Raw genomic sequence first — 461,373 nt, 5'->3', positions numbered from 1 at the left:
AATATTTTACAGATAAAAGCCGTCCTTTCATTAAGGATGGCTTTTCTGTCGAGAAGAAATATATATAATGATACCCGCAACAGGCTCGGTTTTAGGCAAGAGCTATTCATTGTATGAAGAACAATCATTTAAATGACCTCGAAAAAAATTAAAAACGCCTCTTGATTTACAAAATCCTTATAGTATATTTTCTTGTATGATTAGAGAAACTTTTGAATGAAGGAAGGATTGGGTATGAATTGGAGTCGTTTTTATCGAAAATTTTTTTTGCGAATAAGAAATATAAAATTTCAAAATAAATTAATGCTTGGATATGTGTTGGTATGTGTAATTCCTCTCTTGTTTGTAAGCGCGTTCATATTTCGGCAAGCAGCAAAGGGTTTAGAAGATTCTTCCCAAGAATTTGCTTCGCTGTATACGTCACAAATAAGAACTACGTTGAATGAATTTATTAAAGAGTATGATGAGGTCACAAAGTCAGTATTGGTAGATAATGAGTTGATTTACAAGCTCGGTGAATCAAGCAGTTTGCCCTTGAGTGAGGTCGTTAATCAAAGGCTTGCTGTACAGCGGTTGCTGATGCGGGTTGCCTTGCTCAAATCAGAGATGGGAACCATTATGCTGATTGCTAGAGATGATGGCGTCTATCAGTATAGTACTTCAACGAATAAAGTGAACGAGAACTTATTGTTATCTCAGGAGTGGTACAAAAAGCTTCGTGATTCCAATGAAACCTTCTTTATTACTGGATTACATGATCGTTCCTACTACGAGGATAAAGGGGATGGGGCAGTTGTGACAGTAGGAAGGGTGCTGTTTAGCTCAGAAGGAGCATATGCAGGGATGCTGCTGATTGACATGGATCCGTTTACATTGCTGCAGCTCGATCATGAATTCATCCTTGCACGTGACAAGTATGGTATAAGCGTAGTTATAAGTAATCTCCAACAACAAATTGTATACCATTCCGATGCTGCCAGCGGGCGTTTGTCCTGGAAACAAGTGCTCGAATCAGGAAGCGATTATATCAAGGATAACGAAAGCAAAGATTACATTACGTTATTAGGAAGCACTTTACAAGGTGAGTTATCGATCAAAACTGAAATTCCTCGCTCAAGGTTGCTACAGAAAATTAATCAAATTAAAGTCATGACGGTTATCGTAATTCTAATGAGCTGTCTGATCATAACCCTCTTTTCACTTGGTTTAAGCTATACGATTACAAGGCCTATTAAGGCGCTCCGGAGAAGTATGAAGCAGGCGGAATTAGGGCAATATCTCCCTATTGAGAAAGAGCAGGCTCACGATGAAATTGGAAGTTTAGTGCACAGCTACAACAAAATGATTACGACCATCCGTACTTTAATTGAAGATGTTTACATCGGGGAGATCAAACAACGGCAAGCTAAATTTATTGCCCTCCAGAACCAAATTAATCCCCATATGCTCTACAATACCTTGGAATCAATTCGGATGAAGGCACTGGTAAAGGATGATGACGAGACTGCGGACATGATTAAAATTCTGGCGCGCATGTTCCGTCTGGCATTAGCCAAGGAAGGAAAACGCCATACAGTTAAACATGAGCTGGAATATACCGCGAATTATTTACAGCTTCAGAACATTCGGTTCGATAATTCATTCAAGATTGAATTTAAAATACCCGATGAGATGCTTGAATGTAGTATCATCCCCCTGGTATTTCAGCCAATAGTTGAAAATAGTATCAATCATGGATTTGAAAACTATAGTCAAAGAATGAATATTGTGATTGAGGGGCATTGGACGGAACGGGGAGAGATGTTATTCCGGATTACGGATAATGGGGCTGGAATGAGCCTTGATAAGCAATCCGAGCTTCAAGCTCTATTGGACGGGGCGGAATCGCACAAATACAAACTGGAAGATATGAATGAACCCGCGGAAAAAGGGCTGGGACTGCAAAATATCGCGGAACGCATAAAACTACATTATGGTGACCGGTATTATCTGACGATTGTTGCCGGAGTGAAGGACGGAACCACAATTGAAATATTGATTCCGAGAAACGGGAGGGATAGGATATGAGAATTGTTATAGTAGATGATGAGAGAGGCATTGTAGAGGGTCTTATAAAGATCATAGGCCGATATCTTCCGGACTGTAAGATTATCGGTACAGCATTTAACGGGCTAGAGGGTTTCGAAACAATACAAAGGCTGCGACCTGATATTGTAATAACGGATATTCGGATGCCCAAGGCTGATGGTCTCGAAATGATCAAGATGCTTGAAGAAGAGAATGTTCCGACCAAATTCATCCTACTAAGCGGGTATGCGGACTTTGAGTATGCCAGAAGAGGGATGAAGTTGGGAGTGCAGTTCTACATTAACAAGCCAGTTGAGGAGGAAGAATTACGTGACAGTGTAAATCAGGTCATGGAGACGATCCGTGCAGACAGGATCAGACTGCAGAGTGTGAACGAACTCAAACAAGAAATTAATAGCCGCATTCAAGAAGAGACTTTGCGAGACATTATCGATCTTGGAACTGACAATACAGAACTGATGGAAGATCTGTTGAGGAGCGCCCAAATTCCTACAACAGGTCTCTGGTTCAATTCGCTCATGCTTGAAATCGGCGGTAGCATCGATGCGCTCAAAGAACTTGGTTTTCAACCGCTCTTTCATCAGATAGATCTGGCTTTAACACACTTTCAAAAAGTGTACCGGTTTCGCTACTTCGGGTCGCAAATCGCTATCGTCATCGCCCATAACAGTAATATTCCTTACGGTAGACTGGTTCATGCGGTTCAAAGCCTGAAACAGGTAGTGTTACGTGAACTACAGTTGTCTATCAGCGTTGGTATTAGCACAACGAATAAGGGGGCAACAGGAATCTGCCGGTCTTTTGAAGAAGCGCGAAATGCCCTAAGCTACAAAGTCATTAAGGGAGGAGACGCTGTAATCTCCTATACTGAAATTATTAAAATAACGGGTCATAGCCATGCGGTTTCTGAAGAGACAATATCCAGACTGGAAGAAGCTCTGGATAACATGAATGAAGCGGAGTGTGTAGCAATTATCCATGAGATTTTCCGGGGAATGGTCGACGAGCCGTGGATGAATCCCGCAGATCTCCAGTTGTGGTGCTTGAACATACTTCTGTCAAGTATCCGAAAATTATCCTTTCAACAGCTCCAGCAGAATGAACGGGTCGGCCGACATATATTATCGTTGGAAGGCATTTCACGGTTTAAGACACTTGAATATTTGGAGGAATGGATGATCCAAGTCATCCAGGGAATTATCCATTTTAAGTTGGAGCATAATCTATCCCAGAAAAAAGATATCATTTCGGAAATAAAAGTTTATGTATCCAAACATTACAATGAACAGATCAGCCTGGCAGATTTGGCTGCTCGTTTTTTCATCAGCCCCTATTATTTAAGTCAGTTGTTCAAACGAAAGACAGGAGACAACTATTTGAATTTTTTGACACAGCTGCGGATAGATAAAGCAAAAGAGTTGTTGGAGAATACAGATTTGAAAGTGTATGAAATCTGCCAGATGGTTGGATACTCGGATACACAGCATTTTTCAAGGATGTTCGAAAAGCTAACAGGCAGCAAACCCAGAGATTTCAGGAAAAACACACTGAATAGATAAGTCATCACTTCCTTTAGCTCTAAGTTCAAACCAAACATTGAAATGCGCAAGTAACTAGTGCGGTACGCGATTGAACAAGAACTGAGAAATCCAGTTCTGTGTTTCGGCGGTACCGCGCGTTTTTTTATGTCTACTCCAGATTGAATAAAGAATTCAGGTTGCACTCATCTATATCTCAGCCAGAAAGCAGGATATTAAAAATGACTTGTTTAAACTTAAAAATGCCCAATTGAGCGTAGCTTTGGCTGGTTATATAGTTTAACTGTAAGCGGATTCAATAAAGTTATTAAGGGGGAAAAACATGAAAGTTAAAAAGATTGGTTTATTGTTGGCGGCAAGCGCTCTCGCGATTACTGCTGTAACCGGTTGCGGTGGTAACAAAAATAATTCCGAGGGAACCGCAACTGCTAATCCTAATCAAGGCCAAAATCAGACCGCTTCAGGAGATGAAATTGTCGACGTTGAAGTCTGGGGTACCAATATCGGTTATAAACCGATCACTAAAGGAAGCAAGTTGTACGAATTCTACAAAGAAAAGCTAGGCGTAGGTGTCATTCATCCATATGTAGAATGGAATGGTGGAACAAACTATCTTAATCAGCTGAATATGAAGATTGCTGCTAATGAAATGCCAGACCTATTCCTTCCACAGCAAGGTTTGGAAGATAGCTTGGCCAAAAACGGAGCGATTGCCGATTTGACAGAGTTGCTGCCGAAATATGCACCGAATGTGTGGAATGCCATACCGCAAGATATGTGGGATATAGTTAAGGCGAACGATCCTAACGGTCAAGGGAAAATATATTATATCCCTGGGGTGGTAGACTACGGAAGATATGCCAGCATGATTCGTCAGGATTGGCTCGACAAGCTGGATCTGCAAATGCCTACTACTCAAGAGGATTATGTAAAGGTGCTGGAGGCATTCCGGGACAAAGATCCAAACGGTAATGGACAGAAGGACGAAATCCCGACAGGAGGCCGGGAGCAGGTAAGATGGATGGACCAATTGTTCGCGATGTATGGTGTAGCAATGTTCGAAGGTTATCCGGACTGGGACATTTATGACGGTGAGCTAACTTACTCTGCGGTGAGTCCAAATATGAAGGCGGCTTTGGAATTCATTTCGAAGCTTTACCAGGAAGGATTAATAGACAAAGAGTCGCTACTGAACAGTAAGGACAAGTGGGACGGTAAGATCCATTCCAATAAGGTGGGAAATTACTTCCACTGGGTGGAATCTGGCTATTTACCTTTGGAAAATTTGTATAAGAATACAGGTGTAAAGGCTGAATTCACTGTATTGCCTGTACCTAAAGTAGAGGGGTATGAAGGTTTCTACACTTGGAAAAGATTCACTCCTCCAGCCTGGGTCGTTAAAAACAACAAGGATGAGAAAAAGCTGATGGCTACCCTGAAGCTTCTAAACAATATGTATGATGAAAAGGTATGGAAAGATTTGTATTTGGGTGTAGAAGGAATGCACTATACGATGAAAGATGGTCAAGCAACCAAACTCCCGGATGATAAGAGCACACAGGAGAATTTGATTCTTGACCCATACGCAAAAATATCCACACTTGATTTCATGATGGATCTCAACAAGAGTACAGCTTCAGAAGATAGAATGTGGGCAATTGATCAGGTTAACAAAAATATGTTAGAGGCCCAAAAATATGCCAAAGTCATTGCTGGAGACGGCATGCCAGCCAGTGTATATGACGACTATCCAGATATAAACAACCGTACGCTGTATGTAGAGTATGCTTCCAAAATTATTCTTGGCCAATATCCAATTAGCAAATTTGATGAGTTTGTAGAGAAATGGAACAAATCCGGCGGAGAAGAGGTTACTAAGCGTGCCAGAGAATGGTATGCAAAAGTAAAAAAATAAACGGATTAACGTATGAATCCGCTCGGCTTGGTTTTAGTCGGGCGGATTTATAATGAACCTTGTGAATTTAGGTACCAATACCAGAGTATAGGGAAGTGAAGATAAATGACTTATATTTGTAATCCGTTGAATATTGAATACAAATATCAGTTTGTTGATACAGCAGGAACTTTGGTTGCCTTCAGGGAAGCAGCAGACCCGACACTGGTGATATTTCATGGACAATACTATCTGTTTCCGTCGATGACAGCGGGATTTCTTACAAGCAGCAATCTGACTGACTGGACTCTCCATCCGCTTAAGGGGGTGCCGGTTTATGACTACGCTCCCGATGTGCGGGTAATCGGGGAGTACCTCTACTATTCCGCATCGAATAAATCAAGAAGCTGCTCCTTCTACAGGACCAAAGATCCAATCAACAGCAGTTTTGAAGAAATCCAAGGAATGTTCCCCTTCTGGGACCCCAATTTATTCTTGGATGTTGACGGTAGAGTATATTTTTACTGGGGCTGTTCTAACCAGACGCCTATTTATGGTGTAGAACTAAACCCTGAGACTATGATACCTATAGAACAACCAATAGCACTTATATATGGCAACAGCGATAGGATTGGATATGAAAGAAAAGGTGAAGATCATAATCTCCGATCACCAGAACAGATTGATGCTATCGTTCAAAAGTTCACCAGCATCAATCCAGGGGCTTCGGAAGAAATTATAAAAAAATTCAAAGGCTCTGTCGGAAACGATCCGTACATTGAGGGAGCTTGGATGGAGAGACATAACGGTAAATACTATCTTCAATATGCCAGCCCGGGAACGGAGCATAATATTTATTCAGACGGAGTCTACATATCCGATAACCCACTAGGCCCGTTCACACTGGCGAACAATAATCCATTCTCTTACAAGCCGGGCGGGTTTATACCGGGAGCCGGACACGGATCAACAATGAACGATAATCACGGGAATCTTTGGCACGCTTCATCTATGAGAATCAGTATGAGCCATATATTCGAAAGACGGTTAGGGCTGTGGCCGGCCGGTTTTGATCAGGACGGCGAATTATTCTGCAATCAGCGGTACGGAGACTGGCCGTACTCCATCGTGCAGTCTCTGATGAATCCATGGAGCAATCCGCAATGGATGTTACTCTCTTATGGGAAACCTGCTAGAGCTTCTTCATCGGAGAAAGGAAAAGAAGCTTCTAAGGCGACGAACGAAAATGTGCAGACGTGGTGGAAGGCACACTCTAATACTCCGGGAGAATGGCTTGAAGTCGACCTAGGATATGAATGTAGCGTGTATGCCGTACAAATTAATTTTGCAGATGATCAAATGCATGCAGACCTTCCTTCTGGAACATTGTTGCAGGGAGACCGACTAATAGATGAGCGTCAACATGTCACCAGATGGCTCCTGGAAGGCTCTGTGGATGGTTGTGAATATTTTGTAATTAAGGATAAAACGACAGTAAATACGGATTTGCCACATGATCTCATCGTGCAGGAGGAAGGGACAACAGCCAGATTCATCAAATGTACAGTCATGGAACTGCCGTTCAACCAGCCAGCCTGTATTTCCGGACTCAGAGTATTCGGAATTGGTAAAGGAGTATTGCCGAAGCAGGCAAGCGGAATCAAAACGCATTTGCTGGGCAAGCTGGACCTTTCAGTAAAGTGGAATAGGGATGAGACTGTGGGAAACAATGTGCTCTGGGGATTTGCACCGGACAAGTTATATCACAGCCATATGTTGTTCGACTGTAATCAAGTAACGATTAAAGCGCTAATTGAAGGTCAACCGGTATATGTTAGAGTCGATACATTTAATGAGAAAGGGATTACCGAAGGAGAAGTATACAAAGCGGTCTAGCATAGAAAAACCAGTAGGCATAGGATTGTATTTTTGTCCTATGATCCTAAAAATGACCGGGTAGGAACTTAAAAACGCCCGATTGAGCGATGGAACTACAAAATATATAGTTATATTGTAAACGAATTCAACAACGAAATATTGGGGGGGAAACTTTGAAATCTATTGCATCTCATCAAATGAAGGTATATTGGCCGCTCTATGTGATGGCAGTTCCAGGGATTATATTTCTCATCGTGTTCAAATTCATTCCGCTGGCCGGTGCTGTAATCGCATTCAAAGATTATTCTGTTTTCCAGGGATTTATCGATAGTCCTTGGGTAGGTCTCAAACATTTTAAAACTCTGCTTCACCATCCTGATTTCGCCAATGTTTTTAGCAACACACTGATGCTGGGATTTTTCAAGCTTGTAATCGTTTTCCCAGTGCCTGTTTTATTGGCAATGATGATCAACGAGATTCGAAAGTCCGCATTGAAGAAGGGAGTCCAGACTGCACTGTATATTCCGCACTTCTTGTCTTGGGTAATCGTGGGCGGTATTCTGTTCGATTTCTTTTCGTTAAGCGGAATGTTCAACATTATTCTTGGATGGTTCGGTGCTGAGCCTGTTCTAGCCATGCAGGAAAGTGCATACTTCAGACCTATTTACGTGCTGGCCTCCATATGGAAGGATGCGGGTTGGGGAACGGTGGTCTACATGGCCGCTATCAGTGCAATTGACCCTCAACTCTATGAATCAGCAATGATCGATGGTGCGTCCAGATTCAGACAGATCCGACATATTACATTCCCGATTTTGCTTCCTACTGTGCTTGTGCTGTTCTTGCTCGATATCGGAAACTTCTTGGATCTCGGCTTCGATCAGGTATTTAATTTACTGACTCCGATGACATACAATGTGGGCGATATTTTGGATACTTATGTGTTCCGGACGGGTGTTCAGCAGGGACAGTATAGTTTCGCAACTGCAGTTGGATTGTTTCAATCGGTAATTGGATTTATTATGGTTTACACCTTCAATAAGTTGTCTAACAAGATTTCAGATGGGGGGCTCTGGTAGATATGCTTGCATCAAAGGGAGAAAAAACATTCGTAGGAATCATTACAGGTCTGCTCATTCTGTTCTCTATCATAGCGCTCGTACCGCTTGTGTCCGTAATCGCTACTTCTTTAAGCTCTAAAAGTGCTGTAGACATGAATCTGGTCACATTGTGGCCGAAGGAATTTACTTTTGACTCATGGAAGTACATTATTGACCGTCCTGATTTATGGAGATCGTTCTTTTTGACGCTAAGTACTACTTTAATTGGGACCGTGCTGGCACTTCTAATGACGGCTCTGTTCGCTTACCCATTGTCGAAGCCGGAATTTCGCTGGGGCTCTGTCATCATGATGGCTGTTGTAATCGCAATGATTTTCAAGGCCCCCATAATACCCTATTTTTTGACGGTGCGTGGTATCGGTCTTTATGATAATCCACTGGTTCTGATTATACCGCATATTCTGAATCCATTTAATCTGATTATCATGAGAACCTTTTTTAAGCAATTTTCCAAGGAATTGGAGGAAGCGGCCTTTCTGGAAGGCTGTGGATATTTCCGGATGTTGTTCCAATTCGTACTTCCGCTATCAAAGGCTGTACTGGCTACCCTTGCTTTGTTTTATGGGGTGGTACTATGGAATCAGTTCCAGCATCCGTTATTATTCCTGCAGGATACAAACTGGTTTCCTCTGCAAATCAAAATCCGCCAATTTATTACCGACGATAGTGTCATCATGTCGGGTGCCGCATCGACAATGGACCTTAACTATAATACGCGAACCTTAAGAGCAGCGACTGTTATCTTTGCAATTGCTCCGATTATTGCAGTATATCCTTTCCTGCAGAAGTATTTTGTTAAGGGAGCCATGATCGGTTCTGTTAAAGGATGATTCTTTTACACAAACTAATCAGGATGCAATCCGAAACAAAGAGCTTTTGAGGGGGAGAAATATGAGTCTCAAAAGGGTTGGTTTATTACTAATAGCAAGTGTTTTTGCCTTTACTTCTATAACCGCTTGTAGTGGAAATGCTAACAATTCTGCTGGTTCCAACGTTCCTAACCAGAACCAGGATTCCAACGGAGATGACATTGTTGATATTGAAGTATGGGGTACCAACATCGGCTATCAACCGGTTACCAAAGGCAGTAAACTGTACGAACTTTATAAGGAAAAGCTGGGTGTAGGCGTTCTTAATCCGTATGTAGAATGGAATGGAGGGACCAATTACCTCAATCAGCTGAACCTTAAGATCGCTGCTAATGAAATGCCTGATTTGTTCGTACCTCAACAAGGACTCGAGGACAGTCTCGCTAAGAACGGAGCGATTGCCAATCTGACTGAATTGCTGCCTAGATATGCTCCGAACGTGTGGGAGGCTATTCCGGAGGATATTTGGAAAGTAGTAAAGGCAAATGACCCTACTGGCCAAGGGGGGATCTATTATATTCCCAATGTGGTTGAGTACGGCAGATACGCTGCTCTGATCCGACAGGATTGGCTCGATAATTTGGGGCTGGAGATGCCAAAGACTCAGGATGAATATGTAAAGGTGCTGGAGGCTTTCCGGGATAATGACCCTAACGGCAACGGCCAAAGGGATGAAATTCCAACCGGTGGCCGGGAGCAGGTGCGCTGGATGGATCAATTGTTTGCTATGTATGGCGTGGCAATGTTCGAGGGTTATCCGGACTGGGATATTTACAATGGTGAGCTGACATATTCTGCGGTTACACCAAACATGAGAGCCGCATTAGAATTCATAGCCAAGCTATATAAGGAAGGCTTGATTGATAAGGAGTCGCTTCTAAATAGTAAAGACAAGTGGGAAGGTAAAATCCAATCGGATAAGGTAGGGGTTTATTTCCACTGGGTTGAGCAGGGGAATTTGGTGTTCGAGAACCTGTATAAGAACACTGGTGTGCAGGCAGAGTTCTCTGTACTTCCTGTACCTGAGGTGGAAGGCTATAAAGGCTTTTATACGATGAAGAAGTTTGCCTCTCCTCTGTGGGTCGTTAAGAATAACAAGGATGAGGAAAAGCTTATGGCCACGCTAAAACTGCTTAACAATATGTACGACAAGAAAAACTGGAAAGACCTGTTCCTTGGTGTAGAAGGAATGCACTATACAATGAAAGACGGCAAAGCCATTAAGCTTCCAGATGACAAGAGCACACAGCAGAATCAGATTCTGAATCCGGCTACAAGCATATCGACACTGGATCTTACAATAGACCTCTTCAATAGCACGGTATCAGAAGATTCTAAGTGGGCCATTGATCAGGTCACCCGGAATATGCAGGAAGCTCAGAGATATGCCAAAGTCATTGCCGGTGATGGTATGCCAGTCAGTGTATACGATGGCTTCCCGGACATTAATAATCGCACGCTTTACACTGAATATGCAGCCAAAATTATAATTGGACAGTATCCGATAAGCAAATTTGACGAGTTTATAGAGAACTGGAACAAATCTGGCGGCGAAGAGGTTACAAAGCGCGCCAGAGAATGGTACGCCAAAGTACAGCAGTAAACTCAAATGCGATAAATTTCCGCTCGGCCATTTACAGGCCGGGCGGAAATTCTAATCCGGACTTTGCTGCAAGGAGCACATAAGACAAAACTAGATTATGCAGGAGGTAAACATGAGCAAGCGTTTAACGGAAGTGCTGCAAGGCCATGAGGATAATTACATTCTTCCTTTTCTCTGGCAGCATGGTGAAGAGGAACTGGTAATCCGGGAAGAGATTGCCCGTGTCCATGAATCGGGGATCGGGGCAATCTGTGTTGAGGCGCGGCCTCATCCTGATTTTCTCGGACCAAAGTGGTGGCAGGACATGGATATTATCATGGATGAGTCCCGAATGCGAGGCATGAAGGTATGGTTGCTGGATGACGATCATTTTCCGACTGGACATGCGGCAGGCAAGGTGAAGGAAGCTCCGGAAGAGCTTCAGCGTAAATTTTTGGGTGAACACTATATTGATACCCTTGGTCCTGCAAAGGGTGCTTCGCTGCTGCTCGATACCTTGCTGATGACCGGACTCCGGCCGACATTCTCCCTGCGCAGCAACGCCAGTGGCACAAATAAGCTGATCTCAGTAGTTGCGGTCCGCCGTGACCCATCTAATGGAGCATTAGTTGGGGACTGCGTAGACATTACTGAATTCGAGCATGATGGAACCCTTTACTGGGACATCCCTGAGGGTTATTGGCGGATCTTTATTATTTCAGAAAATAAGGATGGCGGCAGCAAGCAGCAGGAAGATTATTTGAACCCGCTTGTCCGGGATTCAGTCCGCATTCTGCTGGATACGGTCTATGAGCCTGTCTATGAACGCTATAAAGCAGATTTTGGCAAAACCTTTGCCGGATTCTTTTCAGACGAACCCGGATTTTATAACGATAAGACTACCTTCGACTTTAATTCGAAACCAGGAAAACAAGGGGTGTCGCTTCCCTGGAGCAGTGAAATGCCAGCCTTGCTTGAGCAGGCGCTCGGTGAGGATTACCGCAGGCAACTGCATCTTCTCTGGCATGATACGGGGGGACAATCACATATTGTCCGCTACACGTATATGAACATTGTCAGCAAGCTTTATGCAGAGAATTTCTGCAATCAAATCGGAGATTGGTGTAGAGGCCGCGGGGTAGAATACATTGGGCATGTTCTTGAAGACAACAATGTGCATGCAAGACTTGGACCGGGCACCGGACATTTCTTCCGTTCACTCTGGGGACAAGATATGTCTGGCCTTGATGTGGTGCTGTGGCAAATTGTTCCCGGCTTTGATCAATTGTCTTTCCGCCAGCCAATGGGGGGAGAGACGGATAGTGAATTCTTCCACTATGGCCTCGCTAAGCTTGGTGTGTCGCTCGGGCATATTGATCCTAAGAAACAAGGCCGGACAATGTGTGAAGTATATGGGGCATATGGCTGGACAGAAGGCTTAAAGCTGATGAAATGGCTGACAGATCACATGCTCGTCCGCGGCGTAAACCATTTTGTTCCGCATGCGTTTACCCAAAAAGCTTTTCCGGAACCGGATTGCCCGCCGCATATGTATGCAGGCGGACAGAATCCACAGTACCGCTATTATGGCTATCTTAACCGTTACATTAACCGGATTAGCCACCTGATTTCAGGGGGGACACATGTAGCGTCTGCGGCCGTCGTCTATCATGCTGAAGCTGAATGGTCAGGGAACGCGATGTACTTTCATAAGCCGGTTAAGGCTTTGATGCAGCATCAAATCGATTGTGAAGTGATTCCTGTTGATGTTCTTCTGGAGGCAGCTAGTGTGAAGGACCATAAATTAGTGGTGAACCGCGAGGATTATAGCTGCCTTATTATACCTTATGCGGAAGCACTCCCGGCAGCGATGTTAGAGCGTCTGCTCCAGTTTGCCGAACAAGGCTTACCCGTCTGTTTTGTTGACGGATTCCCGGAACGCTCGAGTGAGGGTATAGATGTATCCGGTGAACTGTCATCACTATCGGCTCATCCGAATGTTAAGACTTGCGAATTAGGCAAGCTTGCGCAAGGGCTTATTGCAGACGGTTATTATGAGGTCAGAGCTCAGCAATACGAGCCCTATCTCCGGAATTATCATTATACTCATGATGATTTAGATGTTTTTATGTTTTTTAACGAAAGCCCGAATCAGGTGATATCCACGAAGATTGTTCTACCGGTTCGAGGAGATGTTTATGCTTATAATGCTTTTCTTAATCAGATAAGAAGGTTAGAGGTAGTTGGGCTGTCAGGTGCAAGAACTGTAGAGCTTGTTTTGCATCCGTATGAATCGATTGTCCTGCTGCATGGCCCTTCCCTAAAAGATTACCCTGCCGCTCCGCTGCAGAGGGCAACAGGCTCAACCTTTGAATTAAAAGAAGAGTGGACAGTCTCCATTGCCGATGCAGATCATTACCCGCAGTTCAAGGAGTGGGAGACATTAACAGTATTGAAGAATATGAGCGGTCGTGGAGACCTGCCCAGCTTTTCTGGCACGTTCCGTTACGAGACGGAATTTGAGTGGAACAATTCTTGTAACAGCGCATTGCTTGCACTAGGAGAAGTCTATGAAACGGCAGAAGTATGGATTAATGGTGAGCATGTAGGTATGAACCTTTGCCCACCGTATCGGTTGGAGATAGCTGGTCAGATTCGCCAAGGGACCAACAGCCTAGTGATTGAGGTTACAAATACGCTTGTTAAAGACCAGCGGGACTTCTTGTCTTCCTTCTCCCAGCAAGAGCCTAGCGGCCTTATTGGTCCTGTGACAATTACACCGGTGACTGGCAGCTGAGCTACTAACTAGACCTGATGAGGAGGTATTTAGATGAACACCATTACTAATCCCATACTGCGGGGATTCAATCCTGATCCGTCTATTGTACGCGTAGGAGACAATTATTATATTGCCACCTCTACTTTTGAGTGGTTCCCGGGAGTTCAGATTCATCATTCCAAGGATCTGACTCATTGGAGATTACTGAATCGGCCATTGGACCGGATATCACAACTGAACATGCAGGGGAACGGGGATTCCGATGGTGTCTGGGCACCTTGCCTGACGTATGATAACGGTCTTTTCTATTTAATTTATACAGATGTTAAATCTCATAAAGGTGCCTTTAAGGACACCCATAACTATCTGGTGACAGCAGCAGATATAGAAGGTCCATGGTCGGAACCGGTATATTTGAACAGTAGTGGATTCGACCCGTCTTTATTTCATGATGACGACGGCCGGAAATGGTTGCTCAATATGTTGTGGGATTTCCGCAAGGGGAAGAACAAGTTCGGCGGCATTGTCATTCAGGAATATTCGCAGGCCGAAGAAAGACTGGTTGGTTCGGCTACTACAATCTTTGTTGGAACAGATATAGGATTTACGGAAGGTCCGCATGTATATAAGCGGGACAGCTATTACTATCTGGTTATGGCGGAAGGCGGAACCCGTTATCAGCATGCCGTTACTGTTGCGCGATCCACTTCGCTTCTCGGACCGTACGAGGTTGATCCGCTCAATCCGATGCTGACTAGCAGCGGTAATGCAGGGCTGGAACTGCAAAAAGCAGGGCATGCTTCCCTGGTTGAAACTCAAAATGGTGAATGGTATATGGCCCACTTATGTGCAAGGCCGGCGGACGGCCATCATTGTACGTTGGGCAGGGAAACAGCTCTACAGAAATGTTACTGGGACGACAAAGGCTGGCTTCGTCTGGAAGGGGGAGGAAATTCTCCTTCTGCTACGGTACAGGCACCAGTCTTGCCGCTTCATCCGTTTGAACCGGAGCTGGAGCGGGATGATTTTGACGCACCCATGCTGGGTAACCAGTGGAACACCCTGCGGATACCTCCGGACCAGGGTTGGATCTCGCTTAGTGAGCGGCAAGGCTTTCTGCGGCTAAAGGGAATGGAATCATTAAGCTCCTGCCACAGGCAGAGTTTGGTTGCCCGCCGGCAGCAGTCATTTTGTATGGTAGCGGAGACGGTAATCGAATTTGATCCTGAGAGCTTTCAGCAAATGGGCGGCCTGATCCTTTATTATAACACAGAAGATTATGTGTACTTAAGGATTACTCATCTTGAGCAGCAAGGCAGAGTGATTGGGATTATCCAATCGAAACATGGAGTATACGATGAGCTGCTAGTGGCTGATCTGCAGTTGCCGAATTCCAGTCCGGTCCGATTAAAGGCTGTTGTCAATCGGGATAGTCTGCAGTTCTACTATGCAATTGAAGCTGGGAGTTGGTGTTCTATTGGCGGGGAGATCAATATTCTGCATCTTTCGGACGAAGCTTCGGAGCCATTGCGTTTTACCGGTACATTCGTAGGAATGTGTGTGCAGGATTTGGGAGGCAACAGGCAGCATGCTGATTTTGATTACTTTATTTATAAGGAAAGTGAGTGATCGGATTGTCTATAATACAGTTTCCAGAAGATTTTTATTGGGGAGCAGCCACGGCAGCTTATCAGATAGAAGGAGCGTGGAATGAGGGGGGACGTGGCCAGTCAATTTGGGATACTTACGCGCATGCTCCCGGGAATATCCGTAATGGTGACAACGGGGATATCGCTTGTGACAGCTATCACCGTTATGAAGAGGATATTGCTTATATGAAGGAGCTCGGGCTTCGTACCTATCGGTTCTCAATATCCTGGTCCAGAGTTTTCCCCAATGGTACGGGAGAGCTTAACAAGGAAGGACTTGCCTACTATCACCGTCTGGTGGACAAGCTACTTGAGAATGGAATTGAACCTTTCTGTACCTTATATCACTGGGATCTTCCGCAGACACTACAGGATATAGGAGGCTGGAAGAATCGTGAGACTATCGAGGCCTTTACCCAGTACTCCGAGATAATGTTCCAGTCATTCCAAGGGAAAATTAAATACTGGACTACCTTCAATGAGCCATGGTGTGTCTCTTTCAAAGCCCACTACATAGGAGATTTGGCTCCCGGAGAGAAGAATCTGCAAAGTGCGCTTGATGTTGCCCATCATCTGATGATCGCCCACGGCAGGACCGTCAAGCTGTTCCGGAAGCTGGGAGTTCCCGGGCAAATCGGCTATGCACCGAATGTAAGCTGGCGCACACCATTTAGTCCTAAGCAGGAGGATGTCGATGCATGCCGCCGTAGAATAGGCTGGATGGTAGAATGGTTTATGGACCCGCTTTTCAAGGGAGAGTATCCTGAGTTCATGGCCGCAGCTTTTGAGGCCGCGGGAGCGAAGGTTGAAATTCAGCATGGGGATATGGAAGATATTAATCAACCCATCGATTTTCTTGGAATCAACTATTATACGGGCTCATTAGGACGATATCAGAAGGATAATGGATTATTTGATCTTGAGGATATTGATGAAGGCTATGAAAGAACCGACTTTAACTGGCCGATTTACCCTGAAGGACTGTACAAGGTACTCGTCCACATTACAGATCGCTATGGGCCGATTCCAATCTATATCACCGAGAACGGAGCATGTTATGATGGCAATCCTGTCCAGGGAAAGGTTCAGGACACCAAGCGTATTGCATATCTAAGCAAACATTTAACTCAGTTAAACCGGGCGATTGAGGCGGGGGTTTCTGTGAAGGGTTATTTCGCTTGGTCTTTACTTGATAATTTTGAGTGGGCTGATGGCTACAGCAGGCGTTTCGGCCTGATTCATGTGGATTTCAACACATTGAAAAGAACGCCCAAAGACAGCTTTTTCTGGTATAAAAAGGTTATAGCAAATAGATGGATGACCATTTGATAGCTTAAGTTAGCATTGATTATGGATAAGGTTGATGAAAATTAAGAATTTCGGGTTGAGGACTATATAAAAACAGGGCGTGCAGATAATTTTATCAGCACACCCTGTTTTTTAATGTTTTGGAAGGTCGGAACGAGCGTTATCCGGATGAAGAAGACATCGATCAGAATACCAAAGGCTTGCGTGAAGCTGATCTGTTTGAGCATCGCATTAGTCGTGAAGATGGAGCTTGCGAAAACAGAAAACATAGTTACGCCGCGTCCAGCATGACAGACAAGGCTCTCAAGAAAGATTGGTTCAGGAATTCGGAAAATAAATATGAAGATAAAAAATATCATCCTCTGTCTGAAATGATAGTGTTCCGTTATATTGTTCAGCAATATGGCGCATGCTTTTGATCCCAAACCCGTGGCGGTCCTTATCTTTCTTGCTGGTTTGCGGCAAATGGTCACTAATTGTAAGATCATCATTGAAATAGTTGGTGACGTGAATTCCGGTCAAACCGTTTACTTTACCTATTGATATAGAAATTGTCCGTTTCTTGTCATTATTGACGGCTTGCACGGCTTCCAAAGCATTTTCTATGGCATTGCTTAGCAGAGAATATAAATGAGTAGAGGAGATAAAAGTTAAGCAGCGGCCATCTGCCATACAACTCATCTTAATCCCATTTTTTTCACAATAAAGCTGCTTCTTGTAGAGAATCACATCCAGAATATCGCTCCCAGTTTTGTGGGTTGTATCGTAAACCTCAATAGCGGCCTTCAAAGATTCAATTTCTTTATTAGTCAGCTTGTAGCTGATATTTGCCAGCTGCTGACGCAGGTCATGAGTTTTCATGTTAATAATGTCAATTTCACTGCGCATGTTGTCAAACTGCTTTTTCTCCGCATACAGCAATTCATCCATGATTAATAAATCCTGCTTAAGCTTGCTAGTCTCCAGTATTCTTGTACGCAGTAATAGAGTAAGCAAAGCATACAGAATTGCAAAAGTCCGGATGATAAAATCCAGGACATTGTTCTCGCCCTCAAAGGTACGGCTGACCGAGGTAAGTATCATTGTAACAAGAATAAAGATTAACGAAAAAGAAATGATTAACCGCTTGTTAGCCCTGTCATGGTCATACACCCTCTTTCGGCGGAAAAGAAGAGCAAGTAAGGAACAAAAAATAAAATGAATCAAATAGTATAATGCCCAATCACGCAATGGAACCATTTCTTGAAAAAACGAAAGAGTTTCATAGGGGTTTTTGTCTAATATGATAATCAAAATTTCGTATAAACGCCCAACAATCACCTGGATCGCTACTGCGCCGCAAAGACACAGCAACAGCTCAGTAAAGGTTTCCCGGTAAAGAAGGTATAGAGCGGTCAAAACAAATAAATACATGAAAATATTCGTCATACTGGAAAACAGTTGGGGATAGTGCGAATTAATTACCGACATCAAAAAAATAAGCGGCAAGGTGAATGGAGTGATGATACTTAATCTAATACCAAAGTCGTTTTTCTTTTGAAAAGGCAGTGTTAGTAGAAACACACAAAATACAAACTCAATCAGAGTAGCTGAACGAATAATAAACTGTTTAGAGTAGACACCTAAAAAATTATTGATGAGTTCACTCATGAGTTTTTCTTGCTTACATACAACATTAGTTTTTCCACAAACGCTTTTTTCCTCGGCTGACTGATACGCAAATCTACACCATCCAGCACAACAGTATAACCCTGAATTCTTTGTACATAGGCCAGATTAACTAAATAACAATTGTTACATCTGTAAAAATCATATTCCTGCAGTTTCTCCTCAATCGATGAGATTGTGGCATACTGCCGTAAGTCACCTTCTGCGGTGTGGTAAATGACGTGGTGTCCTTCTGTCTCAATATACCGGATGCTTTTGGGCGATATTTTTCGTATGCCCTTGTCTGTTGCTATTAACATATCATGTCCAGGCTTCTCATCAATTCTGCGGATGGCACGGGACATTTTCAATGCGAAATCATAATATTCAACGGGCTTTACGATATAATCAAGCGCTTCCACTTCATAGCCATGAATCGCATATTGGGTGAGATTAGTAATGAAAATTAGGATAACCTCCTTATCAAGGGCTCTGAGGCTTCGGGCAGCATCCATTCCGTTCATATAAGGTAACTGAATATCCATAAATATAATATCAAAATTGGCAGTGTAATTTTCCAGCAGTGCAACAGCATGCTGGAAATGCATGATGTTGAAAGAAACTCCTTTTTCAATGCCAAAGATTGTCAGATGACTTTCTAACAAACGGGCTTGATTAATATCATCTTCCACAATGGCGATTGTGATTATCATCTTTCATCTCTCCAGTTGTTGATCTAGGGTCTTTTTTACTATAGGAAGCGTTTTCTCTTTTGTCAATAAGATAACTCTGGTATCTCGCAGACTAAAAAAATACCGCATAAACTAAAATCCACCTTACTGAATTTGCTTGAATTATATGAGCCTATGCTAAAAGCCACACAAGACAAACGTGATCTTATACAATAATCATGCGCTTTAGAAAGCGTATACAAAATTTATTTAAAGGGGTAATTTTCGTGAAAAACAAAACGGTGAAAAAGGCTTTTACTGCAATTTGTGCGATGGCATTGTTGATAGGAATCACAGCATGCGGAAATGGTGAGAAGTCTTCCGGATCCAGTGAACTGACAGGGTATTATGCTTCTGGAACTAATGTTGAATTTATGAGTGCTTACCCGGAGCATACCTTCAAGCAGGCAACTTTCGGTGTGCAAAATATTGAGACCTTTGCAGATAATACGTATTGCTTAACGAGCACTGAAACGTTCTACTCCGGAGCCTTGGAATTCGCTGATGATGGTAAATACGATGTAGTACCCAGAGGGGCGAACATCACTAAATACTATGGAACCTTAACTTCAACCGATGAAGGAGGACTAATCACGCTGGAATTATCCAAACCTACAGCAGTCATCGCGAACAGTTCCTACTCAGCAGGCGCAAATCCGATTGGTTATGTAAATACTAAAGCTTGGACTGATGAAATGGGTACAGCTGTTGGCGGTGAAGGACCTGCGTTGACTGCTGAAGAGTATCTGGAAACCGTGGCTTTCCCTGAAGCTTCAATTATTGTTGATGGTGCCAAAGCGAGCTTCGACTATACCGTATTAACCAGTGGTGAAACAGCGAATTAAGATAACTAGCGCTTGTGCGGGGGAGGTAACACATTGAAAAGCAAATCGAATGTATGGCGCGGGTTTACTGCAGTTACTGCAGTCCTCTTAACCTTTAGTATTCTCATGACCCAACTGCTAATCAGCTGGAGCGGTCAAGTTAATGTCTTTCTTAATGTCACAGCACCTGTACTTGAAGCGGATGCCAGCTCGATGCATTATAAGAGCGATTACGAGCTATCGGATGCAGGTTTGCAGGCAATGTTAGTGGATTCTGATAAACATGACATACAGACTATGGAAGAGGGTACAGTTTTATTAAAAAATGAGCAGGCGGCTCTGCCATTAAGCACAGAAGAACGTAGTGTTACCTTATTTGGCCGTTCGACAGCCGATCCTGTGTACAGCGGGAATGCTGGCGGACCGGGTATGGATGAGACACGTAAAGTCAGTTTGCATGGCGCACTTGAGGCAGCGGGTTTTAAGATTAATGACCCGTTATTCGATGCTTATGCAAAGAGTGAGGTGTCCAGAGTAAAAGCAGCTCCTGACTGGTTCATTGGTGAGGTTGATTCAAGCTTCTACACCAGTGAGCTGCAGGCCACATACCAGAATGATTTCAACGATGCGGCTATAGTCATGTTGTCGCGTGATGGCGGAGAGGGCAAAGACTTGGCGACATCGGACAGGGATGGAATCTCTCACTTGGCGCTTCATGACACCGAAAAAGATTTATTGAAGATGATTAAGGACAGCGGCAAATTCGCCAAAACGATTGTGCTGATCAATAGTGCGTTTGCCATGGAACTTGGCTGGATTGAAGAAGAGGAATATGGAGTAGACGCCGCACTCTGGATTGGCAATCCCGGATTAATAGGCTTCACCGGTGTCGCCAATGTACTGTCAGGTGCTGCAGATCCCTCAGGCCGGCTGGTAGATACCTTCGCCGCAGATTCACTGTCTGCCCCGGCGGTCAGAAACGCCGGCGACTTCCAATACGGTAATGATGACGGTCATTATATTGTTGAAGCGGAAGGTATCTACCAAGGATATAAATACTACGAAACAAGGTATCAGGATGCTGTTCTAGGACTCCATAATGCAGACAGCAAAGCGGGGGCATTTGTTAATAAAGACAGCTGGAGCTATGCAGATGAAATGGTGTATACCTTTGGATATGGCAGCTCTTATGCCGAGTTCTCCCAAGAGTTAACATCTCTGAAATGGGATAGACAAGCAAAAACGGTGACGGCGACCGTGAAAGTTACCAATCAAGGATATCCGCAAGAATCAGCTTATACCGGAAAGTCGAAGTCCGTAGTGCAGGTATATGCTCAGCTCCCCTACGAAGAAGGTCAGGCTGAGAAATCAGCGATCCAGCTGATCGGCTTCGGAAAAACAAGTGAGTTAGCCGCAGGCGAATCGGAAGAAGTAACAGTCACTGTAGATGAATATTTATTTGCTACTTATGACGCTAATGCTGACAATGGTGCTGATCCAAGCAAGAAAGGTACTTATGTTTTTGATCCGGGCGACTATTATTTCGCCATTGGAAATGACAGTCATGATGCTCTGAATAACATACTGGCTAATAAGGAAAGCGCCAATGTACAAGGAAAGCTAATTGCCGCAGACGGTACTGCTGTAGCTGGAGAGCCGGACAAGGCAGTCGCTGTTCCTCTGGAATCATTGGACAATGTAACCTATGCCAAGTCAGCGTATACGGACGAAATCGTGTCCAACCAATTCACAGAGGTTGATATTAACCATTTTGCCGGGGATACGGTAACGTATTTAACGCGCAACGATTGGAACACTTATCCTGAGCCCTATAATAATATTACGGCAACAGATCAACTGAAAGATGTAATGTACAACGAAAAATATGTAAAACCAGCTGATGCACCTGCATACGACAGCATTACTCAAGGTGCAGAGGTTACGCTCAAGCTGCTGGATATGAAGGATGTTCCATTTGAAGATGATACAACATGGAATAAATTCCTTGATCAGTTAACGCTAAGCGAGTTAAGTGCCACAATTGGCGAGAATTTTGGCCAACCAGCAGTTAAGTCGATTAATAAACCGGTCAACAAAAATACGGATGGCCCATCGGGCTCACAATCTAATTATTTGTATGGCGGCAATCAGCCGGCAACCTTCCATGTTGTTCAAGTCGTGGCAGCTGCAACCTGGAATAAAGAATTATTAGCAGAACGAGGCAAATTTATTGCAGAGGATTGCCTATTCAGCGGCACTTCACAGCTATGGTCACCAGGCGGGAATTTACACCGGACACCGTTTAGCGGACGTAACTTTGAATACTACTCTGAGGATAGTATTCTTGCTTATCTTTTGGGAGCTAATCAAACTGAAGCGATGCAAGCCAAGGGGTTAACAGCTGCCATTAAACATTTCGTAGCCAACGATCAGGAAACGAACAGACAAGAGCTGTCTACATTTATGACGGAACAGGCGTATCGCCAAGGTCCGCTGAAAGCTTTTGAAGGCGCCTTTACCCAAGGAGGTTCGCTTGGCACGATGATGTCATTCTCCCGGATTGGTGCCCGGCTGGCCTATGCAGATTCGGCAACGTTGAAACAAGTCCTCAGAAATGAATGGGGCTTCAAAGGCGTAACCATTACGGACTCTGTCAAAGGCAATCCGAATATTCCAACGATTGAATCGCTCGTGGCGGGAACAGACACGTTCAATGCAGACACTAACCGTGCGAGCGAAGTTCATAAGTACCTAGCAAGTAAGAAGGACGGTTATGTTCTGCAGGAGTTGAGACGGGCCAATAAACATTTCTATTATTCACTGGCCAAATCGAATCTGCTTAATGGATTAACGGATGACACTGAAGTTGAAGGGTTTACACCATGGTGGCAAACCTTGCTGAAAGTGATTAATTATACACTTGGTGCATTACTGCTGATCAGTGTATTGCTGTTCATCAGATCCAGTCTCAGAAGAAATGTAAAGGTAAAGGTGGGAAAATAGAATGGTCTTATTTAAAGATCGGACGTCAGGTTTCTGGATTGGCTTTCTGGCTGCCTGCCTGATGCTTGCAGCAAATATTGCATTTATCATTTTTGATTATGGCGATCGGACCTTTTCCTTTGTAACCTTTGGTCTAATCATAGCAGGTGTCTTGGGAGAACTGCTGGTTTTGGTTAAAACCTATAGTTTCGCGCCGCTTCTACCATCGATCTGTTTTGGCGTAGCGCTCTCTATGCATCTGTATTTAGGATTTCCAACGCTGTCTGATGTTATCAACGGGGTTAATTTCATCGGAGGAAACCCGCAGGCTGTTATTATTTTCGGGATTGCCTTTGCGATCGGAACGGTTGCCTCCCTGGTTTCCTGCTTCATGAAACAATCAAGGTCAGAAGGCTTAATCTACATCGTAAATACTTCAAAATGAACAAGATGGAGAATCGGAAATGAAAAAGATTAGTATCTGTGACGGATGGGGTTTTATAGAGAATATAACTGATGAATTCTTTAACTTTACAGGAGAGGGGACAGCCGTAAGGCTGCCCCACACTTGTAAAGAAGTACCTGTGCACTATATGGAGGAAAGCTCCTGTCAGATGATATGCGGTTATAGACGTAATCTTGAGGTTCCTGAGTCCTTAAAGGGTCGGCGTCTGTTCCTGCAGTTCGATGGTGCTGCTCATGTGGCAGAGGTGTTTGTCAATGGCGAGCAGTTAATGACTCATAACGGTGGCTATACTGCATTTCGGGTAGAAGTAACAGATAAGCTGGTATACGGGCAAGAGAACAGAATTGTCGTTCGTCTAAATACACGGGAAGATGCCAATGTACCGCCATTCGGCCATGTTATTGATTACATGACCTATGGCGGACTCTATCGTGAAGCGTGGCTACTGCTTGCGGATCAAAGTTACATTGAAGATGTGTTTGTACGGACACCGGATATGAATCAGGCAGTTATTGATGTGACCATCAGTCAGCCGGATATAGCCCGCACACTGGAATTGAGCATACTTGATCAACAGCAAAAGACAGTCGGCCAACAGAGCCTCAAGGTATCAGGGGCAGTAGTCAGTACATGCAGCATCGCTGTTACAAGCCCCCACGAGTGGAGCCCGGAAACACCATATTTATACACACTAATAGCCTCGTTAAGAAATAGGAATGGGGAAATTATCGATGATTACCATGTATCTTTTGGTTTCCGGCAGGCAGATTTTCGAAGTGACGGGTTCTATTTAAACGGAAAAAAATATAAGATTCGCGGATTAAACCGCCATCAGAGCTATCCTCATGTAGGCTATGCTATGCCGGCATCCATGCAGGTGGAAGATGTAAGAATATTGAAAGAAGAGCTTCATGTGAATGCGGTCCGCACCTCCCATTATCCCCAGTCCAAGCATTTTCTGAATGCGTGTGACCGCCTGGGATTGCTTGTGTTCACAGAAACACCGGGCTGGCAGCATATCAAGAACGATGAAGAGTGGAAGCGGATCGTCTGTGATAATGTTGAAGAAATGATCCTGCAGTATCGTAACCATCCCTCGATTATTCTCTGGGGAGTCCGTGTGAACGAATCGCAAGATGATGATGTCTTGTACTCCAAGACCAATGAAATTGCCCGCCGTCTGGATCATAGCAGACAGACAAGCGGAGTCCGCTTTCTATGGAGAAGCAGTTTATTAGAAGATGTTTATGCCTTCAACGATTTTTCTCATACAGGGAAGAATGGCGGATTACTGCCAAGGTGGCTGATATCGCCTAATAAGAATAAAGCCTATCTCATTGCCGAGTTCAATGGTCACATGTTTCCGACCAAGGCGACGGATACGCCGACCCACCGGCTGTCCCACGCTATGCGCCATGCCAATGTGCTAAATGAGGTATATAAAAGAGAAGATATTGCAGGAGCCTTCGGGTGGTGTATGTTCGATTATCAAACTCATGGTGATTTCGGATCAGGTGACCGGATATGCTATCACGGCATCATGGACATGTACCGCAATCATAAACTGGCTACGAAAGTCTATGCCAGCTTCTCAGAGGAAACCCCGGTTCTGGAAGTCGGTTCAGATATGCATATCGGCGATTACCCGGGAGGTGCTGTCGGTGAAAATTATATTTTCACTAATTCCGATTCGGTTCGTCTATACAAGAATGAACGGATGATCCGGGAATTTAAGCCGGTCAACAAAAAATACCGCTATTTACCGCATCCGCCAATCGAATTCTACGACACCGTGGGCAATGTGATTGAAGAAGGAGAAAAGTATTCACACCAAAAAGCCGAAGCGATTAAAGAATGTCTCTTGGCTATTCAGCGGTTTGGTACTGCCTTACCTCCAAGGTACATTTTTAAAGCGCTGTGGGTGATGCTCCGTCATCTGGTGTCACCGGTAACTTTCTACAAGCTATTCTTCAAATATATTGAGAACTGGGGTGTGTCTGCACCGGTCTACCGCTTTGAAGCGATTAAGAATGGCCAGGTGGTTGCAGAGGTAGTGAAAGCCTCTAATGCGAGTATTCATTTAGAAACGACCGTTAGTGGAACGGAGTTAATTGAAACCGATACCTTTGATGTGTCATCTATCCGTATTCGGGTTGTAGATGCGAATAACAACAATGCCACGTACTCACATCTGCCGGTCTTCTTAAAAGCAGTAGGTGCAATAGAAATCGTAGGTCCGGATTGTGTCACTGCCGAAGGGGGCATGTGCGGCACCTATGTTAAAACAACAGGGATAGCTGGAGAAGGGACATTGACGATTACTTCCAATCAGACAGAACCAGTCCAGTTGCGCTTTAGTGTGAAAATAGAAGGAAGTGGTATTAGTGAGCGGTATTAAAGCGTTCTGGAGTAACTACAGTCTTAAACATCCCCAAATCGCGCAATTTATTATGTTTTTGTTATTAAGCAATGGCATTACGGTGTTTCAGATGATCCTTATGCCGGTTTTGAAGGCAGTTTTTAGCGGATCTGCTTTGGAAGCTCATGATTTTCAGATTTTACCGGTTGGACATAATACTGATGGATCTCCCTACTATATTTTCAACTATCCTTCAGGGTCAATCGCCTCTGGTGGAGGCGGTGGACTATCCTACTTCCTTGCTGTTCAACTGACGCTGGGGATTGCCCAGGTGATTAACTTCTTTGCTCAACGGAATATTACCTTTCGATCCAAAAGCAATATTTACAAAGCGGCTGTCTGGTATCTTATCGCCTATATCCTGATAACCATTTGCGCGGGTGCCCTTCAGGGGTGGTACAAGGACCCGATCTACCAGTTCTTTATTGATAGGTTTGGAGGAACCGGTGAAACGGCTGCAGATTTGATTACGATGATTATTAATGCTGCCATCTCGTTCTGGGTGTATTTCCCGATCCTGAAGATCATTTTCAAAGAAGATAAACAGCAAAAGGTGGCCTAAAAAAGAATAAAAAGAGGTTAGTAATAATGAAATTATTGTCATTCATTGTACCCTGCTATAACTCACAGGATTATATGGACCGCTGTATTAGCAGCCTGCTAGTTAATGACGAAGAAATTGAAATCATTATTGTTAATGATGGCTCCAACGACGGCACTAGAATGATTGCAGACAGCTACGAGAGCATGTATCCATCGATGGTCAAAGTGGTGCATCAAGAAAACAAAGGCCATGGCGGTGCGGTGAATACGGGGATTAAGGTTGCTGCCGGCTTGTTTGTTAAAGTGGTGGACAGTGATGACTGGGTGGACCGGGAGGCATATCAACAAATCCGGATGAAGCTAAAAGCGCTGGTCGCTGAGGGCAAGGCCGTCGATATGGTTGTCAGCAATTTCGTATATGAGAAAACAGGTAAACGGCACCGGAAGGTAATGAAGTATGACCGGAACCTTCCTGAGGGACGGGTGTTCACCTGGGATGAAATTAAATCCTTCCGTAAAGGCCAGTATATTTTAATGCATTCCATTATCTATCGCACGAATTTGTTAAAAGAATGCCGCTTCACACTTCCCGAGCATACCTTCTACGTGGACAATCTGTTTGTGTTTAAACCGCTTGAAAAAGTGAAGCGGATTTATTATGTGAACGTCGATTTCTACCGGTATTTCATTGGACGAGAAGATCAGTCGGTTAATGAGAAAGTGATGATTGAAAGAATAGACCAGCAGCTTAAAGTGAATAAGCTCATGATCGATGGAATGAACATTGAACAGATTAAAAGTCCTAAGCTTCGCCAATATATGCTCAATTACCTTGAGATTATCACAATTATTTCTACAATCCTGTTAATCCGTTCACGTAAGAAAGAAAATCTGCAGAAGAAAAAAGAGCTGTGGAAGTATATGAATGAAAAAGATATTGAGTTATACAATACGATCAGATACGGAGTCATGGGAAGAATGATGAATATTCCGGGGTATTTGGGCCGCAGTATAACGGTATCTGCCTATAAAGTCTCACAGAAGATTGTGGGATTCAATTGAAAGCTGCAAACCTGTGGATGTGACCCTTCATCTGCAGGTTTATTTTTTTACGTCGCAAATTTTGATAAAAGGCAGGGTGAACCTATATGAAATACGACTATCTGGTTGTGGGCTCCGGACTATTCGGCAGTATCTTTGCCTATGAAGCAGCCAAGCGGGGAAGACGGATAAAGGTAATCGATAAGCGGGATCATCTGGGCGGTAATGTATACACCAAAAATATTGAAGGTATCCAGGTACATCAATACGGGGCGCATATTTTCCATACGAATAACAAAGGGATTTGGGACTACATTAATGAGTTTGCCGAATTTAACCGCTATACCAACAGTCCCATTGCCAACTATAAAGGTGAAATATATAGCTTGCCTTTTAATATGAATACATTTAATCAATTATGGGGGACGATTACGCCTGACGAAGCACAGTCAAGGATCGCTGAACAAAGATCAGCCGCTGGAATTGGGGATCCGAATAACCTGGAAGAACAAGCTATTTCATTAGTTGGACTCGATATCTATGAGAAACTGGTAAAGGGTTATACCGAAAAACAATGGGGGCGTAAAGCAGCAGAGCTGCCTGCCTTCATTATCAAACGGATCCCTGTCCGTTTCACCTATGATAATAATTATTTCAATGACCGGTATCAGGGAATTCCTATCGGCGGCTATACGCAAATCATTGAAAAAATGCTGTCTAGTGAATTGATTGACCTAGAGTTGAATCAAGACTTATTTGCAAATAAAGCGGCTTACTTAGAAGAATACCCCAAGATTGTTTATACAGGAATGATCGATCAATTGTTTGATTACAGGTACGGTGAATTAGAATACCGGAGTTTAAGATTTGAATCCGTTACTTTGGACCGGCAAAACTATCAAGGAAATGCAGTGGTCAATTATACGGATGCAGAAACCCCATATACGCGGATTATTGAGCATAAACATTTTGAATTTGGCGAACAGCCAAAGACCATCGTTACTCGAGAGTACCCGCAAACCTGGAAAAAGGGTGACGAGCCGTATTACCCTTTAAATGATGACGGTAATAATGAGAAATATAGAAAGTACCGTGAGCTAGCGGAGGATCTGCCCAATATTGTGCTCGGGGGACGACTGGGTATGTATAAATATTTCGATATGCATCAAGTCATTGCAGCAGCCTTAAGCTTAGTCCAAGAAGAATTCAGATGAAGTATGAAACTTTAATTAACCAAATGAGTGTAGAAGAGAAAGCATTGTTAATGTCAGGTAAGGATTTCTGGACGACTCAAAACATCGACCGTCTGGGAATCCACAGCCTGTATCTGGCGGATGGGCCACATGGTGTTAGAAGGCAGGCAGCAGCAGCAGACCATCTTGGACTAAATGCCAGCATTCAAGCAACTTGTTACCCAACCGCTGCGACTGTAGCTAACAGCTGGAATGTGGAGCTTGGTGAGAGGATTGGAGAGTATCTTGGAGAGGAAGCTGCTTCGCAGCAAGTCAATGTTCTTCTCGGGCCTGGTATTAATATGAAGAGAAACCCTCTCTGCGGAAGGAACTTCGAGTATTTCAGTGAAGATCCGCATCTTGCCGGTAAAATGGCTGCTGGTTACATCCGGGGCATTCAATCACAGGGAATATCAGCATGTGTAAAGCACTTCGCAGTAAATAATCAAGAAGAGAGACGGATGTCAATAGATGCATGTGTAGATGAAAGAGCGCTTAGGGAAATCTATCTGACTGCATTTGAAATCGCTGTTCAGGAAGGCAAGCCGAAGACGCTTATGTCTTCCTATAACCTTCTTAATGGAAGTTACACGAATGAGAACATCCATTTAATGAGGGATATTTTGCGTGATGAATGGGGTTATCAAGGGGTTGTTGTCACTGATTGGGGCGGCAGTAATGACCGCTTAGCAGGATTGTTAGCTGGCAATGAACTCGAGATGCCGACAACCGCAGGCGAGACGAATGCTGAAATCATCCGGGCCATCCAGAGCGGAGAAATCGTGGAAGAAGGATTAGATGAATGTGTGAACAGACTACTTGAGCTTATTTTTACAACAAGAATAGCTTCCAGCAGACCTGGGAAATTTGATGTGGAAAAGCATCATAAGCTGGCAAAGAGAGCTGCTGAAGAGTCTGTGGTGCTTCTTAAAAATGAAGGGAATATATTACCCCTTAGAAAAGGTATGAAGTTAGCCGTAATCGGTAATTTTGCGGAAAATCCAAGATACCAGGGGGCTGGATCTTCTATTGTAAATCCAACAATTACCGGTAATCTGTTAGATGATCTAGAACAATCAAATTTGATCAGTATTGGATATGAGCCCGGTTTTGAACGTCAAGGCAAGAATAATATGAAAAAACTGAATAAGGCTTGTGCTCTTGCCCAAAAAGCTGATGTTGTTCTTCTATATATGGGTCTGGACGAAGCTTCTGAAACTGAAGGATTAGATAGACGAAGCATGGAGATCCCCCGGAATCAGATTAACCTATTACACGCATTATATAAAGTTAACCCCAACATTGTAGCAGTGCTCGCTTGCGGCTCTGTGGTAGAGATGCCGTGGATTCATAAGATTAAAGGATTAATCCACGGTTATCTATCGGGGCAAGCAGGAGCGGGGGCTATTGGGAGGGTTTTAACGGGAGAAGTGAATCCTTCAGGGAAACTGGCAGAAACCTATCCCCTGTGTTATGAAGATACGCCTTCCTATCACCACTTCCCGGGTAAGGAAGCCACCGTAGAATACAGAGAGAGCATTTATATGGGCTACCGCTATTATGATACAGCAAATAAGAACGTGCTTTTCCCGTTCGGTTACGGACTAAGCTATACCCAATATGAGTACTCTAACCTTGAGGTTTCCAGTAAAGGGGTAACATTTGAATTAACGAATACCGGAGATGTTCCCGGAATGGAGATTGTTCAGCTATATGTAGGCTGTAAATCGCAGGAAATATTTAGAGCGGTTAAAGAATTAAAAGGATTTGCCAAAGTGTGTCTGGCTGCGGGAGAGACCCGGAAAGTAACGCTGCCTTTTGATGATAAAACATTCCGCTATTTCAACGTGAAGACAAATAAATGGGAAATCGAAGCAGCGGACTATGAGATCAGTATCGGTGCTTCAAGTGCAGACATCCGATTGGCAGACACCCTGTTTGTAGAAGGGACAGGTGCACACACTCCTTATGATAAGGACATGCTTCCCGCCTATTATTCGGGAAAAGCCAACAATGTCAGCTCAGCTGAATTTGAATATCTGCTTGGATATAAAATACCTGTCTCTAAATGGGACCGGTCACAGCCTCTGGGGTACAACGATACGATTGCCCAGTGCCAGTATGCAAAGAAAAGAAGTGCGAGGTTTGTTTACCATTTAATAGTTTTTGTTCATTGGTTTTTAATAAAGATCGAAAAGAGAAGCACAGCTAATATCATCATGATGTCTATTTATCATATGCCCTTCAGAGGTATTGCGAGAATGACAGGCGGAATTGTGAATATGAAGATGCTGGATGGGATTTTGATGATGGTAAATGGTCGTTTTTTTAGAGGATTAAGTCATGTATTAAAATATACAAAGTGGATTTGATCCATGCATTAGGATGAACAAAATCATTCAACAAAAATTAAGTTTTCAGATTTTTATATTAGGGGGCATTATCAGCGGGCGTTCATTTTTAGGACATGCGCATGGTAATGCCCTTTCTTTGACTACAGTCTGGTGCACCAGTGAAAAGGAAGGTTACGTCCACATAAAAAGGATTTGAATTATTTTTTGAGTACTTCCGCAACCATCCGCTGTTGCAAAAATGCAATTTACGCAATATCGGAAAAATATTTTATTTTTTCTGGATAGGTACCCATATCTTAATGTAGCTTCTGCATCCATTTGTATTATCCGCCGGTTAGGAAAGGCCGCCTCCGCGTTGTTGTCACTAACGGCGAGACTATGCGGGATGAAATAGTGTGGTTATTTTGCGACTCATAACTCTAGACCGGGTGGGGGAAATTCAGCCTTGTATTTCAGCTGTTTGTTCAGGCCTGCTAATCAGGTATTGCTGACAAAACGTGCTTGAAAAGGGTGCGTTCAACAGAGCCAGTCGCAAAAAAACAACAGAAAAAAACCTTGAATTAAAGCCATTTTGGGCTGGTTGACCGGTCCTTTTTTCTGTAATACGATGACATTGAGAAATATTTCACAATACTTTTAAGGCGTACCAATCAAGCGTTTTATTTTTTTAATTAGCGAAGTGAAATTATTCACATATAAGGGAGCAGATGAAATGACCAAAGTAATTTCAGCCGCCAAAGCAGCGGAACTCATCAAAGACGGAGATACAGTGGCAGCCAGCGGATTTGGATTATCCTGCTGGGCAGAAGAGATGGGGATAGCCATTGAGGACCGCTTCATGCAAACGGGGCTGCCGAGAAATCTGACGGTCATGCACGCCAGTGCAGTCGGCAACCGCCGCGACAAAGGGATGAGCCACTTAGGCCATGAAGGATTGATTAAACGCTGGATTGGCGGAATTGCCATTGCTTCCCCCGGGATGGCGAAGCTGATCGAAGAAGACAAATGTGAAGCGTACAATTTGCCCCAGGGTGTAATTACTCAGCTCTACCGGGAAATTGCCGCCAAGCGTCCGGGTGTGATTACCAAAGTAGGCATGGAGACGTTCGTTGATCCCCGGGTCGAAGGCGGCAAAATGTCCCCGTCCACGAAGGAAGACATTGTGAAGGTTATCGAACTTGAGGGCGAAGAGTGGTTATTCTATAAATCCTTTCCCATTCATGTCGGCTTGATCCGCGGAACCGTGGCTGATGAGAATGGCAACCTGACGCTGGAAAAGGAAGGCCTGCATATGGAGGTTCTGCCTATTGCCCAGGCGGTCCGCAACTCGGGAGGCATCGTGATCGCCCAGGTAGAGACGGTTGCCAAGCGCGGCACCCTTAACCCTAAGGATGTTAAAGTTCCAGGGATTCTAGTAGATTATATTGTCGTGTCCAAGCCGGAGAATCATTACCAGACAGAGAACACCCAATATAATCCGGCATTCTCCGGTCATGTTAAGGTGCCTACCGAATCTATTGAATCGCTGCCGCTGGATGAGCGCAAAATCATCTCCCGCCGCACAGCAATTGAGCTTCAGCCGAATGCGATCCTGAATCTTGGGGTTGGAATTCCGGTTAATGTTGCCAACATAGCAGAAGAGGAGGGAGTAAGTGACCAGCTGATTCTAACCACGGAGGCCGGTTCTATCGGGGGTGTTCCCGCAGGTCTGAAGGACTTCGGCCATGCTTATAACTCTGAGGCCATTGTAGATCATGACGCACAGTTCGATTTCTATGATGGTGGCGGTATCGATTTATCTGTCCTTGGCCTCGCTCAAATGGATGCGTCCGGGAACGTAAATGTCAGCAAATTTGGTACCCGGGTAGCCGGATGCGGCGGATTCATTAATATCTCTCAGGCAGCCAAAAAGCTGATATTCGCAGGTACATTTACCGCTGGCGGTCTGGAGATCAAGGTTGAAGACGGGAAATTGCAAATCCTTCAAGAGGGAAAAGTGAAAAAGTTCATTAAGAAGGTGCAGCAGATCACATTCAGCGGTTCTTATGCGGCCAAAGTAGAGCAACCGGTTGTATATGTTACGGAGCGTGCGGTATTTGAGCTGCTGGATGGAAAAGTAACCTTAACTGAAATCGCACCGGGTGTTGACCTGCAGACGCATATTCTGGATCAGATGGACTTTGTACCGGTGATCTCACCTGCTCTCAAGCAAATGGATCAAGCCATGTTCCACGAACACTGGGGGAAGCTGAAATCTATCATTGCCGAGAAAAACCGGGTCTTATTGGAAGTATATTAATCTATCAGTGCTTCAATACACTATAAAAAGGGATGATCTCATGAATATTCAGTTAAACCGCTGGAGGATACTGATCGCATCGGCCATCATTAATATCTGTGTAGGTGCAATATACGCATTCAGTATTTTCGCCCTTCCATTAACCAAAGTGTTTGACGTCTCGATGCCTGATATTATGATGGCTTTTACGATCAATGCAGCAATCTCTCCAATTCCAATGATCCTGGGAGGGAAACTGGTCGATAAAGGGGGAGCGAGGAAGGCTATCTTTATCGGCGGAGCCATGTTCGGGATTGGCTTCATTCTGTCGGGACTCGCAACCGCACCCTGGATGCTGTATATCACATACGGTGTTATTACCGGGATCGGCCAGGGGATTGTATATTCCTCTACCATTGGCAACAGTGTAAAGCTCTTTCCGGATAAAAGAGGCTTGGCTGCAGGAATTGTTACAGCGGGCTACGGCGGCGGAACTATCGTTATCGCACCTATAGCCAACGCGTTAATCAGCGGTCAGGGTGTCCAGCCGGCCTTGATCATGCTCGGTGCCGTCTTCCTGGTAATTATTCTGAGTCTGGGTCTGCTCGTTAAACCTGCTCCGGCCGGTTATGCTCCTGAGGGCTGGGCGCCTCCGGCTGCCGGAGCTGCCAAGGGTGGCGTTAATGTACAATGGCACGAAATGATCAAGAAGCCGCTATTCTATGTCATCGCCTGCCTGTTCCTAATCGGTGCCTTGTCAGGAATGATGGTAACCGCCAACGCATCTGTCATTGGACAGAAGATGTTTGGCCTCTCCGCCGCAGCCGCAGCACTATATGTAAGCCTGTACTCACTCAGTAACTGCATCGGCCGTGTATTCTGGGGCGCTGTATCCGACAAAATCGGCCGGGTAAAATGTCTGCTCATGATCTACCTGGTCATTGCGGCCATGATGCTGACTATAGCATTAACGACATCCATCGCCGGATTTGCGGTAGCCATTGCAGGCATTGGCTTGTGCTTCGGCGGAACCATGGGCATCTTCCCTTCGATTGTCGGCGAGAAATTCGGGATGAAATATTACGGTGTCAACTATGGTGTAACCTTTATCGGTTATTCAGGAGCGGCCTTCTTCGGACCGAGAATTGCCGGTAAGGTGGCAGCGGCCAATGACGGAATGTTCACGAATGCTTTTTACATCGCGCTGGTGATCTCTTTGGTTGGCTTTGCTCTAACCTTTGTGTACAAAGCAATGGATAAACAACAGCCGCCACAGCCTGAAGTTACCCAAGCCGCTTAAGAAACTGAGTTACATTAATGAATAACTGAGTTACATTAACGAACAATATAAATGGAGGTTAACACAATGTCGATTACACAATTATTAGGGATTAAATATCCGATTTTTCAGGGAGGGATGGCTCAAATCGCAGTTTCTCCTCTGGTAGGTGCTGTGTCTAATGCGGGAGGGCTGGGCATTATCGGTTCAGGCGGATTTACTGCGGACCGTCTTCGTGACGAGATTAGTAAGGTGAAGGCAAGCACCGATAAACCCTTCGCAGTAAATCTGATGCTGATGATGAACAATATCCCTGAGCTTATTGAGGTCATTATCGAAGAAGGCGTGAAGATTGTGACCACAGGTGCAGGCACACCTGCTCCATACATGAAGACACTCAAAGAGCATGGCATTATCGTCATTCCGGTAGTTCCTTCGGTCAAAATCGCCAAGAAAATGGAAGCCTTAGGTGTGGATGCAATTGTTGCAGAGGGAACCGAAGCAGGCGGACATGTGGGTGAAACCACGACGATGGCCCTTCTGCCTCAAGTCGCCAGTGCAGTGTCGATTCCGGTAATCGGAGCCGGTGGGATTGCGGATGGCCGTGGCATCGCAGCGGCATTTGCACTCGGAGCACAAGGCGTTCAGGTGGGAACCCGGTTCCTGGCTACCGTGGAATGCCCTACTCACGAGAACTTCAAACAAGCCGTCATTGCTGCAGATGACACGAGCACAACAGTGACTGGCCGCAGCCTGGGCGGTCCGGTAAGAAGCATCAAGAATAGTATGATTGCTGAATTCCTGAGACTTGAGAATGAGAAGGCTTCACGCGAAGAGCTGGAGAAATTAAGCCTGGGATCTTTGCGCCGGGCCGTATTTGAAGGAGATACAGACACGGGCTCCGTAATGGCTGGACAGATTTGCGGGATGGTGAACAAGATTACTACGGTTGAAGAGATGATTACCACCATGTTCGAAGAGGCGCAGGAAACCCTCGGGAAGCTGGGGCATTTACAGCTGGGAGCATTATCAGTTGTAGGCGCATAATAAAGTGTCATATCATAAGCCAAGTGGTATCATTTACGTAATGATATCGTTTGGCTTTTTTTCTAAATAAGGATGTAAGCGTTAATATAATAGTATAGGACTGATAAATTTGACTAAAAGAAATAAAAAATCAGGTAAACGTACGATAGACGAAATTATGGAAGAGCTGCCGTCCACTTTATTTGTGACCGATCCACACGGAAATATATTAATCTCCAATGAATTTACCGCTTTAACCATCGGAGTTCAATTGGAGGAGCTGCTGAAGGCGAATGTCCAGGACTTGGTGAAGGCCGGCTATTATCCTCATTCGATTACGATGGAGGCCATTCAAAGTAAACAAAAGGTTTCGAAGAATGTCATCACCTCAAGAGGATTCCATATCTTCTCAACAGCGATTCCTATTCTGGATAAGGATGGGGAGGTGCAGCTGGTAGTCACCACTTCTAATGAATTCAAGCAGGAGCACGCCTATTATGAAGCAAATGTACCTGTAACCCAGCAGATCAGCAAGCAGCTCGGTGAATCAGCGGCGGGGGAAGGCAAAGGGATTGTAGCCGAAAGCCTGGCCATGAAACAGATCATTAAAGTCTGCAACCAGATCGCGTCCTACGACAGCAAGGTGTTAATCTATGGTGAATCCGGGACCGGTAAAGAGGTTATAGCCAAATATATTCATCTGAGAAGTGAAAAGTGGAAGGGGCCCTTCATTGCGATTAATTGCGCAGCTATAGCTCCGGCTCTATTCGAATATGAATTGTTTGGATACGAAAAAGGAGTCATGGAAGGACAGACGGAAGTGAAGGCGGGCATGATTGAAATTGCGAGTGGCGGGGTTCTTTTTCTGGATGAGATAGCGGATTTGCCGCTTGAGATGCAAGCCAAGCTATTGCGGGTTCTGGAGAATAATGAAGTAAGACGCGTTGGCGGCATCGTGAATATACCGGTCCATTGCCGTGTGATCTCAGCTACGAACCGGGATCTGTGGAGTATGGTGAAGAAAGGGCTATTCCGCGAAGATCTGTATTACCGGATTAATGTGATTCCGATTCATATTCCTCCGCTCCGTAACCGCAAGCTGGACCTTGTAGGGCTAATCTCCAGTTATATCGCCAGCTTCAATCACATGTACGGGAAGAAATATGTCTTAAGTGCGGAAGAGTTTGAGAAGATGCTGAGTCAGCCCTGGCACGGGAATGCGAGAGAGCTGAGGAATTATATCGAACGGCTTGTGGTTACGGAATACATGGGAATTAGCCAGGAGGAAGAGGATCAAGTGGCGGACTGGTTTGCAATTGACCACTTCATAGCCAAGAACAAACATCACCTGTCTGCGCTGAAAGATTTCACTGCAGTAGCAGAGGGCCGTTATATTGTAAAAGTGCTGAAGGATTGTTATGGAAACGGTACAGAAGCGGCCAAAAAATTAAGTGTGGACCGGTCGGTTATTTACAGAAAGCTGAAGAAAATGGAAGAAGTGCTGCGGAATTAAGTAGTCAAGAATGGCAAGACGGTAATTGAGGAGGGCTTCGGCTACGCAGTATTGCTGCTTTATTTATAACCTCGAATGATCTTGAGCCTGGTGGAAGCATATAAGGCGAACAGGAACAGCAGCAGACCAATGGAACCCATGACCGGACCCGGACTGAAAAAATCCGAGAGGTAGGAGACAAGTGTTAGACCGATCGACGGAGCGACACTCATAATCGACCCAAGTACTCCGAAGACCCGGCCCTGAATCTCTTCCGATATTTCCAGCCTGAGGATGATATTGATCAGCAGCGTGCAGAACGAGAACATGAATCCAATCAGCAGAACGACAGGAATGGCTGTGGCCGCAGAAGTGATGAAGGATAATAGGATGTACATCGGGCCCAGACAGAACAGACCGCTCATAATAAATAATCCTCTTCGTCTGATTCTGGAGCCCAGGATCATAATCAGGCCTGAGCCGATCATATAGCCGAGCGGGATACAAGCTTCCATGAGTCCGAACTGGAACGGGCTTGCCTTCCAGACGTTGACGGCCATAACCTGGGTCAGCATCAGCGAGGGCATGAAGAATAGAGTGAGCGTCGGAAGCATAATGATGACGGCCTTGGCAAAAGGGAATTTCCAGATATACCGTATGCCTTCCCCAAGGTCCTGAATAAAATTCCTCTTCTGCCCGGGCTCAGCATTCACGCGTGTCGGCACGGGAAGGGAACGGACCGCAAGAACCAGCAGGAAGGAGACTACAAACGTGACTCCATCGAATAAAATGGCATCCGCCGCACCAAAGCCCGCTACAAAGATTCCGCCCATGGAAAAGCCGACTGTCCGGCAAATATTCTCTGACAGGTTAAGCATGCCTACGGCTTGCTGGACATGCTCTTTGCCGACCACGGTGATAATGGAGGCCTGGTAGGCGGGGGACTGGAAAAGAGCAGATGCAGTGGTCAACGCAGTAAGCAGGGCCACGATAATGAAGGAAGCGGAAGGGAGAGAGATGACCAGGGCGAGTGATACTACCAGTATGCAGCTGATCAGATCCGTGACCAGCATGATGGTTCTGCGGTTGGTCCGATCCGCAAACGTTCCTCCTATTGATCCGAGCAGCGAGCTGAGCAACAGATTAATGATCGTCAGTACAGCCACCAGTTTGGCACTGCCGGTGGTCTGAAGCACCCAGAGACTGAGAGCGATATTGTGAAAGGTGTTGCCGAACAGGGAAATGGAAAAGGAGCAGAGCAGCAGCATGAATTTTTTGTTGGCCCACAGTTTTGGATAGGAGTGAACCGCAGGGGCAGCCTGGCTGGCTATAACGGGTTCTGGCATAGCTACTCTCCTTTCAACTTAAACGCTTAAGTTAACCCTCAAAAAAAATTAGTCGACATAATAACAGTTATTCACCTGCTCGGAGTAGTCCGAATGGTGCAACAGCTCTTGCATGAGTTCATAAGCAACCTCCGCTTTATCTCCTTGAAAAAGAATCTTCTTCACATGCTCACCCAGCATTTCCGGGGAATTACATGTGCAGATTACCGTAAGATGCTCGAACTTTCCAGACTTCTCCACGTAGCTGCCAATGAATTCATTGATCACAATTGCCTGCTTGAAGCGGTGATGCTCCATTGCCGGAAGCAAATCCTGAAGTTCACGGATCTCAAAGACAGCATCCTCAGCCAGAGGAACACTGCTGCGGATATAGCGGGTGAGGAGCGAATTATTGAAGCCCTCCATAATCAAGCAGACCTGCGACAGATCTTCGGGAAGTGCTTTTTCAAGCGCTGATCGGTAATTAAACACCACCTGCTTGAACAGCTTATCCTCTATCATGCTGTCGATCAGAATCAGGGGGATGCCCTCGACAAAGTGTCTGGAGATCGAGTAGAAGGAATGGTCTTGTGCATCAATGAGAAACACGGCTTCCAGCTTGCGTTCAACGATAATATCCAGCGAAGGGGTGTCGGTATCCAGAGAATAGAGGAGCGTATGATAACCGGCCGCTGTAAGCCGCTGCTCCAAAGCATGAATGAAGGCGAGCTGGGCATGCAGCTTCCAGTAGGGCAATGACTTGGATTTGTGGACCAATACACCTATCAGACCGGTTTTTTGGTTTGCCAGTGAGCGGGCTGCTAAGTTTGGAATATAGCGGAGCTCTTTAGCCAGTTCCATAATCTGGCGGCGCGTCTTCTCAGGAATGGTCTGATTATCCACACGATTCAGCACATAGCTTACGGTGGCAACGGATACGTTAGCACGGATGGCGATGTCCTTCATAGTCGTTTTTTTCAACGCACCAATCTCCTGTCTGTTGATTTCCTAAAGATTAACATTAGCTGGATCAGTCGTCAATCCTGGATGTGATGTGTCATAATAAACCTTTTATTTCTTGCTGCTGATATAATATGTAAAATATTGTAGTATCAGCTTAATCGGTTAAGTCTACCGGTTGTTGATTTTGTCCTGCATAAGGGCAAAGTTGCAGCAGAGCTGGTGGAAGGGCATGCGGCGGCCATTCCGGTCACGGACAATTTGGAAGAGGTATTTGGTAGAGGATCTCTCACAGTTTGCACATATTGATATTTTGCGTCCAGATTGATATTTATCTGAACCCATTTCCATGAAATGCCGTAGAAACAACTATATCTACTATTACATGGAATGGAGTGAAGTGAATGAAGTTGTCATTATTGCGTAACCGTTCTGCCTTTTGGACGAGGACAGTGCTTGCTGCTGCCCTGGTTCTGACGCTTGCTGCCCCGGCGGTACAAGCATCTGCCGCTCCTGCGGCATCTGCACCTCCGGCGTCTGTAACCGGACAGGCCAAACCGTTAACAACGGAGAATGCGGCAGCATTCCTCAAGCAATTCTTCAGTGCAGATGAGGTGAAAGCGCAGCTTGCCGGTGCGGTTGTTATTGTGGTCAAGGATGGCAAGACGGTAATAGAAGAAGGCTTCGGTTATGCGGACAAGGCTGCCAAAACAGCGGTAGACCCGGATGAAACGGTCTTCCGCATGGCCTCGGTATCCAAAACCTTCACTGCCGCTGCCGCCATGCAGCTGGTAGAGCAAGGCAAAATCGATTTGAAAGCGGATTTTCAAGTCTATACCGGACCGATTGTCTTCGACAATCCCTTCGGCGTTCCGGTAACGGTGGAGGATCTGCTGACCCACACCACCGGCTTCCGGATTCAGGACCCGCAGCCGGAAGATATCAACGATGACTTCGAAACCAAGGTATCGATTGAGGATTATGTGCTGCGGAATATGCCGCCGGTTGTCCGTGAGCCGGGGACTTCCTATATGTATGACAACTTCGCTTCACTGCTGCTGGGTCTGGTGGTAGAGAAGGCCAGCGGCATGCCTTATGAGGATTATATGGAGAAGTATGTGTTCTCCCCGCTGAATATGGATTCAAGCGGCTACCTGCTGGAAGGCAAGCTGAAAGAAGAGCTGGCTACCGCCTATGATGCCACTGGCAAGGCGCTTGATCTGTATACAGTAACTCCTACTGTTATGCCGCATGGAGGTATGCTGTCTACTGCAGATGATATCGGCAAGTTCATGACTGCTTTTCTGAATGGGGGCATTTCCGGGAATAGCCGCATTCTGGCTGCAAGTACCGTAGATGCCATGGAGGAATACCGTTCCTCCATCCACCCGTTGCTGCCGAATACCACCTACGGCTTCGAAGCGCCGATTCAGCTTCCCGGTGCCGGCAGCAGCTCCAAGATTATCACCAAAGCAGGCGATTTAATCGGCTTCAGCACTTATATGTTCCTGATCCCTGAGCAGAACACGGGGGTGTTCATTGCCTATAATCAGCAGAGCGCACTGCGGGAAATGTTCTATCCGGCGTTCATCCAGGCGTTCTTCCCGCAATACGCCGCACCGGCGAAGCTGGACGCCTTCCAGCCGCTGAGCGCTGAAGCTCTGGATGCGTTCACCGGATACTATGCGGATCTTCGACTCAAGAGCCTGGTCTCTACAGTTGCTGTGCATGAGGGTGCGCTTACCATTAGCGATGCCTTGCTGGGTACCCGCCAGCTGCGCCAGGTAGACGATAATCTGTTCATCGATGAGCTTACCAAGAAATTTACCGGTTTTGAATTGACGCCGGGCGGACAAGGAGCTTATCTGAAAGAGCCATACCTTAATCCTTACGGCTATGAGCAGAAAGGGCCGGACGGCGTAGGTTATGCCGATGTCACCGCAAGTCATCCTTATGCGGTCCCGGTTATGATGCTGCAGTCGCTGGGTTATCTGCCGAATGATGGGGCGCTCCGCTTCGAGCCTGCGGCGGGAATTACGCGGGCTGAGTATGTACGGCTGATGCTGGAGAGCAGCGGTGTCAAAGAGAGCAAGACCACAAAGCTGGCGTTCCCTGATCTGCAGGGACATCCGGATGCCGGCTATATACAAATGGCTGTAGAACTCGGAATGGTAGAGGGAACAGCAGGCGGAGAATTCCAGCCTGACCGGATCATCTCCCGCCAGGAGGCGGCGGTCATGGTATGGAGACTGCTCAGTGCACAATACCCGGATAAGCTGTTCCAGGATGTGAAGCTGGCCGGTAATACGGATAAATGGGCTATTCCGGCTGTGAAGATGGCCGTGGCTCTTGGTTTATACGGACCGGACATCCAGGCGGATGCCAAGGGGGCTGTTGACTTCAAGTCCAGAGAAGCCCTGAGCAAACAGGAGAATGCTGCCATTCTGTATGCCTTGTTCACCAATCCGATAGATCAGATCGTGGCCGAACTGGCGGAGAAATCCGGCGAAGCGGGTAAATAATCTTGACACAAAGAAGAGCACATTCTAAGGGATGTGCTCTTTCTTTGTGTTCAAATGTACTTCTTCAACAGCAGCTTGTTGAACCCATAGAAACATAAGATGTAGCACGTGCAATTGTGAAGGCTTTAAGTGAGAAGAACACCTATAGAAGGACATTTGATATAATTTCTGGTAACGATCCAATTGATGATGCATTGAATAAAATCTAAAGATGAATCACTCTGGACATTCCAGTAATGGCCGTTGGAAGGCTTGATGAGATTCTAAAATAGAAAATTCGCTCATTTTAACATACGTCCATCGACACTTCTGTTGAACAGCAATAAAGAGCTGTCCCTCAAGGTATTCCGCCTTGTGAGACAGCTCTTTGCAATGAAGTATGCTGCTGTTCCTATAAAGTTAGAATATCTACTCCCATAGCCGGCAGCATCACCTTCTGCTCCGATCTTTTGCTCGTCAACAAGCTGCGATAGGGAACGTCAAGCGTAACCTCTCGTTGCTCATTCGTCAAATTGATCAGGAACAGGAAGCTTTCCTTACCCTTCGATCGAATCGACAGCTCGACACCTTCCGGCAGCTGGAGCTTGGGCGCCAGGTCCTTTTCCTTCAGTATGCCTTCGAACAGCTGATAGAAATACGATGGCTCCGGCCAAGTGCCGACATAATACACTTCACCTTCACCAAGCTTATTGACAGTAACCGCCGGCACCCCCTCGTAAAAGTCGTTGTCATACCAGGCAATCGGGTCTGCTCCTCGCAGTTCCAGCAGATCGCACCATTGCTTCGCAGCGAATGTCTGGCCCTCCGCGTCCCGAATCCGATGCTCGCTGCTGCCAATCGCATCATACTCACTAACGACAACCCCCGCTGCTTCCGCCAGCAGCCCCGGGAGAGGCAGCATCTCACATACATTCCTCATGTTCTTCACACCTGTCCGATTGGTGAGGACCACCGTGCCGCCCCCGGCTGCGAATCGCTCCAGCCGCTGCACTATTGTTTCATTTAACAGAAAGAGGGAAGGGACAATGACCAGCTTGTAGCCATCGAGCGCCTCGGTCCAGTTGATAACGTCCGTACCGACGCCCATTTTCAAAAATGCATTGTGCATAGAGGACAAGTTGTCCATATAATGCATTCCCCCCTCCGCTTGCGGCTGGAGGGAAAGCGCCGTATGCTGATCATGCGAATGCAGAATCGCAACCTGGGTAACGATTGTTGAGCCGGCCAGCAGTTCTCCCAGCCGGTTCACCTCGCGAGTAAGCTCTGCGAACTCCCTGAACCTCCGTCCAGGAACATTGCTATGGTCGATAAGCCCATGCCAGAACTGTTCGGCTCCGAAGGCAGCACTCCGCCAGCGGAAATGAACGACCATGTCGGCACCGCGGGCGATTGTCTGCCAGGATCGGGCTCGGATCAGTCCGGGATAAGGGGTGCGCTGAATTGGCATCCAGGCGCCCTGCGCTCCGCTCAGCTGCTCCATGACCCAGAAATTGCGGCGCTTGATGCCGCGAACCAAGTCCAGTGACAGCGCTCCGTTCCTCGGAAACCGGTCGCCATAATCGTGGTACAGCTCATTCGGATAATAATCAACAGAAGCGAAGTCCAGCTCTTTGTAAAGGTCATAATAGTCCAGACTATTCGGGTATTGCCACATGTTATGCGTCACGAATTGTCCTGGACAGTTGCTGCGCAGAATTTCAAGCTGCCATCCCAGCAGATAGCCTACGCTGTCCGAGCAGAACCGCTTGTACTCGAGAAGATAGGAAGGATTCATCGGCTTGCTGCCGCCGAGCGGCGTCGTTACCTCGGCCCAGCTGCTGTACTCCCCGCTCCAGACGACTGTGCCCCACTCCCGGTTCAACTCTTCCAGACTCGAATAACGCCCCTGCAGCCAAGCGACAAATGCACGATTGCACGTATCGCAATGGCATTCCTGGTAGTGCATCTCGTTATCGATTTGCCAGCCAATGACCGCGGGATGCTTCGCGTAGCGCTGTGACATCGCTTCCACAAATTTGGAGCCCAGCATTCTCAAGGAATAGCTGTTGTTGCAACGATGTCCACGTACACCCGGCCGGATGATTTGACGTTGCTCATCCATTGGCAGCACATCCGGATAACGGGTTGTCATCCAGTTCGGCGGGGTATTGGTAGGGGTGCATAATACGATCTCCATGCCGCGCGCGGCGAATACATCTATAGCTGCATCCAACCATTCAAACCGGTAATCACCCTCCGTCGGTTCCATGCGGCTCCAGGCGAATTCCGCCATTCGCACAACAGCAACACCCGTCTCTTGCATAAGCGCTGCATCCTTCTCCCATAGCTCGGGAGTCCATTGCTCTGGATAATAATCAATTCCAATCTTAATCGTCATCCTGTAATCTCCTTTGTTCATCAATATATTGCGATTATATGCTATATTAATTGGAGTGAATATCTTAAATAATTAATACGATATAACAATATTAAGATAGCAGGAGAGTGGGTCGCATGCCTCATCCCAATCGCGTTTTTCCCGTTCTATCCGCCCGAGACAAGCTGCTCCCTTTTTATTTGCTTGGTATTGGTCTGCATCATGAACAGGAGCATATACGCCGAGACACGGGCATTCAGGATTATCAGTGGATTCAATGCCGCAGTGGCGAGGGCAAACTCAAGCTGAGTGGAACGGAGCATGTCGTCAAGCAAGGCATGGGCATGCTGCTGTTCCCCGGCCAGCAGCACGAATACTATGCTTTATCGGGGAGCTGGAAAGTTGACTGGATCATCTTCGACGGCAGTGGATCAGCGGGGTTGTTTGAAACCGTCGGCATTGTAGACACAAGCGTATTTACGCTCGCATCGCCCGAATACCTTCTATCCCGAATAAGGGAGCTGCTGCAAGCGGCACTTACGCCGCAAGCACAAACGTTAAACAATTACGCCTGCTCTGCCATCCTCTATACCTTATTGACGGAGATTATTCAGCGTGTCTCTGTCGAGGGCAGCGATACCGTCGGGCGGCAGTATGAACGGTTAAAGCCGGTCCTGGATTATATTGACCAGTATTATGCCGAAGAGATTACTTTGCAGACGCTTGCCGGACTGATGGGCGTCACACCGGAACATTTCTGCCATATGTTCAAGAAGACGACAGGCATTCGTCCAATCAGCTATGTCAATCAGGTAAGGATCAATAAGAGCAAGGAACTGCTGCTCGACAATGTGCAGTGCGGGATGCAGCATATTGCTCATCAAGTCGGCTTTGAATCTGCCAGCTATTATGGCGCAATCTTCAAGAAGCTGGAACGGCTCACACCCGGCGCCTTCCGCCGCAGTTATCAGAAGTCGTAACATATATACGATCTTCATCTAACATACTATAGAAATTCAGGAAGCAACTTGTCTGCAGATGAGTTGCTTTTTTTGTTGAAGCTGATGGATAAGAATAAGGGGAATAGCTTGATCCTGAGTCATCTTCAAATTGTACTATCATTTCCTTCTGATCTTCATACTAGGAGTCCTATTAGAAAGTTAAAATACAATTGAGTGAATGAAAATCTAGAGTTAGACGAGGATAGGAGGGAAACAATCAATGAATATAGAGCAATTAAAAGGATTATTCACTAATCCATCAGTGGAATACAGGTCTGTTCCATTCTGGTCCTGGAATGACGATCTGCAGCAGGAAGAACTGGACCGTCAGATTGAGGGTTTTAAGCAGCAGGGAATGGGCGGTTTTATGATGCATGTAAGAGAAGGGCTGGAAACACCTTATCTCGGTGAAGAATTCTTCGAACGCATACGTGAGACCGTGCAGACTGCGAAGGAAGAAGGGATGTACGCTTGGCTGTACGATGAAAACAGATATTCTTCGGGTATGGGAGGAGGAGCTGTTGCACTCCTTGGCGGAGATGATGTTCGTACCAAAGCCCTCACGCTAGAGACGACACTTAACTATGTTCCCGACAATAAGATCGCTGCTGTATATGAAATAAGGGTAAGGCATAATCACTTTGAAGAATTTGCTTTAGTGGATCATGCCTCTCTTACTGCGAGTACAGCTCCCCGTGAAGGTTATCATTTTCTTGTATTCAAAAGAGAGATTGCCGCCGCCAGTGAATGGTGCCACGGGGATACGTATACAGACAATCTCAATCCGGAAGCGGCACGGCTTTTTCTGCAAAGTACTTATGAATTATACAAGAAGGAAATCGGCGAAGAGTTTGGCAAAACTGTTCCAGGAATATTTACGGATGAGCCGACGATTGGCGGATTTGGAGAGAGTGCGGGAGACCGGGTGAAGTGGATTACGTGGTCTGATGTGTTTCCGGCTTATTTTCTGGAGAAGAACGGGTACTCCATCTGGGATATACTACCGCTGCTGATCTATCCTGGTGAAGGGTTTAATAAAGCACGGTTCGATTACTGGAGAACGGTCACTGAATTGTTCTGCGAATCCTACACACAGCAAATCAGTACTTGGTGCCGGAAGAACGGCCTGAAATTTACGGGACACTTTCATTCTGAAGCAAGTCTTATTGGGGCAACCAAAACAACTGGAGCTGTTATGCCCCACTACCGCTACCTCGATATTCCCGGAATTGATACTTTGGGTGAACAAACGGATGAGAATCTGACCATCAAGCAAGTGGCGAGCGTTGCCCGGCAGTTTGGGAAGAAGCGGGTCATTTCAGAGACTTACGGAGTCACGGGTTGGGATTTCACTTTTGAAGGCCGCAGATGGCTTGGTGACTGGCAATTTGTGCAGGGAGTCAATCTTTTGACACATCATCTTGCTCTCTATTCGCTAAAAGGATGCCGGAAGAGGGATTATCCGCCGTCCTTTAATTACAACATTAATTGGTGGGAGCACAATCATGTGCTCGAAGATTATTACGCCAGACTGTCTGCTGTGTTGAGCCAAGGGGAGGTGGTGCGCGATGTTCTGGTCATTAATCCGGTCTCCTCTGTATGGTCGATGCTGGGGGCAGAGTCAGGATCTAATGAAGAGGAGAACAATCGCGTGCTCCGCAAATATGAAAAGGATTATACGAAATTTGTGAATCTGTTGCTTGCCTCACATTATGATTATGATCTTGGTGACGAGCTGCTTATTCGCGATAGCGGTGCCATCTGTGACGGGAAATTCGCAATTGAGCTTGCTTCCTATTCAGTGGTCGTGTTACCTCCGGTCAATAATATTTTTGGCACAACTGTTGAATTACTGCAGGATTTTCTGAGCGCTGGAGGGAAGGTCATTGCTGCCGGACAATTGCCGGCCCTGGTGAACGGAATACCGTCAGATTTGATGGAGCAGCTGAGGGAGTATGCAGGGTTCATTCAAGCGGATAATCCGGGAATAGTGCCTTCCCTGCTGGAGCATGTCCTTCCCCGGGAAGTCAGTATCCTTAATAACGTACACCGCGAAGCGGAGTCTTTCCTGTACATGCTGAGAGATGAGGAAGACAGCCGGATTCTGTTTGTAGTCAATAACAACCGGCATCAGGGCGCGCAGGTGGAATTGTCTCTACGGGGCAGCGGGCGTCTGGAAGTCTGGGACCTGTTATCCGGTACAGTACAGGAAGTGGCAACGGTTGTGAAGAACGGGAATACCTGCTTCCAGGATTCCTTCGGACCGGCCGACTCCCGGTTGTATGTACTCCATACGGCTGCACAAGAACGTACCGCACCTGAAGTCATGCAGCAGCATAACGGGCAGCAGCAGATCATTACTGCCCTTGGCCCGGTGAGTAAATTCAGCCGTACCGCGCCCAATGTTCTGACTCTTGATCAGTGCAGCTACTCCGTTAATGGCAGCACGTTATCAGAAACGATGGAGGTATGGCTGGCGCAGAAGCAAATTCGCGACACTTTGGGGATGCGTCAGGTATTCAGCAACGGCGGCCTGCAGCGTCATATGTGGATACACAACCCTCATGGGAATGATGGTGCAGCGGTGTCCTTCGAGTTTAACTTTGAGGTTGTCGATGTGCCAGGCAATGATGTCTTCTTAGCCATAGAACAGGGGCAACGCTTTGCAGTCACTCTAAACGGAATTCCGGTTGGACAATCCGTAGACGGATGGTTTCTCGACCGCAGTATCAATAAGGTTCTTTTGCCAAGGATGAAATCCGGTCTTAACACATTAACAATTAGTTGTTCTTACATGAACAATATGGAGATGGAAGACTGCTACCTCATCGGAGATTTCGGAGTTTCACCGGATCGACGGATTGTACAGGAGAAGGAGACGCTCCGCTATGGTGACTGGTGCCTCCAAGGATATTTACATTACTGCGGAAGCATAACCTATCATTTGGAATATGATCATCTCATTCAGACGGAAAAGAATGAATCTATTATCCTGGAGCTTGGAGAGTATAAGGCGGTCACTGTGAACGTGCGGGTTAACGGGCAGCATGCAGGATATATTCCTTGGCCGGCAGCCAAACGTCTCGATATCAGTAAGCTGATTGTAAGCAGAATAAATACTATAGACATCGAGGTCGTGGGTAGTCCGCGTAATATGCTGGGGCCTTTGCATCAGGCAGGGACTGATTATAACTGGAAAGAATGGTGGGATTATCGCCGGACAGGCCAGGAATACACACCAGACTATGTGCTTACTCCATATGGCTTATTTGGACAAGTGCATATCTATCGACAATCCAATTAGAGAAGGTGATTACAACCTATGTTACAACCCTATGCGCTGGCTATTAAAAATTACTATTCGGCAATTGGGATTGACACTCCCAAACCCATCTTTGTCTGGAAGTTAGACAGTACGCTTTGGAATCAGAAGCAAACATATTACCGGATTACAGTAGCGGGAAATGCCGAATCGCTGGAAGAAGAAAACAACTTGCTGTGGGACAGCGGGAAGGTGGCTTCGGATGAGCAGCTGGGTGTTATGTACAAGGGGTGGCCGCTGGAGAGCACTTCCTGGTATTGCTGGCGGGTAGCCGTTTGGGATTCATCCGGTCATAGCTTATGGAGTGAAGTCCAGTCTTTTATTACCGGATATCTAAATAGTGAGCATTGGAGTGCCAAGTGGATAGGTGATGGAAGTGCTGCGCCCTTCTATGCCCGTTATGAATTTGATCTGAACAAAAAGGTCAAGCAGGCATTTGCCTTGGTATCGGGTCTTGGACAATTTAAGTTCTATATGAATGGCAGAAAAGTAGGCGGCCATGAAATTGATCCGGGATGGACTAATTATCATAAGTCCGTACAGTATGTAAGTTTCGATATAACGGATCATCTGCAATCCGGGAGAAATGCGGTCGGGCTCCATGTCGGAAACGGATTCTTCGTTGGAGCCAGCGGCGGCGGGCGACACTTTTATACGATGGATAAAGGATATGAGCCTTACGGAGATCAGCTCGTGGCTATTGGGGAATGGCATATCGAATTTGAGGATGGAAGCCGGATGATTCTCCGCACGGGAGAGGACGGCTGGAAAGTACATGAGAGTGCAACTACGCTAGCCAATGTGTACGGGTCTGAAAATTTCGATGCCCGGCTGTATCCGGGTGGATATTGCGCTCCAGGATTCGACGACAGCGGGTGGAAGCCGGCTCAGCTTCTGAAGCCGCCTGCGGGTAACCTGGTTCAGCAGAACCAGCCGCCAGTCAAGGTCAAGCATGTCTATGATACACTCTCTGTTGCCGAACCGCTTCCGGGAGTCTATGTGTTTGACCTGGGGCAGAATATGGCGGGGATGTTCGAGATTTATGCCAGCGGACCTGCGGGCAGTAAGGTGACCATTAAACCCGGTGAACTGATGAGAGAAGACGGAACCATTGCTACCCCGTGGGACATCGTAACCTACTCTGAATTTATCCTGGCAGGGACAGGGGAAGTAGAGGTATGGAAACCGGATTTCTCGTATTACGGTGCGAGATGGGTGCAAATTGAAGGCTGTACACGTGATGAAGCTGATCCGGGCAAGCCACTAATTCATGATGTAAAAGGTCATTTTATTACTTCGGCATCCCAAGATAGCGGCATTTTAAGTACGGATGATGCAAGAATTGATAAACTAGCGAATATCATCACCAAAGCTATCGAGAGTAATCTGCAAAGCGTGCATACGGATTGTCCGACCATTGAAAAGCTTGGCTGGCTGGAAGCATCGGCTTTGATGGGGCCTTCGATCATGTACGTCAAACAGGCAGAAGAGCTGTTCCTGAAAATTGTCCGGGATATGATGGAAGCACAAACGGAAGATGGGCTGATTCCTGATATTGCTCCCGAGTATTCTCTCTTTCAGGATGGCTTCCGTGATTCCATTGCATGGGGCATATCCCTTCTGATGGTACCGGATCTATTGCTCGAAACGTATAACAACGTTACTGCTATCGAGGTTGCCTACCCTGCAATGAAGCGGTATATGGACTATCTGAAATCCAAAGAGATCCATGATGGGCTGATCGGCCACGGGTTAGGGGACTGGGGAATCCAACCGCAAACAGGCGGCGATTATATTGAAAATGTGGAGACGGCCTTTTATTATGAAGGCTATCGCCTAATGGCCAAATTCGCCGGCATACTTGGTTTTACGGATGAGCTTGAGCATTACTCCGCAGAAGCAGAAAGAATTAAATTGAATTATAACAAGCAGCTGCTACATTCGTTGCCGGAGAACAGCCAGAGCTATGCTTATTGTAAGCTTGGAGGCCAATTCGATCCGGCCAATCAGGTCGTTCAGGCGATTCCGCTAGCCTTCAATCTTGTCCCGCAGGAACAGCTTCACGATGTAGAACACGCATTTCTGCAGGCTGTAGCTTCCCGGCAGCTTCATTCCGGTGAAATCGGGCTGCGTTATGTATTTCTTGCACTTTCCAGATTGAACCGAAATGATATCGTTATGGACATGATGATGCAGCCGGAGCATCCAAGCTACATCAGGTTCGTAGAGCGCGGAGAAACCTCGCTGCCCGAATTCTGGACGGACGAAGCCCGTTCCCGCAATCACGATATGATGGGCCATATCCTGGAGTGGTTGTATAAGGAGTTGCTGGGCATATCCTCTGCTTGCGAGGCGTATAAAGAGATTCTTATTGCTCCGTTCCGAAGCGGACGCGTGAAGCGGGTGAAGGGAGTGCATCATTCCATTCGCGGAGAGATCGGAGTGGAGTTTAGCCATTCCGTAGAGGAGATTCTTCTCAATGTTCAGATTCCGGCAAACACCACTGCAACTTTACAGATTCCACTGCTGAACGGCGAGTCTCAGCTATATGAAAGCGGGACGCCGGTTCCATATGAATCTTTCAATCAAGGTACGCAGATCTATGCCCGCTTAAAAATAGGCTCTGGAAGCTACTCCTATGTAAACAGAGTTAAAGGGTGAGACGGTAGACTACAACAGGGTATCCGCTTATGGATACCCTGATTGTTTACTTTATTTTACTGTGCTTAAAGCGATTCTTTTTTTAACATCACCCGGTGTATAACCATATGTTTTACGGAACAACCGGATCAGATAGCTGGGTTCCATACCCAATTGTTGGGCTACGTGTTGAATCGGCAGGGACGGACTTTCCCTGATCATCTGCATGGCACGTTCAAGTCGCAGATTCTGCAGATACTTGAGAGGTGTCACGCCATATTCCTGCTGGAACAAAAGCTGGAAATGCTGCACTGAATAGCCTACAGCCCGGGCCAGGTTAGAGATCAGCAGCGGCTCAGCATAGTGTTCATTCATGAGCCGCAGTGCTTTTTGCAGCACTTCATTATGAGGCAATTCATCGCCAGGCAATTGCTGAACCTCTCTGGAATGCTCTACAATGCGGAGACTTAGGAAAAAGTGGTAGAGTGATCCGGAAATGCTCTGCATATAGCTTTCATCATGAGGAGGAGAACAGGAAATATCTACGGATTTCCATATATGTCTGATTTTATCCCAGCATTCCTCAAATCTTTTGGGATAGAAAGGAGCTGCGGTGTTCAGACCTATTCCTTCCAGAAAGCTCTCAAGTATACTGCCGAAAAAACCAATAAATCCTACATGCCAAGGTTCATTGGAAAGGGGGAAATATTCATGTGCCCGGTCTGCCGGAAATAAAAACGCATGCCCTGGCTCAAGCACCCATTCTTCTCCGGAATCCAAATCGCGGAATAATCCCTTTCCACTGCGAATCAGGAAAACCTGACATACCGGAAAGCCCTGCGGTTTGACATGGCGGTATTGATTATGACTCCCCACAGAATACAGGTAGAGGGGGAGCGAAAGGGATTCCCGGGATGATTTATTTAACCGGAAAGGAAGCATCATCGTGTTATCATTCATACTTGCTTTGGATCAGCCTGATAATCACTTCAACTCCGCCTATAGCGCTTCGTCTCACTTCTAATCCCGACCTTTCTCCATAATATATTTTCAGACGTTTGTGAATGTTAAGAAGACCCGTTACCTCACCTTGTTCCCTATTCTCAAGTCCGGAGTTTATTTGGTCAGGGTTCAAGCCGGAGCTTTCCTCTCCGTTATCCGCAACATGAATTTCAAAGTATGGTCCCATCTCAACAAAGGTAATTCTTAGCAGTCCATTCTCTTCCTTGTTCTCCAAGCCATGCTCAAATGCATTTTCAATAATCGGCTGTAAAATTAAGCGGGGAACAAGCAGATCGTTGTATCGTTCAGGGAGTTCTTCAAACTCAATATGAATACGGTCATAGAATCGTGATCCCTGTATGCTGGTATAGCTTCTGGCATGTTCCACTTCCAGCGCCAAAGGTACGTCATCCGAATTGTTTTTGGTCAAAAAACGGAAGAAGACACCGAGATGCTGCGCGAACTCTTCTGCAATTGCGTTATCGCCTCTTTTTATTTTCTGGCTTAGAGAAAAGAAGCTGTTATACAAGAAATGTGGGTTAATCTGAGCCTGAAGCTGTTTGAGTTCAGCTCTTTGAGTCAGGTTCTTCTGAATATAAACCTCCTCAATTAAATTCCGGATCTCCAGAGTCATATGATTGAAGCCGTCGTACAGATAGCTGAACTCATTTCCTTTGCCGGTAGTCAATTTAAGCTCGCTGTTAAAGTCGCCGTGTTCGACTCTAGAGAAGGCTCTTAGCAGTTTGACCAAGGGCTTATGAATGTTGCGTTCGGTAAATGCAGAAATACTGACAGATAAGAAGATCATCACAACAATGTAGATAAAAACCAGCCATTTGTAGATTTGCAGATCGTGTAATACCTCGTTCTCCGGGTTATACTGCACAAAAAGCCCAAAATAATCGGATTTACGTATGACTGTCAGAAATTTTTGCTTGTTCACATTTAAGGTGAGTGAATTTTCTTCAGCATGTCTGGGATCTGAACGGATATACTCCATCATGTTTTTGCCGTACTTACCGCCTTCCGTACTCTCAATAAGGATGTTCTGATGTTGCTGGAAAAGAAAGGAGCCGCTGTTCTTGATGGTATTGAAGGTGGACAGCGTATCGATAATTTTGTCCCGGTTCAGTTCTACATAGAAGAAAGCCTCCGTCATTGAAATGTTCTTGTCATAGGGGGTACCCGTTGATACCATGAACAGCTTGTTATCTTCTACATTCATGATCTGGTTTACGGAAGGATAGTGCTTTTCTATGAAAGACATATCGTCGTCACTTAATGTTTCCACAACGTCATTAGATATCTTTAAGTTTGCTTTCGGTAAGTACAACGTAGCTGTTGTAACCAATAAGCTGCTGTTCTTTAGCGAATTCAGACGTTCCTGTTCGGTTAAAATGGCCTCTCTTCGCTCATAATCGGTAAGTGTGCTGTTCGGATTCACCAGAAACACCAGTTTGCGTGCCGAGAATAGATCATACATCATGTTTTTGATATTCATGATCTGCTGATCCATTGAGTCAACAAAAAAATCCGCCTGGGAATTCATTTTGTCATTAATTGATTGCTTAGCGACTTTAATTGCATTGTAGTAAAGGAAAGAAGACAATAGTGTACTCACAAACAAGAAAAGAAAGAATATAGAAAGCTGTTTGGTACGAATCGAATTTTTCCAGTTGATTTTGAAGGGATTGTCGCGTAATAAAGTTCTTTTCATTAATGTTCACCATACTTATCCCTATATTCCTGTGGCGTTATTCCGGCCATTTGTTTGAAGATTCTAGTAAAAGAGTGTGCGGATGGATAGCCGACTTTCCGGGATATTTCGTGAATACGCTCGTTATTGGTTCGTAGCAGACGTTTGGCCAATTCCACACGACCTTTCCCTATATACTCAGAAAGATTACACCCATAGGTCTGTTTGAAAATTCTGGACAGGTAGGAAGCGTTGAAGCAGCCGACTTCGGCAAGCCTGTTCAATGTCAAATCTTCATGAAGATTGTGCTCGATATAATCTTGAACCTTCTGTAGCGCTTCGTTTGTCCGATTTCTCGCTTCACCGCCGAGGGTTTCAAAAATACGGTTGGAGAGATCATACAAGAAGGTGATTAAATGGTCCATTGATGTTTGCTTGCCGGCATTCATTAGTTTATCCAGATTTATTTTTTCAGCAACAGCCGCAGTAAGGTTGTTGTCGTTCATAAAGTTGAGCAGTGTGACGGCGACGTTATAATAAAGCGCCAGTGCCGCATCATAATGCTTGCTCTGTATTTGCTCCGGCGATCCCAGAAGAGTATCCAATATTTCGAAATAGGATACTGGTTTTCTCATCTCCAGATACTTCTCCAGCAGTTGGATTTGCGGGCGCAAATTCATTGTTGTGAGTGAAGCTCCAGAAGTCCCCAGAGCATAGTTTTCTTCCTTAAGAATCATCTGCTCACTTCGGCCGATCCTTGAAATGGCTAATCTCTTCAATCGTTCATAATGAAAATGCAGATCCTGAATGGAGCAAAGTTCTGTGCTGGTTACAAAGGAAATACTCTTATTAACTGTTTTCCGGAAATTTTCTTGTATATATTCCAAGACCCCAAAGGAAAGAGTATATATACGTTCCCACTGGATCTCCTTAACTAAATCTGCCGCAGCGGGTTTAGGCTGTAACAGCAATATTCCATATCCGTTTGTTACAAAATGAACATACACCTGGATGTGGTCAGGCATGAAATGATGGACAATATGAATGACATTCTGATATAGATTAAATTCTTCAGCAATGAAATCCTCCGCCCCTGCATTGTCCAGACGAAAAAGAAAAGCAAGCATAGGGAAACGGCTATGAATGGGAATTCTGAGCTCATCAAGCTGTTGTTGATGAATTTCACGTTTGCCCTTATTGTATATGAGCTGGTTAATATACTCCTTGCGCAGCCACATCTGCGCCTTGTCCATTTCAAGCTCCAGCGATTGGGTGGTGTATTCGAGCTCAATCATTTTTTGGATGTCATCAAAAGCCTCCATGACCGTTCTGATGATGACGGCATTGTCTTCGCTTTTCAGCAGATACCGTACATCTTTGTAATCATAAATTTCGTACAAATAATCAAATTCTCTATAGCCGGTCAGGAAAATAACCCGGCATTGAGGCCAGTTATTCTTGATCACCTTAAATAATTCGAGGCCGCTCATTCCGGGCATTCGGATGTCTGTCAAAACGACATCAAATTTCATCTTATCCAGCAGTTGAATAGCTTTTCGGCCTGAGTTGGCAGTGTAAACATCAATATCTGCAGATACTTCGTATAGGAACATATCCTGGAGGGACTCCAATATATCTAACTCATCGTCTATAATTAACAGGCTTCCCAAAGTTAATCCTCCTAAAGTTGCATAGAAATGAACAAGTTAATGCAGCTGCCTCTATTGTACAGAACAATAGAACACTTTTGAATGCGCTATCAGAAAGTAGTAAAAATATAAAGGCAAAGTAAAATCATGGACGTAGATGACGGAAAACGTTTTCTTTTATAATGCACATGTACCCACCAAGCAAGTTAAAAAAGGGAGGATAACAATGAAAAAAGAGAGATTGAAAAGTGCAGCCGGTATTGCACTGGCGGCAGCAATGCTGCTATCTGTAACCGCATGTAGTGGTAATGGCAATTCAAACAATAATTCAGGTGATGCAGCTGCCAGTAACAACACTACTAATCATGCTGTCAGTAATGCAGCGGATGATGACAATCTTTATGGTTACACTACGCCGGTCAAGCTCAATGTAGGATTTGCTTTTGCATCTGACTTTAAGGTGCAGGGCCAGGAAACGGAAACTCAGAACACCTGGATGGATCTGTATAAGGAAAACGGATATGACATTACTCCTATGTACAGTATTGACGCAAGTCAAGGAGAAACCAAACTTGCGACGGCAATCGCTTCAGGAAGTTATCCGGATGTGTTTACGGTATCGGCTTCTGACCTTGTGAAATATGCGCAAACGAATGTGATCGCCGACATTAGTGAGGTATATGAGAAATATGCTACTCCGGAACTCAAAGAGTATTTGAATGCTGATGAAGGTGCGTCCCTGGCTTCAGCCAAGGTGGACGGTAAACTGTATGCGATTCCAAAAATGGGCAGCGGGTTTGACGGCGTTATGATGATGTTCATCCGTCAGGATTGGCTGGATAACTTGGGATTGAAAATGCCGGCAACTATGGACGAACTGGCTGAAGTGGCGAGAGCCTTCACCCAAAACGACCCGGATGGCAACGGTAAAGCAGATACTTACGGACTTGCACTAAATGGTAAAGAGGGCTTTGCCATGCTCTCCGGTTTGCAGGCATTCTTTGAAGGTTACGGCGCAGCGCCGGGTCACTGGAACGGGAAATTCTCCCTTATTGAAAAGGACGGCAAAGTGGTCTGGGGTGGTGCTCTGCCGGATGAGATGAAGAAAGGGTTAACCGCACTGCAGGGTATGTACAATGAAGGATCTTTGGCCAAAAATTTCGGGACCATGGATTTGACTGCAATTAACAAGGATTTAGGCAGCGGAAAAGCCGGGATCTTCTTTGCTCCGATGTGGGGAGCAATGACATCTATTATGGATGCAGTTAAAAGTGACCCGAATGCTCACTTTACAAGCGCCCGCATTCCGGACGGCAATGGTGAAGGCTCCTCCAAAGCTTACATGCCTACACTGCCTGAAGCTTATTTTGTAATAAGCAGCAAGGCCAAGAATCCGGAAGCGTTAATTAAATTGATTAACCTTAGTGTGCAAAAACTGATTCATCCAACCAACGAAGTAGAATTCAACAAATATTACGGACAACCTGATGTGTACAGCGGCTGGAAGTTCAGTTTGACTCAAACCCTGAATCCGCTGAAAAATCTCGATAATTATTATAAAGAATCCCAAGCATTGCAGACAGGCGATACTTCTGAGCTGAATGTTGAACAAAAAGGCGATTATGACAAAATGAAATATTATCTTGATGCCGTGGAATCGGGAACAGTTAAAGACATGATTACAGCAAATGATGCCACATTCCTGAATGGTGCGAGCTTGTACACCGTGTTCGGTGACCCGCAAGGCGGGGAGGCGACAGTGGATCAAATTAAGACGAAAGGCGCTTATAACCTTTCGGCGTATAACTACATTCCAACCGAAACGATGTCAGCCAAATTTTCGACGCTCGACAAAATGGCGCTTGAAACCATTGTGAAGATTATCTACGGTGACAGCGTGGATTCGTACGATAAATTCCTCCAATCATGGAAGTCGCTTGGCGGAGACACCGTAATCAAGGAAGCGCAGGAATGGTACGACAGTAATAAATAATCAGATATAAATAAGGTTAGGGGATGTAATTACAATATTGCATCCCCTAATGATGGAAAGGGGTAGGAGCGGATGACCAATATTGATAAAAAGAGACAACGAATGTTTCATCTTATGCTTGTTCTGCCAGTGGTAATTTTATTCATCTTTAGTTATCTTCCCATTTTCGGGATTGTTATCGCTTTTCAGGACTATCAGCCGGGCCTCGGGATGCTGAAATCGCATTGGGTAGGATTTGAGAACTTCAAGACGATTGCGTTATTGCCGGACTTTATGCCGGCTTTACGAAATACGCTAATCATTGCCGTTTTTAAGATTATTGGTAATGTGATTTTTCCGATTGTATTTGCCCTGATGCTGAATGAACTCCGAATCAAATGGTTCAAAAAAACAGTTCAAACCATTACCTATTTGCCTTATTTTCTTTCCTGGGTCGTTCTAGGAGGGATCTTACTGGATTTTCTGTCTCAAGGCAATACAGCTGGAGATGCTGGCTTCCTGAATACCATGTTGATGAATCTCGGTTTGGTGGATGCGCCTGTTAACTTTCTAGGAAATAAGCACATCTTCCCGGCTTCGGTAGTGGTCAGTGATGTCTGGAAAAACTTCGGCTATAATACGATTGTTTATTTAGCTGCATTGACTAGTATCAATCCCAGTTTATATGAAGCATCGTCAATCGATGGTGCAGGAAGATGGAAACAGACTTGGCATGTCACGCTCCCAGGAGTTGCACCTATTATCATCTTAATGACGGTACTTTCTATAGGAAATATTCTGAATGCCGGGTTTGAGCAAATCTTTGTATTGTATAGCCCTTCAGTATACGAGACCGGCGATATCATTGATACGCTTGTTTATCGGCTAGGCCTGGTAAATCAGCAATTTTCGTTATCTGCAGCGGTAGGTTTGTTTAAATCAGTTATTTCGGGCATCCTTATCGTCGTTTCATTTAAAATGGCAGAACGATATGCTGGATACCGCGTATTTTAGAAGGGGGTAAAAAGCATGTTTGCTAAAAATGTTTCCATGAGCAGAAAGGTATTTGTTCTTTGTAATGCTGTTTTGATTTTAGCGATTACGCTGGCTTGTTTAATTCCGCTTGTTAATTTATTGGCCCGCTCTCTTAGCGGCTCCCAAGCAATCTTAGGGAACAGAGTGAAATTATGGCCGGTAGATTTCACGACAGAGGCTTACAGCTTTGTAATGAATAACAGCGAGTTTTGGACAGCTGCACTTGTAACGGTCAAGCGGGTGGTTATCGGCGTTCCGATAAATATGCTGTTAACGATTCTGGCAGCCTATCCGCTATCCAAAAGCGATCTTATTTTTAAGAAAAGAAAGTATTATTCCGCGTATTTCATTTTTTTGATGGTGTTTAACGGCGGTTTAATTCCTACGTATATTCTAATATCCAAGCTAGGAATGATTGATTCCATATGGTCACTTGTCCTTCCCGGCGCAGTTCCTATTTTTAATGTCATATTGGTTATGAACTTCTTCAGGGGCATACCTGAGGAATTAGAAGAGTCTGCAATGCTCGACGGAGCAAGCCAATGGACGATTTTATGGAGAATATATATTCCTCTGTCTAAACCCTCTATTGCTACGGTTACTCTCTTTAGCTTAATTAATCACTGGAATGCCTGGTTTGACGGTTTGATTTATTCGAACTTTACTTCCAACTATCCGCTGCAGTCGTATTTGCAGACGCTTGTCGTTGATATTCAAAGTGCTATTCTTGGTGGAGACCTGCAAACTATTGTTGATGTAATGAACGTAAACGACATTAACCTGAAAGCCGCTCAAATCTTCATTTCCATTATTCCTTTGTTTGTTGTTTATCCGTTTATGCAGAAGTATTTTACGGAAGGGCTGACACTGGGAAGTGTGAAGGGATAGGACTAAGAGATTGATTCTGGTAAAGCGGGGCGTGAAATCTTATGATTTCATGCCCCGCTTTCTGTGGTTTTCCTAATTTTCAGGTTTTAACACAGCTCATTGCTCGCCGATCATGTTGAACCGCCAGAATAGGCTGATGAAATCGCCTTTAATTCTTGGAAGCGTCAGTCCGGCGAACATCAGCTCGTCACCTCCATATACTTTCCCAGTTTCTTGATGGCGATATAAGTAATCCGGGTTCAATCCTTTGCATTTCAGAAAGTGAACCCTTTCCCCCGGCTGGCTCAGCACTCGAAAGAAAGCAAGTATAGCTTCGCTCTTGTCATCAGAAACAAAGGACCAGGCGGCATCATTACCCTCGAACGGACTTAAAATCCGATAAAAATCCCCGAATTGGATGAGGGGGCGAATGTCTTTATATAGCGCAACTTGAGACTTGACCGTTAGTTTTTCCTCTGGCGACATCTTGGTGAGATCCAGCTCGTAGCCAAAGTTTCCCGACATCGCGACATGTCCCCTTGTGTCAAGAGGAGTAATCCGGTTGACTTGATGATTCGGCACTCCTGAAACATGAGCGCCCATAGACACGGACGGATAGACCATGCTGTTACCGTACTGGATTTTTAGTCGGCTGATCGCGTCCGTATTGTCGCTAGCCCACGTTTGCGGCATGTAATAGAGCATGCCGGGATCATAGCGCCCTCCTCCGCTCGAACAGCTCTCGAATAGTACATCCGGGAAGGCGAAAGTGAGCTGATCCAGTACACTGTACAGGCCGAGGATATAACGGTGTCCCGTTTCGCGCTGGCGTTCTGCCGGAAGCAGGGCAGAGCCAATCTCGGTCAGATGGCGGTTCATATCCCATTTGACATACGTAATAGGCGCGGAAGACAGAATATCGGACAGTGCTCCAACAATATAGTCACATACATCCTGCCGCGACAGATCGAGAACAAGCTGATTCCGCCCCACTGTTCGGGGACGATCCGCCACGTGAAGACACCAGTCGGGATGGCATCGGTAGAGTTCGCTGTCCGGTGAGACCATCTCCGGTTCGAACCACAGACCGAACTGCATGCCCATTCCGGTTATACGCCGGGCAAGATTGTTCAGCCCCTCCGGAAGCTTGCGGTGGTCAACGGTCCAGTCGCCTAAGGAACTCAGATCATTATCCCGCTTGCCGAACCAACCATCGTCTAGGACAAAGAGCTCCATACCAAGTTCCTTCCCTTCACGGGCAATCGCTTCAATCTTGTCGGCATTAAAGTCAAAATAGGTTGCTTCCCAGTTATTGATTAATATTGGGCGTTCGGCGTCACGAAATTTGCCGCGACTGAGCCGGGTGCGATACAGCGAATTAAAGATACGGGACATCCCGCCCAAGCCTTGTGCCGAATACACCATAATGGTCTCGGGTGTTTGAAAGCTTTCCCCGGGAGTCAGCTTCCAGGAGAAGCCAAACGGATTGATCCCTATCGAAACCCGGGTCGTCCCGTATTGTTGAACCTCCGCCTGGGCGATGAAATTCCCGCTGTAAACGAGGCTGAGCGCGTACACCTCACCATTGTCTTCATCAGCGCCAGGACGAAGCAAAGCTAGAAACGGATTTTGCTGGGGACTGCTGGCTCCCCGCCGGCTTTCCGCACTCTGAATACCTGGCATCAGGGGTCTGCGTGCGATATTTCGTTCATTGGTATGCGCCCCGTAGAAGGTCAACATATCATACTCGTCATCTCTGAAATCGATGCTGGCGCTAAATGCGCGTAGAAGGGTCAGATTGTCGGATCCGGTATGGTCGAAGCGAACCGATCGCGCCATAGCGTCATATTTGTTGAAGACAGTGTAAATCAAGGTAGCTCGAAGACCGGTCAGAGCATCTTCGAGCACAAGCTCCAGCGTATCTGCTTCCTGCTCCACCTCGATGTAAGTGGCAGGAAGACCTGGGAGCTTTGGCTTGCCGGCAAATATCCGATGAGTCTGGTAACGGAAATCGCAGATTTCGGATCCGGTAGACTGGGCAACCTGATAGGCGGGTATGCCGAAATCACCGTTCCCGTAGCCCGGATACTCCTGCGGAAGGTTGTCTAAGGAAAACCTTCGGTCGGCAGGGTCGGGATTCGGAGAAAAACCACGGTCAATGAAATCAAAAGGTACAGAATCCCGATAGGAGGCGATTCGCCGTCCCCAGTATAAATGCCCCAGATAGCCGTCACGGACAATCTGAATGCAGTAACTGGAACCAGGGGTCTGCAGATGAAATACACGGCTTTTCTCGTCAAAATGAATGCTCATAAGTGAAATCGTGCTCCTTTTAATGTTACAATGTAGTAAGCCTATGAAATAACTGATTGTAGAAAACAACCCTTATTCATTAGCTTATATGTGAAGGAGGAACGAAACAAGAGTAACTTTATGAGGGTGGGAGGGTAAAATATTGCTGTTAGTCACGAAGGGGGAGTAAAGGGGTGCAGTCCTCGGTATCTTTTCACTATATAACACCGATGCCATATATTTTATTAAAAGGTGCCGGATATGAGCTGATTACTTCACATGATTATATCTGGGATGGGCGGAACCGTACCGGAGACCATTGTGTACTTCAGTATACATTGGATGGTCGCGGTGAGATCGAAACGGGGGGGAGAAAACATTCTCTTGGGCCGGGGGATGCCTTTCTGGCTGATGTTCCTGGCAACCATATCTACCGTCTCCCGTCTGATTCTCCCAGATGGGAAGTGCTATACTTCGAACTGTCACACTTAGCGCTGCATCTTCTGCAGGAATGGATTGATATTAACGGCTACATTTTCCGGATTGAACAGGGGTCAGAATTGGAGCGCCTCCTGTGGATGACTTATCGGGAGGCGATTGAGGATAGTTATTTCGATATGTATCAGTGTTCTAGGGCTGCGTACTCATTAGCAATGTCTCTTGCCAGTCATCTTGTCACGCTTGCTAGCAGTATTCCATTGCCTCCGTTTGTAGAACGGTGCAAAACCTTTATTGACAGCAATCTGCATCGGAATATTGGCCTAAAAGACATGGCCGAGGTCTCTGGCTGTTCGAAGTACCATCTCACCCGAGAGTTTGAGCACAAGCTTGGCCTCTCTCCCGGTCGCTATTTAACTCGAATGAGGTTGGAAAGAGCGGCTGCTCTGCTGCTGGAGCCCGCAAATCTGACGCTTGAGCAGGTGGCTGAGCAATCTGGTTTCGCTAATGCGAATTATTTCGGCAAAGTGTTCCGGAAGTATACAGGAATGGCTCCAGGTGAATTTCGTAAGGAGGGAGATTTGTACCAAATTCGGCGGGTGATCCGGAGCGGTCAATAAAAATGGGGTCTTACAAAGAGTAACAGGCTGCCGAGATTTCGGCAGCCTGTTTTGTAGCAGGTTCAAAGAAAGAAAGGTCATGCAAACACGACGTTAATAATTACGGGTTCACTGGACTGGATAGTATCAGTGACAAAAAGATCCCCATCCCGCCGGAATGGAGTTGGTGCTCCATTGACCGTAATTAACGCAGGCTCCTGGCTGGCGCCAAAGCCTAATGTTCCGCCTTCTCTTAGTTGCAGCAAGGCGGAGTTTTCATCAGTAAATAAAATTGTAACCGCTGCGGAGGACAGATACTTATTAAGAAGGCCGATCGGTGTAAACCGGTGGTTCAGAATTGGAATTATCAAGTATAATGCCACTTCGTCTTCCTTAAGTGTAAATGGGATGCTCTGGCGGTATGAACACTTCAACAGCTTTCGGCTGAAATGCTCATACAGATAGAATTCTTGATCTTCATTACACAGCACCGGAATCTGTGAAGGGCTGATAGATCCACTTAAAATCCGGTCTTCCTGATCAATGTTGAATACCCCAACTGCTATAGAGTCTCCGACAGGAGTCCAGACCTTAAGTGGTACCCCATCCTGTTGAGGGTTAACCATCAAAATATCGGAGGTCGGGAGTCCGGGTTGATCGGCTCTCAGCACTTTACCATCATGAAATACAAGTGGAAGAAGATCTTTCGGTTCCGTAGTTCCAGGCTTGTCGCTAAAATAAACCGGACCACCGCTTACGGCCCGAAGTACCCCGTTTTGTGTTGCTTCTTCATGATTGGTCCAGAACATATCCCAATCTCCCCAGTACAGTACATGATGATACAATGAGTTATAGGCATTTTGGAGCGCATGTTCTTTAAAACTAATTTCTTTGCCAGGGACAAAATCGTCACTGTTCCGGGATAACGCTGAGGATGGCCGAAACCATATATTTTCCGACTCCATTCCCATGCAATTGATCAATTGCTGATCAAAATGCAACCCGGTAGATGCTTCTAAAGCGGTATGCATCTCATACGCTGAATGGCCATCGGGAATATGGTGGAGCAAAAAACTGTTTATCGACCCCTGGCTGTCGACCTTCACAAAATCCACACCTGAATGGCGCAGACTGCGATGGAAAGCATTCCAGAAACCGAAGCCTTTATCCGCACGGGGATAAGGTATGAAACGGCCTTTTGCGGTTTTATACACAAACTCACCATGCTCCTGAATAATCGGGCTGTCTGGATGAATCCCTGCCCAATAACCAAAGAAGGTATGCCATACACCGACCCAGCGGACCCCAAAGTTCGATTTTAACTCTTCAATTAATGGAGTGAGGCCATCGGGGAATTTCGTTTGATCTGCATCAAATGACATCAGGCCCTTTTCTTTCACATCTAACCAGCCATCATCAATCATGACCCAACGCACAGGAATTTGTTTCTCGTTTAATTCTTTGATTTTTTCAATTATCCCCGTCGCGTTAACCTCGTCACGGAATGCGTCCCAGGAGCACCAGCCCAAGTATTCCAAAGTATTGGGATAACGTTTGTGTTCTCTAAGTGAAGTAGGGTTACCAATTAAATCAAGTGTAAACTTCATCGTTTCCTGGATTAAGTGATAAGGGTTCTCTCCGTATGAAAGAACGAATAGTGGCGCGGAAATGTCGTCCCGACCACCTACGTTTGTCGAAAGACAAAGATCAAAGCCGTCATTACTGCCTCGTATCTCCGTTTTTTCAGTCAAAGTTACAACAGGTAAACAGTAAGCATAGCGGGAGCCAGACTGCCAGAGAATCGATTGGGTACGCTCTGGCAGATCACTCATACGGGAAGTGAATGAGGGACGTGTCCACCAATCATTAAAGTGGTAAAAACCCAGAATTTTGTCCGTTTTTTGTGGTTGTGGAACCGAAATAACGATGGAATGTCTGGAATTGAAAGATAACTGACGCCAGAATACCTCCTTGGCAGCCAGACTTGCTTCCACAAAGCAGACAACCGTTGAGCCATAATCTATGAGATGAAGGTAGACTAGGATAGAATTGTCTTTGTCTGTATACATACTTGTCTTTTTAATGAAAGCGCCGTGTCCGTCCACCTCTGAAGTTTGGTTCATTTCTTTTAAATCCAACCTTTGTAAAGAGGAGCCTTCATCAGTCGAAACGGACACTTTTAAATTCGTTAAAAATGTAGCGTCTTCTAAATTAATGATTGTTTCCATACCTATTTAACAGCTCCTTCGACGACACCTTTAATAATTTGCTTTTGCATAATGAGGTAGAAGATAATGACAGGAATGATTGCCATAACCAGTGCTGCCATGGCAACTCCGTAATTCGATGTATATTTGCCAAAGAAGTAATAGGTCGATAACGGCAACGTTTGTTGTTCTTTCGAAAGTAAAACCAAAGAGGGCAGCAAGAAATCATTCCATATCCACAAAACGTCTACAATGGCTATCGTCGTTGAGATCGGTTTTAAAATGGGGAAGATAATTTTCCAGAACACTTGAACCCGCCCGGCTCCATCCATTAATGAGGCTTCCTCCAGGTCTTTTGGAACAGTTTTTATAAAACCGTGGTACATGAAGGTGGCCAGACTGATACCGAATCCAAGGTAAAAGAAGATAAGCGCCCATCTGCTGTTAAGCATGTGAAGATTTCCATACAGCGTGACAAATGGGATCATTATGGACTGAAATGGAATAAGCATCGACGAAACTAACGTAAGCAGTATAATGGAAGATATTTTATTCGACCAACGAACCAGATAATAAGCTAACATAGAAGAAAACACCAAAATAGCCAGAACGGAGACGCAAGTAATAAACAAAGAGTTAAATAATCCGTACGAAAAATTCATTCGGTTGTATGCTTCCGTATAGTTTGAAAAATCAAGCGTTTTCGGAAGAGTTAGAGGATTTCGGATAATCTCTACTCTAGACTTGAAAGAGTTAAGAAGAATCAATAAAAAAGGAAAAATAAAGATAATGAAAAGGATAGACATACCTGTATACCAGCCTGCAGCAATATTTAAGCGTTTATTTCGCATCAGGCGTCTACCTCCATTCTCTTCATGACCCTAACCTGCAGAGTGACGATTAACGATACGATTAAAAATAACATTATGGCTTTCGCCTGACCCGATCCAAAGTTCCGGTATATAAATGCATCGTCATACACATGCATGGCGATGATCTCGGTGGATCGATAAGGCCCGCCTTTCGTTAACGAAAGATTTGTATCATATACCATGAAACTTCTTTGCAGGGTCAAAAATAAACAAATGGTAAAGGAGGAAATCATCATCGGGATTTTGATCCGGAAGAGCTGTTGGAATGAACCTGCTCCATCTAAATTGGCGGCCTCGGAAAGAGACGAAGGAATACTCATCAAGCCGGCAATATAAATTAGCATCATATATCCTGCATTTTGCCAAACTCCGACAATTACAAGAGCCCAAAACGCCTTTGTTGTATCTCCTAACCAAGAGTAAGTGAAAATATCTAGGCCCCATGTCTTTCCAAAATAAACGAGTACACGAGCAAATATGAATTGCCATACAAAACCAAGAATGATTCCGCCTACTAGGTTAGGAGTGAAAAAGCCCGCGCGAAAAAAATGCTGCCCCTTTCTACCTGCTGTTACCAGTAAAGCAAGGAAGAAAGCAACAATATTGGTTAGAATAAGCGTGAAAAATACGTAACGGATGGTGAGCCATAGGGACACCCAAAACTGATTGTCTGAAAATGCAGCTTTATAATTATTAAAACCAATAAATTGAAAGACAGAAGAGGTTCCATTCCAATTAGTTAAGGTCATTACAAAACCGATGATAAATGGAACGATCACCACTGCTGTAAAAACAAATAGCGGAATCAAAGCAAAGATGGAGAATACCGTTATCTTTTTTTTCAAAGTCGTTTCTTTATACAAGGTTACTCCCCCGTTCCCTCCGTGCTGGAGAATGTGAGTGGGATAAGCAAGTCCGCATATCCCACCATCTTAAAGTCTTAGTTAGATCCTTTCTTGATCCAATATGCTTCGAATTCTTTAACTAATTCAGATTTGTTAATTTTATCGGCCAAATATTTTTGCATGGAAGTTCCCATCGCAGGGAAAGCGTCTGCTGGATAATAAGTATTCATCCATTCAAGCGTATTTCCTGATTTCATATAACTAAGAACGGATTGGGAAAGGGAATCTGCGGGTTCGGCAGTGAAATTATCGAAGACAGAAAGGAAATTGAGTTTGTTCACATAATAATCCTGGCCATCTTCAGAAGAGATCATCCAATTTAAAAATTCCTTAGCTGCTTTTTGCTGGTCGGTGGAGGATTGCTCTGCATCGACAACCCAATAAGACGGAACGCCAACAGAGATCTGTGAATTGCCATAGTCTTCGGCGTTATTGCTTATCGGTACAGGGAGAAATCCATATTGGCCTTCTGGATCGAGTTCTTGAATTTGAGGATATGCCCAGTTCCCCATAAACCATAGCCCTACTTGTCCGGTAGCCAAAGCTGTGGGACCATCGTCATAGACAGGCGAAAGAGGAGAGCTTTTGTTAATGTTGTACGCTTTCATAAGATCAAGAGTATTCATCCAACCGGAGAAGACTTTATTCTCGGAGAGATTGACGGTACCTTTTTTTAGGTCGTCGAGAAATTTATGACGTTGATCTCTGTCTGAAGATTGGTCTGTAAAGAAAATATTGGTGTAATGGGCACCCAGTGACCAGTCCATGGGAGAAATATGGATCGCTCCTTCAGCTGCACCGGATGAAGTGATATTATCCATCAGCGATTTGAGCTGATTCTGTGTTTTTACTGACGCGGGATCGAAATCTCCGCCACTTGCCTGGTCCAGTACCTTTTTGTTATACATCAAACCGAAGGCCTCAACCGAAACTGGCATGCCTTTGATTTGGCTGCCATCCGTTACATAATCCAAACTGCCTTTCATTACATGAGGAACCCAGGGCTGATCGGACAGGTCCAACAGTTTGTCATGCATAGATTCATATTCCGAACCCATCATAGTAATGGTTGGCGCATTGTTTGAAGCATAAAGGGTTGTCATTTTGTCGAAAGCATTTTGATTACCGAGTGAAATGATAGAAACATTGACTTGATCCTGTGATGTATTGTAGTGTTCTACCATTTCTTCAAACTGGCTAATGATCTCGGATTTTCCGATAAGTACAGATATCTCTGTAGGACTACCTGCTTTGGCAGGTTCAGCGTTTGGATTGGCTGAAGAAGAGGAGTTTTCTGATCCGCTGCAAGCAGCTAAGCCGGAAGCAAGAAGAGCTGATATTCCAATTACGCTAAGTAATTTTTTCATGGTTGATTCCCCCTGGTTTTTAGTTTCCCCTTTTTAACCAACTGTGTATCCTTCACGTGTTTGCTCTATTTCTCGCAATTATACCGCGTGTAAAGCACTGTCACCTCCCACATAGTGTATTTAGTTCCAAAGGATACACATAGTTAAAAATAGGTTAAAAAGCTTTGTTAAAAATTATAGTTAAAAATCAGTTAAAAGCACATGATCATAATATTGTAATCGTTTTATTTTGTCAATCAATAACTTATTACTTTTTTTATTCATTACCTAAGAACAAGAATTGTTTTTGACGAATAGCGCGATTTTTGTTAAGATTTATTTAACTTTGTTTTACTTATATTTAACTTCGGGGGTGTTTAATTGGCTACGTTATCTGATGTTGCCACAAAAGCCCAGGTTTCTATTGCTACCGTTTCCCGATTGTTCAATCAAGATCCAACCTTATCCATAAGTCTGGATACGAAAGAACGAATCTATACCGTTGCTTCGGAGTTGGGTTTTAAAGGGGCACGAAAGCGAGCAAAACCATCCAAAAAGCTCATCCAGATCGGATTGGTCTTGTGGTGTTCTCCGGAAGACGAGACAGACGATCCATATTTCCTTTCCATCCGCCAAGGCGTAGAGAAAAGATGCCGGGAAGAAGGAATTGTTCTTGCAAAGGTTATTCGTATGAACAGTATGGAGGATGGTGCATCCGTGAACGGCATGGATGGTTTAATCGTAATTGGGAAGATTGATAGCGGAGATTTGGAATCTTTATACGGTAATAATGACCGGATTGTATTTGTCAATAATTTAGCTCAAGACCGTCAGAAATATGACTGCGTTATTTCCGATTTGGAGCAGGGTACAAAGGATGTACTGGAACATTTGCTTCAATTAGGCCATAAGAGGATCGGTTTTATTGGGGGGAAAGATTATTCGCCTGTTAAAGGAGAACGGAAGGGAAAGGAGATTCCCGAAGTCCGTTACTCTGTTTACGAAAAGATGATGAGGGATAAGGGGATGTTTTCTGGCGTGGATGTATATTCAGGGGAATGGACAATAAACAGCGGATATGAATTGATGCGAGAAGCCATCCGAAAGGGAAATCTACCCAGTTCTTTTTTTATTGCCAACGATCCGATGGCTATAGGTGCGATGCGGGCGTTGTATGACGAAAATATAAAAGTACCTGATGAAGTAGCTGTTGTTGGCTTTGATGATATCGATTTAGCCGGTTTTGTTCAGCCTTCATTGACCTCTGTTCGAATCTATACAGAACAAATGGGGAGAACCGCAGTAAATCTGCTTTGCGAACGAATTAAAGGCCGTGATATCCCTTTGACCATTACAGTTTCTACTAAGCTCATGGTGCGTGAAAGCTGCGGCGCCAATAGGAATGATTCGGAATCAAGGGGATAGCATGTGCTAGCACCCTCACCTGATCATCAAAAAAAGATTGCTCTAATGGGACATCCCCGCATTGACTTTATGGTGGACGGGGATTTTTCCGAAACCGGATTTTAATAAGCTTGATAAAGTGTTTGAAGTTCGGTACAGATGTTCGCAGTGAAGGAGCAGGCCTACCGTGAGGAATCGGATCTCCATATTGGGGAATGGAATTTTGCAAGCGGTTACGAGGTCTTGGTACAAGTAATTTGCAACAAGAAGAGTTTATTCGGGGGGAGATCAATGGCTACCAAATACTCACTGCGAACCAAACTCATTTTTGGGTTTCTGTCCGTCATCGTACCTCTGGCGGCTTTTTTGTATTACAGCAATTATTACGCAATGGAAGTGGTCCGCAAGCAAGTCGCCCAATCAAACATGAACCTCTTGTCCCTGCATACCCAGACTATGGATAAATCATTGAGCGATATCAATTCCTACTTGTACAAGCTTGCAACCATCGATACCAATGTTAAGACTTTAGCTATATTCCCAGAACAATCCGAGGACTATATCTTCTCTCGAATCATGCTGATTCATAACTTCGATGAGGACCACATGTTATACAATCTGGTCGATTTGTTCTTTGCATATAGTGCTGACAATGATGATCTGATTTCTTATTATGAATCATACGATACGAAACGGGTGCGCGAACGAAATACATTGATCCGCAGCTTAGTGAACACGTCTGAATCGAGTGACAGATGGCGATGGGTTAGTACCGATACGGAATCGGGCTTGATTCGTATCGTCCGCTCGAACGGAATGTATGTAGGAGCCTGGATTCCGGAATCCCGGTTCATGGAGCCGGTGAAAAATCTGGATTTCGGCGAGTCAGGTAAACTTTTGCTGATATCTGATGAGGGGCGAGCACTCCCTTCGAAAAGCGCAAATGATTTTCCCGAGCCGTTGCTGAATCCGGGAAACGAAGAAAAAGGACATTATGGAACGATTTATGATAAAAGTGCGGCAAGCTATATATACATGGTGCATCCGTATACCCAGTCTTCCATATGGATGCTGCTGTTAATCCCAGAACAAGATTTGCTGTTGAACTTGCCTTTTTTTCAACGGGCGATTTACTCCATTCCGTTCATTATCCTTCTTCTCATTTTCATTTTTATTATGATTTTGCAGCGTGTGTTAATTAAACCGATTAGCTCCCTGCTGAAAGGGATGCGAATGATCGGGCAGGGGAATTTGAGAATTCGTCTCCCGGTTCCCGCACAATGGGAAATAGCCTATTTGAACAATACATTCAATCATATGGCTGCCGAAATCGAAGGATTAACAATCGGCATGTACGAAGAGAAATTGAGGGTGCAAAAAGCGGAGTTCAAGCATTTGCAAAGTCAAATCAACCCCCACTTTTATATGAATTCCTTGAATATCATCTATAGTTTGGCGGTGCTGAAGGATCATACCACCGTACAAAAAATGGCGCTTCATCTGGCCGATTACTTCCGTTTTACAATCCGAACTGACCGTCAGATCGTTACACTGAAGGAGGAGTGCACCCATATCGCCAATTATCTGGAAATTCAGCGGCTGCGGTTTCCAGATCAACTATTCTATCAGGTACTGCTTCCGAAACAGCTTGATGATGTCGAGATCCCGCCGCTAACCATTCAGCCATTCGTAGAGAATGCGTTGATTCACGGTTTCCAGGGCGAAGAAGCGGCTCTTCACATTTCCATTGAAGTGAAAATGGACGTAGATGCGGCGGAGGGGAAAATATACATTGCAGTGTTCGACAACGGAGAGGGTTTTGAGGAACAGAAGCTAAGACGGCTGCAAACCGGAGAATACTTCGACAGGCAAGGAGAAAGTGTGGGTATTTGGAACGTCTATCATCGCTTGCGAATGCATTTCGGGGAAGAAGTAGCTATCCATTTTGCCAACAGGCAACCTCATGGAGCGGCTGTGACCCTGGAGATCCCGACCGTTTGCAACAATCATCAGGAAAAGGGGATGTCTTAAATGTATAGGATGCTGGTGGTTGACGACGAGAAATTAGCAGTGCAAGCCATTGCGGAAGGAGTCGACTGGTCCGGTATCGGTGTTTCTGTTATTTACAAAGCTTACAGCACCAAGCAGGCAATCGAAATCCTGAACCGCGAACCGGTTGATTGCATGATTACGGATATCGAAATGCCAGGCCGAAGCGGCATTGAGTTGATGGAGTGGGCCGTGAACAACCAGCCCGGCTTGGAGACGGTATTTCTGACCGGCTATGCTGATTTTTCGTATGCGCAGAAAGCCGTTCATCTCGGGATTCACGACTATATCTTAAAGCCGGTTGAGCTTGAACAATTGCTGTCCGTCGTGAAGGAAATGATATGCAAGCTGGAGCAGCGCAAAGAAAATGAAGCGTTTCGGGAAACCTACAATAAATACGTACGCTTATGGGAAGACCAGCTGCCCTCAATGTCGGAGCATATATGGCAGGATTTGCTATCAGAGCCGTGCAGATTAGAACCGGAGCGGCTAAATGCGATGTTTAAGCTCTACGAAATTCCCATCCAGGCAGGTGGAATGATTCTTCCCATTCTCATCAGCGTGGAACGTTGGAAGGAAGAATTCAGCCTGAGGGATGAGGAGATTATGGAGTACGCATTGCGCAAGGCTGCGCAGGAGATCATTCTGTGCGATGGGGGCGGCACAGCCGTACAAAGCCTGGAAGGCCACAATGTCATATTGATTCATCTTGATGCCTATTCACAGGATGATCCGTTTCACCTCGACGAGCAGATCATGGGAAAGTGTCGTGAATACATCCAATCATGCATACGGTATTTCAAATGCAGCTTGTCCTGTTATATCGGCGAATGGACACCGGTTCCCGATTTGGCAGAAGTCTATAGGCGGCTCGTCAAGCTGGAACGGGACAGTGTGTCGGCATCGAATCAAGTCCTTTCCTTACGTGAAGGATTGCCTCAGCTTCTGAAGGGGGCGTTCCGTCAGTTTCCCGCATCTCAGTGGTCTGCTTTGCTGGAGGCGGGAGAAGAGGAACTTCTGCTGGAAGACATCACCAAAACGATCAGCCATTGGGGCCGTGAGCAAGAGTTACATCCGGAAATGCTGGAATCGTTGTACTATACTATTCTCCATATGGTTTATACGGCTGCGCATAAAAAATCAATTTCCATCTCCGCTATCTATCCGGACGAAGATTTACTTTCCGCCCCGGCCGCTAGGCGTTCTGTTTATCACTTAGAGGGGTGGTGCGATAAGGTAATACGGACGTGCGTGTCCTATTTTAAAGCGTATTGCAAGGATGATTCCGTTGCGGTCATGAGGATCAAGCAATGGATCCAAGAGCATTTCCAAGAAGAGTTTACGCGTGATACGATCGCGGGGATCGTTCATGTAAACGCAGGTTACGTCTCCCGTATTTTCCGCAGAGAAACGGGGTATTCCTTGTCCGAGTATATTTTGAACATCCGGATGGAGGAAGCGAAAGGTCTGCTTTCCCAAACAAACTTGAAGATCAGCGCGGTTGCTGAAGCAGTCGGGTTCTCTCATTTTTCTTATTTTGCCCAGCAATTCAAAAAGTGCTACGGCTACTCGCCTCTCGATTACCGTAAGTTGACTTTGATGCGGGATGCATAATAGCATCTTCCAAATAACGGAAAGGTGTGGTTGAGATGCGTTGGCAGAGGAGAGTGAGCATGGCAATCGCCACAACATTAACCGCGGTTGTGGTCGTCTCTTGTTCCGGTGAGAGCACCGAGTCGAAACTGAAGGGGAATGCGGCGCAGATACCGTCCGACAACTCTTCGAATAACATGTCGAATGTAACCGTCAAAGCCATGTGGATGTATGACTGGTTTAAAGGAAAGAAGTGGGGGGCAGATCCGGTCACGAAACGTATTACCGAAAAAACTGGCGTTCAATTCGATTTTAGCGGTCCCGACAGTGACGGCGATCAGAAGGCTAATCTCATGCTTATGTCTGGCGACTACCCGGAAGTGATGTGGATGGATCGCGGGCCGACTTGGGACAATTATGTCAATTCGAAAGCTCTATTGCCCATTGATGTGCTTGCGGCAAAATACGGGTATGATAAACTGATCGGTACTTATATTCCACAGCATGTCGTCGATAAGTTGAAGCATCCGGACGGTCATCTTTACGGGCTCCCCAACTGGTTCAGCGACAAAGGGGAATTATCCGTCGGCAGAACCCTCATGCTGCGTGAGGACATTTATGAGAAAATGGGGAGACCCGACATCAAGACGATCAATGATTTCGAAGACTATCTAGCAAAAGTGCGGAATGCGAATCTGAGCATGGCGAACGGTGAACAAGTGTATCCTCTCGGACTGGATTATGACGACGGTTCTTTCATCGAAATGTCCAACATGTGGGGAAGTCAGAACAAGGACTACCGCTATTATGACGAGAAGGATCAGAGGATCAAGTTTTTTATGTTCAACGTGTCCACCAAGAACATGCTCCTATGGTTGAACAAGATGTACCGTGAAAAAATGATCGACCCCGAGAATTTCACCTACAAGGGTAGCATGAAACAGGAAGCACGCAGTAACGGGAAGTGGGCGGCAAGCTTCTCGACGATTTGGGATTATTGGACGCCGAATGTTGTGCTGAAGAAGACCGACCCCGGTATCTATTACAAAGCCTACCCGGTGCCGGCCGGGAATGACGGTGTTAAGCCATATATGGGGGGCTATAGCACAGTCGGCTGGAACGTGGCAGTCATTACCAACAACGCCAAAGATCCCGAAGCGATCATGCGCTTCTTCAATTATTACATGAGTCCGGAAGGTCAAATGTTAAGCTTCTATGGCATTGAAGGCGAGACATGGGAAATGAAAGACGGTATCCCGGTCCTGAAACAGCACGCTTACGAGCAAATGCAGATGGATTGGGATGGCTACAGTCAGAAGACGGGAGTACGTTATCTCGAACTGAATCAGTACCATAAGTATAATTGGGAAAAGCAAAGCGAATCGCCGGACCGGCAAGCGGATCGCCGTATTGCCGAGCTTTTCAAATTTGACGGAACAGACCTTAGCGTTTTATCAATCGACCCGAACAGCAAAGCGGGGATAGTCTGGGCGAACATGAAATCCGGACTGCTCATGGACATTACGACAGTACTGATCGCTGATAGCGAAAAGGGTGCCCGGGCACGCTTTGAGGAACTGCTGGCCAAGTATGAGAGGATGGGCGTTAAGGATGTTGAGAAGGAATGGACGAAGCAATATCAGGAACGACAAAAGGTGAAGTAATGACATGTCTTCACTTCGAGGAGAAAAGGGCATTTTACCGCAAAACAAGCTGGTGTCTCATCATGGGGCAGCAGCTTGTTTTGTTTCATTTCTTCATGTGTTTATTCAACCGGGTTTTACTTTTTTTATAGGAATACACATTTATGATGATTCGTGCACAATACTGATAGATGGCGTAGCCTGATGATGTCATGCTAGTAAAAGCTCATACAGAAAAGTGTGCAGCGAAAGAAAGATATGAGCGATGTCTTACCGGAGTTGAAGCTCAGTCCATTCCGGAAGCTAATTCAACCAGAAAAGGGTGATTGCGTAGCTGACTCACAAGAACTAAAAGCAAAAGGTTCAATAAGGCTTCAGAAGCGCCAGTAAATTGTCGAGACGGATTTTATGAATGGCCTGTTGGTTATTACTCTAAATTCCATTATTGATACAAATGGGGGTACCTATGAAACGAAAAGGATTATCTATCATCTTGGCCTTTGTACTATTGTTACTTGCTGCGTGCAGCAACGTTGAGGACAAAAAAGACCAAACGACGGAATCAGGAGCTGAATCTTCACAAGCGACGAAAGAGAACGGGGAAGTCGATTACGCTTTCGGGAAATACACGGAGCCGGTCACAATTCACACCGTTCGTGAAACCAATACGGCCATCCAGTTTCCAAAAGGTGAAGACATAACGAACAACATCTGGACGCGGGCATACAAAGAACGTTTCAATATCAACGTCGTGACGGATTGGGTATCCAACGATTACGAAACGAAGATGAACCTCGCGATCTCATCCGGCGAGCTTCCCGACATTTATCGTGTAAACGCATCGCAGCTGCAGAAATTGATGGAAGCTGACATGGTTATGGATCTGACTGATGTGTTTGACAAATACGCATCCGACCGGGTGAAAGGTTACATGGAAACCGATCGTTCCAGCTATGAATCCGGCATGAAGGATGGAAAATTATACGGTATCCCGCAATTGCACTATGGCATCATTGACCAGCCTGATTTTGTCTGGATCCGCAACGATTGGAAGGAAGAACTTGGGCTCCAGGATCCGCAGACGATAGATGACATTAAGAACATCGCACTCAAGTTCATGGAAAAACACGGCGGATACGGAATTGCGGTTGATCAGACGCTCGATACACTAAACACGCTTGCAGTTGCTTGGGGAGTTCATCCGGATATATGGGTTCCAGACGAAGACGGCAAAATCATTTACGGGTCGACGCAGCCCGGAATGAAGAAAGCGCTTACGACGTTTGCGGAATGGTATAAGCTGGGCATTATCGATCCCGAATTTTCGGTTAAAAAAATAGAAGCGATGAATGCTAATGTCATAGCGGGCAAAGTCGGCATACAACCTCACTATCAGTGGTGGGGCTATAATCCAGGCATGGACGTTGTCACGAACTTAGGTAAGAATGCGATATTCTATCCATATAACATACCGTCCGCCAATGGCGAACAAGTGATTCATTCTGTTTCCTTCTTAAACGGGAACTACATTGTGGTAAATAAGAAAGCTGAAAATCCGGGAGCGGTGATCAAGCTGATTAACTTCTACGCCTATATGATGGACGAAGGATTCAGCAAGGAATCGCCAGAGACTATGGCCGCTTTCGTGAAGGATAGCTTGGAGCACGCTCCTCAACCGTTTAAAGTCACGAACACGAATACGGACTACGAGCAGTTTACGAAGGTCAGCGAAGCTATGAAGACGAAAGACACAAGCCATTTCACAGCGACCGGTCAATGGCAGAAGTACAACAACAGTGTTGAGTTCGAGGCAAAAGGCACACCGGCTGTGGTTGGGGACTACCTGCAGCAAGGAGCGCCGAGGAGTGCATATGGCCTCGCCAAGCCCTTTATCGACAACAATCAGTATATCAAGACCTCGCTTTGGGGAGCACAGCCCAAAGAACTTGCCAAATACGGCTCCACACTGGACGATGTTCTGACCGAAGGATTTACAAAGATCATCATGGGTGAAGAGGACATCGATTATTTCGATAAGCTCATCCAGGACTGGCGGGAAGCCGGCGGAGACGAGGTAACCGAAGCCGTAAACAAAATGTACGGAAACAAATAACTAACGATCGAGAGCATGACAAGAGGCGAGTTTATGCTCGCCTTCTAAAATATTATTCTAGGAACGGAGGATCGGGACATGTTGAGAAAGTTAAGACAACAGAAGGTTTTTCACCTCATGCTGTTTCCGAGCATCATTCTCGTATTTATCTTCAGCTATCTCCCTTTCTACGGATTGATTATAGCGTTTCAAGACTATAATCCGGGACTTGGTTTCCATTCGCCATGGGTCGGAATGGATAACTTCACACATGTTTTCAATCAAGAGAAATTCTTGCGAACGATCTGGAATACACTGTACATGTCGATTTTCAAGTTGATCGGCGGCATCATCGTGCCGGTTACCTTCGCCTTATTACTGAATGAAGTAAAGCAGAGGACCTTTAAGCGGACGTTCCAAACGCTGGTCTATATCCCGAACTTTCTTTCCTGGGTCATTATGGCCGGCATCATGATCGATATTCTAGCTTCGGATGGTATCGTTAACAATTTTCTTGTAAGCATTGGCGTGAAGCCTGTTTCTTTCCTTGGAGCCCCCTCGATCTTCCCATGGACGATGATCGTCTCCGATATATGGAAAGGATTCGGCTTTGGTACGATCGTTTATTTGGCTGCTTTGACAGGCATCGACCCGGGTCTGTATGAAGCGGCGCTGATTGATGGGGCGAAACGTTGGAAGCAGACCATCTATATTACGCTGCCTCTACTTGCGCCTACAATTATCCTAATGGCTGTCTTGTCCCTCGGTAACGTCATGAACGCGGGTTTCGATCAAATCTACAACCTCTATTCCCCCGCTGTCTACGAATCCGGCGACATTATCGATACGTATGTGTACCGGCTTGGCATTGTGCAAGCTCAATATTCTATAGGCACGGCGATCGGTCTCTTCAAATCGGTCATCACTTGTATACTGGTCGTCTTGTCCCTCGTGATAGCGAAAAAAGCTGCAGGATACAAGATTTATTAAGGAGGGGAATTATGGTTCAAGACAAAAGCCTGGGGCGCCGGCTATTTTTTGTAGCCAATTATTTTATCCTGATCGTGGTTTCGCTAATTTGTATCCTGCCGTTCGCTAATCTGCTTGCGGTTTCCTTTAGCGGGAGTTCAGCGGTGGCGGCAGGAGATGTCGTATTCTGGCCGGTCGATTTTACGACGAAGGCCTATGAGTTTGCGTTAGAAGGAGGGCAATTTTTACAATCACTATGGGTATCAACCCAGCGTGTTGTGTTGGGGACAATAATCAACCTTGTCTTGATGGTCCTCACTGCATATCCGCTTTCCAAGACGAAGGAGAAAGTGATGGGACGCGGAATCTATATGGGTTTCTTTGTATTGACGATGCTATTTAATGGGGGATTAATCCCGAGCTATCTCATAGTCGTTCAAACCGGACTCATCGACTCCATCTGGTCGCTTATTCTGCCAGGCGCTTTGCCCGTCTACAGCATGATCATTCTTATGAACTTCATTCGGAGCCTGCCGGAAGAGATCGAGGAATCGGCGACGATCGACGGAGCCGGTCCGATACAGATATTAATTTATATTCTCCTGCCGCTTCTTAAGCCGGCGATTGCGACCGTCGGAATGTTCAGCATCGTTGCGCATTGGAACTCATGGTTTGATGGCATTATCTATATGAACAATCCTGATAATTATCCGCTGCAAAGCTATTTGCAGACACTACTGCTCAACTTCGACCAAATTATATTGAGATCTGGCACGGATTATACGCAGCTCCTCGCTCAAATGAATGTACGAACCGGCCGCGCGGCACAGTTATTCCTTGGAACGGTCCCGATCCTGATCATCTATCCGTTCCTACAGAAATATTTCACGACCGGTCTCGTGCTCGGCAGCGTGAAAGGTTGATTTGGGAGGAATTTCAACAGGTTGAACTTTAGATTCCGGGAGGGTAAAATATTTGCTGAATTTCTTACAAACAGGAGATAGGCTTGATTTGGTTGACGGTGTGGAGACGGTTATAAAAGGAATCTCGGCTGTTGTGAACTTGGATGATGGTTCCAGCCACACATTATATTTGTCACAGGTGAGAGGAGGAGAAGAAAGCGGGTTACCGGTAACCGATTGCGAATTTCGGAATGAGGATGAAGGACTTTTAGTGAATCTTCATTTGAGTATAGAGGAAAGTTGTGCAGCGATATCTCTTTCCGCATCGATTGATAATCCGCTGTTTGAGAAATTGCGTTTTTTTGACAGTAACAATGGGATTGTGCTAACGATGGAAGGCTTCCCTGGAATGACAGGTCTGCTAGGGCATTACCGGTTTAACGATTGGTGGACAAGACCGTATACCGGGACACTCGAGGGGTTGCCCAGCCGGATGCAGCAGTTACTGATAGAACGTGAAACAGGCTCCTTCTTTCAAATTATACCGCTTTGCGAAGAAAATTGTAAGGCGGATTTGCAGGGAACTACCGCAGGGAATTTGCAATTGGTTGTGTTTAACAGCATAGGCGGGTGCAGCCGCATGAATACCATTGTTGCGATGTTGGGGATCCATGAGAATCCGTTCGAATTGGCGGAACATACGTTAACCTCGGCGAGACGCAAACTTGGTGTTGCAAATAAGGATGAACGGCAATATCCGGAGATTTTTGAGTACCTCGGATGGTGTACTTGGGATGCCTTTTACCAACAGGTGTCCGAAGAGGGGATCGTACAAAAGTGCAATGAATTTAAGAACATGGATCTTCCGGTACGCTGGGTAATCATTGACGACGGATGGCAGGACATTAAGGAGGGGAAGCTTGTATCTTTTAAGGCTGATGTAAGCAAATTTCCGGGCGGTCTTGCAAGTGTTGTAGACAAGCTGAAGGAGCTGGGTATCAATTCAGTAGGAGTTTGGCATACATTCGCAGGATATTGGGGCGGTATTCATCCTGAAGGTGAAATCGCTGCTAAGATGAAAGAACATCTGATGCCCACAAATGGCGGTGCTCTTATTCCTGCATGTGATGACCGTGGATTTGGCTTTTGGAAAGAGATTCATCAGCAATTGCGCCTTCAAGGAATTCGACTCATCAAGGTAGATGGACAAAGTGCGATAGCCAATTTCACAAAACATCATCTTCCTGCAGGAAAGGCTGCTAAGGGGGCACATGTGGCACTGGAGGCTTCTGCCGCTATGCATTTTCATTATCAAATGATCAACTGCATGGGAATGGCCTCGGAAAACGTATGGAGCAGGCCCATGTCTGCCATTAGCCGTAACAGTGATGATTTTGTTCCCCAGAATCCGGATTGCTTCGCTGAACACGCCATGCAAAATGTATACAACTCATTCTATCATGGCCATCTCTACTGGGGAGATTGGGATATGTTCTGGACAGTCCATGCTGATGCGGAACGTCATGCCCTTCTTCGGGCGGTAAGCGGTGGTCCCGTATATTTTAGCGATCCTCTTCAAGCAACCGACCCCAATTTAATCCGACCGCTGATTGAACGGGACGGGAAGGTGTTACGCTGCGATTTGCCAGGGATGCCGACATTGGATTGCTTGACTGTAGATCCGGTCCATGAAAATGCTACATTAAAAATATGGAACCGTGCCGGGGATGCTGGAATTGTTGCTGCATTTCATATCAACAAGGATGGAAGTCCGATCCATAACCGGATTCGTTCTGCAGATATTCCCGGGCTGCATGGAAGCCGATTTGCGGTCTACGAATATTTCTCGAAAGCGTGTTCGGTGATTGGGCGTGATGAAGAACTTCCGATCGTCCTTAATGAAAAGGAAGCCAAACTATTCATTCTGGTCAACTGTGACTCGGGGATTGCCCCGATTGGATTGACTAACAAGATGATTTCCCCCAAAACGATCAAGCATATCATTCGAGACGAATCCAGGACCACACTTTTTCTTGACGAAGGGGGAGCTTTTACTTTCTTTGCGGATAAAAGACCTTATTTCGTTGAAGTAAACGGAGTAAGGAGAGAGCTGAGAGCTCATTTCGATAATTTGCAGCTTTATACCGTCGATTGCCATGACCTTCATGGACCGGTTTGTGTTCAAATTGTGATGAAGGAGAAATCATAGATATTCTATTTCAATAAAGCAGCCAAGCGCAATTACATTGCGCCTTGGCTGCTTCCTATTTTCGGCAAAAAGCACGCCAATGGCGTGCTTTTTTAACAGAACAAGTTGCTTATCAGACAATATATTCAATCAAGTCGTTATTTTCATCGATGTATTGGATAGTGGTTCGCTTAGTCATAAGTTCAATAAATAACTCGCAATATTTTCCATTATTGTCCCAGCGCAATCTAACCTCTTCATTTGATGAATTCATAACTTCAAATACGCCATTAAATGCCTCATAATCATTTCTGAATTGAATGAGCTTCAAAAGCCGTTGTACGACCTCTTTTTGAAGTGATTGCTCGATTTCTTCAAGGGTGTAGTTGTGACGATTTATTTCACGGCCGTCACCGGTTTTTTGAACCCGTTCGTAGTCATTTTCACCGGCAAGCAGCCCTACATAATACACCTGTGGAATTCCGGGGGCGAAAAATTGAATGGCTCTGGCAGCCAGATAAGAATCATCATCGGAGTTAAGAATAGAGTAATAGGTACCGCGGATCTGATGCACATCGAAGCCATCTGTTCCCTTATGCTCATCTGACAGAATTAAACTGAGATTAGATCCTCTATCCAGGCAGGTGTCTACTAGTTTTTTGGCCTCTGTAGTAACAATCAGATCATCCAAATCAGGTTTTACCGGTATACCGTCATGGCAGTCAAGCATCGTGAACTGCTTCGCGGGGCGGTTCTTCAAGTAGTCGCACAGAGCCTCGCTAGACTGATTAATCATGGTATCCAGAATCCGATAGGGCAGAATAAAGTCATAAATCCAGCAACCATGCTCTGCCAATTTATACTGAATGGAGTAATGGGAGTGCACTTCCGGCAGCAATTCAATCTCTAGTGATCTGGCAAGTTCTTTGACCCAATCAAGGAAGTCATAGATTTCTGGCTCCACAAAAAAGCAACTGGTTCCCAGCTTCTTAATTACGTAACCGACGGCATCCAAGCGTACGATCTTTACCTTGTGTTTTTTGAAATTTTGGAAGAACGACGTTAGGATCTGTTTTGTCAGCTCTGAGCGTACATCCAAATCAATTTGTTCGGATGGATCTGTCTTTCCAAACGTAGTCCATACCCTTTCCTCTGTACCGGTTTCTTGAATCTGAAAGGCAGAGTAAGGCAGAGGCCTGCGCAAAAACATTTTGTTGATATCTTCTTGTACAGGGGTTCCATCTTTCCATAGTTTATCCAGGGTGAGGAACAGATCCGCATATTTTGAGTTACGGCCAGACTTTAGGAAGTCTTGGAAATATTCCGACTTCTGTGAAATATGATTGACCATCAAGTCAACCAGGATATCAAATTCTTCCCCAATTTCACGAATATCGTCCCATGTTCCAAATGTGGGGTCAATTTCAAGATAGGTAAGCGGAGCAAAGCCTCTGTCGCCAGAAGAAGGGAATGGAGGGAGGATATGCACTCCGCCTTTGAATACCCCGGTAAAATGTGAGTACATTACTTCCTTTAGTGTTTTTAAATCTCCGCCAAGTGAATCCGGGTATGTAATCAATTGTACCTGGTTTTTTAAAGTCATATTGTAATTCCTCCTAAATTTGATATATGGAGCAAAGGACTTCGAGCTTAGGTAAATCTACGACGGCTCCCGTATATTGTAGTTTATATGCACTTGTAGCAAACCCAATCTGAATGGATTTACGGATGGTATAACCTGTTACAATCCCGGCATAGAATCCCGACCAAAAAGCATCACCTGCTCCTGTAGTATCTACTACATTTGTGGCTAAAGTCGAAAACGTTTCAATTGTGCTGCCGTTAGAGACCATCGCGCCATTTTTCCCCAAAGTTAATATAACTAGTTTAGCTCCAAGTTTAAGAAACTTTTCGATGTAACGTTCAGGTAAGTCTCTGCCGAATAGTCGTTCAGCATCATCTTCAGATGGTTTTACAATATCGCACTTTGCGATAATAGATTGAATGTAGCTTATTCCATCCATGCCTTTTTCCCATAATCGTTCATGATAATTTGGGTCAAAGCAAATGAGCAGACCGTTCTCCTTAGCAACTTCAATTGATTTCTCAATTGTATGACGGGCAGGGGATCTGGAGATTGGCCAGCAAGAAAAGTGCAATATCTTAGACTCATTCAGGTAATGTTCAAGTTTTGGGGTGTATACCAGCTGGTAATCAGCTTCTCTATAAAAAATGGGGGTTGGAGTCGACTGGCTTTTCGTCAGCATTACCATGCTTGTCGCCTCGTCTGCGGTTTGTATGCATTCTGTATTCATTCCGGAGTCTTGGAGTTGCTTCAATAGAAAGTCCCCTGATCCATCTTGTCCGACTGCTGAAGCTACTACTGAACGAATCCCAAGTTTTTTTGCATTCATTGCGATATTAGAGGGTGATCCCCCAAAATGCTTGTGATAACAATTGCTTGAGGAATTTGCATCATACTCGTTTGAGATCAGATCGATTAGAATCTCTCCGATTGATAACAGATCATTTTTTTTGGTATGAAAGTTGAGTGTTTCATCTAATTTAAGCATAGCTTGCCTCCCAAACTGATTGAAAGAATATTCCCTATTTTATATGCTAACCGTTTGGTATGTCAACCGGTTGACATATATAGAAATCCTTTATCTACAACGGATTTTGTATTATGCAATGCGATCGAAATCATTAATAGAAAGCGGATTTAGAAAATATACTTATCGCCAATACAAAGTCATAGATGGTAATATCGTTCTGTCTAACTAGATACCATATTCTCAGCATAGAGAGGAAGATTATAATGTTTCGTGCACTGAATATCCGGCACACTCCTTTTCTAACCTGGCAATCCATACGTGTAAAAATGATGGTAGGTTTATTCCTGATTGTCATTCCTCTCATTGCGTTCTTAATTTATTCCAATGTATATGCCATACATACAGTACGGACCCAGGTGGCGGATAACTATCTGAACGGCCTGATGCTTGAACCTGAGCTGTCGGACTTTAATTTTTACACCGAGCCTGACGAGCGCCTCTTCGTAAAACAGCGTATCGATGTTATTTAGGAGCTGGAGATTGAGGGAAGATGGCATGGGTTCAGAAGTGCCCGATCCGGCATTCGCAGGGGGCTTCATGGGTAAAGGAGTGGCTATTAAGCCTAGAGAAGGTAAAGTCTACTCACCATTTGACGGAATTGTAGCACATGCTTTTGAACGCAGTAATCACGCCTTTCTTCTGGAGCATACCAGTGGTATTCAACTATTGATTCATGTTGGCATTAATACGGTGTCCTTGAAAGGAAGGGGGTTTACTCCTCGCGTTAAAGACAGGTGGCAAAATCAAAAGGGGACAGTTGCTTCTAGAGTTTGATATTTCGGAAATTGAGCACGGTGTTCCGTTACTGCGTGTCCATTTGCATTAATTAACAAGCAGGGCTTGAAATCATGAGATTTCAGGCCCTGCTTTCTGTGTTCCTTAAACTTCTGGTTACATTTTACTTCGAACCCCAAATCGACTTGTTGTTGGTACCGATCAAGGAGAAGGTCATCACTTCATTGTGGCTGGACAGTTCATTGCGCTGTTTAAAGAACACTCCTTTATAAGTTATACCGTCAATGACCATCGTACAGTAGTAGGTTCCTGGCGTATTGGACCATGTACCTGTCGCAGAACCGGAAATGGTTCCATTGCTGTTCAGGGTCACACTCTGGGTGGTCAGCATGCCAACATTAGCCGTAGAAGCATCCAATCCCATGTTGATGAATTGATAGGTCCCCGCCATTTCACTGGAACTATACCCGGTGGAGGCGATACTGCTGCCCAGAAATTCATACACCGCAGTTACCGGCCACTTGTCCTGATTCATAAATTGCTGATGCACGCGAACCTCATGCGCCTCGGTGCCGTTATTGAACCGGGTGTGGTACACCAGATATCTCCCGCCGTCCGTATCGATCAGTGCAGAATTGTGGCCACCCGATTTATACCCCTGACTAGCTCCCGATAAGTTATAATTCCCAAATAGCTTGATGCCGTAACCCGACTGGTCTACGGAAGCGGAGGAATAGACAGCCGAATTGCCGGCGGCATCGGTGTAGGTTCCGTCGATGGTGGTCGAGCGGTACAGACGGATATGATACCCTCCCGCATTGGCCAAACCGCCATAAGTGACGTAAAGGTAGTAATAGCCTGATGAGGAATCATACACGATGTAAGGAGCTTCGCCCGTCTTACCGTACCCTCCGGCAATCCGCTTGCCAAAATAACGGTCGACATTGCCATTGTCGGAGCCTGGGTAGTACGGCTTGCCGGTGGCTGGGTTAATCTGCAGAATATAAATCCCTCCAGACCAGGAGCCGTAACTCATCCACAGCTTGCCGCTGTTGTCATACACCAGCGCCGGATCTATCGCATTCGGGAAATTGCTGTTGTTGAATCCGCCACTGTTGTTAAACCAGCCGCTTCTGGTTCCTGATAGGGTGCCGTTGTCGATCAGCTCGGGGATATTGGTGTTCTTGTACCATATATCCACCGTTTTGGTCCCTAACGACGAGGTCGTTGTAATCGGATTGCTGCCGCTAGTGAAGCCGGAATAGATAATGGTATCGACATATTCATAAGGTCCGGAGACCGACTTGGATACACTGTAGGCGATAGCTGAACGGATATAAGTCGAGGAGGTGCAATAGTAGAGCATATAAGCTCCCGTCGATCCGTCTGCCCACACGTATGAAGAATTATATACCGGTCCCGGCGCCCATACGGATTGTCCGCCTGAACTGTCCTGATCATTATACCCGGCCCAGGCAAAAGGCACCGCGAGCGCAGAATTTAATGCTGCTCCGGCGCTTCTGGCGGAGTTGCCGGTTCCCCCTGCCTTGACCAGCTCCCATTTCTGCATATCGCCGCCCCAGTAATTCCATTGCTGGATGTTCGCGCCATTCGCTGTGCTGCCGTCCGCCACATCCATTGCGGCAGTATAGTTGGATGCCTTGGTTAAGAACGCGACCGTTCCGTCGGCATTTTGCTGGATTCTAAATAGCTGCATAGTGCCGCCCCAGTACGTCCATTGATCAATGTTGGCACCGTCGGCGGAAGATCCTTCGAAGACGTCAATACCGCTTGCATAAGCGGTATTGCCTGTAAGGATGTAATAATCCCCGCTTCCGTAATACATAATTCTGAACTTTTGCGCATCCGAGCCATTATACGACCATTGCTGAATATTGGTGCCGTCAGTCGCCGAGCCGTTGACTACATCCAGATATAATCCGCTGTTCTTGTTCTTGATATAATGATAGCCTTCAAAAGTTGAAGGGGCATACAGGCTGGTGTTCGTGTAGCCCTGTGTCCCCATGTAGGACCAGTTCCTCAGATCTGTGCTTGAGGCCTGCGCCAGGTGTGAGCCAAATATATAATACTTATTCGTAGAAGCATCATAGGAAATCGAAGGGTCATGCACAGATACTCTTGTGGTGTTAGAGGTAGTGGATGAACTTGCTGCCCCGAAAATACTACCGCTACCTACGATCACTGCCAATAAAGCGAATACAATAGTCAGAATAATGATTTTATGGCTCCTCATTTTGTGGATCAGCTGCATATTGATCAAATCTCCTTTTGGTTGCCATTTAATTAATCGCTTACATTCTGCTGGGCAGATGAAGTTTTTTATTTACTCTGTACTTTACTAGCTCTCACGTATCCCTCCTCACCCTGATAAATACTTTACAGTATGGAAATTCTCCTTTGTTTCTTAAGCTAATATTAGTCCGAACGCGGTGTCTAAGTAAGGCTTATTTTGTCGTCGAACATAAAATAATTTAAAAAGGTTTAGATATATAGTGATATAAGAAAAATGCAATAAACCCTATAAATGTAAATATGTAAATAATATACATCCAATTAAAGTGATAGAAATCCAATCGTTGTTATCTCGTCTTTGCTTACAAGCCGTTCTATAATAACTTTACGAGGAGGATGGTTATGTACTCAAAATTTCATAAGTATCGTTGGCAGTATCTCATGATTTTGCCGGGCGTAGTGTTATTATTTGTTTTTAATTACATTCCTATGGCGGGTATCCAGGTTGCTTTTCGTGACTTCCGGATCGGCGGCTCAATATGGAATAGCCCATGGGTTGGATTTAGTAATTTTGAGTTCTTGCAGGATCCGCAGTTTTTAACCATTGTAGAAAATACACTCTTTATTTCTGTTCTGAAATTTATATTTGGTTTTCCGGCTCCGATCATACTCGCTCTTCTCATTAATGAAATTAGAAGTTCTAGGTTCAAACGATTTGTGCAATCCGTCAGTTATTTACCCCATTTCTTCTCTTGGATTGTAGTCGCTTACATTCTTCATTCGTTCTTATCGCTGGATGATGGACTCATCAACCAATTCATTACGTGGACCGGAGGAGAGCCGATCTTCTTCCTTGGGTCGGATGATTGGTTTAGACCTATGGTTATCGTAAGCGGTCTATGGAAAGAGACGGGGTGGAACACAATTCTCTTTTTAGCCGCGATTACCACGATCGATCCTCAGCTCTACGAAGCGGCGAAGGTAGAGGGGGCAGGCAGACTGGCGCAAATTCGGCACATCACGCTGCCGGGCATGATTCCGACCATAACAATTATTTTGATTTTGAGCATACCCGGATTAATCACAATTGGCATGGATCAGATTTATCCATTGATGAATTCCGCAAATATGGGAGTCGCGGATGTGTTGGATACTTATGTATTGCGAAGCGGCCTGCAACAAGGGTACTTTGGAATGGCGACTGCCGTCGGCCTGCTATCTTCGGTGATTAGTTTGTTACTGGTTGTCTCATCGAATCAATTTTCGCGAAAAATTAACGGCGAAGGGTTGTGGTGAAGATGAGATTATCCAAGTCCGAAAAAATCGGCCAAATCATCATCGTTGTTATGCTTGTCTTGTTATGTGTCTCCGTTATTTATCCGTTTCTATACATGATGGCTATATCGCTTAACGAAGGATCGGATGCGGCCAAAGGGGGCGTATATTTATTCCCGCGCTCTTTTACACTAATTAATTACGAAATCGTACTTGGCAACGAGGTCATCCGCCATTCGTATTTGATTACCATCGCTCGAACAGTCATTGGTACGATAACCGGTCTCATTGTAACGTTGTTAGTTGCCTTCGGTTTGTCCTATAAGGGACTTCCGATGAGGCGTATCATTATGACTTACATTTTAATTACGATGTTGTTTAGCGGGGGGCTGGTCCCCTTCTATATCCAATTGAACAATTTGGGGCTGGTGAACACATTTTGGGTCTATATTTTACCGGGTATGTTCTCGGTCTGGAATATGTTCGTTATGCTCAAATTTATACAGGGTATACCCGAAGCACTCATTGAATCGGCAGAGCTGGACGGAGCCGGTCCGCTACGGACCCTATTGCAAATCATCATTCCTCTCTCAAAGCCGATGCTTGCTGCCCTTGGTTTGTTTACGGCTGTAGGTCACTGGAATGATTGGTTCTCTGGCGCTTTTTACGTAACCGACCAATCGCTCATCCCGGTGCAGACCTTCTTGCAGCAGTTACTATCCGCTTCTGATTTGTCTGCCATCTTTGGCTCGAACATCAATCAGGAAGCAATAGCAAGAAACTCCATGACGCAGAGCACGACGCTTATGTCCATCAAGATGACTGTCGTTATGGTCAGTGCACTTCCGATTCTATGTGTCTATCCTTTTCTGCAGAAGTATTTCGTTAAGGGCGTACTCATTGGTTCTGTCAAAGGATAATCCATGAACCTAAGTGTGGGGAAACAAATGAATTACAATATTTGATAATTATAGGGAGGGTCATCTCATGGTTATTAACAAAAGGAACCGGCGTTCAATTGCTTTAGTGATGGCAGTACTGCTCGTCACTCTCGTCGGCTGTTCAAGCACGGGAAAGGAGAAAAACAGCTCTGGAAGTCCTGAAAGCACAGCTAATTCCGGGACGTCAACATCTGATAGTGGATCGTCCGCGTTCGATCTTTGGTTAGGTTGGGCGGCAACGATCAATAACGACAGTCTGGTGCAACAATATTGGAGAGATAAAGAACCAGGGGTCGCGGTGAAGTTGGAAGCAACTCAAGGGGATGCGATGACAGCGCTCAATTTGAAACTGAATGCCGGCGGTTTTAAAGATGCAGCCATGTTCAGTCACAATGATACGGTGTTAACCGCAATGACCCGGTCTGGAATGGTTATGCCTCTTGAACAATATTTCGATATGCCTGACAAATATCCGGGATTGGCATCCATCCCCAAAGTGTATATTGACCGTTTGAAAGATAAGGATGGTCATATTTGGTCCATTCCTACATGGTTCGACCAAAATCCCGATAACCCATGGCCAGGCTGGTCTTCAAACTCATGGGTGGTTCGGACGGATGTTGTTGAAAAGGCAGGAATGACCCTGGACGATTTAAGCACAATCGAAGGTGTGGAGGAGTTTCTTCGTGAAGCTGCCAAGATCAAGGATGATTCTGGCAAACCCTTACTCCCGCTTTCGTTCCTGATGGATCAGAATGATAATTTAGGCTATAGCGACGAGAACGCCGTACTTAATGCCTTTGGCGTGTCTACAGGCGGAGCAGGTATTGAGAAAAAAGGCGAAGAATTTATATTCGCCTATGACAACCCGAATTTTAAGAAAGCATACCAATGGATGAATAAGATGTACCGGGAAAAGTTAATCGATCCCGAAGTCGTCACAAGCAAGAAAGAACAATACCAGGAAAGAAACCAATCCGGACGCGTAGCAATGAATGTCGGATCGTTCTTTAATATTCCGTCTTCAGCTTGGGAGGCTCTAGATGGACCTACGGCTCCCGGGTGGTATTATCAGGTTATTCCGATCCCTAAGGTTCCAGATGTGGATCAGGTCGGCATCAATCAAGTCGTGAATCCTTATCCGGGTTATGATGTCTTTGTCAATAAAGATACTAAGAATCTGGCTGCCATCTTAAAATTCTTCGATTACACCTTGCAACCGAATCCCGAGCAGCAGCATGTTGTTAATGAAGGACCAGCCGGACTGTATTGGGACTGGGTTGACCAACCACTCGGCAAATGGAATTTCACCGATCCGGAATATGACAAGGCTCGTAACTCGGGGGATGTGGCTCTAAAATCCAAAGTTACACCTGAATTGTACATGACGTCTTCCTTTAGTAATGAATGGTACCCGTGGTGGAATGTCGGCAATCATCCGCATGCGGGTTATAAGAAGACAACTGAGTTTACGGAAGCTGTCGGCAAAATGGGTGCGGTGCGCTCCGTGCACTCTTATGATATGGTGAAGATGAAGACAGGCGGAGTTTGGGAGAAAAGTGCGCCGACTGTCGAGAACCTCCGTAAAGAGTACCGGGCAAAGTTATTGATGGCACAGGACGATGGAGCTTTCGAGAAGGTTTGGAATGAGTTCCGAGGGGCGCTTGAAAAGCGAGGGCAGTGGAACGAAATGAAAGCCGAATGGCATGAAACCTATCAGGCTGAAATTCAAGTGAATGGAGAGTTTTAGTATAATGAAGGAGCATTCTTGAACAAGGGGTGCTCCCCTTCTTGTTGCTAAGGCCCGGGGAGTCGGAAATGGGGGGTCCTGTTGAGTCTACCGCGTCGAGTTGAAAATTTCGTTATCAGAATAACCCAATCGATGAATATTAGGAAAAAGGTCATCATTTTATACGCATTCATCGTATTTATTCCGACTGCGTTGCTTGCAGTGGGGGCGGGTTACGTTGTTCTTTACCTGGTTCGTGAGAATTATTTGATTACGATACAGGAAGCCGTTCGCCAAAATGCCCAAAGCATCGCATTCAAAAAGCAAAGTTACGATTTAATCGTTACCCGTGCCGCCACCGATGGAGAACTGATCTCCAGACTTTCCCGTGAATACAAAGATATATACGAGCAACTGGACACCGTGCTGTATGTGGACCGGTCTTTTCAATATACAGATCAGTATTTACCGGGAATTAAGTCGTTTCGTATTTACCATTCGAACAGTACGCTCGTTCAGGATGGGGGGTTCCTTTGGAGACCGGAGAACCGGATGATATCCGGTGAAAGAGAGGAAGCATGGTTTGAGCGAACAATTGAGACTCCGGGAGCGCTTAAATGGTCCAATGGCGTTGATAACGAACGCGAGTTGGTGGTCTCTCATAAGATTTCAAACCATAACGGCGGGTATTACGGAATTATTTATATGCGACTGGATTATAACGAGGTCTTTGCGGAATTCCTCCATCGTCCATTCGATGGAGCCGGCGATTTGTATATCGTGGATGAAAGAGGAAACATCATCGCTTCCTCGAGTCAAGAACAAATCGGAATCCGGTTGGACGAATCTTCGATACAGCCGTACTGGAATGATTCATTTGAAATGAATGCCGTAATGAACGGCAAGCTGTTTGTGACCAGTAAGCTGGATTCTGGTTGGACCGTAGCCGCGCTTGTACATTTGGACCGGATGGAAGAACAATCTCGGATCATTTTCATCTCTGTTGGAGCAGGCATCGTTTTCTTCTTGATGTTATCTATTTTCTTGCTGTATGCCTTTTTAAACAACTTCGTGTGGCGGATTCACAAACTGGGGAAACGAATGAATGATATTTCCCGCGGTGATTTCGAGGTAAGCGTAAAAAACAGGGTGCAAGACGAGCTTGGTGAACTAGAATTACTGTTCAATCATATGACAGGTCGCTTAGGCAAGCTTGTCGAAGAGAATGCGCAAGTCGGAATCAAGGAGAAAGAACAATCGTTTAAAGCATTACAGGCCCAGATCAATCCGCATTTCATCTATAACTCCTTAGGGTTGCTACGCTGGCGGGCGCTGGATCTGCATGATGAAAAGCAGATTAGAATCATTGATGCGTTAACGAGCTTCTATCGAATTGCTCTGAATAATCGGGAAAATGTGACCGCAATTCGCGACGAGCTAGAGCATGTAAAGGCCTATCTTGAAATTCAACAGTTGCGTTATCCGGATCGGGTTTCGGTGGATTGGGACATAGATCCTGAGGTTTTGGACTTGTATACGATCAAACTTTTGCTTCAGCCGATAGTGGAAAATTGCTATTTACATAGCGGAATTACGCAGGTCATCCATGCGCAGATCCGTATATCCATTATTCGATTGGATGGAGAAGTCCACTTTGAAATATTTGATAATGGCAAAGGCTTACGTCCAGAGATATTGGAACTGGTTCGCATGGAGAAATATGAAGGCACCCGAAACGGGTTTGGGCTTAACAATATAAGAGAGCGGCTGCGTTTGTATTTCGGTTTGCAAGGACATTTTGCTATAGACAGCATCGAAAACGAGTGGACATGCATCTCCATTCGCATTCCCGTCTGCACGAATAAGCCCCAAATTATGAGAGGTGAGGGTTATGATTCAAGCGTTAATCGTGGATGACGAACCGCTGCATATCGAAGGATTGACAAAGTATATTGATTGGAACGATATCGGTTATGAGCGGCCGCTAACTGCAGAATCGGCTGAAGCGGCCTTGGTGACCTTGGCTGAAACCCCTGTAGACGTTCTGATTACGGATGTATCAATGCCTGGAATGACAGGGATCGAACTGCTTGCTACGATTACGGCAAATTATCCGAGATTATCATCTATGCAGACATTGATAATCAGCGGGTACAATGAGTTCGAATTCGTCCAAGAAGCGATTAATCTAGGCGCAAAGGGATATGTGCTGAAACCGATCAAGATCGAGGAACTGGTAGCAAAGTTGATTTCGTTCCGAACAGTTATCGAAAAGAAACGGATGATCGAAAATGAAACTACAGCATTGAAGGAGAGAGTCATTGGAAGCATTGACGTTCTCCATGATCGATTCGTTAATGAACTGCTAGAAGGAAGAATTCAAAACGCGGAGCAAGCCAACTCATGGAGGCATCTTCTTGATTTGCCTCCCGGAGACCGGGAGAATCGATTGTTCCTGTTTACTTACGACAATTTACACGGATTGCCCATGCAGAGTGCCGAGCAGCGAATTCTTCTAAGTGACTCGTTAGTTCGTACCGTTCGAGTGGGAATCTCGGGGTATGGTCAAATTTATATCGGAAGAACAGCTACCGACGAAGTGGCTGTCTTGCAATTGAACGCCACTCCAGGTGAACGGGCCCAGTTGGAAAAGCAGTTCGCTTTCGTGCAGGAAGTTATCCGTGAGCAACACGATGCTACGATCACGATAGGTGTGAGTAGAGAAGTCATCGGTATAGGGGAGGTTCCAAGACTTTATAAGGAATTGAAACATATGCTCACTCAATTGAAGTCTACCGGAAGTGAACAAATTCATTATTTCGATCAAATCCAAGCGACCGAATACCGCGAATTTCAGTTACGGGATGAGGAAATTCCGGAAATCGTCAGGCTTCTAGAAGCAGGCGAAGAGGAGCGGGCCGTTGCGCAATTTAATCATGCTTTTGATATGCTGTTGATGCAAGATGACATTTCTATCACATATGTAAAGGCCTTTGCCATGGGTTTGATCAGCGAATTGGTGCGAAGGTTTAATCGTTTGAACGACAATGACAACACTCACTATATGATGGTCTGGCATGACTTGCTGGAATGCGTCCGTACGTTGGAAGTTCGTGAGGTTGTCTTGGAGTACATGACGAGGTTCGCACAACTTGAGCGCAAGGAACAGGCTACGCAGCAGCATCATCTTATTCGTAACGTTGAAGCTTATTTGGAAAAAGGTCTTCAAACACAACTGACCGTCAAACAATTGGCCGAACACTTTCAATTGAACGCAAGCTATTTAAGCGTTTTGTTCAAGAAGGAAATGGGAAGAACGATATCCGATTTTATATTGGAGAAGCGTTTGGAAAGAGCGAAGGAACTGCTGAAGGACCCTAATATAAAGGTTTATGAGGTAGCGGAACAGGTAGGGTATCAGACTGCTGCGTACTTCACATATATATTTAAGAAAGCTAACGACGTCACTCCTCAGGAATATCGGGATTATTATTATGAGGATTAAGGATGATTGTTTGTAATAATAACAGATCTTTAATCAACTTATTGAAAGGCTTCAGTAAGTACACTGATTTTAACAACCAGTGTACTTACTTTTTTTTGAAGTCTTTGTGTACATGGCACTGTTGTTATATATAACTTTACAGTATCAGAATCCTCTAATACTTTACCAAATGTAGTAATGCTTTTTTGTTTTCATTAAGCCAGTAAACAAAATTATTCTATGTTATGCTACACATACTATTAATTGTTTTTAGGGATTTAAGTGAAAATAAAAAAGATAAAGGGTGGTGCATTCATGCTAAAAGTCTTGGTTGCGGAGGACGAGCCGTGGATTCGGGCTGCGATCGTCGAGATGGTAGAAAGCATGGGACATGATATTAAAGTTGTGGGAGACGTTACGAATGGTGAGGAGGCTTGGCACATTATTCAACAGATTTGGCCAACCGTTCTTATTACGGATATTATGATGCCAGAAATGGACGGGCTTGAACTTGTACGGATGATTTCAGAGCATAAAATTCCAATGGCAATTATTATTCTTAGTGGTTATGAGAATTTTCAATATGCGCAAAAAGCAATCAGCTACGGTGTAAACCGATACCTGCTGAAACCCGTTAATCGCGAAGATCTGAAAAATGCTTTATTCGAAGCTATGGAGAAATTAACCGAAATTGAAAAAATGAATTATTATCTAATGAAAATCCAAACTTACTTTGATACAGTCAATGATCTTCCGGATGCTGAAGGAATAAAGCGCTTCCTAAAACTTGAAGAAGACATTCGAAGCGTCAAATACCTTCACTATGCGGCTTATTTAACTTTGATCAGGATTATTGAGTCCAAACTCAGCTCCTTATTATCCAGTATTGAAGCGAAACATACGACTTTATCAAATTTTGACGGAATTCCAGAGCAGGAAATACGCAAACACCTTAGCACATTAGCGGAACTGTGGTTTTTGCACCCGGACCGTAATAAAAGAGAGTTTAAGTATGTTATTAAATCTGCTTGCGATTATATTCATTGCAATTATAGGGATGATCTTACGTTAACACAAATGGCGGAATATACCAATTTAAGTATATCCCATTTTAGTGTTCAGTTTAAAAGATATACGGGAGAGACACTAATTTCTTATATTAACCGTACACGAGTAGAAAAAGCAAAGGAACTACTCCGAACGACTAATGACAAATTATTATTCATTTCTGAGAAAGTGGGGTTTTCTAGCCAACCTTATTTTATTCGTGTATTTAAAAGTATAACGGGAATGTTGCCTAACGAGTATCGAAAAAGCTGGGGGTTATAGTCATGAGAAGGTGGTTTGGCCGTTTATACCTGAGGCAAAAAATCATCATCAGTTTTTTTTCCATAGCATTGATTGCGGTGTTATCCATGAATATTCTCTCGCACTATTATTACAGTCGTGCAACACAGAAAGACTTTTTTAATATTGCTCAGACTACAACAGAAAGTCTTAATCATCAGCTTGAAATTTATTTTCAGCAAATTGCAAAATCTACCTATGCAATGAATGCAGGTGTACTTCGGTATTCAAGTTTGTTATTGCAGAAAGATGACTCTAGCCTAATACAAGATTGGCTTCGGGACGGTACTTCATTTAGTAAAGAAAGACTCTCGATGATCCAGGATATATTAAAAAAATATATTTCATTTAACTATCCGGAGATTGAAAAAATTTACCTTACTTCGGTGGATCAAAGAGTTCTGGAAGCATCTGGCGCTTTTCCGGAAAAAGCCTTATCCCAACCATGGTACAAATTTCCCCTCAGCAGTAATTTGGAACTCTTCCCAACATTCTTAGAGAATCAAGAAGTAATCCCTACCATTTCTGCTGCAATCCCCATTTTCGATGTAACAAATACTAAGCTCTCGGGAAAACTTATCTTAAATATGAATTTATCAGAAATCAGAAACATGATCGGAAATATGAAGATAGGTGAAACTGGATATATCTTTATAGTTTCGTCCGATGGAAAAATTGTTTATCATCCAAACTCGAGTTGGCTGGCTGCTTCAATAAATGAGACAGATTTGTCTTGGCTTTCATTAAAAAAAAACAATACTCTACAAGTATGGGAGAACGAGCAATACCTTGTTTCATATAGCGTTTCTGAGTTAACAGGTTGGAAAACCATTGCACTGGTTCCTTTAAGCGAGATGGCTACAGGGCTTCATTTTGCCCAATATTCCGCAGTCATTGTTATGGCTCTATTAATTGTGGCTATTCTCATTGCCGTACCTTTTGTCGCGGGGCGACTAACAAGGCCTATGATTGAATTAAAAAAAGCGATGGAAAAACTGCAAACAGGTGACTTATCCGTTAGGGCTAAAATAATTCCAGGACGCGATGAAATCCACATGCTCAGTTTAAGCTTCAACCGGATGGCCGAAAGATTAAGTGAATTGGTAAATACGGTATATAGCATGGAATTAACAGAGGTTCAAATGAAATTATTGCAGAAAGAGGCCACTATACAAGCTTTGCAAAATCAAATTAATCCACATCTCCTTTATAACACGCTGGATATTATTAAGAGCATTGCATTTTTGGAGCAAGTACCCAAAATTGAGCGAATAGCTGAGAATCTAGCAGCTTTATACCGGTTTACAGCAAAATTCGATCAATCAGAAATTTCGCTTAAGGAAGAACTCGAAAACTTAAAGAAGTATCTGGAAATCATTCATATCCGGTATACGAAGAACTTTGAAAGCAAAGTTAATATTGATGAAAAATATTTACAGGCAAGTATTATCAAATTATCCATTCAACCTCTTGTCGAGAATGCAGTGAAATATGCAGTCGAACCCCGTTATGGAAAGGCGGCTATTATCGTAAGTGCATATCCTGAAGAAGGCGATTTAATTATTGAGGTTGGTGATAATGGTTCAGGAATTGAACAGGTGCTGCTTCAAACGTTGCAGAAACGCCTTGCATCTATTACAAATCAACCGAATGCTAGCATGAAGACAGATGGATCTTTAGGATTAGTCAATGTTCATAATCGTCTGGTGCTTTCTTATGGAAGAGCATATGGCATTAAAGTTCACTCTTTCTTTGGTAGAGGTACGGTAGTTTCAGTAAGAATTCCATTCATTAAAAAGGATAACAAATCGTAAAAACGTGCAATTTTATAAGTAATTGGTCCCTTTATAATGAGTATGTAAGGAAAATAACACAAAAGGGAGTGTTACTTTGAAGCAGTATATAAAAAAAGCCGTAATCGGGTTATTGGCATTTAGTTTCGTCGCAGGATGTTCGTCCGGCGGAAGTGGAAATTCTAGTTTGAAGGATGAGTCCGCATCATCCGCAAATAAGAATTCCTCGGCTGCAGTAGCGAAGAACGAGAAAAAGATTCAACTTAGGTTTGCTGCTAAGTTCTGGGGCGGGCCGAAATGGACAGAGGATCATCCCACTATTAAATTCTTAAATGAAAAGTTTAATGTGGATATTAAACTGGATCTTATTAATGGACCGGAGTACGACGAAAAACTCAAGGTTATGGCAGCATCAGGATCATTGCCTGACTTTTATCCTGTCGATGCAGCAACTTACCTGGCTTGGCAATCTGAAGGTGCATTTTTGGAATTGACAGACTGGTTACCAAAATATCCGAATCTATTTGCGTCATACCCATTAGAGCATGAAGCGATGAAGATACTGAATCCCAAAGATAAAGTGTATGGAATTCCAGAAATATCATGGATAGTACGCGATACTGTGCAGATCCGCAAAGACTGGTTGGATAAGCTTGGAATGAAGGTTCCAACAGCAGAAGAGTTTACCGTTGACAAGTATTATGAGATTGCAAAAGCATTTGCACAACAGGACCCTGATGGTAATGGTAAGAATGATACAATCGGATTTGCTGGCGGGTATGATATTGAAAATCTGGCACTTCGAAACGCTTTTGGCATCGCAAATCCATGGATGAAGAAAGACGGGAAATTGATCCCGCACCAGTCACAAGTTGAGGAATACAAGGCATTCCTTAAGTTTATGAATAAGGCTTACGATGAGGGTGTACTTGATCGGGACTTCATGTTGCGTAAAAGTACAGAACTTGACGAACTAAAGAAATCAAACAAGTTGGGGATATTTTCGTATCATAATAATTACAAGATTGAAATTGAGAGCGCTGTCAAAAAGGCATTCCCTGATACAAATCCTGAAATTGTTGCCATGGCTCCTCCAATCGGACCTAACGGGTATCGAGGCAATCCGAATGCTTCGTTCGGCACAACTAAACGGGTAATTAATGCAAAAGCGGACGAAGAGAAGATTGATCGTATTCTTCAAATCCTTGACTGGTGGGTAACGGATGAAGGAACTCAAATTATGAAAAATGGGATTGAAGGAATTCATTATAAAAAAGGCGATGATGGCAAATGGCAAGTTACCGATCGTTGGGAGCCAGATGTACCACGCTTTTTAAACAGTAACCTGTTTAAACGCCCAGGCAATGATTTTAATCTTTACCTTTGGACCGATGAAGCCGAACTTAAGCGTCATAATGAGTATACTGCACTTGCCGAAAAGTATCCTTGGCCAAACGATGCAATGGGACTGGAATATTACTCAAAGACCTCTATTGATAAATCTGCGAGTTTAAATGCAAAATTCCAAGAGGCTGTGTTCAGGATCATTGTGGGCGAACAACCGGTTGATTCTATCGAGCAGGCTTCCTCCGATTGGCTCGCGAATGGTGGCGAACAAATCATAAAAGAAATCAATGAAGCAGCAAACAAATAATGAGATTCATGAGCCTAAGAGTAGCACAGACCGCACGCTTCTTTGCGGCCTGTGCTACTCAAGGCGCTTGGGTTTTTAGAAATAGGAGGAAGTGGAGATGGATCAAACTGTTATACCATCTAAATCTGCAAATGGATTAAATAAACATGTTTTTTCAAGGAAAAAATACCTAAAACGTGCTCTGCCTTTTTATTTGATGATCCTTCCGGGATTAATCTATTTTCTCGTCTTTCGTTATGCTCCAATGTTCGGTATATTTATTGCCTTTAAAAAATATACGCCCTTCCGTGGAGTATGGAAAAGCGAATGGGCTGGTCTTGAACATTTTGTTAGGTTGTTTTCAGAGAGAGACTTTGTGGTCTTGTTAAAAAACACTTTGTACCTAAGTCTTCTGGATACGTTCATTGCCTTTTCATTTCCGATTCTAATCGCGATATTGCTTAATGAAATAAAGAATAAATACTTTAAAAGTTCTATACAGACCATACTTTATGCTCCCCATTTTTTATCTTGGGTCATCATTGTTGGAATTACCATGTTATTTTTTCGGTCGCAGGACGGTGGCATAAACGTTCTACTTGAGGCTATGGGTTTCGGGCGTATTAATTTAATGACAAACCCGGATTATTTCCGATATGTTTGGTTATTTCAAAATATTTGGCAAGGTGCTGGATGGGGTGCAATTATATATTTAGCTTCAATAGCCTCAATTGATCCTGCATTATACGAGGCAGCCAAGGTAGACGGTGCGAGTAAATTAAGACAAATATGGAGCATCACATTGCCGTCGTTGAAGTCAGTCATATTGATTATGTTTATTCTGCGGCTTGGAAGCTTTATTGATGTAGGCTTTGAGCATATTTTCTTGTTGCAAAACCCATTGAATCTTCAAGTATCAGATGTATTTGAAACGTACGTATATCGGCAAGGTTTGGTGCAAGGCGACTTCAGCTATGCGACAGCCGTTGGATTGTTTAAATCTGTAGTCGGTCTCGTTATGGTAGTGAGCGCAAACACGATCGCAAAACGGTTTGGAGAGGAGGGAGTTTACTAATGGGAATTCGATTTAGGAGTGGAGACAGACTATTTAGTGTATTTGTATACGCATTTTTGACCTTGTTTACGTTGATGATTGCTTTTCCGCTCCTCTATGTGGTGACAACATCGTTTGCTCCAGTGCAGGATTATTATACGAGAGGGTTCTTTCTCTTTCCCAGCAAATGGACGCTGGAAGCATATAAATATTTATTATATAATCCCGGTTTCATTAGTGCCTTCAAAAGCTCTGTTATTATTACCGTTTTCGGGACTTTAATAAATATTACGATTACTTCCATGATGGCCTACGGCTTATCTGAACATTGGTTAAAGGGCAGATCCCTTTTTAATTTTATGATCCTGTTCACAATGTTGTTTTCTGGTGGTCTAATTCCGACCTATTTAGTTATAGACGGTCTTGGACTTATTGATACCTATTGGGCGCTTTGGCTGCCGGCTGCAATCGCTCCGTTTAACATAATTGTCATGCGCAGTTTTTTTGGTTCGCTGCCTTACGAGCTCAAAGAGTCAGCAAGAATCGATGGCTGTGGTGAGTGGAGGCTGTTTGCCTCCATCATAATTCCTTTATCCAAGCCGGCGATCGCTACGTTCACACTGTTTTATATGGTTGGTAACTGGAATACTTATTTTGGAGCAATTATTTATTTAAATGATAATTCTAAATGGCCGCTGCAAGTATTCTTAAGGCAGATGCTCATTATTAATGACGATAAGATCGGTCAACTTGCTGAGCCAATATATGCATATACACCAGCAGCACGAATGGCAGCTATTTTGATTACTGCAGTACCTCTATTAATAATATATCCGTTCCTCCAAAAACATTTTAACAAAGGAATGTTTGTAGGGTCGGTTAAGGGATAGTTTTACAGTTCAACTAAATGAAGAATTAAGCACTAATCACACCTATTAAAGAGAGGATAACAGACTATGAGTGAGTTTGTATTATCTGCATTTGCTGATGAAATTGATGCTAGTTTAAAAACACAAATGGATGTATTGGACCAGCATGGAATTAAATTTATTGAAATGAGAAGTATAGAGGGGAAAAATCTAGTCTACTATACTTTGGAAGAAATAAAAGAATTCAAGCGTCAACTTGATGCAAGAGGATTTAAGCTGTCCGCTATTGGGTCCCCGCTTGGGAAAATCGGTATTAACGATGACTTTGTTCCTCACCTCGAGCTATTTAAATATACTTTAGAAGTTGCCAAAGTAATGGAATGCCGCTATATCAGAATATTCAGTTTTTTTATTCCTGCAGAAGAGAGCCCGGAAAACTACCGGGAGGAAGTGATTCAGCGTCTAAGCCAGTTTGTTGAGGCTGCTAAAGGCAGCGACGTAATTCTTCTTCACGAGAATGAAAAAGATATCTATGGAGATACGCCGGAAAGATGTGTGGACCTGCTGGAGAGTCTGGAATCTGATAATGTAAAAGCCGTATTTGACTTTGCAAATTTTGTGCAATGTGATGCGAAGAATTATCCGGAAGGATATGAATTACTTAAAGACCACATTGTATATGTGCATATAAAGGATGCCGTTTATAGCGACCATCATGTGGTACCGGCTGGAGAAGGTGACGGAGCTGTCGAAGAAATATTAAGGGAGTTACGTAATAGCGGCTACGAAGGTTTTCTGTCACTTGAACCGCATTTGGGTAATTTCAAGGGTTTTGCCGATCTGGAGCCCCATTCACCTGGTTATGACTTGCCTGAAGGCGGAGCCAGAAGCTTCGCTATTGCTGTCCAAGCCTTAAAAAGAATTTTAGACCGAATTGATAAGTAGGGGGAGGCTGTTATGGGAAAAATCCGGATTGGAATTATAGGTGTTGGAGGCATGGGTACATCTCATGCTCAAAGTATTATGTCAGGAAAAGTACTCAATGCTGAACTCGCGGCAGTATGTGATGTAAGAGCAGAACGCCTGGATTGGGTAAAGCAAAGCTATGGAGACAAGGTCAAATTGTATGACAATAAGGATGCTTTTTTTAAATCAAACCAGTTTGATGCAGTTCTAATCGCTACTCCCCATTACGATCACCCAGTCCTGGCGATACAGGCTTTACGTTCCGGTTATCACACATTAATTGAAAAGCCAGCAGGTGTCTACACGAAAGCAGTTAGAGAAATGAATGAAGCTGCGCAGCAAAGCAATAAGGTGTTTTCTATTATGTACAACCAGCGGACTAATCCAGTATATCAAAAGCTAAAAGATCTTATTGACTCTGGAGAACTTGGAGAGCTTAAAAGATCAATATGGATTATTACTAATTGGTATCGGTCGCAAAGCTACTATGATGCAGGGGGATGGCGGGCTACCTGGTCAGGAGAAGGTGGTGGAGTCTTGCTAAATCAGGATCCGCATCAGCTGGATTTATGGCAGTGGATATGTGGTATGCCGACAAAAGTACGTGCTTTTATGTCTTATGGAAAATATCACAACATTGAAGTCGAGGATGATGTAACTGCATATGTTGAGTATGCTAATGGGGCTACTGGCCTGTTCGTCACCACGACAGGGGAAGCACCGGGAACCAACCGGCTGGAAGTTACCGGTGACCGTGGTAAAATTGTCATAGAAGATGACAAATTAACCTTCTGGCGGCTAAGGATGCCTGAAAGAAAATTTAACAGTGAATATAAAGGCGGTTTTGGTAGTCCTGAATGCTGGAAATGTGAAATTCCTACTCCAGGTGAAAATACTCAGCATGTTGGAATTATAAATAACTGGGTTGACGCAATTTTAAATGGCACCGAACTGCTCGCTCCAGGTATCGAAGGGATTAAGGGACTAACTATTTCAAATGCAATGCATTTATCTGCGTGGACTGACCTTTCGGTAGAACTTCCACTTAATGAAGAATTATTCTTTGAAAAGCTGAAAACGCGAATTGATAACTCTACCTTTAAGAAAAGTGTAACTGAAGGTACACTTGATGTCTCAGGAACACATTAAAGCAGCTCGAAGGGTGAAGATCATGGGTGAACGTCTGAAAATTGGAATTGTCGGATGCGGCGTGATTGGAAGGCACCACGCACAGCAGTTGCAGCTGCTGGAGACGGCTGTGACTGCTGGGTTTGTGGACTCTGTTCAAGAGAAAGCAGAACAGTATGCGATAGAATTTGGTGGTCGGGCATACAGTAATTATGCGGATATGCTCCAAGATCCAGAGATAACTGCGGTGTCAATATGTACGCCTAGCGGAATGCACGGGGAGATGACTATTGCGGCGGCTCGTGCCAAAAAACATGTGATAGTTGAAAAGCCGATGGATATCAATATGGCGATGGCACAAAGGATGGTTGAAGAATGCCGGGAGGAAGGTGTCATGCTGGCAGGCATATTCCAACACCGGTTCGACTATGCCTCACTCCGTGTGAAGCAAATGTTAGAGGAAGGACGTTTCGGTAAGCTTATCCTCGTTAATGGCAATGTTCATTGGTACCGTTCAGATGCGTATTATGAAAGCGGCGATTGGCGCGGGACATGGACTCTGGACGGAGGAGGCGTACTGATGAATCAGGCAATTCATACAGTGGATTTGGTACAATATTTTGGCGGTCCTGTTCTGGAGGTTACTGCAAAGACGGCTAATCGTACCCATCCTCTGATTGAAACCGAAGACGTGGTTGCAGCGTTATTCAGTTTTCAGAACGGAGCCATGGGATCTTTTACTGCTACCAGCAGTGCCTATCCCGGATTAAATACGCGGGTAGAAATTATCGGTGAAACCGGTACATGTATTATTGAGAATAATAAGATAATTTATGAGCATTACAAGGGCGCGGAGAACATAGGCACACATGGCATGGACCCCAGCGTTTCCAATCAGTGGGAGCCAGAGTTGGAAGCTTCGTCGCAAGGGGTATACCACAAGGTATATGGCGATTCCCATTTTAGCCAGCTCTCTAATTTCGTGGAAGCGATCTGTACAGGACATGAGCCGAGGGTAAGTGGCGAAGACAGCCTTCATGCCTTAGAGCTGGTATTAGCAGTTTACCGTTCCCAAGAGACGCGACAAACTGTATTGTTACCGCTGGAGCTTTAGCTTTTTAACTAATACTCCCTCCTTCCACCTTAAGTGGATTTGATCGTCCGAATAGCCAGAATTCTGCTGATTTGCATGAATGGAGCATCTGGATATTCATCGATTTCCAAAATTAGCAGCGCAAACACATTATAAAAAACGTCTTGGGAGGATACTATGAAATTACAATTCCGCTATATAGTCAAACCTGAACTGGAGCCCACTCCTATCCGCAATTTCAATACCATAGGTGAATACATCGTATGAACAATGTTAATGAAGTGGTTCAACTCGAGCTGGCGCAGTCCTGGAGAATGCAAGGGTTTGACCCGGGAACGGCACCGGCCGAGTGCTCACGACTTGCATTTGATGATCGTTTCTGGATGGCTGCTGAAGTGCCGGGGGATGTACATTCCACACTAATTAAGCGGGGGATCATTCCTTCGCCATACTATGGGCATAATGATCAGTCCTCCCGGTGGATAGAAGACAAAGAGTGGTGGTATAGAACCTTTTTTGAATATTCACCCAAGAGTCAAGAGGAACGGACCAAGTTAACCTTCAAAGGACTGGATACACTGGCTACTCTATATGTCAACGGCTTGGAAGTCGGCAGAACAGACAACATGCTGATGTCCCACTCCTTCGATGTCACGGGTCTCCTTCAATCTGGACGAAATACTATTGCTGTAAGATTCGATCCGCTTGCTGCTTATCATAGAAAATTTGAACCGCTTCAGTGGTCCTCTTATACGAAAGAACGTCCCTGGATACGCAAAGCGGCGATGAATTTTGGATGGGACTGGGGTCCGCGGATGGTAACTGCCGGTATTTGTGGACCCGTAATTCTCACTGTCTGGAACGAAGCAAGACTAGAGAGTGTATACGCCAGAACGCTGCAATTTGATCAGACTAGTGCGAAGATTGCTCTCGAAGCGGAAGTAGAGATTGGAGGCAACCGGAGCTGGGAGGACTATTTCAATAAGAAGAAGGGCTTGGAATATACTTGTCGTTTTACTCTATTGGATTCTTCCGGTGAGTTGGCCGCTTCAGCAGCTGTTTCAATGGACACTGTGATAGCGGGCGGTCCGCTGAAGCTAGAGGCAATCCTTACTGTGCCTGATCCCCAGCTTTGGTGGACACATGATCTGGGAACTCCGGCCCTGTATGAGCTGCAGACAGAGCTGTCCGTAGGAGCTAAGATTTTAGATGTGCGTACCGAACGCGTTGGGATCAGAACGATTGAGCTGCAGACACAAACTGCAGAAGGGCATCCAACATTTACATTTCTGTTGAACAAGGTCCCGATCTATGCTAAAGGTGCAAACTGGATTCCCGTTGATCACCTTATAGGGGCAATACCTGAAGCCAAGTATGCAGATTTAATAGAGCTTGCTGCCTCCTCAAATATGAATATGCTGCGTGTTTGGGCTGGAGGAATCTATGAGAAGGATATTTTTTATGATGAGTGTGACAGGCAAGGTATCTTGGTATGGCAGGACTTCCCTTTTGCCAATGCACTGTACCCTGACTTCAGCCGCAATTTTATGGAGAATATAACGCGTGAAGCCATTGATAATATCAAGCGCTTGCGTAATCATTCTTCCTTGGCGATATGGTGCGGTAATAACGAAATTGACTGGTTATACGATATGAAATTGTCTGCGGGAGATATTAACTGCCCATTCTATGGCAGACGGATCTATCACGAGCTGCTTCCAAGTCTGCTCTCTGTTTGGGATGAGAGTAGGCCCTATTGGCCATCATCACCTTTTGGAGGAAATGATGCCAACGACCCGGAGATAGGTGACCGGCATAATTGGCAGGTATGGCATGGCTCAGTGTACCCGCGCAAGGCGGGTGAAGTGCCGGTTATCAATTACACGGTGGAAGGAGTCAGTTTCAAAAATTTCAAGAGCGATAAGGCATTATTTAGCAGTGAATTCGGGCTGCATGCTTCAGCAAACCGCTATACATTAGAAAAGTATATTCCAGAGGGTCAGTTTCATTTGGGCAGTGAAGAAATGGCATACCGGAATAAAGATACCAATCATAAAAAAGGTCTGTTGTTAATGGAAGGGTACACAGGAGTACCCCGGAATATAGAGGAATATATGAATTACTCTATGCTGACACAGGCAGAGGGCCTGAAGTATGGGGTTGAGCATTACAGGAGAATGAAGCCGCACAATAGCGGGGCTTTAATTTGGCAGCTCGGGGATTCATGGCCCGGTACGAGTTGGTCGCTGATTGATTATGAGCTAATGCCTAAGGCTTCGTATTACTATGCCCGTACGTTCTTTCATCCGCTTCTTCTTAGCCTGGTATACGATGAGGGGGAAGAAGTACAGATATGGGTAGTCAATGATAGACTGGAAGCCATAACTGGTGCGGTAAGGCTGGAGACGTACGATTTTTCGGGAAAACTTCTGTATGCACAGGATATCTGTGTAGACATTCCGGAAAACAGCTCTTTCCAAGCGGCTGTACTTAAGAAAGAGCAACTCTTAAACGGAAATCCACTATCCAGGACATTTGTACGTTTATCGGCCTCCAATTTTGCTGCACCGGAGAATACCTATTATCTTTGTGATCCCAAAGATATCGAATTGCAAGCCGCAGAGCTTCAAGTTCAATTCGAAGAAATGAAGGGAATGATCACGGTTACAGCAGTAGGTAGTTTGGTTCGTATGGTAAAACTTGAATTGCCTCGCGAGCATGTTCGCTGCAGTAACAATTACTTTGATCTGCTGCCTGGAGAGTCTAAAGTTGTTGAATTTACAGATCCCCAGGGGCATCCGGTTTCACTAGAAGGTCTAGTTGTATCTTCATTGAATGACCTATTATAACTGGTTATTTTTTGAACACAAAAATACCCTCAAAAAGACAATGGCTAAATTGTCTTTTGAGGGCATTTTTATTATCCTAACCGGACGTAATCGTAATCTCTGCTATTTTTCGTTGGTTTATGTACTAAAAAGGGAGTTCACAGATGGATTTTCAAGCATTATACGTATTGAATGTGTATTAGACCTTCTTGAACAAAACGTTGTTCCTGTAAGTTATCATTGCTGCACTCTCCTATTAAAGATATGATCTATAAAAGGGAAAACGAGAAATTATACGAGTTATCCAAACAATGGGAACTTCAGGTTATGGTTCTCCCCGCAGTGTTGCTAATCTTTATATTCAGTTATTTACCAATGTACGGGGTGCTGATGGCATTTCAGGATTATAACCTTTTCGAAGGCATGGCTGGAAGTCCATGCGTGGGCTAAACCACTTCGAAATGTTCTTCTATTCACCTGAGTTCTCAAATGTTATGCGAGTACCCTTGTGATTAGTTTAATGAAGTTATGCATAGGTTTTAAGGATCCAATACTACTTGCCCTATTTTTGAATGAAGTGAACCGGATGTAGTAAGGTAATACTTGATGGGTTATTTGTTGTACCGCTTCGTAAATGTAAACCTAAGAGCAAAAGTGGGATCACATTAACCCTCTGCCTCCCAAACCTTCAACAGCGGACCTGCCTCACCATAAACAGGATCACTATCCGGCAGCGGCACTTGGCCGATTTCAGGGAGCGCCGCTGCGAAGTCGTCCGGCGTGGCCCGGCGGGTGTTGTAATCTGCTCCGCCGGGATAAGCGCCGGCGATGCGGAAGTCCTGCGAGGAAGTGAGCCGCTTATGCGCTGTACCGGCAGGCAGCACCAGTACGTCTCCGGCCGACACTTCAACCCTGCAGCCGGCATCGCCGCCCAGCTGCAGGCTGGCGCTGCCGGACATCACACCGAGCACCTCATGCGCATTGCTGTGGTAATGGTGATAGCTGAATACCCCGTTCACCCAGCTGTTCCGCCAGCCGTTGTCATTGAAGATCTGTTCTGCGCTTTCCGGATTCTTCTTAAATGCACCTTTATACAGAACTGCCGGAAGCTCCGGGTTATTCGGCAGCAGCTTGTCGGCCTTGAAGGCGAAGGTTTCTATAGAGACCTCCTGCTTCGGTTTGTCATGATGAGATTCTGGCATCCCTAATCAACTCCTTTTCTTTAGTTGTCATTACCCAAACCATTTAGATTGCACATCATAGAGTACCCGCTTGCCGTTAATTTTCTCCAGAGTCTTGATAATCTGAGGGTCTATCTGACAACAATAGGGTAATTCATGGCATACAGTGTAATATATCTGTTGTAGATGGCATGAGAGGGAGGTCCATTATGATACGTAAAATAGGTACACTGCTGGCTGCCGCGCTGCTGCTGCCCGCACTCTTCAGTATCCCGGCGGCTGCCGCTCCGGTACAAGACAAGGCTGCTCCGGTTCAGGTCGCAGCGGCGGCAACACAGAGTCCGGCTACGAACGGACTGGTGCCGCTGACCGGTGCAATCAATGGAAATCTGCCGATTCATATGTCGGTCAAGATTGAGAGCAGCGGGAAGCTGACCGGCAGTTATTATTACGACAAATACAAAAAGACGATCAAGCTCACAGGTAATGTCAGCGGCAAAATAGTCAATATGTATGAATACGATGCCAAAGGCAAAGAAACGGGCCGCTTCGAGGGCTGGTGGATTGCCGGCACCGGCTTTGCCGGGGTATGGAGCAATCCGGACGGTACCCGCCAGCTGCCGGTAGAGGCGTTGACGGCAACAGCCGCCAAGAGTGTTAAGGTTCCGGCAGCTACCGAGTGGAACGGCGAATGGTATATGGCGAGCAAATCGCCTTTCTATGGGGGGTATGTAGAATTCAGCAACGTCAAAAGCGATAAGCTGACCTTTTCCATCGATGCATTTGATGGCGGCCATTCCGGCCAGCTGTATGAGGAGTCAGCCGTGGTCCGCAAACGGATGGCTGTATACAAGGAAGAGGACGGTTCAGTTGTCTTTTTCTACCTGTTGAACGGCCAGTTGTATGTAACCAGCCCTTCGCCAGTATACTCTGCGGGAGCGAATGTAACCTACACCGGCGAATATGCCCGAGGTCCGTACAAAGAGGGCGTCTACACGCTGAAGGATACAGGTGTATTCAAGACAGCGGCAGAAGACAAGGCCTTCCGCACAGTGGTAGGCGATGATTACGATCTGTTCCTGTACAGCATGCAGCTGCTGGATAAGCCGAAGGATCTGGATGGTCTGGGTGCAAGCGTAATCTCAGGCGGCGTGCGCGGACTGTTTACACTGACAGAAGCGATTATTATGTATGACAAACAGGGCCACTATTGGGCAGCGGTACTCGACACGGATGAGGAGAACAGCCTAGAGGAATTCGATATTGCCATTGTCCGGTTCTACACCAACGTGCCGAATACAACTGAACTGCCGAAGACGATTGCCAAATGGACGGAGGCTTTTCCCGAATACGGGGTTGTCTTCATGAATAATTAATCATGAACAAATAACAGCCGCAGAGTACCGTCATCATACCGGTGCCCTGCGGCTGTTCTGTTATTTGATATTAATCTTAAATACATCTCCGGCCTGACCGCCAAACACAACCATACCGCCTTGCGGCAAGACTCCCGAAGAATCTTTGGTCACCACAGAGAAGTTTACGATCATCCCGTCGGCATCATAGACAGCGAAGCCGCCGCTTGCCGGAGCAGTTACAGTCATCGTTTTGCCGGCTGACTTCTCACCGATCTTGAACCATATCCCTTGACCATTAGCGGGTACCGTACTGATTGATGACCGGCCTCCATATATAGGCTGAACCGCATCTTCGCTGATATAAGCATTGCCATCGATGGTTAAATACTCCGCTTCGTTCTTCGTATAGAAATTCAAGTCAAACGCATCTCTTCCGTTCATGACCGGTATTTCAGCCGCATTGACGGCTTGGTGCTCATCCACAATCCGGGTGCCTGAGGCATACCCCTCATCCACAGCGATATTCTTCATTAGGATCGCAGGGGACAGATAAAATAATGAATTGATCTTCTCATCCAAAGCATAGTAATTTTTCCCGTTTCTCTTTTCCCAGGCCTGCTTCGTCACTGGGGTTAGAGGATTGGACTCCAGCTTCTGATATTCGTAGGTTACCATCACCATCTGGCCGGCTCCGGGGAAATCCAACTCGGCATTAAGCTTTAGGTAGGTTATGCCGTTCTTCTGCAGATCGAAGCTTACGGCGGAACGGCCATCGCTGCTCTTGAATTGCCCGTTGCCTGTATAGATATATTTCTGTGCGGGGATCAGTCCGCCTTCCAGGGCAGGCAGGTCAAGCTCCCCGTCCTTAACCGTTATGGCTGTTGTAGCGCCTACTGTGCCGTATAATCCCGAATAGGATTTCAACTCAGCGGGCATGGCCGCTTTTACCGGGGGTTCGAAGGTTGAGTCCGGCAGGAGCTTGTCAATCTTCCCGGTATCCTTCAAGTACTCCAGCAGGATATTCGAGGCGAAAATCGTATTGAAGATCGAACTCCCGCCGGAGGAGAGTACAGCAATCGAAATATCCGATTCGGGTATTGCAGTCAGCGCAGCATGATACATAATGGTATCCCCGCCTTTGGTTAGAGCAGTGATTCCGTAATCGCTGAACGGGGCCAGACTCACAGCATCCCAGCCCAGACCATAGCTGAAGGTGTTTCGTTCATCCGGTACCCAGATTCCATTCTTATATTCAGGCTTCTGCATAGCCTTGACGGAGGCTTCGGATAAAATATCCGTACGGTTTCCGATCAGCACTTCAGCAAACTCGGTCAGTTCTTCTGCCGTGGAATAGACTCCACCGGCACCAATAACGTTGGCGTTCTCAACGGGCAGAGCCTGCTCCAGCCCCGGGAAATAGGTTTTGGCCAGCTGCTGTCTGTCAAACGTATCGAGCGGCGTTTTGGTGGAGCTTAACTGCAGTGGACTGCTCAGGTACCGGTCCAGGAATTCGGAATAGCTTAAACCGCTCACCTGCTCAATCATGAGCTCGAGCAGCTGGAACCCATCGTTGCAATAGACGGAATATTCTCCGGGATCGGATTTCAGATGTTCGGACTCCAGTCTTGACAGTAATTCATCATGATTCTGTGTGTCGTTGTCATCCAGCAGCATGCTGTTGCCATAGTGGCTGCCGTAAAGACCTGACGAATGATTCATTAACATCCGCGGTGTGATGTCCTTATATCTGGCATCGGCCATCTTAAACTGCGGTAAATACGTAGTGAGGGGTTTGTCGATATCAATGGCCTTGGAATCCGCCAGGATCATCGCCGCGGCAGAGACATGCATTTTACTGACCGAGCCAATCCCAAACATCGTATCTTTCGTTACCGGTGCCTGAGTGGCTTTATCGTACACACCGGCACCCCCGGACAGGGTGATAGAGCCTTTATCCCTGATGGCATACTGTAGTCCGCTTACCCCATAATTGGAGATGATCTCTGAAGCCAGCGCGCGGGCCTTTTCTTCCACGGTTGTCCCCTTCTCCTGTGCCGAGGCCTGGGCCATGGGGATCACTAACACCGAAGCCAATACTGCTGCAATCAACTTCTTCATCCTTATTTCCTCCTCCTGTTGCTGCTCGAAATGTAATCCTGGATTCATCATACAAGCAAGAAGGAGGGAGAAGGTCTGAAGTACCCTGAAACGAAAAAAACAATCCCTAAACAATGGTTTTGTCTAAGGATTGTCCGTGTGAAAGGGGAGGACGGCCATATTGTTAAAGACTTTGTGTCCGGACTCGATGGTCATGTTGCCGCCGTACTTATCGCATATTCTGGCTATATTGGTTAAGCCGATGCCATGATACTCCGGGTCCGGCTTCTGGCTGTGCAGGGGGGCGGTCACTTTGTCCATATGATTAAGGATGTGGATGAACAGCGCAGATTCATTCGAATGAATCTGGATGAGCATGTACCGGTCCTCTGCCACCTTAACCTTCTTAGAGGCTTCTATCGCATTATCCAGCATATTGCCCAGAACTACACACAGGTCATAACGGTCAATATTTACTTCCAGCGAATAGAGCTGAAGCCTGGTATCTATTCTAATTCCGTTGGCCTGTCCAATATTAAGGGTATTCGTGACCAGAGCATCTATAACGAGATGTCCGGTGTTCACCCGCTGATAGGAATCCTCGACTTTATTTAAGGTAACCCTGATATGCTCCAGTGCCGCCGCTGAATCATTTCGTTTAATACACTCTTCAATGTAGAGAAACTGCTGGTGGGTGTCGTGAATAATCCGCTTAATGGATTTGAAGCTGTGCACTGTTTTCTCATAGTTCGCATCCTGATAATTCATCTGGTGCTGCAATTGTGTATTCTCATGCATGAATTGAAATTTATCAATAATCGTATCGAAAATATAGACGACCATCACATTCAGGAACAGGAATCCGATAATCGCCATGAAATAATAGATGTTTTTCTCACTGGTGACAGTAAGTACATTGATCTGATAAATACTGATCAGGGGGACGATCAAGAAGAAAATATAGTAACGGTAAGGCAAAGAGAAGCTTCTGCGTTTGGAAATGAATCTGATCACCTGAATAACAGCAAACATAATCACACAGCTAAGGATTAATGCCTTCGTAAAGGTCAGCCGGTCCTGCCCGTTACCCGAATCCAGGGTAGTGAAATCTATGGAATCTAGACTTGAGAAAATATAAAGCGAGATAAAACTGACCATCGTCATCAAAACCGCATACAGGATAGAAAAAATGATCTTGGTCTTAATCTCCACATCATAGGATTGCGCCAAACCAAAGATCATCAGCAATGCGACACAAGAGGCTATATAGGAATTCATCGGTATGACTAGATACATGAAACAAAGCAATCCGTAAATGATGAAGTAAACGATACGGTTAGTCTTCCTGGCAGACTTGTCAAAGACGGAATTGAAGAAAAAGTTGGTTTGAAAGCACATCACCAGCAGCACACAGAGGACGATCGGCAGGTTATATAGAATCATACGAATTACCCTTCATGATCATAAATTTGGTGTAGTAATCTTTAACCTCTTTGATCTTGGACCGGCCTATAGGAAGCTCCATCCCATTCGACATGAGAACGGAGCCGCTGGCGAACTTCTTCACATGCAGCAGGTTGATAATAATCGAACGGTGGATGTGCAGGAAGTTACTGTCTTTTAGAGCTGCGGCATAATCTGCAATAATGCCCTTGCTCTCATAGATTTGGGCTTTGGTGATCACATGCAGCTTGCTTTTTATCGTTAGGCTTTTGGCAACCTCAATCGCAATAATATCATCATATCTTAATACAACTTCATCATAACCGGATTTAATGACCATGAATTTCTTATCTTGGGCCTGAAAATATTGGCATAGCTTGGTGATCTTCTCTTCCAGGAGGAGAGGCGCTACCGGTTTGATTAAATACTGGAATGTGATGACATCGAAGCTCTCCACCATATATTGAGGGTAGCTGGTAAGGAAAATAATCTGTTCATCAAAGTGCTTCAGCTCGCGGATTCTCCGTGCCGTCTGAATCCCATTCATTCCGCCCATCTCCACGTCAAGAATTAGAATATGGAAGGGCACTTCGCCACGCTCATAATGAGCGGCCAGCTGCTCTCCCGAGTGGAATAACTCCATCTGGAATTCTATATTTGTCTTGATGGATAAGCCTATCAGAGTTCTCTTAACAAGCTCCCGCTGCTTCTCCTCATCATCGCATATTGCAACTCTATACATGAATGCTACCCCTTTCGTTCCGGCGCAATGACCTATAAATAGATTCACAACAGTATATAGCATTTTTAATGAGAACAAACAACTATGGGGATCAAATGCAAATTGGAATCCTTGGAATGCAGTCGGACTGGGGGCTCTGGGGGGAGGGATTGCAGGTTTTGGGTAATAACTATTATCCAGATAGAGGAGGTATACAATGAACAAACAATTATTTACGGCAGCTGCCACTATTATTCTATCCGCCTCAATTTTAGGCGCATGCAGCAACAATGAAGTTGCAAATGAGACAGAGCCAACAGCAACAAGTATAGCGACTACGCCAGTTATTGAAGCTACAGCCACTCCAGTACCTTCGGCCACTCCCTCCGCCACGGAGGCACCCGCGTCCGCAGCTCCTGACCCTACTGATCCTCAGACCTCTGAACGGCCAGAGACCCGGGAATTCGGTGAACAGGAGGGTGGAGTTAGCGGGCAAACGGCTACACTGGAGCAAGGTGATGGATACTCCCTTTATATCACTGGGGATTTCACATTGAATGCACAGACTAACCGTTTATCACTTACCGAGGACCCGGCCTACTATGCGGAAATTGAAAGTTTGGCTTCTGAATACGATCTCACTGCGCTGAAGCAACAAGGTGAAACTGAGCTTTCCGCTACAGGCAGTGCTAAAGATTATAGCGGGGAATTGGTTGAACATCCGCTCGGGTTTGCAGAATTGTATTTGCAGGCTACTGGTGATAAAGGAGTAGTAGATTATATGGTATGGAAGAATCAGGCAGGGGAAGCCTTTCTTTTCCGGATACACAATCCTAAAGGCGCATTGTCCAATAAGTTTTCTCCCTGGGTAATGGTTTCCCTGGCGACACTTGAAAGAAATTAAAAGGTTGCCCGGATAGGCAGGGTGTCTTCCATGAGGAAGAATCCGAAGGGCTTGCAGGCAAAGTCCTAGGTCAGGATGGATGGAATAGAAGGTGCAGATAACTGAGAGAAGTCTCGTAGTCTCCTTGAGGTAAACGCGGTAAGCGTCAAACAGCCCACACCTTGACACCAAGATGAGGGCTGTTTGAGCTTACATTAATAACGACCACCAAACGCATTTGGACTAACAGCATCAATACGGGCAAAATCATCAGACGTAAGATGAATATCAAGTGCCTTGATATTATCCTCCAAATATTTACGGCGTTTCGTACCAGGAATCGGCAATGTGCCTCTTTCTACTGTCCATGCAATTGCTAGTTGAGGTACCGTACAGTTCTTTTCTTTGGCGATTTCCGCTAGTTTATCAACGATTTTAATATTCTTTTGGAAGTTCTCACCTTTGTAACGTGTAAAAAGATTGCGCATATCATCAGCTTGGAAGTTCTCATTCATATGACGTTCCCCCGTAATAAAGCCTCTGCTTAGAGGACTGTAAGCTACAAGAGTGATTCCTAATTCTTTTACGGTAGGTAGAGCTTCTTCTTCAATTTCCCGGCTCCAAATGGAGTATTCCGATTGGACTGCGGAAATAGGGTGTTCTTCATGGGCTTTACGAAGTGTAGATGCACTAATAACTGATCCATTTAGGCCATTAGAAAGACCAAGATAACGTACTTTACCTGCTTTAACTAATTCAGCCATAGCACCAACTGTCTCCTCAATTGGAACATTAGGATCGACCGCATGTTGATAATACAGGTCGATATAATCGAGACCAAGACGTCGAAGGCTTTCGTCAATAGCTTTCTTTACATAGTCCGGGTGTCCTCCGATGAATTCCCAATTTGGACCATACGAGAACTTGGTAGCGACAATTGCCTGTTCTCTTCGTCCCTTCAACGCTTTTCCTAATAGCTCCTCATTATGGCCGTTGCCATATGTATCCGCAGTATCAAGCAAGGTTACCCCGAGATCAAGCGCCCGATGAATGGTTTTAATGGACTCCTCATCATCAATGGTGCCATACATGCCGGGGGACATGCCCATCATACCCAATCCAATAGAAGAAACGGCAATATCGCTGTGACCGAGCTTTTGCGTTTTCATATTAGTTACCTCGCTTTTTATATGTTTTAGCTTCGAGTTACATCTTAGCATAAAGGAATTTACAAAGTAAACACTTTTAATCATTTTTGTATAATTTGAAAATAATGTTTGTGACGAAAGCGGAATTCCGGTTATAATAAAGGTAAGGGGGGCTTTATGTGAATAGCCAGATATCAGATAAAAAAAACGAAACACGAGTTAAGCTTATGAATAAGCTGCTTCCTTATTTACGAAAAAATGGCCTTCAGTCCGTTCGGATGGACGAAATTTCTAGAGTAATGGAGATAAGCCGAGTAACTTTATATAAGTATTTCTCAACCAAGGAAGAAATTGTCGAGTTCATCGTAGATGGTTTTATTGAATACATGAAGGAACTGACCCACAATCCTTTGGATTCGGTTCAAAGTTTCGGCACTCGCTTTTTGCAGATATTTGAACAAACCATATCTCTAGTCGTTTATTTCTCGGATATTATCCTTCAGGACCTCGAAACCAGTTACCCTGATTTATTTGATCGCTTTAATGAAGCTATGAGGGAGCGAGAAGAGAAGATACTGGCTTTCTTTGAGGAAGGTAAACAAAAAGGGGTTTTCAATCAACTTAACGGCAGGCTCTTAATAAAGCAGGATGAAATTCTAAGAGGGATGTTCGATGTTAAATATCTGATGACCAATCAATTCACGGTTCAACAAGTTTTATATGATTATTTTCAATTAAAGAGGATTCAGTTGTTTAAGCCCGAAAAGCTGACAGCAATTGATGATGAAGTGTTGATGCCGAAAATAGAACATTTAACTCAAAAAGTGACCAAAAACCTTTTTTAACCTTCACTAAATCCTCTTCTCAAAAAAAATTGCTTGTGTGATCCCCGCGGAGTACTCCGCGGGTTTTCTTGTTTAATGGATCACACAGTAAGCTTTGTATTCGTCGTTTTCGCTTTAAAATGTTGCAAAAAGCAACGTTAATTAATTTTACTCTCGTATAACCAATTAAATGTTGAATTATTGCAACGATATGCTATACTAAATTCGAATACGATGTATCAAGATATCCAGAGGAGAAGATATGATGGAACAGTATTTCTTTCAAACGGCCCGCAGCATTATCGCGGGCTGCGGCTCCTTGGAGCGGATTGTGGAGCATCTGCAAAGACTGGGAGCTCTGAAATCGGTACTGCTTGTATCCCAGCCCTTTCTTCAAAGCAGCGGCACGCTGGATGAAGTTACAAACCGCCTGAAGAGCGGCGGAATCGACGTGCACTGGAATACCGATGTTCAGCCAGAACCGACCATCGCCCAATTGGAAGCGCTCTCCGGCGCAATAGCCGAAGTTCCCTGCGATGCGATTATAGGTATCGGCGGAGGCAGTGTGCTGGATGTTGTCAAGCTTCTGTCTGTCATGAAAACCAACAGCCTCTCTGTCCGTGACATGCTGGGGACGGATCTGATCCCGAATCCGGGCATTCCGACGGTCCTGATTCCCACCACCTCGGGCACAGGCTCGGAAGTGACACCCAACGCTATTGTGACTTTACCGGAGGAGGAGCTGAAGATCGGTGTTGTCAGCCGGTATCTGCTCCCGGCATTAGTCATTCTGGACCCGATGTTGACGCTTGGTTTACCTCGTGATATTACAGCCGCGACAGGAATGGATGCCTATACTCATGCGCTTGAATCATTTATTTCCAACAAGGCCAACCGGTTCAGCGACATGTTCGCACTTGAATCCATCCGCAGCATTTCTGCCAGTATCCTGCAGGCCTATCACCACGGAGACGACAGAAAAGCGCGGGAGGATATGCTGATCGGTTCCATGTACGGCGGAATGGCATTGACCTGCGCCGGAACGGCAGCTGTACATGCCTTGGCTTATCCGATTGGCGGGAAATTTCATGTGCCTCACGGAGTAGCCAATTCCATGCTTTTGCCGCATGTAATGGAATTTAATTTCGATGTCATTGTGGAACGGCTGGCTCTTGTGGCCGGAGCGATGGGGCTTCAGACCGGAGAGGGAAAACAGCGGGATGCGGAGCAGGTGATCGGGCAAATCCGGCTGTGGACGCAGGAGATGAGCATTCCTCAGGATTTGACACTCTTCGGAGCTGCGCGCGGCGATATTCCCGGGCTTTCACTCGCGGCCTCGCAGGTTACCCGGCTGATGGCTAACAACCCGAAGGTGATGACGCTGGATGACATCGGTGCGGTATACGGCAAGCTGTTTCACTAAGAAATGGTTTGATGCTGCTTAATGAACGGTGGCTGGGTTATAATGGCATTAAAAAAACAAGGATGAATAGCTGCATGAAAATTAAAGCGATTGTCATTGCTCCTTACCCGGGGTTATCTGAATTAACGTTAAGCTTACAGAATGAGCTGCAGGAGTTTGAGATTGTAGTGGAGCATGGAGATCTGTCGAGGGTGCTGCCGCTGATCGGCCGCATTCACTCGGAAGGCTACGATATCATTATCAGCAGAGGCGGGACGGCAAAGCTGCTGCAAAAGCATTCCTATCTGCCCGTTGTGGAAATTCCCGTTTCCGGATTCGACATATTACGGATCCTGACGCTGGTACAGGGATACAATGCCAAATGTGAAATGATCGGATTTCCCAATATCATCGAAGGCTTTATGTCCGTGTCCAGCTTGATGGAGGTTGATATTTCATACACGGTTATCCATCAGGAGCAGGAAGTCAGTGCTGCCCTGGCAGACGCCAAAGCGAGAGGCATCCAGGTTATCATTGGCGACAGCATTACGGTCAAGATCGCGGCTGAAAGCGGTCTGCAGGGCGTATTAATTACCTCCGGCAGGGAGTCATTAATGGAAGCGTTCTCGCGGGCCGGACAGCTCTATAAATCAGCCCGGAAGCTGAAGGTCAAGAATGAAATGTATGAAGCCATGCTCGGTAAGCTGGAAGACGGGTATGCGGCGGTGGATCAAGGCGGCAAGCTGGAGTTTGCCAATCCTTCGTTCAAGCAGCTTCTGCGGCTTCCTGAAACAGCAGATACGCTGTATACCATGTATCCCGGTCTGCGGGAAATGCTCAGGGACGCCGGCCGGGGGGCAGACTTTGACACGGTGACATCCGTTTATGAACCGGAGCAGGGCTTGTACCTACAGGCGCAAATGCTGCCTGCCGCGGATGAACGCCTGCTGTATATGCTGCATTCATCGGAGGAAGAACCGGAACGCAGCGGTCTTGCGGCCAGTTACCTTCTGACGGCAGCCCCTTTTTTCTCCCACCGGGAAGACGGCGGGCTGGAGACGGACTTTCAGGCTTATCCTGCAGCTGTATATGGCGAAAAGGGCAGCGGGCGCAAGCGGTACGTTATCAACGCCGCCCTCTCCGAATCAAGGGACGGCATTCTGTACCTCAATATCCGGAGATCATCGGAAGAGGTGCTGAAGGCCATGATGGAGCTGATGCTGTACGGCGGCGGGCGCGTTACTGCCATAGAAGGAGCGGAATTGCTCTCTGCCAAGCAGCAGAGAGAGCTGGCTGAGTTCATTATCAAGCGTAAGATGAAGACGGTATTTCTGTTCGACAGGGATCCGGAGGTGCTCGCTGCTGAGGACCGGCTGGCCGGCAAGCTGCTGCGCAGCTTACAGGACCGGAGAATCCCGCTTCCGGCCCTGCGGGATACGCCGTGGCTGGAACGCAGCATCCGCGCCTGCCTGATCTGGACGAATGAACGTCAGGGCAAGCAGATTGCCGGTATCCGGAGCGAGGTCATGGAGGTGCTTCTCGCGCATCCGTGGCAGGGTAATTTTACCGAATTGCGCACGGTGATGGATCTCTTTGTAACGGCATCAGCGGGGCCGTTCATTGAACCAGAGGCGCTGGTGCTGCTGGAGGAAGGAAGCCGGAAGGCACGCAGCGGACTTACCCCGGTGCCCGGCAGGGAAGAACTGAACCTGTATCAGCCGCTGGAGGACATTGAACGGGATATCATCCAGACGGTTCTGGAGCAGGAGAATATGAACCAGTCGCTGGCCGCCAAGCGGCTTGGCATCAACCGCTCAACGCTGTGGCGCAAATTAAAAGAGGATTGACAGGGCGGCTGCTCCCTGGAGCAGCGTTCTGCTGTATATGTGTAATTGCTGTTGTATGGAGGGGGTTAGGAAATGAACATCGCCGTCATCGCGGATGACTTGACCGGGGCGAATGATACGGGGGTGCAAATGGCCCGTCAGGGCCTGTCCACTTCTGTACTCCTGGAGCTTAAGACGGGCGGCGGGAAACAGGAGGCGGTTGTGTTTGATACCGACAGCCGCTCTCTTCCTCCGCAGGAGGCTTATCAGAGAGTCAAGGATGTATGTCTGTTTCTGGGGCGCGGCGGAGAAGCTACCTCTCCTGTCATCTATAAGAAGTTTGATTCTACGCTGCGCGGAAATATCGGCAGTGAGCTGGACGCGGTTTATGAGACGCTGCAGCCTGATTTCATTGTTATTGCCCCGGCTTTCCCGAAGGTAGGACGCACGCTGACAGAAGGAGTTGTGTATGTGAACGGGATGCCGCTGCACGAGACGGAGATGGCCCATGATCCCAAGCATCCGGCCACGGAATCTGCTTTCTCTGCCATTCTTGAGCGGCAAAGCCGTTATCCGGCCGCCCTTATTCCGCTGGAACTGCTGAGAGGCGGGCGGGCTGCGCTGGATAAGCGGATTGCCGGCTGCCTCCAGTCAGGCATTCCTTACCTTGTGTTCGATGCGGAGCAGGAAGAGGATCTGGCCTTGATCGCTTCCTTGTTCCCCGGAGGACCGGGATGTCCGAAAGTGGTATGGGCCGGTTCAGCGGGTTTGGCCGGCGCCTTGACAACGCAGATTCTCTGCAGCATCAGGGAAGCCCCGAAGCAAGCGGGAGCTGGTGCTATACTGGAGAGGCCGGACAAAAGACAGGCAACACACTGGGAAAATACCTTGTATTCAGATCCGAAATGTGTGCTTATTGTCGTGGGCAGCGTCAATCCGTGGTCGCGCCGACAGCTGACCGAGCTGGTCAAAGAAGACGGTGTCTCTGCTCTCGTGGTTGAATCGGATAAGCTGCTCTTCCCGGGGACATGCGCTGTGGAATTGAACCGGGTCCGTGAGCTTGCAACCGGTATCATCTCCCGGGAGGGAAGGCATGTGGCGCTCTATACGCCGGGCAATCCGGAAGAGGTCGACCGTGTCACTGAGCTTGGGCGCACCGGTGGCCTGAGTGCTACGGAAGTGGGCGAGCGCATCAGCGCGGCGCTTGGCCGGGTGGCTGCTGAGATTATCGCCGAGTGCGGTATCCGCCATATGGTACTGACCGGAGGCGATACCGCGAAGCAGGTCTGCCACCATTTAAGCGACGTGGAGATCAAGCTCATTAATGAGGTGGAGAACGGAGTCCCGCTTGGGCGGACGCCGGGTGAATCGGGCAGATATATCATTACGAAAGCGGGGGCTTTCGGAAGCGATCAGGTACTGGTACGCTCCGTGAAGGCTCTGCAGAGAGAGGTGTGACATGATGAAGCCGATTATTGCCATTACTATGGGGGACGCGGCCGGTATTGGTCCTGAGATTATTGTGAAGGCGTTATCGCATCCAGATATTTATGAGGTGTGCCGCCCGCTCGTTGTCGGTGACACCGAAACACTGGAGAGGGCGGCTGCCGTCTCCAGCCGGGATGCAATGAAGATTCGCCCGATAGAAGGAGCCGCTGAGGCGCTTTTCCAGCATGGGATTATTGATTGCATCAGCCTGAAGCTTCTGCCGGATGCCGTTCCTTTCGGGCAATTGTCCGCAGCGGCGGGAAATGCCGCCTTCCATTATATTGCCAAGGCTGTTGAGCTGGCGAAGTCCGGTGAAGTCCAGGCCATTTGTACCGCCCCGCTGAATAAGGAGGCGCTGCATAAGGGAGGGCATCTCTATCCCGGACATACCGAAATTCTGGCCAAGCTGACAGAGACGGAGGATTTCTCGATGATGCTGTCCACCGGCCGCCTCAAGGTCATTCACCTGACAACCCATATCGGGCTAATCAAGGCAGTGGAGATGATTACGCCGGAACGGACGTATAAGGTGCTGAAGCTCGCGGATCAGGTGCTGCGGGCAGCAGGAAATAATAACCCGCGGATTGCCCTGTGCGGCATCAATCCCCATGCAGGGGAGAACGGCTTGTTCGGAAACGGAGAGGAAGAAGAGAAGCTGCTTCCGGCCGTAGAGAAAGCACGGATGGAAGGAATGGATGTATATGGTCCTGCTCCGGCGGACACCCTTTTTTACAGGGCCATGCGGGGAGACTTTGATATTGTTGTCGCCTGCTACCACGATCAGGGACATGCGCCCATTAAGGTGCTGGGCATAGAGGACGGCGTTAATATTACCGTTGGTTTGAAGGGCGGGATTATCCGTACCTCTGTTGATCACGGCACAGCGTTTGATATTGCGGGAAAAGGCATTGCGGATGAGAAAAGCATGCTGGAGGCGATCCGTTCGGCTGTTGAACTGGCCCCGAAGCAGACGGTTTAAGCATCAACATACCGGGAAGGTTTGCGCTTGAAATAGATCTGAATGAATCTGAATGAATAACAGGAAGGGACTGGGAACCATGCTGGAAGTGAAGGGAATTATACCTGCGATGGTCACTCCGCTGGATCAGCGGGAGGAGATTGACGAGAAGGCACTGCGGAAGATGGTGAACCGTTACATTGATGCCGGAGTGCACGGGCTGTTTTGCCTGGGGACCAACGGCGAATTCTTTAATCTTTCTTTTGAAGAAAAGCTGGAGGTAGCGCAAATCGTCATTGATGAGGCCCGCGGCCGTGTGCGCGTATATGCAGGTGCAGGCTGTTCCGGAACAGGCGAGACCAGCCGTCTGGCGCAAAGACTGGAGCAGGCGGGAGCGGACGCACTTTCCGTGATTACCCCTTATTTTCTTACCTATACGCAGGCTGAGCTGCAATACCATTTTGAAGCCGTAGCAGGGGATACATCGCTGCCCCTTGTGCTGTATACGATTCCGGTCCGTACAGGCAATACCCTCAGTGTGCAGACTGTGGCCAAGCTTGCGGAATTGCCGAATGTGGTTGGCATCAAGGACAGCAGCGGCAGCTTCGATAACATTCTGCAGCTGATCGACCGCACACCTGAATCCTTCTCCGTCCTTGCCGGAACGGATTCGCTGATTTTGTCCACGCTGATGGCGGGCGGCACAGGGGCTATTGCAGCAACGGCCAATATTTTCCCGGCAACAGTGGTGGCCATTTATGAGCATTGGCGCCGCGGTGAATATGAGCAGGCAGAGCAGGCGCAGCGTGTCCTCCGCGGTTTGCGGGCAGCCTTTGTGCTGGGTACCCTGCCTTCCGTGCTGAAAGCTGTGCTTGATGAAATCGGCTTGCCGGCTGGTCCGGCCCGGCGGCCGGTAGCTCCGCTCACCCCCCAGGCCTTGGAGGAAGTGCGCCGTATGGTGGCCGATTATACAGCGAGAGGGTTATTGTAATTTTTCGGCCTATTGTATTGCAAATTGCAACTCCTATTAAAAATCAGTAGCACAAAAAAGGTTTTGTGCGCAATTTTCCATGAGGTATAGCTATTTTTGCATTAATTTTATACTTGGGTCATGAGATACTACTTCTGAAGACACTCTTAGTATTTCAAATTACACTTCGAGGGGGAACTAATAATGAGAAAAAAGAAAGCGTTTTATTTAGTCTTTGCCGCTCTGCTTGCTTCAGGGTCTGTGCTGGCCGGCTGCTCACAAAATACAAAAACGAATACCTCTAACAACGGCAACAGCGGGGCGGAAGGAAGCAGCAGCTTTTCTTATTTGATGCATGATAAATTTATCAACTGGCTGAAGGAAGACAAGTGGTATCCGCATGTGGAAACGGCAACAGGCACGACCGTTGAATTTGTTCCCGGCGGCTCTAACGATGATGAGTACTACGCTTCCGTGGACCAGAAAATTATTAGCCGTACCTTCCCTGATTCAGGTATTGTTTCCGTTTCACAGGCTACCGTATACGGTGCCCAAGGCGCGTTTGTCGACCTGGCTCCTTATATTGAAGAGTTCGGGCCTAATATCAAGAGCTATATCGAGAAGAACCCCAGTTACAAAACGTTGATTACCGATAAGGACGGACAAATATTCGGACTGGTTGCCGAAGCTCCGCGTTTTGCAGACTTCATCTTCTACCGCGCCGATCATTTCGAGAAGGCCGGCATTACCGAGGCTCCGCAGACGATTGACCAGCTGACCGATGCGATGCGCAAATTGAAAGCGTATTACGGCAAGGAGGATAAGAATTACTATCCGATGGTCGGCCGTGAAGGCTATATCCGCTTCCAGAGCGCGTTCAATGCAGCCGCGAATTACGATGACGGCATATCCAGAGGGGTGTACGGCAACGGCAAAACAGGCACTGACCTGTATTCCGACGGATACAAGAAAATGGTGGAGTGGTATAAAACCCTTTACAGCGAAGGCTTGATCGACCCTGAATGGGTGGCAGGCTCCGGCACGGAGGAAAGCTGGGAATCCAAAATGCTGACAGGACAAGGCTCCATCAGCTATGACTACCTGACCCGTCCATCCTGGTTCATGGATAATGGAGGACCGGACAACGATCCGGACTACAAGATTGCCATCCTGCCTTATCTGAAGGACCTGAACGGAAATCCTTCCGTGCAGACAACGGAAACCCAATACAACACCCTAAGAGCGATGGTTATTAACGCAGACAGTAAAGACAAAGCAGAGACGATTATCAAATTCCTGGACTATCTCTATTCCGATGAAGGCCTGACGCTGGTTTCATGGGGCGTTGAAGGGGAAAGCTATAAAGATGAGGGCGGAAATAAGCAGTACACAGTGGACTTCACGGAGCAGGAAGCAACGCCCGCCGGAGAACCGCGCTGGTCTTTCCTTAACGACCGTCTCACCTTCGTCAAGCCGATTGACAACGACGCGTTCTACTCCTGGAATACCGAGCTTGTACGCAATGCTGCACTGGAGCTGTTCACAGACGAAAGTCTGAAAACCGGTGTACAGGTGACCTACTCGGCTGATCAGGCTAAACAACTGGCTGATCTTTCCGCCAAGGTCAATGAGGCGGTTACCGCAGGGGTGACGGAATTCGTCAACGGCAAACGTCCAATGAGTGAATGGGACGCCTTCCTCGGCGAAATGGAAACAGCAGGATATAAGAAGATTGTAGCCCTCCAGCAAGAAGCGTACGACGCCATGTACAAGTAAACAACAGCACCGGCCGCGCCTTCCCCCCGGAAGGCGCGGCACCTAAATACAGGGTACAAATTCAGATCAAATGGGTGGTGGAGAAAGTGATAACAAGTGACAGAATGACGCCTCTTCCCCGAAAAACGGGGATGCGCCGTTTTCTCGCCTATATGAATACGAACAAGCTCCTGCTGCTCATGCTTTTGCCCGGTTTGATCAGCCTGGTATTGTTCAAACTGGCTCCGCTGGGCGGGATGATTATCGCTTTTCAGGATTTCAGCGCTTTTCGAGGGGTGCTGGGCAGTCCGTTTGTCGGTCTGGAGCATTTTCAGCGAATCTTTGAAGACCCGTATATATGGACCCTAGTCAAAAATACGCTCATTCTCGCTTTCTATTCCCTGCTATTCACGTTTCCCATTCCGATTCTGTTCGCCTTGCTGCTGAACGAGGTGCGGGTCCGCTGGATTAAAGGAAGCGTGCAATCCCTGAGCTTCTTGCCTTATTTCATCTCTTCGGCCGTTATGGTCAGCATTCTGTACACGCTGCTCTCGCCTTCGACCGGCCTGGTTAACGATATTCTGGCCCGTTTTGGCCTGGACACCATCTACTTTATGGCTGAACCGGGATGGTTCCGCAGCAATTATGTACTGCTCCAGGTATGGCAGACCTTCGGCTATTCGGCAATCGTGTATATTGCAGCAATGGCAGCTATTGATCCATCCGTCTATGAATCCGCTTCACTGGATGGTGCCAGCCGCTTTCAGCAAATGTTTCACATCACGCTACCTTCCTTGAAGCCAACGCTTGCCATTATGCTGATTATCAGCGTCGGCAACATTTTCACGGTCGATCTGGACCGGATTTTGCTTATGTACAATCAAAGCGTCTATGAGACGGCTGATGTTATTCAGACTTATGTATACCGCCTGGCCTTTGCCAGCACAGGATTCCCGGAATACAGCTACGGCACGGCAGTCAATCTGCTGAAATCGCTTGTTGCTTACGTTCTGGTTGTCGGAACCAACAAGCTGTCCACTAAATATTCCGATACACGGCTATTCTGAGAAAGGAGAAGGATGATGAGAACAAAGATCAGTCTGTTCGACATCTGCAATAATATTTTTCTGCTGTTGATCGCTCTTGTCTGCACGTATCCTTTCCTGTATATATTCTTTCTCTCTATCAGTGACGGAAGAAGCATCGCATCAGGAGACGTCGTGTTCTTTCCGAAGAACCCTAACTTTGAAGCTTATCAATATATTTTGACGAATTCCAGTCTTGGCATTTTCCGCGGGCTGCTGAATTCGGGCATCTATACGGCGATTGGTACAGTTGTTGCGCTTATGCTGACGTATATGACGGCCTATGTGTTGTCCCGCAAGCAAATAAAGGGCCGCTTTCTGATCATGAGCCTGTTCGTGTTCACCTGGGTATTTGAAGCGGGAATTATTCCGGCCTACATTGTCTTGAATAAGCTTGGTTTTGTGGACAATTGGCTGGTAATGATTATTCCCAATGCGATCAATGTACAATTTCTGATTATTACCAAGACCTTCCTGGATGGTCTGCCAACAGAGCTTGAGGAAGCAGCCAAAATCGACGGCGCCAACGATTTTCAGGTTATGAGCCGCGTCTTTCTCCCCATTTCCAAACCGATTCTGGCCACAATCGGCGTCTTCTATGCCGTATTTATCTGGAACCAGTATCTGATGCCGCTTATTTACCTGCAAAATCCGAACCTGCAGACGATTCAGGTTATGCTGAAAAGACTTGTCATCAGCTCGGGCGATTCTAATACGGCCTTCCGCACGATTATCCAGGACGGCATTATGCTGAACCCCGGCAACCTGAAGGCAGCGGCCATCTTCGTAGCGATGGTGCCGATTGTGCTGATCTATCCGTTTGTGCAGAAGTACTTCAAGAAAGGGATTCTGCTTGGCTCTGTGAAGTAAGCCAGTAATATAGAAGGATAAGTCATCGTGTGAAACCTATAAATTCATATATTTTAACCAAAGGAGTGCATTATGTTAAATAATCCAATGATTGAATTAAATGACCTTACTGAAGACGGAAAGCTGTATTTCAACCGCCGCCTCGGCTTGGCGGAATCCCTATTGCCCTGTGATTTCGAAACAAGCCATGCCTGTGACCTGCAGGAGCTGCCCGGCGGCGATCTGCTCTGCGTCTGGTTTGCCGGCTCGGATGAAGGCAACCCGGATGTCAGCATCGTTATGTCCCGTCTGAACGCCGGGGCGGATGCCTGGACACCCGCTGTGAGAATTTCAGACGATAACGGCTTCAGCGAGCAGAATCCGTCCCTGTTTCTTCATCCAAACGGTGAGCTGTGGGTGATGTACACGGCCCAGCGGGCCCGTACCGCCGATGAGCCGCCGGAGTTCAATCTGCAGTACACCTCCAAGATTTACCGCAAGGTTTCCAGGGACAACGGGTATACCTGGGGGGAGGCGGAGGTTATGTTCCCGCGTGAAGGCTCATTCTGCCGCCAGAAAATTCAGATTCTCTCCAGCGGAAGATGGATCTTCGAGAACTGGATCTGCTTCAATGATGATACCCGCAACGGCAGCGATATTACGGTCATGAACATCTCCGACGATGAAGGCGCGACCTGGCGCAGCGTCGAGGTTCCCGGCAGCCGCGGCCGTGTGCACTGCAACGTGATCGAGATGGCGCCAGGGAAGCTGATCGGGCTCTTCCGCAGCCGCGCGGCAGACTATATTTACTTTGCCAAATCGGATGACAACGGGGAGACCTGGACGGAACCGGTACGCACCGAGCTGCCGAACAACAACTCCAGCATCTCCGCCATCAAGCTTGCGAGCGGCAAGCTCGCCATCATTTACAATGATCTGCGCTTCAATGACAAGCCGGATATTACCGTCTGGCCGTTTGAACGCTGTCCTGTTACTGTAGCCATTTCAGAGGATGAGGGCAGAACGTGGCCGTACCGCCGTCATGTGGAGACAGGTGAGGGCTTCAGCGGCCACAAAAATTTAATCCGCAACCGCCGCTACGAATATCCATGCATCATGCAGGCGGAGGATGGAAGTCTGCATGCAGCATATTCCTTCGGCAACCGCCGCACGATGAAATTTATCTCCTTCACGGAGCAGTGGGTTACCGGTGCCGAGTAACCGGAATGCTGCCGGGCTGAGCCCCTTTACGGGGCTCTTTTAAATATGAAAGGACGGCAGTGCTGTTTCCAGTTGGGCCGGTTGACAAAGAAAAAGCGGTGCGGTACAGTGAGAGACCTAAATTACGGCAACTTCATTGAGGTGAAGCAGAAATGGAAGAGCATATTGTACAGCATTTTTACACACCGGCCAAAACGCAAATGGAGCAGTCTGCCTATATAACCTGGGCCGGCCACCGGAAATGCGGCAAAGACCATGTCGTAGGCCCGCGCGTCCTGGAGACTTATAAAATGGTGTTTGTCCTCAGCGGCAAGGGCTATTTAACCCAAGGCGATCATGTCAACAAAATGCAGAACCAGGGAGACATGTTTATCCTGATTCCCAGAGAAAAGCATTTCTACTATGCTGACCCCGAGGACCCGTGGGAGATTATGTGGGTCTCCTTTGGCGGCCAGCATATTCCCTATTATCTGAATCTGATGGGGCTCGATATTAATCACTGCTGTATGGAAGGAATTGCAACACATACCATTATTAACAAAATGCTGCTGCTGATCCAGGAGCTTCCGGAAGCGGGGAACGGGCAGCTGCTGTGCATTAGCTATCTGCTGCATATTTTCCACCTGGTTGAGCAGGGGGCAAAGCATTACGGCGAGGCCGGCCTGCGGACCGGCTCCGAAAGCGTGGTACAGCAGGCTGTTCTGTTCATCGAGCAGAACTACTACATGCATATTGATGTGGATATGCTGTGTAAGCACGTCAACTATAGCCGTTCCTACCTCTCCCGTTACTTTAAGCGGATCACTGGAATGTCTATCCCGGAATATATCAGCAAAATCCGCATCCAGAATGCCAAAATGCTGCTGCAGAAGACCGACCTTAACATTCAGGAAATTTCGGCTTCCGTTGGGATCACGGATTCACTCTACTTCTCCAAGATGTTTAAGAATGTAACGGGAGTCTCTCCCATGTCCTATAAGAAACACAACCAGGGGTTGTTGAACTAAAGCCATATTTATAGATGAATGGGGGAATACCCATGTTTGATTTTGAGCATAGCCTGAAGTTTAATGAGAAGGACCTGGATCTTCTAACGGTCGGGGAATTGCTGATAGACATGATATCGGAGGGATACAGTGACTCCTATGAGTACAGCAGGTACCACAGATATTTCGGAGGCTCGCCGGCCAATATCGCCATGAATACCAAGCGGCTGGGCATCCGCCCGTTAGTGGCGTCTGCGGTGGGGACGGATGGGCTTGGGCTGTTTCTGGTAGAGCATTTGCAGAGAGCGGGGATGGATACAAGCTGCGTACAGCATGTACACGAAGCAACCAGCCTGGTGGTCGTGACCAAGAGCAAGTCCACGCCGGTCCCGATCTTCTACCGGGGAGCTGATTACCGCCTCACCTACACCGAGGAGCTGCGCTCAGCCCTGCTGCGGACGAAGATTATCCATTTTTCCTGCTGGCCCCTGTCCAGACAGCCGGTGAGATCAGCGGTAGAGCAAGTGATCCGGGATGCGCGCCGGAACGGGGTTCTGGTCTGCTTCGATCCTAATTACCATCCGGCACTATGGGAGAAAGGGGAGGACGGGGTTAAGTATATCAAAACGATCCTTCCGCAAGTTGATATCGCCAAGCCGTCGGAAGACGATGCCGAGCGGCTGTTCGGGAAAGACACCCCGGAGAATCAGCTGCAGAAATTCCTGGACCTGGGTGTGAAGCTGGTCATTCTGACTTTGGGCAAAGACGGCGTGATCGCCTCAAACGGGCAGGAAACGGTGAAGATGGGTACGCTGGCTACGCAGGTGACAGATACGACGGGGGCAGGGGATGCCTTCTGGTCCGGCTTGTACACGGCACTCATCAAGGGCTATCCGGTCCGCAAAGCGCTGGAGTTCGGGCTGGCAGTCAGCGCGTACAAGCTGCAATATACAGGGGCAGTCGTAGAGCTGCCGGAACTTGAGGCATTCAAGACGAAGTACCAAATCTAGGAGGGCGAGAGTTATGGCAATTCACAATCAAGTGCAGCTGATTACGTATCCCGACTCGCTGGGCGGGAACCTGCAGACCCTAAACCATGTGCTGGATGAGCATTTTTCAGATATTTTCAAGGGCGGCATTCATATCCTTCCCCCGTTTCCCTCCTCTGGAGACCGGGGCTTCGCTCCGCTAACTTATTTTGAGATCGAGCCTGCCTTTGGCTCCTGGGAAGATATTAAGAGGATTGGGGCGAAGCATGATGTGCTGCTGGATGTGATGGTTAATCATATTTCCCGGCAGTCTGAGTATTTCCAGGATTTCCTGAGACAGGGAAGACGCTCACCATACGCGGATTTGTTCCTGACACTCGACAAGCTCTGGGCTGACGGACAGCCTGTGCAGGCCGATATCGGCAAAATGTTTCTCCGCCGCCCCTTGCCTTATTCCACCTTCACGATCGGAGAGACGGGTGAAGAGGAGAAGGTATGGACGACCTTCGGCAAAACCGATCCCTCGGAACAAATTGACCTCGATATACATTCGGATAAGGTAAAGCAGCTGCTGACGGATATCTTCGGGAATTTCCGTAACAACGGCGTAAAGATTGTGCGGCTGGATGCTGTAGGTTACATCATCAAGAAGCTGGGTACAAGCTGCTTCTTCGTTGAGCCTGAGATCTACGGGTTCCTGGACTGGATCAGGGAGCTGGCCGATTCGCTTAATATCGAGCTGCTGCCGGAGGTTCATTCCCACTACAGCATTCAATATAAACTGGCGGAGCGCGGGTTCTGGATCTATGATTTCATTCTGCCTTACCGCATCCTTGATACCCTTGTCAACAAAAATGCGGAAGCGCTGAAGGAATACCTGACTACGCGCCCTGCGAAGCAGTTCACGATGCTGGACTGTCATGACGGTATCCCCGTCAAGCCCGATCTCGACGGATTGATCGACACGAAGGAAGCACGTAAGCTGGTCGATGCTTGTCTTGAACGCGGCGCCAATCTGAGCCTGATTGTCTCTGAGGGTCATAAGGCCGAGGACGGATTCGATGTACACCAGATCCGCTGCTCCTACTACTCCGTGCTGAACAGCGACGATGACGCTTATCTGGCAGCCCGTGCCATCCAGTTCTTCGCTCCCGGCATCCCGCAGGTGTATTACGCCGGACTTCTGGCCGGAGAGAACGATGACGAAGCGGTTCGCCGCACAGGAGAAGGGCGGGAGATTAACCGTCATAACTTCAGTATAGACGAGATTAAGCAGGCGCTTGGCAGGGGCGTAGTCCAGCGGCTCCTTGCGTTGATCCGGTTCCGCAACGAATATGGCGCGTTTAACGGTGAATTCCGCGTACTGGAATCGGCAAGTCATGAGGTCCGGCTGCAGTGGACCAAGGAAGATCTACACTGCACACTGCATATTGATCTGGCCATTAACCGGACGGTCATCGATTATGCGGGACCGGAAGGGTCGAGTGTTCAGTTTGAGGTTTGAGGTTTGAGGTTTGAGGTATAGCATGATCAAATAGTAAAGCGGTGTCTGACAGGGAAGTGCAGTCAGACACCGCTTTTTTTGTTATATAGGAAATTATGATATTTGTCTGTTGTGGATAACTTTCATGCCAAATGTATGCGAAAAACTGAATACAATGTTCCAATGATAGGGTAGTGGAGCCAAATGTATGCGAAAAACCGAATACAATGTGCCAATGATAGGGTAGTGGAGCCAAATGTATGCGAAAAACCGAATACAATGTGCTCTTGATAGGGTAGTGGAGCCAAATGTATGCGAAAAACCGAATACAATGTGCCAATGATAGGGCAGATGAGCCAAATGTATGCGAAAAACCGAATACAATGTGCCAATGATAGGGTAGATGAGCCAAATGTATGCGAAAAACCGAATACAATGTGCCAATGATAGGGTAGTGGAGCCAAATGTATGCGAAAAACCGAATACAATGTGCTAATGATAGGGTAGTGGAGCCAAATGTATGCGAAAAACCGAATACAATGTGCCAATGATAGGGCAGATGAGCCAAATGTATGCGAAAAACCGAATACAATGTGCCAATGATAGGCAGATGAGCCAAATGTATGCGAAAAACCGAATACAATGTGCCAATGATAGGGCAGATGAGCCAAATGTATGCGAAAAACCGAATACAATGTGCCAATGATAGGGCAGATGAGCCAAATGTATGCGAAAAACCGAATACAATGTGCCAATGATAGGGTAGTGGAGCCAAATGGGGTATGAATTCCTTTGATTCATTTGAACATGGGCTGTACGGGAAAAACAAAGGGGTAAATCCTTCTGATCTCACCGGATAGTTAATTTACTTTTGATGTGCCACTTGATTCGCCCTCCGGGCGATTTTATTCTTGAAATATAAGAAGTTATATGTTTCACCTGATAGCTTATTCGCAGAATGGCCCGTTTTCGCAAATAAAATGAATAAATCGAAAGATTTTATAATAGTAAAGAAATTTAAAAAGCTGGTATCATGAAGAGAGCAGGATGCTTGCTTCCTTAGAGGTTATTGGAGGTTATTTATGAAAGCGTTTTATTTAGCGGATGCCAAAAAGTAAGCAGGTATACAGAGAAAAGGGGGAGCAGCATGAACAAATACGGTTATAAAAAAACCATATTCAATCACCTGGTTTTATCCTATACCATTCTTTCTGTTGTTCTAATCAGCACGATGGGCGGCTACTGGTATACCCAGGCCAACCGTATGATGGATCAGGAAATCGCCAAGGACAGTGTCACCCGGCTGAATGCCGTTCAGACGTTTATTGAACAGACACTGCTCAAAAAATATGAGGATAACCTGCAGAACAAGGCCTTGTCCATCAATTTTATCCAAAGCAACGCCAACCTGAGCCAGCTGCTGTATGGGGGCTGGAAGGGGAATCTGAGCCGGGCGGCTTCCTTTAATAATGATCTGGAGTTCTTCAAGGTGGAGAATACGGGTGTCACCAATGTGGCGGTATATTTCCCAGGGAATGATTATGTGGTGGATGCAGACAAGTTTTATATGAAAACGGCCAATTCGCTGGAATCGGGATTCTACTGGAAACTGGCCCATATGCCTTTGAAAAAATGGACAGTCCGGACCAACGCAAACGGTGAGCAGGTTATCAGCTATGTGATTAAGCTTCCTTATCAACTGCCGAGTGTGAAGGCTGCGGGGTATTTCATCATCGATGTAGGCGTGAACTATCTGCAGACCGTTGTGGCTCCGATGCTTAGTTCTCCGGAAGATAAGCTGCTGGTGTTGGATGGAGCGGATCATGTGCTGTTCTCAGCCGGCGGGGAGAACAGCAGAATCGATGAGCTTTTGCAGGAAGCGCTTGGTTCGGGATCTGCCCAGGAAAGAAGGATTAAGGAGGGCGGAGTGCCGGGAGTCTTATCACAGCTTCCATCCGTTCATTCGGCTCATCAATGGACCTATGCGATGTACCGGCCAACCAACACCGTAGAACTCTTCACCGAGCATCTAAAAACAGGGCTGTATACCGCTTCTGCCATTATTATTCTGTTCGGACTTCTGATCTCTTTCCTGTTCTCCAAACAGCTCTATATTCCCATCAAACAGCTGATGGCCAAGATCGGCAGCTTCCAGCCGGCCCATTCTCATCTCTCCCGCGGGAATGAGTATATGATTATCGGGGATACCTTTTCCTTAATGAAAGACAAGATCGTGGATCTGGAATCCCAGGCGAGGAAAAGTGAGCTTATCAACCTGCTGCTGGGGGTCAGCCAGAGTGAGGAGCCTCAGGAAAGAGTACTGCCCGATACCGCTTATTGCGCAGCATACCTTCAGCTTACCGCAGGGGAGCCGGAGGGGTTGAAAGCCAGGTATGAGCTCTACAGCACGCTTCCGGGAGAATTCATCTTGCTCAATGCAAGAGAGGCGGTCATTCTTTACTACCTGGAGCAGGAGCATGGATTTGACCCGTCCTTCCTTATCAATGATCTGCAGGGGCTGCAGCGGATATCCGGCGAGGGCTTCACCTTTCAGGCGGCCATCGGACGGAAGGTGCACTCTGCTGAGGACATCCCGGATTCCTACCAGACGGCGCAGCAGGCCAGCCGGTATCATTTTATCTACGGCAGGCACACGGTTATTTCATTTCACAAGACGCAGTCCCTGAATGCGGAGCCTATGTTCTTCAATTTTGAGCATTACAGCAATGCACTGAAGGCAGGGGACCTTAAGGGAGTGAATGATTTCCTCGATACCTTTGTCTCTGCGCTGCATAAAGAGGAGGTGCAGATTGATGCCGCAGAGCTGGCCGTGCTCCAGCTGATTGCCCAGCTGTACCAATGTGTGATTGAGCTGAAGCTGCAGCATCTGCTTCCGTATTCCAATCTGTTTGAGGAGCTGAAGAAGGATACCCTGTACGAAACGATGACAAGCATCCGGAAGCTGTGTACAGAAATTACAGAACTGATGAATGCTGAAGGCAATCATGCCCATGCGGAGGTCATCCGTACGTTACAAGCTTTCATATCCAGTCACCTGCATGAGGATTTATCGCTGCAGATTCTGTCGAGGGAAGTCTCGCTGGCACCGGCTTATATCTCCACCCTATTCAGTGAAGTCACCAAAACCCCGTTCACCGAATATGTAACGAAGCTGAGGCTGGAGAAGGCCGCCGAGCTGCTGATTGCCGATTCGCGGCTGTCTATCGCGGTAATTGCCGAGCAGGTCGGCTACCGTAATCCGCAATATTTTCACAGCAAATTCAAAGCCCGGTACGGCGTTACCCCTGTCCAATACCGGAAATCGCATAAGGACCATGCGGATTGGATCACTTTGGAGAATTGAATGTCCTAGCAACGCCAGCCTTAAATATTAATTATCCCGAACCTTCACGCCAATGAAGGTTTTTTGTTTGTATAGGAAATGATGCAGTTTGAAAAGGTGAGGATAACGGTGAAGAAGCGGCTTATACGGCGTGGGAAGACACCTACGGGAGTCGAGATACCGCGGCAGCTGAAAAATAGATGGATATTCTACACTTGCTAAAGGGCGAAGGAGGCAATGTCAAACAGCAAGTGGAAAAAGAGCACTTAATATTAGGGAAATAGACAAGAGTAGGAGAAATATACGAAATTAAGATACGTTTATCCAATTAATAATCTCAACGATACTAAAATAGCAAAAATAAGATACGTTTTACCACTTAATTTCATAAGGGGAGGTAGCGCTTCAGCATTTTGAGTAGCGGCTACTATTCATAAGAAAGTGGCGCTGATTTGTTCATATTTCGGCCTAAAGTGGATAACCGCTTAAATAATTGAACTTCTGCAGGCGGTAAAACGAAAGAAAGTATAAGGAATTGAATGAAGTTGAACTAGAAAAAGCGCTTCCATAAATCTAAACTTACATTTGTGAGCGGCACATGATGAATATACCGAGCTTGTCTATTTTGGAAAGGAGCAACTGTAATGACCTCGCTAGTCACTTCGGACGGGAAAACCCAGGCCGGGAGGAAAACCTCAAAGATTGCAGCAGTATGGAAAGAATATAAAAAATGCAGGTATCTCTTTCTATTACTTACACCCGTACTGATCTGGTACGCCGTATTCGCATACTCGCCTTTGTATGGAATTCAGCTGGCATTCAAGGATTTCCGGATTATGGATGGGATCTGGGGGAGCCCCTGGGTCGGACTGAAGCATTTCAAATTTCTGTTCCTGCAATCGCCTGACTTCTTCAAAATTCTGGAGAATACGGTTGTCATCAGTATCTATCATATTGTATTCGGCTTCCCCGCGCCGATCATTCTTGCGCTGATGATTAATGAAATCCGGTCGTCCAAGTTTAAGAAGATCGCCCAATCGCTTACCTATCTGCCCCATTTCTTCTCCTGGGTCATTCTGGGCGGGATTCTGATCACCTTGCTCTCCCCGTCCACGGGAGTGGTGAACTATCTGATTACATTGGTCGGTCTGGACCCGATCTATTTTCTTGGTGATCCCCATTATTTCAGATTTACACTGGTGACCTCGGCGATCTGGAAGGAAGTAGGCTGGGGAACGATCATCTATCTGGCTGCGCTCACGGGAGTTTCCCCCGATTTATATGAAGCGGCTGTCATGGATGGGGCAAGCAGGTGGAAGCAGACCCTCAAAATCACGCTGCCGTCCATCCTGCCCGTTATTGTGCTGATGCTTATCCTGCGGATGGGCGGAATTCTCGATGCAGGCTTCGACCAGATATTGAACCTGTACTCACCCGCAACCTACGAAGTAGCTGATATTCTGGACACGTATGTCTACCGGGTAGGTCTGCAGAATTTTCAATTCAGCCTGACGACTGCGGTAGGGCTATTTAAGAATGTGATCGCTTTTATGCTGGTGCTGTTCACCAATTATATCTCGAAGAAGCTGGGGCAGGACGGATTATTCTAATTTTGAAAGGAGCACCAGGCAGTGAGACAAGGCAAAGGAAGTACGTTGTTTCAAATCTTTCTGATTTCGTTCATGGTTATTCTCTGCATAATCATGTTATATCCATTCGTTCATATGCTGTCGATCTCGTTCAGCAGTCCTGCAGAGTCGTTAAGACTGGGCATCCATCTCTATCCGAAGCAGGTATCGTTGTATGCATGGGAGCGGGTTCTCGGGAAACATGATATCTGGATCGGCTTCGGCAATACCGTCTTCAGAACCGTAGTAGGTACGGTATGCTCGGTTCTCTTCATGTCCATGGGCGCCTATCCTCTGTCGAGAAGATATCTGCCCCACCGCAATGTGTTTACGCTGCTGATCGTATTTACGATGTTCTTCGGCGGCGGGCTGATTCCAACCTACTTTCTGATCAAAAATCTCGGGCTGCTCGATACCCGGGCGGTATACATTTTACCGGGGCTGGTCAGCACCTTCTCCATGCTCATTCTGCGCAATTTCTTCCAGGCGATTCCGGATGAGCTTGAGGATTCGGCCAAAATTGACGGAGCGAACGACTTGCGGATTCTTTTCCAGATTGTATTACCGCTGTCCCTGCCGGTTCTGGCTACTCTGTCTCTATGGTCGGCAGTTGGGCACTGGAACGCCTGGTTTGACGCGGTGCTCTATATCCAGGACCCTGACAAGCAGGTTCTAACCACCTTTTTGCGGAGAGTTGTGATCACAGGCGAGGACCTGTCCATGTACGCCTCCAATACAACAAACACGGCTTTGGGATATCAGGAGCCGATTAAGGCGGCCACCCTGATGTTCACGGCTCTGCCGATTATCATTGTCTATCCGTTCCTGCAGAAATATTTCGTCAAGGGTACAATGGTAGGCTCGCTCAAAGGTTAACAGGATTTACTCAATCTGCTGTAGAGGCGGCATTGTTTAAATAACAAGCATCAGAGAACAAAAGGGAGGATATTAGAAAAATGAAAACAAAACCATGGTTGACCGGTATGGCAGCATTGCTGCTGTCCACCTCGTTGCTTGCCAGCGGGTGCAGCAATAACGGAAATAATAGTACTTCTTCATCCAATGCTCCGGCGAATCCGGGAACGGAAGCGCCAATTGAAATCACTTGGGCGAACAACTGGAACGCACCGGAAGCTGACAATAATTATGTGCAGAAATTCATTGAGCAGAAATTCAACGTCAAGATTAAAAATGTGAAATTTGAAACCGCGACCTGGAAAGAACAACTTGGGGTCATGCTTGCCTCCGGCAACATACCGGATGTTCTGGCTGTCGATGGAAGTGTCGGGGACATGGTGCAATGGGCGGATCAGGGCGTAATCGCCAGCATTCCGGTGGAGGATATTAAGACTTATATGCCTAAATATGTGGCAGACGTGGAGAGTGTTGATCCCAAGGCATGGGATGCCGGGAGCTATAACGGCAAGAACTGGGGAGTTCCAAAGGTATGGTCCAACGGCAGCACAGGCTTCATGCCGGGGTATAACGGACAATGGCTGAAAGCGATTGGTTATAGCGAGGCTCCCAAAGATCTGACGGAGCTGGAGGATGTATTGACCAAGTTCACGAATGGCGATCCGGACGGCAACGGCAAGAAGGATACCTTCGGGATGTCCGGACGCGGTAAAGATGCGCAAATGCAGATGTTTAATCCCATCTTTGCCGCTTACGGTGTGAACCCGTTCCAGTTCAAGCTGGGTTCGGACGGTAAAGTGGAATACGGTGCGATCACCGAAGGTGCCAGACAAGGTCTGGCATTGCTCAACAAATGGTTCGAAGCGGGAATTATTGATCCCGAATTCGTTACGGATGGCAATGGTGAAATTCAGACTAAATTTATCAGCCTGAGAACCGGCATGTTCGATACCGGGATGTGGCATCATCTGTACAAGGATGGATATTTCGGGCAGGTAGCGGCGGATAAAGGAATTGAGCTGGTGCCGGGGACTCCGCTTACAGGGCCTGACGGCAAGAAGTATGCGTTCTCCAATGGCGCCTTGCAGCCTCCGATCTTCTTCGGCGTTCAGCTTGAGAAGGATGATAAGAAAAGACAGAGGATTCTGGAGATTCTGGAATATGCCGCAACGGATGCAGAAGGCTATCTGACCACCACTTTCGGCAAGGAAGGGGTAACGTATAATCTGGAGGGCGATTTGGCCGTTGCTATTGAGAATCCTGCGGAGACCTTGGCCGCATTAGGTGTAGGCTTCTATAATCCGCTTGGCGGCAAGGTAGAAGCGATGACCAAATATCATTTCTCTGCTGACAAAATTGCCTTCCGTGACAAGTACACCAAAATTGACGGACTCACTGTGTTGACAGACCTGATGCAATCGACCGTCATGACTACAAAGGCGCAATATGAGACGATTCTGACTACGCTTCAGACCCAATTCTATATTAAAGCTATCACCGGGGAAGCAGACACGGATAAGGCATTTGATGATTTCAAGGCCCAGTGGCTGAAGTCAGGCGGACAAGCGGAGCTGGATGAAGCCCAGAAGATTTACGAAGAGCGCAGCAAGTAACACTATTACATGCACGAAATCGTAAACCGGCTGTGCAGACATGGAGACATGTCTGAGCATGGCCGGTTTCATCATTTACTGACAGGAGTGGGAATATTGCTATCTGACAATTGGATTCATGTCTATCCGGCACCGGAGGGTGCCGTGCACAACCCGGATTTCTCTGTCCGCGTCCGGACGCCGGGTGAGGAGTGGAGGCCGCTCTTCAGCTACAACGTCAAAGTGGATATGCACAATGTACGGAACGCATCAATGGTCATGTTCGATTGCTCCGGAACGGTTGACATTGAAGTCGAGTATCATCCTGAGACGGTCCGCGAGGCTGTGATCCGGCCGCTATCAGCCGGTTTAGTGGGGGAAATAAGCGGCCGCAGCCTGTCGTTCACCATTGACGGGCCTAAGCTGCTGTCGGTTGAAGTCAATGGCGAACGGTTTCATAATCTTCATATTTTTGCGAATCCGCCGGAAGAGCAGCTGCCGGACATGGAAGGCGGTGAGATTCTGATGCTGGAGCCGGGACTGCATAATACAGAGAAGCTTCAGCAACAGCTGGAGCATACTAAGGATGCGGGATTCCAGCGAATCGTTATCTTCAGACCGGGTGTTCACCGGCTGAGTGAGCCGCTGCTGCACCTCCCATCCTGCTGCACGGTGTATATCCCGGGAGGGGCTGTCGTTTATGGAGGTTTTGTGTGCGACGGGGTTCATGACGTCACGGTTAAAGGCAGGGGGATCCTGTACATGTCGGATTATGAGAAGAATACCTTTTACCGGGGCTTCGAAATCAAGTATTCAAGTCATATCCACATCGAAGGGATAACCGTAATTGATCCTCCACACTACACCGTACTTCTCGGCCAGTCGGAGCATATCCTGATCCGCAACCTGAAATCGTTCAGTACGCGCGGCTGGTGTGACGGCATTGATATGATGGCCTGCAAACAGGTCACCATTGAAGGAGGTTTCCTCCGCACATCTGATGACTGTATTGCGGTGTATGCATCGCGCGGCGAATTCCGGGGCGATACACGGGATGTCACGGTCAGCGGCTCCATCCTGTGGGCGGATGTCGCCCACCCGGTCAATATCGGCACACACGGTGATTATGACGGAGACGGTGATGTGATTGAGAATATCCGGTTCACGGAGCTTGATATCCTGGAGCATCATGAGCCACAGCCCGATTACTGGGGCTGCCTGGCGATTAACGCAGGCGACAACAATACAGTCCGCAATGTATCTTATGAGGATATCCGGATTGAATCGTTTGAGCTTGGTGAATTGTTCAATCTGCGGGTATTGCAGAATGAGAAATATAACCCGGCTCCGGGCAAGCGGATCGAGCAGATCATCTTCAGGAACATTCACTTTAACGGTACCTGCATGAATCCTTCGCATATTGAGGGGTATGATGATACACGGGTTGTCCAGGACGTTACTTTCGAGAATGTAACGGTGAACGGCAGCGCATTTCAATTGGAGGAGCCGTATGTCATCATCGGGAAGCATGCTCAGGGGATAAAGGTGTTGTAAGGGAGCCTCCTAAAAGTGGGATCAACGTTGGCACTTGGGTGGACGCTGCGTGAACGGACTGTTGTTCCAATCGCTGTTGCCCCCAGATTTTATTGATTCTCCTTAGCGGTGAAAATCCGGGGTCAAAGGCGACCGCTAACGCTTTTCCACAATCAGTCCGTCCTCTCCGCTGTTTAAGCGGGGAAAGTGTTTCAGGACCAAAGAACAACCGGGGCTTTCGATTGCCCGCAATCTGCTGAAGCGAGCAGTCATAGACCAAAACGTAGAGCAGCGCTCCCCCAATAACAGGGGAAGCGCTGCTATGCGTTTTTGGTCAATCTGTGGCTTAATTCAATAAAAGAGCGTCCATCCAAGTGCTAACGGATATCCTTCTCAAACAGGCTTAAGGAGTGACCTCGGTAAAGGTAGCATCTGCGATAAATGCAGAACCGGACTCGGCCTGAGCAAATAACAGATGATTGCTGTGACGCAAATATTTGGTCTGGTCTGTCCACATCTGATAAGAGGATTTCTGCGGGTCGGCTAAACCGGCTACACGGCGGAAGGTCGCCTCGTTGTTAAAGGCTGCTGTGCTGTCATTCTGGTCCAGCCATACTTCGCCATTCGTCCGAACCCCCAGGAACCGTCCCGGGTAGTTGACGGACTCGAACGATACACCGCCAACACCGGCCAGGCCGGTAACCATCTTGAATTGTGAATCCTGGGCAGGGGAGACGCCGGCATCTATCCGGGCGCGGTAGCTGCTGTGCCGGAGGAAGCGGTCCGGATAGTTATAAGACTGCAGGCCGATATTCACGGAGACCGGTTCGAGTCTCCATTGCTGGTGGCTGCCGAGCGTGTACCTCCATTGATCAATCAGGGCAGCTTCACTAGTCGAGGCGTTAACCACATCGGCCGGCTTATTCGAATGCACAGGGGTAATCCGGTAGTATCCGCTGCCCGTAGGGATGAAAGCGAACTTCTGATGGTCTCCGCCGTTGCCGGAGTATACTTGGAATTTGGCTCCAGGGTCCAGAGAGCCGCTTGCGACCTCGAGGAATAGCCCGCTCTGTGCATTCTTAATGCTGTACTGGCCGCCGCCAAGATGGGTTACGGTCCATTGCTGGCTGACTGCCCCGGTATAGGATGATTTCCGTACCGGGGAGTTGTTCGCCGTACCGGCGGCTTCCATAGCCTTGCCGTCCAAACGGACGGAGAAGCGGTAAGTACCATCCGAAATATTGCCTCCTGGAAGAGAGGCCGATTCCCCGGAGCCAGCCGGGCGGGTATAGAGCAAAGTGCCGAATCCAAGCTGGTCAAAGGTGGAGGGGTACTGCGTATTGGCGCCTCCTTCCGGTCTTGCCAGTGCGGCACGGGCGGCAATATTGGGGACCGCCATTCCCTTCCGGTTAGCATAATGGTTGTAGATCATTTCCCAGATGGGGCGGACCTCATTGCGGCTGGCATTGGAGACAACGGTCTGGGACTGGACGGCACCGTTCGTGCCGGTACCCCACTCGTAGGCGGCAAACGGCACATCTGCCCCGTTATTGTATTTGGCCACATATTCGGCGGCCCGCAGGAAGCGGTTGTTCGCCCAGCCGTACAGGTCGTCGCCCTGATGCCAGGCCATTTCGTTAATCACAGCCATCAGACCGACGCCGAGCTGGGTATGCGCCTGGTCACGCCCGGATTCCTGCCACTGGGCCAGCCCGTTCGGATGAAGGTAAGGAATCGCGTTGTAAATCGAGCCATTGCCGGCCCCATGCTTGTAATATTCAACTCCAATATTGTAGATATCCGCACGGTCGCAAAAGATCCCGATAGCCACAGCCGAAGCCATATTAGCCAGATCCCAGTTGGCCCAGTAATTCTGGATGTAGGCGTCATTGTGGTTCTGGCCGTATTCATTGCCGATCAGGAACCGTTCATTCAGCGGTTTATAGAAGACATTGATCAGCATATCCTGCATCTGCGTTAGATTAAAGCCGGGATAATCCCGCATGAGTTCGGCTGCATTGGCCAGTTCATAGCCATACAGGCCGGAAGCCAGATAACGGTCCGCATTGCCTGAGACGGCCGTAAGGGTGGACGACCAGGCGTTCAGAATATCGCGCGCGGTGTCTCCATTGGCCGTGCTTCCGCTGATCTTCCAGCGCAGGGCATTCTGGTAAGCGCGGGCTGTATCCCTATAGAGCAGAGCCACATTATCTCCCGTGCCGCCGCGGATAATCGTGGCGGTTGCCTGTGGAGTCCAGCCGGCTTGCGACAGCGGGCTGTTCACGAGCTGGTTCCACCCATCCAGAACAGGCTGGGTTCCGGCATTCACCATCTGTCTCATGCGGTCGAAATCCGCCTGCGAATGGAGCAGGCCCGGATGTGCAAAGCCGCCTGCCGGAGCCGCCTCCGCTTGCTGGTCCGGTACGAGTCCGGTTAAACCGGCTGCAAGGGTGAGGATAAACAGGATCATCACAAACTTTTTCATATTATCAGCTCTCCTTCTTATTATGGAATCGCTTCCATCCCGTACTATAGCCCAGTCCCGTCCGTGAATAAATTCCAATTATATTAGAAAGAGTGCATTTCTTAATGCTTTTTATAATCCGGATCTTTCCTGCGGGGGGATTGGAGCTTTCGTTAAAGTTTGAATGAAAACATAAGAAAACAAAAGAATTTACAATAGATAGAAAGTTGAGAATTTGCTATGATGAGCCGTGTTTCCGCGAGGAAATGGATTGTAGGACACAAAGTTATTCATTTACAAGGAGGTTGGATATGAGCATCCGGAAATCCCTGTTATCGAAAGCGCTTGTCATTATGATCTCAAGCATCCTGTTAGCTGTAACATTGATTGGAGATATTGCCCTGCCTGCGGCTAAGGCTGAGGCCAGTATTCCTGAACCAAGTGATCTGGTCGTTATTCATGAGACGGTCAGAGGTGGATTTACCCATCCCGGGGTGGGAGTAACCAAGTCTGTTCTGGAAAATATGCGCGAGCAGGTGATCGCGGGGCAGGAGCCCTGGGCTTCGTATTACGCGGCCATGACGAAGTCGTCGTATGCTTCCAGAACCGTTACATCAAACCTGGCCAGCGCGGCAGATCCGTCCAAGCCGAAAAACGTTGCCGTGAACAGCAAGGGAGCATTCGTTACAGACGGGTTAAGTGCGTATACGCAAGCTCTCATGTATTACATTACCGGAGATGAAGTTTACCGGGCCAATGCGATGGCTATTATCCGCATCTGGGAGCAGATGGACCCGGCCCAGTATACGTATTTTACGGACTCTCATATCCATATGGGCGTTCCGCTGAACCGGATGGTGACCGCGGCGGAGATTCTCCGGTACACCGTTGCCCGGAACGGGGCGCTTAGCTGGACGGAAGCGGATACCGCCAAATTCACGTCCAATCTGATTGTGCCGATGACGGAGACCTTTCTGCACGGCAATAACTATTTCATGAACCAGCATTTGTATCCGCTGCTCGGGGCGATGTCCGGTTATATCTTCACAGACAATATGGACCGGTATAAGGAAGGCGTTGAATGGTTTACGGTTAATAAGACTGCCGTGGATCAAGGCCAGAACGGTGCGATCCGGCAGCTGTTCCGGCTGGTGACGGAAGACGCCGTAACCGGTGAACAGCTGGAGACGCCGAGAGTTCAGCATGTGGAGATGGGCCGGGACCAGGCTCACGGCGCTGGAGATCTTACCAATGTGGAGATTCTGGGACGGTTACTGGATGCCCAGGGCACGAAGGTTGATCCGGCGGATGGAACGCTGTCCACTGCGGATAATGCTGTAACCGCTTACGCCTTCCTGGGCAACCGGATTCTGAAGGCGGCGGATTACTTCGCCCAATATATGCTGGGTTATGACACACCCTGGACTCCCGTTGTGGCCCGCTACGACGCGGAAGGAAATCCGGTGATTTATAAAGTGCTGTCCGGTGCATACCGGGGGCGGATCGGCGGCAATGTATACGGCCAGTATTATTACTATAAATACAGCATGGGGCTGGATATAGAGAAGGAAGCTCCATACTATGCCGAAATGTTCAATAAGCGGACGCCGTATTACTGGGAATCACCCGATGGCGGGGCGGACTACTGGCTGTTCATCCCGAAGGAAGCGGCTTCCGAAGGGGCATCCACCTTGCCCGAAGTCTCGCCCAGCGCAGATTGGACAGAAATCGAGCAGCGGGCTACCAGCTTGGATTCCAATGCGGTGACCCGGCAAGAAGGAGACATTTCCTACGTGCAGGTTAAGGCTACCGAAGCAGGCAGCCGGGTTTCTGTGGTCGCTTCAAGCACAAGCCTGAAGACAGTTGCTCTCCGCATCCGGACCAATGGAACAGCGAGGCTGGAAGTTAACGGATGGACGGAATCAGAGCTCGTACTGCCGGATACGAAGGGCCAGTGGAAATATATAACGCTGACCATGGATCAATATCATGGATTGGGCGATTTGATCTATTTCAAGGTTACGGGTCCCGGAACACTGGTCGACATCGATCATCTGCTGCTGGCGCCGGCAGCCGGATTGACCCCGCCGGTCTTCACTTCCGGACCGGCAGATGTGAATGCATATGCCTATACGGGCTCTGAAGCTGCACTCCAGGTTGATCTGTCTGCCAAAGATGCAGCGGCAGGCGATACTGTGACCTATCAGCTGGGTCCTAAACCTGAAGGGGCTGTATTCAATGAGAGCACGGGTGAGTTCTCCTGGATGCCGGAGCAGCCGGGGGTATATTCCCTGATCTTAAGCGCGGACGATGGAGCTGCCGTAACAGCCAAAGCTGTAACCGTTACAGTAGGCAGGAACCGGCAGGAGGCGGCAACGGCTGCTGCCGGCAGGTACAATCCGGAAACCAGCTACATCTCCACGACACTGGCGGAATATATGGCCATGATTGACGATGTGACGAATGCGCTGCCAAGCGCATCCGATGAAGAGATGTACCAGAAGCTGGCCGGGCTGAATCTCGCCGCCCAAGGTCTGAAGGAATTGACACCCCTGATGAAAGACGGAAGCATGCGTTATTTCGATACGGTAGCTTCTTCCACTTTCGGTACAGAGATTGGTAATCTAATCGATAACGCGCCGGACAGCTTTGCCGGTTATTATCTGGCCGACAGTCTCAGCTATATTCTGGATTTCGGGGTGAACTTCAAGGTATCCGCCACGGCCTTCGCGCTTCAGGTCAGAACCGGATTCCCTGAGCGGATTGGCGGGGCTGCAGTATATGGCTCGAATGACAAGGAGTCCTGGACCCGGCTCACTCCGGGAGTAACTACGGTATCGGATGCAATGCAGACTCTGGAGGTCGGTGAAGCGCAGCAGGAAGGCCAGTTCCGTTTCCTGAAGCTTCAGATGATCGAGCCGTCAAGCACGATGTTCGAATTGTCCGAGCTTCGCATCTATGGCCTGCGGCATGAGACCCATAACAAGCTGAAGTCTGTAACGCTCAGCTCCCCGCAGAGTACTCAGAACAGGGTAGAAACCGGCAGCAGGGTGGACCTGTCCTTCCAATCTGCTGAACCTATTGAGGGTGTAGAGGTTACCCTACAGGGCCGGCAAGCCTCCGTTCACACCACAGACCGGATCAATTGGACGGCTTCTGTAATTATGGACAGTGCTATGCCGGCGGGCAAGATCAAATTCTCTATTAACTATACAACCGCAGGCGGATTGCCGGCCGCGCCTGCCCTGTTCACTACAGATCATTCAGTGCTCTACTATGTAAACAAGTCCAAATATGTGGATGTCACGAAGCTGGCCCGTGTGACGGCTTCAAGTGCCCAATACGGCAGTAATGGTCTGCCCGCAGACAAGGTCGGCTATCTGCTGTTTGACGGCAACACTGCAACCTATGGAGACTTGGCCAGCGGCAACGGGGCTTATTATACGCTGGACTTCGGGCCAGATGCGTCAATCAGGCTCAGCGGCGTCATTCTGCTGCCGAGAACAGGTTATGCCAGCCGGATGAACGGCCTGATCATTCAAGGCTCCAATGATGAGCTGAATTGGAGTAATCTCACCCCGGCTGTGTCTGGGGCGGCTGACCAATCGTGGACCTATATTAATGAAGAACAAATGAAGGACAGCAAGCCTTACCGGTATTTAAGAATAGTGAACCCAGCTTCATGGAGCGGCAATGTAGCTGAAGTAGAAATATACGGCGAATATAGTATTCCAGCCGCAGTCCTTGAGTCGAAGGTGAAAGGGCCTGAAGGATACACCCGGCTAAGCTACTATCAGTACAAGCAAGAGGCGGACCGGATTGTGCAAGCTGCCGGAGATCAAGGCGCAGATATGCTGGCCTTGCTTAATGAGCTGTTCCAGACGGAGCGGCTGCTGGTTACGGTCACGGAGCTGCCAGCGGAGAGAATAGCAGTTACCGAACCGATGGTGAAGGCGTCCCATATCTCGTGGGACGGGAAATTATCCGAAGCTGCCAACGGCTGGAAGGCCTTCGACGGCGACAAGGCTACGTATACCGATACCAAAGCCAATCCGGGCTGGATTGTTGCCGATCTGGGATCGGGCAATGACAAGGCGTTGTCCAGCTTCAAATTCTATCCGAGAAGCACTCAGGCCCATCTCGGAAGGGTCAATGGAGTGATTCTTCAGGGCTCTGCAGATGGAGAGCACTACACGGATCTATACACCATAAGCGGTATCACCACCGCTGAATGGCATACGGCTGCCATAAGTGAAGATACAGCTTACCGCTATCTGCGTTATTATTCCCCAAGCGGGAACGCTAACGTTGCTGAGCTGGAATTCTATCAGAAGACAGCTGACCGGACACTGCTGGAGTATCTGAGAGAGCAGGCCGAAGGTGTGCAGCGTGACCTCTATACGGAAGAGAGTCTTATAGCTCTGGATACGGCAAAAGCTGCCGCGCTGGACCTGGCTGCGGATGCGGCCCAATCCGCTATCGACGCGGCAGCCACCGGCTTGCTTACAGCTATGGAGCAATTGGTGGTCCAACCGGTCATTGTCAGTCTGAATAAGGTGGAAGTAACAACAGCAGTAGGAACAGCTCCGGAGCTGCCGTCAGTAGTAGAGGCAGTGTATAGCGATAAGACGGTCAGATCCCTGTCTGTACTATGGCAGGATATCGACCCGGTTCAATATAGCTCCGTGGGAAGCTTCACGGTAACCGGCGCGGTCTACGGCACGGATGTGCCGGCAGTCGCCAATGTGGCTGTAATGGATGAAGATTGGCCAACGCCGCCGGTACTTCCGGCAGCACCGACCGGATTAACGGCTTCCTCCATTACTGCGAACTCCCTGAAGCTGGGCTGGAATGCCCCGTCTGATAATGTGCGGTTGGCCGGATATGAGGTCCTGCTGAACGGAGAAGTACATGGTACGGTAACAGGGGATACCTATGAGTATGGCTTCACCCGGTTATTGCCGGATACGTCCTATACGTTCCGGGTGACCGCCTTAGATGAAGCGGGTAACAAGGCTTCAAGTAATGACTACACGGTGAAGACCCTGAAGGAGGAGGAGCAAACACCGCCACCGCCGTCACCGCCGCCACCGGCTTCACCGGTTGACGGCGGGAATACAGGAGGGACCGCCATTCCGGCCCCAGTCCAGACAGTAATAAGCGTACATGGAAGCCGTATCCAGGTTGTTCCTGCCATACATCAGGAAGCAGCGCTAATCACACTGAGTGAAGCAAGCCTGGAGGAAGCCCTCAAGCAGGCGATCCAGAATATGGAGGACACCCTGCATATTCAAGTGCAGCCAAGCGGAGAGCTGTCCTCCATTACGCTGGAGCTTCCGGCCAGTGCCTGGCTCAAGTCACAGAAGGAAGGAATCAGGTTTCTGTCGGTTGAGTCCGGATTAGCGTCATTGTTAATTCCTCTGGATGCGGCCGGTAACCTGATGGAAACAGATAAGCTGGCCGTGTCGGTCGGACAGGCGGACCGGTCCGGATGGCAGGCATCACTGTCCGGCCTGCTCAAGAACAAGCCTGTCTATGAATTGGGGCTCTCCGTTAACGGACAGAGCGTGAACGTCTTCGCCAACGGCAGCGTGGTGAAGGTAATGATCCCCTATTCGCCGCAAGCGGATGAATCCGTATATGGATTGGTCGCTGCTTCCCTGAGTAATGACGGAGGTCTGGAGGTAATCAGGAATTCCAAATATGACAGAACAGCCGGAAGACTTATCTTCGGCGCCAGGCACTTCAGCAAGTATGCTGTGCTCTCGGTTCCATCCCCTTATAACGACATGGATGCTTATTCATGGGCGAAGGATGGCGTTACTGCCTTGTCGGCCCGCGAAATTGTGCAGGGGACCGGAAACAATAGTTATGCTCCTGGGCGCGCGGTATCCCGCGCCGAGTTACTGAAGATGATGATGGAAGCCTTTGAATTAGTGCAGGCAGGTCAAAGCTCCTCCTTCCAGGATGTGAGATCAGGCCAGTGGTATACGGATGCGGTTGCATCAGCGGAGGCTTTGGGAATTGTTACGGGATACGGGGACGGTACCTTCGGTGCGGGCCGCAGCATTACCCGGGAAGAAATGGCGGTCATCACCGTCCGCGGTTTGAAAGCGGCGGGAGAAGAACTGCCGAAGCATCATGAAGCCGTCAACTTCAGCGACACACCGCTAATCTCCGCGTTTGCCGTAGAGGCGGTGAATCTCATCTCTGAAGCGGGCTTCATCGAAGGCCGGAGCTCAGGTGATTTTGCTCCCAAGTCACAGGCCACGCGGGCGGAAGCTGCGGTGCTTGTGGCAAGAGTGCTGGGATTGATTTAGGCTGCTCCAGATGAGGAACAAATTCCCATTCATCTGCGTCTAACCTTATAGGACTAGCAAAACGCACTGGAGGGGAATAGCTATGAGAGCAGCACCAATGAAATGGTTGACCAGGAAGACTGCACTTATTGCATTATGTATATTGCTGCTATTGATGGATGGAAGGGTAATAATGGCGGAACCGTCTGCAGGACCCAAGGCGAAGGTGCATTTCACAGCGGAAATGCAGCAGCTGCTTGACAAGGCAGAGCGTGTTCTGCTAGCTGAACAGCTGTTTCCGGACGAAGCAGCCGTAGGTTTCTTCAAGAACGGGCGCAGTCTGCCCAAGGGATATTTGGAGAGGACCGCAGACCGGATTCTGGAGCAGCGGGGCAAGTTCGCCAAGGCGTCCGATCTGATTCAGACTGCGCTGGCTTATAGTGCTGCGGGCGGGAATATCAACAACACCGCCGGCATTGATTTGTATCCGCTGCTCATGAACCATGCCGGTCTTGATTCAGAAGGGGCGGCCGTCGTAGCTGCCGCTTATATTACTACGAATAACTCCACCTTCAATACTTATGAGCGGACGAACCGTTATCCCGATATGATCCTCTATCAGCTGCTCGGCATGCAGCTGGCGGACGGCAGCTGGTCCATGGCCGGCCGGAGTACTGGAGATCCGGTATCAACAGCCCGGGTGCTCACGGCGCTGGCTTCGGTAGCGGGAACGGAACTAACAGAGCAGCCTGTAGAGAAGGCTGTGCAGTGGCTGAGGGACAAGCAGCAGCCGGACGGCGGGTTGGACGGCAAGACTGAGACCACGGCGCAAGTGATTATTGCTCTATCCTCCCTGGGAATGGATGCGGCAGACTTTGCGCAAGAAGGCGGGTCATCGCTGCTGGACCATTTGCTGTCTGCGCAGCTCCCGGGCGGCGGCTTTGCGCAAATGGCAGGCGGCTCAAGTGACCTTTCAGCCACGGTGAACAGCTATCTTGCCCTGACCTCATACAAGCTTTTGGCGGAACAGGCAGGACTTCTGTACAGCGGACTGCATCATGCCGGACCTGAGCGGGCGGTGATCCAGGTGGAAGGCCCCGGCGGTACGCTTGCCGGCGGACGGATAACGGGCGGTGATGCGGTGAAGACGGCCGCCGCTTTTTTACAGTCGAAGGGACTTGCTTATAAGCTGAATGCAGATGCCGCCAAGCCGGCCTTCACAGCTATTGAAGGAATTCAGAACGGACGGTACAACGGACGCGGAGAATGGAAAATTGCCGTTTACAGCGGGGGAAGCGCCTGGCTGTTTCCTGAGAACATTTCATCCAGGCTTACCGTTGGAGACGGCGACCAATTGCTGGTGTACTATGCCGATGACACGGAGCTATTAGACCGGATAACGGTGGAATGGAAGGACCAGTATGGCCAGCAGAGCGGAAGTTATGCTACTGCCAATACACCGTTTTCGCTGCGGATCACCAGATCGAACAGCCAGCTAGGCGGCCTTCCGGCCTTTGGGGTTACGGTAACACTCCAGGGGAAAAGCGCAGTCGCCGACAGCACCGGAAAGGTGTCCTTTGCCGGAATGAAGCCTGGCGTCTATCCGGTGCAGATTACCAAATACCGGAAAGATGGCGCTCCCGCGTTAGCCAAGCGTACGTTTGCGCTGCATATTGCTTCCCCTGAGCTGGCCAGATTTACTGATGCCAGTAAAGTTACCGCCTGGGCAAGGGGGGATATCGCTATGGCGCTGAGCAGCGGGTATATTCAGGGCGTGAGTGCCGGCGGCAATGTGCTTGCACCGAAGCAAAAGCTGACCCGGGCCGAATTTCTGACCCTGCTGCTACGGCTGCTGCATGTGTTCCCTGACGGGAAGACGGTCACCGGATTTACGGATGTACCAGCAGGCAAATGGTACAGTGGTACCGTCACTAAGGCCGTTGAACTCGGCATTGTTAGCCCCGCATCAGGCAAGTTTGAGCCGGACCGCGGCATTACGCGGGAAGAAGCGGCGGTCATGGTTGTCCAAGCTGCACAGCTGACCACGTACGGCAGTCCTGAACGTATGGGCTTAGCTGATGTTGCAGGCCTGGCACCGGCCAGCCGCCAGGCGATTCAAGCTGTCAATGAATACGGAGTTATGACCGGCAGCGGCGGCCGCTTCGAGCCGAAGCAGGTTCTGGTGCGTGAGCAGGCAGCGGCCATTCTGGTCAGGCTGCAGAAGGTCAGTCCGGGAGGGAACATGTCTGGACTGTAAGGACCAGACATCAAGGCTGCCCCGTTCACGAATCCGTTTCGGGCAAGCGTGATTGGTTGTGAAACAAGATACAGAACAACAACAGGACCGGCCGCTGGGGCCGGTCCTGTTGTTGTTCCTGCCATGTTATTTGTCCATGGGGGCAACGCGTTTTTTTCGGCACACGGCGACCACGTACAAAGGATTCATATCTTTTACTTCTCCCAGAGCCACTAGCTCGTAGCCGCTAATGACAGGATTGGTATAAGGCGTGCTTGCTGCGCCCAAATTTCTAGACTTTCTGATAATCTGGGTGTGGAAGGCAACATAGTCCGTAGTGAAGGTTTGCCCGTATAGCTCCAGGATATCATATTCCTTCAGGAGTTCTCCCACAAGCTCGACAATCGTATATTCATATTTGTGGTAATGAGTTCTTGGCTGCTCCACAAAATAAGCGGAAGGGTTCGCAATGCTGCGGTTAGGTGTGGAGACAATAAAGATCCCGTCATCTTTTAAAAGCCTGGAGGATTCTTTAATCCATACACTGCCGTCATCTATATGCTCAATGGTCTCAAAGGAAACAACAACATCAAAGCTTTTGTCCTCCAGTTCAAGCTTGTTTACATTGCCGTAGGCATAATCAATCTGATCATGACCATAAGTTTTGCGCACATTTGACAAGCTGGCTTCATCGATATCTACGCCAAGTACATGGCTGGCCCTGGCCGCCTGCAGCATTTTGGAGCCATACCCCGCTCCGCAGGCGGCGTCCAGCACCCGTTTATCCTTGACGTATTTTTGGGCTAATCTGTATCTGTTCAGATGCTCTTCCAGCACATCTCCGTAATTCTTTTTGACCACATCGTTAATGACGACACGTTCCCCCGTAAAAAGAACATCATTTTGTTCGGTGTCCAGGATTTCCAACACTTCATTTTTTTCCTGAATGGGTGAGGCGGGCAATACTCCCTTTTGGAACACCCGTGTAACTGTTTGATTAATTTATATGGCAATCGCTCATAAATATGATGAGTAACAGAAGAATATCGGATTTGCCGGACATTCTGGACATTCCGGACCTAAGTTGTGGAGGTGAAAGGAGGGACCAGACATCAAGGCAGCTGCTAAAGGTGCTGTTGATATCAAGTCCGGGGAAACAGGCAAGTGAGGGTGCGGATAGCGGCATTGTTCCCTGGAATGGGATTAGGAGGAAACAGATTTTCTCCTGAAAATATAAACAGCATTATCAGGCGAAGGAGGTAACAGGAGGGAGGACAATCGCTCGCTGAGCTCCATTGTGAACTTATCAGCGCTGTAATAAGCGTCAAAATCTCCAGTCACCGCAGGGTCTTTTGTGCCAAGAACGATATATAAGTCAACCGAGCCGGTTTTAAATACATGTTTTTCATACGGGTTTTTAGGTACCGGCCAAGAGCAGAGTACTACTTCAGGACTGTATTGATGAAGGGCAGCTTTGGCATCTGCCTGTTCCACGAAGCCGGGGTAGTCGATATAGTGCTTCCAGCTATAGTCGTCTGTTGCTGTGCAGTTGATGTTTTTTTCGTTCAAAAACTTGGTTAACGTACCGTCGCCTGCAGCTATTTCAAGACATTTTTTATCGCCTATCAAGCTTGAGAGTTCGCTAATTAAAGGTTTTGAGTAGAAACAATAAATGCCTTTTTTATTGACGAGGGGCATTAATATCTTTTTATTCAGGAGAATCCGCCAACACAGCCTGAATAGGCCCAGAGAAACCGGCTTTCGTTCAAGCCCCTTTTTGAATAAAAGCTTTTGTAAGATCATGCCGTCCCAGAGGTTGAACTTTACATTTCCGGCAGGCGTTTTTGAAGAAGCCTTTATATTTAGCTGCTCCAGCAGATGGATGGCAAATCGGGCCTTAATCACATTGGGCAGAAAGGCATTAACTGTTTTTTCATTAAAGCCGCTTTTGGAAATTTTATGATTGGCCATCTTTGCACTTGCCGTATATTTATCAAGAATGGCAGGAATTAGATTAGAATTCCGGGTGCTTTTCAGTATACTTAGTTCTTGCAGTACCTCTGCCTGATACTCCGGATACTGTTGTAATAATGTTTCTACGCTAATTTCATTGGCTAAAATTTTACGGGCGGTATCATTCGTGAAAGTTCTCATTCTATTCTCCATTACAAGTGAATTTCATATTGTTCTTCCTATTCGTATAATGTATCATGCCATTCCGGGGAATGGAATTGATAAGTGATGCAAAACCATGAGAGAAAAGAACTATATTAACTTCTGACAAAAGTGTAAACTTAACAGGCTAACCGACTTATACTTGGGTCAATTGAGGATGGAGGACATTCGTGAAGAAGTTTCGTTTTACGATTAAACAGAAAATTCTGTCTTTAACGATTCTGATTATTGCCTGCCTGCTGGCATTTGTAATCGTCATCCACTGGAGAATAAATTCCCTGCAGCAAGAAACTAACTTCATTACACATCAGGATCGGCAAATTACCAGCCTGACTAATCAAATCGAGAAAAATATACTGGATATGGAAACAGACCAGCGTGGATATGTCATTACAGGTGATGATAAATATTTGGAGCCCTTCCGCCAGGGGCTGGCTGAGTGGGAAACTAATTTTGATGAATTATCTATATTAAATGCTATGGATTCTGTACAGCAAAGCCGGCTTCAGAGCATCAAGAACAATATAGAGCAGTGGATTGAGCTATCTGCCCAGCATGTCATTCAATTGAAGAAAGCGGGAGAGGACGGTCAAGTCGGACAATTCTTCAAGACAGATTCCAGCATCGATCAAATGGATCATATCCGTAATCAGATCAGTGCGTTCCGTGACAACAGGAATGAGAATACCAATCGGTTAATAACAAACCAGGCAGACCGGAATACAGTGCTGTTGGAATTGCTGTATATCGTCTGGTTCCTGATCGCAGCAGCAGCAGTTTCTGCATCTGTGTTCATCGCCCGTTCCATCTCGCGTACGGCTTCCCAAATCACAGGCACGCTTACTGATCTGGTGAAAGTTGAGAATTTGAGCACACGGATTTCAATTACCAGCAATGATGAAATCAGTGACCTGGGACAAGCCGTTAATCTGTTGCTGGATAATCAGCAAGAACGGCTGTGGCTGCAGCAGCAGGAGAAGGAGATGCTGTCAGAATATCAGGGCATTACGCAGACTGCATTACTGGGAGATGTTTATCTAAGTAAGCTTGCCAAAATTATGGATTATCCCTATGGAACCCTGTATGTCCGCACGCAGGATAACGGCCAGGATTTTTTAACAAGAGTATCGGTATTTGCGGGTACTGCTGTGGATAGCGATCACGAACAAGTCAATTTCGGAGAAGGACTGGTAGGGCAATGTGCGAAAGAGGGCAGGCTGATTCATGTAGATCACTTGCCGGAGCCCTACATCCATATCCGCTCAGGACTTGGTGCTGCTTCGCCGCAGTCACTGGTTCTAATCCCTGTCATCTTCCTGGGAGAAGTGCTTGCCGTTGTGGAGATAGCATCTTTCAAGCCTTTATCCAGTCTGCATATTCTCTTTCTGGAGTCGACCTCCGGGCATTTCGGTGCAGCTCTCAATGGTGCTCTGAGCAGTATGAAGATCGACGGATTGCTGAAAGAATCACAAAGCTTGAACGAGGAGCTCCAAGTATATACAGAAGAGCTTCAGACACAGTCTGAAGAACTTCATATCCAGACGGAAATTCTGCACGCCACCAACAAGAAGCTGGAAGAGAAGCAGGTCCTGGCTGAGCAAAAAACGCTGGAAGCGGAGCAAGCCCAGGAAGAGCTCACCCAGTATGCTAAGATTCTGCAGCAAAGCACACAATATAAATCTGAGTTTTTGGCAAATATGTCACATGAGCTTAGAACTCCGCTGAACGGGATCTTGCTGCTGTCTGAATTTCTAATGGAGAACCAGTCAGAGCGCCTTGGAGACGAGGAGGTTGAATTCTCGCATGCCATTCATTCTGCAGGACAGGATTTGCTGGCTCTGATTAATGATATTCTTGACCTGTCCAAAGTGGAAGCCGGGAAGATGAATATCGAGATTGAAGCGGTTAATATCACTGAAATTCCTGAAATGGTACTTCAAAGCTTCGGGCAGCTATCGCGGAAAAAAGAGCTTCCTTTCCATGTACACCTGGAGGAAGGGGTGCCGGAAATCATCTATACCGATGCTCAGCGATTACGGCAAATTCTGAGCAACTTGTTATCCAATGCGTTTAAGTTTACAATGCAAGGTTCGGTTACGTTCAGAATTGGTATAGCTTCCATAGATGAGCTTGAGCCATTCGAAGATGCACAAGACAGCCATTATATCCGGTTTAGTGTTACAGATACAGGCATAGGTATCTCTGAGAATAAACAAGCCTTGATCTTTGATGCTTTTCAGCAGGCGGATGGGCATACGGAGCGTGAATATGGAGGCACCGGACTGGGGCTGTCAATTACCAAACAACTGGTGTCATTACTTGGAGGCAAGATCAGTCTGGTTAGCGAAAAGGGGGCAGGCAGCACCTTTAACGTCTATCTGCCGCCTGCCAGGCATGCTGCTGTCTATGAAGAACAGCATCCACTGCCGGAAAAGCTGGCGGAAACCCCGGATGAACTGGTTGCCGCAGCCGGGACCGGATATTATAACGACTACTCCCTGTTGGCCGATAAAGAAGTTCTGATCGTAGATGATGATGAAAGGAATTTATTTGCGCTAACGAAAATTCTGGAGAAAAATGGTTTGAACGTAACCAAGGCCACTAACGGCCAAGAGGCCGTGGAGTACCTGCAGACCGGAGCAGCTGTTGATATGATTCTGATGGATATCATCATGCCTGTGATGAATGGCTATGATACGATCAAATGGATTAGACAAATGCCGTTGAGACAGGAGACGCCGGTCATTGCATTGACTGCAAAGGCGATGCAGGAAGACAGAACCAGAATTCTGGAGGCGGGGGCGACTGAATATTTAAGCAAGCCCGTTAATATGGAGCAGTTACTGACCCTGATGAAAATGATTATTTAAGAGTGAGCTATTCAGTAGGCTGCGAAGGTCATGGATACTGCGAGCAAGCTAATCCCGGCGAATACGTTCTGCATTGCCAATCTGGTAGGCAATGCGCTTAAATTTACTGAGCAGGGTGAGGTATGCCTAATTGTGCAAACTGAGGCCGTTGCGGAAGACCGGATCACCTTCTCCATTGAAGTTAAGGATACCGGCATTGGACTGCCTGTAGAACAGAAAACCAACCTGTTCCGCTCCTTCTCGCAAATTCATGAAAGACGCTCACCGGAAGCTATAGCGGAGCCGGACTGGGGCTCTCCATCTGTAAGCAGCTGGCTGAGCTAATGAACGGCAAAGTATGGCTTAAGGATACCAGCGAACAGGGCAGTACGTTTGCATTCGCGATTCCTTGCTTTGTGGCAGGTTCGTAACTTATTCAATTCCGTGTCAACGCTCCGGGCTCCATTGCCAAGCCATATGAAATGTTCCCATGAGTCAAGAAGGCATAATCTCGATTCAGGGATATGGTATTGTTCAATATCCTCTTGGCTGAACTGTTGCAAGACCTCAGGTACGGGAAGGATACTGAATGAAGGTACCATCTGCCGTAGCCAGCCCGCGAAGGAGTAATAATCGAATAGCCCTGCTCTAGCAGACCACTTTATTTAACCATACGTCTAATTCTCACATATTCCCTGGGGTGATAGGGTACGCTAATGGGGAGCGGATCAGTAAAGCTTTCAGTACGGATACTAAATTCTTCAACGGAAAAGCTGCTTGTTTGGGATACTGTCGTATTAGGAGTTAATAACTTTTCCATTTTCCAGCCGAGTATCAACATGCCGGCGAACAGGAAAATGCTGCATATTATTTTACGTATTAACATGGGGAATGCCTCCTTTTCACACAGGCTCTCCTGATGCTTCCCGGATTATTCACCGCAAATTGCCTTTACATTCTCCTTCGGTGACTATATAATTGCAATAATTGTATACGGAGTTAACCGGAGGAGCCTGCCAACAGCGGGCTCTTTTTGTGTTTTTATCTGGAATAAATTTACTGCTGCGGAGGTATTGGAATGGAAATGAACAATGAGAGCATTATGGTGTGTGTGCATTATGGCCCCCACGGGCAGAGGTTAATACAGCGTGGAGGACAATTGGCCAAATTGCTCAAGGCTCCGCTGATTGTGCTTACAGTAGATGCATCCGGAGACAATGAATATAACCGGGAGAAGCAGCAGTACCTGTCTGGCTGGGAGAAACAGACCCAGGAGGCCGGCGGACAATTTGTGATCCGCAAATGTAATGGCAAAAAAACGGCTGATGTGATTGTGGAGACTGCAAAGGATAATAAAATAACGCAAATTGTACTCGGACAGTCAAGCCAAACGCTGTGGCAGGAGATTACACGGGGAAGCTTCATCAATGAGCTGCTGGAGCGGATGGGCCCGATTGATCTTCATATCGTTGCGGTGCAGCGCTATCCGGAGCTGCTCGAAAAGTCCCATGAGCAAGGATTCTCTGCTTATCTGGTCAAAGAGGGCGACCGCCATATCCTTATGGATGAACCGGATGGAGATGAAGCCATGAAGGGGGTCTTCTTCCGTGAGCTCGATACGGATTTCAATACCGGCCTGTTCAAAATCGTCAGAAACGGTGAAGCGCAATATTTGAGGATTGTACAGAACGAATGGGTTAAGCCCCGTTAAGCGGATTATACCAAAACTAGAAAGGGGGATTAAGCCTTGCTGCATATGATTATCCTGCTTCCGTTTTTGCTGGCTGCGCTAATGCTACTGATGAAGCGAAATAAACGGTTCCACCTGGGCTGGATCGCTCTGCCCCTTCCCGCAGCTCTCTTCATTTATTTCCTGACGAGAATTCCAGCCATCCGGGCTGGCGAGCCTATTGTTAACAATATCAACTGGATGCCGTCCTTTGGGGTAAATATTTCTCTGGTGCTGGACGGACTCAGCTTGCTCTTTGTCCTGCTGATTACCGGAATGGGTGCCCTGGTTGTGCTCTATTCCATTTATTATCTCGATAAGCTGATGGAAGGAATCCGCCAGTTTTATATGTACCTGCTCATGTTTATGGGAGCAATGCTGGGCGTTGTCCTGTCAGATAATCTGATGGTGCTGTACGGATTCTGGGAACTGACGAGCATTTCTTCGTTCCTGCTCATTGCCTTCTGGCACCGCCGGGAAAGATCCTCCTATGGAGCATTGAAGTCCATGCTGATCACGGTGTTCGGCGGTCTGGCGATGCTTGCCGGATTTAATCTTCTGTATATAATGACCGGCACTTATAGTATCCGCGAGATTGTTGCACAGGCAGGGACCTTGACAGAAAGTGCCATGTTTATCCCGTCCATGCTGCTTATTCTCCTGGGTGCCTTTACGAAATCCGCCCAGTTTCCGTTCCATATCTGGCTGCCTGATGCTATGGAAGCGCCGACTCCGGTAAGTGCATACCTTCACTCGGCTACCATGGTTAAGGCGGGGATCTATCTGGTGGCGCGGCTCACCCCTCTATATGCCGGAGCATCCGAGTGGTTCTGGCTCGTTTCTGTCACAGGACTGGTAACTCTGATCTATGGTTCGTTCAAAGCCATCCGGCAAACGGATCTCAAGGCCTTACTCGCGTACTCCACGATCAGTCAACTCGGATTGATCATGTCTTTGCTGGGACTAGGGTCGGCGGCAGCCTTCTTTACCGGCACGGGGGATGCAGTTTTTTATACGATGGCTACTACTGCAGCGCTCTTTCATCTCATTAATCATGCTGTATTTAAAGGCAGTCTGTTTATGGTTGTGGGCATCATTGACCACGAGACAGGTACCCGTGATCTGCGCAAGCTTGGAGGGCTCATGTCTCTCATGCCAGTCACCTTCTCAGTCGCATTGATCGGGGCGTTCTCCATGGCTGGATTGCCGCCATTCAGCGGATTCCTTAGTAAAGAAATGTTCTTCACCTCTATGCTTAATATCCGGGAGTTTGACATCCTGAGCTCAGGATACTGGACGCAGCTCTTTCCGGTAATTGCCTGGATTGCCAGTGTGTTTACCTTTGTATATAGCATGATCTTTGTCTTCAAGACCTTCCGCGGCAAGCTGAGGGAAGATAAACTGGATAAAATTCCGCATGAAGCTCCACTGGGTCTCTTGCTGTCACCGGTGATTCTAATTTCACTTGCTGTAGTGTTTGCTTTCTTCCCTGACCTGGTCTCTGCTACGCTGATTGAACCGGCAATGTCTTCCATCCATACGGGGGTACTCGCACCGGAAGAAGCTTTTGAAGTTTCTATTCATTTCTGGCATGGCTGGACACCGGAAATCTTCATGACCCTCGGCGTTATAGCCGCAGGTACGCTGTTATTTAGAATCTATACCCGTCTGCGGGTACTGGACCGCGAAGCAAGCGGACGCAATACGCTGAACCGTATGTATGACTTCTTGCTAAGACTGCTCGAGAATGGTTCAAGACGTTTGACTGATGCCTATATGACTGGTTCCAATCGCCATTACCTGCTCTATATTTTCAGCTTTTTCATCATTTCGTTACTCACAGTTCTGCTGAGGCAGTCAGGCATTAGCTTTGGCATGGATCAGTATGCCTCATTGTCTTTTTATGAAACGGCTGTTGTAGCAGCAATGCTGTTGGCTGCCTTTGCTGTTCCATTTGCCAAGTCACGTGTTAACGCGATTCTTTTCACCGGTGGTGTAGGGTACATGGTGACGCTGCTCTTCGTTCTTTTCCGGGCACCGGATCTTGCACTCACCCAAATGATTATAGAGACCGTCTCGGTCATTCTGTTCCTTCTTTGTTTCCGGTATTTACCTAAGCTGAAGAAGCAGAGGGAGCCGCTGCGCTTTAAGCTGCCCAATCTGATCATAGCGCTTGGAGCCGGCATTACAATGACGTTGATCGCTCTGGCGGCTATGGGTACCAGTCCTTTTGAACCTATCTCCGAGTTTTTCCTGAAAGAAAGCTATAACCTGGCTGGCGGCAAGAATGTTGTTAACGTCATCCTGGTAGATTTCCGCGGGTTCGATACCTTGTTTGAAATCATGGTGCTCGGCATCGCCTCACTGGCCATTTATGGTCTGATTCATCTGAGAATGGAGGAGGAGCTCCCGCCGCTCCAACCCGCCAAGAAAGAGAAATTGCCGCTGCGCAGCAATGACGTTATTCTGCAGACGATGTCCAAGGGGATTGTCCTCATTATTCTGATATTCTCCCTGTATCTGTTCTTTGCCGGACATAATCATCCGGGGGGAGGCTTTATCGGGGCTTTGATGACTTCTGCTGCGCTGATCCTCATTACAATAGCATTTGGAATGGATCAGGTACGTAAGGTGCTCCCTGTGAATTACCGGCTGCTTACAGCTTCCGGACTCCTGCTGGCTATTCTAACAGCGTCAGGCTCATTCCTGTTTGACGCTCCTTTTCTAAGTCATGCTTTCGGCCATTTTCATCTGCCAGTGCTTGGCGATACGGAGCTGGCGACTGCCGTCCTGTTTGACCTTGGCGTATACCTGGCCGTGGTCGGTGTGACGATGAACATCATTTTATCGATCGGAGGGGAAAAGAAATGGAACTCCTAATGGCGGTTGCGGTCGGCATTCTCTTCACGATCGGTGTGTACCTGATTCTGTCCAAAAGCCTGCTGCGCATTGTGCTGGGAACCTCCCTGCTGACGCATGGTGTCCATCTGCTGCTGCTCACAATGGCCGGGCTCAAAAAGGGTGCAGCCCCTGTGCTGGGCAAAGCGGATACTTATGTTGATCCGCTGCCGCAGGCATTGATTCTAACCTCCATAGTTATCAGCTTTGGGGTTACAGCCTTCTACTTCGTACTCGCGTACCGGTCTTACCAGACGCTGGGTACTGACGAAATTGACAGCATTAAGGAGGACAACGAATGAGCAATCTATTGGTACTCCCGATTCTCATTCCGCTGACTACGGCTGTCATCCTGATTTTTCTCAAAGAGAAGATCCGGCTTCAGCGCGTGATTAGTGCGCTCAGCAGTCTGCTAAACATTCTGGTTGCAGTGCTGCTGGTTTCACGTGTCCACTCTGAGGGCATACAGACCTTGCAGATGGGGGGCTGGGCTCCTCCGTACGGGATTGTATTTGTAGGTGATATGTTTGCTGTGTTGCTGGTAATGATGGCTTCGATCGTCAGCTTTGCGATTCTGTGCTATTCTTTCAGCAGCATTGGAGAGAAGCGGGAGCGGTTCTATTACTATACGTTCTTTCAGTTTTTGCTGGTCGGGGTATACGGCTCATTTCTTACCGGGGATATTTTCAACCTGTTTGTCTTTTTTGAGGTTATGCTGATTTCTTCTTATGCGCTCATCTCACTCGGAGGGACCAAGCTTCAGCTAAGAGAAACATCGAAATATCTGCTCATCAATATCGTATCCTCGACACTGTTTGTAGCAGCGGTAGCTTATCTCTATGCAGCAGTAGGAACACTCAACATGGCACACCTGTCCCAGCGTATCGCTGAAGCGGGACAAGGCGGCGTGCTTAATGTGATTGCTGTTTTGTTCCTGATTGTATTTTCCCTAAAGGCAGGGCTGTTCCTGTTCTTCTGGCTTCCAGGGTCATACAGTGCGCCTCCGGCGGCTGTTAGAGCGTTGTTCGGTGCACTGCTGACCAAAGTGGGACTCTATGCAATCATCCGCACCTTCACGCTGCTGTTTGTTAACGATCCCGGCTTCACCCATGACTGGATTGCCTGGATGGCTGCTGCTACCATGATTCTGGGCAGCCTGGGGGCAGTCGCTTATAAGGATATCCCGAGGATTCTGAATTATAACATCATTATCAGCGTTGGATTTGTAGCCTTTGGACTCGCTGCAGGGACTGCAGATTCACTGAATGGGGCGGTCTTCTATCTGCTGCACGATATGCTGGCCAAGGGACTCATGTTTATTCTGGGCGGGATGATTATATCCGCAGCCGGAACTGACCGGCTAGGCAGTATAGGCGGGATGATTAAAAGGTATCCGTTCATCGGCTGGATGTTCTTTATCCTTGCTCTTGCCCTGACAGGTATTCCGCCGCTGAGCGGGTTTGCCGGCAAGATTCTGATCATCCGCGGAGCTCTGGCTGAGGGAATGCTGACGTTGTCCTTAATTGGACTAGGATCGAGCTTACTGGTGCTGTATTCCCTGATGAAGGTGTTCAGGCTGGCGTTCTGGGGAAATGAACCGGTGAATGAATTGCCTAGAGTGAACTTGAAGGCTGCATCGGCTATTGCCGCCGGACTCCTGCTGCTTGTGATTGCTATGGGGGTCGGTGCCGAGTCCGTCTATGCTTATGTATCGCAGGCAGGCGAGGTTTTGGCGTCACCTGCGCGGTACATTGAAGCCATAATGAAGGAGTAGAGAAGATGGCCCTACAATTCCTCTTAAATCTGTTGATTGCCTTTCTGTGGATGGCGATAAATAACGATGGCTCTGGCTCAAGCTTCATAGCCGGCTACGTCATCGGTATTATATTATTGCTGATTTTGACGAAATCCCTGGCCCGGACCCGGCCATTCTATCTCATACGTATATGGGCTATACTGAAGCTTCTGCTGATCTTTGCCCGTGAACTTACGGTCTCGAATTTCGTGGTCATCGGCCATATCATCCGTCCAAAGCTGGCTATACGTCCCGGTATCTTTGCTTATGAGACTGCCTTGACCTCGGCTTGGGAGGTTACGCTGTTATCGTGCCTGATCTGTCTGACGCCGGGAACCCTGACTCTTGATGTTTCGAAGGATGGCAGGACGCTGTACATTCATGCACTTGATATTAAAGATGCAGAGCTGCTTGTCGCGCAGATTAGAGGCACTTTCGAACAAGCGATTATGGAGGTGACCCGGTAATGATCCAAGTTATGCTAACCGTGGCAATGATCATTCTGGCGCTGGCGATGCTGGCATGCCTGTTCCGTCTCCTGAAAGGGCCAACCCGATCAGACAGGGTTGCCGCGCTCGATACGATAGGCATTCATGTACTCGCAATGATCACTGTTTTCTGTATGCTGCTGGATACCCAGGACTTTCTTGAAGTTATTCTGGTTATCGGTATTCTGACGTTTATTGGAACAACGGCACTGGCCAGATATATTGAACGGGGAGCCGTTATAGAGGATGGAGGGAACCCGAATGACAGGTGAACTGATTAGCTCCATTCTTGTGGTGATGGGTGCAGTCTTCTGCGGCTTAAGTGCCTTCGGCTTGGTCCGGCTGCCTGATGTGTACCTGCGTTCACATGCGGCCACCAAAAGTGCAACCTTCGGGGTGCTGTGTCTGCTGACAGGAGGCTTCCTGTACTTTTGGTTTAAAGACGGAACGGTTAATGTCAAGCTGCTGCTGGCGATTGTTTTTGTATTCATCACTTCACCGGTGGCAGGCCATTTAAATGGCCGGGCAGCCTACCGTTCAGGAGTCCCCTTGTGGAAGGGGAGCGTACAGGATGATCTGAAGGTCCTGAGGGAAGAAAGTCAGGAAACGTCTGCAAAATAATACTTAATCGCTGAATTCCTTATAGGAAGCGGGGGAACCAGGTTATATGGGGTGAATCTCGGGATAGACGAGTAGGGCTACTTTCAGGGCCCGAATCCGGCAGCTAACCCCGCAAGCGTTCATGAGAGGATGCACTGTTTATGCCGCATATTGAAGTGAATGGAACGTCGCTCTATTACGAGATGTCGGGCAGCGGTCTGCCCATTGTTTTTATTCATGATTATTCGACCTCCCATCATCTGTTTGAGCCGCAAGCGGATTATTTCAGCAAGCGTGCGAAAGTGATCGTATTTGATCTAAGAGGGAACGGGCAATCGGGGAAAATGGATGTGGAGATTAGCCGGATCGTAGACACACAATGTGAAGATTTGAAGCTGTTATTGGACGCTTTATCTGTAGAGAAGGCTGTGATCGTAGCTTGTTCCAGTGGTGCTGTGCTCGCCCAGCTCGACAGACCGCACGAAGGAAATTGCAGCAGAGTATGGTGCGGTCATTTATGACTTTGAATGGATCGGTTGTTCAAGGAACTGAACAGTGAGGGAAGGGTAACCTCAAGCCTCCGGCGAAACCGGCGGGTCCGGCGGGACTGCAATATCCAGTGGATCGGCCCGGTGCATAAGTATTTGGCGGCGGAGGGCCCACGCTGGAGAGCAATATATGTACCACGCACTTCATGAAGAAGCACTCAAATATTACGGCAAGTTTCTGGAGGCCGGTCAAGGCAGGATCGAGGACAATATCCGGATGGATCTACGGCCAACTGCCCTCGCAGGCAGTTGGCCAGCAAATAGGTGATTTTATACATTTATTTCGTGGAACGTGAATACCATTAAAATATATAAGTCCACTAGAAAGAGGAGAGATGTTATGGTTCGCCATTACACGCAGCTGGAATTGATCACGATATCGAAATTACCTCCGACCACAGTGAAGAGATGGCTAGAGTATTTCTCTTATTTTGTAGCCGCGACCCGTCAGGGAGACCAGGTGCTTTACCCTTATGAAACTTTGAAACTACTGAAGCGGATCAGTGAACTGCGTGCAGAGCGTTACCATCTCAGTACCATTGTTCGTCTGCTGATTGAAGACGGCTTTCCGATGTATGGCAAAGAGGACAAGAAGGAGTTGCAACCTCCTCCGCCAATGGAGAAAATCAGCGCCGAGCCGAAGAAGCCGGACAGACAGCAGCTGCTTGTTGCTTCCCTGGCGGCGCTTGCCGATGAGCTTAACCGGATTGCGGATCATCTTAACCACTTGAAGGTGCAATAAATACATTCCGGCCCGAATTCAATGAGCGGCAGCTTCATGGTTTGAGCTTGTCCATTTTGCTTAGACTCAGCCACTGCCCCCGCGTAACCGAGGTATCGGGAGTAATGCCCAGATGCGCGGACATTAGACGTGATTTATGAGGTGGTGAAATCCATTTGGAACTAAGATACCGGATGATTATCAAGAGGAATCATGAACGATACTGTCGTGCCCCTGCCCGGTTCACTCTGGATAAGAAGACCCTGGCCATACCGCTGAACCAAGCGGCGGTTGGTATTCCTTAAGCCGATTCCCCCGGTGTTATGCCGGGTAAGGCTTAGGAGGTTCTCAATCTCGGCAGCCGGAATCCCTTTGCCATTATCTATAATCTGTACACAGGCGCCAGCTTCCGCCTGATATATGCGCACCACCAGTTCGCCGCCCTTCGCCAGGCTCAGCAATCCATGTCTTACTGCATTCTCAACGAGCGGCTGGATGGACAGCGGAGGAAGCTTGAAACGGAGAGCGGGCTGGATCTCCCACACCACAGTTAACCTGTCTCCAAAACGGACTTGCTCAATGAATAAATAGGATTTCACCAGGGAAATTTCATTCTCCAGATCCACCAGCTGATTCGTATTAATGAAATCAACGCTATACCGCAAGTAATCTGCAAATGCACCCGCTACATTACGCATCTGTTCCATATCAAATTCACTCAGGGCCATAATGGAGTTGATGGTGTTGAATAAGAAATGCGGTTTGATCTGGGCCTGCAAATAGGCTGTTTCCATCCGCAGACTTTGGTCAATCGATTGTTTCAACGAAATTAATGCCTGCACTCTGTACTTCAGCTCTAATCTTTCAACAGGTTTGGTTACATAGTCATTGGCTCCATGTAAGAATTCTGTATATGACTCTTCTGAAATCGAATGGGTAATTAACAAGAGTATCGGCAGCTCCGTAATATCAAAATGTTGTCTGACCTGCTTGGTAAGCTCATGTCCTGACATTTGCGGCATTTTCACATCTGCAATTAACAAATCCCAGGAAGCAGAGCGGATCAGTTCAAGGGCTTCATGGGCACTGGAGACCGCAGTTAATATGTAATTTTCTTCATAGAGAGTATCAGCCAACACTTTCAGGTTCACCGGATCCTCGTCCACAATTAGAATATTGGGTCTTGCCATCTCATAGAGAGGCCCGGACGATCCTGCACGGACCACTTCAGCAGATCCTTTATCTTCGCTAATGTTGCGGCGTTGTTTAAACCTAGAGGCTTCAATAATAATCTCTCCTTGCTCCGTTATACTTAATTGCGTTATGCAGCAAATTAAATAGAAATTGGGATAATCTTTTTTCATCTGCATATACGTGTGAGAGTTTTGAAGAGATAGTTAACCGGGAAAATCAACATATAAATGCTATAAATGGAGACAGTTGTAATATAAAACCGAAAGTCCTTCCAATAATGTTGCTTGCACATTCCTTTGGCGTAATGGTTGTTAATGCAGCTACCTCACTCACATTTCCGTTTTTCTTCTGCTCGCTTTTTTCCCAAGGTTAGATGCCTCCCTCGAGCATAGTGTAAACGTCTTAACTGAACAATAAATGAACAAATTTTGTGGGCTTTGATGGCGAAGGCAAGGCTGTAACCAGTCTCAGGCGCAACCGGCTGGTGAAACGAAGCTGTAATTTTGAGTGGATAGGCGCAGTGTACCTTACTTGAACAAGGATGGAGCCCGACTGGCCCCGGGTGAAGATCAAAGCGGTGATCCCGTAAACGTGAGAGATCCAGCAGGTTGATTTTTATTGCCCAGCTATCATTAGGCGGCAGACATTGCAGCCATGTAAAAGGTAATGAAGCCGCTGAATCCGTTCAGCGGCTTTTTTTCTCAGGTGAATTTCAGCAGAAACAGCATTGACTCTATCTATGTTCCCTAACTATAATATTAATATAATAGTAAATAGATTAATATTTGTGTTAACTAAATGACACGAAGCCGGACTGGAAGATTTGTTCGGTATAATAATTCCCTAAGGAGGGCTTAGCTTGTCTCAATCTATACCCGCATACACCGGTTATCTCTTAGTTCATTTCATCGGGGAGCAGCCGGATGGCGAACAGGTCTATTTCTCCTACAGTGAGGACGGCCTGCACTTTAAGGATCTGAACGCGGGTCTGCCTGTTCTGCGCTCGGAGCTCGGGGAAAAGGGAGCCAGAGATCCCTTTATCATCCGTTCGCCGAAGGAAAGCAAATTCTATCTGATTGCCACCGATCTGCGCATTGCCAGCGGCAAGGGCTGGGGTGCAGCAGTGGAGGCCGGCAGCCGCGATATTATTGTCTGGGAATCTGCTGATCTGGTGAACTGGTCACAGCCGTGGGCAGTTACGGTCGGTGTGGAGGGCGCCGGATGTGTATGGGCTCCTGAGGCGATTTACGATGAGGCTGCGGATGAATTCCTGGTATTCTGGGCTTCGGCTACTCAGGAGCCGCATGAGAGTGAACGGAAGCATAAAATATACAGCGCGCGCACGAAGAATTTCCGGGAATTTACGGCAGCAGAGAAGTACATTGAGCGCGACAATCATATCATTGATACGACAATTATCGCTGCTGGCGGGAGTTACTACCGTTTCTCGAAGGATGAGACAACTAAGAATATCCGGGTGGAGCAAGGTGCGTCGCTGGATAAAGACGCCTTCAGCTTTGTGGATGCGCCGGTTCTGGAGGCCATTATGGGCGTGGAAGGCCCGGAGATTTATAAGCTGAACGGCCGCGGGGAATGGTGCCTGATTGTGGACCGTTATGCGGAAGGGAAGGGATATCTTCCCTTGTTAACGTCTGACCTTAGCAGCGGCGATTTCCGCGTGCTTGCAGACAGGGAGTTCGACCTTGGTGTAAACACCAAACGCCACGGCGGAGTCCTTCCGGTTACTGCCGGGGAACGCAGCCTGCTGCTGGCGGCCTTCGGGGACGGACATAGCTACATAATGAATGAAACAATCACCAACCCGGTTGTCCTACAGCGGGCAGACCCCTGCATTTACCGGCATAGTGACGGCTATTATTACTTCACCGCTTCGGTTCCCGAATATGACTGGATTGAGCTGCGGAGAGCCCGGACGATCGGCGGACTTACAGCCAGCGAGCCTGTCGTCATCTGGACGAAGCATACCACCGGTATTATGAGCGGTTATGTATGGGCGCCGGAAATTCATTACATCAGCGGGAAGTGGTACATCTATTTCTCCGCCGGCAGTGATGATGCACCTTTTGCACAGCGTCTGTATGTACTGGAGAATGTTTCTGACAATCCGCTGGAAGGAAGCTGGGAGGAGAAGGGGAGAATCTATACCGCATGGGATACGTTCTCGCTGGATGCCACTACCTTTGCGCATGCGGGATCGCAGTATCTGGTGTGGGCGCAGGAGGACCCTTCGGTTCAGGGGAACTCCAGCCTGTTTATCTCGAAGATGGCTAATCCATGGACGCTGGAAGGTGAGCAGATCCTGCTGACCCGGCCGGACTATGAGTGGGAGACGATTGGATACCGTGTAAATGAAGGGCCTGCTGTTATGAAAAAGAACGGAAGAGTTCTCCTGACCTATTCGGCCAGCGCGACCGATCACCATTACTGCATGGGCCTGCTTACCGCACCGGATGACAGCAATCTGCTGGACCCCGGCTCGTGGACGAAATCCCCGGTCCCCGTCTTTACGACCAGCGAAGAGAACGGCCAGTACGGTCCGGGACATAACAGCTTTACGGTAACGGCAGATGGAACGCAGGACCTGCTTGTCTATCACGCCAGAAATTATAAGGAAATAGAGGGAGATCCCTTGAATGACCCTAACCGTCATACCCGTGTCCAGCCTGTGGCATGGGGAGAAGACGGACTGCCGGTATTCGGATTGCCGGTGCCGGATGGCCATGAGCTAACTTTATAGAATGAGGAAGGGGTACCCGGCATGCGCCAAGCAGCCGGGTACCCCTTCTTGCTGAGCAATGGATTATCCAAATAGTGTTCCCTAATAGGGAAGCAAACTGTAATAAGAGCAAGATCTGCTGTATTCACTGCATGTTCAAACGGGCTGGATTGCGTTTTACTAGAGGAGGAAACAAGCTTACCCCAGGGAGGAACTACAAGTATGACACAAGCTATGCAGCGTCAGAAAGCCGTATCCATTCGTAAAAATGAGGCGTTTGCCGCAGTTGCCGCGCAGCTGGAGCCCCGGCTTATTCAGCGGGAATGTACGCCGAAGCAGGTCGTCCGGATGATAAGGAATGAACAGCTGATCCATGGCTGGCAGGCAGAAGCGGTGCAACACGCACAAGACCTGCCCGGCATGTCATTCGGCAAAGGTGAAGAGGTGATTGTGGATTTCGGCGAGCATCTGGTCGGAGCTCTGGCAATCCGGATCGTTCCCGTCGGCAGCCCGCCGGATGCCCCGCTGCATCTGCAGATTACACTTGGTGAAATGCCGGTGGAGATGGCGGAACCCTTCTCGGAATACAACGGATGGCTTAGCAGCTCCTGGCTGCAGGAGGAGCGGATTCATCTGGATGTACTCCCCGCTGCCCTGAAGCTGGAACGAAGATACAGCTTCCGGTATCTCAAGCTAAAGGTTCTGGATACCTCGCCCAAGTACAAGGTATCCTTTGCCGGCATCAGCTGCACAGCTGTAACCTCGGCCGACCGCTCTGCGTTATCCGCCACGCTCACCTCTGCGGACGCGGAGCTGCAGGTGATCGATGAAGTCAGCGTAAAGACGCTGGAGGAGTGTATGCAGGAGGTGTTCGAGGACGGGCCCAAGCGGGACCGCAGACTATGGCTTGGTGACCTGCGGTTGCAGGCGCTCGCCAATTATGAGACATTCTCAGGCAACGGTCTTGTGAAACGCTGTCTGTACCTGTTCGCAGCTTATCCGGATGAACGGGGAAGGATCACAGCCAATTTGTTCATGAAGCCGCAGGTCATAGCGGACGATACGTATCTCTATGATTATTCACTCTTTTTTGTCTCTGTGCTTCACGATTATTTCCTGGCTACGGGTGACCGTAATACGCTGGAGGAGCTGTGGCCGTCTGCTTACCGGCAGATTGAGCTGGGGCTGGAGCGGCTCGACGAACGCGGAATCGTTGCTGATGACGAGAGCTGGTGGGCCTTTATTGACTGGCACCCTAACCTGAACAAGCAGGCCCCTTCCCAAGCTATCTTAATCTATAATTTGAAGCGCGCGCTGCATCTGGCAGCTTTGCTCGGAGATGAGCGTAAGGCTACGCTGGAGCGGACAATCGGAGAGCTTACACAAGCGGCGGCGGAGCATTTATGGGACGCCCAATCCGGCTGCTTCATCAGCGGCAGGGACAGACAGCTCTCCTATGCGTCACAGATCTGGATGGTGCTGGCTGAAGTTCCGGAACCGGAGCAGGCGAAGGCGCTCATGCTGAGGCTGCTGGAGGACAAGTCTGCGATTCCGATGTCCACACCTTATATGGTTCATCACTTCATTGAGGCGCTGATTCAGGTAGGCGAGAGGGAGACAGCCATCCGGGAGATCAAGAAGTACTGGGGGCAGATGATTAAGGACGGAGCGGATACGTTCTGGGAGCTGTATGATCCAAACGACAAGAGCTTTTCACCTTACGGCAGTCATCTGATTAACAGCTATTGCCATGCCTGGAGCTGTACTCCGGCTTATCTGATCCGTAAATATCAGCTGTAGAAGCAACTGGATAAGGCAGCAGCGCGAACAACCTGAGCATCCGCAGCAAGCGGCGTCTCAGGTTGTTTGGTTATGCTTGCGGTAGAGCAGCGGAGTTAACCCGTAGCGCTCAACGAATTTCTTGTGGAAAAAGCTCAGGCTTTCATAGCCGCATTCGCCGGCAATCTCTCCGATAGAGCGGCCGCTGCTGGTGAGCAGGAGAGCCGCATAAGCCATACGATGCTCCTGAACCAGCTCCCCGAAGGTTTTGCCGGTGCTTTTCTTCAGCAGATTGCCCAGATAATTCGGATTGAAGTTAAAGTGAGCAGCCAGATCCTTCAGGGAACAATGACGGAAATGCCGCTCAAGATACTGCAGAATCTCCAGCAGATCGGCCCGTTTGGTCAACGGAAGCCCGCTTAAGGCAGGATCTTGGTTCAGTACCCGCATGAGCTCCGTGAATACGATGACCATATAGCCGCTGATCATATCCGCCGAGAACTCACGGGGATCGAAATACTCGCACATAAGGCTGGCGAGAACATGGTGAAGGTTCAGGCAGTGCTCCGAGCGGAAGAGGAGATAACGGTCATGGGCGGTGGAAGGAGACTGGGCATTGACCAGAAAGTCGGTTAATCTCCCGTCAATGCCGAGGCGTGTCAGAAATGCCGCGCTCAGCGTTTCCTTGCGCATCAGAATATTAATCAGAATGTCATCCTCATCCAGAATGGATATCGAATGGGGCATATCCGTATCGAGCAGGCAGATCTGGCCTTGAGTCAGCTCAATGTCAGAGCCGCCGATCCTCTGACGGCAGCGGCCGGAGTACATGTAATTAAGCTCGATAAAGGAATGGGTATGCTCCGGCATCGCCGCAAACCTGTGATGCTTGCTGATATGATAATCACCCTGGCGGAAGAAGAGGTGTTCCGGCAGACGCGGAACCCGTTCTCCGGGCGGCAGGGTCATTTCTTGGCCGCCGAACTCTTCGATGTTGCGGCGGGTGAGCCGCTGCTTGGCTTCTATGGTATTATGGCGGCGCAGAGCCTGTTCAAGCTCCCGGTGATCCATCCGGTCCGGTCTCCTTTCCGGCTACACTAAGCTTCCGGTATTCTTCAGGTGTGTGTCCCGTCATTTTCTTGAACAGCCGGAAAAAGTATTTGGCGTTGTCGATTCCTAAAGCTTTGGCGATCTTATAAATCTTATCCTCACTTGTGCGCAGCAACAGCTTGGCACGTTCAATACGCTCTTTGTTGACATAATCAATCAGATTCTCACCGGTCTTTTCTTTGAACAGAAAACTCAGGTAGCTCGGGCTGATGTAGAACAGACCTGACAGATGCTCAAGTGTGACGGGAGAAGCTATGTTTTTGCGGATATACACCTTCACATTGTCGATGACATTTGGCGAAGAGTACACCGATTGCTCCTTGAGCAAGTCCGCTGCGGAGGTGAGCACCGTCAGGAAGTACAGCCGGATCTCCTCAGCATCGAACGAGATGCTAAGCACGGCTTCCAGGCTCGAAGACGGATGCTGTCCGTTCTGGGCCGGGAAGTAAGCAGCGATCAGCGTTTTGACCTCAGCGATGATATGCCGGCAATTCTCTTTGAGCTGATGAATGGTCGCCGCAGGCTGCCCGCGGTAATAGTCAAAATAATCGAGCACCCCTTCAGTGACCTTTCCAGTGTTGCCCGATTCAATGAAAAAGATCAGGTCCCGGCTGCCTTCCCACATCACGGGCGTGGTCTGGTAGCTGCCGGGATGGTAGAGGAAATACTGGCCCTGGTCTGCGATGGCCCGGCAGTTCAGGGCAGACATAGATTCCTCGCGTGCCTGCTGCAGCCCGGACACAGTGCTTATTACACTGCTGATGCCAATGCAGGCCTGGGGTCCTGTCCCGGCAATCAGCTTCCGGGCTTCTGAGGCGGCCAGTTCCAGGATCTCGGTCTCTGGAAGTGAACTGTCATAGAGCTGGAGAGAGAAGGCCACCTTCCTGCTCTGCGGGTGCAGAAGAAACAGGCGGGTCCCCTCCAAAGCAGGCTCCTGGGCAGCTAATTCTTCCGGTGTATAGAGAGTTAACAGGACCATTCTGCCGGCAGACATGAGATTCCGCATGGGGGCAGAGCGGAACACGGGCGGGTGCTCCACGGGATAAAACCCGGAAATATATTGCAGCAGGGCATGCATATCTCCAAGCAGACTGAGCTGCTCAGCTTCTCTGGTGATGCTCAGCGTCTCCGCCTTGGAGGACTGCTCACTTTCGATTGCGGTTACCGCTTTGGAGATGGCATCAAGGATTTCTTCTTTACTGAACGGCTTCAGCAGATAATGGACTACGCGCGCCGAAATGGCCTCCTGCATATATTCGAAATCAGAGTAGCCGCTGATTACGATAATCTTTTTGTCGGGATATTGGCTTTGCAGCTGCCGGAGCAGGGATTTGCCGTCCATTACCGGCATCCGCATGTCGGTGAAGATCAGATGCGGGTCCTGTGTACGGACGAGCTCAAGGGCATCCCCGCCGTTGTCTGCTTCACCGCAGAAGCTGAGCTCAGCAGTTACGCTGCGGATCTTCTTCAGCAGGCCCTGGCGGATCAAAGGCTCGTCGTCGACAATGATGAATTTGTACATGGTCCAGCCTACTTTCAGTGTTATTTGGAGGGGAGAGTCAAGGTTATGGCCGTACCCGCCGCAGGTTCGCTGGTAATCGCCAGTCCGAAGTCGGAGCCGTAGTAGAGAGCGATGCGGGAGTGCACATTCTTAATGCCGATGCTCTGTCTGCTGCGATGCCCCAGCCCCATGAACTCAGGCTGCAGCTCCAGCAGCTCCTGAATCTCATTCAGCCGTTCGGCGGGAATACCGATCCCGTCATCGCGGATTTCAAAGATAATCCGCCCGCTATCCGGCTCCAGGTAGCCTCTGAGCAGAAGCAATCCGCTGCCCTTCTTGTTCTCTAATCCGTGGTAGACGGCATTTTCCACCAAAGGCTGAAGAATCAGCTTGAGAATTCTGGCTTCCAGCACAGCCGGCTCCATTTCTTTGACATAACGGATTTTGCTGCCATAGCGGATCTGCTGGATGGTCATATAGTTATCGACATGCTGCAGCTCTTCCCGGGCAAGCACCAGCTCACTGTCGGTCTTGATGCTATAACGGAACATGTCCCCCAGGGATTTGGTCATCACTGCAATGCTGTCTACCTCCTCAATCTCGGCGATACTGTTGATAGATTCAAGTGTATTGTACAGGAAATGTGAATTAATCTGGGCTTCAAGCGCTTTCATCTGCGAGTCCATGGTCAGGATTTTATTCTGGTAGCTTTCCCTGACAAAGGTATCGATGTCCTTCATCATCTTGTTGTATTCCGTATACAGGAAGCCGATTTCGTCCACCCGCTGAGGCTCAATATCGGTCGTGATGAACTTTTGTGATTTGTTTTTGCGCATGATCCGGGCCAGACGGGTAATCGGTTTGGTAATCCAGTTGGACAGCAGGACAGAGAGCAGAATGAAAATAACGGCGCAGGTCAGAGAAATGTAAACGATCAGCTTCCGGGATATCCCGTATTTCTCATACAGCCCGCTTAGTGAGATATTGGCGATGACACTCCAGTGATAGACCGGAAGCTTTTGAATCACAGTTAACATGTCCCCGTCGTAAAATTCCAGCTCATCGCCCGCCATGGCCTCCGTTCTGCGGATTAAGGCGCTTGGCAGCCGGGTGTCGGTGTTCTTGCCGGTACTGTCATAGATAATGTTGCCGTCGTCATTCGCCAGGACAAAGTAGCTCATATTGGGTACGGCATCCTGGTTCAGGCCCTTGAAAATATCCAGGCTGCAGTCCAGCATGAATACGCCGAGGAACTCTTGGGTCTTCATATCGTAAAGCGCCCGGGAGAAGACAAGGGAAGGTTCAGAGTTAATGATATAGGGCTTTACACCGGGTTCTCCGATATAAAGCTGGCCTTTGCTGGCTATGGTCTGCTGATACCAGTCATCCTGGAACGGGACATAGCCGACCTGAAGCTCGGCGGTGCTGCCGTAGCTGATGTTTTTGCCGTCAGGGGCAAAAAGATAAATTCCGTTAACATAATCATAGCTGAGCAGCAAATTCTCGAAGATCAGCTTCAGCTTGTTCTGTATAATGAAAATGTCGTAGGAGTCGCTGGTAAGTGCCAGCTTCTTCAGTTCATCACTTACTGTACTGTATGCGGTTGCACTCGAGGACTGCTGCTGAATGGTCAGCGAGATGCGTTCAATATTTCCGAAAATGTCCTCAATGCCCTGAACCGTATTATGAACGGTGTTGGAGGCAACAAGTGAGGTCTGCTGGTTGACCAGATCGGTATAGCTCTGATAGGAGCTATACGTGACAATGACAATCGGAATGACGGAGACAAGAACCAGCGCCAGAAAAAGCTTTGTTTTGATACTGACAAATTTCATACTTGTTTCCTCCGATGTAGAAGACCGTAAAATAGTGCACCTTAAATGCAAAAGTAATTATACCGCTTTCACGATTAAGATATCAATACAGCCACCGGGAATAAGGGCGGCCGGGAAATCGAAGGTATAGAAGAATAGGGAGGTTATTTAATGAAAACGCGATCAAAGAAACGGACGGGCACGCTGCTGCTGGCGTTAATGCTTACACTGCTTGCCGGCTGCGGATCAGGAAACAACGGGAATCAGCCGGCCAATAATGGGAACGCTTCAACCACACCGGAGGCTGAGGCAACGGCCGCAGCGGCCACAGATACCGCCAGCAGCGCCAAGAAGGTGACGCTCACAATGATGGTATCCGGCACGAAAGCCCCGGACGGACAGGATTTTGCACTCGATATCATGCCTAAGCTCGTCAAGGAGAAATTCCCTAACGTGACACTGGAAACCTCGAAGCTTCCGGATGAGCAGTATTTCACTTCTATCCGTACCAAGCTTGCTTCAGGCCAAGGGCCGGATATTTACTGGGTTTTCCCGAGAAATGCATCCCTTGGAGTGCTGGATATGGCCAAAGCTGGTTATGCGGCCGACCTGTCCGACCTGACCTTCTGGGATAACATCAGCCAGGGAGCGAAGGAGGATATGTCATACGAGGGCAAGCCTTACGGAATCGCAGGCGGCCTGGATTACCTGGGGGTCTACTATAATCAGGACTTGTTCAAGCAAGCGGGCATTACGGAAATGCCGCAAGACTGGCCTTCATTCCTTGAAGCCTGCCAGAAGCTGAAGGACGCGGGTATTACTCCAATCTCACTGGCGGATAAAGACCCGTGGTTCCTGCAGTTCGGAATGTATCAGATTGCCGCGAATGTTGTTTACCCGGATGAAATGGATTTTGACACCAAGCTTCAGGCGGGTGAGAAATCACTGTCAGATCCGAAATGGGCAGCGACAATCTCCAAGATGAAGGAATTGTACGACAAAGGCTATGTGGTCAAAAATTCACTCGGACTTGGAAGTGCCCAAGCGGCTCAGCTGTTTATTGACGGCAAATCGGCGATGATTTTTGACGGAACCTGGGATTATGCTACATTAACGGCCAAAGGTGCAGCTGACTTTACCCGCGGATTCTTCTCCCTGCCGGCGAATGAAGCAGGACAGCCGACTTACGTGTCCGCTGCAACTGCTGCCGGGTTCGCATTGAATGCCAAGTCGGAGAATCTGGATGTCGCCAAAGAAGTGATGAATTATCTGTTTGACGGCCAGTCTGACCTGTTCAAAGCCTGGACCGGAGCGAACAGCTCGATCAGTGTATATAAAGGTGTGGCCCTGAACCATGAACTCTTCAAGGAAGTCAACGATTCCTACCTGAATAACGGAAAGTCCGTATACTTCCCCAATCAGATGTGGCCGACAGGTGTAGCTGAAGAAATGGAAGCTAAATTTGCTGAAATTATCGGCGGACGCAAGACCACTCCGGAGCAGGTCACAGAGGCTATGGATGCGAAGTTCAAGGAATTGTGGAAGAACAAATAAGATATAACTGATCATTGTTCCGCCAGCCTGTCATCTATCAGCGGGAGGCGGAACAATTGTGGACAGGAGGATAAGACAGAGATGAAATCTACTGTAATGAAAAAAACGATGTATTTCTTCGCAGTCCCGGCGCTGCTCTTTTATTTGACCTTTTGGATCTTTCCGATTACCAAGCTGTTTCAATATAGTGTGACGGACTATAACGGGTTTGCTCAGACCTTCAATTATATCGGCTTCGATAATTACAAGGCTTTGTTTAACGGAGGGACGCTCGGTAATTCGATCAGCAACACACTGGTTTATACCGTAGTCAGTGTAGTGGCGGGCAACCTGATCGGACTTGCGCTGGCGCTGCTGCTGAACATGAAGATCCGGGGGAAGGGCTTCTACCGCTCGATCTCGTACATTCCAACGTTGTTCAGTGCAATTGTGGTCGGTTTCATCTGGAGCTATGTCTATATGCCGGACAGCGGGATGATTGCCACATTCCTGGATAAGCTGGGCATTCCGAATGACAACTTAAACTTCCTGGGCAGCTATTCATCTGCGCTATACTCGATCATTTTCGTGGAAATCTGGAAGAATGTCGGCACAACGATGATTATCTTCCTCGCAGGGCTGCAAACGGTTCCGAATGATCTGCTGGAGGCTGGCCGGATTGACGGCTGCGGCGGCTGGAAGCTGCTGCGTTATGTGAAGCTTCCTCTGCTTGCCACATCGATTACGATCAACACGACGCTGAGCCTGATCAACGGGCTGAAGGCCTTCGACTTCCCGTTCATTATGACCAATGGCGGTCCCGGAACTTCGACTAACACCCTGATTTATTCAATTTATAAAATGGCCTTCACGGAGCAGATGTTCGGCAAGGCTTCGGCGCTGGGGATTATTTCGTTTATCCTGATTATCGCTGTTACCGCCGTCTCGGTACGGCTGATGAATAGAAAAGAGGTGTCAGCATGAGCAGCGGAACCACAGCAGGTAAAATGCTGCAGCCTGAGCCTGCCTTAAAGACGCGTAAACCGTTCAATCCCGGAGCTTTGCTTAAAAAAATACTGCTTCAGCTGCTGGTCATCGTGATTATGGTGCTCAATCTGATTCCGCTGGTGATTGTGTTATCCACCTCACTGCGGTCTCCGGATAACAATACGAATCCGCTGAATTTGTTCAATGAGCTTTCCTTTGCCAGTTACCGGACAGCTTTTGAGCGGATGCATTTTGGGACTGCTCTCCTGAACAGTGTGGTGCTGACGGCCATTTCCGTACTGCTGGTAGTGGTCTTCGCAGCTATGGCATCCTATCCGATGGCGCGGATCAAAAGCAGATGGAGCCAGTTCCTGTACCTCTTCTTCCTGGCCGGTCTGGTTGTCCCGGGGCAGATGGTGCTGATCCCCATTGTGCAAATGATCAACAGCCTGGGGATTCCCAGCACGCAGTACACGCCGATTCTAATGTTTGTAACCTGCAGCCTGCCGTTCTCCACCTTCCTGTATACCGGCTTTATCCGCAGCGGTGTCCCGGAAGAAGTAGAGGAAGCAGCCCATATTGACGGTGCGGGACTCTTCCGCCGGTTCTGGACGGTCGTATTCCCGCTGCTGATTCCGGTCACGGTGTCCGTGATCATCACGCAGGGCATCTGGATCTGGAATGATTATTTCTTCAATATGACGTTTATCTCCAAGTCGTCGCAATCTCCGCTGCCGCTGGCTATGCTCGGCTTCATGGGCGATCAGCAGAACCCGACTCAATGGAATGTGCTGTTTGCAGCCTGTATGCTGTGCGCACTTCCGCTTCTGATTGCCTTCTCTTTTCTGCAGAAGTATTTCGTAGGGGGACTTACGGTGGGTTCGGTTAAGGGATGAAATGAAGATTTCCGGTAAGGCCCCTATCCGGGGCCTTTTCGGCGTCTGCCCGAAAGGGCAGACGCTTCCCGCCCGATCGGACGATGGCAGCAGGCTCACACGTCTATAAGATAAGGGCATAGAGAAGAACTTACACAGAGGAGACGATACTGTTATGGCGAAATTATTATACCGGCTGGGATATTGGTCGGCGAAGAACCGGTTAAAGGTCCTCATTGGAAGCCTTATGCTGGTGGTGGTGGCAGCGATTGTGGCGTTGTCGATGGGGATCCATTTCGGTGAGGAGACCCGTATTCCCGGGCTTGCTTCACAGAAAACACTCGAGGTTATGAACAAGGAATTCCCGAATCCGCAAGGAAATCTTGGGACAACCCAATTGGTGCTGAAGGCGCCGGACAACGAAACCTTATCTTCAGAAGCATCCAAGGAGCTGATTGCCGGGAAGCTCAAGGAAGCGGCAGCGGACCCGGAGGTAGCTTCAGTTGTAAGTCCGTACGACAATCATTCATTGAATGCGGAGGGTACCGTCGGGTATGCCACGATTACTTATAACGTTCCGGGTGATGATGTTACTGAGGAATCGAAGGATTCCGTTCTTGAAATCGCAGACTCACTTCGGGACACGGGCTGGCAGGCAGAACTGATCGGGGACGGCTATGTAAAAATGGCAACCAGCAGTCCGGCTGAAGGACTTGGGGTATTGCTGGCTCTGGTGATTCTCGCTGTTGCACTCGGCTCCATCCTTACCGGTGTTCTTCCGGTGCTTACAGCAGGTCTGGGCCTCGGATTTGGCATTATGCTGATTATCATCGGAACAAGTATACTGGATATCCCTTCCTTTGCCCTGTCACTGGCCGGAATGCTTGGGCTGGCTGTTGGCATCGATTATGCACTATTCATTATTGCCAGATACCGCCAGCAGCTGGCGGAAGGATATGAGAGACGCGAAGCGATTGCCATCGCGAACGGCACAGCCGGAAGTGCGGTTGTATTTGCAGGAGTAACCGTCATTATCGCGCTGCTGGGGTTCTCCTTCGTTGGCGTCCCCTTCCTTACCGCGATGGGAGCAGCAGGTGCGCTCTGTGTGCTCACCGCAATATTGACATCCATATTCGTAGTTCCTGCGGTATTGGATTTGCTGGGCGGCCGGATTAAGGCTCCTGCTAAGCGTTCCCGGAATAGAGGCAGCAAGCAAAAAAACGCAGGCAGCGGGAATTTGTGGGGAACGTTTGTTACCGGGCAGCCATTAATAGCTGTCGTGGCAGGTGTAGCGCTGCTGGCAACCATTGCGCTGCCGTTCTTTCACATGGAGACGGGTCTGGGGAATGACGGGCAGAAATCGCCGGATACCACTGAACGCCGGGCATACGATCTCTTGTCTGATACCTACGGTGCAGGCTACCACGGACCGTTGGTCATTCTGGCCGAAACGGATGGCGGAGAAGAGGCGGCGGCTAATCTTAATAAAGTAATGGAGGAAGTGAAAACCTATCCCAATGTGGTTGCCGTAAATCCGGCAGTCACCGGCCCTTCCGGTAAAGTGTCGCTGATTACCGTCATGCCGGCGACGGGTCCTAATGATTCCGAAACGATCGATCTTGTGCATCTGATTCGGGATAAAGCCCCGGCCATTGAACAGCAGGATCATGTCAAGATTGGTGTAACGGGCAGCACTGCCGTCAACATTGATATCACCCAGAAATTGAACCAGGCGTTGCCTAAATTCTGCCTGATCATCGTCGGCTTGGCTTTTGTGCTGCTGATGCTGGTGTTCCGTTCGATTCTGGTACCGGTCAAGGCTGTACTGGGATTCATTCTGTCGCTGGGGGCAACCTTAGGCTTTGTCACCTTTGTCGTACAGGATGGCTATTTCCAGAAGCTGTTTGGATTCTATGCAGAGGCACCGGTATTCAATTTCCTGCCGATCATCGTAGTGGGTGTACTGTTTGGGTTGGCGATGGACTACGAAGTCTTCCTGGTCAGCCGGATGCGTGAAGCCTTCAAGAAGAGCGGAGATGCCAAACAGTCGGTTCTTGCCGGTATCCATCACAGTGGAGGAGTGGTAACCGCAGCCGGACTGATTATGGTCGCTGTATTTACCGGCTTCATTCTGGCAGAGGAGCCGATGGTTAAGGTCATGGGACTGGCGCTTGCCTTTGGAGTTCTCTTTGATGCCTTTATCGTCCGGATGCTTATTGTTCCCGGCGTGATGACCTTGCTTGGGAAGTCGGCCTGGTATTTCCCGAAGTGGCTGGACCGCCTGCTGCCGAACCTGGATGTCGAAGGTGAGGAAGTAATGAAGGAAGTAGAGCTGAAGCATTCGCAGAAGGTGTCCAGATCGGCGTAGATACTCAATAACGATAATGAATATATAGATTACTGGCAGCAGGGATCGGCGGATAGCCGGTTCCCTGCTGCCAGTCTGTGGACCGGAAGATGTGAACCGATGCTTCAGTAATGTATAATTGCGTGGGAGGCCGATCCTATGGAAGAAAACAAACCAACAGTTAATCAGTTTATAAATGATTTGTTCGTAGCGAGACTGCCGACTGTCATCTGGACATCGGTCGTATATATTTCCACTGTGTTTCTTCAGTTTTACCATGATCCGCAGATATTGTCTCCCTCAGTATTCACAGGATTATTCTCAGTTCATGTACTGCTGCACTGGTTTTCATACAAGTTTACGAATAAACAATTCTGGCTGTATTTCTCTATACAAGGCGTTCTAATTTACTGGTGTGCAATTCTGATGCCGGGCGGATACCAGGCGGTTCTAATCGGACTGCTCCCCGTGCTTATTGCCCAGAGTCTCAACTCTTCTATTCAGATCAAAAGAATATCCATTGCTGCTATTGTCAGCGTGATCATCTTTTTTGACGCCGGTCTGACGGTTGGGGATACGAAAGAAATCATTTTTTTGCTCCCGATATTCGTGTTAATGCTGATCATTATGTTTGCTTTTGCAATTATGTTCTTCCGGCAGGTGCACGAGCGCCAGCGCATTCAGAGCTTTCTCCAGGATCTGCAGGAAGCTCATAAGAAGGTGGAGGAATTGACGCTCGCCAATGAACGGCAGCGGATGGCCAGGGATTTGCATGATACGCTGGCCCAGGGGGTGGCGGGGCTGATTATGCGGCTTGAGGCTGCGGATGCACACTTGTCACGCGGTAATACTGAGAGGACCGGGGAGATTATTAAACAGTCCATGCAGCAGGCCCGCAGGACCTTGGCTGATGCACGGGGAGCAATCGATAATTTACGGCTCAAATCAGCGCCGGAAATTGATTTCAAGGAGTCGGTTGAAGATGAAATCCTGCATTTTACAGACTCCACGGGTATTCCTGTAGTTACAGACCTTAAACTGACCAGACGTTTATCCAGATTGCTGATGGAGCACAGCTCCCATATCGTTAAAGAATGTCTGACGAATATCGCCCGGCATGCGCGGGCCGACAAGGTTTGGGTGTCATTGTCGGATGAGAAGGGCCGGCTATCGATCGGAATTACCGACAACGGAATCGGATTCAACACCGAAGCTATTGGCAGGGATGCCGGTCATTACGGGTTGTTAGGATTACAGGAAAGAGTAAGACTTCTTGGCGGGGAGTTGAAAGTATTCAGTAATTCTCAAGGGACAACGGTTACGATTGAGACACCACTGGTTAAGGGAGAATTCATATGAGCATATATAAAATTCTGATTGTGGACGATCATTACGTAGTCCGCGAGGGGCTCAAGCTTATCCTGGAGACGGGTGAGGAGTTCCAGGTTGTCGGTGAGGCCGGGAACGGGCAGCAGGCTCTGCCTTTGATAGACGAGCTGCAGCCGGATGTGATCCTGATGGACCTCAACATGCCTGTGATGAGCGGACTGGAAACGATGGAACAGCTGAAGAGCAGGAATAGTACGGTTCCGGTCATTATTTTGACCACCTACAACGAAGATGAATTAATGATTAAAGGTCTGGCGCTTGGAGCGAAAGGGTATCTGTTGAAGGATACCAGCCGGGAGAACCTGTTCCGGAATATAAAGTCGGCGGTACGCGGGGAGACTTTACTCACTGCCGATATCATGGAACGTGTCCTGTCTGTCCGTGACAAGCAGCAGGCTCCGGTCCCTTCCCGGGACGCCGGTTCCCTGCTCAGTGAACGGGAAGTGTTCATCCTGCAGAGTGTGTCCCGGGGGGACACCAGCAAAGCCATCGCCCTCGATATGGGTGTCTCTGAGCGGACAGTTAAAGCTCATCTGACCAACATATACAACAAGCTGGGTGTGGATTCCAGGCCGCAGGCAGTGGCTACCGCCCTGGAGCGGGGATTATTGAATATGTAACATGCGGAGACCGTTTCTGCATGTTTTTTTTTGCCCGAAAGGGCAGGCCGCTTTTCCCGTTAGGACGATGTTAAAGAATCCTGTGCTCTGTATGATTAAGGCATAAAAGAACATTACCCCAATCATTGCAGGATGGATAACAAGGAGGAATAGTATATGCGTTTGAATAATAAAGTAGCAGTCATTACAGGTGCCGCTTCAGGAATGGGCAAGGCCATTGCGGAGTTATACGCGGAAGAAGGTGCCAGGGTCATCGTGTCCGATCTGAACCTGGAAGGAGCTGAAGCCGTTGCGGCCGGTATCAGGACGAACGGCGGAGAGGCGGTTGCCATCCAGACTAATGTTGCCCTTGAACACGACATTCATGAGATGATCGATCTGGCAGTTTCCACCTTTGGTACGCTTGATATTCTGGTTAATAACGCTGGCATTATGGATAATATGGCGCCAGCCGGTGATGTTACAGATGAGAAATGGGAGCTGATATTTGATGTGAACACGAAAAGTGTGATGCGGGCCATACGCAAGGCATTGCCGATTTTTCTGGATAAAGGAAAAGGAGTTATCGTAAATACAGCTTCGACGGGGGGCTTCTGCGGTGCACATGCCGGTGTCGCTTATACCGCCTCCAAACACGCAGTGGTCGGCATTACGAAGAACACCGGATTTATGTATGCCCAGCAAGGAATCCGATGTAATGCAATCGCTCCCGGTGCGACAATGACGAATATCGTCAATACGATAAACAATGTAAATGAGCTTGGTGCGGCACGCACTAAGGTAATCAAAGGGGTAATTCCCCGCCTCGGGCAGCCTGAGGAAATCGCCAAGGTGGCTCTATTCCTTGCATCGGATGAATCCAGTTTCATCAACGGTGCTGTAATTACTGCGGATGCAGGCTGGACAGCAGGCTTCTAACTCACAGTCTGCCGCCATATGCCTAAATAGAAATTGAGGTGTTTCAGGTGATCCGTCTGTCAGTCGTCGTACCGGTTTATAATGAAGAAGACAATATAAACGATCTGTATTTGAGTATTACGGAAGCGCTGAGCGGCAGAATTGAGAGTTATGAAATCTGGAGACCGATCCCCGGGATATATTCAGACTGATACCTTTTATAGAAAGGATCGATTTTGTAAACGGAAGACGGCTGGAGCGTAAAGACACGGGACTTATGAGGATATCCTCACGGCTCGGCAATGGAATCCGCAACTGGATTACAGGAGAAGCGGTTTATGATACAGGCTGCCCAATGAAGCTGTTCACCCGGGAGGTCGGGACAGCTTTCATTTATACAATGGAATGCACCGTTTTCTGCCGACACTGGCCAAGATGAACGGGTTCTCGGTCGTTGAAGTTACGGTAACCCATCAAATAAGAAAGCACGGCGTCTCAAAATATGGAATTTGGAAGAGCGGGTGTACCGGCTTGATGGATGCAATGGTGATTGGCTGGCTCAAAAAAAGAGGGATTCTGTACCAGATCAAAAACGAATCCAGGTGAATTCCGGGATTCTTTGAAGGAGGGGTAACGGCCTGTCTTTGGTAGAACACCAAAAGCAGGCCGTTATTTTATACTTCAATAATAATCGGAAGGATCATGGGACGGCGTTTCGTCTTCTCATAAAGAAATTTGCTTAATGTAACCTTTAGGGTCTGCTTAATAATATTCCACTGACCTAAGTCAGCCTCGCTCATCTTCTGGAGAGTTGCCTTGACCAGCTGATTGATCTCATCCATCAGATTGTCTGAATTGCGGACATAAATGAATCCCCGGGAAATCGTATCCGGCTCGTTCAACAGCCGTCCATCCGATTGACTAAGGGTAATAACCGTGATCAGTACCCCGTCAGCAGACAATTGGCGCCGGTCCCGCAAGACTACATTGCCAATGTCGCCAATTCCAAGGCCATCCACAAAAATCTGCCCGGCAGTCACCCTACCTGATTGGCGGACAACCCCTTCTGCCGACTCCACCAGCTCGCCATTTTTGAGCAGGAAGATATGATCCCCCTGTACCCCGACAGCTTCGGCCAATAAGCGGTGGTGATGCAGCATCCGGTATTCACCATGAATCGGAATGAAGTACTCCGGCTTCATTAAGGTCAGCATCAGCTTTAATTCCTCCTGGCTGCCGTGGCCGGACACGTGAAGCTCGCTGCGCGATCCATAAATCACCCGTGCGCCGAGGAGATAGAGATTGTCTACAATCCTGGATACATTGCGTTCATTGCCCGGAATCGGATTGGCTGCAAGGAGTACGGTATCTCCGGCACCGATTTCCATCTGCCGGTTGCTTGAATTTGCCAAGCGGGATAGTGCCGCCATAGGTTCGCCTTGACTTCCCGTGCACAGGACAGCTACTTCCTGCGGAGGCAGCTTGGCAGCCTCCGCAGGTTCGACCAGCATACCGTCCGGAATGCTCAAATATCCCAGATCACGGGATACGGCAACAACGTTCACCATACTCCGTCCAAGCAAGGCGAGCTTGCGTCCTGTCACAACCGCAGCGTCTACAACCTGCTGCAGCCTGTGCACATTGGAGGCGAAGGTGGAGACAAAGATTCTGCGCTCTGCTTTTTTGAAGGCATCTTCCAGATGAGCGCCAACAAGCTGTTCGGATGGAGTGAAGCCGGGACGTTCAGCATTCGTGCTCTCCGAGAGCAGAAACCGGACCCCTTTTTTGCCAATGTCCGCCATTTTATGTATATCCGGATATTGCTTGTTGACCGGGGTCATATCGAATTTGAAGTCCCCTGTGTGGACCACCGTTCCTTCGGGAGTATCAAAGACAACACCCAGGCAGTCCGGAATACTGTGATTGGTATTAAAGAAGCTAGTGGTGATTTGGCCGAACGTGAGGATCGAGTCTGAATTGATGCAGTTCAGGCTGGTTTGACGGAGAAGCCCGTGTTCTTTGAGTTTATTCTCGATTAATCCCAGGGTCAGGCGGGAGGCGTAGAGAGGAATGTTTAATTGTTTCAGCAGGTAAGGGATGCCTCCGATGTGGTCCTCATGTCCGTGAGTTACAACCAGTGCCCGTACCTTATCGATATTTTCTAATAAAAAAGCTACATCCGGAATAATTAAGTCGATCCCAAGCAGGCTCTCGTCAGGAAATTTGGATCCGCAATCAATAGCCACGATATCATCCCCATATTGCAGGAAATACATATTTTTTCCTATCTCGTGAACACCGCCTAATGCAGCAATCCGTAGCCGTTCTTTTGACATTGTGAGCACCCCTTCCATATATAAATCATCTTTATTATGTTTGGGTGTGCAGGATATTATCCAGATTTCTAATCATATACTAGACGCATTAGCAGACCTCCGGTATATTCTGCGAAGGTCTGCGCATCCATATCCTATTTTTGCACAAACTGGTTTATAAGCTTCAGAATGACTTCACGCTTTACAGGCTTACTGACATATTCGTCCATCCCTGCAGCCAGGCACTTTTCCCGGTCCCCCTTCAGCGCATTGGCTGTAACCGCGATGATAGGCGGACTCTTCTCCTTAAGCTCCTCTCTGATCCTCTTCACTGCCTCGAAGCCGTTCATAATCGGCATATGCAGATCCATTAATATGAGATCAAACGGCTCTTTGCATGCTGCTTCAACTGCATCTATCCCGTTTGTTACGGTAGTAATCCTGTGACCTATTTTTTCAAGTGTCTTGGTCATCACCAGCTGGTTAATATAATTGTCTTCGGCAAGGAGGATGCTCACTTCGCGTGAGGCAGGGAGTTTGTTCATGGGAGTCTCTTGGCTGTAAATGTCTTCAGCTTTCTTGGGCTTGATCGTGAAGGTGAAGGAGGAGCCTCTTTTGCCGTCACTCTCTGCATAGATCTCGCCGCCCATCATGCCGATAATTCTGCGGCTGATAGCAAGGCCAAGACCGGTGCCTTCATGCTGGCGGGACATAAAACTGTCAATCTGCGCGAAGGGCTCAAAGATCTCGTTAAGCCGGGAGGGATTAATTCCAATGCCTGTATCTGTCACCGTGAAGGCCAACATGAACGGAGCTTCCCGGACAAGCTTCACTTTTACCGATATACTGCCGCTCTGCGTGAATTTCACAGCATTGCCGAGCAGGTTCAGAAGTACCTGCTTTAAACGTTCGCTGTCACCGTATATATGGTCGGGAACATCATGATTTATGCTGCTGGAGAGTTCCAGGTTCTTTTGGGCAGCACTTATGGAAATGACAGCAAAGCTGTCCTTGATGCATTTGCGCAGATCAAATGTATGCTCCTGCAGTTCAGTCCGGCCTGCCTCGATTTTGGACAAATCAAGGATGTCATTGATAATATTGAGCAGGGTTTCTCCGCTTTTACGGATAATTTCCACATAGCTGTGCTGCTCTCCGGTAAGCTCCGTGGTGTCGAGCAGGATATCCGTCATGCCCACAACCCCGTTCATCGGAGTGCGGATTTCATGGCTCATCATAGCCAGGAACTCGCTTTTCGCCCTGTTTGTGGATTCGGCGGCTTCCTTGGCAAGCAGCAGCTGTCTCTGCTCGGAAATGTCTTTGCATATAAGGTAGAATCCGATATTTTGATTATTCACGTAAATCGGTGCAATACTGGTAAGCACTTCTATGACTTCTCCATTTTTGGTGTAAAGCGTGTTGATATGCTGATCAACCGATTCATCATATAGAGATCTGTCCAGAATGTTCTGGACACACTCCTGTCCAATCAGAAGGGCCAGTTCCATCCCGATCAGGTCAGACTCGATGGAGTAGCCGGTTATTTTTTCAGCCATACTGTTGGCGTTAATAATCCGGCCGTCCAAGCCAAAGGAAATGACGGAGTCATGGTTGTATTTTTTTAGCGATGTGTACCGCTCTACGGACTCCTGAAGGCGCTGCTCGGATTCCTTTTGCTTAGTGATGTCAACGATTTGACAAATGTAATACGATGGATGATCCTCTCCGCTGAAAAACTTGAGAGTGAGCATTCCCCACATCTGATCCCCTTTTTTTGAAAGAAACCGCGTTTCAAGCTGTATATCCGTCCGGTCACCCATGAGCTCCCTAAGATCATGTATATTTCCGAATTCATCATCGGGATTGAAAAGCTCTTGCAGCTTCATTCCGTCAAGCTCAGCCTTGGAATAGCCAAAGATCCGTTCCATGGCGGGGTTAACCGTCAATATCACACCTTCTGATCCAACAAGTGCGATTCCAAAGGAGGCATTATCTATGACCTGCTGGTTGAAACGTTCCTGATTCAGGTTTACGCGATGCATGGTGTCCTCCTTAAGTAAGTTTTTATGTCGTGAAAAATAGACCTTCCGCTTTGAAGGTCTCTTCGATACTTAAAATTTAATGAATATAACTTCGGATTTAATTTACCCCTTTGGTTTCTTATTGAATCAGAGTTGGCTTTGCCAAAAAGAGGGGCTTAGATCAATTTCCGGTATTCTACCGGAGTCATACCGGAGAAGTTACGGAAGAGCTTAATGAAATAGCTGACATTGTCATAGCCTAACTGCTCTGCTATATCTACTATGGTGATGTTCGTCTGATTCAACAGCTCCTGCGCACGTTCCATTTTTAGTTTGGTCACGAACTCTATATAGGTGAGACCGGTCTCGATTTTGAATAACCGGCTGAAATGGGTAGGGTTCAGGCCAAGCCGCCGGGCCATCTCATCCATGCCTACCTTCTCCCCAATATGATTCATGACATAACGTTTGGCCTCGGCCACTTCCTTCCGGACATTTTGCTTCCACATGGACCTCAGCATCAAGATCTTGTCTTTCAGGAACTGTTCCAGCCACTCCATTAGCTGATCCAGGGTTTCAAGCTCCCGGATGGAGCGCTGATGCATTTCACTATTGAAATTGTTCACGAAATTTTGCATGACGGTATATTTTAATTCCAGCTCCATTACCATTTTGAGCAGCCAGCTTTTTACGCTTTCGACCGGGTATTTCTTGTCCCAGATATGCTTCTTGATCTCTGTAACTGCAGCAGTAACCCGCGCACCATCCTCATTCTGAATACAGTCTCTTAACTGCTGAAGAATTTCAGCGTAATGAACAAACAGGTCCTCATTGGTTGTCTGAATAGGTTCAAGCTTCATTATGGCTCCCTCAGCCGTATAAAAGCGCAGGGCCTGTGAATCCAGTAAGGCCTGAATCTGCTTCTTGATGTCGATCAGACTTGACGTTGCCTCGCCGTAAAAGAATGAAATTCCCATTCGGAGATGCAGCTTCGACATCTTCTGGACATGCCGGAATTTATCCCTGAATTCCTCATGAAGATTCCGGATCAGAAGGCGCGGAAAGGGGATGAAGAGGATGAACTGCCGTTCTGTTAAGGCGAACTGGATAATGCCATCGATCTCAAGAAATTCCTGCAGCACATTATCTATCACGAACTGCATGTTCACAATGCCTCCGAAACGCCGTTCCAGCTCATGGGAGCGTTCCGGGATAGCCAGGACCGGCAGGTAGGGCATTCCCTCTTGCAGACGGATGCCCATAGCGGCGGCTTGTCCGAACCATTCAGCCTCATCCCAGACTGGCTGCTCGAGGAACATACGGATAAATCTCGTCCGGATTGCAGAGTGGTTCTGCGTGACCAGCTTCTGCATCTGGAGGTAATTATTCTGGGAGATCATTCTGATCTCCAGCCGGGAAACCGCCTCAGTCAATACTGAAACGACCTGATCAATTTGCAGGCTTTCTTTCAATATATATTCGGCAACATTCAATTTCACCGCCTGTTGGGCATATTCGAATTCCCCGTGGCAGGACAAGATAATCGCCTGAAGCTGGGGATTCACCTCCCGGACCTTCCGGATTAATTCCAGCCCGTCCATCGCCGGCATGCCGATATCTGTGAGCAGAATATCAGGCTGATGCAGCTGACAGGCTTCCCAGGCCTGTTTGCCGTCAGAGCATGAGGCCGACAACTCCAGGCCTAAGGTATCCCAGGGAATACTGGCGCTCAGATATTCCAGTACAGGGTAGTGATCATCGGCTAATACTACTTTATATACCACGTTAGTCCACTCCTATCCGCTTCACAGGCAGTGCTAATTGTACGATTGTACGGTGTCCGTGAATGCTCTCAATATTCATGTCGAAGCCGTCCCCGTAGATGAGCTTTAACCGCTGATAGACATTAATTAGTCCGATCCCGCGAGAGGGCGGAGGTTCAGGGGACCCGGCAACATTCACCGGATCTGTCCCCACTTCCTGCTGTTTAATATGCTGCAATAACGCAGTCAGTGTAGGTTCATCCATTCCCGTTCCGTTATCCTCGACGCTTATGTTAAGCATGGATTTGATTTTTGTGATGGAAATTATAATCCTGCCCCCGCCTTGTACGAATCCGTGCTTATAAGCATTCTCAATAATCGGCTGCAGAATAAACCGCGGAACGGTCTCCAGCAGCAAATCTTTATTCACATGGACTTCAGAGCTGGTGGGATATCTCATCGTAAACCGCATGAGCTCCATATATTGCTTGGCGGATTCAAGCTCATAAGCCACCGAGACCCATTCATCCTGACTTGAAAAGCTGGCCCGCAGCATAGAGGATAAGGAGCCGACGATAAATGCATTCTCCTCATCCTGTTTCATCAGCAGCTTTAGCCGGATGGAGCTTAGCACGTTAAACAGGAAATGAGGATTAATCTGAGCCTGCAGCATCGCAATTTCCGCCTGGCGTTTCAATTCCTGCTCGGCTTCCACCTGCTGCAGCATGAGCTGGACACGGTCCAGCATTTTATCAAAGGAGAGGCCCAGGCTGCCGATTTCGTCGGTTCCCCGGATGTTGGAGCGGACCATCATATCCCCGGATTCCACTCTGCGGGCAACCTTCCCCAGGACAAGCACAGGCTTCGTGAATCTCCGCAGCAGATAAGTTAGTGCGAACAGAAAGCTGACCGCAAAAATAGCTTGAATGAACAAGCCGGTCCGGTTGATCCCGTTCAATCTTTCCGTCAGCTGTTCATAGGGGGCTACACTGACTAACCGCCATTTGGCATATTTGAGCGGCAGCGAGAGGAGGAGCTGATTCTCGTTCTTAAATTCTACGATATCCGGGAACGCCAGCTCATCGATCGGCAACAGGGTATTGAAATCAGACCCGATCAGGGCCTGGTTCCGGTTGGACAGAATCGTCTCCTTATCATTCAGCAGATAAACATCTTCCTCTAATGAAGCAAACCGCTCACGAATGGAGGCTTCACTGCGGCTGACAATAAGGTAGGCATAGGGCGGAGCGGCAATCCCCTCTCTTAATGCCCGGGCTGTCATGAATACAAACGGCTTCTCAGGCTCAAGGGAGGTCAGATAATTGGCTTCTGCCCCCATGAATAAAGTGTCATACGGTGTGAGCTTCTCCAGAGTTGGGAACCAGCCCTGTTCAATAAATTGACGCGGATCATAGTCGTAAAAGGAATAATCGGAATAGGCATGTCCTTCCTTGTCCAGAAGCGTGATGCGTAAGTCGAGGGTATCGCCGGCCACCTGCTCCAGCCGGCTCGTCAAGGTTCTTGCGGCAACCGGATTGGTCTTGGCATCCTCCAGCAGGGTCTTAATCTCCGGATCAAAGTGGACGAAATTCGAGACCGATACCATCTCTTCGAAGATCACATCGATCTGTGACTGCACAATCGTTAAGGATTGCGTAGCTTTTTCCAGAGAATGCTCCCGGATAATAAGCTTGGAATACACCATCGTTATATACAGCATCCCGATCGCTGGTATAACCAGGCAGGTGATAGAGGTCAGGATAAGCTTTTGCCGGAAGGATAATTGACTTAGCCTATTGTTCTTCTTCATTCATTTCCCCCTCCAGTAACAGAACTTCACTAGATCATGGTACTTTATTATGCCGTTAACCTCATCCAATAATTTTTTCATTTCAGAAAAAATAATGCTATACAAACTTTTCGCTATAGATAAATTCGTTGCATGTGCAATAAAACGGGCGATTTTATAATGAAGATACAAAAATAAAACGAGGTGGAAAACGTGGAGGTTATACCTAAAGAGGGGACGATGAAGCGGTTCGGGAAGCCGGGGACAGGCAGAATGCGCAAGCAGGCTTTGTATGACAATATTGCCGGGTATTTATTCATTTCACCCATGCTCATTCTGACCACAACCCTGGTGATCATTCCGATTCTCTTGTCCGGTGTGATTAGCTTCTCGGATTGGAATTTTGTGTCCGGGCTGGAGGGGTTTCATTTTGTCGGGCTGGACAACTACGCCAGGCTGGTGCAGGATGAATCCTTTCACCGTTCGCTGATTAACAACCTTATTATGATTGCCGTAGTCCCGGTAGCGATGTTTCTGGCTTTGGTGCTGGCAGCATTAATTAACAAAGCAACGTATTTCAAAACATTTTTCAAAGTGATTTATTTCATGCCCTTCATTTCGAGCTTTGTTGCCATAGCCCTATTATGGAGAGTGCTGTACCATCCGAACAATGGCCCGATCAATGGATTTCTTAGATCCATAGGTGTGGACAATCCTCCCCTGTGGTTAGCAGACCCCAAGTTTGCGCTGATCTCGGTCATGATTATTATGGTGTGGACTTCGCTAGGCTTCAACATGGTGATTTATCTGGCCGGGCTGCAGAACATTTCACGGGATTTGTATGAAGCCGCTGATGTGGACGGTGCTTCACCGCTGAGACAATTCTTCAGAATTACATTACCTTTACTATCTCCAACCTCATTCTTCCTGTTAATCACGGGGATTGTCGGATCCTTCAAGGTGTTTGATCTGATTATGGTGTTGACGGGTGGCGGGCCGGCAGGGTCAACCTCGGTAATTGTATTTTATCTGTACGAGGTTGCATTCATTAACCTGGAGTCGGGGTACGCATCCGCGATGGGGATTATTCTGCTGATGCTCATCCTGCTAGTGACCCTGATTCAATGGGTCGGACAAAAGAAATGGGTCAACTACTAGGAGGTTTAAACATGCGATCAATCAAGCTTAGCCGCGTTATTGTGACATTGTGTATGGGAGTTGCAGGGATACTGTTTATTATGCCTTTCTTATGGATGCTCTCCGCATCCTTTAAGCCGGAGCTTGATGTCATGAAGTATCCGATTCAGTGGATTCCAACGAAATGGAATATGGTGGAGAACTACAGGCAGGTATGGGCTGGAGCCGTGCCGTTCTCCCTGTATTACTGGAATAGTGCGAAGGTAACGTTGATGTCGACAGCGCTGTCCTTGATTATTTCCGCCATGGCAGCCTATGGATTCTCGAAGGTTATTTTTAAAGGACGGGATATGCTATTCCTGCTTGTCTTAGCCACCTTTATGATTCCAACCCAAGCCATTCTCGTTCCGCAATTTATTATGTACCGCTGGCTTGGACTGTTTGACAGTCATATCGGACTTGTGCTGCTTGCCGCTTCAGGTGTGCTGGGAACCTTTTTGCTGAGACAGTTTTTCCTCGGCATTCATGATGAGATTATTGAATCCGCCCGGATTGATGCTGCAGGCCACTGGACGGTCTTTAGCCGGATCGCCCTGCCGCTTGTGCAGCCGGCCCTGGCAACCTATATGATTCTCCGCTTCATCTGGACCTGGAATGATTATCAGAATCCGCTGATCTTTCTTCGTTCTGATTCTTTATTTACCTTACAGCTGGGCATCCGGAAATTCGCTGATTTCAGCGGCGAGTTCTACTCCTTAATGATGGCAGGTGCGGTTTCAGCCATTCTACCTCTATTAATCATCTTCATGATTGGGCAGAAGCAGGTGATTGAGGGAGTTGCTATGGGAAGTGTCAAAGGCTAGACTAATTACACTATAGGGGGTTTATACAATGTTCAAAGCCAACAAGAAACTATTCATCCTGGTACCGCTGTTATCCTTGCTGATTTCGGGGTGCGGCGGTGCCAATTCGGAAGAAGGGGCTGCCCCGGGTACCGGAGAAGGAACGAATGAACCTGTAACGATTAAGCTGAGCAACTGGTATGCCAAAAAAATGGATAACTGGGATGTAGTGATTGCAGAGTTCGAAAAGACGCATCCCAATATCAAAGTGGAGTTTGCCTCCGCTGAAGATAACAACTCCAATGAATTCTACAAGAAGCTTGATCTGGCCGTTGCCGGCGGCGATGATCTGGATATTATCATGTTCAGCAATATGACGTATCTGTCCCAACGGGCGGGGCTTGGCATGATCGAACCGCTGGATGATTATTTGGCTAAAGACGGAATTAATTTCGCCGATGAATATACGGCCGATACCTCAATTGACGGCAAGGTCTATGGACTGCCCGGCAAGTCCTCCCAGGGTCTCGTTATTATCAATGAGAATCATCTGAAAGAAGCGGGACTCGAGCTGCCCAAGGACTGGACCTGGGATCAGTATATGGAATATGCGAAGGCTATGACGAAAAAAGAGGGCGATAAAACCCGGTATGGCACCTATTTTCACAGCTGGATTCAATATGGGTACCTGGTGCAGAACTTCGGCCAATCGCTTAATTCAAATCTGACTACAGATGATGGAAAGACCGCCAATATTGACAATCCTTACATGCGTAAGTCGCTGGAGCTGCGTCTTCAGGGAGAGGCGGAAGGCTCCGCTACACCGTATTCGGAGGTGGTCAGCCAGAAGCTGAATTACAGACCGCAATATTTCAATCAGGATACAAGCATGCTGGTAACGGGCTCATTCCTTATTCCGGAAACCGGAGGGACAGACACGATTCCTGCCAGCTTCAAGACCGTATTTGCTCCGCTTCCCAAGCTGAATGCTGAAGATCCGATCTCTGCGAATGTCAGCGGTGACGTACTGAGCCTTTATAGCAAATCCAAGCATAAAGACGAAGCGTACACCTTCATCCGCTGGTTCTCCACGGAAGGCATTGTTCTGCAAGGGAAGAATATCCCGTCCTGGAAAAAAGCTGATCTGAATGATGTAGTCGACCGGATCATCGCCGGCAGCAAAAATCCGGAAATGATCGATAAAGAATCCCTGCTCTATGTTCTGGAGAATACCAAAGCTACTACGACAGCCACAGCGGTACCTTATCATGCAGAGCTTGAGAAAGTGCTTCTGGAGGAGTTTGATAAAATGATGCTCTCGGGTCAAAGCATTGATGCGACGATCCAGAATGCCCAAACCAAGATCCAGAAGATCATCGATTCCAAATCCTGAATGAAAACAGAGATTAGATAGGAGGGCTGCACGTGCTTTATCCAATAATGACGGAAACCCGCGGTCTGTATGATCTGGCCGGGGTATGGAATTTCAAGCTGGATCACGGCTTGGGATTCGAAGAGAACTGGTATGCATCCAAGCTGACAGATACGATCCCAATGGCGGTTCCCTCTGCCTATAATGATCTTGGCGTGAATCCGCAGATCCGCAATCATGTCGGCTGGGTGTGGTATGAGCGGGAGCTGATTCTTCCGCAGACCATCATGAATGAACGTCTTGTTCTCCGCTTCGGCTCGGCTACACATAAGGCCAAGGTATTCATCAATGGAAGCTTTGTGATGGAGCATTCCGGCGGATTTCTGCCCTTCGAGGCCGTGATTAATGAGTATATCCGGACTGGATCGAACCGGCTGACGGTTGCCGTCAATAATGTTGTGGATTACACGACATTGCCTGTAGGTCTATACACAGAGACTGAAGAACCCGGCGGGAAGACCAGGCTGAAGAATCAGCCGAATTTCGATTTCTTCAACTTTGCAGGACTGCAACGGCCGGTGAAAATCTACTCTACGCCTCAAACCTTCGTGCAGGATATTACTGTCGTAACCGATTATCACGGCGGTAACGGGATTGTCCGTTACAGCGTGGATGTCAGCGGAGAAGCAGATATCCGGGTCACTGTTCTGGATGAAGAGGGAAACGCAGTCTCCTCGGGGAACGGAAGCTCCGGCCGGCTGGATATTCCCGGTGTTACCCTATGGCAGCCGTTGAATGCCTACCTGTATACCCTGAAGATTGAACTGCTGGAAGCGGAGCAGGTACTGGATGTCTACGGGCTGCCGTTTGGCGTGCGGACAGTCGAAGTGCGGGAGGGGCAGTTCCTGATCAACAACCAGCCCTTTTACTTCAAGGGCTACGGCAGACATGAGGATACCCCGTTTCATGGCCGGGGCTTAGATGAAGCAGCGAATATCATGGATTTCAACCTGATGAAATGGACGGGAGCCAACTCCTTCCGTACCGCGCATTATCCTTATGCCGAAGAAGTGATGCGGCTGGCCGACCGTGAAGGCTTCGTCGTCATAGATGAGACGCCAGCGGTAGGTCTGGATCTTAATTTCCTGGTGATGTTATCCGGGGGAACGAAGAAAGAGACATGGAAGGAAGTCCAAACCTTTGAGCATCACCAGCAGGTCATCCGGGAGCTGATTAACCGGGATAAGAACCATGCCTGTGTAGTGATGTGGAATGTGGCTAATGAACCGGCATCCTATGAAGAGGGAGCATACGAGTACTTCAAGCCGCTGATCGAGCAGATGCGGGATGAAGATCCGCAGCACCGCCCGGTTACCCTGGTGACACATATAGAGGCTTCGCCCTTAAACGATAAGATCTCCGAACTTATTGATGTGCTTGCCTTCAACCGTTACTATGGCTGGTATGTGGACGGAGGTGATCTCGAATCAGCCAAAGGCAAGCTCCGTCTTGAACTGGAGGCCTGGACCAAACGTTGTCCGGGTAAACCGATGATGATGACTGAATACGGAACAGATACCGTAGCCGGACTGCATGATGTGGAGCCGATCATGTTCACGGAAGAATATCAGGTGGAGTTCTACAGGGCCAATCACGAGATCTTCGACGAATTTGAAGATTTCGTCGGCGAACAGGTCTGGAATTTCGCAGACTTTGCCACGGGCCAGGGTATTATCCGGGTCCAAGGCAACAAGAAGGGGATCTTCACCCGGGAACGCAAGCCCAAAGCGGCAGCGCATGAGCTGCGCAAGAGATGGACGGCTATCCCGGATTTCGGGTATAAGCCGAAATAATGGAAGCTTGATACACACAGCATTAGGCCCGCCACAATGTACACCTGCGATTTATGCAGTGTTCATTGTGGCGGGCTTTTTGCGCATATTCTGAGACTACCCCTTCACCGCACCAATCATTACACCCTTCTCGAAATACTTCTGGACGAAGGGATACACACACAGGATGGGCACCGTTGCTACAATAATGGTGGCGTATTTAATCGTTTCTCCGATCATGAACTGATCCGCCGAGCTTGCTCCTGCCGACATGCTGTCTGTCGAATTGGCGATCAGGATCTCCCGGAGTATCAGCTGCAGCGGGAACAGGTCTCTGTCCCTCAGAAAGATGGATGCATAGAACCACGCATTCCATTTCTCGACGGCATAATAGAGCACCATTACGGCTATAACCGGCTTGGACAAAGGCAATACGATCCGGAACAGGATCGTCAAATGGTTAGCGCCGTCGATCTTGGCCGATTCCTCCAGGCTCTCGGGAATCGCCGAGAATGCGGTGCGCATGATAATCAGGTTAAAGGTGCTGACAGCGAACGGTATGATGGTTGCCCAGATGGAATCAATCAATCCGACACCCTTGACGATCAGGTACATCGGAATCAGGCCGCCGTGGAAGAACATTGTGAACACGATCAGCAGGGTGAAGGCGCTGTTCCACATTACATTTCTTCTGGACAGCACATAGGCTGCTATTGCGGTCAGCAGCATGTTAAGGGTGACACCGAAGACCAGAATGAACAGTGTATTGCCGTAACCCTTGATAATGCCGGGATTGCTGAACACGCTCTTGTAAGCTTCGAGACTGAAGCCCAGCGGCTTCCACAAGAATCCCTTGTTCGCAACCAGCTCCGCGGAATCGCTGAAGGAGGCGAACAGTACATATAGAAGCGGATATAACGTTACGATAACAAGTAGAATCAGCACGGTGTTAATGGTGTAATCAAAGATTTTATTTCTCAGGCCGGTGTCGGCATGCATAACGGTTTCCTCCTACCAAAGGCTGGTTTTATTAACTCTGCGGCTGATGTAATTGGCCGAGATCAATAGAATGAGATTCACAACCGAGTTAAACAAGCCGACTGCTGAACTATAGCTCCAGCCGAATTCCAGCAAGCCTTTTCTGTACACAAAGGAAGAAATGACGTCAGCTGTTTCATAGGTTACAGGATTGTAGAGCAGAATGATTTTCTCGAAGCCGACATTCAGCATATTGCCCATCCGCAGGATGAACATGATGGTGATCGTAGGCAGAATTCCCGGCAGGGTAATGTGCAGCATCTGCTTCAGACGGCTGGCACCGTCAATCCGGGCGGCTTCATACTGCTCCTGGTCAATACCGGCCAAGGCGGCAATGTAAATAATCGATTCCCAGCCGATCTTTTGCCAGATTTCGGACAGGATATAGACCGGGCGGAACAGGCCGGGCTTCTGCAGCATAGCGGTTCCGTCATACCCGAGCCAGGAGAATAGTGTATTAATAACCCCGTTGCTGTTGGTGAAATCGGTAATCATCCCGCAAATGACGACGAGTGAAATGAAGTAGGGCATATACGAGAAGGTCTGGACTATCCGTTTGAAGCTCTGATTTCTCACTTCATTGATCAGCAGAGCCAGAAGGATCGGGGCCGGAAACATGAACAGAATCGAATACACGCTGATAATCACGGTATTACTCAGAATCCGCCAGAAATAATAGCTGGAGAAGAAATCCCTGAAGTGCTGGAGTCCTACCCAGTCACTGCCTAGAATCCCTTTCATCGGCGAGAAATCCTTGAAGGCAATAATCGCGCCATACATCGGTGCATAATGGAATACGACATAGTAGAGGATGACCGGAATCATCATGATATACAGCAGTCTGTTCAGCTTGAAATCCCGGAGGAAACGGTGCTTAAAGCTGTTGTTAACAGAAGTTTGAACGCCGGTCATAGGAGCTAATTTGGACATGGTTTCTCTATTCCTCCTTACGGGAGCAGCTCTTCAGCCGATCAACGATCTGCTCCCGGCTTGACTGTAATTTAGCGCTTCAAGTACCGCTCCAGTGCGGCCTGTTTAATCTCAATGGCACGCGGGAGCTTGACGGAATTCAGCTTCTCCAGATACTTGTCATAAGCCTCAAGCGGCTCCGTTCCAAGGATAATCTTCAGTGTCATTTCATCGACCAGCGTGTTCACATCCGCCATGATGTTGGCATATTCAGCGCTTTCCTCCGGAGTTGGAGTTACCAGCGGAATCTGGTATTTGGCCATGTCCGTCTTCTGCCAGATAGGTATCGCGGCCTGCTGCTCCGGCAGGTTCAGGTACTGTTCGGAGACCCGTTTATCGGAGACAAAGGGACCCATCGTATTGCCACGGATATATAGAGACATGGCTTGTGCAGGGGCCAGCTTGTCGGGATTGCTCATCAGCAGATCCGTGAATTTCGGATAACCGTCTTCCATCGTGTAGCTGACACCCTCTGTTCCGAAGTTAAACAGCTTATTGCCTTCTTCGCTGTAGCCATAATCAAGCAGCTTGACCGCCAGCTCCGCATTCTTGGACGTCGCCGAGATCGCTACCATCCCGCCGGTGGAGAAGGCATAATCCCGTTGGCCGAACTTTGGTGAAGTGCCCTTCTCCAGCACCGGATAAGGAGCCGCGACAATGGAAGCCTGCGGATCGGCTCCCTTAAGGATCGGCTGCCATTTCCCGATACCGCCGCCAGCATTGGCCCAGGTTGCCCCGGTCTGGCCCGAAGTAATATTGGCATCCATCACCTTGGAATCGACGGTGGCCACATCTTTATCCAGCAGTCCGTCCGCATACCATCCCCGGAATAAGCTCAGGAAGTCTTTATAACCAGGTTCTGCCGGACCGAATTTAACCTTCCCGTCCTCCAGATAGAAGTCGCGGGTAACGCCAAACGCCCCGATGAAAGCGCCATTGCCCAGTTCATTGAATACACGCGGTTTGGCGACGAAGGAGATCGGTGCAGCAGCCCCTTTTTTCTCTTTAAACGCTTTCAAAGCAGTGGTCCATTCATCGATGGTTTCAGGTACGGGCAGACCCAGCTCATCCAGCCAATCCTTGCGGATCACCGGCCCCTGGAAGGTAAGCAGCGATTCATCCCCGCGGATGAAAGGAAACGAGTAATAGCTTCCTTTGTCTGTCTTGACCATTTTCTCAACCTCGGGATGCTCCTGGAGATATTTCTTGTAGTTCGGGGCGTATTTGTCGATCAGGTCATTCAGCTCCAAGATGTATCCGTCCTTGATTGCTTTTTCCGGACCGCCCGGGAAGTTGAAGAAGTTGTACTCCAGCATATCAGGCAATTCACCGGAGGCGAGCATCACGTTGAAGGATTCGTCGATCTGGTTAGCCGGAGGGGCGGTGAAATCTACTGTAACCCCAGTACGTTTCTGCCATTCCTGGTAAAAGGGAACCTCCGCATGCGCTGATTTTACTCCCGTCAGATTATTAGGTAATGCTCCCCAATAAGTGAGTGCAGTGTCCGTTTGCATCGGGTATACCGCTGCTGATTCTGATGCTGTGTCTGAGCCGGATGGGGAATTGTTCCCTGCCTTGTTCTCCGAGCATCCTGCCAGCGTGCTGCCTGCCAGCAGAGATGCCATGAGCGAAAACATTATTTTTCTGCTTGTTCTCCTCATTCCTGTTAACCTCCTCAAATGATTCCATTAGTAGTTGTAAGAACCTGCTGTGCTGCCGGGTTCATGCCCTAACTATACGGTCCGCCCCGGTTTGGTGTATATGTGCAGTACATCCAATGTAATTGAAAAAGCCGCTGCGGGTATCGGCAAAATGCACAAAACGATAGGCGATTGCTCTGCGGGAGCGGCTTAAGCCCTTGCTGCGCAACAAAAAAGCCCGGCCGCCACGGTGGGGTGACGGGCAGGGCATTGTTAATCTTCGATGGTTTCTTTGTATTTGCCGGGTGTAATTCCTTCGATCTTCTTGAAGGTGCGGATAAAGGTCCCAACATCATTGAAGCCTGACTTCTCGGCCGCTTCGTTGATCGTCAGCCGCTGCTGCTGAATCAATTGCTTGGACCAGTCAATCCGCCGCTTGTTGATCGTATCCAGAAGCCCTTCCCCCGATTGCTCCTTGAACAGCTTCGACAGATAAGTAGGCTTCATATCAAAATGCTGCCCCAGCAGGGAGACGTTCAAGCCCGGATCCGTGAAATGTTCGTCTATAAATGCAGATACCCCGCTGATTAAATCATTCAAGGCGCGGTGACGGTTCTCCTGAACATTCTGCAGCCGTCTGGCCCCGGCATATTCACAGGCTTCCTTAAGCATGGACTTCAGCTGCTCCTGCATTTCAGCTAACGTCTCTGCAGAAGAGAGCCTGTCAATGCGCTTCGGATTCTGCAGCAGGATATTATCCTGCGCGGGTCCGAGTTCACCGATGCTCTTGATCAAAGTTCCCACCAGGTCGAGCATAAGGCAGCGGGCTAAAGGTACCTTCACCGGGTGCTTCGACAGGTTCATCTGCAGGATATCGTCCAAGGAGGTTACGGCAGACTGGAAATCGCCCACTTTGACATAATTGATTAACTGCTGCTCCAGCTGAAGGGGATAGAAGTAACCGGAATCCGTATCGGGACGGATGTTGTTCCGCTCAATCTCTTCATAGGACAGAATCTCCTGTTTGCCCATCACCAGCTTATATTCCATGGCATCCAATGCCTCCTGATAAGCCTGATGAATCTGATCAATACCGTGATGAACCCGGCTGACCGACACTGTAAGGTAGATATTATACGTCTGTGCAAGAAACTCTTGAGCGGAACGGGCCACCTGCAGCAGATCGCTATTGTGCTCATCCGATGAGACAGGAGACAGGCTGACCAGACAAGGCATGGCATCATCCGTTTCGGCCATATAGCCCCTGTGCTTAACGTTGACCAGCTCTTCAATTACATTATTCACAATGAAATGCAGCAGCTGCAGCTTCTGGGCGGCGGTTTTGCCCTGGACACGCTCCAGGAAGACATCGAGATCCTCCAGGTAGAATAGAAGAATCGCACAATCCCCGGAGAGGAGCTGAATATCGAAGGCGCTTAAGGCTTCGGCCAAAGGAAGCTCATCGTCCAGCCTGCCCTTGAGCAGCCGCAGGATGTAATTGGAACGCAGCGAATAATTCTGCCGCTTCCTCTCCAGCAGCATATGGTCCAGTTCACTCAGCGTACTGTCCACAGCCTGCTGGATAAACAGGAATTCATTGGAGCCTTTCTCCCGGATGGCTGTCTTGCTGCTGAAGGCACGTACAATCCGCTGGATCGGATTATAGTTTTTCCTCAGGAAAATATAAGTCAAGAACCCGCCTCCCAGCAGGCTGGCCATGATACTCAGCAGCGTCAGCCTGCGGACCAGCTCGGCCTTTTGCCAATAGACTTCACTAGGAATCATGGAAATATAGCGGAGATTGGATTCATTAGACTGGATCGAGAAGACTTCATACCGCTCCCCGCCGAATTCCCAGAGGAACATTCCGCTGTCACCGGTCAGCTTGCCGAAGGGCAATTGTGCCGGAAGATCTGTATTGGAGCTGGATACCAGCACCTGGTTGTCGGAGTCTGTGATGAGCACATGCCCTTTGCTGAACGCTTCAATATTCATGAGGGAGGATAATATTTTGTCGTTGTCGATCATGATCACATTGGCTCCGGACGGCTTGCCGTCCTCGTAGTCATAGGTGCTGATATATGCGAGCGCTCTCACGGAAGTGCCGTTCTCGGTTGTACGGTTCATCGGTACATAGCCCTTGAATTTGTTCTGGCGGAGGATATCTAACCATGCTTCATAGCTTAAGTTGCCGGAGGCGTTATGCTCCGCATAGGCGAATCTCGTATTCCGGTAAACGCCGGGGAGCAGAATCGTATCCCGTGAGGCCAGATAGATATAGAACAGGCCGGTTTCGGCATAAGCCGATTGATATAAGGACATATCCTTGGTCGCGTCGTACAGATCATACATATAATCTTCCGGGAAAATGGAGTACTTGTGCTGATCGACCAGTTCCCTGAACTTGGTATTCCAATTCAGCTCGAAGTTGAGCCGGTTGACCGCTTCCAGCTGTTTATCCATATTCTCCCGCAGCTGCTTAAGCAAGGAGTTGTTCGCCAGATGAATCTCGTCAGCGAGCATCTTGCTGGACTGAAAGTAAACGATAGAACTCAGAATGACCGGAAGCAGCAGAACGGCCATATAAGATAAGGTCCAGGTCAGCAATACACTTTGGCTGCCCAGCCATTTGCTTCTTCTTTTCTTCATCCGCATTCTCCTGTCCGGGCTGCAATCGATAGCTTCGTATATTGTACATGCATCCCAGGGTTAGCACAATTGCCATTACAGGGAAATAACGGTAAGCTCCTGTTTGTTCGGCTTTTAAACACTCCGAATAGTGCCGCGGACGCTTCGCTTCCTGCTGGCGCAAGAGCTTGCGCGTTCCTGCTTCCCCGTGTAATCAGGTGATAAGTTATGTTTCCAAATGCCCGGTTCTGTGCTAGACTCAGTCTTTATTAAAGCCCTTACATCTGCGTCAGCAGGCAAAAACATCCGCTGTGCTGCGAGACAGGGGAGAGGAAGAGTCCATGAAACGTTATTTTCTCGATAAGCCCATACAGACCAAATTGCTGATTACCTTCCTGCCGGTCATGATTCTGTCGGTTATTGCAACAGGCTCGTTCTCCTACTGGTCCGCCAGTGATCAGCTCCGCAAGAACTCGCTGTATTCGCTGGCCGATACAACCTATCAGACCGCCTTGTTCCTGGACGATAAATTTCTGACGATCTTCGAACAGCTGGTTAATCTGGAGGATACCACCTCGCTGCGCAATCTGTTGTCCGTGAACGATCAGGGTGACACTCCCCAGAAATTCAATGACATTATTGAACTTCATAACCGTCTTGAAAGCGTATACCACTCCTATAATGCCATGGTCGATTCCATCTATGTTGCCTTCAACAACGGCCGTTCTTTCAACCTCCAGCAGGAATACGTGCCCCGGAGCGTCTCGATCGATCTTCCGGCGTGGCAGGAACGGTACAACCATTCAGATAAAGGCTACTACTGGCTGAACAGCCACAAGGATGCCATCTTCGATACGGTGGAGGACAGGCGGGTGCTCAGCAGCTTCAAAATGATCGGCACGCCGACTTCCTCCTCCAGCGGAATTGTGCTGATCAATCTGCGTGAAAGCTACTTCCTGGAGATTATGCAGAATGTACAGATCAGCCCGAACGGCGCGCTGGCACTGATCAGCCCGGACGGGGAGCTGTTCTCCAAATCCCTGAAGAAGGATTATGGGGTGAAGCCGGATACTATTGCAGAATTGCGGCAGCTGGCAGGCGGTAACGGCAGCCTTGCTGTGGACAGTACAGCAGGCCAGAAGCTGGATATTGCCTATCAGACACTGCCGCTGAACGGCTGGGTGCTGGCCGCTATTGTGCCGGAGAAGGATATCCTCGCAGGCGCGTCGCGCATCCAATGGATCGTTCTGGCGGTCACGCTGGTTATCCTCGTGCTGGCCCTGGCAGCCGCGACGCTGGCAGCGCGCAATCTGAGCAATCCGATCCGTTACCTGTCCAAGCAGGTGAAGCGGTTCGAGCGCGGGGATTTCAGTGTCAGCTTCCAGATTGACCAGCGCAATGAAATCGGCGTCCTGGCCACCGGACTGACCCGGCTCTCCGCTTCGGTGGAGCAGCTGCTGAATGAGGTGCGCGAGGAGCAGGAGCAGAAGCGTAAGGCCGAAATGCGGGCGCTGCAGGCGCAGATTCAGCCGCATTTCCTGTACAATACGCTCGGTTCAATCAAGCATCTCATTGATCTGGAGGAGCGGGAGCGGGCCTCTGTGATGGTGGGAGCGCTGACCCGGTATTTCCGCATCGGCATCAGCAAAGGCGCCGAGCTGATTACTGTTGCGGAAGAGATCGAGCATGTGCGCAGCTACCTGCTGATTCTGAACATCCGGTATAACCAGGATTTCGATTATACCATCCAAGTGGATGAAGAGCTGCTGCCGCTGCGCATCCCGAAGCTGACGCTGCAGCCTATCGTGGAGAATGCCGTCTATCACGGCATCAAGAACAAGCGCGGCAAAGGAATGGTGACGATAACGGGGTATGCAGATGAAGCTGCCGCAGTGCTGGAGATTTACGATAACGGACAAGGCATGAGCCCTGAGCGGCTTGCGCAGCTGCGCAGTTCACTGCAGGCGGACAGCACAGGCGACAATGCGCTGAGCTTCGGGCTGTGGAACGCCCACCGCCGGCTGGTGCTGCAATACGGGCCGGTCTATGGCCTTGTCCTGGACAGCGAAGAGATGAAGTTTACCCGGGTCACGGTACAGCTGCCCCGGGTGCAGAAGAAAGGAGATTCCCATGATTAAACTGCTTATTGTGGATGATGATATGTGGATCCGGGAAGGCCTGCGGCGTAATATCCGCTGGGAGCAGGCCGGCATTGAGGTAGCCGGCACAGCCGCTGACGGGGAAGAAGCGCTGAAGCGGATGGAGGAGCTGCGGCCGGATCTGGTGCTGACTGATATCCAGATGCCTTTTCTGGACGGGCTGCAGCTGGCTGAACGAATTAACGCAGACTATCCGGGAACCAAGGTCGTCTTCCTGACCGGCTACGATGACTTCTCGTATGCCAAGCAGGCGCTGCGGCTGCAGGCGGCCGATTACATTCTGAAATATGAGGATAATGAAGTGATTCTAAATGCGGTTGCTTCTGCCGCCAGCACGCTGCTGGCCGAGAAGAGGGGGGCCGAGACAGCCCGGAAGAGCCAGGCGCTGATCCAGAACAAGTTCTTCGCAGAGCTGTTCGAGGGCTGTGCCAACCCGGAGTGGGCGCGGCAGGAACTGGACAATCTCGGCATAGCTGCGCCGGAGGCCTGCTTCCGGGTAGCGGTGATTCAGCCGGAGGACAACCGCCGCTTCGCCCGCTCCGGAGAAGGGGATAATGCGGAGCTGCTGCTCTTCTCGATCCACAATATCTGCTCGGAGCTTGTGTCTGAGCCATTTCCTTACCGGTATTCGGCAGTCTATAACAACCGGGTCAACCTGCTCTTTAACCTGCCTGCTCCGGCAGGCCGTGAAGGCACTGCGGAACACCTGACTGAACATCTGGAGAAGATCCGCCGGACGCTGGAGAACTGTCTGAAGCTTCAGGTCAGTATTGGTCTGGGCAGCTGCCGGGAAGGGATTGAGCGCATCGCAATCTCCTACAGCGAGGCTCTGAACGCTGCCCAGCTGAAGCCGATCATCGGCGGGGCCGGTGTATTCGTCAGCGGTGAGATCCGCCATTCGCAGAATTCGCATCATACGCTGCTGAAGGAGATGGAGCAGTATATGCGGATGCATTTTCATGAGGAGGAGCTGAACCTGACCGCCATCGCGGACCATGTCCATATTTCATCCGCGTACGCCAGCACGCTCTTCAAGAAATATAAAGGCATGAACTTAAGCGAGTACCTCATTCAATTGCGTATAGACAAGGCAGCGGAGCTGCTGTCTACCACAGATGCGAAATCCTATGAAGTGTCGGAGCAGGTGGGCTACCGCAATCCCCAGTACTTCAGCGTGCTGTTCAAGAAGCATTACGGCAAATCGCCTTCGGAGTACCGCAGGGACCAGCAGCATTAATAGAGCAAACAAATGAGTTAATGAAAACAAACAATCTTCGAAAGATAGTGTATTCAGCATGTTCACGCGCTGGTTTAAGATAAGCGTGGAGGTGCTGTTATGGAATTATCCCAATCAACCGGCGGCAAGACAATGTCCGTCAAATCTAAATCTTCCCGCAAAAAAATGGGCGACCGCTGGTTTCCCTACCTGCTGATCGCACCGACAGTCCTGCTGATCGCTGGACTTCTGGTCTTCCCGATCTTCAGGGTGTTCGACCTCAGTGTGCAGAGCTATGATTTCACCCGGCTGCAGAAAGCGGGTTACATCGGACTCGAGAACTTCAAGAATATATTCACGCAGGACGATATGTTCTACTCTTCACTGTGGATCACGGTGAAATGGGTGCTGATAGAAGTAGTGCTGCAGCTCGTATTCGGACTCGTGGTTGCGCTGCTGCTGAACCAGGCGTTCAGGCTGCGCGGTCTGGTCCGTTCCCTGGTGCTTGTTCCCTGGGCGGTGTCCGGTGTACTGACCACCATGCTATGGTCGCTGATGTTCAACCAGCATATAGGAATCATTAACGATATCCTGATGAAGCTGGGCGTGATCTCCGAGCCGGTCGCCTGGCTGGCCAATATTCATACCGTCTTTGGTTCTGTGATTGTCGCCGAGCTGTGGCGCGGCATTCCGTTCTTCGCCATCACGCTGCTGGCGGCGCTGCAGACCATTCCGCACGAGGTCTATGAATCCTGTGAGGTGGACGGTGCGGGGAGCGTGAAGAAGCTCTTTTTCATCACACTGCCTTTCCTGAAGGAAAGTATTGTGTTCGCAACGTTGCTGCGTGCCATCTGGGAGTTCAACTCCATTGATATGATCTTTACGATGACGAACGGCGGACCGATGGATATGACCACCACGCTGCCGATTTATATGATGAAGACTTCCATCCTCGAAGGAAACTATGGCTATGGTTCCGCCATTGGTGTGGTCACCTTCGCGTTCCTGATGATCTTCGTTGTCCTGTACCTCAGACTGAACCGGTCAGGAGGGATGCAGGATGAATAGCAAATGGCACCGCAAGCTGGGTTCGAAGCTGCTGTTCTACATACCGCTGGCTCTGACACTGGTGTTCGTGCTGGTTCCGTTCCTGTGGGCCATCTCCACCTCGCTGAAGCGGGAGGGGGATGTACTTAGCGGCACGGTCCGGTACATTCCAAGTCCGGCGACCTTCGAGAACTTCGTACATGTGTGGAATGACAACAATTTCTCGCAATATTTCATGAACAGTGTGTTCGTGTCTGTATTGTCTGTAGTGGCAATTACGGTGTTGTCCGTATTGAACGGCTACGCCATGAGCCGCTTCAAGTTCAAGGGCAAAGGGGCCTTCATGCTGGTTCTGCTGGCGACCCAGATGATGCCGGTCATTCTGTTTGTCATTCCGCTCTTCCTGATCTTCAAGAATCTCGGGATGATCAACACGCCGTACGCGCTCATCTTGTTCTATATCGTGCTTCAGGTTCCATTCAACACGATTCTGATGCGCGGCTTCATCTCCTCGACACCGAAGGAAATCGATGAAGCGGCGATGGTCGACGGAGCCGGACGATTCCGGATTATCTTCGCGATAATTATGCCGATCGTGCTGCCGGGAATAGTAGCAACAAGCGCATTCGCCTTCATCGGGGTATGGAATGAATTCCTGGTTGCCTTCTCGTTCATTACGACGCCGGACCGCTTCACCATCCCGATCGGCCTCAAATTCATGGTTGGCGAATTCAGCGTCCAGTACGCGTCGCTGGCGGCCGGCAGTATTATCGGGCTGATTCCGCCCGTGCTGCTCTTCATGTTCATCCAGCGTTATCTGGTCGAAGGACTGGGCGGCGCAGTCAAAGGCTAGTGTCCGGTATCGCAAGGACGGACACGGCCAGGCAGAATACGCCGGGTTCGTCCTTTGAGGTATATACAAGAAATTCAATTAGGGAGGATCACAGAATGATGGGGAAACACAAAGCGAAACGCACGGCGCTAGTATCGGCAGCATTGCTGCTGCTGCTGGCCGGCTGCGGCGGAAATAATGGCGGGAATAACGGGGGGGACAGCGCGGCAGCGGCGGATAACGGGGCAGGTAAAGCAGCAAGCGGAGAGAAAGCCAAAATCAGCTTCTGGGCTGCAGCTGTAACCACAGAACGCAATGCCTTCTTCGAAGAGATCGTGAAGCAGTTCGAGCAGGAGAATCCGGATATCGACGTGGATTATCTGGGCGTACCGGGAGACCTCGCGGCTTATGAGCAAAAGGTTAACGTGGCCATCTCTGCCGATCAGGCGCCGGATGTGATGAATGACTTCAAATCCGATCTGCTGGCCCGGGGGGTGCTGGAGCCGCTGGACACCTATTATGAGCAGTGGGCGGACAAGGACCTGCTCAACCCGGAACTGATTGCAAGTAACCGCAAGCTGGATACGGCAGAAGGTAAATTGTATGCGCTGCCATACAGCTCACAAACCTGGAATCTGTGGGTTCGTCCGGACTGGTTCAAGGAAGCCGGACTGACCTTGCCCGATACCTGGGACCAATTCTTCGATGCTGCCGCCAAGCTGACGGATAAATCGAAAGACCGTTACGGGCTCAGTATCCGCGGCGGCGCAGGCAGTGCCAATACGCTCGAAATGCTGATGTATGCTTACTCCGGCATTACCGATTATTTCACGGCAGACGGCAAAGCAACAATTAATGACCCGCTTAATGTTGAATTTGTAGAGAAATACCTGGGCTCTTACAATGTCTATACACCTGAGGATGACCTCAATAAAGGCTGGAGTGAACTGGCTGCAACCTTCCAGTCCGGCAAAGCCGGAATCGTTGTGCATAACTTAGGCTCGGCCAGCTCCCATGAGAAAGCCTTCGGCGGTGACTATACGAAGTTCGAAGCTGTACCTTTTCCAAAGAGCGTGAAGGGCTACCGCGAACACCCTGGCCTTATGCCGCTGGGGCTGACGATGAGCAAATCGGCGAAGAACAAGGATGCGGTCTGGAAATTCATGACCTTCTACCTGTCGCATGATATCAACAGCAAATACGGCAAGCTCTATGGCGAAATTCCTGCCAATACAGAAGCTGCCGGCGATGAATGGGTGCAGAGCGTGCCTTACATGAAATCGGCCTCCGATCTGCTGAACAGCCAGGAGACGAAGTTCTCCGATGTGCCATACTATCTCGCGGGATATTCCAATGTGCAGAAATCGGTGGAACCGCTGATCCAGAAGGTAATGGCCAAGCAGCTGACCGCACAGGAAATGCTGGATCAATGGGCATCGCTGCTGGAACAGGAGAAGGCGGCACAATAAACTGCCCGGGCGGTAGGCGTCCGGCGCTGAAGGAGTTATTCAATGGAGACAATTAATACGCCCTGGGTATCCGACCTTGGCAACGGCCGGTACCGCAATCCGGTGTTGTATGCAGATTATTCCGACCCGGATGTGATCCGGGCCGGGGATGATTATTATATGACAGCGTCGAGCTTCAACCACATGCCGGGACTGCCGATTCTGCATTCCCGTGACCTGGTGAACTGGACGATCGTCAATCACGCGCTGGACAGGCTGGATCTGCCGGGATATGACCAGGTTCAGCACGGTAAAGGCGTATGGGCACCCAGCCTGCGCCATCATGACGGGAAGTTCTGGATCTTCTTCGGTACGCCGGATGAAGGAATCTTCATGACGCAGGCCGGGGACCCGCTCGGGAAGTGGACTGTACCCCATCTGGTCAAAGCAGCCAAAGGCTGGATTGACCCTTGCCCCTTCTGGGACGAGGATGGACAGGCTTACCTGGTCCATGCCTTCGCGAAGAGCCGCAGCGGCATCAAGCATATTCTGCATGTGTGCGGAATGAGCCCGGACGGCAGGGAGCTGCTGGATGAAGGCCGGCTGATTATTGACGGAACGGTCGATCATCCGACACTGGAAGGTCCCAAAATGTACAAGAGGGACGGATGGTATTACATTCTTGCCCCTGCTGGCGGCGTGTCTACCGGCTGGCAGGCTGCCTTCCGCTCCAGGTCCATCTATGGCCCTTACGAAGACCAGATTGTGCTGGAGCAGGGCGATACGCTGGTGAATGGCCCTCATCAGGGCGGCTGGGTAGAGACGCCGGAAGGAGAAAGCTGGTTCCTGCATTTCCAGGACAAGGGGGCTTACGGACGGATTGTCCATCTGCAGCCTGTAGAATGGATTGACGGCTGGCCGGTAATGGGGAAGCAGTCTGCGGGAAGTTTGACCGGAGTGCCGGTATCCGAATGGTGCAAGCCGGGGTCTTCCGGCACCGGGACAGCGCTGCCGGCGGCTCCCCGGACCTCCGATGATTTCGCGGACGGGCGTCCGGGGCTGCAGTGGCAGTGGCAGGCCAATCCGCAGGACGGCTGGCTTGCCTCCGGCCACCCGGGTCCGGGGCTCCGGCTCCGCTGCGCGCCGCTCGGAGCGCAGCGGTTATACGATGCGCCGCAGCTCCTGATGCAGAAGTTCGCTGCGCCTGCATTCACGGCGCAGGTACAGATCAAACCGCATTTCGGAGCATTGTCTGAACGCGCAGGCCTGGTAGTGCTTGGGCATAAAGCGGTACATTTAAGCCTGTTCTCCGGTGAAGACGGCGGCCTATGCCTGGGCCGGTTCGAGAGCCTGCCGGCAAGCCCGGAGGAAGAAGCGGAGCAGGAGTGTGCGTTTACGGATGATTTTGTGAAGCTGGACTCGGACGCTGTATACCTTCAGCTTACGGTCTTGGAAGATGCTGAATGCCGCCTGGCGTACAGTCTTGACGGAGAAGCTTACACGGATTTGGGAGCTCCTTTCCGGTTGAAGGAAGGCGAAGGAGCCTGGGTAGGTTCCAAGTTCGGCCTGTTCGCGCTAGCTTGCGGTCCGGTTAACGCAGCGGCGGAGAACGGCTACGCTGAGTTCGGGCGGTTCGAGGTGCGTTAAGACTTCTCTTCGAGTACACTCAGAATTGCCCTGACGACCAGCTCCGGCTGATCGTGAATCACCATATGTCCGCTCTTCCCGGCGACGATAAGCTCACTATTGGAAGAAAGGTTCAGCATGTTGCGCTGTCCTGCCTGCCAGATGGCTTCCAGCCGTCGGCCCGATTCTTCGGACATCCCAAAAGCAGCGTAATCCTGCGGCATTCCCCGGGCGATGATCTTCACCGGAAGTGTGCCTAAGGTCTGTCCGCGGATAGCATCCTCGGTAGAGCTTGCCAGCGCTGCTTCCTGCTCCTTGGCGGCAAAGTAGCTTGGTGTAGAGATGACGTTAATGAATTGCCCGCGGTCTTGTTTCGCAACCAGACCCTCCAGCAGCTGGTTCTGGAACAGTCGAAGCGCACCCGAGCGCTTGAGTAAGGTAAGCATGGAAGCGCTCGGGTTGCCGGCATAATTCTCGGCCTCCAGAATCGGCTTCGTCTCCCGGTCGTCATTCTCGGGTCTGGCATCAATAAGCACCAGCCCGGTTACTTCCTCCGGGTAGGTCTGAGTGAAGAGACGGGCATACATGCCGCCCAGGGAATGTCCGACCAGCAAGTAAGGGCCGGGGATGCCTGCATTCTGAAGTGCGTTATGTAGTTCACGGACAATATTGGCGCCTGAGCGTTCCGTATCGGCCTGCTCACTCCAGGCATATCCCGCCCGGTCGTAACTGACAACGGTAGCTGTTTCGGCTAACTGTTCAGGAATATTTCTCCACGACAGGCTGGTTTCCCCGCTTCCGGCTTCCAGAATAATAGTGGGAGCTCCGGCTCCTTGTTGCAGGAGATGCAGGTTGTACCCTCCGGCATCCGCCAGTTTCCCCGGTGCAGGATAATCTTTTTTGGCGGATGCGGAGGCAATGGCTTCATACAGGAACCCCAACCCTGTAATAAGAACAGCTGCGGATATAAGAATTAGCAATAGCTTCATCAGCTTGCTCCGCAATTTGCGGGAAGCGGAATTCTTGATAAGGGCAGAATTTATCATGTCGTTTGGTTAATCTCCTTTTTAATACAATTGTATTATTTAAAACAGTGTAGCAGCATGCCTGCTATTCAAGCAAGCTACGGGGCCATGAGAATTGCACCAGCCGGAGCGGCATCTGCCGGTAGGGCACAGGATCACGGCCTCCGGTCTGCTAAGCGGCCGTTTGAACCTCCTTCCAGAAGGGTAAAAAGAGAGAAACACCCCTCGAGGAGAAAGGCGGTAAGCTTATGCTGTGGGGATTAATCGGACTCGTTGTCGTAGTATGGCTGTTCGGCTTTATCTTTGATGTTATGGGCAATCTGATTCACCTTCTGCTATTTGTCGCTGCGGTACTGTTTGTGATTAACCTGTTCCGGGGACGATCCCGGAGTTAACAGGACATAAACAAGAGCTGGTTCAAATACTTAATTAAGCAGTTCACACACAAGCACGCGGTACCCTAATAGGGACGCGTGCTTTCGTGCGTAATCCTTGAATTCTCCCGCAGAGGAGACCTTAAGGAATAGTCCTGCTTCCGGCAAGTCTGGACACGTCCCCTCCGGATGCCTATAATGTAATCACTATGCAACCCTGGAGGAGAATCAATGAATAAGCCGATCATCGCCGTCGATATGGATGATACCATCTGCCATCTCGTCAAACGTGCGATATACCACAACAACATTGAGTTTCCTACGCATCCGCTCCGCTACGAGGATATGATGGACTGGAACACAGACCACCTTCGCCATCCGGACAGCACGATGGACCTTTTCTTCGGCAGACCCGGTCTGTACGAGGAGCTGGAGCTGTTCGATGAATATGTGACCGAAGAGATGGAGAAGCTTCACAACGCGTATGATGTCATTATTGTTACAGCCGCTGTTCCCAAAACAGTGCTTGAGAAATGGAACTGGCTGCAAAAGCACATGCCGTATATCCCGGCTGAGAACTTCTTCACCTGCAAGCGCAAGCATCTGATCGGCTTCGATCTGCTGATTGATGACGGTCCGCATAATTTGCTGCCCGCTGTACAGGCAGGGAAGAAGGTGCTCTGTATCCCGCATCCCTGGAACCTGCGGGCCCGGGAGGAATATGCCTTCCCGCTGATGACCTCCTGGCAGGGGGCGAAGGAGCGGGTGGATGAAATTCTGCAGGCACGGCAGTAGCCGTAGTCCGGAGACTGCATCTCCTATAAAGGGCTGTCCCAGAAAGCCATGAAATGGCTGCCTGGGACAGCCTCTTTTTATTGTTAAGGAAATTGTAGAGTTTCCGGAAATGTGGAAAGGAACTTGCTTATGAACGGAGGCGCCCTTGCCGGGCAACAGTTGGATAAACAGCACTTAATATGCCGGGAATCACTCCCAGTAGGGAGGAAGCGTGAAATTAAATGACGTTTATACAACTAATTACCTTAAAACATCCAAAACCTCTGAATTAAGATACGTTTATACAACTAATATTTGCGGAGCCAGCGCCAGCGCCGGAGCCGGAGCTAGAGCCAAAGCTAGAGCTAGAGCCGGAGTCAGCGCCGGGGTCACTGGAGGTGTCTTGGCCAAGCACCCGCAGGAAGCCTGCGGGAAGTGCTGACCGCAAACGTTACTCACCCGTTAGGGTGATTTTTCTCTAATAGGATTATTTTGAGCGCATGGTATACGCCGCACGCAATTCCGTATTCCACACTCCTAAGGTGAGTACAAAGTCCCGGATGCTGAAAAAATGTAATCCAGTCATACTAACAAAAATCTAATATTTATATAAATGTTGCAAAATGAGTGTCTTAAACTACAGCTCTTGTGTATAGAAAGGATTTGCTTTCCCGTCAATGACAGCGCCCATAAGGAATGGGCTGAATTTCATGTATCGGGATAAGCGGCGAAAAAGGGGAGAAGTTGTCCTTCATTTTCCGTTAATCGAAATAATAAGGAGGAGATGTATTATTTTTTTGCTTTTTTATAAGAAGAAATTGGGTTTGTGTATATAATTTGCTATTAAGCGAATGTTCATCTTGATAACAAAATAAATAGGCGGAAAGAACCGAAAGTTATAATTATGTTATTGAAACCATTGACAGTTATGCTAACAAAACAATATTCTGTAGTCGTTAGAGGGCTACTGAATCCATTACGAGAAAGGAGGACGGGGCTGGGTCTAAATCCATTCAAACGAAAGTGGAATTAATGCAGGGATTATCCATTACGGGAGGGATGTTGCTTGAAGAAAATGTTGTCATTAATTATGGTGTTCGGATTGCTTATTGGGGTGGTACCGCCCTTGGAGGCAAGTGCAACGGCCAACCTTGCAGGGAACACAACCGCAGCTGCAAGCTCAAGCGAGGATTCAACAAAAACACCGGATATGGCCGTTGACGGAAATTCTTCCACCCGGTGGTCCTCTGATTATGCAGATCCGCAGTGGATCAGCGTTGATCTTGGAAGCGCAAACAATGTGAATGGGGTTAGGCTAAACTGGGAAGCTGCCTACGCAAAGGCGTATCAAATTCAGGTCTCAACAGATAACAGCAGCTGGAGTACGGTATACTCGACAACAACAGGTGACGGCGGGATTGATCAAATTTCATTTGAACCCAGAAGTGCCAGATATGTGAGAATGTATGGAACGCAGCGGGCAACCCAGTACGGGTATTCCCTCTGGGATTTCGAGGTGTATTCGGATAGCGGCCCCGTGGATAACGGCATTACTTCCGGAGCGGTGTATAAGCTTACCGCCCGTCATAGCGGCAAAGCCCTTGATGTGGCTGGAGGTGCAGCCGCAGACGGAGCCAATGTGCAGCAGTGGACAGATAATGGCACCCCCCAGCAAAGGTGGAAAGTGATGGATGCGGGGGATGGGGCCTATAAATTGATCGCCGAATCCAGCGGCAAGGCGCTGGATGCCGCAGGCCCTGCAAATACAGACGGAGCCAATGTCCGCCAGTGGACGGACAACAATGCAGCCAGTCAGAAGTGGAGCATTATTGCTGCAGGCAACGGATATTACAAGTTAATATCTAAAAGCAGCGGTAAAGCCCTGGATGTAGAAGGAGGCTCATCTGCAGATGGAGCTAATGTACAGCAATGGACAGATAACGGGAACGCACAACAGAGATGGAAATTTACACAGATCGTAACTACCCCGGACTCCACTCCGCCAACTGCACCAACAAATCTCAAGAGCTCCTCAAAAATGGAAACCAGCGTAAGCCTTACCTGGACAGCATCTACAGACAACGCGGGAGTAGCAGGGTACGACATTTATAATGGAACGGCTCTGGCTGGAACGAGTACAACCACAAGCTATACGGTAACCGGCTTGACTGCCAATACAGCATACAGTTTCACAGTCAAGGCGAAGGACGCAGCAAGGAATGTATCTCCGGCAAGCGCAGTTTTGAGCGTAACCACCGCTTCGACTTCTGCTAACAAGGGATTTTATATACAAGGAACGGCCTTGTATGAGTCTAACGGAACTCCGTTTGTGATGAGAGGAATTAACCATGCTTACACCTGGTACAAAGGCCAGGACGCCGTTGCCATCCCTGCAATAGCGCGGACAGGAGCAAATACGGTAAGAATTGTTCTCTCCGATGGGCAGCAGTGGTCGAAAGACAATCTGGCAGCTATCCAGAGTCTGATTACCTTGTGTGAACAGAATAAACTGGTAGCCGTCCTTGAAGTCCATGATGGAACCGGCTCGGACAGCGAGACTGTTCTGAATAATATTGCGAATTATTGGATTGAAATGAAGAGCGCGCTTATCGGTAAAGAAAAGACGGTTATCCTCAACATCGCCAATGAGTGGTACGGCACGTGGGATGGGGCTTACTGGGCTAAAGGATATACAGCTGTAATACCGAAGCTTAGAAATGCCGGTATCCAGAATACCCTTATGGTTGACGGAGCAGGCTGGGGGCAATATCCGCAATCCATAGTTGATTATGGAACACAGGTATTTAATGCGGATCCCCTGAAAAATACGATGTTCTCGATTCATATGTATGAATACGCAGGCGGGAACGCGGCAACGGTTAAGACTAATATTGATAATGTGCTGAACAAGAATTTGGCGCTGGTTATCGGTGAGTTCGGAATCAGACATACGAATGGTGATGTCGATGAAGCGGCTATTATGAGCTATTCCCGGCAAAAAGGCGTCGGGTATCTCGGATGGTCGTGGAAAGGAAATGGCCCCGGTCTGGAGTATCTGGATATGTCCAATGACTGGGCAGGAACCAGCTACACCGAACAAGGAAATGCGCTCATCAACGGGCCGGACGGAATCAGAGCAACCTCGAAGCGGGCTGCGGTTTTTGATGCAGCAGCAGACAATTAAGTAACTGCCATTCATGTATCTTTCACCACTCCAAGACTGTGTACCCGTTAGCGGGTTGCAGTCTTTGTTTTTTACAGCTTTTTTTAATGGAATACAAATACAGTTATATAAATGTAAACACAGCCCCTGTTCATTAAAGAATCTGCTGATAAAATAATAATAAATCGCTTTCATGACAATTATTTAGTTTGTTTTAATGATTATTTACAGGGAATAGAACCGCAATCCTAATCACGTGAGCTTTAACTTTGCTGCCCTTTCACTTCCCGGTAAGAAGTGAAAGGGTATTTATTAATGTTTCCGCGGCATTACTAGTTAATAGAAGCAGCAGGCAGTTTTCCTTGTGTATGCTAAAGCTAACAAGTATAATGATTTTGTTAGTTAAATGTTATGATTTATTGTAAAAAGTTAGGTAAAGCTGATGAGGGGAAGACCGAATGATGGATCAACACAAACACAGCAGGTGGTCTTTTATCAGGGACATGGGCATGGAGCGTAAGCTGCTGCTCGTCTTTCTGGTTATTATCACGCTGCCTCTTTCTATTATCAGCATCATCAGCTTTAAGAGCTATTCCGAGTCAATTCAAGCGAATACCGTCGCTTATTCAGAGAAGCTGATTGATCAAATGATGGACGGGATCGATGACTACATAGAAGATATGAAAAGGATCTCCTCAATGCCGGCTTATGTAAACGATATCAAGCAGAATCTGATCGCGTCCAACCGGTATTATGAACAGAAGAAAATGACCCAGGGGGACCTTGGAAACGCCGGGGTAGCGCCGGGTGATTTCGATCTGCTGCTGTCTATCCAGAGGGGAATAGAGGGCAACATCTCCTTCATTAACAATATCAAGCGGGGGACGAACTCCGTCTATATTTTTGACGCCTACGGTAACGGTTATTACTCTGCCAAGGATGGCGGCGTGCGGCTTGATCTGGATCAGAGCTACGCCTTCTGGACCGAGCAGGCCAAGGATTCCAGCGGTGAAGCGCTGCTATTCGGCACACAGGCCTACACTACCAATCTGCAGAGCACCCGTTATGCTTATACCGTTGTCCGCAAAATTGTCGACAGTCTCTGGAATCCGGTCGGACTGATTGCGGTGGAGGCTAATATCAGCAATATGGAGACCCAGGTAGCGGAGCTTGACCGGGTAACCCGCGGTACATCGCTGATCGTGGACGAGAAGGGCAAGGTCATTTATGACAGTGACCAGAAGCTGCTGACGAAGGATATCTCGCAGACTCCGCTATTCCGCAGCGCTCAGGGCACGGCCGGAAGCTTCTATGATACAGTCTCTGGCAAGGAGCGGCTGAATATTTATTCCAGCTCCTCCAAGACGAGCTGGAAGGTGATTATCTCCATTCCGGTCGATGAATTAACCCGTGATGTGAAGCTGACCCGCAACGCAACCCTGGCGGCGACACTCATTATTATTGTGCTGGCCTTGTTCATTTCCATTGTGCTGTCCTTCGCGCTGACCAAACCGCTGACACAAATGATTCAGCTGATGAAAAGGGTGCAGGGCGGTGATCTGGATGTTAACTTCCGTGTGAAACGCCGGGATGAGATTGGCCTGCTCGGCCATCAGTTCAACCGGATGCTGGCCCGCATCAGGCAGCTGATTCAGGATATATACCGGATCGAGGAGCAGAAGAAGGAAGCGGAGCTGCATGCGCTGCAGAGCCAGATTAACCCGCATTTCATCTATAACACACTGGAGTCCATCCGGATGACGGCGGAGATTAACGATGACGTAGAAGCTGCCGATATGATCTCAATTCTGGGCAAGCTGCTGCGGTATAGCACCAGTGAATTGTCAGGCCGGACAACGATGAAGCAGGAGCTGTTATATGTCCGCAACTATGTTGAGCTTCTGGGCTGCCGTTATCCGGGACGGTTCGTGCTGCAGATCGATGTACCTGAGGAGCTGGATCATTATTCGATCATCAAGCTGGTGTTCCAGCCGATTATTGAGAATGCCGCGTACCATGGGCTTGATGACAGTAAAGAGCATATGCATCTCAGCATCAGCTGCGAGATCACCAGCCAGAAGCTGCTGTTCCATATCCGCGACGACGGCTGCGGGATGGAGCAGGCGACCCTGGACAAGCTGAACGATGATCTGAAACGGGAATCGCCTCCGAAGAAAAGCATCAATGGGGGGATCGGCATGAAAAATGTGCATCAGCGGTTACAGCTGAACTACGGGGCAGCTTATGGCATTGAGGTGTTCAGTAAGCTAGGCGAGGGAACGGATGTTATCCTCTCGCTGCCGCTTCCCCCGTACCGCTCGGCCAGTGAATCAGAGACAGAAGGGAGTCAACCGGATTGAAAAAGACGAACGCACACCGGCCTCTGCGTGCAATGTTATTAGTGCTGCTTCTGCTGTCTGCGGGCTGTGACAACTCCGGCAGCCAGCCGGCCGTTCCGGCAACGCCTGCAGCAGACCATGAACAGCAGAGCCTGTCCGGTACCATTCTCATGCTGACGAACCGGATTGATCTTATTGAGAACGGTACAATGCAGGGGTATGCCGACCAGTTTATGAAGAAGTATCCGGAAGCAAGCGTAGAATTCGAAGGCTTATCCAACTATGCGACCGATATTATGGTGCGTCTCTCCACCAAGGATGCCGGTGATGTGCTGCTGCTGCCGGTCAATCTGCCGGCGAAGGAGCTGGATTATTTTTTTGAGCCGCTTAGTGCGGAGATGTCTGCGGGGGAGAGGTTCACTACCTTTGCTGCCTATGACGGCAGAAGATACGGCTTGTCTACCGGGACAACGACAAGCGGGATTGTCTACAACAAAAAGGCGTTCAAGCAGGCGGGCATCACGGAAATTCCGCAGACGCTGGATGAATTCTACGCCATCTGCGCCAAGCTGAAGCAAGCGGACATTACGCCGATCTATATGAATTACGGTGCAGTCTGGCCTCTGCGGGAATGGGGCAATAATATGGTTAATTACATGACCGGGAATCCCGATTACCTGAACGATATGGTTCATGAGAATGCTCCCTGGCAGCTTGATAATGAATGGGGCCGCTTACTCGGAATTACCCGTACCATCATCGCCCGCGGTTATGCAGAGGATGAGCTGTTCTCGAATAATTGGGAGATTTCCAAAACCAAGCTGGCTAAAGGGGAGGCCGGGATGTTCCTGAGCGGCAACTGGACGATCCGCCAGATCCTCGATGCCGGAGCGGCTCCGGAGGATATCGGTTTTTTCCCGTTTCCCTATGATAACGGGCTGCAGCATTATGCATCTCTGAATCCCGACTGGTTCATCGGCGTCAGCAAATTCAGCAGAAACAAGGAGCTGTCGATGGCCTGGGTGGACTTCCTGGTCCATGAAACCTCTTATACCGCAGAAGGATTTCTTCCGCTGGACGGTAACGCAGAGCCTTCCATGGAACAATACCGTGAATTTCTCTCCTATCAGCCTGAGCTGGTAGAGGCGACCGTACAGACGGACACCTTTATTGATATGGCCAACCGCTCGAAGCTGTCCTTTGCCTCCGGAGACTATATCCAGGAGCTGATTGCCGCGCCGGATTTACAGAAGGCCTTTGACGGACTGAATGAGAAGTGGGAGGAAGCACGCGCTTTAACGGACACAAAGTAAAGAGAAGACTATAAAAAAGCAATACAGCACATTTTATATTGCAAGGATGAAGCCTATAATTGAAATGGTAACGCAATCATTGTGCAAGCGATAATAAGGCTGGAGGCGGTTTGCCAAGTGATCAGAATCATGATTGCGGATGATGAGGAAGTAATTCGCCGCGGGCTTGAGAAGATTACTTCCAGAATGGATGTGGAAGTGGAGGTTATCGGCTCGTATGGTAACGGTCTGGAGGCGTGGAATCATCTTTCAGCGATGTCGGCAGGGGATATTGATCTGCTGATTACGGATATCAAGATGCCTAGAATGGACGGCTTTAAGCTGATTGAAGAAGCCAGAGGCCATATGAAGAATCTGCCCATTGCGGTACTGAGCGGGTTCAACGATTTCGAATACGCCCGGCGGGCGATCCGTTTCGGCGTGATGGATTATCTGCTGAAGCCAATTGAGAAAGCCCAGTTATACGAACTGCTGAAGCGGGTAGAGGAGAACAGGCAGCTGAAGTCTTCCGGAACGGAACAGCCCGTATTGCAGGCTCCGGGAGGCAGGGAACATCACGTGGTCGAACAGACCAAAGTGATCCTGGAGAAGGAATACAGCCATAACTTCGAGCTGGAGCGCCTGGCGGAGACGGTCGGAATGAATGCCAGCTATATCAGCCGCCTGTTCAAATACAAGACCGGACAGACCATTACCGATTATCTGATTGGTATACGGATTGCGAAGGCCAAGGAGCTCCTGACCGGGCAGCCTGAACTCAAGAATTACGAGATTGCTGAACGGGTCGGCTATAATGATCCTGTATATTTCAACAAGCTGTTCAAAAAAATATGCGGCATGACTCCCAAGGATTATAAGAGCGGCTGCAGAATTCCCAAAGAATAAGCGGTACGGATAACTGCATGTTAACAGGATGAAATGAATGGCGGAGGGCGAAAGCCCTCTTTTTTGACGTTTTTTTGTATTAAATAATAAAATAATAAAAACAAAAATAACAAATTGAAGACCAGAAAAAACAATTCAAACCATCGTTTTAGGGTTGGATACGATCTATAATTAGTCTGTAAGCGATACCAACACTCTTTTTCACGAGAATAGGCATTAATTAAGCTCTTGTGTGGTGAATTAATCTTTAATCCCGTGAAAGTTTGTTAGTTTATTGTTATTATGATCTGTGAATCGGAGAGAGGGGTCTAACCAGCAATGAAGAAGACAAAGGCAGTTACAAGTTTAGCAGCATTGACGCTGATGGCGGGTTTATTCGCAGGCTGTTCGAGCAATAACAATGCGGATAATGCAGCAGCAACTAACGCAGGCAATACGGGGACAGGCACGGAGGCTACTGCCGCTCCTGAGGGAGATGCAGCCAAGGATATTAAAGGCAAAATCACGGTAATCACCCAAAGAACGGATATCGTTGATACCGTATTCAAGGATTACGCAGCCAAGTTCAACGAGAAATATCCGGATGTCAAAGTAAATTTTGAGGCACTGTCGAACTATGAGGACCAGATCAAAATCCGGATGAGCACGAGCGATTACGGTGATGTGCTGCTGCTGCCAACCAGCGTGGCGATCAAGGACCTGCCGGAGTTTTTTGAGCCGCTGGGTAAAATGTCCGATCTGGAGCAGCAGTATACGGGCCTGGAGGAACGCACGGTTGACGGCATATCCTACGGGATTCCGGTCACTGTTAACTTCTCCGGTGTGATCTACAACAAGCAGGTATTCAAAGATGCGGGTATCACTGAGGTTCCAAGAACCTTTGAACAGTTCCAGACCGCTCTGCAGAGCATCAAAGACAAGACGGATGCAGTTCCGCTGTACACGAACTATGCAGCAGGCTGGACGCTCACCCAATGGGAATCCGATCTGGCTACGGTTGCCGGAGACCGCGATTATGTAAATATCGCTCAGGTTGCCTCGGATGATAACTTCGTGCCGGGACAACCCCACTACGACCTGTACAAAGTAATGTACGACGCCGCGAAGAACGGACTGATTGAAGAAGATCCTACGACTACGGACTGGGAATCCTCCAAGGCTGATCTGGCGAACGGTAAAATCGGGACGATGATGCTCGGCTCCTGGGCCATCGGCCAGATCAAAGGCCTGGCTGCCAATCCGGATGATGTCGGCTTCATGCCTTTCCCTACCAACGCAGACAAAATTCTGGTTCCCCTGTCCGACGATTATAACCTGGGTGTAAGCATCCACAGCCAGAACAAGGAAGCGGCAAGAGCCTGGGTAGACTGGTTCATTAATGAATCCGGCTATCCGACCACTGAAGGCGGAGGCATGAGCCCGGTTAAGGGCGCTGAGCTTCCGGAAATTCTCAAGCAATTTGAAGGCACGGACGTAACCTTCGACACCCTTGCACCCGCCAAAGCCGGTGAAGAGGGCTGGGTGGATGCAATCGATAAAGAGGCAGAGATCGGCCTCTGGCAGCCTGACTTCAAGAAAGTAATCATTGAAGCCGCCATCGGCAACCGCAAGGATTCCTATGACGATATCATGAAGGACCTGAACGACAAATGGAAAGCGGCAAGAGCTAAGATTACAACCGCACAATAAGCTTTAAACCTCGCAGAGTGAAGACAGATTCAAGAGAACGGGGAGATGCGTCAGCGCATTTTCCCCTTCGCTTTTGCGGGTACAGGCAGGATATGGAGTAATAAGCTAGTGTTCTTAGGAGGTGTGGAGAGATTGTCCAACTTAAGCTATAAAAATCAGCGGATATTGATCATCCTGCTGTTCTCGTTAGTTCCGGTACTGCTGCTGTTGACGTTCTCATATTTACCCGTATTCAAAATGTTCCAGTACAGCTTCACAAGCTGGGACGGCTTCAGCAAGAAAATGGATTATGTCGGTTTCGACAACTATAAGACGATCTTCACCAAACCGGAGTATTTCGCCGTGTTTAAGGTCAGTCTGTATTATTTCTTCGCCACCTTTGTGCAAATGGGACTGGCCTTGTATTTCGCGACCATCCTGAGCTTCAATGTCCGTCTGAAGAACTGGTTCAAAGGCATTCTGTTCTTCCCGACACTGCTCAACGGGGTAGCCATCGGGTTCATCTTCCTGTTCTTCTTCAAGCCGGAGGGAACCCTTAATACACTGCTTGACCTGGTTGGACTCGGCGCATGGCAGCAGAAGTGGCTGCTGAATCCGCATCTGATCAATATTTCCCTCGCCTTTGCTTCCGTCTGGAGATACATGGGGATGAACTTCATCATCTTCCTCGGAGCGATTTCCTCGATCGGCAGCGATATTTATGAAGCTTCGGAAATTGACGGTGCGAACCGCTGGCACCAGTTCAGACATATTATCATCCCGAGCATCAAACGTATTCTGCAGCTCAATCTGATCCTCGCGGTGAGCGGAGCGATCGGTGTCTTCGAAATTCCGTATGTCATGACCGGCGGCTCTAACGGCAGCGGTACCTTTGTCATTCAGACCGTCGATGTGGCCTTTAAATACAGCAAGCTGGGTCTTGCTTCGGCAATGGCTGTAGTGCTTCTGGGTATTGTTATTGTCGTGACCATTCTGCAGCGTGTGCTGATTAAGGAGGAGAAGTAAGAGATGCAACCATTCAAATACAGCGCAGCTTCTTTCTTCAAGTACCTCACCTTAGTCTTAGGCGCGCTTGCCGCCCTAATTCCGATCATCGTCGTCTTCTTCGCCTCGCTCAAAACCAATGCGGAGTATGCCAGCACCGGACCGCTTACCATGCCGGAGAACTGGCTGAATTTCACCAACTATACCAAAGCTTTTGTCGACGGCAAAATGCTGCTGGGCTTCATGAACACCATCATCATCGTACTGATCTCCATTGCCGGCGCTACCCTGACCGGATCGATGATGGCTTATATTCTCGCCCGCTTCAAATTCAGAGGCAGCAGCCTGCTGATGGGCGCTTTTCTGCTGGCAACCCTGATTCCGGGCGTAACGACACAGGTTGCTACCTTTCAGATCATCAACTCGCTGGATTTGTTCAATACGCGCTGGGCGCCCATTCTGATGTATCTTGGAACAGACATTATCGCCGTATATATTTTCATGCAGTTCCTTGATTCGATCTCCGAGTCGCTGGATGAATCGGCCATGCTGGACGGGGCATCGTACTGGACGATTTACTGGAGAATTATTCTGCCGCTGCTGAGCCCTGCCATTGTTACGGTCATTATCGTGAAGGGCGTTAACATCTACAATGACTTTTATACGCCTTTCCTGTACATGCCAAAAAGCAGCCTGCAGGTCGTCTCTACCGCGCTGTTCAAATTTAAAGGGCCTTACGGCTCGCAGTGGGAAGTCATCTGTGCGGCGATTATGATTGCGATCATTCCGACGCTGGTTGCCTTCGTCTCCTTGCAAAAGTACATTTACAACGGCTTTGCACAAGGTTCAGTAAAATAAAAAACATTTGGAGGAATCCTACATTGAAAGAAGTTAAGCTGACTACTGACCAGAATATCCCGAACATGCCTTGGCAGGACAGACCCGCAGGCAATGACCATCCGGTGTGGAGACACAGTGACAACCCGGTCATCAAACGTAATCCGGCCAAAGGTGTTGCCCGGATCTTCAACAGTGCCGTTATTGCCTATGAGGGCAGCTTTCTCGGCGTGTTCCGTGTAGAGGACAACACTACCCGCCCTCACCTGCGGATGGGCCATAGTGCGGACGGTCTGGACTGGACAATCGATGACGGGCCGATTCAGTTTATAGACGAAGCGGGCCAGCCGTATGCACCGCGTTATGCCTATGACCCGCGTCTGGTGAAGGTGGAAGACACCTATTACATCATCTGGTGTACAGATTTCTATGGTGCTGCCATCGGGGTAGCCAAGACACAGGATTTCAAAACGTTCATCAGCCTGGAGAATCCGTTCCTGCCGTTCAACCGCAACGGCGTGCTGTTCCCCAAGAAGCTGAACGGCAACTTCGTGATGCTGTCCCGGCCGAGCGACAGCGGACACACGCCGTTCGGCGATGTCTTCCTGAGCGAAAGCCCGGACTTCGTATACTGGGGCAAACACCGTCATGTCATGACCAAGGGCGGACAAGGCTGGTGGCAGAGCACCAAGATCGGCGGCGGTCCAGCCCCCATCGAAACGAGCGAAGGCTGGCTGATGTTCTATCACGGGGTTACAGGAACCTGCAACGGCCTCGTGTACAGCATGGGTGCGGTGATTCTGGATAAGGACGAGCCGTCGAGAGTCAAATACCGCTCGAGAAACTTCGTGCTTACCCCGGAAGAATGGTATGAGGAGAGAGGTTTCGTCAACAACGTGCTGTTCCCTTGCGCTGCGCTGACCGACGCTGAAACCGGCCGTATCGCCATCTACTACGGCGCTGCCGATACCTATGTAGGCGTGGCTTACACTACTGTACAGGATATTGTGAACTACGTCATCGACACCCATGAGGAAGTGGGCGATGATGCCGGCCTGGGCAAGATCTAGGACATCATCAACCCTAAGGAGAGTCAGCATGAACGAAAGATCACTGCCGCAACTGCAGGCATACGAAGGCAGCAGCCCGAGGCCCGTGGACTTTGAGGACTACTGGGATCGTGCGCTGCGCGAGCTGGATGCGCAGCCGCTGGATTATGAGCTGGTGCCGGCGGAATTTACGAGCCCGTTGGCGGATTGCTTCCATCTGTATTTCACCGGTGTCGGCGGAGCCAGAATACACTGCAAATATGTAAGGCCCAAGACCCTATCCGGCGGGAAGGGCGGCCCGGGAGTGGTCATGTTCCACGGCTACGCCTGTGACAGCGGCGACTGGCTGGAGAAGGTGGGGTATGCCGCCCACGGGATCAGCGTACTTGCCATGGATTGCCGCGGCCAGGGCGGATTGTCCGAGGATAACCTGACCGTTCAGGGCACAACGGTCCGGGGGCATATCATCCGCGGGATCGATGATCCGGACCCGGATCATCTGTACTACCGCAATGTATTTCTCGATACCGCCCAGACCGCGCGTATCCTGATGGCCATGCCGGAGGTTGACCCGGAGCGGGTCGGCGCCTTTGGGTTATCGCAGGGCGGCGGGCTTACTGTTGCCTGTGCCTCGCTGGAGCCGCGCATTAAGGTGGCCGTACCTGTATATCCGTTCCTCTCCGATTATAAGCGGGCCTGGGAGACGAATATTACAACCTCTGCCTATGAGGAGCTGAACTATTATTTCCGCTTCTTCGACCCGCATCATCTGCGAGAGGAAGAAATTTTTGGCCGCCTGGGCTATATCGATATTCAGAATCTGGCAGACCGGGTGCAGGCTAAGGTGCTGTGGGTAACCGGGCTGACAGATACCATCTGTCCTCCTTCGACCCAATTTGCTGCATATAATAAAATCACGGCGGACAAGGAACTTCTGGTATATCACGAATACGGCCATGAGTACCTTCCGTATCTTGCCGACCGGACACTGCATGCATTTATGGTGTTGTGATATGAAAAACAGCCCGTTCACCATTGTGAACGGGCTGTTTTTTGTTGTCTTTTTTCTGAAACTAATCATTAATTCTCCTGCAAATAATCCATTCTCGAACAATACTATAATTCATTGTAATATTAAGTAACTATGTTTTCAGACACCAAGGAGGATTGCAGGTTGCTTAATAGGTTAAATAATGCGCTTCTCATAAGTAATAAGCTGAGTCTCACAACGCTGCTAACGGGGCTCGTGACGCTGGTAATTCTGCTAACTTCGGGTATTCTTCTGGTGGGTTCATATGAGTCCAAGAAACGATCATTGACGGAGACGACGCTCCATCTGAATTATATTAATGCTGACCGTATGTCGAGGACGATGGATTCCTTATTTCTATCCATGCAGGGCAGCTTGAAATACAATGCCGGTATATTGTCCGGTATCGAGACCATGGCACCGGAGAAAGTGAATGAATATTTAGATCTGATGCGCAGCAGCAGCAATTTCTTCAATTCTATGACAGTGGTCGAAGCAAGCGGATTAATCCGCAATGTATCACCTGTCAGCTTGGGAACAGCAGGTAAGCACATCACCTCCAGCAATAGTCTGGAAGCCTTAGCGGTCCAAAAACCGTATATATCCTCCCCGTATCTGACAGCAAACACTAAGCGGCTGATCGTGTTTTTGAGCCAACCGATCGTTGGTAACACCGGTACATATCTCGGAATGTTAAGCGGCACGATCTATCTGCAGGAGAATAATGTCCTGTCTGAAATTTTTGACAACGGCCAGGAGGAGGATTCCGGCGCTTATTATTATATTGTGGATTCGGACGGGCATCTGGTGTATCACCCGGACAAGCAGCTTATCGGAGAGAGTGTCAGCAGCAATGCAGTTGTCCAAAGATTGATGAATAAGGAGAGCGGGGAGCAACAGGTGCGGAATACCCGGGGCACCGAGCTGCTTGCCGGCTACTCGAGCGTTCCGTCCAATGGATGGGGAATAGTGGTTGTCTCACCGATTGGTCAAATCCATAAGGAACTGATCGGCCACATTCGTATCCTGATCGGGTATTCCTTATTCCCGTTTATCATCATGCTGCTGGGCGTTATTCTCCTGGCGCGCAAGTTTGCGAGCCCCTTTGTCTACCTGGCCAATGTGGTGAGCAAGATGGGGAAGGAAAAGATAGAATTACGGGAAGCGAAGCAGTATTGGAGCCGGGAAGCTTATTTGCTGACCAATGGTGTATTGCTTGCCTTGGCCAATATTCAGGAGCAGACCGATCAACTGACCCAGGAAGCTGCGACGGATGCTCTGACAGGCCTGATGAACCGGAGATCCCTTGAACAAACGATAAATCAGTGGATAACCGCAGATTTACCCTTTTCACTTGTCATGCTGGATGTAGATAAGTTCAAACGCGTTAACGACACTTATGGCCATAACAGTGGTGATGAAGTGTTAATACATATTGCCAGGGTGGTGGCGGCCTCTCTCCGCCCGGACGATATCTGTTACCGCTATGGCGGTGAAGAATTCGTTATTCTCCTGGCCCGCACCACGCCTGAAGAAGCCTTTAACGCAGCTGAACGCATTCGCCGGGCAGTAGAACAAAGCGAGGCACCGGTTCCTGTGCAGGTTACGGTTTCTCAGGGCGTCGCGCATTATCCATCGCATTCCCCTGAACAGGAGGGCTTGCTGGAGAAGGCGGATCAGGCGCTGTATCTGGCGAAGAGCGGGGGGAGGAACCGAACGGTTATCGCTGAATGAACACGAAACAACGGCAGGCTCATTTACGAGCCTGCCGTTGTTTTGCGGTTTTTATGTGAAGGAAGCTCCACATTGCAGGGCAAGCTCCGCTTAGGAAGCCTGCTCAAACTGGCTGTTATACAGCTCGGCGTAGAATCCGTTCTTCGCCAGCAATTCTGTATGGCTGCCGCTTTCCAGAATATCGCCGTCCTTCAGGACCAGAATCACATCGGCGTTCTTGATCGTGGACAGCCGGTGGGCGATGACGAAGGAGGTTCTGCCCTCCATCAGCTGATCCATCGCCTGCTGAATCAGCAGCTCAGTCCGGGTATCCACGGAGCTGGTAGCTTCGTCAAGAATGAGCATCGGTGCATCCTTCAGCATCGCGCGGGCAATGGTCAGCTGCTGCTTTTGTCCGGCGGACAGGTTGACCTTATCGTTCAGGACGGTATCATATCCGTCGCTAAGGCTCTGAATGAAGCGGTGCAGGCCAACCGCCTTGCAGGCTTCTACAAGCTTCTCGTCTGTGATATTCTGCTGATTGTAGATCAGGTTCTCCCTGATTGTGCCTTCAAACAGCCAGGTATCCTGCAGCACCATGCAGAACAAATCGTGGATGTTCTCCCTCGTCAGACTGCTGATCGGTGTGTCATCGATGTAGATTTCTCCGCCGGTCAGCTCGTTGAAGCGGATGAGCAGATTGACGAGCGTAGTTTTGCCTGCGCCGGTCGGGCCGACGATGGCCACCTTTTGCCCCGGCTTCACTTCTGTCGAGAAGTTTTTGATCACCAGGTTCCCGGAATTATCGTAAGCGAATTTCACCTGGTCAAAGCTTACTTTGCCTGCCGCTGTTGCCAGTGTGTTCTCTTTGCGGGTCTCGTCTTCCATTTCTGCTTCTTCGAGGAATTCAAACACGCGTCCGCCTGCGGCCGATGCCGATTGCAGGTTCTGCGCGGCCTGGGCGATCTGGGATAACGGCTGGGTGAAGTAACGTACATACATAATGAAGGCGACGATAACCCCGAAGGAGATAGTTCCATCCAAGGCCAGTACAGCGCCAACGACACAGACGGCGACGAAACCGAGATTACCGATAAAGCCCATCAGCGGCGGCATCAGTCCGGAGAGGAATTGCGCTTTGAAGGCGCTGTTCTTCAATCCCTGATTTAATTCCTGGAAGGTGGTGCGCATCTGCGCTTCACCGTTGTAGGCTTTTACAACGTTATGTCCGGTATAGACTTCCTCAACATGACCGTTGATTTTGCCCAAGAATTCCTGCTGGCTGGCAAAATACTTCTGCGATTTCTTCATAATAACCGCCATCAGGCCGAAGCCGATGATTGTCGCTACGATAGCGGTAAGGGTCATAATTACATTGGTCCGGAGCATCATGATGATCGAACCGATGAACATGGCTACGGCAGTTACGACTGTACCTATGCTCTGATTCATTGCCTGGCCGATGGTATCCACATCATTCGTTACCCGGGAGAGGATATCCCCTGTGGCCGACTTATTATAGTAGGAGATCGGAAGCCGGTTCATCTTATGAGCCAGATCGGTTCTTAATTTCTTGGAGACCTTCTGGGTAATATTCGACATGATCAGGCCCTGCGAGAGTGAGAGCACCGCGCTGATGGCGTAGATCACGACGAGGGTGATGCCGATGGCAGCAATGCCGTCCATATCGATCCCGCCTGCGAGACCGGCAGTGATTTTGTCCGTAATCTCGGAGAGCATATCCGGACCGAGCAGGGTGAGCACGGTTCCGGCCGCCGCGCAGATCAGCGCAATGACGATCACCGGAACGTATTTACGGCAGTAACGGAGCAGCTTGCTCCAGGTATTCTGTCCTTTAGCTTTGGTTTTCATCTTCATTAGGCGAGCTCCTCCTTGGTCAGCTGTGAGTAAGCAATTTCCTGATAGACGGCGCAGGTTTGCATTAATTCGTCATGCGTGCCCATACCGGCAATTTGCCCGGCTTCCAGCACGATGATTTTGTCGGCGTCTTTAATCGTGCCAATGCGCTGGGCAACGATCAGCATCGTGGACGCATGAGCGTCTTTCTTCAGCTCGCTGCGCAGCTTGCGGTCCGTCTTATAGTCAAGCGCCGAGAACGAATCATCGAAGATCAGAATTTCCGGGCGCCGGGCAATCGCTCTGGCAATCGACAGCCGCTGCTTCTGTCCGCCGGACAGATTGGAGCCGCCTTGGGCGATGTGGGCCTCATAGTTGCCCTCCAGCTTTTCCACAAATTCAGAGGATTGGGACGTGTACACCGCATCTACAATATCGGAGCTGAGCACCTGACCGGCACCATTCTCGCCAAAAGCGATATTCGAAGCCACCGTTCCGCCGAACAGTACCGCTTTCTGGGAGACATAGCCCATTTTATTACGCAGCACCTGCTGGTCGTATTCTTTGACATTGATGCCGTTCACGAGCACTTCGCCTTCGGTAGCATCATAGAAACGGGGAATGAGGTTAACGAGCGTACTCTTGCCGCAGCCTGTTGAGCCGATAAAAGCAACCGTCTCGCCCTGCTTCGCCGTAAAGCTGATGTTCTCCAGCACATAATCCTCTGCGTCCGGATATTTGAAGCTAACCCCTCTGAATTCAAGCTCATCCTCACGCTTCACAGGGAAATGAGTGACTGATCCGTTCTTCAGGCTAGGCACGGTTTCCAGCACTTCATTAATACGTTTGGCCGATACCTGGGCGCGGGGCAGCAGAATGAAGATCATGATCAGCATCATAAAAGCCATAACGACCTGCATCGCGTACGATGAGAAGACAATCATATCCGAGAACAAGCCCATCTTGGCGGTGCCGTCGGCTGCTTGAATAATTACAGCACCAATCCAATAGATGGAGAGGCTGAGTCCGCTCATAATCAGGGAAATACTCGGCATCAGCGTTGTCATTACATTGTTGGCAAACAAATTGGTGCTGGTTAGCTCGTTGTTGGCGGAGGCGAATTTCTCTTCCTGGTATTTCTCGGCATTGTAAGCCCGGATGACCCGCAGACCGTTCAGATTCTCTCTGGATACGCGGTTCAGATTGTCGGTTAACTGCTGCAGTTTCTTGAATTTAGGAAGAACGAGAGTGATGCAGACGGCGACAATCAGCACCAGCAGCCCAACAGAGGCGCCTGTCGCCAGCGTCCACTGCCAGCTTTTACCCGTAATCTTAAGAATAGCCCATACGGCAAGGATTGGCGCCTTGACCAGCAGCTGTAAGCCGATAACAATCAGCATCTGGACCTGGGTGATATCATTCGTGGAGCGGGTAATCAGGCTGGCGGTCGAGAAGTTGCTGATCTCCTCCATCGAGAAGGACTGCACCTTATCGAACAATTTGGCGCGTAATCTGGCTGACAGGTCGGCCGCGATTCTGGCGGCAATCCCTGCCACGACGATCGAGGTCGCCAGACTGCCCAGGGCACAGAGCAGCATCCAGGCTCCGGCCGTAATGATCTCACTCATTTCGCTTCCCGGGGTCTGGATCAGCCGGGTGATGTCACTCATGTAGCCGGGCAGCTCGAGATCCAGCCAGACCTGCGCGATAATGAACATGAGGCTGATGCCGAATAAGAACCATTCTTTGGGCTCCAGATTCTTCAGTAATTTCAACATAAGAATGACTCCTTTGCGTGTTTGTTGCTATGATCGTACCGGAGAATGATAAACTGAAAATTAACTTTTGCTGAAACAAGCTGAAAATACTATGAAAAAGAGGCCGTCCCAGGAGCGGCCATGAGACTTGCTATGATAAAGAGGCTTTCCCGGGAGCGGCGAGGAGACCGGCTGTAACAAAGAGGCCGTCCCGGGAGCGGCCATGAGACCGGATATGACAAAGAGGCCGTCTCGGGAGCGGCCATGAGACTTGCTATGACAAAGAGACCATCCTAGGAGCCGCCATGAGGTGGCCGTTCAGCTTGGGATAGCCTCTAGTCTGGTAAGAGTCATCAAAATCCTGTACAAAATACAACAATTCCCTCGTCAAATCGGCCAAAATTCGAAATTGTTGTACAAAATACAACATTCCACTTCCATTTAAGCGTTGTAGCGGGATAATTGTTGTATTTCATACAACAATCCTTCTGAACACCTGTGGTTCTTGGGATCAAAGTTGCAATTTGTACAACAATTAGCAAGTTCGGCGATGCGATTTATACCTCACTGCTTCAAGAATTATAAAGGACATCTTCCGCCGAGACGGTTCCCCGGCATAGCTCTTCGAAGCTGCCGGCAATCCATGCTGCGTCGTCATAACCCAGGTTGCCGGAATGGGCGATGAGGATGGGATAGGCACCGTCTTCCCGGGCCGTGCGCATATCCCAGATATAGTGATGGCCGCTGCCGTCCATGGCAAAGGGAACCCCGCCCGGCATGTATTCAGGGAATTCGTATGCAAGCATCATGGAGCGTAACTGGTCCGTACCGAACAGCTGGACATACCGTTCACCGTTGCCGAATTCTCCGCCGTTGGAGTAACGCAGGAAATGCAGGTAGTCAGCAGGCAACGGCATGTCCGGAATGGTCCAGAGTGCCGGATCGAACGGCCGGTATACGGCATGAAGCGGATCGGTAACCGGAAAAGGATTCCGCTGCCGTCCGGTAATCTCCGCGATTTCCTCTTGCGTCAAAGGCTTGTGCCACTCCTCAGCGAAGCGTGTCAACTCAGGCTGAGGCGCCCCCGGATGCTTCTGGTAACAAATCTCAAACAACGACTCTACATTCATCTTCTGGTAGCCCTCCTTAAGTCTTGTAGATTTAGTGTAACATGAACAAGAGCGGTGGGTTAATCAGGGCAATCACCTGGAGGCAGTTGAACATTGCACTGGTTATAGCTGCTTATGATAGAGAAATTCCGGGTAATGAACGGGAGATTAAGGGCTTGAATGGGCCAGTTATACATAAATTTGAATCCGGAGGGAACATAATGAGCGAAGAAGAAGTGGAAGCAACCGGTTGGGATGCCATTGAGGAACAGATGTCGGGTTTGTATGGACAACAGGAGCCGAAGCATTATGCTGCCTTGTTGCCTTACATGCTGGGGGGAAAGGACCCGCTGAACGGAATCAGTGCCTATAAGGCGGAGCTGCCTTATCCCCATTGGCACTTTGTAACCTTCGGATTCTCTGAGCTATATGACAAGGAATCAGAGGACCCGGAATACAGCGGCTACGGATTTGAGCTGACCTTCCGGCTGGCACGTACTGCCGGAGAAGAGGAGCCTCCGGCCTGGGCGATGAACCTGCTGCAGAACATGGCCAGATATGTGTTCAGCAGCGGCAATGTTTTTGCTTCCGGACATTATCTGGATGCGAACGGTCCTATCTGTCTGGGTGCAGACACGAGACTGACCGCTCTGGCTTTTACCGGTGATCCGGAGCTTCCGGCTATGGATACCCCGAATGGACGGGTAGAGTTTCTGCAAATGGTGGGGATTACCGCCGATGAACTTGAAGCCATGATGTCTTGGAATACCAACGCATTCCTGCAGGCCAGCCAAGAAGTACTACCTGCATTTATCACCGATCTTGGACGGGATTCACTGCTGCGGCTTCCGGTAATAGAGGATGCAGTGCGGCAGGGGATTGAACGTGACGGGTCCCAGACAGGCATCCTGTATGTGGATCAATTGGACTTCGAGCCTGGCAGAAATCGTCTGCTCAGCAAAGCACCGGCCGTCCTGGCCATGGGGGCACAGCAGGCAGCAACGGTAGCCAGGCTGCTGCGCGGCCGTCTGCTGAAGGGCAGGAAGCTGACGCTCACCAGCCCTAAGCTGCGGGTTGTGCTGGAACCGGCACAAGAGACTGGCTGCAAGGAAGACGGCGGGAACATCCGCATCAGCCTAAGTGAAGCTGCTGTTCTGGAGCTGGAATCGAAGCTTAAGCCTAAGGAAAGCGAGTTCAAGCTGTCCACTGCCAAAGAACTGATGATACGGGTGAGAAAGACGTATATCAAAGACCAGGAGGGCAAGGTAGTGGATACCATCGGCTAATAGGGGGGCGGTCATGTGGACCGCCCTTTGTTGAGTAATCATCGAAGATAAGGCCCCACTTTGTGGGGATGTTTTATTTGGTGGACGGCAGCTTCTTTGAGGCAGGGAGCAGCAGGGTAAAGGTGGTTCCTTGCAGCGGAACACTATCACAGGTGACGGTTCCGCCGTGCAGCTCAGTGATTTTACGGACAATGGTAAGCCCCAGCCCATTACCGGCGGTGGAGTGGGAAGTATCCTGCTGATAGAACTTGTCGAACACCCTGGGAAGTGCAGCCGCACTGATCCCGGCACCGTTATCCCGGAAGCTGATTTCGATCTTGTCTTCGGCCTGCCGCATCGAAACTTCGATTTCGCCATGCTCGGGAGTGAACTTAATGGCATTGTCGAGCAGATTCAGCCAGACCTGATTCAGCATCTCTTTATTCCCCGGCACCTCATAGTCCTGTACGTTGGCTGTGATGGATATATGCTTTTTCTCCATTTTGGGATGCAGAAGTAAGACACATTGGCGGATCTGTTCGCCAACGTTGAAGGGCTCGCGGCCCGTTAATATCGTCTGGGCCTCCACTTTGGACAGGCTCAGGACGTTGGAGGCGAGGGCGGCCAGACGGGTGGATTCCTCAATGACAATATCCAGATATTCATTCCGTTCTTCCTTGCTCAGCTCATCATCCTTGAGAATTTCGGCGAACCCTTTGATCGACACAATCGGGGTGCGGAACTCATGCGAGAAATTGTTGATGAAATCCGTGCGCAGAATCTCAATGCCGCCCAGCTCATCCGCCATCCGGTTGAAATTAGCGGAGAGAATCTTGAATTCTGGCGGATTATTGAGCCGCAGCCGGGTGGTGAAATCTCCTCCTGCCAGCTGGTTGGTGGCATCGATGAAGGTACGGATGGATTTCAGCATCCTCCGGCTGGCCAGACCCGAGGTGACGGTGCCGATCATGATGCAGGCAATTAATGTGATAAAGGTAAGGACTTTGAAATCCTGAATGATACGTTCATTGAGCACACCGAAGACCGTCAACAGATAGACCAATACACCGGTAATCAGCACGGTAATGAGGAAGATGATAAATACAGCAAGCGAGAAGTAGAGCGACAGGCCGATTTTACCCGTCAGCCTCTTGATCATGTTCATGTTCTCACCGCCTTATATCCGAGCCCGCGGACAGAGACCAGCTCGAACTCCGGATAGGCTTCAAAACGTTTGCGCAGGCGGTTGATATGCACATTCACTGTAGTATCCGTGCTTTCGCTGTCCATCCCCCAAATCTCGTCCATCAGCTGGATGCGGGTGAAGATGCGCTCCGGATAGGATAAAAGCTTATAGAGCAGATAGAATTCCTTCTGCGGAAGCGTCTGCTTGTCCTCGTCCCGGGTCACGGTTAATGTGTCATAGTCCAGATGAACCCTGCCGATCACCAGCTTACGGGCACTCGCAATCTGCGAGCGGCGGAGAAGGGCCTGGATTCTCAGCAGCATTTCTTCTGTATCCACAGGCTTGGTCATATAATCATCGGTTCCGAGCCGGAAGCCTTTTTTCTTATCCTCAGGTAGCTGTTTGGCTGTGGCCATTAGGATGGGAATTCGATTGTCCGCTTCCTTGAGCTCTTCGGCAAATTCATACCCGTCCATCTCCGGCATCATAATATCCAGAATAATCAGATCGATATGCTGGACTTCAAGAACCTTCAGAGCTTCTCTTCCATTCTCAGCCGTTACCACGTCATAACCTTCCCGTTTCAGCACAGCGTTCATCAGCTTGCGTACATGCTTATCGTCTTCTACAACAAGGATCTTTATCATGGTTTCACTCCATAGGTTGTCGGATTTGACCGCGTTTCCCCATCATTCTAATGTAAAAAAAGGCTAAAGACAAAATCTTTAGCTTTTCTTTAGACTCGATTTAGTCTGAATTAAGAATGACGCACTATATTATAGGGAAAAGAACCGCCGGTTCAAATATGAAAACGGGAGTCACTCATGGCCAAACTGAATTTGTTTATCCGCATTTGTATTGCAGTGCTGCTGGTGCTGGGAATTATCTATGTAAGCTCACTGGTGGACTTTATTTTCACACCTATTATCTCGCTGTTCAGTGTTGTCATTGTGCCGTTAATGCTGGCCGTCTTCTTCTATTATCTGCTGCGTCCCTTGATTGATTACCTGGCCTCCCGCAGGCTGAACAGGACAGTTGCTATCTTGCTGGTCTATCTGGTTATCGCGGTGCTACTGCTGGGATTCACGGTAGGCGTCTGGCCGTCGCTGCAGAATCAGCTGGTGAATCTGGCTAATAATATGCCTGGCGTATTCAATGCCGTGGGAGAGCAGCTGACGAAGCTGGAGGACAGCGATTTGTTGTCGAAGCTGATTCCTGCGGATATGAATCCGGCCAGCCAGCTGATGGATTATTTGAATAAAGGCTTTTCGCTATTGACGGTCTATGTGTCGGGGCTATTCTCCTTCGTCTCCAATTTCGCCATTGTACTCTTTACCTTTCCGATCCTGCTGTTCTACATGCTCAAGGAAGGCGGGAAGTTCGGCGACAAGCTCGTTAGCTTCTTTCCAAAACGTTATCATGAGGAAGGTGCGTCCGTTGTTGCTGAAATCGACGGGGTGATGAGCAGCTTCATCGTCGGCAGGGTGCTGGTCAATCTGGCGCTGGGCGTGCTGATGTATTTCGGTTTTCTGCTGATTGGGCTGCCGTATGCGCTGCTGCTGACACTGGTGGCTGTGCTGATGAACTTCATTCCATTTATCGGGGCGATTCTGTCCACGGTACCGATCTTCATCTTCGGTCTGATCGAGTCGCCGTCCACGGCCATCTGGTCGATTGTAGTTGTGCTGGTGGCGCAGCAGATTCAGGATAACCTGGTGTCGCCTTATATCTTCGGGAAAAGCATGGATATCCATCCGCTGACCACGATCATTCTGGTCCTGGCGGGCGGCGATTTCGGCGGAATTATCGGCATTCTGCTGATTATTCCCGTCTACATGATGCTGAAGATTATCACAGTCAAGCTATATCAGCTGTTTGTCCGGCAGCGCTGGGAAAAGGAACCGGAGGTGCCTGCGGAAGCGGGGGATTAAGCTGTGTGCGGGTAAGACCGGGAGGCCGTTTTTAGGCTTTCCGGTCTTTTTGGACTTGATGATGCTTAGTAACTGAGCCGGGATTGGCTCTGATGGTGAGAGATAGAGGGATAAATCCCACTAACGGCGCCGGAAATGGTCCGAATGGTGAAAATAGAGGGATAAATCCCACTAACAGGGCCGGGAATGGCCCAAATGGTGAAAATAGAGGGATAACCCACTAATAGCACCGGAAATGGCTCTGATGGTGAAAATAGAGGGATAAATCCCACTAATAGCGCCGGAAATTCATAACGCTTACTGCGCGGCCTGTTTTCTGAACTCGCTGGGCGTTACCGATAGTGCCTGCTTGAAGATTTTACAGAAATACATAGAGGAATTGAAGCCACAGGCATTCCCGATCTCCAGAATGGACAGAGTGGAATTCACAAGCAGATTGCAGGCATGCTGGATCTTGATATTGTTCAGGTATTGGATCAGGGTGAGACCGGTCGCTTCTTTAAAGACATGGCATAAATAATATTTGGACATAAAAAACTCTTCGGCGATTTCTTCGATTTTGCTGATCCGGTTATAGTTCTGACTGATGTATAGCAGGATCGGGGCGAAGTTTGCGTAGGCCGCAGGCACATGCTCCACTCTGGGTGATCTTACATTCTCATTCAGGATGTTCAGGATATCCGCTAAATAGATGAAAATCCGGTTAGAGGGATCATCAATGTTCTCCTTTTCGAGCAGCAGCAGCAGCTTCTTAATTCTCGGAAAAGTTTCTTTGCTGGTAGAGATGATTTCTTTGTCGAAGCAGCTCAGCAGCGACTGAATCGAGCGGTCCGTGAAGTGCAGCCGCAGAAAGCGGTCGGTGAAATACAGGCAGGTCCTGGCGCAGGAGTGGTTGCCCCGGCTTTTGTGAAAGGAATTGGGCTTGAATAAGGCCACGTCATGCATCGTGATGTCATACAAGGCGTCATTGACCACGAAATGATGATAGCCGTCTTCAAGAAAATATAGCTCATAAGAGTTGTGATAGTGGAACGCCGGCATCTCGTAGTTGGAGTCATGTTTCTCGTATTCCATGGAGAATAACGGATGGGCTTGATATAAATCAGCTTTCATAATGACGCCTCCCTTATCTATAGCAATATAATACAACAAATCGTGAAATGAACAATATACTAAAAGATTATTGCTGTGATTTGCTGTATATTCGAGTCAATAAATATAGAGTTGATATAGGAGGCAAGCAACTTGTCGTACGAATTAGTTAAGAGAAACACCACAATCCAAATCTACATGTCCGAAACAGAGAATAGCGCGGTACATATAGCGGTTAACAATCTTATCCGTGATATTGCGGCGGTATGCGGCTGCAAGGCAGAGTTGTCACAAGAGATCGGTCAATGCAGTATTGTAATCGGGACGGCAGTTAACGAGGCGGTGGCTGAGAGCCTTGCAGGGAAGCGGTTATCGCTCGACAAGATTAAGGCTGAAGGCGCTTACCGTTGGGAGGCTTTTCTCCACGAGATAGTGGATGGGGTACTGTATATCATCGGTGCAGACAGAAGAGGAACGATTTTTGGAATATACGATTTATGTGAGCAACTCGGCGTTTCTCCGTGGTATTACTGGGCGGATGTTCCGGTTAAAGTTAAAGACACCTTCAGTCTCCCTGCGGATTACTCCAAGGCGGATTGGCCGTCTGTGAAATACAGAGGCATCTTTCTGAATGATGAGGAGGAGCTGAACGATTGGGCGAAGCTGCATACCGCTGACGATACGATTGGCCCTGAGGCATACGAGAAAATTTTTGAGCTGCTGCTCCGCCTGAAAGCCAATTACATTTGGCCGGCGATGCATGTGAATTATTTTAATGGTAACCTGGAGAATGGTGCTCTTGCTGAACAAATGGGCATTGTTGTCGGGACGTCCCACTGTGATATGCTGCTGCGCAGCAACCAGAACGAATGGACACCGTGGATCATGAGCAAAGGGTATACGGATGCCGTCTATGACTATTCTATTGAAGGAAGAAACCGCGAGATTCTACTGGAGTACTGGCAGGAAAGCGTGGAACAGAATAAGGATTACGAAGTCAGCTTTACGATGGGCATGCGCGGGATTCATGATTCCGGATTTCATACGAAGTCTATCGATGAAGATGATTCCTTAAGTGCGGAGGAGAAGACTGCGGCTAAGGTTCGCCTGCTCGGTGAGATTGTCAAAGATCAGCGGAAGATTCTTACAAAAGTACTCGGGGAAGCTAAAGGGGCGGAGGTGCTGCAGACTTTTGTCCCCTATAAAGAGGTGCTGGATCTGTACAATCTCGGTCTTGAAGTGCCGGAGGATGTCACACTGATCTGGGCGAATGACAATTTCGGGCATGTGCGCCGTTATCCAAATGAGGCGGAACGGGGGCGCAGCGGCGGGCACGGGCTGTATTACCATTCATCCTACTGGGCGCACGGGGGAACGGCCATGAGTTATCTGTTTATCAATTCGATCCCCCTGGCCCATACCGGCAATGAACTGCGGAAGTCCTATGAATCGGGAATCCGGAATATATGGGTGCAAAATATCGGCGGACTCAAGCCGCTGGAGCAGGATATGGAATTCTTCATCCGCTACGGCTGGGAAGCAGGTAGAGAAACGGGAATTACCAGGAACACCAGGCAGTTCACCGAGCACTGGATCAATACGAACTTCTCCGGTAATCACGGTGCTGAAGCGGCTGAGTTATATGAAGTTTTTGCCCAGGTAACCAATGTGCGGAAGATTGAACATATGAATTCGGATGGTTTCACGCAAACGGTGCTGGGTGATGAGGCCGGACGCAGGCTGATGAAGCTTGAGGATATTTATAGACGGGGAAATGCGATTCTGGACAGTCTGCCGCCGGAGGAGCGTGCTGCCTTCTTCCAATTGTTCCTGATGAAGATACATGCTTCCTACTACACCAACCATGAGTTCTATTATGCCGACCGGAGCAACCTCTCCTACGCGCGGGGGAATATGCAGGCAGCAGACAAATATACAGAGCTATCCGGTAAAATGCTTGATTACAAGCGGAGCATGTTGCATTACTACAATCATAAGATGAGCGAGGGAAAATGGGAGGGCATCCTCACGCCTGAGAGCTTCCCGCCGCCGCCGACAGCGATGTTTCCGGCAAGAAAGCCTGCCCTGAGCATTTCCGGAAGCGGTGTAAAGGTGAATCTGTGGAATGATGATGAGGTGCTCTCATTCTCAGTTTATGGGATGACGCAGAAGTGGATTGAGATTGGGAACCAGGGTGCAGGCAGCATTTCTTATTCTATCGAAGTCACTGAAGGTACGGACTGGATTACCCTCTCTGAGAGTGAAGGGACGATCCATACCGAGAAAAGGATTCTCGTATCGGTATTGAACCCTGCGGAGCATGCGGGTAAGCAGAGAGTTATTAATGTCCATGATCACAGGGACGGCAGTGTGATTCCGGTTAAGATTCAGGTTGAGGAAGCCGTAGAGCTACCCGAAGGAGCTGCCGCTTATATTGAAGCGGACGGGTATGTATCCATCCCGGCAGTGGGTTATGACCGGAATATTTTCCATGATGGTGTAGCAGGGGATGAAGCGAAGTTCGGCTGGATAACCGTGCCGGGCCTCGGAAGACATGAAGGGGATGCGGTAATGGCCTGGCATTCTGGGCTCCGTCCGCTGGATGGCCTGGACAAGGAGAATCCTCATCTGGAATATGATCTGTATTTGCAGCATAGCGGGAAGTTTGAGCTGGAAATATACCGTTTCCTCACACTGGATTCCACGGGGCAGATCCGCTTCGGCGTCGGCATGGATGAAGAAGAGCCTTTTATTGTAGAGAGTGAGACCCGTGACGAATGGCTCGGCAACTGGAAGGAAGCTGTGTTCGATAATGGCGAGAAAATCATGGTGGAGCTTCCGTTCCTCTCTGCCGGAGCCCATACCCTAAAAATTTATATGGTGGACCGTTATGTGACCCTTACCAAACTTGTGCTCTATACGACCGAGCAGAGCGGAAGTAATCTGGGTCCAATTTACAGCAGACATGGCGAAACACTGGTTCCCGCGTATGGACTGGAGGGTCCAGATGTGCAGTGGGATGAACTGGAACGGTTGCGTAGCGGGTTATACTTAACCAGTATAGATGAGGTTCCGCCTCCCAATGTCTTGTATGCGGACCGGGAGTTCTTCCAGACGATGAACACTCAGATCTTTAATACGCTTGTGAATTCCCCGCAGACTGAGCTAGGTGAGCCGCGTTATGCTAATATCAGCGGAAATGACGGGAGTAAGGATTGGCTTCAGGAATTTGGTTCGGGTGTCTTCGTTGAACAGGACGGGGTTCTGGCGATTGAAGCGGAGTATGCCCTGGAGAATTCAGCGAATGCTTATCTTACAACGGCTGCGGACGGAAGTGGCCTGAGCTGGAGCCATCTGCAGGCGGAAACGAACGGACGGACCGGGCTGGCGATGCACGTTGCCATGCCGGGAATCCGCTGGGATCATCCGGAGCAGGCTCCGGCGATGCATTACCGGCTGAGCGTCAGCACACCGGGAGCTTATCAGGTATGGATGCTGCTCCGGCATTATAACGACAAGTCGGACTCCTGCTATCTGGCGCTGGATGGCGAGGTGCAGCCGATATCCGAACAGTTCGGCGGAGGTACGCTGCATACGTACAACACCGCGTATGTATATTACTGGTGTGCGATATCTGACCTTGCGCTCACCGCCGGTGAGCACGTGCTCTCCGTCTTGGCCAGAAAGTCGCAGCTGCGGATCGACCGGATCTACTTGACCACCGGTAACGAGCTGCCGCCAGTTGATGCGGAGTGGAAGGACTCGGAGCGAAGATAGCTACGGGGAATTGAGGAACTCGGGGGAATCGAGGAATCAAGGGAATCAAGGAATCAAGGGAATCAAGGAATCAAGGGAATCAAGGGAATAAAAGCGGCAGCCGGGAATTGGAATTCCCGGGCTGCTGTTTTTTTGTTACGGATATAGAGGGATTCCTCTGAATCCACCGATAGAGGGCAAAGAAACTGAGGAAATGAGGGGCATAAGTGCCCCTGAATCCGCTGGAATTGGGCACTATGCGGAGGCAAACGAACCAAATGTATGTAAAAAACCGAATACAATGTGCCGCTGCGAGGTTAAACGAACCGAATGTATGTGAAAAACCGAATACAATGTGCAACTGCCAGGGTAAACGAACCAAATGTATGCCAAAAACCGAATACAATGTGCCACTGCGAGGGTAAACGAACCGAATGTATGCGAAAAACCGAATACAATGTGCAACTGCCAGGACAATCGACCCGAATGTATGCGAAAAACCGAATACAATGTGCCACTGCGAGGGTAAACGAACCGAATGTATGCGAAAAACCGAATACAATGTGCCACTGCGAGGGTAAACGAGCTAAATGTATGCGAAAAACCGAGTACAATCGAGCAATGTGCCGCTGCGAAGGGTAACGAACCAAATGTATGCGAAAAACCGAATACATTATGCCGCTGCGAAGGGTAAGCGACCCGAATGTATGCGAAAAACCGAATACATTATGCCACGACGAGGGTAAACGAGCTAAATGTATGCGAAAAACCGAATACAATGTGCCACTGCGAGGACAAGCGACCCGAATGTATGCGAAAAACCGAATACAATGTGCCACTGCGAGGGGTAACAAACCGAATGTATGCGAAAAACCGAATACATTATGCCGCTGCGAAGGGTAACGAACCAAATGTATGCGAAAAACCGAGTACAATGTGCCGCTGCGAAGGGTAACGAACCGAATGTATGCGAAAAACCGAATACAATGTGCAACTGCCAGGACAATCGACCCGAATGTATGCGAAAAACCGAATACAATGTGCCACTGCGAGGGTAAACGAACCGAATGTATGTGGAAAACCGAGTACAATGTGCCGCTGCGAAGGGTAACGAACCAAATGTATGCGAAAAACCGAATACAATATGCCACTGCGAGGACAAGCGACCCGAATGTATGCGAAAAACCGAATACAATGTGCCACTTTGAGAGCAAACGAAAAAGAGAAAAGAGAAAAGGGGCTGTCCCAAGTAGCCATTGTATGGCTGATGGTACAGTCCCTTATATAAAATCCACATCTGTTTACTCCCGTTACTCCCGGTTCAGAAATGTCCGGGTCCGCTCCAGCTGCGGGTGGCCGAAGATCTCCTCCGGTGTGCCGGATTCGGCGATTTCGCCGTTATCCATGAAGAAGACGCGGTCGGCCACATCGCGGGCAAAATTCATCTCATGCGTGACGATAATCATCGTCATATGCTCCTCGGCAAGCTGGCGGATGACCCGCAGTACCTCGCCGGTGAGCTCGGGATCGAGCGCCGAGGTCGGCTCGTCGAACAGGAGAATGTCCGGACTGAGCATCATCGCTCTGGCGATTGCGACCCGCTGCTTCTGCCCGCCGGACAGCATGGAGGGATACACGTCTGCTTTATCGGCAAGACCTACTTTGGAGAGCAGCGCCTCGCTTTTGGCCGTAATATCCTGAACACTTTCCCGCTTCAGCGTTCTCGGGGCAAGCTCCAGGTTACCCCTTACGGTGAGATGCGGAAACAGATTAAAGTGCTGGAACACCATGCCCATGGTTGAGGTGATTTCCCTAATCTCCGCACCGCTGGCATATTTGCCTTTGTCCACGAGCGCCCGGCCGCAGATCAGGATACTTCCGCCGGTAACCTCTTCCAGATGCACAAGACTGCGCAGCATGGTGCTTTTGCCGGAACCGGAAGGTCCAATCACCGCAACGACTTCCCCGGGGTTAACGTCAAAGGTAATCTGTTTCAGCACATCGAGGCTGCCGAAGGATTTCTGCAATTGCGATACTTCAATCATACTACTCATAGCGAAACAGCCCTTCTACTCAAATTTGAAACGTTTCTCCAGTGTCTTGAAGAATAGCGTAAGCACCAGTGTCATCAGCAAATAAATTACGCCCGCTACGACAAAAGGGGTGACCGTGAAATCACGGTTTACCGCCGTTTTGGCGAAATTGAGCAGCTCAGGTACCGCTACGGCATACAGCAAGGCAGTATCTTTAACCAGGGTAATGGATTCATTGGCTACCGCAGGCAGCGCCACCCGGAACATTTGGGCCAGTATCACCTTGCGCAGGGTCTGCCATTTGCTAAGCCCGAGTACCTTGGCCGCCTCATGCTGGCCTTTATCAATCGAGAGCATTCCCCCGCGGAAGATCTCAGCGAAATAGGCACCATAATTCAGAATAAATCCAAGGCTGGCCGCAACGAAACGGTCCATGACCAGATATTGCCCAATCACGGGGATCTGCGGCAGGCCGAAGCAGAAGAACAACAGCTGCAAGAGCAGCGGAGTGCCGCGCATCACATAAATATAAGTATGTGCGATCCAGGCCAGCGGCTTGACGGAACTTTTGGCCATTAGTGTGACCACCATCCCGAGCGGAATGGACAATACGATCACGATCAGGAACAGCAATACCGTTGTCCGTGCCCCCTCCAGCATCGGTCCGGAAATTTTAATAATATAGTCAATATTCATGTCTTCACCCGACTCCTAAAGGAAACCATCTAGTTAAGTACTTTGTTCTCTCCGAACCATTTCGTGGAAATCTCGGCCGCCGTTCCGTCACTGCTTAGCGCATCCAATGCCTTCTGCAGCTCCGTCAGCAGGTCCTCATTGCCCTTCTTAATCCCGATACCATATTGCTCTGGGGCCAGCGATTCATCCATCAGCTTGTAAGTCTCCGGCTCCTTGGATATGTAGTATCTGGCCACCACTTCATCAATGACTACTCCATCCAGACGTCCCGACTTCAGGTCTGTCAGGGCAAGCACATTATCGGTGAATTCGGAGACACCTTTAAGCTCCGCCTTAATCGGATTAGCATCCAGGGCATCGGCAGCAGAGGAGAGGCTTTGCAGTCCGACCTCTTTGCCGGCCAGATCCTTAAGCGTAGACAGCGCTGAATCCGCAAGCACGACTACAACCTGGCTATTCTCCAGATAAGGTTTGGTGAATAACACTTTATCCTTGCGCTCGTCCGTGATGGTGTAGCCGTTCCAGATCATATCAATGCGTCCGCTATTCAGCTCAGATTCCTTGGCAGACCAGTCAATCGGCAGGAAGGTAACCTCTTTGCCCATTTTCTCAGCAGCCGCTTTCGCATAGTCAATATCGAACCCGACAATTTCATTGTTATCATCCCGGAAGCCCATCGGGGCAAACTTATCATCTATACCGATCACCAGCTTACCGTCATTGCCTCCAGAACTGGAGCAGCCGGCTATTATAGCAATCGCCATAATTACCAATAAACCCAATATCCCTTGTCTCTTCATCTCTCTATTCCCCCTAGTAGATTACACGCAGCAGCCTGTGCTTTAGTTCGTTAATACGTTATCAGTTTATCATAATAACATATCATGTGAGTTACTGTCGATAGAGTAGGGGAACACAATTGTGTCGAAAATAAATCAAAGCATGCCGCTCAGCAGACTCTTACTTTATTTATTTTTTCCATTTTATCTCAATTCGTAATCTGATACGATTCCTGTAACAGGTACACAGGTGGCCTGAAATAAGGAGGAATGTCATAAGTGATAGAATTGAAGAATGAGCAATACGGCAAGGCAAAGGAACTGGTAACCAGTCACAATGAGCTGTCAGTGTTCACGGTTCTGGAAGGGCTGATGGAGGGCGAGGTTCATGTGGATTTGGCAGAACATCCGCAAGTCCTGATGATCGAGTCCAGTGAGACTACTTTGCTGGCTGGACGTGCAGATAACGATGCTTTTAACCAGGCGCTCACAGAATCACTGGGGTTCTGGGAACAGGTCACACCGGATAATGAAGAGTGGAGATTGAAGATACCAGAGGTTCATCCCAACAAATACATACGGGAGTATACAAGACACCGGTACATTGTAACCCGTGAGACGTTCACGCCAATCGAACTATCGCTGCCTGAGGGGTATGTGCTGGAGAAGATAGATTTGCCGGAGCTGCGGAAGAAGAGCTATAAGAATGCTGATAAAATTTACAAGTGGGCTGCGGAGTGGGGGAGCGATGAACATTTCGCTATTGCCGGCTGCGGCTGCTATATCCGTCATCTGGACAAGATTGTCAGCTGGTCGTTAAGCGACTGCTATAACGGAGGCCAAGTGGCTATTGGCATTCAAACAGCCCGCAGCTACCGCAAAATGGGCCTGGCCAAGCAGGTCGTTTCGGCAGTTGTCCAGCAATGCTGGGACAAAGAATATGGCAGTGTATAGTGGCTGTGTGTATCCACCAACCGCGGCTCCCGGGCCGTAGCGGAACGGGTAGGCTTCATGCTGGCGGATACCTATCCCTCTTTCACCTCCTATGCTCCAATTGAGAATTTTGCGGATCTTAATGATGACGGCTGGTATGAGTGGGGGGCTTATCTGCAGCAGGCTTCACAGAAAGAGCCCCGGCTGTACCTGGAGTGCCTGCACTGTTACATCAAGGCAAATGCCGTGGAGAAGGCACAAGAAATCGTGCGGGAAATGACTAAGGCAGAGATTGAATGCGATCTGGAAGAATTGAACGGAGCCATTGCGTACTACCGGAGCGAAGGATTATGTTCGGCCTTCAAGGCTCCGGAATGGGACGATATGATCAACAGTCTGGTGTACTTCTTCCGGTTATCCCAATTCGGTCTGTGAATAATTCAGCTTATATTCCTTGGGGCTCATCCCTGTGTATTTGGAGAACACATGAGTGAAATAGGCGGGTGTCTCAATACCAACGGCTTCCGCGACTTCGAATACTTTACTTGCCGGATTCCGGAGCAGCTTCTTGGCCATGTCAATCCGGTACTTGTTGATCACATCGATGATGGACTCACCGGTGACCTTCTTGTACAGGCGGCTGAGGTAGCTGCTGTTGATATGGATATGGTCGGCAATAATCTGCAGGCTCAGGTTCTGATTGTAGTGCTCTCGTATATATTTCTGGCATTCAATTACGATGTAATTAGGCTGTCTGTCACTCCGCGCCACAGCCCTTGAGCAGCTTAGAATCAGGCGCCCCAGAATATCTGCCAGCAGCTGGATGCTTTTGCTCTCCTGAATCTGCTTATACACGGCGGATTGGCTCTCCTCCATCTCCGGTGCGAAGGGCTGGCTTGTGCTCAGCAAGCGGAAGCAATAGGAGCTGATGAGCAGACAGGCTACCTTCACATTCTCAATCGGCTCTTTAATGCTTCTGTAGTTCTCCAGCAGCTGGTCCAGCTGACGGATGGCCGACTCGCTGTCTCCCTGCTGCAGATGTCCGGCAATCTGCTCGGCGGCATGATGGGGAGGGGCTGCAGGCGTAAGGGCCAGGTTCGCATGAGGGATATATACAGCCACATAATTATCATTATAAAAGCTGCCCTGCAGCGCCTCTCTCGCTTCAAGATAGGCCGTTGACAGCGTTGATATATCCCGGTGCCGCAGGCTGATGCCGATATTGACATGGTATTGCCTGAAGTTCTCCGCCATGGCGAGGATTTCATTGCTGATCGTGAGCAGGGCCTGGGTGGAGACCGCGGTATTGCCGCCGGTCATGGAGACAAGCGCCAGCAGGGTGTTTTTCTCCATGGCCATAATATAAGAGGGATGCTCCCCGAAGGCCAGGGCAAGGAAGTGGCGGATGGAGGCCAGGAAGCGGTAATGGTCATTCGCCGGGCTCCCGGCAGAGCCGTGGGGTCCGGGTATATCTTTTACCTCCATATAGATGGCGAAATAGTCCTCCAGCTGCAGCCCCAGCTCGCTTGAGCGGCTGTACAGACCGGCTTCATCGCTAATCAGGCCATAGACGGCTTCCCGGAGGAATTTTTCGCTGATTTCGGACAGATTATCGTTGATTTTGCTCTCCAGCTGCCGGACCTTCTGCTTCTGCTCCCGTTCTTTTTCCAGCAGCAGTGTGGCTTTCTCAATCGCCCGGGGAATCTGCTCTGTGGGATTGGTCTTGACTACAAAATCGACGACTTCATATTGAATGGCCGTTTGGGCATAAGAGAAGTCCGCGAAGGCCGTAAGTATAATAACCTTCGTCTGCGGAAAGTGCTGGTGCAGATAATCCGACAAGGCAAGGCCATCCATTCCCGGCATGCGGATATCCGTGACAACGATATCGACATCGTAGTAGCCCAGCAGCTCGACCGCCTCCAGCCCGTTCGACGCCTCACAAACAACCTCGCACTCAAGAATACTCCAATCGATGAAGCACTGCAGCCCTTTTTTGATCACAGGCTCATCGTCTACAATCATAACCTTATACATGTGTTAGTTCCCCCTGATCTGCCGGTATATGTAGAGTGACTCTCGCGCCTGTCCCAGGCTCGCTCTCGACCTCAATGCCATAAGGCTCGCCGTAGAGCAGCTTAACCCGTTTATGCGTGTTGATCAGGCCGATATTGTTGTGGCCCTGCTTGCGCATCGTGTCGCTCTCGAAATGACCCCAATTCTTGGGCACATGCTCAAACCCGCTGCCATTATCCGTAATCTCGAAATACACCGAATCATTCTTGCGGTAAATGCGGATGTTGATGTTTCCTTTGCCGAGCTTCCGCTCCACCCCGTGCACCACAGCATTCTCGACCAGCGGTTCAACACTGAGCTTGGGCAGCAACAGATCCAGTATGGCCTCATCCTCGATCTGGATCGTGTACTCCATTTTGTCCTCGAACCTTTCCTTCTGCAGATACAGATAGAATCTGATGAAATCGAGCTCCTGCCGGATCGGGATTTTGGCCAGGCTGTTGGAATAGATGCTTGCCTGCAGCAGCTCTGTGAGGGATGTTACCATTTTGTAAACGGTCTCATCTTTGGACAGCTTTGCCTTATAACCGATGGTAATCAGCGTATTGAACAGAAAATGCGGATTCATCTGAGCCTGCAGAAATTTGAACTCTGACTCTTTGACCAGCAGATGCTTCTCATAGACTTCCTTGATCAGATAATTGATTTCGTCAGTCATGTTGTTGAAGGTAGAGCTGAGCTGGTTGAGCTCTGCATCCTTGAAAGCGGGCATTCTGGTGTTGTAATCCCCTTTCTTGACCTTACGGATACTCCGCAGCAGATCGCGGATAATCCGGGTGAAGCGGAGCGACAGCAGGACACCTGCTGCAAGCGAGACGAACGCAATCAGTGCGATAAACCAGATATAATTGTGCATGCTTCCCGATAATTTGGCGAGTACCTGCTTCCTCGGAATGCCGGCAATGAAGGTAAGCCCGGTAGTACCGATGCTGCGGGAAGCGGCCAGATAAGTCTCCTGATTAAGCTTGACCTCACTTACTTCCGTATGATCCCTCAGCGCGAGCACATCGGGAGGAACAGTTGAACCTAATTCCTGCTTACCCGCACTAGAATAGATGACTCCCTGGTTATCAATAATGTAGGCTATGGCGCCCGGGTATTCGAGCAGTCCGGCATATTCCTCTGCTAAATCAGCTTCATTCGTGCCGAAGATCAGCACCAGGCGCTGCTCGGGAAGATTAATATTGGACATCACCCGGGTGAAATAGAGCGTGGGATCGCCGGGACTTGGCGTCAGGATTTCTTTGCCGCGGACCATTCTCCCGTTAACCGACTGATAGACTGCGAGATTGTTCCGGTTAATCTGCTCAATGTTAGGCGGGGACTTCAGAACGGATACATAGTTGTCGTTATCAAAAAATACATAGGCCGTTGACAGCAGGCTGATATTCCAAGCATTGTTGAACATAAGGCTGTACTTCAAATCTTCTTCCATTTCGCTTTTATTGACGAATTTCTTGTAGAAGTCATCACTCAGCGACATATCGTCGATTAACCAGTTTCTTAACATTTTAGTAGAGAGGAAATGCAGGGAGGTATTATCGATAATTTGAAAGGACTTCTCGATATTGTCGTTGGTCTGGCGGATCAGCAGGGACAGATTATCATTGGCATTCCTCGTTAGAATCTGGGAGATGCTCCAATAGAAGTAGCAGCCGGCGAACGTCATCGGAAGCAGAATTAGCAGGAAGATAATAATGACCATTTTATTTCGTACCGGAATTAGGGAGAAACGTCCGAGTAGGGGACGAAGGCTGATCCGCTTCAGGATATGCTGATTGGACATGTTGGTTGCTCCTTGCTGATGAGTCTGTAGTACAGCCATTATATATTCATTTCTTGGCAGCGAATAGCAGAGCCGGGTGAAATCGGGCCGTTTCCGGCCAGATGGTAAAGAAAACGATACAGAGTTAAAGAAATCTGAAAACCCTTACACCCGCCCCGCTGCCAAATCACATTTGCTCAAGATATTATAAAAGATCATGCGGAAAAACGAATTCATAACTTTTTTTCTATGTTCTACAATGAGAGCTGTAAACAACTGTAATTGGCTGCAGGGTGATACCCTGGCTTAAGCCATCATTCTAAAGGGGGATTTATTGTGCAAAAGTCTTTGTACAAAGCGGGCTGTACCTTAGCAGGCATGCTGATGCTGACCATGTCCATTACGGCATGCGGATCAGGGAATTCAGCAGAGAATAATGGAGCGGCCGCAACGGCAGGCTCAGAAAATGCAGCAGCACCTGCGGCTAAAGCGCCGGTCAAAATTTCTTATCTTACGTTCCGGGTCGGCACGCATGCATCAGCCAAGATGGAGGAAGAGCAGATCAAGCAGTTCAATGCCAAATATGGCAATGAAGTGGAGGTTGTGGTTGAAGAGATTCCAAGTGATGCCGCATACGTGGATAAGATTAAGATTCTGGCAGCCTCCGGGGATGTGCCGGATGTCGTAATGGGCAAGGACGGAATTAATGATGTCCTGATCAAAGGGAATCTTGCAACCCCTTTCAATGATTATTTAGACAAGGATGCGGAATGGAAGGCAGCTATCGGAGAAGATGCACTTGCTTCCAATACCCGGGACGGGAAGATCTGGTCGATCAGCGATCAGAAGCAGAATATCGGCTACTTTTACAATAAAGAAATGTTTGAGAAGGCAGGCATTAAGCCGGCGGAGACTTGGGATGAATTCATGAGCAACAACGAGAAGCTGAAGGCTGCAGGCTTCGTTCCCCTCGCACTGATGACCGGGGAGAATGCCTGGACATCCAACCTGATTCTTGCCGCGATGATCGGTACGAACGGGGAGAACGGCAAGACGTTCATGAACACACTGCACCCTACCGACTTCAATACGCCCGAAATGATTCAGGCGCTTAATATGATGAAGGAGCTGCTGGAGAAGTATACGACGAAGGATGCGCTTGGGGCGGGATACGCCAATGCAGCGAACGCGTTCAGCCAGGGCAAGGCAGCGATGATTGCTAATGGTCCCTGGATGATCGGAGACTTCAGCGATCCGACCAAATCCAGTGAAGGTTTCGATGCAAAGGTGGGTGTGGCAGCGTATCCGAATAACAGCCTGATTTCCACTTATGAGGTTGGCTATATGATCGGAGCCAAAACGCCGGAAACCCGCGATGCTGCTGAGAAATTCATCAAGTTCAAAACAGGGCTTGAAGGACAGACCCTCGCTCTTGAATACGGCAATGTTATGCCGGTATCGAGTGAAGTTCAGCCATCAGATGCACTGAAAGAGAAATATCCGATCATGGTCGAATCGATCACAGTCGCTCAAAAGTCACAGCTGCATTACCGGACCCTGGACTCCATCGTCTATCCGAACGTAACAGATGCCTGGAAGAACCTGTATCCGAAGCTGGCAGCGGGCCGGGCAACGGCTGAAGAGATTGCCAAGGAACTGACGGAAATTGCCGCTAAGAATAAATAAAGAGCAGGATAGGCTGGATTTAAGAATCTCTATATAGATTGAACTAAAGATTTTTAGAAAAGGAAGAAGCAGCGGAGGGGGATTTTGGAACTGTAGGAGCGGTAGCAACCGCCTGAAAGCTTTCCGAAGGAAAGCTCACTCAGGAAGCATAAGCAGTCACCGGATTTCTACCGCTAGCAGCGGTAATAGAATCAAGAAATCTGGGGGCGGGCAGCGGCCGGAAGTCCAAAACTCACAGTAGTGGCGAGTATTCCTTTTCCAAAAATTCAAGTTCAAACTATATAGTTAAATTCTTAAATTCACTCTATGCAGCTGAGGATTGGGGAGGACCATATGGATGGTTAGGAAAAATAGAGGGTATATCACGCTTTTCCTGCTACCGACTGTAGCATTGTTTATTATTGTCTATGCCGTCTCACTTGTCATTCTGTTCGGCACATCCTTTACGGAATGGTCGGCCGGACGCAGCCCGGTGTTCATCGGTCTCGCTAACTATATCAGGCTGTTCACGGACGATGCCGATTTTCGCCAAAGCGCACTGAATACGGGGATCTGGGTCGTGCTGCAATCTACGGTCCACGTGGCCATCGGCACCCTGTTCGCGGTTATTCTCAGTATGAAGGAATTCTACTGGAAGTTTGCCCGCACGGTGTACATGTTTCCTAATATTATCTCGGGTGCAGCCGTAGGTATGCTGTTCCTGTGCATGCTCAATCCTGAATTCGGTGCGGTGAACAGTATCGTCCGTTTGTTCGGCAATGCGGATTACTCCCAGAACTGGTTCATGGATTATGCCACGGCTTTTCTATCCGTTACGATGACCTGGCTGCCGTATGCGGCAGTCGTCACGATTCTCATTCTGGCCGAGATTGCGGCCATTCCGGAAAGTCTGTTCGAATCGGCACGTATCGACGGGGCCAGCAATTTCAAGATCAACCTGTACATCATCATTCCTATGCTGCGCAACATTATCGGGACCTGCGTGATTCTGTCGGGAACAAGCATGCTGCAGAAGATGGATATTATTCTAATGACAACAGGCGGCGGACCCGGCAATCAAACGATGAATTTACCCATTTACATTTACAAAACCGCTCTCATGGACAATAACTTCGGTTATTCCAACTCAGTGGGCGTTTTCCTAATCGGCTTTGGCTTGATCTTTGTCCTGCTATGCCGAAATCTGTTCAGAATAGGCAGCTCCCAAAACTGAATGGAGCGGATGGGGTGAGAATGTTGAAAAAAAGTTTGGGTGTACTTAAGTATGGATTTGTAATCCTGATTGTCCTGTTGTCGCTGGGTCCGTTCCTGTGGGTGCTGCTGGCATCGTTTAAGACGAATGCCGAGATTCTGAGCAATTCCCTCGGCTGGCCAAGCAGCTTCCGCTTCTCCAATTACACGAAGGCCTTCCAGATCGCGCCGATTTCCCGGTTCTACATCAACAGTGTAATTGTAGGGATTTTTGGAACACTGCTCAATCTGCTTCTGCTCGGAATGGCAGCTTATGTACTGGCGCGCTTTCAATTCCGCGGTAAAAAGCTGCTGATGGGAGCCTTCTCCCTCTCGCTGCTGATTCCCGGCGCTGCGATGCTGCAGCCGCTGTACTTAACAGTTAACGCGCTCGGGCTATATGACAAGCTGATCGGACTTATTATTGTCTATACCGGCTTTGGGTTGCCGGTCTCGCTCTACATTCTATCCAGCTACTTCCTGACGATACCCAAGGAGATGGAGGAATCAGCTTACCTGGATGGTGCCAGCTTCATTCAGACCTTCTTCCGGATTATACTGCCGATCTCGAAGCCGGGCTTCGGCACGGCGGGAGTCATGCAGTTCCTGCTCTGCTGGAATGAATTTCAATTCGCGATCATTCTGACGACAGGCAATCAGAGCCGGACCCTGCCGCTGGCGCTCTATTATTTCAAAAGCCAGTTTGCCAGTGATTACGGCGTCATGTTTGCCGCTACGATGGTCGTCATCATTCCGAGTATTGTAGTCTATATCCTGCTGCAGGAGCAGGTAGTATCCGGACTTGCTGCGGGAGCGGTCAAGGGATGACGGAGTTGACGGGAACGCCATGGAAAGATACCGGAGAATTGAGGGGTTGCAGATGAATGAGGAACACCTGTGGTGCCTGAAAGAAAACGGGTATGAGGCCGGACTGCATAAGCATTATGAGGGGCTGTTTACCCAGGGGAACGGCTATATGCATGCCCGTGGAAGCTTTGAAGAGGGATGCAGCGATGCCCCTCAGGATGAGGAATATCTGCGTTTTCCGGATAACGTCACGCTGGAGAAGCCGCGGCATCCGAAGTCCAAGCAGGGGACATTCATCCCGGGCATTGTCGCCCGGCATCCGCTGCTGAAGGAGGAGATTGTTAATCTTCCTTATATGCTGGGGCTTGAATTGCGCTCTGCAGGCGAGAGCCTGGATATGGACCGCTCCCGGATCAGCGGCTACAGACGCTGGCTGGATCTGCGCGATGGAAGCCTTCATCGTACATTGATCTGGGAGACAGCAGAGGGCATGCAGCTACAGTGCACCTTCGAGCGCTACATCAGTATGGCGGATACCCATCTGTGTATCCAGCGCATACAGGTTGAGGTGCTGGCAGGCGAAGGCAGGCTGGAGGCTGCTGCTTCTCTCCGGGGAGATGTACGCACCAATGGGATGAATCATTTTGATAGTGTAGTTCCCACGGCGGAAGTTGGGGGCAGCCTGTCGCTTGAAACGCTGACGGAACAGGGGAACCGGATCTTCATGCACTCTGCGCTGGAAGCCTCTGAAGCGGTGATCTGGCAGGAGGAGAATAGCCAGGTGACGGCTGCGCTCCGGGGTGAATTCGCTGTGCAGACCGGGGACCGGCTGACTGTCAGCAAGCTGACGGCGGTGACCACGGACCGGGATATGGAGGAAGGCGAAGCTGGCAGCAGAGCGCTTGCGCAGCTTAGCCATGCACGTAAGATAGGCTGGGACCAGCTATATGAACGGCATGCAGCTTGCTGGAAGAGGAAGTGGCAGGAGGCCGATATCCTCATCAAGGGAGATGATCTGGCGCAATTAAATGTCCGCGTCTCACTCTATCATCTGCTTCGTGCCAATGCACCGGAGGATGCCCGGGTGGCGATTTGTGCCAAGGGGTATGCCGGTGAGGCCTATTTCGGACGGTATTTCTGGGACACGGAGATCAACCTGCTGCCCTTTTACCTGCACACCAACCCGCAGGCGGCCCGCAATCTGCTTCTGTTCCGCTACAATACACTGGACGGAGCCAGACGCAATGCGCAGAGTTATGGCTACCGGGGAGCAAGGTATGCCTGGGAGTCCTCGTTAAGCGGGGATGAGCAATGTGCCAACTGGCAGTACGCCGACCATGAAATTCATATAACAGCGGATATAGTGTATGCTCTCTACCATTATGTGCGGGCAACAGGCGATCAAGATTTCCTGGAGCACTACGGCATTGATATTCTGGTGGAGACGGCCCGGTACTGGTGTGACCGGGTAGACTGGAACCGGGAAGGAGTGGGCGAGCTGCTCGGCGTGATGGGACCGGACGAATATCTGCCCTTTACCCGTAACAATGCCTTCACCAACCGCATGGTCAAATTCAGTCTGGAGCAGACCGTAACCTGTCTGGACAGCCTGCAAGGCAGCAAACCGGACAGCTATGCAGCTGCTGTAGAGCGGCTGGGTATTCGCCCGGAGGAACGGGAGCTGTTCCGGCATACGGCGGAGAAGCTGCGGCTGCCCTATGACAGCGGGACGGAAATTGTTCCGCAGTCTGACGATTTTGCTTCTTATGCGGATGTGGATTTTGCCGGGATCTGGACTGACAGATCCAGACCCTTCGGCCACTTCATCTCCCAGGAGCGCAATTACCGCTCCAAGGCGCTTAAGCAGGCGGATGTGCTGGAACTCATGCTGCTGTTCCCGCAGGAATTCTCCAAGGAGCAGCTGAAGGCCTCCTATGATTATTATGAGCCGATCACAACCCATGATTCCTCCTTGTCCGTGGCGGTTCACGGCATTGTGGCCTCCTGGCTGAATCAGCCGGAAGCGGCGGCGAATTTCCTGCAGCGGGTGATGGCTATCGACCTTTCGCTGGAGAAGAAGGGTGCTGCCGAGGGGATTCATATCGCCAATTGCGGCGGCTTGTGGCAGCTGATCGTCTACGGGTTAGCCGGTCTGAAGAGTGCGATGTGGAGCAAGGACATTAAGCTTGAGCCGCGGCTGCCTGAGGGCTGGACGGAGCTGAGCTTCCAGCTTGCCTGGCAGGGGGAGCGCTACCGGATCACGATTCATCCGGATGCTCATGAAGTGCACAAGCTGGAAGGGAGGGGCTATGTTGCGGGCACAACCCTTTGAGGCAGCTATCTTTGACCTGGACGGTGTCATTGTCGATACCGCGAAATTTCACTATCAGGCCTGGAAGCGTCTAGCCGGTGAGCTCGGCTTCGATTTCAGCGAGAGCACCAATGAGCAGCTGAAGGGCGTCAGCCGTATGGAATCGCTTGAACTTCTGCTGCGCTCCGGCGGAATCACAGATCTGACGGCGGAACGTAAGGAGGAGCTGGCTTCCCGCAAAAATGAGTGGTACAAGGAGCTGCTCGATACGCTTACTCCGGGTGATGTATTACCCGGTGTAAGCGGCTTTCTTGGGCTGTTGCGCTCACGCGGAGTCAGGACAGCGATTGCCTCGGCGAGCAAAAATGCTCCGCTGATTCTGGAGAAAGTGAACATCAGGCCGCTGTTCGACGCAGTGGCGGACGGGAACAGCATCGCCAGGGCGAAGCCGGACCCGGAGGTGTTCCTGCAAGCAGCCAGGCTGCTTGGAGTAGCCCCGGCCGCTTGTTTTGTCTTTGAGGATGCGGACGCCGGTGTAGAAGGGGCGATCCGGGCGGGCATGCGGGTTGTTGGTGTCGGTGACGGGGCACTGCTTGCCCGCGCCGACCTTACCATCGCCAGCTTTGAACAGCTTGACCCCGTGTTCCTGCTTAGCCACATTGGTTTGAACGGTCCCTCCGGAAGGGGGGATTGTTCGAATGAGTAATGAGTGGAAAAGTGATGAGCGCATATGCAATAGGCGAGTAAGCGATGAACGAATAAGCGATGAGCTAATAAGCAAAGGGCGAGTAAGTAATGAACGAATAAGCGATGAGCTAATAAGCGAAGGGCGAGTAAGTAATAAACGAATAAGTGATGAGACGAATAGCAACGAGCAAAAGAACTATCAGCGAATAAGCAATGAGCCGAACAGTGATGAGCAAAATAGCAATCAGCGTATAAGCGAATTGACGCTGGAGCAGCTGCAGCCGGGCACTCCCCAGGTGCTGCCTGGAGGAGGCTTTGTCACCCTGACGCTTGTTACAGACTCCTTCGGCTCGCACCTACACCTTTTGACTATATCCAATGGCAGGCTTGTATTTACCGTGATACTGGAGCGGGGGATGGATATTGGGGAAATTAGGCTGGATGCGGAGAAAATCAGCTGGGAGCGTGAAGAGCGGTACCTGCTCCATCCGGATCATGTAGATCTATCCGACAATGAGCATTCGGGCTGGGATTCAGGCTTCTATGCAGCGGTGGCTGCCATTGGGCCGGAAATATTCGGTACCCCGGATGAGGTAAGAACCGTCCACGGGACGGGGTCCTATTCCCCGGCGCTGCCGGAATCGGTGCGGCTGACCTGGGATGAGCAGCAGATCTGCCTGGAGGGTAATGTTCCGGTAAGGGGATACGGGCCCTTGCCTGTGTATGCCAAAACAGTCCGGATCGTAACCCGCTACGGGGCAGCCAACCTGTTCCGGGAAGACACGGTACGGAATTTAACGGAGGTTGCGCAGCCAGTGGATGACGGGTACCATATTCAGCTGGCAGGAGCTTATATGTCGGGAGGCGGAAGTTATATTCTGCCGGTCTCCACCGCAAAAATGCTGCTCCGTGACTCTGCCCCGCCTGAGGTGGACCCGTTAGCTGTCTACGATTCCGAAACCAGGCTGGACCCGATCCGCTGTTATCAATACGTTCCTGAGCCGGTAGAGGGGCTTGCGGATCTGCCGCAGGTCCGGGACTATTGCGCAGATGGGGGCGGGGAGCAGCTCACGGCCGAGATGCTGGTGAACGCCGGGCAGGATACGGCTGCCTATGTCATTCGTTCCCTGCAATGTTATCCCCGGTCACTAATCGCCAAGCGGGCGGTCACTGACCGGATGTATGCGCTAGAGCCTTGCAAGACCAGACCCAATTCACTGGAGCAAAAAACGATAGACGGCGAAGTGGTCTATATCGGCCCCCGCGGCCAGAGCATCGGCTGGATCATCATCGGGGCTTCGCGTGATCCGAAGGAAATCACAACCCTTGCGCACATGATCCGTAGCGCAGCAAAGTGATGGGTGTATGCCGGGAGCGCAGACACCGTTCACTTTCAAATGAAACTAGAAATAACCAGCCGCCGGTAGATTTCGGGCGGCTGGTTATTTTTTTGGTTTCTGCCAGGTTCGGCTTCTGCTCAAAGGTTACTTGCTTAGACAGCTGCTGCGAGATATGGCAGGCCAAATGTATGCGAAAAACCGAACACAATGTGCTACCGCGAAGGTAACCGGGCCGAATGTATGCGAAAAACCGAATACAATGTGCTACTGTGAAGGCATCAGGGCCGAATGTATGCGAAAAACCGAACACAATGTGCTACTGTGAAGGTATCAGGGCCGATTGTATGCGAAAAACCGAACACAATGTGCTACTGCGAAGGTATTAGTGCCGAATGTATGCGAAAAACCGAATACAATGTGCTGCTGCGAAGGTATAGGACCGATTGTATGCGAAAAACCGAATACAATGTGCTGCTGCGAAGGTATCAGTGCCAAATGTATGCGAAAAACCGAACACAATGTGCTACCGCGAAGGTAACCGGGCCGATTGTATGCGAAAAACCGAATACAATGTGCTACTGGGAAGGTGTCAGGGCCGAATGTATGCGAAAAACCGAACACAATGTGCTACTGTGAAGGCATCAGGGCCGAATGTATGCGAAAAACCAAATACAATCGCAATGTGCTGCTGCGAAGGTGTCAGGGCCGAATGTATGCGAAAAACCGAACACAATGTGCTACCGCGAAGGTATCAGTGCCGAATGTATGCGAAAAACCGAATACAATGTGCTACTGGGAAGGTGTCAGGGCCGAATGTATGCGAAAAACCGAATACAATGTGCTGCTGCGAAGGTTTAGGACCGATTGAATGCGAAAAACCGAATACAATGTGCTACTGTGAAACTACAGGCGAATAATTGCAGGATAAACAAAAGGCGCTCCCCCGGATACTGTTCCAGGGGGTGCGCCTTGTTTATGCCTTGCAGAGCCGGCAATATCCGCTTCCGCGCAAAGCCTATTTCAAATAATTAAGCAGAATCTGCGCAGCTTCTGCACGGGTGGCGGCAGCCTTCGGAGCAAAGGTTCCATCCGCCCGTCCGTTCACGAAGCCAAGCGAAGCGGCTGCGGCTACCTGATCCGCTGCCCAGCCGGAGATGTCCGCAGCATCCTTCATAGAAGTGATGTCTACAGCGGCCGGGATTGCACCATGCTGGAGCTTATAAGCCCGCATCAGAATGACAGTCATCTCTTCGCGGCTGATCTCTGCATTCGGCTGGAAGGACACCGGACTCCGTCCGGTAATCAGCCCTGCCTGCACCATGCCGGATAGAGCATCCCTGTACCAGGCATCTTGCGGAACATCAGCGAATGCGATGCTGCTACTGCTGTCGATGTTCCCGCTGGTGCCGCTGCCGCCGTTCCCGCTGTCGTTCCCGCTGCCACTGCTGTCGCCGTTCCCGCTGCCGTTGCCGCTGGTGTCGCTGTCGCCATTCCCGCTGGTGCCCATGCTGTCGTTCCCGCTGCCGTTGCTACTATTGCTACCGCTGCCGCCCAGCTGCAGCGCACCGGCCATCAGCTGCACGAATTCAGCCCGGTTAATATTCCGGCCCGGCTGATAAGCCTGCTCCGAGATTCCCTTGATCAGATGTTTCGCAGACAGCTCACGTAAGGCTTCGAAGGCCCAGTGTGTAAGCGGAACATCGCTGAATTGCTTGGAATACTCCAGCAGCGCGTATGTGCCGCTGCCGTCAAGAAGTCCCGTCAGCCCGCCCGCTTCAGCTGCTCCGCCCAGATAAGTGAGTGTACCGTCACTGCTCACACGGTACAGGCCAAGCAGCCTCGAGTCAAGTCCATCCGCTGGCCAGCTGACGCTTACCGGAACCGGATAATCCTCCAGATGGAGCGCTGTCCCGTCTGCCCTTACCAGACTCAGGTCATAATCCATCAGCTTTCCTGCCAGCGCTACGCCAGCTTCTGTCTTCAGCTTCGCAGCATCCAGTGTCTTAGGCTGCGCCTTCAGCACAATCTTGGCACCGCTGCTCCCGCCAGCAGGCAGGGCTTCGGCCAGCTGCTTCAGCAGCTCCCGCGCCAGTACCAGCTCTATTCCGTCTCCCTGTACACGCAGGGAATGGGTTCCCAGCAGCGTCCCGGCATTCACCGGAAGCTCAACCGCAGCCGCTTGACCTACCTGCACTGTAACCACACCGTTCACCGCAGGGCTGCTCAGCTGAGTGGCAGTAATGACTGCAGCCGAAGGACTCGGCGTTGCGGTAGCCTGTGGTGTTGCCGCAGGCTTCGCCGTAGATGACGGCGGACTTGTTGCTGTCACCGGCGGGTCCGTTGGTGTCGCCGGAGGATCTGTTGGTGTTACCTGCCGACGGCTGACAGTCAGCTCAATCGTCTCTGTAGGGACCGCATCCACATAAGCATACTCCCCGATCATACGGGTGTTCATAACCTCAACCTTGTATGCCCCCGCATCAGATATAGCAGCCTTATCCAGTGTCAGACTGCTCCCGGCCGCACCGTCCAGCACAAGATCGTTCTTCAGCCAGCGGTAGCTCAGCTCTCCATACACAGAATTGGCTACAACGTTAAAGGTAACTGAAGCCCCTTCGATTACCGGATTTACACTTGCCGTGAACGACTGGACCACTGGTGTTTCATGTGCCGGATAGACCTTGAGCACCAGCTCTGTTCCGGTGATACGTTCCGGATTCACCTCCGCTTTGCCGGTCAGCACCACACGGTACTGTGTTCCGTCATCTTCCATTCCCGGCGTGAAACGGTATACTGCACCGGTAACACTCGTTAGCGGCAGCCAATCGCCGCTGTCCGGCCGCTTCATTTCCCAGCCAATAGAATCCACGTCACCTGTTGCTTTAACAAGCAGCGTCAAGGGTTCACCCTCAACGGCGTCCATGGCAGAAGGTAAATCTACCGCGAAGGCAGGGGTAATCCACTCTACTGCAGCCGGGAGCACTTGCAATATATATTCCTGCTCGCCGGTTAAGCCGCTATCGTCTGCCACAACCGCCTTATATCGGTAGCCGCTCATCGCTTCCGTCAACGCCGCCAGCGTCAGGCTGTCGCCCGAACCGACCGGCTCACCATAACCATAGCCATCGCCCTTGTCGAGGTACCAGGTGAAGGACAGGGTTCCTTCTCCTTTACCGGCGGCGCGGAGTACTCCAGCTGAACCCGCCCGCATCAAGCCTTCACTGACAATCTGCACCTCTGGCGCCTTTTGGTTCCATTTCGCCGTCAGCGTCATTACTCCCGGCACGGTCTGATTGGCAAAATCCCATTTTTCTGAATCGTTGTACCAGCCCTCCAGCACATAACCTTTATTCATTACAGCCGGAGCCGTTAACTGTTCGCCGTATGCAGCCTGAACGACTGTCTGTCCCGGACTTCCGCCATTCGCGTCAAAAGTAATATCATAGCGTCCGTTCAGCTCGGTCAGAGCACTGATTTCACTATTGCTGAGGTTACGGACTTCAATTTTCATCCGCTGGTTATCCTTTGCCTGATCATCCGCTACTCTTACTGCTGCACCGTCACTCTTGGACGCTCCTTCTACAGTGATTACTTTATTATTGCTTTTGTTAATGATCTTGTAGTAATCTCCGTCTTTCTCCAGCTTCCACTGCTGCGTATCCGGTATCGTTCCAGCAGCTTTGATATTCTGGCAAAGCTGCTGGATCGCTGAACCGGGAAGAATATCGAGCACATGGCCGCTTTGAACCGACTGAATCTGGTAATAGCCTGTGCCGAGATCCAGGAATCTCCACAGCTGATTATTACCGTCACCGTTAGACCACTGGTTAATCACCGCCAGCGGATCACTGGAGACTCTGTCCACATCCAATGCTTTTCCGCTGTGCTTGGGCTGGATTTTGACCATTTTCTCCGGAATGATCTTGCCCGCAATCGAGCTCATAAATCCGCCGCTCGTCTTATCAATCGTGAGACTGTCGACATTGAATCTGCCGGTATCTCCCTGTTCGCGGATGAATTCAATCGTATTCTTGCCGGCTTTGAGGTTCACGGACTCCGTACTGTTAGCCCAGATATCCCAATTCGCTGTCGGAGTTAAGGACACTTGCTTGATTCTCTGTCCGTTAACCATCATCGACATGGTAATATTCGAGCTTTGTACCCCGGAATAACGCAAAGTTGACGTATAGTCAGCCGTATTAGGGACATTTACTTCAAACTTCAGCGTGTCCCCGGTCTGCTCGAATCCGCCTACGAACCCGTTGCCTTCATACCATAAATGATCCCTGACAACCTTGAGGCTTCCTTGCCGGGTGGCATCCTCGGCCTGATACCTCCACGGAGTACGCTTGTTAAGATGAATACTGTCCATATTTAGAATGCCGGAGTTTCCTGTTTCATTCTTATAAGTAATTGTGTTTTTACCCGCCTTGAGGCTTAACGTGTCAAGCTGCTCCTTCCAGACGGTAAGTCCGCCGGTAGAAGGGAGGGTAATATTCTTAATCTTCGTGCCGTTCAAGTACAGGCCATAAGTTGTGCCTGCTGCTTCTTTGGCATATCTCAGCTTCACATCATAAGAGGCTGCATTCTCCACATTTACCACGAACTCTACGGACGAACCCGCTTTGGACAGCCCGGTGACATAACCGGTTCCCAGATTGCCGTCTTTGGCGTAAACAACTGCAGCATCGTTCCCGCCAGCCAGCTTGGCATCTTCGGCTCCATAATGCCAGGTAGTGGCTTCTGTTACGGTTATAAAGTCCAGATTGACGTTGCCGGTATCGCCTTCGTCATATTTATAAGTGATCGTATTTTCCCCTTCTTGAAGGAAAACATTGTCATAGCGGTCGGCCCAGCTGTCCCAGCTTTTTAGGCTGAAGAAATCGACCTGCTTAAGCTTTTGCCCATTCACATACATAGTCAGCGTCCGGTCATCGTTGAATCCCAGGCTGTAGCCCAGCTTAACCGAATAGCTGCCGGCAGCAGCGGCATTTACTTTGAAGGAAACTGCAGAGCTGGAAGTCCAGAGCCCTCCGGCAAATCCCGTTCCGCTGTAACCCGGATGATCTGCATCAACCTTTGCATTTCCGGACAGCACGGCATTTTCTGCTTCATACAAGGTGCTGCGCTTGATAATCATGGCATCCAGAGCCAAAGCACTCTTGCCGGACAGGCGGATTGTGTTGCTTCCGGCGTTAAGCGGAAGGTTATAAACGGATTTCAGATCGAAATTCGCCTCAAATCCGGCATTCGAAGGGAAGGAAAGATCGCGGGTTGCTCCCCCATTAACGCCTAATTTCATGGTAACCGGATTCGCGGTGTTATTGTTGTATCTGAAATCCAGCGAGTAGGTCCCGCCAGCAGTAGTGTTTACTGTAAACTCTATATAGTCATTAGTGCTGCTGTTATTGTATTTTTGATATACGCCGCCCGAAGCATAAGCCGTTCCTCCGGGGATTCTCGCTACTCCCGACAGCTTTGCCTCCTCGGCTTCATAGATTTCGCTTCGCTCTTCTCCGGAAGGTCTGTTCAGGACTGTGCCGGGGTTGGAAGGAATGCCAAGATTGATGAAATCATCATCATCCCAGTGAATCCGCTGCGCTCTTATACCTCGGTTCCCGCCGCCTTGCCCGTGGGTCGGTATGCCGTGATACAGAATCCAATCCTCGCTGTCGTCTTCGGACTTCAGGAACAGGGGAGAGCCGGGGCCATACGAGCTGTTCTCATCCGATCTTTTCATCACAGGCTCAGGATATTTGACCCATGAATCCGCATTCATCACATCCGAGGATGCATCCGCAACGGATACGCCAACTGCATAGTTATCATTCATAAAGCTGCTGGCCGAGTAGGCAAAATAAATTTTACCGTTTCTCTCGACTACCGCAGCGCCTTCGTTGATATTATCGTTTTTCTTTTCCCAATCATATTCCGGTTTGGCCACCGTACCTTCCGGGCCCTCCAGGGTCCACGGGTTCTTCATTTTGACAATCGTCGGACTTTCATCGAATTTCGTATTCTCAGGGTTCTGCGGGTCCTCGAAATAATAGTATTTGGTATAGGTGAAGTAGGGTTCCCCTTTAATCGTAACCACGCCGCAGGCCAAACCGTAGCCTTCCGTGTTCAGCAGTCCCTGCTTGACCGTAACCTGGCCGTCGCTGTCTTCATTGGCAGATTCGCCCTTCAGCTCCCAGGTTCCTTCAAAAGGATCGGGTGATGCGTTCTCCAGAACGTAGGAGCTTGGATGCCCATATCCGAAGCTGTCCTCCGGGCCGGAAGAGAAATACAGATACCACTTGCCGTCCAGCCGGTAGACATATGGACCCCACACATAGCCGAAGTTATCGGGCTTCTTCCAGACCACTTTGCTTTTGGCCGTAGATACGCCGAGAATGGTTTCATGCCTCTTCAAGGTGATGTTATTATCGCCTGAAGATGCAGAATAGTAATAACCATCAGCAGCCCTGGCCACGGTAGGATCAGCACCGCCCATAAGCGGGTTAACGTAATTAGAAGTTACATCCGCGTAAGAGATGCCTGACAGCAGTAAAGAAAGTATCAACACCAGGGGGAGCAGCTTTGAGCTTTTTTTCCTCATATGAATCTCCTTTTCTAAGCAATTTCTGATCATTTTGACAAAAGTTATGTTCACTTGCCCTCCTCCGCAAAGATATGACCCTGCTTTTTTTGAAACCGCTTACCAATAATTGCAGCGCTACGCATCCATTATAAAATAAGAGCGGAACTGTTTTTCCGCATCATGTTTTGCGATATTTTGAGGGATTGGCTTAGCCGGAGAAGGAGCGGGGAGAGCAGCCTGGTGTTCTTGCTATATTTTTAGCTTTCTTATGTTATTTTGACGCTGTATAATTACGCAACAAATGTTTACATTCTTTGTATAATCATAGTGGGAAAAACTGAGAGAAAAATGAAGTTGACTGGAAGCCAGATTCGGATAAAAAAAGTGTTGGCTAAAGTGAAAAAAGCTCTTGCAGGAATGATGGTTGTAGTTGGGTTAGCGGTTTCTTCCGTTTCTTCTTCACATGCCCATGCGGCAGCGGATAAGCTGCAAATTAAGATTGACGGTGTTGTAATTTCCTACGATACGGGCGCCGAGGTCAAAAACAATCATACGATGGTTCCTCTGCGTGTAATCAGCGAGAATCTGGGAGCCAAGGTCGCCGGGACTAACTCTGAAATTATTCTTACCAAGAACATGACCCAAGTGAAATTGAAACCGGACAGCGGTACCGTGACGATTTTTCATTCAGAAGCCTTTGGCTGCCAGGTTGATTTCAAAAGTCCGACAATTACTGTCAATACAGCTGCCAAGAATGGTTTCCTGCAAATTATCAGTAATACAATTGTATAGTTAATCATCAGCTATGGAGGTCCAGTCATGAGTGAGATTGCAGAAACGGACCTCTTTGGGCTACCGCATGATCACTCGGAGAACAACAGCCCATACAATTAGCGGTCTGTTGTTCGGGTTAGGCATGATTGTTATTATATCGAGTCAATCTGTTCTTGTATTGAGGTTATGGGATTAACGCAATAATTGTTGTTTCTGATTTAGATAACATAAAGTTAACTTTTTTCATAAATAATGTTATTTTTATGTCATTCATTGCTTCAAATGCTCTGATATAATTTCTGCTAGGTAGGCAAAAAAGGGGAATATAGTGTTCAAAAATGAACTTGTGTAGTAACAACTTAACCGAAAAAAATACCGTGAGTACATGGTGATATAAAAACGATGGAACTGGGAGACTTTAATCCATACGGGGGGATGAGATATGAAAAAAACATTAATGGCTTGTATGATGATAATGTTGATGCTGGCATCGGCTTGCGGAAATGTTGAAACGACATCAAATCCAAATACTTCTAGTGAACCTAAAGCTGAAACGGAAGAGTCTATTATTCCAAAAAACACATCCGAATATTGTACTGATGACCGTATAAATTTGGATAGTGAAACTGAAAAATATTTCTATGGAACTTGGAAAGTTGAGAAGCATTTAGGATTTGCCAATTCATATAATGATGCTTCTGAATATCCAACAGGGCAAAAATTTATCGGGGATGAACTTGTAATCGAAAAAGACTTTTTTTCATCAAAAGGACTAAAAAAGTATAAGAAATATCAATATGAACTAAAAAATCCAGTATATCAGATTACAGAAGCATGCTATAACTCGGACTCTTTTTATAGATCGTACAAAATACTTATCCCAGACTTAAATATAAATGATGAAGTAAAAGTCATAGATATAAGTGACCCTTCTACAAAACTTAGAATACCTGTAAGTGTAACTTTTTTTGTTGTTAATAACGATAGGGTTATCTTGTTATCAGAGGCAACTATTTTTGAGCTAAAAAAATTACTGATTAAATGAATTAAGATTATATTTTCCAAACAAGAAAGGTCAGCCTTTAGGCTGACCTTTCTTGTTTATGCCCTAAAACAATTAAACTATAGTGTATATACTGGATACTTGTGAGTATACTTCATGCCTGTACAAAATAAAGTTGCTTCATCATTTCTTCGTCTTTGTAAATTTCTATCGTATGAAAATGCTTTGCTGACCAATCTTGAACAAGTATCAATTTCATTTGTTGAAAGTGGGCCATTAAAAGATGGATATATTTGCTGATATTCAAGCATAGCTTGAACATCACCGGTTGCTAGCACCCCGGAACCTCCATTAAAAGTGAATGAAACAAGTGCATCAAACTGAGATTGTGAAAATGTATGACCATTAGGGGGTACTAAATTATTTACAGCCTTTATAGCTTTTGCAGTATCCTCAGTAAAAAAAGTATTTGCCTTAGACTGAGAAATTGGTGATGTATAACCGAGGCTCAAAGAGCTTGATAGAGCATCAGCTTGTGCTTGGGTAAGAAGGGAATCATTTGCATTACCTGTTGTATTTTTAGTATATGTTTTAGTATTTGTTATCAAATGACCCCATCCAACAGTTGGAAACCCATAAAGATCTCCATAAAATTTCAAGGAAAATCCCTCATACGATTTGATAATGTTTGCTCCACTGGTGCCTAAAGAAAAATTCGACATATTAATCACTCCTGAAATAAAGATTAGGAGAAGAGCAATAGGAGGAATCATAGACAGAGCGCCATTCCCAAGTTTTCTGCAATGCCGTATTGTCTTCACAGTATATAAAGAGAAATGAGTTTCTTTTTTTACAACCACTCTCCATATTTTATTTCAATTCACTAATATTAAAAGTTTGTATAACCTCTATCATTTTGACATAGAGTTCCTGTTTAAATCATCCCGATAATCGGCGGGTACTTGTCGCAAGGAGGCTTTGATCTTTGGTGTGAAAGATTCTAAGACCTGTAATGTTGCCTCCTGATCGTGGTATTGCTGAGCTTGAACTAAAAGTTGGGCCCACATAAAATCACCGCTTTACGTTTTTTTGTATTTCATTCTTCAAGTCAATGTTACCCTTCCTCATAATTCATTCCCCTTCCGTTATCAAGCTGCGCAGTTTAGATAGAGCTTTTAAGCGGTGTTTCGAGACATTTTGTTGGGATACTCCCATTAATCCGGCTATTTCCTTGTCATTTAGTGCTTGTACGTAAGCAAAAGATAAAATCTGTTGTTGTTGTGCTGAGAGAGATTCATAAGCTTGATAAAGTGAGTGATCCGTAATGTGATCTTTTAAATTTGGTGGCACAGATTCTGAATCATGAACAGTAAGTAAGACAGATTCCAGGTTTTCATCGTTGTCCAAAGTCAGCGGGAATCGGCTGTCCTTCATTCGTCTCTTTTTGTCATAATTGATAGAGTTATAATGAATAAGATTGGCCATATACTTGATAAAACGACGATTTACCTCATCATCCTTATTCAATATAAGCCCCCCTTCTTTATGGAGAGATTGCTGCTATGCTGCGCTCCCATTAAGCAGCCATACATATTAGGCAGCACCATAAAAAAAGAATCGGCATACGGATACGCCAGTTCTTGAAATAGTCTGCACTTGGTGACAGCGGCGCCGGTACTCCGCCAACAAAGAAGAAAATAAGCAAAACTTATAAGATATTTACTTAATTTTAGTTCTCATAAAAAAAGTACAGTTAAATCAGATCGATTCAACAGTACAAGGTTTTTGAACTATGCCATCTAGACTACGATCTCTACGCCAACGGGAATCCCTGCAACTGTTAAAATAGTAGTTAACGGATCTAACGGCATTTTTGTCTGCGAACCATAGCTTATTATTGTTGCCATCTATCATCACTCCATTTCAAAGGTATTCGATATTATATTGTGAACCGCAATGATAGAGTGGACTAAGCTCCTGATGATTATATACATTTAATCGCTATTGCTGTTCTTGCAGGCGGCAGCGAAAAACTCAGGTAAACGCTTCACTTAATCTTAAGTTTGGTAAGTATATTCATTAAGAAACGACTGTTATCATAACTTTGTGAGGGGATAAGCAGGATGACTTCCGGAAAATTCAAGCTGTTTGTAATCTTTTCCCCTCCAGCGGTTAATAATGCTTAGGATTAGCAGGCTGGAAAGGGGCTTGGGATGAATGAAACGCAAACTTTTACTGACCGGAGCGGCTGGAAGGATCGGCAATGCACTCTTCAAAGGGCTGAACGAAGACGGCAGATACGAGGTTACCGGCGCAGATATACAGGCAGACGAAGAGCAGGGGATCGCCCAACTGGACATTAATGATGAAGCACGGCTGGCGGAGCTTACTAAGGATGTCGAGACGGTGCTCCACTTTGCCTGGATTAAGGATGAAGACGATTTCCTCGGTAAAGTGCTTCAGGGGAATGTAGCGGGTGCGTATAAGCTGTTTGAGGCGGCGGTGCAGAATGGGGTGCGGCGCATTATATTCGCCAGCTCCAATCATGCGACCGGTTATTATAAGTCGGATGAGACAACGGGACCGTCTGACCCTTACCGGCCGGACAGCTTCTATGGATTAAGCAAATGTTATATCGAGCTGCTGGGCCGCCTCTATTCGGACCAGGGCAAAATCTCCTCGCTGAATATCCGGATCGGCAACTTCCCCGGGGACGACCGGCCCCATTCGGAGCGGGCAGGGCATATCTGGATCTCGGAGCGTGATTTGCTGCAGCTTGTCAACTGCTGTATCCAAGCGGATGAGGAGCTGCAATATTTGAATCTGTACGGGACCTCGGCGAATAGTGACAACTACTATACCATCGGTTATCTGGAGGAGCTGATCGGATACAAGCCCCAGGATGATGCGGCGGAGCTGCTCGAACAGGCGAAGGCGGAGGGCCGGGAAATACGCAAGGATGAAACCGAATATCAGGGCGGGCAGCAGGAGTAGGAAACAGCGCAACCCGCGATTTTCTGTTACCTGTATATAAAGAAGGCATGCGAAGATTATCTTTCGCGTGCTTTTTTTGTGCAAGCCATATACATACCTATACGTACAAAGAAAAGGCTGAAACCCATCCCGAGCAAAGCACTGCTGTCCAGGGCTCCGGGGGATTGCTGCATAGTCAGCAGGGTGTATTGAGTGACTACGATGGAGACTAAGGCGTCGGTGAAGCTGAATATTTTGAGTGTGGATACAATGGGACCCTTCAGCTGCCGGTTAGCCGTCATGCTGCAAACCGCCATCCCAAGCTTGGTGAATGAAACGGCAGCGACGAGATAGACAAGGTTTCCGCTGAAAATAAGGGCATCCCCGAGGACATACATCCGCAGGGAAACGAGCAGATAACTGATGCCCAGCAGGCAAAGGAACAGGCCGCTGCGCCTGTAAATGTTATGCTCCAGCTGGAGCCTCTCGCCGGGTTGTTCGATTTGTTTGACGGCTGCGAACTTGTGGAGCGCCTGACCTCTTGCCGCACTGAGAATCAAATAATAAATGGCGTTGGTGATCAACCAGCCGGAAAGGAGGTACACGCCAAGAATCAGCTTGCCTGCGCCAATCACCGCATTAACAGCAAGCGATACAGTATTGACCATGGCGGTACGCTCCTGATTTGATATGACATTTAGTTTCAGCACCACGGACCTGCGGTATCCCTTCATCGGGTCGGATGAGCTTTTTTCGTATTTCTCCCTATGGTAAACTTTAGGTAAATTATCTAGGGGGCTGGACATGAGAAAGAGTATAATGGCATTATTATTTCTGTTCTGTTTGACTGCTTGTGGATCTTCAAATGGAGGACTCACCACGAAAGACTTAGGCATAAAAAAGGCGGATGATGATAAAGCGGTTGTTCAGTATGGAATGAGTCGTGTGGATGCGGAAAAAGTGCTTGGTGAAGGCGAAGATATAAAAATCGGCAATTCATTCGCTTACAGCTCCAGAGTAAGGATTATGTACCGTGAGGATAAAGTGGCGGGTATTAATTTGACTGAAGAATCGGAGGATATGTATGAGACGGTCGGCGGTTTGAAAATCGGAATGTCCAAAGAGGATGTTAAGAAAATTTATGGGGATCAATATCTGGCGGATATTGAGAAAAATTTGGATTATGCTTACGATTCAGACAGCAAACAGTTTGTAAAAGAATCTGAGTGGGCTAAAAATATTGAAGATAACACAAAAATTCATCTCATTTCAGTTATGTTTGATGGTAGCGGAAATGTACGTAATATTCTGTTAACAGATAAGCAAATGGCCATAACGTATAGATGAATTGATAATGGTGTGTTCCCCTGCTTGCATTCAGTGGGGGTATTTACCTGCGAATATACATAATGTTCCAAGTGATTTGTGGTTCTGGATTGTACCGAGAAGATCCATACTCTATTCGCCAACTCATGGATTATGGCGGAGTAGTAAGGGGATACACGTCGCAATTATAATAGCCGCTGCCCGTTTTGTTCGGCAATTTGAATTTAGAGCATACATAAAGTAGCCCATTAACTTTTAATGATACATAATAAATAATCCCTGCTAACCCATCTGGTCGGCAGGGATTATTTATTGTCTGGCATGTTCAATTCATCCAATATCCTCAAGCAAATCCTTAGAATTATTACGTACATTGCCTACAGCCGAAGGAACCTTATAAGCCCGCATTTTCGCTGCATCGTAGGGCTTCAGCAGTTTTAATAATGACTCTACATCATCATTGTCTCTCCCCAGCCAATCGGCCTCATCTTCAGGTCTCAATATAACCGGCATGCGGTCATGAATATCCTCCATCAAACTGTTCGGAGTAGTGGTGATGATAGTGCAGGTGCTCAGTTTCTTTCCTTCTGGATCTTCCCAAGTGTCATACAATCCGGCAAAGGAGAAGAGGCTGCCATCACTCATGAGGATCCGGTAGGGCTGCTTGCTGGTCCCGTCCTTCTTCCACTCATAAAATCCATCAGCCGGAATGATACAGCGCTTGGTTTTAAGCAGCCGTTTAAAGGCAGGCTTATCGGCCACTGTCTCCGCGCGTGCATTGATCATCTTACTGCCGATCTTCTCATCCTTGGCCCAAAACGGTACCAGCCCCCAACGTAGTTCCCCCAAGCGTTTCCCCGCGTCACTGGCAATTACCGCCGGAACATTATGCATGGGAGCTACATTATAATTGGGTTTCAGTGTAGCTAATTTGCTGTCATCGATTAAGTAGTGCGTAATTAGTTCTTCCAGGGTGACCGTAATGGTAAAGCGTCCACACATATAATCAACCTCCTCATCCAATTATAGCGCTTGGCTTCTATGGATAGAGGAGGTAAGTGTTGGATTGATTATCCGGTTGCAGTTATGCCAGCTGACTTCACCTTAATATTGGGTGTTGCCCGACTGGCTGGTTTTACCTGAGGCGAAGCCCTTAAACAGGGTGGGTACATTGTGATAGCGGGTGTTGGTGATTTTTGCGGCGCTGCTGCTGCTGTCTGTACGGAAGATGGAATCTTTGACATTCGAGATGTCAGAGCTGTCCAGTGTGAAGTTCACGGCGTAGGAGGTTCCGCCGTTCTGGCGGGCCAGCTTGCCGATGTCGTCGGCTCTGAAGTTCTTAATGTTGATTGTGCCGGCAGCGTTTGCCTGGAACACTTTATCGTAAGCTTTATATGCACCTCCGCCAGTAATATTGACTGTACCGGAGGCTTTCAGCGTCAATGCATCCTCGCCCACATCCTGCCAGGTCACATTAGAGATTGTAGCGTTTCCATAACAGTGCACCCCGTCTGCGCCGGGAGCACCGATAATTACATTTTTGAGTGTAGCATTCTTCTCCAGCCGGAAGATTGGCTTCTGGTTCTCTGCCTGGCTGCCATCTCCAAGTGTACTTGCATTGGCGACATAAGTCTGGCCATTGCCGTTAAAGGTCTCTCCTGCTGGAACAACAATCGTTGTACTGACAACAATTGGCGTTGCAGCGGATACCTTGGCCGGACTGGCAACATAGAACGAAGACAACATGACAACCGACAGGAGTAAGCCCACAACCTTTTTCAATAATATTCCGCCCTTCAACTGTAGAGTATAGATCCGGCGAACCGGTATCTTGCAGGTGTCCTGACCAGATGTGCACCTCTGCCCGCACCCGATATATAGGATATTCGGAACACGTGTGCATAGAACAAATTAGTTCTGCTGAGATCAATTACCATATTTTCGACACAATTTGGAGGGAGCTGCAAGCTCAGTTATAGTGTATAACAATAGTAGAATGGAGGAGATTACATTGACGCAGGAAGAACTTATCCACGAGATTATGAACAATAATATGACAAGAGAGAAAGAAGAGAAAGTAAGAAAGTATAAGATTCTGAATACATATGCCAAGAAAGGACAGACCGTAATGGCCGGCTCCTCACTGATGGAGTACTTCCCGGTTAATGAATTACAGCAGACGCTGGAGAAGCAGACGATTATTTACAACCGCGGAATTGCAGGCTATGTAACCAGTGAGCTGTTAAATTCCCTGGAGGAATGTATTGTTGAGTTGGAGCCTTCTAAGCTGTTCATTAATATTGGCACCAATGACATCAGCTCAGCAGACGGCGAATATCATGTCGGGCATCTGCTTGCGAACTATAATGAGATTCTGACGCAGATCGGAGCAAGGCTGCCGGAATGCAAGGTGTATGTCATGGCGTACTATCCGGTGAATGCTAAGGCTGATTTCAGCGGAGTGGATCAAGAGATGAAGGCGGGAATGTTCAGCACCAGAACAAATGCCGCGTTACGCGAAGCCAATGCCGAAGTGGAGAAGCTGGCAGCGCAGCATGGGTATGCGTTCATTAATGTGAATGAAGGGTTGACGGATGAGGAAGGGAATCTGAACGAAGAGTGCACGATGGACGGGATTCATATGTATGCGAATGGTTACGCGGTGGTCCTTAATAATCTAAAAGAATATCTATAAGCGTAGGATAGAATGCAAAGCAGCGGTCCTCCGGAGCAGGAGAGCCGCTGTTCAGTTATAACGAGCCCTCAGATCAGTTCCCCTCTCCGCTTCAAATACACATACAGCACAATTCCCGACACGGAGCAGACCGCAGCACATAACCCGATGAAGCCATAGCCCGCCTGCAGGCCGCGCAGCAGACCAAGCTCGCTTGAACGGCCATAGACCGTCTTAACGAGTTCAATCACCCAGCCGATAATATAGTTCCCGATAACACTGCCGAGACCCATCAGCGTGACTACAAAAGTAATCGCAGTATCACTCCCGTTAGGATAGCGGCGGGCAATAAAGGCCATGACGGTAGGGTAGATGATCGCGATCCCTGCCCCGGACAAAGCGAACAGAAAAGCCAGACTTTCCCCGCCGGCCAGCGCTACAAAGGTACAACCTGCCGAGAACATTGAGAAAATAATCAGCGAGAGCACGAAGCCGATCCGGTCTGTCAGCGGTCCGATAACGAGTCTTCCCAGCGAGAACAGGAGGAAGAAGGCGGACAGCATGCCGGAGGCCTTGACGGTATCCCAGGCGTAAGCTTTTTCCAGAAAATTAACCAGCCAGCCGCCAACGGCGAGCTCGGAGACAACCCCGAAGGACAGGATCATTACCATCATCCAGAGCGCAGGATCGCGCATCAAGGTCTTGAAGGAAGTGCGGTCCTCATGCGGCAGATCATCCCCGGGAAACGTACTGCGCAGCGCCGACACAATCGGCAGCAGGCAGAGCGACAGCATCACCAGATACATCCCCCGCCAGTCCAGCATATGTCCAAACACACTCAGCGACATAACCCCGGTGGCCAGCAGCGGCGCTATAGTCGAACTCAGCCCATAGAAGAAGTGGGATAAATTCATCATCATCCCCGTGTTTTTTACAAAAATACGTGCTCCCAGAATCGCCAGGCCAATCTCCAGCATCCCGTTGCCGATGTACATCAGGAAGTAGGAGGAAGCGAATAGAGGGTAGGTATGCGACAGGAAAATCAGTACTCCGGAGAGAACCATTGAACCAAATGAAATAATGCTGACCGCCTTGATGCCCCATTTGCGGACGAGAATAGCAGTGAACGAGCAGGCGATCAGGTAGCCCAGCGCATTCAGCGAGAGCAGTGTACCCAGCTGTCCTTCATCCAGGTTGAAAGCGAGCTGAATCCGCGGGATTGCGGGTCCTTTAATATTTTCCGAGATTCCGAAGACGACAAAGCCCAGAAAAATGGTTACGAGCTGCATAATATAGATAGTGTTACGTTTGCCAGCAGAGTTGCGTGCTTGAGCCTTCAAAGTGATGCCTCCTGAATGATGATAAAATAATATAATATTTGGCTTACTTCCGTTCCACCAGCTGGAACCGGTAGGTCAGGCTTTCCATGGTTGTTGTAATCAGTCCTGCCATGTATTCCCGGCGGGTGTCATTCTGGATGATCAGCTGTGGCATATGCTCGGGCGGAATAATCTCCTGGCACCCGCTGCGCAGATCCTCCAGCATCTCAGGCGATATATTGTCACCGGTGACAACGATCGTAGCAGGGTTAATGATGCTGATAATGGATACCAGTGCATGTATAGCCAGCTTGCCGGGATCTCCACCCTTCTTCAGCAGCTGCAGCTGCTGCTCCCTCGGAATGCCATAAGGCAGGTAAGACACTTCTCCGCTGAAAAAGCTGTTCCCGTTAAGCAATCGTCCATTCACCATAAAGCCGGCTCCCGGGAAATGATCCTTGGGGAAGGTCAGCACGGCAAAATGGCTCTCCGCATCCGGAAACAGCCGCTGATACAAGCCGTAAACCGTCAGATTCATATCGTTCTCGATAATAATCTCAACCTCTTCATAGCGCTCCTTCAGCAGAATGCCAAGGGGCTGATCTGCGAGCGCCGGAACATCACAGATTCCAATCCGGTCCTGCTGGACTACACCGGGAATGCCGATGCCGACCGCCTGAACATTCGGGTGAACCTCAATAATCTGATCCAGCCAGTCCGTGAGGGTGTCTATGGTAATTTGCTCATGCACCTTGTCCGTTTGCTCCATGATCTCACCATTCAGATTCGCCAGCGCATAACTAATGGATTGAATTCCGCCCTCCGAACGCACGATCATACAGATCATGAGGGAATAATTGGCGTTGAACTGATATTTCCGTGCCGGTCTGCCGCCGCTGGATTCCTCCCACCCAAGCTCCAGAATCTCCCCGGTCTGAACCAGTTCATTGAGAATGGTGCCGCAGGTGGCTACACTCAGCCGGGTCTGTCCGGCGATGGAGGCTTTGGTGCCTGTGCCGGATGTGCGGAGTATATTTTTCACCAGTTCCACGTTTATTTTCTTCACCAGCTGTGTGTTATGAGACGGATTTACCATAGCGCAACCTTCCTCCCGGATGATTATAATCCTATTATTAAAAGAGTTGTAATAAGTGTATTGTAGTGACTTCCCGGCAAATAAGCAAGCGATGATTAGCAGAACCGCACCGCAGCATTAACACATGATCAACGCAGTTCACTCGGTGTCCGCTGCTTGACCTGTTTAAATACACGGTTGAAGGTGCGGATGTTGGAGAAACCGCATTCCAGCGCGATATCGAGTATGCTTGTGTCTGTATTCAGCAGCAGCCGTTCGGCCTGATTGACCCGGATACTATTGAGGTACGAAATGTAACTCATGCCCGAGATGCTTTTGAAGAAGCGGGAGAAATAGAACAGGCTCATGTTGGCGTGATTGGCGGCGTCGGCAAGGGTGATGGGATGCATGTAATTGACGTCAAGGTATTCCAGAACCTCCTGCATGATCTTCATATTCGTAATGCGCCGTTTATCCTTATGAGGATTGACTAATCCCAGCGGCATATGCCGCAGAATCAATGCGCACAGCTCGTGCAAAAGGCCGGTCATCAGCTGCTCATGATGCGGAGGCTTCAGAAGATGCTCCTGCAGCAGCTCCTGCATAATCGCGGACAGACGCCGGTTAATGACCTCATCCTCCGGTGTAGACGGCCGGTTCTCCCGGAAAGGGGAGGTGAGCCGCAGATTCAGGGGCCAGCCTGCAGGGAAGCCGATCAGCGCCGGGTTAAAGATGACAAGAATAAGCTTCGATGTGTTGTCCTTGCTGTCATAGTAGTGAATATCTCCGCTGCTGCATACGGCCAGATCGCCTGCCTGAAGCACCCGTGTTTCAGAGTTGATCCCCATCCGGATCGAGCCTTCCAGTACATAGATGATCTCCAGATCATTATGCCAGTGGGCCAGGAAATCTATATTGTGACTCACAAATGCAGTGAAGGGAAAAGCTGTTCCATACGTTCTGTTCTCGTGAAAAGCTCTCATGATATCTCCTGTTCTGATCTTCGCTATTTAAATCTAAACATAGCAAAAAATGACCATCCATACAAGCAAAATGGCGAGCATCCGCCACCGGTTTGGATTACAATTTCTTCAGGGTATAGACGTGCTATTCAATCCAAAACAAATTAGATTTCAGGATAAAAAGGAGAACTTGATATGGCGAAGAAGGCATTGATTGTAAAAGGCGGATGGGATGGTCATGAACCGAATGAGGTTGCGGCGATTTTTGCCGGCATTCTGGAGGCTGAAGGGTTCGAGGTAGAGGTGTCGGATACGCTGGACAGCTTCAACAATGCCGAGGCGCTTAAGGAATTAAGCCTGATTGTGCCGGTATGGACAATGGGTGAAATTGCGGGTGAACAGGTGTCAGCGGTGCTGGCGGCTGTGGCTTCCGGGGTAGGCATTGCCGGTTGTCACGGCGGGATGTGCGACTCCTTCCGTAACAATACAGAATGGCAATTTTTGACCGGGTCACAGTGGGTGGCGCATCCCTTCAACGACGGAGTGGATTATGAAGTGAACATCGTAAGATCCGGCTCCAGCCCGATTGTGGAAGGCATCCCGGATTTCAAGGTGAAGTCCGAGCAGTATTATCTGCATGTAGATCCGGCGGTAGATGTACTGGCTACTACGACTTTTGTGCTGAGCGAAGGCGACCATTCGGCGAACGGTGTGATCACCATGCCGGTTGTTTATACGAAACGCTGGGGCCAGGGCAAGGTATTCTATAATTCGCTTGGACATCATGCGGATGTCTTCGATATTCCGGAAGCCAAGGAACTGATGCGTAAAGGCTTCATCTGGGCAGCAAAATAAACCGAGACAAGGTGGGACTCATTGTGCATAAAGTGAAGGTAGGCATCGTCGGCTGCGGGAATATCAGCGGCATTTATTTTGAGAATTTGACCGGAACCTTTGTGAATACGGAGGTCTACGCCTGTGCCGATCTGGACCCTGAGCGGGCCGCGCAGGCAGCGGAGAAATATGGAGTTCCTCATGTATGGACGACAGAGGAATTGCTGGCTTCGGAAGAAATAGAGATTGTCGTGAATCTGACAACGCCTAATTTCCACTTCGATGTCTGTAAGCAGGCTCTGCTGGCCGGCAAGCATGTGTACGTGGAGAAGCCGCTGTCACTAACGCTAGAGAATGGAACCGAGCTTGTTAAGCTGGCAAAAGAAAAGAATCTGTTCGTCGGCTGCGCGCCGGACACCTTCCTCGGAGGCGGCCTGCAAACCTGCGCCAAGCTGATTGCGGACGGCTATATCGGAGAGCCGGTTGCCGCAACCGCCTTCATGCTCTGCCATGGTCACGAGAGCTGGCATCCGGACCCTGAGTTCTACTATCAGGCGGGCGGCGGACCGATGTTTGATATGGGGCCGTATTATCTTACGGCGCTGGTATCCTTGCTCGGCCCGGCGAAGACGGTATGCGGGATCACCAAAACCTCATTCGCCACGCGGACGATCACCAGTGAGAAGAAGTTCGGCAAGGTGGTTGATGTCGAAGTCCCTACACATGTGGCCGGAACCATCGAGTTCGCGAGCGGTGCCGTGGCTACGATGATTACGAGCTTCGATGTCTGGCACAGCACGCTGCCGCGGATCGAAATCTACGGCTCGCTCGGCACACTGATCGTACCCGACCCGAACACCTTCGGCGGGCCGGTCCTGCTGCGGCCGGCGCACAGCACGGAATTCCAGGAGATTCCGCTGATCTACAATTATGCCGGGAACAGCCGCGGCATTGGCGTAGCGGATATGGCCCGCTGCATCGGGACAGGAGACACCCCGCGCGCGAACGGTGAGCTGGCGAATCATGTGCTCGAGATCATGCATGCGTTCCACACCAGCTCAGACACTAAGCGCTATGCGGAGCTGGCAACCCGCTGCGAGCAGCCGAAGCTGCTGCCGCTGGGTTTGGTTAAGGGATATTTGGAGTAGTTAAGGTAGCTTGTATAGTCAAAAAACGGCGATCTGTCCCGGGTTATGGGGATGGATCGCCGTTTTCGTGCGTGGCTCAGCTCCCCTGGTTCGTACCTTGTCGCACTAGCAGACTGACTAACCCGCCCCGTACCTTGTCGCGCCAGTAGTTTGACTAACCTGCTCTGTACCTTGTCGCGCCAGTAGTTTGACTAATCTGCTCCGTACCTTGTCGCGCGCGCCTCCAATGCTGACCAATCGAAATAAGTGGAAAAACGACGTTTAATATCTCATCCAATACTAAAAATAGGATAATAAGTGGAAAAAGTACAATTAATTCTGCCGAATCTGCCTTTCACTAGAGAAATGGAGTAATTAGATGCTCTTTATCCACTTATTGTTTATAGCCTGTTTGATTATTGGAATTTAGATGTACATTTTCCACTTAATTAATATTGGACTAGAGACAAACCTATCAAAATGAGCCACAACTGCGATACATGTACAATTTCCCGCTGCAGATTGCTCACGCACCCTTGCTTTAACCCAATATTACTGTTACTTATGCATAACGAGAGACTCTCTGGAGTGACGCGGCCAATTAGTGTTAAAGATACTATTCAGTAACTATCACCGCTATTAGTGCAGTTCCCGCTACACTTTCAATATCATCGCAATCACGGCTATTGCCGCTACATTCCCCCTTATACCTTTCCCCCTGTCTTAATATCATTTATCTGTACTACGCAAACATCTGTCTTACGCACACCGCATACGGCACACCGCACACCGTTAACGGATAAGCGCTATTGACAACCTGTATATACAGGTTTAAACTGTGTGAAGTGTTTGACCTTGTATATACAAGTTTAATGATTGAAATACAGCAATTCTTTTGGAGGTGCTTAATTTGACCCAGTCCCGGTATTCAGAATGGTGGCGCCGGTCCACAGTGTATCAGGTGTACCCGAAGAGCTTCAAGGACACGACAGGCAATGGAACGGGAGATATAAAAGGCCTTACTGAGAAATTGGATTATTTGCAGGAGCTTGGGATTGATATCGTCTGGCTGCAGCCGGTCTATGTCTCGCCCCAATATGATAACGGTTACGATGTTGCGGATTATGAGAATATTAACCCTGATTTTGGCACGATGGAGGATTTCGATGAGCTGATAGAGGAGCTGCACCGGCGCGGCATGAAGCTGATGACCGATATCGTGGTTAATCATACCTCGACGGAGCATGAATGGTTCAAACAGTCGATTTCAGGCAAGGACAACCCGTATCGTAATTATTATATCTGGAAGGACCCGGCACTAGACGGCGGCGTGCCGAATAACTGGCAATCGAAGTTCGGGGGGCCTGCCTGGCAGTTCGATGAAGCTTCAGGACAATATTATCTTACCTTGTTCGACAAGACTCAGGCCGATCTGAATTGGGAGAATGCGGAGGTCCGCAGAGCGGTCAGCGATATGATGCTGTTCTGGGCACGCAAGGGTGTGGACGGGTTCCGGATGGATGTCATTAATTTAATTTCCAAGGACCAGCAGTTCCCTAATGATGACGGGAGTGTACCGCCAGGGGATGGACGGAAGTTCTATACAGACGGACCACGGGTTCATGAATACATCAAAGACATGTATGAAGAGGTATTCGGCCCGTTTGAGATGGTGACGGTCGGGGAGATGTCCTCCACTACCCTTGCACATTGTATCCGCTACTCGAACCCTGAAGAGCGGGAGTTCTCCATGACCTTCAATTTCCACCATCTGAAGGTGGATTATCCGGGCGGACGGAAGTGGGAGCTGATGCCCTATGATTTCGAGGCATTGAAACGGCTGTTCAGTGAGTGGCAGACCGGAATGCAGCAGGGCGGAGGCTGGAACGCTTTATTCTTCAACAATCATGATCAGCCGCGGGCGCTCTCCAGATTCACCGATGATGATGTCTACCGCGAAGAAAGCGCGAAACTCCTGGCTACAACGCTGCATGGACTTCAAGGAACACCATATGTCTATCAGGGCGAGGAGATCGGCATGCCGAATCCGAAGTGGAAGGGCATCGAAGAATTCCGCGATATTGAGTCCCTGAACATGTACCGCATTCTGCAGGAACAGGGCAAGAGCCCGGAAGCGGCCCTCAGCATCCTGCAGGAACGTTCGCGCGACAATTCCCGTACGCCGATGCAGTGGGATGACAGTCCGAATGCCGGATTCACCAGCAGTACGCCCTGGCTTAAGGTCGACGAGCGGTACCCGGACATTAATGTGCAAAAAGAACTGGAGCGGCCGGATTCGATCCTCCATCATTACCGCAAGCTGATTGCTCTGCGCAAAGAGCATGCTGTATTTATAGACGGTGTATTCCGCAGATTGGATGAAGGTCATGCCGAGGTGTTCGCTTATGCCCGGACAGGGATAGGCGAGACACTTGTTGTGGTCTCGAACTTCAGCAGTAAGGAGATTAGCTTCCGGTTCGCGGACAAGCATTGGGCAGACTTAAGCCAAGCGGGTAAGGACAAGCTTCTAACCGGTAATACAGCCGATGCACCTGCATTAACACAAGAGCTTCAGCTGAGTCCTTATGCTTCCTATATGTGGTTAACAACATCTAATACTTAAGGAGTGATGATATGGCTATTGACCGCAAGAATGTAGAGGATATTGTACGGGCGGTTGGGGGCAAGGAGAATATTGAGGTCGCGACGCATTGCGTAACCCGGCTAAGATTCTCGCTCTATGACGAGAGCAAGGTCGATTCAGCAGCGCTGGACGCCAATGACCTTGTCAAAGGACAATTTTCCAGCCAGGGCCAGTTCCAGATCGTAATTGGTCCGGGAACCGTTGATAAAGTGTATGACGAAATGATTCAGCTGACCGGCGGTGCCCGTTCTTCCAAGGATGAGGTGAAATCGGCAGCAGCCCGTAAGCAGAATCCTCTGCAGCGGGCGATTAAGACGCTGGCCGATATCTTTATTCCGATCCTTCCGGCCATTGTAACCGCAGGTTTGCTGCTCGGGATCAATAATATACTTACTGGACCGGGTATCTTCTTCAGCCAGTCGCTGGTCGATGTCTATCCGCAGTGGAAAGATATTGCGGCGATTATCAATACGATTGCCAGCACAGCCTTCACGTTCTTACCGGCCCTGATCGGCTGGGCGGCAGTGACCCGGTTCGGCGGCAGTCCGCTGCTCGGGATTGTGCTCGGACTTATTCTCGTTCATCCGGATTTATTAAGTGCCTACGGTTATGCCAGTGCTTCTACGGAAGGAACGGTTCCAACCTGGAATTTGTTTGGCTGGCATCTGGAGAAAATCGGTTATCAGGGACAGGTATTGCCGGTGCTGGTCTCGGCCTATATTCTGGCCGGTATTGAGAAGTTCCTGAACAAGAGGGTACATGACTCGATTAAACTGCTGGTTGTTGCGCCAGTGACTCTGCTGATTACAGGTTTCCTGGCGTTCACAATCATCGGACCGGTTACCTTCGGCATTGCCAATGCGATCACTTCCGGACTGGTCTATGTGTTCGATCATTTCGCGATTCTAGGCGGCTTAATCTATGGCGGATTCTACGCGCTATTGGTCATCACAGGGATGCATCATACCTTCCTGGCGGTTGACGTTCAGCTTATCGGCAGTGAAGGAGGCACGTTCCTCTGGCCGATGCTCGCTCTCTCCAACATTGCACAGGGGGCTGCGGCACTGGCGATGATGTTCGTCATCAAAGAACAGAAGACGAAGGGACTTGCGGTGACCTCTTCAATCTCTGCCTTCCTCGGAGTCACCGAACCGGCGATCTTTGGGGTCAATATCCGCTACCGTTATCCGTTCATCTTCGGGATGATCGGCTCTGCACTGGGCGGTGTTCTGCTCACGATTAACCAGGTCCGCGCTTCTTCCATTGGCGTTGGCGGGGTTCCCGGCTTCCTGTCCATCTTCCCGAACCAGTGGGGCGTATTCTTCGTGGGTATGGCGATTGTCCTGATCGTGCCGTTTGTGGCTACTGTGCTGTATGGCCGTGCTGTCGTCAGCCGTGCCGAGAAGAGTTCAGTTGTAGCCGCAGGCGGAACAACAACGGTCAGCCCTCCGGCCGTACAAGATGAACTCAGCAGCCGCCAGTCCGTTCAAGGCTCACAGGAGCCGGTGAACATACTGGAGCTGGCTGCACCGCTCAGCGGTACGGCAGTACCGCTTGCGCAGGTACCCGATCCTGCTTTTGCCGAGGGGCAGATGGGTCAGGGGGTTGCAATTGAACCCTCCGAAGGGAAAGTATATGCACCGTTTGATGCGACAGTCGCCCATGTAATCAAGAGCAAACATGCGCTTATTCTGGAGCATGCCAGCGGCGTGCAGGTACTTATTCACGTAGGGATAAATACGGTGTCGCTCAAGGGCAGCGGGTTCACCCAGCTTAAGAATATTGGCGATAAGGTGAAAGCCGGCGATCTTCTGCTGGAATTCGATATGGATGCTATCCGTGCAGCCGGTTACCCGGTGATTACCCCAATCATCATTCCTGCGGGGCAGGAGATGGTGGAGAAGATTGAGGAGAAGACGGGACCAGTGGCGGCAAAGCAGACCAGTATTTTGACTATTCATCTTAAGGGTTGATCCGGCCCGCCCCCGAATTGAATCCATGCGTCCAGAGCCACGGCGTGATACAATATAGGGCGGTGATCTATAATGAGAGAAAATATATATTTGCAAATCTATAAAGAATACAGTAGCCAGATCCATTCCGGCCAGCTGCTGCCGGGGACCAAGCTGCCTTCTGAAAGTGAGCTGGCCGAGGCGTACTGCACTTCGCGGGAAACGGTGCGCAAAGCGCTGAATCTGCTGTTTCGTGAGGGTTATATTCACAAAATCAAAGGCAGAGGCTCGTTTGTGCTGGATATGACCCGGATGGATTTTCCCGTTACCGGCCTGATCTCGTTCAAGGAAATGGCAGGTACTCTCGGTGCTCCCTCACGGACACTGGTAGAGGAAACGGTGATGGAGCCGGCCGGCTCTGCGCTGGCCAGACAGCTGCAGGTTCCGGAGGATACCCCGGTATGGAAGGTGATCCGCGCCAGAGAGATTGAAGAAGAACGGATCATTCTGGACAAGGATTATTTCCGGGCGGATATTGTGCCGTTCTTAAGCGCAGAGATCGCGGCAGGCTCTATCTATGAATATCTGGAAGTGGAGCTGGGGCTGAAAATCAGTTATGCGAAGAAGCTGATATCCGTTGAGCCTGCAACGGAGGAGGATCACCGCCTGCTTGATCTGAAGAAATATACGCATATTGTCGTAGTGCGGAACTATGTGTATCTGGAGAATACGGTGCTGTTCCAATATACCGAATCCAGACACCGGCTGGATAAGTTTCAGTTCGTGGATTTTGCCAGACGGGTGCGGCGGTAATATGTCTGAAACGAGCGCCTAGGTAATTAACGGCAACGTAAAGAAAAACACATTGCCGTCCCCCGGCAAGGTGTGAACTCCGATGTCCCCGCCATGTGCTTCAATAATGTATTTGCAGATGGCAAGCCCCAGGCCGGCTCCCCCCCATTGGCTGGAGCGTGATTTATCCCCGCGGTAGAACCGCTCAAAGAGATGGGGCAAGTGCTCGGGTGCGATTTCTGTACCGTTATCACTCACACTAACCTTCAGCCGCTTCCCGGTATGGGAAGCGGCTATAGTTATATGTGCCTCTTCACCAGCGTATTTGATGGCATTGCCGACTAAGTTGTTAAATACCTGCGTGAGGCGGACCGCGTCTGCCCGCACCCTTCCAGCCGGAAAGGGACGGACCACAGTTAATCTGGCCCTGGCTTCAGTAAATTCATATTCCAGCGGCCGCACGATGGACTCCAGCAGAAGATCGCATTCGATCTCTTCGTAGTTCATTTGCAGCTGCCCCGACTCCAGCTCCGAGAAACGGAACAAATCCTCAATCAGATCGTTTAGCTTGTCTGTCTTGTCCCGGATGATCGATAAATAACGCTCGAATTTGACCTTATCCTGTGCGACGCCATCCTGCAGACCTTCCACATATCCCCTGATGGAGGAAAGAGGGGTCCGGAGATCATGAGAGATGCTCGCTATGAGTTCATTGCGTGCTTGTTCATAAGCGTCCTGGTTCACCTTGGATTCCAGCAGACGGGTTCTCATTAGCTCGAACACAGTGCTGAACCTGCCCATTTCGTCATTGGCCCGGTATGTGATCGGGCAATCCATGTTGCCCTGCACAATCTGTTCAGCCGCGAGTGTAAGCTCCCGGAGAGGCAGCAGAATTTTGCGGGTTATCGTTCGGGTCATCCAAATTGTACAGCAGATCAGCGGGAGCACCAATAGGACCACAGGAATCATTTCATTATAAAATTTATCTGCGGATGAGCTGGTATTGCTTCCGGTGCCGACTGCTACAGAGCAAACGAGAAGCAGCGGAAGCAGGATAATGATAACCATCGAAGTAACCATCGTAAAGCGGAGGCCCGGCTTCTTCATTTAGTTCCCCCCGTAAAATTTATAGCCTATACCCCGAACGGTAAGAATGTACCGGGGATTGGCCGGATCTAATTCGATTTTTTCCCGTATCTTTTTGACATGCACTGTTACCGTATTCAGATCCCCGTATTCGTGTATTCCCCAGGCACTCCCGAAGATCTGTTCACGGGTAAACACCTGATTGGGATGGATCGCGAGGAAGCGGAGTACCTCGAATTCCCGCGCTGAGAAATGAACGGTCTCCTTGCGTACCCGGACCTCATAGGCTTTGAGATCAAGCTCCAGGCCGGGATATACGACTGTACTTTGTTGTTTTGAAGGTAAGGTTAATCCGTTGAAACGCCTCAGCTGAGCCTTAACCCTGGCCACAATTTCACCTGGACTGAAGGGCTTTACCACATAATCATCCGCTCCCAGACCTAGCCCCAGGATTTTGTCGGAATCCCGTTTTTTTGCGCTGAGCATAATGATGGGAACATCGGACTCCGTACGTATCCTGCGGCATACCTCCATTCCATCAAGCAGCGGCAGCATAATATCAAGGACTACCAGCTGCGGATGAAACTGTCCGAAAGCCCGGAGCGCTTCTTCACCGTCAGGGCAGATGATCACCTCATACCGCTCGATCTCCAAATAATCCTTGATCAGCTCGGCGATCTCCAGCTCATCTTCGACAATCATAATTCGTTCACTTGCCATAGTAAGGACACACCCGTTTTTTGTAGGATATAGTTCTATATAAGACGTACTTAAGGTTTGAACTTGAAGCTTAGTCGTCACTGCGGTGAACATTTGGACTTCCGGCCGCTGTTGTCACCAGATTTCTTGATCTAATCCGCTGTTCGCGGTTGAAATCCGTTGACAAAGGCGGTCGCTACCGCTCCTACAGTTCCAAATTTCCCCTCCGCTTCTTTCGCTTTTTGTTTATATCTTTAGTGCATCTTATATAGTGACCATCATATATGATTTGGATATTTCCGTAAATCAGGACGTTTCAAAACCGATCATGGAGAATAAAATCAATACTGCGCCAGCAACAATGATCAACAGATAGAGAATACGTTTTTTCATAGTCAGGACTCCTTGGATTTGATTTATTGATTATTTAATTTCCATGTTCCGGAAGCTCATGATTCCCAACCAGGCAAATACGAGAATGGTTGCAATGGGAATCGAAATTAAGAGAGTAAGCTCATACGTTGTCTGCGTTGGGGTGGCGATATCCATCACAAGCTTAAATACGGAATGCTCATAAAATTCCCTGTACACAGCCCATTTGCCGCTCAGCCACTCTGAGAGGGTGTCGAAGAATAGCATTACCAGCAGCACCGCGCCAATCGTTACGCCGCTTATTGTTGTTGTGACAGCGAACACGGCAACCATGGAGGCAAAGGCAGCTGCATATAGTATCGTGAAGGCAAGTGTACGAAATAAATATAGGGCGGCAGGAATTTCCGGGAGGTTGCCGAAGCCATTCAGCAAACTGCCGGCTATCACACATATGACAGGGACGATTAAGGACAAAATGACGATTCCGATAGAATAGGCCGTCAGCTTGGCAGTATAAATCTGTCTGCGGCTGTACCCCGAAGCAACCGAGATTTTCATAATCCCAAGGCCATGCTCACCTGAGAGGAAGAAGCCTCCCACTACGGCTAAAGAGATTTTAAGCAAAAGCATATTCACTTGTACACCTTGGCCGAGCCCGGATATCCCGCTGAAAACCTTCTGATCTGAGCCCATAAAATGGATAACTCCGGATAAGATGACCGCCACGAAGATAAAAGTGAAACAGAGAATCCGGAACGAGGGCTCTTTGTACAATTTGTACAGCTCAGACCGTAACAGATTTGCCATTTGCCGCCCCTCCAATCAGCTTGGTATAATACCGTTCCAGCTTTTCGCCCTTCGGCATGAGCTGCTGGACTTCCAGACCTGCTGCAAACAGCTTAGCCGAGAGCGCGCCGGGAGGGCCGAACGGTTCATACAAGCGGATGATACCGTCAGCATCTAATTCATATTCCGTTGTCTGCCATTCTTCTTGTATAATTCCTATGGCCTTCTCTGGTGAGTCTACCTTGATGTGCAGGTATTGCCTGCACTTGGCCTGAAGCTCGCTTACAGACAATTGCTCCAGCATTCGCCCGTTGTGAATAATCCCGTAATCCGTTGCCAGCAAATGCAGCTCACTCAGAATATGGCTGGAAATCAGAATGCTGATGCCCTTGTCCCTATTTAAATGAAGCAATAATTCTCTTAATTCAACAACCCCCACAGGATCGAGTCCGTTGGTAGGTTCGTCAAGAATAAGCAGCTCAGGGTTGCCGAGCAGTGAAACCGCCAGACCCAGCCGCTGCTTCATACCCAATGAGAAGTTGGCAGCGATTTTGCTGCCGGCCTGCTCCAGTCCTACCAGTGCTAAGGTTTGGCGGATCTGCGTTTTGTCACGGATACCCTTTTGCAGCCGGAATACCTCCAGGTTCTCTGCGGCTGATAGATGAGGGAAAAGGGCGGGTGTCTCAATAGTCGTGCCAATCCTTTTTCTCGCCTGTACAAGCTGTGCGCCTTCCTTATATCCGAATAATTCGATTTGGCCTGAGGTTGGCCTGGACAGTCCTGCCGCTATCCGCATAAGAGTTGATTTCCCGGCGCCGTTCTGGCCTATGAACCCATAGATGCTGCCCCGGCGTATCGACAGGTCGACACGGTCCAGTGCAGGGTGATGCTTGTAATGCTTGGATAATTGGTGTGCCTGTAGCACATATTCGCTCATGCGTTCTCCCACCTCATTAGATTTCTATGTACTTAAAGTGTCTGCCGGCTTTCTCTCATTCTAGCGGCCCGTTATAAACGTTCACCCCGTCTAATCTGAACAGGCCATAAAGATTTCATTAACATTTGATAAACATTCCGCAAAAAATGACCAATCCTTCAAGTAAAATGGCGAGCAGCGGCTCTTTGTTTAAATTACAATTTCAGTAGGATGGCAATTCTCATAATTTTCGGGGTAAGTCCTTTATTCTGCGTATGGGAAAAAATAATATCGGCTTGTAGAATGGTACTGAGGATTGTAAACGCTTGCGCGCAATTTCAGGGAGGCTATTATGCACTCAACAAATGTCAGGAACCCCGTGATCTCCGGCTACTATCCAGATCCAAGTGTAGTCCGCGTAAATGATGATTACTATTTGATTAACAGCTCTTTTGAGTATTTTCCCGGCGTCCCTATCTTCCATAGCAAGGATCTGATTCACTGGACGCCGATAGGACATGTATTGACCCGGAAGTCCCAGGTGGACCTGCGGACAAGCGGCAGCTCTGACGGTATATATGCCGCTACGATACGCCATCATGCAGGCCGCTTTTATATGATTACTACGGATGTGAGGGGAATCGGTAATTTCTTCGTGACAGCGGACAAGCCGGAAGGTCCCTGGTCAGAGCCGGTCCTGCTGCCTTATGGGGGGATTGATCCGTCCCTGTTCTTCGATGAGGATGGGCGCGCTTACGTGACTGTGCAGAATGGAGCCGGCTATGAATCCCATATTATCCAGTACGAGATTCATCCGGAGTCCGGTGAAGTGCTGTCTGAGCCTGTGGAGATCTGGCGGGGGGATGAGGGTCCATGGGTAGAAGGGCCGCATCTGTATAAAATCAAAGGCGTCTACTACCTGATGACGGCATCGGGCGGCACCGCCCGGGATCACCGGGAGATCATTGCCCGCAGCAGCAACCCTTACGGGCCGTTTGAGAATAAGCCTGAACCTATACTGACCCACCGCGGGCTGAAGGAGCATCCGGTTCAATGCCTGGGCCATGCGGATCTGGTAGAGGATACGTCCGGGAAGTGGTGGGCCGTCTTTCTGGGCATGCGTCCGGTGGACGGCAAATACTCTCCGCTGGGCAGAGAGACCTTCCTGGCTCCGGTTACCTGGACGGAAGAAGGCTGGCCATTGATTGACAACAATGAAGGAACCGTTGTCTCCGCTGAAGATTCCAGTCCGGATGACGTTACTCAGCGTATGGAGCTGAGCGGAGGCTTCGGCCCGGAATGGGCTTTTCTGCGCTGCTACGAGCAGGAACGGTATTCCTGGACAGAGCGCGATGGCAAGCTTGCCGTCCGGGGGAATGCCTACACGCTGGATGATGAGGCGCCGGCAGTGTTGGCCTGTATCCGCCAGAAGCATCACCGGATGGAGATAGGCGTAAGTCTGGATTTTGATCCCGCGAAGGATGGAGAGTATGCCGGACTGGCCGCCCGCCTGAACAACCGGGGATACATCTTCTGGGGACTCGCCAGCCGGAGTGGCAGACGGGTTATGGAGCTTACCGTCAAGGACGGGGACCAGAAGCAGATATATCATTACCCGGCGGGGAGCACCGGAGAGGTACGGCTCCGCCTCCGTTCGGACGGAGAGGTCTATACCTGCTCGTATTCTGAGGATGGCATCTCCTGGCATGACGCAGAGCAGAAGGTACATGTATCCGTCCTGTCACCTGAGGTGAACGGCGGATTCACCGGTGTCTGCCTGGGACTTCACGCCTCGGGAGAGGGTGCGGATGCTGCGGCTCCGGGTTATTTTGCAGAATTCTATTACACAAATACAAAAGGAGATGTCTTATGACACATTTGCCGAAACCTAATGAACCGCTCGTTACCCACATCTATACTGCGGACCCGTCCGCCCATGTCTATGAAGGGAAAATCTACATTTATCCTTCCCATGACCTGGATCACGATGGACCGGATAATGATAACGGGGACCAGTATGCAATGGAAGACTATCATATTCTGTCACTGGATAACTTTGAATCACCGGTAGTGGATCATGGCCAGGCGCTCCATCTGGATCAGATCCCCTGGGCCTCCAAGCAGCTCTGGGCTCCGGATGCAGCCTATAAGAATAATACCCATTATCTGTTCTTCCCGGCCCGTGATCACGACGGAATATTCCGGATTGGTGTGGCAACCTCTGCTTCACCGGCAGGCCCGTTTGACCCGCAGCCCGATTACATCGCTGGCAGCTATAGTATTGATCCGGCTGTATTGGTGGATGACGATAACCAGGCTTATATCTATTTCGGCGGTCTTTGGGGAGGGCAGCTGGAGAAATGGCAGACTGGCACATTCGTGGCGGATGCGGAAGGGCCTGCTCTGGATGCGCCGGCGATTGGACCGCGAGTGGCTCTGCTGAGCGAGGATATGCTGTCTTTTCAGGAGCAGCCTGCTGAGATCTCGATTGTAGATGAAGAGGGCAACCCGATTCTTGCCGGTGATGAGCAGCGGAGATACTTCGAAGGACCCTGGGTCCACAAGTACAATAATTATTACTATCTCTCTTACTCGACAGGAACACAGCACACGCTGGTGTATGCCGTCAGCCGGAATCCGCAGGGTCCCTTTAGCTTCAAGGGAGAAATTCTCTCACCGGTCATTGGCTGGACCACCCATCACTCCATCGTTCAATTCGGGGACAAGTGGTATCTGTTCTATCACGACAGCTCATTATCAGGCGGCGTGAACCATAAGCGCAGCGTGAAATATACCGAGCTTAAGTATAATGAAGACGGAACAATTCAGAAGATTGATCCATACCCGGCTTCTGCTGAATCAGCGGAGTAATCCGCAGGCTCAGCAGCTTCCAGTACAGCAGACTGTATGACAGCAGAACAAACGGCAGCTTCCCCGCGGAGGCTGCTTTTTTGCTGTATGTAGACTGAATAATCCGGCAATGTGAACCGCACGTTAGCACGTTAGAATAAGCCCGGACAAGCTGCCGATTCACGTGATCGAGATAAGGAGGCTCTACTGATTTCTTACAGCGGATTCGTGCCGGCAGCGCTGAGGTTCTTAAGTTCACATCGTATTCGCGTTAATGTTGTACGTAGTACAACTTCGATAGCTGAAAATCCGCGTGTTTGGCAGGATTGTTGTACGAAATACAGCAATTATCCTGCTAAACCGTCTGGAGGCAGTGAAATGATGCCTTTTGTACAACAATTTCGGATTTGTGCCGGGATAGTGAGGGAAATGTTGTATTTGGTGCAGGATTTTATAAAATAAGCTGCTCCTGCTTCTGCCCGAAGGGAATCTTGACAGTAAAAAAGTAAGATGTACCGTCAACTTAAACAGAGCATGTCTCAGGACTATTGGAGCTATGCTCTATTTGGTTATGGGCTGTTGCAGACTTTCCTTTAATTTGGCCAGTGTATCTTTAATTTCGCTTCTACTTGGACCGGCAGCTCCTGCTATATATTAAATTTGGACAAAGAATAAAAGGGGGGTACAGCAGGAATTTTCATGAATGCGTTTCCAATAATACACCGTTTGAACTAGCAGTATCGAAGATCATCCCCATTACATGAGGAGAGTGGACAATGATATCTCATACCCAAACACGCAAACTTCGCAGACTGACTTCAACCGTATTAAGTGCGGCGCTACTGGCAGGGTTGCTGCCGCAGACCGCTCTGGCCGGAGATACCTGGCCGTTCAAAGGGGACAGCGCGCATGGAGCTAACCAGCCGAGTATACATGGCTACACCAGCAATCAAATCGCGGGTTGGAGTCCTGAGACCGATCCGGATGCGGAGCTGCTTCGTTCCCGCGTGCCTTTACAGAAGCGGATTTCATCTTTCACGGCTACACAGGCTAATCCTAAGCTGAGTCCGGGTGTCAAGATGATGAATGTCGCAGGCGATTATGGAAATGCCTTCATTGAAAATGCTCCTTATACCAACAAGTTTGCCCAATATCACTTCAATTTCTGGCAGTATGTTGATTATTATTCGTATTGGCATGGTACTGCAACGGCATATACGCCGCCGGAATATTACGATGATCTGGCCCAGTCCGACTGGCAGCAGAAGTGGTTTGAGTTCGGCATGCTTAATATTCCGAATCCAACCTATACGGATGCCGCGCATAAGAATGGTGTCATGTCGCTGGCCGGTGTGTTTTTCTCCAACAATGACCGCGGACAGCAAACCTACAAACAAATGATTGTGAAGGATGAGAACGGTGACTTCCCGGTCGCCAGGAAAATGATTGAAATGGCAAATTACTTCGGCTTCGACGGCTATTTCCTTAATCAGGAAGAGGTGAGCCCGAATGTTGCTACAGCCGATATTCCCGATTACATTGCTTTCATGAAGGTGCTGCAACAAGGCGGGTTATATGTCCAGTGGTACGATTCATTAACTACGAACAACGGTTCCAATACCTTTACAAGAACCTTTAGTAATAACAATATTTCGATGCTGTATGATAAAACGGCAAAAGAGCCGGTCTCAAACTCCTTTTTCTTCGATTACGGAGTGAATAGTACCCATATTAATACAGCTATAGGCTATTTGGCTGGAATGAATGAGGATGAAGGGACAAATTACAATCTGTTTGATATTGGCTTTGCCGGACTTGAAGCAGGCCGTGACCGTTTCAAGAGCGTACAGGGAACAGCTCTGAAAGACAAGTTGACAGCAGGCGGAGCTCCGCGTTTAAGCATCGCTACGCTCGGAGCTGATTTCGTCCATGCCGGTCTTGACGAGGATATGGGACAAGCGTGGCCTGTCTCCAAACGCACCGACAATGATTACCAGTGGATGACCCATCTGCGGGAGCAGCTCTGGTGGTCAGGTCCGAATGTGAACCCCGGCAATACAACCGTTTCGCCCGCGAATACGGTGGCGGATGTCTATGCGGATAACCGCTACTGGCCGGGAATTTCTTCGGTCATTGCGGAACGCTCCGTGGTTCAGAATTCCAACTTCTATACGAATTTCAATACCGGGCATGGTATTTCCTATTATGTTAACGGGGAAAAGTCAAATAAGGAAGAATGGTCCAACATGAGCCTTCAGGATATTCCTGTAACGTGGCAATGGTGGCAGGATACCCTGGGCAACCGCTTGACGGTTGATTACGACTACGGTCCGGAATATACAATGACAGACAATTCACGCATGAGCTATAAGCAGATCGGCGGCTTCAACGGAGGCAGTTCACTGGTTGTGAACGGGGCGCTGGACAAGGAGAATTTCCTCCGCTTATACAAGAGCGACCTGTCCGTACAGGCAACGTCCCAGCTGTCGATTGCTTATAACAAGACTTCAGCCGACGATGCTTCTGTCTTGAGTGCAGGCCTGATCTTCAAGGACAATCCGTCCAAGGTAGTCAAGGTACCTGTGGAGAACAGCGGCAAACAAACCATGGGCTGGGCAACGGCAGAGCTAGATCTGGGGGCTTACGCAGGTAAAGAAATCGCGGCCTTTGGCCTGGTATTTACACCGGGTGCAAGCACAATCCCAGGTTATCAGGTAAACATCGGCCAAATCCGCATCTCTGACGGTTCAGCCGTGAAGCCGGCCGCGCCAACCCGTCTGGTGGTTACGCAGGCCTTGCCGAATACGAATGAAATGATTCTGAAGTGGGATCTGAACAGCGATTATTCCCAGGTGAAGCAATACAATGTATATGTGAACGACATCTTTATGGGCGGCAAATATGACGAAACGTTCTACATCAAACAGCTGCCAGCCAAATCCGGTATAATTAAAGTCATTCCTGTAGGAGCGGACGGAGTAGAAGGGGAAGCGGCTACAGTGTCCTTTAATTTGGACTCGGCGGTATCGGGTATTGAAGCCGAATCAAGCGAGAACGGCGATCTCCTGGTCAAGTGGTCCGGTTCAGACGCTGCCGGGAACGTTAAGGTGACGGTGAGATCGGTAAACTGGATTACAACCGCAGAGCCTGTCTCCAGACAATTGATCGTGCCGCAAGGGACAACCTCGGCATTGTTCAGCGATATGCCAATTAATGGGGACGAGTTCACTGTAACCATCCAGGCAGGCAACTCGGATATTGTAACCTATAATGGTACGTTCATTGACAAGCTGTCGGAGCCTTATGCCGAAGCATGGTCCTGGAATGGAAATACGCTGAGCCTGCCAATGCCGAACACACGGGACTGGAGGTACATGTACGTCTATGAAGACGGAGTTCCTAAGTCTTTTGCGGTAACCTATTTATCAGGGGCAGCAGCGCAAAAGCCGATGATTATCCGCGGCCGCACCACGAAGGCAAGCCTTAGCTTTACGTCGACCAAAGCAGTAACAGTGGTGATGGAGGATTACAGCGGGAACAAATCCCAGCCGCTGCAGCTGGATAAGCGGTACAATGTAACCTTTAACAGTAACGGCGGCCAGCCGAAAGCGAAGGTTGTTCAGGTTATGAACGGCGCGCTTGTGACTGCACCGAATGTAGCGAGAGAAGGTTATGTGCTGGAAGGCTGGTATAACGGTAATGCGAGATGGCACTTTGCCTCTGACACGGTGAATGGTCCGCTTACGCTGCAGGCGAAATGGACCGCGCTGCCGCCGGATGTACAGGTGGTCAGTGAAGGCTCGTTCCGGGCAGGACAGGATGGTGTGCTTCGCGCTGTAGGTAAAGGTTCCGGCACATTAGTCTATGCCTGGTATGCCGATCAGGGAGAAGGATACGGTGAAGTTATTGCCGCTGGCGATACGCTGACACTTACAGATCTGACAGAAGATATGAGCGGTTACCGCTATAAGGTCATTGTGACCGGCGAAGGCGGCTTAACCGCAGAGAAGGAATATAACCTGCAGGTCTTTCCGGCGGAAATCCAATGGATGACCCCGGCCTTTGTGATGGACTTGCCATCGGTACTTGAGACGGTTGCCGGGGAGCCGATCGCGCTTGCCGTCGATACATCAGGAGATATTGCCTCGATTGAGTGGGAAAGGAAGCGTGCTGCCGATGAGGAATGGCAGACGGTTCCGAACGTTACCGGCGCGGTATACCGGTTCAATCCATTATTCGAAGAGGATGGAACGAATTATCGTGTTGTGCTGACCGGCAAAGAGGCCACAGACCCGGTGCGTATTGTTGGCTCACCACTGGCACTGAAGGTCTATCCGCAGCATGAAGCTCCGGCGATTGCTTCATTTACGGCGACAAGCCAATCGGTAATGGAAGGTAACGATGTGACCTTTACAGTTGTCGCCGATTCCGTATATGGTGAACTGGGCTACAGCTGGTTCAAAGATGATCTGGTTATAGAGGATGCTCTTGGCAGCAGCCTGACCCTTGCCAAGGCTCAACTTTCTGATACGGGCGTTTATAAGGCGCGTGTAGAGAATACCCGCATCGTTGGCGGCCGCCCTTATGTGGACGCGGCGGATACAGAGGTTATTACTCTGACTGTAAACCGTCAGCCGGTGACGCCGACTAATCCTCCGTTGACGGCAACCAATCCTCCGGTGGCTGCTCTGCCAACAGCAACACCTGTACCGGCTGCAACACCGGCGCCTGCGACTGCAGCTGCAGTGATATCAGCCGCACAGCTGGGCAGTCAGGCAGTGAACGGTGTAGTTACCGTGCAGATACAGCAAGCGGTCACAATTGAGCTTCCGGTTAACGCCGGTGAGCTGCTGGGAACGAATTCCCTGCGTGTGCAAGGAGACAGAATCGGGCTGGTACTGGCACCGGAGCTGCTGAAGCAGCTGGCCGAAGCCGTACCTGCTGCCCAGGGTAACGGTGCAAAGATCGTGCTGCAAGCAGAATTCAAGACACTTGCGCAAGCTTCGCTGAAGACGGAAGCAGGTGTATCGCTTAAGGGACAATTCCTGGACTATGATCTGAGACTGTCCCTGGCAGATGGAACCGTTAAGCGTCCCGGCAGTTACTCTTCTCCTGTTAGTATAAGCTGGCCGGCTGGTGAAGGACTTAATCCGAAGCTGCTTGGCTTGTACCGTGTAGGCAGTGACGGTACACTCACTTATCTGGGAGGATCTGCTGCGGCCGGCAGTCTTACAGCCGAACTTGACGGCAACGGCAGGTACGCACTGCTGGAGTATACGAAGCAGTTCAACGATGTTCCGGTTACGCACTGGGCCTTCGAAGCCTTGCGTGAGCTGTCTGCGAAGCATCTGATCAAGGGGATATCGGAGCAGGCTTATCAGCCGGGCCGGGATATTACCCGGGCTGAATTCGTGCAGCTGATGGCCGGCACGCTGCAGCTAAGCGGCAGCGGCACCACTTCCTTCAGTGATGTTCCGGCAGGCGCCTGGTATCAGCAGGCACTCTCCGGCATGGTTCAGGCCGGTCTGATTACCGGCCGTACGCCGGAGTCCTTCCAGCCGGCCGCAGCAATCAGCCGGGAGGAGATGACCGTCATTCTGATGCGCGCTTACCGGCTGCAGCAGGGTTCAATCCCGGCCGCAACGGGCAGCCTGTCTATTAAGGATGCTGGAGACATCTCCGGCTGGGCAGCGGATCAGGTGGCTGAAGCCGCTGCGCTTGGCCTCGTGAAAGGGCGGGCTGACGGAACCTTCGCGCCCAAAGCTCCCGCCACCCGGGCAGAAGCTGCGCAGATGCTGCTGAATTATTTGAAATAAGCCTGACGGGCGGTAAGGAAAGACCGCCGGCTCAAGCCATAAACAAGGCGCTCACCCCCTGAACAGTATTTAGGGGGGAGCGCTTCTTGTGTATCATAATGATAAGCGTAGGCTGACAAACTTGAAGCCAATGCTTCCGAAGTGAGTTTGTACGAAGTGGTTTCACGGAAGAGTAGGCTAACAAACTTTAGGGAGGTGGACTATGCGGAGTAATTCCCTGTACCGCAAGTATTTTAAAGATAATATGTTTATGCGCTTCACCCTTATTGTCTCCTGTATCTTCATTGCAACGATTATTGCCTTCTCGTATCTGGTGCTGATGCTGATCTCGGATTCTGCGGTGCAGCGGCAGATGGATATCCAGCGCAAGACGATGGAGAGCATCAGCAACTATGTGGAGAACAAATACCAGTCCGTCCAGGATATGATGCGTGATGTCTACCGGGACGGGAGTCTGGCGAGCAACACCACATTTCTGCTGGAGCATCCCTTCGGCGAATATGTCGAGCACCGGCTGGACCGCTATCTGCTCGGGGATCAGACTACCTCTAACGCCGTACAGTATTTCCAGAACAAGATCGACGATGATCCCGATATCCGCAGCCTGATGCTGTACAGTGCCAATCAGCAGGTGATGTACTATTATGACAACCGCAGGCAGTTTGAACGGGTATCCACCAACGCGGCCCATTCCTTTGTCCCGGATTCGATGGTTCTGGATGAGGAGAGCCTGGTGTCCGTGCCGAATATTTGGGTGCTGAAGAGCATCGGCATGCAGAGAACCCCTATGTTCTCGGTGAAGATTCCCATTACCAATAAGTCATCGCTGCTCAATATCGGCCAGCTGCTGGTCTACTTCGATTCCGAATCGATCTGGCAGGCGATGAATAATTATAAGCAGGATTTCAAAGGCGAGATTCTTGTGCTCTCTGCCCAGAATGAAGTCATCTTTGACACTTCGGGTCAAGGGTACGGCCGCAAATATTTGCAGCTGCAAGGGGCGAACTCCGGGGAGGAAATCTCCATGGGCGGAATGCTGGTCACCAGCCTGACCCAGAGCCAGGCCGGCTACACGGTGGTCAGCCTGATCTCCAAGAAGGAGCTTGCCGAAACCTATAGCAGCGCACGCAATACTATTGTTACGATTGCCCTCGTCTGTATTCTGTTCGCCGTGCTGCTGCCGGCGATGTTTATTTCGAATTTTGCCAAACGGACGCACCGCATTATCCGCTTCACCCGCAAAGTGAAAAACGGGGATTTGAACACCCGGATTATAGACAACCGTGAGGATGAACTGGGCCAGATTGCCAAGAGCTTCAACAGCATGCTGGATGAACTGAACCAGTACATTGATCAGGTGTACAAAGCTGAAATCAAGCAGAAGCATACGGAAATCGCTACCCTGGAGGCAAGGGTGAATCCGCATTTTCTCTATAATACGCTGGAGGTTATACGGATGCGGGCTATTTCGAGCGGCGCGAAGGATGTGGGCGAGATGATCTACAGCCTGTCTGTGCTGTTCAAATCGTATGTCCGTCCGAAGGTGAAGTATACGTTCAAGGATGAGCTGGAAGCCTGCCGCATGTACCTGGAGCTGTTCCGGATCCGTTACAAGGACCGGTTCTCCTATACCATTGAATGCAGTAAAGAGCTGGAGCCTATTCCTGTACTCAAAATGTCCCTTCAGCCCGTGATCGAAAATTATATTCTGCACGGCATGCGCACCGGACAAACCGGCAACGTGATCAGCATCAGGGTCCATCCGGATGATCACAACAATATACGGGTTGTTGTCACGGACAACGGCCTGGGGATTGCCGGGGAGAAGCTGAACCAGCTCCGGCTGGGACTGGAGGATAACCGGGAATTGTCCGGATCAGAGTCGTTCGGGCTGCGGAGCATTCATGAGCGGTTAAGGCTGATGTACGGCAAGCCGTACGGGGTTGAGCTGGCCAGTGAAGCGGGGGCCGGAACCGAGGTCACTATTACTTTTCCATATCCCGTCAAGGAGGAGACAGATCATGTATAAGGTGTTTATTGTCGATGATGAGCCGTTCATTCTTAGCGGCCTGCAGGATATATTGGACTGGGAGCAGCTGGGCCTTACGATTGTGGGACAAGCCGAGAACGGGCAGGAGGCGCTGGAGCAGCTGCGGGAGGTGCCTGCGGATATTCTCATAACCGACATTTCCATGCCCGTGATGACCGGCCTGGAGCTGATCCGTGCGGTCCAGGAATTCCGTCCGGAGCTGAAGGTGGTTGTGCTGAGCGGATATGATGAATTCATGTATGTCAAAGAAGGCCTGGCTCTCGGGATTGAGAATTATCTGCTCAAGCCGATCAATCTGGAGGAATTCCAGAGCACGCTGGAGACGATTGCCGAGAAGCTGAATGTCTCCAGGCTGGATACAGAGTGGTCGGAGTATACGAACTCCGTACTGAAGGATAATGTGCTGCTCCGCTGGCTGCGGAAGCAGATTGACCCGGACGAACTGTCCGAACGGCTGAATCTCCTGGGCTTGTCAATCAGCAGCCGGTATGTGGAGGTTGCTCTGGTCCAGGCAGACCCGGAAACGGAAGCCTTCCGGAAGAATGCCGCCGCTCTCCTCGGTACCCGCGCTTCGTTCTTCATGTTCTGGGACTCGGACAATGATCTGGTGCTCATACATAATTTCGCGGACGAACGCAAAGGGAAGGAAGAGATGGCTTCCATTCTGGAGGAAATCACCGGCCTGGGCTCTCCCGGCCAGCGGCTGCGCGCTGCGGTTGGAGCCGTCATGGACGGGGTGCAGGCTGCTCCGGCCAGCTATGAGCAGGCGAAGCAGGCTCAGGAATTTCTGGAGATCTACCCGGAGCGCAGCCTGATCTATTATGAACAGCTGAAGGAGCGCAAGGAGGATATTGAAGCCGCTTTGCCGGAGGACTGGAGCGAGTATTCGAAATTAATTATGGCCAAGAATCTTCCGGCGCTGACCGAGCGGCTCGAATTGTATTTCTCTGCGAAATGTATGGAAGGGTTGACCCCTGAGCTGCTCCGGGAGATTTCCCTGGAATGGATTCTGTATTTCCGCATGCTGATTAAAGAGATCCGCAGTGAAATGGAGCGGGAGCTTATTGCGCAGGGGCTGAACGAGATCCACAGGGCGAATTCGCTGCCGGGTCTGTCCGCCGCAGTCATGCAGACGGCCGGAAGCATCATCGAACTGCTGGACCGTGAGCTGAAGAGTCCGGTTGTGAACCAGGTGCTGAATTACATTGAGAAATCCTACAGTGAGGATCTGTCACTGAAGAAGCTGGGCTTCATGTTTAATATTCACCCCGTGTATCTGGGCCAGCTGTTTCACAAAATGACCGGTGATTCCTTTGCAGAATATTTGAACCGTTACCGGATTGAGAAAGCAAAAGAGCAGCTTCGTTCGACAAACAACAAGGTACATGAGATCGCACGCAGTGTCGGCTACTGGGAAATGGGCTATTTTTATAAACAATTTAAGAAATACGTTGGCATCTCACCGACAGAATTCAAGGGGCTGCTCTAAGCAGCTCCTTATTGATAGATATATGTTATGTTTTGGGGTTAATTTCTTTATTTCATACCTGAATATATATAGTTTCTCTTCTATTTGAAAATGCTTTCATCTTATAAAGTAAAGGTATAGCTCATGGAAACCTGCAGCCGGGAAGGCCCGGCAGGCCTGGATTTCCGGACGGCTAATTAAAAGGGGGTACGGCAAATGAGTAAGAAAAAGAAACACTTCTCCTTGTTGTTGACAACGCTTTTAACCGTTTCACTGGCGCTTAGCGCATGTGGGGGGGACAGTAAGAACAATGCAGGCGGGGAAGCGGCTTCAGGAGGCAACAAAGCTGCCGAGTCTACGGAGAAACCTGTAGAGCTGATCTGGTACACTATCGGGCCACCGCAGAAGGATATGGATAAGGTGCTCACAGAAGTCAATAAATACACGCTTGAAAAAATTAACGCAACACTCGATATCAAAATGCTCGACTTCGGGGACTATACGCAAAAAATGCAGGTCATGGCTGCTTCGGGCGAGCCTATGGACATCCTGTTCACCTCTTCCTGGGCCTTCGATTATGTGCAGAATGCACGTAAGGGCGCGTTCCTGCAGCTCGATGATCTGCTGAAGAACCAGGGCAAGGGAATTGTGGACACTATTGATCCGGCGTTCCTGGAAGGCTCCAAGGTGGACGGCCATAACTATGCCATTCCTGCCAATAAAGAGCTTCCGGCTCAAGAAGTCTTCCGCTTCAACAAAGAGCTGCTGGACAAATACAAGCTGGATCTGACCAGCGTGAAAACGATGGCCGATCTGGAGCCGCTGCTCAAAACCATCAAGGAAAACGAGCCTGGAGTGACCCCGTACGCTATGGTCAAGGACTTCATGCCGATTATGCCATTTGACTATGTGATCGAGAAGATGCCGATGGCTGTATATATGGACACCAAGGACTACAAGGTCATCAACATCCTTGAGACTCCTGAAATCAAGGAAGCGCTTAAGACCGTCCGCAAATTCTATCAGGCGGGTTACATCTCTCCTGAAGTAGCCACTACATCTTCGGTGGATGACTTGTACAAAGCCGGCAAATGGTTTACTGACCGTGCCTCCACCCAGCCGATGGCCGACAATCTGTGGTCAGTAAGCTACGGGTATCCGGTTGTGTCGACACCAGCCAGTCAGCCTTATATCTACAACTGGTCCGTCATGGGCTCCATGCAGGCGATCTCCGCCAACTCTGAGTATCCTGAGAAAGCCATGGAATTCCTGAACCTGCTGAATACAGACCCTGTATTGCGCAACATGATTGACTCAGGCATCGAGGGCGTACATTACGAGAAAATCAGCGACAACATGATCAAGAATCTCCCGGATGCGAAGAACTACGATATGCCGACGTTCTCCCTGGGCAACATTATGATCAACTATCTGAATGAAGGCGACCCTGAGAACAAATGGGAAGAATTCAAGAAGTTCAATGATGCCGGTATCAATGCACCACTGCTTGGCTTCAACTTCGATACTTCCAAGGTGACGAACGAAATCGCCGCCGTTCAGAACGTGAAGGAAGAATTCTGGGCACCGCTGATGACCGGATCTGTAGATTCGGAAGAGTACCTGACCAAGGCCAATGAGAAATTAAAAGCCGCCGGTCTGGATAAAATCATCGCAGAAGCCCAATCACAGATCGACGCCTGGAAAGCAGCGAACAATAAGTAGCATTCAATTCAAGACCGGGCGGGTGATTAGACTTGGCCTGGTCTTTTTGTATCAACGGAAGAACTTTCCGGCATAGGAGGAACTAAGAGTATGGGGAAAATAGGGAAGTCCGCCAAAGATGTGTTGAAAAATAAAGTGCTGCTGTTTATGGTTCTCCCGGGCACGCTGTGGTTTTTATTCTTCTCCTACCTGCCGATGGTGGGTACGGTAATTGCATTTAAGGAGTATCGCTTCAGCCGGGATGGCTTCTGGGCCAGCATCATCAACAGCAAATGGGTCGGCTGGGATAATTTCAAGTTTCTGTTCAGCACCAATGATGCCTATCTGATCACACGCAATACTCTTTTATACAATATAGCCTTCATTGTCCTTGGCTTGATCCTGTCAGTGCTGCTGGCGGTGGTGCTGTCCGAGATAGCCAACAAGAAGCTTGCCAAGCTCTATCAAACAGGCATGTTCCTGCCATACTTTCTGTCCTGGGTCGTTGTGGGATACTTCGCGTTCAGCTTCCTTAGCTCGGAGCGGGGGCTGCTCAACGCAATGTTCGGCAGCAATATTTCCTGGTACTCGGAATCGAAATACTGGCCGTTCATTATTATATTCGTATTTCTATGGAAGGCCGTCGGTTATAACAGCGTGGTCTATCTCGCCGCAATTATGGGTATAGACAAGTCCCTCTATGAAGCGGCCATGATCGACGGGGCGAGCAAATTCCAGCAGATCCGCGGTATTACGCTGCCGATGCTGAAGCCGATCATCACCATTATGACCTTGCTTGCTATAGGGAAGATATTTTATGCCGACTTCGGGCTGTTCTATCAGGTGCCGAGAGATTCGGGGACGCTCTACAGTGTGACCAACGTAATCGATACGTATGTGTACCGTGGACTCAAGACTACCGGCGAGATTGGAATGAGTACGGCTGCAGGCTTATATCAATCGGTGGTTGGGTTCGTTCTGGTGCTTACCTCCAATTACATCGTGCGTAAATTCGATAAGGACAGTGCATTATTCTAGGGAAAAAGAAGGAAAGTGAGGTCATCCAAATGTCTGCTAATGCTAATCCTGTGAAATCGCGCGATTTTCACCGGCTGTCGTCCGTGTGGAATATCATCTTCAACTGTATTGCCGGAGGCTTTGCCATACTGTGTATCTTCCCGTTCCTGTTCGTAGTCCTCATCTCCTTCACTGACGAAGGGGCGCTTGCGCGGGACGGCTATCAGTTAATCCCGGCCAAATGGAGTCTGGAAGCCTACAAATATGTATTTGGCTCAGGGGACACGCTGCTCCGTTCCTATGGGGTAACCATTGCCGTAACGGTCATTGGCACGCTTGTCAGCCTGATCATTATTTCACTTTATGCCTATGCCATTTCACGTAAAAGCTTCAAATACCGCAATTTCTTCGCGTTTTTTGCGTTTTTCACCATGCTGTTTAACGGCGGGCTGGTTCCTACCTATATTGTGGTGACACAGATGCTGGGTCTAAAGGACACCATTTGGGCGCTGGTGCTGCCGCTGGCCGTTAATGCTTTTTACATTATGATCCTGCGGACCTTCTACATTACCAGCGTGCCGGATGCCCTGATTGAGTCGGCCAAAATTGACGGCGCCGGAGAGTTCCGCACCTTCCTGGGAATCGTGCTGCCGCTGTCCTTGCCGGGCCTCGCTACGATCGGGCTGTTCAGCACCCTGGGGTACTGGAATGACTGGTTCAATGCCCTGCTCTATATTGATAATCCGAATCTGGTGCCGCTGCAGTCGATGCTGATGCGGATTGAGACCAGTATGCAGTTCATTATGCAGAATTCGCAGAACAGTTCATTAAGTCTGGAAGCCCTCCGCAACATGCCGCAGGATACCTCGCGTATGGCGATGGTGGTACTGGCTACCGGGCCGATTATTTTTGCGTATCCGTTCTTCCAGCGTTACTTCATCCAGGGTCTTACCGTGGGTGCCGTTAAAGAATAGGAGTACAACAGGAGAAAGGGTGTGGGAGCCAAAATGTTATATAAAGACTCTGCGAAGCCCGTCAAGGAGCGGACTGAACATCTGCTGGGGCTGATGACGCCGGAAGAGAAGGTTGGCCAGCTCGTTCAGCTATTCGGGTGGCAGACCTATGATCATACAGAAGGAACGATAGAACTGACAGAAGACTTCAAACGCCAGATCCGCGAAGGCGGCATCGGCGCATTATATGGCACACTGCGGGCAGATCCCTGGACAGGGGTCACCCTGGAGAGCGGACTTGGGGCGCGGGCCGGAGCCGAAGCGGTGAATACCATCCAGCGTTATGTGCTGGAGCATTCCAGGCTGGGCATCCCGCTGCTGATCGGTGAAGAATGCTCGCATGGGCATATGGCGATCGGGGCGACGGTATTTCCGGTTCCCCTGCTGATTGGCAGCACTTGGAATGTCGATCTGTACCGGGAGATGTGCCGGGCAGTAGCTTTGGAGACCCGGGCTCAAGGCGGTGCAGTTACGTATTCGCCTGTGCTTGATGTGGTGCGTGATCCGCGCTGGGGCCGGACCGAGGAATGCTACGGGGAAGACCCGTATCTCATAGGCGAATTCGCCGTAGCTTCTGTGGAAGGACTACAGGGCGACCGGCTTGACAGCGGGTCCAGTGTCGGGGCGACACTGAAGCATTTTGTCGCTTACGGCAGCTCGGAAGGCGGCAGGAATGCAGGTCCGGCGCATATCGGCAAGCGGGAGCTGCTGGAGGTCGATATGTACCCGTTCCGCAAAGCGGTGGAAGCCGGTGCGGTATCCATCATGCCAGCCTATAACGAGATTGACGGAGTGCCTTGCACAACCAATCAGGAGCTGCTGGAGGATATCCTGCGCGGCGAATGGGGCTTCAAGGGCATGGTCATTACCGATTGCGGCGCTATCGACATGCTGGCCTCGGGCCATGATACAGCGGACGGCGGGGAAGACGCGGCTGTGCAGGCGCTCCAGGCCGGGATAGATATGGAGATGTCCGGCGTCATGTTCGGAGGCTATCTGCTGGAGGCGCTCCGTTCCGGGCGGCTGGATGAGAAGCTGGTGGATCAAGCGGCTGCACGTGTGCTGGAGCTGAAGTTCCGGCTGGGCCTGTTCGAACAGCCGTTTGCCGATCCGGACCGGGCAGAGCAGGTGATCGGCAGCCCGGAACATGCGGAGCTGGCACGGAGCATTGCGGCAGAAGGAATTGTCCTGCTGAAGAATAATGGCATCCTCCCCTTGTCTGCGGGCACAGGAAAAGTGGCTGTCATCGGACCCAATGCGGATACCGGCTATAATCAGCTCGGGGATTACACCTCCCCGCAGCCGCGTGACCGGGTGGCGACGGTGCTGGCCGGAATACGGGCCAAGCTCTCCGCTGAGCCGGAGCGGGTACGTTATGCGCCCGGCTGCCGGATCAAAGACGGTTCCACCGAGGGATTCGAATCCGCGCTTCAGGCAGCGGCTTGGGCGGATACGATTGTACTCGCACTGGGCGGGTCGAGCGCCAGAGACTTTGGCGAGGGCAGCATTGATCTGCGGACCGGAGCCTCGAAGGTGACAGAGAATGAGCTTAGCGATATGGATTGCGGTGAGGGCATCGACCGGATGTCGCTTCATTTGTCCGGCGTTCAGCTGGAGCTGCTGAAGGAGCTGAAGACGCTCGGCAAGCCGGTGGTAGTCGTATATATCAACGGCCGTCCTATTGCCGAGCCCTGGATCGATGAGCAGGCGGATGCCATTCTGGAAGCCTGGTATCCCGGGCAGGAGGGCGGCCATGCCATTGCGGACATCCTGTTCGGCGATGTGAATCCGTCCGGCAGGCTGACCCTCTCGCTCCCGCTGGATGTAGGACAACTGCCCGTCTATTATCTGGGCAAACGTTCACGGGGTGTACGTTATCTTGAAGGGGATTCGCAGCCGCGTTATCCCTTCGGCTTCGGGCTCAGCTATACCGAATTCAGCTATAGCGGGCTGCAGGTAGAGCCTGCTGAAATCCAGGCGGACGGAAGTGCTGAAGTTACGGTGGAAGTGGAGAATACAGGCTTACGCGGAGGCGCGGAGGTCGTTCAGTTATATATTTCCGACCGGGTCAGTAAGGTGACCAGACCGGCCAAGGAATTGAAGGGCTTCCGGAAGATTTACCTGGAACCGGGAGAGAAGCAGACGGTCACTTTCAGGCTCAGTGCAGAACACTTGAGCTATATCGGGGCGGAGTACAAGCGGGTCGTTGAACCGGGGAGCTTCCGGATCGGAGTAGGAAGGAACGTCAACGATACGCTCGATATAGAGCTTGCCGTCATGGAGGATTAGGGATGGAACGATTAAATACGGAACGAATAGACAGGTTTATCCGTGAATGTTCACAAGCGCAATGGCTGGAATATCGGGCGATTGAAGACTGGAAGGTCTTCTCCACAACCTACCGGCAGCCGGGGCAGTATGACGAATTACAGCCGTATTCGGGCAGCGAAGCCTTCGGATTGTTCCCGAGCGTACAGGGAACGACTTATATGTTCCGCACGGCGCTTGATATTCCGGCGGACTGGACGGGTGCGGACACAGGGATCATCTTCCACTCCGGCGGAGAAGGGCTGCTGCGTGTAGGCGGAGCTTCCCGGCAGGGGCTGGACCGCAATCATACCTTCGTTTCACTTGACCCTGTTGCCGACGGAAGAAACCCGGAGCTTGAGATCGAACTCTACGATCCGGTTCCCGAGCCGGATGATCCGCTGAACAAGCAGGCGGTGATTCAGCCGCCGGTCCGGTCTATAACCGCTGCGCTCGTCAGGGTTAACCTGCCGGTGCAGTCGCTGATGTATACCGTTACCGTGATCCGTGATTCGGCGCTGCTGCTGCCGGAACAGGATTTCCGGCGTGTCCGTATCCTGGAGGCGCTGTATCAGGCGATGGATGCGTATGTGTCTATGGGACCTGAGAATGGACGGGACGGCGGCAGGATCAGAGACATTGAGCAGGCGCTGACCGGGAAAGTCCGGGAAATCGGCGGCAACAGCGAAGGCTTCATCCATATGGTCGGGCAGTCGCATATCGATATTGCCTGGTTATGGCCCACGAGGGAAACTGTTCGCAAGACCAGCCGGACCTTCTCGACGGTTCATGCGCTGATGGAGGAATACCCGGAGTACCGCTACGCCCAGAGCCAGCCGCAGCTGTTCGCTTATCTGAAGGATAATGATCCTGAATTGTACGCGAAGGTGAAGGCGCGGATTCTTGAAGGGCGCTGGGAGCTTGTTGGCGGTATGTGGGTGGAGCCGGATCTGAATATTCCAAGCGGGGAATCCCTGATGCGGCAGATGCTGTATGGGCAGCGGTTCTATCAGGAGGAATTCGGACGGCAATCCGAGATTGAATGGCTGCCGGACACCTTCGGGTATTGCGCTTCCCTGCCGCAGATTCTGAAGCATGGCAAGGTCCGCTATTTCATGACGACCAAACTCGGCTGGAATGATACGAATCTGTTCCCTTATGATTTGTTCCACTGGGTAGGCATCGACGGAACGGCACTTCTGTCTTATATGAACCACGGAGTGAATGAGAGTACGCTGCCGAAGGATATTCATGAGCACTGGCAGTCTTACCGTGAAAAAGCCGTGCACAGCGAACAAATGCTGCTGTACGGACACGGGGACGGGGGCGGCGGAGTGACCCGGGAGATGCTTGAATATCTCTCGCGCTCCGAGCTCATGGTGGGCCAGCCAGCCTCCGGCTACAGTACGGCGGCAGATTTCTTCGCAGGCATCGAGCAGGCGAAGCCTGAGCTGCCGGTCTGGCAGGGCGACCTCTATCTGGAGCTGCACCGGGGAACCTATACCACACATGCCCGGAACAAGCGCAATAACCGCAAGGCCGAGATTCTGTACAGGGAAGCGGAACTATGGCAGACGCTGGCCGGACACCAGCTGCAGCCGCAGCAGCGGGAAGAGATCGGGGAGGACCTGAATGAAGGCTGGAAGCTGATTCTGCTTAACCAGTTCCATGATATTATTCCCGGCTCGTCGATTCCCGAGGTCTATCAGACTTCGGACAAGGAGTATCAGAGCATCTTCGCTCTTGGAGATAGCAGCCTAAAGTCGGTTATGGAGGCCGCCGTATCGGATATCGATACCCGTGGAGAGGGCCAGCCTTATGTCGTCCTGAACGGTCTGGGCTGGGCCCGGGATATGGTGGTTGAGCTCCCGGCTGCCGGAGACGGAGCGGATAACACTGCTGCCGCCGTATATGACCGGAAAGGAATGCGGCTGGCCGCGGAGCCGGTTACAGCAGACGGGCCAGCTGCTCTCCGCGTGCGGGTGCCGGAGGTTCCGGCATTCGGGTATGTTACCGTGTGGCTGAGAGATGAGGAACAGCCAGCGTTGCGCGAAGATGGCGGAGTTGACGGTAGCGGCGGGGTTGGCAGAGATAGCGGAGATATGCCGACACCGATTGAAGCATCTAATGAAGCTTCGGTTGCAGCTTCGTTCGGCCAGGACTGGGAGACGGAATATTACCGGCTCCGGTTCAATGAACAGGGCGAGATCATCAGCCTGTACGATAAGGAAGCCGGGCGTGAGATTGTCAAGGCCGGAGAGCGGCTGAACCGGTTGCATTTCTTCCATGACCGCCCTATCCTATGGGATGCCTGGGATATAGACAGCCGGTATGAGGAGCAGCCTGCCGGAGAAGCTGTTCTGCTGGAGCAGAAGCTGCTGTCCTCAGGCCCTGTCTGCGATGTGCTGTACTTCCGCTGGAGCATCGGCCAATCCGAAATAGAGCAGGAGCTGATCCTGTATCACAGTGACCGGCGGATTGACTTCAAGACGAAGGTCCAATGGAATGAAGCCCATAAGCTGCTGAAGGTCGGCTTCCCGGTAGATGTAGTAACCAGCAAGGCGACCTATGAGATCCCGTTCGGCGCGCTGGAACGGTCAACGCACCGCAACACCAGCTGGGAGCAGGCGCAATATGAAGTCTGCGGGCACCGCTATGCCGATGTGTCTGAGCATGACTATGGTGTCAGCCTGCTGAATGACTGCAAATACGGCTATGACACGCAGGGCAGCACGATCCGTCTGTCGCTGCTGCGCGCGCCGCGCTGGCCGGATCATTCCGCGGATCTGGGCACACATGCATTCACGTATTCACTGTATCCGCATACCGGAGACTGGCGCGGGGCGCATACCCTCCGTAAAGCCGCTGAGCTGAATCACACTTCCTATGCGGTTGCCTGTAATTCAAGTGCAGGACAGCTGCCGCCTTCAGGCTCATTCCTCCCCTATGACGGGAAGCAGGTTATCCTGGATACAGTCAAATTGGCGGAAGACGGAAGCGGCAGTATTCTGCGGCTGTATGAATCCGCTGGCGGACGCGAGACCGTCAAGCTCGGCTGGCCGCTGCCGCATTCAGCGGTATACCTGTCCAATGCACTGGAAGAAGAGGCAGAGCTGCTGGCGGAAGAGGCGGGAGAGCTGACGCTAGACTTCCACCCGTTCGAGATCAAGACCCTGAAAATTATTCATTCTAAATAGATTGAACTTGAAAAATACAGACAGGGAAAAGTGGCGGAGGAGAATTTTGGCACTGTAGGAGCGTCAGCGTCCGCCTTTGTCACCGGATTTCCACCGCGATTAGCGGTTAAAAATCAAGAAATCTGGGGACAACAGCGGCCGGAGGGCCAAACATTCTCTGGAGTCACGGCAATCCCAGAACAGAAAACTTACAAGTACAATCTATATAGCTTCAGTTCAGCTACCCTATAGATTAAGCCGAAGGAGACTATCACCTTGGAACAATTCAGACTTCCCCAGATTCAAATGCCGGAGCTGCCGCTCCCGTCATCCATTCAGGCCGTATTGGCCGAGGCCGAAGAGAAGCTGGCCCACCGGCCCAAGCTGCAGCGCCTGTTCCGGAACTGCTTCCCGAACACACTGGAGACTACTACCAAGCTGCTTGACGATGGAACCACATTTGTCATTACGGGCGATATCCCGGCCTGTTGGCTCCGCGATTCGGTCGAGCAGGTGATTCAATATGTGCCTTTTGCCGCCAAAGATGCTGAGCTGCAGCGTATGATCGGCGGGCTGATCAAGCGTCATACGCAATATGTGCTGATTGATCCTTACGCCAACGCGTTCAACGAAACGGCTAACGACTGGCACTGGAATGCCGGGGATGTGACGGAGATGTCGCCCTGGGTGTGGGAGCGCAAGTTCGAGATTGACTCGCTGTGCTTCGTGATCCGGCTGGCCCATGCCTATTGGGAGGAGACGAAGCGAACGGATATCTTCACGGCTGATTTCAAAAAAATGCTGCGCACCATTACCGATCTCTTCAAGCGGGAGCAGCATCATGCGGAACAATCCCCGTACCGCTTCACCCGGAACAACGGGATTATGGAGGATTCGATCCGGGGCGGCGGTCTCGGCATGCCGGTCAACTACACAGGGATGATCTGGTCCGGCTTCCGCTCCAGCGACGATGCCTGCGATTTCCATTACAACATTCCGGGGAATATGTTCGCTGTGGTGGCTCTGCGCCAGATGCAGGATTTCGCCGAGTGGGTGTTCCGCGATCTGGATTTCCTGGCCGAGCTGAAGGCGCTGGAGCAAGAGGTGGATCACGGCATCAAGCTGTACGGTATCTATCGCCACCCTGAATTCGGGCCGATCTATGCGTACGAAACAGACGGCTACGGCAATTACTGCCTGATGGATGACGCCGGAACACCGGGCCTGATGTCCATTCCGTACCTCGGGTATTTGAAGAATGACGATCCCATCTATCAGAATACTAGACGTTTTGCGCTGAGCAGCGAGAATCCGTTCTATTACGAAGGCCAAGCCGCCAAGGGCATCGGCAGTCCGCATACCCCTCCGGGTTATATCTGGCATATGGCGCTGTCCATGCAGGGAATCACGGCAAATAGTAAAGAAGAGAAGCTGGCGGTGATTGCCATGCTCGAAGCAACGGACGCGGATACCGGCTATATGCATGAAGGCTTCCTGGCCGACGATCCGTCGGTGTTCACCCGCAAGTGGTTCGCCTGGTCGAATAGCCTGTTCTCCCAGCTGGTCTGGCGGGCGCTGCAGGAAGGGATTCTCTAGGTCCGGCCTGCATGGATACAGAATACAGGAAGCTAATTATGATTGTGTAAAGCACTTTTTCATATACAAAGGAGACCTGAGCATGAATACAATTATTGGAGAAACATTGTCAAATATCCCTTGGCAGGAGAAACCGGCGGACAGCAACGCGCCTGTATGGAGATATTCCGCCAACCCGATCATTAAGCGGGATGCGATCCCGAACTCGAACAGTGTGTTTAATTCGGCGGTCATTCCCTTTGAGGGCGGCTTCGCCGGCGTGTTCCGCTGTGATTCCAAATCGGTCAGCATGGACATCTTTGCCGGGTTCAGCGAGGACGGGGTGAACTGGAAGATCAACCATGAGCCTATAGAATTCGAGGGCGATGAAGAGATTATCAAACGGGAATACCGCTACGATCCCCGGGTATGCAAGATCGATGACCGTTACTATATTTCCTGGTGCAACGGCTATCACGGGCCGACGATTGGACTGGCGTATACGTTTGATTTCAAGACGTTCCATCAGCTGGAGAATGCCTTCCTGCCGTATAACCGGAACGGGGTGCTGCTTCCGCGCAAGATCGGCGGCAATTATGCCATGCTCAGCCGTCCAAGCGATACCGGGCATACTCCGTTTGGCGATATCTTTTACAGCGAGAGTCCTGACCTTACCTTCTGGGGCAAGCACCGCTATGTGATGGGCACGGTGAACGGCGATGCCTCCGCCTGGCAGTCCAAGAAGATTGGCCCGGGTCCGATTCCGATTGAGACCGATAAGGGCTGGCTGCTGATCTACCACGGCGTAATCAACACCTGCAACGGGTTTGTCTACCGCATGGGCTGCGCGCTGCTCGATCTGGATCAGCCATGGAAGGTGAAAGCCCGCTCACGCAACTATATTCTCGGCCCTGAAACCTTGTACGAATGTGTGGGCGATGTGCCGAATGTGACCTTCCCCTGCGCGGCTTTGACGGATGCGGCTACAGGACGGATTGCCATCTACTACGGTTGTGCAGATACGGTTACGGGTCTGGCCTTCACCACCGTGGACGAATTGCTTAACTATATGGAGGAATATCCTCTGGAGACTGAGGTGTAACAGCCATGGACAAACAACAAACGGCGCATATCATCTCCCATACGCACTGGGACCGGGAATGGTATCTTCCTTATGAACGCCATCATCTCCGGCTGATCCGGCTGGTCGACAGCCTGCTGGACACGCTGGAGCAGAATCCGGGATTCCGGAGCTTCTTCTTCGACGGACAGACGATCATTATCGAAGATTATTTGCAGGTCCGCCCGGAGAACCGGGAACGGCTGGAACGCCATATCCGTGAAGGACGGATCTATATCGGGCCTTGGTATATCCTGCAGGATGCCTTCCTGACCAGTCCGGAAGCCAATGTGCGCAATCTGCAGATCGGGCATCAGGACGCGGGAGTCTACGGGGAGGTATCGAAGATCGGCTATTTCCCCGACACCTTCGGCCTGACCGGACAAATTCCGCAGCTCATGGTACAGGCCGGAATCACCAATGCCTTCTTCGGGCGCGGGGTGAAGCCGACAGGCTTCAACAATACGGTCTCTAGCGACGGCTATGAATCCTCGTTCTCGGAGCTGGTCTGGGAAGGGCCGGACGGATCCAAGGTGCTGGGCATCCTGTTCGCCAACTGGTATTCGAACGGCAATGAGATCCCAGCCGGGGAGGAGGAGGCGAAGACCTTCTGGGAGCGCAAGCTGGCAGATGCGAGGCAGTATGCGGCCACGGATCAGCTGCTGTTCATGAACGGCTGCGATCATCAGCCGCTGCAGACCGATCTGCCGGAGGCCATCCGCACCGCGGAGCAGCTGTACCCGGAGATATCCTTCGTTCATTCAAACTTTGCCGATTATATTAAGGCTGTGCAGCACTCTCTTGCCGGCCGCAGCCTCTCCACGGTTAAGGGCGAGCTGCGAAGCCAGCGTACTGACGGCTGGGGGACACTGGTTAATACAGCGTCCGCCCGGGTGTACCTGAAGCAGCTGAACCAGCGGGGCCAGGCGCTGCTGGAGAAGGTAGCCGAGCCGCTGGCCGTTATCGCCAGGCTGCACGGCGGAGAGTATCCGCAGCATTTGTTGACCTACGCGTGGAAGACACTGCTGCAGAACCATCCGCATGATTCCATCTGCGGCTGCAGTGTGGATGAAGTGCACCGGGAGATGGTAACCCGGTTCGACAAGAGCCGTCACACCGCCGAAGGCATCGTGGCGGACAGCATGCAGGCGATCACCGGAGCGGTGGACACATTGGGCTTCGCCGCGTATGGTGAAGCTGCTATTCCGCTCGTTGTGATGAATACAAGCGGCTGGAGCCGCACGGGTACAGTCAGCGTGGAGCTGGACGCAGCCCGGCTGTATCTGCGCGAAGGCCACACGCTTGAAGAGACCGCCCGCCGGATGAAGGCGGTTGACCTGGGCGGACGGGTCCTGGTGGATGAACTAGGCAACGAAGTGCCTTGTACGATTCAGGACCTGGGGCTGTCATTCGGCTATGATCTGCCGGATGACCGGTTCCGGCAGCCGTACAGCTGCCGCAAGGTGCAGCTGATCTTCGAAGCGGCGGATGTGCCAGCGCTGGGGCTGCGCACTTATGCCTGGGTCCGCCCGCTGGCTGGGGCCGCTGCCGGTCAATCCGGCCAAGGCATAGCAGGGTCCGCCGCAGCGGGTGGTGCCGCAACGAACGGGACGGAGCCTCGGGCAGGTGCCGGGGCCTCAGCGTCGCTTGTCCACGGCGGACGGATACTGGAGAACGAATCGCTGCGGGTTGAGATTATGGCCGACGGTTCCTTCACGCTGGAGCATAAGCCAAGCGGCAAAGTATACCGTGATCTCGGTGTCTATGAGAATACCGGGGACATCGGCAACGAATATATGTACAGACAGCCTGCGGGGGAAGTTCCGCTGACTACCCGGGGGCTGACGGCTGATATCCGCATCATAGAAGATGCGCCATACCGGGCATCTATAGAGATCGTCCATGAATGGGAGATTCCGGCTTCCGCCGATGCCGTGCTGGAAGAAGAACAGCGTGCGCTGGTCTATTATCCGGAGCGGCAGGCGCAGCGCTCAGCGGACAAGGTTCTGCTTAAGCTACGGACAGTGTTAAGGCTGGAACGCAGCGGCAAAGGCCTGGAAGTCAAAAGTTATATCCATAATACGGCGAAGGATCACCGTCTGCGGATGCTGTTCCCTGCAGATCTGGCCGCAGCTTCCCACCGTGTAGACTCGATGTTCGAGCTGGCGGAGCGGCCGAATGAACCGGCGCCGGAGTGGCTGAACCCGAGCAATGCGCAGCATCAGCAGAGTTTTGTGGATGTGGCGGAGGAGCATGCGGGGCTTACGGTCGCTAATCTCGGACTCCATGAATATGAAATACTGCGTGACGGCCGCAACACCATCGCCATTACCCTGCTCCGCTGCGTCGGGGAGATGGGCGACTGGGGCTGGTTCCCTACGCCGGAAGCCCAGTGCCAGGGGGAACATACGGCGGAGCTGCTGCTTATTCCGCACAGCGGGGACGCGGTAGCTTTTGGTGCCGCGGCTGCGGCCTACCAGTTCCAGATTCCCTGGACCTGCGCCCAGGCGGAGGTTCATACAGGAACCATTCCAGCCGTGTACTCGGCTGTCCGCTGGAGCGGCACGGCTGCCGCCTTCTCTTCGCTCAAGATGAACGAAGAGAGCGGGGATCTGCTGCTCCGCTGGTTCAACATGACGGGCCAGCCTTGTGAACTGAAGCTGGAAACAGACCTGCCGGCAACGGGCTTCTACACATCAAATGTGCTGGAAGCTAAGGTTGCGGATGTTGAGGCTGAGACTGGGCGGCTGGAGCGAGGCGGAGCAAATACGCTTCGGCTTCAGCTGGGCGGACATGAAATACTGACCGTTGGCATCCGGCTTGACTGACCAAGGATGAGGTAGAAGTAGAAGCAGAAGTAGAAGTAGAAGTAGAAGTAGAAGTAGAAGTAGAAGTAGAAGTAGAAGTAGAAGTAGAAGTAGAAGTAGAAGTAGAAGTAGAAGCAGGAGGTGACCCTCAGATGGATAGGCTAAGCAGTGATCAGAGTCCGTTCCCGGGTGTGCAGCAGTATATGAAGGCCTCTCAGGGGCAATGGAGACTGTCAGCACAATCCCGGGTTAGGATTGTAGACAATATCAGATCAGAGGGAAACAGGGTTCTGAATGATACGATTTTCATTGTTCTATCGGAATATGCAGACAGTCTGGCTCCATCCGGCCATCTCCTGTCTGTACTTTATGGAGAGTGTGAGACACCGTCTTCTGGAGATATTGTCATTGAATTGAACGACAGCGGAGCGGGCGGTGGTATGGACAGCCGGGAAGGTTATGTCATTGAAATCGGCGAGTTTGTCCACATCAAGGCCCCAAGCGAAACTGCTGTGATGTATGGATTGCGGACGGTGATACAGCTGCTGTTGGCTGACGGCTTCATGCCGTACGGTAGAATCACCGATTACCCTGTGATGCCGGAGCGGGCGCTGCATATTGACATCGGGCGGAAGTTCTATACCGCCGAATGGATCATGGAGAGGATCAGGGAGATGTCCCGGCTTAGACTGAATACGCTGCAGCTGCATTTCTCCGAGAATGAAGGCTTCAGGCTGATGAGCGAGAGCCATCCTGAGGTAATGTCGGACGAATATTTAACCAAGCAGGAAATGAAGGCGATTATTCATACGGCTGCAAGATATCATATTGCTGTTATTCCTTCATTGGATTCGCCGGGCCATCTGGGACAAGCCCTGCGGACACATCCGGACTGGCTGCTTAAGAATTCAGCGGGAGCCGTTGCCCCGGGCGCGCTGGATATTACGAATGCCGCTGCGCGGCAATTCGTGCTGGAGCTGATCGACGAATACGCGGAGTTATTTGCCGGAAGCACGCATTTTCATATCGGCGGCGATGAGTTTATCAACTTCGGGCAGTTCGGGGAATATCCCCAGCTTGAGCAGTATGCCCGGGATGTTCTGAACATCGGCGGCGGGACGGGTGTGGACACTTATATTGACTACCTTAACGGTGTGGCTGAACATCTGGAGTCCAAGGGGTGGATCGTCCGCGCCTGGAACGATGGACTGTACCGTGGGGATCAGATCCAGAGAATAACGCCTAAATCCTCCATCCAAATTACGTATTGGACGAAATGGCATGAAATGATGGCCCCGGTTGAAGAGATCATTGCGCAGGGACATCAGGTGATTAATTTCAACGATGCCTACTTTTATTACGTACTGGGTGAGCATGCAGGCTATACGTATCCAACAGGAGAGAAAATCTGCAATTCATGGCATCCGGGGTTGTTCCCGCAGCGGTCCGGCGGAGCGAAGCAGGAATATCCCGCGGGTTCTTATCCGCGTGAGTTAATCGGCTGTTCCTTCTCCATCTGGAGCGACAAGCCGGAAGCGCAGACCGAAGCAGAAGTGGCAGTCGGAATCCGCGGGCCGCTTAGCGCTATGGCGGAGAGAGCGTGGCTGGGGAAGCAGAAGCTGGCCGGTTACGCGGAGGGTAGCGAACGAAGTCAATAGTTGAAAAAAAGTGCTGTCCCAAAGCCGAAAGGCTAGTAGGGGCAGCTTTTTTCATTGTTGAGAAACTACACTGTTGGGGGAATGATACTGGTTGAGAAACCGCACTATGAAATTCCGTCGAGGACTCAAACCCTCGAGTGAAGCGGACTGAGAATCCGTTATATCTCTCAAAAGCCTTAAAATCTGGGTGAACCGGAGAATCGCTTATCTTGTTTATTCGAGCCTGAAATGGAGGGAATTCGTCCATATAAGCGATTCTGAGTCCGTTTAGCTACTGAATCCGCCTGATTTGCTCCAATAGCGGATTCTCAGTCCTCCTAGCTGGCTGTGGAGTCGGAGTCATAATGAGTACGCCAAGTATCAGTTGGGAAAATGAATACCGGTGGGCTCACCTTGTTCACCAAACAGGTCATTGTTCCTCCGCATAATTCAAGCCTAATTGATAGGCCTGGTTAAGCAGCAGCTCATAATGCCGGGGATTAGAATCTAAGGTTGTCTCGTATAGAAACTCAACCCTGGAATTGGAGATACCGCAATAATCAGCGATTCCTACATTGAGCAGGTGGGCAATTGTTTCATCATAGTTGCGCTTGCGCATCTGTTCCCGCGAAACGCCGGCCAGACCCATCCACAACACCTGCTGATGATGAAGCTGGTTCTTGCCATATGCAAATCCGTTGTTCCACACCCGGTCGATATAACCTTTCAGCATGGCCGGCAAATGCCACCACCAGACGGGGAAAATAAAGGCCAGGGCATCATGCTCCTTCATCCGCTTCATTTCCCTCTCCACCTCAGGTGAGAAGGATTGCTCCTCAAGGGACATGTCAGGCTCATCTACTCCTTGCAAAAGAGGATCAAAGCCAATCCCGTGCAAATCCAATATCTCATAGCTATGTCCGGCCTCCGTAAGACCTTGTGCAAAACGGCGGGAAACCGCAAAGGTCAGGGAATCTTGTCTTGGATGCGATACAACGATTAATACGTTCATGCTAGTATCTTCACTACCTTTCTGAACCGCCAATTTGTAGCCATGATCAGTGGCTGATGCTATTATAAACAGGAATAAAAGAGTCTGGAAGTACGCACTTTCATGTTCTATAGGATGAGAAAGGTACCATAGGTACATTGAAGTGCCCTACACCCGATAGTATATTTCCGGTATATACACAGCCTTTTGACGGAGGAATAAGTAATGACAGAACAGAGTGATAATAGCACTCCAAAGAAATATAAAGTCGGAGTAGAAGTGGCATTAGAAGTCATGGGCGGGAAATGGAAGCCTCTAATCATCTATCATTTGATGACAGGCTGCAAACGAACATCCGAGCTGCGGCGGCTAATCCCCGGCATTACACAAAAAATGCTGACCACCCAGCTAAGAGGCCTGGAAAAGGATGAGATTATTGCCCGGAAAATATTTAAAGAAATCCCGCCTAGAGTGGAGTATGAATTAACGGCCTACGGATGGGGATTAAAGCCCGCGCTGGACCTTTTATGTTACTGGGGAGAGGATCACCTGGACAAGGTTTATGGTGATAAATCCAAGGTCTTGGAAGAGTTTTAAGCTGTGTGAGGGGAGGACCGTCAGACCTGATAAGGGGATGGCGGTTTTTCTATTAGCTCGTGACCGGTATGGCAGCCTATGCAAAGTTACCTTAAGGAATTCATTGCCTATCTCCCTGGAATTTCAGGGTGTATGATTCTATTATCAGATGCGCAGCTGGTATATTCTAGTGTATGGGAAAAGGTGAGATGAACATGGGGAAAGATAATTTTCTTAAATCGCTGCTGTCTGACAAGGTGAATATGACACCGAAGGGGTTTGTTGCCGAGCAGCTAAGTGCGGCGGAGTTCGCGGAATGCCATGAGTTATTTTTTGACCAGTTGCTGGAGATTTCTTCATCTGATATATCGGGCATAGCAGGCTACGGCTGGCTGGATGAGGAGGGCAAGACGGAATTTGCCACCTGCCGGGAGTTCCTGACAGAGACATTCTCGGAGAAGAGAGAGGGCTACTGGTTCAACTGGCGGGAGATGTTCGAGACCACCGTGCTGGACCGTGACTTCTTCGAACAGTACTATAAGGAAATGGAAGACCGTATCCATTATTGCGAAGGCCAGCGTTACCTGGTTTATAATAATGCGTACTTCAAAAATATGATCACAGACGGCCGGGCAGTGCTTGGTTTCCCGGATTGGAGCAAGTGCGGCATTTTCGATTGTCTGGTAGATGTCGCTAATATGGATCTGAATAAGCCTTACTTCAAGATCCCGGAGCTGTTCAAGGAATACTGCAAGAGAAGGAATATCATCATCCCTGATTTCAAGGAACGGTTCTTATGCATGGCGTATTACAGAGGAATCGATACCTTGCGCTGGCATGCCTCTATCGATGATGAGTGCTCCTGCGAAGCCATAGTTAAATCCATAAGTGAGCTGAAGGACCGCATCTATGCCCTTTAGCCCCGCAGAAGGTGGCTGAGAGTATGAAATATGAGCATGCCGGCGATGTGATCCCGGAGGAGTTATTAAAGGAAGTCCAGAAATATGCGGCAGGAAGGCTGCTGTATTTCCCGGCCGGGGATGAGAAGAAGGCCTGGGGCGAGTCGAACGGGTACAGAGAGCAGCTGCAAAAGCGTAATCTGATGATTCGTAACAAGTATGCGCATGGAGTGACGATTGCGGAAATTGCCGACGAGTATTATTTATCCCTGGATACGGTCAAGAAGATCATCTACTCGAAGAAAAACGACCGGCACTTAACGTATGCTCCGACTGTGGAGTCGGCTGTACGGTACATGGATGCCGGAATGATCGAAGAATGGATTCAGTGTTATTTGCTGCTCACCCGCAAGGCCTTAACCGGGCAGGAAGAATCCGGAAAGCAAGAGAAGCAAGAGAAGCTGTACTTCGGAGTCGTTAAATTTCCGCTGCGGCTTATAGGGCGTGATGAGCTTACGGGCAGCAATAATGACCCGGCTCATGTACAAGATGAGGATGCAGCAGCATTCCCTCCGCTGGTGATCGAGTATACAGAAGGCAAATTTCATTGCCCTGTCCAACAGGAAATACTGGCTGCACTTAAGCAGCGTAAGGTAAATGCTTATCCGGCGGTCATCGGGATGAATGGCAGTGACGATTATCGGCGGTTCATGAAATACTACGGAACTGTGCTCCATTACGTTAATGATGTTGAAGGTTGAGGTTGAATTCACAAAAGATATGTGAGGACGGATGCCGCAATGACTGCATACGAGAAAGCAAGATTAGAAATTGGCGGGGTAGAAGATATATTGAAGCAGCATTTTGGTTCAAGTCCGGCCGGGGTAATGCCCGTAGAAGGGGGGAACCTGAGCAGCGTATTCTCCTTTGAATATGAAGGCCGGGGATGCATCATTAAGTTGAGTGACATGGACGGAGCCTACGATACAGAAGGTTATGTTGCGAATCTGCTGACCAGCCAGGGCATCCCGTTTGCCAAATGTCTTGGGCAGGGTAAATCGGGGACATTGAGCTATTCCATCTCTGAACGGATTCGTGGCGGCAATCTGACCGATTGTTCTGATCATGAGAAGCAGATCCTGCTCCCTGAGCTTATCGAAATACTGACCCGGATGAATTACGCCGAGCTGGGCGATACAAGCGGCTACGGATGGATACAGCCCAGCGGAGCCGGCGCTTACCCGTCATGGCGGGAATATATCACTTCATTCTTCGCCGAGGATCAGAGTGGAACCTTCTGGGAAGGCTGGCACGGCTTATTTCAGTCGACCTGTCTGGAAAAGGATGTATTCGAAGAATGTTACCACCGCCTGCTGGCGTATGCCAAATACAACGAGCCGCACCGCTATTTTATCCACGGGGATTTTCAGCCCTGGAACATCCTGTCGGATGGCTCGCAGATCACCGGAATCATCGACGGCAATTTTGCCTATGGGGATTTTCTGATCGATCTCGCTACGCTGAATGGGACCTTGGGAGAGCTTGATGTGGTTCAGGCTTATCGGGATTACCAGAACAGGGAGGGGATCATCATCCCGGACTTTCATGAACGGCTGACCGGTGCGCGGTATTTCAAAGGGCTGGATGCGCTCCGCTTTTATGCCAAAATGGGCTGGGATGATGCTTATCGTCAGCTGCGTGATGAGCTGCTTCAGCTGCCGGAGTGAGCGGGTGAGTGAATAATAACGGACATAAGCCTATCCAACGGATAGACTTATTGTCCTGAAAGCAGGCGGCCTATTGAAATTTAAAATTCTATTAATCAGCATCCTTACACTGGGGATATTAGTTGTTGCGTGGAATTACAGGTGGGAATACCGTGAATCAGACGAAGTATTCAGCTATAAATATGACAGATGGGCCAAACAATTATGGGCTGAATTCACTCCCGAAATAGGAACCAACGATATTATTGATATACCGCTGGTCTACGGTGATAAGCTTACTACAAAGGGATTGGAACCCTATTTAATGAAAATGGGGGTGTCGGGTGAAATTGTTAAGCTATGGGTACACCGGACCCGTTTATCGGATGCTTATACTGGCGTGCTGATAGCAAATATAGCTATTATTATACTTAGTTGTCTGAATATAATTATTAGAAAAAAGCGATAAGATATTACCCTGTCAAGGGATGTCTTACCGCTTATTTCTGTTACGGCTACCCTGAATCCGTTCTCCCCGAATTTTTTGGCTAACGACAGACCTAATCCGGGTCCTGCACCGACGATAACAATAGTTCTATGGTTTAAACTCTCCCTCGTTGTGATATATTAAATTAACGCGTGTTGCTTTAATCAGAATATACCGCTGATCAGGCAGCGCAACAATCAACAAAACAGGTGCAGATGTTGCTATAGCAACAAGACGTACCTATTGTCGGGCGGGAGGATGCTATGGCGAATAAAGTAATGAATGTACGGGTGACGCATACGAAGGAGTCTTTGGCGGGTGCTTTTATCGAGCTGGTGTCCGTGAAGGATTTCGAGAAAATCACGATTGCCGATATCACCCAACGGGCTAAAGTGAACCGGGCTACCTTTTATGCACATTTTAATGACAAATACGAATTACTGGACTATATGATGGGGGACTCCGCGTCGGCAGCCATCAGACAACACACTGCAGGGCAAGTGAAGGTTGATCCGGACAGCATCGGGCAGCTTGTTCTGGCCGTGTGCGATTTCTATGACCAGCCGGAGATGAACTGCCGCAGCAGCTATGTAGCATTCGTCGTACCGCAGCTAAGAGATAAGATGCTAACTGCGCTCAAGGCTTATTTGCTGGACGGTCTGGATAGGCTCTATACGGAAGATGAGCGGAAAATAATGGCTTCTTTTGCTGCCCAGGCTATCCATGAAGGAGCTGTTCAATGGGTGGCCGGGGAGATCCGCATGGACAAAGAGGAAGTCGCCCGTAAGGTGGCAGTATTAGTCACGGGAGGGTTTGAGGCTTACGCACGAGAGGGGGACAGGGCATGGAATTCGCAAGTATAACGACACTTATTATTTCAAGCATCACATTCATAAATATTCTGCTGGCGCTGGGGTTCCTGTTCATTGAGCGGAGAGAGGCGGGTTACACCTGGGCCTGGCTGATGGTTCTGTTCTTCATTCCTATCCTGGGGTTCGTTTTGTATATCTTTTTCGGGCGGAATCTTAAGAAGAAGAATTTCTATCATTTGTTCATTGAAGAGCAGGAATTTGTCCAGGCTGAGACAGACCGGCAGCTGGCTTCGCTCCATGACGAAGTCCAGGAGATATCTCCCTGGCTGCAGAAATACACAGAGCTCATCACGATGAATATCAGATCGTCGCATGGTCTTTTATCCAGTGATAATGACATCGTTATCTACAGTGACGGGCATCAGAAATTTGACGCATTATTCGAGGATATCCGTTCTGCCCGGACAGAAATCAATATTCAGTATTACATCATTCAGCCGGATGCCCTGGGGAGGAAGCTGAGGGATGCATTAACCCGCAAAGCAGAGGAAGGCGTGAAGGTGCGGCTGCTCTATGATGAAGTCGGCTCCAAACGGATTGCCCCCGGGTTCTTCAAAGAATTACGTGCAGCAGGAGGAGAGGTGGAGGTGTTCTTCCCGTCTCTGCTCAGACCGCTGAACTTCCGGATCAACAACCGGAATCACCGCAAGCTGTGCATAATTGATGGCATGACCGCCTATATCGGCGGGTTCAATGTCGGAGATGAATACCTCGGGCTGGATAAGAAATTCGGCTATTGGCGGGACACCCACCTCAGGATCACAGGGAATGCTGTTAATCATATTCAAGGCAGATTTATTCTGGACTGGCATCAGGCCGGGAAGCATAAGCGCGGGGATTACGAGGAATTCTCCTTTTACACAGGGGGACATACGGGGACAAGCCCGGTTCAGATCATCACCAGCGGTCCCAATTCGGAGACTGAGCATCTGAAGAATATGTACATCAAGCTTATTTTATCGGCCAGAAAAAGTGTATATATCCAGACGCCCTACTTCATTCCGGACACCAGCTTCATGGATGCCTGCAAAATCGCCCTGCTCTCAGGGGTAGATCTGCGCATCATGATCCCGAACAAACCTGACCACCCGTTCGTGTATTGGGCTACCTGGGCGTATGCCGGAGATTTACTCAATTATGGAGCCAAAATCTTGCTCTATGAGAACGGCTTCCTGCACGCCAAGACCATTGTGGCAGACGGGGAGGTTGCCTCTGTAGGGACGATGAATATCGACTCCCGCAGCTTCCGCTTGAACTTCGAAGTCAATGCCATTGTGTATGACCGGCAGGTCGCCGCACAGCTTGAGGACCTGTTTCTGCAGGACAGCCTGTTAAGCTCTGAGCTTACGCCCGAGCGGTACAAGGAGCGTTCGCTTATGATTAAGCTGAAGGAGGGAATCTCGCGGTTGCTGTCGCCTATTCTATAGAAGACGGTGTAAGGATACTATTGAAAACCACATTGATAAATCGCTAACTGAGGGTTTGCAGTGACCCGATTACGGTATACGCAGTATGCTTAATTGCACTTTGTACAACTAAAAGTTATGTTTTTCAACCGATTCTCCGTTTAGTTGTAATTCGTACAATTAAACTGCGATTACGGCCTGATTCTCACCCATTCGGGCAAATTTAGTTGTACAGACTACAGTTATAAGACTCAAGCCTGCCTTTCACTGTTTTTAATTGTACAGTATACAACTATTATTGAATTCCCACTTGGAACTGAATCCGTCAATTGCTGCATTGTTTACTGAACTCACTTCTATAGTTCTGATGTTGTACTAGTGTAATAGTGATATTAGTGATATTAGTGATATACCGTGCAGGAAACTTAGGAGGAGAAGCAGACGGGGATGCTTGGTCAATATGTAATGTTAGATGAGATACCTTGGAGAGCATGATGGCGATGGATGGAGCAGCGCTGATGGATACGCTGGAGCCGGGTTACGGAACGGAAACGCTGAGACAGGAATTAAAGGGTGAATTGTAGGTCTTCTTCTGGGTTTTTACGATAAGGCGCTGGCAGCTGGGAAGTATGTGATTTTCATTGTAGCTTGAGAAGAGCTGTTGTATAGAAAAGAGGGCCTGCGGACAATGTCTGCAGGCCCTCTTTTGTTTAGGGGCGGACGGCGGAGATGCCGTCCATTATTTTATATGAATTTATATATGTTGAAATCCCCGCAAATTAACTGAGTAATTATCAAAGCTAAGGCTCCGTTTTGTGGGGTTGTTCTAGTGCTTCTGTCCGCTCTCGGCATTCAGCTTGGCGATTAGCTTATCGCCTTCAACATCGAGATTCGGCAGCAGGCGGTCCAGCCATTTCGGCAGCCACCAGGCTTTGTCGCCGAAGACGGCCATGACGGCCGGAACGAGCGTCATGCGGATGATGAAGGCATCGATCAGGATGCCGAAGGCAAGTGCGAAGCCGATCTGCTTAATCATCGCATCAGGGGCGAAGATGAAGCCGAAGAAGACGGAAACCATGATTACGCCTGCGGCAAGCACAACGCGGCTGGCGAGATCATAGCCGTGAACGACACTGTCATTGCCGCGGCGGCCGTGGACATAAGCTTCACGCATGGAGCTGACCAGGAACACCTGATAATCCATAGCCAGACCGTACAGAATGCCGGTGACCAGAATCGGCATGAAGCTGAGCAGCGGTCCTCCTGTATCGAAGCCGAACAGGGAATGCAGCCATCCCCACTGATAGACAGCGGTGGTCACACCGAAGGTGGCAAGGATACTGAGAACAAAACCGATGGTTGCCTTGATTGGTACGATAATCGACCGGAAGACCAGCAGCAGGATGATCAGCGAGAGAATAACAATGATACCGATGTAGACAGGGAAGGCATCAGACAGCTTGGAGGACATATCAATATTGATGGCGGTGAAGCCGGTCACACCAAGATTAATATTATTCCCTGAGGTTAGGCTGGAAGACGGATCGCGCAGTTCCTGCACGAGATCTCTTGTAGCTGTATCTGTCGGACCCGTTTTCGGGATCAGGCTGATGATGGCAATATCGCCGGTGGCATTCACGCCCATCGGAGACACCTGTGTAACATTATCATGCATTTGCAGCTCTTGAGTCAGCTTGCCCAGCAGCTCCATCGAAATTTTGTCGGACGGGTTCTTCGGCTCCGCTACCAGCAGCAGCGGACCGTTGAAGCCCTCGCCGAATCCCTTGGAGATCACATCATAGCTCTGGCGGGCCGGAGTATCCAGGTTTGCCGAGGCGCCCGAAGGAATGCCCAGCTCCATTTTGGTTACCGGAATCGCTGCTGTTCCAAGAACGAGTACAACGAGAATAATGATCACCCAGCGATATTTCACTGTGGCATTTGCCCAGCGGTGCGAGAAGCCGTGCTGTGCTTTTTTAGCGGCAGCGGTATTCTTCGTCCGGGCTTTGGCGGTGACGATCTTCTCACCGACCAGTCCGAGCAGGGCAGGCAGCAGGGTCAGCGCCAGCAGGACGTTGATCAGAACGCTGGCTGCAGCTACAAGTGCCATGGTCGACAGGAAGCCGATGCCGATAACGAGCATGCCGCACAGGGCGATGATAACAGTCAGACCGGCGAAGAATACGGCGCTGCCGGCGGTGCCCAGTGCCCGGCTGGCGGATTCGCCGGCACTTAGCTTCTCATCGAGAATCAGACGGCGCTGGCGGTTAACAATGAACAAGGAGTAGTCGATACCTACAGCCAGACCGATCATCACGGCGAGAACCGGTGTAATGTCATTCATTTGGATCAGACTGCCGAGGGCAAACGCACCTCCGACACTGATTCCGACGCCGAGGAGTGCAGTGATCAGCGGCAGACCGGCAGCAACGACCGAGCCTAGCGTCATGAACAGTACGACCGCAGCGACGACAACACCGACTGCTTCGGTTGAGCCGATGGCCGGGATGCTCTTCAGGGAATCACTCGGAATCGCAGTGATGCCGGAGCCTGCCTGCTCGACTTCAGTCACGGTATCGATGATATTATCAGGTACATCCGATGGAAGGGATGTCTGCTGAACCGTGAACTGGAACTGAAACAGGGCAATATTGCCGTCGGCAGACAGCATAACGCCGGGAACCGGAGCGCCGTCAACCATTAGCGGACCGTAAGGAGCTGACTGTGCGGCGGCGGCTTGGCCAGCAGCGGCAGAAGGATCAGCAGCGGAAGGATCGGCAGCGGCGGCTTGACCAGCAGCGGCAGAAGGATCAGCAGCGGAAGGATCAGCAGCGGCGGCTTGGCCAGCAGCAGCGGAAGGATCAGCAGCGGCGGCTTGGCCGGCAGCAGCGGAAGGATCGGCAGCGGCGGCATGGCCGGCAGCAGCGGAAGGATCGGCAGCGGCGGCTTGACCGGCAGCAGCGGAAGGATCAGCGCCGGCGGCTTGAGCTGCAGCGGCAGCCTGTGCTGCCAGTTCCATAGGATTGATGACGTATTCCATATTGTAGACGTCATTGATAGCTTTCTGGAGCAGCGCTACACGCTCCGGCGTATCCAGACGTTCCCCGTCTGGTGCGGTGAAGGCGACGCTCGCCTGGCCGCCGGCAGCAGCAGGAAGCTCCTGGGTCAGCTTATCCAGCACTTTTTGCGATTCGGTGCCTTCAATTTTCATTTCGGAGCTGGACTGGATGCCATTGACACCAAGCAGGGCCCCAATCACACCGAGCACGACGATCCACGCCGCGATGAAATACCAGGGCTTGGAATAAGCCGACTTCCCTAAGCGGTATAGAAATGTTGACATGTAATGGTTTCTCCTCTTTATCTCTGAATTTATTATTAGAAGCCGTTGCGTAAGTAAGCAAACATGGAATTCAAATATTGATCAAACGGCATGGCGCTGGAGGGTTCATCCTGTGTTTCGCCCGGCAGCATGACGTTGAGGCGTCCGTCCAGTATAGGGATAAATGCCCCGTAGACGGCACCGGCGAGAAGGTGGGTATATCCATCGTCATAGCGTCCATGGGAGAACTGTTCGAGTACTTCCTGGGCGGCAATCTGAAGGCGGCGGAATACGCTGAGGATATATGGCTCCAGCGACGGATACTGATTCGCGAGCGATACGAACTGCCGCAATTTATGCAGAAACTCTGATGTGAACTGCAGCTTGAGCAGGTTATACAAGGCTTCCAGCGGTGTAGCATCCTGAGGCAGAACAGCAAGCAGCATATTCTTATCTTCATTTGCAGCGCTGCTGATGAAATACGCCGCCACCGCTTCCTCCTTGCATGAGAAATAGTTGGCAAAGGTCCGCCGCGAATAACCGGCCTTCTGGACAATGTCATCGACGATGAAGCCGTCCATGCCTTGCTCCAGTGCAAGCTCGAAGGCGGCTACGGCCAAAGCGAAGGCGGTGGCTTCTTTTTTTTGGTCCCGCAGTGTCAGTTTGGGATTCAAGTTGTATGCTTCCTCCTTTCTTATGTATAGGATGAACGCCAAATTGTAATCTACAGTCTATATTATTGCTCAAAGAGCAAGATTGCACAATGTGCAATTAGTGTCTGAAACGTGAATATTTAAAATTTAACTGAATAATTCAGTTTCCGTAGCTGGTGGTTGGTTGCCGGAGGAACCTTGCTGGCTTGGAGAATGAGAAATGTTGTACATATTACAACATTGATCCGCATATATCCGGCTGTTCAGGCAGATTGTTGTACTAAATGCAGGAATTATCCGGCTTAGCCGCCTGGGAGGGCAGAAATATTGCAATTTGTACAACAATTTCAGATTATGGCCGAGATATCGAGGAAAATGTTGTATTTGGTGCAGGATTTTTAAAAGCAGCCGCTTAAACCGGGAATTTACCGTAACAGCAGCAGCATCAACAGCATCATCAACAGCAAGCAGCAATAGCAACAGGCGCAACATCAAACGCAGCAGTAACAACAGTCTCAGCAGCAAGCAGCAACCGCAATCGCAAACTCAGCTGAAGCCAACTTTTCACTAAATGAATAGCCATTCTTTATCTATATAGCCTCGCCGATCCATATAACAAAAAGGCTCCAGTCCCCGGGGAGACTGAAGCCTTCTCAATAGTTAAGGATTAACGCTGTACTGCTCTCAGGCGATAGGTGCAGCTCGCGTAATCGCCGCGCAGATCGGAAACGACCAGGCCGATACGCATCAAGCGGTCGCCGCCGAGAGGGGTGCCGTCAAAGGCCGTCTGGAATGGAGTGGAGCTCTGCCCATCAGCAGATACAGTGGCTTCCCCGCCGCCGTGGCCTTTTGCGGTAACATCGGCTGCGCCAGTCTCAATCACATAATCCAGCTCAGGATCGAGCCCCTTGAGCGTAAGACGCGAGATCGGTGCATTGGGCTTAGCCAGCACCCGGAAATAGGCAACAAAGGCTTCCGTCTTATCTTCACTTACGAACATCCAGGCTGTGTCGCCGTTACCTTCAAACGGACTCTGCAGACGGTACATATCGCCCTGCTGCACCAGCGTGCGGATCTCCTTGTACTGGGCAATCTGCCGGGCAGCCAGATCCTTCTCGGCTTCCGTGAACTTGGTAAGATCCATCTCGTAGCCGAAGTTGCCGCTCATCGCTACATCCCCGCGGGTGGCAAGGGAGGTGATGCGGTCAACCTGATGGTTCGGTACCGCCGACACGTGAGCCCCCATGCTGCTGGCCGGATAGACAATACTAGTACCATATTGAATTGCCAGGCGTTCAATCGCATCGGTGTCGTCACTGGTCCAGGTCTGCGGCATGTAGAACAGCATTCCCGGATCGAACCGGCCGCCGCCGCCGGAGCAGCTCTCGAACAGGATATCAGGGAAACGCGAGGTCAGGCGCTCCAGCAGGTTGTACAGGCCGAGCATATAGCGGTGGGCGGTTTCTTTTTGCCGCTCAGGGCTGGCGTTGGCAGAGGCAATCTCCGTCATGTTGCGGTTCATATCCCATTTGACATAGGTTATGGGTGCGCTGGAGAAGACTGCGCTGAGTGTCTCGTACAGATAATCGCATACTTCCGGGCGGGAGAGATCCAGAATGAGCTGGTTGCGGGCCTCAGTGCGGCGGCGTCCTTCGGCGTGCAGGCACCAGTCCGGATGCTTACGGTATAAATCGCTGTCCGGGGATACCATCTCCGGCTCAACCCAGAGACCAAACTGCAGACCTTCCTTGTTGACTCTGCCAGCGAGATCGGCCAGACCTTCCGGCAGCTTGCGGCGGTCTTCGAACCAGTCGCCCAGCGAGCTGTTGTCTTTGTCGCGCTTGCCGAACCAGCCGTCGTCAAGGACGAACAGTTCAATCCCGAGCGGGCCAGCTTCCTTGGCGATCGCAGCGATTTTGTCGGCGTCGAAATCGAAATAGGTCGCTTCCCAGTTATTGACGAGAATCGGACGGGCCTGGTCGCGGTGAACGCCGCGGCACAGCCGGGTCCGGTAGAGCCGGTGATAGGTGCGCGACATGCCGCCGAGTCCTTCACTGGAATAGACGAGCACAGCCTCCGGGGTCTGGAACGATTGGCCCGGTTCCAGCAGCCAGGAAAAGTCGAACGGGTTAATTCCGATGCTTACCCGGGTCTGTCCGAACTGTTCAACCTCTGCAGTTGCGGCGAAGCTGCCGCTGTAGACCAGATTGAAGCCGAATACATCACCCTGGTCTTCATCCGCGCCCGGACGGAGCAGGGCAAGAAACGGGTTGGTCTGGTGGCTGCTTGAGCCGCGGCGGCTTTCCAGGGACAAGGCTGCGCCCGGGGTAAGCGGACGGCGCTGAACATGGCGTTCTCTCGCCCATGCACCGCTCAGGTGCAGGGTATCGTAGGAGGAATCTGCGAAATCAACGGATGCGCTAAGCGCCTGTTCCAGCCGCAGCGGTGCCTTACCGTTATGCTCAAAGCGGACAGAACGGGTAACTGCACTATGGCCCGCGAAGACGGTATACATAAGCTTAACGGTCAGACCCGCGTAATCATCCTTCAGTGTAAGCTCCAGTGTTTGGGCTTCCGCTTCATTCTCTACATAGACCGAAGGCAGCCCTTCAAGGGCCGGCTTGCCCGCTGTGATTGTGTAGCCGGCATATTGGAGTTCAGAGATCCGCGTGCCGTCAGCCAGCTGAACCTGATAGGCAGGCCGGCGGAAATCACTTGTTCCATACTGCGGATATTCCTGGGGCAGAGCATCCAGAGAGAGGGTAGGCTTCTGCAGCAGCGGGGTTGGAGAGAAGGATGCGCGCTCGCGCAGCTCAAGCGCCCCGGTCAGGCTGTTGTCATGGCGGAGCCGTGCACCCCAGTATACATGGGCAGGATAGCCGTCCACCAGTTGGATAATATAGCTGGTATCTTTGGACTGAAGGTGGAACAGGCCTGACGTTTCATCTGCGATAATGTTCATATTCATAACTCTCCTTGTCGGATGTAATGCGGCCGGTGATCCGGTCCGTTAATGCAGCTGCAATATATAGTTTCTGCTTACATAGATTCAGCCTGCGAATTTAGTCAGGCGCTTCCGCCGCTGGTCTCCCTGACGATCAGCTTCGTGCCGATAATCGTATGCGACGGCACTTCGCGTCCTTCGAACCGCTCGGCGAGCAGCTGGACGGCCGCTTTGCCCATCTGCTCGGGATAGGCGCGCACCGTTGTCAGCGGAGGCTGGACGTAGGCGGCCATCTCGATGTCATCGAAGCCGACAATGGCCATCTCTGCAGGCACCTGCACGCCGTGGTCGTGCAGGGCGCGGAGGGCGCCGACCGCCAGCGGATCACTGGCTGCGAAGCAGGCTGTCGGCCGCTTGCCACCGGCTAGCAGCTCGTCCATCATCCGGTAACCGTCAGCACTGCTCCAGCTGCCCTTGCGGACCAGCCCCGGATCGTAACAGCCCTGGCTCTGCATTATACGGCTGAAGTGATGCGCCCGGCGCTCGCCTTCACCGCCGCCGCCGATGAAGGCAATATCCCGGTGGCCAAGGTCGAGCAGATGAGTAAGCGCCTGACCGACAGCCTGACGGAAATGCGTCCGCACGGAGTCGTACTCCAGGCGTTCCTCGTACTGGTCAACCAGCACGGTCGTGCTTTTGTCGGCATGCAGCCTCTCGAATTCCTTGGGGTCGAAGCCGCCTACGACGATAAGTCCATCATCGGCCCGGAGCGGGGGCAGCGGGTTACGTCCGCGCAGCGTCTGGCCGAGCACAATCCCGAGCTCCTCGCAGCGCAGCTCAACCCCGCGGCGGATTGAGCCGTAATACGGATCTTCCCGTTCTTCTTCCGCCGAGCACCAGAGCAGAAGCGTAATGGCCTTGCTGCTCAGCTCGGTCTCCCGCTTCAGCTGCCTTAACCGGGAGGGCTTGTAGCCAAGCTGCTCTGCAACCGCGAATACCCGGCTCCGCGTATCGTCACTGACAGCCAGGGACAGGTCATTATTTAGCACTCTCGATACGGTGGCGGCGGATACGCCGGCCTCACGGGCGATGTCTTTAATCGTTGCCAAGCTGCTTCACGCCTTTTTAGTTAATATATTTACTAAAACTTCGCTTTTATCCTACCACCTGCGTCCTTTTCTTTCAAGTGGCTTTTTAGAGGCGCTTACAACCCGGATATTTAGCTGAATCTTACAGCTTCTAAACCTGTGGTGATTATGTTACCATGTTGAATATTCATTCGAGGGCGGAGGAGAACAAGCTTGAAATATACCGCATTCATCAGGAAATGGTTTGGCCGGCTGCGCTTCAAAAGCAAGGTAATTGCCATATTTCTGCCGCTGCTTATCCTGTCTCTGCTTATTCTGGGCGTACTGTCCAGCCATTTATTCAGCCGCTCTCTGATTGACCGGACTACACGCAATGTGGCCGATGAATCCCAGCTGATTCTCTCCCGGACGGACTATATCCTCCGCAGCGCAGAGACTGCGGCCAATATTATGGTTACCAACATCAACCGCCTCTACGAGTCTTATCCGGGCGATCAGGCCCTGCCGCTGGAGAAGGTGCGTTTTGCCAATCTGATGCAGAGCCGTCTATCCACAGACCTGTCAATCTTCCGGGAGGTGGATGCAGCCGTATTCGTCGGCACGGACGGGACGGTATATCCTTCTTATACTTCCGGAGGGGATGAGGGAGGCATCGCGTCAAGCGGCATGCTGGAGCGGGTTAAGGGAGCGGACAGCTACGGTATCTCGCATTGGTTCGATATGGACAAGCGGAGCTATCTGACGCCTGATCCGGCTGCAGCAGTGCTCACCCTGGGGAAGATGGTCATCAATATTGACAGCGGCGAGCCCTTGGGCACCCTGTTTCTGATGATAAAAGAGGAACAGCTGTCGGCATTCCTGCAGTCCAGCGATCCGGCTGCACCGAAGGCCTATTATTTCATAGATGGACAAAAGCGGGTTGTGGCAGCGGCGGACAAGAGCAGTCTGCTGCAGCCGGTGGAGCCGGGGATAGCAGCCGAAATCGGGGAGGACGGCCGTCTGCCGGACGCGGCAAGCTTCTCGTACAAGGACAACGGCAATCTGGTCACGGTCAGCCATTACGGCCGGATGGACTGGGAGCTGATCAATGTCGTCTCGCTGAAGCTGCTGACAGCTGATGTACGGCAGAATGTCAGACTGACAGCGCTGGTCGGAGCCTTGTGCCTGGTCTTCTCCCTGTTCGGGGCCAACATTCTGTCACGGATGGTGGCAAGTCCCCTGGAGAGGCTGACACGGGCGATGCGCCAGGTGGTGAGCGGTGATCTCCGGCCTGTTGCGGCAGCGAGAACGGAGGATGAGATCGGTACGATTGCCGAGGCGTTCAATTTCATGGTCGGCCGGGTAGGAGAGCTTCTGGACGAGGTGACTGAGGAACAGAACCGCAAGCGGGAGTATGAGCTCGCCCTGATCAGCGCGCAGATCAAACCGCATTTTCTGTATAACACACTGGATACCATTTATGTCCTGAACGAGCTTGACCGCAATGAGGAAGCACGGGATACGACCAAGGCGCTGGCAGATTTCTACCGGATGGTGCTTAACAAGGGCAGGGAGCTTATCATTCTGGAAAAGGAGGCGCGGATTACGGATGATTATCTGGCGATTATGCAGATCCGTTACCCTGATGTGTTCCGCTACGAGATCGATATTCCGCCTGAGCTGTCCGGTACACCAATTCCGAAGCTGTCGCTGCAGCCGCTTGTGGAGAATGCGATATATCATGGCTTGAAGAAAAAAGGGAGCAAGGGCTTCATCCGCATCCAGGCCGGCATTATAGCAGGCAAGGTCATTGTTCAAGTAACGGATAACGGGGTAGGCATGGACGGGGAACGAACCGCAGCCATCATGTCCGGAAGTTCGCAGGAGGACGAGGCCCGGTCGATCGGCACGTATAGTGTCCGCCAGCGGCTAAGCCTGTATTTCGGCGAGGAATATGGCTTAACGGTCCGAAGCACTGCCGGTGAAGGTACTGTAGTAGAGCTGTCACTGCCAATGCTTGCAAATGAAAAGAGGGATGAGCAGGATGTACAAGGTGATGATTGTTGATGATGAGCCGCTGTTCCGCGATTATCTGCGGCTTAAGATGGACTGGCAGCGGCACGGGTTCCGCGTATGCTGTGAAGCCAGGGACGGCCAGGAAGCGCTGCTTGAAGCGGAGAAGCATCAGCCCCATCTGGCACTGGTCGATATTAATATGCCGTTTATGGACGGCATTGAGCTGGCGGGCAAGCTGAAGGACCGCTTCGAGCGGATTGTCATTGTATTTGTTTCAGGACATAACGAATTTGAATATTTGCAGAAGGCGGTGCGTACGGGCGTGCAGGATTATCTGCTGAAGCCGTTCAACGAAGAGGAAATGCTGGAGATGCTGACCCGTGTCCGGACGAAGCTGCCCGGGCTGTCCCGTGAGCGGGAGGCTGAGCAGCAGGCGGCTGAAGGAGGCGGAACGGCGGCAGGCCAGACGGGACAAGAGGCGGCAGATCTCAGCTCCATCCGTGATACCATTGTGCTGGGACTGCGGATGAAAGACGCGGATATCCTGGAGGAGGTGCGCAAGGCCATCCGCCAGCTCCGCGGCAGCAAGTGGGGAGACGAATATCCCGATGCGATGATGATGGGGCTTCTGTCCCTGGTGTTAACCTTCGCGGGTGAACGGGGGTTTCCTTTTCACCGGGTATGGAACAACGATGAGGAGAAGGCACCTTATGACAGGCTGAAGGAATGCGGCTCCTGGGATAAGGCCGAGGAATGGCTGATTGGCCTGTACCGCCGAGTGATTCAACTGACGGAGGATGTGAAGCCGACCAAGGCGTCGAGTCTGTTTGCCGCAGCGATCAGCTATATTGAACAGCATTACGCGGATGAGAATCTGTCAGCCGAACAGGTGGCGCGCGGTGTATACGTGGATTCCAGCTATCTGCGCCGTGTCTTCCGCAAGGAATCCGGCTATTCGATTGTTGACCATATTACCCATATCCGGATGAAAAAAGCCCGGATACTGCTGCTGGAAGGCAACCGCAAGCTGGCGGATATTTCGGAGAGTGTCGGATACGCAGATCCGAATTATTTCAGCAAAAGCTTCAAAAAGCGCTTCGGCGTGACACCCACGGAATACGAGCAGCTGGTCAAAAAGTAATCGTGCACCGGAAGCTGTGAAACCATGGCGGCCGAAATTTCTTATCCGTTTAAGCCGGATGCCCCGGCTGGGCGGCAGAGGCGGTTCCCGGCAGGGGACCGCTTTTTCTCAAATATAAGAATTAATTTGTTGTGGGGTTATTTTGTAATTGGCGTGTCAGTATTCATATGTTTCACGCTGAATGGATACCGCCCCTTGGAGGATGGTGTAGCCGTTTCCGCATGAAGGGGAGTTGTGATCTTACTCTAATGTGGATAAGATGCGCATGCCGTTCGGGATAGGTCGTAAGCCGAGTGAAGCGGACTGAGATTCCGTTATCTTGTTCATATGAGCCCGAAATGGGGTGTGATTGGCCCATTAACGGAATCTGAGTCCGCTCCATTGGCAGCCAGCTTATACAAAATTTCACCAGGGCTCCGCCAAAGTCCTGCCAAGGTTCCCGCCAGTCCCGCCAGTCCCGCAGACCAAGCACCCGCTCGCAGAAACAGCGCCGTCCTTATAGAAGAGGGCCAAGCCTCTGCTGCTTTTGTCCCGTTTTTTACGGGTAAGGCCCGTTTTATGCCTTAAGATAAGCGTTGCCGGGAAGATATAATGTGAAAGTAGCAAGCAGATCAGAGTCTTAGGACAACATACTCGCATGAGGGGGATTCACATTATGAAAGTCCAGCACAAACGTTTAAGCGCACTAATGATAACGCTTTCCATGGCTTTACTGCTGTCTGCCTGTGGCGGCGGAAATACAGCTTCGGACAACACGCCTGCTGCGGACACAGCCGCAGAGGGAGGTACAGTCAAAATTAAGGTATACGCCCAGCATTTTGACGATGATACCAAAGGCCCTTTCGACTATGCGGTGGAAGAGCTGAAGAAGGAAATGCCTGAGGTTGAGATTGAGCTTGATCCTGCGGTGCAGGATGGCTATCAGAAGCTTAAAACTTACGCTGCTACAGGGAACATGCCGGATATTTACTTCACAGACTGGGCCACCCTGCAGACCTTTGCCAAATCGAAAAATGTAGAGCTTCTGGATGACTATGAGACTACTGCGGAGTACAAGAAAAATCTTAATCCGGGTGTAGAATCGCGCCTTGTCGCACCGGACGGCCATGTTTATGCCTATCCCGATACCGGCATCGAGTTCCAGCTGATCTATTATAACAAAACCATCTTCGATGAGGTTGGTATCGCCACACCGATCAAGACGATTGATGAGCTGGCAGCTGCCGCCGCGAAATTGAACGCAGCAGGGTATGTGCCCATGTCGATTTTCGCCAAGGAAAAGTGGATCAGCGCCGCCTTCTATAACGGACTCGTGACCCGTGAAGAGTCTCAGGGCTTCGGTGCACTGGGTGAACAGGGAATGACAGAGCTGTCGCAGCCGTTCGTTACCGCAGCGGAGCAGCTTGAACAGCTTCAGCAGGCCAAGCTCTTCGACGCCAACGCCACGAACACGAACTATGATCAGGCTTCCTCGCAGTTCTATCAAGCCAAGTCCGCGATGTTCGTGAACGGCCAATGGGAAATCTACAGCGCAGCGGAGAAGCTGGGCGACCAGGTGGACTGGATGTACTGGCCGGCCAAGGACGAAGCGACCTATGAAGCGTCCAAATATTATATTGATGGTGCAGGCTCACCGCAGGGCTATGCCGTATCTCCGGCTAGTGCCAACAAAGAAACGGCTGTCAAGGTAGCAGCATTCCTGGCAGCGAAATCAGCCGAATATAAATACACACAGCTGGGCAGCCCGATTATTTCACCAAAAACCGACAAGCCAATCGCTTCAGACGTGCCTGTCATGATGCAGCGGGTTGCCAATGAACTGCTGCCTAATGCCAAGGAATACGCGAAGCTGCTGAGCAATACACAAATTCAGAATGCGATTAATGACAACGCACAGAACATGCTGGTAGACGGATTCACTACAGATCAGTTCGTAGAGAATTTGAACCGTACGCTGGATAAGGAAAATAAATAGAGGGTAGCAGCCGGACTCTGTGGCCTTCGCCCCGGGGCCCGGCTGTAATGATGCAAGGAGGAGAAGAACCGCATGAATAAATACTTGGGAAACAAACCGGCGCTGGCGCTGTTTCTGCTCCCTGCCCTGTTGTTATACAGTGTCATCCTTATCTATCCGGTCCTGCAGACGGTCCTGCGGAGCTTCTACGACTGGGATGGGCTGAGTACGGCTGCCTTCACGGGTCTGGCTAATTACCGCGAGCTGTTCAGCGATCCGCTGTTATCCACTTCACTGAAGAACGGGCTGCTGTTCGCCATTGTGCTGGCCGTATTCCAGATTGGTCTGGGGACAATCCTGGCGCTCGTCTGTGCCAATCCGCAGATCCGCGGCCGCAAGCTGCTGAAGACGGCGTATTTCATCCCGGTAGTGCTGTCTGTTACTGTAGTGTGCCAGCTGTGGATTGCGATGTACGATCCGACGAACGGCCTGGTGAACAAGCTGTTCGAGCTGCTGAATATCCCTTACCGCCAGAACTGGCTTAGCTCACCGACCCAGTCTATTATTGCTATTGCTTTTGTCAATGCCTGGCAGTTCATGGGCTATCAGTTCTCCCTGCTGTATGCCGGAGTTAAGGCTGTGCCTGAGGATTACTTCGAGGCTGCTACGATTGACGGCTGCGGTAAATGGCGGGCCCACCTGCATGTAACACTGCCGCTGATGCGCGAGACCTTCAAATTCTGCTTCACCATCGCCATTACCTCCGGGATCGGGGCATTCGTGCAGATGCTAATTATGACCAATGGGGGTCCGGGGACCACCAATTATACGCTGACCTTCATGATTTACCGTTATGCTTTTATGGAGAGCAATTATGGATATGCCTGCGCAGTATCCGTTCTGCTTGTGATGATCTCACTTGTGGCTACGCTTGTCATTAACAAGGTATTCGACCGTGGACAGAACGCGTAAGGAAAGGAGAACGACATGAATTCAAAAACTACATTCCGGTCCATCGGCCAAATCCTGCTGCAAATACCGCTATGGCTGTATTTTATCGTATCCATTTATCCACTGTTCTGGATGATCTCCTATTCCCTGAAAAATAATGACGAAATCTTCGTGACCAATCCGTTCGGCTTCCCGACACACTTCCGTTTCGAGAACTACGTGAATGCCTGGACACAGTTCAATATTCCGCGGTATTTCATGAACAGCTTCGTCGTTTCTACCATCTCTACGCTGTGCATTCTTTTACTGGCGCTAATGTTCGCCTTCGCCGTGGCACGTATGCAGTGGAAATTCCGCTCGGCTGTCCGGACGTATATGATTGTCGGGATGTTCATGCCGCTGCAGGTCATTATGATTCCGCTGGCTATCCTGGTCCGCGACTTCCATCTGACCAACACCTTCGGCGCGCTCATTATCCCGTACATTGCTATTGGCCTTCCATTCTCCACGATGGTATTCTATGGTTTCCTGGTCAGCATTCCCCGGGAAATTGAAGAGGCAGCCTGTATTGATGGGGCGAGCATCTACCGCCTGTTCGGCGGGGTTATCCTGCCGCTGGCTCTGCCAGCCATCGCTACGATAGCCATCTTCCAGTTCCTGAACAACTGGAATGAATTCACTTTGGCGTACATTCTGATCTCGGACGAGAACATGAAGACACTGCCGCTCGGCCTGCTCTTCTTCCAGGGCTCATATAGCACCGACTGGGGAGCGATGGGAGCGGTAATGACCATTGCCTCGATTCCGATGGTGCTGGTCTATCTGCTGCTGAGTGAGCAGGTGGAGCGTGCCATGACCGTTGGGTCTGCGGTGAAGGGTTGATATTGATAATTGTATTATGTGAAAAAGAGCCTCAGGCTGCCGTGTAACGGCTGCTTGGGGCTCTTCGCATATATAGGCATCCGTCATCCGCCCAACCACGTTCAGCTCAATGACTCCGCACATCCTCCGTACCTGATTCGATCTGCTGCATGTAATCCCGGGGGGAGAGCCCGGTGACCTTCTTGAATACCTTGCTGAAGTAAAAGGCACTCTCGTAGCCGAGCTTCTGCGAGATCTCGTAGATCCGGCCTTCCCCGCGGATCATCATTTCCTTGGCGGCGGTGATTTTGATCTCTGTGATATACTCTACATAGTTCACCTTGGCGACCTTGGAGAACAGATGGCTCAGATAGTTGGGACTGAAATTGAACACATCCGCCACCTGATTGAGCGAGAGCTTGCTGCCGAGATTTCTTTTAATATATTCCTGGACATTCTTCACGACCTGCTCCTTATAGCTCTGTCTGCGGGTGGAAAGAATGTTCGAGCATCCGTCCCGGAACTGGATCAGCCAGCCGGCGATTTCTTCTATAGTATGCATCTGATAAATGGCCCGGTAGCCCTCCGGCTCATTCTCAAATATCTGCTCCACAATGTTCTCCCCGTCCGCAAGCAGGGAAGTGGCCATATACAGGATATTGCAGGCGGCATCGGTGGCGGGGACCAGCAGGTCGGACCGGCCGTCGAAGATTTCGATCATTCTGGAGATAATGGTGTACAAGGCCCGGGTATCCATCTCTTCAAAAGCCCGGCGGATCTCCGAACGTGATTCGGAGAAATCGAACAGCAGATGCTCCTGCGCCAGTGCCTCGCCCTCTGTGAAGAAGACGAAGGAGCGCTCTTTAACCGCGGCCGGCAGCGCCTTCCGGGCGGCAAGATAGCTCTCCCGCAGCAGATACGGATCTTCGACGGCGAACCCGATGGCTCCAATGATCGTCACATTGAAGTAGTTGTGCAGCACGGAGGCCATGTCCCCAAGCAGCTTCTGGATGTCAGGCATCCAGAGCCGCGGATCGGTGCCCGGGACCGGCAGCGCCACGGCGAAATTGCGCAGATCCAGACTGGTTACATAACACGGGCTGACGGAAGAGAGCGTATCCTTAGCCATCTGTACGGTGCTGGAGCATAAGGCAACCAGCTTATCCCCGCGCGGCGGAACCGTATCCGGGCCCAGAATGCGGCAGGTGCAGACGAGATAGGCAGCCCCTGGCAAATCCAGGTCCAGATCCTCTTTCTGCAGGAGATACTGGTTCTTGTTCTCGAACAGGTTATTGAACAGGCGGATGAAGAATTTATCGCGCTGGGCCTGGATATTCCCGCGGTGGACCAGCTTCGGGTAGCTCTCCATCGCCTGGTAAGTCTCAAGTATGCCAATCGCTCTGCGGATGGATTCAGACAGCGCCTCCGGGGTCAGCTCCAGCTTGACCAGATAATCCGTGGCCTGCACTTCAATCGCTCCGCGGGCGTATTGGAATTCTTCATAGCTGGTCAGCATAATGAAAAGCGGCAGCCGGCCGTACTTTTTGCGTACCGAACCGGCTACCTCAAGACCGCTTTTAATCGGCATTTTGATATCGCTGATGACGATGTCCGGACGGAGCGTGTCGATCATCTCTTCTTCCTGTGCGCCGTTGTGGGCAATGCCGACAATCTCAATATTAAACTGCTCCCATTTCAGCATGGACTGCAGGCCGATACAGACCAGGGCTTCGTCATCTGCGATTAATAATTTGATCACGTTCATCACATCCTTGCTAAGTTTGCTAAATATAAGAGTTTATATATGTCATATGATAACTGGGACGTCAAAGCTGTTACTCTTTGATGTAAACACCAGAATGGAATGATAGCAGTTGGATTTTCTCCACTTGCTGATGAGCGAGGGAGCCTTGCAATAACAGCAGTTGGATAAAAAGCACTTAAATGATCTCATTTCATTCAAAGGAGCTAAAACCTCAAGTAGTAGATGTCATTTTTCCACTTAATTGCCCCTAAACCTGCGAAATCGAACAATTAAGATGCATTTTTCCACTTGCTTGAGGGAACCGCTGGTTTCCGGCTCTTCAGTCAGCAGTCAGCTCTTAGTCAGCAGTCAGCTCTTCAGTCAGCTCCAGCCGCTAGTTCCCTAATCTACAGCAGCTCCCCAGCTTCACAGCCAGGGCGGTTCTGCTTAAGCATAGCAGCACTTTTATATACAGTTACTGTTACTGGGCAACGTCGAGCGGATAAGGTATAGTCCTAAAAGGGACTGTAACGCAGTTTGTACTTAGCTACTCTCTCTGCAGGAAGGGCAGGAGCAGCTTCATGATGGTATATTGTCCAAGTTCACTCTCAATAGACAAGCCGTAATTCCCGCCAAAAGCCAGCTGCAAACGTTCATTCACGCTGCGCAGTCCGACATTCTCCAGCATTCCCTTGGATTCGTCCTCAGGAACGGATAGAATTGTGGAGATTTGCTCTTCCTTCATGCCGACACCATTGTCTTCGATCATGACCAGGATATCGGCGAATCCGCTTTTGGAGACCGTGATGACAATATCGCCTCGGCCCTTGGGCTCAATGCCATGGAAGATCGCGTTCTCCACCAGCGGCTGAAGCGTGAAGCGCGGAATCAGGCCGGTGAGCAGCTCTTCATTCTCAATGTCTTTGACCATGGTGACCGTGCTGCCATAGCGGTATTTCTGGATCAGGAAATAGTCATCCAGCAGGCTTAGCTCATCCTTCAGCGGCATCAGCCGCCGGTTGTCCTTGGCAATACTGCGGAGGAGTCTGGACAAGGAGGTCGTCATCTCCGCAATGCCTGTAGCATTCTGGATCGTGGCCATCCATTTGATCGAATTCAGTGTATTGTAGAGGAAATGCGGATTGATCTGGCTCTGCAGCATCCGGTATTCCAGCTCCTGCTTCTGCTTTTCGTCCGCGAGCCGGCTGTCCATGAGGGCCACGATATCCTGAGACAGGCGGTTAATGCCGCGTCCGACGTCGCCAAGCTCGCTTTTCCACTCAATATTGCGGTCTATCAGGAAATTACCCTGGGCAATCTTATCGATGCGCTTCTTGAGCTTCTCCACCGGAAGACTGATTGTACGGGTCAAATACAGCGTAATGATAGCGCTTAAGACAATAACGAGCAGGACGACGCCAAGCATGACCAGAATCCAGATATTTGCCTTAGGTGCGAACAGGTCGTTCGAAAGAGTCTGCGATAGTATGACCCCGCTGCGTACGGGATAAGATACCACGATATGGCTTTCTTCATCGTTTGTCAGCTTGACCATGGACAGCTCGGTCTGCGGGCCGACAGGTTTTTCATTGGTATAGGCCACCGGTTCATACGGTTCCGTAATGGCGGTGACCTGGTCGCCTATGAGCTGATAATGATGATTGCCGAGTGTCAGCAGCAGCCGGGAATTCTTCGGCAGGGAGTATCCCTTCAGTTTGTCGGTAATGACAGAGGTATTCGCTAACAGGTATACCGTCCCAACCCGGGTTGCCCCTTTGCCGTAAATCGGAAACACAAAGGGGATTCCATTCGAGGTGGAAAGCGGGTCCTTGATCACCCGGTCCCATTTCTCCTCGGCATCCTCGCTAAGGCCGGTAATCTGCCCGATATTGTGTATCGTAAGCGGAACGGAGGTGCCGGTTTTATCCACCTGCAGAAACTTTCCGTTGCTATCCGTAACAATCAGGCGGCGGGCGTAGCTGTTGGAGCGGTTGTTCAGGAATTCCTGCTGCATCGAGTTGAAGACATTAACAGCTTGCTTAGGGCTTGCCTGCGGTGATCCGAAATATTCCGTAAGCAGGGTATTAGTAGAAGAGTTCGTACTGCAGGTCATGGCCAGGGCCGTCAGGTCAATCAAATCCTGTTCAATAATATGGGATACCAGCTGCAGGTTGAACTCGGTTGCCTGTATGGTTGTTTTACGCTGATAATAAGTAATCAATTCATAGCTGAAAAAAGACAGCAGCGTTGCAATCAGCAATGCGAATACGGCCATGAGCAGAATGATGCGGCTTTTAATAGTAGATTTTCTTACCGTCGTGAACACTCCTTTGTAAATGGTGAAAACATATTAAGCGTTTTCATCTACCTTATCATATTCCTGCGTTTCAATACAGGGCAAGGAGTATAAGCTGAGAATTTTACATGTTTCGGATAGGATATTACAGGTTTAACCCGGACGAGGGGGAGAAGAGCACAGAAAAGTGAATGATCTGTGTTTGATATTGCATCCCAATCCCGCCTGAAAAGGCTTACACTTTGAACTAAGGCCGGATAAGCCGGTCGCCGCTAGAACAATAGAAGGAAAAGGGGATATTTAAATGAACTTAAAAAGATTCTATGGCATGACCCTTGCCACAGCGCTCTCCGTGAGCATGCTGGCCGGATGTTCCGGGAACAACGCCAATAATGAAGCTGCTGCAACAACCGCACCTGCGGCGGGTAACGCTGCAAACGCTTCCGCTGAACCAAGCCAGGAGCCTGTGACTCTGAAATGGGCGCTGTGGGACTGGGAAGCAACCGCTTACTACAAACCGCTGATTGATGCCTATAAAGCTGCACATCCGAATGTAACGATTGAATATGTAGACCTTGGCTCCACGGACTATATGACCATGCTCAGCACACAGCTCTCCGGCGGTGCAGACCTGGACGTTCTTACCATTAAAGATATTCCCGGCTATTCGAACCTGGTGAAGCAGAATCATCTGGAGCCGCTTAAGAGCTTCATGAGCACGAATTCCATTGATCCTTCCGTATACGGCGGTACTGTAGAGCAGATTGAAGTGGGCGGCGAGGTGTATGCGCTTCCTTTCCGCAGTGACTTCTGGGTGGTCTATTACAACAAAGCTTTGTTCGACAAAGCAGGCGTAGAATACCCGAGCAACGATATGACCTTCGACCAATATGATGAGCTGGCCCGCAAGATGACCTCCGGCAGCGGTTCCGAAAAAGTATACGGTGCCCACTACCACACTTGGCGGAGCGCGGTTCAACTGTTCGGTATTCTTGACGGCAAGAACACAGTGGTCGGCGGCAACTATGACTTCCTGAAGCCTACCTATGAGCGGATTCTGAAAGAGCAGGAAGACGGCATCGTGATGGATTACGCTACACTGAAGACTTCCAGCACGCATTATTCCGGCGTATTCTACAACAACTCCGTTGCCATGATGAACATGGGCAGCTGGTTCATTGCCACCCAGATCGAGAAAGTGAAGAGCGGCGAATCCCAATCGACTGAATGGGGCATTGTGAAATACCCTCATCCTGACGGTGTGGAAGCCGGTACAACTCTGGGTACGATTACTTCCCTGGCTGTAAACCAGAAATCCAAGCACAAAGAAGCCGCACTGGAGTTCATGAACTTCGTAACCGGTGAAGAAGGCGCGAAGGTAATTGCTTCTACCGGAACCATTCCGGCCATCAAGAACGATGAAGTTATCAATTCCATTACTTCCATCGACGGTTTCCCTGCAGACGAGAACAGTAAGGCTGCACTAAATACTGTTCAGACTTATCTGGAAATGCCTATCCATGAAAAGAGTGCAGATATCGAGGTTATCCTGAATGAAGCCCACGATAACATCATGACGAAGAACGCTTCGATTGATGAAGGCCTGAAGGATATGAACAAACGTGTAGGAGAGCTCTTGAACAATTAACCGTTCTGAGTAGGGCGGTGGATATAAGGGCGGGCGAAGGCCCGCCTTTTATAAAATATAAGAATCTATCTGCTTCGCATAATAGATTTGGGAAAGCTTTAGAAGGTTTGGAGGAGAAACAATGCAGAACGAAACCATATTGCATACAAATAAGAGCCCAAAAAGACGTATGTCAAGAGGGGTTAAAGATAACCTGATTGCCTACAGCTTCATTGCGCCGAACTTTATCGGATTTGCCCTGTTTACACTGGTACCCATGATATTTGCCTTTGTCCTTGCGTTTGTGAAATGGGACGGGGCCAATCCGATGAAGTTCATCGGGCTGGACAATTTCACCCGGCTGCTCAAAGATTCAACCTTCCACAAAGCCTTGTGGAACACCATTGTCTACACCATCGGAGTTGTACCGCTGACCATGATTGTGGCGCTGGCGCTGGCTATTCTGCTGAACCAGAAAATTATGGGCCGTAATTTCATGAGAACCGTGTTCTTCTTCCCTTATGTAGCATCGCTGGTAGCCGTTGCGGCGGTATGGAACTTCATCTTCAGTCCTACCATGGGGCCGATCAACAACATTCTGCATACCATTACCGGTATCCCGCTGGAGGATCTTCCCCGCTGGGCGGCAGATAAACAGTGGGCCATGTTTACCGTAGTTCTTTTCACAGTGTGGAAAAATATGGGTTATTACATGGTTATCTATCTGGCAGGACTCCAGGGAATTAACCCTGAGCTGTACGAGGCTGCTGAGCTGGACGGCGCAGGCCCGTGGAGAAGATTCCGCAATGTCACCGTGCCACAGCTGGCACCTACAACCTTCTTTGTTCTGATGATTCTGGTCATTAACTCGTTCAAGGTCTACGATATCTTTATCAACCTATTTGCCGGCGCCGATAACCAGCTCAACGACTCTACGAGGGTTATGGTCTATCAAATCTACAATACGGCATTCCGTTCACTTGATTACGGATATGCCAGCGCAATGGCGATTGTACTCTTTCTGCTGGTACTTGGCATCACCATCGTCCAGTTCCGCGGCGAGAAGAAATACGGACAATAGGAGGATTCAAAAGATATGGTTGGAAAAAGTAAAGGACTTAGAATCAGCCTTATGGTTCTTGTGTATATTTTGTTGTTTGCGACCGTGCTGGCGATGCTGGTTCCGTATATATGGATGCTGTCCTCCTCGCTCAAGCTTAACAAGGATGTCTTCTCCTTCCCGATGCAGTGGATTCCGGCGAATCCGCGCTGGGAGAATTTCACGGATATCTGGACGCGGATTCCGCTCGGACGGTTTATTTTTAACACTGCGAAATTATCGATTATCGTAACGATTCTGCAATTGCTGACTTCAAGCTTCGCGGCCTATGCGTTCTCGAAGCTGCATTTCCGGGGCAAGAACTTTATCTTCCTGGGATATATCGCAACGATTGCAATCCCTTGGCAGGCCTACATGGTACCGCAGTTCATCCTGATGCGTTACATGGGACTGAACAATACCCACCTGGCGATCATTCTGCTGCAGGCGTTCTCGGCATTCGGTGTGTTCATGATGCGCCAGTTCTATCAGGGAGTACCTGATGAATTGTGTGAAGCCGCCCGGATCGACGGACTCAGTGAATACGGCATCTGGGCAAGAATCATGCTGCCGCTGTCCAAGCCGGCGTTGTCCACACTCACAATCTTCACCTTCGTTGCCACCTGGAATGACTTCCTGGGGCCGATGATTTATCTGACAGATACGAAGCTTAAGACCATTCAGATCGGTCTGCGGATGTTCATCTCGCAATATTCTGCGGAGTACGGGCTGATCATGGCAGCAAGCGTAGTTTCTATCATTCCGGTAGTGATTGTATTCCTGGCCCTGCAGAAGTACTTCGTGCAAGGTGTTGCAGCGTCGGGGATTAAAGGCTAGAACAAGTAACGCGCCTGGCAGTTGCATCTTTTCGTGGCTGCCGGGTTTTTTATAACCAATCATGGAGGTAAGGCAAAGGTCTGTCCAAGAAATTATTCTTCTAACAACGTAATGGATACGCTTACTTATTTGAACAAGAGGAGGATGAATGAATGAACAGCACAACCCGTGTCAAGAAAAGGCTATTCTCAGTATTGATGTCAGGAGCACTTGTAGCCGGAATGTTTCCGGCACTAGGTATGCCGGCCGCATCTGCTGCTACTGTAAATACGGTCTATGCAGCGGCCTATATGGGGGCAAAGACAACGGCAGGTACGACTCTGCCGGCAAGCGTTGATGTTGGCGGCCAGACTGCGGCTGTGAACTGGAGCATCGGCGAAGACACCTTCGATGTGCCGTATGACACCGTAACCGTGAACGGAACCGCGAACGGCGGGCCGGTGGTGGCGAATGTGGAAGTGATTCCGCCGGCTGATAGTCCGCTCGTCTACTTCGTGGACAGCGGCAGAGGCGGCGATTCCTTGGGGAATCCTCCTGGAGCCTCGCCCCTGTACGAAGCGGTCAAAATATTATCCGGCGGCAGCCTGCTTAACGGGTTACCGGATCAGAAATATGTCAGCGGAACAACGGATTGGGGCTTCGATGATACCGGCAATAAGGTAAAGAACTCCAAAGACGGGGGACTTGCCGATCCGGCGACGGAACCGTCCATATGGAAGGTTGGCCTGCGGGCAGATCCGTCCGGCAATCATATCGTTTATAAATTGAAAGCGCTTAATGCGGGCACTTATACACTCAGCAGCGGTTTCTATGAATGGTACTCCGGCACGCGCAACCGCGGGATAGAGCCGCGCCTGGAGTATAAGAATACCGCCGGGGACAGCAAGACGATCACGTTCACGCAATTTGACACCTCTACGACCAAGTTTATTTCCGGTGAATTCACCATTCCCGGGGATATTGATACTAACAGTCCTATGACCTTGACTTATGCTTCTGTATCCGGTGAGAAGCCGATCCTGAGCTGGTTCGCTGTTGCCGAAGGTGCGATCAAGCAAGCGCTTGATGATGCCCGGCAGACCGCAGCTTCTACGGTCAAAGTTCTGCTCGACGGCAACGATATTAAGGAAGACAATGTTAACGGCCTGACGTTCAAAGGCTTCGGCGTGCTGAGCGGCAACAGTACCAGCGCCCTGCTGATGGACTATAAGTCTGAACAGCCAGAGGCTTATGCGCAGCTGCTGCAGGTCCTGTTCGGCGGCGACCGTCCGCTGATCGACCATGTCAAGATTGAGATGGGGAATGACCGCAACAACTCTACAGGTCCCGACCCTTCGACGATGCGTACGGAGAATGAAGAGGCCAATGTAACCCGGCATCCCGGCTTCCAGCTTGCGGCTGATGCCAAGGCCATCAATCCTGCGGTTAAGGTAAGCTTCCTGCGCTGGAATGCTCCAGCCTGGGCCAATAATAACAACGATAAAATTTATACATGGTACAAAAATACGATTCTGGCCGCTTACCGTGAATACGGTTATATGGTGGATTACGTCAATCCCGATGTCAATGAGCATGCATCAGATTTGAACTGGATCAAGCAATACAGCGCCAAGGTTAAAGCGGATACTGTAGGCTTCGAGAGCACTGAGGAGGAAGCGCTGTATCACAACATCAAGCTGATTATTTCCGACGAGGTCGGAATCGGCACCTTCGGCGATGCTATGGTCAGCGATCTTTCGCTGCGGGAGGCGGTAACGGCCGCCGGATATCATTACAACACCGATGATGACAGCAAAGGCAACTTCAAACGGCTGGCCGAAGAATTCGACAAGGAAATCTGGAACAGTGAGGCGCAGGCAACCTTCAGCAACTCGGCCTTCCGCCCGAACAACAATATGAAGGACCCGTCAGCGGCCGGAACGGGGATCGGCGGCACCGGCGGTCCGCTGGAAATGGGCAATACCATCATTAAGGGCTTCGTGAATTCCCGCCGGACACACTTCATCTACCAGCCGGCGATCGGCTCTTTCTATGAAGGGGGACAGTATTCCTTCAAGGAGCTGGTCAGCGCGCGGGACCCGTGGTCGGGCTTCATACACTATGACGCAGGGCTGGTTATTCTCCAGCATTTCAACGGGTTCGCCAAGACGGGCTGGGAGAATGGGGATAATACAGCAGGAGTCTGGAGAGCGGTGCCCAAGGCCAGCTACACCGGAGCATCCGGCACGAACCCGGTCAGCGGACGGAACGGGACTCCGAGCTACATGACACTTGCTGCTCCGGGCAAGCAGGATTTCTCGACAGTCATTATCAATGACAGCGAGTATGAGAAGATCTACAAGCTTCAGGCGGTGAACATGGGCTATACAGGAAACCCTTCCCTGGAAGTATGGGAGACCCGTGCCGCGGATGAGGGTCAGGCTTTTAACAGCAATTATATGAAATATCTAGGCGATGCGGCTGCAGACGGCAGCGGTGTATACACGGTGAGAGTGAAGCCGTTCTCGATTGTAACTGTAAGCACGCTGGATAACCACGCCACAGCGGAGTCGCCAGCAGCCCTTCCGGTTGAGGGAGAGCGTACAGTGCTGGATACCGATGCAACAGGTTCCGTGCAGAATACGGAAGACGGAATTCTGTATGCGGATGACTTCAATTACGGCAGCAAAACCGTTCCCGTCATTGGCAAAGACGGAGTGATTGCCGGCGAGCAGAGCTATGTCAGCTCCCGCGGCGGTGAGCAGAGCGTCATTCCGCGTTATACCCAGGACCTTAACGGTGCCTTCGAGGGGTATCGTATCGGCGATACGGATAATTATGTCCTGCGCCAGCAGCTGGACCAGATTACTACAGGAGTTGGCGGTGCCTGGAACGGCGGAGACCCGGTCACAGCAATCGGTGATAACCGCTGGACCAACTATAAGGTCAGTGCCGATGTGTCTTTTGAGCAGAACAGCACTTACAGCGGCAACAATTACGCAGCAGTCGGAGCCCGCTATCAGGGCGGGTCACAGACGCTAAGCGGAACGCCATACGCACTGAAGTTCTGGTTCGACGGCGGCTGGCAGCTGCTGTCCAGCGGTACTGTTGTCGCCAGCGGCAATGCCGCTACAGGCACCGGCGGTGTGAAGCTTGAGGGTTACGATACCGCACATAACGCATGGCATAACATTGCTCTTCAGGTTGCAGGTGATAGAATCACTGCCTATCTGGATAATGTTGAGCTTACAACCTATACGGACCCGAATCCGAAGCTGTCAGGACGTGTACAGCTGGCAAGCGGCTTCTATCATGTCCGCTTCGATAATCTGAAGGTGGAGAAGGTAGACGGCTATACTCCTTATTATTCAGAGCTGCTGGATAATCTGGAGATGTACGATCTGGCTGCGGTTCCGCAATCCAAGCTGGTTTACGAGGGTGCATGGACCCATGAGAATGGCAAAGGGATGTATGTGTACCAGCGTTCCCTTTCGACCAGTCAGGCTGCGGGTGCGGTACTGAAATACACATTTACCGGCACCGGAATCGATATTCTGGGCCAGAACGACGGCTCAGCCAAGCTGGAAGCGAGCGTGGACGGCCGGACTGTAGTGCTCTCGGGCGCTGCTGCAGCATCGAAGGAGCTGTACCAGACCTTCATGCTCCGCGGGCTGGAATACGGAGAGCACACGGTCCAGATCAAGGTGCTGAGCGGGACATTAGCTGTGGATTCTGTTGGGGTTATCGCCGTTGGAGCTGCAGGTAACGTGAACACTGCTGCGCTTCAGCAGGCCGTGAAGGACGCGCAGGAAATCACACGGCAGGATGTATTCCCGGAGAATGACTGGAAGTTATTCTCAGATGCGCTAGGTGCAGCTGAGGCAGCACTGAATAATCCCGTGCTGTACAGATTGGATCAGGAAGGAGCAGCGCAGCTGGAAGCGCGATTGACATCTGCCTATATCGGGCTGGTTGTAGGCGATGTGAGGGAACTTGCCGCTCCTCAGGATACGGCTACTTATGCCGGGAAGAAGCCTAACCTGCCGGCCAAGCTGGAAGCAACGCGCGCTGACGGCAGCAAGGTGCAGGTGGCTGTGAAATGGAATGTAGACGCAGTCAGCTTCGACACTCCATATGGGCGGGTAGCTGTAACCGGTACTTTCGGAAATTTGAAGACAATAGCGTATGTGGAAGTGGTGCCTGCTGGTCTCGTATATTTCCTGGACCCTGGTGTCTCCGCTGACGGGGTAACACCGCCATTTACAACCATCAGGAATTTCGTCGGGGACAGCCTGCTGAATGACAAGGCGGATCAGTTGTCGACAGGGGATACGGTCTGGGGACATACCAACATTACGGCTAACTACAGTCCAAAGGGACTTGGCGGAGCAGTAGTTGCTACAGACAAAGCCCAGACTGGAGTATACAGCTCCAATACGAAGAATACACCTCTGGTCTACAAGCTGCCTCTGAATGCAGGGAAATATACGATTACGTCCTATCATCTGGACTGGTGGAGCAACAGCAGCCGGACGATGGATGTTACACTTAGCTATTCTGATGCTGAGGGGAAAGCCGTATCTGAGAAGGTTCGTACCGGCCTGGTTGCAGGTTCTGCGGGTACGGCGGTCAATCATGACTTCACGCTGCCGGTGAGCGGTACCGTGACCTATTCAGTGTACAATACGTTCAGTCAGGCTGCAGTAATCAGCTATGTAGCTGTAGCCAGAGATAAGGTTAGCGTTGCCAATGAGCAGGCAGTCAATGAAGCCAAGAGCATTATTGAAGGCGCAGCCTACAATGTAGGGAAGGAAACGGCAAACAGCGAAGAGGCTGTTCAGGCCTGGCTGGAGCAGACCATCGGCGGTTTGCCCGGCTTCAGTGAAACCGGGGTTACCATGGGTGACATTACCTTGTCGCCTTTCCAGCAAGCAACAGACGACAAGGATGGCAGCTTCACCTTCTCGGTTACGCTGAGCAAGGGAGAGGCGAAGGCGGATAGCTCGGCCAGCGGAGCAATTACGCTGCCGGTACCGGATACCGATCTGCCGGTGATTACCCTGAATGGCGAGGCGACAGTTAATCTGCCGGTTGGCTCGGAATATACGGATGCCGGTGCAACGGCTGCTGATGATCAGGACGGCGATATAACTGGCCGTATCGTTACAACAGTGACCAGTGAAGTATACGGCCTGACAGAGCTGGATACGGCGGTAGAGGATATTTATACCTTCCATTATAATGTCAGTGATACCGCAGGGAATGCAGCGGAGGAAGTAACAAGAACCGTAGTGGTTGCCATTGATCCGGATGTAACGAAGCCGGTGATAACCCTGATTGGGGAAGAATCCGTTCAACTGGAGAATGGCGCAAGCTATACCGATGCCGGAGCTACTGCGGCAGATGACCGCGACGGCGACATTACGGAGCGCATCGTGGCGGCGATTACGAAGGATGGGGAGTCAGTATTGACGCTCGATACATCGGCTGCTGGCACCTATTTGTATCATTATAATGTGACGGATACAGCAGGCAACGCAGCTGCTGAGGTGACCCGAACGGTGACTGTAGGCGAAGCAGAACAGCCGCCGGTGACACCAACACCTACGCCGACGCCGGAACCGGAGCCGACAACAGCTCCAACGGCAACACCGGCCCCTACGGATTCGCCAGTGTCTACGGTAGCACCAACACCAGCGGCTACACCGTCACCGGCGCCCCAGCCGCAGACCGAGAAGGTTCTTGCCCCTGGTGATTTCGCGGCTCCGGCAGGCGGGACAATAACGGTTCAGCTCAGTGATGCTACAGAATCCGTGCTGCTTCCGGCAGGAATATCGGGAATTACAGGAGAGAATACCCTGCGTCTCGCCTGGAGTACGGTTGCGGTCGACCTGACACCGGAAGTGCTGCAGAGCATTCAGGAGAAGGTTGCGGGTGTAGGAGGACAACCGGAGGGGGCGAGAATTAAGCTTTCAGCCGTGAAGACTGCGAAGGCTGCTGCGGAGCAGCTGATGAACAATCCGGCTGTCAACGGTTCCGTTCAGCTGTCGGCAGCAAGTGATGTAATCAGCTTCAGCCTGGAGGTAGTTGCTGCGGACGGCACGGCCGTGCCGGTAACCGCTTTTGACAAGCCGCTGAACCTTACATTCACTGTAGATCCTAATGCGAACCGCAGCCTACTCGGCGTCTATTATATTGCTGCCAGCGGTGCCCTTGAATACATGGGCGGAACACTGGCTGACGGTAAGTTTACTGCCGATGTACAGCATTTCAGCCAGTATGCAGTACTGGAGTATGACAAGAGCTTCTCGGATGTCAGCAACAGCAGCTGGGCGGCCGGTGTCATTAAGTCCATGGCTGCGAAGCATATTATCGAAGGCATCTCGGCTACAGAATTCAATCCGCAAGGTGAAGTAACCAGGGCGCAATTCGCCGCTATGATTACACGGGCGCTTAGCCTTAAGGCGGGAAGCACTCCGGCATTTGCTGATGTGGATTCCAAGTCCTGGTATGCCGGAGCTGTTGCCGCTGTAAATGAAGCGGGGATCGTACTGGGACGCAGCAAGGATGCCTTCGCTCCGGATGAGCGCATTACCCGTGAGGAAATGGCGGTCATGATCGTCCGCGCTTATGAGTACTTGCTGGGAAGCCATGCAAGCAATTCAAGCAATGCAAGCAATGCAAGCCAGGATATAGCTGCTGGAGCGTTCAGTGACTACGCCCTGATTCATGACTGGGCGAAGAACGCAGCCGGCACCGCCGGACAGGCGGGGTTGATCAAGGGCCGCGGCAATCAGCAATTCGCTCCGCAGGAGAGCATGACCCGCGCCGAGAGTGCGCAAGTCATCGCTAATCTGCTGGGACAGTTGTAAGAGGTACTCAAAGAACCTGGCAGCTGCGCGTAGCGGGCTGTCAGGTTTTTTATACGAATGTGAAATTTGCCCTCAATTTCTAGACACCCCTGGATTAGAGGGATAAATCCATCAGATTCGGCCTGGTTGGCCGGAAATGAGGAAATGGAAGGGATAAATCCCACTGAATCCACCGGAAGTGGGCAGAACGAGGAAATCAGAGGGATAAATCCCACTAAAACCACCGGAAGTGGGCAGAACGAGGATATTAGAGGGATAAATCCCACTAAAACCACCGGAAGTGGGCAGAACGAGGATATTAGAGGGATAAATCCCTCTAAAACCACCGGAAGTGGGCAGAACGAGGAAATCAGAGGGATAAATCCCTCTAAATCCACCGGAAGTGGGCAGAACGAGGATATTAGAGGGATAAATCCCTCTATATCCACCGGAAGTGGGCAGAACGAGGATATTAGAGGGATAAATCCCTCTAATTCCGCCAGCCAGCGTACCCTTAGTTCAATAGAGCGCTCCGTCATAAGGGAGGCCTCAGCTTTTTTTACCATATTTGCCGGGCGGGATGCCGGTGATGTTCTTGAAGGTGCGGATGAAGTTAGCATAGTCGTTGAAGCCGGACAGATAGCAGGTATCGGATACGGAATTTCCGGCGGACAAGAGCTGCTTGGATAAGGCTATTTTTTTGAGCAGGACATAACGGTAGATGGTTCCGCCGGTCTGCTGCTTGAACAGGTGACTGAGATAGTATTTATCAACGTTCAGCTCCCCGGCTATGTGCTCGAGCGAGAGGTTCAGATGCAGGTGGTTGTCGATGTAACTCATGGCCGATTGAATATGCGAGGAAATAATGCTGGGCACGGCGGAGCGGGTCCGGCTGTATAGCTCATTGACGATCACCAGAATTTGAATCAGGTAAGTCAGAGCCAGCACTTCGCTGCCGTATTGCTCACTCTCCAGTGCTGCAATCAGAAGTGAAGCTAGAGTCATATACTCGGTTAGCAGCGGTTCATCCATGCGGGCCAGATTATGCTCACCGGGCTGACGGTTCTGGAAACAGGCGAGCAGATTGGTGGTGGCTGTGCAGAAAGGATAGATAAGCGGCGCCTTGAAATGAATCGTCAACCGTTCGTAAGGCTCCGGGGACAAATTGATGATTTTGTGAATCTCGTGATTGTTGAACAGGAGCACATTGCCCCGCTGCAGCGGATAACTGTATTGGTCGACGAACCCGTTCACACTGCCGCCCAGGAACAGGAAGATTTCGTAGTGGTCATGAATATGGAAATCCCTTGTCGGTGAGATTGGGGAATTGCCGATACCGGCCAGAATATCGCCGTTGAATGTTTGATGATAACGGGCATGTTTCATAGTCATTGCCCCTTTCAGATTGATCGCAACAAACGCAATAAAACATCATTATTCGCAAAGACATTGCAATAATACCACACTACACTAGAGAAGAAGAATACCTGAAAGGGTGGAATTGTAGATGAAGGGTAAGGAACAGCGAAAATACTGGCTGGATACGATGCTGCTGATCGGGGGACCGGTGCTGGAGGCTTTAGCGAAGCGGCAGCTGAAAGAGCAGCTGCCTACGGAGTTTCATAGTGACCGGAGCCGGTTTGCCCATCTGGAAGCTTTTGCGAGACTGGCCTGCGGGATGGCCCCCTGGCTGGAGCTTGAAGGACTTGAAGGAGAAGAAGAACAGCTTAGAGCCCGTTATGCCGCGCTGATGCTGGAGGCTATCGGTGCAGCTGTCGATCCGCAGTCGCCTGACTATATGGAGTTCAAGACGGAAGGGCAGCCGCTGGTCGATGCCGCCTTCCTGGCCCACGCGCTGGTGCGCGCACCGAAAGCGATTACAGGCCGGCTGGATGAGCGGGTCAAAGGCCATTTAATTGCAGCGCTGAAGCAGACGCGCCGGACGGCTCCAAGCGGCAGCAACTGGCTGCTGTTCAGTGCAATGGTGGAAGCGGCTTTATATATACTGGGCGATGCCGACTATGACCGGATGCGTGTCGGTTATGCGGTTCATATGTTCATGGACTGGTATAAGGGCGATGGTGTCTACGGGGATGGCAAGGATTTTCACTGGGATTATTACAACAGCTTCGTGATCCAGCCGATGCTGGTTGATGTCGTGGCCATCTTTGAACAGGAGTCGGAGCAATATGCTGCACTTAAGCCGGTGATTATGGAACGGGCACAGAGATATGCCTCAGTGCTTGAACGCAGCATTGCACCGGACGGCACCTATCCGTTCCTCGGGCGCTCGATTGTGTACCGTTTCGGTGCGTTTCAGCTGCTGTCGCAGGCGGCGCTGCAGCATTTCCTGGAGGAGGCACTGCCTCCGGCACAGGTACGCTGCGCTTTGACTGCCGTGATAGAGCGGATCATGAATGCTCCGGGTACGCTGGATGAGAAAGGCTGGCTGCGGCCGGGGATCTATGGCTATCAGCCGGAGCTTGCGGAGAGCTACATCAATACGGGCAGCCTCTATTTATGCGCTGCCGTATTCCTTCCGCTGGGGCTGCTTCCGTCCGATCCCTTCTGGTCGGGAGAAGAGCTGAAATGGACTGCGCTGAGGATAGCAGACGGTGAGAATGTCATGCGGGATCATGCGCTGGAATAGCGGGTGTTCAGCCGCTTTAACGATTATGAGGTGCGGCACTAATCAGGGTGGAGCACCGATAAGGAGGAAGAAGAGGGCATGAACAGACAGGAGCTTGCCGGTATTGTGCAGGACATGAAACCGGCGGACTGGAGCTTATATTATCCGCAGGGAGATTCGGCGGGTTTTTGGACCCGGGCGTTATCATCCGGAGGATTACAGGCAGACATTAGCGAGATTCGCGCAGAGGCGCAGAGGCTGGACGGTCAGCCTATATCCGCGCTGACGTATACGCTATTTTCTATTTTTGCGCGTACAGGCTCGAGACTGGAATATGAACGGGTCTATTTCGAACGGAGAAGAAGACTGAATACCTATGCATTCCTAAGCCTGCTGGAGCCGGATAATACGGGGGCTCTGGAGAAGCTGGAGGATATCCTCTGGGTCATCTGCGATGAGTACACCTGGTGTCTTCCGGCCCATCTTCCCGCAGACCATGACGCTGCTGAGATCAGCCGGCATATTGACCTGTTCTCCTCCGAGACGGGATTCACCTTAAGTGAAGTGTTACTGCTGCTGGGGGACCGGCTTCCGCTGCTGCTCCAGTCCCGGATACGGCATGAGGTAGAGTGCAGAATCTTCCGGCCTTTTCTTGAGCAGGGGCCATATTTCTGGGAGACATCACGCCATAACTGGGCGGCAGTCTGTGCGGGCTCGATCGGGGCAGCTGCGCTGCTGCTGGTGAAGGAACCGGCCATGCTGACGGATATTCTGCTGAAGACAGAGAGCAGCATGAGCTATTATCTGGAAGGCTTCGGGGACGACGGCGCTTGTCTGGAGGGGCTGGGCTACTGGAATTATGGCTTTGGCTATTTCACTTATTATAGCGATCTGCTCCGGGCAAGAACCGGAGGCAGGCTGGACTGGTTCAAGCGGGAGAAGGTATCGCAGATTGCCCGTTTCCAGCAACAATGCTTCATCGACGAAAGTCATGTCGCCAATTTCTCGGATTCGGTGCCTCAGGTACGTGTGCATATGGGCTTGTCCCATTATCTGGCGGATGCCTATGCGGATGTCCTGCGGCCGCCGTCCGCTCTGCGTGCGCCGTTCACTGAAGATCACTGCAGCCGCTTCGCACCGGCGCTGCGTAATTTGATCTGGACCAGAGCCGGCCGGGAGAATGTGGCTTGGGAGGCTGCGAGCTGCTATCTTCCCGATGCCGCTTGGATTGTCTCGCGTCATGTGCCGGCAGCAGGCTCCTTCGGGTTCGCCGCCAAAGCCGGCCACAATGATGAGCCGCACAATCATAATGATCTGGGCCACTTCATTCTTAGCGGCCGGGGAGAGATCTACGCTTCCGATCTGGGCAGCGGAGAATATACCGCTGATTATTTCGGTGCCGGACGTTACAGCTATGACTGCAATGGATCACAGGGACATTCAGTGCCGATCATCAACGGCCAGTACCAAGGCGCAGGGCGGGAGTTCAGCACGGCAGTACTGCATGCATCTGCGGCGGCGGAGAAGGATGAGCTGACGCTGGAGATGGCGCAGGCTTATCCGGTGTCAGGCTTGCAGTCCTTGGTGCGTTCGCTGGTCTGGCACAAAGAGGAGCTGCCACGTCTGGAATTGACAGACACCTACCGGTATGAGGGAGCTCCGGCGAGCTGGACGGAACGGTTTGTAACCTGGCGCAGGCCTAAGCTTCTTCACCCGGGCAGCGTACTGCTGCCGGGCACTGCGGCGGGTCACGGTGTCGAGGTCACTTATGATCCTGAGGCAGTCCGGCCGGAGATTACCGCGCATGTGTACCTGGATCATTATGGCCAGGAGACACTGTGGCATAGTCTGGACTTCCATGTTCTTCAGCCGGAGGCGGAGGGAACATTAGCATTCACTTTTCAATTTCTGTGAAGATTGAACAGGCGGCCCGAATTCCAGGTAATCTCATCCGCCGGAGTTACTGCTTCTCTGCTGGGGGAAGCTCTAATCTAAACTAAATATTGAGGGCATATAACCCGCGTAGAGGACGATTCCAACAAAACGGCCGGTCCAGCGCGGGTGTTCAGACGGAATCCGGCAAAATGTTGTATGAAATACAACTTAGGTGCTGCTATACCGGGATGTGTAGGAGGATTGTTGTATGAAATACAACAATTTCTTCATTAAACTGCCTGGATGAGAAGAAATGTTGCCTTTTGTACAACAATTTTGGATTTGGGCCGGTTTATTGTGGGAAATGTTGTATTTTATGCAGGATTTAACAACGGGGCGGGGAACCCGTAACTTCTGCGGCGATAGCAGCGCCTGGAAAGCTGCTGCGCACGCCGCCTGGAAACTGCTGCGTACGCCGCCTGGAATCCCCACATTTACCGCATTTAAAGCAAATTTTTCGTAGAAATCTTTCGTTCAGCTTATATAGATCAGAACTTATCATTCAAACAAAGGCGGGATTCAGATGAGTGGAACAATACAGCAGGCATGGGTAGAAGAGGCCTGGAGCAAGGCACTGGAGAAAACGCGAGCAAACAGCTTGAGAATCGGCGCGGAATTCCCCCATGCCAGCCAAGGCGGCAAGTACGTACTGGAGACACCGAGCTGGTGGACAGCCGGCTTCTGGCCGGGTATGCTCTGGCAGCTCTATGCCGGGAGCGGGGACGAGAGCCTGAAGGCGATTGCCGAACGCTGCGAGCAGCGGCTGGACGAGGTGCTGGATGGTTATGTGAAGCTGGATCATGACTTAGGCTTCATGTGGCTGCTGACCAGCGTAGCCAACTTCAAGCTCACGGGCGCAGAGGAATCACGGGTCCGGGCGCTTAAGGCTGCCAACTATCTGGCCGCCCGCTTCAACCTCAAAGGCCGCTATATCCGTGCCTGGAATCCATGGAGAGAAGGCGAAGACAACAGCGGGGTGGCTATTATCGACTGCAGCATGAATACCAGTCTGCTCTTCTGGGCTTCTGAAGTAACCGGAGACCCGCGTTACCGGCATATCGCCGAGGCCCATATGGATACGGTGCTGGAGCATTTCATCCGGCCGGACGGCTCTGTCTATCACATTGTCAATTTCAACCCGGAAACGGGTGAAGTGGTAGAGAAGCGCGGCGGACAGGGTTATGCACCGGAGTCGGCCTGGTCGCGCGGCGCGGCTTGGGCACTTTACGGGTTGTCGCTGGCCTATCATCATACCGGCAAGCAGAGCTACCTTGATGCATCCAAGCAGGTTGCCCATTTCTTCCTGACGCGTCTGCCGGAGGATCAGGTTCCGCATTGGGATTTCCGGGCTCCCGGTGAGATCGGCGAGATTCGTGACAGCTCCGCCGGTTCTTGCGCGGCGAGCGGCCTGCTGCTGCTGGCGAGCCAGGTGGATGAATCGGAGGCACATGTCTACCGGAACGGCGCGCTTAGAATTACGGAATCCCTCTACCGGAATTATGGGACCTGGGATAATGCGGAGGAAGAAGGGCTGCTGCTTCACGGTACAAGCAACTACCCGGAGAACCGGAATATCGATGTTCCTCTGATCTACGGTGATTTCTTCTATGTTGAAGCGCTGGCGCGGATCAAAGAAGCCGGCCCGTTTTACTGGGAGTAGGGGGATATGATGACTAACGGGAGAGCAGCATCAGACAAATTATCCTTGCGGATTGCAGACAATCCGCTGAAGACGCGGGCGGACCTTGTGACCGCTCTTGAACAGCTAACGGGTCCGCTACGTCCGCTCTACAGCAAAGGCGGCGCAAGACTTGAGATCGGCAGAACCGGAGCGAGCTATCCGGCAGCAACTGCCGGGATGGAGGGTTTTTCCCGGGTATTATGGGGGCTGGTCCCCTTGCTCGCCGGAGGCGGAAGCAGTGAAAATTGGGACATCGTGCTGGAGGGCATCCGGCATGGCACCGACCCTGCCCATGAAGAATATTGGGGAGATGTAAGGGATTACGACCAGTGTCTGGTCGAGATGGCGGCTTTCGGCTTCGCGCTTGCAGCGGTTCCGGAGCAGATCTGGTCACCGCTTGCTCCACAGGAGCAGGATCACCTGTACAACTGGGTGAATCAGATCAACTCGCATCCCTGCTATGACTGTAACTGGCTGTTCTTCAATGTACTTGTTAATGTTGGGTTCCGCACCATCGGCCGCCCGTATGATGCGGTGCAGCTGGAGAACAACCTGCAGCGGATGGATGCATTCTATCTGGGAGAGGGCTGGTACAGTGACGGTGTTGACGGGCACTGCGATTATTATGGACCGTTTGCGATCCATTACTATTCGCTGCTCTATGCGAAGCTGATGGAGAAGGAGGACCCAGAGCGTTCCCGATTGTTTAAAGAACGCGCCCGGCTGTTCGCCGCTGAATTCCTGGGCTGGTTCGCCCCGGACGGCTCCGCGCTTCCTTACGGGCGCAGCATGGCATACCGCTTCGCCCAATCGGCGTTCTGGAGTGCCTTGGCTTATGCGGATGTTGAAGGCTTCCCTGCCGGTGTGGTGAAAGGCATCGTTCTGCGCAATCTGCGCTGGTGGTTCAGCCAGCCCATCTTTGATGCAGCAGGCGTATTGACCATTGGATATACGTATCCGAATCTGGTCATGGCGGAGAATTATAATGCACCCGGCTCACCCTACTGGGCGCTGAAGACTTTCCTGCCGCTCGCACTTGGTGAAGAGCATCCGTTCTGGAGCGAAGAGGAGCTTCCCCTGCCGGAAATCCCGGCAGTTATGGTTCAGAAGCCTGCACATCTTGTTCTGGTCCGCGAGCCGGCCTCCGGTCATGTGGCGGCGTTCAACAGCGGCCACCTGTACACGAATGAGCATACCCATACCTCGGCCAAATACGAGAAATTCGTCTATTCCACAGGCTTTGGGTTCAGCGTACCCCGTTCTGAGTGGGGGCTGTCGCAGGGGGCATTCGACTCCATGCTTGCGCTCAGCGAAGGCGGGGACAATCTGTACCGCGTGCGGCGCCGGAATGTGGAATCCGAGATCACGGACAACGTCCTCCGGTCGGTCTGGAAGCCATGGACTAATGTGGAAGTCCGTACCTGGGTGGTAGCAGGGCTTCCCTGGCATATCCGGATTCACCGGATTGAGACGGGCCGGGCACTTGACGCCGCTGAAGGCGGGTTCGCCCTGGGCCAGGAAACGGAGCTTGCGCAGCAGACCGACAACTCAGGCACAGCAGTATCTACAGCTTGGGGAACCAGCGGAATCAAAGGACTGACGGGTTACGGAAAGGCAGAGCTCATCTGGCCCAATGCCAACACGAACCTGCTGCGTCCCCGGACGGTACTGCCAACATTGACGGCTACGCTTGAGCCCGGAATTCACTGGCTGGCTTCGGCCGTCTACGGTGATCCTCCGGCTGATTCTTCAGCACAGCAGGTGAACGGGGCCGGTAATATTCTGGAGCAATCTCCCGAGGCCTTGCTGCAGGTTTCTTTTGCTGAGGATGGCATCACGGTTCAAACTACGGGCGGAACGGAAATTTTTATCCCGATACAATAGAAAAAGGCTGCATCTTCACGTGATTGTGAGGGTGCGGCCGTTTTTGATTATATGCATCCCATATGACCTCATCTAACGTGTTTGGAAATCGGCTAATCCTTATTCATCACGCGGAAACTATATAGATTGAACCGCAAATCTTTACGTCCGGACAAGTAGCCGATCAATCAATTCAAGAGGGCTCTTATGGATCCGTTTCATGAAAGCTGCGACATGAGTACGGATGACGTAATACTTATGAAAAAAGACATTGTTTATTACTTTGTGTTTTAGCCATTTCCACAATCATTCAACAGGATTAAGTTCAGGGCTATATTTGGGTAGAAAAACAAGCTGAAGTCTCGGATTCTCTCGCAGAAACGGCGGAATTGCATCTGCATGATGAGTGTGAGCGTTGTCTAACACCATGATTCATCTTCAAATAAAAGATGGTCAATTTTTCCTTGGTTCAGTTTCTCCTTCAGCTCAGGTAAAGTGACCTCGCGGAATTGTTTTTGTTCCTCTTTGTTGGCTCGTACCAGCGTATAGGTGGCTTTTGTGTAGCTAAAACCAAGCCGATTCAGCATTTTAGAGATTCCTTATAGGGCATATTTCTCGCTGAACTCGCGAAGGATCCATTTTATGAGTTCAAGTTATATAGTATTTTTAGTGAATATAGTGAATATAGTATTTTTAGTGAATATAGTGAATATAGTATTTTAAAGTAGGAAATAATCGTTGGTATAGAAAGGATGGAAATAATATGTTTAAAAAAATATACTTAATAGCCCTTGCATTGACTATTATTTCAGGAGTGGCATTAATATCCAATTCAAAAGCAGGCTCCTATCCAGAAATGGTAACCGCAAATAAGTCAGATGAAAATCCTGTTAACACTAATTTTTCAGAATAACGTGAAATCTGTAGAATCAGTGAAATCCGTAGAATCAGTAAAAACGATGAAATCCGTAGAATCAAGACTCGCAAAAATGTATTTTAGTCAACTCTATACACCTTATGGCATTTTCGTGCCAGTAATGAACAAAGTATATTCAAGGAATCTGAGCTATCAAGAAAGTTAGATCAAATCGGATCTAATACGAATCAACTAATTTTTGAAAACAAGTTCTTCTTAAAAGTAGATGAATCAATATTAGATAAATTGTATCCCAGTGCGTTACTCACAAATGAAACAAATGAAAACCCGGCTGACTGATCCTTATCCACTAACCTCACATGTTATACGATAATAAATAAATTCTATTATTATCAAGATTCATAATTCCGATCATTACGTTGTCGAAGCTGGAATTAAATACATTAGTTCCTGTAATAGAAGCATTCGTTTGGTTATTTCTAATCATATAGTACCCCCGTGCAGCATCAAGCGTTATTAGCTTCGATGTTGTCTCGTCTGTGATCGCCCTAATTTTCTTGGAGAATGAAGCTGTAAAATCTGATGGAAGAGGAAGTTCAGACCAATGATTTGCGTGGCCCTTTTTCACTATATCATTCATGCTCTTAGAAGTGACCTGATAGATATATAACCGGTATCCATCGCCCAATGCTCCATATGATTTATAACTGTATATAATTTTGCTTTCTTTTGGGAGCGGTATTCCAAACTTATCGTGGAAAAATTCAATCTCTTTATTATTTTTGAAATAACCTCCGTAAAATACTGCTAATACTATTATTAAGGAAATGAATCCAATAATAATTTTTTTTGTGTTTTTCATCTCATACCTCAATTTCTATCATTTATATAGTAAGAGTAGGGTTAGGATATATCTCCACGTAAAATAACTCATGCACAATATGGAAAACTGATTGTCCATGAGTAAACTCTAATTTATATTCCTAGTATTCATCCCGAGTGTTGAGCAAGATACATTAAGTTAACAACTCTGAACCACACAGGTAAAGACAAAAATTATGATTGAATCCTCCGTATGGTATTTACAACCATATGGCCCCTTCACATTATCAATAATGGAATATAAAGTCAATCTATTCATCCTAATCCCGGTTTTCTCCCAGTATCTCCCCCAGCAACTCCCGTGTATCTGCCCACAACCTGCGCTGCATCGCTTCATCGCCGCCAGGGGATACCGGTACAATGGACTTTCCTGTGCCCACGTTAAAATAACCTCCGGTTACTGTCCCATAAAACGGGTCCACGATTAACCGGGTGATAATTTCTGCCCCTCTTCGCGGATCACCGAGCCGGATAATCTTCAGGATCCGCTCGATCACAGAAGCGAACCGCAGCTCGCGTCCCAGTCCGGTTACATTGAAGCCCGGATTCAGGGCATTGACGGTTATTCCGCTGTCTGCCCATTGCCGGGCCAGTTCTGCCGTGAACATGATGTTTAGCAGTTTGGTTTTGCCGTAGACAGGAGAGGAGCCCCGGGCAGTAAAAGCAGCAGTATCCGTTAAGTCCCCGGGCAGGCGGAGTACACCATGACGGCGCGATGCCTCAGAGGCTACGTTGACTACTCTGGCCTGGCCTGCATTGCGCAGTGAAGTCTCCAGTCTATGCGTCAGCAGCCATGGTGCCAGATAGTTCACAGCCATCATCTCCGGCAAACCTTCGGCAGTGGTGCGGGGCTCGAAGGCGTGGATTCCTGCATTGTTCAAAAGCACGTCGATAGAAGGGCAGGCGGCGGCAATTTCAGCGCCAACCCGGTTCACATCCTGCATCAGCGACAGGTCTCCATAGACAAAACGGATATTTGCAGCAGGCTGACGGGCCTCGATGATGGTTCTGGTAGCCGCAGCACGTTCTTCACTGCGGGCAGTCAGGACAAGCGCATAGCCTCTTTCCGCCAAATGGACGGCTACAAGCTGTCCCAGTCCGCTAGTGGCTCCGGTGATGACAACGGTTCGTTGTTTGGGCATGGTTATTCTCCTTTAAGTAATGTATAATTGATATATGTCCACTATAATTATATGGTGGATATATGTCAACTATATTTGCGGCAGTTATCTATAAAGCAAAGGACTGGTGAATGAATATGAAGCAGAACCCAATAAACGATATCCAAGTAAACAATGAACCAATAAACATTGATCAATCAAGGCTTGACTCAAGAGAACAGCTGGAGCTGGCGCTGGGAGAGCAGCTTAACGCACTGATCAGCGCAGCCCATGCGCTGAATGTCAAAGCCGCCGCGCGGTTCGATTCCTCGTTGCAGCCGGCTGCCTTCCATATTGTCCGCTGGCTCTATTCCTATGGGCCGGCTAGTGCTGCCGCCATTGCGGAAGCAACAGCTATGGACCGCAGCGCGGTCAGCCGTCTGATCAAACAGCTGGAGTCTCTGGGCTATGTGAGCCGGGAAGCCTCACCCGATGACGGGCGGGCCATCCTCCTCTCACTTACAGAGCAGGGACAGCAGCATACAATAGCTGCCCTTAACGAGAAGGGTTCCGTGTTCTTCGGGCGGACTGCGGCATGGAAAGACGACGAGCTGCATCAGTTCATTCACATGCTCAAGCAGATCAACGGGCTATAAGCTGGTGACGGCTTAGCGCCTCCTTTACTAATTACAAAAACTTGCTAGTTAGACCATGGAGCCTGTAACCGCTTTCCCGCTATAATGTGCGTAGGCATACGAAATCGGACAATCCGGGAGGAAGCTATTCCATGAAATCGAATGAGGACTTTATACTTGCCGCACCAGACCAGGCGGTTCATATTTATCTGGACCCGAAGGGGACAGATTATAACGGACTGCGCCGGGTGGCGGAGTCTTTCGGCGCGGATATCGAGCTGGTGAGCGGTATAGCACCTGTGATTCTGACACGAAAAGAACAGCTCTCAGAAACCGTCGTCATCGCCGGACCCATAGGCGGAAATGAGCTGATCGACAGGCTGATTACAGAAGGCGCCCTCGACGTCACGTCGATTCAAGGCAAGCGGGAATGCTACCGGCTGCAGCTGGTTGAGGCTCCAATGCCTGGCGTGGGCCGGGCGCTTGTCATTGCGGGCAGCGATAAACGCGGGACAATCTATGGCATTTACTCCATATCTGAGCTGATTGGGGTCAGCCCGTGGGTGTATTTTGCCGATGTGATTCCGGAGCAGAACACCACACTGTCCATTCCAGTAAGCAGACTGAATCGCAGCTCCAGAGAACCCTCCGTTAAATACAGGGGGTTCTTCCTGAATGATGACTGGCCGTCGCTCGGCTCCTGGGTCACGCATGCTTTTGGCGATTTCAATGAGGATTTCTACGACAAAGTGTTCGAGCTGGTCCTGAGACTGAAGGGGAACTTTCTGTGGCCGGCGATGTGGAGTGCAGAATTCAGTCTGAATGGTACAAGCAGTCCGATTGCTAACGCGGTTCATGCCGATGAATACGGCATTGTTATGGGAACGTCGCATCATGAGCCGTTGTTCCGGGCCGGCAGCGAATGGCAGAAAGTGTATGCGCAGTACGGGACAAGCAATCTGTGGGATTTCGCCCGCAACCCGCAGGCGATTACCGCCTTCTGGGAAGACGGAATTAAGCGCAACCGACACTATGATAATCTGGTTACACTCGGCATGCGCGGAGAGAGTGACTCTGCCCTCGAAGGCTCAGACCAGGAGAATATTGAGCTGCTGAAGCAGATTATCCTTACCCAGAAGGCCCTGCTGAAGAAATACAATCTGGAGCATATGCCGCAGGTTCTGGCTGTGTACAAGGAGGTCGAGAAGTATTGGTACGGTACGGCGGAAGCAGAAGGGCTGAAGGATTGGGAGGTGCTGCAGGATGTGACGATTCTGCTCTCGGATGACAATTTCGGCAATCTCCGCAAAATCCCGGAAAAACATGAGCAGCAGCGGGAGGCCGGCTGGGGAATTTACTACCATTTTGACTACCACGGAGGCCCGCATTCCTACGAGTGGGTGAATGTGACTCCGCTGGAGAAGGTCTGGGAGCAGATGACCATGGCGTTCGATTACGGCATCCGCGATATTTGGGTGGTAAATGCCGGCGACTTGAAGCCGATGGAGCTGCCGCTATCCTACTTCATGGATTTAGCCTATGACTTTGAAGCCTGGGGAACCGGAGCGATTAACCAGACAGAGGAGTACACCCGGCGTTGGGTGGAGCAACAGTTTGGATCAGACCTTACACCTGGGACGGTTGACGAAATTGCGCAGGTGTTAGCGGATTACACCCGGATGAACGGGCGGCGCAAGCCGGAAATTATCAGAGCGGGCACCTTCAGCCTGCTGCATCATCAAGAGGCGCAAAGAGTGCTGGAACAAGCGCTCAGCCCGGAGCAGGCGGCGGCCAGGTATGAGTCTGAGCTCCCAGCGGCGCTCAAGGATGCCTATTACCAGCTGGTCTATTATCCGGCAGTGGCCTCGGCGAATGTGGTCAAGATGCAAATCTACGCCGGACTGAACAGGCTGCATGCCGGACGCGGCAGTGTACTTGCCAATACCTATGCCGATCTGGTACTGGAGTCTATTGAGCGGGATAAGCAGCTGGAGCAGCACTACAATACCGGCATCTCGGACGGCAAATGGCAGGGCATGATGAGCTCCCCGCATGTCGGCTATGTGAACTGGAACGCGGACGGCTGGAGTTATCCGGAGGTCAGCAGAGTGACCCCTGCCAAGGAAGCCATCATGATTGTTGGTGTAGAGGGAACGGAGCAGGGTTACACAGCAGGGACAGCGGGTCTCACTCCGTTTACGAATCTTCAGCAGGAGACTTATGAGATTACGGTCAGCAGCGGCGGAGCCGGGTTCGGATATAAGGCAGTCAGAAGTGCGGAATGGATCAGGCTGGACCGGACCCAAGGCTGGGTGGATACTGGAGCGGCGATCCGGGTTTCAGTAGATTGGGAGAAGGTGCAGGGGGCGGCTTCAGGCCATATTACCCTTTCAGGTGCCGGTACAATCGTAACCGTTCAAGTAGAAGTGGAGTGGACTGACATTACTAATGTGCCGCCGATGACCTTCATCGAGACGCAAAATACCGTTTCTATCGAAGCGGAGCATACTCTAAACCGCGTGGCGAAATCCGGAGCCGAGTGGAAGACTATTAACAACTACGGACGGACCTTGTCTTCGGTCAAAATGTTCCCCGCCGGCAGCTCCTTTGATCAGCCGGAGGAAGCGCCTTGTCTGGAGTACCGGCTGCTCGTCCATCAGGACGGGGAATACAGCCTGACCGCCTATATTGCGCCGACTAACCAGTTGTCTCCAGTCCGCGGCCTGAAGTATGCCGCCGGATTCGACGGAGAACCGCCGGTCACCGCAGATGCGCTGCCTCCGGGTTATGAAGGCGGCAACCATGACAATGAGCCGTGGTGCCGTGCGGTGATGGACAATATTCATACGCAGGTTACCCGTCATGTTCTGGCCAAGGGGCAGCATACGCTGCGCTTTTACGGACTGGATGCCGGACTTGTCCTGCAGAAGCTGGTATTGTCTGCCGGACCGCTGCCGTATTCCTATCTGGGGCCGGTGGAGAGCTATCACAGCTGACTTCCGGCGGGTTGCCGGGACCGCCGCCATCGTCAAGCAGATGGCGGCGGAAACCCGCAACACTATGCGCACTACCCTTACTCCCCGTCACTCCCCGAAACTCCCCATAACTCCTCATCACTCTCCGTTCCTCCGCATCACTCCCCGTTACTCCGCATTACTACGGAACTGATTCGGAGTAATCCCCTTATACTTTTTGAACACCTGATAGAAATATTTCGTATCATTATACCCGGACTGCAGAGCGATGTCCTCGATCCGCATTCCGGGATCTTTGAATAGCAGACATGCATGCTCTATGCGTATCTTATGCAGGTAATCGGTGAAGCTGATTTTGAGCTGCTGCTTGAACAGCAGGCTTAAATAGCCGGGTGTAATATAGATTTCCCGGGCGACAATCTCGCGGTTGATATCCTTCATGTAATTTTGCCCGATATAGAGCTTGGCTGCTTCCAGCAATTTGTTGCTGTTCTTCTTGGAGGTCAAATGCTCACTGACCAGAAGGGCAGTCTCAAGCAGAGACTGAAAAATGTGATCCAGACTGGAGCGGGACAGAACCTGGATCAGCTCGGTCAGGTTTTGTCCGAACACCTTGTTCACGTTGACGTTATTCTCAATGCATAATTTATACAGCGCGAAGAACAGGGCGAAGCTCGACTTGATCACCTGGTCCCTGGATACCGTTTCGGGCTGAAGGGCCACGTTGAACAGGGTAAGCTTCCCGGCAATTTCTTCAGGGGAGCCGTTCCGGACAACCTTAAGGACCTCCTGCTCCTCATGCAAAGGGTAGGAGGATTGGGAGGCTTCATCATCAAATTCCCCGCTGAACTCCACGATTTTGCCGGTGCCTGTGTAGTTTCTCGTATTCAGCGCCTGGGATGCCTCCAGAAAAGAACGCCGTAAATGCTGAAGATTCTTATCTATACTTCCGATTCCGGCAGAGACCGTGAACCGGAGATAACTCAGGATATTATCCTGAATGATCCGGATATATCCGCTTAATTCCTCATGATCCAGCAGCTCATCCGTATTAAGGATCAGGACAATATCATCCTGATGTTCAAAGGCGATACATACTATCGTCTCCGGAAGGGATTCCTCGCAAATATTCTTCAGCCCGTATTTCAATAGCTCCGTATCCTCATGCAGATATTTCTGCTGCAGCTGCCGGAAATTATCAATCCGCAGCAGAATCACGCCATACAGCAGATAAGGAAATATTAGATTGTTCATCTTCAGGTTGGCCAGCAGCTGCGGATATGCAGGACTCTCGGTGAGAACCAGCTGGCTTAGGGTCTTCTCCTTCAGCAGGGGCAGACTCTCCCGGAAGCCCTGCCGCAGATGCTCCAGCGATTTGATCTCCAGCTTCTCGGATTGAATCTGCTCGGTGATGTCCAGTATTGTATTAAGAATCTCCTGTCTCCGGCTTGGTTTCAGCAGATAGTTGCTGGCCCCGACTCTAATGGCTTGCTGGGCGTAGGCGAAATCATCATACCCGCTCATAATCACTGATTTGATATGGGGATACTTCCCGGAGACAATGGAGATTAACTCCAGACCGTCCATTTGCGGCATCCGGATATCCGTCAGCATGATGTCGACAGGGTGGATACTCAGAATATCCAGCGCTTCCTGGCCGTCTCTGGCCTCGGCAACAATAGTAATTCCGTGCGCCTGCCAGTCGATTAAGGTTCTGATCCCGACACGGGCCCGTTCTTCATCGTCCACGATAATCATATTAAACAAGTGATAATCCCTCCGGTCCTCTACGCTTCTTGTTATGTTCTTAAAATATAAGAATTTATATGCTTCGCATGATAACTTATCCTTCTATTTCTCGCTGAAACGCCCCGTCCTTTAAAGGACGGCGTAGCTGTTTCCACTTATATTCAGCCTAAATATCATTCAAGATAGCCGGAATTATGATCTCCACCCGTGTACCCTCTCCCGGAACGCTGGTGTAATGCAGTGTGAAATCCCCTTTATAGAAATGCTTCAGTCTGGCTTGTACATTCTGCACTGCATAACCTCCGGTATCCCGGGCCGTATAGATATCCGATTCATCCGGCAGGGTGAGAATCTTCTGCAGGGTCTCGCTGCTCATGCCGCCCCCGTTATCTTCAATCACGAACATCAGTTGATCTCCGGTCCGTTGTCCGCTGATACTCACACAGCCGCCGCCGCGTTTACGTTCAATCCCATGAATCAGCGCGTTCTCAATAAAAGGCTGCAGGCTGAGCTTCAGAATGACATAGGGGTGCAGCTCATCAGGGATATCGATCACGAAATCCAGAGAGTCTTTAAATCTCATTTTCTGCAGGGACAGATAGAGCTCGATAAGCTCCTTTTCCTTGGCTACGCTGGTGAAGCTCTTGCCCTGGTTAAGACTTAATCTGAACAATCTGGAGAGGTTGATCACCATCTCACTGATCTTGTCCTGGCCCGCAGCTTCGGCTTCCCAGAAAATCGTATCCAGCATGTTGTACAGAAAATGGGGGTTGATCTGGGACTGCAGCGCCTTGAGCTCCGCTTCCTGCTCTTTAAGCTTGAGCAGATAAGCATCGTCCACCAGCGCCTTAATATTGGCGACCATGTTGTTGTACCCCCGGCTTAACTGGCCGATCTCATCCCAATATTTAATGTTAACCTTCTCTTCGAACTGACCGTTCTGGAAGCGGCGCATCGACAGCAGAAGGGTCTTGATCGGTGCAGTCAGGAATGAGGAGAAAAACATCAGCAGGGGTATACTAAGGAGCAAACTGGCCAGAATCATGATCAGCACAGCCGACTTAATCGAGTTAAGCTCCTCGGTCAACGAACTGAGCGGCACACTGTACAGTGTAATCCAGCCATTGGCATTGATATTATAGTTCAGCAGCGTATCTCCGCCTTGCAGGTTCACGATGGTATAACCGGACAGAATGCCGGCTTCAGCCTGCTTCATCACGAAGTCTACTGCCTTCTTGTCATACGTTTCTTTACCTGCGGCCAGGAGCTGCTTACCGCTCTCATTCAGAATAAGAATGCCGTGGTCCTGATCATAGAGATCCGTCAGATAGGTTCTGCGGATCGTCTCCAGATTAATGCCGACAAATACAAAGCCGATTCTGTTTCCGTTTACAATATCGCGGATAATCCGGGTCATGCCGAGCTTGTCATTGCGGTTGCTCTGAATGAAGACATTATTCTCTTCCGTCAGCGGGAACCAGTAGGAGGCGCCGTTCAGGGCAACGGATTCCTTATAAATATTGTGCGGAGTGATCTTGTCCAGGCTGTAGGCCCCGCTGCTGTCATCGGTGGCAACCTGAAACATGGGTGCGGACAGGCTGCCGTACAGCGCCAGATAATCGAAATTACCGGTCACCAGCATCTGGTTCATCATGGACGCGGTTGGTCCGTTATAGAACTGATCCTCGATCTCGACAGAATCCGGAGTATTGCTTCTTAACGTCTCCTGTACAACGGAAGCCAGGCTGAATACCGTAACCCAGTCGGCAATCGTCTTCTGCATCCGGGAGAGATTGCTGTCAATCTGCTTAAGCACGCTCTGATTGGAGTTGCTTACTTTGTTAATGATCTGTTTTTTTGAGATGGTATACGAATATCCGCCTATAGCAAAAGTTACTGCGGTGATCAGAAGGAAGATAAGAATTGTTATCTTATATCGCAGATTCATATTTAAATAGAAACGCAGCACGGGATCACTAACCTTTTTGTTTTTTATCTTATGCGTATTGCTGCATTTAAACAAGGGTGCCGGAAGAGGAGTCGACAATTTTAAACTTTACTCTCTTTTTCTCTACTGACCCCGGATCAGGTTCTCTGTTACGATGTGGTCACAACAAAGAAGGCGAGCACAATCAACAACAACTAGGGGGAGATTAAATGGTTATGAATACAAAAGCTACACGGAATCTACTGCTGATTACAGCGCTGGCAGCTGTCTCGGTACTCAGTGCATGCGGAGGCAACGATCAGAAGGAGAGTGCAGGCAGTACAAACGGCAACTCCGCAGATCCCGCTGCTGAACAAGTCACACTGCGCGTATTCTCCAACCTTCCGGACCGTAAATCGGGCCAGGGTCTGGCCGAGCAAATGGTGATCGACAACTATACCAAAGAGAATCCTAATGTGAAAATCGAACTCGAAACGCTGGCCGAAGAGCCTTTTAAGAACAAATTAAAGGCCTATATGGCCTCAAATGAAGCGCTGGACATCACTATGGTGCACGGGGGAGCGGAGCTTAATACACTGGTTCAGGCTGGTTATGTGAAAGAGCTGGACCCCGCCGGGTACGAAGGGGAGACCTACAATTTCCTCCCGGGCGTATATAAGTCTTTCACCTTCAATGACAAATTGTACGGATTGCCCCGGAACAGCGACTATGAGGTCATCTACTACAACCAAAAAATATTTGCAGACAATGGCGTAAATGTACCAACAACCTATGCGGAGCTGCTGGATGCAGCCAAACAATTCCGTGACAAAGGCATTGAGCCGATGTCGGTGAACGGTAAAGACCTGTGGAGCTTTGCAGCCTTCTTCCAGGACCTGGTCATTAGAGTGAGCGGAGATCAGAGTCTGATGCTGGATGCGGTGGAGCAGAAGAAGAACTTCACAACCGATGAGAGCTTCATCACGGCGGCCAAGCTGCTGGGTGAGGCAAGAGATGCCAAGCTGTTCCAGGAATCATTCATGACCGCAGACTACGGCGCATCCCAGAATTTATTCACTCAGGGAAAAGCGGCAATGTGGTACATGGGCTCCTGGGAAGCGGGAATGGCTACGAATGAAAGTCTGTCCGAAGACTTCCGCAATAATGTGGCTGTGCTGAAATTCCCGGTAGTGGATGGCGGCAAAGGCAAGGATACAGACCTTCTGGCCTGGAACGGCGGCGGCTATTCACTGGTCAGCAGCTCGAAGCATCCGGAAGAAGCCAAGAAATTCTTCGATTATTTAATGAAAGCAGATCAATGGGCCAAAACCGTCTGGGATACCGGCGCGGCTGTTCCTGCCCAGAAGTATGAGCTGACCGGCACGGAGAGCGGACTGCAGAAACAGCTGACAGATGTTCTTACCGGAGCAACCACTACTGCAGGTTCACTGGGTCTTGATTACGGAACTCCGAAATTTAAGGATGACGGCCAGAATGCGTTCGGCAAGTTCTTCGCCGGCGGATCGACACCTGAAGAGCTGCTCGCAGACCTGCAGAAAGCAGCGGAATCCCAATAACAAATATAGAGAGTGAAAGGGGACGGGGCAGGAATCTTCTTGCCCTTCTCCAATCTTAAGGATGGAGTGAGACTTCCATGCAAAAAGTATTCAACAATAAAATGGCCATCTTCCTGTTCGTCTTCCCGGGAATTCTCTTATTCTCCCTAACCTTTCTGGTCCCGATTGTACTCAGCGGATATTATTCGTTCCGGGATACCCTGGCACCAGGTACGCCTTCTGCATTCATAGGGTTCGCTAACTATACGGAGCTGCTGTTTCACGATACCCGTTTCTGGCTGGCGCTGAGAAATGCCGTCCTGCTGGGTCTGGGCTTCATCTTCATTCAGCATCCGATTGCCATCTTCTTTGCCATTATGCTGGACCGCCTGGGCGGGAAAGCGGAGAAGTGGTTCAGAACGATCTTTTTCATTCCATGCGTGATTTCAGTAGTGGTTATCTCCAAAATGTGGCTGTCGCTGCTCGACCCTACCTTCGGTGCGTTCAACAAACTGCTGGATACACTGGGCCTTGGGTTCCTGAAGCATGCCTGGCTGGGGGATAGCAGTACGGCACTTGTTACGATGCTGTTCATTCTAATCTGGGCCGGATTCGGCTGGGGACTGCTGTTCTATTATGCCGGCCTCAAAGGAATACCGGATGAAATGTATGAAGCCGCTTCCCTCGATGGAGCTTCGGGCTTCAAGCTGCACCTGCGGATCACCGTTCCGCTGCTGTCACCGGTCATTACGGTGCAGATCACACTGGCTATGATTACCGCCTTGAAGCAGATGGAAACCGTGTTCCTGACCACCAACGGCGGTCCCGGCGATTCCACCCAATTCCTGGCTGTGTATCTCTATAACAAAGCATTCTCGGCCAGCCAATACGGCTATGCCAATGCCATTTCGATTCTCTTCATCGTCGTCTGTCTGCTGGCTACCTACCTCAGCAACAAACTTACCCGCAGTGATGCTACGGAATTCTAAGGAGGAAACACCATGACCAAAAGCACTAAAACCATACTATGGGTGTTCTTCCTTTTTGTCGCCCTGGTTCAACTGTTCCCGTTAATCTGGCTGTTGGATTTCTCATTCCTCAGCAGCAATGAATTCTACTCTTCAAGTATCCTGAAATGGCCAAGCGCACCGCAGTGGCAGAATTATATCAATGCCTGGGTAGACGGCAAATTCCTGCGCTATTTCATTAATAGTGCGTTCATTACTACGGTTACAATCCTATTAACGGTTGTGCTATCCTTGACGTTAGGGTATGCGTTTACACGGATGGACTGGAAGTTCCGTTCGGTATTCTTCACCATCATCCTGCTCGGGATTATGATTCCGATCCATGCCACCCTGCTGCCCAACTTCGCGATCTTCAAAGCGCTGGGCTTGACCGATTCCTATCTGGGGCTGATTCTACCCTACACTGCGGTGTCCGTGCCTATGGGGACGTTCATCCTGACCGGGTTCCTGCGGAGTATCCCCAAAGCGCTGGAAGAGTCGGCGATTGTGGACGGGGCGAATATTTACCGGATTGTGTTCCAGATCATCGCACCGCTTACCGCACCTGCTCTGGTAACAGTAGTCGTAACGACTTTCCTGAACTGCTGGAATGAGTTCATTATGGCTTCGACCTTCCTCAGCAAGGATGCACTGAAAACGCTGCCTTTCTCGGTCATGAATTTCGCCGGCCAGTATTCCTCTGATTATGGCTCACAGTTTGCCGTCATGGTGCTGACCTCCATCCCTGCGATTGTCATCTATGCGATCTTTAATGAGCAGATTACGAAGGGCGTTACTGCCGGTGCTGTAAAAGGTTAATATCACACTGCGTATGCTTCCGAAGCGAGTTTTGTACGAAGCAAATTAGGAAGGTTATGCTATCAAAACTTAAGCATATGCTTTCGAAGCGAGTTTTGTACGAAGCAATCACAGGGAAGTAGATGCTCACAAAACTTTTAGGAGGACAACAATGGATCACTTGCTATACGGTGTTGCTTATTACGACGAATACATGCCTTATGACCGTCTGGATGAAGACATCCGGATGATGCAGGAAGCGGGAATCAATACCGTGCGTATTGCCGAGTCCACCTGGAGCACCCATGAACCCCAGAACGGCGTATTTAATTTCAGTCCGGTGACAAGAGTGCTGGATGCGATGCATGCTGCCGGAATTCATGTCATTGTGGGCACGCCGACTTACGCCATTCCTGCGTGGATGGTCAAAGAGCATCCGGATGTGCTGGCTGTAACTGCCAAGGGGGAAGGCCGGTATGGCGCGCGTCAGATTATGGACATTACCCATCCCGTGTATCTGTTCTACGCCGAACGGATCATCCGCAAGCTGATGGCCGTGGTCCACAAGCATCCGGCAGTTATCGGTTATCAGATTGATAATGAAACGAAGCATTATGAGACCGCCGGAGCGAATGTCCAGCTTAAGTTCGTCAAATACATGAGAGAAACCTATGGAACCCTTGAGGCAATCAACCATCAGTTTGGCCTGGATTACTGGAGCAACCGGATCGACAGCTGGGAGGACTTCCCGTCGATGGTTGGCACGATTAACGGCAGTCTGGGTGCGGAATTTGCCAGGTTCCAGCGCGGGCTGGTGAATGAATTTCTGGCGTGGCAGATTGGAATTGTCGGGGAGTATAAGCAGCCGGGGCAGTTCACGACACATAATTTTGATTTTGAATGGAGAGGGCATTCGTTTGGGGTGCAGCCATCAGTGGATCACTTTGCCGCAGCCGCTCCGTTCGACATTGCCGGTGTAGATATCTATCATCCGTCGCAGGACAACCTTACCGGTACGGAGATTTCGTTCGGGGGAGATATGACCCGTTCGCTGAAGCAGGACAACTACTTTGTCCTTGAGACACAGGCGCAGGCTTTTCCTGAGTGGACGCCTTATCCAGGGCAGCTGCGTTTGCAAGCCTTCAGTCATATAGGCTCGGGTGCCTCCATGGTTGCCTACTGGCATTGGCATTCAATTCATAATTCGTTCGAGACCTACTGGAAAGGGCTGCTTAGTCACGACTTCCTGCCTAATCCGGTGTATAAGGAAGCCCGGACGATTGGTGCTGACTTCAAGCGGCTGAGTGATCGGCTGATTGGGCTCAAGAAGACCAGCAAAGTGGCTGTTATGGTCAGCAACGAAGCACTGTCGGCGATCGAGTGGTTCAAGCTGCCCGGCGGCGTGATTTATAACGATGTGGTCCGCTGGATGTATGACGAATTGTACAAGATGAATATCGCCTGCGATTTCATCCAGCCGTCCTGCACACGTTTGAGCGACTATGAGCTGATTGTCGTGCCTGCCCTGTATGCCGTATCTGACGAGGCGCTGCAGCGGCTGAATGAGTATGTGCGCAGTGGTGGTCATGCCGTCTATTCCTTCAAAAGCGGATTCACCGATGAGCAGGTGAAGGTGCGGCATACGGCGCAGCCGGGCGTAATTCATGAGGCCTGCGGAGTGGCTTACAGCCATTTTGCCACGCCTAATGCCTCTGCCGGACTTACCGGCAAGCTGTTCCCGGAGGGGACGGAAGCAGGCGTTCATACCGTCAAAACATGGATGGAAATGCTTGTTCCAGGCTCGGCCGAAGTGCTTGCCAGCTACGATCATCCGCAGTGGGGCGAATATGCGGCGGTTACCAGAAACTCCTTCGGTGACGGTACGGCCACCTATATCGGATGTATGACGGAGCCTGCCGCGCTGGCGATCATCCTGCGGGATACGCTCCAGGTTGCCGGATTGTGGGGCGAAGATCAGCAGCTGTCCTTCCCGTTAATCGTGAAATCCGGTGTGAACCGGCATGGCAGTACCATCCGCTACTACTACAATTATTCGGCGGAGTCCGTGACATTCGAGTATCCGTATGGAGCAGGGCAGGAGCTTTTGTCCGGGAATCCGGTAGCGCATGCTGAGGAGCTGAAGCTGGAGGCTTGGGGCGTATTTATTATTAGTGAAGGTTAATAAATTGCTTTAACTATGAGGAGTAAGTAACGATCCTCCCCATAGGGAGATAGGATGAGGAGGCAGCAATATGGACGTTAAAGATATAGTCTGGGTATCGAGTACAGAGAGTGAGCCTTGGGTGTCCCGAAGCGTGGAAAGTGCAGCAGCAGAAGGCGCGGCGGATCTGGCGTTCACCGGAGAAATCCATCAGAACATTGAAGGGTTCGGCGGCTGCTTCAACGAGCTTGGGTTCGAGGCGCTGAACCTGCTGGCTGCAGAAGACAGAAGCGCGGTGCTGCACTCGCTTTTCCATCCGGAAGGGGATCATAAATTCAGTATTTGCCGGCTGCCAATCGGGGCGAGTGACTATGCGCTTGAATGGTACAGCCTGAATGAAACCGACGGCGATTACGCCATGGAGCATTTCTCCATCGAACGGGACCGCAAGTACCTGATTCCGTACATCCGGGAGGCGCTGAAGCTGAATCCGGAGCTGAAATTATTCGCCTCGCCCTGGAGTCCGCCCACCTGGATGAAGTTCCCCCGGGCTTATAATTACGGCACGCTGCGCTGGGAGAAGGAGATTCTGGAGGCATATGCTTTATATTTTGTGAAGTTTGTACAGGCGTATGCCGGGGAAGGCATCACCATCCATCAGGTTCATGTGCAGAACGAAGTGGTTGCGGATCAGAAATTCCCCTCCTGCGTATGGACGGGCGAGCAATTACGTGAATTTATCCGTGACTATCTGGGACCGGCTTTTGAACAGCATGGCCTGGATACAGAGATTTGGCTGGGTACGATTAATGCGCCGGAGCCATGGGATGAGTGGATGAAGCAGAAGGATAGCGGATTCGATGCCTATGCGCACACGGTGTTAAGCGATCCTGAAGCATACAAATATGTACAAGGCGTTGGCTACCAGTGGGCGGGCAAATATGGCATTCAGCGTACGGTGCAGGCTTATCCTGAACTGCGCTACATGCAGACCGAGAATGAGTGCGGGGATGGGGAGAACACCTGGTTTTATGCCAAATATGTGTTTAACCTGTACCAGCATTACTTCACCAATGGCGTGAACGCCTATATCTACTGGAACATGGTGCTTCAGCCAAAGGGGCGCAGTACCTGGGGATGGGAGCAAAACTCCATGATTACTGTAGATCCGGATGAACCGAAGGCCGTGCATAATCCCGAGTTCTACGTCATGAAGCATTTCGCCCATTTCATTGGCCCCGGCTCCCGCAGAATCGGACTGAAGGGCAGATGGACAGGCAATGCACTGGCATTCGGGACGCCGGAAGGCAGACAGGTGCTGGTGATCGCGAATCCGTTCAAGGAAGCAAGAACGATTCTTTTGGCTAACGATGAGACGCATTATAAGCTGAAGCTGGATGCGGAATCTTTTAATACCATTATTCTGTAAAATAGACTAACATGACTCCATCCGCCGTCATTTCAAAGCAGCTGACGGCGGATACCCCTTCATGCTTTTGAACACATTGCTGAAGTACGCCACATCATGATATCCGCAGTGCTCCGCCACCTCAGACACATTGAACCCGCCCGCAGACAGAATCATCTCGGCATTATTGACCCTGACCCTGTTCAGGAATTCTTTGCAGGTGGAGCCGGTATTCTGTTTGAACAGCTTACCCAGGTAGACGGGATTCAGTCCGATCCACTCCGCCAGAGCTTTAATCGTAACCTCCTCCGCATAGTGATCCATGATATAAGCCATGACTTTATGGATTCTCGGATCAAGCAGCGGCGTTTCCTGATGATGGGTAATATTAAGAAGGCGGTAGACAATCAGCTGGAAGATGGCCCGGGCCTTCATTCTATAAAAAGGCTGGCCGCCCATCCAGTTATGCGAGAACTCCCTGATATCATCGAGGATTTCCTTGGTCATCCGGTTCTTGGTTACGGTCTCAAACGGCAGGTGTACATGATTATCCGCCCCCGTCCAGAAGAAGTTGAACGCAAAGGAATGCATGGGTGCCTCGGCAAAGGTATGGGCTTCCCTTACACTGCCGGAAGGGACATAGAGCATATCTCCGGCTTCTACAGAGAATTTCTCCCCGTTAATGAAGTAATCCGCTTTGCCTTCCACAATGAACGACAGATCATGGAAATCTATGGTGCTGCTGATAATCTCCCAGTCGGCAAAGGATCTGCGGTCCACAAACAGAAAGACATCCGGCACAAGGTGCTCGTATTTGTGGATGTCCATGACGATCCTCCTTCCTTGCAGCTGAAGCGCTGATAAACACCAACCTATCTTATCATCTTTATAAGCTGAACTTAAGAGTGATGTAAGCCGGATGCTTAAGATCACAAAACTCCAAATGGTATCGGGTACAATATGCTGGTGCGGTGTATCAAGGGGAATGATAGATAAGAGATTATCAATTGTAGGCTCCGCAATTTCCTGCTATACTTTTTGCATGTTATTGGATAGGGGGTTACACTGATGGCAACGAATTGCTCATTAGCTAGGAAGTCCTCATGCAGAGCCTGATCTGGGGCGATACTTTGCGTGGGGTGCGGCAGGAAGATCTTGATCGCCCAAACTGATTTTATCGTTTCTAATTAGCAGGCTCTGCACCTTATTGGATTGACCAATATGAATAAGGGGCTGAAGAGCTGTGACTACAACATTTATTAGAAACCATCAATATAATTATATTAAGAAACAATCGGATTTCGTGCTCAAAACACTACGGTCTGTAGCAGATCGCCGTGTCCTGGAGACCGTTCGGTACAGTGCTGAGGTGAATGTGACGGAGGCGTTTTCTTCGCTGACCACCGAGCAGGAGCAGATGCTGAGGCCTATCTCCACCCTGGAGAAAGCCGAGGATTTCCAGCAGTATATCAGCGGCTTCGAGCCTTATCTGGAGCCATTTCCGCCGATTACACTGAAGCAGATTCAGAAGCTGTTTCCCAAGAATAAGAAGATGAAGCTACCTGATCTTGCATCGTTTGATTTCCGTTATGTAACGTATCTGGCCTGGGCAGACATTGCCACGAATAAGCTGTTCATTGTCTATCCGTACGAAGGACAATTCATCGGTGTAGAGGGCAGAATAATACCGACCCACAAGAAAGGCTATTGCCTGTTCTGCAACCGACAGCAGGATCTTGCCTTCCTTACAGTCAAGACCAAACCTGAGCTTGCTTCAGCCGATAACATTGCTTCTGTGGGGCAATACGTCTGCATAGATAATCATGGATGTAATCAGAGTATCACCAATATAAGCTCGCTGGAGAGGTTCGTGCTCTCGGTGCAGAAATAGCATGATATAGCTGCAAAGGGACTGCCCATAGGAATACGGGTCAGTCCCTTTGTCTTAGTCCATGCCTCCAGCACTTGCATGGCTTACTTAGATGGCTGCTTTGCACTAAACCACTTACCCGTTTCATCGTCAGCGCAATCGGCTAAGTGATAGACACCATCGACATTTGTGATACTGCTGCACAGAGTATTTGCCTGCAATTTATCTCCATTTTCATCCTCGCTGTTGTCATAGGTATAACTGATTTTTTTCTGATCCCGTTTATATTCAAGCGTGTGGAAGATAGGATCTCCTTCATCTGTATATTTTGCGATTTTAACAGTGGCATCCTGACCATTGTTGTAATTTTCCACGAATTGTTCGAAATACGTATAGTTAATAATCTCACCTTGAACATATACAACATAACCTTTCTTTGCAGCCGCTTCATAATGCATTGAATTTGAGCAAGCTACTATAATTAACGACATCAGCAACATATATATACATACTCTTAACATCTTCATTCTGTAGCCCTCCATTAAACCGTTTAACAAAAAGACGATAGAACGTCAAAGAATGTTTCTGACGTTCTACCGTAAAATTGTACTAATTTATCCTATTCCAAATTCAAATCTGTTAGTGCTCTGACTTCTTTTAGTTCCTCTTGATCTACGGCAGCAGGAATCAATGAACCATTAGCTTCATCAATTTCAAATTTCCCTTGATAGGCACCTGTAACTACATATGTTCCTTGTGCTTCGGGGATGGGTCCTTCATATTTCTCCAAATAAACTATAGCTTTATCTCCAATTTTCAAAACACTTGAATCCTCGAACACATATTCCGTATTGTTGTAATTACCACCAGTTTCCAGAATATTCACTGTGTCAATGGAACCGCCTTTATAATGTTCATTTACATTGGCATTTGATACGGTAAATATTACACCCTCATATTCAAAAGATTTAGAATCATTCACCTCAACTTCATAAATAGCATCTGAACCATAAGTGAGTTTAGACACTGTATTGAAATTTTCGGCCAGGTCTCCATGATATTCTACAACCTCTTTTGGGGAAGCTGTAGAAGTTACTTTATCCGTTACATTATCTGTTTTATTGTAACTCGACTCTGCGTTAGTAAGCGTTTTGTTATCGTTAACAACCATTACAACTCCCAATAATAATACAACTGTAATTATTGAATAAAAATATTTGTTTCTGAATTTTCTCATAATAACCTCCATTAATATAGGGACTGAACCCCTTGAATATCGTCAAGCTGTGGAGTTACAACTACTCTTCCATCTTCGAATGTGCACATTAAAGTCCAGGTGTTTGTAGTATGACCTAATCCAAAGACATGTCCTAATTCATGTCCAAAGACTCCTTCTCGTGTCACTGCACTCATACTACCCATGTAATATCTGTTTGCTCTTACCTCATCTAAATAGTCGTAACTGCTAAAATTGACATGATGATGAGACGTCTCAGCATTCCAGCCTGTATTACCGTAATCATTATCTGAGAACTGTATTTCATTATAGGTGGGTGCAACAGCGGTATATGAGGCTCCCACGGCACCAGCCCAGTCGTTCATTGCTGCTGCAGCTGGACCACTATAATTAGCCGATAATATCGAATAATACGTAAAGTTCATATCCGGAAACGGGTTTGCATTAGCAGAATAGGTATAAGCAAAAGTGCTGGATGGTAATACTGCAAAAAATATGAGAAGGGTACACACTATTGGAGCTATTTTTTTCATATTCTATTTCTCCTTTTATTATGTGGTAGCTTAAGAAAACTAACAGCGCTGTAAATCAAGTATATCATCCTAAAATAATATATATATGATATTATTTTCCTATTAATTTCGAAAATTTTCAATCTTTTATAACAATAAAATGAAAATTTAGTATTTTATTGTCTAAAAATGTTTCTTTATCTCTGGAAAGGTAGCATCATTGATGGTACAAGTTACTATACCTGCTATGTCTCCTCAAGGAGTTACGCCCCGGCCTGCTCCACCTCTGCATGAATTCCTTGCTGCTCATCAGCATTACTGCTGATTAAGCCTCTCCGCCCGATCAGAGTTACCGCCAGAATAGCCGCTCCGGAGGCCAGCAGAATAATGGACCCTGGAATCCAGTCAAGCAGCACTCCATAGAGCAGCATGCCCAGCGGAGCGATGGAACCGGCGATACCTTCAACCAGCCCGAATACCCGCCCGCGATACTCTTCTTCTATATTCTGCTGTAAGTACACTTGAATCGGAATATTGATGATCATAATGACGACACCGACCAGAATCAATAGCGGCAGGAAGAAAAAGAAGGTAACGGCAGCGGTGAAATGAAGCAGCAGCGGAAGCGCCATCGCAAGGAACAGCAGCCCCAGTGCGCCTAGACCTCCGATAATTGTATTTACCGGATTGTTGCTCTGGCGGAGAACGGTGAGGAGCAGGGACATCAGCAGCATGCCCGCTGCCAGCATGGCTTCAAGTATACCGTATTGCTTCGAAGACAGCCCCAGGGTCTGTACGGCCACAAAGGGCAGCACAATATTCAGCGCGACTACAAAGAAATTAATCCAGAACACGATAATTAGGAGGGAGCGGATAACGGGACGGCGGATTACATAGGAGAAGCCTTCTTTCAGATTCGTACGGACCTCAGCAGCAACGTTGCCCAGGCGTTCGCGGAAGGGCGGATTCCCGGTTTCGGCAGGCCCATCTGTAAGCCTAGCTTCAGATAAGGCTTCCGGAGCAGGTTTAAACTTCAGCATGCAGCCCATCACGGTCGAGATGGTAAGCCCTGCCGCGTTCAGCAGCATGAATTCTTCAAGCGGGAGGAAGGCGTAGAGCATACCGGCGAGAATGGGAGCCAGCAGGTGGCCGACAGAACTGGCAATTTGATTCAGGGACCCGGTACGCTGGATGGAATCACGGTCAACGAGCATCATCATGGAAGAGGAGGCGGAGATACTGTAGAAGGTAGCGCAGATTGACAGAAGGATCAGTGAGATATAAATCGGTAAGAGGGACATACCCTCAATGGAGACGGCGGCAAAGGAAAGCAGCATAATTAAGACACTTGCAGCATCTGAGCCGATCAGCAGCTTGCGGCGGTTCACCATATCGGCCACCACGCCGGCGAAGGGCGACAGAATAATACTGGGCAGCATACCGCACAGCAACGTAACCGCAAAGCTGCTTCCTGAACCGGTGAGCTGCAGAATATACAGGCCGACAACAAAGGTGTACATACTCGAGCCGAGAACAGAAGCGAATTTTCCGCTGAAGAAAAGAATGATATTGCGGTTGGATGCTGCTGACACCGGCGTTGGTTCAGACATTACAAGCACTCCCTTTTCCGAAAGTTAAATTATATTAAACTTATTGTAGAGGCTGGATCTGATTATTGCAACAAAAAGTTTAATTATATTTAACTTTTTCCATGATGCGGCTTTTTCTCGCTTGAATATTAGGCTATACTGGAAGAAAAGCAACCAAAGAAAGTTGGCACAGCAGATGACGACTAAACTGACAATCGGTGACAAAGTCAAACAAATGCGTAAAGCCAAGGGCCTTACGCAGACTGACCTGGCCGGAGAACATATGACCAAAAGCATGCTTAGCCAAATCGAGAACGGACGGGCGTTGCCTTCGATGAATACGCTGCAATTCCTTGCCGGGCGGCTGGGCACAGATGCGGGTTATTTCCTGGAGGGCGAGCACGAAGCGGAGCTGGGCCCGCTGGTCCGTAAGATCGAGCAGCAGTACAAGGCGAAGCAGTATAAGGAGATTGTCGCGGAAATCCAGCCGCTGATGAAGGACACGCTTCCGATGGCAGTGGATGCCGCACGGCTGATGGAGTTTTATGTGGGCTCCTGTTACCATACCGGAACAGAGGGCGGAGAAGAAGGTATTGAACGGGCCGTTGAAATCTATGAGCGTTTCGGTTTATTTGTAGAGCGTGCCAAGATTCAGTATTTGGCATATGCTTTAATGTTTGCCAAGAGCAGATACCAGGATGGCCTGGAGCTGATTCGCCGTGTCCGTAAGGAATATGTGAGCAATAAGGTAGGCAACGATTTTTTATTTGAAATCGATCTTTATTATGCGGAAAGTGTTACGTTGTCTGCACTGGCAGATTACTCCGGCAGCCGGGAAGCTGCCTTGGCGGCACTTAAGCTGTCGCACGAAGAAGGAGTCTACTCATTGTCTGATCATCTGTACCGTCTACTCTCCCATCTGGCCCTGCTTCACAATGATCTTGAGCAGGCAGAGGCATATTTAAGCAAGGCAAAGCTGTTCGCACAGTTCACAGAAGCTGCGGAATCACTGGAGCTGGTACACCTGGGCGAAATCAGACTGGCTCTTGCCAAGCAGAGTTACGGGGAAGTGCTGACGTTGGCGGAGAATTATCCGGCGAAAGACAGCCAGTTCATGCCTTTTGTCCATATGATGACGGGGACCGCGCTCTACCATCTGGAGAGGGATGAAGAGGCACTGGCGGACTTGTCCAAAGTAGTCTTGAACGACCAGGTCTATCATCCGCTTGACCGGGTCGACCTGCTCACTGCCTATGCATACAAAGCGAAGATATTCGCGAAGCAAGGCCTGATGGAGGAAGCCCGCTATGAGGTAGAGCTTGCCTATGATCAGGTGAAGGATTATCCGCCTTCCGAATATGCGGACTTAATTAGACAGACCTACCACGAGCTGTATAATGCCCAGTAAAAAACCAACCGTGCAGCTTCCCGCACGGTTGGTTTTGCTTGTGAACTATTGGTTCAACTATAAATCTTTAGAGAAAAGGAATTACTAAAGAGACTAACGAAAAGCGAAAAGAAGCGGAGGGGAAATTTGGAACTCTAGGAGCGATAGCGACCGCCTTTGTCACCGGATTTCAACCGCGAACAGCGGATTAGATCAAGAAATCTGGTGACAACAGCGGCCGGAAGTCCAAATGTTCACCGCAGGGACGAGTAAGCTTCAAGCCAAACTCTTAAGTACCCCTCCTTTACTCTAATCATTTCAGGCTCAAGCAATAATGAACACCCTATTTGGCACTCCACAGCTCCACGCGGTCCTGCACGTATTTGGTGTAGCCTGCTTCCATTTTCTTAACGCCGGCTTTCTCGAGGTCGGCCATGTAGTCATCCCAGATTTTATCGAATTCAGCCGGTTTGGCCAGAATAGCCTGCGGGATGCGTTTCCACGTAATATCTCTCATTTTATTGCCCAGAATGGAGACTTCATCTTCACCGGGGAGGGCAATGTTCCAGGCTGCCCCGTACGCTTTCTCAGCGAACTCCTCCTCTTTAGGGAACAGATCCTTCCAGGTAGTGGCATTGTAAGCTGCCAGCGTTTCTTTCTCGACGTCGCTGTAACCGAGCACCAGCTGCTCAGGGAAGTTCTTGGTGTAATAGTTGCCGGTAGAATCCTTGGCTCCGTCGCCATAGTGAACCATCATATTCCAGTAGAAGCCGATGCCGGTCTCCTTCGTGAAGGCCGTGTTATCATTGTTAATGCGGTCCTGCACTTCGGCAGGGACAACGCGTTTGCCGTTCTCTACTACATAATGTTTGCCCTCAATGCCCCAGTTGTTCAGGATCTGTCCTTCATCGGAAGCCAGGTAATCCAGGAACTTAATCGTCCGGACCGGATCAGGGTTGGTGGTCGAGATGGAGATTCCGTAGCCGCCCATGAAGCCGGTAGGCCAGAAGCTGGTTTCTTTGTATTCACTGGTCAAGGTCACAGGATAATGGCCGTAGGTTTGATCGAATTTACCGGCAGTCTTCAGAGCCTGCTGCGCGTCATTGTAGTCCCAATCCTGGTCAATCAGGCCAAGCACACGTCCAGTGGCCACTTTCGCTTTGTACTGGTCGTATTTCTGCACGAAGCTTTCTTTATCCAGCAGGCCAATGTCATTCATATGGTTCAGCCAGCGGAAATATTCTTTCTCTTCGGGACGGCGGAAGTGGTAGATCGCTTCATGCGTCTCCTGATCAATGAAATATTCCCCGTCATCGGAACCGCCGGTAGTCGCCACTGCAGGATTGGTTACGGAAATGTACATATGCCAGTCATCTGCGTTCAGCGATACGCCGATATTCTTGTTGCCGTTCTCATCGGTCGGGTGTTTCTCCAGGTAGGCCTTGATTACATTCTCATAATCCTGTACCGTCTTGATCTCCGGATATCCGGCTTCCTTCAGCACCCTGTGCTGCAGCTCAAAGCCTCCGCCGGCAACGAATTTCTTCTCATTCACAGCAGCCCAGGTAGGGATGGCATAGATGGACTGGTCTTCGTTCGTGTATTTGGCCCGGGCCAGATTGTCTCCAAGCACCCGCTTGATATTAGGCGCGTATTTGTCGATCAGTTCGGTCAGGTCAATGACAGCGCCGGCATCCACCAGCTTCCCGATATCCGCTTTGGCCGAGATGATGTCGGGATATTCCCCGCCGGCAGCAATCAGCGCGATCTTCTGCTGCGGATCGCCTACGGCGAATTCGGCATCGAGAGTGACGCCTGTTTTCTCCGTAAGGACGGTACTGACTTCATCCTTCATATTATTCCAGTTCGGATTGGGATCTTCCGCGAAGAAGGAAAGTGTCAATGGACTTAAATCTTCGGCTGCTGCCGTAGCTTCTGCTGTGGCCGCCGCATTAGTGCTATTGGTAGCTTCAGTACCGGTATTCCCAGCCGTATTCTTGCTGTTATTATTGCCCCCGCCGCAGCCGGCCAGTACACTGAGCAGCAAGGTCAAGACCATTAGCGCCACATACGGTTTCGCTGTCTTTCTTGTCATGAATAGAAACCCTCCCTTTGTCTGGTGAGAACATATTGTATACACAGGCGTCAGCCTGATGATACCGGTGAGCGGACTAGCTTTTGACCGAGCCCAGCGTCATGCCTTTGACGAAGTAGCGCTGCAGGAACGGATAAACAATCAGAATAGGTACGGTGACAACAATCGTGATTGCCATTTTGACCGATTCCGGGGAGATCTGCGCCATCACTTCGGTCATATTCCGGCCACGGAAGTTATCCGCATTGGTGGTGGTGCTCTGAATGACCTTCATCAGCTCAAACTGCAGCGTCGTCAGTGCGTCATTCGAGCCGTTATACAGGTAGGTGTCAATCCAGGCATTCCACTGGCCGACAGCCAGGAACAGGGCGATGGTTGCCAGCGCAGGTTTGGTCAGCGGCAGAATCACCCGCCAGTAGATGGTGAAGTCATTGGCCCCGTCCAGCTTGGCAGATTCCTGCAGGGCGTAAGGCAGGCCGTCGATGAAGGAGCGGATGACGAACACATTAAATGCACTGACCAAGCCGGGCAGGACATACACGCCGAAGGTGCCCATCATATGCAGATTCTTGATCAGAATATAGAAGGGAATCAGTCCACCGGATACGTACATCGTCAGCGCCAGAAAGGTGGAGACGAACCTGCGGCCCTGAAAGTCCGCCCGGCTTAAGGTGAAGGCCAGCATCGAGGCGCTAATCAGTCCGAGCAGGGTTCCGATAAGGGTACGCAGGACAGAGATCTTGAATCCGGTAATGAGACCGGAGAAGGCGAAGATCGTCTCATAGTTCTTGAAGGTGAACATCCGGGGGTAGACCGTAATCCCGCCCTTGATGCTATCCGTGGAGTCATTGAATGAAATCGCCAGCACATTGAGAAAAGGGTACAGTGTGGCCACAGTCACCACCGTAATCGCAATATAGACTACCAAATCGAAGATGCGGTCCGACCAGGACGCGGCGGCCAGTTTTTTGATCAGCATAAGGGCCTCCTAAATGATGCTTTCCTTGGTTATTTTTTTGAAGATACCATTGGCCGTAAACAGCAGAATCACACTGACCACCGAGTTGAAAATATTAATGGCCGTCCCGAAGGAGAACCGTCCCATACCGAGCCCGTAGTTCAGCGCATATAAATCCAGTGTCTGCGAATAGTCGCGTACCAGATTGTTGCCGAGCAGGAATTGCTTCTCGAACCCGATGCTGATGAGATGGCCGATGGAAATGATCAGCAGGATGACGATCGTCGCCCGGATGCCCGGCAGTGTAATGTTCCGCACCTGCTGCAGCCGGCTTGCCCCGTCCACTCTGGCGGCTTCATACAGCTCAGGGCCGATCCCCGATATTGCGGCGAGATAGATGATTGTGTTCCAGCCCGTTTCCTTCCAGACATCAGAGGCGGTCACGATTCCCCAGAACAGATTGCCTTTGGCCATGAACTGGACCGGTTCACTAATAATATGGAGACTCAGCAGCAGGTCATTCACTGCGCCGTTGTCGGTGGAGAGCATCTTGGTAATGATCCCGGCGGCTACCACCCAGGACACAAAGTGGGGCAGATAAGACACCGTCTGGACGAACCGTTTCAGCACCTGCAATCTAACCTCATTCAGGAGAATGGCGAACAGGATAGGAATGATGAATCCGGCCAGCAGCCCCATGAGGCTCATCGCCAGAGTGTTGCGCAGGGCATTGAAGAATTGCTCATCCTGGAAGAGCTCCCTGAAATACTGCAGGCCGACCCATTTCTGCTCAAAAAAGGATTTGCCCGGCTTGTACTTCTGGAAGGCCATCATCCATCCCCATAACGGCAGATAGCTGAAGACAAAGGCCCACAGGACAAAAGGAACCGCCATCATATAGAGATATTTCTGCTGCCGGAATTTGGCCCAGAAGCGTGAAGCGGGTTTCTTGAGCTCCGGCTTCATTGCGGGGGTAATCGCTTTCATTTATGTCCCTCCTTCGATATGGCTTTATCATAATCTTCCGGGAAACGGGGAAACACCCGAAGATTTAAGCGGGAAAACAGGGGGAAATCAGTTCTTTTCGTAAGCGCTTTCTGAAAAATCATCCTCCTGCAGTGAATCCTTCCGGCGGTAGACGGAGGGGGAGAGGCCTGTGATTTTTTTGAACTTCTCACGGAAATAATCCACATCGCTGAACCCGACTTCGCTTGCGGCCTGATGGATTTTGCAGCCCTGGTCCAGCAGTTCCTTGGCTCTCCCGATGCGTACATTGTCCAGATAGCTGTTGAAGGAGCTGCCCGTACTGCACTTGAACAGCTTGCCGAGGTACGCACTGCTGTAAGAGAACACGTCAGCCAGGGTTTCCAGCTTCAGATTCTCGTCATAATGCCGGTGAATGAGGTCCAGCATCCGCTTCATTAATACATCCATCTCATCGCGGATAATTCCGCCTGCATATTGCTCCAGCAGATCCGTGATATAGCGCTGCAATTGGGGAAGCGAGGTATGCCTGTAGATTTGCTGGATTTGCCCGTCCACCCGGCTCTGCGCCTGGCCCAGCTCCTTAAATTCCAGAGAGAGCTTATTGAAAAGTGCCGTAACCGTCCGGACGTAATAGGATTTCACAGCCATCTCCGATAAGCCTGCGGCAGTCATGATATCCCCGGCTTCCTGGATCAGGGAAGGGATTAGGGTGAGGTTCCCGGTATCCATGGCAAAATACAGCCGGTCCATCACCGGTGCGAGGCTGCTCTCCGCATCCGGGAGCTTAGCCGGAAGTCCCGTCTTCATCTTCAGCGAGTCCGGACCGATCATCCCCGGCTCATCATAGAAGAAATGATCCTTCATCCGGGCCAGCGCCGATTGATGGGAGACGGAGAGCTCATCCAGGCTGTCCACCATGTCTCCGGCGGTAATAATACATTCCAGTCCCTCGGCGGCGGATGCTTCGCGGATATTCTGCACGATTAATTTGCGGACCAGCTCCTTCTGATAAGAGGGCTGCAGCAGCACGCCCAGATAAGAATCCAGCGAGAAGACAATGCCCCAGCTGTTGTTCTCGAAGCTTGCCGTCAGCCTGGCCTTGACGGCGGTGGAAGGTCCGTTATCCGCATGATCCTGGAGCAGCAGCCGGATCAGGACTACCTGATAGGAATCCCAGAGCAGGCCGGATTCCATTGCCGGGTCCATCAGTGCTGGCGCTGCTGGGTGCAGGCGGCTCTCCATCAGCAGGGACTGGACGAGCATCTCCCGGCTCCATACCTTGACGGCGGCATGATTCCTGCGGTCTATAGTCCGTGCATTCAGCACGTCAGACAGGCTGGACAGATACTGCTGCAGTTCATCTTCATCGACAGGCTTAAGCAGATAGTTATCGATGCCGTAAGACAGCGCACGCTTGGCATAGCTGAAGTCGGCATAGCCGCTCAGGATGACCATATGCATATCCGCCTCGTCATCCTCCCGCAGCTCCCGGATCAGCTCCAGTCCGTCCTTCCCGGGCATGCGTATATCGATAATCATCAGATCCGGGGAATACAGCTCAACCTTATACCGCGCTTCAATCGCGTTGGCCGCCGTATCCACCACCCGGTAGCCAAGGCTCTCCCAGTCCAGCAGCGTGACAAGCCCTTCACGGATAGACAATTCATCATCAACAATTAATACACTATACATAAGAATCACTCCTTAGGGGGATGGCGAAGCTGATCTGCGTGCCGTATCCGCTCTGACTGGCCAGGTTCAGGCCGCATTCCGGGCCATAGGTCAGCTGAAGACGCAGGTGGATATTGCGCATTCCGATATTATTGGTTTCATAATCATCCTTGTTGTCCAGCATTTGCCGGATTTCAGCGATCCGGGCAGCTGAGATCCCTATTCCGTTATCCGATACCTCAACCTTGAGCAGGGCATTCTCGACCCTGATGTCTACTCTGACCATTCCGCCGTCCATCCGGTTTTCCAGTCCGTGAATGACGCAGTTCTCTACCAGCGGCTGAATAATCAGCGGAGGTATTTGTATGGCATTCGCTGCCGGATCTACATACAGCTCATAGGCGAGCCGGTCATTATAGCGGAATTTCTGGATGATCAGGTAGCAGCTTACGGTCTCCAGCTCACTTTGCAGCGCTATTCTCCCGTTGCCTACCTCCAGATTCTTGCGCATCATCTTACCCAGCAGCCTTACCACCTGGGAGATGTCGGTCTGGCCCCGGGAATGGGCTTTCATCCGGATCGATTCCAGGGCGTTGAACAGAAAATGAGGGTTGATCTGGCTGGCCATCATCTTGAATTTAATCTCATTCTGCTTCAGCAGGGTGGCGTTCTTCTGGCGGTTCGATTCCTGCACCTCGCTCATCAGATCGTTGATATTCCTTACCATATGATTGAATTGCCTTGCCAGCTGGCCGATCTCATCCTTGCCGTCTATCACCAGCCTCGCCTCCAGATTCCCGGACGCGACCTTGGAGATATGCTTGCTTAAGTGCAGCATGCGTCCGGTGAGCAGCCGTGAGAAGTAATAGATCAGGATAATTGCCAGAATCAGAGCCGAGATAATGACCATAGACGCCAGTGAGATAATCCGGTTGGGCTCACCCACAATGCTCTCTACCGAGAAGATGGAGATAATCCGCAGGCTGTTCAGGCTGCCCCCGGGATGCCAGTCATCGATCAGCATTTTGGAGGGCTTGCCGTCAATCCTTACATCGGCCGGCCCTTGTCCGGGAAGGGGAGACAGCGGTTTGAAGTCGATGTCCTCCAGCGTCTTGCCCAGCGTATCTGCACGGTTCGAGGCAACAATGTTGTCGTTCTCATCAACGATAATTGTCTCGAAGGTCTCCTGATCCAGAATGGAGTTGAGCCTCTCCGTATTCACATTCACAATCAGCACGCCGGTCGTCCGCTGCTTCAGGAAATCGATCTTGCGGATCAGGCTGAGATAATACTTGCCGTTACGGTTGTCGCGGATATAATTCCAGCAGACCAGCCCTTTCTGGGCAAGGGCGGTCTGATACCAGGTCTCCTGCGTTACTGCGGCATCTGCCTGGAGGAACTCCCAGTTGTCCAGCACCGTCGGGTTGTCAATGTACAGCCGGATGCTCGAGATTTCTTTGTATAGCCGGACGAATTCCCGGAAGTCCGGATAGTCCCAGTAAGCCTGCACCACATCATAGACCGATTCATAACGGTGGTTGGCGGCTTCCTCCAGCCGGCTGTCATTGGACAGCCGGTAGGCGATATCGAGCGGGACATTCAGCATCTCGCCGGTTCTTTTTTTCACCCGGTCTACATTGGCTGTAATCTGCTCCAGTGCGTTGTCCAGAGCCATATTCCGCAGTTCACTCGTCAGGAACACCCCCACAATCAGCACCGGAATCAGGACCACACAGCCAAAGGATAGAAAGAGCTTGGTCCTGAGCTTCAGATTGTTCATCAGGGTGATGATACGGGTATACACGAATACAATCCCCTCCGTCAGACTATAATTGTTAACGCTTACATAAGAGTATATCTGCAAACTGTAAACCAATATATGTAATCTATTTGGTTTTTATTGTCTTCATTTATGGAATTTGAGGAAATCAGCGTTTCCCCTTACTGCAGATTAAGCCGGAGGGTGGGAACGGGAACTACGGTAACGGCCGTCATTCCCTGTGAAGCAGGTTGAAATGGTTAAAAATGAGGTTGTAATCCGCGATTTTTTTTCGCCGGATAGCATGTATTATTGTAGGTGAATTACTATAATTTTGAAATACATCGACGGGTGCAAGGCCTGGCCGGGAGGGGAGGAAGAGTCCGCAAATTCGAAGATTAATAGAGGAATTCCAGTAAAGTGGAGGAAGAGACATACTGTACATTCCGCTTTTCAAGGAGGAACCGCAATGCCGGGAAGAATGAAATCCCCATTCGTGAAAAAGACGCTGCTAAGCGCCGTATTCACCACTGCAGCCTTAAGTTTACTGTGGTTTGCCCAGCCCGCCTTTGCTTATGATCTGTCGAACAGCAATTTTCAGGTCAGTACCGGTACCAACGGCGACATTACCAGCCTGAAGCTGACCGGAGATAACTTCCCCACAAACTATGTCATGAATGCCACCAATGCCCCCAACCAGAATACGGCAGACCACCAGTGGCTCGGAGAGCTGATGTTCACTTACCGGCTGAACAATGGCGCCTGGACCAAAGCCTTAACCAATAAATCAGCCGACGGCCGCACGCAGAGCCAGACCGGCAATACGGTCAACATCATCTACCAGAATTCCGCGAATGCCGAGGGCATCCGTAATTTCCGGGTGAATGAAAGCTATTCTCTCGTAAGCGATTACTTGCTGTGGCAGATTCAAGTGACCAACACCAGCACACAGACTCTGGAGATCGGTGATTTCGGCCTGCCGCTGCCCTTCAACGAATTCTGGACCGGCGGAGGCAATGAGCAGATTTATGAATCCAGGGTAGTTACCCAATCCTTCATCGGCAATAACAGCTCCTATGTGACTGCACAGCGCCCAAGCGGCATTGGCCCTTCCCTCCTGCTGGTGCCGGATGCCACCACCGGCGCAGGCTTCGAGTATATGGATAACTGGCGCATCCAGGATCATGCGGGCAGCAAATGGGCGGGCGATCAGGGCGGCTGGGTGGAAGGCCTCTCGGTCTACTACATCCACTCTAATGTGATTAAGAGTACGGGGCGCGGCTACCTGCCGAACAGCAGCCTGACACTTGCCCCGGGAGCAAGCAAAACCTATGCCTTCAAATTCTTCAAATCAGCCAGTGAGCAGGCTACCAAGGACCGGCTGTACTCGGAAGGGCTGATTGATACCACGGTAGTACCGAGCTTAGTCGTGCCAACTAACCAGACGGCCAAATTCGACCTCCGCACGTCCAAGACTATCACTTCCGTAACTGCGCAGTATCCGTCCGAAACGACGGTGACTTCCCTTGGAACAACGGCAGGGGATCACAAGCTGTACTCCCTGCAGATGAATCATCTGGGCCCCAACAACATCACAGTCAATTATGGCAGCGGAGAAAAGACGACCCTGCAGTTCTACGCCATTGAACCGGTAGATACGGCGCTCCAGCGCCATGCCACCTTCATGGTGAACAATCAGCAGTGGAACGTGCCTGGGGATATCCGGGACAAGGCCTTCGATGACTGGATGATGCAGACCAATAGCAAACGCAATAATTTTGCCGGGTACTGGGGCTGGGGGGATGACTGGGGATATACACATGCCCAATTCCTTGCCGAGAAGAACGTCCAGAAGCCTGTAACCTCAGAAATAACCGCACTCGACCAGTATCTGGAGACCACGATCTGGACGAACCTGATGGCCGGCCATCATACCGATTACCTGGTGCCTGACTTCCTCATGGCCGCGCCGAACACTACACCGACCTACCGGGGGTACGCTTACCCGCATATCTACAATACGTATTTCAGCATGTACAAGATTTCCAGGCTGTACCCCGGCCTGATCACCTATACGCAGCCCAGCAATACTTATCTGCTGCGGGCATATAACATTATGAAAGCGCTCTATGATGGTCCTGTAGCCTACAACTGGAATACGGGCCTCATGGGCGAGGTGACTACTCCGGAGATCATCAAGGCTCTGCAGGCAGAGGGCTATACTACCCAGGCCAACGATATCATTGCCAAAATGAATACCAAATACAACAACTTTGCCAGCACAACCTATCCTTACGGCTCCGAATACAACTATGACAATACCGGCGAAGAAGCCGTGTACATGCTGGCGAAGATGAATAACAACAATACAATTAAGAGTAAAATCAACACCAAAACCCGTGCCGTCCGCGGAAAAATGCCGGTATGGTACTTCTACTCCGATCCGGTAACGATCAACGGAGAGCCATGGTGGCAATTCCAATACACCGCAGCGCTTGCCGGAACGGCAATGGATGACTGGGTGCGCAATAATTCCACTGCTCCGGAAGTAGAGCAGCGCTTAACCTATGCCGCCAAGCTCGCGAATCTGACCGCGATCAACTCGGGGCAGATCAGCTCCGATCCGGCAGATATCGGGGCCGTATCGTGGACGTATCAGGCGATGAAGGGCAACAACGGCGCACTGGGCCTTGACGGCGGACCGCTGTTCAATGGCTGGCGCGGCATGTCCGGCGAAGCAGATCTCGGCCTGTTCGGCGCGATCAAGCTGCTTAGCTCCGATGTGGCAGTAGACCCGATCTTCGGGCTGTACGGCTACGGCTGCGAGGTTACGGAGAGCGGCGGGAACTACATCGTTACACCCAAGGACGGCGTATACCAGCGCCTGAATCTGATCACGGAGAAATGGGGCATGAGCCTGGAGCGGGACAAATACACTTTGGCAACCGTCGCTAAGGCGAAGACCAGTGCCAGCTTCACGCTCAGCAATGCAACACCGGGGACCGCACATGTTACGAAGGTGGCCTTTAACGGATTTGCCCCCGGAACTTATAACGTAACGGTGAACAATGTGGCATCCGGCAGCTTCACGGCAGTGAACGGGCAGACTGCAACCGCCAGCCTGAATATCGGCACGGGGTCTTCCTATGAAGTGAAGATCCAGCAGGGAACTGCCGCCCCGGTCTCCTCCATCGTTGTCAACTACAACATGAACCAGTCCTCCGGAACAACGGTTACGGATTCCTCTTACGGCTTGAACCATGCGGTGCTGACCGGAACTTCCACCTGGGTTACCGGCCGCACAGGCGCAGGCAACGCGCTGAATCTCAGCGGAACCAGCGCTTATGCCTCACTGCCGGCAGGCGTGGTCAGCCAGCTGAACGACTTTACGATCTCCGCCTGGGTTAAGATTACGTCTAATAGTGACTGGGCGCGAATCTTTGATTTCGGCACGGGAACAACCGCTAATATGTTCCTGGCACCCCAGATTGGCGGCGGCGGGATGCGCTTTGCCATCACCACCGGCGGCAACAGCACCGAGCAGCAGCTTACAGCAACTGCACCGCTGGCCACCGGAGCATGGAAGCATGTCGTTGTGAGCCTGTCCGGCACGACAGGCCGTCTCTACCTGGACGGCGTACAGGTTGCCGTCAACACGGGCATGACACTGAAGCCTTCCAGCCTGGGCAATACCACGCAGAATTATATCGGCAGATCACAATACGGTGATCCGAATCTGAACGGCGCTGTCGATGATTTCATCATCTTTAACCGTGCCCTCAGTGCTTCGGAGATTACCGCACTCTTCGGAGGGACGATGCCTGCGCTGTCGGCTTCCGCTTCCATGGAGGAACTGGATGCGCTGCAGCCGGATTCCGGGCTTGCCCTGCCGCCGCTTGACGAAGCGGATGGACAGCAGCCGGACGGCGAAGTCACTCCGCTGCCGGATAGCAGTGCTCCTGATCCAGGTGCACCGGAGGTTCCTGTGACACCTGAAGCACCGGTAACACCTGAAGTGCCTGTAAGCTGATCTACGGAAGTCTTCCAGGAGAAATGCATATCGCAAAGAGGGAGAACCCTTGAGATAGGGGACTCCCTCTTTGGTGTTTATGAGGCGGACTGAACGGCTGTCCTGGAATGGGGCCGTCTGTGCACGCTCAGCGTTTCCGGATAAACCTGCTGCGGAAGTCCGACGGGGACAGGCCTTCCTTCTTGGAGAAGCAGGAGGAGAAATGGGAGACATGATGGAAGCCGACCTCTTCGGCAATCCGGGTCACAGACCAGGAGGTCTGCAGCAGCAGACGCTTCGATTGCTCGACCCGGTAGTTCTGGAGATAAGCCATAGGCGTCATGCCGTAAGCTTTCAGCATGCTTTTGGCCAGATAGTTGGAGTGGTAATTCAATTCCTTCTGCAGCAGCGGATTGTTGATGTCCTGGGTATAATTGCGGCGGATATAGAGCTCAATGCGTTCGGCAAGCTGGATGGCGGTAGCATCAGAGGGGGAGGCGAGGTCACGGTCCAGATGCTGGAGGAAGGACTGAAAGGAAGCCTGGCGCTTCCAGTTCCGCAGGGACTGCGGCTCATGCTCCTGCTCGAAGAACAGGTTCAGCACCTCCATTGCCTTGGCTGTAATCTTCATATGCTTGGGGATGTAAATGGAACAGACATCGGCATGATTGAGGTAGGCCTTCTGCTTATGGCTCTCAATTAAGGCACTCTGGTTGTCCAGACATTCATCCATGCTCTCACATTCCTTCCAGCTGCCAAAGGTCTGGAAATGAATCCAGATAATCTTCGTATCCCCGGTGCAGGGAGCGCTGCCGTAATGATGCCCGTCCGGACGGAGAATGAGGATCTCGCCTTCCTTCAGCTGCCACTCCTTCCCGTCCTCAACGACCGGCAGGGTTCCCTTCAGCACAACAATCAAATCGAATACCCCGATGCAGTTGCGGTCGATGTGATAATCACCAGCCGTATAAGTGGCGTGTCCGCAATCTATGAAGTAAGGAATCGGCGGGGAAATGAAATGGAGTATCGGTGAGAGCATTTGATAAGCCTCCAGTAGGTTGAAATGATGAAAAATAAGGTTGGAAATCCTCGTTTTTTCTCATGATACAACATGTATTATTATTAATAAAGCGCTTTCTTTGAAGTTGGAAAGATGAAAGGAAAGGGCTCGGCAATAATTGATGAATCCTGAGAGGAGCGTTCCATATAATGAATGATATTACTACAGCCGCATCCGGCAAGGTTCAGATCCAAGATGTGTTCTGGTCCGAATATATCCGTCTGGTCCGCGAAGTTATGGTTCCTTATCAGTGGGAAGCGCTGAATGACCGTATTGAGGGGGCTGTTCCCAGCCATGCGATCCGCAATTTCAAGATTGCTGCCGGACGGGAGGAGGGCGGGTTCAACGGAATGGTCTTTCAGGACAGCGATGTCGGCAAATGGCTCGAAGCGGTTGCTTATCTTCTGGAGACCCGGCGGGATTCCGCGCTTGAGGACATTGCCGATGAGGTGATTGAACTACTGATTGCCGCCCAGCGGGCTGATGGCTATCTGAACACCTACTTTCTGCTGAAGGAACCGGGGCAGGAATGGAGCAATCTGGCGGAATGCCATGAATTATATTGCGCCGGACATCTGATTGAAGCAGCAACAGCTTACTACCGGGCTACGGGGAAAAGAAAGCTGCTGGATGCGGTCAGCCGCTATGCCGATTACATAGCTTCCGTATTCGGAACCGGACCCGGCAAGCTGCACGGGTATGACGGGCATCAGGAGATCGAGCTGGCACTCGTGAAATTATTCCATGCGACAGGGAAGCGGGAGTATTTGGAGCTGGGGCGTTATTTCCTGGAGCAGCGGGGGCAGCAGCCATCTTATTTCGAAGAGGAATGGGAGCGGCGCGGCCGTACCTTGCATTTCCCGGAACTCGACATAGTGCATGATCCCCTCTACAACCAATCCCATGTTCCGGTCAGGGAGCAAGCCACTGCAGAGGGACACGCGGTCCGCCTGGTGTATATGTGTACAGCGATGGCTGATATCGCCCTGGAGACGAAGGACGCGGGACTGCTTGCCGCCTGCCGGAAGCTGTGGGATAACATCGTGAATAGAAGGATGTATATTACGGGCGGCATCGGGTCCATGGAACAAGGGGAATCCTTTACGGCCGATTATGATTTACCGCCTGATCTGGCTTATGCCGAGACCTGTGCATCTGTAGGGCTGATCTTTTTTGCCCGGCGTATGCTGGCCCTGGATCATCACCGCAAATATGCGGATGTGCTGGAGAGAGCCCTCTACAATACCGTAATCAGCGGCATGTCGCTGGATGGGACCAAGTTCTTCTATGTGAATCCGCTGGAGGTGTACCCGGAGGTTCTGGGCAAGAACAAGAATTATAAGCATATACAAGCAGAGCGCCAGGGCTGGTTCACCTGCGCCTGCTGCCCGCCCAATGTCGCGCGTCTGCTGGCTTCGCTGGGAGATTACATGTATTCTGCGCAAGGGGATACCTTATACGTGGAGCTCTATATCGGCGGACAGCTGGAAACGGTGGTGAACGGGCTGCCGTTAAGGCTCGAACAGCATTCCAGTTACGTTACGGATGGCAAGGTCCGCTTTGTGGTCGATCCGGAGCAGGAGCGGGAATTCACCATAGCCCTGCGCATGCCGGAGTGGAGCAATGAGGCGATAGTATCCATACAAGGCCAGGCCCGTACATACAGCGGCGGAAGTGCTGACGGGTATATTCATCTCACCCGCAGCTGGGCGTCCGGCGACGCCATTGAGGTGTGCTTCGCGATGCCGGTGCACCGGATGAAGGGACATCCGCATATCCGCCAGATTTTCTCCAAAGTCGCCCTGCAGCGCGGTCCGTTCGTCTATTGTCTGGAGGAGGCAGATAACGGAAAGCGGCTGTACCAGCTGCGTCTGCCTGCCGTGCAAGCCTATACTCTTGCCGAAGAACCGGGATTCCCGGCGGGCATTCAGACGCTGAGCGTCCCGGGGATCAGGGCACAGCCGGAAGGGGAGTGGGTAGCGGAGGGATTGTACAGCAGCGGAGCCTCCTGGACCGGCCGGGAGGTGCAGCTGAAATTCATCCCTTACTTTGCCTGGGCCAACCGCGGAGCTGGTGAAATGTCCGTCTGGGTTGAGGAGGAAGCTGGCAGATAAGTGGATATACTATTCCTGCTGCTGTAGAACAGAATTTAACGGTGTAGCTTAATAGAGTAATCAGAGTAATCAGAGGTGTCCTCCGAGCCGTTGCATGGCTGGCCGGGGCATCTCTTTGTGTATGGGTACCCCTCACACTCCCTGCGGTCCATCAGCGGCAGCACCTTTGCGGACTGAAGGGCCGTTATTTCACCAAACCAGGCCTTTTTGCAGGCTATGCGGACTCAGATGCACTGATCAGACCCGGCTTCCCTCATTTTAAGCCCGAGAGAGCAATATAACGGCTCCACTGAGTCCGCAACAGGCAGTGAAACAGGTTTTTCCGCGAAATAAGGTCCTCTGAGTCCGGATAGCTCTGCGGGAGGACGCGTTCGTTTGCACTCCGCCGGCTAATCTACTCCTCATGAATATTATTTTAAATTTACAAATATGAATTTTTATTAGATAATATAACGAAACGTATCGTATCGTTTATTCATAGGCAATAACAGCGATTCAGGGGGTGAACCATTGAACACGGACATACACATAAATGTGAAGCACAAGGAAGCCCGCAGCAAACAGGGGATTCTGGAGGCGACGATTGAGATGCTCGCTGCAAACAATTATTCCTCTTTAACTATTGAGGCAGTGGCGTCACAGGCCGGAGTAGGCAAATCAACCATTTACAGATGGTGGAACAATAAAGCGCGTCTTGTACTGGATGCGTTTCTTATGACCGCGGAATCCGAGTTTGATTTTGACGCCGATAAACCGGTTCAGGATAACTTCAGGCAGCAGCTTGAAGCTTTGGCGCGTATTCTGAACAGCCCGATCGGGAAGTCCACCTTAACCATCGTTACGGAGAATGATGGGATTGCGAAAGATTTTTACAACCTATTCTTGATCACTAAGCGAAATACAGCCAAACAAGCGCTTCAGGCAGCCATCGATAAAGGTGAAGTGAAGTCGGCGCTTAACCTGGATGTCGTCCTGGATCTGCTCTATGGTCCCATTTACTTTCAGATTCTGATCTATAAAAAAATCCCGGATGAGGATTACATCAACGATCTGCTGATCCATGTGATGAATGGAATCGCTGCTGCTACGGCAAATTAAACAAACTATTAAAACCGGGGGAGCTTTACTTCATGAATCAGACGATAAGCAAGCAGAGCGGCAATTCAAGCTACTCTTTAATGACGGTCATATTATTCTGGTGCGGATTGGTCATCTTAACCAGCATGTATATCACAATTCCTTTGGCCGATGTATTTACGCAGGCCTTTCAGATCAGCCCGGGTGAGGCCGCCTGGATCGGAAGCTCGTTCTCACTCTGTTATGCGCTGGGCTGTCTGCTCTATGGACCGTTCTCAGACAGATACGGACGTAAAATATTCCTGGCGGCAAGTATTATCGGGTTAACTTTAGTCACCGTTGCGATCGGATTTGTGGATAGCTTCTACGGGCTTATTGTCCTCAGAGGGGTTCAGGGGCTTATTGCCGCTGCATTCGCGCCGATTTCACTCGTGTATGCCGGGGAAATGTTTCCTCCCCATAAAAGACTCACAGCTCTCGGATTTATAAGCTCCGGGCTGCTGATGGCAGGCATTGTAGGCCAGGTGTTCAGCGGGCTGGTTAACGAATATTGGGGCTGGCACGAAATTTTCTTCATTCTCGGAGGGGTGTACGGGATTACGGCAGTCATTGTCATTCGCTTTCTCCCGAAGGATGAATTGCACCGCCCGAAAGAAAATGTGCTGCTAAAGTTCAAGCAGATGGCCGGGCTGCTCAAACAAACACAGCTGCTGCTGGCTTTCGCCATAACCTTTGTGCTGTTGTTAGCCTTGGTCGGGATGTATACCGTATTAGGAAGTTATTTAAGCTCAGCCAAGTTTGGACTCTCCGCACAGGCAATCCTTTCGATTCGTGCAGCGGGCATCGCCGGAATGCTGTTGTCACCCTTCTCGGGAAGAATTGCCGGGCGGCTGGGGATGGCTGCCGTTCTGCGGGGCGGATTAGCTTTAGCTTCAGCAGGGCTGCTTGCTTTAGCCTTAAACCCGGGCCTGCCGGTTATTGTCCTGATGAGTGTTGTTTTTGTGGCGGGGATTGCCCTGGTAACCCCCGTTGTCATTTCAATCGTCAGCCAGCTGGGCGGGAATGCGCGCGGATCGGCAATTTCATTCAACGCCTTTATTCTGTTCTTAGGCGCCAGCACGGGACCCTTGTTAGCCCTGAAATTATTAAAGACGGAGAACTACCCGCTTTCCTTCGGGATTTTGGGGTCAATTATATTCCTGGGATTCATGGTTTCTCTTCTATTTAAACTGCCATCCAGAAGGCCTGTCACAAGTGAACAGGTGTCTGCTGTACCGGCAGAATAACAGTTACTGTGCGAAGGCATGCGATGATTCCATCGTATGCCTTTTTAAGTTGATATTCTTGAACTAGCCGCTATCCGTTGACAATTTATAAAAAAGTAAGCTATTATCTATTTAAATGTCAGTAAGCACTGACAGTCATTTATGAAAGTAGAAACGAGGCGAATGAATGTAATGGACGATAACGTTCAATCAAAGGATAGTATGCGGACCAATCATGGTATGCCATTAATGCGTATTCTTGTTTTCACACTGATCATCTCCGTGATGAATGGAACGATGTTCAATGTGGTTCTTCCGGTGATCAGCAGACAGTTTCAGCTTTCGCCATCGCAGGTGAGCTGGATCGTGACCGGTTATCTGATTGTATACGCCATTGGCACAGTGACCTTCGGCAAACTGACGGACAAATACAGCTTGAAGAATCTGCTGACATTCGGTCTATTGTTCCTTTCTGCCGGCTCCATAGTGGGGCTACTGGCTACCGAGTATTGGATGATGATCGCCGCCCGTATTCTGCAGGCTGTTGGAGCATCGGTCATTCCTGCGCTGGCCATGATCATTCCCATCCGTTATTTTGCACCGGAAAAGCGCGGCCGGATGTTAGGCACCAACGTAATCGGGACTTCTCTTGGCGCTGCACTAGGCCCGATTATTGCCGGCTTCGTGTCCACTGCCTGGAACTGGCAGGTGCTGTTTGTGATTCCTCTATTGTCGCTGTTTACACTGCCGTTGTACCGCAAATATCTGGATGATGAGAAAGGCAGTGACAGCACAATCGACTTCATCGGCGGAGTTCTGTTGGCAGGAACGATTGCTGCCTTATTGCTTGCGTTGACTAACGGAGGGAAGGGGTATGCTGTGACAGGGGTTGTTATGCTGATCCTGTTCATGGTGCGTATCCGCTATGCTGCTGATCCGTTCGTCAAACCTGCTGTGTTCCGCAACAGACCGTTTACCTTCGGTTTAGCAATATACTTTGTAACGGCGGCTATAGGCTTCGGGACTCCGTTCACTACACCTCAAATGTTATCCCAGGTAAACCAGGTCTCACCAGCCGTTACGGGGATCATTATGCTGCCGTCGGCTCTTGTCACTGCATTTATGGGACGCAAAGGGGGCAAGCTGGCGGATGAGAAAGGCAATCCTTTTCTTCTATATACAGCGGCCAGCATTCTTATCTTTGGTTTCTTATGCTTGTCTTCTGTTGTGGGGATGTCACCGGTCTTTATCTCGGTCTTTCTTATCTTCAGTGTGCTCGGTCAATCTTTGATGCAGATTGCTTTGACGAACACCGTTTCACGGACGCTGCCGAAGGAGCAGATCGGAATTGGGATGGGCCTCTTGTCCATGTTTAATTTCATTGCCGGGGCGGTCTCTGCCGCTGTCTTCGGGAAGATCCTTGATATGGGCACAACTGCTATTCATCTGAACCCGTTCCCGCACAATAGCACTGCCTTCGTATACAGCAATATTTTCCTGGCGCTCGCGTTATTGGTTGCTGTAATGGTCTTGCTCTTCTTCCTTCAATTCGGGCGCAGTGCTAAAATACAAAGCGGAGGTGGATTAAGTGAGCGAAGACAGCAGTATAAGCAACAGTGACAAATTGCTGCTCGCAGCAATCGATTTAATTGCAAGCAAGGGGTATAAAGGGGTAACTACCCAGGAAATAGCTGCCGCAGCCGGATTCAGTGAGAAAACATTGTTCCGCCACTTTGGAAGTAAACAGAACCTGCTCGAAGCTGCCTTTGACCGTTTTCATTATGCTGAAGAAATGACCAGGCTGTTTGATGAGAAACTGATCTGGGATTTGCAGACAGACTTGCTGCTGATCAGCCGGACCTACCATGAAATCATGAACCGCAACCGGAAGATGATTATGATCAGCGTGAAGGAAGCGGATAATTTACCGGGGTTCAGTGAAAGAACATTGAAGCATCCCAGACAATTTATAAGTATTTTGACGAATTATTTCACGGTGATGGCCGGCAAGGGGAAGCTGACCGATGTCAATCCGGAGATTCAGGCCTATTCCTTCATCTCGATGAATTACGGGGTTTTCGCCAACAATCTGGATATTGGCACAATCTCACTTGAGGCATTCATTAAGGAGAGTGTACAGACCTTCACCAGGGGGTTAACCCCTTAAGGAGGAGGTTTACCAGTTCACTTGAAGGAACAAACGGCGGGAATTATGGAAAAGGATCAGTTACATGAAACAGAAACATACAAAATTAATTCTTTTACGTTACAATATAAATAACCAGGGAAATATGGGAATATATATATAATTATGGAGGTGTATAATGTGGATTTTCATAGTTGTATTCACAGTGTTGGGGATTGTAGCTCTTATTAGCCCGCGAAGTTCATGGTATATGTCAAACTGGTGGAGGTTTGAAGGAGAGGTTGAACCAAGTGCTGGCTCTTTGATTTTTTATCGATTGGGAGGGTTTATCTTTCTTGTAATTGGTATTGTGTTGCTATCGAAAGTTCTCTAACGAAAGCCGATCGTATCCATTAGGAATACTTAAAAAACACGCTATTAAACCTCCACTAAAATGGAGGTAATTGGATTCAATTAAAGAGTGAAGATTCCCCCTCTTATAATTATAGCCGTACACGTGATGGTGTGATTTCTTGAAACAAGGAATTACGGTTATTTTATCGGGATTTCCTTCACTCTTTTCTTCTGCCATAAAACACTATGTCCGAGGATAAGTTCTCCCCTAAACGCTCATGTCATCTCCCAATAGGGCGCTCGTCGCAGTGGATTGGAACCTCATTCAGTGAAATTATTCAAAACAGATATAAAAAAAGGCCCACTAGTAATTTCTAGTTGACCTAATACAAAGGGGGTTAATTTGGAATTTTCTAAGAGTGATTAGTTACCAACATCAACTGTATCATATACCGTATAGCCCAATGGTACATTTTTTACAAGGGCTGTCACGGAAGTTTGAGCTACAAATTTACCTTTGGTCGCATCAATATCCCATTGTCCACTAACGCTCGTTTGACCGGCTGCAGGCCATGCTGGTGAATGATATGCTTGAGTACTGTTCATATAGTCATACCATAACGAAACGCCATCAGAAGGCCAGTTGTAAGCGATATTATAACGTAGGTTACTCACTCTAAAGTATTGTTGCGTTGTATGTGTAGAGAAAACCCATCCTTCCGACATTCCGCTAGATAGTAAGAAAGGAATGCTAGTCCCGCTTGCTAAAACATGAAGATCACTCGCTAGAAGACGAGAGTCGCTAAAAGACTTCTTTGCTGGCAATGTATGAATACTCTGTACGGATGATTCTAGAATTTCGCTGTTTTCGATTTGTGCTTGTTGTATTGTTTGTTCCAGTTCCGCTTGGCTCACACTTTTAGAAATAACAAAACCAAAACTTTCTTCAACTGTTTGATTAATTGGTGATATTTTTGTATTTGAAATTACACCTGTAACAGAACCATTAGATTCGAGAAGGTTAAAAGAAACACCATCTGCAGTTTCAGTTGTAGCATATTTCCTTCCATTTTCATCCTTCCCGAAGCTTACAGCATCAATATCGTATTCTTTACCGTTTAGCTCGAAGCTTACAGATAACTTTTCTTTCTCTTGGATGAGTGCAATCTTAGATAAGCTTCCAACCTCACTTAAATCAACTTTACTGTAGGCAACCCCTTCATAAACTGATTGTTCTGAAGCAGCAGATGCGTTTGGACCAAAAGATAAAATCGTTACCATTAAAACGCCAGAAACAAATGATTTTAACCTCATGAAAACTCCTCCTAATTTCTTAAAATATATTAATGGAAAATAATTCATTTTACTTATATATTGAATCATATATTCCAATATATAGCAATGATTAATTAGTATATTTTAACAAAATTTCAGAGTCTGAAGAATATCTGGGCGAAGAAATGAAATACAACTATGATAAAACGATTACGGCTGGCGCGACAATCAGATAACGCAGATCTTGCTTTGTTCGGGGCAATCAAGCTACTCAGTTAAAGGTTATAAGTGGATGACAGCACCGCACATGTTAGCGGAATTGCTCCTAATGAACAGCTAGGCGTTAAATCTGCAGGAAACGTTGCGTTTTTTACAGGTGGGGAAGGAAAGAGCCGTGATTGGTGCCAGCATTAAACGAATATAACTAAAATTCTGCAACCCTGACTGAAATTTGCTGCCTTATGAATTCAAACATGATGAAATATAATTGAGAGAACGGAAGCTGTTGAAGAAAAGGGGCGGGAGATGGCCAGGGTTAGGAGCACAGCAGAGCAGCTTAAGAGGTGGTTTGCGGATCTATCCATCCAAATCAAGCTGATTGGGGCTTATATCGTGATTATTCTGGTTCCGGTTATTGTGATTTCCAACTATTTGTTTACCGGGTTCTATCAGAATACGATCCAAGACATCATCAAGGAGAATCGTTACCAGACCGATAATGAGAAACAAGAGATTATGAGCAAAATCGGAGTCATGGAGCAGTCAATCGGATTACTGGTTTCGGATCGGCAGCTGAGGGAGTATGTAACCGTTGAATCGGAGCCCGGGTTGAACGATATCAAGCGGTTTCAGGAATACTCCTTCACCTATTTACAAACCGTGTTGTTCAATAATTCGGATATCGCAAATATTCACTTTTTCGTGAACAATCCATGGATTAGTGAGCTCTGGCCAATCATTTATCATGAAGAAAGGATTAAGGACAAGCCATTTTATACTAAAATGATGAATCAAACCAGAAACGATCTATGGGAGATTCAATCTGAAGATGCACTATTACAGGACAGCAACGATGCTGTGAACCCAAGCTCAAGCTCTATAGTCTCCTTGATGGCGGGAGTTAATCAAATGAACAGCCAGAATCTTATCCAGCATCTTGGAATCGTCAAAGTCGATATGCCCATCGGGAATTTCTTCAAAAAGGCTTATAACAACAGCAGTGACCGTGATTCCCGGTTCTACATACTTGATCAGCAGGGCAATCTGCATGCCAACAGCACAGACCCGCTACCGGGATTGGATGAAGCTGATATTCAGCAGGCCGTCGCTAAGTACAAGCAAGCAGGCAAGTCATCATTGCTGCTCTCCCACAAAGGGGAGGATTTCATATACCTTGTTGAACATATCGATAAAATAAATGCAGAGCTTATCAATGTGATTTCCTTACACACTACATATTCCAAGATAGATCGAACCCGAAACACCGTTATTGTGGTCATTCTAATCCTGCTGATGCTTCTGGCCATTACAACCTTCTTCATGCAGTCCATCATATTGAAAAAACTGAATATTCTGCGGGACTCCATGAAACAAGTGCGCGGCGGTGACTTTGGCGTAGACATTGATGTCACAGGCGGCGATGAGATCGGAGAGCTGGCCCACCATTTCCGGCAGATGCTGAATACGATCAATGGAATGATCGCCGATGCGGTGAAGCGCAGCGCAGCCACGAAAGAAGCCGAGCTCCAGGCGTTGCACAATCAGATTGATGCCCATTTTTTATACAACACCCTGGAAAATTTGAAGATGCTTGCAGAGGTTGAGGGACAATATACGGTATCGGATGCGCTCACTTCCCTGGGCAGCATGATGCGTTACAATCTCCGATGGACAGGTGACCGGGTGCAGCTGAGAGATGAAATGGGGCATATTCAGCATTACATAGCAATTATGAGCATCCGTTATGATGAGAAGCTGAAACTGGAGATTGAGGTGGAGGACAGATTTTGGGATCACGAGATATTGAAGATGTCGCTGCAGCCTATTGTGGAGAATGCCTTGAAGCACGGGGTTTATTCCGCTCTGATGAGAAGTGACGGCCTGATTGTGGCTATCCATGCTTTTGAAGACGGGGATTTCTTCTATATTGAGGTCACTGACAACGGTATCGGAATTGCCGGGGATAAGCTGCAGGAGCTGAATCGTAAGCTGATTATGAGTGAAGAGGAATTCAATGCATTGCCCCGGGAGACGGCGGAAACAACGGAACTGAATAAAGGCAGCGGCATCGGGCTGCGAAATGTGAATCAGCGGATTCAGATGGTGTACGGTAATGAACATGGACTCCGGATAGAGAGCAAGCGGGGAAGCTATACCCAAGTGACCGTTAAATTGCCTTTATTAACATCAGGTAGAGGAGGAACGCAGATTATATGAGAAAGCTCCTGATTGTAGATGATGAAAAGAATATCCGCCGCGGGCTTCAGGCCATGATTGAGCGGGAATATACAGATGTATATGACATTCACTTGGCTTGCGATGCTTTTGAGGCGCTGGATATACTGAAAGCTGTGCATATAGACCTTCTGATTACAGATATTCGTATGCCGGAGATGGATGGGATCGGATTAATAAAATCGATTCAAGACTTCCATCTGAAGCCTGTAATTGTAATAGTCAGCGGCTATGATGATTTCTCTTATGCCAAAGCGGCTATCCGCTATGAAGTGAAGGAATATCTGCTCAAACCGGTGATCCGCGAGGAATTGGCTGCTGCAATTAAGCGCGCTGAAGAGGAGCTTGGACGAAGAGAAGAAGTGATAGATGCACTGTCCGCGTCCTCTGAGCAGCGGGAGGAGTACATGGAGAGCCAGCTGAATTACTACGCGGGCTATCCATCAGCGGAGGCGGAAGAGGTTAGAGAGCGGCTGACCCAGCTGGAGCTGAACTGGATGGATCACGGTTTTCATGCAGTGATGATTAAATATGCCGGAGATTTGCAGGCACTAGGGACGGTTACCTTTAAGGCGCAGATCCATGCGTTAATAAAACAGCTTCAGCCTGCATTTCATTTTCGCTTTGTACGTTTTTTTGGCCGGAATACGCAGGCTGTTATCCTGACGGAAGGGATGCATGCTGCCCGGATAGTAACCGGACTGCTGATGCAGGCAGATTCTCACCTGAACATCGCCGTAAGCGGGCTGAATTATGGGATGGAGAAGCTGTACTCTGCTTATGAGGAGGCGGTTGTTTCTTTGAAGCATACTTTCATGCTGCCCGCACCCGGTATCGTAACATTCGAAGAGGTTTGCCTTAAGGATAACGGCTATCAGGTGCCGGCAGATACAATCAAAAGGGTTGCGAATATGCTGGGTTCAGGGCGGGAGAAGGAGATGCTGGGCCTGCTGCATGAGATATTAGACGCTGCGGATATTAGCCCGAAGAATATCGGGTATCTTGAGGAAATCAGCAGAGCCTTGAACGAAATTGTATTTGATCAAACCAAGCAATCTTATGGTAAAGAAGAATCATCAGAAATACTCCAACAGTACAGCAAGGTTAGCGATTTATATCAGTTCAGCTGTTTCCAAGACTATTACCGTGAAGTAGAGAGCTTATTCCTGCTGCTGGATGGCAACCTCCAAACCTTGAAATCCGTGCAGATCGATAATAAAGAAATGAAGAAGGCGATCCAGTACATTCATGAGAACTATGCGCAGAATATTAATATGACCATTATTTCTAATCTAGTGTCCTATAACTATTCTTATTTCAGCCAGGCCTTCCGGGATTACACGGGAGAGAACTTTGTGACCTACTTGAAGAAGTACCGGATCGGTAAGGCGAAGCAGCTGCTCCAGACAACAGATGATATGATTTACGAGATCGCCAAGAATTCGGGGTTTGAGAACACGAAGAACTTCAACCGGGTATTTAAAGAAAGTGAAGGTGTAAGTCCGGTAGAATACCGTAATCAGCAAAAAGTACTGTCTGTGTCAATAGATCAATAGCCGAAGTGTTTACCATCCCCATATTGATAAGGAAGCAGGGATGATATTGTCTTCCACGAAGCTTATCTTTAACGAGGATGAAGTCCAGCGCCTGCAGACCAAACTAGGCCAGGTAAGCCAGGACACCAACCGGCTGTATTTGCAGCTGAAGGGCCAGTCCAGCGGCTGGGGCGGGATTCCCCTGGGAGACCACCTCGTGAAGGCCCAGGTCATGATCAATGAATTAACCGTAGAAGCGGAGAAATTGGAGGATATTATCCGAACTACCCTGAAAGGAGTCGCAGGACTCCAGGAGGAGAATAAACGGCAGGCCGACAAGCTTACGCAGCAGTTTAGTCTTCTCGCGGGTGTATTCGGAAGCTTTGGGACACAAGGTCCTGCCGGGCGGATTTCCATTCCTGCCATTGTGCAGAAGAGTGTAGCGTATCTGATCACTTCGGTTACCGTCCTGCTGGGAAAGGATGAGCTGAATAACGATCCGGCAGTGCAGAAGCTGCGGAATATCATTCAAACGTCCGGGCTTTTGAGCGTAGAGAGTATTGCGGCGCTAAGCAAGCTGAAGGATATCTACGCGGCGCGGGATGGGATCGCGAAGGCGCAGATGGCCTTCAAGGTCTATGAAGCGTTCGGGAACAAGACGCAGATGGAGGCCGTCCACGCGCAGGCCGAGGAAGCACGCCGGAAGCTGGCGTCCCTAGGTGTAGCCAAGGTTCAATATGAAGCAGGGAAGGATGTAAGCGGCTATTTCAAGCAGCCGGCTGTCAAAGCCTGCGATTATGATCCGTCGATCACGGCGGAGAGTGTACCGCTCATACATAACGAAGAATATCTCCTGCTGCTGCGGATGGCGATGGAGAAGAGTGCCGCTGGAGCCTATGTGCGAAGCCAGTTGGAAGTGAAGCGGCTGCAGATTGAAGCTGCGGAACGTCAGTTGGCGCTGGATAGCAATACGGAAGCGAAGAAATATAACTTTGAGGAGTACAGCAAAACACTTATAGGAAACACATGGGTACTCAGTAAAAATGGCATAACAGATCAGGAGGCGGCACAAGCATCCATAGCGTATCAGGAAGCCGTCAGGAATGGAGAAATCAAATCTAATCTGGATAATGTGCCCGTTGATATCATGCAGGAGCAGATTCTGGCAGCAAAAGACGGGACCAACTACTGGACCGGTGCGAAATTATCGAAGCTGCAGGCCTATGGTATAATCATTAGCAGTGTAGTCGCCAGTTTTCAAGGGATTGAAGGAATGCGCGGCAATGTAACGATAAAGAGAAGCCTTCCGCTGCACCCCGGTGCGGGTGAAATATCTGCGTCTAGGGTGAAGAAGCTAAATGTTCCTTTATCTGAGGGGACGGGTGTAGGTTTTGGTTCGGTATCTAAAAAACTAGTTCAAATAATTCAAAACAGATATCCAAATGAAATTCAGCAAGGAAAGAATTTTGAATATGTTTTGGAGAATGGTCAAATTAAGATTCGAGATGGAATTAAAGAAGTTGACTTCATCATTGATGAAAATGGCAACTTAAAGGTTGGACGAGGACATTCTTATTTAGCTAATGGAGCTGATGTTCAAGCTGCTGGAAAACTAAAAGTCGATGCTGATGGAAATGTTAGAAAAATAACAAATGAATCAGGACACTATACCCCAACAGCTGAGCAAGTCAAAAACTATGAGCAAATATTTAATAGTGCTGGACTAAAGACGGAAAATGCATGGTTAGAAATATATCAATTAGAACTAACGAACAATGGTTATGTAGATTTAGGAAAATTAAAGAAAATACAATCAACTAAATTGAAATAAAGGAGTAAGTATTTTGATAAAAGTTACTCAAATGAATGAAGAAATTTTTTCAACAAATTTATCTAAAGCAGTTGATAAGATAAAAGAACTAAGGGGAATTTCAAGCAATATAGTTAAATTTGTTATAGAGCCTATGGAGGAGCATGGGAAAATGTTAGATGGTGGCGACGAAATGATGAAACGTCTTGTGTTATCTAAAGAGAATATTGGTGGTAAAAAACTATTATTAGAAGATGTTGTTGGGGTTTTAGGAGGGCTTTTTCCGAAAGCTCCTATATGGATTAATATATCTTTTATGGAGATAGAAGAGGATACCGCCATATTCAAATTGGAAACTAGTTTACGTTTTAGAAAACCAACATTATTAAGGAATGCTGAAACAGGTCATGCACCCTTTAACGTCATTGTGTAAGGTTTTTAATGATTTTTGTTTAATGGCTCAACTGGTCCATACAATACCCGTATAAAGACACATCAAATGGTTTAACTTCAAATCCTAAAAACGCTATTCCATTACAATGAACAGGTCCACTATGGTCAGATAACACCATGGTTGATCTGTTTTTTTGTGTGGGAACAGAAGAGGAATCCTACATCTTTGGATAACTCTAAATGATATGGAAAATAAAGCCGATAATAAAAAGGCAACTTATATATCAAGTAATAAATTACATATGAAATATTGCTTTGCGGACGAAGCGTGAATGATCAATAAGATAGAAATGAGGAGCGGATATTATGAAAAAAAGACCTTTATTTTATTTATCCACAGCAGTTCTGGCAGTTAGTATATTTGCGGGTGTAGGCAACGCCGTACAAGCAGAGGCACCTGCAGCTGCATCATTTACGGATACGACAGGACATTGGGCAGAGGCTAGTATTCTGGCTGCGGTGCAGAAGGGCTATGTGTCAGGCTATCCGGAAGGAACATTTCAGCCGGAGAAAACGGTGAGCCGCTCCGAATTTATAGCTATGCTGGTTCGTTCCCTGGGACAAGCCTCAGATACGAGTACAACCTCCCCTTGGTATACCCCTTATATTAAGGCAGCGACAGAATCAGGCTATTATGTAGCCGGTGACTTCAGCTCTGGCGATTGGAATTCATCTCTAAGCAGGCAGGAATTAGCCAGAATTGCAGTGCGTGTCATAGGGGGAACGGCAAAGGATAATACAGAATATATGTACATGGCAACCTCGAACGGGGTGTTATCGGGAACAGGAAACGGAGCACTGAACGTAACAGGAACAACGACAAGAGCCCAAACGGTGACCGTGATTGAGCGAATCTCCCATATCTTACAAGGAGAGACGCTGCCCGTGGATACTCTGGCTGTGGCCAATGCGCAAGAAGCGATGAATGCTCCCAAAGATCCGTGGGGAAGAGCGGTCCGGACAACGAATCTTCCCAAAAATGCAAAGGATTTCCCATACATACTGGAAGAGTACCCGAATGAAATGTACGAGTTGGAGCTTCCCTTCAAGGGGATAACAGAGCCGGCATTTAAGATCAGCACACCAGCAGAATTATATAAAACAGATACTCTTATTCAGAATAAGAAGGAAATGGAGAAATGGAAGGATAATGCTGAGGCGTATTACAAGCTCCTTCTAAATGTAGATTACCGGACAATCAACGGGAAGTGGGCTACGGACTTATATAGTCATAAGAATCAGTGGAGTCGGCTTGAAGAGGTTACGGCTTATGTAGCTTGGGTGAAAAAGAATAAAATTGTGACAGAGGGTTCACTTGTGGTTGAGCCTTCAATGGTATTTCATTCAAGAATTGGTGGCTATTTTATGCGTTCGCAATTCTCTTTTAGAATCAAGGAATATAACGAATATAAAGATGTTTTTGATGATGATCGTTTTAATACTCATCAAAAGTTCGATAATCTTAAGTCTCTCGGTAAATTTCAAAAGGGCCAGTGGTACTACGGATATACTAATACTGAACTTAGCACAAATGTGCAAGATGGCATTCAAAGAGTAAGCTCTGATATTTCTCTATTTAAGTTAAGCACTATTATTCACAAAAAAAACTAAGGCGATAAATATATGAATATACCCAAGAGATTTTGCTCGAAAATCTTAATTCTCCTAATATTCTTTTCACTACTGATAAGTATATTCCCGAGTCAAATCTTTGCCAGTAATATGATTATTAATAGTGATGGCTCATTTGCCTTCGATACAACCTCCACAGCGGCGACGACAGGGATCAAATTCCGCACGGTAGGGTTTACAGTTCATCGGACAGAAATGTGTACTAGTACTCAATGTGACCCGCAATCAGGAACTCATGGTGAGATACGGATTCAGCAAGTAGGTCCTGATGTACCCGTCGGAAATGGACAAGTTCAAACTTTTTTTGAAGTTCCAGAAGAAATGGTATCTCAAGCGCTAGTGGAAGCCGGACTTGAAGATATTTCATATGGAGGAACCATTTATCTATCCGCTATTTTCCATGTTCTGCACTATAGCAACAATGTACTTGTCTCAGAAAGTGGAGATTTTGTTGACCTTCAGCATATAAAAGGTGCGGAATCTTGGGCAAACCTTGATGATTTTAGACAATATTATGATCGTAACGTCACGTACGCTCCAAAGTTTCCTGTTACCTTAATGCTCAAAAAAAGCACGGGACAGTTAATTTCTCAATCTGCTGTGGTCAATCCGGATGATCCATCACACAACTGGAAACCTGGTCAGACCATCACGGTTCCTCTTCAGGCAACACTTACTGGTGCAGATGGTAAAACATACAGATTAATTAAATCATACTTACAGTCTAAACATCATTTAAGCGATATGAACCATATTGTAACGGGTGTTATAGCCGAGCGTAACTTCACAACTTATCTCGGGGGAACCAACGTCATAGCCGTTTATGAAGAAGATGAGGGAACTCCTCCAACAGACCCGGCACCACAATGCAGCGTGGTAATTAATCCTCCGTCAAGAGGAACATTCCTATCAAATGCTGTACTTGACCCTGCAGCGTCAGGTGTTATTCGTGCAGACCACAGGGACGCCGAACAGTTTGATGTTACGCAGGGAATACCAACCATAGAGAGCCTGTATGCGAATGTACTGGCCAACAATTATCTTCATCAATATCAGTTTGTGAATATGACCGGAACCGTCACTTATACAATTCAGGTGCAGAAAACGTATAACTTGACTTGGACTATACCCGCCACTGCGGGTGTGCCTCCTGCAGCTGGAACCCCAGCCCAGCCGAAGGAACGCCCGGAAACCGTAACCAAGGATATAACCGTAACGAGGCCCTATTCCTATTGGCAAATTGACAATTTGGAGATCTACAAGCTTTCCAAATCGACGTTATCCAATTACGCGCTGCCGGGCGGTTCCGTACAATTGAATCCTGCCGGATATACAGAGCCTTCGCTTTCATCTGAATATAGTACGGACGTAGATGATCACGTAAGGCCATTTGCCTGCGAACCCATTAAATTGGATCCGGAAACGGTTTCCGGAACTACAACGGAGCCTCAAGTTCCTAACCAGACTGCCGCTTTCCAAAGTGAAGCAGAATCGAGTGTGGGCAAGAATACAGTGAATAATGATTCTGTCGTTTTTAATGAGATGACCATAATGGATCAAACAGAGGTACCGGAGTCGGCGCCTGCCCCATCCGCCTTACCCGCGCCAACTCAGATCGATCGGAATGTTCTATATGGCACGAATTATAAGATAGGGTCAACACTGCAGAACCGGGCGAATACATTAAGCTCCGGGTCCATCTATTACGACCTGATCCCTGGGAATGTGAACGGCGGCTCCAATAAAAGTTTTGCAATAAACGGCATTAATTCCGTAACAGTTCATACTCCTGTAGTCAATTACTCTGTTATTCCGGATGACAACCGGCCATATGATCAGCGGATGTCCCCGGACATGACAAGGACGGTGCTGATCCTGGACCGGCCGTTTACCGTTCATTTTACGGAGAGCGGGCAACATCTTAATATTCCGGGTTATGGCAGCAGAGATTACATGAAATATACCCTGAATAAAAGGATACAGTTTCCGTTTGGTGTGTTTGAAGGCAGCGAGTACTATTCCGAAGGCACCTGGATTAATATCCCTGTCGGAACGCCAGAAATGACTTTTACAATGCCGACTTGGGTGAATGAAGGCAATTATACTGTTCATACGCAATCGTGGGCCATTAATGGCACACCTGCAGATCCAACCGGTCTCTGTGAACTGAACAGGAACGGAGATCTCAATAATTATTGCGCCTCAAATAGCTTTGATGTAGGGGTGGTAGGACGCCTGTTTGATTTTCGCATATGGGATATCGGGGACTTCAGGTTTGAGAAGGTCTTCCGTACCGCAACGGGAAGCACTGATCACAGCCCGGCCATGTACTATACAGGGGGGAACGATGAGAACGGAAACCCAACAGCCTTATATGGACACAAGCAATGGTTCCTGCCGATCCGCAAGGGCTCCCATCCGGCCGAGCAAAAGACGGTTCCGCATAACGGGTATTCCTTCTTATTTGATTTCCGGACTATAGGGAATTTGTGGGAGCCGGGTGAGGGGATACGGATTGAACCTACGTTTTGGTTTGTTCCAAAGACTGGGGGTTCACCCGCTCCTGTGGATCTGTACTATGATATCTCTGGAACTGCGAATAAAATGATAGGCGTTGGTTCACCCAAGGATACTCTGAGTTATAAGCGTACCTATCGTCTGGCAGACAGCATGCGAAATATTCCAACCGGCGAGCTGTCTACAGCGGCCAGTTATGAATACAACTATATTCTGTCGGATGCAGAGCGGGCAGAGACTTCATGGACCAAGTTCTATAGGCTATACCTGAAGCGTAAAACGACAATAGGGAACGGGTACAACCTGGAGATACTCCCTTTTAAATCCAGAACTTTAGTAGGTCCCACGGTAATCCCGGCCTCTGTGAATCCGGTTACGGCGGTACGGAGTGTACAGCATTGGTATGGAGAATATCATTTGCCGATTGCTCCTTACATTCTCCCTAAGGGCACTAGTATTGTTTCACTCGCCAATCACTATGGAGGAGCCTTGGACGGGCATGAGCCGGAGTTTTTAAGAGGGGGATATATCCTCGTGAAATTCGAAATTTATACGATAAAAAATGGCGATGCCAATACACGCATTCTCGGATATAAGGCACCGATTGCTAATATGTGGGCCATTGAAGGTCAAATGGCGGGGGATACCGATGAATTGGGGCAGATGTTTTCATTTTCCTCAGGGGATATCATAATGTTCGAATCAGACTATTCTGTACGGAATGATTATCAGGGACAGAGCAAATAAAGAGCAAATAAAATGTGGGGATAAGCGGGAGGGTGGACATGGCGTCAACGAAGCTTATATTTAACGAGAATGAAGTTCAGCGCCTGCAGACCAGAATAGGCCAGGTAAGCCAGGACACCAACCGGCTATATCTGCAGCTGAAGGGCCAGTCCAGCGGCTGGGACGGGATTCCCCTGGGAGACCACCTCGTGAAGGCCCAGGTCCTGATCAATGAATTAACCGTAGAAGCCGAGAAATTGGAGGATATCATCCGGGTAGCCCTGAAGGGGGTCACAGGACTGCAAGAGGAGAATAAACGGCAGGCCGACAAGCTTACGCAGCAGTTTAGTCTTCTCGCAGGTGCATTCGGAAGCTTTGGGACGTCAAATACTGCTGGGCGGGTTTCCATTCCAGCCTTTGTGCAGAAGAGTGTATCGCATCTGATCACTTCTGTTACCGTCCTGCTGGGAAAGGATGAGCTGAATAACGATCCGGCAGTGCAGGAGCTGCGGAATATCATCCAAACCTCCGGTCTTTTGACCGTAGAGAGTATTGCGGCCCTCAGCAAGCTGAAGGATATCTTCGCGGCGCGGGATGGGATCGCGAAGGCGCAGATGGCCTTCAAGGTCTACGAAGCGTTCGGGAACAAGACGCAGATGGAAGCCGTCCACTCGGAGGCCGAGGAAGCACGCCGGAAGCTGGCGTCCTTGGGTGTAGCCAAGGTCCAATATGAAGCAGGGAAGGATCTGAGCGGCTATTTCAAGCAGCCGGCTGTTAAGGCCTGCAATTATGATCCGTCGATCACGGCGGAGAGTGTACCGCTCATACATAACGAAGAATATCTCCTGCTGCTGCGGCTGGCGATGGAGAAGAGTGCCGCTGGGAACTATGCGCGAAGCCAGCTGGAAGTGAAGCGGGAGGAGATCAGGATCGCTGAGGCTGTGAGGCAGGTCCAGGAGCAGATCGAAGCTGCAAGACGGCTAAACGGTCCGCCGCTGGAACTGCCGGATGGCACTCCGATTACCGCTAGCAACAAAAGAAATGAGACGACCTTTACCTATTATATGGAGCGGATTTCTGATCCCAAAGTAACCAATCAGGTGCTAGCCTATGAAATGTGGCTGGAAGACACGTACGGTATGACGGAATGGCGGAAAAAAGTCGTACAAGCGGACGCGGTAGTAAGAGCTTTTGGGGAAGGCTTGATCACAGAGGTCGTCATGGGTGTGGCGGATACGGCTACGTTTGCCTTCAAGCTTGTGGTCCACCCGGTCAAAACAACAACAGAAATGAAGAATCAAGCGGTGTATATCATGGAGCATCCGGAAGTACTGGTGGAAGCGGCCAAGATGGCGTATCATCAATTTGACGAAGGAACGCCGGAAGAGAAGGCAGCGATGCTGGGTTCGGTAGCGTCCATCCTGGTTCCGGGACTGCAGGTCACCAAAATCGGAAAAACCGGGAAAGTGTTCAGCGGGGTGGAAGACGTCGTCAGTCAAGCGGCGAAAGATGCCCTTAAAGGGATCAAGCAGAAGCTCCCGGATATGGGTCCGGTCTTACAGACACCGGAAGGGCTTGCCTTCAAGGCAGGGGAAATACCCGATACCCCAGCGTTGCCGAAGACATCCGTGCAGCAGCAATATATTGATGCGATGGATGAAATGGGTGGTGGCGGGAGTAGGATTGAGGGGCCGGGTGAAGCTAGTGACGTTTTTAAACATCAACAGTTCAAACAAGCCCTTATCAAAGAAGATGTTGTATCTCACTCCGATGTTATCATAAAGGGGGAAGATCTTTGGGATGATAAAGCCCGAATGTTACTAACAAAGGACGGTAGTAAAATAGAAGATTGGGCTAAAATGACATCGAAGCAACAATATGAAACTCCTTACGGGAAAGGAGAAGTACATTTTTATCAAAATCAGAAGACAGGAGAAATTAGTGTGTTTGATATAAAACTAAAGGTCTCCAAACCAAAAAATCTTAGAACAAATGAAAATGACCTGTTTTGGATAATTGAATTAGATGAAGACTTTAATATAAAGGGAGTAAGATAAATGAGGGTAAGTCTTAAAGCGAGCTCAGAGAAAAAAGAGAACCTATCAATGAATAATAAGTATATAGTATATTCTGTTGAAACTAGTAGAAACGGTGAGGAATTTTATAGAATAGAAAATGATGCTAATCAAGTTGTTCCTTACCCAAGTGCATTATTCGAGAGTGTTTCGGATAAAGTTAATTCTGATTGGATATTATGGAACAAGCCTAATAATAGTTCAGCATTATTACCCAGACAATTTGCTTATCTAAGTTTTTGGGAGGACTATTATAATGAAGAGTTAAAAGCTATAACAATATTTAATTCGGTCAAGGAACAGCTAATAAGTGAAGAGCTAGAAGAGAATGAAGTGCGTGAGTTTTTTGAAAATGAGGATGAAGAAAAGATAATTTTCATTCTTAATGGTCTTATTAAGACCGGGGATAACAGATTTGTTAATCAAGTAATACGGTATATGAAATCAAAATTGGAAGAAGGTCTAAGAGAAGATAATACTGCAATCCTTGCTTTTCGTTACCTGAGTCAATTCAAAGATAGTGAAGTAGAAAACTATTTCCTTTATTATTTAATGAACATTGAGCTGGGAAATGACCAGTTAACTGAAATAGTAAGTAAGTATTTTGAATAAATAACAAATCGTTTCCTTGTATCACGCTAAAGTGTTAAATATATAGGGCGATTTTGGTCGGGTCCATCAGGCAGATGCGTTGGCGTTGGTTTTTACCGAGGAATTGGTTAAAGAGGTAGTCATGGGCGTGGCAGATACGGCTACGTTTGCCTTTCTAAATATTTTCATCCTAATGTCAAGCCAGTAAAAATTGAGTATGCACAGCCGGAAAACTATCCAAAAGATTATGAGGCAGCAAATATAGAGGCAGGACTTAGTAAAACATCTAACCCATCTGTACATGAAAAAATAAACCTCCAGAAGGATATACCTGACATCATATGGAGGATGGAAATACAATGGTACTAGTTGAAAAAGATATTCACGACGAATATAAACACATGGGCGGACAGTCCATTGTAAATGGAACAGGAGGAGATTAAGTTGGAGATGCAAGGGGATATTGAAGTTTTAACAGAATCAAGACTTCAAGACTTTGAAAGAATGAATGGAGTTCAACTTCCCCGACAGTATCGAGAATTTTTATTGAAATACAATGGGGGTTATCCCAAACTATATTACTTTACCATCTCAAAAGAGCAAGGCATTGGTATGGTAAATATTTTTTATGGTATTGGTGAGATGTATGACAATTTAGAAAAGAAAATTGATATCTTTGACGATATAATAGATATAGGTTTTTTTCCAATCGCAGATGATTCGGGTGGAAATCAAATTTGTATAGGTCTTACTGAAAAGTATTCTGGCAATATTTACTTTTGGATTCATGATGAAGACCCCGAAGATATGAGTAATATGTATTTCATTGCTAAGGATTTCAAAGAATTTTTAGAGAAGCTGTATGATGAGACAGAAGAATAATTAGATAATAATAGATGAATTGATTATGCAGAGGCTACCCAATGCAGAATGAATTCTTTATTTAACTAGGAACATACTTAACCCTTGTAATACACAATTAAACAGGTCGATTATGGTCAGGTAACACCATGATTGGCTTGTTTTTGTTATGTTCGCTTTTTATGTTTTTTAAATTAATTGCAACTGTAGCGGATGCGGTAGTAATAGGATTGAGAGCTTGGGTGAGGCTTCAAAGCTTAAATTTACAGAACCTTCTTTTATCCAAGGGTAGCAAACCTAAAGGGAAGTATGGTGAAGGCGACTCCCATGGAATCAAAAAACAAAATGAAACAGCCGATGTATTGGCTGTTAATGCCTATGACATTGAAATGTTAGATGAAATTGATGGTGGAAATGGTCATGGCATTGTTGAGGGGTCGAATCCGGACTTTCTAATCGAAGGAAATGTATTTGATTGTTATGCTCCAAAACCAGATGGAAAGATACAAAGTATAATTAAAGAAATAGCAGGAAAGACAAAGAAACAATCTGGAAGAATTGTTTTGAACTTAGACAACTTTCCAAATGAAAAAGTTACCGAAATTATCGAAACAATCTTAAGAAAAGCAAATCCGGATGGAGATTTAAAAAGACTAGAAGAATTAATTTTAGTGAAGAATGGAAAGATTACAAGGGTATTTGGAGGTTAGAAGTGATGGATTGTACATTATACTTGGTCTCAAATTTGGATAAAGAAACACTTAAAACAACAATCTATGAGATAGTTTGCGATGCAGTTGAAGGTAAAGTAACAAACTACGAAAATTCTTCTCGTCTTAGCTGTAAATACTTCACACTTGATATTGAATTAGAAGATATTAATAGTATTGATTTTTTAAGAGAAGAATATGGATTGGAAATTAATGTGGAGATTGGGATTCAATTATTCGGGAAATTATTTTCTGAAGGATTAGTAGTGTTGTTTAAAATTTTTGGTAATATGTTGATGGCTTTTAATCCTGACATGGTGTTTGTAGAAAATGGTACAGATCAAATATTCAGAAAAGAAGATGCTACTGTAATCATAAATTCAAAGTTAGATCAATATCAGCAAAAGTATCTATCAGAAAAGATGATCACTTTACTACGACTTCCATATTTTTTTCAGGAGTTACCGAACTAAAGATGGAGGCCGGGGTATACCCGATGCCCCAGCGTGGCCAAAGACATCCGTGCTGGATATCAGGATGTTGTTATTTAGCAGCAAAGTAATCGGAATGGGGAGCATCTATATTTTTTGACGGCGCTTCTTCTCCTGCTTATAATGAACAAATATAACGCAGCAACAACGACGGGAGACGCGGAATGGATCAATATACGGAAGATATAGGTTATATCATGTGGAGAGTCACGAACAATTGGCAAAAGTTAATGAAAGCTGAGCTGCGGGAGGTGGATCTGACACATGTCCAGTTTGCGCTGCTGCGGTCCTGCCATGCACTGAATGAGCGGGAAAGCGCGTCCGGTGTGACGCAGATTCAGATTGCCCACAATTCTGATATCGATCCGATGATGGCTTCAGAAGTGCTGAGAACACTGGAGAAAAAAGGGTATATCAGCCGTGTGCCGCATCCACAGGATACCAGAGCCAAGCTGATCTCACTGACCGAATCCGGTGTAGCTGTTATGGAACGTGCCAGCCGGATAGTTATGAGCGCGGACCAGATGTTTTTCTCCAAGCTGGGGCCGGATATGCATGATTTCATTGCCCGCTTAAAGACGCTGTCGACATAGATCTGGAATGAATTTGCCAAAAGAAAGGTTAAAGAAAAACCTTGACTCCATTTAATAAGTGAACATATAATAAGCGGACATATAGATAATATGGATAGGCAATTCGAGAGGAGAACGTTAGTACATGAATGAGGCATCACAAATCAAGGTGAAATACAAGGTAATCCCTGTGCTCGTAGCGCTATTACTGGGGGGATTCATCGGTCTGTTAAGTGAGACCATGATGAACGTGGCCCTGCCGGTGCTTATGGCGGAGTGGAATCTTTCCGCTTCAACCGCACAATGGATCACCACAGGTTACATTCTGGTCATCAGCATCATTATGCCGGTTTCAGCCTTACTGCTGCAGTGGTTCACAACTAGAAAATTATTCGTGACTGCCATCAGCTTATTTATGCTCGGAACCTTGGCCGCAGGACTTGCCCCGGGCTTTGGGATGCTGCTTATCGGGCGTTTGGTTCAGGCAGCGGGTACCGCAATCTTGATGCCGGTCATCTTCAATACGATCCTGACTATTATTCCACCCGCCAAACGCGGGGCGGCTATGGGTATGGTAGGTCTCGTGATGATGGTAGCTCCGGCGCTTGGACCTACCGTGTCCGGGCTGATCATCGACAAGCTGGATTGGCACTGGATGTTCTGGGTGCTGGTTCCTTTCCTGGTGATCGACTTTATTATCGGGCTGCTTAATATTGAGAATGTGGCAACGATCACCAAACCGAAGATTGATATTTTGTCGCTTGTCCTGTCCACCATCGCCTTTGGAGGTATCGTATACGGGCTTAGTGTTGTGGGCGAAGGAGACGGAGGCTGGGGCAGTCCGAAGGTTATTGCCTGCCTTGTTATCGGACTTGCAGCACTCTTACTGTTTATCTTGCGCCAGCTCACGATGAAGCAGCCGATCATGAATCTGCGGGCGTTCAAATACCCAATGTTTACAGCAGGCACGTTGTTTATTGTTATCGGCTTCCTGACGATCTTCGCGACATCCTACCTGTTGCCGATCTTCATGCAGGGCTCGCTGAGATTGTCAGCGCTGTATGCCGGACTGCTCATGCTTCCCGCAGGGCTGGTCAATGCCATACTGTCACCCATTATCGGACGGAGCTTTGATAAAGTCGGCCCCCGGGTACTAGTTATTCCGGGTATGATCATTCTGTCCGCTGCCATGTGGATGTTCACTAGCGTTGACATAAATACTCCAGTCTACATGATCATTCTTATGCACTGCTGCATGACAGTAGGTCTGGCGCTTACCCTGATGCCTGCGCAGACGAACGGGCTGAATCAGCTGCCTCGGGAACTGCATCCGCATGGTACAGCCATCATGAATACCCTGCAGCAGTTAGCCAGTGCAGTCGGAACAGCTCTGATTGTAAGTGTGATGACTGCCGGCCAAAGTACTTACATCAGTACTCATTTGGATACCGCAGCAGCGGATATGGGATCACTAAGTCTGGCGGCAGGCGTGCATAATGCGTTCATTCTGGCGGCAGTTATCACGCTGATTGGTGTGATTGCCGGGTTCTTCGTGAGACGGAGTATCGTTCACAGCCATGCTGCACCACAGCCGGATACGCCAAGACGACAGACGGCTTCCTAATATTCGAGAGTTAATAAGGGGATTTCCGGCATTTGCCGGAGGTCCTCTTTTAACAATGGAGTACAAATATAGCGGGTTTCTATTGGTCACTTGCACAATGCATTTCGTCCGATCATCAATATTCTTTTGCTCCCCTAAGACCTTATAATGAGAGCGTGTTCAACAAGTACTTAGGGGGATATTCGAAATGGAAGGATTAATCATTGGTTGGTACGGAGCACTGGCAGGACTGGCAATTGCCATTATTCTGATCCTTAGAAAATTGAATCCGGTATACGCACTGTTCCTGGGAGCCATTGTAGGGGCGCTTATTGGCGGAGCCAATCTGGAACAGACAGTAAGCGTTCTTGTAAGCGGTACACAAAGTGTAATGGGCACGGTTCTGCGGGTGCTGGCCGCCGGAGTCCTGGCTGGTGTCATGATGGAATCGGGGGCGGCTGAAGCTATAGCCCAGGCTATCGTGAGAAAGTTCGGCGGGAGCAAAGCGATTCTGGCGCTGGCGCTGGCGACGATGGTCATCACGGCCATGGGGGTTTTCATTCCGGTAGCGGTATTAATTGTGGCTCCAATTGCTCTATCGGTCGGTAACAAGATGGGGATTTCCAAGGTAGCGCTGCTGCTGGCACTGTCGGGCGGAGGGAAGGCCGGGAATATTATCTCCCCGAATCCGAATACCATCGCAGCCGCACGGGGCTTCGACCTGGATTTAAGCCATGTGATGCTGGCGGGTCTGATCCCGGCCGTCTGTGGATTGATTGTAACCGTTATCCTTGCCTCAGTGCTGAAGAAAAAAGGTATAATGGTTACCACTGAAGAAGCTGCTAACGGTACCGACACTGCGAATACAGCTGCTTATCCGCCGCTCAGCCGAGCAATTGTCGCTCCTCTGGTTGCGATTGTCCTGCTGATGATTAATCCAATCGGTTCGATCTCCGGGATCGAAGCACTGGCCAGACTCAAAGTGGATGCGCTTTATATTCTGCCGCTGGCCGGAATTATCGGTATGCTGGCGATGGGGCAGGGGAACAAGGTTCTGCAGTATACTTCCTCCGGCCTCAGTAAAATGACTGCCACCGTCCTGATCCTGATCGGGGCAGGCGGAATTGCCGGCTTGATCTCTGCTTCGGATTTATCGAATCAGGTGGTTCATCTCATTGAGCTGTCCGGTATCTCCGGCACTTTTCTGGCGCCGATCTCCGGTATTCTGATGGCAGCGGCAACCGCGTCCACTTCGACTGGGGTTATTGTGGCGACCGGCTCCTTCGGACAGGCCATTCTGGATATGGGCACGGCTCCGCTGGCGGCAGCCGTTATGGTCCATACCGGAGCGACGGTCATCGACTCGCTGCCGCAGGGCACCTACTTCCACGTTACTGCTGACAGTATGAAGATGACGATCAAGCAACGTATGGGGCTGATTCCTTACGAAGCGCTTGTCGGCGGAACGATGACGATTGTGGCTACGCTGGTTTACGGATTTTTATTCTAATATCAATATCATATACGGGGTGTGGAAATGAGAGAGAAAACCTTTGTACTGGCACCGGATTCTTTTAAGGAGAGTATGACTGCGAAGGAAGTCTGTCTTGCGATGGAGAGCGGACTGCGGAAGATTTATCCGGAAGCGGCTTATATCCATGTTCCCATGGCAGACGGCGGAGAGGGGACGGTACAGTCTCTTGTCGATGCTTCCGGCGGGGAGATTCATTATAAAAAAGTCGTGGGGCCTCTGGGACAGCCGGTTACAGCGAAATACGGAATTCTTGGCGACGGAGAGACTGCGGCGATCGAAATGGCTTCTGCCAGCGGCATTCAGCTGGTGGACAAGGCAGACCGGAATCCGCTGATCACAACGACTTACGGTACAGGCGAACTGATTCTGGAATGTCTGGAACAGGGAATCCGCAAAATTATTATCGGCATCGGCGGGAGTGCGACCAATGACGGCGGCGCAGGCATGGCCGAGGCGCTGGGTGCGAGATTCATCGATGAAGCGGGGGAGTTGCTCCCGCGCGGCGGAGGCAGTCTGGGCCGGCTCAGCAGCGTCGACATCAGCTCGCTTGATGCAAGACTGCAGCAGGTTCAGCTGATTGTGGCCTGTGATGTGACCAATCCGCTCTGCGGCGATCATGGGGCATCGGCGGTATTCGGCCCGCAAAAAGGCGCTACACCTGAAATGGTACAACAGCTTGATGCCAATCTCGCTCATTATGCGGCGGTGGTGAAGCAGCAGCTTGGCAAGGATGTGCGGGATCTTCCCGGTGCCGGTGCTGCCGGCGGTCTGGGGGCAGGCCTTATGATCTTCACGCAGGCCACACTCCAGAAGGGGATCGAGATCGTGATCGAGTACACGGGTCTTGCGCGGAAGCTGGCGGATGCGGACTTCGTATTTACCGGTGAAGGCGGAATCGATTTCCAGACCAAATTCGGCAAAACACCGTATGGCGTAGCCCGTACCGCCAAGGCAAACGGCAAGAAGGTGATTGCCTTGGCCGGCTACATCGGCGAAGGAATTGAAACGCTGTATGCAGAAGGTATCGACGCCATCTTCGGCATAGTCCCGGGCGCTTCCAGCCTGGAGCAGCTGCTGGTCGAAGGCCCGGCCAATGTTGAGCGGACCTGCGAGAATATTGCGAGGTTGCTGAAGCTTAGCGAATAGTGGAGCTGGGCGGTTAGTGTAGCAAGGTGAATAGTGGAGCTGGGCGAATAGTTGAGTTGGGAGAATAGTGGAGCTGGGGGATTAGTGTAGCTGAGTGAATAGTGCAGCTGGGCGAAAAGCTGAGTTGAATTGGATTGAGTTGAGTCTGATTGAATAGCCCCTGGGATAATTCCCAGGGGCTATTGGTTTTGTATAGGGGAGAGTAATCTTAGGCAGAGGTGAAATCCTGCACGAAATACAACATTCTTCCCGTGATATCGGGTCTAATCACAGATTGTTGTATGAAATGCAACATTTCCCCGTGTATAGGCGGGTAAGCGGAGAAATTGTTGTATTTCATACAACAATCGTTACGAAACTGCCTGAATTTACGCTTCCGAGTTGTATTACGTACAACATTTGGAAACGCGGGGCAGTAATTCAACGCACGGGAGGCCCCGCAATCCGCACCCGCCCGCACCCGAGCCCGAGCACCCGCCCGCATACACCCGCACCCGCCCGCCTACACCCACATCCGCCCCCTCGCACCCGCACCCCGCCGACGCACCTGCCCGCCTGCCCGCACTCGCGCACCCTCCCGCGCACACCCTCCCGCACCCGCACCCTCACCCGCACGCACCCCCGCCAGGACATAACAACACGAGAAGCTGCTCTACTTATAAAGCGCCAGCAGCTCATACGTAAGCTCGAAGAGCTGCAGCAGATTCCTCGGGTCTTTGCCGGTAATACTCTCGATCCGCTTCAGGCGGTATTGCAGAGTATTGCGGTGAATATTGAGATGATCCGCCGTTTGCGAGACGCTGCAGTTATGGTTGATGAAGCTTCTAAGTGTCTCCAGCAGATCGGCGGTATCCTCCAGCTTGATCGCCCTGCCGGGTTTGTCCGACAGCTTCGCATGGCTGAGCTTCACCAGAAATTCAGCTTCTTCGAAGGTAATGGCTTGTGAAGCAGGCTTCAGCGCAAGCAGTATACCCAAGGCCGATTTGGCCTGGCGGTATCCCTCGGCAATGCTGGATTCCAGTCTGCCGGAGGCCAGCAGCAGGAGCGGCTGGTTATGCAGCAGCTCTGCAATCAGCGGGCTGCAGTCGGGACGGTTCTGGATCAGCAGCAGCCAGGTATCTTCATCCAGCTGGAAGGACGGGTAACGCAGCAGGAGCTTCGCAGCATCCTTTTCGGGATTGAAATGCTTGAGATAGAGTACCGTAGTCTTCAGCAGCAGATCAATATTGTAGGCAGCAGCTTCTTTTCTTAATTTCTGGGAATACGCTCCCTGATGGGCGAGCAGCATTTCCAGCATAGCCTTCTTGCGGTTTGCCTCATTCGCGAGATTCTCCAGCGTGTTCCGCTGTTCGATGAGCAGGGATACCGTGGTTCTTACGATGTTGCAAAAAGGCCGGACTTCCTCAGGGCTCCCGGAAATCCCGATCACACCAACGCGGGTGTTGCCGATGACAATCGGTTCGTTGGTCCCTTTTTTCTCATACAGACCATCCTCCAGCACCTCGACCATTTGCCCGGTGGACAGTGCTTTGACTGCCCCCTGGTGAACGGTGCCGACCCGTTCTTTCTTTCCGCTGCCGACAATAATCCCCTGATGATTCATGATGTTGATGTTATAAGGAATATCCATCATCATTTTGTCTACAATTTCCTGCGCCTGCTTCTCGGATAGCTGAAACAACCGGAATTTCCCCCTTCGCCGTGCCCGGATGGCTGCCTAGGCAACCTCAGTCTCTTCCATTGTGCATCTGAACAAAAGTATAGAGCATTCTGCACGGAGAATAAAGACTGAACCGGTGTGCCGGATCTAAGGGGGCGGCCAAACGGCCCAGGCAGAGTAGCGCAGCCATGTTTTACGGATTATGCGGACTATGGACTAGATAGAGACTTGGGAGATTCCCGCCCGGTTGAAGATCTCTTTCAAAGTAACCTCCTTGTCTGCGTTCCAGGGATTTGCGGGTGCAAGACAGAAGGTGGACACCGGCACACCAGCCAGACGAATGGCTTCTTTTATTGAAGGAATGAAGGGATCATCGATACTATACAGCGGAGGGATCTCTATGATTCTCCGGTGAAACTCAAGCACCTCTGCCATATCATTCTTCAGGAAGCTGCTGAGTAACCCGAGCATCAGCTGCGGTGCGAAGTTGGCACTGGCGGCAATCGCCCCGTCTCCACCGGCAGCAAGCGTAGGCAGCAGATATTCATCGAAACCGCAAAATACCGAGAAGTCCGGTTTAACCGCCTTCACCTGCATAATCATCTGCCGGATATGGCTGAGCTGGTCTACGGTTTCCTTAATTCCAGTTACATTTGTATATTTGGCGGCAAGGCGGCTGACGAAGGCCGGACTCAGATCCTGTCCAGTCAGCGCCGGGAAGTTGTACAGCATCAGCGGCATATCAACGGCTTCCAGAATAGAGGCATAATGCGAGAACAAAGCCTCTTCGCTAAGCTTGTAATAATAAGGATTAATGACAACGATGCCTGTCGCCCCTTGCTCCGCAGCATGCTTGCTAAGGCGGAGGGTCTCTGTTGTCGTATTGCTGCCGGTGCCAATCCATACGGGAAGACGGCCATTCGTGTATTTAACGCATACCTCAGCGATTTCCTCGCGCTGCTCGGTGCTGAACAAGCTGAATTCTCCGGCTGTCCCGAGGAAAAAGAGTCCCTGAACCCCTTGCCGGATCAGGCTGTCGATTAGCAGCTTCATTCCGCTTGGGTCGAATTTTCCGGATTGATCCAGAATCGTCGGAACCGGGGGAATGATGCCTGTATGATGCGGTCTCATGGTCATGTTAGAAATTTTCATTTTATTCCGCCTCCAGGTTTGTTATTATAAACATAAGATTATTATAGTGAACTAAGAGAGCTTAATCAATTGATTTATGAGAGGGGAATGAAGGTTTGGACCGGAAATATTGGGTTCCAGCTTTAGAACGGGCCGATTTGATTCTTACGGCAATCTCCAGGAAGCCCGGAGAACATAAGATGACCGACCTGTGCGATGAAACGGGCATTAACAAAAGCTCCATGTTCTCGCTGCTGCGTACAATGGAAACCCTGCAATGGGTGGTGAAGGATGACAGGGAGGCTTACGCGCTGGGGGCTGGGGTTTCCTACTATAATACGGTTTACAACGAATCGCTTAAGCAGAATACGAATCTGGTGGAGCGTTTCCTGGCAGGCTCTGCACAGAGCGTCAGGGTCATCGGGGAAACCTTTCAGTTATCGGTTCTTGACCGGGATGAGATTATCTATCTGGCCAAGCAGGAAGGGCCCTCCCTTGTGAGGCTGGAGTCCAGTCCAGGGATGCGGTTCCCGGCACATGCGACCGCTATGGGCAAGATGATGCTGTCACTTCTGCCGGACGGCGAGCTCATAAGACGTTATTCCGGCAAAACCTTAACTGCGGTTACGTCTCACACGTTGACGGATTGGGCGGAATTCACGGCTGCATTGTCTGAGATTCGCGAGGCCGGTTACGCAGTGGACCGGGAAGAAATTATTCAGGGCATCAGCTGCGTGGCTGCGCCGGTTCTGGATGCTGCGGGAAATGCCGTTGCCGCTGTAAGCACCACGATGCTGCAGCATGCTTTTGCCGATAAACAGGAGGCTGCGGTCCGGGAAGTGATAGAGCTGGCGAGGAAACTATCCTTGTGATAATCGTCTGGGCAAGTTCATTCTGAAGGAGAGAAGGGTTAAGTGTGAAGCTGACTTTGCATGAGATTATGAAGGAAGCCATAGATGATACTGTTCCTGTACATACCGCTGCGGAAGGTCCCGCAGGCAAGCTTCCGATTACAGGTGAGGTGCTGCGAAATGCCCCAAGCGGGGAAATCTTCGGAATGACCCAGAATGCGGGGATGGGCTGGAATCCGCTGCAGCTGAACAGGCCGCAATATCTGATTCTCGGCACGATGGGCGGAATCCGGCGGGAGGACGGCAGTCCGCTTGCGCTCGGATACCATACCGGACACTGGGAAATCGGCGTGATGATGGAAGAAATCGCTGAGGAGCTCACCGCCAATGAGGGGATTCCGTTTGCCGGGTATGTCAGTGATCCCTGTGACGGGCGCTCCCAGGGGACCACGGGCATGTTCGATTCTCTTCCTTACCGGAATGATGCGGCCGTGGTTCTGCGGCGGCTGATTCGTTCCCTGCCTACCCGCAAAGGCGTTCTGGGCGTAGCCACCTGCGATAAAGGTCTGCCCGCCATGATGCTGGCGCTGGCCGGAATGCGGCATCAGCTTCCGGGGATTATCGTACCTGGCGGCGTTACACTGCCGCCGGTTAACGGCGAGGATGCCGGCAAGGTGCAGAGCATCGGAGCGCGGTTCAGCAATGGTGAACTTTCGCTCGAAGATGCAGCCGATCTGGGCTGCCGGGCTTGCGCTACCCCGGGAGGCGGCTGTCAATTCCTTGGCACGGCCGCAACGGCCCAGGTGATTGCTGAAGCACTGGGCATGTCGCTGCCTCATTCGGCTCTGTCACCATCGGGGCAGCCGGTCTGGAAGAATATCGGCCGCCAGTCGGCCCGCGCGCTTCAGCATATGGAGCATAGCGGAATAGTGATGAGTGATATTCTTACAGATCGGGCCATTAAGAACGCGATGATCCTGCATGCCGCGTTCGGAGGCTCTACGAATCTGCTGCTGCATCTGCCGGCCGTTGCCCATGCCGCCGGGCTGAAGATTCCTTCCGTTGATGACTGGAACGAGGTGAACCGCCAGGTTCCCCGGCTGGTCAGTGTGCTTCCGAACGGACCGGTGCCGCATCCGACGATCCGCGTGTTCCTGGCAGGAGGTGTTCCGGAAGTCATGCTGCATTTACGGCGGCTGGGGCTGATTGACGAATCCGTATTGACCGTGACAGGGCGGACGCTGGGCGAGAATCTGGACTGGTGGGAGACCTCGCAGAGACGGGCGGACATGCGGCGGAGACTGCAGGAAGCGGATGGCATTGACCCGGATTCTGTGATCATGAGCCCGGAAGAGGCCAAGCGGCAGGGGATGGCTTCCACAATGACGTTCCCCACAGGGAATCTGTGCCCCGAAGGTGCAGTAATCAAATCGGCAGCGATTGACCCTTCCGTCTTGGACAGCGAAGGAGTCTACAGGCATACGGGAAGAGTGAAGGTGTTCACTGCCGAGAAGGATGCGATCCGTAGCATCAAGAACGGTAAGGTGCAGGCCGGGGATATTCTGGCCATCATCGGCCGGGGTCCCAGCGGAACAGGAATGGAAGAGACCTACCAGCTGACATCCGCGCTCAAGCATCTGCCTTACGGCAAATATGTCACTCTGATCACGGATGCCCGGTTCTCGGGGGTATCCACGGGAGCCTGTATTGGTCATATGGGACCGGAAGCGCTGGCCGGCGGTCCTCTGGGCAAATTACGGGATAATGACTGGGTAGAAGTGCTGATCGATACCGTGAAGCTGGATGGGAGCGTGAATCTGATCGGGGAAGGCGGAGAAGGCGGACAGCCGCTGTCGAAGGAAGCGGGAACGGAGCTTCTGAACGCAAGGACTCCGCATCCGGGCCTTGCCGTTGATCCGGGCCTGCCGGATGATACCCGGCTATGGGCCGCACTGCAGGCGGCAAGCGGAGGGACCTGGCAGGGCTGTGTCTACGATACGGATAGAATTATTGCCTTACTGGAAGCAGGACGGCAAGCACTGGGGGAGACAAGATGAGCACAACACTGATTCACAATCCGATTCTACGCGGTTTTCATCCGGACCCGTCCATCTGCCGGGCGGGAGAGGACTATTATATTGCCACCTCCACCTCCACCTTCGAGTGGTTTCCCGGCGTACGGATTCATCATTCCCGCGATCTGGTGAACTGGCGGCCGCTTACGTATGCACTAACCCGCAAGTCGCAGCTGAATATGGAAGGTGACCCGGATTCCGGAGGCGTGTGGGCACCTTGCCTGACTTACGATGATGGACTCTTTTATCTGATCTATACCGATGTCAAAAGCAGACAGGGTGCCTTCAAGGATACGCCTAACTATCTGGTGACTGCCGGGAATATCGAAGGTCCCTGGTCTGAGCCTGTATACCTGAACAGCAGCGGCTTCGACCCTTCGCTGTTCCATGACGATGACGGGCGCAAATGGCTGGTCAACATGCTGTGGGATCACCGCACCGGCAATAACAGCTTCGCCGGGATTGTGCTGCAGGAATATTCTGCAACAGAGCAGCGGCTGACCGGTCCGGTCATTCCCATCTACAAGGGAACCGAGCTGAAGCTTACGGAAGGGCCGCATCTGTACCGGAAGGACGGCTGGTATTATCTCATCACAGCTGAGGGCGGTACACAGTATAATCATGCGGTGACGGTGGCCCGGTCGAAGCAGATTGAAGGTCCGTATGAGACAGCTCCGAATCATCCGCTGCTGACCTCTGCCGGAAACCGTGAACTGGAGCTGCAGAAGGCGGGACATGCCAGTCTTGTACATACGCATACAGACGAATGGTATATGGTGCATCTGTGCGGCCGTCCCGTGAAAGACCATTACTGCAATCTCGGCCGGGAGACAGCGATTCAGCGCTGCGAATTCACGGAGGACGGCTGGCTCGCCCTGGCCGGAGGCGGGAACGCCCCGGCGCTTACTGTGCCGGGTCCGGACATTCCGGAGCATCCATTCTCCGCTCCGGCTCCCCGTGATGATTTCGATGACCCGCAGCTGGATGTCCGCTGGAGCACCCTGCGTGTGCCTGCTGAGGAAGCGTGGCTCTCACTACAGGAGCGCCCCGGATATTTGCGCCTCCGGGGCAGAGAATCCATGAGCTCCATGCACCGCCAGAGTCTGGTTGCCCTGCGCCAGCAGGCCTTCAGCTGCAGCGCCGAAACCGCCATTGAATTCGAGCCGCAGCACTTCCAGCAGATGGCCGGATTAATTGTCTATTATGATACGAAGGATTATCTCTACCTGCGGATCACTCATGATGAGACCCTCGGGAAATGCGTGGGCATCATCCGCTCCCGGGACGGGGTCTACGAGGATACCCTTACGGCAGATATTGCGCTACCGCCGGGAGCAAGCGTAGCATTAAAGGTAGTGATCGACCGGGAATTCGCCCAATTCTATTACCGGGCCGGAGAGTCTGACTGGGAGAAGATCGGCGGGCCCATGGAAATCTATCATCTGTCCGATGATTTCCCGGCCTATATCCGGTTTACCGGCACATTTATCGGCATGTGTGTGCAGGATTTGAGCGGAACGCTGCGTGCGGCGGATTTTGATTATTTTGAGTACCGGGAGCTGCCCGAGTAGAAGGCAATGAAATAAGGCGTATATTTTATTTAGAGGTAGACCCGCAAGCCGTAAATCGGCTGTACGGGGATCTGCCTCTTTTTGTTGTCAAAAGGAATTACAGCTCTTGACTGACGATGCCATGATTAAGCTAACGAGCAGGTTAGTGGAGAAAGTATCAGTCTTTATATTCCATTATATGTTAATATATAAAGATGATCCTTTCTAGGAAAAACTCAATCTCCATAATATCTAATGAAGTGACGGAGGAGATGCATAAATGGGAGAAAGACGATGGGGGATTGTCAAATGGTTCAAAGAAGATAAAGGTTATGGACGGATAATGCTAGATGGGCATATCAGATTCCCGGCGAAGAACCGCTAAGAATGTGCTGATTTTAGAGGATTGAAGGTATCGCGCCGTACTTAATGAAAGTATGGGATTCAGATCTCATCATTAATTTTTTGGTTGCGATGGTGGAAGAGAGAAGCATTCGCATCTCTTCTTTTCTCTATTAAGCTAACAGACAAGAACGTGCGGAATCTAATTATACTGGGTGTCTATACAATAGGAGGTGAACAAATGAAAAGGGTTTGGTTAAATAACTTGTTTGTTTATTTGGGATTCTTAGTAATCGTGATTTTAGTTTTTATATTCGGATTAAAATATCAACATCATTTAGAGGTAGAAGCACGCACAACGTATCAACCTCTAACTAGTGCTGTCTTTTCTGTCCTTTTTCCGATTTCCTTAGGATTATTACTCGGTTTGCTAAGATTCTTTGAATTACTACGACAGACTGGAGAGTGGAAAATAAATTGGATTAAGCTCTGTATATTCGGCTTACCTTCACTCTATGTCTCCTTACTTCCACTATTATTTTGGTCTGGTCTGTCTATTTCTTATAATGATTTACCTTTAGGCTACCTTTTGATCACTTCGGGAACAACAGCTCATACAATTAGCGGTCTGATATTCGGTTTTTTATTATTTTACGTAATCGAAAAGAAAAGCAAAGAAAGTTAGAATTGGGGCTTTCTGTTTTTCACTTTTTTGAAGCAGATATTAGGGCAGTAAACCATCCCTCCTCAACGGGCAGGATGACGAAACTATCGACCAGAATTTATAAATAAAACTGAAGTAGCATATCGAAAAGACTAAAATTTTATTTAAGCTTTCTAGGAGGGGATATTTAATGCAAAAGGCAATCGTTGTTCATTATTTTAGCGACAAAAGGAATAACTTGAATGAGTTGAATCAACTTTTAGAGGGAGAATGGAAAGTGGTCAGTCAGAGTGCCATGTCTGGTGGTGAATCTGGGGGTACGGTTTATTCACTTGTTATTTTAGAGAAAAATTAAGACACAAGCATGCGCCTAATTGAATTAAAGAAGAAGCATGGTTTAGATGAAATATATTACTTTTAGAATGAATGGGGCTTTTATATGACAAAAGCTTTTCATGTACCATATGGTGATCACCCTTCCCAATTCGGAGTATTGCGTATGCCAGAGTTGTCTGGATGTTGTCCCGTAGTGATTACAATTCATGGTGGTTTTTGGCAATCGAAATATGGACTTGAAGAATTTGATCCAATTGATGAAGATTTGACTAGTCGGGGTTATGCTACTTGGAATATTGAGTATCGTAGAGTCGGAGAAGATGGCGGAGGTTGGCCAGGAACATTTGTTGATGTTGTAGATGCTGTAAATCACCTGACCCAGCTTGAGGAACGGTTTCAGCTTGATCTCTCTCAAGTGGTTATCCTCGGGCACTCAGCAGGAGGACACTTGGCTCTCTGGTTGGCATCTCGTTTGAACAATATTTATACAGATGAGATCGGTATTCCTCTGCTTGTACCTGTACAGAGCGTGATAAGCTTGGCAGGAGTTTCGGATCTAAGGATGATGTGGGCTATCCATGAAGAAAAAGGTGGAGTTAGTCCCGTTGCTTCTTTGATTGGTGGATTACCGCATGAAGTATCTGAACGTTATAGGTTAGCTTCACCAATAGAATTGTTGCCTTTGAACGTCGTGCAAATCTTAATTCATGGTGAATTAGACCGCCATGTCCCCGTTAAATTGAGTGTTGAGTATTATCGTAAAGCTATTGAACTTGGCGATAAAGTTCGCTTGGTAGTGCTTCCTGAAGTGGAACATTTTTTGCTTATCGATCCGTTATCATCGGCATGGAGGGTAGTGATCGATTGCCTTGAAACTTCAAAAGGAAGTTTCCTTTAATGAACTAAAGGGAACGATAGCACCATGACAATAGGCAGCCGAAATCTTCGGTTGCCTATTCAGCTAATGGGTAGAATAGTTACAATATATGGTATTATAGTGGATATGTCCCGTGAGGAGGATATCAATGGAGAAGTTTTACGATAGCTTATATCAATTTGATGGAAATGACCTGCGGTTGTTCTTTTACAATTTGTTAAATACAGTAGATCGTTATGGTACGGACGGCAGTATTGAAGAAAAAAAGTTAGCAGCAGGACTCGTTAATATACTTCAAACCCAGTTAGAGGCGGTTCACAACCATAAACTACAAATGAATGAACTCCAACAATATGTCTATCTTGTTTTCAGTCTCTCAGATGCAGGTTCATTAAAAGTAACTCTAAGTAAAATCGGCAAACGGGAGCTATGCCAAGTCTTAGCATTCAATGAATTGTTTTCAGTTGGACCTATATCTAACTTAGATACGAAAACTGGGCAGCAGAATAGACTTTTTTGGTTGATGGAAAACGATGGGGACTTCAGATATACCCCAGAGCATCTGCTTGTTAAAATGGTAGAGGCAGTAAAGAATATTCCAGAAAATAAAACCATTGTCATTTGGTGTGCGGATAACGCACATGATCAAACAGGCTTACGTTTCGTATTGCATTTGTTGAGAGATCGAAAACAGCCAGTTAATGTTGTCAATGTAACAGAGCTCTTTAATACTACTGGGCTTCATAACAAAGAAGGATTTAATCCCTATTTTAGTGGTTTAATCGATCGGGAGCATTTTCAGGAAATCGTAAAAAAGTATTATGAAGGTGTGCCTCTAGATCCTAACCAAAGAAGAAGGTATGAATCAGAATGGCTAATCCTCTCGAATGAAAATCATATGCTCCGCTTGTGGAAAGAAGGTTCAGTTAAAGGTACTGATGAAACTGCTCTGGACGAAGTGATAATAAGGTCAATTATTGAACTAGAGCAAGAACAAGATGAGAATGGGTTTATCAAGGCGGGGAGTGTCGTCGCGAGAGTATGTGATACGTCGCACCAACTCGTAGGGTATTCATTTATTACCAATAGAATATGGATCTTAGTTAACCAAGGAGTTTTAGAGTTTAGTGGAATGCCGAGGGCCTTGTATCAGTTCTCTGTTAGACTTGGCACCGTAGGTTGAGCTAACGGGACACGATAGCACCATTACAATAGGCAGCCGAAATCATTGACTGCTTTAAGCTAACGGGTAGATATACGTGATTGTTATAACACTAGCACAGGGGGGCACTATGAAAAAAACATTAATTCGAAGCCTGATTGTAGGACTAATCTTTGCATTTGTTTATTATGCTATTCAGATTATTAGGGGGATGTATCTTTCAATGAAATATGTTCCGGAAATTGTAAATAAGAATACGACTATGGATTATCTACAACATAAAATAACATTTGGGCATGAATATAGTTCAATGTGGAGAATTATTGAGTTCTCTAGTCTAATGCTACTTGGAATAATTGTTTATTTTTCTTGGAGAATAATGAGAAATATTACCACGGCTACATCTAAGTAGATAAGAATAATGAAGGGGAAGGAACGGAATGGCGGGAGAAATCCGGGGCGCTGGAACTACGCAACAAAAGACCGGGAGCCATGCTCCCGGTCTTTCTCTATGCTATCGCAGCTGTCAATGATCAGCCGACATACTTCTCCAGCGTAGCCCGCACAGCACCGGGTCCCGCCAGCATCTCAGTGAACATCCCCTGGATGACTTCGCCGAGTCCGATGGCGTACAGATCAACGCCGAAGATGGCTTGATCCTCCAGAACTGCCCGCACCTTCGCTGCTTGCTCTGCATTCGCGCCAAGCGTAATTCCTTCCAGCCGGGTCTGCAAGGCTTCCAGCAGCGGGTCAGGACTTAGTGCGAATACGCCGCCTTCATCGTTCACGCCAAGCAGATACCGGCACCAGGCCGCAATCGCCAGCGGAATGGCGGTCAGCTGCGCCGGATCGAGCTCCTCACGGCGGATGTACGACTTGATCGTCTCGCCGAAGCGGATGCCGACCTTCTGCGAGGTGTCGGTAGCAATCCGCTGCGGGGTATCCGGAATGAACGGATTGGCGAACCGTTCCTGCAGAACTTCATTGAGGAACTGCTTCGGACTCAGAATGCCCGGGTCTACCACAACCGGCAGGCCCTCCTGGTAGCCGATGATCTCCACGAGCTTCCGCAATGTGGCGTCCTTCATCTCATCGGCGATCAGCGTGTAGCCGAGCAGACAGCCGGTTACAGCCAGCGCTGTATGCAGCGGGTTGAGGCAAGTGGTTACCTTCATAGTTTCCACATTGTTGACCGTATCACGGTCCGTGAAGATTACACCGGCTTCTTCCAGCGCCGGACGGCCGTTGGTGAATTTGTCCTCAATAACCAGATACTCGCTGATTTCGGCATTGACGAACGGCGCAGTATACGTGTTCTTGGAGGTGACGATCACATCCATGCCGCCGATTCCCTGCTCCAGCAGCGCAGCCTGCACCGATTCGGACGGGCGCGGCGTGATTTTGTCTATCATGGACAGCGGGAAGGTAATCTTCTGCTCATCCTCAAGATAAGCTACGAAGCCTTCTTCCACATGGCCTTTGGCCGCCCATTCCTTGGCGATGGTAACCATGCCGTTCTTCAGCTTGTCGCCGTTATGCGAGCAGTTGTCCATGCTGACGAAGGTCATCGGGTACTGTCCCTTCAGATAACGCTTGTAAGCGAAGGAAGCGACGATGCTCATCGCATGGACCGGCTGATCCGGACCGCCGGCGATATCCTTCTCGACGATACCCAGATACTGACCGTTCGGACCAGTGAGGGAATAGCCTTTTTCGGTAATGGTGAAGCTGGCCATCTGCAGGCTGGGATTCTCGAACACTGCGGTCAGGCGGCTGTAATCCGCTTCGCGGGTCTTGTCCGCTGTGAGGCCTTCCACGATGCTGCTGATAATTCTCTTCTGGAAGTCGCCGCGCGCATTCATCAGTACAAGCAGAGTCAGATTATCATAAGGCTTGTAGACCTTGTCGATCATCTCGAAGTCGAAGGTCTCGGCAGCGATGATGCCTGTATCTGCCTTGCCGCTGTCGAGCAGCTTCTGGTGGGCATTGGCTACGAAGCCTCTGAAGATATTTCCGGCGCCAAAGTGAACCCACTCCGGCTTATCCAGTGTATTCTGTGCTACCGCTGCGAAATCGAACTGCGGCAGCTCTACACCTGCGGCTTCCCAGGCTTCACGGTCCGCAATGCTGCTTCTGGTGAGGCTCAGCATTTATTTCGCCCCCTTGGCATTCTCCAGGCTGTCCCATACGCCCAGCAGATACATAATGCCCATCGCTCTGTCGTACAGGCCATAACCCGGACGGCAGTTTTTCTCCTCGCCCCAGAGATGTCTGCCGTGGTCCGGACGCACATAGCCGGTGTATCCGTTCTCGTGGTAAGCTTTGACAACCTCAGCCACATCCACGCTGCCATCTTGCCCCCGGTGGGATACTTCAATGAAGTCTCCGTTCTCAAATACCTTCACGTTGCGGATATGGGCGAAATAAATCCGGTCATGGAATTCGCGGATCATCGCCGGAAGGTCATTCTGCGGATTGGTTCCAAGCGAACCTGTGCAGAAGGTAAGGCCGTTATACGGGCTGTCGACCATGTCCAGGAAACGGCGGATGGAATCGCGGCTGCGGATGATGCGCGGCAGTCCGAAGATCGGCCAGGCCGGATCGTCAGGGTGAATGGCCATTTTGATATCCACTTCTTCACAGACCGGAATAATGCGCTCCAGGAAATACTTCAGGTTGTCGAACAGGATATCCTCGGTAACATCGGCGTAAGCCGCGAACAGATCATCCAGCTTCTCCAGCCGCTCCGGCTCCCAGCCCGGCATTGTGAATTCACCGGCACCCTTGAGAATCCGGTCCACCATTTCGCGCGGATTATCCGTAATGGCAGCCTTTTCATAAAAGAGTGCATTCGATCCGTCCGGCAGCTCCTTGTACAGTTCTGTACGGGTCCAGTCGAACACCGGCATGAAGTTGTAGCAGATGACCTTAACGCCGACCTTAGCCAGCTTGCGGATGGTATCGATATAGATGTCAATGTATTTGTCGCGGGACGGCAGCCCGATCTTGATATCATCATGAACGTTAACGCTTTCTACAACCGCTGTGCTGAAGCCTTTGGCTGTAATCTGATCGGCAACCTTCTGGATTTCTTCCATTTCCCATACTTCACCCGCTACCTTGTGATGCAGCGACCAGACGATGCCCATTACTCCCGGAATTTGACGTACATGGTCAAGGGTAATATTGTCGTTGCCCTCGCCATACCATCTCCAAGTCATATTCATTGTCATTTCCTCCTTGGTATTAAACATAAATACAAATACAATCATTCTGAATGCTTGTGACAATTGACCTTACGGATAAAACGTTTTGTGATATGATCATCTTGTATACAAGTTAGGATTCGTATTGATCATAGAATAAGCTTTATGCTTTGTCAATGAAATTCCTATCTGTTTTCTATATAATGAGTGGAGAAGAATATCGTACAGAAAGTTGGTCCATTCCATGACTTCCAAGAAAGAAATAATGTCGTATCTGAAACAGGAGATCCTCTCGCTTGCGCTGAAGCCCGGGTCGATGATTAGTGAGACCGCGCTTTCCGAACGCTTCCAGCTGTCGCGGACGCCGATCCGGGATGTGCTTAAGCAATTGTCCCTGGAGCAGTACGTTGATATCTATCCCAAAAAAGGCAATCTGGTCTCGTACATAGATCTGGAGTCGGTGGAGCAGATTATCTACCTCCGCAATGTGCTGGAGAAGGAAATAATGAAGTCGCTGGCCGGTAATATTCCGCTGAAGGGGCTGCATGAGCTGAGGGGCAACCTTGCGCAGCAGCAGCAATGCATTGAGCAGGCCGAGGGGGCCGAGGTTTTCCTGCAGCTGGATGATCAATTTCACCGCACCATGTTCGGCCTGGCCGGACGAGAATTCCTGTGGGGGGTGCTGCAGCAGTTCAATGTGCATTACATCCGCTACCGGAAGCTGCATATGCTGAAGGACGAGAAGCTGGCTACAATTCAGCAGGAGCATCAGCAGCTGCTGGATTATATCGTGCAGGGGGACACGGCGGGGATCGATGAGCTGCTGCATCATCATCTGCGGGCAGATATTGATTCGACGAACTTTCAGGAGCATTTTGCCACTTATATCAAGAAATAAATCCGTATTCTGGACCGTCTGGCAGATGCCAAATATCCCTGCACTCATGTGACATGAAGGCAGGGATATTTGGCATGGAGGCCTATTGTCCGGACTCGCGGTATTCGCGCGGTGAGGTGCCGTGCCAGCGCTTGAACTGCCGGCTGAAATGGGCAATATCGCGGTAGCCGAGAATGCCCGATATCCGGCTGACAGACAGGCTGGGATCATCCAGCAGGACCTTGGCTTCATGGAGCATCTGTTCGGACAGAAATTCCCGGGGCGAGATGCCGAACACCTGGCGGAACACCCGGTAGCAGTGTGAGGCGCTGATCCCGAGCTCCGAGGCAATATCATCAATTCCGTAATGGCTGTCATAGGGCAGCTCCAGCTTGAATTGCTGATAGACCAACCCCTGAAGGCGGCCGCGGATCTGGTGGGCCAGCTCAATCTTCTCATAGGTGGCAGGGGAAGACAGATTAGCTTCAATAGAGAAGGCTTCCCACAGCTGGGCGAACAGATCGAAGACGGCGGACTGCAGCCTCATGCGCTGTGACATGGTGATGTCCCCCGAGATAGAGCCTGAAATATCCACCAATTTGGAGAGGATGGGCCCTAGCTTATGGGCAATATTGCTTGCGGAAGGGAAGAGTACGTGATTCAGGCGGCTGAGCAAGGAGATCAGGAGCTTGTCATCGATATCAAAATGAATGCAGAAATACGTAAAAGCCTGGCCGTTTCCGCTGCGGCTGGCATGAGAATCTCCCGGCCGGAGCAGCACTAAGTCTCCGGCACGCTGGATATAGCTGCGGTTATTAACGGTAAACAGCTGCTCCCCTTCCAGCACATAGTTGAATTCATATTGCGGATGGGCATGCAGCGGATAATCCCATTCCCCGCTGACCTTGCGCAGATGCATGCCAAACAGGTTAAGTGTGGTTTTCACATCCGGGATGATCGTTTCACTAAGGCATTGTCCCAGAACAGGCGGTAAAAAAGCGGAAACCATTAGATTCTCCCCCTGACGCTTGCGTTAGAATTAATGAGTGTATTCGTTTTACGCGATCCATTATCCCGTTTTTAGTATAGCTGAAACCTGCTTGATTTGGGTAAATAATTGCTTGATTTGACAATGTTCCCGTCCGGCGGCTGCGTGGTAGGATGAACCTGAACAGGAACTAGTATACAAGATGGGCGCAGAAGCCCAGGCTTCACCGGCTGTGTTTATACTGTGGCTCACGATACCTGCCCGGTCATACGCCCGCTAAGCATGAATAATACAATGGAGGAGATGTTGGCATGAGACAACAACCGGACAATCAGACTGCCGCAGTAGCCGGCAGCGGATACGACGCCTGGTTAAGCTACCCGAAGCTGCCGCAAGGCAATCTATATACGCAATATGTGAAATGGTGCGGAGCCGTATCCGTGACGGAAGAGCAGGAGACGGTGCAAGCCGCGCTGCGTGAATGGCAGAGAGGGATTGCCTCGATGCTGGACATTGAGGCAGGGGCTTCACCGGCTGCGGACGGATTCAGTGTGGCATTCGGCACCTTTAACGGTGGCAATCCGCGGGTCGAAGCCATATTTGACGAAGCAGCCGGACAGGCGGTGGGACCGGAAGGGTTCGCGATCCGCACCAGCCTGACCCATAAGTGTATTGCTGTAGGAGCTGCCTCACCGGCAGGTGTGCTGTATGGTGTCTTCCACCTCCTGCGCCTGATCGGAGGTCTGAAGGACATTGAGCATCTGGATGAAACCGTGAATCCGGTGAACGCGCTGCGCATGATTAACCATTGGGATAATTTCGACGGTAGTGTAGAGCGGGGATATTCGGGGAGATCCTTCCTCTATGAGAATAACCGCTTCACGGATGATCTTAACCGAATTACCGATTACGCACGGCTGATGTCCACCGCAGGCATCAATGCCATTGCGATCAATAACGTGAACGTTCATGCGCTGGAAACTTTGTTTATCTCCACCTACCTGCCTGATGTTGCCCGGATCGCTGATGTATTCAGAACGTACGGCATCCGCCTGTTCCTGAGCGTGAACTTCGCCGGTCCGATGCATGAAGGGGAAGTGGGAAGCGCAGATCCGCTGGATGCCGGAGTCCGGGAGTGGTGGAAGACGAAAGCGGCTGAAATCTATACGGTGATTCCCGATTTCGGCGGATTCGTGGTCAAGGCCGATTCAGAGAACCGGCCAGGCCCGTTCACCTACGGGCGGGATCATGCCGATGGCGCGAATATGCTGGCGGAGGCGCTGAAGCCGTTCGGCGGCATCGTCATCTGGCGCTGCTTCGTGTACAACTGCAAGCAGGACTGGCGTGACCGCAAGACAGACCGGGCGAGAGCAGCCTATGATCATTTCAAGCCGCTTGACGGTAAGTTCCATGATAACGTAATTCTGCAGATCAAGAACGGACCGATGGATTTCCAGGTCAGAGAGCCGGTATCTCCGCTGTTCGGGGCGCTTGAACAGACCAATCAGGTGATTGAATTTCAAATTGCCCAGGAGTATACCGGACAGCAGCGTCATGTCTGTTACCTGGTTCCGCAGTGGAAAGAGATTATGGAATTTGACACGCTGGCCCAAGGCGGAACGGCTCCGGTGAAGCATATCGTCGACGGCTCGCTATGGGGCAACCGTTACAGCGGTGTGGCTGCAGTATCCAATGTGGGCAATGACCGGAATTGGACCGGTCATCTGCTGGCCCAGGCGAATCTTTACGGATTCGGGCGGCTGGCCTGGAACCCGGAGCTTAGCGCGGAAGAAATTGCTGCGGAGTGGATCGCCCTGACGTTTGGTACAGACGCTGCGGTTGCCGGCGTAATCAGCCGGATTTTACTGGATTCCTGGGAGATTTACGAATCCTATACAGCACCGCTTGGCGTGGGCTGGATGATTAATCCCGAGCATCACTACGGCCCTAATGTGGACGGCTATGAATATTCACAATGGGGTACCTACCATTATGCCGATCATCAGGGAATCGGTGTAGACCGGACTGTGGCCACAGGCACCGGCTACAGCGCCCAGTATATGGGCAGCAATGCGCAGCGATATGATTCGCTGGAAGAATGTCCGGATGAGCTGCTGCTGTTCTTCCATCATGTGCCGTATACCCATGTGCTGCATTCCGGCAAAACTGTGATTCAGCATATCTACGACACCCATTTTGAAGGTGCGGAACGTGCTGCCGGGCTGCTGGCTGCCTGGAGCGGATTGAAGGGCAGGATCGCAGAGGGGCTGTATGTACAGGTAGAGGAACGTCTGCGGGGACAGGCTGCACATGCCAAGGAGTGGCGCGACCAGATCAATACTTACTTTTACCGCAAGAGCGGCATAGAAGATTCCGGAGCACGCAAGATTTATTGAGAGTTAATAGGGAACTATTAGGAGGGGCAGGTTCATGACGCTCACTTTCGGACAGGTTATCGGACATTTAACAGCAGGCATCCGCAAGCCGGATGGAACGGTAGACAGGCTGGAGCCGGGAGCTCCGGAGTCGGAGGTGCAGGGGATTGTGACCGCCTTCTCGGCTTCGCAATATGTAATTGAGCAGGCGGCCTTGCTTGGCGCGAATCTGATCATTACGCATGAAGGTGTTTATTACAGCCATCAGGATAACCGGGAGGGGCTGGAGAATGATCCTGTCTACCGGCAGAAATCTGAACTGGTCGCCAGCACCGGTGTAGGTATCTACCGCTTCCATGATTATGTGCACCGCTATACACCGGACGGGATCATAGAAGGGCTGCTGCGGGAGCTGGAATGGGAGCCGTATGTCGAACGGCATCTGCCCCATGTGTCTATTCTCTCGGTCCCTGCTGCGTCAGTTTCAGAGATTGCCGGATATTTGAAGCAGCAGCTGCATATCCCCTATGTCCGCGCAGCAGGCAATTTATCCGCTGTATGCAGCAGAGTGGGCGTGCTGGTTGGCTACAGAGGCGGTGGTGCAGCTACCATTCCCCTATTTGAGCAGGAGTCACTTGATCTGATTATCGCCGGTGAAGGCCCGGAGTGGGAGACCCCGGAATATATCCGGGATGCCGTCCGGCAGGGCCGAAGCCGGGCATTAATTATGCTGGGCCATGCGGAGAGTGAAGCGCCGGGGATGAAGCTGCTGGCGCAGCGGCTGGCCTTGCAGTTTCCGGATGTGCCGGTGCATTACATTCAGGAACAGCCCGTTTATCAGATTGTATAATTAACGGAACCTCTTTGAAGGTATGAAGACCAAGGGACAATGGCTGTCCCTTCAGGACTCCTGCCGGCAAGGGGGTTTTGAACGTTCAGCTGGAACATCCCGCCGGATTGCGCTGGACAGCGGCATTGTATGCAGACTGCCGGTCTGGTTCATATTGCGGATTGCCCCCCGGGCGCAACTATCATATAGTGGAATTCTATATGAGGTTAGGCAGTGCAGAAGATGAAGCGCCATCTGGATAGCCAATTTCACGACAGGAGGATAGAATCAGGCTTATTCTATTCTCCTTTTGCGTTTTTAACCATTGATTCCGCATTTTGAATATTGTTTGTATACAAGATTCAGCTTACATTGTAGAGGCATCAAGCCATCAACTACACCTATAACGGAGGTCGTACCAGTGATGAATTCATCCAGATCGCAAAAGCTGCATAAACCGCTTATCGTTGTGTTAGGTCTCACATTGCTTGCTGCAGGCTGCAGCAGCTCCAAGAAGGATAATTATGAAAGCGCTTCTGTCACTCCTGCCGGAAATGCCCCGGCTTCCAATGAAGCCGCGGCAGCTTTCACTTATCCGATGACGGGCGGCATAGAGCTGACTTATATGAATGAACAGCTGGGAGGTACGCCGGAACGGCTGCCGGTCGATGACGAATATGAGAAGCGGACAGGAATCGCAATCAGACAGCTGGGCGGAACACCGATGACCGACCAGAAGTTCAGTCTGCTGCTGGCCTCGGGCGAGCTGCCGGATATCTTCCTCAATACCTGGCTGCAATACCCGGGCGGACCTGATAAAGCCGTGGAGCAGGGTTACATTCTGAAGCTCAATGATCTGATCGATCAATATGCGCCCAACTTGAAGAAGACCCTTCAGGAGAACCCGGATATCGACAAAATGATCAAAACCGATGACGGTACGTATTACGCCTTCCCGTTCATCCGCTCGGAGATCGGCCGGGTCTACGGGGGGCCGATTATCCGCAAGGATTGGCTCGATGAGCTGAATCTCGGCATCCCGGAAACGATTGAGGAGTGGCATACCGTACTGACTGCTTTTAAAAACAAGAAAAATGCAGCCTCACCCGTAACCTTCCGTACGATATTCCTGGGAGAGCGGACTGGAGGGTTCGCCGGAGCGTTCGGTGTGATGGGTAACTTCTACGTTAACGACGGCAAAGTAGTCTATGGCTATCTGGAGCCTGGCTACAAGGAATACCTCAATACCATGAGCCGGTGGTACAAAGAAGGGCTGATTGACAAGGATTTCGCTTCGATTGACGGCGCTACCGTTGACAAGAAAATGACCTCGAATGTAAGCGGAGCAACGATCGGCTGGCAGTACTATATTGAGAAATATAACTCAGCCGTGCAGGAATCGGACCCGGAAGCCGATTTTGTAGCCGCTCCATACCCGTCTGCGGTCAAAGGCGGCCTTCCTGAGTTCGGCCAGCTGGATAATGCCTATGCGGGGACAAGCTCGGCAGCCATCTCAGCCACAACCAAAAATGTCGAAGCCGCTATGCGCTGGCTGGATTATGCTTTTACCGAAGAAGGCAGCAAGCTGAATACCTATGGGATTGAAGGCATTACCTATACGCTGGAAAACGGCAAGCCCGTCTATACCGATCTTGTGGTTAAGAATCCCGAAGGCCTCGGCAGCGACCAGGTCATGTCCAAGTATTCGCACGGCACCAACTTCCCGATGATTCAGCAGGACAACAATCTGCCGGCGAAATATCCGGCAACCACAGAATCTATCGGCATCTGGAAACAGACCAATCATGAGAGCCACCTGCTGCCTCCGGTAACGCCAACCGCCGAAGAAGCGGATGAAATGAGCAGCATTATGAACGACATCAATGCTTTTGTGAAAGATATTGAGCTCAAGATCATTCTGGGCACCGATTCCGTAGACAATTACGATAACTATGTGCAGCAGATGAGGGACCTGGGCATCGGGCGCGCGCTGGAAATTCAACAAGCGGCCTATGAACGTTACCTGAACCGTTAGACGATGCTCATATTTCCAGGCTTATACTACCAAACCTTTAGGAGGAATTATCCATGAGTCAAAAAAGGAAACTCAGCAATGGCTGGCAGTTCAGCAAGCAGCCGCTTCATTCGGAGCTTGCCGAGGTGGCCGCAGGTGCAGACTGGATGACGGTTACGCTGCCGCATGACTGGCTGATCTATGATACCCGCAATCTCTACGAGAACGGGGAGGGCTGGTACCGCACCAGCCTTACGTTCGAAGAAGTACCTGCAGATGAGCTTGTGTCCTTGCGTTTCGAGGGAGTGTATATGAACTCGACGCTGTACGTGAACGGACAGGTGGCGGGTGAGTGGAAATACGGATATTCCACCTTTGAATTCGATATCACCCCGTACCTGATAGCGGGAGACAATGAAGTCTATATGCGTGTGATCCACGAATCGCCCAATTCCCGCTGGTACTCCGGCGCCGGAATTTACCGGCCGGTCTGGCTGAAGACAATGCCGAAGACGCATATGGCTGCTGACGGAATTTATATTGCGGCTAGAGCAGCGGCGGAGGGTGAAGCCTGGACTGTAGACGTGGATGTGGAGCTGCATACTGCTGAAGCTGGGGCGTCAGGCAGGGAGCTGAAGCTGCGGCATAGCATTCTGGATGCGCAAGGAACGGTAATTGCCGCAGGAACCTCTGAGGTGCCTGTGATGCAGGGCGGTTCAGCCGTACATAACCACATCCGCCTGACGGTTGATCACCCGTTGCTATGGGATATTACCAGTCCCCATCTCTATTCTCTGCAATCTGAACTGCTGGCAGACGATGAGGTCATTGAAGTGGAGAAGGAGCGCTTCGGGTTCCGGACGATGGAGCTGGACAGTGACAAGGGCTTCTTCCTCAACGGCCGTCATGTCAAAATATACGGAGTCTGCCAGCATCACGACCTCGGTGCTCTGGGTGCTGCTGTGAACAAGGCGGCGCTGCGCCGCCAGTTCGTCCTGCTGCAGAAAATGGGCGTCAATGCCATCCGCACCGCGCATAATATGCCCGCTGTAGAGCTTATGGAGCTGGCCGATGAAATGGGGCTGCTGATTGTGTCGGAAGCCTTCGACATGTGGGAGCGCAGCAAGACGCCTTATGACTATGCCCGGTTCTATCCGGAGTGGTGGAAGCGCGATATTGCCAGCTGGGTGCGGCGGGACCGCAACCGGCCAAGCCTGCTGATGTGGAGCATCGGCAACGAGATTTATGATACCCATGCAGACAGCCGCGGCCAGGAGCTCACCCGGGAGCTGCAGGAGGAAGTGCTGGTCCATGATCCGCGCGGCAATGCTTTTGTTACCATTGGCTCGAACTATATGCCCTGGGAGAATGCGCAGAAATGCGCCGATATCGTCAAGGTGGCAGGCTACAACTATGCGGAGAAATATTATGAGCAGCATCACCGGGAACATCCGGACTGGATAATCTACGGCAGTGAGACCTGCTCGACAGTGCAGAGCCGGGGAGTCTATCATTTCCCGCTGGCTCAATCTGTTCTGGCCGATGATGATCAGCAGTGCTCTTCGCTAGGGAACAGTTCTACCAGCTGGGGTGCCAAAAGCACGGAGGCCTGCATCACCGCAGACCGGGATGCTTCCTTCTCGCTGGGACAGTTTCTCTGGACGGGCTTTGACTATATCGGGGAACCGACTCCTTATCACACCAAGAACTCATACTTCGGGCAGCTGGATACCGCCGGTTTCCCTAAGGATTCCTATTATATCTATCAGGCAGAATGGACGGATTACCGCACGCATCCGATGATTCATATTTTTCCTTACTGGGATTTCTCGCAGGGCCAGCTGATTGATGTACGGGTCTGCTCGAATGCTCCGCGCATTGAGCTGTTCATGAATGAAGTCTCACAGGGCAGTGTAGATATCGATCATGTCCACGGACATAAGCTGCTTGGAGAATGGCAGCTGCCTTACGCGGACGGTGTCCTGCGTGCAGCTGCTTATGATGAGCAGGGGAATGTAATCGCCACGGTGCAGATTTCCTCCTTCGGGGATGCAGCTTTGCTGGTGTTAACTCCAGATAAGCAGGAGATTGCCGCAGACGGTACGGACCTTATCTTCGTAACGATTAGCACGCTGGATCAGTTGGGGCGTCCGGTAGCGAATGCCAATAACCGGGTTCACCTCAGTGTTGAGGGCCCCGGACGGCTGATCGGTCTGGATAACGGGAACAGCACGGACTATGATTCCTACAAAGGCGTAAGCCGCCGCCTGTTCAGCGGTAAGCTGCTGGCAGTGATTGCCGGTACATTGGAGCCCGGAACGATTACGCTGCGTGCGGCTTCGGCGGATCTGGCTTCGGCTGAGCTTACGCTGCGGTCGGTGCTTCCCGCCCCGGGAATGATCGCCGAAGATGAGCTGTATCTGTATGCGCATAACCCGCTGGAGGCAGAGGCGGCATCCGGTAATCCGGAGAGCGGCAAGGAAGAGGAGATCCCGGTCCGCAAGCTGGAGATGATCTGCCCTGAGGGTAATATTCTGACGCCGGCGCAGCCGTCACTTCCGGTCCGGGTGAAGCTGCATCCGCAGGGTGCCGCCTGGCAGGATGTCGAGTGGCGGATCACCAACGCCGCCGGAATTGATGCCAATATTGCCACCATTGAGACCAGCGGGCATGAAGCCGTAATCACGGCTTTGGGTGATGGCGATGTATACATCCGCTGCGGGACAGCCAATGGTGCAGACGGCATCCGGCTCTATTCACAGATGGAATTCAAGCTTACAGGGCTTGGCCAGGCTTATCTGAATCCGTATGAATTTATCTCCTCCGGATTCAACAGCAGCCATAGCCGGAATCTGACCAACGGCAATGAACGCGGTGTGGCTACAGCCCGGGAAGGGGAGAGCCGGATCTGCTTCGAACGGATTGACTTTGGGGATGATGGAGCCGATGAGATCGTTCTGCCAATCTTCTCGCTGGATGATCAGGAACTCCCGATTGAGATATGGGAAGGCATTCCCGGAGAGAATGGTGCCGAATTACTCACCACAGTCACTTACCAGAAGCCGTCCCGCTGGAATGTGTACCAGGAAGCAAGCTATACGCTGCCCAAAAGGCTGACAGGCATCACTTCACTGTCCTTCGTCCTGCGGAAGAAGATTCATCTGAAGGGCTTCTCGTTTGTCCGCAGGCACAAGGCGTATGAGCGTCTGGCTGCACAGGCCAACAGTGCCGTTTACGGGGATGCCTTCACCATTACGGAGGATGCCATTGAAGGGATCGGCAACAATGTCTCGCTTATATTTGCCGGGATGGACTTTGGCGGGACGGAATGCTCACGGGTTGTCATCAGCGGACGCTCAACGCTTGCGAACAATACGCTGCAGATCCTCTTCAGCGGTCCCGGCGGCGAATCCAAGCAGCTGATTGAATTTGCCGGGAGCGGCAGCTATACGGAGCGTGAATTCATTCTGGAGCCGCCGGTAAGCGGCAGCCAGACGGTCACCTTCCTGTTCCTGCCGGGCAGCCGGTTTGACTTCAAGTGGTTCCAGTTTCTGCCGTCCGTATAGCAATCAGGGATATCCCAAACAGCCATTCTATGGCGTTTGAGATATCCCTTTTTCTATCAGCTGCCATATACCCGCCCGTCATCGCCTGCTTCACTGATCCGTACCTCAATAAGCTTCATTGTGCTGACAGCCCTGACCGCATGCCGGTCTCCACGGGCTATAGTGAATATTCCGCCTGCCGATGCTGCGGCTGCGGCTCCGTTCACCGTGACCTCACCGTGACCCGATACAATCATCCATGTCTTGGCAGAATGCTTACAGTCCATTTCCGGGATGTCATGCTCCGGCAGCAGTGTTAACATCATCGTAAGTACAAGGCGGATGCCATTTGTTGCCTGGTCCAGAAGGGTATAGCTGCCCCAGCCGGTCTCCCCGTATCTCGGCTCCTGAACAGAATGCTCTTGCAGGATGTCCTTGATCATGTTTGCTTCCTTCCTGGCTGCAATCAGGATGCCTTCGGGGCTCGCTATGGCGACTATGCCGGATACACCGATTACATGCAGCGGAACCTTCAGCTCATTGACGATATGGGTATCCCGGCATTCACCCCATAGGCCTCCTTCGCCAGTCAACGGAGAGTCCAGCCGGGCAGCGAGCGTATCCCAGCTTCCCAGATCAGACCACTCCCCCTTATGCCGTACAACGACTGCTTTGGTGCTGTGCTCCGCCACTTCCTTGTCGAAGCTGCGGACCGGAAGTCCGGCATATTGCGCAACAAATGCCGCATGATCAGCGGGCAGCCCCACCTTCTGGAGATGCGACAGCAGGAAGCTTAGCCGAAACGCGAATACCCCGCAGTTCCATAAAGCATGCTCCTTCATCAGCTCCCGGGCTTTGGCGATATCCGGCTTCTCTGCAAAAGAGAGCACCTGAGCATACGCCTCCGTGCCCCCTTGTGCCGGGACAATATAGCCGTATTGATCGGAAGGATAGGCAGGCTGGGTTCCAAGCAGGAGGAGTTCTGCCTGTGAGGATGCCAGAATATCCGGAAATTGAGGAAACAGCCGGAAGAAGTCTTCGTCCGCATACATATCAGCCGGAGCCACGCAGATGATGTCCTCCGGTCTAGCCTTTCCTGCGGAGTACAAATGCAGGGCGCCATAGGCGGCTGCCGTAAATGTGCCGCGCTTGTAAGGCTCCCCGATTACCGGAAACTTGTTTCCGGTATAGCGGCGGGTGATGGCCAGCTGGTCCTGATGTGCGACGAACAGCACGGATTCGTCAAGTCCCGCTTGACTGAGCTGGCGGCATACGCGTCCGATCATGGACTCTGTGCCCCCGTCAGGTGCAGGAAGCAGCGGCAGGAACATCTTGGAACGGATGCTGCCGGAGAGGGGCCATAGCCGCATACCGGAGCCCCCGCTTAGAAGAATAGTATGCAAGGCGGTCTGCCTCCTTAAGGTTTGGGCGGAGTGGAATATCCCTTGCGCTGATGGAAGGACAGCGAACGGTACGTACGGGCATACTTCTGAAGCTGCGCTTTGCCCAGGGAGGCCGCCGGAGTCTTCAGAGCTTTATTGTTGGCGTTCCTGAGCAGCACAGCAGCGCTGTTCCTGCTGTACACATAGTTGGCATAGGTTTCGAATTCGGAGAAGCCGAACTGCTTCGTTTTGTCGATGGAGCGGAGAATGGCGGCATGCCAGGGCATCCCGTGCCGGGCTTCAATAGTTCTTTTGAGACTGGCCAGCTTCGCGGACTCGAACAGCATATAGTGTGTAACAAAAGACTTAGGGGAAGGAGCGGCGGCGCCGAGCAGCTTCCGGTAGGTGCGGAAATATTCCGGCTGGCTCCAGCTGCGGCAATAAAAGATGCTTTTCCCGCCGGAACGGAAACGATGGGGGCGAATCAGCACCGTATCCGCATCAACCACCAGGAAAAATTTCTCGCGGCAAATATGATCCCCGTTCATCTTAAGCAGCTGCTGGTACAGCCAGCCGGAACGGTTCCAGCGGGAAGAGGAGTAGCGGATAGCTTTCTTGGTGAACGGCAGAACGGTAGTTTCATCGACAAAGACACAATTTTTGCGGGAGCACAGCCCTCTGATCTTGCTGCTGTGCGGCGAGACAATATAAATATGGCTGATAGGGTGGCGGACGTAGCGGCGGAGACTGTCGATCACATGGGGGAGGGTGGCAAGATCCTTTTCAATAGCCGGGATCAGAACATCGATTGGAGGGCCGTTTTTCGTTACATTTTCCGAAGCTGCTGACATGGATTCATCTCCGTACCTATATTGACACTTGAGCGTCTGCACTAGGGTATGCCTGCGGATTAACGGTTGACAGGGCAATGATCCTGCTGAAAGATAATCTTCCCGTAGGGGGCAGATGCTTTATTCAAATACGCCTTCTTCCGCATAGAATGCAGCGACTATGCAAATCAAGGGAGGATGGAAAGCTCCTTCCCGGACAGGAGAGTGCATGCGTGACAGCCAAACAGGTTCAGTCAGGTCAGAGCAAATGGTACAAGACCCAATTGTTGCTTAAGAACCAAACCATTACCCCCTTCATCCCGGATACCCGGAGGTTTAACAGACGCAATCTGGAGCAGATGATTCACAGCTATGGAATGATTTATGTCAAGCCGGAACGGGGAACCTATGGCAATGGAGTAATCCGCGCTGAGCGGGGGGAACGGCAGGGGTATACGTATCAGTATGAGGAAACGCGGCGCCATTTCGATACGTTTGAAGCTTTTCATAAAAGTCTGGCGAAGAAGATCGGCAGAAGGAGCTATCTGGTTCAAAAAGGTATCCATCTGCTGAAGCAGGGCGGGCGCCGTTTCGACATCCGGGTGATGGTGCAGCTCAGCCCCAAGGGCGTATGGGAGGCTACCGGAATCATTGGCCGGCTGGGGCATCCGCGCAAAATAGTAACCAATTACCACAGCGGCGGCAAACCGACCGCAGTGGATCAGTTGCTCTCTACCCATCTGTCGGCCCACCAGCTCGTGCAGCTGAAGGGAGAACTAAACCGGCTGGGTACACGCATCGCAGTTCAAATGCAGAAGACCTATCCGCGCCACCGGCAATTCGGTGTAGACATCGGTCTTGACCGGACGCTCAAGCCATGGATTATTGAAGTGAACATGAATCCTGACCCGTATATTTTTAATCAGCTTAAGGATAAATCCATGTACCGCAGAGTGATGAGGTACCGGCGTTTTAGCCTGAAGCCATAGAGCATACAAAGAAGGCCTGCCAACGTGCAAGGCCTTTCTTTTGTGATCATTTTTTTATAGGCTTACGCTTTGCCAGCAGGAGTCAATTAGACCGTCGATCTCCTCGTCCTTAAGGTCCAGATAATGGTTCAGTGCGCTTTTCACGACATAGACGATGGAGCCGTAATGCATCTGCACCATGAACTTGGGGTCCATAGCGGTAAACAGCTTCTGTTCAACGGCTTCGGCGTAGAGCTTCTCCAGCGGATGACACCAGCCGCCTTCATAGGCCGCTTGCTTGACTTCATCATAGATATAGGGCGAGAACGAATACTGTTCGATAAATTGAAAGCCCTGCGGATACTCGAGTGACAGGGTGATCAGATTCCTCCAGGCCCGCTCCAGACGGGTGCGCAGAGGTTCACCGGTATATACGCCGTCAAGCACCTTATGCCCGTTAAAAGTAACGATACCCCTATACAGCTCATTGATGATTGCTTCTTTACTCTCAAAATAATGATAGATGCTTCCGGTAGAAATCCCGGATTTCCTGGCAATCAGCGACATGGAAGTCGCCTGAAGCTCCTTCTCAATAATCAGACCCAGCGTCGTTTCCAGTACGGCCTGCTGAACCTTATTATAATTGTCGAACATAAACCCGCCTCCAATCGAACATTCATTCTAATGTAAGGCAAGAGGTTCCGGCTTGTCAAGGCACGCAGGGGGCGGCATTATGACTGCGTTTTAGCGGTTATTCTGCGCCATGGTCTCCAGATACTCTTCAATCGGCACGGAATTACGCAGCGCCATTAAGCTGTTCCCTGTATCGCCGATCACCGTCCGGAATTTGCTGCTTACCCCGGTGGCCAGTTCTGCTATCGCATCTACAATTACTTGCGGGTCATCCAGCTGGCTGTTGTCGCGGTTTCCCATAAGCGCACTCAGTTTATCCATCATCTCATCGTACACTGTAATCTTCTCATCTCTGTTCCAGATGATATTATTCGTGAAGTTATTGCCGGAAGAACCGCCTTGCTCGATCAGCCTCAGCTCAATATTCAGCGGCTTCAGCTCGTAGTACAACCCTTCGGTTAATCCTTCCAGCGCGAACTTGGACATGTTGTAGAGAGAGCCGAGCGGCACCGCAGTAGTCACACCCATGAAGGAGCTGATGTTGATGAACATCCCGCTGCCATTGGCCCGGAAGTGAGGCAGGAAGCGGCGGATCACATTGATCGGTCCCCGGGTATTGACAGCGAATTGCCAATCGATATCCTTCTCAGCCGCCAGCTCCAGCGGTCCATAGGTGCCCATTCCTGCGTTGTTAACAACAACATCTATCTTGCCAAAAGCGTCTATAGCCGCATCCACAGCCAAACTCACCTGGTCCGGATTTGTAACATCCAGTTTGAACAGCCTGATATTGTCGTACTGGCGCAGCTCCTGCCCGTTCTCCGGTGTACGCATAGTGGCCGCCACATTCCAGCCCATTTTGGCGAAATGAATCGCCGTTAGCTTTCCGAGTCCCGAACTGGTACCTGTGATGAAAATCGTTTGAGCTGCTCTGTTAGTAGACATGAATATTCCCTCCTATTATTAGATCGAACGATCATTCTAATGCGTGATAAAAAAATATACCATCCATTAGAATGATCATTCTAGGGACATTATTATCCTTTCGGCGGGGATTGTCAAGGATGAAGATACTTGCTGGTTAGATTCCGTTTAAACTCAGTTTACATTCCCTAAGTACATTAGGTCTGCAGCAGGGATCAAGGCTATGGTGAAAGGAGGAGAGGCTTAGGTCTGCTTCGGTATCCAGTTAGCTAAAAGATATCCAGATAATTAGAAGATGTCCAGATAGTTAGAACATTGACAGTTAGAATTCTATCTACTATGCTTGCTATATTACTTAGAATTCTATCTAATTGACAAGGGGACATGAAGATGACCGAACCTATTTTGCATACACCGTATTCAGATTTGATCCGTGAGATTGGCTTGAAGCTTAAGAGCTCTGCCGATGCCCGGCTGAACGAGCTGGGACTGAATTCCGCGCAAGGCCGGATGATCGGATATATCTATGAGAATCAGGACAAAGGCGTGATCCAGAAGGATCTGGCGGAGCAGTTCAAGCGGCGCGGGGCCAGCATCACCAGCATGCTCCAGGGCCTGGAGAAGAAAGGCTATATCGCCCGCGTCACCCATGAGAAGGATGAACGTCAGAAGAAGCTGACCGTATTGGAGAAGGGAGTTATCCTGGTCGAGGAGTTCAACCTTATGTTCTCGGATGTTGAAGCCGGTATTACCCGGCAGCTCAGCAAAGAGGAGGCATCAACCCTATTGTCGCTGCTGTCCAAAGTTAATCAAAGCTTGTAATGGAATGAATTGGTTATGAAAGTACACGTTTGGAGGAATGAATATGAACAAGGAAGTATCCAACCAATATTACCTGGAATCCGCTCCAATGAAAAAGGCGATATTCCATTTGTCGGTTCCCATGATGATCGGCATGTCAGTCGGAACGGTCTACAATGTGATCAACGCTTATTTCATCGGCCTGCTGCATAATACGGGGATGCTGACGGCGATCACGCTGGGCTTGCCGATTTTCACCGTCCTGATGGCCTTCGGCAATGTGTTCGGAGTGGGGGGCGGAACCTTCGTCACCCGGCTGGCCGGGGAGAAGAATACGGAGAAAGGCAAGCGGATCGCCGGATATACCTTCTATGCAAGCATCATTGCCGGAATCGTTATCGCGCTGCTGGCGCTGCTGGCGATTAATCCGCTCACCCGCCTGCTCGGTGCGGATGCGGCAACCTTCGATTACACGAAGACCTATGCCCTGACGATGTTCGCCGGGGGCTTCGCGATTGTGCTTAATTTTGCGCTCGAACAGCTGGTCCGCGCTGAGGGGGCGTCGAGGGAGTCCATGTATGGTATTTTTATCAGCACGGCGCTCAGTCTGATCTTTGACCCGCTGTTTATTTTGATTCTGGGCTGGCATGTAGCCGGAGCGGCGCTGGCCATGTGCCTGGCTAACCTCGGATCGGCACTCTATTATCTCTATTATCTGGAGAAACGGAGTGAGAATCTCAGGGGGTTCCTGAAGCATTTCAGAATATCCCTGCAGGATAAGCTGGAGATCTATAAAGTCGGCATCACGGAGCTGCTGCAATGCGCTTTTCTGATTGTGACGACACTGCTGCTTAATAACTATTCCATCCAGTATGGTGATAATGTGGTAGCCGGGTTCGGGGTGGCGCTGAGAATTGTGCAGATTCCCGAGTTCCTGTCGATGGGACTGTTCCTGGGCCTGATCCCGCTCTTCGCCTTTAACTATGCCAGCAGGAACAGAGCCAGACTTACCTCAAGTATTAAGTATGCTTTTGGCTATATCGCCAGCATTGCGGTGGTATTTGTCAGTCTGGTCTATGTGTTCCGGGGACCTATCCTGCATTTGTTCTCCAATGATAACTCGGTGATCAGCATGGGGATTTACATCCTGGCAGCCATGCTCATCTCCGCGCTGTTCAATGGTTTCACCGGTCTGTTCATGAGCATCTTCCAGGCTACAGGCCAAGGCGCACAGGCGGGGATTATGGCAGTTACGCAAGGCGTGCTCTATATCCCGGTGATTATCGTGCTGCATCATTTCTTCGGCCTGCATGGCGTGATCTGGTCCATGACCGTTACCGAGGTGACGACAAGCCTCCTGGGTGTGATTCTGTTCATCGGCTTCAACCGGAAGCTGGGGAGATTGGGTAGTGTAGACGATCCGGAGGGGGGGGCTCCGGTGGCGTCGGTGTGACGCCTGAAGCACTGAAGACCTGAAGACCTGAAGACCTGAAGGCCTGAAGCTCAGAAGCTCAGAAGCTCAGAAACCCTAAGTAAATTACTTAGATTTCTTTAAAAACCTTGAATCTATATAGGGTAAACTTAGAATCTGAATTGCTGCATGGACGAATCCTTGCTCTGCAGGAGGGTCGTCCATCGGCTGGTCAATATTCTTAAGTTTAGCTTATATACAAGGTTTTTTGGCGTTTAGGAAATTATGCGATGTATTCATTGGCCCCCGAAAGTAGGCAATGAGAGGAAATGAGGGGCAAAATTGCCCCTGATTCCGGTGGAAGTGGTCTTGGAGTAGGAAATGAGGGGTAAAAGTGCTCCTGATTCCGGTAGAAGCGGGCCTGGAGTGGGAATGAGGGGCAAAAGTGCCCCTGGTTCCGGTGGAAGTGGGCTTGGAGAGGAAATGAGGTGTAAAAGTGCCCCTGGTTCCGGTGGAAGTGGGCTTGGAGAGGTAAATGAGGGGCAAAAGTGCCCCTGATTCCGGTGGAAGTGGCCTGTAGGGGGAAATGAGGGGCAAAAGTGCCCCTGGTTCCGGTGGAAGTGGGCCTGGAGTGGGAATTGAGGGGCAAAAGTGCCCCTGATTCCGGTGAAAGTGGGCCTGGAGTGGGAATTGAGGGGCAAAAGTGCCCCTGATTCCGGTGAAAGTGGGCCTGGAGTAGGGAATGAGGGGCAAAAAGTGCCCCTGGTTCCGGTGGAAGTGGGGCGCAGATGAAAAATATAGGGATAAATCCCACTAATTACGCCGAAAGTAGGCAGAATGAGGGGAATAGAGGGATAAATCCCATTAAATACGCCAAAAGTAGACGGGACGAGTGAAATTAGAGGGATAAATCCCTTTAATTCTGCTGCAAGTGGGCTTGTGAGTGGAACGAAGGGGGACAGCGTCTCTCAATACGCCTCATCATCGCCTGCACCTATAACACTCCGTCCGCACTCACCTCCCAACTCGCCCCCGCCGCCTACACACCCCCTGTATCCGCACTGCCCCCGCACCGGCACCCACCGCCCCCGCCCGCACCCCGCCAGTCATCGGTACCCACCGCCCCCGCCAGAACCCCGCCAGTTACCCGCACCATAACTTCACCCTGGTTACTTGCCGCCCGCATCCGCCCGCCCAACTCCGCATAGCTAAATCCCGCTGCTTTATAGTAAAATGAGATAAATTTAATCACAGAGGAGTAACTGTATGCTGGACGTCAATGAAATTCAGGCGCGGATTCCCCACCGTTATCCGTTTCTGCTGGTAGACCGGATCACCGAGCTTGAAGAAGGCAAGCGGGCGGTCGGGATTAAGAATGTGAGTATAAACGAACCATTCTTCCAGGGGCATTTCCCCGGATACCCGGTGATGCCGGGTGTATTGATCGTAGAGGCATTGGCCCAGGTAGGCGGTCTAGCCATGTCCAAGCAGGAAGAGGGCGGAAGCACAATCGGACTGCTCACGGGAATCGACAACTGCCGGTTTAAGCGTCAAGTGAAGCCGGGAGATCGGCTGCGCCTTGAATTTGAAGTTACCCGGGTCAAAGGGATAATTGTAAAAGGAACGGGGACCGCCACTGTAGACGGTGAGCGGGTGTGCGAGGCAGAGATTATGTTTGCGTTCGGCGGGCAATAACTAGGGGAAAAGGTGGCTGGAGAAAGATCATGAGAAAAAGTGTTGTATTTAAAACGGTTTCATGCTATTTTATAAACTATAAAAACGTTTTTATTGCAGAGGAACAATGATATGGGAAAGATAACAATCAAAGACGTGGCCAGAGAAGCAGGCGTCTCCATCTCCACGGTCTCCAACGCCTTGAATGACGTGGATGTACTCAACCCGGAGACCAAATCCCATGTGCTGAAGGTAGCGCAGCGCCTGAATTATGTTCCGAACCTGAACGGCAAGCTGCTGAAGTCCGGTACGACGAAGATGCTTGGTTTTTTCACCACAAGTGTGTCAGGTCCATACTTTTACAAGCTGGTAGAATCCATGGCCCGTCAATGCGACCGCCTGGGTTATGGCCTGAATGTATTTGTCACCAAGGACAAACAGGTGGTCATGAGCAATATTCTCGGACGGCGCGTGGATGGTGTCATTATCTACGAGGAGCTGGGCATCGACGAGAAGGATATTGCCGCGATGAAGAAAGACAAGATTAAGGCGGTATTTCTGGACCGGGTGCTGGAGGACGAGGGGATGGGGAGCATCATATTTGATTCTTTTGAATCCGGGTATGAGGCTACCAAATATTTGATCGGCCTGGGGCATAAGAAAATTGCCTATATCTCCGGCGTAGATACGATGTTCGACAGCGTACAGCGGCGGGAGGGTTATCTGGCAGCGCTCCGCCAATATCAGCTTCCGGTGGATGATGATTATATTCTTCAGGGTTATTTTGAGGAAGACAGTACCTATAATGCCGTGAAGTCCTTTATCCGCGTGCATCCCGAGAAATTGCCTGACGCCTTCCTGGCCGGTAATGATATCAGTGCGATCGGCTGTATCCAGGCGCTTAAGAGCTACGGGTATGAGGTGCCGGAGGATGTCAGCGTAATGGGCTTCGATGATATTGATATCGCTCCATACTACTCGCCGCCGCTCACGACAGTGAGGAATCAGATCGCAAGGCAGGGCATGCTGGCAATTGACCATCTGGTGCGCATGATTCAAGAGAAAGAGCAAGGCGCCGTACAGAAATTGCAGGGTGAACTGGTAGTAAGAGGCTCAAGCCATGTAAAGATGGACCGGAATGACCGCCCTTAGAGAGCAGGAGTGGTCGTTTCCAGATATAAGCATCCATATGTTTTCACACGATTAGGTTTCCTTCTGTTTCTACTTCATTGTTATATAAAAATATGCACAGCAGGGGGGCTTTTTTTTGCACGCAAATAAAAACGTTTTTATTGATTTGAACA

325 protein-coding genes, 3 pseudogenes and 1 riboswitch (1 of these 329 running past the window's edge) are annotated in these 461,373 nt (G+C 49.5%); of the genes and pseudogenes, 229 read left to right on the top strand and 99 right to left on the bottom strand.

What is annotated here, in order from left to right:
• The 11 genes from ascB to NSU01_RS25890 all read left to right on the top strand — a co-directional run.
• Position 1: a 1-nt sliver of a 6-phospho-beta-glucosidase gene (ascB, locus tag NSU01_RS25940; RefSeq protein ID WP_039298797.1), read on the top strand. It extends 1,412 nt beyond the left edge of the window; only 1 of the gene's 1,413 nt is visible here; its start codon lies off the left edge, out of view; only part of the stop codon is in view: it crosses the left edge, with 1 base visible at position 1.
• A 215-nt stretch (positions 2-216) separates the two neighbouring features.
• The gene (locus NSU01_RS25935; RefSeq protein WP_231575196.1) at positions 217-2,067 is read left to right on the top strand and encodes a histidine kinase; all 1,851 of its coding nucleotides are present in this window, start codon (positions 217-219) and stop codon (positions 2,065-2,067) included.
• Positions 2,064-3,647 carry a helix-turn-helix domain-containing protein gene (locus NSU01_RS25930; protein WP_042139079.1) on the top strand — a complete coding sequence of 528 codons (1,584 nt, stop codon included), beginning with the start codon at positions 2,064-2,066 and terminating at the stop codon, positions 3,645-3,647. Before NSU01_RS25935 ends, NSU01_RS25930 begins: the two co-directional genes overlap by 4 nt.
• A 301-nt stretch (positions 3,648-3,948) precedes the next feature.
• Positions 3,949-5,541, top strand: a complete 1,593-nt coding sequence (locus tag NSU01_RS25925) for an ABC transporter substrate-binding protein (protein WP_042139078.1) — start codon at positions 3,949-3,951, stop codon at positions 5,539-5,541.
• Between the two features lie 105 nt (positions 5,542-5,646).
• Positions 5,647-7,416, top strand: a complete 1,770-nt coding sequence (locus NSU01_RS25920) for a family 43 glycosylhydrolase (protein WP_042139077.1) — start codon at positions 5,647-5,649, stop codon at positions 7,414-7,416.
• Positions 7,417-7,571: 155 nt separating this feature from the next.
• Complete coding sequence (locus NSU01_RS25915) at positions 7,572-8,477, top strand: ABC transporter permease subunit (protein WP_042139076.1); 906 nt, start codon at positions 7,572-7,574, stop codon at positions 8,475-8,477.
• 2 nt (positions 8,478-8,479) lie between these two features.
• A complete protein-coding gene (locus tag NSU01_RS25910) occupies positions 8,480-9,349 on the top strand; it encodes a carbohydrate ABC transporter permease (RefSeq protein WP_042139075.1) in 870 nt (289 codons plus the stop codon).
• Positions 9,350-9,410: 61 nt separating this feature from the next.
• Positions 9,411-10,991 carry an ABC transporter substrate-binding protein gene (locus NSU01_RS25905; protein WP_042139074.1) on the top strand — a complete coding sequence of 527 codons (1,581 nt, stop codon included), beginning with the start codon at positions 9,411-9,413 and terminating at the stop codon, positions 10,989-10,991.
• A 112-nt stretch (positions 10,992-11,103) separates the two neighbouring features.
• Positions 11,104-13,767 (top strand): glycosylhydrolase-like jelly roll fold domain-containing protein, encoded by a 2,664-nt coding sequence (locus NSU01_RS25900; protein ID WP_042139072.1) that lies wholly within the window; start codon positions 11,104-11,106, stop codon positions 13,765-13,767.
• A 33-nt stretch (positions 13,768-13,800) separates the two neighbouring features.
• Entirely contained in the window at positions 13,801-15,378 is a 1,578-nt protein-coding gene (locus tag NSU01_RS25895; protein ID WP_042139071.1) for a glycoside hydrolase family 43 protein, read from the top strand.
• 5 nt (positions 15,379-15,383) lie between these two features.
• Entirely contained in the window at positions 15,384-16,727 is a 1,344-nt protein-coding gene (locus NSU01_RS25890; protein WP_042141469.1) for a GH1 family beta-glucosidase, read from the top strand.
• 297 nt (positions 16,728-17,024) lie between these two features.
• Here the strand turns inward: NSU01_RS25890 and NSU01_RS25885 are convergent, their stop codons facing one another.
• On the bottom strand, positions 17,025-18,356 hold the full coding sequence (locus tag NSU01_RS25885) for an ATP-binding protein (RefSeq protein ID WP_076243824.1): 1,332 nt from the start codon (positions 18,354-18,356) through the stop codon (positions 17,025-17,027).
• Positions 18,353-19,066, bottom strand: coding sequence for a LytTR family DNA-binding domain-containing protein (locus NSU01_RS25880; protein ID WP_076243823.1), 714 nt, complete (start codon positions 19,064-19,066; stop codon positions 18,353-18,355). Before NSU01_RS25880 ends, NSU01_RS25885 begins: the two co-directional genes overlap by 4 nt.
• A gap of 245 nt (positions 19,067-19,311) precedes the next feature.
• On the opposite strand from NSU01_RS25880, the gene NSU01_RS25875 reads away from it, so the two are divergent.
• The 12 genes from NSU01_RS25875 to NSU01_RS25820 all read left to right on the top strand — a co-directional run bounded on the left by NSU01_RS25875 (position 19,312) and on the right by NSU01_RS25820 (position 37,041).
• The gene (locus NSU01_RS25875) at positions 19,312-19,929 is read left to right on the top strand and encodes a hypothetical protein (RefSeq protein ID WP_042139067.1); all 618 of its coding nucleotides are present in this window, start codon (positions 19,312-19,314) and stop codon (positions 19,927-19,929) included.
• A 33-nt stretch (positions 19,930-19,962) separates the two neighbouring features.
• Positions 19,963-22,911: a glycoside hydrolase family 3 protein gene (locus NSU01_RS25870; protein WP_076243822.1), complete on the top strand. Its 2,949-nt coding sequence runs from the start codon at positions 19,963-19,965 to the stop codon at positions 22,909-22,911.
• Between the two features lies 1 nt (position 22,912).
• Positions 22,913-23,335 (top strand): hypothetical protein, encoded by a 423-nt coding sequence (locus tag NSU01_RS25865; RefSeq protein WP_076243821.1) that lies wholly within the window; start codon positions 22,913-22,915, stop codon positions 23,333-23,335.
• 19 nt (positions 23,336-23,354) lie between these two features.
• Positions 23,355-25,754 carry a glycoside hydrolase family 2 TIM barrel-domain containing protein gene (locus tag NSU01_RS25860; RefSeq protein WP_076243820.1) on the top strand — a complete coding sequence of 800 codons (2,400 nt, stop codon included), beginning with the start codon at positions 23,355-23,357 and terminating at the stop codon, positions 25,752-25,754.
• Positions 25,741-26,337, top strand: coding sequence for a hypothetical protein (locus NSU01_RS25855; protein WP_042139063.1), 597 nt, complete (start codon positions 25,741-25,743; stop codon positions 26,335-26,337). The genes NSU01_RS25860 and NSU01_RS25855 overlap by 14 nt, the downstream gene beginning before the upstream one ends.
• A 26-nt stretch (positions 26,338-26,363) precedes the next feature.
• Positions 26,364-27,380: a glycosyltransferase family 2 protein gene (locus NSU01_RS25850; RefSeq protein WP_039293460.1), complete on the top strand. Its 1,017-nt coding sequence runs from the start codon at positions 26,364-26,366 to the stop codon at positions 27,378-27,380.
• Positions 27,381-27,466: 86 nt separating this feature from the next.
• Entirely contained in the window at positions 27,467-28,573 is a 1,107-nt protein-coding gene (gene glf / locus NSU01_RS25845; RefSeq protein WP_076243819.1) for a UDP-galactopyranose mutase, read from the top strand.
• Positions 28,570-30,963 (top strand): glycoside hydrolase family 3 C-terminal domain-containing protein, encoded by a 2,394-nt coding sequence (locus NSU01_RS25840; RefSeq protein WP_076243818.1) that lies wholly within the window; start codon positions 28,570-28,572, stop codon positions 30,961-30,963. Before glf ends, NSU01_RS25840 begins: the two co-directional genes overlap by 4 nt.
• A 694-nt stretch (positions 30,964-31,657) precedes the next feature.
• Positions 31,658-33,244 carry an acyl CoA:acetate/3-ketoacid CoA transferase gene (locus tag NSU01_RS25835; RefSeq protein WP_076243817.1) on the top strand — a complete coding sequence of 529 codons (1,587 nt, stop codon included), beginning with the start codon at positions 31,658-31,660 and terminating at the stop codon, positions 33,242-33,244.
• A 40-nt stretch (positions 33,245-33,284) separates the two neighbouring features.
• A complete protein-coding gene (locus NSU01_RS25830) occupies positions 33,285-34,523 on the top strand; it encodes an OFA family MFS transporter (protein ID WP_076243816.1) in 1,239 nt (412 codons plus the stop codon).
• Positions 34,524-34,589: 66 nt separating this feature from the next.
• On the top strand, positions 34,590-35,549 hold the full coding sequence (locus NSU01_RS25825; RefSeq protein WP_076243815.1) for a DUF561 domain-containing protein: 960 nt from the start codon (positions 34,590-34,592) through the stop codon (positions 35,547-35,549).
• A gap of 157 nt (positions 35,550-35,706) precedes the next feature.
• On the top strand, positions 35,707-37,041 hold the full coding sequence (locus NSU01_RS25820; RefSeq protein ID WP_076243814.1) for a sigma 54-interacting transcriptional regulator: 1,335 nt from the start codon (positions 35,707-35,709) through the stop codon (positions 37,039-37,041).
• Positions 37,042-37,100: 59 nt separating this feature from the next.
• Here the strand turns inward: NSU01_RS25820 and NSU01_RS25815 are convergent, their stop codons facing one another.
• Together NSU01_RS25815 and NSU01_RS25810 are read right to left on the bottom strand one after the other, a co-directional pair.
• Positions 37,101-38,366, bottom strand: a complete 1,266-nt coding sequence (locus NSU01_RS25815) for an MFS transporter (RefSeq protein ID WP_076243813.1) — start codon at positions 38,364-38,366, stop codon at positions 37,101-37,103.
• A gap of 48 nt (positions 38,367-38,414) precedes the next feature.
• Entirely contained in the window at positions 38,415-39,326 is a 912-nt protein-coding gene (locus NSU01_RS25810) for a LacI family DNA-binding transcriptional regulator (RefSeq protein WP_076243812.1), read from the bottom strand.
• Positions 39,327-39,709: 383 nt separating this feature from the next.
• On the opposite strand from NSU01_RS25810, the gene NSU01_RS25805 reads away from it, so the two are divergent.
• Positions 39,710-41,827 carry a serine hydrolase gene (locus NSU01_RS25805; protein ID WP_076243811.1) on the top strand — a complete coding sequence of 706 codons (2,118 nt, stop codon included), beginning with the start codon at positions 39,710-39,712 and terminating at the stop codon, positions 41,825-41,827.
• 391 nt (positions 41,828-42,218) lie between these two features.
• Here the strand turns inward: NSU01_RS25805 and NSU01_RS25800 are convergent, their stop codons facing one another.
• On the bottom strand, positions 42,219-44,204 hold the full coding sequence (locus NSU01_RS25800) for a beta-galactosidase (protein ID WP_083705501.1): 1,986 nt from the start codon (positions 44,202-44,204) through the stop codon (positions 42,219-42,221).
• Between the two features lie 116 nt (positions 44,205-44,320).
• Here NSU01_RS25800 and NSU01_RS25795 point away from each other — a divergent pair, with 116 nt between their 5' ends.
• The 3 genes from NSU01_RS25795 to NSU01_RS25785 all read left to right on the top strand — a co-directional run bounded on the left by NSU01_RS25795 (position 44,321) and on the right by NSU01_RS25785 (position 51,167).
• Positions 44,321-45,163: an AraC family transcriptional regulator gene (locus NSU01_RS25795; protein ID WP_076243810.1), complete on the top strand. Its 843-nt coding sequence runs from the start codon at positions 44,321-44,323 to the stop codon at positions 45,161-45,163.
• A 241-nt stretch (positions 45,164-45,404) separates the two neighbouring features.
• Positions 45,405-48,488 carry a glycosyl hydrolase gene (locus NSU01_RS25790; RefSeq protein ID WP_076243809.1) on the top strand — a complete coding sequence of 1,028 codons (3,084 nt, stop codon included), beginning with the start codon at positions 45,405-45,407 and terminating at the stop codon, positions 48,486-48,488.
• 18 nt (positions 48,489-48,506) lie between these two features.
• Positions 48,507-51,167 (top strand): family 78 glycoside hydrolase catalytic domain, encoded by a 2,661-nt coding sequence (locus NSU01_RS25785; protein WP_076243808.1) that lies wholly within the window; start codon positions 48,507-48,509, stop codon positions 51,165-51,167.
• A 51-nt stretch (positions 51,168-51,218) separates the two neighbouring features.
• Here NSU01_RS25785 and NSU01_RS25780 read toward each other — a convergent pair whose 3' ends face one another.
• The 4 genes and pseudogenes from NSU01_RS25780 to NSU01_RS25765 form a co-directional block, all read right to left on the bottom strand.
• The gene (locus tag NSU01_RS25780; protein ID WP_256703859.1) at positions 51,219-51,653 is read right to left on the bottom strand and encodes an AraC family transcriptional regulator; all 435 of its coding nucleotides are present in this window, start codon (positions 51,651-51,653) and stop codon (positions 51,219-51,221) included.
• Between the two features lie 105 nt (positions 51,654-51,758).
• Positions 51,759-52,088: pseudogene (locus NSU01_RS25775) on the bottom strand (AraC family ligand binding domain-containing protein); the annotation flags it as partial.
• Positions 52,089-52,098: 10 nt separating this feature from the next.
• Complete coding sequence (locus NSU01_RS25770; RefSeq protein ID WP_076243807.1) at positions 52,099-53,865, bottom strand: histidine kinase; 1,767 nt, start codon at positions 53,863-53,865, stop codon at positions 52,099-52,101.
• The gene (locus tag NSU01_RS25765) at positions 53,865-55,514 is read right to left on the bottom strand and encodes a response regulator (protein WP_076243806.1); all 1,650 of its coding nucleotides are present in this window, start codon (positions 55,512-55,514) and stop codon (positions 53,865-53,867) included. The genes NSU01_RS25770 and NSU01_RS25765 overlap by 1 nt, the downstream gene beginning before the upstream one ends.
• A 205-nt stretch (positions 55,515-55,719) precedes the next feature.
• Here NSU01_RS25765 and NSU01_RS25760 point away from each other — a divergent pair, with 205 nt between their 5' ends.
• The 3 genes from NSU01_RS25760 (at position 55,720) to NSU01_RS25750 (ending at position 59,388) form a co-directional block, all read left to right on the top strand.
• Positions 55,720-57,486, top strand: a complete 1,767-nt coding sequence (locus tag NSU01_RS25760) for an extracellular solute-binding protein (RefSeq protein WP_076243805.1) — start codon at positions 55,720-55,722, stop codon at positions 57,484-57,486.
• 72 nt (positions 57,487-57,558) lie between these two features.
• Positions 57,559-58,479, top strand: a complete 921-nt coding sequence (locus NSU01_RS25755) for an ABC transporter permease subunit (protein WP_076243804.1) — start codon at positions 57,559-57,561, stop codon at positions 58,477-58,479.
• A gap of 15 nt (positions 58,480-58,494) precedes the next feature.
• Entirely contained in the window at positions 58,495-59,388 is an 894-nt protein-coding gene (locus NSU01_RS25750) for a carbohydrate ABC transporter permease (RefSeq protein ID WP_076243803.1), read from the top strand.
• Positions 59,389-59,484: 96 nt separating this feature from the next.
• Here NSU01_RS25750 and NSU01_RS25745 read toward each other — a convergent pair whose 3' ends face one another.
• The gene (locus NSU01_RS25745; protein WP_076243802.1) at positions 59,485-61,680 is read right to left on the bottom strand and encodes an alpha-galactosidase; all 2,196 of its coding nucleotides are present in this window, start codon (positions 61,678-61,680) and stop codon (positions 59,485-59,487) included.
• A gap of 173 nt (positions 61,681-61,853) precedes the next feature.
• On the opposite strand from NSU01_RS25745, the gene NSU01_RS25740 reads away from it, so the two are divergent.
• Entirely contained in the window at positions 61,854-62,717 is an 864-nt protein-coding gene (locus tag NSU01_RS25740) for an AraC family transcriptional regulator (protein WP_076243801.1), read from the top strand.
• 77 nt (positions 62,718-62,794) lie between these two features.
• On the opposite strand, the gene NSU01_RS25735 is transcribed toward NSU01_RS25740, so the two are convergent.
• From NSU01_RS25735 to NSU01_RS25720, 4 genes are all read right to left on the bottom strand, one after another.
• On the bottom strand, positions 62,795-64,924 hold the full coding sequence (locus NSU01_RS25735) for a Sip1-related alpha-galactosidase (RefSeq protein WP_076243800.1): 2,130 nt from the start codon (positions 64,922-64,924) through the stop codon (positions 62,795-62,797).
• Positions 64,925-64,926: 2 nt separating this feature from the next.
• Positions 64,927-65,754 carry a carbohydrate ABC transporter permease gene (locus tag NSU01_RS25730; protein WP_144026069.1) on the bottom strand — a complete coding sequence of 276 codons (828 nt, stop codon included), beginning with the start codon at positions 65,752-65,754 and terminating at the stop codon, positions 64,927-64,929.
• Positions 65,754-66,638, bottom strand: a complete 885-nt coding sequence (locus NSU01_RS25725) for a sugar ABC transporter permease (protein WP_076243798.1) — start codon at positions 66,636-66,638, stop codon at positions 65,754-65,756. Before NSU01_RS25725 ends, NSU01_RS25730 begins: the two co-directional genes overlap by 1 nt.
• 77 nt (positions 66,639-66,715) lie before the next feature.
• Complete coding sequence (locus tag NSU01_RS25720; protein WP_076243797.1) at positions 66,716-68,047, bottom strand: ABC transporter substrate-binding protein; 1,332 nt, start codon at positions 68,045-68,047, stop codon at positions 66,716-66,718.
• Positions 68,048-68,407: 360 nt separating this feature from the next.
• On the opposite strand from NSU01_RS25720, the gene NSU01_RS25715 reads away from it, so the two are divergent.
• The 8 genes from NSU01_RS25715 to NSU01_RS25680 all read left to right on the top strand — a co-directional run bounded on the left by NSU01_RS25715 (position 68,408) and on the right by NSU01_RS25680 (position 80,887).
• The gene (locus NSU01_RS25715) at positions 68,408-69,451 is read left to right on the top strand and encodes a LacI family DNA-binding transcriptional regulator (RefSeq protein ID WP_076243796.1); all 1,044 of its coding nucleotides are present in this window, start codon (positions 68,408-68,410) and stop codon (positions 69,449-69,451) included.
• 270 nt (positions 69,452-69,721) lie between these two features.
• A complete protein-coding gene (locus tag NSU01_RS25710; protein WP_179093508.1) occupies positions 69,722-71,461 on the top strand; it encodes a histidine kinase in 1,740 nt (579 codons plus the stop codon).
• Positions 71,462-73,093 (top strand): response regulator, encoded by a 1,632-nt coding sequence (locus tag NSU01_RS25705; protein WP_076243794.1) that lies wholly within the window; start codon positions 71,462-71,464, stop codon positions 73,091-73,093. It begins immediately after the preceding gene.
• Between the two features lie 59 nt (positions 73,094-73,152).
• Positions 73,153-74,736 (top strand): extracellular solute-binding protein, encoded by a 1,584-nt coding sequence (locus tag NSU01_RS25700; protein ID WP_179093506.1) that lies wholly within the window; start codon positions 73,153-73,155, stop codon positions 74,734-74,736.
• A 445-nt stretch (positions 74,737-75,181) separates the two neighbouring features.
• Positions 75,182-76,828 (top strand): extracellular solute-binding protein, encoded by a 1,647-nt coding sequence (locus tag NSU01_RS25695; RefSeq protein ID WP_179093505.1) that lies wholly within the window; start codon positions 75,182-75,184, stop codon positions 76,826-76,828.
• A gap of 78 nt (positions 76,829-76,906) precedes the next feature.
• Entirely contained in the window at positions 76,907-77,797 is an 891-nt protein-coding gene (locus NSU01_RS25690) for an ABC transporter permease subunit (RefSeq protein ID WP_076243792.1), read from the top strand.
• A gap of 11 nt (positions 77,798-77,808) precedes the next feature.
• The gene (locus tag NSU01_RS25685) at positions 77,809-78,699 is read left to right on the top strand and encodes a carbohydrate ABC transporter permease (RefSeq protein ID WP_076243791.1); all 891 of its coding nucleotides are present in this window, start codon (positions 77,809-77,811) and stop codon (positions 78,697-78,699) included.
• A 52-nt stretch (positions 78,700-78,751) separates the two neighbouring features.
• Complete coding sequence (locus tag NSU01_RS25680) at positions 78,752-80,887, top strand: Sip1-related alpha-galactosidase (RefSeq protein WP_076243790.1); 2,136 nt, start codon at positions 78,752-78,754, stop codon at positions 80,885-80,887.
• A gap of 112 nt (positions 80,888-80,999) precedes the next feature.
• On the opposite strand, the gene gtfA (NSU01_RS25675) is transcribed toward NSU01_RS25680, so the two are convergent.
• Both gtfA (NSU01_RS25675) and NSU01_RS25670 read right to left on the bottom strand, forming a co-directional pair.
• A complete protein-coding gene (gtfA, locus tag NSU01_RS25675) occupies positions 81,000-82,469 on the bottom strand; it encodes a sucrose phosphorylase (RefSeq protein ID WP_076243789.1) in 1,470 nt (489 codons plus the stop codon).
• Between the two features lie 13 nt (positions 82,470-82,482).
• Positions 82,483-83,439: a sugar kinase gene (locus NSU01_RS25670; RefSeq protein ID WP_076243788.1), complete on the bottom strand. Its 957-nt coding sequence runs from the start codon at positions 83,437-83,439 to the stop codon at positions 82,483-82,485.
• Positions 83,440-83,684: 245 nt separating this feature from the next.
• Here NSU01_RS25670 and NSU01_RS25665 point away from each other — a divergent pair, with 245 nt between their 5' ends.
• Together NSU01_RS25665 and NSU01_RS25660 are read left to right on the top strand one after the other, a co-directional pair.
• Positions 83,685-83,951 (top strand): hypothetical protein, encoded by a 267-nt coding sequence (locus tag NSU01_RS25665; RefSeq protein WP_076243787.1) that lies wholly within the window; start codon positions 83,685-83,687, stop codon positions 83,949-83,951.
• A gap of 10 nt (positions 83,952-83,961) precedes the next feature.
• Positions 83,962-84,255: a PTS glucose transporter subunit IIA gene (locus NSU01_RS25660; RefSeq protein WP_076243786.1), complete on the top strand. Its 294-nt coding sequence runs from the start codon at positions 83,962-83,964 to the stop codon at positions 84,253-84,255.
• A 124-nt stretch (positions 84,256-84,379) separates the two neighbouring features.
• Here the strand turns inward: NSU01_RS25660 and NSU01_RS25655 are convergent, their stop codons facing one another.
• Positions 84,380-86,488: an RICIN domain-containing protein gene (locus NSU01_RS25655; protein ID WP_076243785.1), complete on the bottom strand. Its 2,109-nt coding sequence runs from the start codon at positions 86,486-86,488 to the stop codon at positions 84,380-84,382.
• A 383-nt stretch (positions 86,489-86,871) separates the two neighbouring features.
• On the opposite strand from NSU01_RS25655, the gene NSU01_RS25650 reads away from it, so the two are divergent.
• From NSU01_RS25650 to NSU01_RS25580, 15 genes and pseudogenes are all read left to right on the top strand, one after another.
• Positions 86,872-87,765, top strand: a complete 894-nt coding sequence (locus NSU01_RS25650; RefSeq protein WP_076243784.1) for an ABC transporter permease subunit — start codon at positions 86,872-86,874, stop codon at positions 87,763-87,765.
• Positions 87,766-87,767: 2 nt separating this feature from the next.
• Complete coding sequence (locus NSU01_RS25645) at positions 87,768-88,664, top strand: carbohydrate ABC transporter permease (protein WP_076243783.1); 897 nt, start codon at positions 87,768-87,770, stop codon at positions 88,662-88,664.
• A gap of 67 nt (positions 88,665-88,731) precedes the next feature.
• Positions 88,732-90,435, top strand: coding sequence for a hypothetical protein (locus tag NSU01_RS25640; protein WP_076243782.1), 1,704 nt, complete (start codon positions 88,732-88,734; stop codon positions 90,433-90,435).
• 81 nt (positions 90,436-90,516) lie between these two features.
• Positions 90,517-92,331, top strand: coding sequence for a sensor histidine kinase (locus NSU01_RS25635; protein ID WP_339302351.1), 1,815 nt, complete (start codon positions 90,517-90,519; stop codon positions 92,329-92,331).
• Positions 92,306-93,919 carry a response regulator gene (locus NSU01_RS25630; RefSeq protein ID WP_076243781.1) on the top strand — a complete coding sequence of 538 codons (1,614 nt, stop codon included), beginning with the start codon at positions 92,306-92,308 and terminating at the stop codon, positions 93,917-93,919. The genes NSU01_RS25635 and NSU01_RS25630 overlap by 26 nt, the downstream gene beginning before the upstream one ends.
• A gap of 294 nt (positions 93,920-94,213) precedes the next feature.
• Positions 94,214-95,227: a response regulator gene (locus NSU01_RS25625; RefSeq protein ID WP_076243780.1), complete on the top strand. Its 1,014-nt coding sequence runs from the start codon at positions 94,214-94,216 to the stop codon at positions 95,225-95,227.
• A gap of 2 nt (positions 95,228-95,229) precedes the next feature.
• Complete coding sequence (locus tag NSU01_RS25620) at positions 95,230-97,059, top strand: histidine kinase (RefSeq protein WP_076243779.1); 1,830 nt, start codon at positions 95,230-95,232, stop codon at positions 97,057-97,059.
• A gap of 76 nt (positions 97,060-97,135) precedes the next feature.
• Positions 97,136-98,692 carry an extracellular solute-binding protein gene (locus tag NSU01_RS25615; RefSeq protein WP_076243778.1) on the top strand — a complete coding sequence of 519 codons (1,557 nt, stop codon included), beginning with the start codon at positions 97,136-97,138 and terminating at the stop codon, positions 98,690-98,692.
• 97 nt (positions 98,693-98,789) lie between these two features.
• Entirely contained in the window at positions 98,790-99,746 is a 957-nt protein-coding gene (locus NSU01_RS25610; RefSeq protein ID WP_076243777.1) for an ABC transporter permease subunit, read from the top strand.
• Entirely contained in the window at positions 99,746-100,615 is an 870-nt protein-coding gene (locus NSU01_RS25605; protein ID WP_076243776.1) for a carbohydrate ABC transporter permease, read from the top strand. The genes NSU01_RS25610 and NSU01_RS25605 overlap by 1 nt, the downstream gene beginning before the upstream one ends.
• 66 nt (positions 100,616-100,681) lie before the next feature.
• On the top strand, positions 100,682-101,539 hold the full coding sequence (locus NSU01_RS25600; RefSeq protein ID WP_076243775.1) for a sugar phosphate isomerase/epimerase family protein: 858 nt from the start codon (positions 100,682-100,684) through the stop codon (positions 101,537-101,539).
• Between the two features lie 12 nt (positions 101,540-101,551).
• On the top strand, positions 101,552-102,709 hold the full coding sequence (locus NSU01_RS25595; protein WP_076243774.1) for a Gfo/Idh/MocA family oxidoreductase: 1,158 nt from the start codon (positions 101,552-101,554) through the stop codon (positions 102,707-102,709).
• Complete coding sequence (locus tag NSU01_RS25590; RefSeq protein WP_083705498.1) at positions 102,690-103,802, top strand: Gfo/Idh/MocA family oxidoreductase; 1,113 nt, start codon at positions 102,690-102,692, stop codon at positions 103,800-103,802. The genes NSU01_RS25595 and NSU01_RS25590 overlap by 20 nt, the downstream gene beginning before the upstream one ends.
• Before the next feature lie 242 nt (positions 103,803-104,044).
• On the top strand, positions 104,045-106,630 hold the full coding sequence (locus NSU01_RS25585; RefSeq protein WP_076243772.1) for a glycoside hydrolase family 2 protein: 2,586 nt from the start codon (positions 104,045-104,047) through the stop codon (positions 106,628-106,630).
• 243 nt (positions 106,631-106,873) lie between these two features.
• Positions 106,874-107,189 (top strand): annotated as a pseudogene (locus NSU01_RS25580) (sugar ABC transporter permease); the annotation flags it as partial.
• An 85-nt stretch (positions 107,190-107,274) separates the two neighbouring features.
• Here NSU01_RS25580 and NSU01_RS25575 read toward each other — a convergent pair.
• Positions 107,275-107,811 carry a cupin domain-containing protein gene (locus tag NSU01_RS25575; RefSeq protein WP_076243771.1) on the bottom strand — a complete coding sequence of 179 codons (537 nt, stop codon included), beginning with the start codon at positions 107,809-107,811 and terminating at the stop codon, positions 107,275-107,277.
• Positions 107,812-107,999: 188 nt separating this feature from the next.
• Between NSU01_RS25575 and NSU01_RS25570 the strand changes: the two genes are divergently transcribed.
• Positions 108,000-109,166, top strand: coding sequence for a hypothetical protein (locus tag NSU01_RS25570; RefSeq protein WP_076243770.1), 1,167 nt, complete (start codon positions 108,000-108,002; stop codon positions 109,164-109,166).
• A 60-nt stretch (positions 109,167-109,226) separates the two neighbouring features.
• Here NSU01_RS25570 and NSU01_RS25565 read toward each other — a convergent pair whose 3' ends face one another.
• The 3 genes from NSU01_RS25565 to NSU01_RS25555 form a co-directional block, all read right to left on the bottom strand.
• Positions 109,227-111,266, bottom strand: coding sequence for a serine hydrolase domain-containing protein (locus NSU01_RS25565; RefSeq protein ID WP_042139049.1), 2,040 nt, complete (start codon positions 111,264-111,266; stop codon positions 109,227-109,229).
• 123 nt (positions 111,267-111,389) lie between these two features.
• Positions 111,390-112,688, bottom strand: coding sequence for an ATP-binding protein (locus NSU01_RS25560; protein ID WP_042139048.1), 1,299 nt, complete (start codon positions 112,686-112,688; stop codon positions 111,390-111,392).
• Positions 112,675-113,430 carry a LytTR family DNA-binding domain-containing protein gene (locus NSU01_RS25555; RefSeq protein ID WP_076243769.1) on the bottom strand — a complete coding sequence of 252 codons (756 nt, stop codon included), beginning with the start codon at positions 113,428-113,430 and terminating at the stop codon, positions 112,675-112,677. Before NSU01_RS25555 ends, NSU01_RS25560 begins: the two co-directional genes overlap by 14 nt.
• A 196-nt stretch (positions 113,431-113,626) precedes the next feature.
• Between NSU01_RS25555 and NSU01_RS25550 the strand changes: the two genes are divergently transcribed.
• Positions 113,627-114,313, top strand: coding sequence for a hypothetical protein (locus NSU01_RS25550; protein WP_076243768.1), 687 nt, complete (start codon positions 113,627-113,629; stop codon positions 114,311-114,313).
• A gap of 194 nt (positions 114,314-114,507) precedes the next feature.
• Here NSU01_RS25550 and NSU01_RS25545 read toward each other — a convergent pair whose 3' ends face one another.
• Positions 114,508-115,461, bottom strand: coding sequence for an aldo/keto reductase (locus NSU01_RS25545; protein ID WP_076243767.1), 954 nt, complete (start codon positions 115,459-115,461; stop codon positions 114,508-114,510).
• Between the two features lie 158 nt (positions 115,462-115,619).
• Here NSU01_RS25545 and NSU01_RS25540 point away from each other — a divergent pair, with 158 nt between their 5' ends.
• From NSU01_RS25540 to NSU01_RS25455, 18 genes are all read left to right on the top strand, one after another.
• Complete coding sequence (locus NSU01_RS25540; protein WP_042139044.1) at positions 115,620-116,285, top strand: TetR/AcrR family transcriptional regulator; 666 nt, start codon at positions 115,620-115,622, stop codon at positions 116,283-116,285.
• A 241-nt stretch (positions 116,286-116,526) separates the two neighbouring features.
• Positions 116,527-117,687, top strand: coding sequence for an iron-containing alcohol dehydrogenase (locus NSU01_RS25535; RefSeq protein ID WP_076243766.1), 1,161 nt, complete (start codon positions 116,527-116,529; stop codon positions 117,685-117,687).
• A gap of 74 nt (positions 117,688-117,761) precedes the next feature.
• Complete coding sequence (locus tag NSU01_RS25530; protein WP_076243765.1) at positions 117,762-119,513, top strand: PrpR N-terminal domain-containing protein; 1,752 nt, start codon at positions 117,762-117,764, stop codon at positions 119,511-119,513.
• Positions 119,514-119,585: 72 nt separating this feature from the next.
• The gene (locus tag NSU01_RS25525) at positions 119,586-120,950 is read left to right on the top strand and encodes a four-carbon acid sugar kinase family protein (protein WP_076243764.1); all 1,365 of its coding nucleotides are present in this window, start codon (positions 119,586-119,588) and stop codon (positions 120,948-120,950) included.
• Between the two features lie 4 nt (positions 120,951-120,954).
• Positions 120,955-121,959 (top strand): 4-hydroxythreonine-4-phosphate dehydrogenase PdxA, encoded by a 1,005-nt coding sequence (gene pdxA / locus NSU01_RS25520; protein ID WP_076244094.1) that lies wholly within the window; start codon positions 120,955-120,957, stop codon positions 121,957-121,959.
• A 52-nt stretch (positions 121,960-122,011) separates the two neighbouring features.
• Positions 122,012-122,929, top strand: coding sequence for a 4-hydroxy-tetrahydrodipicolinate synthase (gene dapA / locus NSU01_RS25515; protein ID WP_256703845.1), 918 nt, complete (start codon positions 122,012-122,014; stop codon positions 122,927-122,929).
• A 183-nt stretch (positions 122,930-123,112) separates the two neighbouring features.
• On the top strand, positions 123,113-124,684 hold the full coding sequence (locus NSU01_RS25510; protein ID WP_076243763.1) for an extracellular solute-binding protein: 1,572 nt from the start codon (positions 123,113-123,115) through the stop codon (positions 124,682-124,684).
• 86 nt (positions 124,685-124,770) lie between these two features.
• Positions 124,771-125,730 carry an ABC transporter permease subunit gene (locus NSU01_RS25505; RefSeq protein ID WP_197074269.1) on the top strand — a complete coding sequence of 320 codons (960 nt, stop codon included), beginning with the start codon at positions 124,771-124,773 and terminating at the stop codon, positions 125,728-125,730.
• A 12-nt stretch (positions 125,731-125,742) separates the two neighbouring features.
• Positions 125,743-126,618, top strand: a complete 876-nt coding sequence (locus NSU01_RS25500; RefSeq protein WP_052421997.1) for a carbohydrate ABC transporter permease — start codon at positions 125,743-125,745, stop codon at positions 126,616-126,618.
• A 72-nt stretch (positions 126,619-126,690) separates the two neighbouring features.
• Positions 126,691-127,818: a sialidase family protein gene (locus NSU01_RS25495; RefSeq protein WP_197074268.1), complete on the top strand. Its 1,128-nt coding sequence runs from the start codon at positions 126,691-126,693 to the stop codon at positions 127,816-127,818.
• A gap of 152 nt (positions 127,819-127,970) precedes the next feature.
• Entirely contained in the window at positions 127,971-128,825 is an 855-nt protein-coding gene (locus tag NSU01_RS25490) for an AraC family transcriptional regulator (RefSeq protein WP_042139038.1), read from the top strand.
• 32 nt (positions 128,826-128,857) lie between these two features.
• Complete coding sequence (locus NSU01_RS25485; RefSeq protein WP_042139037.1) at positions 128,858-129,814, top strand: sugar kinase; 957 nt, start codon at positions 128,858-128,860, stop codon at positions 129,812-129,814.
• 13 nt (positions 129,815-129,827) lie between these two features.
• A complete protein-coding gene (gene gtfA / locus NSU01_RS25480) occupies positions 129,828-131,297 on the top strand; it encodes a sucrose phosphorylase (RefSeq protein WP_076243762.1) in 1,470 nt (489 codons plus the stop codon).
• Positions 131,298-132,423: 1,126 nt separating this feature from the next.
• Positions 132,424-134,640, top strand: coding sequence for a helix-turn-helix domain-containing protein (locus tag NSU01_RS25475; protein ID WP_042139034.1), 2,217 nt, complete (start codon positions 132,424-132,426; stop codon positions 134,638-134,640).
• Positions 134,641-135,263: 623 nt separating this feature from the next.
• On the top strand, positions 135,264-136,229 hold the full coding sequence (locus NSU01_RS25470; RefSeq protein WP_042139033.1) for an ABC transporter permease subunit: 966 nt from the start codon (positions 135,264-135,266) through the stop codon (positions 136,227-136,229).
• Positions 136,230-136,250: 21 nt separating this feature from the next.
• Entirely contained in the window at positions 136,251-137,123 is an 873-nt protein-coding gene (locus NSU01_RS25465) for a carbohydrate ABC transporter permease (protein WP_231575194.1), read from the top strand.
• A gap of 80 nt (positions 137,124-137,203) precedes the next feature.
• A complete protein-coding gene (locus NSU01_RS25460; RefSeq protein WP_076244439.1) occupies positions 137,204-138,775 on the top strand; it encodes an extracellular solute-binding protein in 1,572 nt (523 codons plus the stop codon).
• A 96-nt stretch (positions 138,776-138,871) separates the two neighbouring features.
• Entirely contained in the window at positions 138,872-140,308 is a 1,437-nt protein-coding gene (locus NSU01_RS25455) for a glycosyl hydrolase family 28 protein (RefSeq protein ID WP_076244442.1), read from the top strand.
• 382 nt (positions 140,309-140,690) lie between these two features.
• Here the strand turns inward: NSU01_RS25455 and NSU01_RS25450 are convergent, their stop codons facing one another.
• On the bottom strand, positions 140,691-142,772 hold the full coding sequence (locus tag NSU01_RS25450) for an AbfB domain-containing protein (protein ID WP_083705542.1): 2,082 nt from the start codon (positions 142,770-142,772) through the stop codon (positions 140,691-140,693).
• A 290-nt stretch (positions 142,773-143,062) separates the two neighbouring features.
• Here NSU01_RS25450 and NSU01_RS25445 point away from each other — a divergent pair, with 290 nt between their 5' ends.
• On the top strand, positions 143,063-149,071 hold the full coding sequence (locus tag NSU01_RS25445; protein ID WP_076244445.1) for an S-layer homology domain-containing protein: 6,009 nt from the start codon (positions 143,063-143,065) through the stop codon (positions 149,069-149,071).
• A 172-nt stretch (positions 149,072-149,243) separates the two neighbouring features.
• Entirely contained in the window at positions 149,244-151,307 is a 2,064-nt protein-coding gene (locus tag NSU01_RS25440; RefSeq protein WP_076244448.1) for an S-layer homology domain-containing protein, read from the top strand.
• A 126-nt stretch (positions 151,308-151,433) separates the two neighbouring features.
• On the opposite strand, the gene NSU01_RS25435 is transcribed toward NSU01_RS25440, so the two are convergent.
• A complete protein-coding gene (locus tag NSU01_RS25435) occupies positions 151,434-152,216 on the bottom strand; it encodes a class I SAM-dependent methyltransferase (RefSeq protein ID WP_076244450.1) in 783 nt (260 codons plus the stop codon).
• Between the two features lie 273 nt (positions 152,217-152,489).
• Positions 152,490-153,440 carry a hypothetical protein gene (locus NSU01_RS25430; RefSeq protein WP_042139030.1) on the bottom strand — a complete coding sequence of 317 codons (951 nt, stop codon included), beginning with the start codon at positions 153,438-153,440 and terminating at the stop codon, positions 152,490-152,492.
• 191 nt (positions 153,441-153,631) lie between these two features.
• On the opposite strand from NSU01_RS25430, the gene NSU01_RS25425 reads away from it, so the two are divergent.
• A complete protein-coding gene (locus NSU01_RS25425; RefSeq protein ID WP_083705545.1) occupies positions 153,632-156,331 on the top strand; it encodes a response regulator in 2,700 nt (899 codons plus the stop codon).
• Between the two features lie 30 nt (positions 156,332-156,361).
• Positions 156,362-156,655 (top strand): ATP-binding protein, encoded by a 294-nt coding sequence (locus NSU01_RS25420; RefSeq protein WP_076244452.1) that lies wholly within the window; start codon positions 156,362-156,364, stop codon positions 156,653-156,655.
• A 316-nt stretch (positions 156,656-156,971) separates the two neighbouring features.
• On the opposite strand, the gene NSU01_RS25415 is transcribed toward NSU01_RS25420, so the two are convergent.
• Complete coding sequence (locus tag NSU01_RS25415) at positions 156,972-157,196, bottom strand: hypothetical protein (protein WP_076244454.1); 225 nt, start codon at positions 157,194-157,196, stop codon at positions 156,972-156,974.
• 192 nt (positions 157,197-157,388) lie between these two features.
• Here NSU01_RS25415 and NSU01_RS25410 point away from each other — a divergent pair, with 192 nt between their 5' ends.
• The 9 genes from NSU01_RS25410 to NSU01_RS25370 all read left to right on the top strand — a co-directional run bounded on the left by NSU01_RS25410 (position 157,389) and on the right by NSU01_RS25370 (position 165,110).
• The gene (locus tag NSU01_RS25410; RefSeq protein ID WP_083705546.1) at positions 157,389-158,021 is read left to right on the top strand and encodes a universal stress protein; all 633 of its coding nucleotides are present in this window, start codon (positions 157,389-157,391) and stop codon (positions 158,019-158,021) included.
• A 45-nt stretch (positions 158,022-158,066) separates the two neighbouring features.
• Positions 158,067-160,919 carry a Na+/H+ antiporter subunit A gene (locus NSU01_RS25405; RefSeq protein WP_076244662.1) on the top strand — a complete coding sequence of 951 codons (2,853 nt, stop codon included), beginning with the start codon at positions 158,067-158,069 and terminating at the stop codon, positions 160,917-160,919.
• Positions 160,907-161,239, top strand: a complete 333-nt coding sequence (locus NSU01_RS25400; protein WP_042139027.1) for a Na(+)/H(+) antiporter subunit C — start codon at positions 160,907-160,909, stop codon at positions 161,237-161,239. The genes NSU01_RS25405 and NSU01_RS25400 overlap by 13 nt, the downstream gene beginning before the upstream one ends.
• A complete protein-coding gene (locus NSU01_RS25395) occupies positions 161,236-162,711 on the top strand; it encodes a Na+/H+ antiporter subunit D (protein ID WP_076244456.1) in 1,476 nt (491 codons plus the stop codon). The genes NSU01_RS25400 and NSU01_RS25395 overlap by 4 nt, the downstream gene beginning before the upstream one ends.
• Positions 162,712-162,716: 5 nt before the next feature.
• Complete coding sequence (locus NSU01_RS25390; RefSeq protein ID WP_076244458.1) at positions 162,717-163,199, top strand: Na+/H+ antiporter subunit E; 483 nt, start codon at positions 162,717-162,719, stop codon at positions 163,197-163,199.
• Positions 163,199-163,492, top strand: a complete 294-nt coding sequence (locus NSU01_RS25385; RefSeq protein WP_042139024.1) for a Na(+)/H(+) antiporter subunit F1 — start codon at positions 163,199-163,201, stop codon at positions 163,490-163,492. Before NSU01_RS25390 ends, NSU01_RS25385 begins: the two co-directional genes overlap by 1 nt.
• The gene (gene mnhG, locus NSU01_RS25380) at positions 163,482-163,841 is read left to right on the top strand and encodes a monovalent cation/H(+) antiporter subunit G (protein WP_083705547.1); all 360 of its coding nucleotides are present in this window, start codon (positions 163,482-163,484) and stop codon (positions 163,839-163,841) included. Before NSU01_RS25385 ends, mnhG begins: the two co-directional genes overlap by 11 nt.
• Positions 163,840-163,974, top strand: a riboswitch (cyclic di-AMP (ydaO/yuaA leader). (Overlaps the previous gene by 2 nt.)
• Before the next feature lie 7 nt (positions 163,975-163,981).
• Entirely contained in the window at positions 163,982-164,341 is a 360-nt protein-coding gene (locus NSU01_RS25375; RefSeq protein WP_076244462.1) for an alpha/beta hydrolase, read from the top strand.
• Between the two features lie 367 nt (positions 164,342-164,708).
• The gene (locus tag NSU01_RS25370; RefSeq protein ID WP_042139022.1) at positions 164,709-165,110 is read left to right on the top strand and encodes a MerR family transcriptional regulator; all 402 of its coding nucleotides are present in this window, start codon (positions 164,709-164,711) and stop codon (positions 165,108-165,110) included.
• Positions 165,111-165,271: 161 nt separating this feature from the next.
• Here the strand turns inward: NSU01_RS25370 and NSU01_RS25365 are convergent, their stop codons facing one another.
• The gene (locus NSU01_RS25365; protein WP_076244465.1) at positions 165,272-166,315 is read right to left on the bottom strand and encodes a histidine kinase; all 1,044 of its coding nucleotides are present in this window, start codon (positions 166,313-166,315) and stop codon (positions 165,272-165,274) included.
• A gap of 827 nt (positions 166,316-167,142) precedes the next feature.
• On the opposite strand from NSU01_RS25365, the pseudogene NSU01_RS25360 reads away from it, so the two are divergent.
• The 3 genes and pseudogenes from NSU01_RS25360 to NSU01_RS25350 all read left to right on the top strand — a co-directional run.
• Positions 167,143-167,859: pseudogene (locus NSU01_RS25360) on the top strand (glycoside hydrolase family 43 protein); the annotation flags it as partial.
• Positions 167,860-168,084: 225 nt separating this feature from the next.
• Positions 168,085-169,041, top strand: a complete 957-nt coding sequence (locus NSU01_RS25355; RefSeq protein ID WP_256703897.1) for a family 43 glycosylhydrolase — start codon at positions 168,085-168,087, stop codon at positions 169,039-169,041.
• Positions 169,042-169,242: 201 nt separating this feature from the next.
• On the top strand, positions 169,243-170,820 hold the full coding sequence (locus NSU01_RS25350; protein WP_076244471.1) for a family 78 glycoside hydrolase catalytic domain: 1,578 nt from the start codon (positions 169,243-169,245) through the stop codon (positions 170,818-170,820).
• Between the two features lie 57 nt (positions 170,821-170,877).
• Here the strand turns inward: NSU01_RS25350 and NSU01_RS25345 are convergent, their stop codons facing one another.
• The 3 genes from NSU01_RS25345 to NSU01_RS25335 are packed head-to-tail and all read right to left on the bottom strand — an operon-like array spanning position 170,878 to position 175,245.
• Complete coding sequence (locus NSU01_RS25345) at positions 170,878-171,870, bottom strand: helix-turn-helix domain-containing protein (RefSeq protein WP_076244473.1); 993 nt, start codon at positions 171,868-171,870, stop codon at positions 170,878-170,880.
• On the bottom strand, positions 171,851-173,431 hold the full coding sequence (locus NSU01_RS25340) for a response regulator (RefSeq protein WP_076244475.1): 1,581 nt from the start codon (positions 173,429-173,431) through the stop codon (positions 171,851-171,853). Before NSU01_RS25340 ends, NSU01_RS25345 begins: the two co-directional genes overlap by 20 nt.
• 20 nt (positions 173,432-173,451) lie before the next feature.
• The gene (locus tag NSU01_RS25335) at positions 173,452-175,245 is read right to left on the bottom strand and encodes a sensor histidine kinase (RefSeq protein WP_042139015.1); all 1,794 of its coding nucleotides are present in this window, start codon (positions 175,243-175,245) and stop codon (positions 173,452-173,454) included.
• A 150-nt stretch (positions 175,246-175,395) separates the two neighbouring features.
• Between NSU01_RS25335 and NSU01_RS25330 the strand changes: the two genes are divergently transcribed.
• The 7 genes from NSU01_RS25330 to NSU01_RS25300 all read left to right on the top strand — a co-directional run bounded on the left by NSU01_RS25330 (position 175,396) and on the right by NSU01_RS25300 (position 183,893).
• On the top strand, positions 175,396-176,778 hold the full coding sequence (locus NSU01_RS25330) for an extracellular solute-binding protein (RefSeq protein ID WP_076244476.1): 1,383 nt from the start codon (positions 175,396-175,398) through the stop codon (positions 176,776-176,778).
• Positions 176,779-176,859: 81 nt separating this feature from the next.
• Positions 176,860-177,741, top strand: coding sequence for a sugar ABC transporter permease (locus tag NSU01_RS25325; RefSeq protein WP_076244478.1), 882 nt, complete (start codon positions 176,860-176,862; stop codon positions 177,739-177,741).
• Entirely contained in the window at positions 177,738-178,640 is a 903-nt protein-coding gene (locus NSU01_RS25320; RefSeq protein ID WP_081970091.1) for a carbohydrate ABC transporter permease, read from the top strand. Before NSU01_RS25325 ends, NSU01_RS25320 begins: the two co-directional genes overlap by 4 nt.
• 154 nt (positions 178,641-178,794) lie before the next feature.
• A complete protein-coding gene (locus NSU01_RS25315) occupies positions 178,795-180,987 on the top strand; it encodes an MMPL family transporter (protein WP_076244480.1) in 2,193 nt (730 codons plus the stop codon).
• 138 nt (positions 180,988-181,125) lie between these two features.
• Positions 181,126-182,325: a sensor histidine kinase gene (locus NSU01_RS25310; protein ID WP_042139010.1), complete on the top strand. Its 1,200-nt coding sequence runs from the start codon at positions 181,126-181,128 to the stop codon at positions 182,323-182,325.
• A complete protein-coding gene (locus NSU01_RS25305; RefSeq protein ID WP_042139009.1) occupies positions 182,322-182,975 on the top strand; it encodes a response regulator transcription factor in 654 nt (217 codons plus the stop codon). The genes NSU01_RS25310 and NSU01_RS25305 overlap by 4 nt, the downstream gene beginning before the upstream one ends.
• 156 nt (positions 182,976-183,131) lie before the next feature.
• Positions 183,132-183,893, top strand: a complete 762-nt coding sequence (locus tag NSU01_RS25300) for an SDR family oxidoreductase (protein WP_076244482.1) — start codon at positions 183,132-183,134, stop codon at positions 183,891-183,893.
• Positions 183,894-184,546: 653 nt separating this feature from the next.
• Here NSU01_RS25300 and NSU01_RS25295 read toward each other — a convergent pair.
• The 4 genes from NSU01_RS25295 to NSU01_RS25280 form a co-directional block, all read right to left on the bottom strand.
• Positions 184,547-186,208 (bottom strand): ribonuclease J, encoded by a 1,662-nt coding sequence (locus NSU01_RS25295; RefSeq protein WP_231575193.1) that lies wholly within the window; start codon positions 186,206-186,208, stop codon positions 184,547-184,549.
• 134 nt (positions 186,209-186,342) lie between these two features.
• Entirely contained in the window at positions 186,343-188,229 is a 1,887-nt protein-coding gene (locus tag NSU01_RS25290) for a PAS domain S-box protein (RefSeq protein ID WP_076244484.1), read from the bottom strand.
• Positions 188,230-188,384: 155 nt separating this feature from the next.
• Positions 188,385-189,992, bottom strand: coding sequence for a helix-turn-helix domain-containing protein (locus NSU01_RS25285; protein WP_042139005.1), 1,608 nt, complete (start codon positions 189,990-189,992; stop codon positions 188,385-188,387).
• Between the two features lies 1 nt (position 189,993).
• A complete protein-coding gene (locus NSU01_RS25280) occupies positions 189,994-191,781 on the bottom strand; it encodes a histidine kinase (protein WP_042139004.1) in 1,788 nt (595 codons plus the stop codon).
• Positions 191,782-191,973: 192 nt separating this feature from the next.
• Here NSU01_RS25280 and NSU01_RS25275 point away from each other — a divergent pair, with 192 nt between their 5' ends.
• The 4 genes from NSU01_RS25275 to uidA are packed head-to-tail and all read left to right on the top strand — an operon-like array spanning position 191,974 to position 196,964.
• Positions 191,974-192,918 (top strand): sugar ABC transporter permease, encoded by a 945-nt coding sequence (locus tag NSU01_RS25275; protein WP_231575192.1) that lies wholly within the window; start codon positions 191,974-191,976, stop codon positions 192,916-192,918.
• A gap of 11 nt (positions 192,919-192,929) precedes the next feature.
• Positions 192,930-193,760, top strand: coding sequence for a carbohydrate ABC transporter permease (locus NSU01_RS25270; protein WP_042139001.1), 831 nt, complete (start codon positions 192,930-192,932; stop codon positions 193,758-193,760).
• Between the two features lie 28 nt (positions 193,761-193,788).
• Positions 193,789-195,132, top strand: a complete 1,344-nt coding sequence (locus tag NSU01_RS25265; RefSeq protein ID WP_076244486.1) for a sugar ABC transporter substrate-binding protein — start codon at positions 193,789-193,791, stop codon at positions 195,130-195,132.
• Positions 195,133-195,164: 32 nt separating this feature from the next.
• Positions 195,165-196,964, top strand: coding sequence for a beta-glucuronidase (gene uidA / locus NSU01_RS25260; RefSeq protein ID WP_076244488.1), 1,800 nt, complete (start codon positions 195,165-195,167; stop codon positions 196,962-196,964).
• Positions 196,965-197,060: 96 nt separating this feature from the next.
• Here the strand turns inward: uidA and NSU01_RS25255 are convergent, their stop codons facing one another.
• The 4 genes from NSU01_RS25255 to NSU01_RS25240 form a co-directional block, all read right to left on the bottom strand.
• Positions 197,061-197,942, bottom strand: a complete 882-nt coding sequence (locus tag NSU01_RS25255; RefSeq protein ID WP_039297582.1) for a carbohydrate ABC transporter permease — start codon at positions 197,940-197,942, stop codon at positions 197,061-197,063.
• A 12-nt stretch (positions 197,943-197,954) separates the two neighbouring features.
• Positions 197,955-198,893 carry an ABC transporter permease subunit gene (locus NSU01_RS25250; RefSeq protein WP_042141450.1) on the bottom strand — a complete coding sequence of 313 codons (939 nt, stop codon included), beginning with the start codon at positions 198,891-198,893 and terminating at the stop codon, positions 197,955-197,957.
• A gap of 89 nt (positions 198,894-198,982) precedes the next feature.
• Positions 198,983-200,611, bottom strand: coding sequence for an extracellular solute-binding protein (locus NSU01_RS25245; protein ID WP_076244490.1), 1,629 nt, complete (start codon positions 200,609-200,611; stop codon positions 198,983-198,985).
• Positions 200,612-200,863: 252 nt separating this feature from the next.
• Complete coding sequence (locus NSU01_RS25240; protein WP_076244492.1) at positions 200,864-203,239, bottom strand: helix-turn-helix domain-containing protein; 2,376 nt, start codon at positions 203,237-203,239, stop codon at positions 200,864-200,866.
• Positions 203,240-203,559: 320 nt separating this feature from the next.
• Between NSU01_RS25240 and NSU01_RS25235 the strand changes: the two genes are divergently transcribed.
• The 6 genes from NSU01_RS25235 to NSU01_RS25210 all read left to right on the top strand — a co-directional run bounded on the left by NSU01_RS25235 (position 203,560) and on the right by NSU01_RS25210 (position 211,567).
• Positions 203,560-205,356, top strand: coding sequence for a sensor histidine kinase (locus NSU01_RS25235; RefSeq protein ID WP_076244494.1), 1,797 nt, complete (start codon positions 203,560-203,562; stop codon positions 205,354-205,356).
• Positions 205,349-206,614 (top strand): response regulator, encoded by a 1,266-nt coding sequence (locus NSU01_RS25230; RefSeq protein ID WP_076244496.1) that lies wholly within the window; start codon positions 205,349-205,351, stop codon positions 206,612-206,614. The genes NSU01_RS25235 and NSU01_RS25230 overlap by 8 nt, the downstream gene beginning before the upstream one ends.
• A 99-nt stretch (positions 206,615-206,713) precedes the next feature.
• Entirely contained in the window at positions 206,714-207,661 is a 948-nt protein-coding gene (locus NSU01_RS25225; RefSeq protein WP_042138994.1) for a sugar ABC transporter permease, read from the top strand.
• A complete protein-coding gene (locus NSU01_RS25220) occupies positions 207,654-208,493 on the top strand; it encodes a carbohydrate ABC transporter permease (protein WP_042138993.1) in 840 nt (279 codons plus the stop codon). Before NSU01_RS25225 ends, NSU01_RS25220 begins: the two co-directional genes overlap by 8 nt.
• A gap of 95 nt (positions 208,494-208,588) precedes the next feature.
• Positions 208,589-209,941 (top strand): sugar ABC transporter substrate-binding protein, encoded by a 1,353-nt coding sequence (locus tag NSU01_RS25215; protein ID WP_083705550.1) that lies wholly within the window; start codon positions 208,589-208,591, stop codon positions 209,939-209,941.
• 42 nt (positions 209,942-209,983) lie between these two features.
• The gene (locus NSU01_RS25210; protein ID WP_076244499.1) at positions 209,984-211,567 is read left to right on the top strand and encodes a glycoside hydrolase 43 family protein; all 1,584 of its coding nucleotides are present in this window, start codon (positions 209,984-209,986) and stop codon (positions 211,565-211,567) included.
• On the opposite strand, the gene NSU01_RS25205 is transcribed toward NSU01_RS25210, so the two are convergent.
• Positions 211,564-212,535: an alpha/beta hydrolase gene (locus NSU01_RS25205; protein ID WP_076244667.1), complete on the bottom strand. Its 972-nt coding sequence runs from the start codon at positions 212,533-212,535 to the stop codon at positions 211,564-211,566. The two genes, NSU01_RS25210 and NSU01_RS25205, sit on opposite strands and share 4 nt — an antisense overlap.
• A 284-nt stretch (positions 212,536-212,819) precedes the next feature.
• Between NSU01_RS25205 and NSU01_RS25200 the strand changes: the two genes are divergently transcribed.
• From NSU01_RS25200 to NSU01_RS25145, 12 genes are all read left to right on the top strand, one after another.
• Positions 212,820-212,966 carry a lmo0937 family membrane protein gene (locus NSU01_RS25200; RefSeq protein WP_144026097.1) on the top strand — a complete coding sequence of 49 codons (147 nt, stop codon included), beginning with the start codon at positions 212,820-212,822 and terminating at the stop codon, positions 212,964-212,966.
• 210 nt (positions 212,967-213,176) lie between these two features.
• On the top strand, positions 213,177-213,740 hold the full coding sequence (locus NSU01_RS25195) for a 5'-nucleotidase (protein ID WP_042138991.1): 564 nt from the start codon (positions 213,177-213,179) through the stop codon (positions 213,738-213,740).
• Between the two features lie 1,045 nt (positions 213,741-214,785).
• On the top strand, positions 214,786-216,903 hold the full coding sequence (locus NSU01_RS25190; RefSeq protein ID WP_076244501.1) for a cellulase family glycosylhydrolase: 2,118 nt from the start codon (positions 214,786-214,788) through the stop codon (positions 216,901-216,903).
• 437 nt (positions 216,904-217,340) lie between these two features.
• Entirely contained in the window at positions 217,341-219,242 is a 1,902-nt protein-coding gene (locus NSU01_RS25185; protein ID WP_076244503.1) for a sensor histidine kinase, read from the top strand.
• Positions 219,239-220,534, top strand: coding sequence for an ABC transporter substrate-binding protein (locus tag NSU01_RS25180; protein ID WP_256703887.1), 1,296 nt, complete (start codon positions 219,239-219,241; stop codon positions 220,532-220,534). The genes NSU01_RS25185 and NSU01_RS25180 overlap by 4 nt, the downstream gene beginning before the upstream one ends.
• A gap of 117 nt (positions 220,535-220,651) precedes the next feature.
• Positions 220,652-221,419 (top strand): response regulator, encoded by a 768-nt coding sequence (locus NSU01_RS25175; protein WP_076244506.1) that lies wholly within the window; start codon positions 220,652-220,654, stop codon positions 221,417-221,419.
• Between the two features lie 318 nt (positions 221,420-221,737).
• Positions 221,738-223,108 (top strand): extracellular solute-binding protein, encoded by a 1,371-nt coding sequence (locus NSU01_RS25170; protein ID WP_042138987.1) that lies wholly within the window; start codon positions 221,738-221,740, stop codon positions 223,106-223,108.
• A 123-nt stretch (positions 223,109-223,231) separates the two neighbouring features.
• Entirely contained in the window at positions 223,232-224,113 is an 882-nt protein-coding gene (locus NSU01_RS25165; RefSeq protein ID WP_042138986.1) for a sugar ABC transporter permease, read from the top strand.
• A gap of 3 nt (positions 224,114-224,116) precedes the next feature.
• Complete coding sequence (locus NSU01_RS25160; RefSeq protein ID WP_076244508.1) at positions 224,117-224,950, top strand: carbohydrate ABC transporter permease; 834 nt, start codon at positions 224,117-224,119, stop codon at positions 224,948-224,950.
• A gap of 23 nt (positions 224,951-224,973) precedes the next feature.
• Complete coding sequence (locus NSU01_RS25155) at positions 224,974-225,999, top strand: glycoside hydrolase family 130 protein (protein WP_042138984.1); 1,026 nt, start codon at positions 224,974-224,976, stop codon at positions 225,997-225,999.
• A gap of 28 nt (positions 226,000-226,027) precedes the next feature.
• The gene (locus NSU01_RS25150) at positions 226,028-226,990 is read left to right on the top strand and encodes an alpha/beta fold hydrolase (protein WP_076244510.1); all 963 of its coding nucleotides are present in this window, start codon (positions 226,028-226,030) and stop codon (positions 226,988-226,990) included.
• Positions 226,991-227,152: 162 nt separating this feature from the next.
• The gene (locus NSU01_RS25145; protein WP_076244512.1) at positions 227,153-228,742 is read left to right on the top strand and encodes a sensor domain-containing diguanylate cyclase; all 1,590 of its coding nucleotides are present in this window, start codon (positions 227,153-227,155) and stop codon (positions 228,740-228,742) included.
• 90 nt (positions 228,743-228,832) lie between these two features.
• On the opposite strand, the gene NSU01_RS25140 is transcribed toward NSU01_RS25145, so the two are convergent.
• From NSU01_RS25140 to NSU01_RS25130, 3 genes are all read right to left on the bottom strand, one after another.
• On the bottom strand, positions 228,833-230,599 hold the full coding sequence (locus NSU01_RS25140) for an ABC transporter ATP-binding protein (RefSeq protein ID WP_218639449.1): 1,767 nt from the start codon (positions 230,597-230,599) through the stop codon (positions 228,833-228,835).
• A complete protein-coding gene (locus NSU01_RS25135; protein WP_042138979.1) occupies positions 230,599-232,356 on the bottom strand; it encodes an ABC transporter ATP-binding protein in 1,758 nt (585 codons plus the stop codon). The genes NSU01_RS25140 and NSU01_RS25135 overlap by 1 nt, the downstream gene beginning before the upstream one ends.
• A 551-nt stretch (positions 232,357-232,907) precedes the next feature.
• On the bottom strand, positions 232,908-233,465 hold the full coding sequence (locus NSU01_RS25130; RefSeq protein WP_042138977.1) for an SMI1/KNR4 family protein: 558 nt from the start codon (positions 233,463-233,465) through the stop codon (positions 232,908-232,910).
• Between the two features lie 200 nt (positions 233,466-233,665).
• Between NSU01_RS25130 and NSU01_RS25125 the strand changes: the two genes are divergently transcribed.
• On the top strand, positions 233,666-234,730 hold the full coding sequence (locus tag NSU01_RS25125; protein WP_076244674.1) for a suppressor of fused domain protein: 1,065 nt from the start codon (positions 233,666-233,668) through the stop codon (positions 234,728-234,730).
• 73 nt (positions 234,731-234,803) lie between these two features.
• Here the strand turns inward: NSU01_RS25125 and NSU01_RS25120 are convergent, their stop codons facing one another.
• Positions 234,804-235,874: a HAMP domain-containing sensor histidine kinase gene (locus NSU01_RS25120; protein WP_197074266.1), complete on the bottom strand. Its 1,071-nt coding sequence runs from the start codon at positions 235,872-235,874 to the stop codon at positions 234,804-234,806.
• A complete protein-coding gene (locus tag NSU01_RS25115; RefSeq protein WP_076244514.1) occupies positions 235,871-236,542 on the bottom strand; it encodes a response regulator transcription factor in 672 nt (223 codons plus the stop codon). The genes NSU01_RS25120 and NSU01_RS25115 overlap by 4 nt, the downstream gene beginning before the upstream one ends.
• A gap of 177 nt (positions 236,543-236,719) precedes the next feature.
• Here NSU01_RS25115 and NSU01_RS25110 point away from each other — a divergent pair, with 177 nt between their 5' ends.
• Positions 236,720-237,826 (top strand): AI-2E family transporter, encoded by a 1,107-nt coding sequence (locus NSU01_RS25110; RefSeq protein ID WP_076244516.1) that lies wholly within the window; start codon positions 236,720-236,722, stop codon positions 237,824-237,826.
• 297 nt (positions 237,827-238,123) lie between these two features.
• On the opposite strand, the gene NSU01_RS25105 is transcribed toward NSU01_RS25110, so the two are convergent.
• A complete protein-coding gene (locus tag NSU01_RS25105) occupies positions 238,124-238,939 on the bottom strand; it encodes a helix-turn-helix transcriptional regulator (protein ID WP_076244518.1) in 816 nt (271 codons plus the stop codon).
• Between the two features lie 132 nt (positions 238,940-239,071).
• Here NSU01_RS25105 and NSU01_RS25100 point away from each other — a divergent pair, with 132 nt between their 5' ends.
• Positions 239,072-242,695 carry a glycosyl hydrolase 115 family protein gene (locus NSU01_RS25100; protein WP_076244520.1) on the top strand — a complete coding sequence of 1,208 codons (3,624 nt, stop codon included), beginning with the start codon at positions 239,072-239,074 and terminating at the stop codon, positions 242,693-242,695.
• Positions 242,696-243,984: 1,289 nt separating this feature from the next.
• Here the strand turns inward: NSU01_RS25100 and NSU01_RS25095 are convergent.
• The 3 genes from NSU01_RS25095 to NSU01_RS25085 are packed head-to-tail and all read right to left on the bottom strand — an operon-like array spanning position 243,985 to position 246,203.
• Entirely contained in the window at positions 243,985-244,728 is a 744-nt protein-coding gene (locus NSU01_RS25095) for an amino acid ABC transporter ATP-binding protein (protein ID WP_076244522.1), read from the bottom strand.
• 15 nt (positions 244,729-244,743) lie between these two features.
• A complete protein-coding gene (locus tag NSU01_RS25090; RefSeq protein WP_042138968.1) occupies positions 244,744-245,403 on the bottom strand; it encodes an amino acid ABC transporter permease in 660 nt (219 codons plus the stop codon).
• Between the two features lie 29 nt (positions 245,404-245,432).
• On the bottom strand, positions 245,433-246,203 hold the full coding sequence (locus NSU01_RS25085; protein WP_042238243.1) for an amino acid ABC transporter substrate-binding protein: 771 nt from the start codon (positions 246,201-246,203) through the stop codon (positions 245,433-245,435).
• Between the two features lie 258 nt (positions 246,204-246,461).
• Between NSU01_RS25085 and NSU01_RS25080 the strand changes: the two genes are divergently transcribed.
• Together NSU01_RS25080 and NSU01_RS25075 are read left to right on the top strand one after the other, a co-directional pair.
• Positions 246,462-247,136: a GNAT family N-acetyltransferase gene (locus NSU01_RS25080; protein ID WP_076244524.1), complete on the top strand. Its 675-nt coding sequence runs from the start codon at positions 246,462-246,464 to the stop codon at positions 247,134-247,136.
• Between the two features lie 57 nt (positions 247,137-247,193).
• Positions 247,194-247,550, top strand: coding sequence for a hypothetical protein (locus NSU01_RS25075; protein WP_076244526.1), 357 nt, complete (start codon positions 247,194-247,196; stop codon positions 247,548-247,550).
• Here the strand turns inward: NSU01_RS25075 and NSU01_RS25070 are convergent.
• Positions 247,530-249,152 carry a response regulator gene (locus NSU01_RS25070; protein ID WP_076244528.1) on the bottom strand — a complete coding sequence of 541 codons (1,623 nt, stop codon included), beginning with the start codon at positions 249,150-249,152 and terminating at the stop codon, positions 247,530-247,532. The genes NSU01_RS25075 and NSU01_RS25070 overlap by 21 nt on opposite strands.
• Entirely contained in the window at positions 249,145-250,977 is a 1,833-nt protein-coding gene (locus tag NSU01_RS25065) for a sensor histidine kinase (protein WP_081970087.1), read from the bottom strand. The genes NSU01_RS25070 and NSU01_RS25065 overlap by 8 nt, the downstream gene beginning before the upstream one ends.
• Positions 250,978-251,292: 315 nt before the next feature.
• Between NSU01_RS25065 and NSU01_RS25060 the strand changes: the two genes are divergently transcribed.
• The 6 genes from NSU01_RS25060 (at position 251,293) to NSU01_RS25035 (ending at position 259,035) form a co-directional block, all read left to right on the top strand.
• Positions 251,293-252,642, top strand: a complete 1,350-nt coding sequence (locus NSU01_RS25060; RefSeq protein ID WP_218639450.1) for an extracellular solute-binding protein — start codon at positions 251,293-251,295, stop codon at positions 252,640-252,642.
• 337 nt (positions 252,643-252,979) lie between these two features.
• Complete coding sequence (locus NSU01_RS25055) at positions 252,980-253,855, top strand: sugar ABC transporter permease (RefSeq protein WP_042138964.1); 876 nt, start codon at positions 252,980-252,982, stop codon at positions 253,853-253,855.
• Positions 253,856-253,875: 20 nt separating this feature from the next.
• Positions 253,876-254,700 carry a carbohydrate ABC transporter permease gene (locus NSU01_RS25050; RefSeq protein WP_039308352.1) on the top strand — a complete coding sequence of 275 codons (825 nt, stop codon included), beginning with the start codon at positions 253,876-253,878 and terminating at the stop codon, positions 254,698-254,700.
• 52 nt (positions 254,701-254,752) lie between these two features.
• Entirely contained in the window at positions 254,753-257,011 is a 2,259-nt protein-coding gene (locus NSU01_RS25045; RefSeq protein WP_218639452.1) for a glycosyl hydrolase family 65 protein, read from the top strand.
• A complete protein-coding gene (gene pgmB, locus NSU01_RS25040; protein WP_076244530.1) occupies positions 256,989-257,696 on the top strand; it encodes a beta-phosphoglucomutase in 708 nt (235 codons plus the stop codon). Before NSU01_RS25045 ends, pgmB begins: the two co-directional genes overlap by 23 nt.
• A gap of 241 nt (positions 257,697-257,937) precedes the next feature.
• On the top strand, positions 257,938-259,035 hold the full coding sequence (locus NSU01_RS25035; RefSeq protein ID WP_218639453.1) for a DUF4432 family protein: 1,098 nt from the start codon (positions 257,938-257,940) through the stop codon (positions 259,033-259,035).
• 997 nt (positions 259,036-260,032) lie between these two features.
• On the opposite strand, the gene NSU01_RS25030 is transcribed toward NSU01_RS25035, so the two are convergent.
• Positions 260,033-265,615 carry a CBM35 domain-containing protein gene (locus NSU01_RS25030; RefSeq protein ID WP_083705554.1) on the bottom strand — a complete coding sequence of 1,861 codons (5,583 nt, stop codon included), beginning with the start codon at positions 265,613-265,615 and terminating at the stop codon, positions 260,033-260,035.
• A 378-nt stretch (positions 265,616-265,993) separates the two neighbouring features.
• On the opposite strand from NSU01_RS25030, the gene NSU01_RS25025 reads away from it, so the two are divergent.
• Together NSU01_RS25025 and NSU01_RS25020 are read left to right on the top strand one after the other, a co-directional pair.
• Positions 265,994-266,389, top strand: a complete 396-nt coding sequence (locus tag NSU01_RS25025) for a copper amine oxidase N-terminal domain-containing protein (RefSeq protein ID WP_179093528.1) — start codon at positions 265,994-265,996, stop codon at positions 266,387-266,389.
• A 424-nt stretch (positions 266,390-266,813) separates the two neighbouring features.
• Positions 266,814-267,416: a hypothetical protein gene (locus NSU01_RS25020; protein WP_076244534.1), complete on the top strand. Its 603-nt coding sequence runs from the start codon at positions 266,814-266,816 to the stop codon at positions 267,414-267,416.
• Positions 267,417-267,493: 77 nt separating this feature from the next.
• On the opposite strand, the gene NSU01_RS25015 is transcribed toward NSU01_RS25020, so the two are convergent.
• On the bottom strand, positions 267,494-268,096 hold the full coding sequence (locus NSU01_RS25015) for a glycoside hydrolase family protein (protein ID WP_076244536.1): 603 nt from the start codon (positions 268,094-268,096) through the stop codon (positions 267,494-267,496).
• 409 nt (positions 268,097-268,505) lie between these two features.
• Positions 268,506-268,901 (bottom strand): sigma-70 family RNA polymerase sigma factor, encoded by a 396-nt coding sequence (locus tag NSU01_RS25010; RefSeq protein WP_076244538.1) that lies wholly within the window; start codon positions 268,899-268,901, stop codon positions 268,506-268,508.
• 690 nt (positions 268,902-269,591) lie between these two features.
• Between NSU01_RS25010 and NSU01_RS25005 the strand changes: the two genes are divergently transcribed.
• Positions 269,592-270,368, top strand: coding sequence for an NAD(P)-dependent oxidoreductase (locus tag NSU01_RS25005; protein ID WP_076244540.1), 777 nt, complete (start codon positions 269,592-269,594; stop codon positions 270,366-270,368).
• A 56-nt stretch (positions 270,369-270,424) separates the two neighbouring features.
• Here the strand turns inward: NSU01_RS25005 and NSU01_RS25000 are convergent, their stop codons facing one another.
• Positions 270,425-271,015, bottom strand: coding sequence for a hypothetical protein (locus NSU01_RS25000; RefSeq protein ID WP_256703890.1), 591 nt, complete (start codon positions 271,013-271,015; stop codon positions 270,425-270,427).
• A gap of 136 nt (positions 271,016-271,151) precedes the next feature.
• Between NSU01_RS25000 and NSU01_RS24995 the strand changes: the two genes are divergently transcribed.
• Positions 271,152-271,694, top strand: coding sequence for a thiol-activated cytolysin C-terminal domain-containing protein (locus NSU01_RS24995; RefSeq protein WP_076244542.1), 543 nt, complete (start codon positions 271,152-271,154; stop codon positions 271,692-271,694).
• Positions 271,695-272,003: 309 nt separating this feature from the next.
• Here the strand turns inward: NSU01_RS24995 and NSU01_RS24990 are convergent, their stop codons facing one another.
• The gene (locus tag NSU01_RS24990) at positions 272,004-272,675 is read right to left on the bottom strand and encodes an SOS response-associated peptidase (RefSeq protein WP_076244544.1); all 672 of its coding nucleotides are present in this window, start codon (positions 272,673-272,675) and stop codon (positions 272,004-272,006) included.
• Between the two features lie 102 nt (positions 272,676-272,777).
• Positions 272,778-273,455 (bottom strand): pectate lyase, encoded by a 678-nt coding sequence (locus tag NSU01_RS24985; RefSeq protein ID WP_256703891.1) that lies wholly within the window; start codon positions 273,453-273,455, stop codon positions 272,778-272,780.
• 229 nt (positions 273,456-273,684) lie between these two features.
• On the opposite strand from NSU01_RS24985, the gene NSU01_RS24980 reads away from it, so the two are divergent.
• On the top strand, positions 273,685-274,368 hold the full coding sequence (locus NSU01_RS24980; RefSeq protein WP_076244547.1) for a GDSL-type esterase/lipase family protein: 684 nt from the start codon (positions 273,685-273,687) through the stop codon (positions 274,366-274,368).
• 68 nt (positions 274,369-274,436) lie between these two features.
• Here the strand turns inward: NSU01_RS24980 and NSU01_RS24975 are convergent, their stop codons facing one another.
• The 3 genes from NSU01_RS24975 to NSU01_RS24965 form a co-directional block, all read right to left on the bottom strand.
• Positions 274,437-275,636 carry an MFS transporter gene (locus NSU01_RS24975; RefSeq protein WP_076244688.1) on the bottom strand — a complete coding sequence of 400 codons (1,200 nt, stop codon included), beginning with the start codon at positions 275,634-275,636 and terminating at the stop codon, positions 274,437-274,439.
• 94 nt (positions 275,637-275,730) lie between these two features.
• Positions 275,731-276,762 carry an ROK family protein gene (locus NSU01_RS24970; protein WP_076244550.1) on the bottom strand — a complete coding sequence of 344 codons (1,032 nt, stop codon included), beginning with the start codon at positions 276,760-276,762 and terminating at the stop codon, positions 275,731-275,733.
• Between the two features lie 128 nt (positions 276,763-276,890).
• Positions 276,891-277,724, bottom strand: a complete 834-nt coding sequence (locus NSU01_RS24965) for a helix-turn-helix domain-containing protein (RefSeq protein WP_042138949.1) — start codon at positions 277,722-277,724, stop codon at positions 276,891-276,893.
• 174 nt (positions 277,725-277,898) lie between these two features.
• Here NSU01_RS24965 and NSU01_RS24960 point away from each other — a divergent pair, with 174 nt between their 5' ends.
• The 5 genes from NSU01_RS24960 to treR all read left to right on the top strand — a co-directional run bounded on the left by NSU01_RS24960 (position 277,899) and on the right by treR (position 285,073).
• Entirely contained in the window at positions 277,899-278,558 is a 660-nt protein-coding gene (locus tag NSU01_RS24960) for a ThuA domain-containing protein (protein ID WP_042138948.1), read from the top strand.
• Positions 278,559-278,581: 23 nt separating this feature from the next.
• Positions 278,582-279,685, top strand: coding sequence for a Gfo/Idh/MocA family oxidoreductase (locus tag NSU01_RS24955; RefSeq protein WP_076244553.1), 1,104 nt, complete (start codon positions 278,582-278,584; stop codon positions 279,683-279,685).
• An 880-nt stretch (positions 279,686-280,565) separates the two neighbouring features.
• A complete protein-coding gene (treC, locus tag NSU01_RS24950) occupies positions 280,566-282,287 on the top strand; it encodes an alpha,alpha-phosphotrehalase (RefSeq protein WP_256703892.1) in 1,722 nt (573 codons plus the stop codon).
• 11 nt (positions 282,288-282,298) lie between these two features.
• Positions 282,299-284,281: a PTS system trehalose-specific EIIBC component gene (gene treP / locus NSU01_RS24945; protein WP_076244558.1), complete on the top strand. Its 1,983-nt coding sequence runs from the start codon at positions 282,299-282,301 to the stop codon at positions 284,279-284,281.
• 72 nt (positions 284,282-284,353) lie between these two features.
• Complete coding sequence (treR, locus tag NSU01_RS24940) at positions 284,354-285,073, top strand: trehalose operon repressor (protein ID WP_042138944.1); 720 nt, start codon at positions 284,354-284,356, stop codon at positions 285,071-285,073.
• 18 nt (positions 285,074-285,091) lie between these two features.
• On the opposite strand, the gene NSU01_RS24935 is transcribed toward treR, so the two are convergent.
• The 4 genes from NSU01_RS24935 to NSU01_RS24920 all read right to left on the bottom strand — a co-directional run bounded on the left by NSU01_RS24935 (position 285,092) and on the right by NSU01_RS24920 (position 288,932).
• Positions 285,092-286,159 carry a HAMP domain-containing sensor histidine kinase gene (locus NSU01_RS24935; protein ID WP_052421985.1) on the bottom strand — a complete coding sequence of 356 codons (1,068 nt, stop codon included), beginning with the start codon at positions 286,157-286,159 and terminating at the stop codon, positions 285,092-285,094.
• Positions 286,160-286,858, bottom strand: coding sequence for a response regulator transcription factor (locus NSU01_RS24930; RefSeq protein ID WP_039302528.1), 699 nt, complete (start codon positions 286,856-286,858; stop codon positions 286,160-286,162). It lies immediately after the preceding gene.
• Between the two features lie 402 nt (positions 286,859-287,260).
• On the bottom strand, positions 287,261-288,016 hold the full coding sequence (locus NSU01_RS24925) for an ABC transporter permease (RefSeq protein ID WP_076244560.1): 756 nt from the start codon (positions 288,014-288,016) through the stop codon (positions 287,261-287,263).
• The gene (locus NSU01_RS24920) at positions 287,994-288,932 is read right to left on the bottom strand and encodes an ATP-binding cassette domain-containing protein (protein WP_076244562.1); all 939 of its coding nucleotides are present in this window, start codon (positions 288,930-288,932) and stop codon (positions 287,994-287,996) included. Before NSU01_RS24920 ends, NSU01_RS24925 begins: the two co-directional genes overlap by 23 nt.
• Positions 288,933-289,263: 331 nt before the next feature.
• Here NSU01_RS24920 and NSU01_RS24915 point away from each other — a divergent pair, with 331 nt between their 5' ends.
• The 14 genes from NSU01_RS24915 (at position 289,264) to NSU01_RS24850 (ending at position 317,469) form a co-directional block, all read left to right on the top strand.
• Entirely contained in the window at positions 289,264-290,784 is a 1,521-nt protein-coding gene (locus NSU01_RS24915; protein ID WP_076244564.1) for a glycoside hydrolase family 43 protein, read from the top strand.
• Entirely contained in the window at positions 290,781-291,782 is a 1,002-nt protein-coding gene (locus NSU01_RS24910; protein ID WP_076244566.1) for a glycoside hydrolase family 43 protein, read from the top strand. Before NSU01_RS24915 ends, NSU01_RS24910 begins: the two co-directional genes overlap by 4 nt.
• A 755-nt stretch (positions 291,783-292,537) precedes the next feature.
• On the top strand, positions 292,538-297,577 hold the full coding sequence (locus NSU01_RS24905) for an S-layer homology domain-containing protein (protein WP_076244568.1): 5,040 nt from the start codon (positions 292,538-292,540) through the stop codon (positions 297,575-297,577).
• Positions 297,578-297,779: 202 nt separating this feature from the next.
• Positions 297,780-299,606, top strand: coding sequence for a sensor histidine kinase (locus NSU01_RS24900; RefSeq protein WP_042138939.1), 1,827 nt, complete (start codon positions 297,780-297,782; stop codon positions 299,604-299,606).
• The gene (locus NSU01_RS24895) at positions 299,599-301,116 is read left to right on the top strand and encodes a response regulator transcription factor (RefSeq protein WP_042138938.1); all 1,518 of its coding nucleotides are present in this window, start codon (positions 299,599-299,601) and stop codon (positions 301,114-301,116) included. Before NSU01_RS24900 ends, NSU01_RS24895 begins: the two co-directional genes overlap by 8 nt.
• Positions 301,117-301,311: 195 nt before the next feature.
• Positions 301,312-302,817: an ABC transporter substrate-binding protein gene (locus NSU01_RS24890; protein WP_042138937.1), complete on the top strand. Its 1,506-nt coding sequence runs from the start codon at positions 301,312-301,314 to the stop codon at positions 302,815-302,817.
• Positions 302,818-302,907: 90 nt separating this feature from the next.
• Positions 302,908-303,834: an ABC transporter permease subunit gene (locus NSU01_RS24885; protein WP_042138936.1), complete on the top strand. Its 927-nt coding sequence runs from the start codon at positions 302,908-302,910 to the stop codon at positions 303,832-303,834.
• A 29-nt stretch (positions 303,835-303,863) separates the two neighbouring features.
• Positions 303,864-304,787: a carbohydrate ABC transporter permease gene (locus tag NSU01_RS24880; RefSeq protein ID WP_042138935.1), complete on the top strand. Its 924-nt coding sequence runs from the start codon at positions 303,864-303,866 to the stop codon at positions 304,785-304,787.
• Positions 304,788-304,820: 33 nt separating this feature from the next.
• A complete protein-coding gene (locus NSU01_RS24875; protein ID WP_076244691.1) occupies positions 304,821-307,115 on the top strand; it encodes a glycoside hydrolase family 3 N-terminal domain-containing protein in 2,295 nt (764 codons plus the stop codon).
• 2 nt (positions 307,116-307,117) lie between these two features.
• Positions 307,118-310,330: an alpha-mannosidase gene (locus tag NSU01_RS24870; protein WP_076244570.1), complete on the top strand. Its 3,213-nt coding sequence runs from the start codon at positions 307,118-307,120 to the stop codon at positions 310,328-310,330.
• Positions 310,331-310,585: 255 nt separating this feature from the next.
• Positions 310,586-311,905 (top strand): glycoside hydrolase family 125 protein, encoded by a 1,320-nt coding sequence (locus NSU01_RS24865; protein WP_076244572.1) that lies wholly within the window; start codon positions 310,586-310,588, stop codon positions 311,903-311,905.
• Between the two features lie 82 nt (positions 311,906-311,987).
• Positions 311,988-312,986, top strand: coding sequence for a glycoside hydrolase family 130 protein (locus NSU01_RS24860; RefSeq protein WP_042138933.1), 999 nt, complete (start codon positions 311,988-311,990; stop codon positions 312,984-312,986).
• 5 nt (positions 312,987-312,991) lie between these two features.
• Entirely contained in the window at positions 312,992-315,832 is a 2,841-nt protein-coding gene (locus tag NSU01_RS24855; RefSeq protein WP_076244574.1) for an alpha-mannosidase, read from the top strand.
• A 131-nt stretch (positions 315,833-315,963) separates the two neighbouring features.
• Positions 315,964-317,469: a glycoside hydrolase family 20 protein gene (locus NSU01_RS24850; protein WP_076244576.1), complete on the top strand. Its 1,506-nt coding sequence runs from the start codon at positions 315,964-315,966 to the stop codon at positions 317,467-317,469.
• 409 nt (positions 317,470-317,878) lie between these two features.
• Here NSU01_RS24850 and NSU01_RS24845 read toward each other — a convergent pair whose 3' ends face one another.
• Complete coding sequence (locus NSU01_RS24845; protein ID WP_076244578.1) at positions 317,879-318,460, bottom strand: NAD(P)H oxidoreductase; 582 nt, start codon at positions 318,458-318,460, stop codon at positions 317,879-317,881.
• A 204-nt stretch (positions 318,461-318,664) separates the two neighbouring features.
• Between NSU01_RS24845 and NSU01_RS24840 the strand changes: the two genes are divergently transcribed.
• The 7 genes from NSU01_RS24840 to cls all read left to right on the top strand — a co-directional run bounded on the left by NSU01_RS24840 (position 318,665) and on the right by cls (position 324,406).
• Positions 318,665-319,036: a helix-turn-helix domain-containing protein gene (locus NSU01_RS24840; RefSeq protein WP_076244580.1), complete on the top strand. Its 372-nt coding sequence runs from the start codon at positions 318,665-318,667 to the stop codon at positions 319,034-319,036.
• Between the two features lie 194 nt (positions 319,037-319,230).
• Entirely contained in the window at positions 319,231-319,935 is a 705-nt protein-coding gene (locus NSU01_RS24835) for a hypothetical protein (RefSeq protein WP_076244582.1), read from the top strand.
• Between the two features lie 23 nt (positions 319,936-319,958).
• On the top strand, positions 319,959-320,675 hold the full coding sequence (locus NSU01_RS24830; protein WP_076244584.1) for a CD3324 family protein: 717 nt from the start codon (positions 319,959-319,961) through the stop codon (positions 320,673-320,675).
• A gap of 39 nt (positions 320,676-320,714) precedes the next feature.
• Positions 320,715-321,641, top strand: a complete 927-nt coding sequence (locus tag NSU01_RS24825; protein ID WP_076244586.1) for a phosphotransferase — start codon at positions 320,715-320,717, stop codon at positions 321,639-321,641.
• Between the two features lie 73 nt (positions 321,642-321,714).
• Positions 321,715-322,089, top strand: coding sequence for a hypothetical protein (locus NSU01_RS24820; RefSeq protein ID WP_042138925.1), 375 nt, complete (start codon positions 321,715-321,717; stop codon positions 322,087-322,089).
• Positions 322,090-322,370: 281 nt separating this feature from the next.
• The gene (locus tag NSU01_RS24815) at positions 322,371-322,970 is read left to right on the top strand and encodes a TetR family transcriptional regulator (RefSeq protein ID WP_076244588.1); all 600 of its coding nucleotides are present in this window, start codon (positions 322,371-322,373) and stop codon (positions 322,968-322,970) included.
• Complete coding sequence (cls, locus tag NSU01_RS24810) at positions 322,952-324,406, top strand: cardiolipin synthase (RefSeq protein WP_076244590.1); 1,455 nt, start codon at positions 322,952-322,954, stop codon at positions 324,404-324,406. The genes NSU01_RS24815 and cls overlap by 19 nt, the downstream gene beginning before the upstream one ends.
• An 805-nt stretch (positions 324,407-325,211) precedes the next feature.
• Here cls and NSU01_RS24805 read toward each other — a convergent pair.
• Together NSU01_RS24805 and NSU01_RS24800 are read right to left on the bottom strand one after the other, a co-directional pair.
• The gene (locus NSU01_RS24805) at positions 325,212-327,728 is read right to left on the bottom strand and encodes an MMPL family transporter (RefSeq protein ID WP_076244592.1); all 2,517 of its coding nucleotides are present in this window, start codon (positions 327,726-327,728) and stop codon (positions 325,212-325,214) included.
• A 35-nt stretch (positions 327,729-327,763) separates the two neighbouring features.
• Complete coding sequence (locus NSU01_RS24800; protein WP_076244594.1) at positions 327,764-328,381, bottom strand: TetR/AcrR family transcriptional regulator; 618 nt, start codon at positions 328,379-328,381, stop codon at positions 327,764-327,766.
• A gap of 263 nt (positions 328,382-328,644) precedes the next feature.
• On the opposite strand from NSU01_RS24800, the gene NSU01_RS24795 reads away from it, so the two are divergent.
• On the top strand, positions 328,645-328,776 hold the full coding sequence (locus NSU01_RS24795; protein ID WP_256703893.1) for a hypothetical protein: 132 nt from the start codon (positions 328,645-328,647) through the stop codon (positions 328,774-328,776).
• Between the two features lie 251 nt (positions 328,777-329,027).
• Here NSU01_RS24795 and NSU01_RS24790 read toward each other — a convergent pair whose 3' ends face one another.
• Positions 329,028-331,322 carry an alpha-galactosidase gene (locus NSU01_RS24790; protein WP_076244597.1) on the bottom strand — a complete coding sequence of 765 codons (2,295 nt, stop codon included), beginning with the start codon at positions 331,320-331,322 and terminating at the stop codon, positions 329,028-329,030.
• A 104-nt stretch (positions 331,323-331,426) separates the two neighbouring features.
• Positions 331,427-332,413, bottom strand: a complete 987-nt coding sequence (locus tag NSU01_RS24785) for a substrate-binding domain-containing protein (RefSeq protein WP_076244599.1) — start codon at positions 332,411-332,413, stop codon at positions 331,427-331,429.
• Between the two features lie 192 nt (positions 332,414-332,605).
• Between NSU01_RS24785 and NSU01_RS24780 the strand changes: the two genes are divergently transcribed.
• The 5 genes from NSU01_RS24780 (at position 332,606) to NSU01_RS24760 (ending at position 339,315) form a co-directional block, all read left to right on the top strand.
• The gene (locus NSU01_RS24780; RefSeq protein WP_076244601.1) at positions 332,606-334,438 is read left to right on the top strand and encodes a sensor histidine kinase; all 1,833 of its coding nucleotides are present in this window, start codon (positions 332,606-332,608) and stop codon (positions 334,436-334,438) included.
• The gene (locus NSU01_RS24775; protein ID WP_042138915.1) at positions 334,416-335,528 is read left to right on the top strand and encodes a response regulator; all 1,113 of its coding nucleotides are present in this window, start codon (positions 334,416-334,418) and stop codon (positions 335,526-335,528) included. Before NSU01_RS24780 ends, NSU01_RS24775 begins: the two co-directional genes overlap by 23 nt.
• Before the next feature lie 655 nt (positions 335,529-336,183).
• On the top strand, positions 336,184-337,503 hold the full coding sequence (locus NSU01_RS24770) for an extracellular solute-binding protein (RefSeq protein ID WP_042138914.1): 1,320 nt from the start codon (positions 336,184-336,186) through the stop codon (positions 337,501-337,503).
• A gap of 72 nt (positions 337,504-337,575) precedes the next feature.
• On the top strand, positions 337,576-338,454 hold the full coding sequence (locus NSU01_RS24765; protein ID WP_042138913.1) for a sugar ABC transporter permease: 879 nt from the start codon (positions 337,576-337,578) through the stop codon (positions 338,452-338,454).
• 15 nt (positions 338,455-338,469) lie between these two features.
• Entirely contained in the window at positions 338,470-339,315 is an 846-nt protein-coding gene (locus NSU01_RS24760; protein ID WP_042138912.1) for a carbohydrate ABC transporter permease, read from the top strand.
• Positions 339,316-339,421: 106 nt separating this feature from the next.
• On the opposite strand, the gene NSU01_RS24755 is transcribed toward NSU01_RS24760, so the two are convergent.
• Positions 339,422-341,053, bottom strand: coding sequence for a helix-turn-helix domain-containing protein (locus tag NSU01_RS24755; protein ID WP_042138911.1), 1,632 nt, complete (start codon positions 341,051-341,053; stop codon positions 339,422-339,424).
• A gap of 532 nt (positions 341,054-341,585) precedes the next feature.
• Positions 341,586-343,313 carry a sensor histidine kinase gene (locus NSU01_RS24750; RefSeq protein ID WP_083705563.1) on the bottom strand — a complete coding sequence of 576 codons (1,728 nt, stop codon included), beginning with the start codon at positions 343,311-343,313 and terminating at the stop codon, positions 341,586-341,588.
• A gap of 325 nt (positions 343,314-343,638) precedes the next feature.
• Here NSU01_RS24750 and NSU01_RS24745 point away from each other — a divergent pair, with 325 nt between their 5' ends.
• The 4 genes from NSU01_RS24745 to NSU01_RS24730 all read left to right on the top strand — a co-directional run bounded on the left by NSU01_RS24745 (position 343,639) and on the right by NSU01_RS24730 (position 353,748).
• The gene (locus NSU01_RS24745; protein ID WP_076244606.1) at positions 343,639-344,982 is read left to right on the top strand and encodes a sugar ABC transporter substrate-binding protein; all 1,344 of its coding nucleotides are present in this window, start codon (positions 343,639-343,641) and stop codon (positions 344,980-344,982) included.
• 169 nt (positions 344,983-345,151) lie between these two features.
• Positions 345,152-346,042, top strand: a complete 891-nt coding sequence (locus tag NSU01_RS24740) for a sugar ABC transporter permease (RefSeq protein WP_231575186.1) — start codon at positions 345,152-345,154, stop codon at positions 346,040-346,042.
• Between the two features lie 15 nt (positions 346,043-346,057).
• Positions 346,058-346,897: a carbohydrate ABC transporter permease gene (locus NSU01_RS24735; RefSeq protein ID WP_081970085.1), complete on the top strand. Its 840-nt coding sequence runs from the start codon at positions 346,058-346,060 to the stop codon at positions 346,895-346,897.
• A gap of 152 nt (positions 346,898-347,049) precedes the next feature.
• A complete protein-coding gene (locus tag NSU01_RS24730; protein WP_144026098.1) occupies positions 347,050-353,748 on the top strand; it encodes an S-layer homology domain-containing protein in 6,699 nt (2,232 codons plus the stop codon).
• 528 nt (positions 353,749-354,276) lie between these two features.
• Here the strand turns inward: NSU01_RS24730 and NSU01_RS24725 are convergent.
• On the bottom strand, positions 354,277-355,113 hold the full coding sequence (locus tag NSU01_RS24725) for an AraC family transcriptional regulator (protein ID WP_076244608.1): 837 nt from the start codon (positions 355,111-355,113) through the stop codon (positions 354,277-354,279).
• Between the two features lie 121 nt (positions 355,114-355,234).
• Here NSU01_RS24725 and NSU01_RS24720 point away from each other — a divergent pair, with 121 nt between their 5' ends.
• From NSU01_RS24720 to NSU01_RS24700, 5 genes are all read left to right on the top strand, one after another.
• Positions 355,235-356,377: a DUF2264 domain-containing protein gene (locus tag NSU01_RS24720; RefSeq protein WP_042138908.1), complete on the top strand. Its 1,143-nt coding sequence runs from the start codon at positions 355,235-355,237 to the stop codon at positions 356,375-356,377.
• 78 nt (positions 356,378-356,455) lie between these two features.
• The gene (locus NSU01_RS24715; protein WP_076244610.1) at positions 356,456-358,270 is read left to right on the top strand and encodes a heparinase II/III family protein; all 1,815 of its coding nucleotides are present in this window, start codon (positions 356,456-356,458) and stop codon (positions 358,268-358,270) included.
• 274 nt (positions 358,271-358,544) lie between these two features.
• On the top strand, positions 358,545-358,754 hold the full coding sequence (locus NSU01_RS24710; protein ID WP_076244612.1) for a hypothetical protein: 210 nt from the start codon (positions 358,545-358,547) through the stop codon (positions 358,752-358,754).
• Positions 358,755-358,814: 60 nt separating this feature from the next.
• Positions 358,815-359,951 carry a glycoside hydrolase family 88 protein gene (locus NSU01_RS24705; protein ID WP_042138905.1) on the top strand — a complete coding sequence of 379 codons (1,137 nt, stop codon included), beginning with the start codon at positions 358,815-358,817 and terminating at the stop codon, positions 359,949-359,951.
• Positions 359,952-359,957: 6 nt separating this feature from the next.
• On the top strand, positions 359,958-361,856 hold the full coding sequence (locus tag NSU01_RS24700) for a DUF2264 domain-containing protein (RefSeq protein ID WP_339302348.1): 1,899 nt from the start codon (positions 359,958-359,960) through the stop codon (positions 361,854-361,856).
• 285 nt (positions 361,857-362,141) lie between these two features.
• On the opposite strand, the gene NSU01_RS24695 is transcribed toward NSU01_RS24700, so the two are convergent.
• A complete protein-coding gene (locus NSU01_RS24695; RefSeq protein WP_076244614.1) occupies positions 362,142-362,264 on the bottom strand; it encodes a transposase in 123 nt (40 codons plus the stop codon).
• Positions 362,255-362,422, bottom strand: a complete 168-nt coding sequence (locus NSU01_RS24690) for a winged helix-turn-helix domain-containing protein (protein WP_083705558.1) — start codon at positions 362,420-362,422, stop codon at positions 362,255-362,257. The genes NSU01_RS24695 and NSU01_RS24690 overlap by 10 nt, the downstream gene beginning before the upstream one ends.
• A 176-nt stretch (positions 362,423-362,598) precedes the next feature.
• Between NSU01_RS24690 and NSU01_RS24685 the strand changes: the two genes are divergently transcribed.
• Positions 362,599-362,748, top strand: a complete 150-nt coding sequence (locus tag NSU01_RS24685) for a hypothetical protein (RefSeq protein ID WP_179093529.1) — start codon at positions 362,599-362,601, stop codon at positions 362,746-362,748.
• 319 nt (positions 362,749-363,067) lie between these two features.
• On the opposite strand, the gene NSU01_RS24680 is transcribed toward NSU01_RS24685, so the two are convergent.
• On the bottom strand, positions 363,068-363,574 hold the full coding sequence (locus NSU01_RS24680; protein WP_076244617.1) for a hypothetical protein: 507 nt from the start codon (positions 363,572-363,574) through the stop codon (positions 363,068-363,070).
• 280 nt (positions 363,575-363,854) lie between these two features.
• Positions 363,855-364,736, bottom strand: coding sequence for an SDR family NAD(P)-dependent oxidoreductase (locus NSU01_RS24675; RefSeq protein ID WP_076244620.1), 882 nt, complete (start codon positions 364,734-364,736; stop codon positions 363,855-363,857).
• A 116-nt stretch (positions 364,737-364,852) separates the two neighbouring features.
• Between NSU01_RS24675 and NSU01_RS24670 the strand changes: the two genes are divergently transcribed.
• Both NSU01_RS24670 and NSU01_RS24665 read left to right on the top strand, forming a co-directional pair.
• Positions 364,853-365,350: a MarR family transcriptional regulator gene (locus tag NSU01_RS24670; protein ID WP_076244696.1), complete on the top strand. Its 498-nt coding sequence runs from the start codon at positions 364,853-364,855 to the stop codon at positions 365,348-365,350.
• Positions 365,351-365,481: 131 nt separating this feature from the next.
• Positions 365,482-368,325, top strand: coding sequence for a glycosyl hydrolase 115 family protein (locus NSU01_RS24665; protein WP_076244621.1), 2,844 nt, complete (start codon positions 365,482-365,484; stop codon positions 368,323-368,325).
• 147 nt (positions 368,326-368,472) lie between these two features.
• Here NSU01_RS24665 and NSU01_RS24660 read toward each other — a convergent pair whose 3' ends face one another.
• Both NSU01_RS24660 and NSU01_RS24655 read right to left on the bottom strand, forming a co-directional pair.
• Positions 368,473-370,062 (bottom strand): response regulator, encoded by a 1,590-nt coding sequence (locus NSU01_RS24660; RefSeq protein WP_256703898.1) that lies wholly within the window; start codon positions 370,060-370,062, stop codon positions 368,473-368,475.
• A gap of 157 nt (positions 370,063-370,219) precedes the next feature.
• Complete coding sequence (locus NSU01_RS24655; protein ID WP_076244626.1) at positions 370,220-372,022, bottom strand: sensor histidine kinase; 1,803 nt, start codon at positions 372,020-372,022, stop codon at positions 370,220-370,222.
• A 188-nt stretch (positions 372,023-372,210) separates the two neighbouring features.
• On the opposite strand from NSU01_RS24655, the gene NSU01_RS24650 reads away from it, so the two are divergent.
• The 5 genes from NSU01_RS24650 (at position 372,211) to NSU01_RS24630 (ending at position 378,931) form a co-directional block, all read left to right on the top strand.
• Entirely contained in the window at positions 372,211-373,557 is a 1,347-nt protein-coding gene (locus NSU01_RS24650) for an extracellular solute-binding protein (protein WP_076244628.1), read from the top strand.
• A 77-nt stretch (positions 373,558-373,634) separates the two neighbouring features.
• Positions 373,635-374,525, top strand: a complete 891-nt coding sequence (locus NSU01_RS24645; RefSeq protein WP_039306468.1) for a sugar ABC transporter permease — start codon at positions 373,635-373,637, stop codon at positions 374,523-374,525.
• Positions 374,526-374,537: 12 nt separating this feature from the next.
• Complete coding sequence (locus tag NSU01_RS24640) at positions 374,538-375,362, top strand: carbohydrate ABC transporter permease (protein WP_042138900.1); 825 nt, start codon at positions 374,538-374,540, stop codon at positions 375,360-375,362.
• 151 nt (positions 375,363-375,513) lie between these two features.
• The gene (locus NSU01_RS24635) at positions 375,514-377,523 is read left to right on the top strand and encodes a beta-galactosidase (protein WP_076244630.1); all 2,010 of its coding nucleotides are present in this window, start codon (positions 375,514-375,516) and stop codon (positions 377,521-377,523) included.
• A gap of 70 nt (positions 377,524-377,593) precedes the next feature.
• The gene (locus tag NSU01_RS24630; protein WP_076244632.1) at positions 377,594-378,931 is read left to right on the top strand and encodes a glycosyl hydrolase; all 1,338 of its coding nucleotides are present in this window, start codon (positions 377,594-377,596) and stop codon (positions 378,929-378,931) included.
• 27 nt (positions 378,932-378,958) lie between these two features.
• Here NSU01_RS24630 and NSU01_RS24625 read toward each other — a convergent pair whose 3' ends face one another.
• Positions 378,959-379,738: a helix-turn-helix domain-containing protein gene (locus NSU01_RS24625; protein WP_083705559.1), complete on the bottom strand. Its 780-nt coding sequence runs from the start codon at positions 379,736-379,738 to the stop codon at positions 378,959-378,961.
• 415 nt (positions 379,739-380,153) lie between these two features.
• Between NSU01_RS24625 and NSU01_RS24620 the strand changes: the two genes are divergently transcribed.
• Positions 380,154-380,801, top strand: coding sequence for a FusB/FusC family EF-G-binding protein (locus tag NSU01_RS24620; protein WP_076244634.1), 648 nt, complete (start codon positions 380,154-380,156; stop codon positions 380,799-380,801).
• Positions 380,802-380,884: 83 nt separating this feature from the next.
• Here the strand turns inward: NSU01_RS24620 and NSU01_RS24615 are convergent, their stop codons facing one another.
• The 4 genes from NSU01_RS24615 to NSU01_RS24600 form a co-directional block, all read right to left on the bottom strand.
• Complete coding sequence (locus tag NSU01_RS24615; protein ID WP_052421980.1) at positions 380,885-381,307, bottom strand: DUF4362 domain-containing protein; 423 nt, start codon at positions 381,305-381,307, stop codon at positions 380,885-380,887.
• 92 nt (positions 381,308-381,399) lie between these two features.
• Positions 381,400-382,017, bottom strand: a complete 618-nt coding sequence (locus NSU01_RS24610) for a hypothetical protein (RefSeq protein ID WP_042138896.1) — start codon at positions 382,015-382,017, stop codon at positions 381,400-381,402.
• Between the two features lie 11 nt (positions 382,018-382,028).
• The gene (locus NSU01_RS24605) at positions 382,029-382,550 is read right to left on the bottom strand and encodes a matrixin family metalloprotease (protein ID WP_042138895.1); all 522 of its coding nucleotides are present in this window, start codon (positions 382,548-382,550) and stop codon (positions 382,029-382,031) included.
• 242 nt (positions 382,551-382,792) lie between these two features.
• The gene (locus NSU01_RS24600) at positions 382,793-384,139 is read right to left on the bottom strand and encodes an MFS transporter (protein WP_076244636.1); all 1,347 of its coding nucleotides are present in this window, start codon (positions 384,137-384,139) and stop codon (positions 382,793-382,795) included.
• Positions 384,140-384,314: 175 nt separating this feature from the next.
• Between NSU01_RS24600 and NSU01_RS24595 the strand changes: the two genes are divergently transcribed.
• The gene (locus NSU01_RS24595; RefSeq protein ID WP_042138893.1) at positions 384,315-385,526 is read left to right on the top strand and encodes a helix-turn-helix transcriptional regulator; all 1,212 of its coding nucleotides are present in this window, start codon (positions 384,315-384,317) and stop codon (positions 385,524-385,526) included.
• Positions 385,527-385,848: 322 nt separating this feature from the next.
• Here NSU01_RS24595 and NSU01_RS24590 read toward each other — a convergent pair whose 3' ends face one another.
• The 5 genes from NSU01_RS24590 to NSU01_RS24570 all read right to left on the bottom strand — a co-directional run bounded on the left by NSU01_RS24590 (position 385,849) and on the right by NSU01_RS24570 (position 393,020).
• On the bottom strand, positions 385,849-387,600 hold the full coding sequence (locus tag NSU01_RS24590) for an ABC transporter substrate-binding protein (RefSeq protein ID WP_042138892.1): 1,752 nt from the start codon (positions 387,598-387,600) through the stop codon (positions 385,849-385,851).
• A gap of 76 nt (positions 387,601-387,676) precedes the next feature.
• Complete coding sequence (locus tag NSU01_RS24585; protein ID WP_039306448.1) at positions 387,677-388,579, bottom strand: carbohydrate ABC transporter permease; 903 nt, start codon at positions 388,577-388,579, stop codon at positions 387,677-387,679.
• A gap of 9 nt (positions 388,580-388,588) precedes the next feature.
• Positions 388,589-389,545 (bottom strand): ABC transporter permease subunit, encoded by a 957-nt coding sequence (locus tag NSU01_RS24580; RefSeq protein ID WP_039306445.1) that lies wholly within the window; start codon positions 389,543-389,545, stop codon positions 388,589-388,591.
• A gap of 87 nt (positions 389,546-389,632) precedes the next feature.
• Positions 389,633-391,237: a response regulator gene (locus NSU01_RS24575; protein WP_076244639.1), complete on the bottom strand. Its 1,605-nt coding sequence runs from the start codon at positions 391,235-391,237 to the stop codon at positions 389,633-389,635.
• The gene (locus NSU01_RS24570; protein WP_083705560.1) at positions 391,230-393,020 is read right to left on the bottom strand and encodes a sensor histidine kinase; all 1,791 of its coding nucleotides are present in this window, start codon (positions 393,018-393,020) and stop codon (positions 391,230-391,232) included. The genes NSU01_RS24575 and NSU01_RS24570 overlap by 8 nt, the downstream gene beginning before the upstream one ends.
• A 424-nt stretch (positions 393,021-393,444) precedes the next feature.
• Here NSU01_RS24570 and NSU01_RS24565 point away from each other — a divergent pair, with 424 nt between their 5' ends.
• A complete protein-coding gene (locus NSU01_RS24565) occupies positions 393,445-397,005 on the top strand; it encodes a DUF5695 domain-containing protein (RefSeq protein ID WP_083705561.1) in 3,561 nt (1,186 codons plus the stop codon).
• Positions 397,006-397,132: 127 nt separating this feature from the next.
• On the opposite strand, the gene NSU01_RS24560 is transcribed toward NSU01_RS24565, so the two are convergent.
• On the bottom strand, positions 397,133-398,023 hold the full coding sequence (locus NSU01_RS24560) for an AraC family transcriptional regulator (RefSeq protein ID WP_076244642.1): 891 nt from the start codon (positions 398,021-398,023) through the stop codon (positions 397,133-397,135).
• Positions 398,024-398,193: 170 nt separating this feature from the next.
• Between NSU01_RS24560 and NSU01_RS24555 the strand changes: the two genes are divergently transcribed.
• The 5 genes from NSU01_RS24555 to NSU01_RS24535 all read left to right on the top strand — a co-directional run bounded on the left by NSU01_RS24555 (position 398,194) and on the right by NSU01_RS24535 (position 404,667).
• Positions 398,194-400,158, top strand: coding sequence for a beta-L-arabinofuranosidase domain-containing protein (locus NSU01_RS24555; RefSeq protein WP_076244645.1), 1,965 nt, complete (start codon positions 398,194-398,196; stop codon positions 400,156-400,158).
• Positions 400,159-400,668: 510 nt separating this feature from the next.
• Positions 400,669-401,256 (top strand): TetR/AcrR family transcriptional regulator, encoded by a 588-nt coding sequence (locus NSU01_RS24550; RefSeq protein ID WP_052421978.1) that lies wholly within the window; start codon positions 400,669-400,671, stop codon positions 401,254-401,256.
• A gap of 32 nt (positions 401,257-401,288) precedes the next feature.
• Complete coding sequence (locus NSU01_RS24545; protein ID WP_076244647.1) at positions 401,289-402,521, top strand: MFS transporter; 1,233 nt, start codon at positions 401,289-401,291, stop codon at positions 402,519-402,521.
• Positions 402,522-402,692: 171 nt separating this feature from the next.
• Positions 402,693-404,120, top strand: a complete 1,428-nt coding sequence (locus NSU01_RS24540; RefSeq protein WP_339302347.1) for an MFS transporter — start codon at positions 402,693-402,695, stop codon at positions 404,118-404,120.
• Complete coding sequence (locus NSU01_RS24535) at positions 404,089-404,667, top strand: TetR/AcrR family transcriptional regulator (protein WP_076244649.1); 579 nt, start codon at positions 404,089-404,091, stop codon at positions 404,665-404,667. Before NSU01_RS24540 ends, NSU01_RS24535 begins: the two co-directional genes overlap by 32 nt.
• A gap of 735 nt (positions 404,668-405,402) precedes the next feature.
• Here the strand turns inward: NSU01_RS24535 and NSU01_RS24530 are convergent.
• The gene (locus NSU01_RS24530) at positions 405,403-406,293 is read right to left on the bottom strand and encodes a hypothetical protein (RefSeq protein ID WP_076244651.1); all 891 of its coding nucleotides are present in this window, start codon (positions 406,291-406,293) and stop codon (positions 405,403-405,405) included.
• A gap of 486 nt (positions 406,294-406,779) precedes the next feature.
• Here NSU01_RS24530 and NSU01_RS24525 point away from each other — a divergent pair, with 486 nt between their 5' ends.
• From NSU01_RS24525 to NSU01_RS24450, 16 genes are all read left to right on the top strand, one after another.
• On the top strand, positions 406,780-408,690 hold the full coding sequence (locus NSU01_RS24525; protein ID WP_076244653.1) for a histidine kinase: 1,911 nt from the start codon (positions 406,780-406,782) through the stop codon (positions 408,688-408,690).
• Complete coding sequence (locus NSU01_RS24520) at positions 408,687-410,264, top strand: response regulator (protein WP_076244655.1); 1,578 nt, start codon at positions 408,687-408,689, stop codon at positions 410,262-410,264. The genes NSU01_RS24525 and NSU01_RS24520 overlap by 4 nt, the downstream gene beginning before the upstream one ends.
• A gap of 211 nt (positions 410,265-410,475) precedes the next feature.
• Positions 410,476-412,074, top strand: coding sequence for a hypothetical protein (locus tag NSU01_RS24515; protein WP_339302346.1), 1,599 nt, complete (start codon positions 410,476-410,478; stop codon positions 412,072-412,074).
• 13 nt (positions 412,075-412,087) lie between these two features.
• A complete protein-coding gene (locus NSU01_RS24510; RefSeq protein ID WP_042138882.1) occupies positions 412,088-412,486 on the top strand; it encodes a hypothetical protein in 399 nt (132 codons plus the stop codon).
• A 326-nt stretch (positions 412,487-412,812) separates the two neighbouring features.
• Positions 412,813-414,117, top strand: coding sequence for an S-layer homology domain-containing protein (locus NSU01_RS24505; RefSeq protein ID WP_076248953.1), 1,305 nt, complete (start codon positions 412,813-412,815; stop codon positions 414,115-414,117).
• Positions 414,118-414,129: 12 nt separating this feature from the next.
• Positions 414,130-417,402 (top strand): DUF5704 domain-containing protein, encoded by a 3,273-nt coding sequence (locus NSU01_RS24500; protein WP_144026240.1) that lies wholly within the window; start codon positions 414,130-414,132, stop codon positions 417,400-417,402.
• A 38-nt stretch (positions 417,403-417,440) separates the two neighbouring features.
• The gene (locus NSU01_RS24495) at positions 417,441-419,438 is read left to right on the top strand and encodes a hypothetical protein (RefSeq protein ID WP_076248957.1); all 1,998 of its coding nucleotides are present in this window, start codon (positions 417,441-417,443) and stop codon (positions 419,436-419,438) included.
• 48 nt (positions 419,439-419,486) lie between these two features.
• The gene (locus NSU01_RS24490; protein ID WP_144026241.1) at positions 419,487-420,068 is read left to right on the top strand and encodes a hypothetical protein; all 582 of its coding nucleotides are present in this window, start codon (positions 419,487-419,489) and stop codon (positions 420,066-420,068) included.
• A 320-nt stretch (positions 420,069-420,388) separates the two neighbouring features.
• The gene (locus tag NSU01_RS24485; RefSeq protein ID WP_339302345.1) at positions 420,389-420,490 is read left to right on the top strand and encodes an HNH endonuclease; all 102 of its coding nucleotides are present in this window, start codon (positions 420,389-420,391) and stop codon (positions 420,488-420,490) included.
• Between the two features lie 7 nt (positions 420,491-420,497).
• Positions 420,498-420,929 carry an SMI1/KNR4 family protein gene (locus NSU01_RS24480; RefSeq protein ID WP_076248972.1) on the top strand — a complete coding sequence of 144 codons (432 nt, stop codon included), beginning with the start codon at positions 420,498-420,500 and terminating at the stop codon, positions 420,927-420,929.
• A gap of 128 nt (positions 420,930-421,057) precedes the next feature.
• Complete coding sequence (locus NSU01_RS24475; RefSeq protein ID WP_083705782.1) at positions 421,058-421,618, top strand: hypothetical protein; 561 nt, start codon at positions 421,058-421,060, stop codon at positions 421,616-421,618.
• A 5-nt stretch (positions 421,619-421,623) separates the two neighbouring features.
• Positions 421,624-422,091 carry a hypothetical protein gene (locus NSU01_RS24470; protein WP_076248962.1) on the top strand — a complete coding sequence of 156 codons (468 nt, stop codon included), beginning with the start codon at positions 421,624-421,626 and terminating at the stop codon, positions 422,089-422,091.
• Between the two features lie 182 nt (positions 422,092-422,273).
• The gene (locus NSU01_RS24465; RefSeq protein WP_076248964.1) at positions 422,274-422,702 is read left to right on the top strand and encodes a MarR family transcriptional regulator; all 429 of its coding nucleotides are present in this window, start codon (positions 422,274-422,276) and stop codon (positions 422,700-422,702) included.
• 124 nt (positions 422,703-422,826) lie between these two features.
• Positions 422,827-424,305, top strand: a complete 1,479-nt coding sequence (locus tag NSU01_RS24460; protein WP_076248966.1) for an MDR family MFS transporter — start codon at positions 422,827-422,829, stop codon at positions 424,303-424,305.
• 187 nt (positions 424,306-424,492) lie between these two features.
• Positions 424,493-425,794: an SLC13 family permease gene (locus NSU01_RS24455; RefSeq protein WP_076248968.1), complete on the top strand. Its 1,302-nt coding sequence runs from the start codon at positions 424,493-424,495 to the stop codon at positions 425,792-425,794.
• Positions 425,795-425,821: 27 nt separating this feature from the next.
• The gene (locus NSU01_RS24450; protein ID WP_076248970.1) at positions 425,822-426,964 is read left to right on the top strand and encodes a glycerate kinase; all 1,143 of its coding nucleotides are present in this window, start codon (positions 425,822-425,824) and stop codon (positions 426,962-426,964) included.
• 652 nt (positions 426,965-427,616) lie between these two features.
• Here NSU01_RS24450 and NSU01_RS24445 read toward each other — a convergent pair.
• Together NSU01_RS24445 and NSU01_RS24440 are read right to left on the bottom strand one after the other, a co-directional pair.
• Entirely contained in the window at positions 427,617-428,645 is a 1,029-nt protein-coding gene (locus NSU01_RS24445; RefSeq protein ID WP_076248864.1) for a sugar diacid recognition domain-containing protein, read from the bottom strand.
• A gap of 195 nt (positions 428,646-428,840) precedes the next feature.
• Positions 428,841-429,776: a dihydrodipicolinate synthase family protein gene (locus tag NSU01_RS24440; RefSeq protein ID WP_256704075.1), complete on the bottom strand. Its 936-nt coding sequence runs from the start codon at positions 429,774-429,776 to the stop codon at positions 428,841-428,843.
• Between the two features lie 95 nt (positions 429,777-429,871).
• Here NSU01_RS24440 and NSU01_RS24435 point away from each other — a divergent pair, with 95 nt between their 5' ends.
• From NSU01_RS24435 to NSU01_RS24395, 9 genes are all read left to right on the top strand, one after another.
• Entirely contained in the window at positions 429,872-430,627 is a 756-nt protein-coding gene (locus NSU01_RS24435; RefSeq protein ID WP_042138873.1) for an IclR family transcriptional regulator, read from the top strand.
• A 68-nt stretch (positions 430,628-430,695) separates the two neighbouring features.
• A complete protein-coding gene (locus NSU01_RS24430; RefSeq protein WP_076248898.1) occupies positions 430,696-432,663 on the top strand; it encodes a YjhG/YagF family D-xylonate dehydratase in 1,968 nt (655 codons plus the stop codon).
• Positions 432,660-434,252: a glycoside hydrolase family 43 protein gene (locus NSU01_RS24425; RefSeq protein ID WP_076248866.1), complete on the top strand. Its 1,593-nt coding sequence runs from the start codon at positions 432,660-432,662 to the stop codon at positions 434,250-434,252. Before NSU01_RS24430 ends, NSU01_RS24425 begins: the two co-directional genes overlap by 4 nt.
• Positions 434,253-434,511: 259 nt before the next feature.
• Complete coding sequence (locus NSU01_RS24420; protein WP_218639469.1) at positions 434,512-434,616, top strand: cold shock domain-containing protein; 105 nt, start codon at positions 434,512-434,514, stop codon at positions 434,614-434,616.
• Between the two features lie 198 nt (positions 434,617-434,814).
• A complete protein-coding gene (locus NSU01_RS24415) occupies positions 434,815-435,258 on the top strand; it encodes a hypothetical protein (protein ID WP_076248869.1) in 444 nt (147 codons plus the stop codon).
• Positions 435,259-435,427: 169 nt separating this feature from the next.
• Positions 435,428-435,592: a hypothetical protein gene (locus NSU01_RS24410; RefSeq protein ID WP_179093662.1), complete on the top strand. Its 165-nt coding sequence runs from the start codon at positions 435,428-435,430 to the stop codon at positions 435,590-435,592.
• Positions 435,593-435,676: 84 nt separating this feature from the next.
• Positions 435,677-436,471 carry an alpha/beta hydrolase gene (locus NSU01_RS24405; protein ID WP_076248871.1) on the top strand — a complete coding sequence of 265 codons (795 nt, stop codon included), beginning with the start codon at positions 435,677-435,679 and terminating at the stop codon, positions 436,469-436,471.
• 127 nt (positions 436,472-436,598) lie between these two features.
• Positions 436,599-437,633: a DUF1835 domain-containing protein gene (locus NSU01_RS24400; RefSeq protein WP_083705777.1), complete on the top strand. Its 1,035-nt coding sequence runs from the start codon at positions 436,599-436,601 to the stop codon at positions 437,631-437,633.
• A 109-nt stretch (positions 437,634-437,742) separates the two neighbouring features.
• Positions 437,743-438,024, top strand: coding sequence for a hypothetical protein (locus tag NSU01_RS24395; protein WP_042138869.1), 282 nt, complete (start codon positions 437,743-437,745; stop codon positions 438,022-438,024).
• Between the two features lie 121 nt (positions 438,025-438,145).
• On the opposite strand, the gene NSU01_RS24390 is transcribed toward NSU01_RS24395, so the two are convergent.
• Both NSU01_RS24390 and uxuA read right to left on the bottom strand, forming a co-directional pair.
• Positions 438,146-439,762: a mannitol dehydrogenase family protein gene (locus NSU01_RS24390; protein ID WP_076248873.1), complete on the bottom strand. Its 1,617-nt coding sequence runs from the start codon at positions 439,760-439,762 to the stop codon at positions 438,146-438,148.
• Positions 439,763-440,839, bottom strand: coding sequence for a mannonate dehydratase (uxuA, locus tag NSU01_RS24385; protein WP_039304050.1), 1,077 nt, complete (start codon positions 440,837-440,839; stop codon positions 439,763-439,765).
• A gap of 244 nt (positions 440,840-441,083) precedes the next feature.
• Here uxuA and NSU01_RS24380 point away from each other — a divergent pair, with 244 nt between their 5' ends.
• Positions 441,084-441,716, top strand: a complete 633-nt coding sequence (locus NSU01_RS24380) for a GntR family transcriptional regulator (RefSeq protein ID WP_339302344.1) — start codon at positions 441,084-441,086, stop codon at positions 441,714-441,716.
• 82 nt (positions 441,717-441,798) lie between these two features.
• Here NSU01_RS24380 and NSU01_RS24375 read toward each other — a convergent pair whose 3' ends face one another.
• Positions 441,799-442,704: an AraC family transcriptional regulator gene (locus NSU01_RS24375; RefSeq protein ID WP_042138865.1), complete on the bottom strand. Its 906-nt coding sequence runs from the start codon at positions 442,702-442,704 to the stop codon at positions 441,799-441,801.
• A 290-nt stretch (positions 442,705-442,994) separates the two neighbouring features.
• On the opposite strand from NSU01_RS24375, the gene NSU01_RS24370 reads away from it, so the two are divergent.
• From NSU01_RS24370 to NSU01_RS24355, 4 genes are all read left to right on the top strand, one after another.
• Positions 442,995-445,079, top strand: a complete 2,085-nt coding sequence (locus tag NSU01_RS24370; RefSeq protein WP_076248878.1) for an alpha-glucuronidase family glycosyl hydrolase — start codon at positions 442,995-442,997, stop codon at positions 445,077-445,079.
• Positions 445,080-445,113: 34 nt separating this feature from the next.
• Positions 445,114-445,908: a Nif3-like dinuclear metal center hexameric protein gene (locus tag NSU01_RS24365; RefSeq protein WP_076248880.1), complete on the top strand. Its 795-nt coding sequence runs from the start codon at positions 445,114-445,116 to the stop codon at positions 445,906-445,908.
• A 403-nt stretch (positions 445,909-446,311) separates the two neighbouring features.
• Complete coding sequence (locus tag NSU01_RS24360; protein WP_076248882.1) at positions 446,312-447,922, top strand: extracellular solute-binding protein; 1,611 nt, start codon at positions 446,312-446,314, stop codon at positions 447,920-447,922.
• A 53-nt stretch (positions 447,923-447,975) separates the two neighbouring features.
• Complete coding sequence (locus tag NSU01_RS24355) at positions 447,976-451,467, top strand: glycoside hydrolase family 2 (protein WP_076248884.1); 3,492 nt, start codon at positions 447,976-447,978, stop codon at positions 451,465-451,467.
• A 56-nt stretch (positions 451,468-451,523) separates the two neighbouring features.
• Here the strand turns inward: NSU01_RS24355 and NSU01_RS24350 are convergent, their stop codons facing one another.
• Positions 451,524-452,849, bottom strand: a complete 1,326-nt coding sequence (locus NSU01_RS24350; protein ID WP_076248887.1) for a sugar phosphate nucleotidyltransferase — start codon at positions 452,847-452,849, stop codon at positions 451,524-451,526.
• Between the two features lie 14 nt (positions 452,850-452,863).
• Complete coding sequence (locus NSU01_RS24345; protein ID WP_076248889.1) at positions 452,864-453,679, bottom strand: DUF6492 family protein; 816 nt, start codon at positions 453,677-453,679, stop codon at positions 452,864-452,866.
• Positions 453,680-453,891: 212 nt separating this feature from the next.
• Between NSU01_RS24345 and NSU01_RS24340 the strand changes: the two genes are divergently transcribed.
• On the top strand, positions 453,892-454,647 hold the full coding sequence (locus NSU01_RS24340) for a YheC/YheD family protein (RefSeq protein ID WP_076248890.1): 756 nt from the start codon (positions 453,892-453,894) through the stop codon (positions 454,645-454,647).
• A 54-nt stretch (positions 454,648-454,701) separates the two neighbouring features.
• Here NSU01_RS24340 and NSU01_RS24335 read toward each other — a convergent pair whose 3' ends face one another.
• Both NSU01_RS24335 and NSU01_RS24330 read right to left on the bottom strand, forming a co-directional pair.
• Entirely contained in the window at positions 454,702-455,280 is a 579-nt protein-coding gene (locus NSU01_RS24335) for a TetR/AcrR family transcriptional regulator (protein ID WP_076248892.1), read from the bottom strand.
• A gap of 90 nt (positions 455,281-455,370) precedes the next feature.
• A complete protein-coding gene (locus NSU01_RS24330; RefSeq protein ID WP_076248894.1) occupies positions 455,371-456,204 on the bottom strand; it encodes an SDR family oxidoreductase in 834 nt (277 codons plus the stop codon).
• A 369-nt stretch (positions 456,205-456,573) separates the two neighbouring features.
• Between NSU01_RS24330 and NSU01_RS24325 the strand changes: the two genes are divergently transcribed.
• Together NSU01_RS24325 and NSU01_RS24320 are read left to right on the top strand one after the other, a co-directional pair.
• Complete coding sequence (locus NSU01_RS24325; protein WP_197074262.1) at positions 456,574-457,005, top strand: MarR family transcriptional regulator; 432 nt, start codon at positions 456,574-456,576, stop codon at positions 457,003-457,005.
• A gap of 43 nt (positions 457,006-457,048) precedes the next feature.
• A complete protein-coding gene (locus tag NSU01_RS24320; protein WP_076248896.1) occupies positions 457,049-458,437 on the top strand; it encodes an MATE family efflux transporter in 1,389 nt (462 codons plus the stop codon).
• Between the two features lie 997 nt (positions 458,438-459,434).
• On the opposite strand, the gene NSU01_RS24315 is transcribed toward NSU01_RS24320, so the two are convergent.
• On the bottom strand, positions 459,435-459,581 hold the full coding sequence (locus NSU01_RS24315; RefSeq protein WP_339302343.1) for a hypothetical protein: 147 nt from the start codon (positions 459,579-459,581) through the stop codon (positions 459,435-459,437).
• 80 nt (positions 459,582-459,661) lie between these two features.
• Here NSU01_RS24315 and fabZ point away from each other — a divergent pair, with 80 nt between their 5' ends.
• Positions 459,662-460,090, top strand: coding sequence for a 3-hydroxyacyl-ACP dehydratase FabZ (gene fabZ / locus NSU01_RS24310; RefSeq protein WP_076245802.1), 429 nt, complete (start codon positions 459,662-459,664; stop codon positions 460,088-460,090).
• Between the two features lie 111 nt (positions 460,091-460,201).
• On the top strand, positions 460,202-461,221 hold the full coding sequence (locus tag NSU01_RS24305) for a LacI family DNA-binding transcriptional regulator (RefSeq protein ID WP_039310015.1): 1,020 nt from the start codon (positions 460,202-460,204) through the stop codon (positions 461,219-461,221).
• The last annotated feature ends 152 nt before the right edge of the window (positions 461,222-461,373 follow it).

The sequence above is a fragment of the Paenibacillus sp. FSL H8-0259 genome, from assembly GCF_037963255.1.
In the GTDB taxonomy this organism is placed as follows: Bacteria; Bacillota; Bacilli; order Paenibacillales; family Paenibacillaceae; genus Paenibacillus_AQ; species Paenibacillus_AQ phytohabitans.
Note: the sequence above shows the minus strand (reverse complement) of the source record. Positions and strands in the feature narration are given on the sequence as shown.

Bases quoted from the DNA above. Each gene is read 5' to 3' on its own strand.
- NSU01_RS25850 (WP_039293460.1), top strand. From the start codon at position 26,364: ATGAAATTATTGTCATTCATTGTACCCTGCTATAACTCACAGGATTAT.
- NSU01_RS24890 (WP_042138937.1), top strand. From the start codon at position 301,312: ATGAGTAAGAAAAAGAAACACTTCTCCTTGTTGTTGACAACGCTTTTA.
- NSU01_RS25005 (WP_076244540.1), top strand. From the start codon at position 269,592: ATGAAACGCAAACTTTTACTGACCGGAGCGGCTGGAAGGATCGGCAAT.
- NSU01_RS25575 (WP_076243771.1), bottom strand. From the start codon at position 107,811: ATGCCAGAATCTCATCATGACAAACCGAAGCAGGAGGTCTCTATAGAA.
- NSU01_RS24585 (WP_039306448.1), bottom strand. From the start codon at position 388,579: ATGCTGATCAAAAAACTGGCCGCCGCGTCCTGGTCGGACCGCATCTTC.
- NSU01_RS25900 (WP_042139072.1), top strand. From the start codon at position 11,104: ATGAGCAAGCGTTTAACGGAAGTGCTGCAAGGCCATGAGGATAATTAC.
- NSU01_RS25605 (WP_076243776.1), top strand. From the start codon at position 99,746: ATGGGAATTCGATTTAGGAGTGGAGACAGACTATTTAGTGTATTTGTA.
- NSU01_RS25345 (WP_076244473.1), bottom strand. From the start codon at position 171,870: ATGGATCACCGGGAGCTTGAACAGGCTCTGCGCCGCCATAATACCATA.
- NSU01_RS25390 (WP_076244458.1), top strand. From the start codon at position 162,717: ATGGCCCTACAATTCCTCTTAAATCTGTTGATTGCCTTTCTGTGGATG.
- NSU01_RS24315 (WP_339302343.1), bottom strand. From the start codon at position 459,581: ATGCGGGCGGCAAGTAACCAGGGTGAAGTTATGGTGCGGGTAACTGGC.
- NSU01_RS25595 (WP_076243774.1), top strand. From the start codon at position 101,552: ATGGGAAAAATCCGGATTGGAATTATAGGTGTTGGAGGCATGGGTACA.
- NSU01_RS24545 (WP_076244647.1), top strand. From the start codon at position 401,289: ATGAATCAGACGATAAGCAAGCAGAGCGGCAATTCAAGCTACTCTTTA.
- NSU01_RS25460 (WP_076244439.1), top strand. From the start codon at position 137,204: ATGAAAACAAAACCATGGTTGACCGGTATGGCAGCATTGCTGCTGTCC.
- NSU01_RS25745 (WP_076243802.1), bottom strand. From the start codon at position 61,680: ATGAGCATTCATTTTGACGAGAAAAGCCGTGTATTTCATCTGCAGACC.
- NSU01_RS25245 (WP_076244490.1), bottom strand. From the start codon at position 200,611: ATGAGGAGAACAAGCAGAAAAATAATGTTTTCGCTCATGGCATCTCTG.
- NSU01_RS25160 (WP_076244508.1), top strand. From the start codon at position 224,117: ATGCAACCATTCAAATACAGCGCAGCTTCTTTCTTCAAGTACCTCACC.
- NSU01_RS24880 (WP_042138935.1), top strand. From the start codon at position 303,864: ATGTCTGCTAATGCTAATCCTGTGAAATCGCGCGATTTTCACCGGCTG.
- NSU01_RS24355 (WP_076248884.1), top strand. From the start codon at position 447,976: ATGAGTCAAAAAAGGAAACTCAGCAATGGCTGGCAGTTCAGCAAGCAG.
- NSU01_RS25930 (WP_042139079.1), top strand. From the start codon at position 2,064: ATGAGAATTGTTATAGTAGATGATGAGAGAGGCATTGTAGAGGGTCTT.
- NSU01_RS24400 (WP_083705777.1), top strand. From the start codon at position 436,599: ATGGAGAAGTTTTACGATAGCTTATATCAATTTGATGGAAATGACCTG.
- NSU01_RS25120 (WP_197074266.1), bottom strand. From the start codon at position 235,874: ATGAACATGATCAAGAGGCTGACGGGTAAAATCGGCCTGTCGCTCTAC.
- NSU01_RS25075 (WP_076244526.1), top strand. From the start codon at position 247,194: ATGCTGGCGGATACCTATCCCTCTTTCACCTCCTATGCTCCAATTGAG.
- NSU01_RS25310 (WP_042139010.1), top strand. From the start codon at position 181,126: ATGGAAGAAAACAAACCAACAGTTAATCAGTTTATAAATGATTTGTTC.
- glf (WP_076243819.1), top strand. From the start codon at position 27,467: ATGAAATACGACTATCTGGTTGTGGGCTCCGGACTATTCGGCAGTATC.
- NSU01_RS24870 (WP_076244570.1), top strand. From the start codon at position 307,118: ATGGAACGATTAAATACGGAACGAATAGACAGGTTTATCCGTGAATGT.
- NSU01_RS25150 (WP_076244510.1), top strand. From the start codon at position 226,028: ATGAACGAAAGATCACTGCCGCAACTGCAGGCATACGAAGGCAGCAGC.
- NSU01_RS24390 (WP_076248873.1), bottom strand. From the start codon at position 439,762: ATGCTGAGCCTCACCAGAAGCAGCATTGCGGACCGTGAAGCCTGGGAA.
- NSU01_RS25235 (WP_076244494.1), top strand. From the start codon at position 203,560: ATGAAACGTTATTTTCTCGATAAGCCCATACAGACCAAATTGCTGATT.
- NSU01_RS24405 (WP_076248871.1), top strand. From the start codon at position 435,677: ATGACAAAAGCTTTTCATGTACCATATGGTGATCACCCTTCCCAATTC.
- NSU01_RS25485 (WP_042139037.1), top strand. From the start codon at position 128,858: ATGTTTGATTTTGAGCATAGCCTGAAGTTTAATGAGAAGGACCTGGAT.
- NSU01_RS25405 (WP_076244662.1), top strand. From the start codon at position 158,067: ATGATTATCCTGCTTCCGTTTTTGCTGGCTGCGCTAATGCTACTGATG.
- NSU01_RS25445 (WP_076244445.1), top strand. From the start codon at position 143,063: ATGAGCATCCGGAAATCCCTGTTATCGAAAGCGCTTGTCATTATGATC.
- NSU01_RS25170 (WP_042138987.1), top strand. From the start codon at position 221,738: ATGAAGAAGACAAAGGCAGTTACAAGTTTAGCAGCATTGACGCTGATG.
- NSU01_RS25220 (WP_042138993.1), top strand. From the start codon at position 207,654: ATGAATAGCAAATGGCACCGCAAGCTGGGTTCGAAGCTGCTGTTCTAC.
- NSU01_RS25795 (WP_076243810.1), top strand. From the start codon at position 44,321: ATGCCTCATCCCAATCGCGTTTTTCCCGTTCTATCCGCCCGAGACAAG.
- NSU01_RS24790 (WP_076244597.1), bottom strand. From the start codon at position 331,322: ATGAACATTATCGCAGATGAAACGTCAGGCCTGTTCCACCTTCAGTCC.
- NSU01_RS24770 (WP_042138914.1), top strand. From the start codon at position 336,184: ATGAAAGTCCAGCACAAACGTTTAAGCGCACTAATGATAACGCTTTCC.
- NSU01_RS25340 (WP_076244475.1), bottom strand. From the start codon at position 173,431: ATGTACAAATTCATCATTGTCGACGACGAGCCTTTGATCCGCCAGGGC.
- NSU01_RS25350 (WP_076244471.1), top strand. From the start codon at position 169,243: ATGACACAAGCTATGCAGCGTCAGAAAGCCGTATCCATTCGTAAAAAT.
- NSU01_RS25280 (WP_042139004.1), bottom strand. From the start codon at position 191,781: ATGAAGAAGAACAATAGGCTAAGTCAATTATCCTTCCGGCAAAAGCTT.
- NSU01_RS25655 (WP_076243785.1), bottom strand. From the start codon at position 86,488: ATGCAGCTGATCCACAAAATGAGGAGCCATAAAATCATTATTCTGACT.
- NSU01_RS24685 (WP_179093529.1), top strand. From the start codon at position 362,599: ATGTTTAAAAAAATATACTTAATAGCCCTTGCATTGACTATTATTTCA.
- NSU01_RS25355 (WP_256703897.1), top strand. From the start codon at position 168,085: ATGAATGAAACAATCACCAACCCGGTTGTCCTACAGCGGGCAGACCCC.
- NSU01_RS25020 (WP_076244534.1), top strand. From the start codon at position 266,814: ATGAAAAAAACATTAATGGCTTGTATGATGATAATGTTGATGCTGGCA.
- NSU01_RS25865 (WP_076243821.1), top strand. From the start codon at position 22,913: ATGGTCTTATTTAAAGATCGGACGTCAGGTTTCTGGATTGGCTTTCTG.
- NSU01_RS25905 (WP_042139074.1), top strand. From the start codon at position 9,411: ATGAGTCTCAAAAGGGTTGGTTTATTACTAATAGCAAGTGTTTTTGCC.
- NSU01_RS24975 (WP_076244688.1), bottom strand. From the start codon at position 275,636: ATGCAGCTCGTAACCATTTTTCTGGGCTTTGTCGTCTTCGGAATCTCG.
- NSU01_RS25130 (WP_042138977.1), bottom strand. From the start codon at position 233,465: ATGAATGTAGAGTCGTTGTTTGAGATTTGTTACCAGAAGCATCCGGGG.
- NSU01_RS24930 (WP_039302528.1), bottom strand. From the start codon at position 286,858: ATGGCAAGTGAACGAATTATGATTGTCGAAGATGAGCTGGAGATCGCC.
- NSU01_RS24330 (WP_076248894.1), bottom strand. From the start codon at position 456,204: ATGTCTACTAACAGAGCAGCTCAAACGATTTTCATCACAGGTACCAGT.
- NSU01_RS24440 (WP_256704075.1), bottom strand. From the start codon at position 429,776: ATGAAAATTTCTAACATGACCATGAGACCGCATCATACAGGCATCATT.
- NSU01_RS25780 (WP_256703859.1), bottom strand. From the start codon at position 51,653: ATGCAGAGCATTTCCGGATCACTCTACCACTTTTTCCTAAGTCTCCGC.
- NSU01_RS24740 (WP_231575186.1), top strand. From the start codon at position 345,152: ATGTCAAGAGGGGTTAAAGATAACCTGATTGCCTACAGCTTCATTGCG.
- NSU01_RS24520 (WP_076244655.1), top strand. From the start codon at position 408,687: ATGAGAAAGCTCCTGATTGTAGATGATGAAAAGAATATCCGCCGCGGG.
- fabZ (WP_076245802.1), top strand. From the start codon at position 459,662: ATGCTGGACGTCAATGAAATTCAGGCGCGGATTCCCCACCGTTATCCG.
- NSU01_RS24325 (WP_197074262.1), top strand. From the start codon at position 456,574: ATGACCGAACCTATTTTGCATACACCGTATTCAGATTTGATCCGTGAG.
- NSU01_RS25820 (WP_076243814.1), top strand. From the start codon at position 35,707: ATGGAAGAGCTGCCGTCCACTTTATTTGTGACCGATCCACACGGAAAT.
- NSU01_RS24420 (WP_218639469.1), top strand. From the start codon at position 434,512: ATGGGAGAAAGACGATGGGGGATTGTCAAATGGTTCAAAGAAGATAAA.
- NSU01_RS25710 (WP_179093508.1), top strand. From the start codon at position 69,722: ATGGCTACCAAATACTCACTGCGAACCAAACTCATTTTTGGGTTTCTG.
- NSU01_RS25785 (WP_076243808.1), top strand. From the start codon at position 48,507: ATGTTACAACCCTATGCGCTGGCTATTAAAAATTACTATTCGGCAATT.
- NSU01_RS25755 (WP_076243804.1), top strand. From the start codon at position 57,559: ATGACCAATATTGATAAAAAGAGACAACGAATGTTTCATCTTATGCTT.
- NSU01_RS25205 (WP_076244667.1), bottom strand. From the start codon at position 212,535: ATGAAGCTATTGCTAATTCTTATATCCGCAGCTGTTCTTATTACAGGG.
- NSU01_RS25700 (WP_179093506.1), top strand. From the start codon at position 73,153: ATGGCAATCGCCACAACATTAACCGCGGTTGTGGTCGTCTCTTGTTCC.
- NSU01_RS25200 (WP_144026097.1), top strand. From the start codon at position 212,820: ATGCTGTGGGGATTAATCGGACTCGTTGTCGTAGTATGGCTGTTCGGC.
- NSU01_RS24635 (WP_076244630.1), top strand. From the start codon at position 375,514: ATGGATCACTTGCTATACGGTGTTGCTTATTACGACGAATACATGCCT.
- NSU01_RS24375 (WP_042138865.1), bottom strand. From the start codon at position 442,704: ATGGTTTCCGCTTTTTTACCGCCTGTTCTGGGACAATGCCTTAGTGAA.
- NSU01_RS24500 (WP_144026240.1), top strand. From the start codon at position 414,130: ATGAATATACCCAAGAGATTTTGCTCGAAAATCTTAATTCTCCTAATA.
- NSU01_RS25030 (WP_083705554.1), bottom strand. From the start codon at position 265,615: ATGAGGAAAAAAAGCTCAAAGCTGCTCCCCCTGGTGTTGATACTTTCT.
- NSU01_RS25255 (WP_039297582.1), bottom strand. From the start codon at position 197,942: ATGCATGCCGACACCGGCCTGAGAAATAAAATCTTTGATTACACCATT.
- mnhG (WP_083705547.1), top strand. From the start codon at position 163,482: ATGACAGGTGAACTGATTAGCTCCATTCTTGTGGTGATGGGTGCAGTC.
- NSU01_RS25570 (WP_076243770.1), top strand. From the start codon at position 108,000: ATGATACGTAAAATAGGTACACTGCTGGCTGCCGCGCTGCTGCTGCCC.
- NSU01_RS25730 (WP_144026069.1), bottom strand. From the start codon at position 65,754: ATGCGAAATAAACGCTTAAATATTGCTGCAGGCTGGTATACAGGTATG.
- NSU01_RS24920 (WP_076244562.1), bottom strand. From the start codon at position 288,932: ATGAGCGAATATGTGCTACAGGCACACCAATTATCCAAGCATTACAAG.
- NSU01_RS24860 (WP_042138933.1), top strand. From the start codon at position 311,988: ATGAATACAATTATTGGAGAAACATTGTCAAATATCCCTTGGCAGGAG.
- NSU01_RS24360 (WP_076248882.1), top strand. From the start codon at position 446,312: ATGAATTCATCCAGATCGCAAAAGCTGCATAAACCGCTTATCGTTGTG.
- NSU01_RS25630 (WP_076243781.1), top strand. From the start codon at position 92,306: ATGATTCAAGCGTTAATCGTGGATGACGAACCGCTGCATATCGAAGGA.
- NSU01_RS25790 (WP_076243809.1), top strand. From the start codon at position 45,405: ATGAATATAGAGCAATTAAAAGGATTATTCACTAATCCATCAGTGGAA.
- pgmB (WP_076244530.1), top strand. From the start codon at position 256,989: ATGTTGCGGGCACAACCCTTTGAGGCAGCTATCTTTGACCTGGACGGT.
- NSU01_RS25545 (WP_076243767.1), bottom strand. From the start codon at position 115,461: ATGAAAACGCAAAAGCTCGGTCACAGCGATATTGCCGTTTCTTCTATT.
- NSU01_RS25610 (WP_076243777.1), top strand. From the start codon at position 98,790: ATGGATCAAACTGTTATACCATCTAAATCTGCAAATGGATTAAATAAA.
- NSU01_RS25830 (WP_076243816.1), top strand. From the start codon at position 33,285: ATGAATATTCAGTTAAACCGCTGGAGGATACTGATCGCATCGGCCATC.
- NSU01_RS25265 (WP_076244486.1), top strand. From the start codon at position 193,789: ATGTTCAAAGCCAACAAGAAACTATTCATCCTGGTACCGCTGTTATCC.
- NSU01_RS25620 (WP_076243779.1), top strand. From the start codon at position 95,230: ATGAGAAGGTGGTTTGGCCGTTTATACCTGAGGCAAAAAATCATCATC.
- NSU01_RS24645 (WP_039306468.1), top strand. From the start codon at position 373,635: ATGCAAAAAGTATTCAACAATAAAATGGCCATCTTCCTGTTCGTCTTC.
- NSU01_RS24495 (WP_076248957.1), top strand. From the start codon at position 417,441: ATGGCGTCAACGAAGCTTATATTTAACGAGAATGAAGTTCAGCGCCTG.
- NSU01_RS24670 (WP_076244696.1), top strand. From the start codon at position 364,853: ATGAAGCAGAACCCAATAAACGATATCCAAGTAAACAATGAACCAATA.
- NSU01_RS25045 (WP_218639452.1), top strand. From the start codon at position 254,753: ATGAATGAGGAACACCTGTGGTGCCTGAAAGAAAACGGGTATGAGGCC.
- NSU01_RS24485 (WP_339302345.1), top strand. From the start codon at position 420,389: ATGGAGGATGGAAATACAATGGTACTAGTTGAAAAAGATATTCACGAC.
- NSU01_RS24850 (WP_076244576.1), top strand. From the start codon at position 315,964: ATGGATAGGCTAAGCAGTGATCAGAGTCCGTTCCCGGGTGTGCAGCAG.
- treR (WP_042138944.1), top strand. From the start codon at position 284,354: ATGAGAGAAAATATATATTTGCAAATCTATAAAGAATACAGTAGCCAG.
- NSU01_RS25910 (WP_042139075.1), top strand. From the start codon at position 8,480: ATGCTTGCATCAAAGGGAGAAAAAACATTCGTAGGAATCATTACAGGT.
- NSU01_RS24460 (WP_076248966.1), top strand. From the start codon at position 422,827: ATGAATGAGGCATCACAAATCAAGGTGAAATACAAGGTAATCCCTGTG.
- NSU01_RS25470 (WP_042139033.1), top strand. From the start codon at position 135,264: ATGACCTCGCTAGTCACTTCGGACGGGAAAACCCAGGCCGGGAGGAAA.
- NSU01_RS24365 (WP_076248880.1), top strand. From the start codon at position 445,114: ATGACGCTCACTTTCGGACAGGTTATCGGACATTTAACAGCAGGCATC.
- NSU01_RS25555 (WP_076243769.1), bottom strand. From the start codon at position 113,430: ATGTATAGAGTTGCAATATGCGATGATGAGGAGAAGCAGCGGGAGCTT.
- NSU01_RS25500 (WP_052421997.1), top strand. From the start codon at position 125,743: ATGATGAGAACAAAGATCAGTCTGTTCGACATCTGCAATAATATTTTT.
- NSU01_RS24625 (WP_083705559.1), bottom strand. From the start codon at position 379,738: ATGGACATCCACAAATACGAGCACCTTGTGCCGGATGTCTTTCTGTTT.
- NSU01_RS24595 (WP_042138893.1), top strand. From the start codon at position 384,315: ATGACGACTAAACTGACAATCGGTGACAAAGTCAAACAAATGCGTAAA.
- NSU01_RS25550 (WP_076243768.1), top strand. From the start codon at position 113,627: ATGAACAAACAATTATTTACGGCAGCTGCCACTATTATTCTATCCGCC.
- NSU01_RS24665 (WP_076244621.1), top strand. From the start codon at position 365,482: ATGAAATCGAATGAGGACTTTATACTTGCCGCACCAGACCAGGCGGTT.
- NSU01_RS25300 (WP_076244482.1), top strand. From the start codon at position 183,132: ATGCGTTTGAATAATAAAGTAGCAGTCATTACAGGTGCCGCTTCAGGA.
- NSU01_RS25645 (WP_076243783.1), top strand. From the start codon at position 87,768: ATGAGATTATCCAAGTCCGAAAAAATCGGCCAAATCATCATCGTTGTT.
- NSU01_RS24885 (WP_042138936.1), top strand. From the start codon at position 302,908: ATGGGGAAAATAGGGAAGTCCGCCAAAGATGTGTTGAAAAATAAAGTG.
- NSU01_RS24815 (WP_076244588.1), top strand. From the start codon at position 322,371: ATGGCGAATAAAGTAATGAATGTACGGGTGACGCATACGAAGGAGTCT.
- NSU01_RS25415 (WP_076244454.1), bottom strand. From the start codon at position 157,196: ATGTTAATACGTAAAATAATATGCAGCATTTTCCTGTTCGCCGGCATG.
- NSU01_RS25420 (WP_076244452.1), top strand. From the start codon at position 156,362: ATGGATACTGCGAGCAAGCTAATCCCGGCGAATACGTTCTGCATTGCC.
- NSU01_RS25330 (WP_076244476.1), top strand. From the start codon at position 175,396: ATGAAAACGCGATCAAAGAAACGGACGGGCACGCTGCTGCTGGCGTTA.
- NSU01_RS24835 (WP_076244582.1), top strand. From the start codon at position 319,231: ATGGGGAAAGATAATTTTCTTAAATCGCTGCTGTCTGACAAGGTGAAT.
- NSU01_RS24825 (WP_076244586.1), top strand. From the start codon at position 320,715: ATGACTGCATACGAGAAAGCAAGATTAGAAATTGGCGGGGTAGAAGAT.
- NSU01_RS25015 (WP_076244536.1), bottom strand. From the start codon at position 268,096: ATGTCGAATTTTTCTTTAGGCACCAGTGGAGCAAACATTATCAAATCG.
- NSU01_RS24925 (WP_076244560.1), bottom strand. From the start codon at position 288,016: ATGGCAAATCTGTTACGGTCTGAGCTGTACAAATTGTACAAAGAGCCC.
- NSU01_RS25825 (WP_076243815.1), top strand. From the start codon at position 34,590: ATGTCGATTACACAATTATTAGGGATTAAATATCCGATTTTTCAGGGA.
- NSU01_RS25880 (WP_076243823.1), bottom strand. From the start codon at position 19,066: ATGATAATCACAATCGCCATTGTGGAAGATGATATTAATCAAGCCCGT.
- NSU01_RS25095 (WP_076244522.1), bottom strand. From the start codon at position 244,728: ATGAGTAGTATGATTGAAGTATCGCAATTGCAGAAATCCTTCGGCAGC.
- NSU01_RS24965 (WP_042138949.1), bottom strand. From the start codon at position 277,724: ATGAGAGCTTTTCACGAGAACAGAACGTATGGAACAGCTTTTCCCTTC.
- NSU01_RS24410 (WP_179093662.1), top strand. From the start codon at position 435,428: ATGCAAAAGGCAATCGTTGTTCATTATTTTAGCGACAAAAGGAATAAC.
- NSU01_RS24560 (WP_076244642.1), bottom strand. From the start codon at position 398,023: ATGCTCTCACCGATACTCCATTTCATTTCCCCGCCGATTCCTTACTTC.
- NSU01_RS24830 (WP_076244584.1), top strand. From the start codon at position 319,959: ATGAAATATGAGCATGCCGGCGATGTGATCCCGGAGGAGTTATTAAAG.
- NSU01_RS24915 (WP_076244564.1), top strand. From the start codon at position 289,264: ATGCACTCAACAAATGTCAGGAACCCCGTGATCTCCGGCTACTATCCA.
- NSU01_RS25720 (WP_076243797.1), bottom strand. From the start codon at position 68,047: ATGAAAAAATTACTTAGCGTAATTGGAATATCAGCTCTTCTTGCTTCC.
- cls (WP_076244590.1), top strand. From the start codon at position 322,952: ATGGAATTCGCAAGTATAACGACACTTATTATTTCAAGCATCACATTC.
- NSU01_RS25395 (WP_076244456.1), top strand. From the start codon at position 161,236: ATGAGCAATCTATTGGTACTCCCGATTCTCATTCCGCTGACTACGGCT.
- NSU01_RS24565 (WP_083705561.1), top strand. From the start codon at position 393,445: ATGCCGGGAAGAATGAAATCCCCATTCGTGAAAAAGACGCTGCTAAGC.
- NSU01_RS25495 (WP_197074268.1), top strand. From the start codon at position 126,691: ATGTTAAATAATCCAATGATTGAATTAAATGACCTTACTGAAGACGGA.
- NSU01_RS25440 (WP_076244448.1), top strand. From the start codon at position 149,244: ATGGCGGAACCGTCTGCAGGACCCAAGGCGAAGGTGCATTTCACAGCG.
- NSU01_RS25800 (WP_083705501.1), bottom strand. From the start codon at position 44,204: ATGACGATTAAGATTGGAATTGATTATTATCCAGAGCAATGGACTCCC.
- NSU01_RS25840 (WP_076243818.1), top strand. From the start codon at position 28,570: ATGAAGTATGAAACTTTAATTAACCAAATGAGTGTAGAAGAGAAAGCA.
- NSU01_RS24715 (WP_076244610.1), top strand. From the start codon at position 356,456: ATGAACAGACAGGAGCTTGCCGGTATTGTGCAGGACATGAAACCGGCG.
- NSU01_RS25690 (WP_076243792.1), top strand. From the start codon at position 76,907: ATGTTGAGAAAGTTAAGACAACAGAAGGTTTTTCACCTCATGCTGTTT.
- NSU01_RS24505 (WP_076248953.1), top strand. From the start codon at position 412,813: ATGAAAAAAAGACCTTTATTTTATTTATCCACAGCAGTTCTGGCAGTT.
- NSU01_RS24465 (WP_076248964.1), top strand. From the start codon at position 422,274: ATGGATCAATATACGGAAGATATAGGTTATATCATGTGGAGAGTCACG.
- NSU01_RS25385 (WP_042139024.1), top strand. From the start codon at position 163,199: ATGATCCAAGTTATGCTAACCGTGGCAATGATCATTCTGGCGCTGGCG.
- NSU01_RS25750 (WP_076243803.1), top strand. From the start codon at position 58,495: ATGTTTGCTAAAAATGTTTCCATGAGCAGAAAGGTATTTGTTCTTTGT.
- NSU01_RS24910 (WP_076244566.1), top strand. From the start codon at position 290,781: ATGACACATTTGCCGAAACCTAATGAACCGCTCGTTACCCACATCTAT.
- NSU01_RS24935 (WP_052421985.1), bottom strand. From the start codon at position 286,159: ATGAAGAAGCCGGGCCTCCGCTTTACGATGGTTACTTCGATGGTTATC.
- NSU01_RS24490 (WP_144026241.1), top strand. From the start codon at position 419,487: ATGAATAATAAGTATATAGTATATTCTGTTGAAACTAGTAGAAACGGT.
- NSU01_RS25050 (WP_039308352.1), top strand. From the start codon at position 253,876: ATGTTGAAAAAAAGTTTGGGTGTACTTAAGTATGGATTTGTAATCCTG.
- NSU01_RS24480 (WP_076248972.1), top strand. From the start codon at position 420,498: ATGCAAGGGGATATTGAAGTTTTAACAGAATCAAGACTTCAAGACTTT.
- NSU01_RS24615 (WP_052421980.1), bottom strand. From the start codon at position 381,307: ATGAAGATGTTAAGAGTATGTATATATATGTTGCTGATGTCGTTAATT.
- NSU01_RS25070 (WP_076244528.1), bottom strand. From the start codon at position 249,152: ATGTATAAGGTTATGATTGTAGACGATGAGCCTGTGATCAAAAAAGGG.
- NSU01_RS25290 (WP_076244484.1), bottom strand. From the start codon at position 188,229: ATGCATCGCGTAAACCTGAATCAGGAACGTTTCAACCAGCAGGTCATA.
- NSU01_RS25705 (WP_076243794.1), top strand. From the start codon at position 71,462: ATGTATAGGATGCTGGTGGTTGACGACGAGAAATTAGCAGTGCAAGCC.
- NSU01_RS24730 (WP_144026098.1), top strand. From the start codon at position 347,050: ATGAACAGCACAACCCGTGTCAAGAAAAGGCTATTCTCAGTATTGATG.
- NSU01_RS24425 (WP_076248866.1), top strand. From the start codon at position 432,660: ATGAGCACAACACTGATTCACAATCCGATTCTACGCGGTTTTCATCCG.
- NSU01_RS24725 (WP_076244608.1), bottom strand. From the start codon at position 355,113: ATGAAACATGCCCGTTATCATCAAACATTCAACGGCGATATTCTGGCC.
- gtfA (WP_076243789.1), bottom strand. From the start codon at position 82,469: ATGACTTTAAAAAACCAGGTACAATTGATTACATACCCGGATTCACTT.
- NSU01_RS25135 (WP_042138979.1), bottom strand. From the start codon at position 232,356: ATGTTGAAATTACTGAAGAATCTGGAGCCCAAAGAATGGTTCTTATTC.
- NSU01_RS25805 (WP_076243811.1), top strand. From the start codon at position 39,710: ATGAAGTTGTCATTATTGCGTAACCGTTCTGCCTTTTGGACGAGGACA.
- NSU01_RS24540 (WP_339302347.1), top strand. From the start codon at position 402,693: ATGGACGATAACGTTCAATCAAAGGATAGTATGCGGACCAATCATGGT.
- NSU01_RS24960 (WP_042138948.1), top strand. From the start codon at position 277,899: ATGGCGAAGAAGGCATTGATTGTAAAAGGCGGATGGGATGGTCATGAA.
- NSU01_RS25000 (WP_256703890.1), bottom strand. From the start codon at position 271,015: ATGGTCAATACTGTATCGCTTGCTGTTAATGCGGTGATTGGCGCAGGC.
- NSU01_RS24990 (WP_076244544.1), bottom strand. From the start codon at position 272,675: ATGTGTGGACGCTTTACCATTACGGTCACCCTGGAAGAACTAATTACG.
- NSU01_RS25665 (WP_076243787.1), top strand. From the start codon at position 83,685: ATGTTTCGTGCACTGAATATCCGGCACACTCCTTTTCTAACCTGGCAA.
- NSU01_RS25335 (WP_042139015.1), bottom strand. From the start codon at position 175,245: ATGAAATTTGTCAGTATCAAAACAAAGCTTTTTCTGGCGCTGGTTCTT.
- NSU01_RS25125 (WP_076244674.1), top strand. From the start codon at position 233,666: ATGAGCGAAGAAGAAGTGGAAGCAACCGGTTGGGATGCCATTGAGGAA.
- NSU01_RS24515 (WP_339302346.1), top strand. From the start codon at position 410,476: ATGATCAATGAATTAACCGTAGAAGCGGAGAAATTGGAGGATATTATC.
- NSU01_RS24795 (WP_256703893.1), top strand. From the start codon at position 328,645: ATGCAGGAATTATCCGGCTTAGCCGCCTGGGAGGGCAGAAATATTGCA.
- NSU01_RS25835 (WP_076243817.1), top strand. From the start codon at position 31,658: ATGACCAAAGTAATTTCAGCCGCCAAAGCAGCGGAACTCATCAAAGAC.
- NSU01_RS24395 (WP_042138869.1), top strand. From the start codon at position 437,743: ATGAAAAAAACATTAATTCGAAGCCTGATTGTAGGACTAATCTTTGCA.
- NSU01_RS25295 (WP_231575193.1), bottom strand. From the start codon at position 186,208: ATGTCAAAAGAACGGCTACGGATTGCTGCATTAGGCGGTGTTCACGAG.
- NSU01_RS25510 (WP_076243763.1), top strand. From the start codon at position 123,113: ATGAGAAAAAAGAAAGCGTTTTATTTAGTCTTTGCCGCTCTGCTTGCT.
- NSU01_RS25055 (WP_042138964.1), top strand. From the start codon at position 252,980: ATGGTTAGGAAAAATAGAGGGTATATCACGCTTTTCCTGCTACCGACT.
- NSU01_RS25565 (WP_042139049.1), bottom strand. From the start codon at position 111,266: ATGAAGAAGTTGATTGCAGCAGTATTGGCTTCGGTGTTAGTGATCCCC.
- NSU01_RS24610 (WP_042138896.1), bottom strand. From the start codon at position 382,017: ATGAGAAAATTCAGAAACAAATATTTTTATTCAATAATTACAGTTGTA.
- NSU01_RS25085 (WP_042238243.1), bottom strand. From the start codon at position 246,203: ATGAAGAGACAAGGGATATTGGGTTTATTGGTAATTATGGCGATTGCT.
- NSU01_RS24760 (WP_042138912.1), top strand. From the start codon at position 338,470: ATGAATTCAAAAACTACATTCCGGTCCATCGGCCAAATCCTGCTGCAA.
- NSU01_RS25410 (WP_083705546.1), top strand. From the start codon at position 157,389: ATGGAAATGAACAATGAGAGCATTATGGTGTGTGTGCATTATGGCCCC.
- NSU01_RS24995 (WP_076244542.1), top strand. From the start codon at position 271,152: ATGAGAAAGAGTATAATGGCATTATTATTTCTGTTCTGTTTGACTGCT.
- NSU01_RS25670 (WP_076243788.1), bottom strand. From the start codon at position 83,439: ATGCTTAAATTAGATGAAACACTCAACTTTCATACCAAAAAAAATGAT.
- NSU01_RS24690 (WP_083705558.1), bottom strand. From the start codon at position 362,422: ATGCTGAATCGGCTTGGTTTTAGCTACACAAAAGCCACCTATACGCTG.
- treP (WP_076244558.1), top strand. From the start codon at position 282,299: ATGGCTATTGACCGCAAGAATGTAGAGGATATTGTACGGGCGGTTGGG.
- NSU01_RS25185 (WP_076244503.1), top strand. From the start codon at position 217,341: ATGATGGATCAACACAAACACAGCAGGTGGTCTTTTATCAGGGACATG.
- NSU01_RS24840 (WP_076244580.1), top strand. From the start codon at position 318,665: ATGACAGAACAGAGTGATAATAGCACTCCAAAGAAATATAAAGTCGGA.
- NSU01_RS25685 (WP_076243791.1), top strand. From the start codon at position 77,809: ATGGTTCAAGACAAAAGCCTGGGGCGCCGGCTATTTTTTGTAGCCAAT.
- NSU01_RS24970 (WP_076244550.1), bottom strand. From the start codon at position 276,762: ATGGTAAATCCGTCTCATAACACACAGCTGGTGAAGAAAATAAACGTG.
- NSU01_RS25760 (WP_076243805.1), top strand. From the start codon at position 55,720: ATGAAAAAAGAGAGATTGAAAAGTGCAGCCGGTATTGCACTGGCGGCA.
- NSU01_RS24345 (WP_076248889.1), bottom strand. From the start codon at position 453,679: ATGTCAGCAGCTTCGGAAAATGTAACGAAAAACGGCCCTCCAATCGAT.
- NSU01_RS24700 (WP_339302348.1), top strand. From the start codon at position 359,958: ATGATGACTAACGGGAGAGCAGCATCAGACAAATTATCCTTGCGGATT.
- NSU01_RS24735 (WP_081970085.1), top strand. From the start codon at position 346,058: ATGGTTGGAAAAAGTAAAGGACTTAGAATCAGCCTTATGGTTCTTGTG.
- NSU01_RS24335 (WP_076248892.1), bottom strand. From the start codon at position 455,280: ATGTTCGACAATTATAATAAGGTTCAGCAGGCCGTACTGGAAACGACG.
- NSU01_RS24695 (WP_076244614.1), bottom strand. From the start codon at position 362,264: ATGGTGTTAGACAACGCTCACACTCATCATGCAGATGCAATTCCGCCG.
- NSU01_RS25815 (WP_076243813.1), bottom strand. From the start codon at position 38,366: ATGCCAGAACCCGTTATAGCCAGCCAGGCTGCCCCTGCGGTTCACTCC.
- NSU01_RS24680 (WP_076244617.1), bottom strand. From the start codon at position 363,574: ATGAAAAACACAAAAAAAATTATTATTGGATTCATTTCCTTAATAATA.
- NSU01_RS25065 (WP_081970087.1), bottom strand. From the start codon at position 250,977: ATGTCCAATCAGCATATCCTGAAGCGGATCAGCCTTCGTCCCCTACTC.
- NSU01_RS25885 (WP_076243824.1), bottom strand. From the start codon at position 18,356: ATGAGTGAACTCATCAATAATTTTTTAGGTGTCTACTCTAAACAGTTT.
- NSU01_RS24575 (WP_076244639.1), bottom strand. From the start codon at position 391,237: ATGTATAGTGTATTAATTGTTGATGATGAATTGTCTATCCGTGAAGGG.
- NSU01_RS24475 (WP_083705782.1), top strand. From the start codon at position 421,058: ATGATTGGCTTGTTTTTGTTATGTTCGCTTTTTATGTTTTTTAAATTA.
- NSU01_RS24775 (WP_042138915.1), top strand. From the start codon at position 334,416: ATGTACAAGGTGATGATTGTTGATGATGAGCCGCTGTTCCGCGATTAT.
- NSU01_RS25375 (WP_076244462.1), top strand. From the start codon at position 163,982: ATGCCGCATATTGAAGTGAATGGAACGTCGCTCTATTACGAGATGTCG.
- NSU01_RS25895 (WP_042139071.1), top strand. From the start codon at position 13,801: ATGAACACCATTACTAATCCCATACTGCGGGGATTCAATCCTGATCCG.
- NSU01_RS25585 (WP_076243772.1), top strand. From the start codon at position 104,045: ATGAACAATGTTAATGAAGTGGTTCAACTCGAGCTGGCGCAGTCCTGG.
- NSU01_RS25625 (WP_076243780.1), top strand. From the start codon at position 94,214: ATGCTAAAAGTCTTGGTTGCGGAGGACGAGCCGTGGATTCGGGCTGCG.
- NSU01_RS24650 (WP_076244628.1), top strand. From the start codon at position 372,211: ATGGTTATGAATACAAAAGCTACACGGAATCTACTGCTGATTACAGCG.
- NSU01_RS24710 (WP_076244612.1), top strand. From the start codon at position 358,545: ATGTTGCCTTTTGTACAACAATTTTGGATTTGGGCCGGTTTATTGTGG.
- NSU01_RS24525 (WP_076244653.1), top strand. From the start codon at position 406,780: ATGGCCAGGGTTAGGAGCACAGCAGAGCAGCTTAAGAGGTGGTTTGCG.
- NSU01_RS24600 (WP_076244636.1), bottom strand. From the start codon at position 384,139: ATGTCTGAACCAACGCCGGTGTCAGCAGCATCCAACCGCAATATCATT.
- NSU01_RS24470 (WP_076248962.1), top strand. From the start codon at position 421,624: ATGGATTGTACATTATACTTGGTCTCAAATTTGGATAAAGAAACACTT.
- NSU01_RS25400 (WP_042139027.1), top strand. From the start codon at position 160,907: ATGGAACTCCTAATGGCGGTTGCGGTCGGCATTCTCTTCACGATCGGT.
- NSU01_RS24380 (WP_339302344.1), top strand. From the start codon at position 441,084: ATGTCGTATCTGAAACAGGAGATCCTCTCGCTTGCGCTGAAGCCCGGG.
- NSU01_RS24320 (WP_076248896.1), top strand. From the start codon at position 457,049: ATGAACAAGGAAGTATCCAACCAATATTACCTGGAATCCGCTCCAATG.
- NSU01_RS24450 (WP_076248970.1), top strand. From the start codon at position 425,822: ATGAGAGAGAAAACCTTTGTACTGGCACCGGATTCTTTTAAGGAGAGT.
- NSU01_RS24415 (WP_076248869.1), top strand. From the start codon at position 434,815: ATGAAAAGGGTTTGGTTAAATAACTTGTTTGTTTATTTGGGATTCTTA.
- NSU01_RS24900 (WP_042138939.1), top strand. From the start codon at position 297,780: ATGCGGAGTAATTCCCTGTACCGCAAGTATTTTAAAGATAATATGTTT.
- NSU01_RS24905 (WP_076244568.1), top strand. From the start codon at position 292,538: ATGATATCTCATACCCAAACACGCAAACTTCGCAGACTGACTTCAACC.
- NSU01_RS24705 (WP_042138905.1), top strand. From the start codon at position 358,815: ATGAGTGGAACAATACAGCAGGCATGGGTAGAAGAGGCCTGGAGCAAG.
- NSU01_RS24895 (WP_042138938.1), top strand. From the start codon at position 299,599: ATGTATAAGGTGTTTATTGTCGATGATGAGCCGTTCATTCTTAGCGGC.
- NSU01_RS25935 (WP_231575196.1), top strand. From the start codon at position 217: ATGAAGGAAGGATTGGGTATGAATTGGAGTCGTTTTTATCGAAAATTT.
- NSU01_RS24630 (WP_076244632.1), top strand. From the start codon at position 377,594: ATGGACGTTAAAGATATAGTCTGGGTATCGAGTACAGAGAGTGAGCCT.
- NSU01_RS25110 (WP_076244516.1), top strand. From the start codon at position 236,720: ATGGCCAAACTGAATTTGTTTATCCGCATTTGTATTGCAGTGCTGCTG.
- NSU01_RS25590 (WP_083705498.1), top strand. From the start codon at position 102,690: ATGTCTCAGGAACACATTAAAGCAGCTCGAAGGGTGAAGATCATGGGT.
- NSU01_RS24555 (WP_076244645.1), top strand. From the start codon at position 398,194: ATGAATGATATTACTACAGCCGCATCCGGCAAGGTTCAGATCCAAGAT.
- NSU01_RS25530 (WP_076243765.1), top strand. From the start codon at position 117,762: ATGAAAATTAAAGCGATTGTCATTGCTCCTTACCCGGGGTTATCTGAA.
- pdxA (WP_076244094.1), top strand. From the start codon at position 120,955: ATGAAGCCGATTATTGCCATTACTATGGGGGACGCGGCCGGTATTGGT.
- NSU01_RS24605 (WP_042138895.1), bottom strand. From the start codon at position 382,550: ATGAAAAAAATAGCTCCAATAGTGTGTACCCTTCTCATATTTTTTGCA.
- NSU01_RS24590 (WP_042138892.1), bottom strand. From the start codon at position 387,600: ATGACAAGAAAGACAGCGAAACCGTATGTGGCGCTAATGGTCTTGACC.
- NSU01_RS25215 (WP_083705550.1), top strand. From the start codon at position 208,589: ATGATGGGGAAACACAAAGCGAAACGCACGGCGCTAGTATCGGCAGCA.
- NSU01_RS25770 (WP_076243807.1), bottom strand. From the start codon at position 53,865: ATGAAAAGAACTTTATTACGCGACAATCCCTTCAAAATCAACTGGAAA.
- NSU01_RS25320 (WP_081970091.1), top strand. From the start codon at position 177,738: ATGAGCAGCGGAACCACAGCAGGTAAAATGCTGCAGCCTGAGCCTGCC.
- NSU01_RS25640 (WP_076243782.1), top strand. From the start codon at position 88,732: ATGGTTATTAACAAAAGGAACCGGCGTTCAATTGCTTTAGTGATGGCA.
- NSU01_RS25305 (WP_042139009.1), top strand. From the start codon at position 182,322: ATGAGCATATATAAAATTCTGATTGTGGACGATCATTACGTAGTCCGC.
- NSU01_RS24640 (WP_042138900.1), top strand. From the start codon at position 374,538: ATGACCAAAAGCACTAAAACCATACTATGGGTGTTCTTCCTTTTTGTC.
- NSU01_RS25490 (WP_042139038.1), top strand. From the start codon at position 127,971: ATGGAAGAGCATATTGTACAGCATTTTTACACACCGGCCAAAACGCAA.
- NSU01_RS25370 (WP_042139022.1), top strand. From the start codon at position 164,709: ATGGTTCGCCATTACACGCAGCTGGAATTGATCACGATATCGAAATTA.
- NSU01_RS24745 (WP_076244606.1), top strand. From the start codon at position 343,639: ATGAACTTAAAAAGATTCTATGGCATGACCCTTGCCACAGCGCTCTCC.
- NSU01_RS24530 (WP_076244651.1), bottom strand. From the start codon at position 406,293: ATGAGGTTAAAATCATTTGTTTCTGGCGTTTTAATGGTAACGATTTTA.
- NSU01_RS25105 (WP_076244518.1), bottom strand. From the start codon at position 238,939: ATGAAAGCTGATTTATATCAAGCCCATCCGTTATTCTCCATGGAATAC.
- NSU01_RS25115 (WP_076244514.1), bottom strand. From the start codon at position 236,542: ATGATAAAGATCCTTGTTGTAGAAGACGATAAGCATGTACGCAAGCTG.
- NSU01_RS25140 (WP_218639449.1), bottom strand. From the start codon at position 230,599: ATGAAGATGAAAACCAAAGCTAAAGGACAGAATACCTGGAGCAAGCTG.
- NSU01_RS25090 (WP_042138968.1), bottom strand. From the start codon at position 245,403: ATGAATATTGACTATATTATTAAAATTTCCGGACCGATGCTGGAGGGG.
- NSU01_RS24430 (WP_076248898.1), top strand. From the start codon at position 430,696: ATGAAGGAAGCCATAGATGATACTGTTCCTGTACATACCGCTGCGGAA.
- NSU01_RS24765 (WP_042138913.1), top strand. From the start codon at position 337,576: ATGAATAAATACTTGGGAAACAAACCGGCGCTGGCGCTGTTTCTGCTC.
- NSU01_RS25650 (WP_076243784.1), top strand. From the start codon at position 86,872: ATGTACTCAAAATTTCATAAGTATCGTTGGCAGTATCTCATGATTTTG.
- NSU01_RS24580 (WP_039306445.1), bottom strand. From the start codon at position 389,545: ATGAAAGCGATTACCCCCGCAATGAAGCCGGAGCTCAAGAAACCCGCT.
- NSU01_RS25475 (WP_042139034.1), top strand. From the start codon at position 132,424: ATGAACAAATACGGTTATAAAAAAACCATATTCAATCACCTGGTTTTA.
- NSU01_RS25250 (WP_042141450.1), bottom strand. From the start codon at position 198,893: ATGACCGGCGTTCAAACTTCTGTTAACAACAGCTTTAAGCACCGTTTC.
- NSU01_RS24305 (WP_039310015.1), top strand. From the start codon at position 460,202: ATGGGAAAGATAACAATCAAAGACGTGGCCAGAGAAGCAGGCGTCTCC.
- NSU01_RS24875 (WP_076244691.1), top strand. From the start codon at position 304,821: ATGTTATATAAAGACTCTGCGAAGCCCGTCAAGGAGCGGACTGAACAT.
- NSU01_RS25860 (WP_076243820.1), top strand. From the start codon at position 23,355: ATGAAAAAGATTAGTATCTGTGACGGATGGGGTTTTATAGAGAATATA.
- NSU01_RS24750 (WP_083705563.1), bottom strand. From the start codon at position 343,313: ATGGCCGTATTCGCATTGCTGATTGCAACGCTGCTGTCTTTTTTCAGC.
- dapA (WP_256703845.1), top strand. From the start codon at position 122,012: ATGAATAACAGGAAGGGACTGGGAACCATGCTGGAAGTGAAGGGAATT.
- NSU01_RS24720 (WP_042138908.1), top strand. From the start codon at position 355,235: ATGAAGGGTAAGGAACAGCGAAAATACTGGCTGGATACGATGCTGCTG.
- NSU01_RS25535 (WP_076243766.1), top strand. From the start codon at position 116,527: ATGATGGAACAGTATTTCTTTCAAACGGCCCGCAGCATTATCGCGGGC.
- NSU01_RS25225 (WP_042138994.1), top strand. From the start codon at position 206,714: ATGGAATTATCCCAATCAACCGGCGGCAAGACAATGTCCGTCAAATCT.
- NSU01_RS25600 (WP_076243775.1), top strand. From the start codon at position 100,682: ATGAGTGAGTTTGTATTATCTGCATTTGCTGATGAAATTGATGCTAGT.
- NSU01_RS25230 (WP_076244496.1), top strand. From the start codon at position 205,349: ATGATTAAACTGCTTATTGTGGATGATGATATGTGGATCCGGGAAGGC.
- NSU01_RS25450 (WP_083705542.1), bottom strand. From the start codon at position 142,772: ATGAAAAAGTTTGTGATGATCCTGTTTATCCTCACCCTTGCAGCCGGT.
- NSU01_RS25920 (WP_042139077.1), top strand. From the start codon at position 5,647: ATGACTTATATTTGTAATCCGTTGAATATTGAATACAAATATCAGTTT.
- NSU01_RS24370 (WP_076248878.1), top strand. From the start codon at position 442,995: ATGAGACAACAACCGGACAATCAGACTGCCGCAGTAGCCGGCAGCGGA.
- NSU01_RS25525 (WP_076243764.1), top strand. From the start codon at position 119,586: ATGAACATCGCCGTCATCGCGGATGACTTGACCGGGGCGAATGATACG.
- uxuA (WP_039304050.1), bottom strand. From the start codon at position 440,839: ATGAATATGACTTGGAGATGGTATGGCGAGGGCAACGACAATATTACC.
- NSU01_RS24845 (WP_076244578.1), bottom strand. From the start codon at position 318,460: ATGAACGTATTAATCGTTGTATCGCATCCAAGACAAGATTCCCTGACC.
- NSU01_RS25315 (WP_076244480.1), top strand. From the start codon at position 178,795: ATGGCGAAATTATTATACCGGCTGGGATATTGGTCGGCGAAGAACCGG.
- NSU01_RS25560 (WP_042139048.1), bottom strand. From the start codon at position 112,688: ATGATTCTATATAACCTGCCGATCGTCCTCTGTGTGCTGCTGGTGATG.
- NSU01_RS24675 (WP_076244620.1), bottom strand. From the start codon at position 364,736: ATGCCCAAACAACGAACCGTTGTCATCACCGGAGCCACTAGCGGACTG.
- NSU01_RS25325 (WP_076244478.1), top strand. From the start codon at position 176,860: ATGAAATCTACTGTAATGAAAAAAACGATGTATTTCTTCGCAGTCCCG.
- NSU01_RS24805 (WP_076244592.1), bottom strand. From the start codon at position 327,728: ATGTCAACATTTCTATACCGCTTAGGGAAGTCGGCTTATTCCAAGCCC.
- NSU01_RS25210 (WP_076244499.1), top strand. From the start codon at position 209,984: ATGGAGACAATTAATACGCCCTGGGTATCCGACCTTGGCAACGGCCGG.
- NSU01_RS25925 (WP_042139078.1), top strand. From the start codon at position 3,949: ATGAAAGTTAAAAAGATTGGTTTATTGTTGGCGGCAAGCGCTCTCGCG.
- NSU01_RS25195 (WP_042138991.1), top strand. From the start codon at position 213,177: ATGAATAAGCCGATCATCGCCGTCGATATGGATGATACCATCTGCCAT.
- NSU01_RS24660 (WP_256703898.1), bottom strand. From the start codon at position 370,062: ATGATTATCGTGGACGATGAAGAACGGGCCCGTGTCGGGATCAGAACC.
- NSU01_RS25430 (WP_042139030.1), bottom strand. From the start codon at position 153,440: ATGAGAACTTTCACGAATGATACCGCCCGTAAAATTTTAGCCAATGAA.
- gtfA (WP_076243762.1), top strand. From the start codon at position 129,828: ATGGCAATTCACAATCAAGTGCAGCTGATTACGTATCCCGACTCGCTG.
- NSU01_RS25735 (WP_076243800.1), bottom strand. From the start codon at position 64,924: ATGGAAACAATCATTAATTTAGAAGACGCTACATTTTTAACGAATTTA.
- NSU01_RS24855 (WP_076244574.1), top strand. From the start codon at position 312,992: ATGGACAAACAACAAACGGCGCATATCATCTCCCATACGCACTGGGAC.
- NSU01_RS25240 (WP_076244492.1), bottom strand. From the start codon at position 203,239: ATGAAGAAAAGAAGAAGCAAATGGCTGGGCAGCCAAAGTGTATTGCTG.
- NSU01_RS24455 (WP_076248968.1), top strand. From the start codon at position 424,493: ATGGAAGGATTAATCATTGGTTGGTACGGAGCACTGGCAGGACTGGCA.
- NSU01_RS25695 (WP_179093505.1), top strand. From the start codon at position 75,182: ATGAAACGAAAAGGATTATCTATCATCTTGGCCTTTGTACTATTGTTA.
- NSU01_RS25270 (WP_042139001.1), top strand. From the start codon at position 192,930: ATGCGATCAATCAAGCTTAGCCGCGTTATTGTGACATTGTGTATGGGA.